The organism is Streptomyces sp. NPDC051963 (assembly GCF_044593495.1).
In the GTDB taxonomy this organism is placed as follows: domain Bacteria; phylum Actinomycetota; class Actinomycetes; order Streptomycetales; family Streptomycetaceae; genus Streptomyces.
In genome coordinates, this window is the sequence record NZ_JBIUCC010000001.1 from 1 (window position 1) to 461373 (window position 461373).

The window sequence follows — 461373 nt, forward strand, 5'->3', positions numbered from 1 at the left end:
TCACCCCGACCTACGCCTCCTGGGCGAACCCGATCGAGGCGCACTTCGGACCACTGCGGCAGTTCACCATCGCCAACTCCCACCACCCCAACCACCCCGTGCAGACCCGGGCCATGCACGCCTACCTGCGCTGGCGCAACGCCAACGCACGCCACCGCGACGTCCTGGCCGCCGAACGCAAGGAACGCGCCCGCATCCGCAGCGAGAAAGGCATCCGCTGGGGCGGCCGACCCCTCGCTGCCACCGCAGCCTGAAAGCCCGGCGAACCTATGCACCCACAGCACTAGCCAGCCGAACTGACCAAAGTCTCGAAGCCTGAGCTATCGCAGTAAGACACTGCACGGCCCTCAGCTCCGACGTCGCCGCCGACCGCGTTGACGGTGTCATCGAGGATGTGGGTGCCACCGTGTTCAAGGCCTTCCCGGTCAAGCCTTTTGGAGGCGTCGATGGCCGCCTGCCCTGCCGATTCGGCGTTGTCGAACTCGGACGACTGGACATTCTGTTCATCACTGGCATCCGCGTCTGCCGAGCTGGTCATCGTTGCGTGCTTGGCGTCCTGCCAGGACCCCAGCTCGGTGCAGTAATCCCGTTGCCACTCCTTGGCCTGCACTGGGTCGCCTGACGAACAACTGCTCATCAGGGCAGCGACAACGACAACGACCGCTGCTCGCCCGACTGCTCGTGTGCTCCCACCGCTGTGCTGCATGGACATGCCCTCCCCGAAGCTGCAGACACAGAGTATGGATCACGAAGGTGTCACCTTGCGTCGACCTACACGCACCGCAAGCGTCTGCTCGGCGAGGAGTAAGTGCACGCCCAACCCGGCGAACCTATGCGGTCACAGCACTAGCTAGGGTCTGTGTGACGTCGTGATCAATCTTGCCGATCCGGATCCGCCCGGAAGGCGGATCCGGTAGGAAGACACGCGTGACGCGCAGACAACTCGCCAATGAGCAAAGGAAGTTGATCGAGCCGTTCCTGCCGATAGGCGAGCACGGCCCGTACCCCGAACGGCTCCGGGATCAGTTCTAGGGCGTGATCTGGCCTCCCTGTTGGAGGGCCAGATCACCGAAGCCGCCCGCCAGGGCGAGACAGACCTAGGACTCCTAACGAAATGACCTTAGAGGTGGTTAGATCACTCGGGGAACGGTGATCTGGGGAACCGGACCACCATGGTGACCACGCCGACGGCCGACGTCGGCTCTCAGGCAGCGCTCGCCCTGCTGGCCCAGACCACGCTCTCCAACCGCATCAGACCACGGACCCAGCCTCGGATGACATGTCTATGGGTGATTGAGCAGGCGGCTATGTGTCAGTCCTGCCGTCGTACGCCCGCTGGCAATTCTGGATTTCCTCGCTGTGCTCGACCGTCCAGTTGTAAAGATGCCCGAAAGGCTCGCGCAGGGACTCACCCAGCGCCGTGAGCGAGTACTCGACGCCGACCGGTGAGGTCGGCAGTACCTTCCGCTGGATCATGCCGTTCCGCTCAAGACGGCGCAGTGTCTGAGTGAGGACACGCTGCGTCACACCTTCCAAGCGGCGTTTCAGCTCATTGAACCGCATCGGCCGCTCCAGAAGCGCCATGAGCATCATCGACCACTTGTCTGCTATCTGGTCGAGGATCGGCCGGCTGGGGCAGTCCGCCCGGAAAACGATGCGTGTTCCCGCGTCAAGGCCGTGCGGGGCGGTATCCCTCATGATCCTTGGTTCTCCCAGAGTGCGTTCTTGACGGTCCCGGAGGCGTCGCCGACGGTAGGTATGCATTGCAAACCTACACATCTATCGGTAACTGACGGAGAGCCTCTTGACCACCAATGTCCACTCGACTCTGCACGTGAGCATCGAAGACGGCGTCGCCCGGATCGTCCTCGACAACCCGCCGGTGAACGTGCTCGACGCGACGATGATGCGCGAGCTCCGTACGGCGCTGGACGCCTTGAGGGGCGATTCATCGGCCCGGGTGATCGTCTTCTCCAGCGCCAACCCGGAGTTCTTCCTCGCTCATGTGGACATGCGGATCGGGGAGAGGATGGACGTTCTGGAGCAGCTCGCCGCGTCGGCGCCGACGGACGTCAACGTGTTCCAGGCCGTAGGCGAACTCCTCCGCCATCAGCCCCAGGTGACCATCGTGAAGCTCGCCGGGAAGACCCGCGGAGGCGGGGCGGAATTCGTAGCCGCAGCGGACATGGCATTCGCCGCTGCCGAGACCGCCGGAATCGGCCAGATCGAAGCGCTCATGGGCATCGTCCCCGGCGGAGGCGGAACGCAGTACCTCCGTGACCGCGTGGGCCGCAACCGTGCACTGGAGGTGGTGCTCACCGCAGACCTGTTCGATGCCGAGACCGCAGCGTCTTACGGCTGGATCAACCGGGCTCTGCCAGCCGACCAACTCGATGAGTACGTCGACCGTATCGCCGGCAATATCGCTGCCCTGCCCGATGGTGTCATCGAAGCGGCCAAGCGCGCATTGCCTGCCGAACACATCACGGACGGACTCCTCCGCGAGAACGAGGCGTGGGCCACTCAGATTGCTTTGCCCGCTGTTCAGCAATTGATAGGCCGAGGACTGCGCAACGGGGCGCAGACACCCACAGGTGAACGCGCCCTCGAGGAACTGATGCGCAGTGCCATGCGCCGGTGAGCCAGAACCAGTATCTGGGTGAGGAAAGCTTCGTGGATGTCGTCGCGTATCTCCCAGCGGATCCGCAGGCGGCGGAACCAGTGCAGATGCGCGACGACATCCACGACGCCTTCCTCACCCTCCGATGCGCACTCATCTGCTGGCGGCGACTGCGCTCCGTGTTGAGCGGCGCCGTGGGCTACTCACCCGCCGCCAGGACCGGACCCCGCCCGGTACTGAGCGACGGACCGATCCAGCCGCACCCGTTTGGCTCTGCGCTCACCCACGCCAGGTCAGCGCAGCCGTTCAGCCACCTGCCCCAGGACCTGCCTGATCAGCTGCCCGTACTCGTCATCACTCAACGCTCCGATCGAGGGAAGCTACCCGCAATGCCTTCCGGCCCGGGTGTCCTGCAGCTTGTGGGTGAAGCGGTGCATGTGGGGGTCGAGCAGCTCGTCCGACTCATCGAGCACCTGCTCATAGGTCAGCCACCGGATCGCGTTGAACTCGCCCTGGTCGTAGGAGGTGATGGTGTCAGCGTCGGCGGTGAGGAGGTACCAGAGCGAGATGTCAGTGTGTGCGCCCTGCCCTCGCGTTTCGGTGACGGTGAGGAAGAGGCGGAGCACGCCGGTGATCGGCGATGCCGTGGCGTCGCGGGAACATCCGGCTTGTGCACCCGGTAGACCGGGGCTCCGCCGGCGATCCGCTGCGCGGCAGCCTTCAGGTGCGTGCGCTCCAGGCTGTACCAGGGTCCGATGACGCCAACCAGCTCCAAAAGGCGGGCACGCAGCTGATCGCCATTGTCCGCGAGCGGATGGCCAGTTGAAGTTATCCGCGCATCCTGCCAGGAGGCACTGACAGACGACGTCGATGCCGGATCATTTCCTCAGCTTGGGCGGATTGGGTTCGCCGGGTCGGGTTGGGGTGAGCCGCCCGATGTCAGAGCCTCCCGATAACGTGCCGACAACCAGATCTGACTCTTCTTCGGGAGAACCACCGTGGACATCCTGCTCATCGCCGGCTTGTGGCTCGACGGATCGGCATGGGGCGACGTCGTGCCCGAACTCACCGCGCTCGGCCACCATCCCGTGCCGCTCACCCTCCCGGGTCAGGGCGACGGCGCCGCCTCCGCGACGCTTGACGATCAGCTGGGAGCGGTGCTCGCCGCGGTTGACGCAGCGCCCGGAAAGCCATTGGTAGTAGGGCACTCAGCAGCATCGACCCTGGCCTGGCTGGCCGCCGACGCACGACCGGAGAAGGTGGCCAAGGTCGCCCTGCTCGGCGGCTTCCCCGCCGCCGATGGGCGGGCCTACGCCGATCACTTCGAGGCCGAGGGCGGCGCTGTGCCCTTCCCGGGCTGGGAACCCTTCGAGGGCGCGGACGCCGCCGACTTGGACCAGCAGACCCGGGACCGCTTCGCGTCCGCCGCGGTTCCTGTCCCCGAGGCGGTCACCAAGGGAGTCGTACGCCTGACCAACGAGCGCCGCTTCGACGTTCCCGTGGTGGTTGTCTGCCCCGAGTTCACCCCCGCCCAGGCCGAGGAGTGGATCGCCGCCGGTGAGAGTCCTGAGCTCGCCCGTGCTACCCACCTTCAGTACGTGGACCTCGACTCGGGCCACTGGCCGATGACCACCCGCCCTCGCGAACTCGCCCGCGTGTTGGCGGAGGCCGCCAACTCCTAGTGCTGTGACCGGAAACGTCCGCCGGGGTCAGCTCGATCAGTCCGGTCGTGCTGCTTCCCACCTCCACGAGATTTGGCGAGGGAGCCCATCGAGCTCTCCGCGGCCCGTGCACCAGAGGAGTACCTGGGTGGGGTCTCCGGGCGGGGCGGCGGGGAAGAGCCGGGTGAGTACTGCTGCGCTCAGCGGTGCTGGTGGCAGCCAGTCCACGGACAGTCCCTGCGTGATGTCGTAGGTGTGCAGCAGGGTTTCCGCGACGCCCATCGCGGCGAACCCTTCGGGGTCGCACGGGCCCCAGTGCCAAGCCCTCAGGGTCGGGTTGGCTGTGGCCAGGGCGCTGCTGAGCAGTCCACCGCAGGCGGTGACGGCCTGGAGCACTTCAGCAGGCGAGGCGGTGGGGCGAACGTCCAGGTCGATGGGAAGGTAGGCGTCGGTGGGCTGTGCTGCCAACTGCCCTGCGTAGGCCAGCAGGTCATGGCCGATGTGGGCTGCTGTTTGCCAGCAAGTCCATTCGAGTGACCCAGCCGGCACCGTCCAGTCCTCGGCGGTATGGGGGCCGAGCACCCGCAGCATCTCTGCCACAGCGGCGTCGACGTTCTGATGGTCCATGCAGAGCTCCTCGCGGTCCGTGTGGTGGGACTGGGCCGGCCTGGTTGTCGATCCTTCACGCCGCCGGGCATCTGACACGTCCGCCCCAGCGGATGCCCTTCTCGCTGCCGATACTTCCACCAGCAGGAGACAACTCCCCCAGCTCAAACCAGAGGTCCATCTCACGCGAGCATGGCGACTCGGATGCGACGTGTGGCCCGGTGGTCCCTGGAAGGACTCGCCGCCGGGAAAGGTCATTTTGCGGCAGCGCTGCAACACCGCGAGACCGACCCCACGCATGACCAGGTCATTCTCGAACTCCTTGGAGGCGAAGCCCTTGTCCGCGATGATCAGCAGTCCGGGCCGGTCGGCGACCAGGTCTTCATGGACGTCGAGCATGGCCTGGAGCACTTCGCGTTCGTCGGGTTTCGGGTTCGCCAGCGCCCACAGGATCGCTCCCGAGCCCACGGAAGCTGACGTCGAGGTCGTCGACGTCCTGTCTGACGACGTCGCCCCAGAGGAATGCCGCGCTCTGGCCGAGCGAGAGCAGCAGGACTGCACGGCTCCTGGGGCGTGCTGGACATCAAGCCCCGCGGCGGCCAGGTCGCATACGTGTCAGGGTTGCACCGGCAGTTGTCAGACATCGGCAACGGCTTCCCGCCCGTACTCCCGGCTCGGGGTTGGCACCACCTCTTCCCCCAGGGACTTCCACCCCCAAGCGATCACCCATCCTGGGCGGTCGGCAATTCCGGTCGCGCGGTGGCGTCGATGGGATATCATGTCCGGGATTTCACGCGGCAGGTTCTCTGCCGCCCCGCTCGGCGCCGACACGCACCGCGTGCCCTGCCCGGAAGGAGGCGAGAGACATGGACCGTGCTGAATGCGTTGCGGCCATAGTTGCCTCCGGCCGTGTGCCCTCCCTCCTCTGCGGCGCGCGGTAACTCTTCCCCCTTCTTTTTCTTGTACTCGGCATCTTCCTGAGATGCCGTGTCCCGAGATGTCCTGGCCTGCGCGGTTCGTCGCCGCGCGGGCCCCGGGGGCGCGCGCCCGAAGACGGGCCCTTCTTTTGCTGACCACCGTGATCTCGGCACTCTCCGCCTCACGACCAGCAAGCGCGCCGCCGTAATTGACACGCGGCTGGTGAGGCAGACCCCGGGTGCTGTCCGCGGTTCCCGCTGCCCCACCGCCATGCCGTGTCCCCGTGCTGCGTGCACCGGCCCGTCGTCACCACTGCGACCGTCCCTGCCCGGCTGTCCCGACAGCACTTCGACACGAAACGTGCGTGATCGCCATGAGCAAGAAACGTCCCGGAGGGGAATCCCTCCCGTCCGCCCCTTCCACGGCCGCCGACCGTTCCCCGGACCGCGAGGTTCCCGCCGCGACTCCGGCACCGGCACCGGATCCGAAGCGCTGGTGGGCGCTGGCCGTCATCTCCCTCGCCCAGCTGATGGTGATCCTTGACGGCACCATCGTGAACATCGCGCTGCCCTCCGCCCAGCACGCTCTCGGCATGTCGGACGCCGACCGGCAGTGGGTGATCACCGCCTACACGCTGGCCTTCGGCGGGCTGCTGCTGCTCGGCGGCCGGATCGCCGATCTGGTGGGCCGCAAGCGCACCTTCGTCATCGGCCTGGCCGGGTTCGCCGCGGCCTCCGCTCTGGGCGGCGCGGCGACCGGTCCCGGGATGCTGTTCGCGGCGCGAGCCCTGCAAGGTGCGTTCGCGGCGGTCCTGGCGCCCTCGGCCCTGTCGCTGCTGACGACGACCTTCACCGACCCCAAGGAGCGGGCCAGGGCGTTCGGGGTCTACGGTGCGCTGGCCGGCGGCGGCAGCGCGGTCGGGCTGATCGTGGGCGGTCTGCTGACCGAGTACCTGAACTGGCGCTGGTCCCTGTACGTCAACGTGCCCATCGCCCTGGCCGCCCTGCTCGGCGCACCGGCCTTCCTGCGCGACCGCTCCGGCAGCCGGGGCGGGCGCCTGGACGTGCCGGGCGCGCTGCTGGGCTGCGGCGGCCTCGTCGCCCTCGTGTACGGCTTCAGCGAGGCCGAACCCCGCGGCTGGACCAGCCCGTCCGTGCTCACGCCGCTCGTGGCCGGCGTGATCCTGCTCGCCGCCTTCGTGTGGTGGCAGAGCCGCGCGGCGAGCCCGCTGCTGCCGCTGCGCATCGTCCAGGACCGTGTCCGGGCCGGATCGCTCGCGACGATGGGCCTGGCCACCATCGGCATGTTCGGCGTCTTCCTGTTCCTGACGTACTACCTGCAGGTCGTCCTCGGCTACCCGCCGGTGCGGACGGGCCTGGCCTTCGTGCCGATTTCGGCCGGCATCGTCATCGGCGCGACCCAGATCGCGGCCCGCCTGCTGCCACGCACGGCGCCGCGCACCTTGATGTCGTCCGGCATGGTGCTGGCCGCCGCCGGCATGGTGCTGCTCAGCAGCCTGACCGTGCATGCGCAGTACGTCACACACGTGCTGCCCGCCCTGCTGCTGCTCGGTCTGGGCATGGGCCTGACCTTCATGCCGGTCTACGCGACGGCCACCGCAGGCGTGCCCGCACAGGACGCCGGTGTGGCCTCGGCTGTCCTCAACACCGTTCAGCAGATGGGCGCTTCGCTGGGCACCGTACTGCTCAACACGATCGCCACCGGCGCCACCAGCCGTTACGTCCACTCGCACTCGCACGATCCGGCCCACGGCGGCGCGACCCTCGACGAAGGCATGGTGCACGGCTTCTCCGTCGCCTACTGGTGCTCGGCGGGCGTCCTGCTGCTCGCCGCCCTGGTAGCGGGCCTCACCGTACGGCACAAGACGCCGAAGCACGCCGGAAACGACGCACCCGCCTAGCGAGCCGGGGTCGTGTCCCGCCACCGTCCACCTCACCCCTCGAAGGACCCTGCATGAAACCCCTGACCGAGCACGACATCCGTACCTCGTTCGTCAACTGCTCGAAGGGCGAGGCCAAACGCCTCCCCCTGCCCAAGAACCTGACGGACCTCGACCACTGGGACGACCTGGACTTCCTGGGCTGGTTCGATCTGTCCGCGCCCGATCGCAGGTATCTCGTCGTCGAACGCGCCGATGAACTCGTCGGCCTGTCCCTGCGCTCCGCTTCCGGCAACCGCGGCTTCCTGCGCCGCAGCCTGTGCTCGCTGTGCCTGACCGCCCATCCCGGCAGCGGCGTCTCCCTCATGACCGCCCCCAAGGCAGGCCCGGCCGGCCGCGCAGGCAACTCGGTGGGCCTCTACATCTGCGCCGACCTGGACTGCTCGTTGTACGTACGGGGCAGGAAGAAGGCGGCACCGGGCGGGCGCATGGAGGAGTCCCTCACTGTCGAGCAGCAGATCGAGCGCCTGCGCGGCAACCTCGACGCGTTCGTGGAGCGGGTCTTCCACTGAGACCGACAGGGGCTCGACGGCCATCGTCGCCGGGCCCCTGTCCACTCCTTGAACCGCCGTCTCCTCGCGGCTCCTCCGGTCTTACGCGCCGCACCTCAGAGGGCGTTTGAAGTAGGCAGCGTGAAGAACGAAGACCTGCCCCCCGGCTGACAGCACCGTACGTGAAGACCGACGACGAGCCTGCGTGTCCAGCACCGTCACCGGTCACGGCCGACCACTGCGGAGTCAATCGCAAACCTGATGGAGCGTCGCTCTCGTCCGTTAGAGCCACTGGGGCTGCTCACCGACCCCGCCGAAGACGAATTCCGAACACGGCACCCAGGTTTAGGTCGTGTGAGCAGGTACGGATTCCTCTGCGGCCGGAAGTGACCATCCTGGTCGGGGAGAACAACGCGGGCAAGTCCAGCGTGATCGACGCGATGCGTCTGCTCACGGATCCTCTGGACGGGCGCCGGGTTCGCTATTTCGAGGAAGCCGACGCCCTCAAGTCCGCATCCGAACTGGGCGGCCCCGGCCTGCAAATGGACGTGGCCGACATCGGCCTGAAGCAGAGCGGCGCGGCGCGTATCTGGACGCGCTGCTGCCTGGCGGAAGCACCGTCTGGGTGCAGGGCGCAGGCCTTCCGGTCACGGGCGATCCTGCCGCGCGGGGTGGTGTGCGGCATGTCTACCTGCCAGCACTGCGCAATGCGGAGCAGGAGCTGGCCTCGGCCGGCGGTGACCGGGTGCGAATGATCCTTCGCGGGCTGCTGGGCGATGACAAGCAGGTCGACGCCTTCGTGGAATGAATCGGCACCGAGCTGAAGAAGGTAGCCGCGGCCCCGGACGTGGTCAGGGTCCGCGAGAAGATCAACGAGCCACTCTGCGACCTGACCGTCGGTGCGCATCCCCAGATGAGTGAACTGGCCCTGGCCGAGCCCACGTTCGCATCGATCGCCGGTCGCTGCGAGTGCTTTTGGGTGACGTCTCCGCGCAGCCGTTTCCATTGTCGGCGTCGGGGCTGGGGCTGGGCTACGCCAACACCCTGTTCATCGCCACGGTGATGGCAGAACTGGACGCGGCAGCCGAGGCCGACCTGACCGTGCTGCTGGTCGAGGAACCCGAGGCGACCTGCATCCACAGCTGCAGACCTTGCTGCTGTGCTACCTGCAACGGCGGGCACGGGCCTCGCGGCGCCGGCCTGCCGGTGACCCGGCTCAGCCGGCCGGCATCTGCAGGTGGTGGTCACCACCCACTCCCCCATTCTGTCGGCCCCGGCCGGCGTTCAGAATCTGGTGGTCATGGCACGCCGCCCAAGCAGGTTGTCGGACGGCTGGCAGGCGCGGCCTCTGCCCATTCCCCGGCTGCGATTGAACCTGGACGGGTGCGGCATCTGGACCGCTGTCCAGATGCCACGGAGAGTGCCCTGCTGTTCGCCTCGCGGGCGATCCTGGTGGAGGGCATTTCCGAGCTTCTACTGCTGCCCGCTCTGGCCGCCTGGCCGCGGCGCCCCGGACCCTGGAGCCGGCCCCGTGGTCAGAGAACAACATCATCGCCCTGCGGGCGGCGTTCATCCGCTGCGCGCCGCGCTCGGAGGAGCGCTGGGAGCAGGTCGTCCAGGCGGACGATCCCGCGGTGGCATTCGGGGAGCTGTTCGTCCCGAAGGCCAGCCGGACCGTTACCGGAGCTGACGGAGAACTCGCGAAGAGAACGCTCATCTCCAAGGGGGAGTTCGCGCAGCAACTCACCGACGTGCTGGCCGACCGGACGGTGCCGTTCACCGTGCCCGCCTATCAGGCATTCTCTGGGGGGTCCAACCATTGCAAGAGCGCGTCGCTCACATTGATGCTGCTCAACGCTGATGTGGCTGACTCCATGGACTGCAACAGCTGTGGCGCTATGCCTCGTTCAGGTGATGGTGAGGTGTTCGTCGAGCTCAGCTCCGTGCCTGGGTCTGAAGCGCCGCACGGCAGCGGCCGCGCGCTGCATGAATGCGTGCGTACGCGGCTCACACGTAGTCCCGGTGAGGCCCGGGGATGTCAGCGAAGTCAGCGTGCGCCGCCTCGACGGCCTCGGGATACATCCGTCTGTGTACGTGCTCGGTGAGCGCGCTGGCATCGCCGGTGTTCAGGGGAAGCGCAGGGTGAGGGTGAGTCCACCTTCTTGGCCGGGCCGTGCTGTGAGGGTGGCGTGGTGGGCCTGGGCGATGGAGGCGGAGATGGAGAGCCCCAGGCCATGGCCTGTGGTGGCGGTGCGGTCTGCGTCGAGCCGCCGGAAGGGCTCGAAGAGGTCGGGGATGCGGTAGGCGGGGATGCGGGGGCCCGTGTTGGTCACCGTCATGGTGGCGGCGGCGAGTTGCACGAGGACCTGGCCGCCGGGGTGGTTGTACTGGACGGCGTTGCGGATCAGGTTTGCGAGCAGGTGCCGCAGCAGGACTGGGTCGCCGGGAACGACCAGCGGCGTAGCGGCATCGACTTCGATGTGCAGGCCGCCGTCCGCTGCGAGTGGGGCGAGCTCGGCGGTCACGAGCCGGGCGGTAGCCGTGAGGTCCACGGGCTCGGTCTTGTCCAGTCCGCGGTCGCTGCGGGCCAGCAGCAGGAGTGAGTTGATGAGTTGCTCCGCCTCCCGGTTGGCGGTGAGCAAATCTTCACGGACGTCGGTGAGGCCGCCCGGCAGGGGGTCGGCGAGGCCGACCTGGAGGGTGGTGCGCTGGACGGCCAAGGGGGTTTTGAGTTCGTGGGAGGCGTTGGCGACGAAGCGGCGTTGGCTCTCGAAGGATGTCTCGAGCCGGTCGAGCATGGTGTCGAAGGTGTCGGCGAGGCGGTGGAGTTCGTCGTCGGGACCGGTCAGTGCGAGGCGTTGATGGAGGTTGTGTTCGCTGATTCGGCGCGCGGCTTCGGTCATGGAGGCGACGGGGCGCAGTGCCCGTCTGGCGAGCCACCAGCCGAGGAGGCCGGCGATCAGTGCCATGACGATGAGGCCGACGGCGGACCAGAGCACCATCTGACGTAGAGCTGTGTCCTGGACGGCCTGCACGGTCTGGTCGATCTTCTGGAGCATGGCGACGTCGCTCGGCGGAACAGGGGTAAGGCCCGGGCTGGTCGGGTGCCCGGGTTCGAAAGAGGTGTCCTGTCCCTTCGGCAAGTTGCCGTAGGTGACGGAGATGCTCTGGACCTGCTTGGCGGTTCCGTAGCGGGCGAGCAGTACGACGAAGGCGAGAAGGAAGGTGCCGGTGAGCAGGAAGAGCCCGGAGAAGGCGATGGCCAGGCGGGTACGGAAGGGCAGCCGGCTCAGGAGTGCTCGGGGGGTCAGTCGCACAGCCGGTACCCTTCGCCCTTGTCGGTGAGGATCAGGCAGGATTCACCGAGCTTGCCGCGCAGGCGGCTGACGGTGGTGCGGACCACGCCGGTGCGAGGGTCGAGGTGTTCGTCCCAGACGGTGCGGACGATCTCGTCATGGGCCACCGGTGCCCCGCCGGCCCGTATCAGCAGGCGCAGCACTGCGGTTTCCTTCGGTGACAGCTCCAGCGGATTCCCGTCCACGGACACTTCGCACCGCGTCTCGTCCAGGGTGATGTTCCCGAAAATTAGCACCGTGGGCGGAGGCTTGGGAGCGCGCCGGCCCAGTGCCCGCACCCGGGCGACGAGTTCGGTGAAGTCGAAGGGTTTGGCCAGGTAGTCGTCGGCGCCGAGCGTGGTCAGGCCGTAGATCTTGTCAGTGAGTTCGCCGGCCGCCGTGAGCATCAGGATCCGGGGTGGATCGGTGAGCTCGCGCAGTCGTCTGCAGACCTCGTCGCCGCTCATGACCGGTAGGTCGCGGTCGAGGATCAGCACGTCGTAGGCGGTGAGCAGGCCCATCCGCTCGGCCTCTCCACCTGTGGCGGCGATGTCGACGGCCATCGCCTGGCGGCGCAGACCGGTGGCGATGGTGCGGGCGAGAACGCGGTGATCCTCGGCTACCAGGACTCTCATGACTCCAGGAAATCAAGATCCTGATTGCAGCCGGATAAAGACGCGGCGCCATGTGCCGCGAGTCGACCGGCACCTGGGGGCCAGCCGTGCGAGAAGGGACCCTTATGTCGCTGTAACACGCTTATCTTCCTGCAAACATCAGACTGCTTTCCTCTGGGGCATGAACTTCGTCAAGCGCGCAGGGATGAGCCTTGGTGCCAGAAGATCCAAGACCGCCGCCTTGCTCGCGATCTTCCTCGTCATCTGCACCCTGCTCCTGGGTGGCTTCCTGCTGCAGGCCGCCGCCGGCCGCCAGGAGGCCGCTGCGCAGCGCACCATCGGTGTCGACGTGACGGTCAGGAAGAAGGGGCTCACCCCGGCCCTGACCGACCGGCTCGGCGCACTGGACATGGTTCACCGCTACAACGCGGAACTCGCGGTCCAGGCAGCTACGAAGGACTTCGCGCCACTGACGTCGAAGGTTCCGGAGCCGGGCGGAGCAGCGGCAAGGAAGAAGGACAAGGGCGCACTGGCCGTGAACGGAGTGCGCGACTCGGGCATGCTGCTGCCCTTCTCGTACGGCTCGACGAAGATCACGGCAGGCCGCGGCATCACCCCGGATGACGAGGGACGCGACGTCGCGGTGATCGAGCAGCGTCTGGCGGCCAAGAACCGTCTGGAGGTGGGCGACACCGTCCAGGTGGAGTCGACGGACGGCAAGCACACTTCGGCTGTGAAGGTCGTCGGCATCTTCCAGGACCCCGCCCAGGATCCGACGATGTGGGTTGCGCCGCATGAACTGCCCGGGAACACGCTGTACGTCCCGGCGGGTATCGCGAAGAAGCTGACCACCGGTACCGCGACAGTCCGCGAGGCGGTGCTCAAGATCGGCTCGCCGGACCAGGCCCGGCAACTGCACGCCGATGTCGAGCATCTCCTGGGCAGGGGCGGCTTCGAGTTCCGCGTCAACGACAAGTCGTACCGGGACCAGGTCCGCCCGATCCAGCGGGTCGGCACGTTCGCGGGACTGATTGTCTGGGTGATCGCCCTGGCCGGCGCTCTGATCCTGGGCCTCATCGTGATGCTGCAGATCCGCGAGCGGCGAGCCGAACTCGGAGTGCTGCTCTCGATGGGTGAGAACAAGTGGAAACTCATCGGCCAGCATGCCGTGGAAGTGGCGGCTGTGACCCTGCCCGCCGTCGCGCTCGCCGCTCTGGCCGGCTCGCTGACCGGACAGTCCGCGGGTGACGCCTTCCTGGGCCGCCAGAACGACACGCCGGTCTCGGCTGCCCGCGCCCCGGACACCGGGATCGCCCCGCCCACGGTGCGGGTCGAGGCAGCCGATGTCGGCAAGGTCGCCGGTATCGCGCTGGGAATCTCCCTGGTCTCCACCGTCATCCCTGGCATCGGGATCCTGCGCCTGCACCCCCGCTCCATCCTCACCGACACCGAATGACCGACTTGCTTCACCAGACAGTGAATCGCCGCCACGCACCGAGAGAGCCGATCCCCTTGAACTTCGTCAAACGCACAGGGTTCAGCCTGTGGGCCCGCAGGGGCCGCACCCTGATCACGCTCGCCACCTTCCTCGTCATCTCCGTGATGGTGCTGGCAGGTGTCCTGATCAACGGCGCGACGGCCCGGGCTGAACAGGACGCCAAGCGCTCCGTGGGCGCCGAGGTCAACCTCGACGTGGACATGAACCAGATGGGCAACGGCGCCCAACTCCAGGCACCGAGCATCGACGCCAGGACCGTCGACAAGATCGGATCCCTGCCTCAGGTGCAGAAATACACCTACTCGATGTGGGACCGCGCCCTCCTCACCGGCAAGAACAAACTGGTCGACGGCGGGCCGAAAGACCCCATGGGCCCGGGCGGAACCATCGGAATGGGTGTCCTGGACTCCTCCCTGCTGCCCGACTTCCGCAGCGGCAAGTCCACCCTCGTGTCCGGTGAACACATCACAGCCGCCGACAAGGACAAGAAGCAGCTCCTGATCGAGGAGCGCCTGGCCCAGCAGAACGGCCTCAAGGTCGGCGACAATCTCACTCTCACCGGCAACGACGAGAAGACCACCGGCGAGTTCACCGTGGGCGGCATCTACCGCGACCCGCGCCCCACCACCGACGCCGACCCCGAATACGGCATCAGCCCGGCCAACATGATCTACGGATCAGTTGGCGGCCTCGCCGCCCTCGGCGCCGAGGGCAACGGGCCGAGGAAGGTCGGCAAGGCGACGTTCCTCCTGAACGACGCCGACGCACAGCACTCGTTCAAATCCGAGGCGAAGCAGATCGCCGGCAAGGCATTGACCGGCTTCAAGCTGGACGCAAACGACAAGGCCGTCCAGCAGATGACGGGCCCGCTCAAGAGCATCCGCTCCACAGCCACCCTCGCCATGTGGCTCATGGGCCTCGCGGGCGCCGCCGTACTCGCCCTCTTGGCCAACCTCGCCGTCAAGCAACGCCGCAGGGAGTACGGCGTCCTGCTGGCGATGGGCGAGAAGAAGAGCAAACTCATCGCCCAACAGGTTCTGGAGATCGTGGTAGTTGCCGTCATCGCCATCGGCCTGAGCTCGCTCTTCGCCCCGAAGCTGACACAGAGCGCCGGCCAGGCCCTCCTCGGCAAGGAAGCCTCCGCCGCCGAGCAGAAGCTCGACTCCTGGAAGCCTCCGCCCCCCAGCAGCACCGGACTCGACCAGGGCAACGACCCCAACGACAAGCCCGTCGAGAACGCCGACCCGATCAACCACATCACCGTGGCACTCGACCCGGCAGACCTCGCCACCGTCGGCGCCGCCGGGCTCGGGATCGGCCTCCTCGCCACCGCCGTCCCCGCCGCGTCCGTACTGCGCCTGAGTCCCCGCACCATCCTCACGAAGGGCAAGTGACCCAGCATGACGAGCACCACCACGGCCCCGTCCGTCCTGCGCCTCGCCGGTGTCAGCCACACCTACTCGGGCCAGCGCCGCCGGACCACGGTCCTCAAGGACGTCGACTACACCTTCGAACGAGGCACCTTCTACACGATCCTGGGCCCCTCCGGCAGCGGCAAAACCACCCTGCTCTCGCTCGCCAGCGGCCTCGACACCCCTACCAAGGGCACGATCACCTTCGACGGACAGGACCTCACCGAACTCGGGCTCGGCCGCTACCGCAACAAGCACGCCGCCACGGTCTTCCAGCAGTACAACCTCCTCACCTATATGACCGCCCTCCAGAACGTCACCTGCGCCATGGAGATCACCGGCACGAAACCCGCGACAGGAAGCCGCAGGGCGCGAGCCCTGCAGCTTCTGGAGAACATCGGCCTCAACAAGGCGATGGCCACCCGCAACGTCCTGCAGCTCTCCGGCGGCCAGCAACAGCGCGTCGCCATCGCCCGAGCCCTCGCCTGCGACGTCGACATCCTCTTCGCCGACGAACCCACTGGCAACCTCGACGAGGACACCGCCCAGGGCATCATCGACACCTTCCGTGACCTCGCCCACCAGCAGGACAAATGCGTGGTCGTCGTCACTCACTCCCAACAGCTGGCCGCCCAGTCCGACCGCATCCTCACCCTGCGCAAAGGCAAACTCACGGAACAGGTCAACGCCCGATGAACACCCGCGCCCACGCAGTACTGGCATCCGCTGCCGTGCCCCTGCTCGCCCTCGCTCTGGCCGCCTGCGGCAACCCCTCGGAACACTCCCCAGTCGCCACCGGACGGCCGGCACCGCCCCAACAGCAGCCGACCGGCCGCGTAGACGGAGGGGACGTCAGCGGGGACGAGGAGCCACTCACCAACTTGCCGGACGACTGGCTCGAATCCATGCAGCAGTACGCAGACTGCCTCAACCAGAACGGAGCCCAGAACATCAAGGTCGACAAAAGCCGCGGCGGACTGGACCTGAACTCCGAGCTGCCTCCGGAAGCCGTGCGCAAATGCATCCAGTACAACCCCGTAAGCAAGGAAGGCGGCGCCGAGGAGAAGCGACCTTGACTCCGGACAACACTCCGAAACCTCCGTAGCCGGCGCGGCTATACGTGGCCGTGCTCACGGATTCCTCGCTGCTCAGGACCCTTGGGCACACAGCAGTCGGTCAAACTGTGCGTCAGCTTCTATCGGGCGCACCCCGGTTCACAGCCCGGGTCAGGTCACGCTGGGCGGCTCGCGCGGCCTGGAGCGGCGGTCACCCCGCGGCCGGACGCTTCTCAGACGGCCTGGCCGAGCGTCTCGGAGAGACGCTCGGCCAACTGCCGTATGCGTGCGGTATGCCGCTGGTTGCGGCCGAGGGCGTTGGCGAGGTCAGTTTGCAGAGAGGCGCGGGCGACGGCAGCGACCGTGATGTCGTCGTGCTTCTTCAGCATGGTGCCCAGGGCTTTGAGGACGCGTTCGCGGCGGCGGGCTGAGTCCGCTCGTTTTCCCTTGATCATGGGGCTGGGTCATGCGAGGGCCTCTCGGGACGAAGATCAGGCAGTGGTGGAGTATGGCGGTGCATCCCAAGCGAGACCACTCGGCGATTGCGGCGGACTACCGCGATGGCCCGCTGGATCAGCCGGCGGACTGGGTTGATCTCCTCGCCCGACGGCATCGCTTCGCTCTTGGCCCAGGAGTCGGCGGCGAACGCCACCAGCCGTTTCCGCCCGCGTCGCAGATCGGCGATGTATGCCTGCAGGTCGGGGAGACAGGACACATCGGAACGGAAGTGGTCACAGCCGACGCAGCGAAACCGCACCGGGCAGTCTTGTCCGCCGGCCTCGATGTTGGTCGGCTCGGTGCAGACCCCATAGGGAACCTGGACTGAGCCGAGGCCCCTGCGGGTATCATCCGTCCTCCAGCAGGGGCCGGGTCTGGCGCCAGACGCGGTCGCCATTGCGGTCGAACTGCATCGCGGCCACGCGTTCGACGGCCTCCCTCCGCCGGCCCTCCCAGCACGGTAGTAACGCTGAGGCGAGCCGAGGGTCAGCTCCTCCTCGGCACGCCATACCCGGAGTGGCTTCAGCACGGCGAAGCAGGGAGACTTCGGTAGCTTCTTCCACATCTTGACCATGGCGGCGCGGGCTCCGTTCCGGTTTGCTGTGTCTCCCCCAGGCGCTCGCGTCCCGCGCCTCGCGCTTCCCCGCCGCTGCTGCTGGGCAGAGCATCCACTGATGGCGACCGCGGAGACTGCGGCCTCCGGGCTGCGGGGCCTCACGGATTTCCTTACGCCGACCGCCTACCGCCACGGCCCGGACGACGGCTACGTAGCGTCCCGGCCGTTTCCGAGATGCTCGTCCAAGAAGTGCTCCACTGCGTGATACACGGCGATCAAGTTCTCCGGGTTCTCGATGGAGTGCCCTTCGTCCGCCATGAGTATGTACTCGACGGGGACCCCACGTGCCCGGAGAGCCTGGACCATGTTGTCGGATTCTGCCTGTGCTACCCGGGCGTCGTTGGCGCCCTGGGCGATGAGTAGCGGTGTACGGACCTGGTCCACATGGCTGATCGGTGAGCGGGCCAGCATGTCGGCCTCCTGCTGCGGATCCGCGGGGTCGCCGACCCAGCGGAACCAGTTGGCGGCAAGGGCCGGCCGGACGAACTCCGGCTGGTTGCGCAGGAAGTTGGCGAGGTCAGAGACCCCGAAGATGTCCACCGCAGCGGCGAAGACATCGGGCGTGAAGGTGACTCCGACCAGTGCCGCATAGCCACCGTAGGAGCCGCCCAGGATCGCCACCCGGTCCGGGTCCGCGTATCCCTGCTGGATGGCCCAGTTCACACCGTCGATCAGGTCGTCGTGCATTTTGCCGGCCAACTCCCCGATGCCGGCCTTCATGAACGACTTGCCGTACCCCGTGGAGCTGCGGAAGTTCACCTGAAGCACCGCGTAGCCCCGGTTGGCCAGCAGTTGGACGAGAGGGTTGAACCCCCAGCTGTCCCGGTCCCAGGGACCGCCGTGCACGAGCAGGACCAGCGGCAGCCGGTGCGGCTCTGTCCCGATGGGCAGTGTCAGGTGGGAGGGGAGCGCGAGACCGTCCCGAGCGGTGATCGTCACCGGTGTCATCGGTGCCAGCTGCTCGGGATCCAGGTGGCCAAGGGGCCGGAACAGTAGGCGACTCTCGCCCGAGGAGTGGTCGTAGAAGTATGTGGCCCCGGGATCGCGGTCGTGGGTGAAGCTGACGACCCACCGCTGCTCGCTCTCGTCGGACGAGATGTGGGCCAGGTCGCCATCGGACAGGTTCCTCAGGTTCTCCAAGACCTCGGCGAAGTGCGGGTCCAGTGCGTTGATCACCAGTCGTTCCCCGAGGTAGCGAACTCCGATGAGCTCGCCGGTACGTCGGCTGAAGATGAGCGGCGAGGGCAGTGCGGGAAAGACACGGGCTCGTGTGTCCAGGTCGTACTGCGGGTGGGAGTCGACCTCCGTCTCCTCCCCGGTTGCTGTATCCAGCCGGGCCAGGCGGAGTCTGTCCGAGCCCCGGTTCGAACCGAAGAGAACGCCGGCGTCGGCGGTAACTTCCAGCGGATAGACGCCCAGCGGATAGTCCGCACCGTCGAACTGCGCGATGTGGCGCAACGTCTGCGTGGCCTCGTTCCAGCGCGAGAGGTTGAGGTCGCCCTGTTCGGTGACGTCGCTGGTGAAGGGGTCTCCGCTGCCGCCATGGAAAAGGGTGGTGGCAGCGCCTCTGGTGTTCTCCGCGAGGGTCCGCAGGTCACCGGTGGCGATGTCCAGCTCGAAGAGGTCGAACGCGGCGGGATTCCGGCTGTTCGAGGAGAACACCGCCTTCCCCGGCCGCCCGGCGGGCAGCTTCAGATCCATGATGCGTGCGCCGGGGTAAGGGGTCAGGTCAGTAGCCGCTGCGTCCGGGTCTTCGAGATCGACGCGGTACAGGTGCCGGTTCTCGTCGCCCCCCTGGTCCCGGGTATAGAGCAGCCACCTCGGATCGTCGGTCCAGTGATAGCTCAGCAGGTTGCGGTCCTCGGAGGTGACCCGCCGCGCGTCCCCGGGCGCGTCGACACTCTCGATCCACAGGTTCAGGTGGTCCCCCCAAGGAGCCAGGTACGCGATCTTGGTGCCGTCCGGCGAGAGGGAGGCTCTCGAACGGACGGGAGGGGCAAAGAGCTCCTCGACGCTGATCGGCTTCGGCAGTGCCATGTGGGTCCTTCCTGTGGCTGTCTCCGGACAGCGAGTGATGAGGCCCTGATGATGGTCGGCAAGGGCTCTGAGTGGGTCCGCAGCCTGGAGCCGGTCACCGTTCAGCGATCGAAGGCTGTCACTTAATGACAGTGTCACTAAGTGACAGCAATGGCAAGTGCGCCGCACGTCCAGCCGCTGCGGGCCGTCGATTGCCCCCTACCGTCTTCGTAGCCCCGCAACGGGGTTACCGGCTTTCGGAGTTGGCATGACTACCTCCCCTTGTCGAGTGCATGGCCCGGGGGGGTGGTGTCACCAACTCCGAAGGCACTGACAGACCGCTGATCAGGGGCATGCCCACCGGCTTCTTCGCAGGTCGGGAGGATCTACGTAATGCGGATGTGGCGATCAGTGCCGTGGCAGGCCGGGTGAACAGCACCGAAGGAACCACGACGTGATCGACACCAGCGACATCGACGTCTACCTCGGACTGGACGTCGGCAAGGGCGAACACCACGCCACCGCACTCACCTCGGCCGGAAAGAAGACCTTCGACACGGCTGCCCAACAGCGAACCCAAGCTCCGCGAGGTCTTCGCCAGGCTGCAGGCCAAACACGGCACCGTCCTCGTCATCGTCGACCAGGTGGCCTCGATCGGGCCCTGCCGCTGGCCGTCGCCCGGGATCTGGGCTGCCACGTCGCCTACCTGCCCGGATTGACGATGCGGCGGATCGCCGACCTCTATCCCGGCGAGGCCAAGACCGACGCGAAAGGCGCATTCATCATCGCTGACGCGGCCCGGGCGATGCCGCACACGCTTCGCTCGGTCGACCTCGACGACGAGACCATCGCCGAGCTCCAGATGATCGTCGGCTTCGACGACGACCTCACCGCCGAGGCGAATCGCCTCTCCAACCGGCTCCGTGGCCTGTTCACCCAGATCCACCCACACCTGGAACGAGTCATCGGCCCGCGCACGCAGCACCCGGCCGTCCTCAGAATGCTGGACAAGTTCGGCTCGCCGGCACAGATCCGCAAGGCCGCACGCCGACGGCTCATCGCTCCGATCCGCCCGAAGGCGCCCCGCATGGCCGAGCGTCTGATCAACGACGTCTTCACCGCACTGGACGAGCAGAGCGTCGTCGTTCCGGTCACGGATGCGGCCGCACTGATCGTCCCGAGCCTCGCCAACTCGCTTCAGGCAGCGCTCGACCAGCGCAAACTGCCGGCCCATCGGATCGAGGAACTACTGGAGGCCCACCCTCTTTCCAAGGTCCTGATGTCCATGCCCGGCATTGGCATCAGGACCGGCGCCCGCATCCTCATCGACGTCGGCGACGGCACCGCATTTCCGTCCGCCGCCCACCTCGCCGCCTACGCCGACCTCGCCCCAGCCACCCGAAGCTCCGGGTCGTCCATCCGCGGCGAACAGCCCTCCAGACGGGGAAACAAGCAGCTCAAGCGAGCCTTCTTCCTCTCCGCGTTCGCCGCGCTGGCCGACCCGGCCTCCCGCACCTACTACGACAACAAGATCCCCCAGGGAAAGCACCACGCCCAGGCCATCCTCTGCCTTGCCCGACGCCGAGCCGACGTGCTCTTCGCGATGCTCCGCGACGGCACCTTCTACCAACCACCAACCCCGACTGTCCCTTGACCAAAGTCACAGGGGCACCCCCCGAGTGACCGCTCGACTGGCAGTGAACTCGTGGCGCAGGTCACATACGCGAGGGGTGGGCAATACTGTCACCAAGTGTCAGTATTACAGTTAGTGACACGATGCCGAGGTTGCCCACGATGGACTTCGGGAGAGTTGACCGCCATGAAGATCACGAGCCTCCTGCTGTGGGGCGGGGACCGTGGTGCTGATTCATGGCGCCTTCAAACAACTGCAGTCCCGTCGAGTCAGGAAAAGCGCTACGCCGACAGGTCGACGGCCGAGGCCAGCGAACCCAATATGCCGTCAACGGCCCTTGTGGATCGCGCCATGCAGTAGGAACTGGTCCTGTTGCCACGTATTCAAGGAGTTCACATGGATCTCACACTTCCGCAGCAGATCTACCTGTGCACCTACGCCTTCACGAAGAACAAGTTTCCGGCCACTCTTCTACAGTTCCGCGGGCAGCGGGTGCGCGCTGCCGCCCTGACCGAGCTAATCCTTGCGGGACAGGCTGAGACCGACGGGCGCCGGGTTCGCGTAACTGGAGACCAATCACCGACGGATCCATTTCTTGCCTCTGTGTGGGAAGAGCTGCACGCGAGGCCGAAAAAGTGGATGGCACTGGTACACAACACCGCGCACAAGGCCGAGAAACCGGTCGAAAACCAGCTGACGGCTGCTGGGATTATCGAAAAGAAGACCGGCCGCATCTTCAGTCTGCTGGGAGGGAGCAAGGTTGCCTTGCGGCGGGAAGAGGAGGCCCGAACTGTGCAGCAAGCGTTGCGCACGCGGGTCACCACCACTGCCGACCCGTCCACTCTGCCCCTGGCGCAAGTGGCACTGCCGGTGATCGCCCTGGAGAGCGACGCGACCATGGGGGTCGTACTGAACCGTTCCGAGCGCCGCAAACACAAGGATACGCTTGAGGAACTCGCCAAGAAATTCGATCGAGAAATACCGGGCCTGCGCAAAGCCCTGTCAAACTCGGTGCTTTCCAGTCGGTCTGTCGGCGGCGGATGGAGCTGAGCAGGACAAACCCAAAATGCGCACGTCCGCAGATGCGAGCCTAACAACGGCTAACACAATGAGGTGGATCGCCTCTGGTTGCCGTGTCCGGGACGGGAGTTGAGCGTTCGGTCTGGTGTGCGGACGTCGCCGTGGATCGTGTCGGATGAGCTGTGGGATCGTCTGGAGCCGCTGCTGCCGCAGCGTGAACGGCGCTTCCGGTACCCGGGCCGCAAGGCGTTGCCGGACCGGGAAGTGCTGTGCGGGATCCTCTACGTGCTGCACACCGGGATCCAGTGGGAGTACCTCCCGAAGGAAATGGGCTTCGGCTCGGGCATGACGTGCTGGCGCCGCCTTCGGGACTGGAACGAGGCCGGCGTCTGGCAGGGGCTCCACGAGGTCCTGCTTGCCGAACTGAACGCGGCCTCGCGGCTGGACTGGTCCCGCTGCGTGGTGGACTCCTCCCACGTCAGAGCGCTAAAAGGGGGAGCCACACGGGTCCCTCGCCGGTCGATCGGGGCCGGGCAGGTTCGAAACACCACCTCGTCACCGACGGACACGGCACCCCGCTCGCCGTCCTGCTGACTGGCGGCAACCGCAACGACGTCACCCAGCTCCTGCCCCTGCTCGACGCGATCCCGCCGGTCCGAGGCCGGGGCGGACGACCGCGCCGCAAACCCGACTCGCTCTTCGCCGACCGCGGCTACGACCACGACATCTACCGCGACCAGGTCCGAGCCCGCGGCATCGTCCCCGCCATCGCCCGCCGCGGAACACGACACGGCACCGGCCTGGGCACCTACCGCTGGGTGGTAGAGCGGACCTTCGCCTGGCTGCACGGCTTCCGACGCCTGCGGATCCGCTGGGAACGACGAGCCGACATACACGAAGCGTTCCTCAAACTCGCCTGCTGCCTGATCACCCACCGACAACCCAGCTCATTGTGTTAGCCGCTGTAAGAGCTCGTAAGTGGCGGATCGGCTGTGTCTGCAGGGCATCTTGTACGTGCTCTACAACGACATAGCTTGGCAACTCCTGCCCCTGCAGCTGGGGTTCGGCTCCGGACAGACCTGCTGGCGGTGCTTGGACCGCTGGCAGCAGGCCGGAGTCTTCGGCCAGCTGCACTGCATTCTGAACGCGGCCGGCGAACTCGACTGGTCCAGAGCGTGCGTGGACGGCTCCCACATCCGCGCGAAATAGGGGGAGGCGCGACCGGTCCTCACCGGTCGACCGCCGGAAAACGGGCAGCAAACACCACCTGATCTGCGACGGACGCGGCACCCCGCTTAACGCCATCACCACCGCGGCCAACGTCAACGACATCACCCAAACCCTCGCCCTCGTCGCAGCCGTGCGACGAGCACCATGTCGCAGAAGGGTATGGCCAGGTAGCCGTCGGCCACCGTGTCCAGGGCCTCCGTCTGATCCCACTCTCCGTCCTTGGCGGTGAGGACCAGGATGGGGGTCGCGTTGCCCTCCCGGCGCAACTGGGCGCAGACCTTGTAGCCGTTGAGTCCGGGCAGCATCAAGTCCAGTACGACAAGAGCGTATTCGCCGGTCCGGGCCATCCACAGTCCCTGCCGGCCGTCATGGGCGAGGTCGACGCTGTAGCCCTCGGCGGTCAGACCGGTGCGCAGGGTGTGGGCAAGGTCCACCTCGTCTTCGACCACCAGGATGCGCGTGCGGTGCAGCCTGGCACAGCGCCGACCCGCCTTCCTGATCATCCGGTCAGGTTGGATCAGCATCCGGTCAACGAGGTCCCGGCATGCTGGCCGAGTCTCTTCGCCACTGCTGAAAGGCCCTGCCACCGATGTCCGTTGCTGAACGTGTCCCCGCCGCGGCCAGGACGGTGTCCCCTCCCGCACGCGCCCGTCGTCAGTCACCGCTCCGGCCTGTGACCGATGGCGGTCCCCAGCCTCGGGTGCGTCTGCGGTGACGCGGGGGTGCTGAGCCGAGTTGGTCAAGCTCAAGGGCACGACGGGCCATCATCACGCCACAAGCGAAGGGGAGGTCCGAGCGGGCGAGCTAAAGCGAACCCTTGCCCGTACGAGCCGACATGAGGAACACCGCGTCGATGGCGAAGCGGTCGGCGGCAGATGGACGCCTGACCAGCAGAGACCCAGTGATTTCACCCGGAAGACAACAAGTTCTCAGATAGCCTCCAGGGGGAGACTTGCGCAGACAAGTGAAAAGAGCGTGCGTGGCCACGATCGCCGCGGCGGCAGCCGTGGCCCTGGCGGCGGGCATGACCAGCCCGGTGTCGGCGGAGGCCGAGCGTACGGCTGGTGACCACGCCGTACAGACCACGCCCAAGCACCGCGTCACCCTGATCACCGGCGACCGTGTGGTCGTCGACGCCAAGGGCCGTGTCCTCGGCCTGGAGCGGGCCAAGGGTCGTGAGGGGATACCCGTCCAGATCCGCACGGCCGGCGGGCACACGCTCGTCGTACCGGCCGACGCGGCCCGGCTGATAGCCGGCGGCAAGCTCGACCAGCGGCTCTTCGACGTCACCGAGCTCAACAAGTCGGCCAGCCGCAAGGCCCAGAAGCAGGGCCTCAAGCTGATCGTCGGCTACCGCGGCGCGGCCGCCGCGGCGAAGGCAGATGTCCGTGACGCCGGTGACACCAAGGTCCGCCGGACCCTCAAGTCGCTGAACGCGGACGCGGTCCTGACGCCGAAGGCCGACGCGAGCGACCTCTGGGACGCGGTCACCGACACGCGGTCCGGTGGCGCGAAAACCGCGTCCGGCATAGCCCACGTATGGCTCGACGGGGTCCGCAAGGCCAGCCTCGACAAGTCCGTTCCGCAGATCGGCGCCGACAAGGCGTGGGCCGCCGGGTACGACGGCAAGGGCATCAAGGTCGCCGTCCTGGACACCGGTGTCGACGCCACCCACGACGACCTCAAGAACCAGGTCGTCGCCGAGAAGAACTTCTCCACCGCCGCCGACGCCACCGACAAGTACGGCCACGGCACGCACGTCGCGTCCATCGTGGCCGGTACGGGTGCCAAGTCGGCGGGCAAGTACAAGGGCGTCGCACCGGGCGCCAAGCTGCTCAACGGCAAGGTGCTCGGCGACGACGGCTCCGGCGACGACTCCGGCATCATCGCCGGTATGGAGTGGGCGGTCGAGCAGGGCGCCGACGTCGTGAACCTCAGCCTCGGCGGCGGGGACACCCTCGGCATCGACCCGCTCGAAGCCCAGGTCAACAAGTTGTCCAAGGAGAAGGGCGTCCTCTTCGCGATCGCCGCGGGCAACGACGGCGACCTCGGCGAGCAGACGATCGGCTCCCCGGGCAGCGCGGAGGCGGCGCTCACCGTGGGCGCCGTCGACGACACGGACAAGCTGGGCTCGTTCTCCAGCACGGGCCCCGGCCTCGACGGGCAGATCAAGCCCGATGTGACCGCGCCCGGCGTGGACATCACGGCGGCCTCGGCTCCGGGCAGTGTCATAGCCAACGAGGTCGGCGAGAAGCCGGCCGGCTATGTGAGCATCTCGGGTACCTCGATGGCGACCCCGCATGTCGCGGGCGCCGCGGCGATCCTGAAGCAGCTGCACCCCGACTGGACGTACACCGAGCTCAAGGGCGCGCTGACCGGCTCCGCCAAAGACGGCAAGTACACGCCGTTCCAGCAGGGTTCAGGACGCGTCCAGGTCGACAAGGCCATCAAGCAGACCGTGATCGCCGACCCGACATCGGTGAGCTTCGGCATCCAGCAGTGGCCGCACACCGACGACACCCCGGTCACCGACAAGGTCACGTACAAGAACCTCGGGACGACCGATGTCACGCTGACCCTCGCGGTGACGGGTACCGACCCGAAGGGGCAGGCCGCACCGGCCGGTTTCTTCACCCTCGGCACCAAGACGCTGAAGGTCCCGGCGGGCGGCTCGGCCTCCGCCGACCTCACGGTCAACACCAGGCTGGGCGGCACGCTCGACGGCGCCTACTCCGCGTATGTGACGGCGACCGGCGGCGGCCAGAGCGTACGCACGGCGGCGGCGGTGCAGCGCGAGGTGGAGTCGTACGACGTCACGCTCAAGTTCATCGGCCGTGACGGCAACCCGGCGAAGTACTACAACGCCGAACTGGACGGTGTCACCGGGCTCGCCCAGGGCAAGTGGTACTCGCCCTACGACGAGTCCGGCACCGTCAAGGTCCGCTTTCCCAAGGGCGGTTACATCTTCAACTCGGCCGTCCACGTCGACCCTGACGACCCCGCCAAGGGCTTCGACTGGGTGACGCAGCCGAAGCTGAGCATCACCAAGAAGGCCACGATCACGGTGGACGCGCGGACCGCGAAGCCGGTGGACATCACCGTGCCCGACGCGGCGGCGAAGTCGGAGGTCGCTACGCCGTTGTACACCGTCGGCGTGCCGGACGGCAGCAACTCGTACGGCTGGTGGCTGGACTCGTACGCCAACTTCCGTACCGCGCACGCCGGCCCGCAGATCACCGACGGCACCCTGTACCAGCAGTGGGGCGGTCACTGGATCAAGCCCGCCGCAGAGTACGACACCCTCGCCGGCGGCAAGCTCAAGCAGCTCGCCACCGGTTACACCAAGCACTACAAGGCGAGTGAACTGGCCACGGTGAAGACCGGTCTGGGCGCCTCGTCGAGCGGCAAGAAGGGCGTGATCTACGCCTGGGGCGAGCTGCCCGGCAGTACAAGCACCTTTGCGCCCGGGGCCCAGCAGAAGCTGCCCGGCACGCGCACGCTGCGCCTGTCCAGCGCGGGCGGGGTCAAGTGGAAACTCGACTTCGAGCAGCACGGCGGGTTCGACGAGAACGGCTTCCCGATCGTCGAGGCCGTCTACACGCTCGGCGCCCCGCAGACCTTCAAGGCCGCCACGAGCTACAAGAAGACCTTCAACACAGCGGTCTTCGGCCCGCGCATCGGCTCAAGTCTCGGCATCTACCGCGATGGCAACGGCATCTACGGCTCCCTGCCGCTGTTCGCCGACGGGCAGACCCACGTCGGCTCCTCTCTCTACTCGTCGGTCACCACGACCCTCTATCGCAACGGCGCCAAGGTCGGCTCGAACAGCGACCCACTGGAAGGGGCGGGCGTCTTCGAGGTCCCGGCCGGTGACGCCGCGTACAAGCTGACCACCTCGGTCAAGCGCAGCGTCAAGGTCGCCGCGGCCTCCACCCGCGTCGACGCCAGCTGGACCTTCCGCTCCAAGAAGGCCGACCTGGCCAGGCTGCCCGCGTCCTCGATCCGCTTCGACGCGGCCGTCGGCCTGGACAGCAGGGTTCCGGCGGACAAGAAGGTCTCCGTCCCGGTGACCGTCCAGGGCTCGGCAGCGGGCAGCAACCTGAAGTCCCTGGCGGTGTACGTGTCGTACGACTACGGGCAGACCTGGAAGAAGGTCACCGTCAAGAACGGCAAGATTGCGGTCACGAACCCGGCCAAGGGCAAGGGGATCTCGTTCCACGCCAAGATCGCCGACAAGAAGGGCAACAAGTCGACGATCTCGATCTACAACGCGTACTACGGGAAGTGACATGATCCGGTGGATCACCGACAGGTTCGCTGAACGCTGACACGTACGGATGGCCCGCCGGAAGCTCTGCTTCCGGCGGGTCATCCGGGTATGAGTGCGTTGCGGCAAAGGGAGTCCCTGTTCGATGAGCAGGGGCCTCTTCGTGTGCGGGGCGTGATCGCGACGGGGTAGGGGCAGGCAGCGGGCGGCTTGTTGTTGATCGAGGAGGTCACGATGCCGTTCGGTGCCGGCGGAGGAGAGCCCGGTCAAGGCACCGGTTTCGGTGCCGTCCGGTGGTGAGCCGGATGCCTGTGGGATCGAAAGGTCGTCGCTGCAGCTCAGGCGGCATATCGATACTCGGCGATTGCTCCAGCCCGCAGTATCAGATGGCCCGATACTGCGACGCGTATCCAATCGATCGGGCATTCAACCCGCAGGAGGCTGTCCTCGGCGGCGGCGGCAACGGCAGTCTCCAGAAGATCATCGGCAAGTTCTTCCTCGGCGAGCTGGACCGGTACGAGACGTACGGCGAGGACAGCAAGGTTGCCCTCCAGCTCATGATGAAGGATCCCACCGCGGCCCATAGAGCTCGTAACAGGATCATGAGTGGGCCTTCTTGAGGAGCCTCCAGCAGATCAGTCCGCAGGCCAATGAGAGGAGGCGTCGTGGAGTTCGAGACGTCGTTCCCATCGGACGGCGAGGCGTTTGAACTGGTGGAGCAGGGCGAAGGTCTACTCCACGACGTAGCGGAGCTTGCCCAGGCCCTTGATGTTCGGGGCGCCCTTGTGGGAGATCACCGGCATGATCCGGCGGTCGCGCAGTCCGTGGCGGACGGCTTTCGCACCCGGGCCGGTCGGGGCGCCCTGGGGGCCGTAAAGCGGCTTGGCAGTGCACGGCGGGAGCGGCGGCGGTGTGGCCCACTCGGCGTCGTCCAGCTCGGTCACGCTGAGGAATTCGGCGAACTTGCCCGGCGTACAGAGGGTGACGACTGCTTCGTGGCAGATGTGGTCTGGTGGTCGGCCGCGCTGTGGTCGGGCATGAGGTCGACCACAGCGGTACGCACGGCGCCACGGCTGATGCCGCGCTCGCGGGCCTCGGTAGCCGTGGCCGGCCTTCGAGGTACGCGGCGCACGTCGGCGATGGTCCTGCCCGGATAGCCGATCGCGACCACCGCCGATGCCCTTGACTTCGGCGACCCGCAGCCGAGCAGTCCTGCTCACGGTGTTCAGCCGAGCGAGCGACCGGCTGGGGTGGCCCAGCCCCATCCGTTCAGGTGACGGCAGATCACCTACCAACCCTTACCGCCTTCTTGTGGCCCGTGGACTCGCTCGAGTGCGGTCGAGGTCTGCTGCCACGGCCTCTGCGCATACACCCTGCTGTGACTCAGGTCACTCCATTGAGGGTGGCCACTGAAGTCACTAAATGTCAAACTGGCGCTTAGTGTCACTCCGTGAGCGGCGTGTCGATCAAGACACGCTGCAAGCCGCAGAGGGACCACGCACGGATCCCGGGTGATTTGCCTAGGGACGGTGCAGCCAACAGAAGGAGAGCTCATGAAGTCGTGGCGTTCCCGCATCACCGTCGGCCTCGCCGTCGGCGCCGCAGCGATAGCAGTCCCGCTGACCGCCACCAGCGCAGTCGCCGTCCCCCCACCCGGCAGCGGCTGGCACGTGGCTGGCGGTATGACGTATGACTCGAAGAGGCAGTGCGAGGCCGAGGAGCTGCCGAACGCCCAGCACAACGGGTATGACGAGGTGTGGTGCGACGGTCCGGGTGGTCGCGCCGAGTACACCGTCTGGGTGCGCTGACCGCTTCGCAAGGCGCAGAAGAGGCGGCCACCCTGACGCGCTGCGCAGGGTGGCCGCTCCCCGTTGTCTCACCAACAGCCCGGCCCGTCTGCTGCCGTTCGGGCCGCAGGCTCTGGGTGGGGCCCGTTCGCCCGCCGGCCAGCACGGTCGCAACCGCGTCGGGCGCGGGGTCCCCGACATCCTGCTTCCGGTAGAGCTGCCCAACGGCAAGAAGGCGCCGTGGACATGAACGGCAAGTCGTTCGACGCGTACAAACATCTTCGAACCTCCGGCAGTCGCCGGATGGCGACAGGCGCTGCCGGGCGAGGCCGACCAGGAGAAGCGGCACACGGAGTGCCAGGCGCTCAACTCGTGGAACTCGTCCATCGGCGACCCGAACGACCCGGAGGAGTTCCTCTATAACCACCAGGGTCTTGAACTCAGGGCGTCGAGACGCCCGTCCTTGGTTCGCTCGTTGACACGCCCGTGGTCCCACTGGCCGAGCCATCCACGGGCCGGGATGCTTCCGCGAGACATCCGGACGCAGGCGGTGGCGCCGCTGATCGCTCATGTCGCCCCGCCCCTTGAGAGTCTCGGCGGAGCCAGTCTTCCAAACGAGTCCCGCTGAAGTGCTCCCGTGGCCTGGCAGGGGTGGAGCCCGCGCCACGGGGCCGCGAAGTTGCAGGCCGGCCTGTCGGCAGCTGTGCTGATCCGGCCCACACGGGGCGCACGCGCCAGCCTGGCCAGCCGGTCACGAGGGGTGCCCGGGACGGTCCACCGCCCCGGGCACCTCGCTGTTCCGGCCTCGGTCGTCACGGACGCCGTCGCCCGGCGGCGGCTCCAGGACCGGGCGGGGCCGACCCCTGCCGGAGAGTTCCTCCACTGCCTCTGCTCGACGCCTCGGCGAGGTCGGCACGGGGTGTGTCGGCAGGGGGCGGGAAGGCGCGGCGGGCGGCGGCGATGGCGCTCTCCTCGGCGAGTCGCTCCGTGCTGGTGGTCGTCTTGAGCGGCTTCTCCTCGATGAACAGGACGGCGATCAGCGCCAGCAGGGCGAACGGGGTGGCCCAGAGGAAGAGTTCGGCGGTGGCGATGCCATAGGCGTTCTCCACGAGCGCACGCACGGGGGCGGGCAGGGTCGTCGCGTCGGGGACACCGTGCCCGGCCCCACCTCCCGGCGTGTCGCCTGCCGCCGCGCGGCCGGCGGCCAGTTCGGTGGCGACGCGGTGGGCGAGGACCGCCCCCAGGACGCTGGTGCCCACGGTCCCGCCCATGCTGCGCGAGAAGGACAGGACGGAGGTCGCGCTGCCCAGAGTGTCGGCGGGCACGTCGTTCTGCGCGGCGAGGACCAGGTTCTGCGTCAGCATGCCGACGCCGGTCCCCAGGACGGCCATGTAGAGGCTCAGCAGAACGAAGGGCGTGTGAGATCCGATGGTGGACAGCAGGGCAAGACCGGCGGTCATGAGAACGGTGCCTGCCACGAGGTACCGCTTCCACCTGCCCGTCGCGCTGATCCGTTGTCCGGCGAACGTGGAGGCGGCGAGCGATCCCAGGACCAGCGGCAGGCTCATCAGACCGGCAATCGTAGGGGACTTGCCCATGGCCACCTGGAAGAACTGCGAGAGGAAGACGGTGCCACCGAAGAGACCGACGCCGACCAGTAGGGAGGCCAGGCTGGTCAGTGCCACGGTGCGGTTACGGAAGATGCTCAGCGGGATGATCGGCTCGGCGGCCCGGGACTCGACCCGGACGGCCACCGCCAGCAGCAGCGTTCCGCCACCGACCAGGGCGGCCGTCTGCCAGGAGAACCAGTCGAAGGTGCTGCCCGCCATCGAGACCCAGATGAGCAGCGAGCTGACACCGGCGACGATCAGGAGGGCACCGAGCCAGTCGATCTTCACGTCGCGGCGGACGTGCGGAAGGTGCAGTGTGCGCTGCAGCAGCGCGATGGCAAGGAGTGCGAAGGGCACGCCGATGAAGAAGCACCACCGCCAGCCGAGCCAGGAGGTGTCCACCAGGAGGCCGCCGATCAGCGGGCCGGCCACGGTGGCGCCGGAGAAGACGGCGCCGAAGACGCCGGAGTACCTGCCCAGCTTCCGCGGGGGGATGACGGCCGCCATCACGACCTGCGTCAGTGCCGTGAGTCCGCCTGCCCCCATGCCCTGCACCACCCGGCTGAAGATCAACGTGCCGACACCCTGGGAGAATCCGGCCACGAGTGAGCCGACCACGAACAGGCCCAGCGACATCTGGAGGAGCAGCTTCTTGCTGTACAGGTCGGACAGCTTGCCCCACAACGGAACGGTGGCCGTCATGGCCAGCAGCTCCGCGATGATCACCCAGGTGTACGAGGATTGGCTCGCCCCCAGCTCGGCGGTGATCTGGGGCAGCGCGTTGGCCACCACTGTTCCGGCGAGGATGGCGACGAACAAGCCGGCCACCAGCCCGGAAACCGCCTGTAGCACCTGCCGGGGCGGCATCGTCACCGCCTCCGGCTTCGTCGCAGGGGAATGGTCGGTAGTCACTGAGTCTTCCAATCAAGGACAGCAGGTGGCCTACACACCGGGTACGGAGCGCCACCTGACGGGAGTGCTTCGAGGGATCGGACGGGCGGGCATCCGATCCGGCGCCGGTGGATCGACCTGCCACCCGGCCTGTGGCACACGGCGAACAGCGCGGCCGCGCGGCCCGCTCAGGCGCATGCCGAACGGGACACTCGATGCCGGTGCTTGAGCGACTTGACGGGGCCGTCGCGTACGGATCTCAGGTCGTAGCCGCGTCCCCCACGGCGCCTCCCGTGGCACTGCGGATCGCCTGGGCCAGGAGCTGGTGCGCATGTGCGAACCGGCGCACGTCGGCACCGCCGAGCAGGGCATCGCCGATCTCCTCGTTGACGACCCGTAGGGCGCCCGAGGCGGCCGCCGCGCGCACCTGCACCCTGATGTCGTCGGCCGGAAGGTCAAGTCGGTCGGCGATGCTCCCGGCCAGCTCGCGTTCTACCTGGTCACAAGCCATCAGCCAGGCCGTGCGGAGCGCGGGCTCCCTGCTGCTGAGCGCGATCATCTTCATCGCGAGCGCGTCATCGGCGCGCTCCGCCCTGTCGGCGTCGCGGCCATGCCTGCTCATCTCATCGGCGAGATGGTCATCGAGGGAGAGTTCGGGTTTCCAGCGGCGCAGGGCGGCCATCGCCCACGCGACGCCATGCAAGATGATCGGTTCGGCGCAGCTCTCCTTGCTCCGGAAGTGCCGCCAGATGGTACGCGTCGACAGGCCCACTGCTTCGCCGATCTGGTCGCCGCTGGTCGCGGCAACGCCCTGCTCCCAGAAGAGACGTGACGCCTCCCGAGAGATCTCCAACCGGATCCCGCAGCGCCGTTGCTCGCTCATCCCAGGTCCGACGCGATTGCTCACCTGCATGGGGTCACCTCGTCATTCAGCCGTGGGACAAAGGCGTCGTTCAGCTGCGGCTATGCAAAGAGACGACGCCCAGATCGGCCGTGGTCGCTCCGCGGTGCGGACGCGTGTGCCGGACGGGCCGTGGGGGCCCGCCCGGCACGGACGGGGAGCGGGAGGGCGTCGGTCAGCTGCGCTTGGCGGGCAGCAGCCCTACGGCCTTCAGTCGCTTGTCGGAAGCCCGGGCGGCCCAGGCGACGGCCAGGAAGCCGACGGCGAGGAGCGGGTAACCCATGGCGATCTTGGCGAAGCCCAGCGAGCCGACCTCGTCGGCCTGGTAGAGGTACTGCTGGACGGCGAACCTGGCGCCGAAGATGGTGGCCAGCACCAGGGTGGCGATGTCGTAGTAGATCCGCGAGCGCTTGTCCGCCCGCCAGACGGTGCCCTTGCCGGTCGTCGAGTTCCAGATCAGGCCGGCCAGGGGCCAGCGCAGCAGCACGGAGAGGATGAAGGCGACGGCGCCGGCCAGGCTCAGCCAGATGCCGATGAGGAAGAAGTCCTTGGCGGATCCCGTGTACCAGGAGATGCCGGCGGCGATGGCCACGCCGAACACGCCGCCCAGCGCGGGCTGGATCGACTCCTTGCGCATCATCCGCTGCACCGCGATGCCCAAGGCGACGAGTAGAGCGGCGAGGATGCCCACCTTGAGTCCACCGGCGTTGTTGGCGACGACGAACACCAGGGCGGGCAGCGCCGAGTAGATGACCCCCTTCGTGCCACCCGCCTGTTCGAGCGCCGACTTCTTCTGGTCTGCCGTCTGCATGTCGGTCGCCGCCTCCTGGGGACTTGTGGCCTGCATGGTGATCAGCTCTTCCGGGTTGGTCTTGGAGCGGTTCGTCACTAAGTGACATGATGACATCAAGTGACGAACAAAGCCATCTCGCGCGACGTGATCTGAGCCACATATCACGGTCCGTAGGGGGTTCGGCGATCGCTGTCGACCTGTCCCCCGCCAGCCGTCTCGCTCAGTTCGCCGCCGCTTTCCGTAGAGGTCACGGCCGTCGAGGAGGCGCGGGTACGGGTCGTCGGACGCCGACGTCCGAGGACCCGCGCGACTACGTCGCGGACGACGGTGAGGGTCAGGCGCCAGGTCGGGGACGAGCAAGCCAGACCGCGCGAAGTGGCGCGCGTCAGGCGCAGCCCACTGGCGACGTCAACTCGGCATCGCAAGAAGGCGGACGGGCCCACGCCGGCCCGGCAGCCGGACACCCCTTCTGCCTCCGGTCAGCCCGACCTTCACCGCGTGCCCGCGTCCGGTGCTGCGCCCAGAACTCGGCGTGGTGTGATCCCGCTGTCCATGAGCTTGAGTGTGCCGTCGCGGCACAGTGTTGACTCAGACCGCGGCTGATCAACATCGCTACGCAGTGTCTGACACGGTCGTGACCGGCCGGCCGAGACCTGCGCGAGGTCGTGACCGGCGCCGATGACCGAGGCGTGACGTCGGACATGCCGCGGACCGGCCCCCTTATCGCTCTGATGGGAGCACTCGTATGGGCATCACTTGGGATGAGTACCGGGAGCACGACGCCGTCGGGCTGGCCGAGCTGGTGAAGTCCGGGGCGGTGAGCCCGGTTGAACTGCTCGAGGCGGCGATCGCCCGTGCCGACGCCGTCGAACCGACGATCAACGCGATCCGCCACCGACTCGACGACCACGCCCATGCCCGCGCTCGCAGCCCGCTGTCCGGGCCGTTCGCCGGTGTCCCGTTCCTGGTCAAAGACTTGGGCCAGCATCTCGCCGGGGTTCCGACCGGCAGTGGGAATCGATCGCTGGCACGCGTCCCGCGAGCGGAGACGTCCACGGTGGTACAGCGTTGGCTCGACGCCGGTCTGGTCGTGTTCGGCCGGACCGCGACCCCCGAGTTCGGCGCTCGCGCGATAACCGAGCCGGTCGCCGGGGGCCCGACCCGCAACCCCTGGGACCCGTCGCGGACGCCCGGTGGCAGCTCCGGCGGGTCCGCGGCGGCCGTCGCGGCCGGAGTCGTCCCGGTCGCGGGCGGGAACGACGGCGGGGGCTCCATCCGGATTCCGGCTGCGGCCTGTGGGCTGTTCGGGCTCAAGCCAGGGCGTGGCGTCGTCCCGTCCGGGCCGGAGGTCGACGAGGTCTTCCACGGTGCCGCGGTGCAGGGCGTGCTGTCGCGCACGGTCCGTGACTCCGCCGCGATGCTCGACGTGCTGGCCGGCTCCGCACCGGAGGGCCCGTACCGGGTGGCTCCGGCGGAGCGTCCGTACGCCGACGCCGTCGTCGACGACCCACGCCCGCTGCGGATCGGGCTGAGCACGGTGTCCTCGCTTGGCGGACCGGTGGATCCGCAGGCCGCCGCTGCGATTCGGGACACGGGGGAGCTGCTCACCGGACTCGGACACGTCGTGGAGGAATCCGCCCCGGCCATCGACGGGCAGCGCCTGGCCACCGACTTCCTCACGACCTGGTTCGCGATGGTCGCCGCCGAGGTCACGGCCGCACGGGAACTCACCGGCTGTGCCGAGGGCGACTTCGAGATCGAGACCCGGATGATGGCTGCGATCGGCCGGAGCCTTTCGGCGCCGAGATATCTGGCCACGCAGTCCCGCTGGCACCAGCACACCCGGGCGCTGGCCACGTTCCACGAGCGCTACGACATGCTGCTCACCCCGACCATGGCCCGGCCGGCGTGGCCGATCGGCGAGTTCGATCTCGCCTTGCCGGTCCGGCTCGCCGCACGGGGGCTGCTGGCTGCCCGGCTCGGCGGTGTGCTGGGCCGGATGAACCTCGTCGAGAAACTGGCCGTCGCGAACCTTGAGCCCGCGCCCTTCACCCAGCTGGCGAACGTGACCGGGCGCCCGGCGTCGTCGGTGCCGCTGTACCGGACGTCGAGTGGGCTGCCGCTCGGCGTCCAGTTCGTCGGGCGCCCGGGTTCGGAGCCGGAACTGCTGGCACTGGCCGCGCAGTTGGAGCGGGCGCAGCCGTGGGCACATCTCTGGCCGTCGTTGTCCGAGATCTCCGCGGCCTGACGTCTCCCTTGGCACGGACAAAATGTCGGGCCAGCCGTGCAGGCAGCCTTCGAGGCCATCTTGAACGACCGGCAGTTTCCGATCCCCGAGCAATATATGGACGCTGCCCTGTGTGACAGGATTTCACATATGACTACTTTGTTCTCACGCATTATCGCTGGTGAGCTGCCCGGACGCTTCGTCTGGCAGGATCCGGAAATCGTCGCGTTTCTGTCCATCGCTCCGTTGCGGCCTGGTCACACTCTTGTTGTGCCACGGCGTGAGGTCGACCGGTGGACGGACGCTGACGGGACCCTCCTGGCGCGTTGTTTCGAGGTAGCCCAGGCCATTGGGCAAGGGGTGCAGCGGGCTTGGAACGCTCCGCGCGCCGGACTCGTCATCGCAGGCTTCGAGGTGCCGCATTTGCATATACATGTCGCTCCCGTCTGGGACATGTCCGACTTTGATTTCAGCAAGGCCAAGCAGGAGGAGGATCAGTCAGCCTTGGATGAAGCCGCAGCAAAGCTCCGTGCCGCCCTGCTGGAACTCGGTCATGAACAGGCACGGGAATTTGGCCCCGGACAGTGAACCGGAACCACCGCGACCCTCAGACCGCCGGCGACGATTTGCTCGGCGTGGTTGCTGAGCCCGTAGCCGCAGGTGAGGGCAACCGCCGTGAACAGCCCAGCCTGCCCCGTCTCGGCCGCAAGGGGCGGCCTAGACCGCACGGAGCCCGTCTCCGTCGTACGCCCTTCAGGCCGGACAGCTGCCTCCGCCGCCATCGCCCGCAGGCCCAGAACCCTTGGTCGGCCTCAGCGATCCTCACGCTCGAACACCAGAGAGGCACAGGCCTGGGAGAGGCCGACCGCGCACTGGCCCAGCGGTCGCGAGCCGGAAGCCGAACAGCACCAGCCCGGGCCCGATCGGGACGCCGTTCGTGAGCGGCAGGAACAGGACTTGACTGTGCCGTAGCGGCACAGTGTTGGCTGAGGACCATGAGCTGGAGTACTCGGGAGATCGCCGAGCTTGCCGGCACCAGCCTGCGGGCGGTGCGGCACTACCACGAGGTCGGGCTGCTGGCGGAGCCCGAGCGCCGCGCCAACGGCTACAAGCAGTACGGCGTGCCGCACCTGGTCCGCCTGCTGCGGATCAAGCGTCTGGTCGATCTCGGGTTCTCGCTGACCCAGATCGCGGAGACGGTGGACGAGGGCGAGCACCCCCGACAGGCACTGCGCACGCTCGACGCGGAGCTGGCCGCCACCATCGAGCGGCTGCAGCGGGCCCGGCTCGAACTCGCGGCACTGATCGAGCAGCGTGCCCCGGCCGACCTACCTGCGGAACTCACGCCCGGCGCAGCAACGGTCCTGTCCGAGACCGACCGCTCGCTCCTGCTGGTCATGACCCGGTTGATGAACGAGGAGCAGCTGCAGGCCTACGGAGCACTGGTGCGCAATCTGCCTGCTCACCCGACCAACCGGGAGTTCGACGAACTGTCCGCTGACGCCGACGAGCACATCCGCCAAGACCTCGTGGAGCGGATGGTGCCCTACCTGCGCCGGCTGCGGCAGGACCACCCGGACCTGCCCGACCTTTACGCGGACGCCCCGAAGGGGAAGAAATGCGTTCGAGAGACCATGGAGACGGTCCTGCGTGAGCTGTACAACCCGGCGCAGCTCGACGTTCTGCACCGGACCCACGTGATCGTGGACGAGTCCACCCAGCCCCGATCGGGGCGGAACGCTACCGAACTTCCTTGACCGCGCCGGTCCCCGGCTCCCTGCCGTCGCCGTCGACGGCCATACCCGTGAGCGACACGCAGGAGTGACCATGCAGTCTCGTGCCCATGCCCATGCCCATGCCCATGCCGATGCCCGCGACGCAGTCAGCACTGCCTTGCTGGCTGAGCTGCGGTCCAGAATCCCTGCGGGCCGTGTGCTCACCAACGGACCGGAGTACGCACAAGCAGTGGCGTTGTTCAACGCAGCGGTGGATGTCCGTCCTTCTGTCGTCGTTCGATGCACGACCACCGCTGACGTACAGGCCGGGGTACGCGCGTCTCGCCACCATGGGGTGCCGCTGTCGGTGCGTGGCGGGGGTCACGACTTCTGGGGGCGGGCGTTCCGTCCCGGTGGACTGGTTCTCGATCTGACCGGCATGCGGGGAGTTCAGGTCGACATCGACGGCCGTTTCGCGACGGTGGGTGGCGGGGCGCTCTCGTCCGATGTCGTATCCACCGCCGAGCGGGCGGGCCTGACTGCCGTCACTGGAACGGCGGGCGCAGTCGGCATGGTCGGCCTCACGCTCGGCGGCGGGTACGGCCCCCTGATCGGGCAGTTCGGGCTCGCAGCCGACAACCTGCTCGGCGCCGAAGTCGTCCTGGCCGACGGTTCACGAGTGAACACCGACGCCGAACATCATCCGGACCTCTTCTGGGCGTTGCGCGGCGGCGGCGGCAACTTCGGTGTCGTGACCTCGGCGCGAATACGTCTGCACCCCGTGCCCACAGTGGTGTCGGGAACCATCCTGTACCCGATCGTCCAGAGCTCCGACATTCTCGCCAACCTCGGTGGGATCCTTCAGGACAGCCCGGACGAGCTGACGGTAGACGTAGGGTTCCTTCCCGGCCCGGACGGGAAGCCGACGGTGTACGTCGCACCGACCTGGTCGGGGGATGTCGAGGTGGGGAACGCCGAGAACGGGCCGGTGCATGCCCTGGCCAGACTCGGTACACCCGTACTGGCCGAGGTTGGACCGGTCACCCGTTCCGCGACGCTGGCCGCGACGGACGCCATGTTCCCACCCGGGCGGATGGGCGCGATTCGCACACGCACCGTCCAGAGCATCTCCGGTTCCATCGCCACCGTCCTGGACCGGGCGGCCCGGGAGTTCACCTCACCGTTCTCCGCGATCGTGTGGCATCAGTTCCATGGTGCCGCCGCCCGTCCACCCCTCGACTCGACGGCTTTCGGCCGACGCGAACCGCACCTGATGGTCGAGCTGATCTCATTGTGGGAGGACGGCAAAAGCCAGGACAACGCAGGAGGCGGCGACGTTAGGTCCCCGCACCTGCGCTGGCTGGAACAGCTGCACGCGGCGCTTGAGCCATTCTCATTGCCGGGCGGCTACGTGAACTTCCTGGGGCCGGAGACTCCCGACCAGGTTGCGGAGTCCTACGGGCCGAACACCGAACGTTTGCTCGCCGTGAAGTCTGTGGTCGACCCGGACTCCGTCTTCGCCGCCACCCCGCTCCCCAGCGGGACTGCCGACGCCGGTTCCAGGCCCGTATGAGGCGTTGAACAGGAACAGCCGGGGGTGCCGGCGGCCCCGTCGGAGAACGGCATCAGGTAGTCAGGCAGTTTCCCGCGCAACGCGACGGGGCGGGCACTTCGTTCAACTACTCAGCGGTGCCCGCACCCTCGCTGGCAGCTGCGGGCCGATGAGGTCGATGCGGCCTTGACGACGGCCATTCGCGTGCGCTGGTCGTCACCGTGATGGTCGCCGCGAGACCGTTCCGGCGCGTTGACTTCGGGCTCCACCAAGGGGCCGTCCGAGGGGTGATCAAATAGCCGGGGAGCTCCTCTGAACTGGGACGGTGGGCTTGTCGAAGGTCCAGTTCGTCGCCAGGGCAGAGCCGCTCCCCCGCCCCGGCTGGCCGGTGATCTTCGCCGGAATGGAGCTCTGGGCCACAGAGTTCATATGGGCGCAGCGCGTACTGAGCTGCCCAGGGTGCCGGGTCACCGAAGCCACCCGGCGGGCCATGGACCCTCGTGTGCGGCATCTCAACATCGCTGTACTCACGGCGGGTGCCGCGCTCTGTGCTGCGGCGGTTACCGGCTATCTGTACTGCTACGGCGTTGTCGTGCCCTGGGATTGGCGGTTGAGCGGCGTACACAGCGCGTGCAGCAGCGGCCGGATCCCCTCCTGCGTCCGTAGCTGAGCCCATCGGAGTGTGCCGCTCAGGGGGCGCCTTAGGGCTCGCAGAGAATTAACTTGTGGGCTCGGAGCCTTGACGTCCCAGGTCAGCGCGCGCCCGCATGTTGTTCTTCTCCGAGCCCTCACTCCTGTCGATCAGCAGCGGCCTCGTCCGGCTCGGCGAGTGCCTTGTCGATGTGGACCGGGTCGCCTACGGCGCCTCCCGTGGCCGTGCGGACAGCGTCCGCAATGAAGGCGAAATTCTCGTCACCGAGCTTCTGCGGATCGGTGCCGTCCAGAAGGCCGGCTCCGACGTACTCGTTGATGACTCGCAGGGCGGCCGCAGCGGCCGCGGCGTGCAGACGTACCTCGAGGTCGTCGGGCTTGAGTCCGAGGCGAGTCGCGATGACCCCGGCCAGTTCGTGTTCCACCTGGTCGCAGGCCATCAGCCAGGCCGTTCGCAGGGCCGGTTCGGTCTCGGCCAATCGAATCATCTTGACGCCCAGCCCGGCGTCGGCCTGCTCCAGCGGGCTGATCTCGCTGACCAACCGCTTCGCCTCCGTGGCGAAGTGCTCCTCCAGAGAGCGGTGCGGCGGCCAACTGCGCAGAGTGGCCAGTTCCCACTCCACGCTCTGCGCGACGATCGGCTCCGCGCAGCTCTCCTTGCTGCGGAAATGACGCCAGATAGTGCGGGTCGACAGGCCAACGGCCTCTGCGATCTGGTCACCGCTCGTGCCGTCGACGCCCTGCGCCCAGAACAGGCGTGCCGCCTCTCGCGAGATCTCCAGACGTACGCGACGGCGCCGCTGCTCACTCATTCCGCCACGGCTGCGTTCGGTCGATGCCACGTCGTCCGCCATCTTTCGTCACCCTTTCACCATCAAATTCGCTCAGTGTCATATTGGCATTAAGTGACGCGACATGCTAGTGCCTGGGGCAACGTTCAGCGGCCCCACCAAGGCGACTCCAGCTGGCCCCGGTTCACAATTGATTCGTGAAGATCTGGGACCACCGGGCTGTTTCGATGGGGTGTCCGGCGGCAGGCGGTTGATCAGGACTTCGGCCCTCGGTAGTGGCGCTTGTCACGAGATCGGGAAGGCTCAGTCGCCTCGGATGCGGGCATGCAGATGCATGTCGTGTCGGCCGTCGTCATGCACGGCGGCGCTGCGCTTGGTGCCTTCCAGAAGGTAGCCGGACCTGATGGCGACCCTGCACGAAGCGTGGTTGCGGGTGGAGTGGTCCAGCTCCAGTCGGTGGAAGCCGATCTCGTCCAGGGCCCATGCGGTGAGCGCCACGAGACCCTGCGAAGCCACGCCGGCTATGCCGTCGTCGAAGTCCAGTCCACGTAGCGCGATCCGGCCGAGTACTTCGTCGCCGTCGCGAGTGATCGCCCAGTGGCCGCCTTTCTCGTGCTTCCAGTCCTGGCGGTATGCCTCGAACCATTCCCGGCCGTGGAGCTCGGTGGAGGGCCGACGGGTGTGCCAGCGGCGAATCTCATCATCCCGATAAGCCGACAGGAACACCGGTGCGTCGGATTCCTCCCAAGCACGTAGCAGCAAGCCCCCGGCGGCGGGGAGCACGGGTTGGGGGGAGCCACCGAGCAGGCCGGAGGCGATGACGGGCGGCGTCGACAGAGCGCGAGTCATGCACCATGATCGCCCGATGCCGGCCGCTCACGTCAACAGCGGGCCGTTCGGCAACGCGTCACGATCACCGCCAGGTCATGGCCGGATCAGGAACCCGCGTCCATCGGCAACCCGCAGGCCCCCGCAACCCCGACTACTTGATTCCGTTGGTCTTGTTCCCCTTGGTGCGAGCGAGCCGGTAGGACTCGGTGCCGGTCTCGATGAGGGTGGCGTTGAAGGTGAGCCGGTCGACGATCGCCGCGCAGAGCCGCGGATCGGTGAAGGTCTTGGACCAGCCGGTGAACGCTTCGTTGGAGGCGACGGCGATGCTGTTCTTCTCCTCCCGCTCGGTCAGAACCTGGAAGAGCATCTCGGCGCCACGACGGTCGCGTTCGAGGTAGCCGGCCATGGCGGACGCGGTGCCCAAGCCGATCAGCAGGTGCGATTTGCCGGTGCCGGAGTCCCCGGATCAGACACAGCGGGTAGCCCTTGGTGATCCACTCGCAGGTGGCGAGGTTGTGGATGGCGGCCGGGTCGATGTTGAGGTTGGCCCGGTAGTCGAAGTCGCGCAGGGACTTCTCGCGGGGGAAGTGGGCGGCGCGGATGCGGCGTTCGGCCCGTCGGCGGTCGCGGTCCTCGCACTCGGCCATCGGCAGCTCGGCGAGGTACCCGGCATAGGACAGGCCCTCGCTTTCGGCTCGTTCAGCCGCGCCGCCACGCAGCACACAGCGTCAACTCGCCACGCTCGTAGATCCATCCCCACTGAGGAGGGTGCGCAGCCGGCGAGCTACGTCGGTGGTGCTGTGCCCGTCCCACACGGGCGCCGTCTCTACCTCGGGCACGTCACCGAACAACGACCAGCTATTGGCTCGGTAGTGATTGCTGACCTGCCCCGTGGGGAGCTGGGCCATAACTATGAACCAGCCGCCTCCGAAGCATGGTTCACCGTCGTGGTGCTTCCATGAGCGGACGACGGGATACCTGGCGGCCAGCCACGCCCGGACTGCGTGTGCGTGGTAGAGCAGCCTGAATTCGTACAGCTCGTCGAAAGTGTGGAACCCGTCGGAGACGCTGCCGGTGTCGGTCATTACTGGCTCCAGATTGTGTAGAGCCCGCGGCGCGGGCTTCGCCGCTAACACGCGGCGGGTCTCGCCCACCTTGCCGGGCACCTCGACAGCCTGGCCGGGCTGAAATGGTCAGCCCGAAAACGTAACTCAGGCCGGACTTCACTGCAAGCGTTGTCTGCCGAGAGCCGCTCGAGTGAGGACCCGGGAAAGATCGGGTTCTTGTGTACTGCACTCACAGCAGGGACGCCGACATCGTTAGCCCCGGCGCCGACAAAATGTCCGCAGTGGTGACGGAGGGGCAGCCGCTCATCCGATGGGCCAACAGTCCTCTGGCCCGCCTCCGGAGCTTGTTGGTTCGCGCGCCGCAATCCATGCCGCTGAGCAAGGACAACTGTGCCTGGGCCGAGCATGTCGCGCTGCACAGTAGAATCGACCCTTTCCGGGTCGAGCAGGAACGCGTCGCCGCTCTCGGCGCGACGCAGGTCCCGATCCGCCGAGCCCGCGTGACGACGGCGAGGCTCCACGAAGCCGCCAACCGCAGCCCCGTCGATCGAGGTGGTGAACTGGCGCAAGACGTAAAGGATGTGTTGGTGATGAACAGCAACAAGCCTCGTCGGCCGGACGTCACGACGGTCGAGATCATCGGTGGTCCAGAAGCGCTCAAGGTCGGCCTTGGCAACTATGACGCCCGGTGGGCGGAGGTCTACCTGCATCACCGGCGTCGGATCCTTGACGCGTTGGCGGCAGTGGACGTCGATGTCGAGCACATTGGATCGACTTCGGTTCCAGGCCTTGCCGCCAAACCGATTGTTGACATCGTCGTCGCGGTGGCCGACATCACAGCAGAGGAGGACTACCTCGACGGGCTGTTGGCCGCAGGTTACGAACTGCGGGTTCGCGAGCCAGGACATCGGCTCGTACGTACGCCGACTCGCGACGTTCACGTGCACGTATATGAACGAGGGGACGCAGCGGTGCACGAGTACCTTCTCTTCCGTGATCACTTGCGCACCCATGCAGACGATCGCGCCCTGTACGAGAGTGTCAAACGAGCTCTGCTCAGCCAGCAGTGGAACGACATGAACGACTACGCCGACGCCAAGAACGACGTCATCCTCGCGATCAAGACTCGAGCCAGGGCAGCTCGCCAATGAACGCCAATGAGACGTAGGCGTCGTGGAGTTCGGTTCGGCGTTCCCAGCGGACGGCGAGGCGCTTGAACTGGTGGAACAGGGCGAAGGTCCGGTGATCGGACGCCGTTCGCCGCTCGCCTCGGGGAAAGATGCTCTGGCGGTGAGGGAAGAGTTCGAGCCCAGGACCGGCCGCATCGCCGTCGAGGTCACTTTCGCTTCCGGCCGGGTTCGTTGCGACAGTTGGGCTGGAGACCTCCGCCTTTCCACGTGAGCCCTCGCATGCAGTCTCACATGGCCACGAGGTGATGATCTTGATGTGGCTGGTGTGATCACGGCGTCCGAGCCGTCCTGGATGACCCTCTTCACCCAACTGAGCCCCCGCTGCGTCGGCAGGTTGGTGACCGCGCTGCGGCGCGAGGGGTGCAGAGACGGTACGGCCCGGCCGGCCGTGGGGCCTGACACTGGAGAACCGGGTGCTGCTCGTGACGGCATATTGGCGCACGAACTTGACGATGCGCCAACTCGCGCTGCTGTTCGGCGTCTCAAAGTCGACGGCCGACCGGATCATCAGCCATCTCGGCCCGCTTCTCGCGCTTCAGCCCAGACAGCGGTTCACGAGGAACACCGTCCTTGTCGTGGGACGGCACCCTGGTGCCCACCCGCGGCCACGCAGTCGCAGAGCAGTCCGAGAATTACCGGTACTCCACCAACCACCAGGTTGTCATCGACGCAGGCACCCGTCGCGTCGTCGTGGTCGCCCGGCCGCTGCCGGGCAACCGCAACGACTGCAGAGCCTGCGAGGAACTGCCCGACTAAAACGGCAACACAACCGTGCTCGCGTCGAGCACACCTTCGCCCGCATGAAGACCTGGAAGATCCTCCGCGACTGCCGTCTCAAAGGTGACCGCGTCCACCACGCCATGCTCGGCGTCGCTCCCCTGCACAACAGAAAGGAGGGCTGCAGAAACGACCCCATCAGCACCGTTCACTTCACCGTGGCAGAAGTCCTCCGACTCCAGCACGCTCTGCGACCTCGCCCCACACCCCGCCTCGGACCCGTTGCGAAGAAACAGCTCAGGCGACGATTTCTGACTGGCGTCCTGGGACATGGAGATGAGCGTGTGTGGAGGCACGCCGGCCGAGCTTGGTGGAGCCGGTGGCGCGTCGGCAAAGGCAAGATCGTCGGTGCTGCGCACAGTCGCGGTGCGGCCTGGAGCAACTGGACCTGGTCACGTGGTGTGCCCTGTCCGACCGAGGGGCGAAGTTGACGCTGCTCTAAGGTCATCATGCATGAACACTCCTGATGATCAAAGGCTCGGCATACAGATCGATGTCCGGGTGCGACAGGCCGATCTTGGTCGAAACGGTTCGGCAAGCACAATCGGCATGGCCCGCTGGCTGGAAGACGCCCGGATCCGGCTGCGGCTGCACCGCTTCGAGCGCCTCATCGGTAAGGGTGGTTTCGGGCCGTACCAGATCTTGCTCGTCGGCCAACGGGTCAACCGGCTTGCTCCGGTCGGCCCGACCGGTACCCACGTGCAAGTGCACACCGGCGTTTGCCGGATCGGGCGCTCCTCATTCACCTTCGAACAGGTGATCATGGTCGACGGCAAGCATGTGGGCAGGGGCGACGCCACCGTCGTGCTGGCCGACAACTCGGGACCGCTCCAGCTTCCGGACGAGCTGATCGCCGATCTCGACGAGATGCAGCTACCGGAGACAGCCACGCCGGCAGCTGCCCGTCCACGCCCTGAACGCCTGCAACGTGCCCACTACTCGCACTGGGCCACGCTGCGTTCCCGGATCGGTGACGTCGACTCCAACCAGCACGTCAACTTCATCGCATTGACCACTTGGTACGACGAGGCCGTCGCTACCTTCACCTCGCGCTCAATTGGGACAAGTGGTGCGGGCTCGGTGCCAGATCTGCCCCCTTCGTCATACCAGATCCAGTATCTCGGTGAGGTGACCTACCCGGGCGACTACGAGATCGGGCTCACGGTCCGCTCCGTCGACACCGACTCCGTGCACTACGAACTCGGTATCTTCCACGACGGCACCTGCCTGAGCGTGGCCGACGCCACCGGCCCACGCGGCGAACTGACCTCCGAAGCCCTGAAGGCGGCCCCGACGACGGACTGACCACAGTCCTCTCGGGTGGGGCAGGTCCAGGTTCATCCCGGCCTCGCGGCGCCACTGGGCCCGATCCGCGCCTGCGGAGAAATGGCCTGATTCTGGGTACTTCTCCATACGCCCTGGTCGCGGGGCCCTTTCGGAGTCTAGGTGGCTGACGCTGCATCAGGGGAGGCGGACTCGCAAGGCGCTGCAAGTCCCGCGAGGCCGCAAGGGATCCACTTGCAATATCTGTCACTTAGTGACACTGTCACTAAGCGACAGAGGGGTGGTCGGTTCTGTGCAAGGCCGGCCTGCGCAGCGAGTGACCCCCTTCCGAGTCCGCCCGCACCCGAACTCCGGAGTACCTCATGAGGAAACGACCAGCCGCCACCGTTGCAGCCCTGCTCACGGTCTGCACTTTGACCGGCGGCCTCATAGGGGCAGCCGGCGCCGCGCCGGACCAGGCAACCGACAGCGGCCGAACAGAGAAGACGACCGTCGCCACTGCTACCGATTCGGTCACGCACGAGCAGAACGAGCGGGTGCCGGAGGGGGCGCGCTGGACCCAGCACTACTTCCCCTCCTCGGACGACTCCAAGACCGAGCTGCACGCCGACGTTCTGCTTCCTGAGAAGCTCCCCGAGGGTGCGAAGGTGCCCGTCATCATGTCGGCCGGCGCGTACTTCGGTCACTCGGGGGAGCTGGAGGTCGAGGAGGAGCACGCCGGCCCCTCGGAGCGCTTTCAGGACCTCCTGGAGGGGACCGACCTGTTCGACAAGGGGTACGCCTTCGTCATGGTGGACACGCGCGGCTTCGGCGGCTCCACCGGATGTCTCGACCTCGGCGGGCCCGGAGACCAGGCCGACGTCAAGGCCGCGATCGACTGGAGCGCGAAACAGCCCTGGTCCACTGGCGCGGTGGGAATGTACGGAAAATCCTTCGACGCCTACACCGGTCTCCTCGGCAACAACGTCAAACACGACGCACTGAAAGCCGTCGTCGCCCAGGAGCCCATCTGGGATCTGTATCAGCAGCTCCACTCCAACGGCGTGCCCCGCCCGAACAGCGTCCAGTTGCCCACCAGCTACAACCGCATTGCCGGCCTGGCCCAGTTGCCGGACGAGGACAAGCGGTACCGGACCAACGCCGCGTACGAGAAGAAGCACCCCGAGTGCCTGGTGCTCAACTCCTTCGGCCCCTCCATCGGTGACCCGGACGACCCGTACTGGAAGGACCGCAGCCCGGCCAGGAACGCGAAGGGCACCGCCACTCCGCTGCTCTTCACCCAAGGCACCGCCGAGACCAACACCCTGCCCGTGGGGATGGAGGAGTTCCTCGACAATCACCGCGGCCCTCAGCGGGCCTGGATCGGCCCCTGGGACCACGTACGCGGCAATGAGCGCACACAGGACGGGAAGCTCGCGATGGGCCGCGCGAACTGGTTCAAGGAGACGCTGTCCTTCTTCGACGAACACCTCAAGGGCATCGACCCGAAGATCCAGTACCCGAACTACGCCGTCCAGGACAACCTCGGCAACTGGCGCGCGGAGAAGTCCTGGCCCACAGCGAACCGCTCCGCGAACCTCCGTCTCGGCAACGGCTCGTACGTGGACAGCGGAGCGGGTTCGCAGCCGATGTCCCCAGAAGAGGAATCCGGTCGTGACGCTGGGAGCTTCCTCGTCTGGTCCGGGTCTCTCGAGACGGCCACCCGGGTCACCGGCACGCCCCGAATCGCCATGACGGCAAACGGCGAGGGGAACGTCATGGTCAAGCTGTACGACGTGGACGAGGACGGTAACGCTGTCGCATTCGACGAGCGAGTCTCCCGGCTGGACCGGGACCGGCTGGACATCGGCCTGAAGTCGACCGACTGGACCCTGCGGGCCGGCCACCGCCTCGCCGTGGAGATCGGCTCGGTGCGGACCGGCGATTGGCTCGACACCCCCTCCAAGCAAAAGATCCGGATCAGTAACGCCCGTCTCCAGCTGCCCCTGGACAACCCGGCAGAAGACATCGCGACCGGTGGCGACCGGGCGCCGTGGCTCGACACCTTCACGCAGATCAACGCGGCGAAGCTGAAGCCCGGCCCAGCCGCGTTCACGGTGCCCCCGGCCCGTGCGCGGCGCTGAGGACGCCACACCGCTGGACAACCTCGTCGCGTTGGCTCACGGGGCGGAGCACCGCCACCGACACCCCACCGATCAGCGCGAACGACAGGTCGGAAACAGCTCAGTTCATCGAACCGAGGGGGTACCCGTGCCCATCAGCCTTCCGCCTGTCTTTCACGTCGGCATCATCGTGGAAAAGGTTGGCTTCTCTGCCCGTTACGGCTTCATCAGGACGGGATCTTCGGAGATCGAACTGATCCAGCCGCTCGATGGCCGCTCGCCGTACACGGAGTTCCTCGACCTCCACGGTGAAGGCGTCCAGCACCTCGCCTACGTGGTGGGAAGCATCGACCAGTACCTCGAAGCGCTGCGAGCGACGGGAGAGGCAGGTCGTGTCACCTTCGAGGCAACCATCGCAGGGCAGACACGCTTCGTGTACCTGGACGGTCTGGCCCATGGGCCGGCCATCGAGCTGATCGAAGCCACCGGCGAAGACGCCTGACCGCGACACGGTTCCGGACGGACGCGACACCGGAGCGGGCTCTCACACCTTGCGGTCGCGTTCGCCAATGTTCACAACCACTCGCCATCTTCCCCGCTCGGGTGCGCGTGCCAACGGTCCGTGCGCCGAGCGGCAACCGACGACCGGCGGGCATCCGATAAGCCCGCCGTACTCCGAAGCGCCTTCGCGCCCACGTCAAGGAGGACTGCACGGCGAGCGGCACGATGCAGCCTCCGGCCCAAGGTCCGAGTTCGGGCCCGGCCCGCGCGCCCAGAGCCCCGGTCGTCAGAGGGTGGGTGCGAGGCCGGCCCGGAGGATGTCGAGGTAGTTGTCGATCGCGTCCCCCTGCCGCTCCGCCGGGTGCTCGCTGACGGCGTGGATCAGGCCGCACAGGAGCTTGAGCAGGTTTTCGCCGGTGAGGGCAGGGGCAGGGCGGATGCGTGCGAGCAGGTGGGAGGTGACTTCAACCAGCTCTCCCTTGGCCCGGTGCAGAGAGTCCGTCTCGTCGGACCCGGTGATCAGAACGTCGGTGAGGCCCGGTTGCGCCAGGGCGGTCAGGAGCGCCGTGCGGAGGAAGTCAACGAGCGCCTTCGCGGGATCGGGGTGTCCGACGGCTGCGGCCGCCGCATCGATGAGCTCTCGGACCGCCTCTTCCAGGACGGACTCCAGCATGGCCCGCTGCGTGGGGAAGACCCGATAGACCGTCCCGACCCCCACGCCCGCCCTGCGCGCGAGCTCGTTGAGGGTGAGCGCGGTCTCCCCGCCGATGACGGCGCCGCGGGCCTCATCGAAGATCCTCTGCCTGTTGCGTGCGGCATCCGACCTCATGATCCCTCCTTCGCATACCCATGTGGATAACCTATCAGGTTGGTGCTACGGTGAAGTCGATAACTAATCCACTTCACTTCGTCGGGAGCGGTCGTGACCGTTGTGTTCATCCATGGAGTACCGGAGACGCCTTCCGTCTGGAACGACCTCCGGGGGCGGATCGACCGCCCCACCGCGGCCCTGCGGCTGCCCGGATTCGGCAGCCCTCGCCCGGCTCACCTGGACGGCAAGGAGGCGTACGCCGACTGGCTGGCGAACGAACTGCGCGCCTTCGGTGAGCCCGTCGATCTCGTGGGCCACGACTGGGGTGCACACCTGGTGATGCGGATCGTCTCCGCGTACGACGTTCCGGTACGCAGCTGGGTGTCCGACGTCGCACACGGGTGGCACCCCGACTATCAGTGGCACGAGGCGGCCACCCTCTTCCAGAAGACCCCGGAGGGCGAGGAGCTGCTCGCGTCGCTGCGCGCCCAGACCCCCGGCAGCCCCAGCTTCGGGGACTTCCTCCGCCCTCGGGGGATGAGCGCCGAACTGGCGACGGAAGTCGACACCGTCCACGACGAGGAGATGAGCACGGCCATCCTGACGCTCTACCGCTCAGCCTGGCCCAACTTCTACACCGACTGGGGCAAGGACTTCGACCGCCCCGCTCAGGTTCCGGGGCTCGTCCTGATCCCGACCGGCGATCCGATGGCGCAGCCCGCGATGGACCTGGATATGGCCACGCGAATCGGGGCCCAGGCAGTGGAACTGGACAGCCTCACCCACTACTGGATGCTCCAGGATCCTGATCGGGGCGCGGAGGTACTCAACCGATTCTGGGACTCCCGGCCCGCATGACATCCGGTACCGGTGGGCGACGTCCTCGCCGTGATGAGGTCGCGAGCACGTGAGCGCATGGCCATGATGGCGGTGACTCGCGAGATGTTCATTGTCCGGGAGGTGGCCGGTCGGGTCGCTGTCACGGACGTCGGCGGTGTCCGCTGTACACAGGACCGGCACCCGGTCCGGGAACCCCTGCAAGGAAGGCTCCCGGCGACGCCGCAAGACTGAGTCCAAACCGCTCACCTTCCGCCCCGAGGTCGCCCAGCCGAGCTTGTTGTTTAACGTCTGGTGCTTCTCATGGCCTGCCACGTGCACGGTGCAGTCGTGACAGATGGGCTGCACCCGCGACTGGCGGATGTGTTCCCAGCACTTGCCACCGAGATCGCTGAACTGCTGCGTGCTGATCGTGAACCGCTGGCCGAGGTGGTCGCCGACCTGCCCTACAGCCCGTGCACCTGTACCACAACCTGCTGACCGCGCCGCCCGGTTCGCCTGGTTCCTCCAGGCGACCGCGGCGGGGAGATCGGGCACATCCGAGTACGCGACCTCGATGTCGGCCGTCAGCTTCAACCAAGTTCATCGACTCGACGGGGGGCCTGTGGCAGCAGGGCGAAGCTCGCCAAGTAGTGAGCCGGTCAGGTCGCCTGGGCAGGCCGCTTGGGCGGGTCGCCTGAGCGGTGGCCCCAGTAGGTCAGCATCCGTCCTATAAGGCCTCTAGCCTGCGGTTTATGCAGACATACGAGGACGGCGTCGAGATCCTTGTCCCCGCGGGCCCGGCCGAGCTCGAGGCCTGGCTCGACGCGCATCACGGGGAACGGACCGCGCTCTGGGTGAAGATCGCCAAGAAGCACACCGGCATCCCATCGCTCACCTGGGAAGAGATGGTCGACACGGTGCTCTGCTTCGGCTGGATCGACGGTCTGCGGCGCGGCTTTGACGACACGTACTTCCTGCAGCGCACGACACCCCGCCGACCCCGCTCCGCCTGGTCGCAGGTGAACGTCGACAGGGCTGAGGCCCTGATCGCGGCAGGCCGGATGCGCCCCCGCGGCCTCGCCGAGATCGAGGCGGCGCGGGCGGACGGCCGCTGGGAGACGGCATACGCCTCACAGAAGAATGCCACCGCACCGCCGGATCTCCTCGAGGCGCTCGACGCGAACCCGGCCGCGCGGGCGTTTTACGAGACGCTCAGCAAGTCCGACCAGTTCGCCCTATACCTCCGCCTGGTCAGCGCCCGCACCGAGAAGACCCGCCTGGCCCGCCTGGAACGGATGGTGGCCACGATGGCAAGGTCCGAGCGGCCATCATGATCAACCGCTCGGCCAACGCACAGATCAAGCACATCAAAGCCTGCGGAGGCTTAAAGAGATGGAGCGTCAGATAGGTGGAATGCCGACAGAGCGCACCCCGTCACGATCACAGGGGGTCGTCACGGTCAGTCACCGAAGCAGGATCATCTTACGGAGCAGTTCGAATTCGGCTCGCCCGTAGAGTTGCCTTTTGATCCTTTTGTTGCGATTCACGCTCCGTCGGTGCCGCCCGAGCTCCAGTGCAGAGTGAGTCCGGCGGTGACGGCGTCGAGGTCGCCAGCTAAGGGGACGTCTCAACTGGTGATGGGAGTCATTGGCGCAGGTGGTCCAGGAGTCCGTCGGGCACGGGGTAGGGAGGTTCATGGGGAAGAAGTTGCTGGGCGGTGTCCAGATCGCAGCCCCGAACATGCCCGTGGATCTCGCGCGCGAGGCCAGTTACGTCGGTGATGGAAACCGTCCACTCGTCGGCGTAGCGGTGTGCGGCTTCACCGACGAGGCCGAGCTGCAATGCGCGGTAGGGAAGGGGCTGCAGATGCACATCGCGCTCGGGGTCCCATTGGACACGAGCCGGGGCCCGCTTCAACTGCCGCTTCCAGGTTGCTCGGTCGGCGTGCAGTCCGCGCTCGTAGTGGGACAGGCACGCGTGCTCCAGCGCCCATTCGAAGCCTTCGCGGGTGATCTCGACTGCGAGGACAGTCTCCTGCCCTTCCTTGGCTCCCCATCCGCAGCGATACATCATCCAGAGGAAGGACGGCTTGATCCACGTCATCCGGTCTCGCTGCCAGGCCGTCGGGAAACGACCCTCTCGGGCTGCGGGCAGGCCGAGCTCTGGCGCGTATGCCTGGTAGACGATGACTGTGGAGTCGGTGTAGCGGGCGCGGATCCGGTGCTTGAGTTCTGCCACGGTGACAGGGTGCGGACACTGCTCGATGCGCGCCATCGAATTACCTGGGCACCGGGTGGCTGAGCCTCCGGTAGCAGATCAGAGTGGCGGCGATGCCAGCGAAAGCAAGGACGTGTTCGGCCTTGCGCTCGTAGCCACGGTGCAGTCGTCGGCATCCCTAACGACTCCCGGATGTCACTCTGCGGGGTCCTGGGAGCCTGCCGGACGGAGCCCGTACTCGGCCAACCACCCGAGCAGCTCTTGGCGGGAGGCTCGAACAAGGCGCCCTCCTGTGAAGCGGGCGTCGTCGGTGACCTCTGCCACGCACTCGGCAGATGGCACGAATGACTGCGCCTCGTCGTCGGTGGTGAACTCAGCTTCCGCCAGCACCAGACCCTGAAGACGACCGTCAAAGACGTCAACGCCCAGGGGAGGCACACTGAAACGGGTCTTGGACAGCAGGACGGCCGGCAGCGAGGCGAGCACGTCGTATTCGGCTGGCGACAAGTATGTATTCGTGATCAGGCCCTGGACAGCACCGGGCTGAGGGACCGGGACCTTCTGGGTGAGCTTGAGCTCGCAGCGACCGTCTGCGAAGTCGGCTCTCCGCAGCCGCAAGCGAGTGCCCATCACGTATCGATCTGTGATCACACGAGTGACGGTCACCGTCGACGGCTCCGGGGGTCTGGCCAGCAGAAACCGTCTCTCCCGCTCGACATGCGAGTACTTGCCCGGGCGAATCGACCCGCCCTCAACCCCACCCGTCCTGCCCATCATGAGGACAGCTTCTCAGCCGACGCCCGCAGGTTCGGCCCGGGCGGCCTTGGTGTGGGCGAGGCGGTAGGACTCCGCCCCGGCCTGATGATGGCGCCGTTGAAGGTGAGCCGGTCGACGATGGGCCGCGCAGAGCCGCAGCTCCCGAAGTCATCGACACTTGGTAATTCGTAGCGTTCCACACCAGCGGTGGGGCGAGAGGCGCGTACCTCGGCCGGCGAGGGCACCGGTGGTCGAGGGTCGCGCGATCGAACGCGACCAGGGCGACGACGAGGGCCGTGAGCGATTGGATGTGGTTACCCTCCGCGACGACTCCCCAAGATCTGTGCCAGAAGCTGAAACTCACCCACATACTCAGCAGGGGTCAGTACGCCAGCAACCGATCGGGCTAGGTGGGCGCCGGGCGATCGGCTGGAGCTTCATGGGTTTTCTCGTTAGTCCATTGCGCGGCCGATGAGTTTGTGACTCCCGGCCGGTCCAAGCTCGTGACAGCCTAGGAAAGGACACCGTCATGTCGGAGCTTCTCGTCGACTTCATCACTTCCCTCGACGGCTACGCATCGGGAGAGGGATGGCCCGGGTTCTGGGGCCTCGAGGGCCCTGAGTACCTCGCATGGCTCGGGGAGCAGCCCGAGGTCACCTACCTGATGGGAGCGAACACCTACCGCCTGATGTCGGGCTTCGCCGCAGGCGAGGTCCCGGATGGCCAAGCCGACTTCAGGCCCGAGGAAGAGGCGTCCGTCGATGAGCTCACTCAAGCGTCCAAGGTGGTGTTCTCCTCCTCTCTCAAGGAGCCATTGACGTGGCCCAACTCCAAGCTCATCCGCGACGACGCCGTTGAGACGGTCCGCGCCATGAAGTCGAGTGGCTCGGGGCTCCTCAGCACGATCGGCAGCCTCAGCCTGTGCCGGTCCCTGCTACGAGCCGGGCTCGTCGACCGCTTCCGGGTCGTGATGTTCCCGGTGATCACCGGGGCCACGGGCGCAGAACGCATCTACGACGGCTATCCGGACGTTGCCCTCGAGATGACCGAGCACCGCACCTTCGACGGCCGCATCCAGCTGGTCGAGTACAAGCCCCGCGTGCTCGAGCACCCACCCCTCGGCGTCCCTGCGTGACGTCGCCCCGTCCGCCGGTCTGGACGACACCAGGCCGGCGCCGGCGGGTCCGGAGCAAGACCTCATAGAGGGCGAACGGCCAACGCCGCGGGGCCGAGGTCCAGCGCGCGGCGCACCAGATCCGGATCAAGCTCAACGCGTACCCCTCGGACCAGCTCAATTCAACGTCCTCATGCACGACGGACAGCGGCCCACCGGCCCTGGCCTCTCCACCACCACCGAGACCTTCCGGTGCACCTTCGGCCCCGGCGGTCGGGGTGCCGTTTCTGTCTAGCGGGGCCCGCGGCGTATGCGGCTCCGAGAGCGAGCACTGCGGCGAGCGCCATGAGTAGCAGGACGGCGGTGCCGGCGCACGCGTTCAGCCCCACCGAGCGCGGCCTGCACACGCTCAGCCCTCCTCCCGCAGACGCACCAGCGTGGTCGACACCGTCTACCTGCTCGGCGTCTCCACCTGCCGGGTCGAGAAGCTCGCCGAGAGCCTGGGCGTCACCCAGGTGTCAAAGTCCCAAGTCAGCGGGATGGCCAGGTATCCGGACGAGCAGGTCACCGCGTTCCGCAACCTCGACGTCCATAACCTGCCAATCCCCTGGCCGACTTCCGCCCCGACTTCGGAGCGCACCACTGATAGAACACCAGGAACGAACACGAGCCCCTGCCCCACCGACATCCACAGGCCCTGGGCGCCGGCTATCTGCTGACCCGGGAAAGGACAAGGACGCCGTGATGACCACGCCGAGCACGCGAGCCGCCCTGAGAACCAGCTACCAGGCCGACCTCGCCGACGGAACGGCCCGCTTTCTGGAGCCGCGCCGCCCTGACTGCCCCTGGTGCGGCTCAACGGCCCTTCAAGTCCACCTGACCAGCCCGGACTTCATTCAAGCCAAGCCCGGTTCGTTCACCCTGGAACAGTGCCGCGACTGCAGACACATATTTCAGAACCCCCGACTGAACACCTCCGGCCTTGAGTTCTACTACCGGGACCTCTACGACGGGCTCGGTGCCAAGAGCGTCGAGTTCGGTTTCAGCTTGATGCGCAAGCTCTACCAGCGGCGCGCCCGCATGCTCCAGCCCTACACCACGCCCCGCGCCTGGCTGGATGTCGGCACGGGCTACGGGCATTTCTGCCACACCGCCAAGCAGATCTGGCCACAGACCACCTTCGCGGGCCTGGACCGCGGCGACGGAGTGCGAGAAGCCCAACGCCGTGGCTGGATCGACGACGCCCACCAAGGCTCTTTCCCCGACCTCGCCGACACCCTCACCCACCGCTACGACGTGGTGAGCATGCACCACTACCTCGAGCACACCATCGACCCGATCGCCGAGATCCGCGCCGCCGCACACGTCCTGCCCCCCGGAGGACACCTCCTCATCGAAGTGCCCGACCCCGAATGCGCCGGGGCCCGCCTCCTCGGCAAGTACTGGTCACAGTGGGTACAACCCCAGCACCTGCACATGTTCCCCGTCGGCAACCTCAAACAGGCCCTCACCGCCAACGGCCTCTCGGTCCTGGCCGTCGAGCACAGGCAAGCCGACCTTGGACTGGACTTCCTGCTGGCCGCCAAAAGGCTTCTTTCCACCCTCGCCCAGGACCCACGCCGCCCCTGGGTACCCCGCCCACCCAACACAACCGACCACGCACGATGGGCCGCCGCGCTGCTCCTCGCCCTGCCTGCGCTGCCAGCCGGCTTCCTGCTCGACCTGACTGTCCGCCCGCTGCTGCCACGCCACAGCAATGCCTACCGCATCCTCGCCGCGAAGGCCCCTGCCCAGCCCACCGGCACCAGCACCAGCTGAAGCCCGCAGTCACCCGACTTGTGGGTGTGAGCGCAGTGGACAAGCGACTCCAAGTCCTTTGGACAGCCGAGGTCGTAGACGATGCCTGCCCAGATGAGGTGGGTACCGGTGGCGGGATCGAGGGACCCGTCTGCGATCTCGCCGGCGATCCAGTAGGCCATCGCCCACTTCGCCGCCCGGGGATCGGCTGGTGAGTGGCGCTTCCCCCGCCCGACCCGTTCCGCTTGTCACAGCCACTCGTTGCTGGCAGCGACCAGTACGGTCGCCTCGTAGCGGACGGCCAGCCTGCCGTGCCTCGTCGCCACCGCACGGTGCCCCTTGAGTCGGTTGATCCCGCACTCCGCCGCGTGCCGCTCGCGGTAGTCGACCGCGCAATCGCGCGATTCCCCCTCCATGGGCACCTGTGCCGGAACCGCGAAAGCGACCGCGAACTCCTCTCCCCTACGCAACCGGAGCGCCCAGGCGGTCTCAGGATGACGCCGGCGACATCGCTCGACACGCGCCTGTTTGCACGATGCACAGGCTCACGGGAGTTCTGGTAGTTGGAGTTCCATGAGTGGGGCGTACTGCTGGCCGGCGTAGCAGTCGCTGTCGTGCTGGTCGCCCTGTACGGAGGGGCGTGGCAGGGAGACTTTGACCGCGAGGGCGCGGGGGTGGTTGACCACCAGGATCTCGTTCTCGCTGGTGTTGAACAGCCCGGCGAACAGGGCCCGGTTGAGGATTCCGGTGTTGGTGAGTGCCTCGTAGGTGTGCTGGTCGTGGCACATGAAGTCGAAGGTGAGGGTGAAGGGTCCGGCGTTCTTGGAGCGGACGAGGGAGCAGTAGTCGAGCAGCGTGGCCATGGTCAGACCTCTTCGGTGGCGGTGCGGAACAGTTCGGTGGGGGTGACGCCGGTGGCGACGTGGTTGAGGGTGAAGCGGTAGAGCGGGCCGCGGTCCATTTCGGGTGGCGAGTAGGGGTAGGCGAGGGTGGAGACCAGGCCGTCGTACTCGGGGATGGGCAGGTGCGAGGAGGCGTGGGCGACGAACGTGGAGATCGCGTGGGCGGTGTCCGGGTCGGGTGCGGTGACGGTGATCAACACGCCGAGTTCCTGGGGCTGCAGGGGGGTGGGTTCGGTACCGGCCAGGACCGTCCCGGTGCCGTAGAGGCGGTAGTTGATGTCGATGGTGTCCGGGTCGACCCGGCCGTCGAATACGTCGAGGATCTTGGCGTCGAAGTACTTCTTGGCCATGGGCAGGAGCTCGGGGAGGCGCTCGATGACGACCTTGTCGCGGACGCCGCCGACGATGACGGTCTGGTAGCCGACGAGTTCGGCGCCTTCGAGCTTGTTGGTGTAGCCGTCGGCCTCGATGTAGCGGGAGCCGCGGACGCGCACTGTCCGTTCGTCAACGGCTTCGTAGGTGGCGTGGGTGGTGTCGAGGGTGCCGGAGGGCTCGATGATGTGGAACGGGTCGGCGTTCTCGTACAGCGTGTGGGCGGCGACCGAACGAGGGGTGAGGCGGCTGCCGTCGGCGAGCGTGGTGACGTCGAAGTGGTCGTCGCGCAAGGTCACCAGGAGTCCGTTGGCATCGGGCGGGATCGCGCAGGCGGCGCCGCATTCGATGGTCTTGGCCATGTGCCAGGTGAGACCGGGGTCGGCGCCGTTCAGGTGGGGCAGAGCGGCGAACAGCGCGGTGTCGCTGGCCCGTCCGGCCAGGATGACGTCGCACCCGTCGCGTAGGAGCTCCTGCATGGGCTCGACGCCCATCATGGCGACGGTGTGGCTTCGCTGGAACAACTCCCGTTCGATGACAGGGGCGTTGGCGAGCGGCCGGATGCGGCCCTCGTCGTACAGGCGCTGGAGGCGCTCTGCCGGTTGGTCGCTGTAGATGAGGCCGAGCTTGAAGTGCAGGTTCTCCTCGGCGGCGATGGCACGGGCCAGGCCGGCGACCAGGTCGACGCCGTCGTCGCGTCCGCTGGTGCCGCACGAACCGATGATCAGCGGCACTTGGAGGGTGTCGCGGGCCCGCAGGAGCAGGCGCAGGTCGCGCGTGACGGCCTGGGCGGAGAGTTTGGGGGTCCCGGAGCCGAGGGCTGCGGGGCCGGAGTCGGTGGAGCCGGCGTCGCAGGCGATCACGTGCGGGCCGGCGGCCACACCGCGGTCGAGGGCGGCTGTGTCGAAGCCGGCACCGAGGGCTCCGGTCGGGGCGAGGATACGCATGTCCACAAGGGCGACTTTCTGTTGTACGGGTGAGGGTCAGGAAGCGGTTGCGAGCGTCCGCTCGGCGCGGCGGCCCACGAGGGTGAAGACGGCGAAGGTGACCGCGCCGAACACGGCGGCGTTGAGGAACATGTAGCGCCAGCCGGTGAGGTCGACGGTGGCGCCGAGCAGGGCGGGGCCAAGAGCCATGCCCGAGGCGGAGGCCACCGTGTACAGGCCCGTGTAGGCGCCCAGGACACGGTTGTTGGGCGCGAGGCTCCACAGGGCGACCAGGCCGTTGACGGAGAAGACGGCGTAGCCGATCGAGGCGATGGCCACGGAGGCTGCGGTGAAGGCCGGGGTGGGTTCGGCGAAGCCGACGAGCAGGCCCGCGACGAACAGGGCGATGCCGTAGCGGATCATGCGGAACTCGCCGAGCCGGTGCGAGAGGTAGGCCAGCGGGACGACGCAGATGAGGAAGGCGATCGCACCGGGCAGCGCGATGCCGCCGGCCGCGCCCCGGGTCATGCCGAGGGCCTCGATGCCGTACGGGGTGGTCAGGGAGCGCAGCGCCGCCCACATGCCGGCGAAGCAGAAGATGCCGGCCATGAGCAGCAGCCGGACTCGGCTCGGTTCGCGTATCAGGTCCTTGAGGACCGCCCACGGAGAGGAGAACGGGTCAGCCTGGCCGGTGTTGGTGTCCTCGTGGCGCAGCGCTGTGGGGTGGCGGCGGCCCAGGAAGCGGTAGGACAGGACCACCATGACGATCATCAGGAACGGTGGGATGGCGAAGGCGGCCTTGAGGCTGTGGTCCACCACCAGCAGGCTGATGAGGGCCGAGACGATGATGGTGAGGCTGACGCCGGCCTTGATGAACCCCTGGGCCTTGCCTCTCTGCCCGGGTGCGACGTAGTCGGAGACCAGGGTTTCGGTGACGCCCTTGAAGGAGTTGGCGGTCAGGCCGAACGCGAAGATGCAGAGCATGAGCATCGGCAGGCTGGTGGCCCACGGGATCAGCGCGAAGGGCACGGCCGCCACGCACGCCCCGGCTACCACGATGGGCCAGCGTCCGGTGCGGCGCCGTGTCATCCGGTCGGAGATCAGGCCCATCCAGGGCTGGATGATGACGCCGAGCCCGGTGTCCAGGCCCATGATCAGGCCGATGACAGTGGCGGAGGACACGAAGTGACGCAGCTGGGCGGGGACTTGGGCGTCGTAGAAGTTCCACACCGACTCCTGGGCGAAGATCGCGAGGGCGACCCACAGGACGGCGCTTGCGCTCATGCGCTCCGGCCGTTCGGCCGCGGGGGCGGCATCGAGCACGGCCGGTGCAGACGCCGAGGCAGGGGGCTGGGGTGGTTCGGATCGTTCGTCATGCAACATGGCGGCTCCTATGCCATATGCTATAGCAACATAGCGGTACCTGTGCGCCGGCGACCTCCCGAGGGGCCGGCGGGCAGACAGTTCAAGGAAGGGGGTCAGGTGGAGGACAGCTGGACGAGTGCGGCGCGGTGGTGGGCGGCGGCCAGCTGTTCGGCGCGGTCCTCGTCGCGCTCCAGAAGGGCGTCCAGCAGTTCGCGGTGCTCGCGGTAGCGGGTGCGGAAGCCGTCGGCCCGGCCGGGGGCCAGCTTCATGGTCAGGTCGAGGCGTTCCTCGTCACTGAAGGCGCGGGCCTGGGCCAGCAGGCCCTCCAGCACCGGATTGGCCACGCATGCCTCGACCTGATGGTGGAATTCGCGCAGCAGCCGGAACACCGCGGTCACCTGGTCGGCCACCGGAGCGTCGATCCCCTGGTCGGCCAGTGTCTGTTCGATCCCGGCGACCAGGTGGTCGGCGTGGTCCAGCAGGCCGACGAGCTCGGTGAGCTGGGCGGCCGTGGCGTTGCGGGCCGCGAGCCTGGCCATCAGGGCGGACAGGCGGACCTCGGCCTCGACGATCTCGCTGCGGGCGGCGGCGGAGTGGTCGGCGATCTGCAGCGAGCGCGGGCCGACCCGCTCGACGACCTTCTCGTGGACCAGCTGGCGCAGCGCCTCCCGGATCGGGGTGGGGCTCACTCCGAGACGAGCCGCGAGGTCCCGCTCGGTGATCTTCTCACCCGGCCGCAGGGCGCCCCCGCGGATCGCGTCGCGCAGCCGCCGGTATGCCTGGTCGGCCAGCGAGGTCGTCTCCATGGGGCCGAGGGTGTCCTTGGTCATGCTGACCAGACTGACTCCTGCTATAGCAAACAGTCAATGGGTTCATTGCTGATTCCTTTCCGGGAGGTTGCCGCGACGCGCGCATCACCTTGCACACCGGCTCAGGGACCGCCGTCACCGTCACGCCACGGTGCCGTGATGGGCGTGGACGACCGCCTGGACGATGGCCAGGCCGAGTCCGGAGCCGCCGCGGGCCCGGCCGCGGCCGGCCTCGGCCCGCCAGAACCGGTCGAACACACGGGAGAGGTCTTGCTGTGCGATCCCGCGCCCCTGGTCCGCCACCCGGATGACGGCCTCGCCGCCGGACGAATCGAGGGAGACGTCGATCGGGGTGCCGGCCGGAGTGTGCTGGATGGCGTTGCCGACGAGGTTGTTGAGGACCTGCTGGAGCCGCGGAGCGTCTCCGCGTACGTGGACGGGCGCGTCGGCGTGCAGGTGGATGGTGCGGTCCGGGGCGACGACGCCGGCGTCCTCGACCACGTCGGTGGCCAGGCGGCGCAGGTCGACGGGCTGTGCTTCCAGGGGGCGTCCGGCGTCCAGGCGGGCGAGCAGGGAGAGTTCCTCGACGAGCAAGCGCATGCGGCCGACCTCGCCGTCGACCCGTTCCAGGGCCCGGTCGAGCTCGGCGGGCGTGGTGAGGCCGCCCTGGTGGTAGAGGTCGAGCCAGCCGGAGATGGTCGCAAGGGGCATGCGCAGTTCGTGGGAGGCGTCGGCGGCGAAGGCGCGGATGGTGTCCTCCGCCCGGGCCTGGGCGTCGAAGGCGGCATTGACGGCGGCGTTGATGACGGTGGCCAGACGGTCGGTCTCACTCTGGTCCCCGTAGGTGGGCAGGCGTTCCTCGCGAGCGCCGGAGGCGATGGCGTCGGCGGCATCGCCATACGCCCCAGCGGCCGCAGGGCCCCAACAGCCTCTTGCGCAGCATGCGGAAGAAGCGCTCCACCAGGCCCTTGTCCCGGCCCGTGACTCGCCACCTGGTTGGACGGAGTTTCCCGTACGGCCCCTGCCGCCGCTCTGCGATGTCCCGGTTGCGTTTCGTGCTCAGGCGGAACACGAGATGACGTTGTTCCAGCTCTGTCAGGACACGAAACGTCGTCGTCCCGCTCGGCTGAGGCACGGCTTCTGGACCGAGTCCAGCCCGGTCGCCTCTCCCCGTGCGCAGTTGCAGGCCATCGAGGTCAAGCACCGCCGCACCAGCCGCACGACGAACAAGACCACCATCAAGACGATCTACGCGGTCACCAGCGTCGCTCCGAGCAGGCCACCCCGCAACGGATCGCCGAACTGATCCGCGGACACGGGCAGGTCCAGGCCCTGCACCACGTGAGAGACGTGACCTTCGCCGAGGACGCTTCCCGAGTCCGCACCGGCACGACACCCCGCGCGATGGCAACCCTCCACAACCTCGCCAGCGGCCTCATCCGCCAGGCGGGCTGGACGAACATCGCCGCCACGACCGACCCCTGCCGGTCACGAACCGACCACGCACTCCAACTACTCAATCTTGAAGCCTGAGAACACATCAACCCTGCTGGTGCTCCCACTGTTCCTTGTTGATCTCGTACCGCACGCCCCCGTGCTCGGAGCCCTCGATCATCTCCATGTCGGCGGGAGTGGGAGTGGTGTTCGCGAGCGTCATTTGGAGCTTCTCCATGATGTTGCGCGAACCGTGGTTCACGGCCATCGTCTCAGCCCAGACCATGCGCACACCGAGCCCTGTGAACGCCTTGCCCAGCAAAGCCCGCGAGCCTTCGGTGGCGTAACCCTTTCCCCAGGCCGCCTGCCGCAGCCGGTAGCCGAGTTCGACCTCATCCAGTGGGCCCTGCGGCTCGGGACGCAGGCAGAACCAGCCGATGAACGCGCCGCCGTCCTTCTCGTGCGCGGCGAACACTCCAAGATCGCCGCCCCACCTCTCGTAGCCGGCGATGATGCGCGGCATGTGGCGCTCGCGGACGATCTCCGGGGCGGTCGGCTTGCCCCCGGTCAGATAGCGCATCACCGCGGCGTCGCTGTCCAACTCGATCAGCAAGTCCGCGTCGCCGACAGTGAACCGGCGCAGGATCAGGCGCTCGGTCTCCAGGTAGGTGTCCACAGAGTTGATCGTGCCCAAGCAGGGCGGGCCGTTCAACGGCTTTACTCGGACACTGGCGGCGAACGTTGAGATGCTGCCGCGGAATCCACGCGGGGGGTCGACACCGCACCACCGGCCGGTCCAGGCCCTGCACCACGTGCGAGACGGCACCTTCCACGAGGACGCCTCCCGCGTTCGCATCGGCACCGCGCTCCGCGCCATGGCCACCCTGCGCGATCTGACCGCCCGGCTCATCCGCCAGGCAGGCTGGACCAGCATCGCCGCCGCAACAGGCCATTACCGGTCACGCCCCGACCGTGCCACCGCACTTCTCGATCTCGCAGCCTGAGAACGCAACAGCCCTGGCTTGCGGAGTTCGATCACTCCTCGGCATCGCCGGGGAACCACCCGGCCACATTGGCCATGTCGGACCGCCTAGGAGTGCTGGCGTCCGGCGCCGTTGATGTCACTCGTGGATGTCAGAACGGAGCAACCGCGCGCTCGTTGGCAGGATGGTCCTGTGGTTGACCTGGAGCGCATCAAGGCAGAGACCGTGGCGTACTTCCGAGCACTCGATGAAAACGCCGGTGGGGCGCGGTGACGGCTTGCCGACATGCCGTGTGCGCAGCCCGACCATGCACCTTGTATCAACTGCCTGACACAAGGGGCGGCGCACGCCATCTTGTACCAGCCACTTGGTACAAGCAGCGGCAAGGCATGTCGTACGCACGCCAATTCTGGGGGAGTTCGTCATGCTCGCACTCGACACAGCGCCGACCGCATCGGCAGCCGACCGATACCTGCGCTGGGCCCGGTCTGCTCATCGGGGCCGTCGCCGCCCAGGCGGTCGGGCACGGCTTGGACGCCGGCGAGGACGTCGGCATCCTCTACGCCATCCCGGTCTTCGGGCTGTGCGCAGTTGCCGGGGTGCTGGCGGGGGACGCGCTCACAGCCCGCCCCCGAGGTGAAGTCCGCACGGCGGGGCTGACCCCGCGCCGGGTGCGCGACTACGTGCCTCCGCGCATGACGCTGCTGCTTCTCGGCCAGGCCGGCGTGCTCGTCGTCCTCCTGGCCATGGCGGCCGCGTTCGCCTCGCCCGACGACATGGGCCGCGCGGACCGTATTCTGACCGTCACCTGCCCGGACGGAAGGACCGCCGGCTCCGGCTCCTGGCCCGGCCTCTTCTACGGTCTGCCCGTCCTTGCCTCCCTCGCCGCCTCCACGGCCGGCTGTCTGTGGTCCCTGACCAGGATCGCCCGCCGACCGGGCGACGAGAAAACCCGTCGCGACCGCGCGCTGGGCATCCTCGCCGCGTGGGGCCTGCTGGTCTCGGCGCCTCTTCTTGGTGCCGCCTCCACGGCCTCCGGCGCCCTGATGGACATGACCTGTGACGGCACCGTTGGCCGGCTCGTAACCTGGGTGCTGTGGCCCACGGCCCTGGCTGCCCTCGTCACCGTGGCGTGGTGCATGTTCACTGTGATCTCGCCCAAGGCCCGGGTACGCCGGTGAACAGCCCCGTCATCCGCGTCGACACCTCCAGCCCCGTCCCGCCGTACGAACAGATCCGGGCCCAACTCTCCGCCCTGATCACCACGGGCCGCCTTCCGGAGCACGGACGCCTGCCGACGGTGCGCCAACTGGCGGCCGACCTAGGACTGGCGGCCGGAACTGTTGCACGGGCCTACCGTGAACTGGAGGCGGCGTCCCTCATCCATACACGTCGGGGCGCGGGGACCCGTGTGGCTCCGCTTCCTTCGCGCGCCCCGGATCCCGACCCCACGAGGCTGGCGGAGCTCGCTCGACGGTTCGTCACACAGGCACGAATGCTTGGCGCGGAGGGGGACGCCGTGACGACCGCGGTGCGGGAAGCACTGGAGGAACTGCCATAGCCCCGCCACCAGCGCCCTGTGTGGGGACGTGCAGGGCGGTACCAGACGTTCATCAGAACGCTCGGGTACACCGGCATCCGGTGGGGTTCGCTGCTGTTGGTGTCAGCCGCCGGTGTCAGACTCGCTAGCCGACGTGACGGCGGGCAATCTGAGACGCTCAAGACTTGCCAGGTCTGCCTTGAGCCTCGCCAGCGTCGGGACCTCGGTCCTGAGCCTCGCCCGCCCGCCGGCAACCCACCTGCGCCGTCCCTGGGAGAAGCCCGTCCCACCGGACAGGCCCACCCCGCCGTTGTCCGCCGGGACTTCAGGCACATCCGCCCCAGGACCGCTTGCCCGGCCCAAGCACCGAAACCTTCCCAATTCGGCCCCGGACGCCCCGCAGCCCGAAGGAACACCCGCCCCACGCTGCGGCGGCTGACTGCGCCGTCGTTCGACTCGGCGGTCAACGGCACCCGAGCCGGTCGTCGACGCGGGGCGGCCAAGACAAATCCGTCACGAGGGCACGAGACAAGGCGCAGGTGAGAGCGGCACTCCGCCTCGCACCCACCTGCGCCCCAACCGCCACTCTCGTCCGGCACCTTGACCCGCTCCATCCGCCCTCTTAATTTGTCCATCGACTCGACAAATTCACACGGCCGACGATCGGAAGCCTCGTCGACGGGACAACCGATGCCGCTGGCCTCGGACAACGGCCCCTCGGAAGGACCGCTGAGCACTGGTCGGGCCCGCAGAACGGCGCCACCCCCGCACGCAGCCGCGTACCCTCCACCCGCCGACTTGAGGTGCCCATGCCACGCCCATCCCTGCCCCACCGGCCTCTGCCCCACCCGCGCGTATTACGCCGTGTACGAAGATCCGCGGCCCGGATCGCCGCCGCCGTCGTCGCCCTGCTGCTCGTGACGGCCGGTGCGGCCGTCGCCCAGCCCGCGGCTCAACCGGCCGCCCGGTCCGCGGAGCAGCCCACCGCGAAGAAGACCGAGCCGTTCGACGCGCTCGTCTTCAGCAAGACGGCCGGCTACCGGCACGGTTCGATCCCGGCGGGCATCGCCGCGATCGAGAAGCTCGGCAAGAAGCACGGCTTCACCGTCACCGCCACCGAGGACGCCGCCGTCTTCAACGACGAGGACCTCGCCGCCTACGAGGTCGTGATCTTCCTCTCGACCACAGGTGACGTGCTCGACGCCGAGCAGCAGGGCGCGTTCGAACGCTACATCCGCGCGGGCGGCGGCTACGCGGGCGTCCACGCCGCGTCCGACACCGAGTACGACTGGGCCTGGTACGGCGATCTCGTCGGCGCCTACTTCAAGGGCCACCCCGCCCCGCAGACCGCCACCGTGAAGGTCGAGGACCCGGCCCACCCGTCCACGGCGAAGCTGCCGGTGCGCTGGGAGCGGTTCGACGAGTGGTACGACTTCCGCGCCGACCCACACGGTGACGTGCACGTTCTCGCCTCCCTCGACGAGGGTTCGTACACCGGCGGCACGATGGGCGCCGAGCACCCCATCGCCTGGTGCCAGGACTACGAGGGCGGCCGCTCCTGGTACACGGGTATGGGCCACGAGGACGCCTCCTACCAGGAGCCGCGGTTCCTGGAACACCTCCTCGGTGGTATCCGGACGGCCGCCGGTGCCGTCGCCGCCGACTGCAACGCGTCGCTGACCAGCGGCTTCCAGAAGGTGCCGCTCGACGAGAACACCAGCAACCCGATGGAGCTGGCGATCGCCGAGGACGGCCGCGTCTTCTACATCGACCGGGGCGGCGAGGTCCGCGTGGTCCGCGACGACGGCACGGTCGCCTCCGCGGGCACCCTGGACGTCTACACCGGCCAGGAGTTCGGCCTCCTCGGCATCGCGCTCGACCCGGACTTCACGGAGAACGGCTGGGTGTATCTCTACTACTCCCCCGCCGGCACCGAGGCCGTGGACCGGGTATCGCGCTTCACGGTCAAGGACGACGACACCCTCGACACCGCGAGCGAGAAGGTGCTGCTGAAGATCGACGTCCAGCGCCAGGAGTGCTGCCACGCCGGCGGCGCCATGGAGTTCGACGGCGGCGGCAACCTGTACATCACCACCGGCGACAACACCAACCCCTTCGCCTCCGACGGCTACGCCCCGCTCGACGAGCGCGAGGGCCGCAGGGCGTGGGACGCCCAGTCCACCGCCGCCAACAGCGCGGTGCTCAACGGCAAGGTGCTGCGCATCACGCCGTGGAAGAACGGCACCTATGCCGTCCCCAAGGGCAACCTCTTCCGGCCCGGCACACCCGGCACCCGGCCCGAGATCTACGCGATGGGCTTCCGCAACCCCTTCCGCATCGGCATCGACCCGGCTACCGACCACGTCTTCGTCGCGGACTACGGTCCCGACGCGGGCAGCGTCAGCTCCACCCGCGGTCCCGACGGCCGCGTCGAGTGGAACACCGTCGACAAACCCGGCTTCTACGGCTGGCCGTACTGCGTCGGCGCCAACACCCCCTACAACGACTACGACTTCGCGACCGGCACGGCCGGGGCCGCCTTCGACTGCTCGGCGCCGGTGAACGACTCCCCCAACAACACCGGCGTCACCAAGCTCCCGGCGGCCCAGCCGGCCGAGCTGTGGATGGGCAAGTCCACCACCGGCGTCCCCGAGATCGGGCCGAGCGGCGCGCCCATGACCAGCGGGGCGTACGACTACGACGCCCGCCTCGACAACGACCGCAAGTGGCCCGCGTACTACGACGGCAAGGCCGTCTACGGCGACTGGAACGACGGCCGGCTCTTCGCCGTGCAGCCGGACCGCGGGCGCACCGCCGTGTCCGACGTCAACGCCCTGCTGCCGGGCATGGAGTTCACCCGGCCGCACGCCCTGCAGTTCGGCCCCGACGGCGCGCTCTACGTCATCGACTGGGGCAGCGGCTTCGGCGGCAACAACGCGGACTCCGGGATCTACCGCGTCGACTACGTGCAGGGCAACCGCTCCCCGATCGCCCGGTTCGCGCCCGACAGGAGCTCGGGACCGCTGCCGCTGGAGGTCACCTTCGACGCCGGCGAGTCGTACGACCCGGACGGCACGCCGATCACGTACTCCTGGGACTTCGACGGCGACGGCACGCAGGACAGCACCGATCCGTCCCCGAGCCACACCTACACCGAGCCCGGGCGCTTCACGGCCCAACTGACCGTCACCGACCCTGACGGGCGCACCGCGGTGGCCGGAGTCGACATCACGGCCGGCAACACCGCTCCGACGATCGAGGTGAAGGCGCCGGTCGACGGCGGGCTCTTCGAGTTCGGCGACACCATCGCCTACGAGGTCTCCGTCACCGACCCCGAGGACGGCCCGATCGACTGCCAGGAGGTCGTCGTACAGCCGGGCCTCGGCCACGACGACCACTCGCACGGCTACGAGCAGTACCGCGGCTGCTCGGGCACCTTCCCGCTGCCCGGCGACGCGGGGCACACCGGCGCCAACATCTTCGGCACGGTCACCGTCACCTACACCGACCACGGAGCCGGTGCAGTGCCCGCGCTGACCACCCAGGAGGTGCTGGTGCTGCAGACCAAGCACCGCGAGGCCGAGCACTTCGACACGACGGGCCGCGTGCCGTCGGCGCCCGGCGGCGGCGACATCGGGGTCGGCACGCAGAACACCGGCGACACCGCGGGCGGCGGCCTGAACATCGGCTGGATCGAGAACGGCGACTACTGGTCGTGGGACCCGGTGAACCTCACCGACATCGAGCAGATCAACCTGCGGGCGGCCTCGCCGACCGTCGGCGCCACCGTGGAGGTCCGCACCGGCGACCCGGAGGGCCCCACCGTCGCGACGCTGCGGATCTCGCCGACCGGCGGCTGGCAGACGTACCAGGACTTCGCGGCGCCCGTCGGAGGCGAGACGGCCACGGCGAGCGGTCCGCTCTACTTCGTCAAGACGACCGGTGAACTCAACGTCAACTGGGTCGACTTCATCGGCCAGGGCATCACGGAAGGAACACCATGACCCCACCGGACGTCTCCCGACGCATCTTCATCGCCGGCGCCGCAGCCCTCGGCGCGACACCCCTGGCCACCGGCCGGGCCGACGCCGCTCCCGACGGCGTACACGCCACCACTCCCGGCCTGACCCTGTGGTACGACGAGCCCGCGAACGCCTGGGAGTCGCAGTCGCTGCCGCTGGGCAACGGCGCCATGGGCCTGTGCTTCTTCGGCGGACTGGCGCGCGAGCAGCTTCAGTTCAACGAGAAGACGCTGTGGACGGGTGGTCCGGGCGCCGAAGGCTACAACTTCGGCAACTGGACCTCGCCCCGGCCGAGCGCCCTCGCGGAGGTGCGGGAGAGCATCGCGAACGAGCTGCGTGCCGCGCCGGAGTGGGTCGCCGAGAAGCTGGGCCAGCCGAAGACGCACTTCGGCTCGTACCAGACCTTCGGTGACATCTGGATCCAGCAGGCCCGCGATCCCTCCGGCGCCTCCGGCTACCGGCGTCACCTGGACATCGCGGAGGCAGTCGGTGGGGTCACGTACACGTGGGAGGGGGCGGCGCACACGCGTGAGTACTTCGCGTCGGCAGCCGACCGCGTGGCGGTGGCGCGGTTCACGGCGAACCAGCCGGGGCGCGTCTCGTTCACCGTCTCGGTCACCACGCCCGCCAACCGCTCGGCGACCCTCACCGCGAGCGGCGGCCGGATCACCCTGTCCGGCAGGCTGACCAACAACGGGCTGCGCTACGAGTCCCAGCTCCGCGTCCTGAACCAGGGCGGCACCCGCACCGACAACGCCGACGGGTCGGTCACCGTCTCCGGCGCGGACGCGGTGACCCTCGTGCTGGCCGCCGCCACCGACTACGCGGTGACCTACCCGGCCTACCGCACCGGCGCCGACCCGCACGGCCAGGTCAGCCAGCGCGTCGACGCCGCGGCGTCGAAGGGCTGGACCGCGCTGCGCGCCGCCCATGTCGCCGACCACAAGGCACTGTTCGACCGGGTTCGGCTCGACGTCGGGCAGCAGGACCCGGGCATCCCGACCGACGCCGTGCTCGACGCGTACCGCGACGGCTCCCTCAACGAGGCCGGCCGCAAGTCGCTGGAGGTGCTGTTCTTCCAGTACGGCCGGTATCTGCTCATCGCCTCGTCGCGCGCGGGCTCGCTGCCGGCGAACCTGCAAGGCGTGTGGAACAACTCCACCAGCCCGCCCTGGGACGCCGACTACCACGTCAACATCAACCTCCAGATGAACTACTGGCCCGCGGAGACGACCAACCTCTCCGAGACGACGGGCCCGCTGTTCGAGTACGTGGCGTCGATGGTGCCGCCCGGCCAGGTCACGGCCCGGGAGATCTACGGCAGCCGGGGCTGGGTGGTGCACAACGAGACCAACCCCTACGGCTTCACCGGCCTGCACAACTGGGCCACGTCGTTCTTCTTCCCCGAAGCCGGGGCCTGGCTCGCCCAGCACGCCTACGAGCACTACCTGTTCACCGGCGACGCGGCCTTCCTGCGGGACCGCGCCTACCCGGTGATGAAGGGGCTGGCCCAGTTCTGGACGGACGAGCTGGTGGCCGATCCGCGCGACGGCAGGCTCGTGGTGACGCCCAGCTACTCGCCGGAGCAGGGCGACTTCTCCGCGGGCGCGTCGATGTCGCAGCAGATCGTGTGGGACCTGCTCACCAACACGGTGGCGGCGGCGCGGCAGGTCGGCGACGACAGCTTCGCCACCGAGCTGTCGGGCACCCTGGAACGGCTCGACACGGGCCTGCGGATCGGCTCCTGGGGGCAGTTGCAGGAGTGGAAGGAGGACTGGGACGACCGGAACAACACCCACCGGCATGTCTCCCACCTGTTCGCCGTCCACCCCGGCCGGCAGGTCACCCCGCGGGACCAGCCCCAGTACGCCGACGCCGCACGGGTGTCACTGACCGCCCGTGGGGACGGGGGCACCGGCTGGAGCAAGGCCTGGAAGATCAACTTCTGGGCGCGGCTGCTCGACGGGAACCACGCCCATCTGATGCTGTCCGAGCAGCTGAAGAGCAGCACCTTGGCCAACCTGTGGGACACGCACCCGCCGTTCCAGATCGACGGCAACTTCGGCGCCACGGCCGGTGTCGCCGAGATGCTGGTGCAGAGCCATCGCGGGGAGGTCGACCTGCTGCCCGCGCTGCCCACGTTCTGGAACACCGGCTCGGTCCGCGGACTGAGGGCCCGGGGCAATGTCACCGTCGACATCGACTGGCGGGACGGCGAGCCGGTGCGCACCGTGCTGCGCGCCGGACGTACGGGCGAACTGACCGTACGCAGCCCGCGGTTCAACACCACGTTCCAGATCCGGGACACGCACGGCGGCAGACGACCGGACGTGCTGCGGTCCGGTGACGCCCTCACCTTCCGGGCGCGCGCGGGGCGTTCGTACGAGATCACCGCCGGCGGCTGACCGGGGACTCGGTCGGACCGCACGAAGGCGCCGCGGCTGCTGCGATTCCGCAGCCGTGGCGCTCTCGTGTGCGGCGGGGGCTCCGGCGGTCGGGGCCCCGTGGCCGGTCCGTCAGCGTTCGAAGCGGGCGGTCACCGTCAGGTCCTCGTTCACCGTGAGGGTGAGGGCCGGCTCCTTTCCGGCGTCGGTGCCGTTCACGGTCCAGCCGGCGAAGGTGTACCCCTCGGCCGGCTTCGCGGTCACCGTGATGGTGCTGCCCTTCTCGTACCTGCCGGGCTCGCTCTCGTTGCCGCCGATGCTCACGCTTCCCGCGCCCGCCGGTTCGGCGGCGGTACGGACCGTCTGCTGGACCATGCTGATGGCCATGACGTTGACGAGCCGCGCCGGGCCCTTGAGGGTGGCCCCGTTGTAGCGCATCACGTTGACCGCGGTGACGTCGGCGCCGGTCCCGGCCTCGACGGTGTGGCCGTCGCCGCCGAGGTTGTCGGTGCCCAGGTTGAACGCCGTGACCTCGCCCGAGTCGACGACCAGTCCGTCGTGGAAGCCGTAGCCGAAGACGTCCAGGAGGGTGAGGTCGGTGGCGCCGTCGACCGTGACGATCCGCGCCTGCTTGCGCATCGGGTCGTCGATCACCTCCGGGAAGATGTTCTTCTCCTGCACCCAGTCCGGCATCGCGTAGCCCACCCGGGAGACGGCGTTGCCGTTGGAGAGCACGCCCTCGATCCGGCCGCCGTCGCTCTTCCCGACCGTGATGCCGTGGTGGAAGTAGGCTCCGGCGAGCTTGCGGACGGTGAAGCCGTCGTTGTCGTGGGTGGCCATGTCGATCGCGTTCCAGGCGTTCGGCAGGCCGATGTCCATGACGTACGTGCCGGTGCCGTTGCCGCGGATCGTGTACGGGTAGGGCTGGAGGCCCTCCGGCGCCGCGGGGTTGTTCTCGGGGTAGAACGCCCGCAGTCCGCGGACGCCCGCGTGGTCGCCGTCGAGCGTCACGAGTGCCGTGGCGGTGTCGGGGTGGGCGGTGCCGCGGCCCTCGTAGGCCATCAGGACGGTGCCGGCGCTGGCGCCCAGCAGATCCCGGTTGGGCACGGCTGACGCGCCGCGCAGTTCGACGTCTTCGGGAACGGTGAGGTGGCCGTCGACGCGGTACCAGCCCGCGGGCAGGTACACGATGCCGCCCCCGTCGCGGCCGGCGCGGTCCAAGGCGCGCTGGATGGCGGCGGTGGCGTCCCGCTGCGGCATGGCGCCGTCGGTGCGCGGTGCCCGGTACGGTGCCTCGGTCACGTCGTACAGCACCGCGCGTGCGGGCTTCGGCAGGGGTTCCTGCTCGTAGCTCGGCACCTCACCGGAGAGCCGGTGGACGGTGCCCGCGGTCTTCCCGACGAGCTCGGTGTCGGTGACCTTGACGTAGGCCTGCGAGCCGTTGTCCACGGCGAACTCGCTGCCCTCCAGGGTGCTGGACGCGAACGACATCCCCCAGCGGGAGTCGAACTCCTCCGTCTTCAGGGCGACGTCGGTGCGGCGGACGTCCGCCTCGACGAAGCTGCCGGTGAAGGAGGCGCGCTGGCCAGGGACGATGTGGATGCCGGTGCGGAAGTCGGACAGGCTGATCCGGTAGAACTGGTCCCACTCCAGGTCGCCCAGCACCAGTCCGGTCGCATGGGCGCGGGTGCGGGCGTCGAGGGCCGCACGGGCGGGCGGCCGGTAGGCGGCGGGTGCCTCGGCCCAGTAGGCGTTGGAGAGGGTGATGTTCTCCCATGTCCCGACGTCCGCGCCGTTGTAGGCGCGTACGCCCTCGTGGAGCACCGTGCCCTTGATGTTCCGCAGCGACGCCGACTCGTGGACCTGTCCCGAACTCGCGCTCTCCCCGCGGTCGTTGCGGTAGGTACTGATGCCGATGCCCCGGTAGGAGTTGAGCATGGTGATGTCGGAGACCGTGCTCATCATGTAGTTCTCGTTGCCGATCCAGGCCCGGCCGGGGATTTCGATGGTGTGGTTGTAGGCCACCGGGTCCTGCGCGTTCTGCCGCGGGTAGTACGTGGTGAGCCCGACGACGCCGGCACTGCCGCCGACGCGGATCAGCGCGGGTCCGTCGTCGCCGGACGGCAGGTCCGCGGAGAGGACGGTGCCGTAGCCGCCGCTGCCCCGGTCGGGGTCGCGGTGGTCGCCGCGCAGGGTGCAGAAGGAGTGGACCTCCAGGGTGTCGGTGACCCGGTAGGTGCCCGCGGGCAGCCATACGGTGCCGCCGCCGGCGTCCTGGCAGTCGTAGAGAGCCCGCTGGATGGCTCCGGTGGCGTCCTTCCTACCGCTCGGGTCGGCGCCGTACGCGCGGGCGTCGAAGTCGGCGACGACCGGCGACTCGACCGGGTAGCGGGTCTTGACCAGCCTCGCGTCGCCCTTGACGGCGCGCTCGCCGCGGATCTCGAACTCGCCCACGGCCAAGGTCTTGCCGCCCTCCGCGTATCCGGACAGGGACAGCCGCACATAGCGGGCGTTCACCGTGTCGAAGCGGGTGCGGAACTCCTTGTTGTCGCCGCCGCCGGCGTGCGCGACGGTCCTGAAGTCGCGGCCGTCGCGGGAGACCTGGATGTGGTAGCGGGACGCGTAGCGCGAGGCGAAGTGGACGCGGACGTCGTTGACCGCTTTCGCGGCACCGAGGTCGGCCTGGAGCCACTCCCCCTCGCCGCCGTCGCCGCTGGTCCAGGTGGTCGCGATGTCACCGTCGGCGGCCGACCCGGCGCTGTCGGACGCGCTGCTCGCGGTGAGGCGGGCGCGGTGGGCGAGGTTGGTGTCGACTGCGGAGCCGCGGAAGGCCTGGAGCGCGTCGTGCAGGGTGTGCAGCGCCTCGCGCAGCTCCTCCTCGGTGGCGTCCTCGCGTCCTGCGACCTCCTCGGCGGCGTCGATCGCCGCGGCCAGCTCCTCCTTCTTCCCGGCCGGGTACTGGCCGTCGCGGTCGCCCTCGCGGGCCGCGTGCAGGGTCAGTCCGGCCTCGTCGATGAGGTTCTCCAGGCCCTGCGCGGGCTTGAGTTCACCCGGCGCCACGGCGATCCGGACGGCCGCGACCTTCAGCTCGGCGCCGGAGCCGCCGTTGTGGATGCGGAAGTCGGAGCCGTTGGACCGGTTGGTCATGATCGCGTCGTCGAGCGCGAAGGTGTGGGTCTTCCAGGTCCCGGTGTCGCCGTAGGTGAAGACCTCGGTGGGCTTGAACTTGTCTACGAGTTCCTCGCCCGACGAGTCGTAGTGCAGGGCGATCTTCCCGTTGCCCGAGTCGAGGTAGTCGACACTGACGAAGACCAGCTCGCGGGTGTCGTACAGGTAGGTGTCGGCGACGTTCATGTAGAGGAAGTTGACGCCGGGTGCGGGTGCCGCGCTGTTCGTCTGCCAGTAGGCGCGGCCGTCGTGCTCGCCGGTGACGAGCCCGGTCGAGGAGTCGCCGGCGCGCGGGGTGACGCCCGCGGTCTCCGGTGCCGCGCCCAGGGTGACGGACGCGCCGGCCGAGCCAACGCGGACGGCGGCGACGGTGATGTCCCGTGCCGCGTCGCCGCTGCGGCCGGCCAGGCGCAGCACGTCCTTGCCGGACGTGAGATCCGCGTCGGCCAGCTCGAAGGCGCCGGTCTTCCATGTGCCGCCGCCGGTGAACGGGAGCGTGGCGTCCGCGCCGCCGACACCCTGACGCAGCGTCAGTTCGCCTTCGCCGGTGTCGTGGTAGGTGACGCTGACGACGAGGTCGTCGGCGGGGAGCCGGTCCACGTACTCGTCGTCGAGGTCGAAGGTGAGGTACGAGGTGCCCGCGGCGGTGTCGGTCTGCCAGTAGCCCCTGCCGTCCAGCTCACCGGTGCGCAGGCCCGCCGGGTCCTCCCCGGCGGCGGCATGCAGGCCCAGCGTCCGGGGCGTCGGACCGAGGTCGGCGCCGACGCCGCTCGGGTACATCTCGGGCTCCGCGGCGGCCCGCGCGAGAGGTGCGGGCGCCCACAGGGTCAGCGCGGTCAGCACGGCCGTCAGCAGGATGACGGCACGGCTCAGAGCTCTTCGCCGTACGGACGGATGGGACGACACGGGCATCCTCCTGGTCTCGGGACGGCGGGGAGCGACGCGGCGCCCCGCCCTTGGTCTCGCGGTGGTGCGGTGCCTTCTAGGGGTTGTCGGGATCTACATGCGGCGGCCTCGGAGTGGGGCGCAGCCCAGCAGCCTGGCGCAGGCCGTGCTGTCGAACAGCGAGGTGCGGCCGGGGAGTTCGGCGAGTACGGGCACGCCGGGGAAGTAGCGTTCGAGCAGGTCGGCCGTCTGCTGTGGCGCGGAGGTGTCGGGTGCGGCGACGTTGATGACGTGGCTGCCCGTGAGCTTCGCGGTCAGGGCGTGCCGGATCACGGTGGCCGCGTCGCGGGTGTCCAGCCAGCCCCACAGGCCGCTGCGGTGTTCGCCGGGATCGGCGGCGACGTCGGCGAAGTGGCCCTTCAGCCGGGTGCTGGTGCCGGTGAAGGGCATCCGGAGGCTGACGACGTCCGTGCCCCAGCGGCGGTGGGTGGCGTGGGCGATCTCCTCCAGCACGAGCTTCGACAGCCCGTAGGGGTCCTCGACGAGGACGGGGTGCTGCTCGTCGAGGGGCAGGTAGCGGGGTGACAGCGGGCGCGGGGCCCAGGCCAGGCCGACGGCGGCGAGGCTGGACGTGGCGACGACGCGGGGCACCCCGGCCCGCCCGGCCTCGTCCAGGACACGGTGCGCGGTGAGGCAGTTGGCGGCGAACAGGGCGCTGTCGTCGTCGGAGATCGGGTGCGGGATCGCGGCCAGGTGGACGACCGCGTGGACGTCGTCCATGGCGGCGCGGACGACATCCGGGTCCCGGAGGTCGCCGGTGTGCACCCGGTCGACCCGCGCGTCGTCGACCGGTACCTGGTCGACGGCGACGAGCCGGTGCCCCCGCGCCGCCAGTTCACCGAGGACGTACCGCCCCAGGTGGCCGGCGGCTCCGGTGACGAGGACACGCATCAGCCCTTCACCGCCCCGACCAGGCCGCTGACAAAGTAGCGCTGGAGGAAGAGGAAGAGCAGGATCACCGGCACGACGACGATGAGCGCGCCCGCCATCAGGGTGTTGTACTGCGGCACGTTCTCCGAGGCGAGGCTCTGCAGGCCGAGCGGCAGGGTGAACTTCGAGGAGTCGTTGAGCGAGACCCTCGTCAGCAGGTACTCGTTCCAGGTCGGGATCGCCGTCAGCAGGGCTACGGTGATCAGCGCGGGCTTCGCCAGCGGCAGGTAGATGCCGGCGAAGATGCGGAACTCCGAGGCACCGTCGACGCGCGCGGAGTCCCGCAGTTCGCCGGGGATGGTGCTGAACGCCGCGGTCATCAGCAGGATCGACAGCGGGGCGCCGCCGTTGACGAAGGGCAGCACCAGGCCCCAGTGGGAGCCCAGCAGGCCGAGATCGCTCTCCAGGACAACGAGCGGCAGCATCACCGTCACACCGGGCACGAAGAGCAGGGCCATGAACATCCTCGACAGCGCCGTGCGGCCCTTGAAGCGCAGTACGGCGAACGCGTAGCCGGCCGCCGCGTACACCGCCAGGGTCAGCACCACCGTGTAGGTGGTGACCAGCACGCTGTTGAGGAAGTAGTCGAAGAAGTTGAGCCTGTTCCAGGTCTCGGTGAGCGTGCCGAAGGTCGGGTTGTCGGGGATCAGATGGCCGCCTCTGACCACCTCGATGGAGTCCTTGAAGGCGGCCGAGACCATCCACAGGAACGGGTACAGGCTGACGGCCGCGTAGCCGATCAGCAGCAGCAGAACGGTCGCTCGGGCGGCGATTCGGCCGACCGGGCGCGACTGCCCGCGCCGGGGTGCGGCCAGGTCGACGGTGGTCATACACGGCTCCTCAGTGCACGCAGGTTGATCAGGGCGAGCACCGTCGCCGCCGCGAAGAGCAGCCAGCCCAGGGCGCTGGCCAGGCCCAGGGTGGGCTTGAGGTTCTCCAGGAAGGCCAGTCGGTAGGTCTCCAGGCCGAGCACGCTGGTGTGGTCGCCGGGTCCGCCGTCCGTCATCACCAGGAAGGTCTGGAATCCCTGTAGCGACTCACGCAGGTTGAGCAGCACGTTGATGGCGGTCAGCGGCATCAGCAGGGGCCACACGACGGAGATGTTGGTACGCCACCAGCCGGCCCCGTCGAGCTGCGCGGCTTCCAGGACACTGCGGTCGATGCCCTGCAACCCGGTCAGGTACAGCAGCATCGCGACCGGAACGTTTCCCCAGACGATCACCACGATGAGCGTGCCGAGCGCGGTGTCGGGGTTGCCCAGCCAGCCCTGCGGCTCCTGGAGCGAACCGAGGCCGAGGGATCCGAGCAGGGAGTTGACGGCGCCATCGGGCCGCAGGATGTACTGCCACGCGAAATAGACCGCGATGCCGCTGGTCACGTACGGCACGAAGTAGACCGAGCGGAGCACGCCCTGCAATCGCTTGACCTGGTTGAGCAGGACGGCCAGCGGGAACGACACCGCGACGGTGAGCAGCGGCACGAAGGTCATCACCCAGAGGGTGTTGATCGCGGCCGTCCGCACCAGGGGCGCGTAGATCGGGCTGCGCCACAGCAGGTCGGCGTAGTTGTCGAAGCCGACCCACTTCCAGTTCGGGGCGTAGCCGTTCCAGGTGGCGAAGCTGAGCGCGAAGCCGTAGCCGACGGTGTACAGACCCATGACGGCGAAGAGCACCACCGCGGGGGCGACAAACAGATAGCCGGAGACGGCCTCGGTGCGTACACGCCGGCGGCGGGTGGGCGTCTTGCCCGGGGCCCCGGCCGGGGGCCGGCGGCGTGCGCCGCGGCCCCCGGAAGGCTCCGACAGTGCGGGGCGGTGTGCGGTGGTCACTAGCCGGCCGCCCAGTAGTTGTCCGTTCGTTCGGTGATCTTCTTGCCGGTCTCCGCCGGTGACAGCTTCTTCAGCGGGCTCATGTCGACGAGGATCATGGCGGCCTTGTCCTGCTCGTAGCCGGGCGGGAAGAAGGCGCGGTAATTCGGGTCGTACGTCGTCTCCGGGGTGCCCTCGAACGCGTCGAGGAGCGAGGTGAGGGTCGGGCCTACGATCTCCGAGGCGCCGTCGCCCAGTTCGGTGGCCGGCAGATCGGTGGACGCCTTCGCGAACTTCGCGGCGACCTCTGGCTGGGAAAGGTACTCCATCCACTTCGCGGCGTCGTCGGACTTCTCGGAGGTGGCGGAGAGCGTGAGGCTGGTCAGCGCGAGCGGGCCGAGCGCGGGGTCGGGGACCTGGCCGTCGGCGACCCCAGGGAACCCGAAGGCGTAGACGTCGTCGGGGTTCATGCCGTTCTCCTTGAGGAACGACAGCGTGAAGGTACCGCCGACGAGCCAGGCCGACTTGCCCTGGGCGAAGGCCTGGTCGGCCTCGTCGATGTTGAGCGCCTGAGTGCCCGGCATCCAGTAGGGGGTGAGCTGGTCGTACGTCTCAAGGACCTCGACGCCGGTCGGGGAGGACCAGCTGGCCGACTTGTCCTGGCCGAACAGGGCCTCATAGCCCTGCTTGCCGAGCATGGAGTAGGCGAGCGGCTGCGCGACCCAGGTCAGGCCCGTGTCGGGGACCTTCAGCCCCAGCGCCAGGCCGCCCTTCGTGGCGTCCTCGCCGGTCGTGGCCTTCAGCGCCTCGGTGAACTCCTCCCAGGTCGCGGGCGGCTTCTCCATGCCCGCGTCGGCGAGCATCTTCTTGTTGGCGTAGACGATGCCGAACGTGCCGGTGGTGAACGGGACACTGAACCGCTGGTCCTTCTCCACGCCGTTGAACTTGGACGTCTCCGACTGCGACTCCTTGAACCGCGCGTCGGTGACGTAGCCGGACTCCCTGATGTTGGCCGGGTAGCGGTTCAGCCATCCGTCGTCGACCACGTCGGTGAGTTCGGCGACCACGCCGTTCGCGCCGAAGCCCAGGTCCTCGCCGTCGGAGTGGGTCTCCATGACGTCCGGCAGGTCGCCGGTCTTGGCGGAAGTCTGGATCTTGGTGGCGAAGGCGTCGTCCGGGGTGTACGCCTCGACCTCGACCTTGATGCCGGTTTCCTTCTCGAAGTCCTGCGCCGCCGCTTTGAGCCCGGCGACGTGGGACTGCTTGAAGGTCCACATCTCCAGGGTGTCCGAGTCCCCGGAGCCGGAGGAACCCCCGCACGCGGTCAGGATCAGGGCGGCTGCCGCGGCCACAGCCGCCAGCCGGGCGGTCCGGGAATGACGTAGGCGCATTGCCCTTACCTCGCTATGCTTCATTCAGGTAGCCGAATATCGTTGGGTGACCTGAACATAGAGACGCCGTGATATAGCGTCAAGCAGCGCGTCAAGAAACGTCCTGACCGGGCGTCAGAACGCCGGCACGGGAAGCGGAGGTTCCGGTGGAGTCAGTGGCAGCAGCGGCGGGTGATCGCAAGCCCGAGGAGGTCAAGTCCGCGGCGCGGGTGCTGGAGGTCCTCGAACTCCTGGGCGCGGACGGCGCCAAGCTCTCACTGGCCGAGCTGGCCGGCGCGATGCGGGTGCCGAAGAGCAGCCTGCACGCGGTCCTGCGCACGATGGAGGCGCGCGGCTGGGTCGACGTCGACGCCCGCGGCACGCGCTACGGCCTGGGCCTGAAGGCGCTGATGACCGGCACCGCCTACCTGGAGGGCGACGACGTGGTGAGCATCGCGGGGCCGGTGCTCGACGCGCTCGCAGAGGAGACCGGGGAGGCCGTGCATCTCACCCGGCTCTCCGGCGCCGACGTGGTCCACCTGGCCAAGCGCGAGTCCCGGCACGCCCTGCGCATGTACACGCCGGTGGGCCACCGGGTGCCGGCCCACGCCACCGCGCCGGGCAAGGCGATGCTCGCGCAGTTCGAGCCGGGCGAGGTCGACCGGCGACTCAGCTGGCCGCTGGCCCGGATCACCCCGGACACCGTCACCGACCCCGGCGAACTGGCGGCCCAGCTCGCGGAGGCGCGGTTGCGCGGCTGGGCGCAGGACGACGGCGAGAGCTCGCCCGGCGTGCGCGGTGTGGCGGTGGCGCTCGGCACCGACGAGCAGGGCGGCGACGCGATCAGCTGCTCGGCGCCCAGCAGCCGGATGGACGACCGGCGCACGGAGGAGGTGGCGCTGGCAGTGACGGAGGCCGCGCACTCGTTGCGCACTCTGCTCAAGCGGCTCGGTCAGCACTGAGGCGCAGGGCCGGCGGGGACGGTGTGCCGGGCAGGCTTTGACACAGCGGCCGGCATTGGCGGCTCGGGCGTCGGCGTTGACAGGACTCAACCAACTCCGTTCGGATAGCCGTACGCCTTACGCCTATCCGCACGCTGGAGTTCTCATGGCAGACCCTGCCGTCACCCCCGCGCTGCTCGCCCCGGCCCCGTGGGTCGAGGAGCGCGGCGCGAAGATCCGCATCACGGCCGTGCGCACCTTCCTCACCGCCCCGCACGGCTGCCCGCACCTGATCGTGCGGGTCGAGACCAACGATCCCGGACTCTACGGCCTCGGCTGCGCGAGCGACCCGCAGCGAACGCTCGCGGTACGCACCGTACTCGACGAGTACCTGGGCCCGCTGCTGCTCGGCCGCGACCCCGACGACATCGAGGACATCCACCGGCTGCTGCTCAACAGTTCCTACTGGCGCGGCGGTTCGATCGAGGGCAACGCGCTCGGCGGGGTCGACGTGGCACTGTGGGACCTCAAGGCCAAGCGTCTCGGTGCGCCGCTGCACTCCCTCTTCGGCGGCCGGGTGCGCCGGCGGGCCGATGCCTACACCCATGTGTCCGGCACGGACCCTGCCGAGATCGCCGACAAGGTGACGGCGGTACGGGAGCGCGGGTTTCGGCACGTCCGCGTACAGGTCGCCGTGCCCGGCTCCGACACCTACGGCACCGCGCGCGCCGGTGCCGTGGACGCCGCGGCGGCGCGCGGGCGGCGGGTGCCGTGGGACTCCGCCGCCTATCTGCGCACGGTGCCCAAAGCGCTGGCCCGGGTGCGTGAACTGGTCGGCGACGAGGTGGAGTTGCTGCACGACGTGCACGAGCGGCTCGACCCGCGTCAGGCGCGGGAGTTCCTCCGCCGGGTCGAGGAGGTGGGCCTCTACTTCGTCGAGGACCTGCTCGCGCCCGAGGACGCCCGGCACTTCGCCCGGCTGCACGCCGCCTCGCCCGTACCGCTCGCGGTCGGTGAACTCTTCCACGACAGCGGGCAGTTCGTGGCCCTGCTGGACAACCCGGACATCGACTTCGCCCGGCTGCGCATTCCCACGCTCGGCGGTCTCACGCCGGCGCGGAAGCTCGCGGCTCTCTGCGAACTGCGCGGCGTGCGGCTCGCCCCGCACGGCCCCGCGGACGTCAGCCCCGTCGCGCAGGCCGCGACACTCGCGCTCGACGTCAGCAGTCACGCCTTCGGGGTCCAGGAGGCGGCGACGTTCGCGCCCGCGGTGGCCGAGGTCTTCCCCGGGACGGTGGTGCCCGTCGACGGCGCCCTGGAACCGCACCCGGCGCCGGGCCACGGCGTGGACTTCGACGAGGCCGCCGCCCGCCGTCACCCCGTGCCCGCACCGCTGGAGCACGACCGCTGGGCGCTGCTGCGGGCGACGGACGGAAGCGTGCAACGCCCTTAGCCCCCGGCAGCGGCCGCCCGGTGGGCAATTGGGCCGCGGCCGGCCGCGCAGTGACGAATGTCAGGCAATTCTCTGCCAGAAATCGAAGACGCTGTAAATAAATAAGCCTGACCGCACACCAGCGCATTTCCTCAACTGCATTTCACCATGGGCGAGAAGGGCCTTGACTTAATAACACACGTGGTTTTACATGACCGGCACGAGCTGGACAGGAAGGTCCATCCATGCATGCTCACCAGCAGGCCGGCGAGGAGCGCACGCTCAAGCTCCTCAACGAGCGGCTGCGGCCCGCGCTGTACCGCCACCGTGTGCCCATGGACATCACAGCCTGGACCGCACCGGGCGAACCCGTTCCCGCACGGGTGGCCCGGCGCGCCGAATTCCAGCCGTTCACCGTCGGCGGTGAATGGGGAGCGCCCTGGTCCACCACCTGGTTCCGGTTCCTGGCGGAGATTCCGGAGCGCTGGGCGGGACGCCGCGTCGAGGCGTTCTTCGATCTCGGCTTCGACGTCACGCGCGGCCCCGGCGGCCAGGCCGAGGGATTCGTCCACGACGAGAACGGCAAGCCCCTGCAAGGCCTGCACCCCTACAACCAGACGCTGCTGCTGACCCGTTCGGCCACCGGACGCGAGCCCGTCCACCTGCTGGTCGAGGCCGCCGCCAACCCGTCGATCATCGGCAGCGCCGGAATCGGCACCCACTACGGCGACCCCGTGACCGCCGGTGACGCGGCCCTCTACCGGCTCCGGCGCGCCGACGTCGTGGTCCGCGAGGAGGACGTCTGGCACCTCATCCACGACATGGAGGTGCTGGAGGAGCTGATGCGGGCGCTGCCCGACTCGCTGCCCCGCCGGCACATGATCCGCCGCGCCCTGGAACAGGCCGCCGACGCCATCGACCCGTACGACGTGGCGGGTACCGCCGGTCTCGCGCGGGAGATCCTCGCCCCGACCCTCGCGCGCCGCGCCCACGACTCCGCGCACACCGCGGTCGCCGTCGGCCACGCCCACATCGACTCCGCGTGGCTCTGGCCGGTACGCGAGACTTTACGCAAGTGCGCGCGCACCTTCTCCAACGTCGCCACGCTCGCCGAGGAGTACCCCGAGCTGGTCTTCGCGTGCTCCTCGGCCCAGCAGTACGCCTGGATGAAGGAGCATCAGCCGGAGGTCTACGACCGGATCCACAAGGCCGTCGCCGCCGGCAACTGGGCACCGGTCGGCGGCATGTGGGTGGAGGCGGACGGCAACCTGCCCGGCGGCGAGGCACTCGCCCGGCAACTCGTGTACGGCCGCCGCTTCTTCCGTGACGAGTTCGGCGTCGAGACCGACGGCGTCTGGCTGCCGGACTCCTTCGGCTACACCGCCGCCTACCCCCAGCTCGCCGCGCTCGCGGGGGCGCGCTGGTTCCTCACCCAGAAGCTGTCGTGGAACGACACCAACCGGCTGCCCCACCACACCTTCTGGTGGGAGGGCATCGACGGCACCCGGATCTTCACCCATTTCCCGCCGGTCGACACCTACAACGCCGAGCTGACCGGCGCCGAACTCGCCCACGCCGTCGCCAACTACTCCGACAAGAGCGACGGGACCCGATCGCTGGTCCCCTTCGGCCACGGCGACGGAGGCGGCGGCCCGACCGCCGGGATGATGGAACGGGCTCGCCGCCTCGCCGACCTCGAGGGCTCGCCGAAGGTCGAGATCCAGCACCCGTCGGCCTTCTTCCAGCAGGCGCGCGCGGAGTACCCGGACGCTCCGGTGTGGCGGGGCGAGCTGTATCTGGAGACCCACCGCGGCACGTACACCAGCCAGGCCCGCACCAAGCGCGGCAACCGGCGCAGCGAATCGCTGCTGCGCGAGGCGGAGTTGTGGGCGGCGACCGCGGCGGTGCGGGAGGGCGCCGCGTACCCCTACGACGAGCTGACCGAGCTGTGGAAGCAGGTGTTGCTCAACCAGTTCCACGACATCCTGCCCGGCTCGTCCATCGCCTGGGTGCACAAGGAGGCCGAGCAGACCTACGCGCGGATCCACCGGCGCCTGGAACGCCTCGTCGAGCGGGCGACCGGCCCCTACGAGGAGGGCGGCGGACCGCCGGCCGTGCTCAACGCCGCGCCGTTCGCGCGCCGCGAGGTCGTCGTCGTGGACGCCGCGCCCGCCACGGCGGACGCGCAGCGGCTCGCCGACGGCCGCTGGGCGGTGCTCGCCGAGGCCCCGGCGCTCGGGCGCGGCCCCGCGGGACTGCCCGAACAGCACGTCACGCCGGTCACGGTGACCGACGAGGACGGCCTCGTCCTGGACAACGGCCTGCTGCGGATCCGGCTCGACGACCACGGCCTCGTACGCTCCGCCATCGACCTCGCCACCGGACGGGACGCCATCGCGCCCGGCGCGGCCGGCAACCTGCTCCAGCTGCACCCGGACGACCCGGTCCGCTGGAGCGCCTGGAACCTCGACCCGCACTACCGCTCCACCCACCGCGATCTCACCGACGCGGTCTCCGTCGAACTCCGCGACCACGGGCCCCTGTTGGCGACCGTCCGCGTCACCCGCTCCACCGGCCGGTCCACCGTCGTACAGGACCTGACACTCACCGCGGGAAGCCACACCCTCGTGGTTGACAACGATATCGACTGGCGTGAACGGGACATGATCCTCAAGGCGTCCTGGCCGCTGAACGTCCACGCCGAGCACGCGCGCGCCGAGATCCAGTTCGGGCACGTCGAGCGCCCCACCCACGAGAACACCAGCTGGGACGCGGCCCGCTTCGAGATATGGGCGCACCGCTGGATCCACGTCGGCGAGCACAACTGGGGGGTCGCCCTGGCCACCGACTCCACGTACGGCCACGACGTCGGCCGCCACACCCGCGAGGGCGGCGGCACCACGACGACCGTACGGCTGTCGCTGCTGCGCGCGCCGCACAGCCCCGACCCGTACGCCGACCGGGGCGCGCACCGGTTCCGATACGCGCTGCGCCCCGGCGCCGACGTCGGGGCGGCCGTCGCCGAGGGCTACGCGCTCAACCTGCCGCTGCGCCCTGCCGCGCACGCCGCCGGCCCGGCCGCACGACCGCTGGTGGCCGTCGACAACCCGGACGTGGTGGTGGAGGCGGTCAAGCTCGCCGACGACCGGTCAGGCGACGTGGTCGTCCGGCTCTACGAGTCCCGTGGCGGCCAGGCACGGGCCACCCTCACCGCAGACTTTCCCGTCGCGGGCGTCCAGGAGACGGACCTGCTGGAGGACCCGGTCACCGAACGGGCCCACGCGGACGGCGAAGTGTCCCTGACCCTGCGCCCGTTCCAGATCCTGACCCTCCGTCTGTCCCGGCCGCGGCGGGACGCCGATGGCTGAGCAACCACCGCCCGCCGCGACCCAGACGCTGCGCCAGTGGGCAGCCCAGAACGGGCCGCTCGCGCTGCGCGCCCGGATCGTGCTGCTCGCCGCCGAGGGCCTGCGGGACGCCGCCATCGCCCGGCGGCTCGGCGTCTCCCGCCAGACCGTCGGCACCTGGCGGCACCGCTGGGCGGACCGGGGCCTCGACGGGCTGCGCGGCCAGGCCCGCCCCGGGCGCCCGGCCACCGTCGACGACGCCGAGGTCATCACCCGTACGCTGCTCGGTGCCGGCAGCCGGGCCGCGTCCCGGGCCATCGCCCGCGAACTCGGCCTGTCCCACGCCACGGTCGCCGGCATCCGGCGCCGCTGGGCCGCCGGACCGCCCGCCGACCCGCCGCTTCCCGGCCCCGACGTCTGGGTCATCGGCCTGCACGCGGACGCCGAACGCACCGTCCTGCTCACCGGCACCCGCCCCGACCCGGCCGGCACACCCCCGGCGAGCACCGCCGTCGGCACCGACGTGCTGACGGAGCTGGACCGGGCGTGCGACGCACTGACCGTCGCACGCGACGGGCTGCCCCCGTCCGGCCGTGCCGGGGCACTGGCCACGTTCCTGACCAGGGCGAGCAGGCGACACCCGCACGTTGCCCTGCACGCCGTCACGCTGTGGAACGTCTCCGGATCCGGCGACACGCACCGGTCCGCGGCCGGCCCGGCCGACGTCACGTTCCACCGCATCCCCGCCACCACCACCTGGCGCAGCTATCTACGGGCCATGGTCGCCCTCGACAGCACCCGGCACCCCGAGTCGTCGCGCCGGGTGTACCTGGATCTCGCCGGAGCCATCGGCCGGTACGCCGAGGACCCGCCGGGCGAACCGCTGCAGTGGCTGCGCGAGAGCATCGCCAGCCACGCGCCCTCGGGCGAGGAGCCGGACGCGGCGCTGCGCCGCGAGACCGCGGGCGGCGCCAACCACATCGACCTGGGTTCCTTCAACGAATGCGTCGTCATCGAGTCCGTCCGGCTCGCCGGCACCATCACGCGCGGCGAGATCGCCCACCGCACGGGCCTGACCCAGCAGTCCGTCTCCCGTATCTCCCGTTCGCTGCTCGCCCGCGGGATCCTCGTCGAGGACGCCCAGCTGCGCGCGACCTCCGGCAAGCCGCGAACACCCGTACGGCTGCGCGGGGACGCGGCGCACGCGGTCGGTATCCATATCGACCCCGAGGTCTTCACGGCGGTCGTGATCGACCTGGACGGCGCGCTCGTCACCGTGCGCTCGCAGCCGGTGCGCCCCACGGCCGACCCGGAGGTACTGGTCAAGCAGGTGGTGCAGCTCGGCGGCGAAGTGCTGGCCGACGCGCGTGGCGCGGTGCGCGAGGACGGGTTCCTCGGCATCGGCGTCGCGGTGCCCGGTCCCGTCGACATCGCCTCGGGCACCGTGCTCGACCCGCCGCTGATGTCGGTGTGGACCGATCTGCCGCTGCTCTATCTCCTCAAGGACCACTTCCAGTGCCCTCTCATCATGGAGAAGGACGCGGCGGCGGCAGCGGCGGGCGAACGCTGGATCGGCCGTGACAGCCGCTCCCGCGACTTCGTCTATCTCTACCTGGGCACGGGCGTGGGCTCCGGCCTCTACCTCAACGGCGACCTCTACCGAGGCATCAGCGCCAACGCCGGTGAGTTCGGGCAGCTCTGCGCGGTCGCCCTCGGCCGCACCGGATCCGGTGGCCGGCCGGAGATCCTGCCCGAGTGCAACCCGCCGGTCGGGCTCTCCCAACTGGCCGAGCAACACGGCTGTTCCGCGGGCACGGAACGGCCGGGCAGCCCGGCGGCGTACCGGACCATCACGCGGGCAGCGGAGACCGGCGACCCGGCGGCGGGCGCCGCGCTGCGCGATCTGGCCCGGGCCATCGGACAGGGCACCGTCGGCCTCGTCGACCTGCTCGACATCGACCTCGTCGTCCTCGGCGGCCCGTTCTTCACCGACGAGGCCGCTCCTCTCTACCTCGCCCACATCGCCGAGATGGTCAACGACTTCCCGACCGCCCGGCGGCTGCGCCATGTCGACGTCGAGGCGTCGGTGCTGGGCCCGGAGGCCGCGGCGGTCGGCGCGGCATCGACCATCTTCCACGCCACGTTCACCCCACGGCTGCGGGGGAACGCCCTGCGCCGCTCCTCGCCGGGGGCGGGGCAGTTTCCGTGAGGGCGGAGTCGGGGGCTCGGCGGCGCCGTCAGTCGCCGTCCACCAGTCTGACGCCCAGCCGACGAACGCCCTGCGCATCGCAAACTTCGACTACTTCATGCGGCGCGACTTCGCCGCGGTCATCCACGACACACTCGACATCACCGCGCTGAAGGGCGTCAGCGCGCACATCGTTCCCGCCGCCGGCAGGCAGAGTCAGGCCGGCCGCCCCTCCATCACCCCTGGTGGTACCAGATCGAGCCGCCCTCCGGGGGCACATACCGACACCTGATCTGGACAAATCATCCGCGAATTGGGGCCAGTTGGAGTCGCCATGGCGGGTCCGCTGAACGGCTCTGTCAGCGATTTCCGGCCGCCCTTCGACTATCAGGTGTCGTCGGGACTGTCCGCGAGAGATCCGCCTATCCAGAAGGGCAGTGCCTTTTGGTCTTTGCTCAATGACCGTCGTATTGCGTTGACCAACTGCACCTGCGCTTGGGCGGGCGCTCTACTGGCCCGGGCGAACTCCTCCACGCTCAACGGATCACGCAACGGATCGCGTGCCGGGTCACGCGCCACCTGGTCCAGGAACGCGTTGACGGCTTTGCCGAAGTTGTCGATCTCCGCCGCGACGGGCGCGGGGGCGACCAGGCTGGCACGGGTCAGGGTTGCGCTCCACTCGCTCCAGTCGTAGTCCCATCCTTGTCGGCCGGCATGGGCGCGACTGATGGTCATCGTGAACTTGGCGTAGTGGCTGATCAGTTCCTGGTAGGCGATCAACTGCTTGTCCCGCAGCCACTGACGGTCCTGGGCCCGGTGCGTGACCATGCCCCCGACCAGGACCCCGATCGTGGCGGACAGCGCCCCGGCGGCCGTTGTCACCAGTGTGTCCAGCAGTGCCACCCGAGGCCCCGCATCCCCTGTAGCTCGAACGTCAGCGGCTCGAACCTACTGGCGACCAACCTCCGGCGACAATGCCCAACTGTGCCCGGGTGTTCTGCAGCTTGTGGGTGAAGCGGTGCATGTGGGGGTCGAGCAGCTCGTCCGACTCATCGAGCACCTGCTCATAGGTCAGCCACCGGATCGCGTTGAACTCCTCCTGGTCGTAGGAGGTGATGGTGTCAGCGTCGGTGATGAGGAGGTACCAGAGCGAGACGTCAGTGTGTGCGCCCTGCCCCCGCGTTTCGGTGACGGTGAGGAAAAGGGGGAGCTCGCCGGTGATCGGCGATGCCGTGGCCTGGATGCCCAGCTCCTCACGACATTCGCGGACCACCGCGGCCCACGGGTCCTCACCCGGCTCGACATGTCCGCCAGGCGGCAGCCACAGGCCCGCCTTACGGTGCGCGACGAGCAACAGCTGACCGCGCGCGTCGTCGAGGACGACGAAATAGCTCACCAAGTGCATCGCGGGAACATCCGGCTTGTGCACTCGGTAGACCGGGGCTCCGCTGGCGATCCACTGCGCGGCGGTCTTCAGGTGCGTGCGCTCCAGGCTGTCCCAGGGTTCGATGGCGCAAACCAGCCCCAGAAGGCGGGCACGCAGCTGATCGCCATTGTCCGTGAGCGGGTGGCCAGTTGAGGTCATCCGCACATTCTGTCTGGAGGCACTGACAGACGACGTCGATGCCGAATCAATTTGCCCAACTTAGGCAGTTTGGGCGTCACGCAATAAATCATTCAAACTTCTCAGGATTTGCCATGGATAGCGCGAAGGTCGGGATCGAGGCGCCTGGTCGTCACGGAGGCCGCGGACGGTGAACCGTTTGGTCATGCAGCAGCCGGTCCGCCGGATGGCCTCGGCGATGTCGCGACGGCCGGCCGGATGGAGGGCACCGATAGCGAGATTGGGCAGAGGCGCCATGCCCCAGGGCCCGGATCTGATCCTGATCCGGGATGGGTCTTCTTGGTAGAGAGTGGCGCGGATCCGCACCAAGCCCAGTCGTCGAACGGACGGCCCAGGTACTGCCCGTACCTCACGAACGGCCTTCCGATATCGGGCCACTCCACCGTTCCCGGTCCTCTCCCCTGCCCGGTCCCAAGACCAGGACCGGCCGCCACCGGTCGGCCGCGCCCCACCTCGGATTGACGGATTCAGCTCCACCCTCACCGGGCAGTGAGCCAGAGTATGTCATGAGCACGACTACCCTTCCCCCAAAAGGAGGTCGATCATGCACGTCCGTACTCTGACCGGCGGCCTGGCCGCTGCCCTGGTGGTGTCCTTGTCCCTGACGAGCGGCCAGGCCGCGGCCGCTCCTCCGGACACGGCGGATGCCCTTCTGGCCGCCCGTGTCCTCACCTACGACGCCAGTGGCTCCGCGGAGTTCAAGAGCGCGGTCGACCAGGGCGCGGCAATCTGGAACGAGAGTGTCGACGCCGTCGAGCTGCGACCGGCCGCCGCCGGGCAAAACGCGAACATACGGGTCCTCGCGGACAACGGCTGGCCGCGCGCCCTGCCCACCACTCTGGGCAACGGAACCGTCTACATCGGGCGTCAGGCCGTCGACCAGGGCCACAACACAATTCGTATCTCCGCCCACGAACTCGGGCACATTCTGGGCCTGCCCGATCGCAAGCCCGGACCGTGCTCGAGTCTGATGTCCGGTTCCAGCGCGGGCACCGCGTGCACGAACCCGTATCCGAATGCGGCGGAGAAGGCGGAGGTCGAGGGGAACTTCGACGGTGTGCTCGTCGGGCGGGCCCCGACGGCGCGCGCCGAGGTGATCGTGGACTGACGCCTGCCGCGCCCTCACACGTGAGGAAGGCCGCACGCCCGGTGCCCGGCTCACACCGGGCAGGCTCAAGACGAGCGCCCGCCCGCGTCCCGCAGGCGGGCGTTCGTCCGTCGGGCCTCCTGCTACAGGAGTGCTCTCTCAAGGCCGTTTCGCGACGCCGCGCAGTTGTGGCGCGGCGGTTACCGAAGTCCGCCGCAGCGTTGCCGGCGAACTTCCGCAAGGCAGTCCCAAGCGGGAGATCTGCCGGTGAGCCTGGTGGCTTCGGTGTATGCGGTGGCTGAGCCGACGACAGTTTCGCCAGAGAGCGTCCGAAAGGCCTGTCAGCGGGCAAGTTGCCCGGTAGCTGGGTGGTGGCGCACTCTCGGGGACTCAACGCTCCGGCGTACTAGACCTCTGAGCCCAGCGAAGTCGTCGGGACCTCGGCAGTGTGGGGGTAGGCACCTGACCTGTGCTGGAAGGAGAGGATCTTCGGGTTCTGGACGACGCCGTCGCGGATCTCGATGGCCTTTCTGAGCGTGATGTCGGTGTCCCATGCCGCGGGGCCGCTCATGACCTTGCGCAGGTACGGCAGGAGCGCCTCGCTGATTTCCCAGGTGGCGGAGTTCCACAGATGGGACGGGCTGTGATCCACCGCGTAGTAGTGACAGCCCGGCCCCACCGAGGACATGGGCTCGCCGAAGGTGCTCGGGTGGGCCCATGCGAAGCCCATGCCCTCGTCGCAGGCGACGTCGATGAAGTAGGTGCCCGGCCGGAAGAGGGCGAGTTCCTCGTCGTTGACGAACGTGAGCGGCGCGTCGGTGTCCTGGAGGACGCAGTTGACGATGATGTCGAACCCGGCCAGGTACTCCGCCAACGGCTCGGAACCGGCCGCGGTGATGGCCCGCAGGCGCGACGGATCGTCCTCCTGCTCCTCGAAGTGACCCATCACGACCGAGGGCATCGGTGACGCCACCGCTGCCGCCGCGCGTTGGGTGAGCACGGTGACGTCGGAGACCCCCATGGCGCCCAGGCCCGTAACCGCTCCGCGTGCCGTGGCGCCGAAGCTGATGACCACCGCGCGCAGGCGGCGCCCGTAGCTGCCGGTCAGCCCGCCGAGCTGCAGGGCGTGCAGCACCGAACAGTAGCCGGCGAGCTCGTTGTTCTTGTGGAACACATGGACGCTGAAGGCGCCCGTCGAGGTCCAGTGGTTCATGGCTTCCCAGGCGATCAGGGTCAGCCGTCGGTCGATGGCGAGCTGGGTCATCTTCTCGTCCTGCACGCAGTGCGGCCATCCCCATACCACCTGGCCCTCGCGCATCTCGGCGAGGTCGTCGTGCATCGGTTTGGGCAGCAGCAACACGTCACACTCGGCGAGGAGTTGCTCGCGGGAGCGCAAGCCCGCCACGAGAGGGCGCAGCGCGTCGTCGGCGACGCCGAAACGCCCGCCGTAGCCCTGTTCGAGGAAGATCCTCTCCCGTATGTCCGGGGCGATCCGCTCGAGGTGGCGGGGGTGCAGCGGCAGCCGGAACTCGTTCTCCTTGCGGGATGAAGCGAGTACTCCGAGACTCATCAGGCTCATGTGGGGCGGCTCATTTCCGACCGGACGCGATGCGCTCCGGCATTGCCGTTCCCCGAGGGCGACACCGACATGGACGACGGCGTGCGAAGTGCGCTCGGTAACGCCACCGTACTCCAGCACCCGCCCCTCAACACCCCCCGCCCCTTTGAACTCGAAGAATCCACACACCCAGGTCAGGAGAACGCCAGTCCGGAGGCAATGACGGGCGGCGGCGACGCAGCGCGAGTCATGAGTCATGATCACCCGACGCTGACCACACACGTCAACCTCGCAGGCGCAGCCCGCGTGATCGAACCGGAGACGGCCCAGTGCAGCACCACTTTCGGGATCAGGCCGGTCATGCGCCCCCAGACCGTGACCGCACCGTCCGCACGCGTCTTCAGTTTCGCCCGCATCCGCTCGACCGCCGTGTCTGCACCGGCACCAACCAGCCGTTCCGCCAACGCGTAACGACCGCCACTACCGCATCAGGAATAAGCACTCACCAGGAAACGGACATCAGCTCTTGGCGGCCCTGCGGCGCCGTCGACGGATTGTCAACGCTCCGCGTCGACGCCCTCCTCCGCCTTGCAGCCGCACGCGCCAAGCCCCACTCACCGGCAATCGGCAAAGCTCCGTGGAGCGAAGTCGGCATGATCCGAACGACAAGCCCGAGTGATACGTGCCATCGTGCCCAGTGAAGGGTTCTCTTCGTGAGGGGAGGACGCATTGGGTAACCAGGCAGAGAGGCAGGTCAGGGTCGCCTGGCCGGCCAGGCAGCGACAGCGTCCGGAGGTCGCCGACCTGGGACCGGGGAAGCCAATTGGCAGGCCACCGCGCCTTCTCCACAGCCGAGCGCCTTCCAGCGTGGGGTTTCAATGGGGCCCTGCCTCATGAAGTCGGAGGGGGCTATCCGGCGCCCCGCCCACAGATGGGCGAATTGGGATTCAATTTCACAAATGAGGATTATATAGACCTGTCTAATGTTCCGCGCTCGAACGGAGAACGCCCCACATGCGCATCCGCAACCTCCTGGCCGTAACCGCCGTGGCTGCCGCAGCAGTCCTCAGCAGCATTGGCTCAGCCACCGCCGAGGACGAAGACTTCAGAGGCAACATCGTTCAATCCGCTTCCGGGAATGACCAGCCAGACAATCCCGTCGGACATGCGATGCCGGACTCGTTGCCTGATCAAAACGCGAGGAGTTCCAACCCAGGCGTGAATCGAATCGGAGGCATCGTCCAAGGCGGGAATCCGGTCGGAGAGAGTGCTGGCCAAGGCGAGAAACCAGACGGAGAGAGCCCTGACCAGGGCGCAGTCGGAAGCCTGCTTGGCAGGCTGCTGAGCTGAGGCACCATCCGCTTTCCGAACGTGATCCGTTTGGCTGGGGGTGTGGGGTCTCGAAGTCGCCGGGCAGGTCGTCCTCAGCGCGACCAGGACGCCACCAGACGCTGAAGTGCGCGCCTCACCGAGCACGGCCTGTACCCGGTCGGCTTCCTCCCGCAGCCCCGCCACCACTTCCCGGACCCTCTTCACCCGGGCCTCCAGCGAACCAAACACCGACGCACGAGCAGCGTCGCGCTGGCTGCCGGAGCAGGGGTGCGGGCTGCATGGAAGGCGGCGATGTCCACCGCGGCCGCCCCCACGAGCTGTTCGGCCTGGCATTTCCCCACCACCCGCGCCCCGCAGCGGCGTTCGATCACCTCCAGAGCGTGGCCGTAGGAGCCGCAGGCGGCTTCCGGCACCACCAACCGGCGCAGCCCCAGGCCGTGCCACTCGTGCGCCAGCCCCAGCACATGTGGTCGGCCGGAAAGTAGTCGGACAGGCCCGCAGCGCGCACCAGGTGACGGTCACCGGCCCGACCACGGTGGCCAGTTGGCGCCGGTGACCCTTCGCCAGCCGGGTTCGACCCGCGGAGAGTACGGCCCGCCCGTCCGCGCGGAGAGCGGAGAAGCGGCCAGCGGGGCCGGGGAGGGACAGCGACGTGGTCGAGGGGTGCGGCGATGTCGTCGTAGGGGTGGATCGACAACACAGGGCCGAACACTTCCTCACGGGTGATCCGTGCTTTGGCTGGGACACGGCCCGCGTTGAGCACTGCCTCCCTCAGTAATCCCAGGCCCCCTCGTCACCTACAGCGCCATCAAACAATCCCCACATGGGACAAAAGGCTCTTGAGGTACGTGTCTCTGATCCCCTCTGCCCTCTGACGCCCTGGCGACAGGCGCGAGGCGGCGTGATCACTCCGGCTGGCGGCCGGTTCACAGGCGGAGGCAACCTCAGCGCCGGGAAGGCCCCCGGTGGTCCCAACAACACCCCCACACACACGGTCTGGCCGCACTGTCGTATCGCCCCGTGTCCGCCAGAGTCGTGGGGGTCGGCGGACACGGCCGACGGATTCACAAGCAGGAGGGGAAACAGCATGTCTGACGCAACAGTTGGGGCACATCGCGGCATGGCCCGACGAGGGTTCCTGGCCGGGGCCGCCGCCGTGACCGGTGCGGCACTGACGAGCACGGCGGTCGCCGGCACGGCACCCGCGGTCGGGACGAGGGCCGGAAACGGCGCCGACACCGGCCCGTTGGCGCTCACCCACGTCACCGTGATCGACGGATCGGGAGCACCCCCGGCCCCCGACATGACGGTCGTCGTCGAGGGCGGCCGCATCACCTCACTCGCCCCGAGCGCACGCACCCGGCTCCGCCCGGGCACCCGCACGGTCGACCTGACCGGCAAGTACCTGATGCCGGGACTGATCGAGGCGCACACCCACAGCGACGGCCCGGAGGCAGTGATCCCGGCGCTGTACGCCCTCTCCGGCGTCACCACGGTCCGGGAGATGCGGGGCCAGCCGGTCCACCACGAGTGGCGCGAGAAGATCCGCAGCGGTGCGCTGCTCGGACCCCGCTGGGTGATCGGCAGCCCCATCGTCGACGGCACGCCCTCACTGTGGGCGGCCGACGTGGGCCCGACCATCGAAGTGCGCGACGCGGCCGAGGCCCGGCGCGCCGTACGGCGGGTCAAGCGCGAGGGCGCGGACTTCGTCAAGGTGTACTCCCGCCTGTCCCGCGAGTCCTACTTCGCCATCGCGGACGAGGCACGGCGCCAGGGCATCCCCCACCTCGGGCACTGCCCCGACACCGTACGGATCGCAGAGGCGAGCGCCACCGGCCACCGCACCATCGAGCACCTGCACGCGCTGCTCCTGGCGACCTCACGGCACGAGAAGGAGATACGGCGCCGCCTGGACGCCGTACGGATCGACCCCCGCGACCCCAGCAGCCTGTCCCGCTACCACAGTTGGTTCCAGCAGGTGCATCCCCTCGAATGGCGGGCGGTGCAGGGCTACGACCGGGACCGGGCGGACGCCCTTTTCCGGAGCCTGGCGGCCGGCGGGACCGCGGTCGTCCCCACGCTCAGCGTGCACCGCACGCTGGAGCTGCCCGACGACGTTCCGTCCCGGGCCGAGGAGTGGAAGTACCTGCCCGCCTGGCAGGTGGAGAGCTGGCCGGACCAGCTGGCGGCCCTGACCGGTGGGCGCACCCCCGAGCAGGAGCGGCAGATCCGCGGGATCTTCGCGCACCGGCTCCGGCTGGTGAGCGAACTGCACGGCGCAGGTGTGCGGCTGGCGGCGGGCACCGACACCGGTACCGGATACCTCGTCCCGGGCTTCGCCCTCCACGACGAACTGGCGCTGCTCGTGGCGGCCGGTCTCACCCCGGCTGAGGCCCTGCGCGCGGCCACGCGGGACGCGGCCCGCACCGTCGGCCTGCCCGGCGTCGGGACCGTGGCCCGCGGTCAGGCCGCCGATCTGCTCGTCCTCGACGCCGACCCGCTGCGCGACATCCGCAACACCCGCCGCATCCACGGCGTGGTCGTCGACGGCCGGTGGATCCCGCCGGAGGAACGCCGACGGCTGCTCGCGGCGGTGGAAGAGGCCGCCGCACAGACCCCGCCGCCCGAGGAGGGGGCGACCATGACGGGCTGCGGCTGCGGCGGACACCCCTGACAGCCCTCCGGCGGCGGCCTCGCCGCCGAGTGGTGCCGGCCACAGCTCATAAGCGTGCTGCTACGGCGCCTGTCCATCGCGGTGCCTCAACTCAATACAAGCCGGCCGAGAGCCCGAAGGCGTCCGAGGCGCTGATGGCCCTGATGACCCTGATGACCCTGATGATGGTGCGTCTACGGCCGGTGCCATGTCGAGCCGTACCTCATTGAGTCAGATCTCCGTGCATACACGTCGCCCAGGCATCCGCAGGGCGTTCAGCGGAAGGGGCCGTCGTCCGCGAAGGCGTGGGCGGCGAAGCGTTTGCCCATCCGGCGGTATGCGGCGGGGGTGGGGTGAAGACCGTCAGCCAGATCGTCCGCCTCGTCCGGGCCAAACAGGTCACGGCCGTCGAGATAGTGCAGGTGGGGATCGCGTGTCTGCCGGACCGTCACGATCCGTTCCAGCTCGGCACGGACCACGGCCAGCGACAACGCCCCACGAGCCACATCTGCCGGGTCGCCCAGAGCGGTGATCTTCCCGTTCGGGCCCATCGCGGTCGGGCCGGGAGTCTCCTCGAGTGCCGGACAGCTCACCGGGGACGTCAGCACGAGCGGGGTGTCCGGGTGCCCGTCCCGGATCGTGTCCAGGAATCCGTGCACCGCCGGGCCGAACGTCCGCAGCCGAAAGCCGGCGAGGCTCACGATGTTGATGCCCACCTTGAGGCTGATCAGGTCTGCGGGCATGTCGCGGATCGTCCGGGCGACGTAGGGGTCCAGCATCGCGTTGCCCGCCTGGCTGAGGTTGATCACCTCCACTCCCCCGAGTGCGGCCGCCACCGCCGGCCAGGTGCCGGTCGGGCCGTCAGCCTCGATGCACTGGCTGATGGAACTGCCGTGATGCACCCAGCGGCGCCGGTCGTCCGGCAGCGGCGGCAGCACCTCACCGTCCGCGCGCAGCGCCACCAGTTCCGTGGGGGTCTCCTGCGGCAGCCACAGCTCGACATTCTTCATGCCGGCCGGAAGCCCGGTGAACCGCATGGTTCCCGGCTCCCCCGGAATCAGTCGCTGCACGGCCCCTGGGCCCGCCATTCGCAGCACGTTGCCCACCGGTGTTTGTCGACGCTCTACCAGGACGCCGTTCACCAGCAGATCCAGCATGCCCGTCGGGCGGGGTCGGGGGTCGGTGTCGAGCTGCCCCGTGGAGGTGAGCACCTCCAACTCCAGCTCACTCGCATCGGTGCGCAACACCAGCCGCACGCCCGAAGGCATCACGGTCACCCCGTGGACCGACGGGTCCTGGTACTGCTCCGTTGTCCACGCGGGCAACCGACGCGGCATCACCCCCGCTTTCGTGATCTCAAGGTCCAGCGCACCCCGTAACTCCACTGGACCGTTCACAAGCGGAACCGTCCGCATCGCCACCATCACCGCTCCTGCCTCAGACCGATCCACGGTCGGGATTCGGGTACGCGCCGACGCCCCGCTGCCCCCGGCACGCCAGCACTGCGTGCCACTCAGACTTCGTCGGCACGAACCCAGTGATCATCGACCTTCGATGACAATCAATCAACCTGCAAGGACTGCTGCCAAGCGCGCGTCACTTCCACCGGCACCGACCTGCTCAGTTGTTGCGGCCGAACTCCCCCAGCAGGGCCCTCCAGTGACGCTCCGTCGCCTGAGTGCTGTACGTCGCGGGTGCGCCCCCCCACGCGATGTACACGCCCTGTCTTCAGCTCAGTGACCGGTAGAAGTCCAGATGCCGCTCGGCGGCCTCCGCCCATGTGTGGCGGGCGGCCAGGTGCCGGCCCGCCGCCCGCTGGTCGGGATCGGCTGCGGCAAGCAACCGCTCGAGTGCGGCCGCCAGCCCCTGGGGATCGTCGGCGAACAGGGCGGCCGGCCCGAACACCTCACGCAGGACAGGCAGTTCACGGACGACGAGCGGCACTCCGGCGGCGAGCGCCTCCATCGCCGCCAGACCGAAGCCTTCCTTGACCGAGGGCAAGGCGAAGGCTGCGGCGGCGGAGACGAGCGGCGGGAGTTCCTCCTCCCCCACGGGCCCGAGGACGACGGGCTCCACGCCCAGTTCGGCGGCCCGCGCCTCCCACCTCGCCCTGTAGTCGCGGTAGTCGAAGAGCGTCTCGCCGCCCGCGATCACAAGGCGTACGTCCGGCTGTCGGATGCGCAGGAGTGCGTACGCTTCCAGCAGGTCGAGCGAGCCCTTGCGAGGTTCGATGCCGCCGACGGTGAGGACATACCGGCCGAGACGCTCACGCCAGGCGGCGCGCGCGACCGGGTCGGTGGTCGCAAAGCGCTCGTAGGCCACGCCGTTGGGGATGACGACCGGCTTGAGGCCCCATCCGGCCGTCAGTTCGTCCGCGACCGACCGCGAGACGCAGAGGTGCGCGTACGGCTCCACGATGGCCCGTTCGTGGCAGGCGGCCAGTTCGGGCGTGGTGAACTGGTCGATGTGGTGGACCGTGCGGATGCAACGGCCGTCCACGGCGTTGGCGCTGATGCAGTCCTGGGCGTGGACGACGTCGTACGGGGACGGGTCGAAGGCGGCGCGCAAGGTCGCGATGGAGCGCAGGATACGTTCCCCGACGGTCTCCTCATCGGGTCCGTCGGGGAAGGGCACGATCCGTACGCGTACGGACGGGTCCACGGGCCGGAAGAAGCCGGCGTCGCCGCCCCGGCCCAGCGACCAGACCGTGACGTCCTGTCCGGCGGCGGCAAGCGCCTCGGCGAGGGCGAGGGTGTGGACGACACCGCCGCGGGGCTTGGTCGAGTAGCTGAGCAGGGCGATCTTCACTGCGTGGTCTCCCTGTAGGCGGCTGGGCGGCGCTCGTCCAGGTGCCGCAGGACGCGGCGGGCACGGTCGATCTCGGCGGCGACGTCGACCTCGGCGACGGCCAGGCCCGCCTTGGCCCAGGTGCGGGCGAGGATGTCGCCGCCCGGCCCGACCACCTTGGACTGGCCGAGGAAGCGCATACCGCCCATGGCGCCGGTCTGGTTGGACGAGGCGAGGACAACCTGGTTCTCGGCGGCGCGCGCCTGGTCGTACAGGTCGAAGAGTTTGGCCTGGCGGTCCTGGGCCATGCGCGGGGCGCGGTTGGTGATGCTGGTGGGCCAGGCGGAGAGACAGGCGAGGATCTCGGCGCCGTCCAGGGCGAGAGAACGGGCGGACTCGGGGAACGTCTTGTCGTAGTCGATGAGCATGCCGATGCGGCCGACAGGGGTGTCGAAGGCGTCGAAGCGGTCGCCGGGCGCGTAGGCGGCGACCTCCCCGGCCGGCAGGTGGACCTTGCGGTGGCGGCCGAGGACGCCGTCGCCGCTGACGCAGACGGCCGCGTTGTAGTGCTCGTCGCCGCCGTCCTCGCAGTAGCCGACGCAGACCACCATCTCGGCGGCCAGGCGGGCGACTTGGTGGATCAGCGGGTCGTCCGGCTTGAGCGCCGGGGGCAGCGCCTCGGGGTCGGGGTGGCGCAGGTCGGCGAGGTAGCCGCCGAGCGCGGCGTCGGGGAGCACGAGCAGTCCGGCGCCCGCGCCCCGGGCGTCGTCGATGATCTTGGCGATGCGGGCTAGGTCGAACTCCAGGTCGCGGGCGAAGTGGGCGGCGGCGGCCGCGATCCGGATCGTGCTCATGCGCTGACTGCTCCTGCGTACGTGTAGGTCTCGGGGCGCCGGTCGCGAAGGTGCCCCATCGAGCGGCGGGCTGTCTCCAGGGCTGCTGCAACGTCGAGTTCGGCGATGGCCAGACCGGCTTCGACACCGGTGTCGGCGAGGATCTCACCGCCGGGGTCGACCACCTTGGCGCTGCCGACGAAGCGTAGCGACCCGAAGGTACCGGCCTGGTTGGCGGAGATCCACACGATCTGGTTCTCCAGGGCACGCGCCCGGTCGAAGAGGTCGAAGCGGCGCTTCCAGCGGTCGCCCGCGAGATCGGTCGCGGCATTCGTCCGTGAGCCCGGCCAGGCCGAGACGACCACTCCGATCTCGGCGCCGTCCAGGGCGAGTGCCCGGGCGGACTCGGGGAACGCCTTGTCGTAGCAGATCATCATGCCGATCCGGCCGACCGGAGTGTCGAAGGCGTGGAAGCGGTCACCGGAGGAATAGCTGGCATCCTCGCTCAGCGGCTGGTGCACCTTGCGGTGGTTGCCGAGAACACCGTCGCCGTTGACGCAGACCACGCTGTTGTAGCGGGTGTCGCCGTCGGCTTCGCAGTAGCCGGCGACAACGGTCATCTCGCCGGCGAGGGCGGCCAGTCGGCGGATTTCGGGGCCTTCCAAGGCGAGCGCGGGCGGGCCCTCGTCCAGCGCACTGTCGTCGTCCAGGCTGAGCAGATAGCCGCCCAGGCACGCCTCCGGCAGGGCGAGCAGCCGTACGCCCTGGTCGCGGGCCTCCTTGACGATCCGTTCGACGACGGCGAAGTCCTCTTCGAGGTCCCGGCCGAACTCGGCGGCGACCGCCGCCATACGCAGCGTGCTCATGCGGTCCCCATCCCGGTCACCGTGGAGGCGACCACTTCGGTGATCTCTCCGTCGGGCCAGCGCAACCCGACACCTTGTCCGTCTGCCAGCTCACCGCACACGGCGCCCGTCGCAGGCCCGGCGGGCAGCGGCGGCGCGTGCACAGCGTCGGTGGTGAGCATCGCGAAGCCGGGGAAACACGTGAACCAGTCCCCCGTTGTCGCATTGCCGGGCCGGGGTACGGCGGCCACGTCGAGGACGGCCCGGCAGCCGCTCGCCTCCGCGAGCATGCCGAGCGTTCCAGCGATACCTGCCATCGACACGTCCTTGGCCGCGGCGGGCCGGGCGGCGGCCACCGCGCCGATCATGGCGTGCAGTTCGTCCGTACGGCGGTGGGTGGACGAGTCCCATTGGCGGCCTCGGTAGCCCGGGCGCCAACTCCCGCCGAGGTCGGCGGTGAGCCGCACCGCGTGGCCGGGCCGTCCTCCGCCGCCCCGCACCGGACGGTCCGTGCGGCCGAGGGCGGTCACCGACAGCGCGGCGGGCACGCCGAGCTGGGTGTGTCCACCGAGGACCGGAATGTCGTACGCCTGTGCCGCGCGCCTCAGTCCCGCAAGGATCCGTCCGGCGTGTGCGGCGTCCTTCGCGCCCACCGCATCGAGCAGGCCGACCGGTGAAGCGCCCATCGCCGCGAGGTCGTTGACATTGACGAGGACGGAGCACCAGCCCGCCCACTCGGGGTCGCGCTCGACCATGGACGGCACGATCGCGTCGCAGGCAGCGATCACATCCGTACCGGGCACCGGCGCACCGTCGTCGCCTGCGAAGCCGGCACTGGCCGCCGCTGTGGGGAGGGCCGCGAGCAGCTCCCCGAGGGACGATTTGGTGACCGCTGCGAGATCCGCGATCCTGCCGATCGGCCACCGCATCAGCACATGCGGCGCGTCCACGACCGTCGTCGCTCGCACCGAGCGCCAGCCCAGCCGCTTGAAAAGGACTTCGTTGCGGGCCTGGACGGTCGCGTCGAAGCGCAGCACACCCTCGGTCTCAGCCCGGGCGCAGGCCGCTCGGACGAGTGCGGCGCCAACGCCGTGCGGGCCGCGTGCAGCGGGCGCGACGACGAGTCGGCCGCCGGCCCACCAGCCGATGTCGGGGCCGTCGGTCACTGGACCGAGCCGCACTCCGCCGACGACGGTGCCCTCGTGGTCCTTGGCGACCAGGACGACTGTACGGGGGTCGGCGTCCCGGTCGTCGAGGTCGTGGCCTGTGAAGAGGCCCTGTTCGTGGACGAAAACCTCCCGGCGCAGTCGGCGATAGGCGGCCAACTCGTCTTTGCCATTCGCCTGTTCGACGCGGAACGCAGGACGGCGAGCCAGTGTGCTGCGGTCGCCAAGGAGCTCCAGGATGTCAACCGGCGTGCCCGCACTGGGCGGTGGCGTCGATCCGTCGAGGGACACGGACATCACCCGCCCGCCGTCTTCAGTACGCTGCACGCCCCGCAGGCAGCGCAGCCGGCCTGCTGGGCGGCTCCGCTCATTCCGGCCGCGCGCAGCCTGGCCGCCACACCCTCGGTGACGTACCGCAGCAGTTCCGCACTGGGGGGCTCGATCCCCTCCCGGGCGGCGAGGGTGCCGCTCATCGGGCGGAAGGGCACGACGAAGGGATACACCCCTCTGTCGATCAACTCGCCTGCTCCCGAGATGAGTTCGTCGGGTTCCTCGCCGAGGCCGACGAGGAGGTACGTGGATACCCGGTTGGGACCGAAGACACGTACCGCCTCGTCCCACGCGGACTCGTACTCGGCCATCGGGACGGTGGACTTGCCGGGCATCCAGCGCCGGCGCACCTCGTCGTCGAGGGATTCGACGTGGATGCCGATGGCAGTGGCCCCGGCCTCGTGCAACTCCCGAATCCACGCCAGGTCTCCTGGCGGTTCGCACTGCACCTGGATCGGCAGTCCGGGCACGGCTTCGAGAACGGCGCGGACGGAGCGTACGAGATTGCGAGCCCCCCGGTCGGGGCCGGTCGTCGTGCCGGTGGTCATGACCATCTGCCGCACGCCGTCCAACCGGACGGCCGCTTCGGCGACTTCGGCAAGCTGGGCCGGGGTCTTGGCCGCCACCGTTGCGCCCGAGCGCAGGGACTCCTCGATGGTGCAGAAGCGGCAGCGGTCGGCCTCGGCGTAGCGGATACAGGTCTGGACGACGGTGGTGGCGAGGACGTCGGCGCCGTGCAGGCGGGCGATGTGCTCGTACGGGATGCCGTCGGCGGTCGTCAGGTCGTAGAACTTCGGGCGCTGTACGGCGGTCAGGCTCAGCCCGGTGTCGTGGAGTGTCCCGGCGTCGTCGCCGAGCCAGACGCGGCCGTCGCGTACGGAGTACGGGCTGTCGGGGTTGGTGGGCAGCGCGGCGTTGGCACCGTCGACGAGAACGTGTCCGTCGTCGCTCGGTCCCGCGCCGTCCGGGCGCCGCACGGGAGCCGGCGTGCGGACTCCGTGCAGGGCGAGTTCGGCGCGGGTCATGATCCGCACGTCCACCGCTGTGTTGGTGCCAACGCTCACGGCTTGCCCCTTACAGCTGGTAGGTCGAGTTGATGATGGCGCCCTTGCGCGCGTAATGGATCAGCGCGTCCTGGACGTCGAGGGGGTGGGTCGGGATGACGCCTTCGATCAGGTCCTCCTCGCGGGCGCCGTGCAGGGACAGGCCGAAGCGGCAGCAGAAGACCTTGCCGCCCTCGGCGATGAACGTCTTGAGCTGGTTGTTGATGTTGTGCTCGCCGGGGAAGGCCGAGTTGCCGACGGTCGGGAAGCCGCGGGTGGCAAGGCAGTTCAGCGAACCCGGGCCATAGAAGTAGATGGCGGTCTCGAAGCCCTTGCGCAGGGCGCGGGTGGCCTGGAGCACGGCGACGAAGGAGACCGAGGACTCGTGCGCGATACCGTGGACCAGAGTGAAGTACGTTTCGCCGTCCTCGGCCTTGTAGTCGGGGAAGACCTTGGTGGAGCCGTAGATGCTGGTGCCCTCGGGCAGGGACGGGTGGGGGATCTCGCTGAGGGACTTCTGCTCGATCTCGCTGAGTTCGACGGTTTCGGACATGGCTGTCTCCTTGGACGAGTTGCTACGAGGCGGTGGTTACGGCAGGGTCGGTCGTGTCAGTCGTAAAGCGCGGCGAACGTGTCCCTGAAGACGAGTTCGCCGAGTTCGCCGCCGCCGGTCGCTTCGGCGAGCCGGGCGTACTCCCCCGTGAAGTCGCCCCAGGGCTGGTCGCTGGCGAAGAGCACCCGGTCGTGGCCGATACCGCGGCGCTCGATCTCCTGGACCAGCCAACGCGGTGTGAAGCCGATGGCCCAGGAGAGGTCGGTGTAGACGCGCTTGCCGTCTGCGATCCAGTCGAAGAACCGCGAGCCGACAAGCTTGATGTGGCCGCTCATGCCGCCGCCGAAGTGCACGAGATGGACCGGCACTTGGTCTGCGAACCAGTCGACCAAGTGGCCGACCTCGTCGATATCGGAGGCCGCACCGGGCGACGTGTGGACGTGGACGACCAGCCCGTGGCGGGCTGCCGCGGCGAAGATACGGTCCAGTTGAGGGCGGCAGGCCGGGTCCGAGGGGCGCCCGCCGAGCAGGAAGCTGAGCTTCAGCGCCTTCACGCCCCGTTCGCCGGCCAGGGCGAGCGCGTGCGCGGTGCGGTGCTCGTCCTCAGGGCGCGGGGAGACCCACAGCCCGGCCCGGATCCGGTCGTCGCTGTGGGCGGCCTCGATCGCCAACTCGTTGAAGGAGAAGGCGAGATCGGGGTCCGGGACACCGTAGTTGGGGATGACCAGGGCGCGTTCGGTGCCCTCCGCGTCCAGGTCGGCGACGAGTTGCTTGACCGTGGCGCGGGCGGTGGTGTCGGGGTTGACCGGCGGGCCGCCGTAGAAGGGGTACGCGGGCAGGACGCCGATGTGGCGGTGTGCGTCGTAGACCATGATCCGATGCCCCCCTCAGCCGATCGGAAGCGCGGAGGCGAGTGCGCTGGGAGCGCCCGTGAGGGCGCCGCAGACATCGGCCATGCGGCGGGAGGCGTCGATGTGGTTCGCAAGGAACTCGGCGTCCCGGCCCACCGCTTCGAAGCGCCCGGAGCCCCACGAGTACTGCCAGGGCAGGCCCAGGAAGTACAGGCCTGGCGTGCTGGTGGCGCCCCGCCAGTGCATCGGGTAGCCCCGGCCGTCGAAGACGGGTATCTCGATCCACCGGTGGTCGCGGGTGAACCCGGTGGACCAGACGACCGAGGTGATACCGGAGGCTTCCAGGTCCAGTGACGCCGCCTGCTCGGAGGGCTCCCACACCGGAATGTACCGGGGCTCCGCAGGGGCCTCGATCCCCTGAGCGGTGATGTGTGCGTCGATGCTGTCCTTGATGCCCTCGGCCACGGCGTCGGCCCGGTCGAGGTTGACCTTCAGGTCGTCGGCGAACTCCAGCCGCTCACCGTCGATGCCGGTCAGTCGGCCGTACAGCCGCATTCCGTCGCGGGCGAAGGCACGCAGGTCGATGTCGCGGCCACCGTCCCGGCCGGTCACGTAGTGGTTGACCCGCATCCGAACGGCACCGGCGTCGTCGAACTCGTCGATGCTCCGGCCGTAGTAGCCCATGTCGTCGAGCCAGGCCACACAATCCCGGCCACGGTAGAAGCGGGCCACGCGGGGCGCGCTGCCGACGGCCAGATGGACCTGGCGTCCGGCAAGGTGCAGATCCTCGGCTATCTGGCAACCGGACTGCCCGGTGCCGACCACCAGGACGGCGCCCGTGGGGAGTTCGTCAGCATTGCGATAGCGGGAGGAGTGGATCTGCTCGACGCCGGCGGGCAGCCGCTCGGCCATCCGGGGAACGGAGGGGGTGTGGTAAGGGCCGGTGGCCACGACCACCTGGTCGGATGTGAACTTCCCTTCCTCTATGGCCAGTTCGAAAACTCCGCCGGCGCCCCGGCGCAGTCCGGTGACGGCGGCGCCTTCCACCAGCGGGGGTTGGAAGAAGGCGACGTACTCCTCCAAGTACCGGATGATCTCGTCGCGGACCATGAAGCCGTCGGGGCCGTCCCCCTGATAGGGGAAACCGGGCAGCTTGCATTGCCAGTTGGGGGTGACCAGGCAGAACGAGTCCCAGCGGCGCTCGCGCCACTCGTGGCCGACCCGGTTCCGCTCGACGACGACGTGCTCGACACCACGCTCGCGCAGACAGTAGCTGACCGACAGACCGGCCTGACCGCCCCCGACGACCGCCACCGGGTAGTGGGCGCCGGCCAGCCGCTGCGGGCTCACCGCGGGCTCCCATCAGCGTTGTGCAGGGCCTCGACGGTGACTTCGGCCCGGTCGAGGCACGCGTACGCGGCCGCCGTCTCCTCGATCTGCGCCAGCTGGTCGGACGCTCCGGTGCACGCGAACCCGTACTTCTCGCGCACCCGGTCGCCGGCGATACCGAGCGCCGTCCGGCTCCGTTCCACGAAGTCGCCGAGCTCGTACACGCCGCCGGGAGTGAGGTAGTTCTCGACTACCGTGGAGGGTGAGTAACAACGCTGGGTCGCACCGTCGGGCCAGCGCACCCGGAAATACAGCTCAGGCATGAAATCCTCCATGCGAGGCGTAGAGGTTTCGACACCTCGCCGCTGCTTGTGACGACCACTCCAGCCAGCGCGAATTACCCAACGAGGTCATCCGGAATAAAGCGGAGTTACGGAATCCTCACAGCGGGTGCGGCATCGAGTACACAGAGTTGCCTCTGCGACAAATTGCGTTCGCCGAATGCCGTGCTGCCGCGGATAGAGGAACTTGCCTCGTCACCTCAAAGGGCGAACGCCGGTCGGCCGCTGCGGGTTCGCCGGCGGTGCGTGGGGCCGGCGGCTTACCGGCCGCCGGACTTGACCGGGAACTTCCGGATCGTCGCGGAGACGGTGTCGGGCCTGCCCGGGGCGACGAGGTCGACCAGTTCGACCAGCTTCCGCGACTGGAACAGGCAGCCCGTCTTGGGCGCTTTCGCCGCGACCGCCCTGTTTGCGGTGGCCCTACCAGCTTCAACCCATGCCGACGACGGTGGTTCGAACGGCCCCATCGTCTCGGGTACGGGCGCTACCGACTTTGGCACTCGGAACGGCGACACCGCCATCGGGGGCGAAGCTATCGACGCCCACCTCCTCGGTGGACCCAAGGCGGCAGGCAGCGTCACCCCTGTCGACCAGTTCCAGGTCCCGCAGAAGCTCCTCCGACCACCTGGGCCCTGCGCTCGCATCCTCGGCCAGATCATGGTCCGGCTTCTGGTCGCCGTCGGCGGTCCAAGTGCCGAAGGGGCACCGATCGTCCTCGCGGGGCTGGTCTGTGACGGGTGGACGTCGCGGTGCGTGCGCAGTTCGGTCGCGTGCCGCGGCGCGCGATTGCCGGTCCATCGGGTCAGAGAGAGGCCAGCCAGGCCGCAGTGTCGTTGGGGTGGCTGAAGCGGAGGGTGTCGAGAGGGGCGAAGCGGGGGTCGCGGACACGGTGCTCGACTTCGCGGCGGCGGGCCCCGTGTTGGGACCAGGCCCACCAGGCCGGGTGATTCCGGCTGAGCCAGTCCGTCCAGGTCTCCCTGTTGCCGCCGAAGAGACTCTCGCGTGTGACGGTTCGCCGGAAGGACCGGCGCAGGACACGGGGCATGATGACGCGTTTGGGATAGTCCAGCCATATCACGGTGTCGGCCCGGTCCCACAGCAGGTCACGGACTTCCGGATAGCCGAGCGAGTCGATGATCCAGCAAGGCTCGGCGGTGAGCCTTGATACGTCTTCGGTCACCTTGTTGTTGACAGTCCAGTTGGGGCCGTTGAAATACAGCGCGTCCATCTCGTGGTACGGCAAGCCCAGCTGACTGCTCAAGACTTGGGCGAGCGTGGATTTGCCTGCACCGGTCACACCCACCACCAAGATCCGTTCCACGGGGTGCACTCCATCCCGGCGCTCACTGGGAGGAATTCTCCCGCGTTTCTGACCTGCCACTGTCGACTCTCCCATTGATACGACGCCTGGGGTGGACGGGGTGACGCTCACTGCCCGGAGGGATGGCCGGAGAGCCAGTCGGTGTGACGGGCGCGCAGCCGGTCGCGCTCCTCGGAGGTGGCGAGGATGACGTCCGCGCCGCCGTCGTAGGGGTGATGGATGCGGCGGACCCCGAGGTCGCTGACGAACACACCGGCGAGCACGTCGTCCGCGGCCTCCCGGAAGATGCCGTCGATGGCACCCCGTTGCCAGGGGCGGCGGTCGGCGTAGAGGTGCGTGTAGGAGTGGAACTCGGGATCCGACTCGTCGTCGTGGGCGAGGGTCAGCCAGCGGGTTCCTTCGCCGTGGACCTCCCGCCGCCGCTCCGGCACCTCGGGTCCGTCGGACTCCCAGGACCAGCCCACGGTCACGACGTACACGTCCTCACCTGCGAACAACTCGTCCAGGACCGTGTTGTACCGGTCGAGGACGACGGCGTACTCCTCCTCGGTCTCGGCGTAGCGTTTCGACCCGGGGAGGCTGTGGAACCGCACCCAGCGATCGGTGTAGGCCGTACGCAGCTCATGGGCGACGGGCGGGCCCTTGGGCCACCTTCGCCACCAGAGTGCGGACAGGTGTTCCGCGTCGACGCTCACGCTGCCGAGAGTAGGAACCCGGGTGAGCTACGGCCACCGTATTTCTCCGCACTGCGGACGGAGAGTCCGGACGGTGCTCGTCCTGCACGACCTGGGGCCGCAGTCCGCGCTGAATTCCCAGTAGGAGTAGGCCAGTTGGTCGCCCATCCCAAGCCCGTTTCCGGCAGATCACCCCATGGAGACCATGGCGCGTACCTGACACAATCAACTCTCTGTCAAGGCGCAGACGTCACACAGCTCTGCAGACTCCCCACGAGCAGACAGGGACGACAATGCTGGGATCACGACGAAGAAGACGGTTCACCCATGCCTCGGTCTGGTCCGGGGCACTGCTGTTGACGGCGGCCATGTCGACGGGGCTGACTACCGTCCCGGCCGCCGCAGCCGGTACCCCGACAGCGGGCGCCGCGTTACCCTCCGCGCCCGCTTACGAGACGGTCACGCTGATCACCGGCGACCACGTCCTGCTGGACCGGAACGGCAACGCCGTCGGCGCGACACCGGCCGAGGGACGCTCCGGCGTACCCCTCCAGATCAGCCGAACCGGCGACCACACCTACGTCGTGCCCGCCGACGCCGAGGTGCTGATCGCCGAGGGCGAGGTCGACCTGGCCCTGTTCGACGTGACCGAGCTGAGCCGGCCCGAGTACCGCGACGTGGCGGACGGCGGCGCACCCGTGCTGGTGCGGTACACGGCGAAGAACCCGGCGGCACGCAGCCGGCTCCACGCGGGCACCGACGCGCCGGTCCGGGAGCTCACCTCCGTGGACTCCGAGGCCGTGGTGGTGTCGCCCGAGGAGACGACGACGGCCTGGGCGGCGCTGACCGACACCGAGGACGGCACGAGCGAACTCGCCCCTGGCGTGGCGGACCTGAGCCTGGACCGGGTGGCGAGCGCCGCCCTCGACGTGAGCGTGCCGCAGATCGGCGCCCCCGGCCTGTGGCAGTCGGGACTCGACGGCTCCGGCGTGAAGATCGCCGTGTTGGACACCGGCATCGACTCCGCTCACCCGGACCTTGCCGGCCGGGTCGTCGCCGAGGAGAACTTCTCGGCGGACACGGACGTCCGGGACCACAACGGCCACGGCACGCACGTCGCCTCGACCGCCGCCGGCACCGGAGCAGGCTCCGACGGCAAGTACAAGGGTGTGGCACACGGCGCCCGGCTGCTCAACGGCAAGGTCCTCAACGCCGCCGGCTCGGGCCTGACTTCCGGCATCGTGGCCGGCATGGAATGGGCCGTCGCGCAGGGCGCCGACGTCGTCAACCTCTCCCTCGGAGGCGACGACACCCCGGGCACCGACCCGCTCGAAGAGGCCGTCGACGCCTTGTCCGACCAGGCGTTGTTCGTCGTCGCCGCGGGCAACAGCGGCTCGGGATCGGGAACCCTGCTGACCCCGGGCGTGGCCGAGGACGCGCTGACCGTGGGCGCCGTGGACAAGCTCGACCAGCTCGCCGGCTTCTCGTCGCGCGGCCCGCGCATGGACGGAGGCGTCAAGCCGGACGTGACCGCGCCCGGCGTCTCCATCACCGCGGCCTCCGCCGAGGGCACCCTGCCGAACGAGCCGCACCCCGCCCCCGGGTACGTCACCCTCAACGGCACTTCCATGGCCACACCCCATGTGACCGGTGCGGCCGCCCTGCTCATGCAGAAGCACCCGGACTGGAGCGGCAGCCGGATCAAGGCCCTGCTGACCGGATCGGCGAAGCCCGCCGACTACAGCGCCTACCAGCAGGGCACCGGGCGGATCGACCTGACCCGGGCCGCCGCGCAGACCGTCGTGGCCGAGCCCGGCTCGCTGAACTTCGGCGAGGCGGAGTGGCCGCACACCGACGACGAGCCGCAGACCCGCACGGTCTCCTACCGCAACAAAGGCGACCAGCCGGTCACCCTGAACCTCAGCGCCACCACCAGCGGCCCGGGCGGGGGCGGCGCCCCCGAGGGTCTCTTCACGCTCGGGGCCGACCAGGTCACCGTCCCCGCAGGCGGCACCGCCGGCGTCGACGTGATCGCGGACACCAGCGTCGGCGGCGACGCCACCGGCGCGTACAGCGTGACGCTGGTGGCCACCGGCGGCGGGCAGACCATCCGCAGCGTCGGCGGTCTCGAACGGGCCGGGCACACCTACGAAGTCACCGTCAAGGCCACCGGACGCGACGGCCTGCCGCCCGACTACTTGAGCTGGGCCGCCTGGTTCACCGGCATCGGCAACGACGTGTTCGAACTGGTCAGGGGCGACGACGGCACCGCCACGGTGGAGCTCCCGGCCGGTGACTACCTCGTCGCCGGCCGCTACTTCGCCGACGACGGCATCGACAGCCTCATCGCCCCGAAGGTGACGGTCGACCACGACATGACCCTCGCCTTCGACGCACGCGACACACGGCCCGTCGAGGTCACCCTGCCGGACCCGGAGGCCGTCGGATACTCCACGCTCATGTCGACCGTGGTGCGCTCCGGCGGCACCGAGAGTTCCCTCTCCATCGGGCTGAACGCCGGCCTGAGGGGCGCCCGCACCGGGATGTTCGGCGATCCGCCGCCGCCGGGTGAGGTCACCTCGTACTTCACCTCGAACTGGCACAACGGCACGACCGAGTACCACATCGCCCACACCCTCCCGGACGCCTTCTACACCGGACACGTCCAGCATGTGACCGAGAGCGACCTGGCCAAGCTGACGCTCCGTCAAGGGGCCTCGGTCACCGGCGCCATGGGAGTGAACTGGACCGTGCTGCCGGGGGCCGGCGGCTCGTCCGTCGGCTTCTACGGCGCCCTGCCGAGCACCCGGACGGTGTACATGCAGGGTGACTACTCCTGGGCGGCGCTCACTCAGCAGATCAATCCGTCCAACGGCGGCGTCCAGGCCCAGTACGAGATTCCGGCCCGCACCTACCCCGCCGGATCGAGCCACACCGAGACGGTCAACACCGGTGTGTTCGGGCCGACGCTCGGCACTGACGGTGGGCTCGTGAGGACCGGCGACACACTCACCGGGAAGATCACACCGTTCGCCGACGGCGCGGGGCACGCGGGGAGCAGTCTGTACGACGCCGCTTCGGCGTCGACCACGCTCTACCGCAACGGCAAGCCCCTCGCCACCGCGAACGGCCCGCTCGACGCCACGAGCTTCGAACTGCCGCCGGACAAGGCGCGCTACCGGCTGGTGACCACGATCGGCCGCGCCGCGGCCGGTATCGCCTCGGTCACCTCGAAGGTCACCTGGCAGGCGCAGTTCACCTCGGCCCACACGACGACGGCAGCCTCCGTCCCGGCGAGCGTGGTGCGCTACACGCCCGAACTCGCCCTGGACTCAACGGCGCCGGCCGGCGTACGGCAGAAGGTGCCAGTAACCGTCCAGGGTTCGGCCGCCGGCCGCAACCTCGCCTCACTGACGGTGTCCGTGTCCTACGACGGCGGTACGACATGGCACCCGGCGGCCCCACGTCACGGCGCGATCACCGTCGACAACCCGCCCGCGGGCGGGTCGGTCTCACTTCGCGCCAAGGTGAGAGACCGTCAGGGCAACGCTTTCACCCAGACGATCATCGACGGCTACCGCACCAGGTGACCCCGCGTCCGCATGGTGGGCCTGGGCCTGCCATGCGGATCGGCGTTGCCGATGAAATGGGCATCGGTGATCGGCAAGGCGTACCCCTAGTACGACCGGATACAGTGCGCTAGTCGGCAGTCTGGTTACCTGAGGAGCGGAAGCGTGAGCGCCACCAGCGAGGCCCGATCCGCGGACGGTGCGGCGCATGCGACCCAGCAGAGCCGGCTGCGCCGCCTGATGCGCTACCTCCCCCTGATCGCCCCCGTCCTGCTGTGGACCGTGCCCTGCTGGGTGCTGTTGCACGCCGGCCAGCAATGGCCGCTCCCCGTGGCGCTGGGCGGCACCGCCCTGTTCGCCCTCGGTCTCATCGCTATGCCGCTCACGATGGCGCGCGGCCACGGCCGGCGGCAGCAGGACTGGGCGGCGATCGTCGGAGACACCCTCCTCGGTGCCAGCTGGGTGCTGTTCACCTGGTCCGTCCTGCTCGGCGTCCTGCTGCGCCTCGCCTTGACCGTGGCCGGCGCGGGCGACGGTCAGAGCCGGGCCCGGATCGTCACTTGGGCGGTCCTCGGCGTAGCCGCGGTACTGCTCGCATGGGGGTACGCCGAGGCCCGCCGGGTGCCACGGGTGCGCCGGCTCGACGTGCAACTCCCGCGCCTGGGAGCGGGATTGGACGGCACCCGCGTCGTCCTCATCACCGACACTCACTACGGCCCGCTCGACCGCGCCCGCTGGTCTGCGCGGGTCTGCGCGAAGGTCAACACCCTGGAGGCCGACCTGGTCTGCCACACCGGCGACATCGCGGACGGCACAGCCGAACGCCGCCGCGCCCAGGCCGCCCCGCTCGGCACCGTGCAAGCCACCCGGGCCCGGGTCTACGTCACCGGAAACCACGAGTACTACAGCGAGGCCCAGGGTTGGGTCGACCAGATGGACGAGCTGGGCTGGGAGCCGCTGCGCAACCGCCATCTGCTGCTCGAACGCGGCGGCGACACCCTCGTGGTCGCCGGCGTGGACGACGTCACCGCCGAGTCCTCCGGCCTCGCCGGCCACCGCGCCCACCTCGCCGGAGCGCTGCACGGCGCCGACCCCGGCCACCCCGTCCTGCTCCTGGCCCACCAGCCCAAGTTCGTCGACCGGGCGGCAGCCGGTGGCGTCGACCTCCAACTCTCCGGCCACACCCACGGCGGCCAGATCTGGCCCTTCCACCACCTGGTCCGCATCGACCAGCCCGCCCTCGCCGGCCTCAGCCGCCACGGCACCCGCACGCTCCTCTACACCAGCCGCGGCACCGGTTTCTGGGGCCCGCCGTTCCGCGTCTTCGCCCCCAGCGAGATCACCCTGCTCACACTCCGCTCCCCGCAGCGGCCTCCCACGCGATGACACGGAGCGGGAGAATGCCGTGCGTCGCTAGGTGAGCGCGCCACGTTCAGTGCTGCTCGCTCTCCGGCGAGTCGCCACGGTCCTGCAGCACACGCAGCGCCTCATCGGCGACGGTGACCTCTTGGTAGTACTGCCGATGCACCTTGTACGTGCGGTCGAGCACGACGTTGTGGTACATCCCGGACGGCTCGCCAAAAAAGAAGTCCCGGGGAAGGCGCTGTACGCCGTCGCGGCCCACGATCAGGATTGCGCGATCAGTGGCCACGAACGTCCACACCCGCGCGGTGAAGATCCACGAACCGGTCTGCGCGATGAATCCCGTCTGGATTTGCTCCCCGGGCTCCAGGTGGGGCGCGGCCCGCTCGGCAATCAGTTTGACACGCCGTTCCTGATAGCCCATGACTTCCCTCCGGAGCGAGACATGCCCAAGTCGTAGAGCAGACTGCGCGCGGGGGTATCCGTCGGCAGCTTCAGTCCGCAACGGATTGTAGCTCTGCTGTCCCCCAGTGCGGTGAGGACTGGGCAGGCTGCGCGAGGCCATCCGCTACGAGCCCGACCACGTCGGCGACCGCGTTCCCATCCTCGATGGCGACCTCGACCTCCCGAGCATCCTCAAGGCATTTGCGGGCAGTTCACGCAGGCAGTTGGCCCGCGCGCGGCCATGAGGGCGTACGTCAGATCACGGTCACGGGATGCCGTACCACCGCGTCGAACAGATAGCCCTGGGTGTTGGGCACAGCAACGTCCGGCTGGCTGCGGCCGGCCGTGTCGGTGGCGCGGGCCAGGAGGTGGGCGTCCCCGCGTGTCTCGGGCTCCCAGGTGACGGACCAGCGGGTCCAGGTGTCGGCACGGGCCCGGTCGTGCAGTCGGGCCGGCCGCCAGTTCGTCCCACCGTCGGTGCTGACGTCGACCCGCGCGACGGCTCCCGCGCCCGACCAGGACCGGCCGTGCAGCACCTGGCCCTCCCCCACCGGGAAAGTGGCGCCGCTCGCCAGCTCGAAGGCGCTCTTGATCGTCTGCCGGGTCAGCGGCGCGCTGCCCTCCTCCGGGTGGGCGGGACCGAACAGCCGGTAGAAGGTGGTGTTCCACGGTGAGAACAGCGGCTGCGCGGACACCTCGATGTCGCCGACCCACTTGATCGACGAGATCCCCACCCATGAGGGCACCAGCACCCGCACCGGATACCCGTGGTCGTACGGCAGCGGCTCACCGTTCATCTCGTAGGCGAGCAGGACGTCGTGCAGTGCCTTGGCCAGCGGCAGCGGGCGGCGCACCCGGCCGAGGCTCTCGCCGCCGCTGACGTACTCGGCATCCAGTCCGCGCGGCTGGACGTCCACCGCGTGGGGAGACAGCCCGGCCCTGCGCAGTACGTCGGCCAAGCGCACCCCCCGCCAGCGCGCGACGCCGATCGCACCCAGCGTCCACGGGGTGCCGCTGACCGTCTCGCCTTGCTGCGTCGTGTAGAAGCTGCGGCCGTTTCCGGCGCACTCGACGAACGCGGTCCGGGTGACGGCGGGCAGGGCGCGCAGATCGTCGTACCCGAACTCCACCGGCTTGTCCTCGCCGGGCCTTCCCCGCAGCCCGCTGCCCCACAGCCGTAGCCGCCAGTCGCTTGCCTCCAGGACGGGCGTGGCGGTGTGGTTGCGCACGAAGAACAGCTCGTTGGGGGTGTGGTGGCCGGTTCCGCGCAGGGTCTCCCAGCGGGTCTCCGCGTTGGTGCCGCGCTGGATGAACCACTCGGGCGGCAGCGGTTTGATGATCGAGGTGACGGCGGCGCGGGCCGGGCGCGATGCGGGGAGTGCGGTCGCGGCGGCTGTGGCGGCGAGCAGTGTGAGCAGTCGGCGGCGGCTGACCCCGTCCGCCCTGGCGTCCCCGCCGAGCCACTGGCGCAGCCTGCGACGGTCGTAGGAGGTTTCGGGCGTAGGCACAGCAGATGCAGGCATGACAGTCCTCGTCATCGGTGTGGAGGCCGGACTTGGTAAGGGCGGAGACACAGTGATCAGCCGGGGAACCTCGGATCCGCCGTACGGTCGTTGTCGTGTGTGTCATCGGGCCGTCTCCGTCCGTCGGTCGTGGCGGTCGGCGGGGTGAGACAGGCCGAGGTGTTCGCGGAGGGTGACTCCGGTGTAGTCGGTGCGGAAGAGGCCACGCTTGCGCAGCGCCGGTACGAGGTCGTGCACTACGGCGGGCAGATCGGCGGAGGCCGAGGTCGGAAGGAGATGGAAGCCGTCGACGCCGGTGGCCGTGTGCCAGTCGGCGAGCAGCGCGGCGAGGTCCGTGGCGGCGCCGGTGAAGCGCAGTTCGCCGGGCGGGTGGGTCTGCGGCCCGGTGCCGCTCCCCAGGTCGACCGAGACGCGTACCAGGACCCGCAGCGCCTCCGGGTCACGTCCCGCCTCCGTCACCGCGCGGAGCAGCGCCCCGCGGGCGAGCCTGGCCGTGGACGGCTGATCAGCATCCAGGAGTACGACGTCGGCGTGGCTCGCGGCCAACTCCCACTGGCGGTCCGAGTCGTGCACGTCGAGGGTGACGGCGACCGGCGGCCGCCCCTGCGCTGGGCGGGCGACGACGGACGGGCCGTGCGGGCCCTCGGGATCGACGGAGTGTGGCCTCTCGCGGTCGATGAAGCTGCCGGTGACGGGGCCCCGTATCTCCGCGTCGTCCGCCCAGCTGTCCCACGGCCGGGCCTCGGCCTCGGTGCTGGAGACGTCGACCAGCCGGCCGGACCGGCCCCCGCTGACGAAGTCCAGGGTGGCCAGGGCGGTGGAGGTGTGAAAGGGCTCGATGCTGGTGGTGGGCACCGCCGGAACCAGGCCGATCCTGCTGGTCAGGGGTGCGGCTCGGGCGAGTACGGCCACCGCGTCGAGTCGGCCCGCACTGTCGTCGGGTGGTGGCGCGAAGGAGTCGCCGACGGTGACGAAGTCCAGCGCACCCTGCTCGGCGAGGCCGATCAGGTCCGTCCAGTGGGCGGCGGTGAGGGATGCGGCGGGGCGGTGGCCGGTCCCGTTGAGTTCGATGGAGAGGTGGAGTTCGGGGGGCATGACCTCGTGTCCTGGGTGAAAGGTCCGGTACGACGGCAGGGGTGCGCAGGCGTCGTCGTACGTCCTGCGCACCCCGGGTCGGCTACTGGTTCGTCTTGGGCAGGCCGGGTGGATTGATCTCGGACTTGGTCACGGCCTCGTCGGACAGGCCCCAGCGCTGAAGCACCTTCGCGTACGTCCCGTTCTCGATGACATGGTTGAGGGCGTCGGCGAGCGGCTTGACCAGGCCGCTGTCCTTCTTGGTGGTGGCCGCGATGAGGCCCTGGAGGGTGGCGCCGGCGCCGGAGTAGGTGCCGACGACCTCGGTCTTGCCGGTGGTGGCCGCGTGGTAGGCGGCGGTCGGGTTGGGACCGAGGTAGAGGTCGATCCGGCCGGACTGGAGGGCGAGGTAGGTGTCGCTGTCGTTCTGGTAGTACTTGATGTCCACCGGCTCCCGGCCGGCCTTCTCGTTCTCCTTGCTCCACTCGATCAGCAGCTTCTCCTGGTTGGTGCCACTGCCCACGGCGACCGTCTTGCCCGCCACGTCCTCGGGCCCGCTGACCTTCAGGCCGCTGCCCTGCTTCGCCTCGAAGCCCAGGTTGTCCTCGCGGTAGGTCGCGAAGTCGTACTTCTCCTTGCGCTCTTCGGTGACGGTGATGTTGCTGAGGCCGGCGTCGTACTTGGCGCTGTCGAGGCCGATGAAGATGTTCTCCCAGGACACCGTGTTGATGTCCGCCTTGAGCCCGAGAACGTCGGCGACCAGGTGGGCGAGGTCGGGCTCGACGCCGATGACTGTCTTGTTGTCGGTGGCGTAGAAGGTCAGCGGCGCGGCGGAGCCGGACGAGGCGACGAGTTCCAGGGTGCCTCTCTTGCGGATCTCCTCCGGAAGCTCGGCGGCTATGGAATCGACCTTGTCCGTGGTGATGCGGTCCTGGTCGGGACTGAGGTTGATCTTCGTCTTGGCGCCCGATCTGGCCGCGACCTCGGTCGTGCCGCCGTCGGTCGGGTTGCTGCAGGCGGCGAGGACGAGGGCGGTGGCGAGTCCGAGCGCGGCTGCGGCGGTGCGGCGGCGGGCGAGGGTGGTGGACACGGGCGTTCTCCTTGCGTGGGCGTGCACAACAGGGGTGAGGGTCGGTCAGAGGACCTTGGAGAGGAAGGCGCGGGTTCTCTCCTGGTGCGGGTTGTCCAGGACGGCCGCGGGCGGCCCCTGCTCCACGACGAGTCCGCCGTCCATGAACACCACGGTGTCGGCGACCTCGCGGGCGAAGCCGATCTCGTGGGTCACGACGATCATGGTGGTTCCGGTGCGGGCCAGGTCCTTGACGACGTCGAGGACCTCGCCGACCAGTTCCGGGTCGAGCGCCGAGGTGGGCTCGTCGAAGAGCAGCACCTTGGGCTCGAGGGCGAGCGCGCGGGCGATGGCGACACGCTGTTGCTGGCCGCCGGAGAGCTGCCGCGGGTAGGCGTCGGCCTTGTCGGCGACCCCGACCCGCTCCAGCAGTCGGCGGGCGGTCTCCGCCGCCTCCCTGCGCGGGCGGCGCAGCGCGGAGACGGGGGCCTCGACGAGGTTCTCCAGCACGGTCAGGTGCGGGAAGAGGTTGAAGTTCTGGAAGACGAACCCGATGTCGGTGCGCTGCTTCAGAACGTCCTTCTCCTTCAGCTCGTGCAGTTTGTCGCCGGCGCGGCGGTAGCCGATGAGCTCGCCGTCGATGCTGATCCAGCCGCGGTCGACCCTCTCCAGGTGGTTGATGGTGCGCAGCAGCGTGGACTTGCCCGAGCCGGACGGGCCGAGGATCACGGTGACTTCGCCGGCGCGCACCTTCAGGTCGACACCGCGCAGCACCTCCAGGGGGCCGAAGCTCTTGTGGACGCCGTGGACGTCGACCATGACGGCACTCATGTGCTCTCCTTCGACACGAAGCGCCGGGCTCGCTGGAACGGCGTGGGCGGCGGGGTGCGGTTGGCGCCCCGGGCGTAGCGGCGCTCCACGTAGTACTGGGCGACCGACAACAGGGAGGTGAGTACGACGTACCAGGCGGTGGCGACCAGCAGCAGCGGGATCACCCGGCCGTTGCGGCCGTAGATCACCTGCACCTGGTAGAAGAGTTCGCCGATGGACATCACGTAGACCACCGAGGTGCCCTTGAGCAGGCCGATGATCTCGTTGCCTGCCGTGGGCAGGATGGCGCGCATGGCCTGCGGCAGCACGATGCGGCGGATCTGCCGGAGTCGGGGAATGCCCAGCGCCGCTGCCGCCTCCAACTGCCCGTGGTCGACGGAGAGGACGCCGCCGCGCACGATTTCGGCGGCGTAGGCGGCCTGATGCAGGGTCAGCCCGATGATGGCGGCGCCGATGGTGCCGATGAGGGTGTTGCTGTCGACCGACCAGAACACCGGGCCGAACGGGATGCCGACGCCCAACTCCTCGTAGAGCGCACTGAGGTTGAACCAGAACACCAGCTGGACGATCATCGGGATCGACCGGAAGATCCAGATGTAGGTCCAGGCGACGGTGGAGAGCACCGGGCTGCGCGACAGTCGCATGAAGGCGATCACCGTACCGAGCAGGAAGCCCAATACCGTTGCGTACGCGGTGAGTTGCAGGGTCACCCAGACCGCCTGGACGATCGTCTCGGAGAAGACGTAGTCGCGGAAGACGTGCCATTCCCAGACGGGGTTGGTGACCAGGCCATGGATGAACTGGGCGACGAATACGATCACGGCGACGCCGGCGGCCCAGCGGGCATGGTGGCGGGCGGGTACGACCTTCAACTCGGTCGGGCCTTCGGCCAGTTGTGGGGTCGGTTCTGTGATGGTGTTGCTCATGGGTCACCTGTGCTCGGGCGGATTGATCCGCGACGTCTCGATCGCGGAGGCGGAGGTGCCCCACTTCTTGAGGATCCGGGCATAAGTGCCGTTCTCGATCAGCGAGTTGACGGCCGCCTGGAACGCCTTGGTGAGCGGGGAGCCCTTCTTGAAGGCGAAACCGACGTCGAGGCGGTGGAACTCGCCCAGGAAGGTGGTCTGCGCGGCGGGCTGTGCCGCCTGGTACCGCAGACCGTTGATGGTCGACATGATCACGTCGATCCGTCCCTGCTGGAGCGCGGTGAGCGTCGCCGCGTTCTCCGAGTAGACCTTCACGTCGTACGGCTTCTTGCCCGCATCCGCGCACACCCCCTTCTGCGCGGTGAGGGTGGCCTCGAAGGTGGTGCCTGCGCCGGTGCCGATGGTCAGCCCGCACAGCTGGGTGAGATCGGTGACCTTCGTGCCGAGTGCGGAGTTGCCCTGCTTCACCGCGAAGCCCTGGCCGTCGTTGATGTAGGTGACGAAGTCGATGGTCTTCAGGCGTTCGGTGGTGACGCCGAAGTTGCCGGTGCCGACGTCGTACTTGCCGCTGCCGAGTGCGGGCAGAATCGTCTCGAAGGAGGCGTCCTCGCGCTCCAGCTTCACGCCGAGGACCTTGGCCACCGCGTCGGCGATGTCGATGTCCTGGCCTGCGGACGCCTTGTCCGGGCCGTTCGGGTAGTACGCCCCGGGTGGGAATCCGATCGAGCTGCCGACGCGGAGCGTGCCCGTTTCGCGTGCGTCGGCGGGCAGCAGGGCGGCGACCGCGTCCACTTTGCGTACGGCGGCGACGGGGTCGTCGGTCGGTGCGGGAGAGGCCTGATCGCCCACCGCAGCCGTGACGTCGGCGTCACCGGAGCCACAGGCGGTCAGTGCCAGCAGGGGCAGCACCGCCAGGGCGGCGGCACTGCGCAGGCGGCTTCTGAATCCGGGGAGATTCACAGCGCGGTGGCCTTTCCGGTGTCCGGTGTGACGGGGAGGTGCTTCTCGAACGGCAGCGGGCCGATGGCTTCCGGGTCGGCGTTCGTGTCGAACAGCGGCGTGTAGCCGGTGGCCAGGTACAGGGCGCGTGCCTCGGGCTGGCGCGGCCCGGTGGTCAGGAAGATCCGTCGGTAGCCGCGGGCGCTCGCCTCACGCTCCAGCTCGGCGAGGGCACGGCGGGCCAGACCTCGCCTGCGGTGGGTGGAGTGCGTCCAGATCCGCTTCAGCTCGGCCGTGGTCGCGTCGTAGCGGCGGAAGGCACCACCCGCAACGGGCTCGCCGCGCTCCAGCAACAGCAGGAGCAGTCCGCCGTACGGTGCGCTGAACTCCTCGTCGGGGTAGCGGGCGATCTCGGCGTGGGCGTCCTTGCCGTAGCGCGTGGAGTACTCGTGGCCGAGTTCGCGCAGCAGGGGTCTGACCCGCGGGTCGGAGACCGGGACATGAATGACCGTCAAGTCCGCTGCCGATGACGGTGGTTGGGCGACGGACGTCATTCCGCCACCGCCGCGAGGGTGTGCGTCCCACGTCCCGCCCGCTCGGCGTCCCGCTTGGCGACCTCCTCGCGGACGATCGGGATCACGTATCGGCCGAAGTCGATGGCGTCGCCCAGCAGGTCGTAGCCGCGGGCGGAGAGGATGTCGACGCCGAGGTCGTAGTAGTCGAGGAGCGCCTGGGCCACCGTCTCCGGGGTGCCGACCAGGGCGTTGGAGTTGCCCGCGCCGCCGGTCGCGGCGGCGGTCGGGGTCCACAGGGCGCGGTCGTAGCGCTCCCCCGCCTCGGCGATGGCGATCAGCCGCTGCGAACCGGTGTTTTCGGGGGCACCGCTGCGGTGGTGCCGTACGAGACCCGCCTCACGGCGCTCTCGAATGGCGCCGACCGTGCGGTGGGCCTTCTCCCAGGCCAGTTCCTCGGTGGGGGCGATGATCGGGCGGAACGCCACCTGGATGCGCGGCACGTCGGTGCGGCCCGCCGCCGTAGCGGCGGCCTTCACCAGCTCGATCTGCTCGGCGGTCTTCGCAAGGGGTTCGCCCCACAGGCAGTAGATGTCGGCCTCGGCGCCTCCGGCGGCGTAGGCGGCGGGTGACGAGCCGCCGAACGAGACGTTCGGGCGGGGCTGTTGGACGGGGAAGACGTCGCTGACGAAGTCGTGGAATCGGTAGTGCTCGCCCTCGTGGTCGAAGGACTCGCGGGTGGTCCAGATCTTCTTGACGATCCGGATGTATTCGCGGGTGCGGGCGTAGCGCTCGTCCTTGGTGAGGGTGTCGCCCTCTCGGCCCTGTTCGTGGTCGTTGCCGCCGGTGATGAAGTGCACCGTCAGCCGGCCCTCGCTGATCTGGTCGAGGGTGGCGAACGTCTTGGCGGCGTAGGTGGGGTACGAGACGTTGGGCCGGTGGGCGAGCAGGATCTGGAGGCGGTCCAGCCTGCTCGCGATGTACGCGGCGGCCGGTGCGGGATCCGGCGATCCGGAGCCGTAGGCGAACAGCACCCGGTCCCAGTCGTGGTCCTCGTGCGCCCAGGCGAGCCGGAGCGTGTACTCCTTGTCGAAGGCGGCGCCGGAGCGCTGCGTGGTTTCGGAGCCGTCGTTGGTGGCGGCGATGCCGAGGAATTCCACGGGCATGGGAGTGGCCTTTCGGAAACGACCGCACGCAGGCATGGCGGAACGGCCGTGCGTGGAGGCATGGGTGACAGGCCGTCAAGAAGACGGGTCGGTGCAGGTGTGACGACGCCGGGCGTCGGGAGAAGCAGGGTTGCGGCAGCGCGCGGAAAGTGAGAGCTCGGCCCGCGACGGGGTCACCGAGGGAGGGAAGGGCCGGTCAGACGGCCCGCTGCCGAGTCAGGCGCAACACGCCGCGGACCACACCCGACCGAAGTCGATGTGGTCGCGCGAGACCAAGCGCTGCTGGGCGTTCATGCGGACAATTGAGCAGTACGTCGTGCTCCTCGTCAAGCAGCGCCCGGATACCGGACCACCTCGGGCCGGGCCCTTCCCACGCGTTGTTGACACATCCGTGCCGTGAGCACACGATCGACGACGGATCGGCTGCGGCCCTGCGCGCCAGCCTCTCCGGCCGCGTTGAGGGATGCGGCGAAGGTGACGACGTCGAGCCCCGGCCACACCGTGTCCGCGTGGCGCCTGTGCCGCTGCGCTCCCCTGCTCGTGCCGCCGGTGGTCGTTCACGCCTGCGATTTCCTCCCCCGGAGAGCCTCCCGATGGTCACGCCTTCCGATCTCACCTCAGTCCCTGTCCCGAAGTCCCCGGAACGGGCGGGCGTCCCCGGCCCCGACCTGCCGCGGATCGTGCCGCGCCGGCACATCGGCCGCTGGACGACCGCTGGCGCCGCGCTGCTCGTCTTCGCGATGGTGCTCAACTCCGTGGTCCGCAACGACGCCTTCCAATGGGGCGTGGTGGGCCGGTACTTCACCACCCCCGCCGTACTGGACGGACTGCTGCTGACCCTGTGGCTGACCGCTGCGGTGATGGTGCTCGGCTTTCTGTTCGGCACGATGCTGGCCGTGATGCGACTGTCCTCCAACCCGGTTCTCCGCACGCTGAGTTGGGGCTACGTATGGATCTTCCGGTCCACTCCGCTGCTGGTGCAGCTGCTGTTCTGGTTCAACATCGGCGCCCTGTATCCGACGCTCGGCCTCGGTATCCCGTTCGGACCGCAGTTCGTCACCGTCAAGACGGTGAACCTGCTCGGCCCCGCCCTCACCGCCGTCATCGGCCTGACCCTGCACGAGACCGCCTACGCCGCCGAGGTGGTGCGCGGCGGCATCCTCTCCGTCGACTCCGGCCAGACCGAGGCCGCCCAGGCACTCGGCCTCGGCAGACTCCGCACCCTGCGCCGGATCGTGATCCCGCAGGCGATGCGCTCCATCGTGCCGACCGCCGGGAACATGCTGATCGGCACGCTCAAGGGCACCAGCATCGTCAGTGTGCTGGCCGTGCACGACCTGCTCTACTCGGTGCAGCTGATCTACAACCAGACGTACCAGGTCATCCCGCTGCTGATGGTTGCCACGCTCTGGTACATCGCGGTCACCAGCGTGCTCAGCGCGGGTCAGTACTACGTCGAGCGGCACTACGCGCGCGGCAACTCCCGTACGTCGGCGCCCACTCCACTCCAGCGGCTGCACGGTCGCCTCGCTGCCCTGCGCACCCGGCTGAGCGCGACGACGGCCGCCGACGCCCCTCCCGCGATCGGCGGTGACCGGTGACCGGCTCCCCTTCAGAGCGCGAGCCCTTCCCCACCTTTCCTATCGAATTACTAGGAAAGCCTTGACGGTGCCCTGCCGAGATGCGCAGGATGATGCACATGTCCCCCACGCAGCAGCGACTCGTTCGTCGTCGGCATGTCGACTTTGGTCACGTCGTCAGCGCCGCCTGCTGTCGCGCGTAAGGCACGCGGCTCCCACCGTTCGCCGTGCCGCTCCGCCCCGCCTTTGCCGGGCGATCAAGCGAAGCCACCCACTGCGCCTGACGGCCCCACACGCTTCTGAGGGACAACCACCATGACCACAGCACTTCCGGCCCCGGCCGCTCCACACGATCCACCGCTCTCGGACATACGCCATCTCCGCCTGGTGGGCGAGACCACGCAGAGCGGCGCCGAGGGACACACGTCCGCGCCGCTCGTCGGCTATCTCCTGCTCGTCCCCGAGGGCACCGACCCCGCCGAACTCTTCATCGGGGGCAGCGCGCGGCCCGAGATCCGACCGGTCACCGCCACGGACTACTCGCCCCCTGTCCGGCGGACGCCAGACGACGTCATCCGCATCGATCCGGCGAGACACGTCGCCGAGCTGGACGGACGTGAACTCGACCTCACCTACTTGGAGTTCGAGCTGCTGGCGCATCTCGTTCTCCATCCCCACCAGGTGCATTCTCGCGATCGGCTGGTGACGGCCGTATGGGGCTACGACCACATCGGCGACGGCCGCACCGTGGATGTCCACATCGCCCGCCTGCGCCGCAAGCTGGGCAGGGCTCACCGGCACCGGATCGTCACCGTACGGCGTGTGGGCTACAAGTACGTGCCCGACGAGCAGAGCGGCCCCAACACCGCACCGTGCCACCGACCTTGAGGAGACCATCGCCATGGGCGTTGCCACTGCGCCGTCCGGCCCCGCCTCGGAATCCGACCGGACCGGGCCCGGCCGTGCGCACTGGCTGCACGTTGCCCGGGAGGCGGCGGACGACCTGGCCACGGATGCGGTGGCTCGGGAGCAGGCAGGCAAGATCCCGTTCGACGAGGTGTCCCGGCTGCGCGAGGCGGGTCTGCTGACGCTCCTGATACCGGCCGAGTCCGGGGGCGGCGGCACGGACTGGCCCACGGCCTACGCCGTTGTCCGCAACATCGCCGCGGCCGACGGAGCGATCGGTCAACTGCTCGGCTGTCACTACTTCCTGTCGTGGAGCGCCCGGTTCTTCGCCGAGCCCGCTCTCGCCGCGCGGATCGAGGAGCGGTCCGCAGCGGAGCAGTGGTGCTGGGGTGGCGGTTTCGCCCGTCAGGAGCCGCCTCTGATGCTGGCCAGGACCGCCGGTGGCCTGGCCCTCGACGGTAGGCAGAGCTACACCAGCGGCGTCCTGGTCGCCGACCGCGTCGCCGTGCGCGCCGTGCGGGAGGACACGGGTGAGCCACTCGCCGTCGTGGTGGACACGGCCCGCCGCGGTGTGGTGATCGACGGCGACGCGGACACCTTCGGCCAACGGCTCGCGGCCGGCGGCAGCGTGGAGTTCGACAACGTACGGATCAGTGCCGACGACGTCCTCGGGTCCCTGTCCGCGGACGAGGACACCCTGTCGCCCAAGACCGCACTGGCATCCCCGGTCGCGCGCCTCATCTCGGCCCAACTCTGTCTCGGCATGGCCGAGGGGGTGCTCGCCGAAGCCCGTGAGTACAGCAGGACGGGCCACGCCCCCTGGCACCCCACCTGGCCGGCCGGCACTCCCCACGACCCGCAGGTCCTCACCACCTACGGCGAACTCACCGTCCTCACCCACTCCGCGTCCGCACTCACCGGTCAAGCGCTGGAAGCCTTGCAGGGCGGGCTGGCACACGGTGAAGACCTCAGCTACGACGAGTACGCGAACATCTCCGCCCTTGTGGCCATGGCCGAAGCCGCCGCCTCCAGGGCAGCCCAGGAATCCACCACCCGCGCCCTCGACATCGTCGGCGCCCGCTCCACCTCCACCCGGCTGGGCTTCGACCGCTTCTGGCGCAACGCCCGGACCCACACCTTGTACGAACCCTCCGCCCACCGGCTCCGCGAAGTCGGGGACTACTTCCTCAACGGTGCCCACCCTCCGTTCGTCCTGCCCTCCTGACCCGGAGGCCCAGCGGTCACGCCCATCCATCTGCGGTTCACCATGGTGGCCGGGCCCGGGGGCGTCATCGGCACCGTGGCGACCAGAAGGCGGAGACGGTGGCCCCTGGACGAGTCCATCGCCGACGCCGACGTGATCCGCGTCGTGGACGGACCGCTGGTCTCCGTACGCCGGGTCCGACCGCCGGACCTGCCCTGCACCGGCCCCGCCCAGTCTGATCCCAGAAGGCGAGACAGTCGCGCCCACCATATGAACACCCCCTTGGGGCGGGCGCTTCGTTCTGCCACGATCCCTACCAACCAGGTGGGAATAATAGGAATCTGTGGGGTGGCCATGAGAACGCTCAATCACGCAAACCGGTCACTCCCGCTGCTGACCTCGCGTCGCCACATCGACCTCGGCCGCACCTCCAGCGCCATCTGTCGACCGCTCTGAGACCGTCGTCCGCAGAACATCCCTCGGTCGGCAGCGCCCTCTGGGCCTCCCAGCACCGCGTACCACCGCTCCCGAAGCCGCGACAGCGTTCCCGCCGCCGACGGCCGGTCAGTGGGGTGCCGGTGCATGCCCATGGGCTGTACGCCTCGCACCCTCCGCATCTCACCAACCCATTCCTTGAGAGGACACCTCCGTGTCTGCCGCAAGACCGCTCACCACCCTGCGCACTTTCGCCGTCATAGCGGCGCTCCCCCTGCTGCTGACCGCCTGCGGCTACGGTTCCGAGTCCACTGACGACGACAAGCAGACCGAGGTCGCAGCGGACTCGAAGAAGCTCTCCGTCGACGAAGTGAAGATCGGCTACTTCCCCAACCTCACCCACGCCACCGCGCTGGTGGGCGTCCAGGAGGGCCTGCTCCAGAAGGAACTCGGCGGCACCAAGATCAAGGCGTCGACCTTCAACGCCGGCCCCTCCGAGATCGAGGCACTGAACGCCGAGTCCATCGACATCGGCTGGATCGGCCCCTCCCCGGCGATCAACGGCTACACCAAGTCGAACGGCAAGAACCTGCGCATCATCAGCGGTTCGGCGTCCGGCGGTGTGAAGCTCGTCGTCAACCCGGACAAGATCAAGTCCCTGGACGACGTCAAGGGCAAGAAGATCGCCACGCCGCAGCTGGGCAACACACAGGACGTGGCGTTCCTCAACTGGATCGCGGAGCAGGGCTGGAAGGTCGACGCGGAGAGCGGCAAGGGCGATGTCTCCGTCGTCCGCACGGACAACAAGATCACCCCTGACGCCTACAAGGCCGGTTCCATCGACGGCGCCTGGGTGCCGGAGCCGACCGCGTCCAAGCTGGTCGCCGAGGGCGGCAAGGTTCTGCTCGACGAGGCCGACCTGTGGCCGGACAAGAAGTTCGTAATCACGAACATCATCGTGCGGCAGGACTTCCTCAAGGAGCACCCGGACGTCGTCGAGGCCGTGCTGCGCGGCTCGGTGAAGACCAACGAGTGGATCAACGCCAACTCGGATAAGGCGAAGGCGTCCGCCAACGCGGCGTTGGAGACGCTGTCGGGCAAGGCGTTGCCCGCCGAGGTCATCGACCCGGCCTGGAAGTCCATCACCTTCCTCGACGACCCGCTGGCCTCCACCCTCGACGCCCAGGCGGAACACGCCGTCAAGGCCGGTCTGCTGGAAGAACCCGATCTGAAGGGCATCTACGACCTCGCACCGCTGAACAAGGTCCTCAAAACCGAGGGCAAGGACGAGGTCGACGACGCCGCTCTCGGCGCCGAGTAACGACCAACCGGACCCGATGAGTTCCCGGGAGGTGACGACGATGGCCATCACGATCACCAAGGCCAGCGAAGTCCTTCCCCACGCCGGGCGTCTCCGGCGGACGACAGCTGGTGCCGTCCGCCGGCTCGATCGCCACGAGCGGCCGGCACGCCCTGCTGAGCCATCAGGAGGCGGAACGCCGGCTGGAACTCGTACGACTGGAGGGCGCGTGCGGCAAGCGAGCGCATGAACTGTCAGGCGGTATGCGCCAGCGCGTCGCACTGGCCCGTGCGCCGGCCCAGGACAGCCGGCTGCTGCTGACCCGCATCGTCCATCGCCAACGGCCTCGTCGCGGGCATCGACCAGATCCCGCCGCTGTTCCTGCGCGCCGGGCGGACACTGGGCGCGACCGGACTGCGCCAAGCCAGGCACGAACCCGAGGTGCCCTTCTCGTAGTCCGCCGGACCAGGTCTTCACTCGACGAACAGCGTCCGCGCCGCGGCCCGCGCGTCGAACTCCTCCAGATGGACCTGAGCCTGCGGCAGGGCGTCGCACATCGCCTCCAGGAGGACCTGCCCCAGCAGCATGGGGGCGCTCACCGTGTCGAACACCAGACCCGTGCCCACGGCCGCCGGCAGGAGCAGGTCGCTGTGAGCGGCCACCGGGGCGAACGTGCCGTCGGCGATCGTCACCACCGTCAGCCCGGCGTCCCGGGCATGCGCGAGCGCGTCGAGGACCTCGCGCGGATGGCGGGGCAGCGCGAAGCACAGCAGCGCGCTCGCGCCCGCGTGCCGGGCGGCGTCGATCCGATCGGCGAGCAGCGAGCCGCCTTCGTCGAGGAGACGTACGTCCGGGTGGACCTTCGCGCTGAAGTACGCGAAGCCCCGCGCCGAAGCGGCAGAGGCGCGCAGCCCGAGCACCGGCAGCGGCCGGGAGGCGGCGAGCGAGGTGTGGGCAACGCTCTCAGACACGAGGCGTCTGCCCGTCCGGAGACGGGCAGACGCTTACGGCACGGAGCCGAGTGTCAGGGCTTCACCCACTTGTGGGACCTCAGCTTGACGCTCGACCCGTCGCTCTGGGTGTTGCCGCACCAGCCCTTCCCGGCTGGCGCGTAGTAGTCCACGTAGTCCGCCTCGTGGTAAAACCTCACAGTCTCGAGATTGTTGGGGTCCTCGGTGCCGCGGTTGCAAATGGACTTCACCGTGCCGGTGAACTTCTTGTCTCCGGTGAGCCAGTTGGCGTCGTTGCCCATCCACTTCTGCATGGTCCCGGTGCCGTTGAGGCCCGAGTAGGCACAGATGTATGAGGACGGGCAGTCGTCGTAGGCACCTGCGGTGTCGACATCAGCTCCCGCTCCACTTGCGGCGCCCATGGTGAGGGCGACGGATGCGCCGAGCCCTGCAAGAACGAAACGTGTGCGCATTGGTCCTCTTCTCTGTTTTCCGCCTCATTCGAGGCAGGCGGGTCCGCAGCGCGGGTTCGGGCTGCGGAGTGTGTGAGTCGTGGGGACCCGGAGGCTTCCACTCCCCCTCGGCATTGGCCTCTCGTGTCCCTGACTCATGCGGGCCGATTGCCCGGTGCCCGCGTGTTGGAGCCGAGCCGGCCCCCCTGCGGGGCTGCGGCCTGCTCGACCGGCCGTGACCTCAGCTTTCGGGAGTGGGCGATTGTCTGGCAGGCCACCTTCACCGCTTCAGACAACTCCGTGGCGGAAACGGCAGGTTCACGTCATGTCGGTGTGCCGAGTCGCCCACCCCTGCTGGAATGCGTAGCGTGCGACGGGGATGTCGTCTGCGCCGACGGGGGTGTCATGGGGCGTCGGGAGCGACCGCTGGATCCGGCCGAAGGGCCCGTTGCGCGATTCGCCTACGAGTTGCGGAAGTTACGCCAGGAGACAGGGGGTATCACCTACCGGGCGATGGCGGCAAAAGCCCACTACTCCACCGCGACCCTCGCACAGGCCGCCGCCGGAGACCGGTTGCCATCACTGGCCGTCGCCTTGGCCTACGTTGCCGCCTGCGGCGGCGACCCTGACGAGTGGGAAAGGCGCTGGCACTCGGCACAGCGGGAAGCCTCCGAGGACGCCCGCGCCGCCGAAGACGACAGGGAGTCGCCCTACCTCGGCCTGGCGCGCTTCGACACCGATGACCATGAGCGGTTCTTCGGCAGGGACCGGCTCGTCGAGCAGCTCGTCGAACTGGTGGGCGGCAATCACCTGGTGGTGGTGACCGGGCCGTCCGGAACTGGCAAGTCCTCCCTGCTGCGGGCCGGCTTGATCGCCCGATTACGCCTGGCCGGCCCCCAGCAGAAACGGCCTGCCGCGATCCGCATCCTCACCCCCGGACCGCAGCCAGCGCGCACACATGGCGCACTTCTGCAGCCGGAAAGGACCCTCCCGGACACGGTCATCGTGGTGGACCAGTTCGAGGAGGTCTTCACCCTCTGCGCCGACCAGACCGAACGCACCCGCTTCCTCGACCTGCTGTGTGCCGCAGCCCGGCCCGATCACAGCCTGCGCATCGTCCTCGCGGTACGAGCCGACTTCTACGGCCACCTCGCCCAGCACCGCCCGCTTGCCGAGGCCGCCCAGCGCGCCACGCTGCTGGCTGTTCCGATGTCTGCGGAAGAACTGCGCGAGGCCATCGTCAGGCCCGCTGAGCTCGGCGGCCTCGTCGTGGAGCGCACACTGACTGCCAGGATCATCCGCGAGGTCGCCGATGAGCCCGGCGGCCTGCCGCTGATGTCCCATGCGCTGCTCGAAACTTGGCGTCGGCGCAAGGGCCGAGTCCTGACCGAGGCCGCATACGAGGACGCAGGCGGCATCCACGGCGCGATCGCCCGAACCGCAGAAGACCTTTACTTATGCCTGGCACCCGAGCAGGTTGAAACGGTGCGCCGGATCCTGCTGCGCCTAGTCACTCCCGGCGAGGGAAATCAAGACACCCGCCGCCCGGCCGACCGCGCCGAGGTGACCGGGTCGGGCCCCGGTCCAGTGGCCGACTCCGATCTCGTCCTTGAACGCCTCGTCGGCGCACGCCTGATCACCCTCGACGAGGACACCGTCGATCTCGCCCACGAGGCCGTCCTCGACGCCTGGCCCCGGCTGCGCGCCTGGATTGACGAGGACCGCGACCGGCTCCGCAACCAGCGCCACCTTACCGAGGCCGCCCGCACCTGGCAGGCACTTGGCCACGACCCCGGCTCCCTCTACCGCGGGCTGCGCCTGTCCCTGGCCGAGCGGCACAGCACCGCCCCCAACCAACGAGGCGATCTGACCCCGTTGGAAAGACAGTTCCTCACCGCCAGCCTCACCGCCCGGGATCGCGAGCACCGCCAGCGCCGCACCCGTACAACCGCGCTGTCCGTCCTCCTCGTCCTCGGCCTCGTCGCCGCCCTTCTCGCCTGGCAGCAGAACCGAGCCGCCGACCGCCGCAGCATCGAGGCCGAGGCCCGCCGCGTCGCCGGAGTCGCCGACAGCCTCCGTCTCTCCGACCCGCGCACGGCGATGCAGCTCAGCCTCGCCGCCTGGCGCATCGCCGACCTGCCGGAGACACGCTCCGCGCTGCTGAGCGCCATGGCCCAGCCTGAGCGGGACGCCTTCGCCGATCCCAACAACGGGGCCGGAACCATGCGGTACCTCAGCGCCGACGGGCGAACCCTGGTGAGTATCGGCGAGGACGAGGTAGCGCGGTGGGACGTCGACGCGCGCCGGAAGACCGCATCACTGCCAGGGCTGGGCACCCTGCTGGAGAGCGTGGGGGCCATGCGGGGCGAAGCAGCCTGGCTGCCCTTCATCAACTTCCCCAGCCGCACTCGCGTGACGGCCTCGATGCTGAACCTCGGTACGGGCAAGCAAGACGGTCCTTCGCTCGGGTCCGCGACCGACGGCGCCGAGATGGGCACGAGCGGGCATAGCCTCATCACCTATGACCACAGCGATTCGATGTACCGGATCCGACTGTGGGACACACGGACACGCCAGGCGAAGCTCGATCTCAAGGAGCCCCGCGAAGCCTCCGCCGAGGACGCCGGGGCAAGCGGATTCTCTCAGGACCAGATGAGGCTTCGCGGACAGGAAAACCGTGCCCTGGGAGACCCGTCGTTCCCCGAAGCCGTGGTCGGTGGAGACGACCGCCTGCTTGCTCTGTGCGTCCCCGGAGAGCCCCTGCGGCTGTGGGATGTCGCCGATGGCCGGAGACTGGCCACACCCTGGGCTCCCAGAACGACTCAACAGCAGTGCCTCAATGAGCGCGTCTCCTTTACCCCTGACGGCCAGTGGCTCGTCGTCACCACCGACAGCGCAATCAGCATGTGGGACGTCAGGTCCGGAACGGAGATTGCCTCCGTAAGCCATGACGGAGTGGAACATCTCGCCTTCAGCCAAGACAAGGCGTTTCTGGCAGCGTTCGACGGCGAAGAGATCCTGCTCTGGAGGCTCGCCGGACCGGACAACCCCATCGTCCGCCAGGGAGTCACGGCAGAGTCGGTCAGCGACCTCAGGATTGACACCGAACAGGGGCTCATCCGCTATCTCGGAGGCCCGGCAGACGAATGGGGTTCCGTTGTTCGCACCCTTGACTTCCGAGGAGTCTTCGGCGCCCCTTGGCAGGCACCATCAGAAAACTCCTTGTTCAGCCCAGACGGCAAGACCCTGGCCACAGCACACAAGAAGCACGGCCGCGCCCACTTTCGGCTCACCGACCGCCAATCCGGATCTCAGACGGTCGATCTGCCGAGCATGCCGTGCCCACCGCATAGCCCGAACGGGATGCCCAACTGCACGCCGCTCATGAGCTTCAGCTCCGACGGCGGAACCCTCGCCTACGGGGTCAGCGCGATTCACCCCTCGTTCACGTCGAAGAAGAAGGCCACGTCGAGCCTGAATGTGTCCCTCTGGGACGTCCAGCGACGGCGAAACACCGCCTCACGTCAGATGGCGGAACCCATCCAGAACGGGGTCATCTCCCTGGCCTTCGGTCCGGACGACACCTCGCTGCTCACCTCACAGGCCATCCCATACGGGGCAACACGCATCTGGAACCCGCACCGGCGAGCATCCTTCATCACTCTTGCCCGCACCAACGGGTACATTCTGGCCCTCCGCCCCGACGGCCGACTGCTCGTGACGTCCGAAGGCCAGGTCGTCGGACTTCCCGGCGGCAAGCCGCCTGTCGGTGCTCTCAGCCCCGGCAAGACCAGCGCACTGGCGTTCAGCCCGGACGGAGACCTCTTGGCCGCCGGGGATGCTTCGGGCCGGACCGTTCTGTGGGACGGCCGCCTCGAACAACGTCTCGGTGTGCTCACCGGCACAGCCTCCAGCAGGGGGCGTGGCGTGTCGGCTCTCGCATTCTCCCCTGACGGCACAATGCTGGCCGTTGGTTCCTATGATGGATCCCTCCAACTCTGGGACACCGACTCCCAGCAACCCATCGGCACCCCACTTCCCACACCGGGAGACGTCGTATTCGGTCTCGCCTTCGACCCGGGCGGTCGCACCCTCTACACCACAGGCCGACAGGTACCGCTGCGCACCTACGGAATCGACCCGGAGGCGGCTGCCGCAGCCGTGTGCCGACGCACAGGCGGCGGACTGCCAAGGGACGGTTGGAAAGACCACCTACCAGGTGTCCCCTATCAGACGACCTGTCCCAGCTCTCGATGACCTCCCCGTCGCCGTACGGATTCTCGATCGACGTATCCCGCACGAGCGTGACCGCCCGCCCATCAGTGACCTCGATCTTCGGCCAGGCAGCGGAACCCTCTGCGTTCATGTTTTCAGCAACAGCCGAGTTGGAGCCCGGCTTGAGGAACCTCACCGCTTGTCGTCAACGGCTGTCGACTGCCGTGCCCTTGGGCCCCCACGTTCCCCGGTGGATCGCCTCGATGCCGAGTACGGTCGCCAGGCCGTGCCAGCGCCACCCAATCCATGACGAGCAGGGCGGACCGACGTACTCCAACAGCTCGCGAACCTCACTGGTGAAGGAACGCGGCTGCGGGTCAAGGAGGACCTGGGCGGTCTCGTTCAGCTCCTCGGACTCCTCTACCATGGCCCAATAGGCATTCTGACCGCGATCCAGATGCACCCGGTAGAAGGTCATCTCCTCCGACAGCGACATCCTCCGTCGTACACGACGGGCGTCCTGCAGTGGCGCAGTCCCTGTCCTCCTCCGGGCTCTGCCCGTCGTCATGCGTACGCCGGCGGTCCCAGAGTTCGTCGTCGCAGGCCATGCGCAGGTGCAGTGGGATGTGACCGTTCCCTTCTCCTCGTCGGGGGTATCGACGACCCGAATGCCTCTGGGAAGTAGTCCAGTGCCCTTCTGAAGTCGTACTAGTTGAGCACCTCCTGGGCCGTCCTGGATTACCGCACAGCTCTCGCAGACCTCTCCGTCATCCTGGCCCAGCAGGGCCCGCCGCCAGCCCAGGCCCGGGAGTTGGCGTCCTACTCGTGAGTGACGACGGGATGCTGGCCGGGACCACCAAGAGTGCGGGTGACGGGGAGAAGTCACCGGCCAGTGGATGGGCGGTCAGCCAGCCGCACTGTGTTCGGTCTCCGGCACCGGGGGCAGCCAGTGCACGGCGTTGTCGCGGAAGGACGCGTGGATCGGCACGAGGTCTGCGCCGCTGGTGTCGTCAAGGGCGGTGACGTTGATGCCGATCTCTGGGATATCGCTGTCGATCGCCGCGAGACGGCTGCCGCAGGTCGGGCAGAAGCCGCGCTTCGCCTCGCCTTCGAAGGTCTCGTACCAGGTTGGCTCGCCGCCCTCACCGGTCCAGGTGACCGTCTCGAATCCCACCCACCACATCACTGGTGTGCCGCCGAGCTTTTGACAGTGGCGGCAGACACAGGTGTGGGGGAAGACGGCCGGCCCTCGGGTGGTGAAGCGGATGCGGCCGCACAGGCAGCCGCCGGTACGTTCCTCGGCCGCTTCGGCTCCCTGGGCGTCGGCGGGGGTGGCGTTCATCAGGTCATCTCCCAGGCGCGATGGGCAAGTTGAGCCCATCAGTGTGCCATCGCTTCCATGATCGCCAGGACGCTGTTGGCGGCCCTGGCGTGTCCCCGGCCGCGTGCGCCGATTGTGTAGGCGCCACGGGCCGGGCGACAAGACTGCGGCTCAGGGGCGTCCGAGGGCGCGGACGGTCCATCCGGCGTCGCGCCAGGTGACCGTGTTCAGGGTGCCGCGGCCGTCGATGACGCGCGGGGTGGCGGTGCGGGCGGCGAGCCGGTGCGGGTCGATGTGGGAGAACTGCGGCCACTCGGTCAGGTGCAGCAGCAGGTCGACGTCCTGAACGGCGGCGATCGGGTCGTCGATGTAGTCGAGCTCGGGGTGGGTCTTGCGGGCGTTGTCGAGGGCCTGGGGGTCGGTGACGGTGACGGTGGCGCCGAGTTCGTGGAGCTTCTGGGCGACGGCGAGGGCGGGTGAGTCGCGGATGTCGTCGGTGTTGGGCTTGAAGGCGGCGCCCCAGATGGTGATCCGCTTGCCGACGAGGTTGCCGTCGAGCTGCTGGCGGGCGAGGTCGACCATGCGTTCGCGGCGCCGGTTGTTGATCGCGTCGACCTCGCGGAGGATCGTCAGGGCCTGGTCGGCGCCGAGTTCGCCGGCACGGGCCATGAAGCCGCGGATGTCCTTGGGAAGGCAGCCGCCTCCGAAGCCGAGGCCGGGCCGCATGCCGTGGCGGCCGACGCGGACGTCGTGGCCGAGGATGTCGGCGAGCGTGGTGACGTCGGCTCCGGAGGCTTCGCAGACCTCGGCGATGGCGTTGATGAAGGAGATCTTCGTGGCGAGGAAGGCGTTCGCGGATGCCTTGGCGAGTTCGGCGGTGGCCCAGTCGGTGACGATCGTCGGCGTCCCCGATTCGATGATCTTCTCGAAGCACTGCCGCAGCATGGCCTCGGCCCAGGAGTGCTCGGACTCGAAGCCGAAGACGAGCCGGTCGGGGCGGAGGGTGTCCTCGATGGCGAACGACTCGCGCAGGAACTCCGGGTTCCAGGCGACCTCGACCGCGTCCCCGGCCGGCGCGAACTCGTGCAGCAGGTCGCGGATGCGAGGTGCGGTGCCGACCGGGACGGTCGACTTCACCGCGACGACGGCGGGGCCTTTCAGACGGGGTGCGAGCTGGCGGACTGCGGAAAACAGGTGGTTGAGGTCGTAGGCGTTTTCGCCGGGCTGCTGGGGGGTGCCGACCCCGATGAAGTGCAGGTCACCGAAGGCGGCGGCCTCCGCGTAGGAGGCGGTGAACCGCAGTCGGCCCGAGGCGGTGTGCTTGGTGAGGAGGTCGTCGAGGTCGCGTTCGTGGATGGGGGCCTTGCCGGAGTTGAGGACGGCGACCTTGTCCATGTCGGAGTCCATGCCGAGGACTTCGTGGCCGAGTTCGGCCATGCAGGCCGCGTGGGTGGCTCCGAGGTAGCCGCAGCCGATGACGGTGAGCTTCATGAGTGGGTTCCCTTGCGAGGTGGGGGCCGCCGACGGCCCCCACCTCTGCCCCGCCCTGGGGGGCGGGGTGTCAGGCGGGCCGGGTGGCCAGGTAGCGGTTGATGCCGTCCCTGATGAACGGCGGGATCGTGCGGAATGCGAGTCCTTCGGGGGCGAGGAACTGGAGCTTGACGCCCTCCGCCAGGGGCAGGGCGGTCTCGTCGCCGTCCCAGGAGGCCGCGAAGAAGGTGATCAGCTGCCCGGAGCCGTGCTCGTCGCGGATCTCGAACAGCTCGGTGAGGCCGTCGACAGCCAGGCCGGCTTCCTCGTCCAGCTCGCGGACGATCGTGGTGCGGGGGTCCTCGCCGGGGTCGCAGCCGCCGCCCAGAACGCTCCAGTGATCCGGCCAGGCGATCACGCCGGGCAGGTTGTCACGCAGGTGGAGAAGGAGTTCGCCGCGGCGGTTGGTGATGATCGCGACCGCTCCGCGGGCGGTGGCCGGGCTGTCGGCAGTGGTGTCCTGGTGCATCCGGACACCGTAGTGAGGTGAGGGATCGTCATGCGGCGGCCCTCACCGTCTGGTCGCAAAACCAGGCGGCCGCCATGAGGGCCTGCATCCGGGTGCGGTCGAACCGCCCGCCCGGCTTGAGCCCGCCCTCCAGCAACGGCCGCATCGCGGCCGGGGCCTCGGCAAGAGCCGTGTGGATCTGGGCGTCCGCCCAGGCGGCGAGCTGGCCGTTCAGCCAGGCCGGGACGGGGGAGGCAAAGCCGAGCTTGTCCCGGCTGCCCCAGACCTCCCGCGGCAGCCCGAGGGCCTTCGCGGCATCCCGCAGGATCCGCTTGCCCTCAGCAGGGTGGGCGATCTTGTGCTCGGCGGGCAGCCGGTAGGACAGCTCGACCAGGTCGCGGGCCAGGAAGGGCGACCGGCGTTCGAGAGCGTAGGCGGAGGCGAGCTTGTCGCTCGTCATCACCAGCGGCCTCCAGGCTGTCGCTAGGTCAGAGAGAGTGAAGCCGCGGGCCAGGTCCCCGCCGCTGGTGTCTATCGCGGTAGCGATCAGGTCGCGGATGCGGCCGTCGGGGTCGGGGCCGCGCAAGACGAGCCGGGTGACCGCGTCTGCGGGGTCGAGGTCCTCTCCGGCGGTATGCATGAGCTTCGCGGCCAGCGGCCGGTAGGCATCCATCCCGGCGGCCAGGACGGCATCTGGGCCGAACAGGACCAGGGAATGGCGGACGTAGCCCATGAGGAACTCGTCCGGGCCGAGGCCGCCGACGGCGACCTTCAGCCCGAGGCTGGCGATCTTCCGGTAGGCCATGTACTCGGAGAACGTGGACGCGTTGCCCATCGGGTAGTCCAGCGCGGACATCATGTGCGGCAGGACGTTGGTGAAGTCGACGTGGTCCGGTTCGACCACGATGAGTTCGGCGCCGATGTCGGCCGCGATCCGGGCGGCGGTCTTCGATTCGTCGAGCCGGTCCTGTCCGGGGTAGCGGACGGTGACGCAGACTGGCGGCCGCAGCAGGTAGGCCAGCACCGACGAGTCGAGCCCGCCGGAGAGTAAGAGCGCGAAGTCGCAAGCCGGGGCCCGCAGCGGGACCTGCTCGGCCAGGACGACGGAGAACTTCGCCAGGGCCTCGGCATAAGTGCCCTCGAACGGCTGCCGGTCCTGAAGGCGCCAGTAGACGTGCTGGTCCAGCGAGCCGCTGGCGACGTCGAAGGACAACAGGGTCGCGGGGGCCAGCAGCTGGATGCCCTGGAAGGGGGTGTCGACGCCGACCGGCGTCTCGATCGCCAGCACCTCGGGGCGCAGGACCAGCGGGGCGGTTCCGTAGCCGGTCAGGGTGGTGACCTCGGAGGCGAACGCGAGCCGGCCGCCGTCCAGGCGCCAGTAGAGCGGCTTCTCGCCGAGCCGGTCGCGGGCCAGGAACAGCTTCCCGACGCGCGGGTCATAGACGGCCAGGGCGAACATGCCGTCCAGCCCGTCGAGGCAGGACGGGCCGATCCTGGCCCAGGCCCGCAGCACGAAGTGCGCGTCTGTGTCCCTGGGGCCGAGCGGGATGCCCCAGGCGGTGGCCTGCTGGCGGTAGTTGTAGATCTCGCCGTTGAATGCCAGCAGCACCCCGGACTCGCGCTCCAGGTAGGGGCCGGGTATCGCCTGTGGGTCGACGATCAGCAGCGTGTTCATGGCCAGCACCGCCCGCCCGTCGCCTGCGGCGGCGTGCATGGTGCCGTCAGGGCCGCGGTGGGCCTGGGTGGCGCCCATAGCGCCGACCGTGTGCTCGTGCCGGGCGGCGTCGGCTCCGGCCAGTCCTGCGATTCCGCACATATACTGGTTCACCCCCGAGTGTGGTGGTGCCTTGGCGGCGGCCGCCGCCGGAAGGAGATCCATTCCGGTCCCGGCGGCGGCCTGGGCTCTCATCACAGCCCCCCGCGAAGATCACGGGGAGGGCTCGCAGGGGGGCTCACAACTCGCAAACGCGGTTCGCGGCCGGGCCAGGAGGAATATCGTCAGAGACCCAACACACGGACCATGTACGACTCTTCGTCCCCAGTCGAGTACGGATCTCTCGTGCTCCACCAAGTACAGACATACGTGCTCAACCGTCTGTTCGAGCCGTGCGTGGTCCGGTCACCGGCAAAGGGGACAGTCGTGGCATCGACCGCCCGCCGGACCCGTCCGCCCAACGCGGACCTGGCCCGGCTCATCGAAGCCAGCGGCGCGAGCCACAAGTCCCTGGCTCTGCGCGTCAACCAGCTCGCTCATGCCGCCGGGATAGAGACCGACTATTCGCATACTTCGGTGGCGAACTGGTGCAGACGTGGGATGACGCCGAAATGGCCGGTCCCCAAGCTGTTGTCGCAGGCCATCGGCGAGAGGCTCGGCCGCCCCGTCAACCTCGGCGAGATCGGAATGGGCGAGGCGGAGACAACCGACGCGGATGTGGGGTTGGATTTCCCGCGAGACCCCGCCGACGCCGTCCGCGCCGCCACTTCGTTCTGGAGCTCCGTGAACCGCCGCGACTTTCTGGCCGGATCCGGCTTCGCCGCCTCCGCCTTCACCACCCCCGTCACCCGATGGCTCGTCACGCCCGCCGACGAGACCGCCGACCACAAGGGCGGCCAGCAGGTCGGCCGGGCCGACCTCGACGAACTGCGCGACGCGGCCGACGACGCCCGCCGCTGGGACTCCAAGTACGGCGGGGGGAACTGGAAGGCCAACTCCGTCACCGACTGCCTCGACCATCGCGCGGGCCCGCTGCTGCAGGGCAGCTTCTCCGACGAGATCGGCCGTGAACTCTTCAGCGTGACCGCCGAATTGTCGAGATTGGCAGGCTGGACGGCCTTTGACGTCGGGCAGCACGACGCCGCCCAGCGGCACTTCATCCAGGCTCTCCGCCTCGCCCGCGCCGGCGGCGACGTCCAGCTGGGCTGCTATGTCCTGACCACCATGGCGATGCAGTCCCTGATGCGTGGATTCGCGTCCGAGGCCGTGGACATGGCCCAGGGCGCCTTCGAGCGGGCCAAGGGCCAGGCCGTCCCCCGCGTGCTGGCGTTCACCAAGCTCATCGAGGCCCGAGCCCATGCCCGCGAGAACGACGCCAAGGCCGCCTCGAAGGCCCTGAAGACCTCCGAGGACCTGCTGGATCAGGCCAAGGACGACAGCGGCGAGGAGCCCGCCTGGATCGACTTTTATGCGCACTCGCGTTTGTCCGCGGACGCCGCCGAGATCTTCCGCGATCTGAAGAATCCCAAGATGGCCCTCACCTGGAACCAGCAGGCCGCCGCCATGCCGACCGGGGTGTTCACCCGCTCTGTCGGCATGCGGCTCGCCATCGTCGGAACCGCTCACCTGCAGGCGCGCGACCTGGACCACGGCCTGGAGCTCGGCAACCGGTCCGTCGACATCCTCGCCCGCGTCCAGTCCTCCCGGGCCAAGGACTATGTCCGCGAGTTCAACACCGCCCTCGCCCCCTGGCGGCGCGAGCCGGCCGTGCGCGAGTTCATCCACCGGACCCGCAAGGAACTCGGCGTCGCCGCTTGACGGCCTGCTCTCCTTAATCGCCGGACGGGCGGAGTGGGATGACGTTGTCGGGGACAGGCTGGTCTTGGCCATCGGGTTGCCGGAGGATGAGAACGGCTGCCGCGAGGGCCATCTGCTCCGCTCGATGCCGGGACTGGGCCTCGGCGGCCCGGGAGTCCTTGAGAGCTCCCTTCAGGCGGACCACCTCCTTACGAAGCCGCCTTTCGACCTCCGGCGTCTGGTGCGTTTCCGTACGCACCCGCGCGTAGAACTCCTCCTTGAGGTCGGCGTGGCGCTTTTGCAGCGCCATGCGGTGGACACCGGCCTCGGCGGCGAGCGCGACCACCGTGAGGCTGCCGTTGGAGCAGGTGGGCTGGCCGGCCAGGAGGCGGTCCATGGCCGAGCGGATGCGGGAACGCTCGTCCTCGTCCTGCTGGTTCATGCGATGGCCTCCTCGGCGGACTGGGCGGCGGAGTCGTGGGCGTCTGCGAGAGCGCGGAACCGGGCGGCGGTCAGGCGAAGCCGGTCGCCCAGGGGCTGGGGCATCAGGGCTGCCCTCGCATCGAGACGACCAGCGTGCTCTCGCGCCGCCTGTGCGTGACTGTCGATGCGGACCGCGTTGCCGCAGCCGAGCTGGCAGGCGAACTGGTTGGGTGCCGTCGCCCCGGGATCCGGGTCGCACAGGGCGGTGTCGCGCTTGAAGACGCAGATGAGGAACGCGTCCGGGTTGTCGAAGAGTACGAGGCCGTCGCGCGCGAGGAACTTGGCGGCGGCCTTCGGGGTGGTCAGGGCACCTTGGAAGCTGGTGATCGAGGTTGCTCCAATGAGAGCCCGTCGAGCAGCGGGACCGGAGATCTTCTCGCCGGCCGCCGCGGCGTCGCGCGGCGGCGAGAGCGGTCTCGACGTAGAGCTCCCCGTGGAACCCCCGACGACCGCGGTTGCCGTAGCCGGTGGAGGTGCGGGCGTCCAGGGCGGTGCGCATGTGTCCGTACTGGATGGCGAGGGCAACCAGACCGCCGGGGCGGCGGGCGATATGCCAAGCCAAAGTTCTGCGCAGACGGCTCAAGCCAAGGTTGCCGTGCGGGTCCTCCGGCACCATCTGGGCGGGCAGGCCCTGGGCGGTGGCCTCCTGGTTGATCCACGACACGAGATTCTCGACTCGGCGGCCCAGGCCGGCGCGCTTCAGCGCACCGTGGTGCTTGCGCTGGGAGACGACATCGTGGTGGGTGGAGCTGAACAGGAGCTCGCCCTTGGGGACGATGCGTTCCAGGACACGGATGGCGTTGACGACCGGGGTGATCGCGACCCAGGGGACGGCCCGCTCCTCACCAGCGGAGACGTGGTGGCCGTCGGAGTCGCGGACGTTCTTGTAGTGGTGGGCTCGGATCAGATGCCGCGGCATGGAGCCATCCTCGTGGGGTTCCGGATCGGGGCAGCAGCCGGACCGCAGCGATTGAGCCTCCTGGGGGCGCATCCCGGTCAAATACAAGATCACGATGGCGGCGGCCGTGGCCAGGTGACGCACCAGGATCGGCGTCTCCTCATAGTCCATGAACTCGCGCCAGGGCCGCCCCTCGATCCGGCCCATCACTGGCACCTGCATCGGGCTGGGGCCGGGCCGCCGGGCGGCGAGCGCACGGAGCCCGCGCCGAGTAACGAATGCGTGGACCTGGTTCCAGCTGGCTCCCGTGACCGCCGCGACGTAGTGATGGGCCAGAGTGATGCCGTGCTTTCGACTCACGGTGGCGGGCAGGAGAGCCCCGGAATCGACCAGCGGCTGCAGATAGTTCTTGACGGCCGACAGACCCCCTCGGGTGGTCGGAGTGGCCTTCACGCGGGCGTGCATGCGGCGGCGCTCGGCCCAGGCGGCCAGGATGTCGTCGGAGAAGTCCTCGACCAGGCGGATCGACCACGTCAGCAAGGGACCGATCACCGTCGGGTCCAGTGGCTCCGTTTTGTTCTCCCCGCCCGCCTCCCCCTTCGCGGCCGGCAGGTAGACGTCGATGCCCTCGCTCTCCCAAGGCGGCTGCGTGATACCGCAGGGGCTGACGGACAGCTGGTCGAAGGCCCACAGGTCCGAGAGCCAGCGCAGAACCGTCAGGGCATGATCCCGCGTGCAGCCGCTGGTGCGCGCGGCGGCGTACGCCTTCCAGTGCTCCACGGTGCAGTCGCTGAGCTGGGGCACGCCTTGCCGGTCGAGCCAGCGCGCGAACTTCATCCACTGCAGGATGTTGTCGCGCATGCTGATCACGCCGTCGCGTCCCCGGTTCTGAAAGCCCCGTTCCTGTACGTAGGTGGGGCGTAGCTCGCCGTTGATCAGGACCCAGATGAGGCACCTGAACTCGCTTCTCAGGGAGGCGGGGCACCTCTTCATATTGATCTTGTGGATGCTGTCCCCGGGGTTGTCGGTCAGCGGTCCCATCGACCAGACGTCCTCGCTGTAGCGGGAGTTGGGGTGGGTGTTGCCGGCGCTGATCCACCGGTCCATCACCACCGGGCTCTCCGGCCCCGGCAGGGGCAGGACGTAGGGATCCGCCTCGAGGGTCAGAGCTGTCGTCACGGGGCGAGGTCTCCCTTGAGCAGGTGGTCGACGATCACGTGGTCGCGGTCGGTGATCCGAGCCAGAGCGGCGTCCCAGGTGCTCTCGTTGACCTTTGTCCGCAGGTCATCGAGTCGCTGGAGGTGTTCGTCCCATCGCTTGCGCCAGAGTTTCTCGGGCCAGCTGGAGCGGAGCGATATCAACTGGCGGCGCAGGAGCGCGAGGCGCGGGTGGTGGCCGGTGTGGACCCGGGAGTTCTCGCAGGACAGGCAGAGCAGGAAGTCAGCGCCGCAGCCCCCGCTCGGGTCCGGCCAGGGACTGGTCTCCTCGTCCGCGCAGTCCGCGGTCCCGGTCTCCTGGTGGGCCGCGTCGGCCGCGTCCGAGAGGCGCCCCTTGAAGGTGTAGTCGCGGGCCTGTTCGAGGGCTTCCTCGGCGCCGGCCGCAATCACGTCCACGGCCGCTTGCTGGACGTTCTCGTCGGGCAAGACGTAGACGCTCTCGTGGGTGCCGCGTTTGTGCTGCAGCGGCTTGCCCGTTGTGGTGACGGTGGTCCTGCGGGCGCGTTGGAAAGGCGAGCCGATCTTGTGAGAGCTCGCCCATACTCGTGCATCGGCCTTGGACACCCCGAAGCACAGCGGGCCGACGTTCCGGGGCCGGTCCAGATTGGAGTCCACACCAGTACGACTCCGGTTGTGGGCGACCATCAGCAGGTCGGGTCCCGGCGACAGCGCGGCGGCCAAGGTTCGCCCGGGCCCCGTGGCTTCCAGGGCCTGGGTGATGAGCCTGCCCGGCGAGTCCGCACCGGAGTCGGTGTAGCTCTCCGTGTCGAACCAGCGCCCCTCGCCCGAGCGGCGCTTCTCCACCAGGACCTCGTAGGTGACCGTGGCGGTCTCTCCCGCGGACGGGGTCGTCACGAGCACGTGCAGACGGTCGAAGACCGACAGATTCCAGCCGTAGCGGTCCGTCATCATCACGGCCAGGGCCGTCAGTTCCGCCCGGCTCAGGAACAGCCGACCCGTAGTCTTCCCGCGGTTCTTTCCGCGCAGCAGCCCTTCGGCTCGTGTGTAGACCTTCCCGTCCTTGTCCGGGTATCCGGGCAGTTCGCCCGTGGCGGCGATGTGCTCGAGGGCCACCCCGACCCTCCAGTCACGGCTGTCCGGGTCCAGTGCGCCCGCCCGGTAGCGGGCGAGCAGCGCGGTGTTCTCCCGGATCCGCAGCAGCGCGGTACGGAACTGCCGTTCGGCGGACAGCAGCACCTGGTCGCGCTCCGACGGCCGGTAGGACTGCTTGGACGGCTTGCCCTTCTTCGGAACGGGGCGGGCCAGTTCCTCGGCGGCCAGGCCCTGCGCCAGCCGCGGCTCGCGTTTCAGCAGCGTACGCATCTTGGCCAGGGCCTCGCGCCCGCCGGGGGTGTCCTTGTGGTTGTTGCGCCAGAGCCGGAGCGTGGCGGAGGTGAGGTCGCCCAGGTCCTCGGCCGGCTGGCCCTGGTCCTTGAGGAACCGGGCGAAGACCTCGATAGATCGCCAATATGACTCGCCGCTCGCGTGGCTGTTCCATCCCATGGACTGTTCGGCGAACGCTCGCGCAAGGGAGCAGCGCATCGACTGGGGCACGGCGATCGCGGCGAAGTCGAAGACACGCTCGAAGCCTTCCTTGTTCACCACGGTGGCCTGCAGTCCGTCGGCGGCTATCCGCTGGGTTGCCTGGAAGTCGGGCGGCGGCAGGACGGCTTTGCGCCCCCGCCCGCTCACGATGCCGCCGCGACGGGCAGGGCATCGACCAGCAGCTCGATGTCCTGGATCCCGGAGGTTTCCCGGGCCAGCTGGGCGAACAGGCCGTTCAGATCCTTCGTCCGGTCCGTCTCGCCGTGCTCGTCCTCGGTGTCGAAGGCGAGGATCGACTCCAGCTGCAGGTGCATGACCGGGTTGAGGTAGTGCTCCTTCGTCGTCTCGACGTCCCGGTGTCCCAACAAGGTCTTCACCAGCCACCACGGGTCGCCGTAGAGCTGAGCGAAGTCGCGTCGGTCCGCGACGGTCAGCCCGTACTTCTTGTCCATGAGCTCGTTCAGCACGATCAGCATGTAGAGCGCCATGGAATGGCGCGCGGCATGCGGGCTCGCGTACGGGGCCTTCCCCCGTACCGCAGCCGACCTCAGCGGGCGCGGGATCTCTCGTTCCTCCGGCGTCAGCAGAGCTTCCTCGCATCGCTGATTGGCCTGCCAGAACACCGTGTTCCATCGGTCCGGCAGCATCGGCATGCCCTGCTCGGTCAACCACAGCCATGCCGGCTCCGGGCCGTGCGACCCCTCGACGAACAGCCACTGCCGCTCGCGCCAGTCCAGCAGGCTCAACTCCCGCCGGCCTGCCACCCCGGCCCGGTCCACCCAGTGCACGACCGGAGCCCGGCCGTGCGTCACGTTCGTGACCAGCCGCATCAGCGGCAGCTTCTCGTAGCGGCCCTCCTGCTGGGCACGCTGGATAGCCCACGCCCGCTCGGACTCGCTGTAGGCACCGAGCTGGCGCACCGACTCGACCGAGGTGTAGTACGTGCGGTCACGCTTCGACCGCGACAGCGCGCTGGCCACCTGGCCATGGCAGTAACGTCCAGACCGAAGGCGCCGGGTCGGCACTTCGAACGTCAGCATCGCCCCGGCTTCCTGCCGCCGCAGGCCCGAGCTGAGCGCCAGACCCACGAACGAGGTGTTCCGCAGTTCGGTTCGTCCGTCCCAGCCGGGCAACGGTGCCCCGTCGCGGTCAAGTCCTCGTAGCCCCAGGTCTTGCCACAGACCCCAGGTCCGCGGCGTCAGCCACGACACCCGAGAGCTACGCGCGCTTGCCTCCCGGTCCGCGCGACGCCCCACGTCCAACGGGAGAGGACTCACCTTGGCCCATTTGTAGAGCTGGGTCAGCGCAGTTGCCCCCCGGTTCCACTTCGCACCGCCGACTCGCTGCGGATTCAACGGCGAATCGACGCGGAATTCCTTGTACGCCCGCAAGTCCGCGTCGGTCGCCGCCCGCCAGTGAACGCCCCTCCGCCAAAGCCACGACAGCAGCAGACGGATATCCGTCGCGTAATTCCGACGCGATTCTCTCTCCAGGTCGCGAAAATCGGGCCAGAGAGCGAACTGCAGCAATTCTGCGTCCACGACGAAATCAGGCCGTACAAAGACCGGATCGCCCGGCCGAAGCCCCACCGCGTCCAAGGCGGTTGGCAGGTCGCGGACCCCCAGCACCCCCTCCTCCGGCAGCGGCCCCCACCGCTCCGGATCCGGCACGAACACCAGCCATCACTCGTCCATCTGCCACCCCTGTGAGCCCCTTGAACTTACTCAATCATCAGGGAAACAGGTGTGAGGGAAGACAGCCGGCCCCCGGGCGGTGAAGCGGATGCGGCCGCATAGGCAGCCGCCGGTACGTCCCCCGGCTTCTTCGCCCTCCCTGGGCGTCGGCGGCGGGAGTGGCGTTCATCAGGCGATCTCCTGGGATCGGTTGGTAAATTGAATCCACCAATGCGCCATCCCTTCCAAGATCGTCAGGACGCCGTCGGCGGCCTGCGGAGGCGTCGCGGGCCGGGCGACAAGGCTCCGGCTCAGGGGCGGCCGAGGACGTGGACGGTCCATCCGCCGTCGCGCCAGGTGCCGGCGTTGAGGGTGCCGCGGCCGTCGATGACCCCCGGGCTCCCGGCGCAGGTGGCGACGGCGGTGCCGGCCGATGTGGAGAACCGCGGCAGCTCGGTCAGGTACAGCAGCATGTCGGCGTCCTGAACGGCGGCGATCGGGTCGTCGGCGTAGTCGAGTTCGGAGTGTGCCTTGCAGGCGCTGTCCGGGACCTGCGGATCGGTGACGGTGACTTCGGCGCCGAGTTCGTGGAGCTTCTGGGCGACGGCGAGGGCAGTCGAGTCGCGGATGTCGTCAGTGTTCGGCTTGCAGGCCGCGCCCCAGAGGGTGATCTGCTTGCCAGGTCGCGACTGTCCTGGCCGACGGCGTGTGCGCCGCCGACTCGGCGGGGTTTCTCGGGTGGTGACGCACCCTCGTTTGAACAGCACTTGGGATGCCGCACAGAATGGCTGGCATGGCGCGATGGGGGCAGGCTCCAGTGACGCTGCTGGGTTGTGGCTCGGAGATCGCGAAGATCAACCGTCTGATCACGAACGTCCGGAACGGCATCAGCGGCGCCCTGGTCATTCGCGGCGAGGTGGGTCGGCAAGTCCACGCTCCTCAACCGCGCCGCCCACCGGGCGGCGGACCTGCGATGCCTGCGCTGAGGCGGTGTGCAGTGCGAGGTGAAACTGCCCTTCGCCGGTCTGCATATGCTGCTGCACCTCTTCATTCCAACGCCACCATCCGCTCCCGCGCCTGCCTTGGTCATTGGTCAAGCCGGACGATCACGGCGGGCACGTGCTCCGCCGGGATCTCCAGGGATACCTGACCTGCACCTGGCGGCGTCGGCGCCCGCAACGGCACCAGGCGACCGCCCTCGCCGCTTCGGCCGTCATCCCTGCTGCGGATTGCCCATGCCTGCGCCCGCGCGGTAGGTACCGGGGGTGATGCCTACCGTCTGGGCGAAGGTTTGGACGAAGGCGCTGGTTGTCGCCCAACCGCAGGCGTGGGCGGTGTCGGTGACGCCGGCGCCCTCGGCGAGCATGACCATCGCGGTGAAGATCCGGACACGGGTGCGCCACTGAGGGAAGGTCATGCCGAACTCGTCGCGGTAGAGACGGGAGAGGGTGCGCTCGCTGGTGTGCACACGCCCGGCGAGCTGGGCGAGGGTGCAGGGCTGGTGCAGGTCTTCTTCGACGAGGCGGCAGGCATCGGCCAGTCGTTGGTCGCGGGCCGCGGGCAGGGCGACGGGCTGGGCTGCCACGCGGCGTAGTCGGTCGCGCAGCACTGCTTCGATGTGCCGGGTCTCGGTCTGCGTGAGGGTGGTGCTGGTGAGCGCGATGAGCAATTCGCGCACCAGCGTGTCGACGGCGATGACCGTGGGACATTCGGCGTCGAGCAGGGGCGTCCTGCCGTGGGCGGGGAAGCCGACGGTGTGGAAGCGACTCCGGCCGTAGAAGCGGTGTTCGTGCCAGGTATTCGCCGGAATCCACACGGCGCGGTCGTTGGAGGCAATCCAGGAGCCGTGTTCCGTGGTGATCGCGAGCACGCCCGAGCTGACGTAGATCAGCTGGTGGTCGTCGTGGCGGTGCCGGTCGATGGTCTCGCCGCCACCGAGGAACCGTGTGGTGGTCGGCGCGATGGGCTCGTGGCGGATCTGCGACATGAACAGGCAGAATACGGGAAGCGCGCCCGGGGTGTTCCTGTCCATCGTGAGTGTGTGACAACGATCCAGGAAACAAGTACTCCCCGTGACGCCGGTGGTCCGCCCGGGCACTGGCGTCGGATGCGGATCTGGGCCGGCGCCCATGCCGTCGACGACTTCTACCAGGGCCTGGTACCCGCCGCGGTCCCCTACTTCGTGCTCCATCGCGACTTCAGTTATGTGCAGGCTTCGGGGCTGGCACTTGCCGCGACGCTCGGCAGTGCGTTGCCGCAGGTGCCGATCGGACTGCTCGCCGACCGGTTCCGGCTGCGATGGATGTCGCCGCTGGGGGTCGGCCTGGCGGGTATCGGGGCGGGCCTGTCCGGACTGACGCCCTCGTACCCGCTGGTGTTCGCCCTCCTGCTGGTGGCGGGTGTCGGTATCGCGATGTTCCATCCGCCCGCGGGGCGCGATGCGCGCCGTGCGGCCGGGGGCAGTGCCACCGCGATGAGCTACTTCGCCGCGGGCGGCAGCGTGGGGTTCTTCGTCGCACCGGCGCTGGTCACACCGGCCCTGGACACCCTCGGGATGAGCGCGACCGCGCTTTTCATCCCGCCTGCCGTCCTCATGGGCTTCGTCCTGCTGCGCCACCACAACCGCACGTCCGATACGGCGGTCAGGAAAGTGCGGCGCCAGGGCAAGGACCGGCCAGGCCGGTTCGCGGCCCTGACCGCCGTCGAGGTCGTCCGGTCCACCATCTCGACCGGGCTGAACACCTTCATCTCGCTGTACTGGATCCGCCATCTGGAAGCGAGCAGCGGCCTCGGTGGTCTCGCCCTGACACTTGAACTCGGCGGCGGTGTGGCCGGCACGCTGCTCGGCGGGCGGCTGGCAGACCGCATCGGCATGGTGCGCACCGTACAGATCGGCAACGCGGCGATGCTGCCCGCCCTGTGGCTCATGTTGATCTGCGACGACAAATACGCCGCGCTGCCGCTTGCGCTGCTGGTCGGCCTGATCTCGAACATCCCGTTCGCCGTCCTCATCAAGCTCGGCCAGGACTACCTGCCCAGCCGACCCGGGACCGCTGCCGGCGTCACTCTCGGCCTCGCGGTGAGCGCCGGCGGACTGTTCATGCCGCTGCTGGGCATCATCGCAACCCACTACGGTCCCCGGGGCGCACTCGCGGTACTCGCCACCGTGCCGGTGCTCGCGATGCTGCTCTCCGCCTTCCTCCGCGAACCGGTCCAGGACGAACCGGTGCCCGCCAAGGACACATCCCTGACCGCCCCCTGACGTTCCGATCAGACACACGCTGTTGCGCCCGGCCCGGTGCACGAGCAGCCGTGAACCGGACGAGCTGCGCAGCGACGACTACGCCGCGATGAACGAGAAGCCGGCCCGCTTCCCGAAGATTCGATCGACCGCGCGCGCCGATCGCTTTTGGGTCGGCTCAGTTCCGATCCACTAATTCTCAGCGCCACACCATGAGCGCGAAGTAGCGGCCGTCAACGTCGGTGCAGTGCCAGTGATCGTCTGTCCACCATCCCCTGGCCACACCGTTCCTGCCCGCGTCGAGGCAGGCTACAGCGGCGGCGAGTTTGCTGACACTCCCCGAGCCGTAGGGAAAGGATGCGAACCGTTCCCATGCGAGCGGCTGCACGTCTTCAGCCCCGCTGAATGCCTGCGAGTGCGACACAGATCCCGCTGGTGCTGTCTGATCAGCTGTTGCAGGGCCGGCAACCGCGAGGCTGCTGCCGCCGAGCACGGTGACCAGCACAAGCGTCGTCCCTAATTTCCTGAAACGCATTCCGGTTCCTTTCCAGATGTGAATGGGTGGAGCGGTGCCGGCGGGCTGGGCGTCACCGGTCCTGTTGTGGACCGTCAGCATGCTGAGCTGGTCCGCGGGACGGCAGGCCAGATCCGCCCAGATCCACCACCTGGCGGGCCTGGGCGAGCAGCATCGAGCGCCTGGGGCCGAACCGCAGCCGGCTGTGCTCGGTGGGCTGCGCGAGGACACCATGCGGCAGCCGGCCCTCTCGCGGCCCGCGCGGCACTTGTTCTCCAACACGCCTGCGCCAGAAGAAGATGAGCGTCATCCGCCGATCGACCAGAACGGCGTGGACAAGTTCGTCACCTGCCCATTCGGAAGCGTGACGGGCCCTCCCCTCCGGTGCAGTTGGTGCCCAGCCAGAGCTTCTGGGTGAGGCCTGTTCGGTTGTAGGCCGAGAGATACCCGCGTATGCCGACCAAGGTAGGGATTCCAGCGAATGTGCAGTTGCCCGGCCGAGTCAGAACGAACGACTTCCAGCCGGGCAGCTCGCCGCCGTTGGTGCTGGCGTAGACGCAGATGAGACCCCGCGGGCAGTTGCTGAAGTCGGCGGGCCCGATGGGGCCATCGTCGGTTGTGGCCACCATGACCCGGCCTGTGCTGCCAGGCGTGACGGCTCCAGCAGCCGTGCCCGTCGGTGCGGCAGCCATCAGCAGGCCGGCGATATTGGCCGTAGTACCGAGCAGGCCAAGGACACGCCCCTTCATCGTCGCTCCGATCACTTCTGTTCTCCCTTCCCATTGAGGCCGCAACGGCAGCTGCAGACCGCCGCGCGGGCTGCTGTTTCACACGGTGCCGCGTGAATGTGGGCAGGAACCTTGCAGGAAACTTGCCTCACTGGTCATCGCGGGCCGACCGACACGGCGGGCGCAAATACGTCCATGAGGGAAGCGCCCGACGGAATTTCTGTGGAGCCGCTGATCGACCGGGTCTGGGAAGGGGTTCGAATCCCGCGGAGTGCGTGCTCTGGAGGGCTTTTCGGTTCCCTCTGCCATCGTGTGCCCCATGGGTGAACTTGTTGAGCGGGTTGACGACCGTGACGAGGTGCTGGCTGTCGTGGAGAGGGGGGAGGCGATCCGTCAGCGGTGGCTGCATCGCATATCGACGATCGTGTGCCGCAACGGCGCGGGGCGTTTCCTTGTCCACCGCCGTCCAGACGATGTCGCCCTTTTCCCGGGACAGATCAACTGGATGCTCGGAGGCGCGGTGGACGTGGCCGAGTCGTATGAGGAGGCTGCTGCGCGCGAGTTGGTGGAAGAGCTTGGTGTTCACGCCCGTCCTCGCTTTCTGTTCAAATTCTTGTGCGAGGGCGCGATCAGCCCGTATTGGCTCGGTCTGCATGAGGTCGTCGTCACGACACCGGTCCGGCCCAACCCTTCGGAGGTTGCTTGGCATGACTGGCTGACTGAGTCCGAACTGACGGACCTGGTCCGGCATCGGGAGTTCGTTCCGGATGCTCGGGAGGCGTTCGACCGATATCGCGCTCTGCCGGTGCAGCCAGGAGCGATGTGAGCTGTGGTGGGCGTTGCTGGAGTTCCTGCTCCGCGACTCGGCGTCCCGGGGCAGGCGGCACGGGTGTGGTTGCTCCCGTGCCGCGCGGCGCTCCCGTCATGTCAGGCGGCGCGCTTCACATGGCGGACCAGCCACATCAGCAGGGCGTCCAGGTCGGCGGCGGCCGAGAGGACCCGGTCGACCGCCTCGGGGGTGTGCAGCCACTCCTCGCAGCCGAGGGGACGGGCGGCGATCAGCGAACGGTGGCGCAGCAGATCCGTACGGGAGTGGTCGGTCGGATAGCCACGCGGGGGACGTTTCATCACGTCCCCGGAGATGTCGTAGCCCTTGTTCCGCAATTCCTCGACGATGGCGGACAGTTCACGGCCGCTCCCCTCGGAGGCCACGGCTTTGCGGAACGTGTCCACCTGGCCGGGATCGGGGTACCACCAGGCGCCCTGGATCCGCAGGCCGTCCAGGGAGAACCGTAGACCGATCTCGATCTTGCGGCCGAGCCGGATCGCCGCGCCCTGGTGCTGCCACCACCAGGAGTCGGTGCGGTAGTGCCAGACGGAGAAGTCCTCGTACCGGGGGTCGACGTCCGCGACCTCGTTGAGCAGGGCGATCATCGGCTGCCGGACCAGGTGTTCGCGGTCCGCGCGGTAGCGCTCGCGGGTCGCGTGGGTCGGTTCGCCCTGGAGCTGCCACAACACGTCCATGGCCTGCTCCGGCCAGCCGGTGAACTGTCCGCGCATGCGGCGGAGGATAACCCACCCATAGGCCGCGCGCGGAGAGTGAGGCGGGCAGGGAGGCGTAGCTCCAGACATCGTGAGAAGTGTTGCGGCCGGGCTCGCCGCCTAAGGTCCTTCCGTGAGGTCCCGCCCGGCCGGGGAGATCGGCAAGTCCGTTGAAAATCGAGTGCTGGGTGCTGCGTATGGTCAGGGCCTGACCGCGAACACCATGCCGATGTCACCGGCCTGTTGGACCGGGTCCTGCTCGGTGCTGACTGTGAAGCCGTGCGCGAGGAGGACCTCGCAGACTGTGTCGCGGTTCTGCTGCCAGCGCTCCACCTCGACGACGGCCTGGCGGATCAGCGGCCAATGCCGTTCCTCGATGCCTGCGAGTACCTCGAGTTCGGCGCCTTCCACGTCGACCTTCAGCAGATCGACCTGGTCGATGCCCTGCTCGTCGAGCGCCGATGACAGGGGCCTGACCTTCACCCGGTGCGTCTCGAGCCGCCGCATCACCCGCAGCTTTCGGCTGACGAGAAGAGTGAGGATGGGGGTGGGCACGCGGCGCAGGACCGGTCCCAGGCCGCCCTGGCGGATCATTTCGACGACGCTGGCGGTGACCCGGCGCTGCTCAGCCTCGATGTTCCCCTGATCCCGCGAGGAGGACGAGAAGATGGTGGCGGCCGGAACGTAGCTGAAATCGAGCTCGTCGTCACGCGACGCCAGGCCGTAGGAGAGCGCGGTCAGACGTCCGTTGAAGAAGTCGCGGGCATTGCGTTCGAGTGTCGCGTGGAGTGGCGGCATCGGCTCGAAGGCGTAGATCCGCACGTCCCCGTCCAGCCGCTCGTAGACGGCCGCCGAGAACACACCGATGTTGGCGCCCACGTCGAGTACCGTCGCGCCCGGCGTGCACTCGATGCCGTGGGTGAAGTAGCCGTCCACCTCCGCGCGCAGGAAGGACGCCTCCCAACGATTGATGCTGTGCAGTTCAATCGTTTTCATGGTCATGACAGAGTGATCTATCAGGGTTGGAGCCAACAATCCAGTCCGCATGTTTCACTTCGGCCGCGTCCCTGATCCACAGGGTGCGACATCGGCCGGCCGCGGCCATGCGGTGGCCAAGCAGCCGGGGACATTGCCCGTACCGGGTTGGGGACACAAGTCCGTACGCCGACAAGCTGAGACGCATAGAAGTTCGGGCGCTGGGTGGGACCAGTCCCACTACGCCGTTGGCGGCCGCGGGTCGCTCCCCCACCGCACAAGAAGCCGGTCTCACTCCGGACCGGCAACGAGGACCTCCACGCCGCTGGCCTGAAGTGTGTCGAGGTCTGACGCCGAGATGTCGGCGTCGACGATGACGAGGTCGAACGCGGTGACGGGTGCGAGCTGGTAGAGGCCGCGGCGTTGGAACTTGGTGTGGTCGACCAGCAGGATCTTGCGGTCGCAGGCTTCCATCAGGGCTCGTTTCACTCCCACCGTCTCCTGGGACTGGTGGTAGCAGTGGCCGCGGGTGATGGCGGTCGTCGAGGCGAACAGCGTGTCGGCACGCAGGCTGTTGACCGCGTCGATGGTCCGGATGCCAAGGAAGGCGTCGTAGGCGGGGTAGTACGCGCCGCCGAGCGAGATGAGCTCGATTCCCGGACTGCCGGCGAGCACCTGGATGACGGGTACGAAGTTGGTGATGACCGTCAGCGGTGCGCGCTGCGAGAGCAGTCCGGTGAGCGCGAGGGCGGTGGTGCTGTCGTCGACGATGAGGGACTGCCCGGGCTTGACGAGGCCGAGTGCGGCACGGGCGAGTGCGCTCTTCGCCGGCGCCATGGACTGGGTGCGGTGCCGGATGTCGCCGTGGAACGCCGTCGACGGTCGTGCGGTCGCCCCGCCGCGGACTTTCCTCAGCCACCCCTTGCCCTGTAGGTAGTCGAGGTCCCGGCGGATGGTCATCGGTGTCACGCCCAGCTCGTCGGCGAGCCGCTCGATGCGGACGAAGCCTTCGTCGACGACTCGGCTCTTGATCCGCTCCCGCCTCTCGCGCGGCCCTCGCCCGCCCTCTCCGGTGGCCGGATCTTTGTCGTCCTCCATGAAGTCCCTCTGTTCCCTTTTTGTTAACAGAACACCTACGCGTTCTGTCGGGCTTCCATCTCGTCCGCTGCACGCTCTCCACCTGCAACGAGCGTGTTACAGCAGGGTTTGTGGCGGGCTTCCCGAAGGAGCATGGCACACCGATGTTCACCCATGCCAGGAGAACGAACAGTCCGGCTGATCAAAGGATCAGGTATCGGTGTGCAGTTCTCAGGATGTGTTGACACCCGCAGGCGCCGCGCGTTTCTTGTGCGTTACGTCATAGCGACCGACCGGCGGCTGCACGGTCCTGGATCAAGGAGTCGAACATGAGAAAACTGGCCAGTGGTGCTCTCGCCGGCATCCTCGCCCTGGGTGCTCTCACCGCATGCGCTCAGGAACCGAACAGCGGGAACTCCGGGACCGCCAAGGCGGGCGGAGAGTCGGGCAAGGTCGCGTTCCTCATGCCCGACCTGGCCTCCACCCGCTACGAGCAGTACGACGCTCCGCTGTTCAAGAAGCGCATGGCCGAGCTGTGCCCGGACTGCGGAGTGATCTACCAGAACGCCAACAGCGACGCCTCGCTTCAGCAGCAGCAGGCGAATTCCGCGATGGCCCAGGGTGCCAAGGTGATCGTGATCGACCCGGTGGACTCGGCCGGGGCGGCCACGATCGTGCAGACGGCGCAGTCCCAGGGCGTCAAGGTGGTGGCATACGACCGTCCCATCCCGGACAAGCCCGCGGACTTCTACGTGTCGTTCGACAACGAGGCGATCGGCGAGGCCATTGCCCAGTCGCTTGTCGATCACCTGAAGGAGACCAAGGCCGAGGGCGGTGTGCTCCAGATCAACGGGTCGCCCACCGACGCCGCCGCCGGGCTGATCAAGAAGGGCATTCACAACGCCGTCGACGACAGCGGGTTCAAACTGCTGGCCGAATACGACACACCGGGCTGGTCGCCGGAGAAGGCCCAGCAGTGGGCGAGCGGGCAGATCGCCCAGTACCGCGGCAAGATCGCCGGCGTGGTGGCGGCCAATGACGGCACCGGCGGAGGTGCGATCGCGGCGTTCAAGGCGGCGGATGTGAAGGTCCCGCCGATCACCGGCAACGACGCGGAGCTGGCCGCGATCCAGCGCATCGTCGCGGGAGATCAGTTCAGCACCATCTCCAAGCCGATCAAGATCGTCGCCGAGGCGGCCGCGGACGTCGTCCACCAGCTGATGACGGGCGAGGAGCCCAAGGCCGACACCAAGCTGTTCAACACCCCGTCGCAGCTGTTCAAGCCGACGGTCGTGACGCAGAAGAACCTCAAGGAGGTCATCTTCGGCTCCGGTGGGGTGCTCAAGGCCAAGGACGTGTGCACCGCGCAGTACGCCGCCGACTGCGGACGCCTGGGCATCCAGTAGCGGTCTGAATTCTCCCGGAAAAGAGGGTCACGATGACAGGCACCGCGGTTACCGGTGCGGGCACGGACACTGTGTTGTCGCTGAGCGGAATCTGCAAGAACTTCGGCGCGGTCGCCGCGCTGACCGATATCGAGCTCGAGGTCGCGGCCGGTGAGGTGGTCGCCATCGTCGGGGACAACGGCGCCGGCAAGTCCACCCTGGTGAAGATCCTTTCCGGCGTGTACACACCCGACGCGGGAGAGATCTTCTTTCACGGCGAGAAGGTGTCCCTGGGCTCACCGGCCCTTGCCCATGCGATGGGCATAGCGACGGTCTTCCAGGACCTCGCCCTGTGCGAGAACCTCGACGTCAAGGCGAACCTGTTCCTGGGCCAGGAACTTCGGCCCTGGATGCTGGACGACGTCGCCATGGAGAAGCGCTCCTGGCAGTTGCTGCGACAGCTGTCGGCGAAGATCCCCACACTCGGCGTCCCGGTGGCCGCCCTCTCCGGCGGCCAGCGGCAGACGGTCGCGATCGCCCGATCCCTGCTGAGCAACCCGAAGATCGTCCTGCTCGACGAGCCGACCGCCGCCCTGGGCGTCGCGCAGACGGCCGAGGTCCTCAACCTGGTCGAGCGGCTCAAGGACAACGGACTCGGCGTGGTGATGATCAGCCACAACATGGAGGACGTCCGGGCCGTCGCCGACCGCGTCGCGGTGCTGAGGCTGGGCCGCAACAACGGTGTGTACAACGCCAAGGACGTCTCCTCCCAAGAGATCGTCGCCGCGATCACCGGCGCGACCGACAACGTGGTCTCCCGGCGAGCCGCGGGCCGGCCGACTTCCCCGCAGGAAAAGCAGGAAAAGCAGGGAGAGAAGGAAGAGCTGTGACCATCACCGAAGACTCGGTGGCAACGGCCACCGACCTACAGGATGAGCGTCTCGTGACGCCGCAAGGCATCACCGACAGCATCCGGGCCACGATCCGCCGCGTTCGGGGCGGAGACTTGGGCATGCTGCCCGTCGTCGGCGGCATCGTGGTGATCTGGACGATCTTCCAGGCACTTAACCCGACGTTCCTGTCCAGCACCAATCTGGTGAACCTGTCCTTCGACATGGTCCCGGTGGGCGTCCTCGCGCTGGGGATCGTGTGCGTCCTGCTGGCCGGCCAGATCGACCTGTCCGTGGGCTCGGTGAGCGGTGTGTCGGCCGCGGTCACCGCCGTCGTCATGGTCAAGGACGAGCAGCCGATATGGCTGGCGGTCCTCGCGGCCGTGGTCGGCGGCTGTCTGATCGGCTGGCTCTACGGCCAGGCACTCAACCGCTTCGGCATACCCAGCTTCGTGGTCACCCTGGGAGGGCTGCTGGCCTTCCTCGGCGTGCAACTGTGGCTGCTTCGCGGCCAGAACGCGATCAACCTGCCCTACGACTCCACCCTGGTGAAGTTCGCACAGCTGTGGTTCGTCCCCCACTGGATGTCCTACGCACTGGCCGTGGCGTCCGCGGTCGGGTTCCTGACCACCAGGTGGGTGCGGGCCCGAACCCGCCGCCGCGCCGGGCTGTCGTCCCCGTCGCCGCAGTGGCTTGTCATGCAGTCGCTCGTGCTCCTGGCCGGGCTGCTGCTCGTGGTCTTCTACCTGAACCGCACTCGCGGTGTCGCCTGGATGTTCGTGTTCTTCGTCGCCCTGGTGCTGGTGATGCACTACGTGCTCAGCCGCACCAAGTACGGACGATCCGTCTACGCGGTCGGCGGCAACGCCGAGGCGTCCCGCAGGGCCGGCATCAACGTGCGGCGTGTGTACACCTCGGTGTTCGTCCTGTGTTCCGGCCTGGCCGCGGTCGGCGGCATCCTGGCCGCCTCGCGACTGGCCGCGGCGAACCAGAGCACCGGTACCGGAGACGTCAACCTCAACGCCATCGCCGCGGCGGTGATCGGCGGGACCAGCCTGTTCGGCGGCCGGGGCTCGGCCATTGCCGCCCTGCTCGGGGTCCTGGTCATCCAGTCGATCTCCAGCGGTCTCACTCTGCTGAACCTCGACTCCTCCTACCGGTTCATGATCACCGGCGCGGTCCTGCTCATCGCGGTCGGCCTGGACTCCGTCGCCCGGCGCTCGCGCCAGGCACACGGTCGGGGGTGAAGCAGGTGACTGCGATCGCCATCGACGCGGGCACCACCACCATCAAGGTGGTCGGATACGCCGACGACGGGAGGGAACTGGCGGTGAGCCGTCGGCCGACCCAGGTGATGCGACCCCGTCCCGGGTGGGCCGAGCAGGACATGTCCGAGGTCTGGGCCGCGGTCGCCGACGCCGTCCGGGAAGTCGTCGCCGAACTCCCCGACACCCCCGACATGGTCGCGGTCACCGCACAGGGCGACGGCGCCTGGCTGGTCGACGGCCAGGGACGTCCCACCGGGCCTGCCGTGCTGTGGAACGACGGGCGGGCCACAACCCAGATCACCGCGTGGGAGCGCGACGGGGTGGCACGGGAGGCGTTCGGGATCAGCGGGTCTCGCGTGTCCACCGGGATGCCCAACGCCGTGCTGGCCTGGCTGCACGAGAACGACCCCGCCCGGGTGGCCGACTCGAGTCACCTGCTGACCTGCGGTGGCTGGCTTCACCTGAAGCTGACGGGTGAGCCCGCCGTCGACGAGTCGGACGCCTCTGCACCATTCCTGGACATCAGGCGGCGCGACTGGTCCGACCGGCTGTTCGAGCTCTACGGCCTGGAGTGGGCGCGTCGGCTCCTGCCCGAGCTTCGCGACGACGACCACCGAGTCACCACGCTCACCACCTCGGCAGCCGCGGAGACCGGCCTGCCCGCAGGTATCCCGGTGGTGCTGGCGCCGTACGACATCTGCGCCACCGCCATCGGCACCGGCGCGGTGAGGGCCGGTCAGGCATGCTGCATCCTCGGCACCACCCTGGCCACCGAGGTCATCACGGACACGGTGGTCACCGATGAACCGGTGGGCATCACCGTGACGCTCGGAGCCCCGGGGCGCTACCTCCGCGCCTTCCCCACCATGAGCGGCGGCGACGTCCTGGACTGGGGTGCGGGCATGCTCGGACTGGCCTCTGTCACAGATCTCATGGGTCTGGCGGCGCGCGGCAGCCGCAATACAGCCGGGGTGCGGTTCATCCCTTACCTCTCCCCTGCCGGAGAGCGGGCCCCGTTCTTCGACACCACCGCGCGCGGCTCCCTTTCCGGCCTGTCCCTCGAAGCCGGCCGCGAGGACGTGGCCCGGGCGCTGGTGGAGGGAGTCACCATGACCATCCGCGACTGCCTGGCCGCGGCCCCGGGTTCCCCGGACCGACTGGCGCTCTGCGGCGGCGGCACCAGAAGCGACTTCTGGATGCGGCTGATCTCCGATGTGACCGGCCTTCCTGTGACCGTTCCCGCCTCCGCGGAGGTCGGGGCCCGCGGCGCCTGGCTGACCGGCCTCGTCGCCACCGGCCGTGAGCCGGACTTCCCGACCGCCGCCGCCCGGCACGTGGAGGTCGCCGCCACATACGAGCCCGATCTGGAGGCGTACGACGACTTCAGCGACCGGTACACCGACTTCTTGCGGCTGCGGGAGCTGAACCAGCCGATGTGGGCACGCGACCACGGACAGACACGTTCGACCCCGACCGGTGGAGTCGGCGCATGACCGCCAGCGGAAGTGCTGCCTGGCTGGGCATCGACCTGGGGACTCAGGGCGTACGAGTGGTCGTCGCCGCGTCCGACGGCAGTGTGCTGGGCGAGGGCTCGTGCCCGCTGACCGGCCGCCGGGAGGGCGACCGCCATGAGCAGCACCCCGAGCAGTGGTGGCGCGCTGTCCTCACGGCGATCGACCTGGCACGCGCCGCGGGTGCCGACCTGCGCCGGGTCCAGGGGGTGGCAGTCGACGCGACCTCCGGCACGATCACCATGCTGGACCGCCGTGGCCTCTGTGTGACACCAGCGCTGATGTACGACGACGGCCGCGCCGCGGCGGAGGTGGAGCAGGTCAACGCCGCCGGGGCGCAGCAGTGGGCCAAGGCCGGCTACCAGCGGATGCAGCGGTCCTGGGCCCTGCCCAAGCTCCGATGGCTGCTCGACCACTATCCACACGCCGCCGAAAACGGCTGGCGACTGGCGCATCAGAACGACGTCATCAACAGCAGGCTCGTCGGGCACGAGGTACCCACCGACACCAGCAATGCGCTCAAGACCGGCGCCGACGCCGCACAGGTGACATGGCCCGAGCCCGTTCTCGCCGCGTTGGGGATTCCCCGCGCGATGCTGCCCGACCTGGTGCTGCCCGGCACGGTCATCGGTCAGGTCTGCGCCGCGGCCGCCGCGGAGACCGGGCTCAGCGAAGGCACCGCCGTCGTCGCCGGGATGACCGACGGCTGCGCGGCGCAACTGGGCTCCGGCGCCACCGAGGTCGGAAGCTGGAACTCCGTCATGGGCACCACCCTGGTACTCAAAGGCGTCACCAAGGACCTCGTTCATGATCCGCACGGGGTGGTGTACTCCCACCGATCACCCTCCGGCCACTGGCTGCCCGGCGGAGCCTCCAGTGTCGGAGCCGGCCTGGTCGCCCGGGAATTCGCGGACGTCGACCTGGACCGGCTCACCCGCGAGGCCGCGGCACTGCTGCCCACCGACCTCTTGCGCTATCCACTGGTCTCCCCGGGGGAGCGGTTCCCTTTCGTCGCCCCGGATGCCCGCGCGTTCGGCAGCCGCGAACCAGCCAACCGCGCCGAGTCCTTCGCCGCGCTGCTTCAGGGCGCCGCCTACGTCGAACGGCTCTGCTTCGACTACGTGGACCTGCTCGGCGCCCCGACCGACGGAGCGGTCGTCCTCACCGGCGGGGCCACCCGCAACCCCCTGTGGAATCAGCTGCGCGCCGACGTGCTGCAACGCCCCGTGACCCTTCCCCGCAACGCGCAACCCGCGCTCGGCATGGCGGTACTGGCCGCATCGAGCCGCGAACCTCTGGACAACGTCGCCGCCGCGATGGTGCGACTCGACCGGACCCTCGAACCACGCCGCTTGGAGAAGGACCCTCACGAAGAAGGCTACGTCCGGCTGCTCGATCTGCTTGTCCAACGCGGCTGGCTCCCCGGCGTCGTCGCGACCCACGCACGAGAAAGGACGGCGCCTTGAGCCTCCATGTCATCCTCGTCCGACACGGGGAGACCCTGTGGCACGCCGAGAACCGGTACGCCGGCAGCACCGACATCGCGCTGACCGAGCACGGCCACGCACAATCACGCCAGCTCGCGGACTGGGCGGAGCAAGCAGACCTGACCGCGATCTTCGCCTCCCCGCTCACCCGATCGCAAGAGACCGCACGCGACAGCGCGATGAGCACCGGGCTGCCGGTGAGCGTGGATGAACGGCTGCGCGAACTCGACTTCGGTATCGCCGAGGGCCTCACCCGCGCGGAGATGCAACAGCGGTTTCCCGACCGCCTTTCGGCCTTCAAGACCGACCCGGTGACCAACCACTTCCCCAAGGGAGAGAACCCTCTCGCCGCCGGCGACCGCTATCTGGAGTTCCTCACGGACCTCCAGGCCGATCATCGCGAAGGCCGCGTCCTCGTCGTGGGCCACTCCACCGCGATCCGGCTCGCGCTCTGCCGCATGCTCGGCCTGCCACTGCGCGAGTACCGCCGCATCTTCCCGTTCCTGGCCAACTGCGCCTTGAACGAACTCGTCCTGAGCAACGGCCTGCCGTCGTTGCTGACGCTGAACCGCCCCGTGACCTCAGGAGCAATCAAGTGACCACCATCCTCTGCGCCGGTGACCACTTCGTCCTCAACTCCCTGCTCGTCGACAGGCTCCGGCCGGCCGCACCCACCGCGACCTTCCGCGAACTCACCCTGCCCTGGCCGGTCGAGCCCTTCGGGGAGGTCGCCGAGGTACGGGAAGCATCCGGCACCGAGGAGCAGCTCATCGAGGCCCTCAGCGGAGTGGACATCTGCGTCACCCAGATGGCCCCGCTCACCGAGCGAATCCTGGAAGCCTGCCCCGATCTGCGCCTGTTCTGCGTCAGCCGCGGCGGCCCCGTCAACGCCAACCTGGAGGCAGCCACCCGGCACGGCGTCGCGGTCTCCTTCGCCCCCGGGCGCAACGCCACCGCCACCGCCGAGCACACGGTCGCCCTCATGATGGCCGCGGCCCGACGCGTCCCCGCCACCCACGCGGATCTCACCGCAGGCACCTGGCGAGGTGACTACTACATGTTCGACAAGGTCGGGCCGGAGCTCGAGGGCAGCACCGTCGGCATCGTGGGATACGGGGCCATCGGGTCCCGGGTCGCCCGGATCCTCCGCGGATTCGGCGCCCATGTGCTCGTCGCCGACCCCTTTGTCCGTCCGGACGACGTCTCACCGGCCGAGGTCACCGACCTGCCGGACCTCATGCGGCGCTCCACATTCGTCACCGTCCACGCCCGCGCCACTCCGCAGACCGAGGGCCTGATCTCCCGCCAGCTGATCGACCTGATGCCCGCGGGCGGCGTCCTGGTCAACTGTGCCCGCGGCTCCCTCGTCGACTACGACGCCGTATGCGACGCCCTGGACGCCGGAAACCTCTTCGGCGCGGCCTTCGACGTCTTCCCCCGAGAGCCGATCCCCGCGGACTCACGCCTGCTGACGACCCCGAACATCGTCATGACACCCCATCTGGCCGGCGCGAGCAAACAGACCGCGTTCAACGCCGCCTCCATCGTGGCCTCCGAAGTAGGACGGTTCCTGGAGGGCCGGCCACTCGCGCACTGCGCGAACCCACAGGTTCTGGCCCAACTTCACTGAACTCCCGACGCGGCACCCAGCTCCCATGTCAAAGCTCTGATCGTCCGCTCCCCGTAAGCCGGCATGCTCATCGGCGCAACCGCCCGATGACGACTCCCCAGTCAGCTGCGGTCGGCGTCCGCGCCGTCGCGGGTGCCACCCTGTCGTGAGGCCGGGGGCGGACGGGTCGGTACCCTGCCTGGGCGGGCGGGGAGTCCAACCCGCCCCAGTCCGCTGTCCGCTGTCCCGTCCGGTCCCGGGCGGGCTTTCGAAGGCCCGAAGCTTGATGAGTCCGCACGGTCCGCGGGGAGCCGTCTCGCCGGCGTCCGGCATGCTGCGGGGAGTGCGGGCGAGCATGCTGGCGGCGCTGTGCGTGCTGCTGCCGCTGGCTGGTCATGTGCTGGCGCGGTGCCATGCGCCCCGGTGGATCATCATGGCCGGTATGGCCGCGGTGGCGGTTCCGGGTGCGGCGGTGCTGACGCGGCGGCGGTTGACGGACACGCAGTTGCTGGTCGTGCTCGCGATCGCGCAACTGGCCTACCACGCCGCCTACTCGTTGCCCGGGGTCTGTGCGGCGGTGACGGAGCAGGACGCTTCCGTGGGGGGTCTGTCCCGGCTGGTCGAGCATGACGCGGTCACCGGGCCCCCGGCAGGTGCGCTGCTGGCCGGACATCTGGTCATGCTGCTGCTGGCGGCCCGTCTGCTGGGCCTGACCGAACGGCTGTTGTGGCAGAGCCGGTCGCTGCTGGCGGTCGTACAACGCTTGCTGCTGTTCCTGTGGCCACTGCTCGGCGGTGGGCACGTCACTGGGCCCTGCCCTGCCATGACCCGGAGCACGGCGCCCCCGAGGTCGGCACTGCTGGTGCGGCTCAACGAGGGCCGGGCGCCCCCGCGCACGGCTCGGATCCCCCTTGTCCTTCTCCGGCCGACGCTGATCGGCGGTCCCTGCCTGCCCTGACGGGCCTGGCACGAGGGTGACCGCTGGGCGGGCCGGTCTCCTTCGTCCCGGCGCAGCACATCGCCGGGGGACACAGAGAGTCCCGCATCATGAACGCCTTTCATCGGCGTGCCGCCCGAGTGGCGGCACGCGGCATCGCCGTACCCGCCGCCGCGCTGGCGGTACTGGCCATCGCCGCTCCGCTGGCCGCGGCCCACACCGAACTCGACGTCAGCAGCCCCGGCACCAAGGCGGCGCTCGCCGGGCTGCCTCCGCAGGTCACGCTGACCTTCAGCGACGAGATGACGCAGAAGTACGCCAAGATCGCCGTGACCGGCCCGGACGGGGAGTCTTCGGCCTCCGGCGAGCCGGAGGTCCAGGGCCGGACCGTCACCTTGCCGCTCGAGTCCGGCTCACCGGCCGGTCGTTACACCGTCGGCTACCGAGTGGTCTCCGCCGACGGCCACCCGATCACCGGCTCGTACACGTTCACCGTCAAGGCGGCCGGCAACCCGAGCCCGTCGCCGCGAGCGGAACAGTCCGCCGACGCACCGCCGACGCCTGCCGCCCGTACGGCCCAGGCGGACACAGCCGGTGAGGAGTCATCCGGCATGAACACCTCCGCCCTCGCGGGCGGCGGCGCGCTGGCCCTGCTGGTGGCGGCCGTGGGCGCATACGTGGCGCGGCGGAGGCGAGCCGGTCATGGCGACTGAATCCACCGCCAAACCTCAGCGGCTGCCGTTCGTCCTGGCCGCCTCGCTCGGCGTCGCGGTCACGGTGACGGCGGCGGCCGTGTGGGCCGGTGGCGGCGCGGCAGTCCAGGTCCCCGGGATCCCGGACGCCGGGGCACTCACCGCTTGGGGCCTGCCGGTGGCCCGTACGGTCACGGACGCGGCCGCCGTGGCGACCATCGGCGCGCTGCTGCTCGCGGCCGTGCTGCTGCCCGGCGGCAGGAAGCTCGGGCCGACGCAACTGCGCTACCTCACCTGGGCCGCGGCGGCAGCAGGACTGTGGGCCGTCGCATCATCCGCGACCCTCGTCCTCACGCTGTCGGACCTGTTCGCCCAGCCTGTCGGCGAGGTGGCGTCCGCCGCCGTGCTGGCCGACTTCGTCACCACCGATGCACAGGGCCGCTCGTACGCCCTGATGGCGGCGGCGGCAGGAGTGGTGGCGACCCTGTGCGTGGGGGTCGGCACGGCGTGGTGGGCGCGCCTGGCGTTGCTGCTCGCGCTCATGGGGATGCTGCCGCCGGCGTTCAGCGGGCACTCCGCGGCGGCGGGCAACCACGACGCGGCGGTCATCAGTCTCGCCCTGCACCTGGTGGGTGTGGCCGTGTGGGTCGGCGGGCTGGTCTTCGTCCTCGTAACTGCTGCGCGCCGAGAGTCGGATGCGGCGACCGCGGCCCGGCGTTTCAGCCCGCTCGCAGGCTGGGCGCTGATCCCGGTCGCGGCCAGCGGGATCGTCAACGCCGTGGTCCGGTTGCCGTCCGTGGCCGAGGTGTTCACGAGTCGGTACGGGCAGATGGTGCTCGCCAAGGCGGTGGCGCTGGCCCTGCTGGGCGGGATCGGCTGGTGGCACCGGAAGCGCACGCTTCCCGCATTGAGCGACGGCAGGCGACGTGCGTTCGTCCGGCTCGCGGCCGGTGAACTCCTGCTCATGGCCGCCGCGATGGGACTCGCCGTCGGCCTCTCCCGCACCCCGGCACCCGGCGTCGACGACACCCCGCTCTCCCCCACCGAGGAACTGCTGGGCTTCGCCATGCCGCCACCGCTCGGCGACTTCCCGTGGACGCCGCTGTTCACCGAGTGGCACTTCGATCCGGTGTTCGCCTTCGGTACGGCCACCGCGGCGCTGCTGTACCTGGCGGGCGTACGGAAGTTGCGCGCCCGGGGCGACAAGTGGCCGGTCGGGCGGACGATTTCGTGGCTCGCTGGCCTGGCGGTGACCGTCCTCGCCACCATGAGCGGGCTCAACGCGTACGGCAAGGTGCTGTTCAGCGTGCACATGGGCCAGCACATGATCCTCGCGATGACGGTGCCGATCCTGCTCGTGCTCGGCGCCCCCGCCACCCTCGCCCTGCGAGCCCTGCCCGCCGCGCCGAAGGACGAGCCGGACGGGCCGCGCGAGTTGCTGATGAGGCTGCTGCACAGCCGCTACGTCAAGGTCGTCTCCCACCCGGTGGTGGCGAGTGTGCTGTTCATCGGCAGCGCGTTCGTCGTCTACTACACCTCGCTGTTCGAGACGCTGATGCGCAGCCATCTCGGGCACATGGTCATGCTGGTGCACTTCCTGGCCGTGGGACTGCTGTTCTTCTGGGTCGTCATCGGCATCGACCCCGGCCCGCGCCGCCCGCCGCATCTGGGCCGGTTGTTCGTGCTGATCCTGACGATGCCGTTCCACTCCTGGTTCAGCATCTCGCTGATGAGCTCCACCGCGCTGATCGGCGAGGGCTGGTGGTCACTGCTGGACCGGCCGTGGGTCGAGCGGGCGATGGACGACCAGTACGACGCAGGTGCGATCGCCTGGGCCACAGGCGACATCCCCGTCCTGATCACCACGATCATCCTGGCCGTCCAGTGGGTCCGCTCCGACCAGCGCGAAGCCCGCCGTATCGACCGGCAGATCGACCGCGGCGACCACAACGACCCACTCGCCGCCTACAACGCCTACCTGGCCGGCCTCCACGCCCGCGACCGACGGCCCGCCAACACCCGTACCACCGAGGAATCATGACCAAGCTGAAGAAGAACCTGATCGTCGCCGCCGTGCTCGTGGCCGGATTCGCCGCCGCCCTCGGCTCCTATCTGTTGTTCTCCCCCGACGACCGGAACAGCGGCGGCCTGGACGCACAGCCGGCCGCCGAGGCCCTGCCGGTACGCGAGTCCAGCCATCGTCTGACCGAGCCGAAGAAGAGCGAGCTCACGATCGTCGAGTTCCTCGACTTCGAGTGCGAGGGCTGCGGGGCGATGTACCCGGTCGTCGAGAAGCTGCGCGAGGAGTACGGCGACCGGGTCACCTTCGTCGCCCGCTACTTCCCCATGCCCGGCCACCGCAACGGCGAACTCGCCGCGCGTACAGCCGAAGCCGCCGCCCGGCAGGGCAAGTTCGAGGAGATGTACAACAAGCTGTTCACCACCCAGAAGGAGTGGGGCGAGTCACAGGACTGGAAGGAGGACGCCTTCCGCGGCTACGCGAACCAACTCGGCCTGGACATGGACCGCTTCGACGCCGACCTGGCCGATCCGGAGGTAGCCGGGCGCGTGCAGTACGACCAGCGCGACGGCCTCGGCCTGGGCGTGCAGGGAACACCGACCTTCTTCGTCGACGGAGAGATGATCCGGATTCCTGACTCCTACGAGGCGTTCAAGGCACTCATCGACGACCGGCTCTCCGGATGAGGCAGCGGCCCGGTCATGCAGTACGTCGTACCCGCCCTGACGATCTCGATGCAGGACAACCGGGCCACGTCCGCCGTCGAGGGGGCGCCTTCCTGCCTCCGTGAACGGCCCCACCCCACCCCACGTATACGACAAGGTGAACGTCCGTGACCTCCACCAGCCGGCTTGTCCACGACGAACGCCTGGCCGGGATGTACGTCATTCCCACCCCGGTCCGCGTCGAGGTCCTCGACCCCGACGACCCCACGCCCTACCTCTACCTCGGCACACGATCGTGAGCACGCGGGTGCGGGCACATTCCGGGCGGCGTACGACGGTTTCGCGTACGGCGTCCGGCCGGTAGGGGATGATGGGCGACCGTGCCAGCTGATCATGTGACCGGACGTGAAGTGCGTCCCGGAGCAGGCCGGACCAGCCGTGCCGGAACGTGCGTGCGGGCCGGCCTGTTCGCCGTGCTCGGCACCGTCCTCGCCACCTTCGGGCACCACGCGGTCGCCGAAGGCACGGTGCCGTGGCGGCTGGTGGCGGCATTGATCCTGGCGCAGTTCGCGGCGGTCTGGCCGCTCGCCCGGCGCCGCTACTCGCCGGTCGCGACGGTCGTGGTCACGCTGGCGATGCAGGGGGTGCTGCATCTCGCCCTGTCCTGCACGGACAGTGAAAGCTCTACGGCAATGCCGCAGCATGCGATGCACACCGGGCCTGTGGTCGCCGCCTCGGGGGACGGGCATGCCTGGCATCACGCCGGAGCGGCGATGACGGTCGTGCACACGGCTGCCGCGCTGGTGGTGGCCTGGCTGCTGCATCGGGCGGACGCACGGATGACGGCGGCGCTCGGCACGTTGCGCACGCTGGCCGAGGCCGCTGCGGCCGCACTGGATCAGGTGCTGCCACGGGGGCGGGCAGTCGACCCGGACGGCGCCATGCCCAGGCTGCCCGCCGGGCGGAGCGGCATGTCCTTCGCGGTGGCCACGCGGACACGGGAGGAAGTACTGGAACACGCGGTGGTGCGCAGGGGGCCACCGCGGCGGGAGCACTGTCCGGTTCTTCACCGGCCCCGCCAACTGCGGGGCCGGATTTCCCCGCATCAGCAAGGAGTCCCCTGTGTCCATGTCCAACCACCCGCCGGCGCGTTCCGGCCGTCGTTTCGTCCTCGCCGGTGCCGTCGCGCTCACGGCCGTACTCGCCCTCGCCACACCGGCCGCCGCGCACGCGGAGGTCGAAGCCGACAAGCCCCAGGCCCTGGCAGAGAACGTCACTCTCAGCTTTGTCTCCGAGGCCGAGTCCGCCTCCGCCGGCTTCACCGCACTGCGCGTCGTCCTCCCCGAGGGCATCGCCCCCGCTGACATCACGCTCGACGAGGCCCCCAAAGGCTGGCAGCTGAAGGCCACCGACGACGGCTACACCGTCGGCGGTCCTGCCCTGAAGACCGGCGTCGACGCCGAGCACAAGATCAAGGTCCGGCAACTGCCTGACGAGAAGGAGATCGCGTTCAAGACCGTCGAGACCTACAGCGACGGGGAGGTCTCCCGCTGGCTCGAGCTGCCCACCGGCGGAGACGAGCCCGAACAGCCCGCTCCTGTCCTGAAGTTGGAGGCGGCGGCCCCGGGCGCCAAGCCGGTCGGCCCGAGTCCGACGACCACCGAGAGCGCGGCGCCCAGCACGGCGGCGCCCACCCCCTCCGCCGAAGTGACGGAACCTGACACCTCAGCGGCGGCCGAGGACACGGCCACCGACGCGGACGACGGCATGTCCTCCGGTGTCCTGGTGGCCGTGATCGTCGTCGCGCTGCTCGTCCTCGGCGGCGGGGCCTGGTGGCTGGTCAAGCGCCGGGGCGCCGCGTCCGAGAGCTGACGTTCACCGCCGTTGTCCGGGGCGGCTCTGCCCCGGACGACACAGCGGACAGGCGGCCGCGGAGACCGTGCCTGTGTCGCCCAGTTCTGAAGCGCGCTCATGCACGCGTGATCCAGGTGCCGCAGCCCGGCGAGGTTCAGCTCGACGGGCCGGTCTGCCGGTAGCTGCTCCAGGGTGTCGAGGATGTGCGGCAGGCGCAGGAAGGTCGCGTGCCCGTGAATGTGCACCCGGACCGCCGCCTCACGGGTGTCGTCGACGTCGATGTGGACGTGCGAGGTCTCCCACGCCGCCCTGGCCACCGAAATCAGCAGGCCGATGACGACGCCCTCGAACAGTTGGTGACCAGGATCGCTCCGGCAGCGATCACCAACACCACGGCCTCACCCCGGTGTTCACGCCACAGCGGCCCCAGCTCATCGACGGGCAGGAGCTTTGAAGCCGGCGTGTATGAGGACACCGGCCCGCTGAGGTGGCGGCGAGCAGGCGTGCCGCACCTGCCGCCGCGTCGTACATGGCCGGCCCTGCCCCGACGTCGGCGGCCGTCCAGATCGGGCGAGGCCAGATGAGCGAGGCCGAGACCGCGGCATGTCGCGGGTCCTGCGGAGCCGTTCGTCTGCCGCATCGGTATCTCCTCGCGCTCTTCGCGCTCTTCGTGCCGGACAACCCCTTGCGGCGGGTGACGGCCGTCGAGCGAGGCGACTCCACGGATGGATTCACCCGTTGCGGTGAGCGGTCGCGCCCCGTGGGACCGTCGCACCGAACCCGGTGGAGCCAGCAAGGCACGGGGTCGGCGGCCCATGGCGATGCCTGACACGAGGGCGCTCTTCACGCGCACCTTATGCACATGATCGATTACCGTCTGCGCTGATGAGGATCTGGTCGTTGCGCCGCAGCAGCCGCCCCGTGTCATGGACCGGGGCGACGCTCGTGGTGCTCGTGGCCGCGCTGGTGCACCTGTTGGCGTGCGCCCACGGCCCCGCCTCGGCGGGACCGGGCCGCGCGGACGCCATCCTCGTCGTCTCCCCCGCGTCCTGGGGGCAGCCCTCTCAGACGGCTGTCGGGACATCCGCCAAGGGACTGGACTCCACCGAGGGCGGGGGGGTGCACTGCTCGGGCCCGGACGAGACGGCAGCCGCGCCGCCACGCGACATCACTCCGACCGCCCGAGCGGCCCTCCATGTGCTGCCCTCCGAGGGCATCGACGCGCTGACCGGTGTCGTACCAGCACTGCCGTCGCGGTGCCCGGATCCCGCAGTGCACCCCGTCCAGCAAGAGCGGGCCCGGCTGGGCGTCTGGCGCACCTGATCGGCCCCTGAGCCGCAGCCCCGGACAGCACCCGCACGCTCCTGCGACGGCTTCGGCTCGGCTTCCGATCAGTCCAGCATCCTTCCCCCACACAGCGACCGGCAGCCATTGCCTGCGTCGGCCGCAGGAGAAGCACGCCATGAACCAGACCAGCCCGACTCCCGGACTCGCCGCGCCCGCCCAGCTGCTCGCCGACACCAAACGCCCGATGCACACCCCCGCCGGCCTCGTCGGCGACACCCCTGTCCTGTGGATCGGGGCCCCGTTCACCGCCGCGGGACGCGGCTTCTGGACCAAGCTCGAAGGCCACAACCCCGGTGGCATCAAGGACCGCACCGCACTGCACATGGTGCGCGCCGCACGCGAGCGCGGACGGCTCCTGTCCGGCGCCCGCATCGTCGAGTCCACCTCCGGCACCCTCGGCCTCGGCCTGGCCCTCGCAGGCGCAACTTACGGCCACCCGGTCACCGTCGTCACCGACCCCGGCATGGAACCCCTGATGACCGGCCTGCTCATGGCGTACGGCGCCGAGGTCGACCTCGTCGACACCCCGCACCCGACCGGTGGCTGGCAGGAGGCCCGCCGCCGGCGCGTCGAGGAACTCCTCGCAGTCCACCCCGACGCCTGGTGTCCCGACCAGTACAACAACCCCGACAACGTCGCCGCCTACGCCCCGCTCGCCCACGAACTCGTCGCCCAACTCGGCCGCATCGACACGCTCGTCGTCTCCGTCGGCACCGGCGGCCACTCCGCCGGAATCGCCTCCGTCCTGCGCGGCTACTTCCCCCACCTGCGGGTCGTGGGCGTGGACACGACCGGTTCCACCATCTTCGGCCAGCCCGCCGCCCCGCGCCTGATGCGCGGTCTCGGCAGCAGCATCTATCCGCGCAACGTCGCCTACGACCTCTTCGACGAGGTCCACTGGGTCGCCGCCCCCGAAGCGGTGTGGGCCGCCCGCCGCCTGGCCCGTGACCACTACGCCACCGGCGGCTGGAGCGTCGGCGCGGTCGCCCTCGTCGCCCGCTGGCTGGCCCGCAGCCTGCCCCCCGAGGGCCGGATCGTCGCCGTCTTCCCCGACGGGCCGCAACGCTACGTCGGCACCGTCTTCGACGACACCTACTGCCGCGAGCACAGTCTTCTGGGATACGTGCCCGCCGACGACCCGGACGAGATCGCCCACCCCGGCGACCGCATCATCACCCGCTGGACGCGCTGCACCCACATCACCGACCCCCTGTCCTCCGACGCTCTTTCCGCCGGCGGACAGCAGACGGTCGTGGGAGCCGCCCGATGAAGAGCCTGTGGCGGCAGACCCGCTCCTTCCCGCCCGCCGCGCGCCTGCTGATGGCCAACCAGTTCGCCATCAACCTCGCCTTCTACATGCTCATGCCGTACCTCGCCGCCCACCTCTCCGACGGACTCGGCCTGGCGGCCTGGGCGGTGGGGCTCGTGCTGGGCGTACGCAACTTCTCCCAGCAGGGCATGTTCCTGATCGGCGGCACCCTCGCCGACCGCTTCGGATACAAGGCCCCGATCATGGCGGGCTGCCTCCTGCGCACCGTCGGCTTCGGCCTGCTCGGCTGGGTCGACAACCTCCCCGCCCTGATCGCCGCGTCCGCCGCGAGCGGCTTCGCCGGCGCCCTGTTCAACCCCGCCGTCCGCGCGTACCTCGCCGCCGAGGCCGGTGAGCGACGCGTCGACGCCTTCGCCACCTTCAACGTCTACTACCAGGCCGGCATGCTGCTCGGCCCGCTCATCGGACTCGCCCTGCTGGCCGCCGACTTCCGGCTCGTCTGCACGGTCGCCGCCGCGATCTTCGCCGTCCTGACGGTGCTGCAGGCACGGTCGCTGCCGGTCCACCGGGCCAAGCCGGCCGACTCCGCGCCAGAGAACGTGATGGCTCAGTGGCGCACGGTCGTCACCAACCGGCCCTTCCTCCTCTTCGCCACCGCGATGATCGGCTCGTACGTCCTGACCTTCCAGGTCTATCTGTCCCTCCCGCTGGCCGCGACCAACGCCCTTGGATCCAGGGGAACCTGGGCCACGAGCGGGCTGTTCGTCGTCTCGGCCGTGGTCGCGGTCGTGGGGCAGCTGCGGCTGACGGACTGGGCGAAGAAGAGGTGGAGCCCTTCTCAGGCACTGGTGCGCGGACTGACCGCGATGGGGCTGGCCTTCCTGCCGCTCGCGCTCACCCCGACCGGTGCTCCGACTGCCGTACTCACTTCCCTGGTAGCGGCCGTCGCACTGCTCGCGGTCGGCAGCGCGGTGGTCTACCCGTTCGAGATGGACACAGTGGTCAAGCTCTCCGGCAACCGCTTCGTCGCCACCCACTACGGCCTCTACAACACTGTCGCCGGCCTGGGCATCACCCTCGGCAACCTTGCCACCGGCGCTCTGTGGGACCTTGCCACACGACACAACACCCTCTGGCTGACCTGGTGCATGCTGACCGCGACGGGGCTCGCCTGCGCGGCCTCCGTTGCCGCCCTCGCCCGTAGCGGACACCTGGCCGAGCAGCGGCAACCCCAACTCGCCCCCGCCTGACCGGGCCGGGGAGACCGACCAGGCGGTCGGGCCGGTGCGGTCCAGGCGGAAACCTCAGCGCGTACAGACGTACCGCTCGTCCTGGAACGACGTCGCATCGGAACTGCTGCCGCCGTTACGGATGCTCCATACCTTGTCGTCCTGGCTCGGATCGAAGAAGTCGACGTAGACGGAGAGATTGTTGCGGTACGACCCGACGCTGGCGATCTGGAAGTCGAGGAGGTTCCGGCAGTAGCCATGCCTCTGCGTCATGTAGGCCATGTCGGTGAAGTTGCGGCCCTTGTACAGACACAGCCATCCAGCACCGCACGGCTCTGCGGCCGATGCTGCCGGAGCGAGCACGACCCCGCTCGCCGTCATGGCGAGCAGCGTGAGCAACAGGGCCGGAAATCTGAGCTTCCGCACGGCCATCTCCTAGGCTTGACCTCGCACTTGACGAGGCGGACTGTCGAGGGACTGATCAATGGAACAGCACCTGCTCCTACCCTGCGAGAGACAGGACTAGTCGGGAATCCTGTTGGCCGAGGCCGCCCACTCAGACGGATCCGGTCCCACCAGGGAACATGCGCCGGGAGAAGCCGAACTGAGAATTGGGGAGTTGAGCGGCCCTTGTCGCACTCAAGCGATGCCCCGGCAGCAGGCCCAGGCCGCCCACGGCCCGCGTCGCCCGATCGTGAGCGGGCCTCCGAAAGGGGCCGCAAGTGGACCCGCCGCAGGTCGCAGGCCAGACACACCCCGTCCACGGGAACCCTGCGCGCCGCCCCGTTCGTTCCCCGCAACACCATGCGCAGCCCAACCAGGCCGTCCACCAAGGAGCCCGATACACCGTGACCCGCGTACTTGTCATCGGCGGCGGGATCGCCGGCACGACGACGGCCCTGGCCCTGCACAAGGCCGGCTTCGGTGTCTCCGTCCACGAGGCACACCCCGACTCGGCCGAGGACATCGGCGCCTTCCTCACCCTCGCGAGCAACGGCATGCGAGCCCTCGCGCAGATCGACGCGTCCACCGCAGTCACCGATGCCGGTTTCCCGCTCACCTCGATGCGTGTCCTGGACGGCACGGGCAGCGAGATCGCGAACAGGCCGCTCGGCGAATCCGGCAACCCCCTTCTGCGCTACCGGTGTCTGCGGCGCGGCGAGCTCAACACCGCCCTACAGGCCGAAGCCGTCCGCCGGGGCATCACCATCCGGCACGGCACCCCGCTCGCGTCCGTCCAGCACGGCCCAGAACACGTCACCGCCCATTTCGCCGACGGCAGCACCACCACCGGCGACCTGCTCATCGGCGCCGACGGCCTGAACTCCACCGTCCGCCGGACGATCGCCCCGGCCACCCAGCCGCGCTACGCGGGCGAGTACGTGTTCTACGGCTACACCACCCCCGCCTCTCCGGCCGAGGACACCGACCACGAGCGCATCACCATGGTGCGCGGCAGCACAGCCGCCTTCGGCTACACAGTGTCACCCAACGGGCAGACATACTGGTTCGCACGCGTAGCCGGAGATCCTCTGTCCGCCGATACCATCGCGCACGGCACCCCCGGTCAGTGGCGCGACCTGCTGCTCCCCCTGCTGCGCGACGACGCCACCCCAGCCGCCGGCATCGTCGAAGCGACCGACAACATCCTGGTCACCAACGCCACCGAAATTCCGACCGGAACACCCTGGCACTCGGGACGGACACTGGTCATCGGCGACGCCGCCCACGCGGCCTCCCCGGCGACGGGCCAAGGCGCCTCGATGGCCATGGAAGACGCCGTCATCCTCGCCAAAGCCCTACGCGACGCACCCGACACCGACACCGCCCTGTCCCTCTACGAAACGCTCCGCCGCCCACGCGTGGAGCACAACACCCACATCAGTGGAAACATCTCCCGCGGCGCACACACCCCCTCCCCCACCGGCCGGCCACCCGCCGCACAACCCGGGAACGACGAGCCAACCCGCCAGCTGGAATGGAACTCCCCCCTCACAACACCCCACCCGGATACGGCACATCCCGGCGGAGGCTCCTGGACAGACCGGTGACCTGACCGGACGCAGCACGCATGGCGAATTGGCCCTGCCTCGGCGCATGCAGTGAAACGGTTCCTGGGTCTACGACGTTCAGTCCAGGTCGGACATGTCGAGTACGAAGCGGTAGCGGACGTCGTTGCGCCGGAGACGGTCGAGGGCCTCGTTCACGCGCGCCGAGGGCAGCAGTTCGATGTCGGCGGTGATGCCGTGCTCGCCGCAGAAGTCCAGCATGGCGGCGGTCGCGGGCCTGCCGCCGCTGCCCGCGGAACTGAGCCGCTTGCGCCCCACGAGCAGGTCGGTGGTCTCCACGGTGACGGGGCCGAGGTGCCCGAGGTGGCTGAGTGTCCCGTCCATGGCGACCAGGCGCAGGTAGGGGCCCAGATCGTGCGGGGCTGAGACGGTGTCGATGACCACGTCGAACCGGTCACGGGCGTCAGCCATCTGTTCGGGGTCCGTGGAGACGATGAAACCGTGGGCGCCGAGACGACGAGCATCGTCCGCCTTGTCCGTTGAGCGGCTGACAACCGAAGCATCCGCGCCGAGCGCCACGGCGATCTTGACCGCGAGGTGGCCCAGACCGCCCAGTCCCGCCACCGCGACACGGCTCCCCGGCCCCACACCGAGGGCGCGCAGCGGTTCGAAGACAGTGATCCCGGCACAGAGCAGAGGAGCTGCCGCGGCCGGATCCAGACCCGCGGGAAGAAGGTAGGCGAACCGGTCGCGGACGACGTACTCCCGGGAGTAGCCCCCCAGCGTGACCGATCCGTCGTGCCGGTCGATGCCGTCGTAGGTCAGGGTCGGGAAGGCGTGGCAGAAGTTCTCCTGGCCGGCCCGGCACATGGCGCACTCGCCGCACGAATCGACGATGTTGCCCACCGCGACCGCATCGCCGACGGTGAAGCCCGTGACCGCGGCTCCGGTCTCGGTCACCACGCCCGTGAACTCGTGCCCCGGCACCAGGGACCGGCTCCCCTCGCCGTCGCGGGCGCTGACGGCGTGCAGATCGGTGTGGCAGACACCGCAGTAGTCCACCTGCACCGCGAGATCGTCGGGGCGCAGGTCGCGCCGTTGCAATGGCGTCCGCCGCAGCGTCGTCGACGGACCTTCGGCCTGCCAGCCAACGGTGTTTCTCACAGCGCCCCCACATAGACAGAATGGTTGGTCTGTTTGAGCGTAGGGCCATCCCGCCCCCGAGGCAAACCAACTGTTCTGTTTGGTAACGTGAGGGCATGGCTGATCAGCCCCTCACCCCGCGGGGAGCCGCGACGTACCAACGCATCCTCGACGCGGCGACCCAGGAATTCGCCGAGCACGGCATCGCCGGAGCACGCGTCGAGCGGATCGTGGCCGCCGCACACACCAACAAGGCGCAGCTCTACGCCTACTTCGGCAACAAGGAAGGGCTCTTCGACGCCATCTTCTTCGGCTCGCTGGAGCGGATCATGAACGTCGTCCCGATCGACGCCACAGACCTCGCGGACTGGGCCGTGCGCCTCTACGACGAGTACCTCCGCCGCCCCGACCTCATCCGACTGGCCACCTGGGCCCGTCTGGAGCGACGTCCCGCCGGCCACCTGGTCGACGACCCCGACCGTCTCGACGACCGCAAACTGCGCGCCATCGCCGAAGCCCAAGCCGCCGGGCTCGTACGCCAGGCAGACCCCTTCGACATCATGACCATGGTGATCGCCATGTCCATGGCCTGGTCACCCGTCAGCAACGTCTACGCCGCCACGGCACAGGAACCCGCCGCACTGCACCAACAACGCCGCAGCCTCCTCCACGAGAGCGTCCGCCGCGCCTGCAGTCCGGAAGAAACCCACGACAGCCTCGTCAGCCACGGCACCAGCCCGCAATGACGCCCGCCCGCACCCGGCCGGCATGCACCCAACCCGGCCGGCCCCGGGGCGTACGCACCGATCGTCCGAGCTTCAATTGCGAGGCGCGGAAGCATAAGTCAGCGCGTCACTACTCATCGTGGGATGCCTGCCGGGCAAGGAACTCGTCGTGCTCCTGGTCATGAATGTGCACAGCTGTTGGGGCAGTTCACGGTGACCGGGACGACGGATGTCGCCGTGCCCATCGTTCTCTTCTGCTACGAACTGCTGCTGTCGCGGATTCTTGAGGAACGCCACCGCACCGGAAGCACGACGGTCGCGGTCGCACGCGGCCTGCTGGTGCCGGCCGTGATGCGGCCGGCTGGGCGGGCCAACTGGTGGTGCCCGCGGATCCTGGCCAGAGACCAGGCACGTGACGAGCGATGAGCAGCAATCCGACCTGGCCGCCACACGCCCGGACGACAGTCACCTCCGGCCGAGCCGACAAGGCGGCCTCTCACCCCTCGGCACGGCGATCCACACGCGCGCGGCCCCTTGCTGGGCCAGAACGGTTCGCGCCGTACGTGGTGCCGGCGGTCACTCCCCGGCGGCAGCGGCTCCCGTCCGGGAGGACCTGCCGCCCAGGCCCGGGATCAGGACCGCCGCCACCGCCAGGTGCATCGCAGCGAGGGAGACCCGGGTGCCGCCGTCCATGCCGTCGCCGATGAACGGCAGGAAGGACACGGCCAGTACGGTGCCGGCCACCCCGGTCCAGAGGGCGCGGGCGCGCCGCGCCCCGAAGCGCTCCAGGGCAGCGAGCAGTCCCCAGCCGGAGAGCGATGCGAGCAGTGCGACGACCGCCACGGGCGCGGCGCCGATGTCGAGTGACTGCTCGCCGTCGGTGATCCGCAGCCGGTGCCCCAGCAGCGGGTCCACGACCAGCCAAACCACGACGGGCGCCAGGACAGCCAGGGCCGTAGCCCCCAGGCGCCTTCTCCACACGGTCACTTGGCACCCCCCGAGAACGCCCCGTGCAGGAAGACCTCCACCAGCTCCTGCGCGGTCAGGTCCGGCGCGTCCTCCGTACGCGGCTGGGTGAACAGCAGCCCGAAGAAGAGGGCCGCAATCTGCTCCGGCGGCCGGCGCAGAGCGGCCTTGTCGGGCTCCAGCAGTTCCGCGAGGGCCGCGCGGATACGGGTCGTCGACTCGGCGCGGCCCGCGCCGCGCACGGTGCCGGGGTGCTTGCCGCCGCGATGGCCCAGCGAGCCGAGGATCGCGCCCATCCTGTCCATGTGCGCCTGTAGCGCCTCGGCCGCCTCCGCGAGCCGGTCGGGCAGCGGCTGGGACACGTCGATCGCGTCGAGCTCGCGGACCGCGTGCTCGGGGGACAGCGCCTCGGCGATGCAGGCCTGCATCAGTTCGTCCTTGTCGGCGAAGACCCGGAAGATCGTGCCCTCGCCGATGCCCGCGGCGCGGGCGATCTTCGCGGTGGTCACCGCGGCGCCGTACTCGGCGATCAGCGGGATCGCGGTCCGGATGATCATTTCTCGGCGCTGCTCCGGCGACATGGCGGGGGCGCGGCGACGGGTGGTCTGGTTCTCCTTAGGTGCTGTCATGCCCGCAAGAGTACGGAGTGAGGACTCACTCCGTCAATGAGTGAGTCCTCACTCCGCTCACTTTTCCGCGGCTGTGGCTGTGGCTGTGGCTGCAGCTGTGGCAAACAGAAGGGAGATCCCGCGTAGTGAGTGAGGCAGACACCAAACGCAGCCACATCGTGCCTCGTTCGCCCGGATCGTCGTACAGGTAGTGCACGAAGCGCGCGTCCCAGAGAGCTTCGTCCGCTCCTAAGTTGCGGACCAACTCCCGCCGCCCCCTCGCCACATCAAAAGGCACCAGCTCGGCCCGCCCTCGAGCGATCACCTGCCGGACGCGAGGTCCCGAAGCTCAGAGGCCGCGGCGACGCACTCATCGCCTGCGACCGCTGAGCCACATCGGAACTACTCGTCTAGTTCTGCGGTGCCAGGGTGCGAAGGACGCAGAACTCGTTGCCCTCCGGATCTGCCATGACCACCCAGCTTCGGTCTGATCCTTGGCCCACATCCGTCTTGGTGGCACCGAGGCCGAGCACTCTGGTCACCTCGTACTCGGTGCTGCCGTCGATCGGGCTGACGTCGAGGTGAAGGCGGTTCTTCACGGACTTGCCCTCGGGCACCTGGACGAACAGGAGGGTGGGCGGCATCTGGCGGGCCCGGACATCCTCAACGGTCGGCACCCAGGAGCCGATCTCGACCTTGCCCTCGCTCCGTTCGATCACCTTGAAGTCGAGGACCGCGCACCAGAAGGCGGCGAGATTCTCCGGATCGTGACAGTCAACGGCCAACTCGGTGAACCTACTAGTCATGACTCTCCTGCTCCAGCTCGAACACGGCCGCACCACCTGAACGAAGATCGCGAACTGTCACGAGACGTTACCGGCAGGGGTTCATCGAAGGAGAGTCATTTTGATGCCCAGTTCGCATAGGGAGAGCTACCGAGGATCAGCGAACTGGCATGGGATGAGAATTGGCCCCGATACTGTCCCTCCGTGAAGTACGTGTCCCGCGTTCCGCAACCGCCGCTGGACCAGCTGGTCGACGACCTCTACTACCTCGACGGCTCCCCGCCGTACTCGCGATTGAAGCTGCCACCCATGCCGTCCGCGGTTCTGATCCTCAATCTCGGTGATCGTTTTCTCGTCGGCGATTCGGGGGCGCGGCTGAAGGAGTTTGCTGACGGGTGCCTGGTGACCACGGGCACCCGTCACATCGAGTTCGCGTACCCGGCGTTCACGCGATCAGTCGGCGTGCACTTCAAGCCGTGGGGTTGGGCACCGTTCTTCGGGATACCGGGCTCGGAGGTTTGCGATCTGCCGCTGACCGTGGAGCAGGTGTGGGGACGATACGGCGCCGAGCTGCGCGACCGACTCGATGCGGCATCCACCCCCGAGAGGATGCTCACCCTGCTGGAGGAGGAACTGCGGCAGCGGGTCGCGGATGTGCCGGGCCTGGGGCTGGTGCAGCACGCGAGCGGAAGGATCGCAGCCGCGTCGGGCGCGGTGTCGGTCGGCCGCTTGTGCGAGGACGCCGGGGTGAGCACCACGCATCTCGCCCACCGGTTCAAGCAGATCGTCGGCATCACACCGAAGCGGCTCGCGCGCACCTACCGGTTCGCGCAGGTCGCGCTCGGCGTCGACGCCGCGACGGCGGTCGACTGGGGCGATCTGGCGTTCCGCGCCGGCTACTTCGACCAGTCGCACTTCGTCAAGGACTTCCAGGCCTTCACCGGGTGCACCCCGACGGCGTACCTGGCGCTGCGGCGGCGTTTCCTGGCCGAGCATCCCGGTCACGCCCTGGATGTCGGGCCGCTGCCGGCCGTTTGAATTCTTACAAGCGCCCGCGTCGGCATCCACCCCAGAATCGGTGGATCACGACGTGAGGAGTATCGGTGAGCAAGGTGATCATGGGCTGCGCCTCGGTCTCGGCCGACGGCTTCATCGCCAACGAACGCGACGAGGTCGGCCCACTGTTCGACTGGGGGACCAACGGCGATGTCGAGTGGACCTGGAGCGGCGAACCGGAGGAGCACCCGATGCACAGCACGCGTGCCTCGCTGGAGTTCATCAGAGCCGCCTACCCGCGCATCGGCTGTGTGGTGATCGGCCGCCGGTTGTTCGACCTCACGGACGGGTGGGGCGGGGTACCGGCCGCAGGTGAGCACGTCTTCGTCGTGACGCACCAGGCGCCGACCAACTGGAAGCATGCCGCGACCGCCCCCTTCACGTTCGTCACCGACGGGGTCGCGTCGGCGATCGAGCAGGCGCGGGCGTTGGCGGGCGATGACCGGATCGTCGACCTCGCCGCCGGGCAGATCGGGGGGCAGGCGCTGCGGCTCGGGCTCGTCGACCAGGTCGTGATGAACGTCGTTCCCGTCGTGTTCGGATCCGGTCGCCCTTTCTTCGGCGCGATGGATGCCGGCGACGTCGTCGCCCTGGACAACCCCGCCCATGTCGTCCGGGGCGACCGTGTGACACACCTGCTCTACGACGTCCCCCCGCCCACCGCTCGGCAGGCTCACGGGTAAAGGCCGGCGCGGAAGGTGAACGAGACGAGTTGTGCTCGGTCGCGGGCGCCGACCTTCGTCATGGCCCGCACCGCATGCGTCTTCACGGTGAACGGCGACACGGACATCTGGGCCGCGATCTCGTCGTTGCCGAGACCGCTCGCGACGAGAACGACCACGTCGCGCTCCCTGGGTGTCAGGGCGTCGAAGCGTCGCAGCAGTTCCTGGTCGACCACCGGGGGCGGACTGTCGGTCATGTGACCGATGAGCGCGGCCGTCGCGGCGGCCGACAGCGCACCGCCACCGGCAACGACCTCGTTGATTCCGGCGACGAGTTCAGCGGGGCTCACGGTCTTGCTCAGGAAGCCGTTGGCGCCGGCGCGCAGGGCGGCGAGAACGATGTCGTCCTGGTCGAAGGTGGTGAGGACGATCACCCGCATCGTCTCGGGTGGGTGCTCCTTGCGGATTCGGCGGGTGGCTTCGACACCGTCGATGCCGGGCATCCGGATGTCCATGAGGACCAGGTCGACGGGGTGGTCCCGAAGGAAGGGGATGACCTGGAGTCCATCGGAGAGATCACCCGCGACAACGAGACTCGGGTCGGGCCGGAGCATCGCCCGGATCCCGGCCCTCATGTCGTCCTGGTCGTCGACGATCAGAATCTGCGTCATCGGACTACGGCTCCCATGGGGCTGAACTCCGCATGGACGCGGAAACGACCGTCGTGACTGTCGATCGTCAGCCGCCCGCTGGAGGACTCGACGCGTTCGCGCATCCCGACGAGGCCGAGTCCACTCCCCGAGTCGGAGCCGCGGGATGAGTGACCGACGCGGTTCTCCACGGTGACGCAGATCCTGTCGTCGCGCTCGTGCACATCCACCGCTGCCGTCCCCTCTCCATGCCGGTAGGCGTTCGTGAGTGCTTCTTGGACAACCCGGTAGACCGTCACGCCGACGCTGGGCTCCACGAAACCGGCGGGGATGTCGATGGAGGAGCGGATGTCCAGGCCGATGCTTTCGAAAGAGGCGACAAGCCCTTCCAGACCGCTGAGCGCCGGGGTCGGTCGGAGCGCCTCGTCGTCGGAGATGTCGTCGCCGAGGCGGAGGAGCGCGAGGATGCGCTGCGTTTCGACGACCACGGTGCGCGCGCTGGACCTGGCTGAGACGAGGGCCTGCCGGGAAGACTCGGCGTCTTCCGGCAGTCCGATTTCCGCGGCACCGAGATGCATGCTCAGCATCGCGACCTGGTGGCCGATGACGTCGTGGAGGTCCCGGGCGATGCGGAGTCGTTCTTCGGTCACCCGTCGGGTGGCTTCGATCTCGCGGGTGGCGATGGCGCTCTCGGCCCGTTCCTCCAGGGTCCACCAGTGCTCTCGGTGGATACGGAGCGCGGCCCCTGTCGCACCTCCTGCGATGGCTGAGAAGAGGGCAGCGGCGCCCACGACCGCGCCCCCACGGAATCCTCCCAGCGTCATGAACGCCCCCAGGAAGAACGCCGCCACGATGCCGGTTCCGACCAGCGGCTGGTTTCCCCTGAGAGTGACCGAGAAGAGCACGAGCACAGCCATCATCCACACCGACAGGGGGTCGTGGCCCACCGCTGTGACGGCGAAGGACGCACCGCTCGTCACGACCAGTCCTGCCCACGGCTGCCACCAGGAGAGGGCGACACCGCAGCCGGCGAGGAGCACGGAGAGGGCCGTCGGCCAGTCGGACCCCCTCAGGATCACTGCCAGGATCTGGCCGGTGAACACCAGCGCGGACACCGCATAGGCGACTCGGTGCAGCACCTCGGGGCGGCGGACCCACAGCGGTGCCGCGGGTCCGTCCTGACTGTTCTGTGCCTCGATGTTCTGTGCCTCGCCCATGAGCCGATTCTCGTTCACGTGCGCGGCGGCCGTGTACTTCAAACGATGTAGACGGCGAAGCCGCTTCGGTCGATGGAGACGGCAGAACTCATTGCCTCGAAGTGGATGGCAGAACTACTTCGTTCGAAGTACGCGGTCCTGCCCGAGGCCGCTGAGACTCCTCATCGAGGCGACCGCCTCACACCGTCACGATCACAACGGGACCCCCGATGACGCAGAGCACCGTAACGTCGACCGCTTCGACCACGACCACGACGACGCCCTCCGGGCTCCGATCCCTCTACCTGATCCGAGTCGTCTTCTCCCTGATCTGGGTAGCACTGGTCTTCGCGACCTCCGCCTCGCTCGTGTCGACGGACAGGCCCACAGTGATCGCGGCCGTGCTGCTCATCGTCTATCCCCTGTGGGATGTCATCGCCACGCTCCTCGAGCGTCGCCTGGCCGGCACCGGCTCCACGAACCGCGTCAGTACCGCCAACATGGCTCTCGGCCTCGCCACCACCGCCGCAATGATCATCGCCGTCTTCTCCACCATCGGGACGACCCTGCTCGTGTTCGGCATCTGGGCCCTCCTTTCCGGAGCGATCCAGCTCGTCGTGGCGATCCGGCGCCGACACACCGTCGGCGCCCAGTGGCCCATGGTCATCAGCGGCGGCCTCTCCGTCCTCGCCGGTGTCTCCTTCGCTGCCATGTCCGCCTCAGCGACGAGCGGCCTGTCCACCGTCGCCGGATACTCAGCCTTCGGTGCCTTCTGGTTCCTTGTCTCCTTCATCGCCCTGAGCATCCGCAGCCGACGCGAAACACGTTGACCAGCGCTCTCACCCCGTGACAAACGGCAGCGGCCGTCAGCGAGGTGGAGCGGACGGCAGGACGTCGGGGGTGACGCCCTCAGCCTTGGCGGCATCGGCGAGAGCCGCGGCAGCGGCTTCCTCGGCCTGAGCCGCGTCACTCGCGGCCTGGGCAGACATGTCGTCCGAGGGCTTCTCGCGGGTGGCCGAGGACTGCGGAAGCACCTCGCTGAAGGCACGGGACACGCCCTGGAGCGCGGCGGTGATCTCGCTGGGGATCACCCAGAAGTTGTTGCCGGAACCCTGCGCGAGCTGGGGCAGCGTCTGGAGGTACTGGTAGGCCAGCAGCTTGGGGTCGGGGTCGTTGCGATGCACGGCCTGAAAGACCTCGTCGATGGCCCGGGACTGGCCCTCGGCCTGGAGGATGGCGGCCGTACGGTTGCCCTCCGCACGCAGCACAGCGGCCTGCTTGTCGCCCTCGGCGGTAAGAATCTGCGATTGGCGTTGCCCCTCGGCCCCGAGAATCGCCGCCCGCTTGTCCCGCTCGGCCCGCATCTGCTTCTGCATCGCGTCCTTGATGGACTGCGGAGGATCGATGGCCTTGATCTCCACCCGGTTGACCCGCAGCCCCCACTTGCCGGTGGCCTCGTCCAGCACGCCACGCAACTGGCTGTTGATGGTGTCCCGAGAGGTGAGCGTCTTTTCCAGATCCATGGATCCCACGACATTGCGCAAGGTGGTGACGGTGAGCTGCTCGACCGCCTGAAGGAAATTCGCGATCTCGTAGAAAGCCGCTCGCGGGTCGGTGACCTGGAAGTACAGGACGGTGTCAATTTCGACGACCAGATTGTCCTCGGTGATGACCGGCTGCGGCTTGAAGGAGACGACCTGTTCCCGCAGATCGATCACCGGATGCACGCGGTCGACGTAAGGGATGACAAGGCTGAGGCCGGGAGTCAGGGTCCGATGGTAGCGGCCGAGTCGCTCGACATTACGAGCGCGCGCCTGAGGCACGATACGGACCGCCCGCACCACGGTGAAAACCGCGATCAACGCGACGATCACGCCGGCAATGAGGAGCGCCGAGATTTCCATGGTTTCAGTCCCGGGGGTAGACGATCGCGGTGGCTCCGCTGATCTCCATGACGTCGACGGTCTTTCCGGCAGGAATCACCAGCGTCTCGTCGTAGGCGCGGGCAGTCCACTCCTCCCCGCCGATACGGACCCGGCCGCCCAGGCCCGTCACCTCCGAGACGACATAGGCACCCTGGCCGACCAGCGCGTCCACACCGAAACGCTCCACTTGGGGCCGGAGCACATGACGCAGCGCAATCGGGCGTACGAACAGCACGGTGACGGTGGCAACGACGGTGAACACCACGAATTGGAGGGGCACAGGCAGGCCCACCGCGGCGGACCCCGCAGTGACCAAAGCGGCCACACTCAGCAATCCGAGCGCAGCAGTAAGCGTGAGAATCTCCGCCACAGCCAGAACGGCTGCGACGATCAACCAGATCAGCCATGGATCCATTGCATGCCTCTTCTGACCGGTACGGACGCGAAGAGCTTGACTCTCACCATTGGACCCCGACACGGGACGGTCGCGATACCCCTGGGAAAGGAAACCCGACCAGCGAGCGCGGCGTTCTCGTGCGTCATTGGAGCGCCTCGCTGCTCCGGCCGGCTGCGATCACGCCGCGCCAGGGGAACGCGACGAGCAGCGCGAATGCGACGAGGAGTCCACTTGCCCAGAGGGGTCCGAGATCCCCGACTGCGGTGCTGAGGGTGGTCGCGGCGACGAGTGGTCCGACGGCGGCGCCGACGTTGAGTGCGGCGGTCGCGTAGGAGCCGGCCATGCTGGGGGCTCCCGCTGCCTCGTAGAGAACCCGTGTGATCAGCGTGCTGCCCACCGCGAACGACAGCGCGCCCTGGACGAACACAAGGGTGAGCAGAGCCACCGGCTTGTCGGCCAGCGAGGCCAGGGCGAGCCAGCCGAGGAGCAGCAACGGACCGCCGACCGCGACAACCGTGCCGGGGTGCTGGTCGGACATCCGGCCGGCGACGGTGACCCCGGCAAAGGAGCCGACACCGAAGAGCACCAAGGCGACAGAGATCCACAGCTCGTCCAGCCCGGCGATGTCGGTCACCACGGGGGCGAGGAAGGTGAAGCTCGCGAAGGTTGCCGCGTTCACCAGCGCGCCGATCAGCATGACCAGGAGCAACCGCGGACGTTTCAGCTCTGCGAGCTCTGATCGCATGGCCGGTCCACTCGTTGCTTCCCTCGCAGGCTGCGCCGGGATTCCCTTGAGGATGGCGATGGCCGCGGGCAGGCAGAGCACGGCGACGGCCCAGAAGGTGGCCCGCCAGCCGAGCAGTGTGCCGAGTACCGATCCTCCTGGGACACCGGCGATCGTGGCCATCGTGGTGCCCGACAGCAGCACGGCGAGCGCGCGTCCCTTCTTGTCGGGAGGGACCAGCGTGCCCGCAGTCGTCAGAGCCACGGCGAGGAACCCCGCGTTCGCGAGCGCCGCGACCACCCGGGTCGCGAACAGGACCGGGAAGGTCGAGGTGGCAGCGCCCACGGCGTGGGCGACCGAGAACACGACGACGAATCCAAGCAGGCTGGACCGTCCGGGCCGGTTGCGGGCGAGCCCGGCCATGAGCGGGGCACCGACGATCATTCCGATCGCGAAGGCCGACGTGAGCATGCCGGCCGTCCCGACAGTGACGTCGAGGTCTGCGGCGATGTCCGGCAGGAGGCCGGCCAGCATGAATTCCGAGGTGCCCATGGCGAAGACCGCCATGGCAAGCAGGTACAGCGGAAGAGGCATCGAGTGGCTCCGAGGCGAAGAGAAGCACGAAGGAAGGGCATCTCGTCACCGCGGTCAGCACCCAAGGGCACACCCGTCCAGCCGCGGAACACGGCGGGAGGGCAGGGCTACGAACTCAGTGGCTCAGGGGGCTGACGGCGTGACCGAAAGCCCCCACCGTGTCCGACTCGGGGCTCGACATGGCCCGCACGGTACCCGACCGATGCCTTCCGAGGCACCTCGGTTTCACAGGCGCAGGCCTGTGCCACCAACGTCTTGACTCGCCACAACTGGGGGCTGTCCGGCGGTTCTTGGCTGATGGTCGCCAACAGGCGTGCGCGCAGGGGATTGTGGTCGTTCTCGCGCCAGGCGACGGCCACCCGTGTGCGGGCGGTGCCGGGTTCGATCCTGCGGAAGGCGACGCCTTTGAGGCGGATGCGTCGGATGCTCGCCGGGGCCAGGGGGACACCCGGTGTGAACCCCGCTGCGGTGCACAGGCCGATGATCTGGTCGTGCAGCAGCGGGCCAACCGTGCGGGGCAACAGCACGAAGGTCGAATCCGCCAACTGTGCAAGCTGTACGGTCCGTTGGGCGGCCAGAGGATGGGTGGACGGGAGCGCAGCCACAAAGGGCTCGCTGAGTACCGTCCTGAAGCCGAGCCCTGTCTCGTCGGCGGGGGGGGGTGCTATCTGCGGCGCGGTGGTCATCTCGTGGATGTCCAGGTGCACGCCGGGAAACCGGTGATGGAACGTGCGCAGCAGGCGAGGAAGGATCGTCAGGGCGAGGGAGGCCGCGAAGCCGATCCGTAGGCGGCCGGCCCGACCACTGCCGACGGCCCGGGCTCCGGCCAGGCCGTCCGCCAGGTCGGTGAGTGCCCACAGAGGTCAGGGTGACGCGTCCTGGGGCGCGGGTGAACAGCGCGTGGCCGACCTTGTCCTCCAGGCGGCGGATCTGCTGGCTCAGCGGCGGCTGGGCGATGCCCAGGCGGGCGGCCGCGTGGCCGAAGTCGCCGTATCAGACGTATAGGTGCTGCTCATTTAGCGTTCGGCCATGACAGAGCGACGCGCGATCCTCAGCGGCTCGGCCTTTGAGGAGCGGATCGGCTATGCCCGTGCCGTGGTCGACGGCGACTGGGTCCATGTGTCCGGGACGACCGGGTTCGACTACGCCACCATGACGATCTCCGACGATGTGGTGGAGCAGGCCGAGCAGTGCCTGCGCAACATCGAGGCCGCACTGGCCGAGGCGCATTGCACCCTCGCCGACGTGCTGCGCGTGCGCTACCTCCTGCCGGACCGCGAGGACTTCGAACCCTGCTGGCCGGTCCTGCGCCGCTGTTTCGGCGATGTTCGGCCGGTCGCCACGATGCTCAGTTGCGGACTCGCCGACCCGCGGATGAAGATCGAAATAGAGGTGGACGCGCGGCGGCGCATCCCGCCTCACGGTGGCGCCATGGGCCATCGTTCGGAAGCGCCCGTCGTGCCCCTCGGGGCCCATGCCCCCCCTACTACGCAGTTGTCTTCACGACTGTGCGAACCCAGGACCAGAGCGGCTTCAGCGAGACCAACGCACGCCTGGAAGACCTGGTGAAGGACGTTCCCGGGTACCTGGGTGGACCACGCGCAGACTCCGGGCGGGCTGGGCATCACCGTCAGGGAACAGAGCCACGGGTTCACGCGAGCGCAGAGTCCGACAGCCGGCTGAGGTATCGCACGCTCAATGGCGTTCTCCCCGGGTATTCCACGCGTTCCGAGAGGGACACCCGGTCGAAACACGGTGCCCCTACCTTGGTGTGAACCGATCGGTTCAACATCGAGGAGTCAGGGATGGACGTCAGCTCCGCAAGCTTCGTTCCACGCCGGGTGTCCAGTGCCGAAGAGGCCCGTGAGGTGCTCGCCGCCGAGGGCGCGGTCATCGTGACCGGCCTCGCCGACGAGCGGTCCGCCGTCGCGTACGGCCGTGAGGTCATGGGCGACAAGGCGGTCCGTATCGGTACGCAGTTCGAGGCCACCAAGGCGCACGGTGAACGCGAGGCGGCTCAAGTGGCCGCGCAGCCGGCCGACTCCCGTGGCCGCAAGCGCAGTTTCGCTCCGACCGAGGAGCGCATGGTCGCCCACAACGACGGTTTCGCGTTCGGCGACTACGCCCCCGACCACCTGTTCCTGTGGTGCGAGCGGCCGGCGGACCTGGGCGGCGACTCCTTCCTCGTGGACACCTCCCGGCTGCTCGACCTTCTCGCCGCCGACCCGGAGTGGGCCGCCGTGGCGGAGTTCTGCCGCACCACCGACATCGACCACTCGGAGCCCAACTACCCGCAGGACACGTACGCACCGATCGCCCGGACCGTGTCCTCCGGCCGCTTCCAGGGCCGCTACCACCCCTATCTCGCACCGGTCGAGGGCCCTTCGGAGGACGAGCACACGGTCTTCGTGCGCAGGTGGGAGGAGGCCGTGGTCGCGGCCCGGGACACCGGACCGATGTTCCGGGTCGAGGCCGGCGAGATGATCTGCCTCGACAACTACCGTGTCCTGCACGGCCGGGACGGGCACAGCGATCCCGGGCGCCGCGTCTGCTCGATCTGGGGCTGGTCCACGGACGCGGTCGCGATCCCGGACGGTCCGCTCGACATCGTGGTGCCGAAGATTCCCAAGTCGCCGAAGCAGCGCCTCAGCGCGTAACGCCCGGCGAACGAGGGTGGCCGACCGCCGTGCCGGTCGGCATCAGCCGAGCGAACGGCTGCTCGCGGCAGCCCCGGCTCTGGCGGCGAAGGCGGCGGCCGCCGCCGCGTTCACGCGCAGGGTCGCCATACGGTCCCCGGCGGTGAGCAGGTCCAGCTGGAGTCCGCGCCAGAGCGAGACCAGCTCGCGCGCCAGGTCGTCGGCCTGCTCGGCCGGTACACCCTCGGCACGCAGCGCGGTCGCGACGCGGCCTCGCCAGTTGGTGGCGACGGCGTCGAGGAAGGCGTCGAAGCGTTCGCGCTGATAGCCGGCGAGGCCCAGCACTTCGAAGAAGACGCGGTGGAAGGGGAGGTTCTCGTCCGCGGAGAGCAGCTCCCAGGCCGCCTCCAGACGGGTGCGCAGCGGCTGGTCGCGGTCGTCGAGCAGTTCGAAGATCCGTTCCAGGAGCGGGAAGCGGCCGCCCGCCTCGGTGAGAGCCGCCGCGATCAGCTCCTCCTTCGACCCGAAGTAGTACAGCAGCATGCGGTTGTTGCTGCCGACGGCCTTGCCGATGCCGCGCAGCGACAGACCGGCGACACCGTGCGCCAGGATGTGGTCGGCGCTCAAGCGCAGCAGCCGTGTGCGCTCGGTCTCCTCCGGGGGCTGGGACATGATGCGCACCCTATCCGGGCGCACCTGATCCGGGCGCAATCGAATGATCGGCAACCGGTCACCTGCCTCGGATCCCCGGGACAAAGGGGCTTAACGGCCCGGCTCAGCTCCCGCAATGCCGGTGAAACGGCGCGGCCCTACCGTCCATGAACCGAATGGTTCATGAGCGAGGAGGGCCTGCATGGCCACCACGGGAATCAGTGAGTCCCCTCCCGAAGCAGCGCCCCTGACCACCACTCCCTCGGCGCTCGAACTACGCGGAGTGACCAAGGAGTTCAGGCTCCGTCGATCACGAACCGTCACCGCGCTCGATGCCGTGGACCTCTCCGTCGGCAACGGCGAGTTCGTCGCGCTCCTGGGACCGTCGGGCTGCGGCAAGTCCACTGTGCTGCGTATGCTCGCGGGCCTCGACGCCCCGACACAGGGCGAGGTGCTCGTCAACGGCGGCGCCCCCGCCGACCTGGTGCGCGGCCACCGACTGGGCATCGCCTTCCAGGAGCACGCACTGCTGCCCTGGGCGAGTGCGTACGACAATGTCGCGCTGCCCTTCCGGGTGGCGGGCCGCCCGGTTGACGCCGACCGGGTCAACGCGCTGCTGAGTCTCGTCGGACTCGAAGGGTTCACCGACGCCCGGCCGCGGCAACTCTCCGGCGGTATGCGTCAGCGCGTCGCCATCGCGCGGGCCCTGGTGCTCCAGCCCGAAGTCCTGCTGCTCGACGAGCCGTTCGGGGCACTGGACGCGGTGACCCGGCGCCGTATGAACTTCGAACTCGCCCGCATCTGGGCCGACCAGCAGATCACCACGCTGCTGGTCACGCACGACGTCGACGAGGCCGTACTGCTCGCCGACCGGGTCGTCGTCCTCACCGGCCGGCCCGGCACCGTACGCCATATCGAGGACATCACGCTGCCGCGACCCCGCGACAAGGCGCTGACCCGGGAAGCGGAGTTCCACGACATCGTCGACCGGCTGACCGCCCTGCTGGACGAGGGGGCCGAGTGAACCGCGCCCGTGCCGCTGCGCTCACCGCCATCGGAACTCTGCTGCTGCTCGCGGCCATGGAGGCCGTCGGGCGGCTCGGCGTCCTCGGTGAGAGCTGGCCCCCACTGACGCAGGTCGTCGCGGCACTGGACGATCCGATCACCCGTGACCTGCTGGGCCGCGCACTCGCCGCCACCGCGACCGCCGCGGGCACCGGCTTCGTCGCGGGCACACTCATCGCCCTCGCCGTCGCGCTCGTCGGCGCCTTGCTGCCCCCGTTGCAGCCGGGGCTCGACCGGCTGGCCGCCGTCGTGCACGCCGTGCCGCTCATCGCACTCGGCCCGCTGCTCATCACCACGGTCGGCCGGGAAGGCACCCCCGCGGTCATCGCCGCGCTCGCCGCCGGTTTCGCGGTGTTCGTTGCCGCCACCTCCGGGCTCGGCGCGGCGGGTGCCGCCCACCGCGACGTGTTCCGCGCACTGGGCTCGCCACGGCGAGTGACGCTTCTGCGCCTTCAACTCCCGGCAGCAGTACCGCTGTTGATCGACGGACTCGCGCTCGCCGCACCGGCCGCGGTGCTCGGCGCGGTCGTCGGCGAATGGTTCGGCGCCCCGCGCGGTCTGGGCGTCCTGCTGGTCAGCTCGATGCAGAACTTCCAGACCGATCTGATGTGGGCCGCGGCCCTGTCCGCCGCCGTCATCTCCCTCACCGCGTACGCCACCCTGGCCGGCCTGCGCGTGGCGGCCGCCCGGAGGTTCACATGAGCAGCAGCACCGAAAGCGCGGTCGCCGAGGACGGAAGTGCGGGCCTGCACCCGGTAGTGAAAGGCGACGGTACGGCACCCCGCGCCAACGCCGAAGACGACGGCCGGCAGCCCTGGCGCGTCGTCCTTCGCACCCTGACCCGCCTGCTGTCCCGCTACTGGACCGTGCTCGCCCTCGTCGCCGCCTGGGCGGTATGGGTCCGCACCCAGCAGCTGAACCAGATCGTCGCGCCCACACCGGCAGCGGTCTTCGGCGACGTCCTCGGCCACCCTGGCGCCTACCTCCCCGACCTCGGCTGGACGCTGCTCAACGCGGCCGTGGGTCTCGCCCTCGGCCTGGTCCTCGGGGTGACGGGCGCGCTGCTGGTGTGGGCCTCTCCCCTGCTGTCGGGGCTGATGACGCCCATGGCTCTGATCATGCGCTCGGTCCCCGTCGTCGCGATGATCCCGGTGATCGCCAGGGTCGTCGGATTCGGCATCACCTCGGTGCTGACCGTCACCACCGTGGTCTCCTTCTTCCCCGTCTTCGTCATGGCCGGCTCGGGACTGCGCGCCGCGCCCGCCGCCACCCGCGACGTCTTCACCGTCCTCGCCGCGACCCGACTCACCCGGCTGCGGCTGCTCCTGCTGCCGCACGCCGTGCCGTCGGTCCTGGTCGGTCTCCGGCTCACCGCGTCCACCGCGGTCCTGTCCGCGATGCTCGCCGAGTACCTGCTCGGCACGCACGGCCTCGGCCTGCTCTTCGCCCAGTCCGTCACCTTCATGGACCCGGCCCGTGCCTGGGGCACCGCCCTGGTCGCCACCGTCGTCTCCGTCCTGTGCTTCGTCGGCGCCCGGGCCGCCGAACGCTTCGGCTCGGCCCTCTTCAGCTGATCAACCGTCATCACCCGGGCCGCCCGGACCCGCTCCCCCTGTGGAACTCGTAGAAGTTGCGGAACCTGTGGAACTCATAGAAGTTGCAGAGCCTTTGGAAGGAACCACCGTGGCACCACGCACCGATCCCGCCCGTCTGCCCCACCTCTCCCGCCGAAGTCTCCTGCGTGCCGCGGGAGCCTCAGGACTCGCTCTCGGTGCCGGCGGGCTGCTCAGCGCCTGCGGCGGCGATTCCGAAGCCGCCTCCTCGTCCGGATCGGGCGACGGCAAGTCCACCACCGTGAAGGTCGCCCTCGGCTGGATCAAGAACGTCGAGTTCGCGGGATTCTGGCTCGCCGACGAGAAGGGCTACTACGCCGACGAGAACCTCACCGTCGAGTTCCAGGCGGGCGGCCCCAACACCCCTGACCCCACACAGTCCGTCTCCGCGGGCTCCGCGGACCTCGGCGTGCACGCCAACATGCAGACGCTGCTCCAGGCGATCCCCAAGGGCAACGACTTCTCCCTCCTCGGCGCCGTCTTCCAGACCAGCCCCGGCGGACTGCTCTCCCTCACGTCCGACCCGGTGAAGGAGCCGAAGGACCTGCTGGGCGCCAAGGTCCTCGGCCAACAGGGCACCCAACCCCTGATCGACGCGATCCTCACCAGCGCCGGGCTCAAGAAGTCGTACGACTTCACTCCTGTCGGCTACGACGTGAGCCCGCTCGTACAGAAGCAGGGCAAGGCGTACACCTGCTTCCTCACCAACCAGCCGATCACCCTGGAAACCAAGTACGGGATGAAGAAGGGCAAGGACTACGAGGTCGTCACCTACAGCGACCTCGGGCTGCCCTCGTACTCCTCGATCGTGTTCTGCAAGCGCACCATGCTCACCGGGAAGGCGGACGTCCTGGAGCGGTTCATGCGCGCCACCATCCGCGGCTGGCAGGACAACGCCAAGGACCCGCAGGCGGCGGCGAAGCTCGCCGTCACCAAGTACGGCGTGGACCTCGGCCTCGAACTCAAGCAGCAGGTCCGGGAGAACGAACTCCAGATCCCCTTCACCCAGAGCTCGCTGACCAAGAGCAAGGGACTGCTGCGCATCGACGCCGGTCTGCTGGGCGGCGACATGTACGACGGGCTGAAGGCCGCCGGCGTCAAGGATCTGCCGGACGCGGCGAAGATCGTCGACCAGACCGTACTGGACGCGGTGTTCGGCAAGAAGGCCACGGTGTGACGGCCCAGGCCGTTCCCGGCGGCGCGGGGGCGACGGAGCCGTTGCCGGGAGACGTGGCACCGGCGTCGTTGGGGACGGTCCCCGCGCCGCATCCGCCTGCCGCCGACACGACCACCGCCCTCCCCCGCGATCTGCGCCGGTTGCCGAAGGCCCATCTCCACCTGCACCTGGAGGGCTCCATGCGGCCCGCCACGCTCGCCGATCTCGCGCGCCGGTACGGCGTGCCCGTGCCGGACATGGATGCGTACAGCGGCTTCGGGGAGTTCGGACTGCGCTACGACGAGGCGGTGTCGCTCGTCCGGTGCGAGGACGACCTGCGCCGGGTCGTACGCGAGGTCGTGGAGGACGCGGCCACGGACGGAGCGGTGTGGCTGGAACCGGCCGTCAACCCCGTGCGGTACGGGCGGGCCTTCGGCCGAAGCTCCGCGTACGTCCTCGACCTCATGATCGACGAGGCATGCGGCGCGGCAGCCCGGGCCGGCATCGGCTGCGGGCTCCTCGTCACCGCCCTGCGCCACCTCGACCCCCGCGAGGCCGTGGACCTGGCACGGCTCGCGACCACGCGGGCGGAGGCCGGAGTGGTCGGATTCGGGCTCGCCGCGGACGAGTCGCTGCACCCGCCGGAGCCGTTCGCCGACGCGTTCGCGCTCGCCCGCGCCGCGGGGCTGATCGCGGCGCCGCACGCCGGCGAGCTCGCGGGTCCCGCGAGTGTGCGGGGCGCCCTGGACGCGCTGGGCGCCCAGCGCGTCCAGCACGGCGTACGAGCGGTCGAGGACGCCGGTCTCGTGGCGCGCCTTGCCGACGAGGGCGTCGCCCTCGATGTCTGCCCGACGTCCAACTTCCGCCTGGGCATTGTCGATTCCGTCGCCGCCCACCCTCTGCCGCGGTTGCTCGACGCCGGTGTCCGCTGCACGCTCGCCGCCGACGACTCACTGCTCTTCGGCTCCGGTCTGCTCGACGAGTACGAATCGGCGCGTACGGTGCTCGGGCTCTCCGACAACTCCCTGGCCGAGGTGGCCCGCAGTTCCCTGGAGGCGTCGGGAGCTCCGGAGGAGACGGTGCGGGCGAGGGTCGCCGGGGTGGCCTCCTGGCTGGAGGGAGTGGGCAGGGCCGGCTCGTGAAGACCTGCGCGGCGCCGGTCTGTCGGAAGCAACTGGCGCCGCTGTCGCTGAAGTCGCCGCGTGCCGCGGCAGCAGTCCGCGATCACGAGCGGGTGGGTGTCGTACGTGACAGCTGACGTCTGACGCACGTCATGCCCGTCACGTCCGTCATGCCCGCCGAGTGCCGTGGAATCGATGCCGCGCCGACGGCGGTCACCGTTGCCCGGGTCGCCACTCCCCCGGCGAGCATCGGCTGACCCGGCCCGGGCGGCAGACGGTTCGGCTTCCTCTTCGACGGCAAGGGCGACCGGCGGCGAAAGGGTCCCTCACGGGCAAGGCGCAGATGACGGTGGGTAACCGTTCGAGATGCGCCGGTACAGGGCGGCTGATTCGCTGGTATGGCCCGCTCTCCCCGTCACGAAGGAGTGATCATGAGCGTTGCAGGCGAGTCCAGCGGTCGTGCCCAGCAGATGCGGCAGAAGGCCCAGGAGATCGAACAGGCCGCGGAGCGTGCCACCGACCCGGATGAGCGTCAGCGCCTGAAGGACAAGGCCCGCCGGCTCAAGGAGCAGAGCGAGCAGCAAGGCGGCACGGGCGGCGAGCGCCCCCGCCCCATGGCGTGACAGAACTTGCACATGGACCGGCCGGTGGCTGCCCCTACGACGCTTCCCACGCGCGGGGCCACCGGCCGGTCATCCATGTCTGCGCCGCACCCCGAACCACACGAGTGCGACGGCCTCAGGCAGCAGGACTCAATTTCCCCGCCGCATCCTGAGTTGGTACTGGCCGAGCTCGCCCACCTGAACAGCCCGTAGGCGTCGGGCCCAACGTCGACGGCCTGACCATCGTCCTGGACGGCGAGGTGCATCGGTCTGCATGATCTGTGCCAGAACCGAGTTTTGAAGTCGCGTGCCTGCGCGAGCAGTTCAGCCGGTCAGTCCCAGTCAGACGGTGGTTGATTGACGCGGCCGCCCTGGTGCGGTGCGGCGATGTAGTCCTGTGCACCGTCGGGCAGAGCGTCCACGCACTGTGTCGAGCAGGCATGGACCAGGAGGGGCAACACGTCAGTGGCCACGCGGATCGAGATCCATACCTGGTGAAGCCCCCGCTGCTCGATGGGCCGGTCGCAGACACTGCAACTGTGCACGGCGGTGGCTCCCCAGCGCCGGGGATCGAGGTGTGCCGGATCGAGTTCCGTGACGGAAGTCCGGAACGGCTGGAGCCTCGGGAACGGCGGCCGCAGCTTGTAGTTGCCGAACAGCGCACGCGTGCTGACCGTGCTGCGGGTCAGCTTGAGGCACCGGGTGATCTCGTAGGGGAACCAGTGGAGCCGGTAGGAGGTGTAGGGGGTGAACTCCTCCAGGCTGGTCATGGCCCCGATCTCGGGTGGGATCCGGACCAGGTTGCTGCCGTAGAGCACCAGGTGCTTGACCTCGGTGAGCTTGGCGAGACTCGGCGGAAGGGTGACGACCTGGCGCCGCTCTTCGGCGCTGAGCTCGGTCAGGGGGCGGAACTCTTCGCGGCCGTCGGCGGCGGCCTCGTCGACCAGCTCCAGCAGGTGCTGCCAGCCCGGGGCGGAGGTGTCCTGCTGTTCGGTGTGGAATCCGACCCTGGCTCGCGGGTGCGGCTCGGACTGGTCGAAGCATGAGCAGAGATCCCGGTAGGACCCGCGCCCTTCTCGGGCTGGGTCCGAGGTGTCGCCCCAGCGGTTCGTGTGGAGCGTCGACTCAGCCTCGTCCGTCATGGCGTCACGATACGGAGAATGCCGCGGGCCCTCCCAGCGATTAATGAGCCGGGACGGTGAGCCGACACTGGCCTGGGCGACCTGGGCCTTGGTCTGGGCGAGCCGATACGACTCGGCGCCGGTCTGGATTCTCACGTTCCGTCCGATCCTGGAACGGCAGTTCGGCGCCATGTCTGTCGAGCTCACCCGTCGGCCCGCCATGGTGCTAGTCGGCGGCTCCTTGTCGGGTGCGCTGGTAGTGGCGTCTGGCCTTCATGCGGTTGCCGCACAGAGCCATGGAGCACCAGCGCGCCTTGTTTGTCTTGCTGCGGTCCAGGAGAAACAGCCTGCACTCGTCGTTGGCGCAGGGGCGCAGCCTGCCGGGCATGGTCTCCTGCAGCGCGCCCCAGGCCAGTACCGCTTCCACCGCCATCCGACGGTCGGCGGGGGGCCTTGGCTCCCAGGTCACGCCCTCCGCGGAGACGTGCGGGCGGGACGTGACGTCCTTGAGGAGCGGGGCCAGAGATGTGGCGGGCATGTCCCCGCGGACCACGCGCTGGAGCGCGTCGCGCGCCTGGACGAGATGCCTACGCTCACCGGCGGTGCCGTTACCCCCGTGGGTCCGCTGCCAGGACCGGGCCGCCTCGGGAACGGCCAGCTGGTCCTGGACGACGCCGTGGACCACCGGTGTGCTGTTGAGGAGTTCCAGCAGAGCGTTCTGCTGCTCGCGCCCGCTCTCCATACCCTCTCCTAACCGTCATGTTGCCCATGAGAGGTTACACCAGCATGACTCAACCTAACCGCTTCACCTTGAGCGCCCGCACGCACTTACCGCCTGAGACCCCTCCACCCCTGCCCTTGCCCACGGCGCCGAACCAACCCTTCTCACCTAACCTTCAAAACACACCTTGACAGGTTAGACCCCACGTGCTCGACTGGATGCATAACCAGTGAAATGAATTAGAAGGGTTAGACAGATGGAGCTCGCAGTCCACTACCGCACAGCGATCGTCGACGGCCTGGAGGTCTTCTACCGGGAGGCGGGCGACCCGGCTGCACCCGTCGTCGTCCTCCTGCACGGTTTCCCGACCAGTTCGCACATGTTCCGCGAGCTGATCCCGGCACTCGCCGACCGCTACCACGTCATCGCCCCCGACCACATCGCGTTCGGCCAGTCCGCGATGCCGTCCCTCCGGGACTTCCCGTACACCTTCGACGCCCTCGCCGACGTCACCGCGGGCCTGCTCCAGGAACTGGGCGTCGACCGGTTCGCGATGTACGTGCAGGACTACGGCGCCCCCATCGGCTGGCGCCTCGCACTCCAGGACCCCGGCCGCGTCACCGCGATCGTGAGCCAGAACGGCAACGCCTACGAAGAAGGCTTCGCCGAGCCCTTCTGGGAGAGCGTCTTCGCGTACGGCAAGAACCCGGGCCCGGACACCGAAGCCCCCATGCGAGCCGCCCTCACCCTGGAGAGCACACGCCGGCAGTACGTCAACGGCGTCCCCGACCCGAGCCTGGTCAGCCCCGACAACTGGGTTCACGACCAAGCGCTGTTGGACCGGCCCGGCAACGACGAGATCCAGCTCAAGCTCTTCCGGGACTACCTCACCAACGTGGACCTCTACCCCCGAGTCCACCAGTACTTCCGTGACTCCCGGGTACCGCTGCTGGCGGTCTGGGGTGCGAACGACGAGATCTTCGTCCCCGCGGGCGCGGAAGCCTTTCGTCAGGATCTGCCCGACGCCGAGATCCACCTACTGGATTCCGGGCACTTCGCCTTGGAGAGTCATCTTCGGCCCATCGCCCAGCACATCCGTGACTTCCTCCACCGCGCCCTCGCCTGACGCGGAGGAGGCAGGCAGGGCCGGTGACCGCCAAAGCGCCTTGCCTGCAACGGCCCAGAGGATCCGTCATGAAACGCCTCGTCCAGCGCACTTTCAGTCCTCACCCGCAGACTGTTCGCACCGCCCGCGACTTCGCGATGCGGGCCCTGGACCGAGACGCCCGTATCCCGCTGCTCCTGCACGGCCTGAGCACACTCGCAGCCCCCCTGTGCAGTCACGGCACTGACCGCGATCAGCAGCCTCATCCCACAATCGAACGGACAGGAGCGCCTCATGAGCACAGCCGGCTTCCACGATGGGGAACGCGCCGTCCAGCACCTGGCCGGCGTCTCGGACGCAGCCGACCGCCTCCAGGGAATGCTGCAACCTCCGCACCTCGGCGGCGGATTGGGGGCGGCGCTCCGGGCCCGCTCGTTCGCCGTCCTCACCGCACGGGATCATGACCAAGCACTGTGGGTCTCGCCCATCTCCGCGGAGACCGACCTCCTCGTCGCCGACAGCACGACCCTGAAGGTCAACGCCATACCTGCGAACAGCGACCCACTGCACACCCTCCCCGTCCCGCAGCAGGTCGGACTGCTCGCCATCGACCTCGGTACCCGGCGCAGGATCCGAGTCAACGGACATCTGACCAGCAGCGCGGACGACCACCTGACCATCGCTGCCGATCAGGCCTTCGGAAACTGCCCCTCCTACATCCAGCAGCGCCATCTGAGGACACCGCCGAGATTCACGCACGACACCGATCCGGCACCCGAGCGGGCGCACAGCACCGACGGGCGAGCGCTCGGCGACGAGCACATCGACCTGATCACCAAGGCCGACACGTTCTTCCTCGGTACGACCCACCCCACACGAGGGGCTGACGCCTCCCACAAGGGTGGCGATCCGGGTTTCGTCAGGGTCGACACCGGAGAGATCTGGTGGCCCGACTACGCCGGGAACAACCTCTTCAACAGCCTGGGCAATATCACCGTCGACCCGACCACGGCACTGCTCTTCATCGACTTCACCACGGGCCGCACCCTGCACCTCACGGGTGAGGCGAAGATCGAATGGCTGGACCCTTCCACCGGTCTGGACGAGGGCAACACCGGTCGGCGCGTGCGCTTCATGCCCCACCTGGTGCGTCAGGGGCGTATCTCCGTGCGCGGTGACCTGCTCGGCCACTCGCCGCACAACCCGGGGGTGATCAGGACAGCGACGCGGGTTGCCGGCCCGCCCCGGTCAACCGGCCCAGTCACCGACCCGTAGAGCAACGCTGTCGCCCCTGGCTGCCGCACTGGTCGGCCCCGGCCGGTCACTTGCGGATGCGGCCCCAGCCCCCCGCGACGGTACGCGTCGAGTGAACGTCGAACGGAGGCCGGCAACGTCCCGATCTATCTGCTCGACGGCGGCCATTTCCTGGTCGAAAGCCACCTCGACACTGCCGCGGGCACCATCCGCCGATTCCTGGAAAGGGCACTGCCATGATCAGTCCGCTCCAAGACCAGACCGTACTCGTCGTCGGGCGTGGCGGCGGTATCGCCCGCGCCATCGCCATCGCCGCCCGGGACTCGGGAGCACGCGTGGTTGCCGCCGGCCGCGATCAGCAGACCCTGTCCGCCGCCTACGCCGGAGAACCGGATATCACCACCGATCTCGTCGACCTCAACGACGAGGCTTCCATCGACGCCATGGCCGACCGGCTCGGAGATCTCGATCATGTGGTGTCGACCGCCTCGGCACGCGCCCGGGGCCGCCTGACCGATCTGGACCGTGACGCGATCAGGCTGTCCATGGACACCAAGGTCATCGGCCCCCTGATGCTGGCCAAGCACGTGGGCCCGCGCATCAGGAAGTCCGGATCCTTCACTCTGTTCTCGGGCGTAGCCGCGACCAAGATCGCGGTCGGCACTCTGGCCGTGGCCATCACCAACGGCGCAGCCGATGTGCTGGCCCGCTCGCTCGCGCTGGAGATGGCCCCGATCCGGGTCAATGCCATCTCTCCCGGAGTGATCGACACCGGTGCCTGGGATGCACTCGGCGAAGAGGGAAAGGCGCACTACTTCGCGGACATCAGCGCCCGCAATCCCGCGCGCCGCATCGGAACTGTCGACGACATCGCCAACGCCGGGCTCTTCGTCATGACCAGCCCTTTCCTGACCGGCACGACCCTGCACATCGACGGGGGCGAGCCGCTCACCTGACGCCTGACCTCGGACAACACCACCGAGCTTCACCAGAGAGGAACGAAACAATGGGCCTTTCCTGGCAGCAGGGACCACTCGCACCGGGGGCCGTCGGCCGATTCCTGACCCCAGGTCCCCTCCCCGAACGCATGCTGTTCGCCGAACCCCTGCGACGCCGGATGCGGGTGCGGTTCGGCGACACATGGATCGCCGACAGTGAAGATGTCGTGCTGCTGCATGAACCGAGTCGCTATCCCGTGGCCTACTTCCCGCTCAGCGACATCGTCGCCGATGTGCTGGTCCCCTCCCCTCACACGACGGAGCACCACGACCTGGGACCGGCGTCCTGGTACACCGTCGTCTCCGGGGCACAGAGCAAGCAGCGCGCCGCGTGGCAGCACACCGGGTTGCCCGACCACGCCGACATCCTCAAGGAACGTGTCGCCTTCGCCTGGCGGGCGATGGACGCCTTCTACGAGGAGGACGAACGGATCGTCGGACACGCCGCCGACAGCTACCACCGCATCGATATCCGGCAGACCAGCCGCCACCTGAGCGTCCGGATCGGGGAGCGGGTCGTTGCCGACTCGACCCGCCCCCTGGTCCTGTACGAATCGGGATTCGCACCCCGCTGGTATGTCCCCCGCGCCGACGTCGATCCCTCCGCGTTGACGCCGGCCCAGGGTCAGACGTTCTGCCCCTACAAGGGCCTGGCCGGCTACTACGACATCGCCGAAGCCCACCGCGCCGCCTGGTCCTACGAGGACGCCTGGACTGAGGTGCGGCGGATCTCCGGGCACGTGTCATTCGAACCCGACAAGATCGAGGTGTACCTGGACGGGAAACGACTCCGCCTTGAACCGGGACAGAACGTGATCTCGCACGGCGTGGACCGCAATCTCACGCTCGACGAGACCCGTCTCCCCTCCACCCCGTGATCGATGACCGCCGTGAGGAGGAGTGTCCGAATGCCTTCAGTGCTGTCGGTGAACGTCGGGAAGCCTAAGAACGTGCCCTGGCAGGGCAGGACCGTCTACACGGGTGTGTGGAAGCAGCCCGTGCGCGGCCCTGTGATGGCCCGCCGCCTCAACATCGACGGGGACGGCCAAGGGGACACCAAGGGGCACGGCGGGGAGCAGCGCGCCGTGCTGGTCTACCAGATCGAGTCCTACCTGTACTGGCAGCGGCACTTCCAACGAGACGACTTCGCCTACGGCCAGTTCGGAGAGAACCTCACCGTCGACGGCCTGCCCGACGACGAAGTGTGCATCGGCGACCGGTACCGCATCGGCGAGGCGGAGTTCGAGGTCACCCAACCCCGGGTCACCTGCTACCGCGTCGGACTGCGCATGGGCGAGCCCGAGTTGCCCGCCCTGCTGGTCAGCCACCACCGCCCCGGCTTCTACATGCGTGTCATCCAGGAGGGAAACATCCAGGCCGGCGACCCGATCATCAAGACCAGGTCCGGGCCCGGCGCACTGAGCGTGGCCGACACCGACGCGCTGCTCTACCTTCCTGACCGTGAACCGGCCATGCTTCGGCGCGCACTGAACATCCCGGCTCTCAGCGCAGGTTGGCAGGGATCGTTCCGTGAACCCCTGACCGTCGCCGACGGTACGGACGCTGCCCGCGGCCCCGCCTGGGACGGTTTCCGCGAACTGCGGGTGGCGGACGTCGTGGCCGAGAGCGCCACCGTCTTCTCCATCCACCTGACCTCGACCGACGGGACCCGTCTGCCGAACGCCCGAGCGGGCCAGTACCTCACGCTCCGGATCCCCGAAGCCGGGCGGCCTGCCCCCATCCGCAGCTACTCGCTGTCCTCGGCGCCCGACTCCGGCAGCTACCGGATCAGCGTCAAACACGAACCGCATGGCACCGCCAGCAGTTACCTCACCACCAAGCTGCGCCCCGGCGCCAATCTCCAAGTCGCTGCACCCCGTGGCGAATTCATTCTCACCGAACCCACCGGGCCGGTACTGCTCGTCTCCGCCGGGATCGGTCTCACGCCGGTGCTGGCCATGCTGCACGAGCTCGCCGCCGGGCCCCGCGACCGCGAGGTCTGGTGGAAGGTCGGGACCCCAGGGGTGTATTCGCCCAGGTCAGGATAGTGACCAGCTTCGGTCCGGCCGCGCACGCGCGCGTGCTGACCGCGTCCGCCCGGTCAGCCGACGCCCGTCCAGCGCGAAGAGTCCGCGGCACTGCGCTCGACGGCATCGAGGACGTACTGGACCTGTAGGCCGTCCGCGAACGACGGGCGCGGCTCGCTCGCATCGTCGGCGACCGCGGCCAGGAAGTCGTGGACCTGGTGGACGAACGCGTGCTCGTAGCCCAGGCCGTGACCGGGCGGCCACCAGGCGCCCAGGTAAGGGTGCCCGGGTTCGGTGACCAGGATCCGACGGAATCCCGCCTCCGTCTCCGGGTCGGTGGCGTCGTAGAGCAGGAGCTCGTTCATCGACTCGAAGTCGAAGGCGAGTGACCCGCGTGAGCCGTTGGCCTCTAGCCGCATCGCGTTCTTGCGTCCCGTGGCGAAGCGCGTCGCCTCGACCACGACGAGTGCGCCCCCTTCCAGGCGACCGGTGAACGCGGTCGCGTCGTCGACGGTCACCTGTCCTCGCTGTTCCCCGGCGCGCGCCGAGAGCCCGCTGGATTCGGCCGGCAGGGGGCGCTCGGTGACGAAGGTGGCCTGCGTCGCCGACACGCCGGTGAGCCGTTCTCCGGTCAGGTGCTGGAGCAGGTCGATGACGTGCGACCCGAGGTCCCCGAGTGCGCCGGAGCCGGCCAGTTCCTTGCGCAGCCGCCACACCAGCGGGAACTCGGGGTCGACGATCCAGTCCTGGAGGTACTGGGCCCTGACGTGCCGCACCTCGCCGATCCGGCCCTCGGCGATCAGACGGGCGGCGTGTGCCAGCGCGGGCACGCGCCGGTTGTTGAAGCCGACCATCGACCGGACGCCGGACTCGGCGGCGACCTGTGCTGCGGCGGCCATCCGCTCGGCCTCCTCAACCGTGTTGGCGAGGGGCTTCTCGCACAGCACGTGTTTGCCGGCGGCCAGGGCGGCGATCGCGATGTCCGCGTGGGAGTCGCCTGGCGTGCAGATGTCCACGACGTCCACGTCGTCGCGTCGCACCACCTCCTGCCAGTCGGCCGCCCAGTCGCCCCACCCCAGCCGCTCGGCCGCCCGCGCCGCGCCCTTCGGGTCACGGCCGCAGAGGACGGTCATGTCGACGTCGAAGGGCAGGTCGAACACGCGGGGTGCGGTGCGCCAGGCCTGGGAGTGCACGGCTCCCATGAACGAGTGGCCGATCATCGCCACCCCGAGCCGGGGGCGGACGGACACGGGGTCGGGCGAAGGGCGGGGCACGGGGTCTCCGTATCGGTAGGGCGTCAGGCGGATGCGGCTGTGGGCGGTGTCCGGTGCGGGGCGAGGGCGCCTCGGACCGACGGCCAACCGGCAAGCGCGGCACGTACGTCGGGGCGGGTCTCCTCGCGGAGGGCCGCCGCGTACGCCTGGTCGAGGACGTCGTCGACGAGTACGCGCTGTCCGGTCCTTGCCGACTCCACCGCGGCCTCGACCATCGCCAGGCTCATGGTGTTCTCGTGCACCTCGCCCATGGGCGTGCTGCCGGTCCGCAGCGACTCGACGAAGACCCGAAGGGCTCCGGCGATGTCGGAGTACGGGGAGCGGGGGCGCTCGGCGGGTTGTACGTCGGCGGCGAGCACGGGTTCGTTCTCGCCGTCCCACAGCGCCGAGCCCTTCTCGCCGCTCGCCCGCCACGTGCCGTTCCACGAGGTCTCGGCGCCCGTACTGCACCAACTGCCGTTGTACGCGTAGCGTGCTCCGCCCTCCATCTCGAAGACGGCGCTCGCGGCGGCGTCGCCGTCGTACCAGCTCCACGGCGGGTTGTACGCATGGCAGTAGGCGGAGACGGGGTCCGCGCCGAGCAGGAAACGGGCCGAGTCGAAGGCGTGGATCGCCATGTCGATCAGCAGTGGGTACTCCATCTCCTCGCGGAAGCCGCCCATGTGCGGGGCCTTGAAGAACTCGGTCGTCAGCGTGCCGATCGCGCCGAGTTCCCCCAACATCCCGCGCAGGACGAAGAGTTGGGGGTTCCAGCGGCGTGACTGGCTCACCATGAACAGCTCACCGCTCACCTCGGAGGCGGCGGCGAGGGACAGGGCGCGGGCCAGGATGTCGGCGATCGGCTTCTCGCCGAGAACGGGCAGCCCGGCGAACAACGCGGCGGTGGTGACCGGGTGGTGGGCCACCGGAATCGTCACGTTGACGAGTGCCTGCGCGCCCGTGTCGGCCGCCAGCGCGACCGCGTCGGAGCCGACCGGGAGGTCCGGCCGACCCAGACCGGCGGCGGATCGTCGGGCGGCGTCCAGGTCGAGGTCGACGATGCCGACGAGTTCGGCCTCGGGTGCGGCGGTGACGGCGGTCAGCCACTGCTGTCCCATGGAGCCGGCACCGACCACGATCACGCGCAGGGGGTTGTCGGGCCCGCAAGGGATGATCCGGTGGCTTGCTCGATCGGTCATCGCTGCGGCCCCGAGTACGAAACGCCGTTGAAGAAGTCGTCGGTGTCGTAGCGCAGCAGCACCGGGTGGCTGCGCTCGGGCCGGTCCGTACGTGCCCACTGCACGGCGTTGGCGATCACCCGGCGGATGTCCTTGTTGTGGTAGACGGGGTAGTCCTGGTCGCCGGGGCTGAAGTAGAAGATCCTGCCGTGGCCGCGGCGGAACGTGCAGCCGCTGCGGAACACTTCGCCGCCCGTGAACGAGCTGACGAAGACCAGCTCGTCCGGGACGGGGATGTCGAAGAACTCCCCGTACATCTCGTCCTCTTCGACGACGAGCGGATGCGGGACCCCCTTGGCGATGGGGTGCGTGGGGTTCACCGTCCACACCAGCTCGCGGTCGTGCTCGTTGCGCCAGCGCAGGGTGCAGCTGGTCCCCATGAGCTTGATGAAGATCTTCGACCAGTGGCCGGAGTGCAGCACCACCAGACCCATGCCCGACAGCACGTGCCGGTGCACCCGCTCCACGACCTCGTCGGAGACCTCGGCGTGGGCTGCGTGTCCCCACCAGGTGAGGACGTCGGTCCCGGCGAGCACCTCCTCGGTCAGGCCGTGCTCGGGGTCGTCCAGCGTCGCGGTGCGGATGGTGCAGGCGTCGCCGAGGTTCTCCTTGATGCCTTCGGCGATCGTGGTGTGCATGCCCTGCGGGTAGATCTTGGCCACGTGCTCCTCGTTCTTCTCGTGGCGGTTCTCGCCCCACACGGTCACGTGGATCGGGGCCGGGGGCGGTGCGGAAGACGTGGTCACAGGGTGTTCTGCCTTTCTCCGAAGTCGCCCGGAGGGCGGGTCATTTGACGGCTCCGCCGGTCACGCCGGTGGCGATGTAGCGCTGTGCCACCAGGAGCAGCACGAGAGCCGGGACCGACGCGAGGGTCGCGGTGGCCATCACAGCGTTCCAGTCGCTGACGTGGGCGCCGAGGTACTGGTAGAGGCCGAGGGTGACGGGGCGGACGTCCTCGGTCGTCGTCAGGGTCAGCGCGAAGAGGAAGTCGCTCCAGGTGAACAGGAAGGTGAACAGCCCCGCCGTGATGAGGGCGTTCCTGCTCATCGGCAGGACGATCGAGACGAACGCCCGCAGTCGGCCCGCCCCGTCCACCCGGGCCGCCTCGATCACCGAGGACGGGATGTTGCCCATGAAGGCCCGCAGGATCAGGATCGCGAAGGGGATGCCCGCGGTGGAGTCGGCCAGGACCAGGCCGGGGACGGAGTTGAGCAGCCCGAGGTCGTTGTACGCGCTGTAGAGGGCGTTGGCCACGACGATGCCGGGGACCATCTGGCTGATCAGGATCCCGAACAGCACCGGACCGACCCAGCGGGCGTTGACGTGGGCGAGCGCGTACGCGGCCGGGCTCGCGACGATCAGGCTGACCACCACACTCCCCACGGCCACGATCAGGCTGGTCAAGAGGTTGGACCCCTGCTGGCTCAGCGCTGTGGCGTAGCCGTCGAAATTCAGCCGCGTGGGGAACCAGGGTGTGCTCACCGCGGTGTTGGCCGGCTGGAGGGAGACGTTGACCATCCAGTAGACCGGGAACAGCATCACGGCCAGGATCAGCGCGCCGATCGCGGTGTATCCCCACGGCCGCCGCGAGCGTCGGCGCTGGACACGTGTGGGCTGTACCGGTGGGACGGACGTGTGGGTGATGGTTGCCATGACGGCCTCACTGCTCGACGGCGCGGCGGTTCGCGCGCAGGTAGAGGACGGCGAAGACCAGCGAGATGACGATGAGGATGTTGCCGAGCGCGGCACCCTGTCCGAAGTCGAACTGCTGGAAGGAGAGTTGGTAGGACTGGCTGGCGATGGTCTGCGTCGCGTTCGCCGGGCCGCCGTTGGTGAGCCCGAGGATGACGTCGAGCACCTTGACCGTGTAGACGACACCGAGGACGAGCACCACGCTGACGACGGGGCGCAGCAGCGGCCAGGTCACGTGCCGGAACGCCCGCCAGCCCGTCGCACCGTCCAGGGCCGCCGCCTCGTACAGCTCCTCGGGGATGTCCTGGAGTCCGCCGTAGAGGATCGCGACGTTGAACGGGATCCCGATCCAGATGTTGACCACGATCACCGCGAACAGCGCCAGCGAGGTACTGGTCAGCCAGCCGGGGCGGTCCTGTACGAGGTGCAGGGCGCCGAGGAACCGGTTGAGCACGCCGTTGTCCTGGTCGAGGATCCAGCGCCACACCGCGCTGGAGACGATCAGCGGCACCAGCCACGGCAACAGGAGCAGGGAGCGCAGTACGCCGTTCAGCGGGAACCTGCGGCGGAAGAACAGGGCGATCGCCAGACCGATGAGGAACTGCCCCGCGATCGAACCCACCGTGAACAGCACCGTGTTGAGGAGTGCCTTGTCGAACACGGCGGACGACACGACGGCCCGGTAGTTGGCGAACCCGACCCAGGGCGCCTGGCCGGTGTAGAAGGTGGTCGTCGTGTAGTGCTGGAACCCCATGACGACGTTCTTCACGACCGGGTAGCCGAAGAAGGCCACCATGTAGGCCAGGGCGGGCAGCAGGAACAGCAGGTGGGACTGGCGCCGTCGGCTGCGCTTCCTCGGCCTCCTGTCCGACGGGGCGCTGTCCATGGCCCGCACCGACCGGCGTAGCACGTCAGCCATCCTGGGCCTGCTCAAGTGCCTGCGCCGGAGACGCGCCCTGGGTGAGCGCGGTCTGCATCGCGGTGTAGATCTTGGTGGCTGCCTTCGGCCAGTCCTTGCCCAACTCACCTGTGCGGGCACGGGCGTTGCGCACCTGTTCGGTGAACGCCTTCATCCTGGGCTGTTCCGCGGCGAACTTGTCCATCAGCGCGGTCTTCGTCGGCACGGTCTGGCGCTGCTCGGCCAGCAGCAACTGGTTCTTGTCGGAGTTGATGCACGCGACGACCTTGGCCGCCTTGGCCTGGCGCTGCGCGTTGCCGGTCTGCGGGATGGTCCAGGTCTCACCGCCCAGCGGGACGACCGGAGTTCCGCCGGCCTTGGGCACGGGGATCTGTACGACGTCGTAGTGCAGGCTCTTCTTCTCGTTCAGGACCGGGAACTGCCAGGGGCCGTTGATCATCATGGCCGCGTTGCCGGCCGCGAACTGGTCGTTGGCGTCGGCCTGGGCCCAGCTGACCACCGACTTCGAAGCCGACTTGTCCTTGACCAGGTCCACCAGCAGCTGAAGGGCCTGCGCGACCTGGGGAGTGGCGATGTCCTTCTCGTCGCCGCCGTTGGACCACATGAACGGCAGGAACTGCCAGGTCCCTTCATAGGTGGCCGGTGCGGCGAAGGCGACGCCGTACCTCTTGCCCGAAGTGAGCTTCTCGGCGGCCGACTTGAGCTCGGCCCAGGTGGTGGGCGGCTCGACACCGGCCTCGCTGAGCATGTCCTTGTTGTAGAAGAGCCCGAGGGTGTTGGTCACCGGTTGCAGGCCGTAGAGCTTGCCCTGGTAGGTCGAGGCGTCCACCACGCCCTCGGCGTATCCGTCCGCCTTCAGGCCGAAGTCACTGAGCGGGGCGAGGGCACCGCTGGCTGCGATCTGTTGCAGGTCGGGGTTGTCGAGCATCAGGACGTCGGGCAGGGTCCGCGACGAGGCCTGTTGCAGCACCTTGGGTATCAGGGAGGGGCCGGCCACGGCCTCCCGCTCGATCTTCACGCCGTTCTGCTGCCCGCACGCGTCCAGGAGCTTCCCGTAGAACCCCTTGTCGGGCTGATCGGCGTAGTAGTCCATCACCCGCAGTGTGTCGGCGCCGCCGGACGATCCGGTACTCGAGCCGCAGGCACTCAGGGACAGCGGTGCCAGGAGCGCGAGGGCCACCGTCAGTGTCGTTCTGCTGAGGAGTGCTCGTCGTTGAGCCATGTTCGGTCTCTTCTCGATCGGCGCTGTCTCGGGCGGACCATGCAAGGGTGTCGATGCGTATCGACAACGGTCAGGCGTCGCCACCCTCGACACGAACAGTGGGGATCAGCGGGCGGACAGGCTGGTCTGACGCAGGGTCAGATGTGGTGTCACCAGTTCAACGGTCGAAGGGGTGGGCACGGTCTCGCGGTTGAGCAGCCGGAACAGGATCCGCATCGCGCGGCGGGACACGTCCCTGGGTTCCAGCGAGACGTTGGTGACGGGGGGTGTGGAGGTCTCGGCCGTCCGGTCCGTGCACAGGCCGATGACGGACAGGTCGCGGCCCGGCACCAGTCCGCGGTCCAGCAGGCTTTGCAACGTCGGCTGGATCAACTGGGGATCGGGCACGACAAGGCCGAGCCGGCCTCCCCCGCCGGGCCCCTGCTCCGCGAGCGCCTCGTCCAGGGCGGCCTCGGCGCCGGCACGGCTGGTGTCCGGCGGGCTCACCTCGGTGTAGGCGATGCCGTGCGCGGCGGCCGAGTCCTCGGCTCCGCGCAGGAAGCGGCGGACGAAGTTGACGTCACGCGCCATCACGTCACGCGGGTACCCGAGCAGGACCACGCGGTCGTGCCCGGAGGTGGCCAGTTCGTCCACCGCCATGCGCCCGGCCAAGGTGTAGTCCAGGTCGACGCAGTACAGGCCCGCGGGGTCGTCGGGCACGCCGATCAGGATGACGGGCACGCTCAGACCGGCCGCCACGGGGATGCGCGGGTCCTTGGACCCGACCTCCATCAGCACGATCGCGTCGCACAGGGACTGGTCGCTGAGCCGGGTGAGGCCCTCGGCGCCCTCGTCCTCGGTGGCCAGGATGACGTTGTGGTCCTCTTCCCGGGCACACTTGGTGATCGTCTCGATGAAAGGCAGCACGCCCGTCATGTCCGCCCCCGGCGCGAACGGCACGACCAGGCCTATGACTTGGCTGCGCTGACTCGCCAGCGCCCGCGCACCCGCGTTGGGCTGGAACCCCAACGTCTCGATCGCCTCCTCCACCCGACGCCGGGTCTCGGGGGAGATCGAGCGGCGCCCGCTCATGACGTAGGAGACGGTGCTCTGGGAGACGCCCGCCAACCGGGCCACATCCCGGCTTGTCACCATGCGGAGCACCTCCCTCGGTGTCGATTCCCATCGCGTCGATGCGTATCGACTGATTGGGACGAGACTGTAGGGAGGGGCTGCAAACGGCGGCAAGGGTCGTGCAGGAAAAAGTTTCGGCCCGACTCTCCGTCGGCGAACTGGGGCGGTTCCCTCACGTCCCCGCGGGCGGGGCGATCTCCACGCGCACTCCGCGGGCCTCGAAGGCGCGGATCTGTGCGTCGGGGGCGGAGGTGTCCGTGACCAGGGTCCACTCCTCGCGGAGGGTCGCCCAGGCGTGGAACGGCGCACGGCCGAGTTTGGCGCCGTGGGCCAGTACGTAGACGCGGTCGGCGCGGCGGGCCATCAGTTCCTTGAGGCGGGTCTGGCGCAGGTCCGCCTCGCAGATGCCGCGGTCGACGGTGACGCCGTCGGCGCCGAGGAAGACCCGGTCGAAGGACATGTGCTCCAGCGCGGCCTCCGTGAGCGGGCCGACGAAGCCCTGGCTGAGCGGGCGGAGCGTCCCACCGAGGCACTCCACGTGTACGCCCTCCGCGTCGGCCAGGGCGTGCAGCGCGGTCAGGCCCGTCGTCGCGATCGTCAACTCCTTGGCCCCGCGCAGCTCGTGGGCGAGCGCACCGACCGTCGTACCGGCGTCGAGGAGCAGTGACTCGCCGGGCTCGACCTGCCGGGCCGCCCACTGCGCGATGGCCCGCTTCTCCTCGTAGGCCTCGCCGGTGCGCTGCCGCAGCGACGCCTCGGGGTGCGCGGACAGCGCCATGGCGCCGCCGTAGGTGCGGGCGAGGCGGCCCTCGGTGGTGAGGCGGGCGAGGTCGCGGCGGATCGTCGAGGGGGTGACGTCGAACAGCTGCGAGAGTTCCTCGACGCTGGCGAGGCCGGTGGTGTCGGCAAGGCGGACGATGCGGTCGCGTCGTGCCTGGGAGGTGGTCGGCGGCATCTGCGGGGTCCTCTACGGTGCGGTGGTAACGGCGGTGCAGGGGACGGTGGTTCAGGCCACCGGGGCGACCGGCGCCGTAGCCATCTCGGCTGCCTGGCGCAGCGCCTCGACCATGCTACCGGCCTCCGCCGTGCCCTTTCCGGCGATGTCGAAGGCGGTGCCGTGGTCGACGGAGGTACGGATGACGGGCAGTCCCACGGTGAGGTTGACACCCGCCTCGATGCCCAGGACCTTGACCGGGCCGTGGCCCTGGTCGTGGTACATCGCCACGATCAGGTCGTAGTCCCCGCGTGACGCGAGGAAGAAGGCGGTGTCGGCGGGGAGCGGGCCCCGGGCGTCTACGCCCTCGGCACGCAGCTTTTCCAGGGCCGGTACGATCTTCTCCTCTTCCTCTCCGTAGCCGAACAGGCCGTTCTCGCCCGCGTGCGGGTTGATGCCGCAGACGCCGATGACGGGGTGCGGGGTGCCCGCGCGGACCATCGCGTCGTGGCCGCGGCGTACGGTGCGCTCGACGAGGCCCGGTTCGATGCGGTTGACGGCGTCGATCAGGCCGATGTGCGTGGTGACGTGGATGACCTTCACCTTCTCGGTGGAGAGCATCATCGAGACCTCCTCGGTCCCGGTCAGGTGGGCGAGGAGTTCGGTGTGGCCGGGGTAGATGTGGCCCGCGGAGTGCAGGGCCTCCTTGTTGAGCGGCGCCGTGCAGATGGCTTGCACATCTCCTGCCACGGCGAGTTGGGCGGCACGCTCGATGTACGCGTACGCGGCGTGACCGGCGACCGGCGACAGCTTGCCCCAGGGCAGGTCGGCGGGGAGCAGGCCGAGGTCGATCACGTTGACGCGGCCGGGTGTGAACCGGGCGTCACGCGGGTGGTCCACGGCGACGATCTCGCAGTCCAGGCCGAGGATGCGGGCGGCCTCGCGCAGCCGCTGGGCGTCGCCGATGACGACGGGGCGGCAGCGGGCCAGGACGGCGTCGTCGATGAGGGCCGCGACGATGACCTCGGGGCCGATGCCGGCGCCGTCTCCCATGGTGACGGCGATGAGGGGGGCGGGGGTGCTCATGTGGGCAACTCCTAGTCGGGAAACGGACGTTGGCAGGTTCAGGTGGCGGCCGTGGCTGCGGTCAGGTGGGGTCGTAGCGCGACGGCGATGGTCAGGAGCGAGTCCTCGGCGCCGTAGCTGCCGGGGCGGGTGACCACGTGGCGGCCGTCGGGGGTACGAGAGTGGACTGCGCCGTGGTGGATCTCGGCAAGCGGCTCCAACTCCCGTATCCCCAGGGCGTCCAGCGTGGTGCGGGCGGTCTCGCCGCCGGTCAGGACGAGGTCGGGGCGGCCCGGGTACGCGGCGGCGAGCGCACCGAGGGCGGTGCTCAGGACCCGGCCCGCACCGGGGCACGGGCCCTTCGAGCCGTCGATGGACAGCACGGTCAGGGCGGGGGCGGTACTCGGCAGGCGGACCGTACCCGTCGCCAAGTCGGCCGGATTCAGCGGCACATGGTGCGCGCCGAGTGCGGTGAGGTGCGCGATCTGCGCAACCGCGCCGGGTTCGGCGGTGCCCACGACGACGAGCAGGGGCGTGGAGTCCTGAACGGGCGTGGGCGGGCACGGGGTGGCGGGACGTGCCAGCGCGCGCCCGAGCGCCCCCGCCAGGCCACCGCTGCCCAGGAGTCGGAATCCGGGACCGAGGCGCAGCACCGCCGCCGCCACCGCGTCCAGGTCCGCATCGGTCTCGGCATCCGGAACAGGATGCGCGCCGGACGCGGCGATCCGCCGGAACTCCTCGTCCAGAGCGGCGGGCTCGGATCGTACGACGTCGACAGGCACCGTACGGACCGGCAGGCCGGACAGCGCCTCGGGCAGCGAGCGGGGCGGGGACGTGTGTTCCGCGCGCCAGCCGTCCGTGCGGTGCAGGGGCACGCCGTTCACGTGCACCACACCGCCGGTCACGGTGCGCCTGGCCGCGGGCAGCGCGGGGGCGATGACGACGGCCTCGGCACCCTCGGCATAGGCGGCGGCCTCCACGGCGAGGTGACCGCGCAGCTGCGAGTCGACCTTCTTGTACAGCAGTCGAGGCGGACCGGACTGCGCCGCGCGCAGCGCCGTCCGCACGGCGACCGCCGCTTCGGCGGGCGGCAGGTGGCGGGTGTCCAGGTCCACGGCGAGGTCGTACTCGCCGAGGGTCTCGGCCACGGCGGCGGCGTCGAGCGACAGACGCACCGGGCCGCCGAGCGCGCGGGCGGTCTCAGCCGCGCCGGACAGGTCGTCCGCGAGCGCGACGACGTACGGCGAGACGCGTGGACGTGGGGGCAGGGAAGCCACGGGATCGAACCTCCTTGAGCATGCTCGGCGGTGGGCGGCCCGGGTCGGATCATGACACAAGTTGCGTGAAGTGCGCGAGACCTCTTGCGCGAATTACGCAGTCGTGCGAGCGTTCCCGTGGCGCCGGGGCCGTCACCAGCGGACCTCGTCGCCTCGTGGATGCGACGGGTACCCGCTCACACAGCCGCACGGCACGCCCGCGATGCGCACATCCCGCACGAGATCGCACCCAGGCACGAGACGAGGACCGGGACCGGGACACAGGGCCCGCGCCACTGGCACAACCCGCTGCCCTCGTACTACCCGCACCGCCCGCTGCACCCGCGCCACCCGCACCGCCCGCTTCACCCGCACCACCCGCCCCGGAAGGAACCCGCGTGACCGTCGGCCTTGAGCTCCCCAACGTCCCCGTCCCGTTGTCCCGTCTCGTTCTCGGCACGATGACGTTCGGCGACACCGCCGACCGCGCGACGGCCGCCGCGATGCTGGACGCGGCGCTCGACGCGGGCATCACCGGCGTGGACACCGCCAACGGATACGCGGGCGGCGAGAGCGAGCGGATCCTCGCCGAGCTGTTGCCCGATCGCCGTGACCGGGTGGTGCTGGCGACCAAGGCCGGCATCCCGCATTCCGACCAGGGCGAGCACACGCCGCTCTCCGCCGAGGGCCTGCGCGCCGCGCTCGACGGGAGCCTCAAGCGCCTGGGCACCGATCACGTGGACCTCTTCTATCTGCACCAGCCGGACCGCAGGACCCCGCTCGCCGAAACCCTCGCGACCGTCGCCGAGTTCGTCCGGGCGGGCAAGGTCCTCGCCCTCGGTGTCTCCAACTTCGCCGCCTGGCAGATCGCGGAACTGAACCGCGTGGCCGACGAGGTCAGCGCCCCCCGCCCCGTCGTCGCCCAGCAGCTCCACAATCTGCTCGCGCGCCGGATCGAGGAGGAGTACGTCGAGTACGCCGCCGTCACCGGCCTGCGCACCATGGTCTACAACCCACTCGGCGGCGGTCTGCTCACCGGCCGCCACAGCTTCGAACAGGCCCCGGACGGCGGGCGGTTCGGAGACTCCAAGCTGGCCGTGATGTACCGCGAGCGGTACTGGAACGAGGAGCTGTTCCGCGCCGTCACCGACCTCACCCGCATCGCCTCCGACGCGGGCCTGCCGCTGACCGAACTGGCCCTGCGCTGGCTGCTGTCGAGGCCCTCCACCGACGCCCTGCTGCTCGGCGGGTCCAAGGTCGAGCACCTGAAGGCCAACATCGCCGCCGCATCCGCCGGTCCGCTGTCCGCGGACGTCCTGGCCGCCTGCGACGAGGTCGGCGCCCGCCTGCGCGGCCCCATGCCCGCCTACAACCGCTGACCTTCCGCCACTCCCCCGCAACGGAGACACCCATGTCCACCGGCCGCACCCCTGCCGAGTTCACCACCGCACTGCGCAACCGCGAACAGCTCATCGGCTACTGGTCGTTGCTCGACTCCCCGATCGCCGCCGAACGCCTCGCCCGCGTCGGCTACGACTATCTCGCCTTCGACGCCCAGCACGGCCTCTTCGGCTACCAGGGCATGCTGAACAACCTCCTCGCCACCGACACCAAGGGCAGCACCGCCGTCGGCATGGTGCGCGTCGAGGCCAACGACCTGACCTACATCGGCAAGGCGCTCGACGCGGGCGCCACCGCCGTGATCGTCCCGCTCATCGACAACGCCCAGGACGCCGCCGACGCCGTGGCCGCCGTCCGCTACCCGCCGCTGGGCCGCCGCTCGTACGGCCCGATGCGCGCCCAGCTGCGCATCGGCCCGAACCCGGCCGACACGCACCAGCAGACCGCCGTCCTCGCGATGATCGAGACGGGCGACGGCCTGGCGAACGTCGAGGAGATCTGCGCGACTCCGGGTCTGGACGGCATCTACGTCGGCCCGTCCGACCTGCGTCTGGCCATCGGCGGCACGAGCTCCACCGACCCCGCCGTGCAGGACGAGTTCGAGCTGACCCTCACCCGCGTACGCAAGGCGGCCGAGGCGGCGGGCATAGCCGCCGGCATCCACAACGCCGACGGCGCGAGCGCGGCCCGTCGCCTCGCCGAGGGCTTCACGTTCGCGTCGGTCGCCGCCGACGTCGTACATCTGCAACAGATCGCGACGTCCCACCTGGAGGCGGCACGCGGCGGGGCGCGCTGATGCCGACCACACTCATCACCACGCCCACCTTCGCCCGGCACTCGGTGCGCCCCTGGCAGATCCTGGAGGAGGCCGGAGCAGGTCCCCTGCGTCCCTGCGAGGACGGGGCGCTACCCGCCGCCGAACTCCTCAAGTACGCGGCGGAAGCCGATGCGTTGATCGTCGGCATGGATCCGATCACCGCCGAGGTGATGGACGCCGCGCCCCGTCTCAAGGTGATCGCCAAGCACGGTGTGGGCGTCGACACCATCGACCTGGCCGCCGCACGGGCGCGCGCGATTCCGGTGGTGTGCGCGCCGGGCAGCAACTCGCGGGCGGTGGCGGAGTACACCTTCGGCCTGTTGCTGACCGCGGCCCGCTCCCTGGCCGCCTCGCACACCGCGGTGGCGGAGGGCGGCTGGCCGAAGCTGTTCGGCCCCGAACTGCACGGGAAGACGCTGGGCATCGTCGGCTTCGGACGCATCGGCCGGCTGCTGGCCGGTTACGCCCGCGCCTTCGGCATGGAACCGCTCGCCCACGACCCCTACGTCTCCGACGCCGACGTCCGCGCGCACGGCGCCGAACCGGCCGCGCTCGACGCCCTGTTGGCGCGCGCCGACGCCGTCAGTCTGCACACCCCGCCCGACCCGTCGGGCACCCCGCTGCTCGACCGCGCCCGTCTGGCGGCCATGAAGCCGGACGCGATCCTGGTCAACGCCGCGCGCGGTGGGCTCGTGGACGAAGACGCGCTCGCCGAACTGCTCGGCTCCGGGCACCTCGGGGCCGCCGCCCTCGACGCGTTCAGCACCGAGCCGTTGCCCGCCGACCACCCGCTGCGCGAGTCCCCGCGCACGCTCCTCACCTCCCACATGGCCGCGTGCACGCCCGAGGCCAACCAGGCCATGGGCGCGATGGTCGCCGAGGACGTCGTCCGCGTACTCGCGGGCAACGAGCCGCAGCACCAGGCGAGTTGAGACCCACAGGACGAAACACCGCACCACCCTGTCCCCGTTCCGGACACCGGCGACGACGCCGGAAGATCCCCTAAGGACCTGCTATGGCCACCACGACCGACGGCGCCACGGCGGCACCGCCACCCGCGCAGACCGACCCGTACGCTCTGCGCGCCGAAGACGCCCGCCCCGCCCCCGAGACCCTCCGCGGTCGGGTGCGCCAACTCGGCCCCGGGCTCGTGCTGTCCGCCGCGGTCGTCGGCTCGGGTGAACTGATCACCACCACCGCGCTCGGCGCGAAGGCCGGGTTCGCGCTGCTGTGGCTGGTGATCATCTCGACCGCCGTCAAGGTGTGGGTCCAGATGGAGCTGGCCCGCTGGACCATCCTCAACGGCAAGCCCGCGCTGGAGGGTTACAGCCAGATCGGGCCGAAGATCGGCCGGCTGAGCTGGATCAACTGGCTCTGGATCGGCATGGACTTCGCCAAGATGTTCCAGCGCGGCGGCATCATCGGCGGCACCGCGGCGGCCTGTTCGATCCTGCTGCCGATCCACGGGTCGGCGCTGAGCACCTCGTCCCTGACCATCTGGGCCCTCATCGTCACCGGCAGCGCCATCCTCATCCTCCAGACGGGCAAGTACCACATCGTCGAGCGCGTCGAGGTCGTCGGCATCTCGCTCAAGACGGTCATCACCTTCGGCCTGGCGCTCGCCCTGCCGTTCACCGCCTTCGGATACGGCGGCGAGCAGCTCGTCGACGGACTGAGCTTCCAGATACCCGCGGGCACGGTCGGCATCGCCCTCGCCGTGTTCGGCATCACCGGCGTCGGCGCCGACGAGATGACGACGTACACCTACTGGTGTCTGGAGAAGGGCTACGCCCGCTGGACCGGCCCCGACGACGGCACCGAGCAGCGGGCCCGGCGGGCCGAGGGCTGGCTCAAGGTCATGCGGCTCGACGTGGGCGTCTCGTGGGTCGTGTGCACCGTCTGCACGCTGTCCTTCTATGTGATCGGCGCCTCGGTGCTCCATCCGCAGGGCCTGGTGCCCGAGGGCAACGACATGATCACCACGCTGTCGCACAGCTACACGGACACGCTCGGCCCCTGGGCCAAGTACCTGTTCCTGGCCGGCGCGATCTCCGTCCTCTTCTCGGTGACCGTCGCCTCGTCGGCCAGCGTGCCGCGCCTGTGGACCAACACCCTCGGTCTGCTCGGTGTGGTCGACTGGCACGACATGCGCGTCCGCACACGCACCATCCGCATCCTCACCTGCTGTCTGCCCCCGCTGTGGATGTGCATCTTCCTGTGGGTCCAGTCCCCGGTCCTGATGGTGCAGATCGGCGGCATCGGCGGCGGCATCTTCCTGCTCGCGGTCGTGGTCGCGGTCTGGCGCCTGCGCTACACCGGCGTCCCGCCCCGCTTCCGCGCCAACCCCTGGCTGACCGCCGCACTCGTGCTGAGCAGCGCGGCGATCCTGTTCCTCGGGGTGTACGGGGTGCTCGACACCCTTGAGCTCACGCCCGGCAGCTGAAACGGCGCAAGCAGTCACGGGAGTTCAGCTGCCGCTGGACTGAATCGCTGCCGGCCGGTGGACCGGGGCGGGGCGCCGCGGGGTCAGCAGACCAGGGACCGGCTCAGTGGGCCCGAGCGCAGGTGCCGGCCCCGCGGCTCGGCGTCCGTCAGCCGTCCGGCCTCGACGACGGGACGGCCGCCCACCACCACGGTCTCCGGCCAGCCGGTGACCGCCATGCCCTCGTACGGCGTGTAGTCCGTGGCCATGTGCAGGCCGGTGCTGCGGACGGTGCGGGTGGCCGTGGGGTCCCAGATCGCCAGGTCCGCGTCCGAGCCGGGCGCGATGACTCCCTTCCGGGGGTAGAGGCCGTTGAGCCTGGCCGGGTTGGCGCACATCAACTCGACGAATCGGCCCACCGGAAGACCGCCGTTGACCACCAACTCGCTGAAGATCACCGGCATACGGGTCTCCACTCCCGGCAGGCCGTTGGGCATCGCCCGTACGTCGTGGCTCACCGACTCCTTCTGGGCCGTGTCGTAGCAGCAGTGATCGCTGCCGATCGTCGCCACCTGGCCCATGAGCAGCCGTGAGCGCAGTCCGGCGACCGTGCCGGCGTCCCGCAACGGCGGGCAGCACACAAAGCGTTCGGGGTGCGGGCCCGCGTACGCCGTGTCGTCCAGAACCAGATGGTGCGCCACCGTCTCCGTGAACGCCCGCACTCCCCGGCCGCGGGCGCGGGCCACCAGGTCGACCGCCTCGGGTGTCGACTGGTGGACGAAGTACACCGGGGCCGACACCGACTCGGCGATGGCGAGGATCTCGGCGACCGACGCGTTCTCGGCCAACTCCGGCCGCGTACCGGAGTGATGGGACGCGCTGATCGACCCGGCCGCCTCGCCGCGCTCCTGCGTGTCCGCGATGATGTGGTCGGCCTCGCAGTGGATGACCACCATGCCGCCCAGATCCCGCAGGGTCGTCATCACATTCAGGATGGTCTTCTCGTCGGCCATGGTCTCGCCGCGGTAGGTGGTGAACATCTTCACCGTGACGATGCCGTCGGAGGCCAGTGAGCGGAGTTGCTCCGGCACTGTGTCGTCCCACTCGACCACGCACGCGTGCAGTGCGCTGTCGCACACCCCCTGTGCCGCCTTGGCGCGTTGGGCGGCGGCGACGTCGGCCGGGTTCTCGCCGGGGCGCGGGATGGCGAAGTCCACGATCGTGGTCGTACCGCCGTGGACGGCCGCCGTGGTGGCCTGGCGGTAGTCGTCGAGGGAGGTGAAGTCCCCCGAGGTGAAGCCGACATGGCAGTGCGGGTCCACGCCGCCGGGCAGCACCAGGCGTCCGGAGGCGTCGATCTCGGTGGTACCGGGGGCTTGCGCGGTGCGGTACGCGCCCGGCTCCACCACCCCGAGTACCTTGCCGCCGCCCACCAGGACGTCCGCGGCGCCCTGCCAGTCGGCGTTGACCACGGTGCCGCCTCGGACGACGAGGTCGACGGGTGCGCTGGGTTCGATGGGTTCGTTCGATGAGGAGTGGGACATGGCGGACCTCCAGCGAGGACGAGGTGTCAGCGGGTGGCGAGGTAGGCGTGCCAGCCGCCGTGGGCGGTGATGTCGACGACACCGGGGGCGGTCAGCGCGGAGTCCCGCATGCGCATCGAGAAGGAGCCCGAACCGTCCGCCAGGGCGATCACGCCCAGTTCGAGTTCCTCGGGCTCCTCGGGGAGCAGTTGCTCGCGCAGCACCTCGTAACTGACCTCGTACACCTCGCCGTTGATCGAGGCGCCGCCCTCCGTCACCGGGTGCAGGCCGGGGAACTCGTCGCGAACGGAGAAGAAGCGGTACGTGGGTGCCGTGCGGGCGGGGCCGAGGAGGCGGGCGTCGCTCAGTGCGTGGTTGAGGGTGCCTCCGGACATCGCCTGGCCGTTGACGAACATCTTCAGGGTCATGAGGGGGTGCCTTTCAGGGCGATACGGGAGTGGTGGCGTCGTACAGCAGGCGGCCCGGACCCAGGTCGGCCACCGGGTCGGCCGGGGGTTCCCCGGCGATCTGACGGGCCAGCGTGTCGCCCCACACCGGGGCGAGGGTGAAGGCGTAGGTGCCGCCCGCGACGAAGAACCCCGGGTGGCCGGGGACTTCGCCGATCACCGGCATCTCGTCCGGGGTCGCGGCCAGCGGTCCGGCCCACATGCGCAGCAACCGCAGGTCCCCGAGGAACGGCAGGATGCGCCCGGCCTGGGCGAGATTGCCTGCCATGCTGGGCACGCTGACGGTGCTGCGGCCCGCCATGTCCAGCTCGGCGGCCGGCCAGCCGCCGCCGATCAGCAGGTTGCCCGCGCTGACCTGCTTGACCGACATGCCCTCGCCGATGTGCTGGACCAGGTGGTGCATGACCGGCGGGACCCGCACGGTCACGTGCATCTGGATCGCGACCGGGGACATCTGTATCCCCACCCCTGCGAGTGCGGAGATTTCGGTGATCCACGGCCCGGCCACGTTGACGACCACGGGCGCCGTCCAACTCCGCTCGCCCGAGAGCACCTTGTAGTCGTCGCCGACCCGCCGGATGCCGGTGACCGGGGTGAAGGCGTGCACTTCGGCGCCCAGGCGGCGGGCCGCGGCCAGATATGCGGGGGTGATCAGGAGCGGGTTGGCGTAGCCGTCGAGCGGGCACCAACTGGCGGCGCGTACACGGTCGGAGAGCAGCGGAAGCTGCTTGCGGGCCTCGTCGCCGGTGAGCACCTCGGTGGGGATGCCCGCCCGCCGCTCCCACTCGTGTTTCTCCCTCAACTCCTCTTCTTGTGCTGCGGTTTCGGCGACCATGAAGCCGCCGCCGCGCCGCAACTCCACGTCGGCGCCAAGCCGTTCCTCGATCTGCGACCAGTGGTCGGACGCCCGGCGTTGCAGCGGCAGCAGGCGTGCGCTGTCGACCGGGACCTCCTGGCCCGGGCGACGGGTGTGGATGGCCTGGATGTGGAGATTGCCCGCGGTGGTGCCGGAGCCTTCGCGGTTGGGTGAGCCGCGCTCCAACACCACGACCCGGTAGCCGCGTTCGGCGAGATGGAAGGCGGCACTGGCGCCCAGGATGCCTGCGCCGATGACGACGACGTCCGGCCGGGTCACAGGACCTCCTGCCCTTCGACCGTCGCGGCCATGGGCAACGGCCGTATCGGCATCCGGGCCGCGAAGCACTCCGCCTCGCCCCGCCCGGCCAACGCCGCGACGATGTGGCCGCATTCACGTCCCTGGCAGGGGCCCATACCGGCGCGCGTGGCCGCCTTGGTGCCGTGCAGGTCGTTCCAGCCGGTCGCGGCGGCCTGCCGGATCTCCCCCGCGCTGACGCCCTCGCAGCGGCAGACCTGGGCGGTGTCGGGGATGTCGGCCGTGGCCAGCATGGGGTAGAGGCGGTCGGCCAGTGCCGCGAAACGGTCCAGCGCGCGGGCCCGGCGGCGGAGGCCGGCCACCCGCACGGGCGGGCCTTCGGGTGCCAGGCGGCGCAGGATCGCGTGGGCGGCGAGCTGTCCTCGTACGCCCGCCGCGTGCACCCCCGCGATGCCGGCACAGTCGCCGGCGACGTACAGCCCGTCCACCGAGGTCGCACCGTCCGCGTCCACGACCGGGAGCTGCTCCGTGCCCGTCGGGTCCACCTGGGTACGGCAACCCAGCAGCCGGGGCAGTTCGGTGCTGGGGCGGAAGCCGAATCCGACGCACAGCGCGTCGGTCTCCACCCGCCGTACGTCACTGTCCAGGGCCTCTATGTCCACGGCGGTGACCTGGGTGTCGCCGTACGCGGCCAGCACGCGGGCTCCCTGTTCGACACGCACGCCGTATCGGGCGAGGGTGAGCAGATAGCGGGCCGCCTCCGCGAGCCGGGCGGGTTGCCGCAGCGCTCCGCCGATGACAGATGCTCGGGGGCGGTACGGGTGGTTCAGCTCGACCAGCGCCTCGATCCGGGCGCCCACCTCCAGCAGCGCGCAGGCGACCGGGAGCAGGAACGGGCCGGTCCCGGCCAACACCACCCGCCGGCCCACGGGAACCCGGTCCATGGTGGCCAGATGCAGGGCGAATCCGGGTGTGACCACCCCGGGTAGCGTCCAGCCGGGGAAGGGCAGGGAGCGTTCGTACGCGCCCGTCGCGACCAGTGTCGCCCTGGTGCGGATCCGGCCGAGAGCGCCGGTGCGGACATCGGAGGTGAAGAGGGTGCGGCCCGCGTCCTCGGCGCCCCAGACCAGGGTGCCGGTGCGGCAGACGACCCCGGCGGCCCGCACCTGGCGGATCAGTTCGGTGCCGCGCGGGCGGAAGTCGCCGAAGGCGGCCGCGAGTTGCTCGGGCCGGCGCTTGTAGTACTGGCCACCAAGGGTGTCGGACTCGTCCAGCAGTACGACGCTCAGCCCGCCCCGGGCCAGGACCAGCGCCGCGTGCAGTCCTGCGGGCCCGCCGCCGACCACCGCGACATCCGCCTCCGTCATGACGTCAGCCATGTGCGGCCGTCGGGAGGTGCTCGGTGTGAGTACGGATGTCCATGCCGTCGGAGACGTGCGCAGTGCAACTGCGTGTCCCGGGGCGGCCGTTGATGGTCACCTCGCACTCCAGGCAGACACCCATTCCGCAGAACGGGCCGCGCAGTTGGCCGTTGACCGGGTTGCGGCGCAGCTGCCAGATTCCGGCCGAGACCAGGGCGGCGGTCACGGACTGGCCCGCCCAGGCCTGGCTGAGGGCGCCGTCGATGGTCACGGTGACCGTCTGAGGCAGGGAGTTGGTGCTCATGGTTGTGCTCACAGGGCTCAAGGGGGGTGGGGGGTTCACAGGACGCGGTCCAGGAACTGGCGGGTGCGTTCGTGTTCCGGCGCGGAGAAGAAGAGGTCCGGGGACTTGTCCTCCACCACCAGGCCGTCGGCGATGAACGCCACCCGGTCGGCCGCCGCTCGGGCGAAGCCCATCTCATGGCTGACGACGATCATGGTCATGCCCTCCTCGCGGAGCCGGACCATGACGTCGAGGACCTCCCCGACCATCTCCGGGTCGAGCGCCGAGGTGGGTTCGTCGAAGAGCAGCAGTTCCGGGCGCATCGCCAGGGCACGGGCGATGGCCACCCGCTGCTGCTGGCCGCCGGAGAGCTGGGCGGGGTAGGAACGGGTCTTGTCGGCGAGGCCCACCATGGCCAGCAACTCGCCCGCCGCGACACGCGCTTCGGCCTTGGACACGCCGTTCACGTGCACCGGACCGGACGCCACGTTGTCCAGCGCGGTCATGTTCGGGAACAGGTTGAACTGCTGGAACACCATGCCGGTGCGCCGCCGCTGGACGGCGATCCGACGTTCCCGCAGGGCGCCCCGGTCGCCGTAGCCGATCCTTTCACCGCAGATGCTGACGGTGCCGGAGTCGGGGGTCTCCAGGTGGTTCAGGGTGCGCAGGAAGGTGCTCTTGCCGCCACCCGACGGGCCCAGCACAAGGACGACCTCGCCCCGCCGGACCGTCAGGTCGATGCCCTTGAGCACCTCGACGCCGCCGTACGACTTGCGGACCTGGCTCGCTTCAACGACCGTCTCGATGGTCATCGGGTCTCCATTTCGAGTGCCGGTACGGCGGCGCCCTTGATACGGCGGCCCCTGCTCGGCCCGGTCTGGTGGCCGCGGCCGACCCGGGCCTCCAGCCACCGCTGCACCAGGCCCCACAGGGTGGTCATCGCCAGGTAGTACAGGGCGGCCGCGGTGAGGCCCTCCAGGACGCGGAAGTTGGTCTGGACGGCGAACTGGGTGCGGCGCAGCAGTTCTTCGACGGAGATCACCGAGACGAGCGTGGTCGTCTTGAGCAGTCCGTTGAAGCTGTTGCCGAGCGGCGGGACCATCACCCGCAGTGCCTGCGGCATGACGACCACCCGGAACACCTTCCAGGGCGGCATGCCCAGCGCGCGGGCCGCCTCGGACTGGCCGCGCGGGACCGAAAGGACCCCGGCGCGGACGATCTCCGAGAGGTACGCCGCCTCGTTGAGGACCAGGCCGGTCAGGGCCGCGCTGATCACGCCCAGGCGCAGGCCCAGCTGAGGCAACCCGGTGTAGATGATGACCAGTTGGACCAGTAGGGGTGTGCCCCGCATCAGCCACACATAGAAGCCGGTGACCGCCCGGACCGGTGCGATGCGGGACGCTCTGCCGAGCGCCACGAGCACGCCGAGCGGAAGGGCGAGCGCCATGCTGACCGTGGTCAGCCAGATCGTCGTCCAGGCTCCCTGCACGAGCTGGGGACTGCTGAGGAAGGAGAAGAAGGCATCCCAGGACCACATGGCTCTCGCCCTTCGATGGTTGCTTCGCGCTGATCGGGTTACTTCGCGCTGATCGCGCCGGTGGTCACCTTGAGGTCGCCGGTGTAGGCCGTGACGCCGTACTTCTTGAACAACGTGGCCAAGTAGCCGTTGTCGCGAAGGGTGTTGAGCGCGTCGGCCACGGCGTCGGCGGGCTTCTGCTTGCCGAAGCCGAGGGCGAGCGGGGCGGGGTTCATGCCCTTGACCGCCGTCTCGAAGCGGCCGTCCTTCTGGTAGTGGCTGGTGACCGACTCGACGATGGCCACGCCCTCGACCTGACCCGCGGACAGCGCTTGGTAGGCGTCGGCGGTGGTGGTGAAGGTGCGGATGGTGATCTGCGACTTCCCGGCGGCCTTGAGTTCCTTGTTGAGCGCGGTGAGGGTGTCGAACTCGTAGCCCGGGGCCTCCACGGCGATGGTCTTGCCGGACAGGTCGTCCTCGGAGGTGATCTTCTTCGGGTTGCCCTTGGCGACGGAGACGGAGACGCCCTGGATCTCGTAGGGGACGAGCTTGACGGTCTTGGCGCGCTCCGGTGTGTAGAACATGCCGGTGTCGATCATGTCCCAGCGTCCGGACTGCACGCCGGGGATCTGCGCGTCGAAGGGGATGTTGACGAACTTCGGGGTGAGACAGAGGAGCTTGGCTATCTCGTCACCGAGGTCCACCCGCATGCCGACGATCTTGTTGGAGGCGTCCAGGTACTGCATGGGCGGCAGGGTCGCGTTGGTGGATATGGTCAACGTGCCGGCTGTGACCAGGTCCGCCTTGCCCACCTTGGGCGTGCAGCCGGTCGGGGCCGCGGCGGCGGACGACGAGTCCTCGCTGCCGCAGGCCGCCACGGTCAGAAGCAGGGCGGCCGCTGAGGAGGCCGCGATGAGAAGTCTGCGCACGGTCGGTTCACCTTTTTCCGGTGCTGGTGGAACAGGACTGCAGCCCGGCCTCGTCGAGCGCCTCGGTCAGGCCGAGCAGCGCGGACGGGTCCTCCAGGGGGAGCAGCGGGGGGCGTACGTGCCCTCCGGGCTGCCCGAGCAGCCGCATGGCGGCTTTGAGCTGCGAGGTGGGTGAGGCGAACCGTGAGCTGTAGTCGTCGTTGACGAGCAGGTTCACAAGCCGTTCGTAGCGTGCGGACCATTCCCGGGCCCGGTCGAGGTCACCGGCCCAGTAGGCCTCGTAGAAGGGGACGGCGAACGGGGCGCCGAGGCCGCCGCCGTCGATGTTTCCGGCTCCGCCGAACTCGGCCATGACGGCCATGCCGCGGCGGTGGATGAAGCGGCCGAAGACCTGGACCTTCCCGGCCAGGGCGGCGCAGGTGTCGGCGACCTTCAACTCGTCGCCGGAGCTGTCCTTGACGGCCACCACGGTGTCGAGTTCGGCCAGCTTGGTCAGGGTGTCGACGGTGATGTCGACGGCGGTGCCGCGCGGCCAGTTGTAGACCATGAGCGGCAGGTCGACCGCGCCTGCCAGGGTGGCGTAGAAGGCGTGGATCTCGTCCTGGCTCGGATGGACGTAGGGCGGCGGGGTGGTGAGGATGCCGTCCGCGCCGATCGAGCGGGCGTGTTCGCCGTACCGTGCGGACTCGGCCGCGGTGTACGCGCCGCAGCCGATCACCACCGGTATCTGCCCGGAGAGTTCGGCGACCGCTATCTCGGCGACGCGGCGGCGCTCCTCTGAGGCCTGGGAGAACCACTCGCCGGTCGTGCCATTCACCAGGAGCCCGTGGACACCGTGGTCGGCGTACAGCCCGAGCAGTGCGCGCCAGGCGTCCTCGTCGAGGGAGCCGTCGGCGGCGAAGGGGGTGGGTGCGGCCGGCCAGTAGCCGCGCCAGGGGGCGGCACTCGAAGTGGTCATGCTGCTCTCCGTGGGATCGATTCCACAGCACGGTGGCAGCGGAGCAGGGCGGAGGTCAATGTCGTTCTGGCTGGAAACTGCTCGTGAAACGCATTGTTTACGCCACCGACTTCACCGGATCTGCCATCATGGCGATCACGGCTCGACGCGTGAGCAGAGTTGAATGGGATCGATTCCATGATCGGGGGTGGCCGGTGGCCGTCACCTTGGACCAGGTGGCCGAGGCGGCAGGGGTCTCCAAGAGCACGGCCTCGCGGGTGCTGAGCGGCTCCAGCCGGGTCAGCGACCGGACGAAGCGGGCGGTGCAGTCCGCGGCGGAACGCCTCGGCTACCGCCCCAACCGGATCGCCAGCGGACTGCGCACCAGGCGCAGCAACCTCGTCGGGCTGGTGATAACCAACCTGGTGAACGCCTCGTTCCACCGCATCACCGAAGTGCTCCAGCAACGGCTGGACGAACGAGGCTACCAGGTCCTGCTGTGCGTCACCGACTCGAACCCGGAGCGTGAACGCCGTTACCTGGACATGCTGTTGGACCATCGCGTCGACGGCCTGATCATCGTGGGCACCGGCGACAACACCGCGACGGTCCGGCAGGTGAGCGAGGCCGGCATCCCCGTGGTCAACCTGATGCGCACACCCGACGGCGCCCCTGGCGACTCCGTGATGGCCGCCGACCGGGACGGCGCCGAGCTGGCCGTCCGCCATCTGCTGGACCTCGGGCACCGGAGCATCGCCTTCATCGGAGGCCCGCCCGGCGTCGACTCCGGACGCGACCGTTACGCGGGGTTCGCCGCGGCCATGGCCGCCGCCGGGCTCGACCCCGATCCCGCCCTGTGCGCGCGCGGCCCGTACACCGTGCCGTTCGGCGCGGAGGCCGCCATGCGGCTGATGGCCGCGGGCAACACACCCACCGCGCTGTACAGCGCCAACCACGAAGCGACGTTCGGGGTGCTCGGAGCCCTGGTACAGCTCGGGGTCCGGGTGCCGGAACAGCTCTCTCTCGTCTGCCACGAGGAAGCGCCCTGGTTCCCGTACTGGCACCCGCCGGTCACCGTCGTCGACAACGGAGCCCGCGACCTCGGCGAACTCGCCGCGGAGCAACTGCTGCGCCGCATGGACAGCCGCCCCGACAACGGCGACACCGGCCCGGAGGGCGTCGGCCGACTCATCCGCGTCGGCTCCCGGCTGGTGGTACGCGACTCGACCACGGCCCCCCGTCGGTCGGGTTGAAAGGCCAGTGCTTCACCTGAGGTCGGCGACTGTCTTCACGCGCCGCTCTCGGTGGCGGCGGAGACCGGAGGTGTGGGAAACCCGCCCACCGCCTGCTCGTAGGCGTGCGCGACACGCAGCACCGTCGCGTCGTCGAAGCGCCTGCCGGTGATCATCAGGCCGGCCGGGAGGCCGTCGACCAGGCGGGTCGGGACGCTGCACGACGGGTGGCCGGTCGCGTCGAAGGGGGCGGTGTTGCCGACCATCGACAGCGCGAGGTGCAGGTAGTCGGCCAGGGAGATGTCGGGCGGCGGGATCTCCCTGGCCGTGTAGGGGACGGTGGGCATGACCAGCACGTCGTACTGGGTCAGTGCCGCGTCGTAGGCCGCACGGGCCTGCGGGAGGAGGCGGCGGGCCATGCCGTAGTACTTCCCGCCCCCGACCTCGAAGGTGTAACGGCCGGACAGGCCGACGGTCTTGACGGTCCCGGAGAGCGTGGCGCCGCGGTCGATGCGCCCCTGGGCGTAGTGGGCGATCAGTTCCGGGTCGTAGAAGTCGTCGGCGTTCATTCCGTAGGCGTTGCCGTCGAGCATCTGATACGCGGCGCCCTCGGTCGCGATCACGTTCCACACGTGCAGGGCGTCCAGGTGCCAGGGGATCGACACCTTCTCCACGGTGAGTCCGGCCGCGCCCAGTACGTCGATCGCGGCGTGCACGGCCTCGTCGACGCCGGGATCCGACACCGGCGTACCGAAGCCTTCCGTGACGACTCCGACGCGCAGGCCGGATGCCGGTTCGGCGAGTGCGGCCAGATAGTCCACGGGTTCGATCACGTCGGGCTGGCGCGGGTCGAAGCCGTCGGGGCCGGCCAGCACGCCCAGCATCGCGGCCGCGTCGGCGACGGTGCGGGTGATCGGGCCCACGTGGTCGATGGTCCGCTCGATGGGGAAGGCGCCGGTGTAGGGCACCAGGCCGTGGGTTGGCTTGTGTCCGACGATGCCGCAGAAGGCGGCCGGCATGCGGATCGAGCCCCCTTGGTCGCCGCCGAGGGCGAGATCGACCTCTCCGGTCGCCACGAGCGCGGCACTGCCGCTGGACGAACCGCCCGTGTTCCGGCTCTCGTCCCACGGGTTGCGCACCGGCGCCGGGTGCGAGGTGAAACTGGCGCCCGAGAAACACAGGTCCTCGCACACCGACTTGCCCGCGATCGTCGCACCGGCGTCGAGCAACCTCCGTACAGCGGTGGCGTCCTGGCGCGGGACGAAGCCCTCGACGGTACGGGAACCGTTCATCATCGGTACGCCCGCGACCGCGACATTGTCCTTGACCGCGACCGTACGACCGGCCAGTGGTCCCTCGTTCGACTCGCTCACCGAGGTCTTCACATACCAGGCACCCAGCGGGTTCTCGTCCGGAGCGGGCGATGTCCAGGGACGGTCCGGGGCGGTGGGTGCCGTGCGCTCGTAGAGCCGCTCGACCGCCTCCGAAGCGGCGAGGGTGCCCGCTACGGCGGGTGCGAACTCTTCGAGTTCCTCGGCGGACAGGCCGAAGTGGAAGTGCTTGTCGATCGCCGCCAGTCGAGCGGCATCGGGTGCGGGGAGCGATGACAAGGGACGACTCCTTTCAACGGAACAGGCACGAACCTAGAGCATCGCGTCAATAGGTCAATACTTATTGACGTAACTTATCGGTTAACCGGAACCGGGCTGCCGATCGGCTCCGCGGGGTTACAGCGAGACCGGTCGCAGTCCGGTGCCGGTCGCCTCGGCGACGAAGAGGTCCTGAGCGACCCGGCCGCTGTCATCCAACGTGACGGTGCCGCGCGGCAGTTGGAACCTTCCGGGACGCATCGCCTCGGCGATCAGCCTCGGTTCGTCCGCGCCGACCCGGCGCGCGGCGGACGACCAGATGTGCGCCGCCTCGAAGACCGACTCACTCAGGGTCGACAGCGGCGGGGCCCAGCGGCCGTATGCCTTCCGGTAGCGGTGCAGCAGTACGGCGTTGTCGGGAGACGCCAGCTGCTCGAAGTAGCCGGAGACGGCGTACAGGCCGGGCGCCGCGTCGGCTCCCACGTGCTCCAGGGTGGATTCGTCCATGGCCGGCGCGAGCGTGACGCACTGCTCGCGCAGGCCCATCGCGTGGCACTGCCGCTCGAACGCGGCGGCGTCCGCGCCCACGAACGTGGACAGCACGATGTCCGCGCCCGAAGCCTGCACCGCTTCGATGAGCGGCGCGAAGTCGCGCGTGCCCAGAGCTGCGTACCGCTCCCCCACCACCTGCCCGCCCGACCTCGGCAGGATCCGCCGGGCGGCCGCGTGCGTGCTGCGCGGCCAGCAGTAGTCGTTGCCCGCCAGGAACCAGCGCTTTCCGCCGGCCGCCCGCATGAGCGGCCCCGCCGCCGCGGCCAGCTGGTCGTCCGCCCGCTCACCGAGCTGAACGCACAGCGGCCCTGCACCGCCGCCTTCGTTCATGAGCGGCTGCACCAGGAGTACCTCGCTCCCGGCGAGCGCCCGCGAGACCGCGAAGAAGGTGGCGGAGGTGGTGGCGACCAGGATCGTCCGGCAGCCGGCCCGGACCAGCCGCCGGGCCTCGGCGACGCCGACCGCAGGGTCCGAGGCGTCGTCCCCGACCAACAGCTCCACCGGTCGACCGCGCACCCCGCCCTCCGCGTTGATCTCCTCGACGGCGAGCATGGCCATGTGGTCCGTCGCGACCCCGAACATGCTCCCCAGGCCGGATTTGCTGTTCAGCAGGCCGAGCCGCGGATTCGGAGAGGTGCCGCGACCGGCCAGCAGACCGCGCCGGCGCATCAGCCACTCCAGCCCGGCCTCGTCGAGCTCCGCGAACAGCCGGACCCGCGTCCCACCGCGGTCCGCGTCGAAGCGCAGCTTCATACGGCCCCGCCAGGGCTGGTCGTGCACGATCTCGATACGACCGCCCTGTCCGCCGTGCCCACGCCCGGGCAACGGCGGCCGTACCTCGGTGATCCGGCCGATGATCTCCACCGTGTCGGCGACCGGGCCGCCCAGCGGCGCGCCCATCCGCACCACCGCGCCCACCGCGACCCGGTCGCACACGGCGTCGAACACCCACCCCGCACCCGTGCCCGCGCCGAACAGGCCGAACGTCGCGACCGGCGATGCGTCGGTCCATTCCTCGGCGGGCAGCAGGAGTGCGGCCATCACGTCACCTCGTCAGGCGGACCGGCTGTCCTGGCTGCCGGGGTCGGCCGCCGCGGCCTCCGCCTCGGCCGCGCGCCCGGCGTCGGCGAGCGCGCCCTGGAACAGCGCCTGAAGCGTGGCGATGACGTCGCGTGCGGGGCCTGCCGGGTCGATCGAGTAGTGCCGGAACCGGCCCGCCTTGCGCTCGGTCACCAGGCCGGCGGCTCGCAGGACACGCAGGTGGCTGGAGACTCCCGTACGGCCGATGCTGTTGATCTGCTCGGCCAGCTCACCGACGGTGCACTCCTCGCGTTCGGCCAGCACGCCCAGGATCTGGCGGCGTACGGGGTCGGCGAGTGCGTCGAATGCCAGGTCTGCGGGCACCTGTGATCGCTCCCTCCATAGGTCAGCGACGGTTGACATGTGCCAGCGTAGACCAGGGCCGCGACGCCTTGATCCGACGTGGGCGGGGACATGGACGTTCACTCGGGTGCGGGCACGACGCGCCCGCGCGTCAGCGCCCGGAACTCCAAGGGCGTACGTCCTTCGTGCTTGCGGAAGAACTTCGCGAACGTGCCCGGTTCACGGAAACCCACCCTGCGGGAGATCTCGGCCGCCGGGGCGTCGGTGTGCGCCAGGAGACGCTTGGCCTCCAACAGGACGCGTGCGTCGAGGAATTGCTTGGCGGTCGAGCCGGTGGCGGCGAGCGTGGCGCGAGTGAGGGTGCGCGGACTGTAGCCGAGTGCGGCGGCGAAGTCGGCGACATGGTGGCTGGTGCGGAAGTCCCGTTCGACGGCGGCGCTGTAACGGCGGAACGTGTCGTTCTCCGGTGCCGGAGACATGGGGTCCGGGCGGACGTGCGACAGCCGCAGCAGGAGGACGGACAGCAGCATCCGCAGCGACTCGATGTGCGCGTCGAGAGGCAGGGAACCCAAGTCGGCGTACTCGTCGGCGAGATGGCTCAAGGCCCGCCCGGCGGCGTGCTCGTGCGGGCCGGTCGGCAGCAGTGGTGCCTGGTTGAAGAGAGGCTCGGCGAGGACGAAGCCGGGCTGCCAGATGACGATGGTGCCGCGGATCGCGTCGAAGTCGTCGGGGACGTAGTGGTGCACCTGTCCGGGGCGCACCCACAGCCAGCTGCCCGCTTCGAGTGTGTGGTCGGTGAAGTCGACGCTGTGCCGCAGGGTTCCCTCTGCCAGATGGATCAGGTGGTGGAAGGCCGGCCGTTGCGGGGCCGAGAGGTCGATGCCGCGGCGGGCGCCCCGGGCGAGCAGCTCGGGGAAATCCAGGATGTCCATGCCGATGGGTGCATCCAGCGACGGCCGGTAGGAGATGTCCGTGATCGCGGTCTGACCGATTTTTCCCATGACAAGTCCGGAGCCTACCGTGGCCGACCGCCGAACCGCTCCTAGCGTCGAAGGCACACAGACCGGGCAGGGCGAGGAGCTGGGTGACGTGCGACTGATCGTGGGCATGACCGGGGCGACCGGAGCGGTTCTCGGTGTCCGGCTGCTGGAGCAGCTGGCCGAGCTGCCCGAGGTGGAGACCCATCTCGTCCTCAGCCGCTGGGCCCGTACGACCGTCGAGCTGGAGACGGGACGCACCGCCCGCGAGGTCGCCGAGCTGGCCGATGTCGTCCACAACGCCGAGGACCAGGGGGCCACCATCGCCTCCGGGTCGTTCCGCACCGACGGCATGGTGATCGTGCCCTGCTCCATGAAGACGCTGGCCGGCATCCGCACCGGCTACGCCGACGGGCTCATCGGACGGGCCGCGGACGTGATCCTCAAGGAGCGCCGACCGCTGATCCTCGTACCGCGCGAGACGCCGCTGAGCGAGATCCACCTGGAGAACATGCTCGACCTCGCGCGCAAGGGCGTACGGATCGTGCCGCCGATGCCCGCCTTCTACAACCACCCCGCCACGGTCGACGACATCGTCACCCACATCACCTCCCGCGTCCTCGACCAGCTGTACCTGCCCGCCCCCGCCGCCAAGCGCTGGGAAGGCATGCGGACCGCCCGCGGCGCGCGGATCCACCCCGCCGCCTGACCGACAGCGACCCACGGACACTCACGGAGCCCCCATGCCCTACGACGACCTGCGCAGCTTCCTGGACACCCTGGACAAGGAGAACCAGCTGCTGCGGATCACCGAACAGGTCCTCCCCGAACCGGACTTGGCCGCCGCCGCCAACGCGGCCGGACGCATCGGCGAGGGCGCCCCCGCCCTCTACTTCGACAATGTCAAGGGCTTCACCGACGCCCGCATCGCGATGAACGTCCACGGTTCCTGGCGCAACCACGCCCTCGCCCTCGGACTGCCCCCGGACACCTCCGTGCGCGAGCAGGTCGAGGAGTTCGCCCGCCGCTGGGACGCCTTCCCGGTCGCACCGGAGCGCCGCGAGGACGCGCCCTGGCGGGAGAACACCCTCGAAGGCGACGACATCGACCTGTTCAAGGTCCTCCCCCTGTTCCGCCTCAACGACGGCGACGGCGGCTTCTACCTCGACAAGGCCGCCGTGGTCTCCCGCGACCCGCGCGACCCGGACCACTTCGGCAAGCAGAACGTCGGGACGTACCGCATCGAGGTCATCGGCCGCGACCGCCTCGCCTTCCAGCCGGTCCCGATGCACGACGTGGCCCACCATCTGCGGGCTGCGGAGGAGCGGGGCGAGGATCTCCCCATCGCGATCACCCTCGGCAACGACCCGGTCATCACCATCGTGGCCGGCATGCCGATGGGCTACGACCAGTCCGAGTACGAGATGGCCGGCGCCCTGCGCGGAGCCCCCGCTCCCCTCGCCACCGCGCCGCTCACCGGCTTCGACGTCCCCTGGGGCTCCGAGGTCGTCATCGAGGGCGTAGTCGAGGGCCGCAAGAGGGAAATCGAAGGTCCCTTCGGCGAGTTCACCGGGCACTACTCGGGCGGACGCAGAATGCCGGTGATCCGTATCGACCGCGTTTCGTACCGCACCGACCCGGTCTTCGAGTCCCTCTACCTCGGCATGCCGTGGACCGAAGTGGACTACCTCGTCGGCCCCAACACCTGCGTCCCGCTGCTCAAGCAACTGCGCGCCGAGTTCCCCGAGGTGCAGGCCGTCAACGCCATGTACACCCACGGCCTGATGGTGATCGTCTCGACGAAGAAGCGCTACGGCGGTTTCGCCAAGGCCGTCGGGATGCGCGCGATGACGACACCGCACGGCCTCGGCTACGTCACCCAGGTCATCGTCGTCGACGAGGACGTCGACCCCTTCGACCTGCCCCAGGTGATGTGGGCGATGTCCTCGAAGGTCAACCCGCAGGACGACGTGGTCGTCATCCCGAACCTCTCCGTCATGGCGCTGGCGCCGGCCGCCTCGCCCGCCGGGATCACCAGCAAGATGATCATCGACGCCACGACTCCCGTCGCACCGGACGCGCGGGGCAACTTCGACACGCCCGTACGGGATCTGCCCGAGACCGCGGAGTGGACCACCCGTCTGCGCTCACTCATCGCCGCGGCCGCCGACCGCTGAACTACCCATCACGTCAATGGAGTTCATTCATGAAGGGAATTCGTTCATGATCTGCCCCCGTTGCGGTGACGATGCCATCGACACCGTCACCACATCCCCCGTCCCCGGTGCGTGGGACGTCCTGCAGTGCCTGAACTGCCTGTACATGTGGCGCACCACGGAGCCGGACCGCCGTAGCCGGCGCGAGGCATACCCTCCCGCCTTCCGTCTGACGCGGGCCGACATCGACAACGCCCCGGAGGTCCCCGTCGTACCGCCCCTGGCCATGGGCTGACCGGCCGCCGACCGGAGGCGCCGGCTCTCCCCAGGACAGCCGGCGCCCCCTTTCCCCTCAACTCAACGTCAGCGGCGGTACGCGCGGCAGTGCAGGGCCTGCTGCAGTGCGGCGGCCATCGACTGCTGGCCCACGGCGTTGGGGTGGGCGGGCGCGGCGGGGGCCGTCGCGACCAGGGGTTCGATCCAGCGCTCTCCGGCCGGCTTGCACATGTCGTGTCCCACCGACGGGGTGTAGGTGTCGACGTAGCGCGCGCCGTTCGCCCACGCCTGGCCGGCGAGCATCGCGTTGAGCTTCTTCTCGGTGTCCCGCAGATAGGCGAAGTCACCGGCCGCGAGCGGTACGGCGGAGCTGGTGCAGCCGACCCCGTCGTCCGGGAACAGGTCGGGGTAGCCGACCACCAGGACCTTGGCGTGCGGAGCCCGCTGCCGGACGGCGTCCAGCGCCGCGGCGATCTTGGGAGCGGTGTCGTTGACGCGCTGCTCGAGCTGGTCGGTGCCGCCGCTCGTGAAGAAGGTCCGGCACGGGTTGCCCGTCGGGTCCTGGGAGGTCAGCCGGGCGCAGGTGGACAGATTGTCGGAGAAGCCGATGTCGTTGCCGCCGATGGTCAGGGTGACCACGTCCGTGTCCGCGTCGAGTGCGTCCAGCTGCGGCGGTTTCGAGCCCTGGGGCCCGGCCAGAGCCGTCGTCCTGGCGCCCGAACAACTGACGTCGGTCAACTGCCAGTTCTTCGCTGCCGCGAGGAGCGACGCATAGTTCTGGTCGGACCGCGCGCACGCGGAGTCGACCTGGGTCGGGATACCGGGGCCGGAGGCGTACGAGTCGCCCAGCGCGACGTAGTCCACGGTGCGCGGGGTGGGTATCGCGGCGCTCGCCGCCGTCGCCCCCGCGGTGGACAGGGCCATCGCGCAACCCACCACCGTGACGCCTCGCAGCAGGCCTCGGCGGCCGGCGGATCTCTTGCTCAGCTTGTTCAAGTCCATCCATTCGTTCAGGCCCCCGGAGCACGTGGCGAGTCGCTCCGACAACTGCTGCCGGGTGCGGGTGCATTGTGCCGACGTATCAAGAAACGTCGTACGCACCAAGGAGGTTCACTCCTGGGTCAGGACACATCACACGGGCCACGGCAACTCCCCCAAGCTCACAGTGAGTTCGCTGCGCGAGCGGATGCCCAGTTCATCGACTCCCACGGGCAGCGGCCCACCAGCGGCTTGGCGCAGTGCGAGGTCGACGGCGTTGAGGCGAAGCGTGGCTGCGGGAGCCTCTTGAGGTATGGGCGGCGGCCTTCTCAGAATGCGGCGGGCAGACGTCCGCAAGGGAGGACGACTCCCACCGCAGCCACGGTGAGCTCTCATCTCCACAGCGCTCATCCCCCCTCCGCCGAATCCACGACAACGGGACGAGTGACCGCCCGGACAGGTCCGAGTCGACACTTCTGAGCACCCCGGTTGGCCAAGATTCCAACACGCGCGAGCATGCCCAAGAAGCAGCCCACTGCACCGCAACTCCCCGGCCCGGCACAACCCTTCGGCCCGCCCCCGGGTCAAACAGGAGACGGCGGGTGACGGGCCCCTCGCCGGCCCCCGCCACTCCGCGCCCGGCCATGCCGCGATCCCGGGAGCCACATCGTGCGCAGCAAGCGACCCACCAGCAGACGCAGGACGAGCCGGACGACCGCCACGGCAGCCGCGACCGTGCTGCTGACGATCGGTGCCACGATCACCGCGTCGACCTCTCCGGCCACCGCCGCTCCCACGCCCATCACCCACGACGACTTCAACAGCGACGGCTACCGCGACCTCGTCGTCTCCGCCCCCGGCGGCACCGTGAGCGGCAAGAAGGGCGCAGGCTACGTCGCCGTCCTGTACGGCTCGGCAACCGGCCTCTCCACCTCTCGGCGGGCGACCTTCAGCATGAGCACCCCGGGCGTTGAAGGCCTCGCCCAGACCGGCGACCGGTTCGGGCAGGCCACCGCCACGGCCGACGTGGACCGCGACGGCTACGACGACCTCGTCGTCGGCGCACCCGGCAAGGACATCGGCTCCGCCGTCGACGCGGGCTCGGCCACAGTCCTGTTCGGCTCCGCGACCGGGCTGCACGCCACCGACAGCCGATGGCTGCGGGAGATCACTCCGGTGGCGGGCAACCGCTTCGGGATGGCACTGGCCGCCGGCTGGTTCAAGGTCGACGACTCGGCGGTCGCCATCATCTCCAAGAGCACCCTGTGGGCCTTCAGCTTCGAGGTCATGTTCTACGGCCGGGTCATGACCTCGGACTACAGCGCACTGTCCTTGTACGTGCCCGAGGGCTTCCGTCCCGCCTCGCTCACCATGGGCGACTACAACAAGGACCGCGCGGACGACCTGGTCATCCTCGGGACCGGGAGCTACGGCGAGGCGGGCCTGTACGGCAGGGCCGTCTATGTGTCCGGTGGGCGCGGTGGTTGGGCGGACCACTATGAGATTTCCGGCGGCGGCGCGGTCGGTGCCTCGGGCGACGTCAACAAGGACGGCTACACCGACCTCGTCGTGGGCTCCCCCACCGAGCGCGACTCCGCAGGCAACCCGTCCGGCGCCGGTGTCATCCAAGTCCAGTTCGGCGGACCCGGCGGCCCGGGCAGCCCGACGGGCGGATCCAACAAGCAGTTCTGGACCCAGAACTCCCCCGGCGTCCCCGGCGTCAACCGGGTCGGCGACCGCTTCGGCGGTGCCGTCACCGTCGGTGACATCGACGGCGACGGCTACGGCGATGTCGCGATCGGCGCCCCTGGCAACGACATGGGTACCGCCCTCGACGCCGGCACCGTCTGGGTGATGCGCGGCTCCCCCACCGGTCTGACCACGAACGGCATCCGCACCCTCAGCCAGAGCCCCCGGGCCGTCCCCGGCACCCCCGAGAAGGCCGACCAGTTCGGCGGCGCGCTGCGGCTCATCGACGCCGACCGCAACCTCAGGGCCAGCCTGATCGCCTCGGCCCCCGGCGAGGACACCAACGACGGCCGCGTCTGGGTCTTCCCCGGCACCAGCGGCGGCCTCTCCACCAACCGCTCATGGTCCTTCAACGGCGGCACGCTCCACGCCCCCGCCGTCGACGCCCGCTTCGGGGAGACACTCGCCGCTCACGGCCGTTGAAGGACACCAAGACGGGCTTCAGGCTGCGTGACGTGCTACTGATCACGGGCGGTACCGATCACGACAGCCCCTCATCCATCTTGCCGACGACCCGTTCCGAGATCTCCTCCAGCGTTCGCAACTCCGCCGGCGTGACGTGGTCGAGGAACAGTTCGCGTACCGCTTCGACATGCCGCGGGGCGGCGGCCTCGATGGCCTGCCGTCCCGCCTCCGTGATCACGACGAATGCGCCACGACCGTCCTCGGGGCACTCTTCCCGCACCACCAGCCCGCGCCCGGCCATCCTCGCGATGTGGTGGGACATCCTGCTCTTCTCCCACTCCAGCGCACGGGCCAGGTCCTGATAGCGCTGCCGCCCGTCCGGCACATCCGTCAGCTCGACCAGGACGGCGAAGTCCGCGGCCGACACATTCGACTCCGATTGCAGTGAACGGCCCAATCGGGCCCAGAGCCTTTCATGCAGCCGGACGAAATTCCGCCATGCGTGCTGCTCTTCGGGCGTCAGCCACCGCACCGTCTCGTCCATGAAAGGAGTGTAAACGTAGTTGACAGTTCATCGAACTAGGTGAGTCCGAAGCGCCTTCGCGATCTCGTCAGCAGCGGCGAGTTGGTCTGGTGTGAGAGCACTCACGAACAGCTCGCGTACGGCACGCAGGTGGGGCAGGGACGCGTCCCGGAAGGCTTCAGCACCCTTGGGCGTGAGCACCACCTCGGCTCCTCGGCCGTCGGTCAGGCACTCGTCGCGCCGAATCAGTCCTCGCAGCTCCATGCGCCCGATCTGGTGCGAGAGACGGCTGCGCTGCCAGCCGATGTGCGACGCCAGGTCGGAGGAGCGCAGTCGCCGGCCCTCCGCCTCGCGCAGTGCAAGGAGCACCGCGTAGTCACCCGTGGACAAGGAGGAGTCGCCCTGTAGACGCGACGCCAGCTCGGCGCGGAGCGCGTCCGTCGTCTCCACGAAGTCCCGCCAGATCCGCAGCTCGTCGGCGGTGGGGTACAGCTTCCGTCGCTCAGCCATGTGCCCGCCATCCGTTTGGTTGACACGTCAATCATATTGAGCAATGATTGACGTGTCAACCAAACTGCATCCGCCGTACGGCACACGGCCGGGGAACGCGGCAGGAGGAGTCCATGACCGCCAACGCCTTCGAACTCGGGCTCAACTCGTTCGGGGAGGTCGCGACCCAGGACGGCCGCGCATTGAGCGACCCCGAGACCGTTCGACTGCTCATCGAGGAGGCGAAGCTGGCCGAAGCCGTGGGGCTCGACGTGTTCAGCGTCGGTGAGCACTACCGCCGGGGTCACAACGACAGCGCCACCCCGGTCCTGCTCGCCGCGATCGCCACCGCGACCGAGCACATCCGTCTCGGTACCTCGGTGACCGTGCTGAGTACGAATGATCCGGTGCGGCTCTACCACGAGTTCTCCACCCTGGACGCCGTCTCGAACGGCCGCGCCCAGCTCGTCCTCGGGCGGGCCTCGGCCACCGACTCGTTCCCGCTCTTCGGCTACGACCTCGCCGACTACGAAGGGTTGTTCGAAGAGAAACTCGACCTGTTCATGCGGCTCCAGCGCGAGGAGACGGTGACCTGGTCGGGGCGGTTCCGGCCGCCGCTCGTGGAGCAGCAGCTGCATCCCCGCATGCCGTCAGGGGGCATCCCCACCTGGATGGGTGTGGGCGGCAGCCCCAACTCCGTGGTCCGTGCGGCCCGCTACGACCTGCCCCTCATGCTGGCCATCATCGGCGGACGCCCCCAGCGCTTCGCCGGCCACGTCGAGCTGTACCACCGGACACTCGAGCAGTTCGGCCATCCGAGGCGACCCGTCGCCCAGCACTCGCTCGGCCTCATCGCGGACACCGACGAGCAGGCCATCGAGACCTGGTGGCGATACTGGCAGCCGGTCGTGGCCCAACTCGCCCAGGAACGCGGGTTCTACAAGCCGACCCGCGAGCGCTACCTGGCGGAGGTCGACACCGGCGCGCTCTTCGTCGGCTCACCCGAGACGGTCGCGCGCAAGATCGTCACGATGACGCGCTCGCTGCATCTGAGCCGCTTCGACCTCAAGTACGACGTCATGAACCTCCCCCGCGAAGCCCGGGCCCGCACGATCGAACTGCTCGGCCTCGAAGTCGCCCCGCGGGTGAGGCAATTGCTCACGAAGGAGACCGCCCATGTCTGATCTCGTCTTCGGTCTGGACACGTTCGGTGATGTGCCGCAGGACGACTCCGGCAACCCGGTGTCCGACGCGCGGGCCATCCGGCAGGTCGTCGACGAGGCCGTTCTCGCGGAGGAGACCGGTGTCGACGTCATCGCCCTCGGGGAGCACCACCGTCCGGAGTTCGCGATCTCGACTCCGGAGACCGTCCTCGCCGGCATCGCCACGCGTACGGAGCGCATCCGTCTGTCCTCGGGCGTGACCGTGCTGAGTTCCGACGATCCGGTCCGCGTCTTCCAGCGGTTCTCGACCCTGGACGCGCTCTCGAACGGCCGGGCCGAAATCATCCTCGGGCGCGGTTCGTTCACCGAGTCGTTCCCCCTCTTCGGATACGACCTCAGCGACTACGACGTGCTGTTCGAGGAGAAGATCGAGCTCTTCGCCAAGCTGGTGGAGGAGAAGCCCGTCACCTGGAGCGGTACCAAGCGGGCCTCACTGGACAACGCCGACGTCTTCCCCAAGACCGAGTCCGGGCACCTCACCACCTGGGTCGGCGTGGGCGGTTCACCCCAGTCGGTCGTGCGCACCGCGCGCTACGGCTTCCCGCTCATGATCGCCATCATCGGCGGCGCCCCGGACCGCTTCGCGCCGTACATCGACCTCTACCAGCGCGCCACCGACAAGTTCGGTACGACCGCTCACCCCGTCGGGATGCACTCGCCGGGCTTCGTCGCCGCCACGGACGAGGAAGCCCGCGAGGTGCACTGGCCGCACTACCGGGTCATCCGGGACCGCATCGGCGCGCTGCGGGGCTGGCCACCGATGCGCAAGGAGGAGTACGAGGCCGAGGTCGAGCGCGGCTCGCTCTACGTCGGCTCGCCCGAGACGGTCGCCCGCAAGATGGCCCGCGCCATCCGGACACTGGGCGTGGGCCGGTTCGACCTCATCTACACCGCCGGGGCACAGCCGATCAGCGCGCGGCTGAAGGCCGTCGAACTGTACGGCACGCAGGTCGTCCCGATGGTCCGCGACCTGCTCGCAGGCTGACACCGTGAAGGGACAGGACATGGAAACCGCCGGTGTACGCACGGTCGGCATCCTGGGGGCGGGGAAGGTCGGGACGGTGCTGGGACGACTCGCCGTGGCCGCCGGCTATCGCGTGCTCATCGCCGGATCGGGCGATCCCTCGAAGATCGCCCTCACCGTCGAGGTACTCACCCCCGGTGCCGAACCTGTCGCCGCGGCAGTGGCCGTGGCGGAGGCCGACGTCGTCGTCCTGGCGCTCCCGCTCGGCAAGTACCGCACCGTTCCCGCCGAAGCGCTGCGGGGCAAGCTCGTCATCGACGCGATGAACTACTGGTGGGAGGTGGACGGTATCCGCGCGGACCTCACCGACCCGCTCACCTCGTCCAGCGAGATCGTGCAGGAGTACCTCTCCGGCGCGCGTGTGATCAAAGCCTTCAATCACATGGGCTACCACGACCTCGAGGACGGGGCCCAGCCGGCGGGAACACCGGGGCGCAAGGCGATCGCGATCACCGGCGACGATCCGGACGACCTCGCCACCGTCGCGGGCCTCGTCGACGCTGTCGGATTCGACCCCGTGATGGCAGGCTCCCTCGCCGCGGGAGTACGCCTCGAACCGGGCACCGAGCCCTTCGGTGCCAACGTCGGGGCCGGAGAGCTGCGTGCGATGCTCGACCGCTTCCCGGAATCGGAGCGCGGACGAGCCGTGATCAGTGCACGGGCCGCTGCCGCGGAGTCCGCCGAGCCCGCAGCCTGACGTCCAAGAGCCGGTGAGGGGCCGACTGGTTGATGCATCATCTTTTGCCTGTAGCTCTCACAACTGCTCGACGACCGCCGGGCGGCTACGGCGGACAGGGACCGGTCAGTTCGAGATCGCCTGTACGCCGATCGGCAGCTGCGCTCGTTCCTGGACGTCGAGGAACGCCTTGACGCCTGCGGTGTCCGCGCGTCGCCGCGTCCAGAAGAGTGCGACCTCCCGGAAGGCGGTGGGAGAGTCGATGGTGCGGATGGCCAGGCCTTCGGTGCTGGTGGTCCGCAGTGCGAGACGGTTGATGACGCCGATGCCGAAGGCGGATCGGACGAGCGCGACCAGGGTGGTCGGCTGGTCGGTGACGTACGCGATGTCGGCCTGCCCGGACGCCTCGCCGAGGGTGTGGCGCAGGTCGTACCCGCCGCCGTCCTCCTCGCTGCCGGCCGGATTGCCGATGAGCGGCCGCTCCAGGATGTCCGCGACGCTGACCGAGCCCTGCTTCGCGAGAGGGTCGTGCTCGCGCATCACGGCGACGATGTCCTCGCGCCAGATCGTGCGATGGCAGAGTGTCGTCTCGTGCATCTTCGGCAGCAGCGGCCGGAAGGCGAGATCGACCGTTCCGCTGACGGCCATCTCCTCCAGCGTCGAGGCGTTCCCCTCGAACAGCTCGACCGTCATGCCGTGGTACTTGGACTTCAACTCCTGTAGCACGGAGGGGAGATAGGTCGAGCTGACGCTCGGGTAACTGCCGATGCTGACATGCCCGACGACGTTGTCGAGCGTGCTGCGTGCCGCGTCGACGCCACGCTGCAACTCCAGCAGAGCCGTCATCGCATGTCCGCGGAACAGTTCCCCCGCCCTGGTCGTACAGACGGGGCGGGCCTTGCGGTCGAAGAGCGTCACCCCCAGGGCGCGTTCCAGGGCGGCGATGTGGGCGCTGACCCGCGACTGCGACAGGTGAAGCACGAGCGTGGCAGCACCGAAGCCGCCTTTGTCGGCCACCGCGAGAAAGCTGCGCAACCAGGCCGTCTGAAGTGACATGGCGTCCCGGGGATCGCGCGGCACATCGACCGTGTCGAGGTCGTCGCCGTACGGCTCCGGTACGAGCAGCCCGTCCTCGGCGAAGAACGACGCCTCGCTCATCGGTCGACCTGTCCCATGCTTTCCGTCCCGGGCTCCTTCACGTAGGCCCCCTTCTCGGGTCTGCGGTGCCGGCCGATGACTGAGGCAGCCCCGGGTTCCCGACATCTTGCTATGGGCATCCGCTCGACGTGAAGGCCGTGTGCATCGCCACCACGGCCGTCCGGCGACTCTCACACCGCCGTCATCCCGCCGTCGAGCACGAGAGCGGCTCCGTTGACGAACCGGCCGTCCGGACCGGCGACGAAGGCGACCATGGCCGCGACCTCCTCCGGCGATCCCATCCTGCCGTCGAGTTGTCGGTTCGCCATCGCCTCGCGTGCGGCCACCGGGTCCGGCGCGTTCGCCAGGATCTTCGCAATCCACTCGGTTTCCACCGTGCCGGGGCAGATCGCAACGCAGCGGATTCCTTCGCCGGCGTGGTCCACGGCGACCGCGCGGGTGAGTCCGACCAGCCCGGCCTTGGACGCGCAGTACGCCGCGCGGCGGGCCAGGCCGACCTGGCCGCCCACTGAGGCGATGTTGACGATCACCCCGCTGCGGCGGTCGAGCATCAGGGGCAGTGTGGCCCGTGTGGTGAGGAAGGGCCCGGTGAGGTTCACCGCCATGACGCGGTTCCAGTCCTCGTCGCTCGTCTCCAGCACGGTCGCGGCCACGCCGATGCCGGCCACGTTGACGAGCACCTGTGGGGCGCCGACCGTCACCGCGATCTCCCGGGTCACCGCACCGACGTCCAGCGGGTCACACAGGTCCACGGTGAAGGGGTGCGCCCGTCGGCCGGCCTCCTGGATCTGCGCCTGCGTCCTGGCCAGCCCGGCCGCGTCCAGGTCCATCATCGCGACGTCGTAGCCTTCTTGCGCGAGACGTACGGCGGTGGCACGGCCGATGCCGGAGGCAGCGCCGGTCACCACGGCGACCCTCTCACTGAATCTCATTGCCCACCTCTCGTAACGGGTGAAAGACCGTCGACGGCAGCCCCGAGGGGCGACGGCGCGCTGCGGCACCGCGGCTGAGACTCGTCCGGCAGGGTGGAACCGGCCCGGGGCACGGACCGCCCGATGGAGCGGCCGGCCCGCTCGCTGCACGGCACCGATCTCACACCACGGCCCCCATCCGCCAGGGCACGATCTCCTCGGTTCCGAATCCGAGTGCCTCGGACTTGCTGGGTGCCCCGGACGCCATGTCCACCAGAGCCTCGAACAGCAGCGTGCCGTACTGGATCTGATCGTCGCGCGACATGGCCGGGCCTGCGTCGAAGTCGATATCGCCGCGCATCTGCTTGTACAGGCGGGTCGTTGTGCTGATCTTGAAGCACGGCGTGGGCCGTGAGCCGAACACCGAACCCCGTCCGGTCGTGAACGCCAGCAGATTCGCCCCGCCCGCGACCATGCCCGTCGCCGAGACCGGGTCGTATCCGGGAGTGTCCATGAAGCTCAGCCCAGGGGCCGTGACCGGCTCGGCGTACGCGACCACGTCGTTGAGCGGGCTGGTGCCGCCCTTGAGGACCGCGCCCAGCGACTTCTCCCAGATGGTGGTGATGCCTCCGGCGCGGTTGCCCCTCGACGGGTTGTTGTCCAACTCCGCGTCGTTGCGCGCGGTGTACGCCTGCCACCACGCGATCAGTTCGTCGATCCGGTCGCCGACCGGAGGCGTGGCGGCCCGTCTGCGCAGCAGATGTTCCGCGCCGTAGATCTCGGGGGTCTCACCGAGGACGACCCGGCCACCGGCGGCGACCAGAAGATCGGCCGCCACTCCGAGGGTCGGGTTGGCGGTCAGGCCCGAGTAGGCATCGCTGCCGCCGCACTGGAGCCCCAGCGTCAACTCCGAGACCGAAATGGGCTCCCGTACCAGCCCTGCGATCTGCGACGACATCGCCGCGATGCGGTCCAGGGCCGCATTGACGGTGGCGGCCGTGCCGCCCAGGTCCTGTATGGCGACCGTCTCGACCGCAAGCTCCTCGCCGAAGATGTTCTCGGGCTGGTTGACCTCGCAGCCCAGGCTGACCAGCAGGACCCCGGCGACGTTCGCGTGCCGGGCATAGCCGCGCAGGGTGCGGCGCAGGATGTCGTCTCCGGCGGTGCCTTCGGCCATGCCGCAGCCGAGTTCGTGGGTGAGGGCGATGACCCCGTCCAAACTCGGTGATTCGATACGGGCGTTGGCGGTCTGCGCGATCATGCGGGCGACCGTCGCAGAGCAGTTGACGGTCGGTAGCACCGCGATGTGGTTGCGGGTCGCGGCCCGGCCGTCGGCTCTGCGGTAACCGAGGAAGTGGTCACGCGTCGGGACGGCCGGGGGTGTCCACACCGGCGTCCCGGCGGCAAGAGGCGCGGTCCCGACGCTGTGCGGACCGACACCGAGATTGTGCAGGTGAACGTGTGAGCCGGGCGGAATGTCCCGCAGCGCCACACCGATCACCTCACCGTACTTGCGCACCGGCGCGTTCTTGGCGATGGCCCGCACGGCGATCTTGTGTCCCGCCGGGATGTCGTCGAGTGCGGCGACAGCCCCGCCGGAGAGCCGGATGAGCGTTCCGCGCCGGACATCGCTGCGGACAAGGCCGACGTCGTCCGCTCCGTCCTTCGGAACCAGCGGCACGACGACTTCGGCCGACTTCGGTTCGGTCATGCAGGATCCTGGAATTGCCCGGGTCCGGACGCAGAGACCTGAAGTGGTGTCGCCATACGGCCAACGTAGAACGGCGGGCGCCACACGACGAAGCGCGAGTAACAGGACGACCTCATCCGGAAATCGAATGGTCCCGGGCGGAGAAGGCGCGGAGGCGCCGGTATTGAAGAGTGGGTGCGAGTTGGCGTGCGGATGGCGGCTGGTCTGGCCCGCGGGTGCGTGCTGAAGCCCGCCTATTCGCCACACGGATCGGCACCTTCTGAAATACGCGAACGACGCGCTTTAAAAGCACCGCGTACGGCCATTCTCACGTGCCAAGCCGGAGTGGAAGCCAATGCCACGCCCCGACCCCATCGCACCTGCACCCGCCTCTGCACAGAGACGTCTCCACCGCCACGTGCCGGCCAACACCTCACGGGCCGCCGCCGGTCCCGGCCTCGACCCCGGTCAGTTCCATGGCGTGCACTGGTCGTGCCTCGGAGACAACTTCACCTTCGACAGACTCGTGCTTCAAGGGCCGTCCCCGAACGACGACCAAAACTCCGCCCGGAACAAGGCCGACGGGATGTTCGCCGCGTTCCAGAGCTCCCTGGGCGCCAACACCGTACTGCCGACGTGGTACCAGATGTGGGACACGGTCGTCGCCTCCTGCCCTCCGTGCAGTCCGCTCTCACCTCGGCCGGGCGACTGGCACAACTCGCGTTGACGTGCACCGCGTGGGGCCGCCGCGTCGTGCTCGTCGGAGCGAACGTCGAGGTCGCTCGCATCGGCGGTGTCAACGTCGCCTACACCAAGACCAGCGTGTACGCCGTGGCCGGGTGCGTCCTCGGCGATGGCAGGCATGGTCCTCACCTCCGGACTCGCGGGAGCGGGCGCGACCATGGGCAGTCCGTTGCTGCTCAACGTCGTCGGCGCCGGGGTCCTGGGCGGCACCAGTCTGTTCGGCGGACGCGGCAGCATGCTGCGTACCGGCATCGGTGTGCTCTTCCTGGGGTTCCTCTCCAATCCAACGGGATGAGCCTGCTCGGGCCGGCCTCCTACGACCAGCAGATCGTCACCGGCGTCCTCATCTTCGTGGCCGCCTCCGCCGACGGACTGCTGCGCCGGCTACGGCCGCGGCTCACCGGCGCTTGAGGCGGTGTCGGGCGGACTGCTTCGCCGGTCACGGCTTCCGGGCGAGTCCGCCGTGCTCGGCGACGACCTCCGCAGTGGGCGAACCGGGCTCCGGACGCCACTGCGTGACCGGGACGACGCCGGGCTCGATGAGTTTCAGGCCGTCGAAGAAACTGGTGATCTCGCCGACGGTGCGCAGGTTGTACGGGACGGCGCCACTGCTGTTGTAGGCGTCCTGGGCCTGCTCGAAGACCGGGTCGATGCCGAGTGACCCGTCGTTGATGGAGAGGTGACTGCCCGACGGCAGGGCCGCCATCAGCCGGGTGACGATGGAGCGGGCCTGATCTTGGTCGGCGACGTGTCCCAGGATGTTGCTGAGGATGAGCGCGGTGGGGCGGCTGAAGTCCAGTGTCTCGGCGGCGGCCGCGAGGATCCGGTCCGGGTCCGTGACGTTGGCGTCGATGTAGGCCGTCGCGCCCTCGTCGGAGGAGTGGAGCAGGGCGCGGGCGTGGGCCAGGACCATCGGGTCGTTGTCGACGTAGACGATCCGGGTCTCGGGGGCGATGCCCTGGGCGACCTCGTGGGTGTTCTGGGCGGTCGGAAGGCCGGTGCCGACGTCCAGGAACTGCCGGATGCCCACCTCGGAGACCAGATACTGAATGTTGCGGCGCAGGAAGGCGCGGCTGCTGCGGGCGATGGTCACGATGCCGGGGAAGACGGCGGTGTACGCGTCGCCGGCCTCCACATCGACGCGGTAGTTGTCCCTGCCGCCGAGCCAGTAGTTCCAGATGCGGGCGGAATGCGGAACCGACGTGTCGATTCGCTGACTTGCCGGAGGTTCGGGCGCCGTCGCAGGGTCGGTCATGAGTCGTGTCCGTCTTTCAGCCGAGGCGGGATCGTCCACTGCCCAATCTATGTCCCAACTCCAGCCACTCACGCTTAAGTTCGAGCACGCGCTCACCTCCGTCGACGTGCCGGCCTCCGTGACCGCGGCATGAGGTGGATCGACCCGCACTCTTGACTCGCCATCCAATAGTCACCATCCTCGTCCTACCTTGCGCTGGTCATGACAATCCACCCTCGGGCTGGAGCGTCTGGCTCCTCGACCACGCGATCCCCCCGACCGAGGGACGTGGGCAGTGACGATGACCGGACGACGACGCCCGCACCACAGACGCAAAGAAGTCACCTTCGTTTCGCTGCTCCTCCTCGTGCTGGCCATGGCCCTTGGCCCCACACCCAGTTCGGCGGCGGGCACCGACTGGTGGGTCCCCACCGCACGGCCCGCGCCGGACTCGCAGATCAACGTCACCGGTGAGCCCTTCACCGGTACCGACTCCGCAGGCGAGGTGCGGGGGTTCGTCGACGCGCACAACCACCTGATGTCCAACGAGGCCTTCGGCGGCCGGCTCATCTGCGGCGAGACGTTCTCCGAGGCCGGCGTCGCCGACGCGCTCAAGGACTGTCCCGAGCACTACCCCGACGGAACACTCGCGATCTTCGACTACATCACGCACGGCGGTGACGGGAGGCACGACCCCGCCGGCTGGCCGACGTTCAAGGACTGGCCGGCGTACGACTCGATGACCCATCAGGCCAACTACTACGCCTGGGTGGAGCGCGCCTGGCGCGGCGGACAGCGCGTCCTGGTCAACGACCTCGTCACCAACGGCATGATCTGCTCCATCTACCCCTTCAAGGACCGCAGTTGTGACGAGATGACCTCGATCCGGCTGCAGGCGAAGCTGACGTACGACCTCCAGGCGTACATCGACTCGATGTACGGCGGCACCGGCAAGGGCTGGTTCCGGATCGTCACCGACAGCGCGCAGGCCCGACAGGTCATCGAACAGGGCAAGCTGGCGGTCGTCCTGGGCGTCGAGACCTCCGAGCCGTTCGGCTGCAAGCAGATCCTGGACATCGCCCAGTGCAGCAAGGCCGATATCGACGCCGGGCTCGACGAGTTGTACGCACTGGGCGTGCGCAGCATGTTCCTGTGCCACAAGTTCGACAACGCGCTGTGCGGCGTCCGCTTCGACCAGGGCGGCCTCGGAACCGCCATCAACGTGGGCCAGTTCCTGTCGACCGGCACCTTCTGGCAGACCGAGAAGTGCACGGGTCCGCAGCACGACAACCCCATCGGCACGGCCGCGTCCGAGGCGGAGGAGGACCTGCCGGCGGGCACCGAGGTCCCCGCGTACGACGCGGACGCACAGTGCAACGTGCGCGGGCTCACCGACCTCGGCGAGTACGCCGTACGCGGCATGATGAAGCGCAAGATGATGCTCGAGATCGACCACATGAGCGTCAAGGCCACCGGCCGGGTACTCGACATCTTCGAGGCCGCCTCGTACCCGGGCGTGCTCTCCTCGCACAGCTGGATGGACCTGAACTGGACCGAACGCGTGTACTCCCTGGGTGGTTTCGTCGCCCAGTACATGCACGGCTCCGAGGGATTCAGCGATGAGGCCGAGCGCACCGACGCGCTGCGCGAGAAGTACGACGTGGGCTACGGCTACGGCACCGACTTCAACGGCATCGGCGACCATCCCGCCCCGCGCGGCGCGGACACCTCCAACCCGGTCACGTACCCCTTCAAGAGCGCCGACGGCGGCTCCCTCGTCGACCGGCAGACCACCGGCCAACGCACCTGGGACTACAACACCGACGGCGCCGCCCACGTCGGGATGATCCCGGACTGGATCGAGGACATCCGGCTGGTCGGCGGACAGGGCGTGGTGGACGACCTCTTGCGCGGCGCGGAGTCCTACCTCGGCACCTGGGGCGCCTCCGAGCAGCACCACGCCGGGGTGAACCTGGCCGAGGACGCCCCGGCCACGGCGAGTTCGGCGGAGTGGAACCCGTTCACGAGCTACGCACCCGGCCGCGCGGTGGACGGTGACGGCGGCACCCGCTGGGCCAGCGACTGGAACGACGACCAGTGGCTGCGGATCGACCTGGGCTCCACGAACCTGGTCTCACGGGTCACGCTCGACTGGGAACGCGCGTACGGCAAGTCGTACCGCATCGAGCTGTCGACGGACGGTGCGAACTGGCAGACCGCCTGGACCACCACCTCCGGCGACGGCGGCCTGGACACCGCCCGCTTCACCGGCACACCCGCCCGCTACGTCCGGGTCGTGGGCCTGGACCGCGGCACGGACTGGGGGTACTCGCTCAACGAGGTGGGCGTCCACAGCAGCTGACGCACGCAGCCGTTCCGGGAGCGGGTGCCAGGGCTCCCGGAACGGCCCGTCAGGCGCGTCAGCCGATGGGCGCCGGCATGGGCCGGACGTCGTAGGCGAGGCTGATGACGTCCCCGCCCGCCGGGTCGCCCAGTTCGACGCGCCAGCCGTCGGCGAACTGGTCGACGCCGGGCGCCATGGGGATGGTGCCGGAGATCAGGACGGTGCCGGGGATCAGGTCGCCGCGGGAGGACAGGACGTCGACCCAGTAGGACGGGGCGAGGAGCTCGGCGAGTGTCCCGGTCTGGATCTCGGTCTCGGTGCCGTCGTGGCTGACCCAGGCACGCAGAGTGAGCTCGTCGAGGCGGGACTCCACGTCGGCCAGGCGCCATGCCCGGCGGGCGAGGACGTCCGGCCCGGCGTTCTTGCTCCACGCCACCCCGTGCACCTCCAGGTCGCGGTCGGTGTGGTCGCAGGCCGCGGTCAGCAGCAGCTCCCCGCCGTCCGCGACGACCAGCGCCCACTCCGCCTCGCCGGAGGTGCGGCCGTGCTGGACCGCGACCCGCTCGGTCTGCTGGGCGAGGTACGGGGAGACGGGGTAGAGCGCCGGCGTCACGGACGGGCCCGGCACGCCCAGCTCGGCGAGCTCCGCGACGTGCGCGGCGACATCGTCCTGGCTGCGCCCGGCGTACCCGGCGTTGAGGACCTGGACGACATCGACCTCGCGCGTCGATCCGTCGGGCAGTTCGAAGGTCAGCACGGCCATGAGGGCACTCCCAGGGATCTTGGAACGGTTTGCGGATCCTGATTTCTCCGCGGTTAACTTCCGGCGCAGGGCTTGCGCATACGACCTGTATACAAGAAGTATGCCGGAAGGTCGATGTCCCCGAGCAAGGATGGGCACCATGCAAGACACCCCGAAGAGCGACGCCGGGGCCGCGGAGAAGCGCTCCGGCGTCCGCCGCGCCTTCGTCGCGAGCCTCACCGGCACAGCCCTGGAGTGGTACGACTTCGCCGTCTACTCCGCCGCCGCGGCCCTGGTCTTCGGCGATCTGTTCTTCCCGTCGGAGGACCCGCTCACCGGCACGCTCCTGGCGTTCTCCACCTATGCGGTCGGCTATGTCTCCCGCCCCCTCGGCGGATTCGTCTTCGGCCGCCTCGGTGACGTGATCGGCCGCAAGAAGGTGCTGATCGCCACGCTTGTGCTGATCGGCGTGGCGACCTTCCTGATCGGTCTGCTGCCCGCCTACGGAACGATCGGCGTGGCCGCGCCCATCGCGCTGGTCGTGCTGCGCTTCGCCCAGGGCGTCGGCGTCGGCGGCGAGTGGGGCGGCGCCGTGCTGCTGTCCAGCGAGTTCGGCGACCCGCGCCGCCGGGGCTTCTACGCCTCCGCCGCACAGGTGGGCCCGCCCGCGGGCAACCTCCTCGCCAACGGTGTCCTCGCCGCCCTCGGCGCCCTGCTCACCGAGGCGCAGTTCGAGTCCTGGGGCTGGCGTGTGGCGTTCCTGCTCTCCGGCGTACTGGTCGGCTTCGGGCTGTGGATCCGGGCCAAGCTCGAGGAGACCCCGGTCTTCAAGGCGATGGAGGCCGAGCAGTCCCGCCCCGAGGCCCCCATCCGCGAGGTCTTCACCACCCAGCCCCGCGCCCTGACCGCCGCGATCCTGTGCCGGGTCGGCCCCGACGTGCTGTACGCCATGTTCACCGTGTTCGTGCTGACCTACGCCACCCAGGAACTCGACATGTCGCGCGGCTCCGCCCTCGCGGCCGTCCTCATCGGCTCCTCGGTCCAGGTCTTCCTGATGCCGCTGGCCGGCGCGCTCTCCGACCGCGTCAACCGGCGCCTGCTGTACGGCGTCGCCGCGGTGGCCGCCGCGGTGTGGCCGTTCGTCTTCTTCCCGATGGCCAACGGCGGTTCCTGGCTGCCGCTCGCCGCCGGAGTCCTCGTCGCCCTGGTGATCCACTGCTGTCTCTACGGTCCGCAGGCCGCCTTCATCGCCGAGCAGTTCTCGCCCCGGCTGCGCTACACCGGCTCCTCCCTGGCCTACACCCTGGCCGGGATCATCGGCGGCGCCATCGCTCCCCTGCTGTTCACCACCCTGCTGAGCGCCTACGACAGCTGGGTACCGCTGGCCCTGTACATCGCCCTCGCCTGCGCGATCTCCGTGGTGGGCGTCCTGCTGGGCCGCAACCCCGAGGCCGCCGTCGACGAGGACGCGGAACTCGCCGGGCCGAAGCTCCAGACTGCGGCGGACCTCCCCCTGCCACGCTGACGTCGGCCACACATCCCGCCCCAGACAAGGAGGCACCGCACCGTGCGGATCGCCCTGAGCCAGCTCACCACCGGCCCCGACCCCGAGAAGAACCTGCGCCTCATCGAGGAGTGGACGCGTCGCGCTGCGGACGCCGGAGCCCGTGCCGTCGTCTTCCCGGAGGCGTCCATGGCCTGCTTCGGCACACCGCTGGCCCCGCTCGCCCAGCCCCTCGACGGGCCGTGGGCGGACGGCGTACGCGAGATCGCCCGGGCGACCGGCACGGTCGTCGTGGCCGGCATGTTCACCCCGGCCGACGGGGGGCGGGTGGCCAACACCCTGCTGGCCACCGGCCCCGGCGTCGAGGAGTCGTACGACAAGATCCACCTGTACGACGCCTTCGGCTTCCGCGAGTCCGAGACGGTCGCCCCGGGCTCCCGCCCCGCCGTGATCGACGTGGACGGCGTCCGCCTCGGCCTGGCCACCTGCTACGACGTCCGCTTCCCCGAGCTGTTCCGGGCGCACGCCGACGCCGGGGCCGTGGGCACCCTGCTGGCGGCCTCCTGGGGCGCCGGCCCCGGCAAGCTCGACCAGTGGCAGCTGCTGGTGCGGGCCCGCGCGCTGGACGCCACCGTCTGGGTCGCCGCCGTCGGCCAGGCCGACCCCGGCACCCCTCCGGGCCCCGCGCCGACCGGCATCGGGCACAGCCTGGTGGTCGGCCCCGACGGGAGCGTACGTGCCTCTCTGGGCGCCGAGCCGGAGTTGCTGGTGACGGACCTGGACGTGGAGGAGGTCGGGGCGGTCCGCGAGAAGACGTCCGTGCTGGCGAACCGGCGGCCCGAGGTGTGGCGATGAGCAGGTCGGAGGTGTCGCGATGAGTGGGCCCGAGTTGGAGTTCCACCGCCCCGACGGGCCCTGGCTCGCCCCGGCCGGTGCCGGACCCGGCGTCGAGGAGTGCGTCCTGGCCGAGGACCCCGAGAGCGGTCGGCGCACCGCACTCGTCCGCTGGGCACCGGGCACCGACACCTCGGCCGCGGGCGTGGCCCGGCACGACGTATGGGCGGAGGTCTATCTCGTCGAGGGAGCGCTGCACGACCTGACGCTGGACCGCACCTTCACCGCGGGCATGTACGCCTGCCGTCCTCCGGGCATGCCGCACGGACCGTGGACTTCGCCGGGCGGCGTGACGATGCTCGTGATCACATACCCCTGATCCCGGCGGGCACGGGAGCGTGCGTCCCTCGGCGGCGGGGTCTCAGCCGTCGAGGAGCACCTTGAGGGTCGACTCCAGGTGGTGGTCGATGGCCGCGCACGCGGCCGGAGCGTCACCGGCGGCGAGGGCGTCCACGATGGCCTCGTGCTCGTCGAGCACCGCCTTCTGCCGTCCCTGCTGGTTGAAGACGGCGACCACCCCGGCGCGTACCTGGCGGCTGCGCAGGCCGTCGTAGTGCCGGACCAGCAGGGCGTTGCCGACGGCCGACACCAGGGACGCGTGGAACCGGTGGTCCACGTCGATGAACTCCCGGGCCTCCTCGGCGCCGGTGAGCGCGCGCTGCCGTTCCAGCAGGGAACGCAGTTCCTCCAGGGGCACCCGCCCGGCCGCGACGAGCCGCTCGGCCGCGTACCGCTCGACGACGCCGCGCAGCTCCATCAGCTCGCGCACCTCCCGCCCCGTCAGCGGTGCCACCCGGGCACCTCGCTTGGGCACGAGCTCGACCAGGTCCTCCGCGGCGAGCAGCAGCAGCGCCTCCCGGATGGGGGTGCGGGAGACACCGATACGATCGGCGAGCTCCTGCTCCGACAGGAACGCCCCCTGCATCTCGGGGTCCGTCAGTACCGTGTCCTTGAGATACGCGTAGGCCTTCTCCCGACCGGACGCCACGGCAACCCCCAGACATCGCATACAGTTTGTATACCGACGCTACCACGGGCTTTCCCGCGGAGGGCCGGGTCGTGAGGCATGGCCTGCCGGATACTCGCGGACGCCCGGCCTCCATGCTCTCTCAGCCGGAGTGAAGGACCCGAAAGCGACCGGGTTCCGCCGGATCCCGGTCGACGACCTGGACCGGCGGCCAAGCCCACTGCCACACACTGATGTCCGGCATGCGGGAGAACCGGATCTGCCCTCGGGTTCCTTCGACGGCAACCCGCGGCCAGCATCCGGCCAGGCGCGCCCGGTCCGCGCCGTGAGTACGCAGCGCATCGGCGAGGACGGCGACCGTGTCGTAGCCCTCGAAGGCCACGAAAGAGGGCGCTTCGGCCAGCCGCTCGCGCAGGGCCGCCGCGACTCGTGCGCCGAGTGGGCTGAGGCGCTCGGGCAGGTAACGCAAGAACGGGACCGCGGTGCTGTCGTCGCCCAGCAACGTCGCCCATTCGGCGAACTCCGGTTGCCCGGCCGGAGCACCGATCATGATCTCGGCGAGGCGATGGTCGCGGCGGACGGACTGGACGATCGACACGTCCGGTTCCGGGTGGCCGACCAGGAGGAGGAGGGCTGTCGCGCCTTGGTCGACGAGTTCCTCGCACACGGCCGTGGGGGCGAGCGCGCGCATGTCGAGTTCGATGACGGTGCCGCCGCGTGGAGCGAGGTAGTCGCGCAGAATGCGGGTCCCGGATCTCCAGTAGACGCTCGGCTCGGTTGCCACGGCGATGCGTCGGTGGCCCGCGGCCAGGACGAAGTCCGCGTAGATCTGCCAGCCGTGGGACTGCGCCGGGGCGAGGCGCGCGACCCATGGCGTTGGCTGTTCGGTGAGTGTGTCGAGAACCGCTGACGAGCAGAGGAACGGCAGGCCGAGGGCGTCGGCCCTGGCCGCAGCCGCCTGAGCGACGACACTGTGGTACTCCCCCGCCAAGGCGACCACACCCCGACGAGCCAGTTCATCGACCGCTGCCTCGGCCCTCCGCGGATCGGCCGCCGTGTCCCGGACCTCCAACTCCAGTGGCCGTCCGACGATTCCGCCGGCGTCATTGACCTCGGACACAGCCAGTTCGAGACCGGCGAGCAGGTGCCGACCCGCCTCCACCCAGCCAGGCCGGCTCAGCGGGACAAGAGCCCCGATCCGGACGGAAGTCCCGTCAGCCTCCGCCCCGGATGACGATGACGGTGTCGGTGACGGCGCGTTGGTGACCACGCCGGACATTGCATCCACCACCAGCACCGACAGGCAACCGATTATCCGTCCTACGCGTGGCGGGCGAAGTCAGTACAGGAAGCGGTGCAGCGGAGCGGACTCGGTCAGCAGCATGGTGACCCGGTGGGCGAGACGCTGCCACGCCTCGTCCTGCGCGTAGGTCAGCCTCACGTCGTCGCCGTCGGCTTCCTCCAACACCGCGAACAGGGCAGCGGTGTCAGCGTCGGGAGTGAGGTCCACCATCGACAGCACGCGTGCCAGCGCGCCGACCAGGCCGACCGCGGTCTCCTCGGCAGAAAGGACGCTGCCGCGGAACACTGCGGCTGCGCCCGACGGGTCGGGATGATCCGGCGGTGCCACGAGGATCCCGGACAGCTCACGCAACAGCGCGTACAGCAAGTCCGTTTCCTCGGTGGGCACGTCGACGATGCGCAGACCCTCGTGTTCCCAACGGCCGTTCGGCGTCCACACCCGCGGTCCCCGCGCGACCGCATCCGCCAGCGTCTCCCGGATATGCCGGAAGGCCGCGAGCCCCTCCGCGAACCGCGCGTGATCACGCGCCGCATCGGCAGATTCGGCCAAGGGCGTCAGCAAGTGTTCCTCTACCCGCTCGCACTGAGCTTCGAGGTCCGGGTCCACGACGACGAGGCGGACTGACGTGCGCTGCTGCTGCTCCATGTCGGACACTCTGCCAGTTGGCTCGGACAACGGTCGGGCGCCTTGGCTCGGACCTCGATGCCGGCGTCGGCCCTCGCGGCCGGGGCACTCGCCGCGACACCCGGGCGACAGAAAGCCATGATAGACAACGCCGATGACGATCAGTGCTGTTCGGTGCCCGCTCACGGGCGACGGCACGACATAGGGAAGGGGCAACCGGTGTTTCTGAAGACCTTCCGCTGGTCGTTCGCCGCGACCGCGCTCGGCCTGGCCGCAGGCGTGCTGTACGGCGGGTGGACGGCGTTCGGCGTCATCGCCATCCTGACGGTCCTGGAGATCTCGCTGTCGTTCGACAACGCGGTGGTCAATGCCGGGATCCTGAAGAAGATGTCGCCCTTCTGGCAGACGATCTTCCTCACCGTCGGCGTCCTCATCGCCGTGTTCGGCATGCGGCTGGTCTTCCCGGTCCTGATCGTCGCGATCACCGCCAAGCTCAATCCGTACGACGCCGTCCACCTGGCGCTCACCGACAAGGACCGCTACCAGCAGCTGGTGACCGACGCCCACCCGGCGATCGCCGCCTTCGGCGGCATGTTCCTGCTGATGATCTTCCTCGACTTCATCTTCGAGGACCGCGACATCAAGTGGCTCGACTGGCTGGAGCGCCCGCTGGCCAAGCTCGGCAAGGTCGACATGCTGTCGGTCTGCATCGCCCTGATCGTCCTGCTGATCTCCGCGTTCACCTTCGCCACCCACGCCCACCAGCACGGCGGCACCCATGTCGACAAGGCACAGACGGTGCTGACCTCCGGCATCGCGGGCCTGATCACGTACATGGTCGTCGGGGGGCTGTCGGGCTTCTTCGAGGACCGCCTGGAGACAGACGAGGAACGCGAACAGGAGGAGCAGGAGGCGGCGGAACGCACCGGCCGGAAGCGCCCGCCGGTCGTGCTGGCCGGGCAGGCCGCGTTCTTCATGTTCCTCTACCTCGAAGTCCTGGACGCGTCGTTCTCCTTCGACGGCGTGATCGGCGCGTTCGCGATCACCAATGACATCGTCCTGATGGCGCTGGGCCTGGGCATCGGCGCGATGTACGTCCGGTCCCTCACCGTCTATCTGGTCCGTGAGGGCACCCTGGACGACTACGTCTACCTGGAGCACGGGGCGCACTACGCCATCGGGGCGCTGGCCGTGATCCTCATGATCACCATCCAGTACCAGATCAACGAGGTCATCACCGGACTCGTGGGCGTCGTCCTGATCGGCTCGTCCTTCTGGTCCTCCGTCCGCCGCAACCGCGCCCTGGCGGCTGCCGAGGAGGAGAAGGCGACGGCCGATTCGGCCAAGGTCTCCTAAGGGTCGGGTTGACGGATCGGCCTGTGCTGCACGTCACATGGAACTCGGGGGCGGGTGCGTGGCAGAGCCAGACATGGAGCCACCATTCCGGGCCCGCGTCCGAGCGGGCGACGAGGACTCTTTCCGGCTGCTCTTCCGCGAGCACGGACGGGCCGTGTACAACCACTGCTTCCGCCTGACCGGGGACTGGGCTCTCGCCGAGGACTGTGTGTCGCTGGTCTTCCTGGAAGCCTGGCGGATACGGGTGAAGGTCGAGCCGCAGGGCGGAAGCCTGCTGCCGTGGCTGTTGGGAATCGCCACGCACGTCGTGCACCACCGCTGGCGCACGGCCCGACGGCACCGGGCCCTGATGGAACGCATGCCCCCGCCCGACCTGCTGCCGGACTTCGCCGACGAGGTGGTCGGCCGGCTGGAGGACCAGGAACGGATAGCCGCGGTGCGCAGGGCGCTGGACCAACTGTCCCGGCAGGACCGCGAAGTGCTGGCGCTGTGCGTGTGGGCCGGCCTGAACTACCCCGCAGCCGCCGAGGCGCTGGGGGTGCCGGTGGGCACCGTCCGTTCCCGGCTGTCCCGGGCACGCCGCCGGCTGGAGAAGCAGGCGCAGAAAAATCTTGACCAGGACACGGAACCTGCGGCCGCACAGCGGCAGCCAACAGGTGACCGCCACGAGGCGGTCCGGCCGAGCGGGGAAAACGGAAGGGGACCGTGGTGAGCCCGGACCAGGACCAGTACCAGGACGGCAATGTGCAAGAACTGCGCCGGCTGCTGGCCGTGCCGACCGAGCGGGACTTCCCCGCCGGCCGTCGGATCCAGCGTGAGGAACACCTGATGCGCAGTTGGCGGACAATGGCAGATGAACTCACCGGCGGGCGCAGGCGCCGGGTACAGAAGCGGTTCGCGTTGGGGCTGGCGGCGGCAGCGGTCGCCGCAGGCGTGACGGTCGCGGTGCCCAACGGGACACAGACCCCGGCCTACGCCGTCGAAGCGAATCAGGACGGCACCCTGACCATCTCGATCCACGAGCTCGACTGGCTGGGAAAACCCCAGCAGTTCGATCAGTTGGCGCACAAGATCCGGTCAGCCGGCTTCACAGCGATCATCGACAAGGTTCCCGCGGGCCGATCGTGCCAACGCGATCGGGGAGAACTCCTGGAGCAGGAGAAGTCCGGCGACGGCAAGTGGGACTACTCGTACACCATGACGCACGCGGACGCTTTTCTGGTCGAGGAGTACTTGCCCGGCCCTCTGAAGGGTTCCGACCGGCAGTCTGCCCACTTCTACCGTCAGAAGTTCATCAAGGGCCCGGTCACACCGTGCAGTCCCGTGGGCCACGCTCAGCCCGACCAACCGCGATGAAGTAGCGGCGCCTCGGTCGACACCAGCCCTTGACATCCGAGTCCATCTACACAACTTTACTGTTCAGACCCCTCTTTCAGGGATCTTCGCTACTGGATGAGGAGGCTGCCGGGCCATGGAGTGGACGGGCGCGCGGTACGCGGACAAACCCACGGTCGAGGTGCCGATCTGGATCGCCGCCGCGCCGGAACGGATATGGGGGCTGGTGTCCGACATCGAGCTGATGCCGAGCCTGAGCGCGGAGTTGCAGTCGGTGGAATGGCTGGACGGGGCAACTCACCCCGCGCCGGGGGTCCGCTTCGTGGGCCGGAGCAGGCACCAGGCGCTGGGTGAGTGGGCCACCACCTCCCACGTCGTGGAGTACGAGCCACCCAGGGTCTTCGCCTGGGCGGTTGAGGACCCCGACCAGCCTTCGGCGATCTGGCGATTCACGCTCGAGCCCACGGACGGCGGGACGCTGCTGCGGCAGTGGATGCAGTTGGGACCGGGCCGCTCCGGTCTTTCGCTTGCCATCGACCGCATGCCGGAGAAGGAACAGAAGATCGTCTTCGTACGGATGCGGGAGTTCGAGACCAACATCGGCGTCACTCTCACGGCAATCAAAAAGCTTGCGGAAGAGCCCGGAGAGGCGGGTGCGTGATGCGTACTTCGACCACGATCGAGGCATCCGGGGGCAGTTGGCCGGAGACGGTGGACTTCGTCACCGAGGCGGAGAAGCTGGGCCTGAACATCTGCTGGGTGGCGGAGGCTTGGGGATCCGAGGCGCCGTCACCGCTGGGATACCTCGCCGCCCGGACGGAACGCATGCTGCTCGGCTCCGGGATCATCCAGCTCGCCACCCGCACGCCCATGGCCATCGCCCGAGCGGCGATCACCCTGTCGCAGATCTCCGAGGGGCGTTTCCTGCTGGGACTCGGCCCGTCCGGACCGCAGGTGATCGAAGGGCTGCACGGCGTCTCCTTCGACCGGCCGCTGTCACGGATGCGGGAAACCGTCGAGATCGTGCGCCAGGCCGTCGCGGGTGAGAAAGTCTCCTACTCCGGGCGGGAGTTCCAGATCCCGCTGCCCGGTGGGGATGCCAAACCCGGTGCCAAATCCAATGCCAAAGCCATGCGCCTGTCCATGCGCGCCGAGCATGACATCCCGATCTACCTGGCGACCCTCTCGCCGAAGATGCTGCGTCTGACCGGCGAGATCGCCGACGGCTGGCTCGGCACCAGCTTCGTGCCCGAGGGAGCCAAAGAGGCCTACTTCGACCACCTGGACGCGGGCCTCGCCGCTTCCGGCCGATCACGCGCGGACTTCGACATCTGCCAGGGCGCCGAGGTCGCCTTCGCCGAGGACGAGGACGCGCTGCGGACGATGGTGGCCGACCGGAAGAAGGAACTGGCCTTCAGCCTCGGCGGCATGGGCTCCGCGAGCACCAACTTCTACAACAACGCATACAGCCGCCAGGGCTGGGCCGACGTGGCCGCCGAGGTCCGGGAACGCTGGCAGGCCGGCGATCGGGACGGCGCGGCCGAACTGGTCACCGACGAGATGGTGTTGGCCACCACGCTCATCGGCACCGAGGACATGGTGCGGAACCGACTGCGGGTGTGGCGCGACGCCGGCATCGACACCGTTCGGCTCTATCCCGCCGGAGAGACGCTGGACGCCCGGCTCACCACCCTGGGCCGCGCCCTCGACCTGGTCCGTGACGTGGAGCGCGAACCAGGCAGGTTGATATTCCCAGCGACGTAGACGCTCATCCGAGATAGTGGGCCCCGTGAATGAGGTCAAAGTCGTCGTCGCCCATTCCGAGCGCGCGACCCTGCGCGTCGGCGACGTGTTCCTTAAGGTGGACGCCGATCAGACGCACATCGACGTCGAAGTCGAGGCGATGGCTCTGGCGCCGGTCCCGACCCCGGAAGTCCTGTGGCACAAGCCGCCCGTGCTCGCGATCGCCGCCGTCCCCGGGACGACGCTCGGCCTTCTCGGCGAGTCGTCGACCGCGTCGCCGGCTGCGTGGGCCACGGCGGGTGCCGCCATCCGGAAGTTGCACGAGGCCCCGTTGCCGCCCTGGCCCGGCCGGGCCGGAAGGGGCATCGACGAGCTGGTGGCGGATCTCGACGGCGAGTGCGAGTGGCTCGTGAAGAACGACGTCCTGCCCGCCGACCTGGTCACCCGAAACCGCCGGGTCGCCGAGGCCGCGTTCCGGCCGTGGACTCCGAAGTTCACGCACGGGGACCTCCAGATCGCTCACGTGTTCCTCGACGGCGACGAGGTCACCGGCATCATCGACTGGTCCGAGGCAGGCCAGGGCGATGCCCTGTTCGACCTCGCCACCTTCACCCTCGGACACGAGGAGCACCTCGACGACGTCGTCGCCGGCTATGGCACCGACGTCGACGTCGACGTGGTCCGCGCATGGTGGTCGTACCGAAGCCTGCTGGTCGTTCGCTGGCTGATCGAGCACGGCTTCGACCCGTTCGCGCCGGGCTGCGAGGTCGACGTGCTGAAATCCCGCATGTGAGGCTGCGCGGGCCCCACTTGCTGTCCGGGTGAGCCAGGGGATCGCTCAGCGCTTGAGCGTGAAGGTGAAGTCGCCCGAGCGCTTGCCGCTCAGCCGGACCGCCGAAACGAGATTCCCCTCCGCGATCAGTCTCTCGACCGCGGCCCGCGAAATACCGAAGCCTTCTGCGATCAGTCGCACCGGCCGGACAGGGATCGGCGCCGCAAAGCGGACCGAGACCTCGATCACCTCGCGATCCAGGTGATCCGATGCGCCGGTGTCGAGACGCCAGGCGTTGTCCCAGTCGAGGGCGATGCGATTACCGCGCCGCACGACCGGATTCTGGAGCAACTCCGCTGCCAGGCCAGGGTCGTTGTCATGCAGCCGGTCCAGCAGCTCCGGTCGTACGGAGCGCACGTTCGTCCGCTCCAGGACCGTGACCTTTGTGGTCTCCCCGCAGCCGGTACAGAGCGCCAGAAGCCAGGCATCGATGAGCTTGTGATGTGCGTTGACGCGGAATTTTCCGCTTGTCAGGAACCGCTCGGACGCACACGCGTGGCAACGACGGAGAACAAGCGGTAGGCAGGTGGGTATGACCACCCAGCTATTGAGCACAGAAATACACCGATTTCAGTGAGAAATCCGCAGCAAAAGGCAGCGCGGCGCACATGCGCGACGCGCGACAGATCAGCTCTCGGGAGGTCTCACTGGGTGTACAACGGCACGTCCTCTGCCTGGATGACTTGGCTCGGCAGCACGGTAATGGCGCACAGCGACGCTGCTCCAGCGGTTTTTCGAGCGCCGCACCGCCACGCAAATGGTTTGCCGTCGCCGAACCCGGTCGGATAGGAATCCTGCATGCTTAGAGGCAACAAGGTCGGGCTCCGGGCCCGGCACGAGGACGACATCCCGATCCTGCGGGCCGAGCTCTATGACGACGTGGTCAACGCCTCGCGGGCCGAAAGCGGTCCATGGCGGCCGATCACGCCCGGCTCGAAGGACCCGCGGCTCGTGGTGGACGACAAGGAGCAGGGACACGTCCCGTTCTCCGTGGTGGAACTGGACGGCGACACCCTGATCGGCGCCGCGACGCTGTGGGGCATCGACAACCACAACCGGTCCGCACACATCGGGCTGGGGCTGCTGCCGTCCGCCCGCGGCAAGGGCTACGGCACCGACGTGGTCGGGACGCTGTGCCAGTACGGCTTCGTCGTGCGCGGACTGCAACGGCTCCAGATCGAGACACTGTCGGACAACGCCGCGATGCTGCGCTCCGCCGAGCGCAACGGCTTCGTCCGCGAGGGCGTACTGCGCTCCGCGGCCTGGGTGATGGGCGAGTTCCTCGACGAGGTACTGCTCGGGCTCCTCGTCCAGGACTGGAAGCCGGGCTCGGAGGGCTAGGACCTGAGTGTCCGACTCCCTCGCCGAGGCGGTGCCGAAGGTCCGAAGTGCTAAGTCCTATGGTGAGACCGATAAGCTGAGGCCATGAGGCGGACCTCTTTCGCGAACTGGCCGTGTTCGGTCGCGCGCACGATGGACATGCTCGGGGACTGGTGGACGCCGCTGGTCCTGCGGGAGGCCTTCTACGGGATCAAGCGGTTCGACGCGTTCCAGCAGGAGCTCGGCATCGCCCGCAACACCTTGGCCGACCGGCTCCGCCGCCTGGTCGATGAGGGCCTCATGGAGAAGAAGGCCTACCAGCACGAACCGGTGCGCTACGACTACGTGCTCACGGACAAGGGGCGTGACTTCTTCGGCGTGCTGGCCGCCATGAACACCTGGGGCAATCGCTGGCTCAGCGATGCCCAGGGACCGCCCGTGGTCTTCCACCACGACCGCTGCGGCCACGAAAGCGAGGCCCAGGTCGTGTGCGCCTCGTGCAAGGAACCGATGACGGCCGACGACACCCACCCGCGCCTCGGCCCCGGCTATCCCCCGCACCTCGCCGAACGCCCGGACATCCAGAGCCGCTTCACGGCCTGAGAGGGGCTCAGGTCGCGATGGCCTGCTGGATGCTGTCGCCGCGGTTGTTGATCGCGACGTACGTGCCGATGCGCCGGAAATCGTTGATCACGCCGAACATGCCTTTGTCCGACGGCAGGAGGGCCGGGAGAGAAGTGTCGTCCGCCAACTGGGCTCGGAGCATCTCCTTGTAGGCGTTGTAGACCCTCGCCGTGTATCCGGGCTCCGTCGCCGCGTTCATACGGTGGTCGTTGGTGACCGCGATGGAGGCGAGATCCATGAGGTAGCAGTCGAACAGGTCCGTGACGTCCTTGGACTTCGCGTTCTCGTCCCCGTTCGCGACGTCCCTCGCGAATACCCGCGCCATCTCCATGACGATCTCGCGGTAGATCCTGTGCCTGGTGCTGCTGGGGAAGGCGGCCATGATGTGGTCGGCCTGCCCCGCGCCCTCCGTGCTCATGGTGCGCGGCGTCTTCAGGTCGGTCAGGCCCGGCACCGCCAGCGGGACAGCCTCGAACATCTGCTCCTCGTCGGGGATGCCCGCATTCTGAGAGGCCAGCGGATGCAGGCCGATCTCATGGGAGAGCATCCCCATCACGTAGCCGATGTCGTACTTCTCGAAGTAGTAGCTGGCGAGTTCGATGTCGACGCCCTGCTCGCCACGGTCCCGCACGTTGGCCGGGGTCTCCGTGGTCCGCACCAGCAGGGTGATACGGCACGGACGACCGTCGATGTAGCGCCGAATCGTCCCGTGCTTCTGGAGCAGCTCGATGATGCGGACGGCCTTGTCGCGGTACTCCTCGTTCGTGTGCTTCAAGTTGGTGAACTCGAAGTTCCCGGACTTGAACGGGGTGAGGGGCACGACTTCCTGCGGCATGTGGGCCGGGACCTCGGTGAGCTCCCCGCCCTCAGCCGGTTGCGGCAGAGAGACCGGGTCCACCCACACCGACTCGTGCGGGGCAGGGGTCGCAGCGGTACGGGCCGCGTCCCAGCTCTGCTCCGTGCCCCGTTGAGGAGCTGGGGCCACGTCCCCAATGAGCGCCCCCAGCAGCGCCAAGTGCCTGCCGCGCAGGCCGAAAGCGGCGAGGGAGGAGTCCTCAGGACTCGCGTTCAGGTCACCCAGCAGGCTGCCCAGGACGTGGGGGCGGTGCGGGGAATCGGCGTCACGGTACTCGTCACGCAGACCGAGTTGATGCATCAGCTCATGGACCAGCTGGACCGGGTCGGCATCCGCCCACCAGGTGTTCTGGTCCATCGCCCGGCCCCGGCCCGCCAAGTCCACCGTCAAGTGCGGGGCATCGGACGGGTCGACGTGCTCGACGGTCACGTGCAGCCGGTCGCCGTTGGGCAGACGGTACGCGGGGTCGTTGAGGAATTCACTTACGCCTGCCCCGAGTTGGTCGCGAACGTGCGCGGCTTGTCCGTCCGTTCCACGCATCGCGATACGGACGGTGAGGTCGGTGACCGGCTCACCCTGGTACGAGAACCTGCGGGTGTCGAAGCCCGACCGCACCACGAAACGGGGGCGTCTGTCGGGCCGCCCCTTCGGCTGTGATGCGGCCGGCGGGTTTCCGGGCGCGCTGTCCCGACCGTTCTGCGGCAGACGGGGCCGGGCCTCGGCTGTACCGGTGCTCTGTTCCGGCGGCGTGACGGTCTGGATGCTGTCGCCCTTGTTGGTGAACGTGAAGCTGGCGCCGAGGCCCAGGAAGTTCCCCGTGACCCTCCACCAGACCTTGTCCGGCGGCAGCAGCGGCCGTACAGGACTGTCCTCCGCCAACTCGGCGGTGAACAGCTCCTTGTACGCGTTGTAGACCTTCGCCGTGTTGCGGGGCTCCCAAGCCGCGTCCTTGCGCTTGTCGTTGGTGATCGCGATCGTGGCTAGGTCCATCAAGTAGCAGTCGATCAGGTCCGTGACGTCCTGGCCTTTGGCGCCGTCCTCTCCACCCTGCGCGTCCTCCGCCAGGACCTGGGCCATCTTCACGACGATGTCGCGGTAGGTGCGGTGCCTGGTGCTGCTGGGGAAGGCGGCCATGATGTGGTCGGCCTGCCCCGCGCCCTCCGTGCTCATGGTGCGCGGCGTCTTCAGATCGGTCAGGCCCGGCACCGCCAGCGGGACTCCCTCGAACATCGCCTCCTCGTCGGGGATGTTCGTGTCCCGGGAGGCGAGGGGGTGCAGGCCGATCTCGTGGGCCAGCATGCCCATGATGTAGCCGATGTCGTACTTCTCAAAGTAGTAGCTGGCCAGGTTGATGTCGACGCCGTTCTCATCGCGGTCCGTCACGTCGGCCGGGGTTTCCGTGGTCCGCAGATGCAGCGTGATGCGGCAGGGACGGTTGCCGATGTAGTCCCGAATGGTGTCGTGCTTCCGCAGCAGCTCGATGATGCGGATCGCCTTGTCGCGGTACTTCTCGTTCGTGTGCTTCAAGTTGGTGAACTCGAAGTTCCCGGACTTGAACGGGGTGAGGGGCACGACTTCCTGCGGCATGTGGGCCGGGACCTCGGTGAGCTCCCCGCCCTCAGCCGGTTGCGGCAGAGAGACCGGGTCCACCCACACCGACTCGTGCGGGGCAGGGGTCGCAGCGGTACGGGCCACGTCCCAGCTCTGCTCCGTATCGTGCTGAGGGGCTGGGGTCACATCCCCAATGAGCGCCCCCAGCAGCGCCAAGTGCCTGCCACGCAGGCCCAAAGCAGCGAGGGAGGAGTCCTCAGGACTCGCGTTCAGATCACCCAGCAGGCTGCCCAAGACGTGGGGGCGGTGCGGGGAATCGGCGTCACGGTACTCGTCACGCAGACCGAGTTGATGCGTCAGCTCATGGACCAGCTGGACCGGGTCGGCATCCGCCCACCAGGTGTTCTGGTCCATCGCGCGGTCCCGGCCCGCCAAGTCCACCGTCAGGTGAGGAGCATCGGAGGGGTCGACGTGCTCGACCGTGATGTGCAGCCGGTCGCCGTTGGGCAGACGGTACGCGGGGTCGTTGAGGAACTCACGTACGCCTGCCCCGAGTTGGTCGCGAACGTGCGCGGCTTGTCCGTCCGTTCCACGCATCGCGATACGGACGGTGAGGTCGGTGACCGGCTCACCCTGGTACGAGAACCTGCGGGTGTCGAAGCCCGACCGCACCACGAAACGGGGACGCGTGTCTCGCGGGCCGCGTGGGGCGGGGGCGGTGGCCGACGGCGGTTCGGCGGCGCGGCCCTGCGGCAGCCTCGGCCCCACCGCTTGGGTGCTCGGTGAGGTGGAGCCGGGCGTGGCGTCCGTGTCCATTTCCTCACCGCCGGATTCGTACTCCGAGGAGGACGCGTCGGGGTTCTGCGGATTCCCGGTCTCGCTCCTGTCGCCGTGGAGTACGCCGTTCTGATCGAGGTAGGCGCCGAGGATCTCCGCGTTGTCGCTGATGTGGTCCTTCAGCTCCGCGCGCTGCTGCATCCACTGCGGCATGCGCCAGCCGGGGAAGAACGTCCCGTGGGTCCCGGACGCCTGCACCCGATATCCGAGGGCGCTCCCGATGTGCTCGTTGACCGCCTGGTAGGCGAGGTCGCAGGAGGCGCAGGCCATCTTGAACCCGCCCAGGTGAAGCGTCTGGGGGTTGTTCGGGTCGCCGGGGTGGTTCTGCCAGTGCTCGACCCAGTGTCCGAGCAGGGTCAGCTCACCGTGCTCGGAGCCGTACGACCCGGCGGGCACGGTCCCGTCCCGGCCGCTGACGTTGAGGATCCTCGGGTTGGCCAAGGCCCTTTTGACGACGTCGAGTTCGGGTGATTCCGGGTGGTAGAGGCGGTACCAGCCGGTGGCCAGGGCCCGGAGCTTCGTACGGTCCCGCATCTCCCGTGCCATCGCGGTCCGCCGGCGCGACAGCCACCGTTCGTCGCGGCCCCACTGCTGCCGGTCCGCCGTCAGACGCTGACGCTCCTGGAGGACCTCCGCCTCGTCGTGCGGCAGGTTGTCCCACTGCTGCTGAAGTTCGTCGTTCCACACACCCGACTCGTACTGTTCGTCCAGCCGCGCCCCCAGCTCCGTCAACTCCTGTGCCCGGTAATCGAGTTCCTGCTGCCGCTGATCCAGCAGCGCCCTCCCCTGGCGGTGCTGCTCCTCGTCCCGGTTCCACTGCTCCAGCTTCCGCTGCCGCGGTGTCCCCGCTGCCTCCTGACCGGTGACGAACCAGCGCAGTTCCTGCTCCACCAGTGCGGCCTCTTCGCCGGTGAGCGCCTTCGCGCCCGTGTTGCCCGCGATGCCGAGGGAACCGTCCGGCAGCAGGGCGACGGCGACATGCGGGGTGACCTGGGCGTCCGCCTCGCGGTCCTCCTTGCGGAGGGCTTCCTTCACCAGGCGGGCCACCCGGTCCAGCATCCGCAGTGTCACCTCGCGGTCCCGTGCGGAGGTTCCGGTGGGGCGTGTCTGCGTGAACGGGCCGCCGGTACCGAGGCCCAGTGCCTCTCGCAGTTCCTCGTACTCCTCGGACCCGAGCCGGCCGTCCTGCTCCGCCTGGTCCAGGGCCTCGGGTACGCCGATCCCGGTGTGCTCGGTGAAGGCGCTGTCGAATGCCACGTCAGGGAACCCCCCCAGACGCGCGTGCCGACGCCGTACCACGTCCAGCAGCGCGTCGGCCCGCAGTTCGGGCTCGCCGAAGAGGTCGGCGAACTCGGCCGCGAACTCGTTCTCCGGGCCGGTTCGTACGGCCGCCTCCTCGGGCGCGGAGTCCGAACCGGAATCGATGTCCATGTCGATGTCCGCGTCCGCGCCCGTGTCCATGGGAGCACCGGTGCCGGACAGCGTGCTGAGTTCGTATGCCTCCTCCTCGCCGGAGAGTTCCGTGCCCGTCGTCTCCGACGTCTTCGGCTCCGGTGCCGGCGTGCGCAGGAGCAGCGGGACGAAGTCGCCGCCGCGGCGGCGGAGCCGGAGGTGCGGGCCTGATTCGCCGGACGGACCGAGGTAGGTGTGGGCGGTGCCGTTCTCCTCGATCAGGGTGACGGTGGTGCCGGTCGCCGCGGCGGCCCACTCGGCCACCGCTCGGTCGGCCCCGGGCCCCCAGGGGGCCTCGGCGAGGTGGCGGCGCAGGTGACCCTCGACGGCGTCCTGGCTCGGTGCCGGCGTGCCGGTGCGGTGACGCAGCGGCGGGGGCGTGAAGAGCGAGTCACGCTCTGCCGGTGTGCCGGGGAGGCCGTTCAGGCGCATCAACCGGGCGGGCGGCACCCCGGCGCGGGTGCGCAGTCGGGTCACCTCGTGGCGCTCCAGGCCCGGCTGTGCGGAGGCGTGGTGCAGGGCCGAGGAGAGCGCGGCGAAGAAGCCGTTGCCGCGGCCGGCGGGGGTGCCCTGGGTGTAGGTGGCACCGTCGGGTGCGGTGAGGACGCCGTCGCGGTCGAGGCGGTAGCGCGGGCCGGTGCTGTCGGCGGGCGGCAGCCAGGGCGCGGTGGTGTGGCTGCGATGCGCGGGCTCAGTCGCGTGCTGCTGCTCCGAAGTGGCCGACGTCGTCCCGGCCGTGGTCGTCGGGGCCGGCAACGGCGTGGCGACCGGGGGCGGAGTGCCCGGCGGCAACGCGGCGTGGAAGAAGCCGTCGGCGGCGAAGAGGACGGGATCGCGGGCCGTGTCGACGGCGGCCGGATCGGTGCCGTGCGGCAGGAAGAGCTGGTCGCGGCCCTCACCGGTCACCACGGTGAGCGGCGTGCCCAGTACCCGGGCGGCGAGGGCGGGCAGCAGGTCGGCGCCGCCGTGGTCGCCGGCCCGGCGCTCGGGCGGCGCCGGTTCGCCGTCCGGTTGCCCGGTGCCGTCCTGCCGCGGCCGGCTCGTGAACGGGCGGAGCATCGCCGCGGTTGCCAGCGCCACGCGTTGCGCGGGGGTCGGCCAGACGGTCTGCGGGAGACGGCCGAAGGCGTCGAACTCGGCCTGCTGCGCGGGGGTCAACCGCACGTCCGCGAAGTCGAGTTCGTCCTGGGTGAAGGTGTCCGCGGCGTCCAGGGCGAGGGCGTCGAGCAGGTCCTGATTGCCGTCCTCGCCGAGCGCCCAGGCGAGGCGGTTGCGGGCGGCCCGGACGGCCCTCGCGGTGACCGCCGGGTCGCCGGGGGCGGCGGTGAACCGGTCGGCGAGGTCGGTGCCGAGCAGGTGGCCCAGCCGGCCGCGGTCCTGGGCGACGGCGAGCAGTGCGTGGAAGAAGGAGGCACCGTCGTGCGGCATGTCGTGCACCTCGCGCACCGTGGTGCCGTCCGGCGAGGTGAGAGTGCCCGGGGTGGCACCGGCGGTGCCTTCGGTGATCGCGTACGGCTCGGGCGCCTCGGAGCGCCAGTCCGGCGCGGTGTACTCCTGCTTCCGGTCCGGCACCGGAACGGAGGCCGACCCCTGGTGGTGGGCGGTGAGGCGGGAGGCCGCGAGGTGCAGCCGGTGGTGGTCGGTGGCAGCGGCATCCGTGCGCTGTTCCCAGCGGCGGGCCTCCTCGCGGGCGGCCTGCCAGGCGGCGACGGCCGGGGACTGGGCCATGGCCTGCGGCAGGACGGTCGCCCGGTCGGGATGGTCGTCGCCGAGCGCGGCCTGTTCCTCCCGGCTCAGGTCGAGCCAGGTCTCGCGGGCCCGCGCCCGGGCGTCGTAGTAGCCCTTCTCGGCTGCGGCGAGGTCGGCCGCGGCGCCGGCCAGGTCGTCCCAGGCGGAGCTGACCTCGTCGGGGAACGTGGTGTCGTCCAGCAGGCCGTAGTCGCGGGCGATGTCCTCGCGCAGCCAGACCAGGGCCGTGGTCTCGGCCTCGGCGGCGCGGGGTCCGCGCTTGGCCTTGCCGAGCGCGTGCAGCGGGCGGCTGTCGGTGATCCGATGGTCCACCTCGGCCACCGACAGCCAGCTCACCGGCAGCGCGAAGAGCATGGAACGGTCGGTGACGACCTTGAGGTGGGTGCCGAGGGTGGTGTCCACGGTGCCCTTGAGAGCAGTGCCGTCGTTGGCGCCGCCGATCGGGATCGCGGCACCCGGGTTGGTGACGCCCGCGTTGCTGTTGCCCGCCAGTGGCGAAGTGCCCACCACGCCCTCGACGTTGTCGGTGATGCCGGCCTCCAGTGCGTCGGAGGTCTTCGTGCGCTGCATGGCCTCCATACGTGGCTTGTTCTCCACGGTGAGCAGTCGGGCACCGCGGCGGTGCATCTTCGCGTAGAGGCGGGAGTCGGCGGTGTGCGACTGGCCGAAGAGACGGGCGGAGGCCTGTGTGGGCAGCGCTGAGCCGTTCGCGCCGAGCGCCTCTCGGAAGCCCGCGGTCAGGCCGACCTGTGTGGTGGCCTCCTGCTGGGCCTGGGCGGGGGCGGTGCCGAGGCCGGTGAGCGGGGTGAGGCGGGCCATGCGGACGCGTTCGGTGAGGGTCCTGCCGGTGTGCCGTCTGCCGAGGTCGCCGTCGCCGAGGCCGTCGGCGCGGGCGGTGGCCAGGGTCAGAGCGTCCTGCACGTTGGCCGCGCCGCGGATGTCCACGGCGAGGATGCCGGAGCCGATCCGGTCGTCGAAGGGCAGAACATCGGAGTTGTCGGGGTCGTCGCCGCTGCGCCAGGCGGCGATGCCGTCCGGACGGGCCTGATCGGCCGTCAGCATCCGTACCGCGCGCTCCGTCTCGGGTATGTCCTGCTCGGTGAGCGCGCCGTCGGCGTCGTCGCCGTCCGGGGTGAGCAGGCCGGCCGGGACGATCTCGCTGAGGCTGCCGACCGGGGCGACGGCGCGGGGGGAAAGGGGGTCGCCGGTCGCGTCCGTCATGGTGACGGTCAGGGTGTAGCCGGTGACGATCTCGGCGTGCGCCTGGGTGGTGGCGATGTTCGGCATCGCGGTGCGGCCGGCGGATTCAGTGCGGGTGCTCGACCGCTGCTTGGCCGCGGTGCCCTGCACCGAGGGGTTGGCGAGGAGCACGCCGGTGTCCGCCGCGCGCTGCCCGACGCCGATCGTCACGTCGGCGCCGCGGTCCTGGGAGGAACTGTCGGACTCGTCGCGGGCGGTGGTGCGGTAGTCCTCCAACTCGATGCCGGTGCGCAGCCGCTCCACGGTGGTGGTGACCGGCGTCAGCTTGAACCTGACCTGCCCGGGGCTGCCCCCGACCGGCAGGTGGGTCGGTTGGGACCAGGCGCGGTAGCGGACCGGCAGGGTCATCCCGTCGGTCGTGAGCTCGTGCAGATGGGCGCGGAGGAAGTCCGGGGAGAGCCGCTGCAGCACCTGCTCCCGGTCGTGCGAGGGCACTCCGATCTTCTCCAGCCGTCCCATCAGCTGCCGGGCGGCCTGGCTCGCGTCAAGCTGGCCGCTGGGGTGGCTGGGGAAGCGACGGCCGCGCAGGAACGGGGGCACTCGGTAGCCGCCGCCGAGGTTGCGCGGGGTGGTGGTGCCCAGGCCGTCCGGGGCGAGCCCGGCCTCGATGACGTCCTGCATCGGCAGATGGAACATCACCGCGTCGCGGACGCGTTGGAGCGCGGCGGCGGCCCGGCGCGGGGCGAGGCCGCGCCCGAGGCGTTCGGAGAGCCGCCCGGCGGCGGAGCTGATCCGGTCCCCGGCCCGGGTGCCGATCGCGCCCATCGCGGCCGTCCAGCGGTCGCGTACGGCGACGGTCTCGGCGGTGTCGGCGACCACCAGGTACATGCGCCCGGCGAAGGTGAGGGTGGTGTTACGTCCCCGGGTCACGGCCTGCGAGACGCTGCGGCCCTTGCCCCACGCGTACTGGAGGGCCGTCGAGTAGGACCCGATCACCGCCGGTTGGCCGGGGGCCTGCTGCAACGGCATGTCGGCACCCTGGATACCGAGGGTGGTACGCGAGGTGGTGCCGGCGCTGCCGGCGATGCGGTGCTCGTTGCCGAGCGTGGCCTCGAGGCTGGCGGGCTTCGGGTCGCTCTTGACGCGCAGGTTGTGCAGCTCGCCTCTGACCGCGGCCTTCAGATGGTGGGTCTGGAGCGGTCCGGCGCCGTTGAGTCCGGTGATACGGGAGCCGAACGGGCCCAGGTACTGGCCGAGTTGCCCGGCCACGTGGAGGTTGGCCATCGCCCGGCGCAGCGCGGTGCGCACCGGGGCGCCGGGAGCGCCGACGTGCCAGGAGTTCCCCGAGGCGCGGTCGGCGGTGTCCTGCACGAGCTGTTGGCGTTGCGTACCGCCCTCGGTGCTGAGCACCACGTGCGGGGAGCGCAGCAGCCTTCGGGTGAGCTCTCGGTCCGCCGATTCCGCCCTCGGCAACGGGCGGGTGCCGTCGATGAGTTGGTCGGCCTCGATCGCGGAGAGCCGCTGCGGTGCGGGGGCCGACGGCGTTGGTGCCGGGCCGCCGGGCGGCGGGTCGGCGGGGGCGTGGCGGTCGGAACCGTGCGCCGCGGGCACGGCCAGCTCCACCCGGCCCACGGTCTCGCTGCCCCGGTTGAACAGCGGGCGCTCCTCGACCTTGCTGACGAACACACCCGCGCCGAGCAGGCCGACGGAGGCGAGCCGGGCCCAGCCACGCGGGCGGCGGTGGCCCTCGAAGGAGGCGCCCAGTTCCACCTGGTAGCTGTAGAGGTCGGCGCCGTTCTGGAACATCAGGTGGTCATGGGCGACCGAGACCGTGGCCCGGATGGCCTTCTGGTCGGTCCTGGCATAGCGGGCGCCGAGGGACACGTTGCCGGTCTGGCGCGGCAGCCCGGCCTCGGGCACCCTGTCGTGGTCACGCGGCGAGATGCCCAGTTCGACGCCGCCGGAGAGCGTGGTGGACGCCTGCTGCCCCTGCCCGGAGACCTCGGTGCCGATCACCGCGTTGCGCAGCGAGCGTTCGCTCAGGGTGGTCTCGAACTGCCGGTCGCTGAGCCGGGCCCGCAGGATCAAGGTGTGGTGGCCGCGGCGCACCTTGCCGTCCTCGGTGAGGGTGACCGGCACCCCGGTGGTGGTCAGATCGTCCAGACTCTGCGCCAGGCTGGGCCGGTTGAGCGCCTCGCGAACCTGCCGGTCGTTGTGCAGCGCGGTCCGCATCCGCCCGTCGCCGTACCAGAACTTCGCCAGCCGCGGATGCCGCAGCATCAGCGGCGGGACGAACAGCGACGGGTACGAGCGGTGCAGGGTGTCGAGGACGGTGTCCGCGAAGGCGCGCATGGGGTCCTGGGGGCCGGCGGGTTGCCCGTTCTGATTCTGCTGCTGAACCTGCTGCTGGTTCTGTTGCTGCCCCTGTTGCCGGTTCGGTACGGGGTTCTGCGGGCGGTCGGGGCGGAAGCCCTCGGCACGGACCTGGCCGCTGAGGTGTACCGGATCCTCCCGGGTGAGGTACCACGGCACCGGCGGCTCGGCATCCGGGTTGGGGCCCGTCCGACCGGGCGTACGGCTGTCCCAGCCCGCGAGCCGGCGGGCGTCCTGAGTGGAGATCCAGTCCAGGCTGACCACCCGCAGCGGGCGGGCGGCGGTCGGCGGCTCACCGGCCTTGCGCACCATCAGGGTGCGCTCCACCCGGTAGAGCGCGACCGGGTGGTTGCGGACGCGTCCGGTGGTCTTGCGGGCCGCGTCGGTGCCGAGGTAGTGGCCACGCCCGGTGCTGACGTCCGCACGGACCAGCGGACCGCCCTGGAGGCGTACGTCGGTTTCCGGGCCGACGAGGGTGTAGTTGGGCCCGGCGGTGACCTGGACGCCGAGGCGGGTGTCACGTACGTGGCCGCGCTCGTTCTGGTACGTGGTCTGGGTGAGGTCGCGCAGCTCGGCCTTGACCGACTCGGTGACCAGGGTGGCCCGGTGCGGAATCGACCGCTCGACGATCAGGTGTCCCAACGGGTGCTGACCGCTCCCCCGGGTCAACTCGGGTCCGCTGACCGGCCCGGAGAACCGCCCGAACAGCGCGAGGAGCCGCCCTGGACGGACGTACGAGATCAGTGTGCGGTGCGCCGAACTGCCGGGCCGGGCACCGGAGATGGCGAGTGCGATGTCCTCCGGCGGATCCACCAGGTGCAGTCCGGTGGTGTCTGCCATCCTCGGCTCCACCCCGTCCGGGAAGGTGAGCGTCTCCGGTGCCCGCCGGGGCCCGTTGTACGGCACGGTGAGGTCGTCCGGCAGCCGCCAGCTCAGCCCGTCCCGCATGGCGAACTCCGCGGTGTGCACGGGGCTGCGCTGCCAACTAGGGCCCGTCGCGGGCGAGGTGTCCGGACCCGTGGCTTTCGGCGCCTCGGTGACCCGTTCCACCCGCACCCGGTAGTGGACGTCGTCCAGGTGCAGGTGCGAGCCCTCGTGGGCGCGGTGCTCGGTCTGGTGGTACGCCTGGGTGCCCAGGGAGTAGTCCGTACGCCGGGTCCAGCCCAGCGAAACGCCGATCTTCAGCAGCCAGTTGAGCGGCGGACCCATGCTCAGCGCGGCGGCGATCCGGCGTCCGTAACCGACACTGCGGCCGCCGCCCGTACCGGCCTGGCCGCGCCGCATGGTGTCCAGCCGGGTGGTACCGCCGTTCACGTCGGAGAAGCGTTCCCAGCGGTGGTACGGGATGGCCTCGACGGTCATCTCGTGGCCGACCCCGGACTTCTCCCGGCCCACGAAGCGTGCGCCGCGCGGGGCGGTGAAGGCGCCGGGCTGATCGGTCAGCAGGCGCAGCAGTTCCGCCTCGTCGAACTGATCGCGCAGTTTCTTCGGCAGCTTTCCGAGAATCTCCTCGGCCACCTGCTCGGGCGAGCGCAGGGTGAGGATGCCAGGGCCGGCGAAGAGGCCGGTCGGCCGGCTTCGCGGGGTGCCGTCCGTGCGGGAATCGCGGCTGCCGTCGGCCGGATCCGGATCGGCGCCCGGGTCCATGAGCACGGCCGGCAGCCGGCTGCCGTCCTCGAAGGTGACGGTGCGCGGCGCCGGTCCCGGCGGCCGGGCATCCGGCCCGGTCAGCAGGCGGGCCGGGCGGTGCCGTTCGAGCTGGGTCTCCAGCGGCACCGGGTCGCCCCGGTCGGGGGTCTCGGCGCCGGGGCTGTCGAGGTCGGTGATCCCGCCCATGCCCCGCAGCCACTCGTCGAAGGGGTCGGAAGCCTCGGGCTCCTCGGTGGCCGGGTCCGCGGAGGACGTGACGGGGTCCGGTACGGGGGTGAGCGGGGCGGTGGCCGGGACCAGGGCGTCGTAGTGGTCGGTGCCGTTGTAGGCCAGGTGCAGCGTGCCGCCCTGGCCGCCGGGGTGGAGGGTGGTGACGAGGGTGTTCCCCGGCGAGTGCGGGTCGGCCTGGACGAGGCGCAGATCGAGATCGAGGGTGTGGGCCAGCGCCTGCGGGAGCACATCGGCGAACGGAGAGTTCCACAGCCCGGTTTGTTCGGCCGCCGCGGCGATGAGTCCCTCGGTGCCGAGCCGCCGTGCGTGGTCGGGGGTGGGCGCGATGTCGGCGAGTTGCGGGTAGCCGCTGTCGCTGAGGATGCGCCGCCACCGTCGGGGGTTGCCGTCCGTGACGACCGCCTGCGCGATGCCGTTCCAGCGCTGGGTGATCCTGCGCTGCGCGTCGGGGTCGCGCACCCCGGCGAGGGCGGTCATCCGCAGGTCGTCCACCACGGCGAGGACCGGGTCCGGAGTCGCCTCGGCCGCCGCTGCGGCCAGTTCGGACCCGGTGATCCGGTCGCGCAACAGACCGCGCAGCCCTGCGACGTTCCGCGCCGCCCACGCGGGCGGTACGTCCTGACTGCGCGCGCTGTCGAGCAGCGCCCGGAAGAGGCAGTTCCCGCCGCCAGGGGTGTCCAGCCGCCTGAACGTCGTGCCGTCCGCTCGCACGACGTCCGCCGGACCGGCGCCCTTGCTGAACAGGGTCAGGTCCTCGGCGAGGCTCTCCCGGCGGCTCGGGGTGGGCGCCAGGTCGGGCCTGCGGCGGGCGAGTTCGGCGCTGTCCTCGGGGCTGAGGGCGAGCTCGGAGAGGGGCAGCGGGGTATCGGAGAGCGACCAGGTGATCTGCGCGGAGGGCGCATAGCTGAGGCCTCGCACGTCCTCCGGCGAGACCAGGGTGGTCGGCGGGAGCGCGGGCGGCGGCGGGGGCAGCAGGGCTTCGAGGGTGGTGTCGGGGCCGGCGGTCGAGCGCAACTCGGCTGCCGCGCGCAGGAATTCGGTGTACTGCTCGGCGGTGGGGCCGGTCGCCGGATCGACGGTGGCGCTGCCCGTGGCGTCGGCCCGGTCGGTGACCATACGGCGCAGCAGGTCCGGGGTCATGCGGCCGTCGCCGTAGCGGGCCGCGGTCTGCGGGCTGAGCCAGCGCAGGCCGTCCACATGGGCGAGGCCCGCGAGCACCTCCCGGTTCTCCGGCCGCTGTTCGGCGTCCGGGCCGAGGGCGTCGCGCAGCGTGCGGATCTGCTGGAGGGTGCGTGCTCGGGCGAAGGCGTCGGCCGGTTCCGGGCCCGTGTGCAGACCGGCGTCACGCGCCAGGCCGTCCAGGTCGGCGCCGCTGGGCTCCGGCGTGAACAGCCGCCACCTCCCCGCCCCGTCCGGCCCCTCGGTGAGCACCGCGCGGACCTCGCCGTTCCCGTCCCGGGCCGTACCCACCTCGGTGGTCGGGGCGTACACCGGCCGCCCGGTCCGGTTCGCCACGTGCTGTGCCACCGGCAGTCCCGCCGCCTCCGGCTGCCGCCCGGTCTCGCAGGAGAACAGCACCAGCGGACGGTCCTGATCGCCGTCCTGCGCCCAGGACTTGAGCACCTCGCCGAGCTGTACACCGCTGACCTTCACGGCGGGGCGCGCCGCGTCGTCGGTGCCCAGCGTGACGGTACGGGGGGTGCCGTGCCCTGCGAAGTACTCGGCCCCCCGCTCGGTACCCGAACCGGGGAGGGCGGTCGGCGGGCCGGTGAACACGGTGCGCTGCGGGGGCGGGGCAGAGGTGGTCTCGGCGGCGGGCGGACCGGAGGTGGTGCGCACACCGCGGAAGGTGTCCGCGCCGAGCAGCGCCCGGCGCCCCGCGGCGTGCGACGTACCGTCCTCGGCCGGGCTCTGCGAGATGGTCAACGTCTGTACGGCACGCCCGGGTTGAGGCCTGGCAACCGAGTCCGGCACCCAGCGGCGCAGCTGCTCGACGGGCACCCTGTGGCCGTCCAGGGTGGTGATGACCGGCGCGCCCGTGGTGCCGGCGTTGGCTGCGGGCCGCACGACGAGCTGTCCCGACGGCGGGGGTGTGTCCGGCGTCGGGGGCGGGGTGCCGCCGTCGCCGGGCCCGCGTCCGCCGCCGAGGGCGGGTATGTGTCCGCCGGTTCCGTTGGTTCCGTTGTCTTGGCCCGACTCCAGGTGCAGGTCCGTGGCCGACTCGGTCCACGGGCGGGACACGGTGGCGAACTTGGCCGCGGGGGGTGCGGTGGTGACAGTGAAATCGGGGCCGACTCCGTTGCCGTGTAGGGGCGTTGTGGACTCCGTGAGCACCTTCGCGGGCGGTGCGACCGGGGTAGTGATCACCGGGTCGCTGTCGGTCGTCGCAGTGCTCAGGGTGGCGGGTCGGGGCGCCGGGCCGAGGGCATCGGCGAGCGGCATCAGTACGTCCGCGCCGGGGAAGGCGGTCTCCGTGGTGGCCGCGGTGTCGGTGGCGCCGTCCGGCGTCGCGATGGGCGGTGGGCCGCTCAGCGGGCGGACCCGGACCGGAGCGCCCGGCCCCTCGCGGGTCAACTCGACGGCCGCGCGCACCGGCCGCCCTGCCCCGTCCGACGTGACCGGCGGCCCGAGCACCACGGCCCGGTCCGTCCCGGCCCCGTCCAGCAGTTCGGCGGCCTCCGGCGCCCCCTCCCCCGGCGGCGGCACCTCCGAGACCACGATCGTCAGCGGCGGCGCCACGGTTGCTCCGCTGATGTCGCCCACGTTGCCGGTGCCGGCGTACGAGCCGGTGGTGCTCACCTTCGGCGGAGCAGCGCTGATGTCCGGGGCCGGGGTGGAGATGCTTTCGCCGCCCTCGGTGGAACGCGAAGTGACGGTGAGGTCGGGCGAATCGGTGCTCTGGGGAGAGTGAGCGATCTCGGGAGGAGCGGTGGACTCCGTAGAGGACGTGGTCTCCGTGGAAGGCGTGGAATCCGTAGAAGGCGTGGACTCCGGTGTCTGCGAGGGCTGCTCGGTGTCGTCCGTCGTCGTCTGCGAGCCGTCCACCGAGGCCGGGCCGTCCGGGGTACGGGTGGCCTGGGGCGGCGTGGCGGTGGGAGTCGGGGTGCCTCCTGTGGTGGGGACGCCTCCCGGCCGCGCGCCGGTACCCGTGCCGGGCGTGGTGGACGCGGTCGGGCCGTTGGAGGCGACGGGACCGCCTCCCTCCTGGCCGGCGCCCTCCACCGGGGACGTGAGCGGGGCGTCCACCGTGACCGGCGTGCCGAAGCCGTCGAGGGCGCGGCGGACCTGGTCGGCGTCGATCTGGGCGGCAGGGCTGTTCCCGGCGGGCACCACCCGGACCTCGGGCTGCTGCGACAGGTTGCCGTGCAGGCTGTCACGGACGCCGATCTCGGTGTTGCCGGGCGGCTGGGCGCCGCGCAGGTCGACGAGGTCGCGCAGGGCCTGGTCGCGGATGTCGGCGGGGCCGTTGTGGACCTGCTGCCACAGGGCGTTCTCGGTGGCGGTCACGGGCAGCGTGCCCGGGGAGTACGGCGGCGGGTCCTGGGGGGTGTAGGACGGCGGGTCCTGTGTCGTGTACGGCGGTGGGCTCTCCGCGAAGTCGGGCGGGGGCGAGGATGACGTGCGTGTGGAGCCCACGCCGCCGGTGAGGTCCGTGGTCGAGGGACCGTCGGTGCGGTCGGGCCCGTCGCCGTCCTGGGAGCGCGAGGTGTCGGAGGACTCCCGCGTGTCGGAGTCGCCCGTGTCGCCGGTGCCGCCGGAGACAGTGGGCGGCGGCTGGTTGCGCAGGTTCTCGATGACGTTGCGGAGTTCGGCGCCGGTGTTCAGGGCGGTGTCGCTGAGCGTGGCCTCGACCTGGCTGCTGATGCCCGCGCCGACGAAGGTGGACCAGTTGGTGGACCAGTCGCCGTCGAAGGCACCCTTGATCAGGATTTCCGCGAGCGCCTCGCCGGCACCGGCGGCGAGGAAGTCGGCCGTCCCCTTCAGGCCGTAGTGCCCGGCCAGCGCGCCCGGCCGGTCGGCGTTGTTGCGCAGGAGCTGGTTGTTGCGCAACAGGTCGGGGTTGTTCCGGAAGTTGTTCCCGAAGGAGAACGGGTTGTTGTTGGTGAGGTCGGGGCCGTTGACGTTCGGGGTCGGGTCGGGACGGTTGTTCGGTGTGGGGCCGGGGCCGAGATCCGGCTTGGGGTTGGGGCTGGGGTTGGGACTGTTGTTCTTGAAGTCGAGGTCCGGGGTGTTCCGCAGATTCGGGTTGGGGGTCGGCTTGAAGTCGAGGTCCGTGCCGTTCTTGAGGAAGTTGCTGTCGTAGCTCTTGACGATGTTCTTCGCGAAGTTGTCGAAGATGCCGGTGAGGAAGCCCGCGGCGGCGCCGAACGCGGCGGACTTGAGGATGTCGTTCCAGTCGAAGCCGTCGGGACGGCGGCCGTCCGGGGCGAAGTTCATCATCGCCAGCCGCACCGCGAAGGTGGTGAAGGCCTCGGCGAACGCCTCGGTCAGCGAGGGCGCCAGATGCAGCCGCTGGAGCAGGTGGGTGAGCGTGGTGAGGATGAGGAACCGGCTGCGCAGCTTGGCCATCATGATCTGGCTGGCCGAGGCGCCGCCGGTGAAGAAGGACATCGCCAGATAGATGGCGATCTCGATGAGCAGCCGGATGATTTCGGCGATGACCTGCCACTTGGACTCCATGATGTCCATGGAGGTCTTGCGCCGGCCCTCGGCGATCTTGTCGAGCTGCTCGGCGAAGTCCCGCAGGTAGTTCTTGCCACCGTCGTCGATGAGCATGCCCATCGCCTTGGCGTACGACTTGGACAGGTCGTCCGGCATGACTTCGGAGATGTCGTGGATCGACTTGTCGATCAGCGAGGAGAGCCTGTCGACCTTGCGGCCCAGTCCGGAGTAGGGACGGCGGCTCTCGTAGGCGAGGTCCTCGTCGGCGTCGATGAGCTTCTCCCCGGTGAGGATGAAGATCATCGCGTTGACCTCGGGCGATGCCTTGATGCTCATCGGGGGCCGTCCTGGGGGCCGTACAGGCAGGAAGGAGCGGCCGCTCCCGGTGCGGTGCGGGAGCGGCCGGCGGTGCGGAGGTCAGCGGCGGCCATGCCCGCCCGGGCCGTCACCGTTCAAGCCATCGGTCTCGATACGGTTGTTGACCCGCTCGACGTCCTCGATGTTGCGGTCGCGGGTGTCCTTCATCATGCGGACCTGGCTGACCGTGGCGTCGGTGATGCCCACGACCGCGTCGCGGATGGACATCATCGTCTCCTTGGTGGTCTGGCGCTCCTTCTGCTCCTGCGGCTTGGCCTTCTCGGCGAACTCGCCCTCCGTACCGGGCCAGGTGACCGTGGGCGCCAGGTCGTCGAGGAACTCCTCGGTGATGTTCGTGGCCAGGGTGCCGATCTCCTCCAGCTGCCTGGCCAGGGCCTCGATGCGGTTCGGGTCGACGTAGTACCGCTGTCCCATCGTCAGTCCTCTCCGTCCTCGCCGAGCGCGTCCCGCCAGGCGGGGGTGGCCTGGGCGTCGCGTGCCGGGTCCTCGTCGTCGTCGCGCAGCACCTCGGGGCCGAAGATCCGCTCCCAGTCCAGCTCGAAGCCCTTCAGCTCGGGCACGTTGCTGCTGGGCTCGGTGAAGGGTGCCATCGCCTTCATCACATGCCGGTTCATCTTCAGGCGCGCCGCGTTCGCGGCCTCCAGGACGCTGGCGGCCAGCTCCTGGGGGGACATGTCGCGGTACTTGTTCTCCAGGAACTCGATCCCGGCCAGCTCACCCTGCGGGCCCACGGTGGCGCGTACCGCGCGGTCGGAGGAGAGCACCGCGAACGACGCCTGCCGCAGCTCGCGTTCGGTGCGCGCGACCGCTTCCTGGGCCGCTTCGAGCTCGGCCATCGCCTTCTCGAGGCGCTTCTCCAGCGGTTCCGTCACGCCCGCTCCTGCCCTTCTCCGTCGGTCAACTGCCTTGCCGATCTTGCCTGGTGAGGCACCCGCTGCGGAAGCCGGAGCCGGGTGTGATTCGCCTCAGCGCGGTGGCCACGCGGCGCCCGCTCGGTGCTCACCGCCCGATGACGGCCGGGGTGCCGCCCTCTTCGGTGCCCCATACGTCCGCGTCCTCTTCCAGGTAGTCGGCGGAAGCGGTGGCCCTGCGGCCCGGCTCCGCCTCCTCCTCGGGGGAGTCGCCGCCGGTGGTCCCCACGCGGGAGGGCGGAGCCAGGAAGGTGTCGCTGTCCTCCTGGCGGTTCCATGGGCTGCGCCGGCGGCGGTTGCGGCGCTCGCTCTCCTCCGCCGCGTCGACCAGGACGGCACGCACCCGCTCGCCGTTGCCCTTGTCGCCGCCCGCGCCCATGCCTCCCGCGCCCATGCCGCCCATCGGCATGCCAGGGCTGCCGGGCGTGCCGGGGGCGCCAGGGGTGCCGGCCGTGGCGGCGGGAGCCAGCGGGGTGCCCGTACCTTCGGCGACGCCGTCGGAGAGAGGCTCGGCACCGACTCCGCCGGAGCCGTCTGCGGAGAAGGAGCCCGCTTCGGACAGGCCGCCGCCGGAGGCCCCGGTGCTCAAGCCGTCGCCGAGGCCCAGATCGGAGAGAGACACGTCCTGGGTGGTGCCGTCACCGCTGCCGCTGCCGTTGAGATCGCCGAGACTCTCCAGGTCGTCGAGAACGCCCGAATCGCTGTTGCCGCCGGACGAGTTGAGGTCGTGCAGGTTCACCGTCTCGGTGTTGCCCTGCGGGTCGGTGACGGTGGCGATACCGGTGTCGGGGTCGATGACCTGTGTGCTGCCGTCCGGGAAGGTGGTGGTCAGCTTGCCGTTGTCCAGGACCGTTGTGGAGCCGTCCGGGTTGGTCACCTGCGCGCCGTGGGTGAGGTCGGTGGTCGTGGTGGACCCGTTCGGGTCGGTGGTGGTGAGCGTGCCGGTGTCCGCGTCGAAGACGGATTTGCTGCCGTCCGCGAAGGTGGTGGCGAAGTCGTCGCCGACAAGCTCGGTGTTCCCGCCCGTAGGGGTGTCCAGGCCGCCACCACCGGTGTTGAGGTTCCCGAGGTCGCCCAGATCGCCGACCGACTCCGTGGTCAGGTCAGGGTTGATGTCGCCGAGGTCCCCGAGTCCGTCCTGGCTGTTGAGGTTGCCCAGGTTGCCGAGGTTCTCGGTGGTCGTGGTGCCGTCGGGATCGGTGGTGGTCGTCTGGCCGGTCGCGGGGTCGACGGTCTGGGTGGTGCCGTCAGGGAACGTGGTGGTCAGCTTGCCGTCGTCGCCGAGGGAGGTGACCGAGCCGTCCGGGTTGGTCACCCTGGTGCCGTCGCCCAGGTTCTGCGTGGTGACGCTGCCGTCCGGGTGCGTGGTGGTGAGAGTGCCGCTGTCCGGGTCGAAGCTGGTGCTGCTGCCGTCCGGGAAGTCGGTGGTGAGCTTGCCGTCGTCGAGCTGGGTGGTGCCGCCCGTCGGGGTCTTGAGGGAGCCGCCGCCGGTGTTCAGGCCGCCGAGGTTGCCGAGGTTCTCGGTGATCGCGTCGTTGGCGGCGTCGGCAGCGGAGTTGTTCGTCCCGCCCGGTCCGTTGTTCACCGGCCCGAGGTTGCCCAGGTTCGTGGTGACCGGGGGCGGGTTGGACGTGGAGAACTGCTGGTCGTCGCCGCCCGGGCTGTTCACGTTGCCGAGGTCGCCCAGGCTCTCGGTGACCACGTTGTCCGGGTTCAGCAGGCTGTCGAGGTTGCCGAGGTTCTGCTCGGTGACCCCGCCGGGATCATTGATGCCGCCGAGGCTCTCCTGCATGGCCTTGGTCTGTTCCTCGGCCTCGCGCTTGGCCTCCTCCTGCTCACGCCGCTGTTCCTCGCGCAGCTCGTCCTGGTACTTCTTGTCCTCTTCACGCTGCTGGTTCTGTTCGTTGCGCAGCTCGTCCTGGAGGCGCTTGTCCTCCTCCCGCTGCCGGTTCTGCTCCTCGCGGAGTTCCTCCTGGTACTTGCGGTCCTCCTCGCGCTGCTCCTCCTGCTCCTTGCGCAACTCGTCCTGGTACTTGCGGTTCTCCTCGTTCTGCCGGTTGATCTCCTCCTGTTCCTCCTGCGCCTTCTTCTCCTCGTACTCCTCCGAGGCCGTGCTGGTCGACTTCGGCTTGGGCACGTTGTCGGAGAAGTCTCCGCCCAGGTCGAGGAAGTGGTTGTTCAGGTCCGACTGCACCTGGGCGGCGGGCTTGCCCAGGTACTCGTCGACGCCCTGGCTCCAGATCCTGACGGCCTTGTCGCCGACCTTCGCCCAGTTCGCGATGTCGGTCAGGTCGCCGTACTCGGGGTGCACCTGGGAGAACCCGGCCTGCGGGCTGTGGGTGACGGAGGTGGTGTAGCGGGAGGTGTACGACTTGATGTCCGTCTTGGCGACGTTGTTCGCGTCCGCCCACTGGGCGAGGTCGTCCAGGACGTAGCGCAGCACCTGGTGCGGGTCGTAGTACGAGGACTTGGCCCAGGCCAGCCACGCCTCCAGCAGCTTGGTGGCGGAGTCCTCCAGGTACTTACGGCCGAGTGACAGGGCGCGGGAGTACACCGTGTTGCCGGTGCCGGTCTCGTCCCCGGACCCGGGGCTGGAGTTGAAGGTCTCGACGTAACTGTCGTAGTTCTCGCGGATCTTCGTCAGCAGGCTGCGGAAGACCTCCGCCGCCTCGCCCTTCCAGCTCGCGTCGTCCCGTCCGAAGCGGTCCTCCCAGTCCTTCAGCACCACCGCGTGGTCCTTGAAGAACTTGGCGGCGAAGTCGAAGGACTCCCCGGTGGTGTTGAACGAGTTCAGGTCCACCACGTCGGTCCCGGGCACGCCCAGGTTGCTGAACCGGGCGTCCTGGGTGTTGCCGCCCAGCAGGCCGAGGAGCGCCGCCCGCGGCCCGTTCATGTACCGGGCGAGCGGGATGGTGCTCATCTTGTCCTTGTTGTAGTCCGTGAACTCGTTGCCCTCACGGACCTGCGCGTCATTGACGTTGTCCGAGCCCGGCCCGGCGAAGATGATGTTGTCGCCGTCCTTCACGCGGCCCTCGAAGACGATGCGGGCCTGCATGATGGAGCTCTTCTTGCCGCTGTCGAAGAACCAGATGTCGTAGTCCTCGCCCTTGTTCGTCAGGAACCCGGAGTCCTTGACGAGCACGCTGAGGCTGCGCTCCTTGATGTCCATCCGGAAGAGCTTGCCGCCGTGCTCGGACCGCAGGGAGTCGAAGATGGTGTTGCGGTCCGGCACCGGATAGCCGGTGATGTGGGTGACCAGGGTGGCCCAGGTGTCGGTCGACGGGTCGCCGGCGTTGTCGAACTTGTCGAGATTGGCGACGGAGTTGGGATCGTACCGATCGGCCACCGGGCGCCCTTTCTGGTCGGTTGGTCAGGACTCGTCGTCCGGATCGCCGGTGCCGCCGGTGCCGCCGGCGGTGAGGGTGTCGACCTCGTCGAAGGTCTGGAGCAGTGTCTGCGCGTCGATCGCGTCGAGGTTCTTGTTCTTGGTCTTGTTGGCCTCTTCGATCGTCTCGGTGAGGGCCTCCTTCAATTCCTTGAAGAGGTCCATCTGGTCACCGAGCAGCTTGTCGATGGCCTCGGCCGCGGTGCGGATGTCCTCGATCAGCTTCGGTCCCGAGACCAGCGGTTCGGTGACCATCCTGCCGATGCGCAGGAGTTGCTTGTCCTGGGCGAGGTTCTCCGGTGTGGTGTGCCCGTCGATGAGCCGGCCGAGCGGGCGGATGTGGGATCCGTCGCCGTCCTCGCGGTGCTTCTTCGCAGCGAGGTACACCGGCTCCACCTCGTTGTCCCGGAAGTTCTCCATCTGCTTGAGATCGAAATGTTTGACATCGGCCTTCTCACCGGCCATGTGACGCTCTCCTGCCGCTTGCTGCCGGACGGGGGGATACGGAGGCCCGGCGGGCGCCCGTGCACTGGGGCGACGGCCGGGCCGGTGGGCCCACGTGCGGAGAGGCACACCGGGTCGGTCCGAGGACTCCCGACCGCTCGGTGGCGTCCGGCACGACGTTTTCCACGCCGCCCCTTCGAGCGGCGGCCCCTGCCGCGTCGCCGAACCGTCCGTGTGGGACCGGGATACGGGCGGTTCGGCGTCCTCCGGTCGCACACCGGACGCCGGTGCCCGCCCTCCGGACGGACGAAGGGAGACTCCGGCGAGGCCCTAACGGGCCCGCACGCTCCCCCAGTTGTCGGCGCTCTTGCGCTCGTCGCGGGAGTGGTTGTCGTGGATGGTCTGGATCAGCTCGCCGTTGTCACCGAGCAGCAGAGCCATGTTCTTGGTTGCCTGGTCCCACTCCGCCTGGACCTGGCGGTATGTCTCCTGGTCCGAGCCCTCCCAGGAGTTGACGAGCGGCTTCAGCTCGTCCTCCAGGTTGTTGAGGGTCGTGATGATCTGCTGGGTCTGGGCCATCAACTCCTCGATGGCGTTGCGGACCACGGGGTACTGCACGTCGATGATGCCGTCGGCCATGACGTCTCCTCTCGGACGGCCGGGCGCCGGGGCCCGGGAAGCTCAGGGGGTCCGGCCTCGCCGTACGGGGGCCGGTGCTGCGGGAACCGGGGTCAGCGCAGCGCTTCGAAGACGCCCTGGCTGGTCTTGCTGTTGAGGACCTCGGTGAGGTCCTGGTTCTCCTGCGCCAGACGGTTGGCGGAGGTCACGTTCTCCTGGAGCGCGTCGATCATCTTGCCGATCTGGACGACGACGGTCTGCGCCTCGGTGTTCCAGCTGCGGAAGAGCTTCAGCAGGGCCTGGCCCTCGTCACCGCCGACGCCCGAACGCGCCGCGATCTCGGCGACGTTGTTCTGGATCTTCTCTACCTGGCTGCGGGCCGACTCCAGGGAGGAGACGCCCCCCAAGCCCTTGGCATAGTCCGCTTTCCTCGCGGCACTGTCCGCCATGTCGCGCTCCCTTCGTTCAGGCATGCCTTGTCGAAACGTTGCCCGCTGAGGCTAAAGAGAACCGAGTGTTCCGCGCAACGCGATCCGGGAAGATTTGAGCATCGGTCAGTCCGGCCCAGAATTCTTTCGTGGCAAGGGAGTTGTGCGAAGGTTTCGGCGATATGAACACGCGCGCCCGAACGGCACGGCAGCCGGGCATGTACCGCTCGCAGGGCGACGCGACACGGGCGGAAAACGGGCACGCGCAGTAGGAGAACGGGCATTGGCACGCGACATTTCTGAGCCTTATTTGAGGTTCTCCGCGGCGCTCGATCCCGTCATCCCTCCGCGGACTTCACGGGATCGGCGCCGAGTTTGGCTGAATACCTCTCCTACCCCCGCCCTTTTCCTTTTCTTCGGCACGGTATGCACTCCTTGCCGTGATCAGCGCGCGGTGTCCGCCTTGTCCTTCTCGGCATTCGCACCGCACGCCGGTGCCGTGACCTTTGGCTCCGCGGCGCCCGAGGCGGCCGCCGCATCCAGGTCCGCGCCGGTCGGGAGAGCCGCGAGCAGCGGAGCGGGGACCGAGCCGATGTCCGCGGTCTCGTACCCGAGCGCTTCCAGCGAATTCTTGGCGGGGACCCGGTACTTCACGCCGTTCTCCGCCACCAGATAGGTGGTGCCCGCGTGCGCGGCGCCGCTGGCGTGCAGGGCCCGGACCAGGGCGCCACGCCCGGGCCGTACCACTGTGGCGTCGACCGGGACACAGGCCGGCTCCAGCGGCTCGGCGGTGCCCTGCGGCACCGCGACCGGGGCGAGCCGGGCGAGGGGTACCAGCACGGACCTGATCCGGGCGCCGCCGTCGTCGCCCTCCACCTGCGCGCAGAGCGCGGTTCCGCGCGGCGCGGACTGCGGGAGGGGTGGCGCGTCCGGCAGTTCGGCGGATCCGGCGGGGTCCGTGCCCTCGGCCCGGTGCTCGCGCAGCGCGTCCGCGCCTACCGTGCGCACCTCGGGTGACCGTCCCTGGTAGGCGTCCTTCTGGGTGGCCGGGTCGCCCAGTACCAGGGCGGCGCCGAGCCTGGTCAGCGGCGTCAGGCCGTCCCTGAGCAGCAGGTGGTAGGTGCTGCCGCCGCCGGGCACGCTGACCTTGAACAGCTGGCCGATCCTGCTGGCTTCGCCACCGAGCACGGGGCCCGCCTCACCGCGCCCCGGTACCGCGGGCGGCTTCAGGGCGGGGCCGGGGGCCAGCGCGTCGAGGAAGGCCGCCGAGACCGGCATCGGCCGTTCGGAGCCGTAGCCGAGGGCGTTGCGGGCGTCGGAGGGACGGTCAAGCGGCAGTCTGCTGCCCCGCCACACCAGGTACTCGGTGTCGTCCGGTCCGCTCACCAGCACCCCGCGGTCGCCGCCGATGCCGCGGGAGTCCAGCGGTGCCCCGGCCACGACGGTGGTGGCCCCCGGCTCGTCCACCCCGGTGCTCGCCACGACGCCGGAGGTGTCGGGCAGCGCCCCGTCGGGCCCGGTGACGCACATGTGCCAGGCGCCGTCGTCGAGTTGGCCGGGCTCGGGCACGGTGTCGGGAGCGCCGGGGACACCGGCCGGGGCGCCCACGGGGACATCTCGCAGCGAGGCGGTGCCGACGTCCACGGTCTCCAGGTCGGAGCCGCCGATCAGCCTGGCCGAGGCGTAGTTGCGTACCGGGTGCAGTACGCCGTCGGTGTCGGTCCACAGATAGCGGGCGCCGGTGTCGCGGTTGACGACCAGGTGCTCACCGTCGCGCCAGGCGTCGTTCCCGCCGGGGCGCAGCAGGCCGTAGACGGTGGCGCCCGCCCCGATCAGGACGGCGGCCAGTACGCCGTAGACCACCCCGCGGGTGGTGCGCCCCAGCGGGCTCTCCGGGGCGTCCGGGTCGGCCATCAGCAGGCCCGAGCTGAGCCGGCCCATCATGAAGCTGTGGGCGTGTACCTGGTCGCGTTTGGACTGCACGGCCTCTCCTCGACTTCGTTCTCTTGCCGGAGTGCAGGGGGTGCTCAGCCGAACAGGCCGCGCAGCCAGCCGAAGAGCCCCGTCACCCACAGGCTCAGCGGCAGCAGCGCGATCGCGAAGCCGGTGTGCGCCACTTCCGCCGCACGGCCCCAGTACGGCACCATCCGGCGGCCGGGCACCGTCCAGGCCGCGATCACCAGTGCGGCCGCGGCACCGAGCAGCACCGCGAAGACCACCAGGCGCCCGTCGCCGTCGCTGTCCACCGCCCAGGCGCGGGCGAGGAGAAGCAGCCCCCAGATTCCGGGTACCGCCAGGGTCAGCCGCTGCCCGATGGCCACCAGGCCGCGGGAATGCAGAAGAAGCAGCAGGCTCAGCACGAGCGAGGTCAACACCTCGGGCAGGTTCGGGTGTTCGGCCAGCACGACCAGCGCGGCCGCGGCGACGATGCCGGTGGCGGCGAACAGCGCGGTGACCCAGCGCCCGGCCAGCTCGGTGCGCTCGGCGACCTCGTCGCCCGCGTAGGGCTCGATGCCCTCCTGGAGCTGGCTGGCGGACGAGGGGAGGGAGGGCATCCGCATCCCGGCCAGCTTGAAGGCGAACGGTGCCACCGTCCCGGCCGCGAGCGCGACCACCGTGGCCACCAGCCCCACCGCGGCCGGCATGTCCAGGCCCGAGTACCCGATCAGGGCCCCGGCGATCGCGGTGGCCACCGAGACCACCGCGGTGGCGAACAGGGCCGGCGCGCCGACCGCGGTGGCGGCCAGCGCGAGGACGGCACCGCCCGCGCCCGCCGCGCCCGCGGCGAGCAGCCGCGCGCCCACGACCTGCGCCGCGTCCGGGCCCGTCAGATCGCCGCCGGGCAGCACCCAGCCGGCCAACGCCAGACAGGGTCCGACCAGCAGGGCGAGCCCGGTCGCGGAGAGGCGGTCGCCGACCGCGCGGCTGGCGGTGCCGGCGCCCGCGAGCAGCAGCAGCCCCGTCACGGCCGCGCAGACGGCCCTCAAGGAGCCGGAGTCGGTCACCCCCGGCCAGAACACCAGCACCAGGGCGGCCACCACGGTCGCCACCGTGGTGCCCACGAGCAGCCCGCGGGCCGCCTCGGGATGCCAGGTGTGCAGCCGTCGGCCGGCCGTGTCGGCTATCCCGTCCACCAGGTCGTCGAGCCTTGCCTCGGGCAACGCCTCGGTATGCGGGCGCAGATAGAGAACGTCCCCGTCTGCGAGCCCGGCGCCTACGAGGGTCGTCTCCTCGTCGAGGGGGGCGTCACCGAGCCGCTGAAGCACCCAGCCGGCGTGGTCGAGTCCGGCCTCCTCGTCCTCCTCGCCGACGTAACGCAGCAGCGTGGGCAGCAGATCGGCGACCGGCACGTCGGCGGGCACGGCCAGATCGACGGAGACGCTTGGCGCACGTACGGTCAGGCGGCACAGCTCGGCCACCGCGCTGTCGGTCATCAGCTGAACTCTCGTCTTCCGTGGGGGCTTTGACAGGAGGACTTCCTCGGGAGAGGGGCCGGGCGCAGAGCACAGAAGGCCCGCGCGGCCGGGAACCGGGCAGTCGGACAAGGGAATTGTGTCCGTGCGCCCGGAATCCACCTCCCACGTGGACAGGTCGCGTTACGTGAATGCAGACTACTGCCTACGTCCGCCGGATCGTGCTGCGGACCGGACTCTTTGTCCGGTATGCAGTTGAGTGCGGCGGGAGTTGAGCATCCCTCGCTTTCCGCTCACAACATTCATCCGGCGTTCACCGCGCCGCCCGGGACGCGCAGAATGGGCGCGGTGCGGTCTTTCCCGCTACCGGGTGTGCCGGTATTCGGCGCGGGCCGGAAAGCCAGTGAAACCGGAGGTTTCGTTCCTTGAGTGTGGTGCTGTTTCGCCGGCCGGCCCGCAGGCGCGGACCCGAGATGCCCGAAGGGCAATTGACCCTCCAGGAACCGCCGGTCCTTGCCGAGACGGTGCCGGACACCTCGGCGATATGGACCTATTTGCCGATGGCGCTGATGTCGGTGTCGATGATGCTGATGTTCCTGCGCCCGGGCGGTGGGAACGGCGTCTTCATGTATCTGGCGATGGGCGTCATGGCGCTCTCCGCCGGTGCGATGCTGCTGGGGCAGCTGATGCGCCGCTCCAGCGAGCGCAAGCAGCGTCTGAAGGGCGAACGCCGCGACTACCTCCGCTATCTGGCGCAGACCCGCAAGCGGGTCCGGGCCACCATCGCGGAACAGCAGCGGGCGCTCGCCTGGCGCCATCCGGAACCCTCCTCGCTGCGTTCGCTGGCCCGCACCTCGCGGCTGTGGGAACGCCGTCCGGCCGACGAGGACTTCGGCGAGGTCCGTCTCGCGGTCGGCGAACAGCAGCTCGCACTGACCCTCAACCCGGTCTCCACGCGCCCGGTCGAGGACCTCGAACCGCTCTGCGCGCACGCCCTGCGCCGCTTCATCCGCGCCTACTCCACCATCCCCGAACAACCCCTCGGGCTCTATCTGCGCTCCTCGGCCCGCGTTCTGCTGCGCCCCGAGGAGACGGCCGTCGAGGAGCCCGCCGGGCCCGGCGCCCCGCCGTCCGGGGTGAGCGGCGAGAACCGGGCTGAGGGCGCCGAGACGGTGCGTGCCCTGGTGCGCGCCATGCTGGGCCAGCTCGCGGTGTTCCACGCGCCCGAGGAGTTGTGGCTCGCCGTCTGTGCCAGTGACGAGCGGCGGCCCGACTGGGAGTGGGTCAAGTGGCTGCCGCACGCGCTGCATCCGCACGAGGAGGACGGCGCCGGCCAGGTCCGCCGGATCACCGCCGACCTCACCGAACTCGACGACCTGCTCGGCGCCGAGTTCGCCGAGCGCCCAGGCTTCGACCCGGACGCCCGCCCCGGCCGCGACGAGCCCTACACGGTCATCGTCCTCGACGGTGTCACCGTCCCCGAGGGCCACCGCTGGGAGGGCCACGGATACCGGAACGCCATGGTCCTCGACGTCTCCGGGGCGCTGCGCTGGCGGCCCGGCCGCAACACGCTGCGGCTGACCGTCGGAGCGGACCAGGTGAGCCTGGTGCGCACCGACCGCAGCCGCAAGGAGCGCTCCGTGCCACTCGGCAGGCCGGACCGGCTCGGCCCGCTCGGCGCCGAGTCCCTGGCCCGACTGCTCACCGCACGCCGGATGAGTCTGGGCACGGACATCGCGCAACCGCTGGACAACGACGTCGAACTGACCACCCTGCTCGGCATCCCCGACCTGCACCGGCACGACCCGAAGGTCCTCTTCGACCGGCACACCGGCTCCGCACGGCTGCGGGTACCGATCGCGGTCGGCGTGGACGGCCGCCCCGTGGACCTGGACATCAAGGAGTCCGCGCAGGGCGGCATGGGCCCGCACGGCATGCTCATCGGCGCCACCGGCTCCGGCAAGAGCGAACTGCTGCGCACCCTCGTCCTCGGCCTCGCCCTGACCAACTCCTCCGAGACCCTCAACTTCGTCCTGGTCGACTTCAAGGGCGGCGCGACCTTCCTCGGCCTCGACGGACTGCCGCACACCTCCGCCGTCATCACCAACCTCGCCGACGAAGTCGCCCTGGTGGAGCGGATGCAGGACGCCCTGCACGGCGAACTCATCCGCCGTCAGGAACTGCTGCGCTCCGCCGGCAACTACACCTCCGCCCTGGAGTACGAGCGGGCGCGGGCCGCCGGGGCGGACCTCACCCCGCTGCCCAGCCTCTTCGTGGTGGTCGACGAGTTCAGCGAACTGCTCTCCGCGCACCGGGAGTTCATGGACCTGTTCGTGATGATCGGCCGCCTCGGCCGCTCCCTCGGAGTGCACCTGCTGCTGGCCTCGCAGCGCCTGGACGAAGGCCGTATGCACCAGTTGGAGAGCCACCTGTCGTACCGCGTCGGCCTGCGCACCTTCTCCGCCATGGAGAGCCGCGGCGTGCTCGGCGTGCCGGACGCCTACGAACTCCCGGCCCAGCCCGGCAGCGGCTTCCTGAAGTCCGGCGTGGAGGCCCTGACCCGGTTCCGCGCCGCCTACTCCTCCGGTACGTACCGGCGCCGCACCGGCGCGGTGGTACAGGCCCGGGTGGCGAGCCAGGTGGTGCCGTGGACCAGCGGCTGGGTGGTGCCGCGGACGCTGGAGCCGTCGTCCGAGCCCGAGCCGGAGACCGAGGAGACCGGCGACGAGGAAACCCTCCTCGACGTGGCCCTCGACCGGTTGCGCGACTCGGGCCCCGCCGCCCACCAGGTGTGGCTGCCGCCACTGGACGAGCCGTCCCCGCTGGACGTCCTGCTGCCCGGCATCGCCCCCGATCCCGAGCGCGGCCTCACCGCCGCCGGCTGGTCCGGGACCGGCAAGCTGCGGGTCCCGGTGGGTCTGGTGGACAAGCCCTTCGAGCAGCGCCGCGATCCGCTGGTCGTGGACCTCTCCGGGGCCGGCGGCCATGTCGCCATCGCCGGCGGCTCCCAGAGCGGCAAGTCGACCCTCGCCCGCACGCTGATCGCCGCTCTCGCGCTCACCCACACCCCCGCCGAGATCCAGTTCTACTGCCTCGACTTCGGTGGCGGCGGCCTCTCGCAGCTCGCCGGGCTCCCCCACGTCGGCGGTGTCGCGGCGCGGCTCAACCCGGAGCGGGTGCACCGGGCGGTCGCCGAGGTGATGACGCTGCTCGCCCACCGCGAGCAGTTCTTCGTGGACCACACCCTCGACTCCATGCAGTCCTATCGCCGTCGCCGGGCCGCCGGGGAGTTCCCCGACGAACCCTTCGGCGACGTCTTCATGGTGGTCGACGGCTGGTCCACGGTCCGTCAGGACTACGACGACCTGGTCCCGAAGTTCAACGAACTCGCCGCCCGCGGACTGAACTACGGCATCCACCTGCTCATCACCACCACCCGCTGGGTGGAGCTGTCCGCACAGGTCCGTGACCAGGCCGCCACCCGCCTGGAGTTGCGCATGGGCGACCCGATGGACTCCGAGATCGACACCCGCAAGGCCCGGTCCGTGCCGCGCAGCGGTGGGCGCGGCATCACCGCCGAGAGCAAGATGCACTTCCTCGGCGGCCTGCCCCGCCTGGACGGCAGCGGCTCCCTCGACGACCTCGGCGAGGGCGTCGCCCACCTGGTCGGTGAGGTCGCACGGCACTGGTCCGGTCCGGTCGCACCGCCGGTCCGGATGCTGCCGCACCGGCTCCCGGTCGCCGAACTCCCCGCGCCTGAGCCCACCGAGGGCGGCGGCCTGCGTCTCCCGCTCGGCATCGACCAGGACGCCCTGGAGCCGGTGTGGCACGACTTCAGCCGTACCCCGCACCTGATCGTCGTCGGCGACACCGAGAGCGGCAAGACCAATCTGCTGCGCCGGATCACCGAGGGCATCACCTCCCGCTACGCCCCCAGCGAGGCGAAGATCATCGCGGTGGACTACCGCCGCACCCTGGTGGATGCCATCCCGGAGGAGTACCGCATCGGGCACGTGATCTCCCTGGACAACCTCAAGGAGACCGTCGACGGCGCGGCCCGCGCGCTGAAGACCCGCGTCCCCGGCGCGGACATCGCTCCCGCCCGGATGCGTCGGTGCGACTGGTGGACCGGCCCGCGTCTGTTCATCCTGGTCGACGACTACGACATGGTCTCCGGCAACTCCTTCCAGAGCCCCTTCGAGCCCCTCTTCGAGCACCTGACCCTCGGCTTCGAAATGGGCCTCCACCTGGTCGTCGCCCGCAGCGCCATGGGCGCCGGCCGCGGCCTCAGCGACGGCCTCATCCGCCGTATCGACGAGGCGAACAACCCCGCCGTCCTCCTCTCCTGCCCGCCCACCGAAGGCCGCCTCTTCGGCAACGCAAAGCCCCTCAACCTCCCACCCGGCCGCGCCCTCCACATCGCCCGCCGCCGGGCCCGGTTGATGCAGACGGCATTGGTGGAGGAGAGCCCGGGACAGGAGGGCTGACCGCACGAGAACGCGAGGTACGCAGCGGGGGCCGCCTGAGGTGGCCCCCGCCGTCGGTTCCGGGACGAACCGGATCCCCGGTCACCGGTGATGTCTCGCCGGCGGACAGGGCCGGGCGCGCGCACGGACGCTTGCCGGCCCGCCCGGCGAGGACGGTCCGCGCCGGATGCGCGGCGGCCGGCCTCCAGCACCATGCCCACACACCGAATCGCCCGCCGCCGTCCAGCAGGCCCAGCCACACCGAATGGGCAGGCGCCGACCTACAGCAGACCCGGCCACACCGAACAGGCAGCCGCCCAGCCTCTGACCGCACGCCCACACCGAATACGCCCGCCGACATCCAGCGCCCCCGACACACCGAATCGGCAGCCCCGCCGACCAACAACAGAACCGGCCACACCGAACAGGCAGCCGCCCAGCCTCTGACCGCACGCCCACACCGAATACGCCCGCCGACATCCAGCGCCCCCGACACACCGAATCGGCAGCCCCGCCGACCAACAACAGAACCGGCCACACCGAACAGGCAGCCGCCCGGCCTCTGACCGCACGCCCACACCGAACCCACCCGCGGACGTCCAGCAGACCCGCTCAAGCCGCGTACGCGGCCTGCCTCGGGCTCGGCTCAGTCCTCGCTCGTTCCTCCGCCGTCCGCCCTCGCCGGACGCCACCCCCGGGCGCGGGCTCGGGGAAGGGTGAAAGCGGCCCAGAGGACGGTGAGTACGGCGGCGGAGCCGAGGAGGACGAAGAGGGTGGCGCGGCTGATGGCGCGGTCGGCGGTGGAGGTGTCGCGGGTCGTGACGGGATCCGCGGCGCGCTCGGTGCCGGCCGGGGCACTCGCGTCGCCGAGGACCGTGGTCACGGCGGCGTAGGCGTCCAACTGGGGGATGTCGGCGGGGTAGGCGGTGGCGGTCAGGCGGTGGATGACGGCGTCGGGCGAGTCGGCGGGACGGGCGGCGCGGACCACTGCGGCGGCCCCGGCGGCGTAGGCGGTGGCCACGGATGCTCCGGCGCCGAGGTAGTGGCCCTCGCCGCGCGGGCCGCCGGAGACGACGCCGGCGCCGGGGGCGGCCAGGTCGATGCCCGTGGTGGGCAGGGCGCCGTCCGGCCGGACTCCGCCGGGGAGCATGTCGGCGACCGAGAGGACGCCGGGTTCGCCGGCCGGCCAGTAGACGCGGGACGGGATCTCGTCGGTGCCGCCCCGGGACGGAGGGTCCGGGGTGGCCGCGGCGACCACGACCGCGCCCGCGCGGCGGGCCGCGGCGACCGCGGCGGTCAACGCCGCGTCACGGCGCGGGAGGGCCACCGTGACGGCGATGACCTCGGCCCCGGCGTCGGTGGCCGCACGCATCGCCTCCGTGACCAGGCCGGGGCTCGCCGCACCGCGGGGGTCGGTGCCGCGCAGGGCCAGGATCTTCGCGTTCGGGGCGACCCCGGCCAGGCTCGGGCTGTCCCCGCCGGTTCCGGCGACCAGCCCGGCGAGGAAGGTGCCGTGTCCGACGCAGTCGTCAGCGGCGGCCCCGCCGGTGGTGACCCGGCCGTCGAGACCGGCGGCGTCGGGGGCGACACCGGTGTCGATGAGGGCGACGGTCACGCCCGCGCCGGTGCTGTGCCCGCGCAGCCGGTCCAGGTCCAGGCGCTGGCGCGACCAGTCCTGCTTCTTCGCCTTCGCGCGAGAGGCGGGGGTGCAGGCCACCTGCTCGGCCTCCGGATCGAGTGCGGAGGGCATGCCGGGGAGCGCCTGGCCCTTCTCCCCGTCGGCCGCCGGCACCCGCGAAAGGGGTGCCGTATGGGCCGGAACGGCCGTGGGCAGCAGCAGGGCGGCGGCGAGGCCGGCGCCGGACAGCAGACGGGCGGCCTCGCGGGCGCGTGGAGTCATCGGGGAGCCGCCTTCGGGGTCGCCGCCGGCACATCCCCGGGGAGCAGTATGCGCAGATCGTCCAGGGTGGGTGCGGCCAGCGAACCCAGCCGTCCCGCCTGGCGGGTGACCATCGCCTCGACCACCTGACGGGCCAGCCGGGCGTTGCCGAAGGAGCGGTCCCGGGGCATCGAGTCGAAGTACTCCTTGAGCAGCGGGCCGGTGCCGGGCCCGCACTCGTAGCCCATGCTCCCGGCCTGGGCGCGCACGATGGTGACCAGTTCCTCGGAGGAGTAGTCGGCGAAGGCGATCCGGCGCGGGAAGCGCGAGGACAGGCCCGGGTTGGAGGCGAGGAAGCGCTCCATCTCGTCGGTGTAGCCGGCGACGATGACGACCACTTCGTCGCGGTGGTCCTCCATCAGCTTCAGCAGGGTGTCCACCGCCTCCTGCCCGAAGTCGGCGCCGCCGCCGCGCGGGGTGAGGGTGTAGGCCTCGTCGACGAACAGCACGCCACCGCGGGCCCGTTCGAAGACCTCGCGGGTGAGCTGGGCGGTGTGGCCGATGTAGCGGCCGACCAGGTCGGCGCGGGCCGCCTCGATCAGCTGACCCCGCTTGAGGATGCCCAACTGGGTCAGGATCTCGCCGTAGAGCCGGGCGACGGTGGTCTTGCCGGTGCCGGGCGGACCCGTGAAGACCAGGTGGTGGCTGAGCGAGGGCACGGGCAGCCCGGCTGCGGCACGGTGTCGGGCGGTGGTGATGAGGTTCACCAGGTCGGCGACATCGCGCTTCACCTCGGCCAGGCCGATCATGTCGCCGAGACGGGTCAGCGGGTCGTCGTCCGGGGCGGCGGAATCGGTGGCCTTCGCGGCCGCGGTGGCGGAGACGTCCTCCGGCAGCAGCAGCCGTAGGTCGTGCTCGCCGACCTGCGGCTGGGAGGCGAGCCGGACCGCCTGACGGTCCACCATCTCCTCGAACACCCCGCGCGCGGCACGGCCGTTGCCGAAGCCGGCGTTCCGCTCCATCGTCTCGAAGTGCGCGGCCAGCGCCGCCGCGGTGCCCTCGCCCAGTTCGTACTGGTGCTGGGCGCACATGTTCTCCATGATCGCGACCAGTTCGGGCACCGAGTAGTTCTCGAACTCGACGGTCCGGGAGAACCGTGACGCCAGGCCCGGGTTGGAGCCGAGGAAGGACTCCATCTCACGGGAGTATCCGGCCGCGACCACCACCACGTCGTCGCGGTGGTCCTCCATCAGCTTCAGCAGGGTGTCCACCGCCTCGCGGCCGAAGTCGGCACCGCCGTTGCCGCTGTCCGCGGTCAGCGTGTACGCCTCGTCGATGAACAGGACGCCGCCGAGGGCTCGTTGGAAGGTCTCGGTGGTCTTGATCGCGGTGCCGCCGACGACCTGTGCGACCAGGTCGGCGCGGGAGACCTCGACGAGGTGTCCGCTGCGCAGCGAGCCCAGTTCGGCCAGGATCGAGCCGTAGAGGCGGGCCACGGTGGTCTTACCCGTGCCCGGCGGGCCGGCGAAGATCAGATGCCGGCTCATCGGCGGGGCGGACATGCCGAGTTGCTCGCGACGCTGGGCGAGCTGGGTCAGGTTGACCAGGGTGCGCACCTGCTGCTTGACGTTCTCCAGGCCGATCAGGGCGTTGAGGGCGCCGAGCGGGCCGTCCACGCGGTCCGGCGGGGGCGCGTCCGCGGCGCCTGAGCCGGCCGGGTCGGTGTTCTCGGCGCTGCCGGTGCCCCAGGCGTCCCGCTTGCCGTTGCCGGTGCTGCTCAGGCCCTCCACGGCGAGCCGTTCGCCGGCAACGGTCTGCACCAGACCGCCGCCCTCGTTCTCCCGGGCGAGGCAGTTCACGAGGGACACCGGCGCGGTGGACTCCACCCGGAAGCCGTCCTGGGCGCCGCCGGAGACCTCGCAGCCGCTGAGCGAGGCGAGCGCGCCCTCGTGGAGCAGGAAGCCATGGCCCTGAGCGGCGTGCACCGTGGTGCGGTTGGCGGTCAACTCGCCACCCGCGGCGACCACCACGCCCTCCTCGCCGGATATCTCGACACGGAAGTCGCGGACGGTGACGTTGCCGCCGTCCTCCACGATCAGGCCGCTGGTGGCGGTGTCGGAAACCCCGCCGCCGGCCAGATAGAGGGTGCTGCCGGAGCCCACGCGGACCCCCGCGCCCTTCGGCCGTACGATCTCGCAGTCCTCGGCGCGGCCCCGGGCGTCCTTGCCGGCCGCGATGCCGTCGCCCGCGGGTTCCACCAGCCGGGCCCGGCGCAGCAGCGGGTTGGCGCCGCCGCGCACCGTGATCGAGGGTGCGCCGCCGATCACCTCCAGGCGGTCCAGCTCCGGCGCCGAGTCCTCCTCCAGGAGCAGCCCCAGCTGTTCGCAGTCGCGGACCGTCAGGCCGGTCAGCGCCGGAGAAGCGGCCCCGGCGACCCGCAGCGCCGCGCCCTGCGCGCCGTCCACCCAGCAGTCCTCGAACGTGCCGCGCGCCCGGTCGGTGACCAGCACGCCCTGGCCGCGGGTACGCGAGACACGGCAACGGCGCAGCACGGGGTCGGTGCCCCCGGCGAGCGCGATCCCGTTGCCGGAGGCGCCCGTGACGCGGACGTCCTCCAGCGTCGTACGGCCCGCGCTGCTCAGATGTACGCCGGTGCTGGTGTCGTGCACGACGGTGCGGGTCACCGTGAGGGCGCAGTTCTGTTCCAGCGCGATGGAGGGTTTGTCGGTGGAGGAGATGTCGCAGTCCTCTACGGTGCCCCGGGCCTCGCCGTTGGCGAGCAGGCCGTTGCCGCGGGCGTTGCGCACCGTGCAGCCGCGGATGCGGGCCTCGCCCTGCTCGGTGAGGACCAGTCCGCTGGTGCCCAGGTGCTCCAGCGTGCAGGACTCCACGGTGGTGGGCGTGGTCGAGGTGACCACGATGCCCGCGCCCTGCGGGTTGCTCACCCGGCAGTCCCGCAGCGCGAGGGAACCGGTGCCCCCGGCCAGCATCGCGGTCCAGGCGGCGCCGACGATCTCACAGCCGTCGAACGCGGCCTGTCCGCGCCGTACGTCCACGGCGGGCAGCTCGGCGTCGCCGCCGCGCAGGGTCAGCTCGGACACCATCACGGCGTCGGCGCGCAGGGCGAGCACGCTGCCCGAACGCGGCCGGATCTCGACGGTGCCCCGCCCTTCGGCGGCGGTGAGCGTGACCCGGGTGTTGATCACCAGGTTCTCCACGTACGTCCCGGGCCGGACGCTGATGAGCGCGCCGGTGCGGGCAGCCGAGAGTGCCTCACCGATCGTCCGGTAGCGGTCCCGGTCCCCCGGACCGACCGTCAGTACCTGGCGCGACACGCACCAACCTCCTTGCTCCGGTGGCGTCTACAGCGGACGCCCCCTCACCGGGGGCGCATGTCGGCGAGCCGACCGTGCCATCATGCCCCGCCTTCGGGGTCTGCGGATGCCGAGAGCGGTGATCTCGGCCTGCGGGCGTCGTCCGGTCAGACGCTCCACTTCTGGTTGTCGGTGCCGGCGCAGCTCCACAGCTGCAACCAGGCCCCGTTGCCCGCGTTGTTGTCCTTGATGTCGACGCACTTGCCGACCACGGTGTTGACCAGGTCGTGGCTTTCGTTCAGGACGAACTTCTGGGCGGCATTGCCGCTGCACCTGGCGATCTGGATGGGCGAGCCGTCGTTGTAGTTCGCGTTGGCCACGTCCATGCACAGGCCCTTGATACGGATCGTGCCGTCGGAGGCGAACTGCCACTTCTGCGCCGCGCCGTTGTTGCAGTCCCACACGAACAGCTTCTTGCCGTCGCCGAATTCGGAGTTCGGTACGTCGACACAGCGGCCCGACAGATGGCTGCGCAGCGAGACGGGTGCGCTGAACGTCACGCCCGAACCGGCGTTGCCGGACTGCTCGTTGCCGCTGCCGGACGCCTGAGAGCCACTGGGCTTCTCAGCCTGGTCCTGCCCGCCCGCGTCGCCCTTCGGCTGGTCCTTCGCGCCGGCGTCCTCCTTCGGCGCGTCCTTGCCCGAGTCCTGCACCGGACCGCCCGCGGAGGCTTCCCGCACCGGCTTGTCGGGCGTGGCCGAGTTCTTCTTGCCGTCGTCCGTGGACTTGGTGTCGGGCTCGGTCTCCACGAAGTCGCCCGGTGCCTCGTCCGAAGCACCACCGAGCACGGTTCCTCCCGCCGGCGCCGACTTGGTGGGGTCCTTGTCGTCGCCCCCGGCAAGTACGAGGAACGGCACCGACACGAGCAGCGCCCCTACGACCGCCGCCCCCGCCAGCGCCGCCTTGCCCGGCCGCCCCACCTGGGCGGTCTGCTGCTGGGGCCGGTCGATGGCGGTGGCGGTCATGGTCCGCACGAGCGCGGGCAGCCGGCTCTTGTCCGCGGCGGCGGTATCGGGATCAGCCGCGGACTCGGACTCGGAAGCAGCCTCGGACTCGGACTCGGTCTCGGTCCGACCGCCGGAGACCGCCCCGCTCTTGCGGACGGTCCCGGCTGCGGGTTCGGTGGTCCTAGCCTTGGCGGTGGATTCCTCCGCCTCGGCGGCGTTGGCAGCGGCCTGCTCCCCGGTCCTCGCCTCGGTGAGCTCGGGGTCGGGAGCGGTGGCTGAGGCGGCCACGGCTGTCGCGGCCGTCTCCTCGCCGTCGGAGCCGGACTCCGACCTCGGAGAGGTGGGGGTGTGCTGGACCGGACGCGTCACGGGGTCCTCCCTGTGATGTGGGGCCAGGGTTCAGGAGATTTGTCGGCCGGAGCGACGGAGGTGGTCGCGGCCGGAGGAGCCGTACGGTCCGCCGTACGGGAAGGGGCGCCGAAGCTCTGATCCGCGGCGGCATCCGCTGCGGGCGCGCTCTCAGCACCCGGCTCGCGCAAGGGACCGAGGAGACTGTCCGCCGGGACCAGCAAGGGGGCCGCGGCCCCGGCGTTGACCATCAGCAGGGGGCCGGAACCGCTCAGTGAACGGGCCAACTCCCTGGCGGGAAGCGTGTCATGCCGAAGTGCCTCGGACATGAACTCGTGTGCCGATGAGGTGAACGCCAGCACCACGGGCGCCCCGTCCAGCCCGGCGGCCGTGAGCGGCCCGCCGTCCGGTGCGCGCACCACCGACACGTCCGCCTCCGCGAGCGCCGCGAGTGCCTCTTCCACCGAGCCGTAGCCGGTGGCGGCCCGCTGTGCCGCCGCGTCGACCGGATCGGTGGGCTCCGGCCAGCCGAGCACCCGGGCCGACGGGCGGTAGGCCGGGTTGGGGCGATAGTCCCCCACGGCACCGCTCTCGTCCGACTGCCACTCCCCCAGCACCGCCCACTCCGGCGGCGTCCGCTCCTCGGTCCACTCCGGGTCCACAACCCCGATCCAGTGCCCTGGCGCCCGACGGGCGGCGGCCCGCACGGCCTCAGGTATCTCGGGGGTGTCGGTGGCCCCGGCGGGATCGGCGCCGGGTGACTCCAGGGCGGTGCTCGGAGCGGAGTCGTGCGGCACCACGGACAGGGCGTCTTGGCCGCCCTCTTGCCGTTGTCCGGGCCGCATCTCCACCTGAACTCTTCGGTCAGTACGAATACTTGGGTGCCGATCGGCATGCACACACGCCGAACACTGATCATCTCGGGGCGCCAACAGAATGCCACACGAGCCTCGTCCGTGGCGGGCCGGGCGGGGTCCGTATCGGGCGCCCGCGTGCCCGTTTACTGCCCGGGTGGAGGACTTTCCGGGAGCAGGGAGGCGTGGGCGGACAAAGCGACGGGAGGGTTGGGGCGGGTGGGGCGACTGATCGCCCCCGGTACGGGCTAAGTTGGGTACGCCATCGGTCTGATCGACGTACCATGCCTCCCGGTTCGGACGTCCGGGCCGGGGCCGTACGGGAAGACCTTGCAGCTCGGAAGGGCGTCGGATCGGCCTGCGGCCGCCACCGCGGGTGGGTCATGCGGGACTCGGCGACCGGGACCGGGCCGAACTGGTTCATCTCGGCGCGGCACTCGCCCAACGCCCGCCGGGCTTCCCGGCGTTCGTCCGGCCGGCCACCGCGCGGGCTTGCCCACCATCGACAGCTCCGCCACCAAGGAGGAGTACCGCATGTCCCCCCAGCACCAGACGCCCGGCGCGAACGCGGAGGCGGCCGCCGCCCGCGCAGAGGAGGCCGGATTACCCTCCCAGCCCTCCGCACCGGACGAGGCGCCGCCGGACACGGCCGCAGCCCCCGAGGCGGAGCCCGGCACCACCCCGGCCGGGGAGACCACCGCCGCCGCACCGCCGACCGAGGAGACCGCAGCGGCCGCTACCGCCGAGGCTCCCGAGGAGGGCGTCGCAGTAGCGGCAGCCGTCGGGACGACGCCGCCGGCCGCCAAGACCCAGACGGGCTTCGGCAGCGGACGCCCCCGCAAGCCGGTCCTGGCGGGGGCGGCGATCGCCGGCGCCGTTCTGATCGCCGTACCGCTGCTGCTGGCCGGTAGCGGGAACGACGACGGGCCGCGCGACTCCGCCAAGGGTCTGACCGCGGGCTCCGACACCGTCCTCAATCCCAACTCCGCACCGGCGGGCCTGGACGACTACGTGGCCGAGAAGCCCAGTGCGTCCCCGAAGAAGGAGAAGCCGAAGAAGAGCGAGCCTCCGAAGGTCACCGCTCCCGTGCCCGCCGCGCCCGCGTCGGAGCCCAGCAGGAGCAGCTCGCCCAAGGCGAAGACCACGCCGAAGCCCAAGCCCAAGCCGAGCCCGAAGCCGAACTGGAGCACCGAGACCGTCCTTGCGCCCAGTGTCCTGGAGGTCAACCAGGCCTGGACCACCAACCGCATCCGGATGGTCATGCAGACCGACGGCAACCTTGTCGTCTACAACGAGCTAGGGAAGGCCATCTGGGCGTCCATGACCTTCGGCCAGAACCATCGGGCGATCTTCCAGCAGGACGGCAACCTCGTCATCCACAACGCCGACGACCGCCCCATCTGGGCCTCCCAGAGCCACGGCCACGACGGGGCCCAGCTGGTCCTACAGGGCGATGCCAAGGTGGTCATCGTGTACAACGGCAGCGTGATCTGGTCGACCTGACGCCCAAGGCGGACTTGGGTGATGTGTCGTGGCAGCGCAGTAGGTCCCGGCGCGTGTGCTCCGGGACCTACTTGGCATCCTGGATCAGGCGGGGGTGATGTTCTCCGCCTGCGGGCCCTTCTGGCCCTGCGTGATGTCAAAGGTGACCGACTGGCCTTCCTGAAGCTCACGGAAGCCGGAGGCATTGATGTTGGAGTAGTGCGCGAAGACGTCCGGTCCGCCGCCGTCCTGGGCGATGAAGCCGAAGCCCTTTTCCGCGTTGAACCACTTGACGGTTCCGCTGGCCATGCTGGTGCCTCTCAGTCAGTGTCAGGAACCGCACCACGCGGCCCTGGAGAAGATCGCCCCGGTCACCCACAGCACAACACCCGCACCACAGCACGAGCACTCCACTGCCAACCACGACATCTCACCGCGACGCTACACGCCAAAACCGGCTGCCACCAGGGAACAACAGCCAGACCCACACCCTCACTGAGGGAATCCACTCGGCCAGTTCAGGAACGCCGCCTTGGGGTCTCGCCTCCGGGGAAGAGTTCGGGCGGCACATTGGGGACGATGCTCTGGGACACGGGCCTGCCCGTCGTCGTTGTCACGCCAAATAATCCCTCGTCAAGCCGGAACCCGTCCCGCGATACTCCATGGTCATGACGCGTGACGATTCCCCTCGGGAAATCCCGGCCAACCCAGCATTACGACGCGTCCTGGACCGGCCCCATGGCCCGGCGCTTTTGGAGCTGATGACCGACGGTTTGTCCGGCGGTGATCTGACCACGCTGCTGCTCGAGGTGTTCCGGCGCCGTGCAGAACGGCTTTCGCCGGCGGACGTGATGCGGCGCTATCGCAGCGATCGGTTCGTCGCGCCTGCGCCGACGAGCTTGACCGCACTCCGCCGGGCCGAGGACGCCTTCGTAGCCGAGTTGTCCGACGACTTCGAGATGCTCGTGCTTTCCCCGGTGCTGCCTCTGGCGGCGCATTCAGGTGTCGCGAGTGTCGATCCGCGCAAGGTGATCGCGACGATTCGCGGCAGCGAGGTCGCCGCCGACCCGACGAACGGGCTGGCGCTGGAGGCGTCCGCGCGACGTTCACTGGCCCTGGCCGCAGATCCTCGTTCAAGTGCGCCCGTACGCCTCGCGGCAAGTCAACGAGTGACGCGTGCACAGCACTTCAACAGCCCCGGAATGCTCGCCCACTTCCAGATTTTCGGCCTGGTGACCGCCGGACGGGACACCGGCAACCGGTCCTTCGAGTACGAGCAGTTGGCCCAGCATCTCCGGTTCGCAGCACGGGCGCTGGCCGCCGCCGGATCGCGGCGCACAGAGATCCGGCTCACCTGTCTGGAGGACGCGAACCGCCCGATCATCGAACGGATACGGGGTGACCTCGCCGCGCTCCCGGGCACGTCCGTGGTCGAAGATCCCGGCCGGGCGACCGGACGCGGCTACTACACAGGAATCTGCTTCAAGATCATTGCCGGTATGGACGACGACCAACAGCTGGAAGTCGCCGACGGCGGCTTCGTCGACTGGAGCCAACTGCTCACCGGCAACCGCAAGGAACGCCTCTTGATCAGTGGCTTCGGCATCGACCGGATCGCCGAGAACCTGACGTCGTCGTCCGCCCATGACCAGGCCCCACCGCACTGAACGGGCAATCCCCTTCACACTTCCCGGTGTTCGATGCCGAGCAGGCTCGCGGCGGACCGGAAGTCCGCCGTGTGGTGGCCGACGGCCAGGGACCAGTGGTGGCCGACGCCCGTCGCGCTCCAAGCGTCGACCCACTCGCCGGGATCCCGGCCGAAGTCGACCCGGCTGGTGGTGTTGCCGATCTTCAGCAGCGGGCCCGGGACGACGGTGCCCTGGGAGGTGACGAAGGACAGGCTGCCGTCGGCGTCCTGGCCGAGGCCCAGGAGGGTGACGGGGCCGTGCTGGACGTCGAACTCCACGCTCACACCCCAGCCCCGTTTGCCGTGGTAGACGCCCAGCCCGCGCAGCAGGGGGTCCCGGGAGCTGACCGCGAGGTGCCCGGGTCCGTCATGGCCCATCTCCACCACGCCGTCCTCGAAGTTGAGGGCCTGGATCTCGGTGAACGAACCCCCGGCACCGACGGCCTGGGAGACGAGTTGGGCGAGGCTGGTGCGCAATTCGTATTCGCCGGCGGCCGGTACGCCCCGGGCGGTCAGCAGGGAGGCGCCCAAAATCATCCCGGCGCCGAGCCGCTCGTGCTGTTCGCCGTCGAGGCCGCGGTGGTAGTACGCGAGGGTGTCGAGCCCGAAGTCCGCCACGAGCCGGTCGAGGGCGACCGAGACGGTCGCGCCCCACGCGAAGTCCTCGTCCACCACGCTGTCGTCGAGGGTGAAGATCTGACGAGCGAGGGCCATGCGCTCCCGGGTCTCCGCGTCGGTCACCTTCTCCACCCGGTGCCGCAGGTCGTCGAACTCGAGCACCTCCACGTGCGAGCCGAACGTCGTGGGCAGCAGCGTCAGGTCGGTCGACACATCGAGCATCCCCGGATACACGTGCCCCATGAGACCGTGCCGTGCGTGCCGCAGCGCGGCCCGGACATGGGCGGCGCGGATCCACTGCTCGATGCGCTGCCAGGCGGACTCCTGGCGCAGCCAGCCGGACACCGACCTGAAGGGGATCCCGGCACGGCGGAAGACGTTGCCGACCTCGGGCACCGGGCACTGTCCGCAGTAGGCCAGCCAGGCTCCGGTGTCGAAGGACGCGTGGTCCATCTTCTCGGTCGGCTGGAGATCGATGACCAGGACCGGTGTGTGCGAGCGCCGGGCGATCGGCAGGACCATCGACGAGGTCAGATACGTCGTCAGGAACAGCACGATCAAGTCGCAGTCCGCCCGCCGGAGTTGCTCGGCGGCCGCCGCGCCCTCCTCGGCGTCGGAGACGAACCCGACGTCGGTCACTTCCGCGTCCATCCCCCTGAGGCGCTCGGTGACATAGCCGGCCGACTCCTTCAACTGCGGCAGAAGCCCGGGGAACTGCGGCCAGTACGCGCCGAGTCCGCCGGCCACGAGTCCGATCCGGGTGCGGCGGCGGGCGACCGGTGGCAGCAACTCGCGCAGGCGAGAGGCCCGTTCGGCGGCCCGCCCCTCAGTCGTTGCCGTCGTGGAGGCGGTCGTAGTCATGGCAAGTGCTCCTTCAGGGCGCTGGCGGGGTCGGCTTCGGCGCTCAGATGCTCGCGATCCGCAGGTCGGTCGAGGCGGGGGCCGCAGCGGGCGCACGCGGGACGAGGACGCGGATGATGAAGGCGCCCGCTCCGGCCGACAGCGCCATGCACACGGTGATGGACCAGAGCAGGACGGACGGACTGTAGTCGGCCAGGGCCGGGGTGAAGAACGCGACGACCGCGAAGACTCCGCGCGACAGGGCGTAGGTGAGTCCCTGGGTGGTGCCGCGCGTGTCCGCGGGCAGGGTGAGCTGCGACCAGACCTTGTAATTGGCCTCTCCGGCAAAGGGGTTGGAGAGCTGGTAGAGGACGAAGAAGACGAGCATGCCCACGAGCGCACCGGCGGTCAGGGACGCGACGACGAACGCGAGGATCTGCACGGCGGCGGCCACGTAGAACAGGCGGTCACGCAAAGGACTGTCGGCGACTCGGACGAAGGCGATCGTCAGCAGGACCCCGATCGGAATGAAGGCGAGATTGATGCCGGTGGCCAGGCTCTGGGAGGCGTCGCTGACGGTCACCAGCAGGTAGGTGCCGAACTGGCCGAAGGTGTTGGCGCCCAGTCCCCAGGTGACGTAGAAGGTGAACGTCGCCGCCATGGGCAACAGCGCGGCCCGTGTCCACACGTTCTTCAGCGCGACGCCACGCGGGACGGCCGCATCCTCCGACTCCTCGGCGGAGGCGTGCTGTTCGGGGGCCGGCTTCAGCCTGGATCGCAGATGCCAGGTGACGAGCGCGGCGAGGGCCAGTTGGCCGGTGATGATGCGCGCTCCGGTCATGCCCGTCGTCGACAGGACGAAGCCGAGGAATATGGCAACGGTGATGCCGAGCATCCACATGACCTGGGTGAACGCCACGAGCCGCCCGCGCGCCGGGGCGGGTGCGGCGTCGGAGACCACGGCAAGGGACGTCGGCAGGTCGGCGCCCGCCGCGAGGCCGGCGACGAGGACACCGATCAGCAGCGTGATGTCGTCCGGCGCCAGTGTGATGACGAGCGCACCCAGCGCGAAGCAGAAGATGTCCCAGTTGTAGACCCGACGGCGGCCGAACATGTCGGCGAGCCGTCCGCCGACGAGGGACCCGACGGCGATGCAGATGGTGACGATCGCACTGATCGCGCCGGCCATCCACACGCCCATGTCGTAGCTCTCGCGGTAGATGGCCAGGTTCACCGAGATGCTGACGATCAGTCCGGCATCGAGGTAGGAGGCCATGCCCGACAGGGCTGCGGCCTTCCAGAGCTGCTTCGGGATGGGCTGTTCGGCCATGATGCGACTCCGTCGTCTCGTGACATCGCGGTTCCCGGGCCGGATCGCAGAAAATATAGGGAACAAAAAACGTTCCAACAAGGTGTCGCGCAGACAACCACCCACCGGCACCAATCGCTTCCGGACCCGCCGCGATCGTGGCGCAAGCCGTCCAGCTCCCCTACGGTGAAGGCGGCCTAAAAACGTTTTAGGGGAAGGACCGCATCCGTGCTCTCCCCCGCGCTTCAGCGACTCTTCGAGGATCCGCCCCGGGACTTCGGCCCCACTCCCCTGTGGTGGTGGTCGGGCGCGAAGGTCACCCGTGAGCGTCTGGAATGGCAGATGCGGGCGTTCGCGGACGGCGGCATCCACAACCTCGTGGTCATCAACCTGGCGCCGAGCGGTCCGAGTTTCGGCGCCCCGGCCGACGAACCGGCGTGGTTCAGCGAGGAGTGGTGGGCCCGTTTCACCGAAGCCTGCGAGGTTGCGGCGGCACTCGGCACACGCCTGTGGTTCTACGACCAGATCGGCTTCTCCGGCGCCAACCTCCAAGGCACAGTCACCCGGAGCAGTCCCGGGGCTGCGGGCCTGGCCCTGAGCTGCCGTACGACGACCGTTGACCGGGGCACCGTGGCGCTGCGGGACGCCGAGACGCTGGTGGGCGTGTACGACGCCGACGGCCGACGCCTGCCCGATCCGACCCCGACCGCCGACGGCACCCACGTACAGCTCGTCACCGCCGTCCCCACCGCGTTCGACTACCTCGACCCGCACGCAGTGGACGCGCTGATGGACGCCGTCCACCACGAATTCGACCGCCGCGTCCCCGAATACCTGGGCAACGTCATCGCGGGCAGCTTCCAGGACGAACTCCCGGGCACGAACTCCTGGAGCCGACGCTTCGCGGAGGAATTCCGCACCCGGCGCGGCTACGACCTCCTCGACCACCTCCCGGACCTGTTCGGTACGCGCGCCACCGCAAGGGCGGCGAAGACCCGCGCCGACTACTACCGCGTCCGCACGGAACTCACCGAAGAGGCCCTGTTCCGACCGCTCGCCGCCTGGCACCGCGAGCGCGGCCTGCTCCTGGGCTGCGACCAGAGCAACCCGGCCCGCGCGGGCTACCCGGCCCAGTCCACGCAGATCTACACCGACTACTTCCGCACCCACCGCTGGTTCAGCGCGGCCGGCAGCGACCACCACGGCGACGCCAAGGTCCACTCGTCCATGGCCCACCTCTACGGCCACGAGCGCGTCTGGATGGAGGCGTTCCACTCGTCCGGCTGGGGCGGCACCCTTGAGGACACCTACGACTGGCTGCTGCCGTTCCTGCGCAGCGGCGCCAATCTGTACAACCCGCACGCCAGTTACTTCGGCACCGCGGGCGGCTGGTTCGAGTGGGCGCCGCCGTCCACCGACTGGCGCCAGCCCTACTGGAAGCAGTACCCGGCCTTCTCGCGGGCGGTCGCCCGGATCTGCTCGATCATGTCCTGGGGCAGCTACGACGCCGATGTGGCGGTCCTGCACCCCACCGCCACCATGCAGTCCCTCGTCCCGCTGGACGCGCCCGTCCACCACTTCGGAGACGGCCGGCTGGGCGAGGGCCATACCGAGGCCGACGAGACACAACAGCACTACCTGGACCTGTGCGGCACCAACAACTGGCTGCGTCCCCGGACCGGCGCCCTGGACCTGAACCGTGTCTCCTTCGACGTCATCGACGACGACTCGGTCCAGCGTGCCAAGCCCGTCGACGGCGCCCTGCATATCAGGGACCTCGCCTACGGCGTGGTGCTGCTGCCCTCGACAAGCGTCCTGGAGGAGGAGACGGCGCGTCGGCTGACCGAACTGCTCGACTCCGGTGGACGGGTCGTGGTGGTGGGCCGGCCCCCGACCACGGCTGCCGGTCTGGCCGGTGACGACTCCGTCGTAGCGGCGCTGGTGGCGCATCCGCGGCTGGAGCGGGTGGACGACGCCGAGGCCGGAGCGGCGGCAGTGGCCGACACGGCCGGGCACGCCGCGGGCGAAGTGCCGCTGCTCGTCAGGCGGTTGGGGAACGAGGCGGTCGCTCTGGTGACGGGGACCTTCCCCGACGCGGGCGTGCCCGAGCCGCGCACGAGTACTCCCCGGCCACGGAAGAACCACGTCGTCGATCCGGATCGCTACGCCCGTACTTCGTCCATCACCGTCCGCGCCCCCGTCGCCGAGGCCGAGGTCTGGAACCCGGCGACCGGCACCCGCACCCCGGCACGCGTCACCGTCTCCGACGACGGCACTTCGACCATCGAGGTACGGCTGGACGGCGCCCCCGCCGCCCTCGTCGTATGGCGCGAGGGCGCACCGTCAGGGCAGGCGACAGTGCCGCCGGAACCAGCAGAGGCCATCGACATCTCGACCGGCTGGCAGGGGCGTCTCATCCCCACCATGGACAACACGTGGGGCGACCTGGCGCTGCCCGCGGGGTCGTCCGTGGCCGAGCCTCAGATCTGGGACATGCGGTGGACCGAGAGCGAAGGGCCGGACGCGGTGTGGCAGCGGACGCGCGCCACGTACGGCAACCGGGTCCGCGTCATGCCGCCCTCGGCCCGGGCCGCGGAGCCGCTCGACGCCGGGGCCGTCGAGCGGGTGCTGGCCGGAGAGTTGCCCCTCGCCCCGGGCTGGGATGTGGCGGTGTACTCGTCGAGCCGGGGGATCCGGGATCAGGGCGGACTGCTCGGCACCAAGGGACTGGTCAACGAGGAGTTCGTACGCGTTCCGGTACCTGGCGACGGAGAAGCCGCCCGCGTCCGAGCCATCGTGGAGACCGATCACCGGGGCGCTGCCGACCTCCATGTCGGTGCGGAGGCGGTCAAGCGCGTGTGGTGGAACGGCCGGCAACTGGACACCGGCCCTGGTGGATACCTGGCCTCCGCGCGGGTGACAGTGGCCCGGTCCCTCAATGTGCTGGAGTACGAACTGTCCGGGGCCCAGGGCCGACCCTCCACGATCTCGGCCAAGGCCGGTACGCCGCTGGGCAGTTACTTCTGTCTGTCCGAGCCGGGCGGATTCCCGCCGCGGCCCCGTTTCATGCGCCTGCCCGAGGGGGTACGGCCGCAGGGTCCGGTGACGTATCGCGCGCGGCTTCGTCTCCCCCACGACGGTGCGGAGGCGGTGCTCGTCGTGGGTGCCGCGACTGCGGTCACCGTGCTGGTCGACGGTGCCGTCGTGGCGCGGCAGGAGAAGGTCGAGTACTACGAGGCGGACTGGGGTGCGGTGCCCATGTACTTCCGCCATGAACTGACGCTCGCGGCGGGCGATCACGTCCTCGACGTCGTGACCGACGGCATTCGGGACGCGGTCTTCGTCGACCTGGTGGCGCAGTCGACGGCAGTGGTGAGCGGCGCGGGCTGGGAGGCGGAGACGGGCGGTTGGCATGGGCGTACGGTCGAAGACACGGACAGACGGGGCGAGTTGCAGCACTGCCATGCCGTGGTACGGCCCCACCCGCTGCCGGAGGCCGAGTGGCTCAGCGGCCCGTCGGCGTTGGGCGGCGCCGTGCTGCCGGTGCGGTCCACCGACGACATGCGTGCAGCACGGCAGCGCTTCCGTTTCACCGTGCCCGCGGGCACGGTGTCGGTCAGTCTGCCGCTGGAGGTGCCCGCGCAGGTGCGGGTCGGTGACGGCGCGGAGCGTGCCCTCGACGGTGAAGTGGTCATGTTGGACAGGCCTTCGGGCGAACCCACGGAAGTGGAGGTCGTCACCGCGCCCGTGACGGTTCTGCGGGGCGGGGCCGCGTGGCGTGGTCCGGTGCGGGTGCGCACCGTACCGGCGCCGCTGGGTCTGGGCGCCTGGAGCTCGATGGGACTGGGCAGTTGGAGCGGGGGCGTGGCCTACTCGCGTTCGCTTCAGGTGCCACCGGGGCCGGACCCCGTACTGGATCTGGGGCGGGTGCGGGGCAGCGTCGAAGTGTCGTTGGACGGGGAGGTCGTCGGCGAAGCGTTCTGCGCTCCGTACCGCTTCGCTCTGCGCGGGGCCGCGGGACGCACCGTCCGGGTCGACGTGACCGTGTACAACACGCTGGCGCCTTATCTCGCCGAGGCCACACCCACCGCCTGGGCTTTCCCGGACCAGCTCCCGTCGGGCCTGCTGGGACCGGTGACCCTTCGGATTCCACGGGCCGACTAGGGATCGGTGGACGGCCGTGTCGAGTCCCGCAGGACGAGGTCCGGCTCGAAGACCCTGGTCTCGTGGGTGTGTTCGGCGCGGGCCTCGATCTCGTCGAGGACCATCTCGACGGCGGCCCGGCCGAGGTCCTCGACGGGCTGACGGACCGTGGTGAGGGTCGTGGCGCCGAAACTCGCGATGTCGAGGTCGCCGTAGCCCACGACCTGCACGTCTTCGGGGATGCGCACACCGCGATCGGTCAGTCCTCGGCACAGGCCCGCGGCGAGGAAGTCGTTGGTGCAGAAGACCCCGTCGGGCAGGTCCTCGAGCTGGTCCGCGATCTTCGCGCCGTACGCGACCGTCATCTCCTCGGCGACGACCTGGTCCAATCGCGCCTCCCGTTGGCTGCGTACGGCCTTCCGGGCGCCCTGGAACCGGTCGGCGCACTGCCGGATCCCGCGCTCCCCGTTGACCACGAGGATGTCGCGTGCCCCGCGGTCCATGAGGTGCTGGACGGCGATGCGGCCGCCGGCGATGTCGTCGACGGACGCGGAACAGCCGTCCCGGTCGGGCATCGCGCGGTCGGCCAGCACCAGCGGGATACCGCGCTCACGCAGCCGGGTCAGCCTGCTCGGATCGGCGCTGAGCGGAACGACGACGACTCCCACGGCCCGCTGTTCCACGAGCATGGTGAAGTAGCCCTGCTCCCGCTCCGGTTGGTCCCCGCTGTGGCAGAGGACGAGCGCATAGCCATGCGTGTACGCCGCCTCGGCGGCACCCCGTGCGATGCGCGCGTAGAACGAGTTGGCCACGTCCGGCAGGACCAGGCCGATCGAGGACGAGTGGCCCGTGCGCAGGCCGGAGGCTCCCGGGTGGGGAACGTAGTCGAGGGCCGCGACCGCCTTGCGTACCCGCTCAGCGGTCTGCGCGTTGACTCGCTCGGGGCGGTTGAGCACGTTCGACACCGTGGACACCGAGACGCCTGCGGCGGCGGCGACGTCCTGAATGCGGGCAGGGCGAGCCGAAATGGCGTCCACCCCCTCGCGATATCGGCAGTGCAACCAGCCACGACAGCGGCCTTATGGGCCAGGCCAGCATACCGCGAGCGTACATAAAACGATTTCCGCACCGGCGGTGCGGACGGCGCAACGCCCGGCGGCCAACGACGCGCTCGCGCCCTATCAGCCTTCCGCCGGGTGCGGTGACGCCGGCGAGTGCAGGAGCCGCAGGCCGACCTCGACCAGCAGCCAGCCGAGGCGTGCCCGGACCGACGTGCCGCTCCGGACCGAACGGCCGGCACCAGCGGTGCGGCGCAGCTCCCAGGCGCGGGCCTGTGCCTGCAACTCGGCAGCGCGGGCGGCGTGGAGGTGGCGGTGTATGTCCGGGTGGTGGTTCATGACGAGGCGTCCCCCCGGCGGTTGCGGAACGCGACGCGCAGTACGGTCACCGGCTCTGCCCCTTCCGGGCGCCGTGACGGGTCCTCGGCCCGCTCTCCGTAGGAATCCAGCAGCGCCGAGAACCGCTCCCTCAACTCGGCGAGTTCGGCGGCTGTCATATAGACGATGTCGTCGCCGAACTGCTCCGCCTCGCGCCACTCGCGCGGCAGTTGCCGTCGTGTCTCGACCGCGTGCGTCATCTGCTCGAATAACCGCTCTGCTACGGCCGTGCTGAGAGCATCGGCCGCATCGCCGTCGCCATCCCGCCACTCGGTGTACCGGGCCGTGGCCCGCCATGGCTTCTCCCGGCCCTGACCTCCCTCGGCCTCTTCCACCAGCCCGTACTTGGCGAGTATCCGCAGATGGTAGGAGCAGCTCGCCACGGACTCGCCGGTCAGTTCGGCGGCGCGGGTCGCCGTGAATGGACCCTCGACACGCAGCAGCCCGACCAGCTTCATACGGGTGGGGTGGGCATAGGCGCGCAGGGCGCGGGGGTCTGTGAGATGGATGGAGCGCCTCGGCGTGCCTGCCATGGGCGTTGGCTCTGACATGGATGTAAAGATATCTTTCTAAAGAAGTCTTTACAAGAGAGCGTGCCGTTCGAGCATCTGTCGGGCGGTGACGACCATGGCCTCGTCCACCATCGCCCCCTCGAAGGTCACCGCCCCCGAGCCGGCCGCCTTGGCCTCCTCGACGGCCGCGATCAGGCAGGCGTAGCGGTCGAGGTCGTCGGGGGTCGGTGAGAACTCCTCGTTGATCACGGGGACGTGGGTGGGGTGGATGGCCATCATGCCTTCGTAGCCGAGGTCGCGGTTCTGCCGGGCGAAGGCGCGCAGGCCGGCGAGGTCGGTGACGTGGGTCCACAGGCCGGTGACGGGATGGGGTGCGCCGGCGGCCCGTACGTCCAGCAGCACCCGGGAACGCAGCGCCAGGGTCTCGGTGCCATGAGCGGTCCAGCGGTAGCCGACCGCGCGCTCGACGTCGCCGCCCGGGGCGGTGACGGCTCCCGCGTAGGCGACACGGCGGGCGGCCGCGGCTATCGCGTGGGCGTCGCGCAGCGCCGAGGCGGTTTCCAGCAGAGGCACCAGGGCGATGGAGCCCTGGGGCAGGCCTTGTTCGCGCTCGCACCAACCGAGGAGGCGGTCTGCGAGTCGTATGTCCTCAGCGGTGGCGACCTTGGGCAGCACGACTCCGGCCAGGCCTTCGTGTGCGATGGCGCGCAGCTCTTCGGCGGCCGCCCAGTCGTCGAGCGGGTTGATCCTCACGAAGAGCGCCATGTCCCCGGTCCATGCGGCGATCGCCTCGGCGACTCGGGCCCGAGCGCGAGCCTTCTGGGGCGCAGGCACCGCGTCCTCCAGGTCGAGGATCGCCGCGTCGGCGCCTGCCGCTTCGGCCTTGGCCAGCCATTCGGTCTTGGTGCCCGGCACGAAGAGCAGGGAGCGCAACGGGTACCGCGGGTCAGATGACACCTTGCTTCTCCAGGTCGTCGAGCTCGGTCTCGTCGAGTCCGAGCCAGTCGCGGTAGACGAGGTGATTGTCCTGACCGAGTGCCGGGCCGGTTCGCCACACGCGCCCCGGACGTTCGTTGAAGCGCGGGATCACCGCCTGCATACGGACCGGTCCGAGGTCGGCGTCGTCGATGGTGATGATGTCGTCGCGCTCGGCGTAGACGGGGTCCGTGGCGATGTCCTGCGCGCTGAAGATCCGGGAGGCCACCACTTCGGCCCGGGTGAGTTCCTCCAGGCACTCGTCCGTGGTGCGGGCGGCCACCCATGTGCGCAGGTTGTCGTCCAGCCGTTCCCGCCCGGCGTGCTGCTGCTCCGAGGTGGCGAACTCCTCCTCTGGCAGGCCGAGAAGGCGGACCACGTTCCGCACCGAGCGCAGGGTCGCGGACGTCACCGTGATCCAGTCGCCGTCGCCGGAGCGGTAGGTGTTGATGACAGCGGCGGGGGCCACCGCGAGCTGGTTGCCGGCCCGCTCGGGCACGCTGCCCAGCTGATCGTGCGTGATGACCTGCCACTCCACCAGCCGGTACAGCGGCTCGAACAGGGCCAGGTCGATCCACTCGCCGTCGAATGCGGGATCGTGCGCGCGCCGGTGCAGCGCGGCGAGAACCGCGTAGGCACCCATCAGACCGGTCACCGCGTCCCCATGGGAGAAGCCGGTATGGACGGGCGGGCCGCCGGGGAACCCGGTCAGATGCACCACCCCGCTGCGGGCCTCGCCCATCTTGCCGAACCCGGGCTCGTCGGCGCGCGACGAAGTCGCTCCGAAGCCGGAGATCTGAAGCAGGACGGCCTTGGGGTTGAGCCGGTGCACCGAGTCCCAGTCGAGTTCCCAGCGCCGCAGACGCCCGGCGCGCAGGGTGACGATCACGACGTCGGCCCAGGCGACCAGCCGGTGCGCGACCAGCCTCCCGGCCTCGTGGTGCAGGTCCAGGGTGACCGACCGTTTGTTGCGTCCCGCGACCTTGAACCACAGGGGTACGCCGTCGCGGCTGGGTCCCATCGCGCGAGCGGCGTCACCGGCACCGGGGGGCTCGACGTGCACCACGTCCGCGCCCTGGTCGGCGAGCATGGAGCCGGCCATCGGCCCGGCCACCACATGGGCGAACTCGACCACTTTGAGACCGCGCAACTGCCCCTGGCCCTCGTGGTCCCGAGCTTCGTTCGCCACCGGCTTGCTCCTTCGCCTCGACATCGCACCACCACGTTCATCGTGCAGAGGCCGAGAAGTGCGAGTCCAGCACTAAAGCCCGATGATTCAATGCGCATCGCGCATGAATCAGCCGGTGCGCCTATGCGCGCTACCCGCCCGCGGGACGTCAAGCCGCCCAGGAGACGCCTGACGGAAGCCCTCGATCGTCGCTTCGGAGTCCGTCGAGCAGATCGAGGAACCTGACCGACGCCGACGGAAGCGTCCGTCTCGCCCTGACGACGATGTCCAGCCGGCGGTCCACGACAGGGCCGACCAGCTGCCGGTACACGACGCGATCCGTTCCCAGGAGCGGCAGCACCAGGGCGGGCATGGCCGAGACCCCGAGCCCGGCGGCGACCAGCCCGCCCACCGTCGCCACGCTGCCCGCCTCCGCCGCCAGCGCCGCCTCGGCTCCCGCCTGTGCGAACGCCGCGTCGGTCAGCCGGCGGACGCTGGAATCCCGGCCGACGGCCAGGAACGACTCGGCGGCCAACTCCTCCCAGGTCACCTCTTCTTGATCGGTGAGCCGATGCCCCTCGGGCAGCACCGCGCGGAAGCGGTCCCGGATGAGCGGGCGGTGTTCGAGCTGACTCGACCCGGAGCCGACCGTGGAGATCGCGAAGTCCGCGTCCCCTGAGAGCACCCTGTCGAGCACCACTTGTTCCAGGCCGTCCATGATGCGCATCGACACCCTCGGCCACTGGCGCCCGAAGTCCGAGATCACCCCCGGCAGCAGCACCGCCGCGACCGACGGCAGCGTGGCCACGGCCACCACCCCGGAGTCCCCCAGCAGGTAGCGCTGCAACTCCTTCATGCCGGAGCGGTGCGCGGAGACGATCTGCTCCGCCACGCGCAGCGTCTCCACGCCCGCCGCGGTGAGCTCCACGTTGCGGGTGTCACGCTCCAGCAGCGTCGCGCCGAGGATCCGCTCCAACTCGGCCACCGCACGGCTGAGCGAGGACTGCGACACATGCATCTCGGCCGCCGCCGCCGTGAAGCTCTTCGCCCTGGCCACCGCCGCATACGCCGCCAGGTGCCGCAAGTTCGCCTCCATGACCAGCGACTATAGGAGCAGGCGCTCGCCAAGGGAACTATTGCGCTTACCGCATAGATAAATCCTGCTTTCGTGCTGGACGCGGGACTTTCATGCCTCCGACACTCGTCCGAAACGCGCCATGGAGCGCGTTCAACCGCCCGAGGCACGAAGTAGGAGAAGGCGAGCTCACCCCATGCTGGCAGCGCTGGGCTTTGCGACGATCGGTCTGTTCCTGCTCCTCACCATGACCAAACGCGTCTCCGTCCTGATCGCGCTGATCGCGATTCCGGTGCTGGCCGCGCTGGCCGGAGGGTTCGCCGGAGATCTGGGCGACATGATGCTCGACGGCCTGGTGACGATCGCCCCGATCAGCATCATGATCGTCTTCGCGGTCCTCTACTTCAGCCTGATGGTCGACGCCGGTCTGTTCGACCCCCTGATCCGCGTCATCCTGCGCGTGGCCGGAGGAGACCCGGTGCGACTGGCTGTCGGCACCGCAGTCCTCACCCTGTGCGTGGCCCTCGACGGCGACGGCGCCTCGACCTTCCTCATCACGGTCTCGGCCCTCCTGCCCGTCTACCGCCGCCTCGGCATGAGCCCACTCGTGCTGTCCGGAATCGTGTGCCTGGGCGCGGGGGTGATGAACATGGTCCCCTGGGGCGGCCCCACCGCGAGCGCGATGACCTCGCTCAAGCTGGACAGCTCCCAAGTCTTCGCCCCAGTCCTGCCCGCGATGGCCGGGGGCATCGCCTGGGTCCTGCTGGCCTCCTACCTGATCGGCCGACGCGAGCGCCGCCGTCTCGGCACGCTCGCCACCGACCTCGTCGGCGCGCGCCCGCTTTCCGAGGAAGGGCAGTCCGGCACCGGTGACGGGCAGCCCGAGTCCGGCGCTGTGGGAGCGAAGCGGCGGGCCGGGGACGGACCGGGCACCCTCAAGGTGCCGGCCCGCCCGCAAGTCGTACTCACCACCTTCAACCTGGCTCTCACCCTCACCCTGATGGTCTGTCTGGTGCTGGAGGTGATGCCGCTGTCGGTGCTCTTCGTCCTCGGGTTCACGATCGCCCTGCTCGTCAATCACCCGCGCTGGGAGAGCCAGCAGGAGCTGCTGGAGCGGCACGGCAAGAGCGTCGTCCTCGTCGCGACGATGACGTTCGCGGGGGGCATCTTCACCGGCATCCTCACCGGCACCAAAATGATCAACGAGATGTCCCAGACGTTGATCGACGTCATTCCCGACTCCCTCGGCGGGCATCTGCCGATCCTGGTCGCCATCACGGCCATGCCACTCAGTCTGGTCTTCACCCCGAGCGCCTACTACTTCGGCATGCTGCCCGTCATCGCCACAACCGCCGCCGGATTCGGGATCCCCACCGAAGAGGTCGCCAGGGCCGCCGTCCTCGGCCAGATGACCACCGGTTTCCCGCTGAGCCCGATGACGGCCTCGACCTTCATCCTCATCGGCATGAGCGGCGTGCAACTCGGCGAGCACCAGCGCTTCATCTTCAAATGGGCGTTCGCCACCACCCTCGTCATGACCGCGATCGCCCTGCTGACCGGCGCTTTCCGCCTATGACCCCGAACAGCCGCCCTGCTCTCCTCGCTCACCGTCTCCCGGATGCCGGAACCTCCCCCGCGAAGGAACATCAAACCCATGAAAACCAAGGCCCCGATCCTCGAAGAGCGCGGACTGTACGTCCCCATGCGCGACGGGGTCCGTCTCCTGACCGACGTATGGCGTCCTGACACGGCCGAGGCTCTGCCCGTGCTCGTCACCCGCTCGCCCTACGGCGAGAAGGTGGTGGAGGCCAACATCGAACCGGCGCGGCTGGCCGCGGAAGGGTTCGTGGTGGTCGTTCAGAACTGCCGCGGCAGATTCGGCTCCGAAGGCGAGTGGTCCTACGTCCACTCGGACGTCAACGACGGCTACGACACCGTCGAATGGGCCGCCGAACAGCCGTGGTCGAACGGCCGGGTGGGCATGTTCGGACACTCCTACCTCGGCAACACGCAGTGGCTGGCCGCCCAGACTCACCCACCGCACCTGGAGGTCATCTCCCCCGAGGCCTGCGCGGGCGACTACTGGGAGGGCACCTTCGGGTCCGGCGGGGCGTTCCGGCTGGCGCTGCGCGTGGGCTGGACGGCCATGGTCGTCGCTCAGATGGCGCCGGAGTGGGGGATCGAGGACGCCGAGCTGGAGCATCTGCGCCAGGTGAACCAGAAGCTGTACGAGGCGGCCCACCGATCCGACCAGGAGGAGTTGCGCGCGGCGCGGCAGAACGTGCGCGGTGCGGTGGAGAAGATCCTGCGACGCCGCCCGCTGCGCGACAATCCGCTGTGGCACGGCAGGGCAACCTGGCTCGACGAGGCGTTCGAGCACGAGTCCCGCACCGACTCCCACTGGCTGAGAGTCAACCCCACCACCCACTACAGCGCGATCGACCTGCCCGCGCTGCATGTCGGCAGCTGGTACGACATCCACCTCCGGGCGACCCTGCGCCACTACACCGAGATGCGCCGCCAGGCGCCGACAGCGCGCGCCCGGCAGGCCCAACGCCTGGTCATCGGCCCGTGGGACCACTGGCACCCGAACGAATCCATCGTGGGCGAGGTCGACTTCGGCCCCGCCGCCGCCATCGACCTCACACGACAGCGGGCGGACTGGTTCCGGCGCTGGCTCCAGGACGAGCCGGCACCGGACTCCCCGCCGGTGCGGATCTTCGTCATGGGCCTGAACGCCTGGCGCGACGAGCAGGAATGGCCCCTGGCACGCACCCGCTACACCCCTTGGTACCTGCACGACGCCGGCCGCCTGTCACCTCGGCCGCCGACGGTTGAAGACGGATCCGACCAGTTCACCTACGATCCGCACGACCCGGTGCCGACAGCGGGCGGCCGCCTGCTGGGCACCGGCGGCGAACAACCGGGTCCCGTGGACCAGCGGTCCATCGGAGACCGCGAAGACGTGCTGACGTACACCTCCGACGAACTCACCGAGGCCATCGAGGTGACAGGGCCGGTGACCATGGACCTGTGGGCGGCGACCGACGCGCCCGACACCGACTTCACGGCGATCCTCGTCGACGTCCACCCGGACGGCAGGACCATCAACCTGTGCGAAGGGATCATCCGAGCACGCCACGCCGGCCCGGTCATGCCACTGGCGCCGAACGCGGTCTACCGCTACACGATCGACCTCGCGGCGACCAGCGCCGTGCTCTTCGCCGGCCACCGGCTGGGCATACGCGTCTCCTCCAGCAGCTTCCCCGAATGGGAACCCAACCCGAACACCGGTAACCCGCTGGGCGTGGACGGAGAGGCGGATCTGCAAGTCGCCCACCAGACGATCCTCCGCGACCGACGGCACCCCAGCCGGATCGTGCTGCCCATCGTCCCGTACGGCACGGAGTGATTCCGCGGCAGCGAGCCGGCCCCCCTCGACGAGGCGTCACCCCAGGCACCCCAGCTATCCCAGAACAGGAACCACCCCATGACATCTCCCATCCCGGCCGAGATGATCGAGGCCCTCAAGAACGTCGATCTCGGCTCCGTGTCCTACCGCCCCACGGCCACGATCGGGTCGACGGACCCGTCCTTCCGCTATGACCGGCCGGCGACCCATGGAATTCACCGCGAGACCGTTCGGGTTCCCATGCGCGACGGCAGCCACCTGGAGTGCGATCTGCTGCGCCCGGCAGGGCCGGACGGCGAGCCGGTCGAGGGCCGCTTTCCGGGGATCGTCTACGAACTCAACGCCTACAGTGCCCGCGACCTCTTCGTGCATGGGGCCGCGTACTTCGTCCAGCGCGGCTACGTGGCCGCCGTCGCCTCGGTCCGTGGGTCGGGGGGAACACCGGGTCATGTGGTCCCCTTCGGCCGGCAGGAACAGGAGGACGACCACGACCTGGTCGAATGGCTCGCCGGCCGGCCCTTCTGCACCGGCCGGATCGGGCAGATGGGGGTCAGTTACGGCGGCCACCTCACCTACTTGGCTGCCGCGAACCGACCGCCTCACCTGGTGGCCGCGATCCCGGTGCAGGCCTTCAGCGACTGGTACGAGAACACCGTCTTCCGCGGCGGCATCGCCAATGCCCGCATCCGTGACTGGCAGCGCGCCACCGCCCCCGACACCCTCGACATCTATCCCGAGCACCCGCTCTACGACGACTTCTGGCGCGAACGCAGCGTCAAGGCCCGGTGGGAGAACCTGACCATCCCGGTTCTGGACGTCGGCGGCTGGCTGGACACCTATCGCAGCGGCATGGTCGAGAACTTCACCGCCCGCCCGGAGAACACCTGGATGGTGGCGGGCCCCTGGGAGCACGGCATGCTTCCCGGCCAGATCGAGGACATCGGCGCCGCCTGCTACCTCGCCTGGTGGGACCACTGGCTCACCGAACTCCCCGCCCCCCTCCCGCAGGCCAAGGTGACCTCGTACGAGATGCCGCACCACGGCTGGCGCCAGTTCACCGCGTGGCCGCCCACCGAAGCCCGGGAGACCCGCTGGGTCCCGGCGCCCGGCGGTGCCCTGGGGACCGTGACTGGCCGGCAGCCGCCGTCGGAGGCGGAGTTCGAGACACACGGTCAAGGAGTGCGGTTCACCACGGAACCCCTGGAGCGCGACGTCACGATGGTCGGCAACGCCGTGCTGACGCTTCAGGCTGCGTTCAGCGCCGACGACGGACACATTGCCGTGGTGCTGGAGGACGTCGACGAGCACGGAGAGGCCGTTCGCGTCACCCAGGGCTGGCTCAAGGCCAGTCACCGCGACGGCCACGAACACCAAGTACCCGTGGTCCCGGGGACGTTCCACGACGTGCAGGTCACGTTGTGGCCCGCACACCACCGCATCGTCGCGGGGCACTCCCTGCGGATGACGGTCTCCAGCCAGGACTACCCGAACATCGACTCCGACGCGCCGCCCGGCACCGTGACCCTGTGGCTCGGAGACTCGGCCACCCACCTGACAAGTCCGGTCATGCCCGCCTGAACAAGCCGACGGAACGGAGGAGATGGGCGGGTTCTTGGTCTACACCAAGCGCCTCTGTCCCCGTATCCTCATCCGTGCCAGTAGCACACCATCCCCCCACCCAGGTTGCGTGCTGGCGCGGGCGACACCCCCCTGAACCTGCCCTAGCAGCCGGGTGACTTCCCCCCATTCACCGCCTCCAGGAGGATCACGGTGAGAGTTCGCACCAGAAGCTCGGCGATCATCGGCACCATCTGCCTGGTCGCTTCCCTCGCCTTGACCACGGCGTCCGCCGACGAGTCCGCCGCCCCACGGCAGGCAGCGAAGGTCGCGCTCAACAACGTGGCCACGGCCCAGAACCCGACCGCCGGCACCGCCGGTCCCGGTGGCACGGTCTGGATTGCCGAACGCGCAGGCACCGTAAGGGCCTTGAACGACTCTGGGCTCGGCGAACCCGTCCTCGACATCTCCAGCGAGACCACCACCGACGGCGAACGTGGCCTGCTGGGCATCACGTTCGACGACGAGTTCGCGCACTTCTACATCTCGTTCACGAACCTCGAAGGCACCAGCACCGTGGACGAGTTCGCCGTAAAGGACGGCAAGCTCCAGCCGGACACCCGGCGTACCGTCCTCACCCAGACACAGCCCTACTCGAACCACAACGGCGGCGACATCAGCTTCGGCCCCGACGGCTACCTCTACATCGCGTTCGGCGACGGGGGCGCGGGCGGCGACCCGCACGGCAACGGCCAGAACCTCGACACACTGCTCGGCAAGCTCCTGCGGATCGACCCGACCGGCGGCACACCGTACGCGATTCCGCCGGACAACCCGTTCGTGGGCGACCCGAACGCGAAGGACGAGATCTGGGCGTACGGGCTGCGCAACCCGTGGCGGTTCTCCTTCGACTCGGGCACAGGCGATCTGCTGATCGGTGACGTCGGCCAGAGCGACTGGGAGGAGATCGACTGGGCCCCGGCGAGCAGCAAGGGCGGCGAGAACTACGGCTGGTCCCAGATGGAGGGCAACCATCCCTTCCGCGGCGGCACCGAGCCCGCGAACCATGTGCCGCCGGTCCACGAGTACGACCGCACCGGCCTGGGCTGCTCGGTGACCGGCGGCTATGTCTACCGAGGCAACGCGATCCCGGACCTCAAGGGTCAGTACGTGTTCAGCGACTACTGCGACGGCACCGTCCGCTCTCTCCAGATGGAGAACGGCAAGGTGACCGGCGTGAACGACCTCGCAGTCAACGGCGGCGAGGTCGTGTCGTTCGCGCAGGGCGGCAACGGCGAGCTGTACGTGCTCGCCATCGGTGGCAGCGTCTTCCGCATCGACCCGGCGTAACGCTTGCCGCCGGGCCCGGCCAGGGCGCTCAGTCACAGGATCTGTGACTGAGCGCTCAACACCCCTGCCTCAGCTCCTCCAGCTGCTCCTCCAGCGGCCCCAGACCGACATCGCGGCGGCGTTCGTCGAGGCTTTCGGGCTGGCGTATCGGGTACGGGCGCAACGTACCGGGGTTGACGCGGGTGCCGTAGAACTGCGGCAGACCCCGCTCGACGGCGCAGTGGTCGGCGATGTACGCGAGATGGACGGCGGGACATCGGCCGTCCAGGGTGGCCTGGGCGATCAGGTCGCGGCAGGAGAACTGGAAGTCGAGGTCCGGGGCGTGCAGCAGGATCATCAGGGCCGCTGTCGAGGCCGAGGCGCCCACCTGGTCGGCGGTCGGCCAACCATGGCGGTGGACGACGTCCTTGAGTGCATCGCTGTTGGCGCGGCGGCACGCGACGATGTCATGCCGGCCCTGCGGGGTGGGGTCGGTCTGCGCCCGCCGCATGAGTGCCCGTTCGTGGTCGGCCCGGCGCTGTAGGTCCACGGCAAGGGCGGCCGCGCCCGGCCGCAACAGATGTGCCCCACTCTCCTGGCTCTCCTGCGGCGCACGGCCTGCCCCGGTACTTCCCGTGCCGTCGAATCGGCTCTCGTCGCCGGAGTCGCTCGCCCTTTCCTCGCCCGGCGTCAGGCGCCCCAGCGCGCCCTTCACGGCGCCAACCCCAGCTCCAGGGTGAACCAGACCCGCTTGCCCGGGGTGCCCGGGTCCGGGGGTGAGACACCCCAGTCGTCGGCCAGCGCGGCCACGATGGCCAGCCCACGACCCGACTCCTCGGCTCCGTCCGCCGTACGCAGTCGCGGCAGGAGCGGTGAGTGGTCGGCGACGGTCACCCGCAGCTCCTGTTCGGTGGCCTCGATGGTGAGGGTGACGGTGTCGCCGGGGCCGGTGCGTGCGTGCCGGACCGCGTTGGCGAACAGTTCGTCCGTGGCGAGGACGGCGTTGTCCAGGTACTCGGGCGGCAGCCGCAGCCGCCCGAGTTGCTCGGTGACCAGGTGCCGTACGTCTGCGGCACGCGCGGGCTGGGCCGGGATCGTGGCGTGGAGGTGGGGAGGTCTGTTCACCGGGATCACGGTCTGACGCGGCTGACCGCTGGGGGCACGGTCTGCCTGTGGGGCGTGTGCGGAGTGGGGCGACGGCCCGTGGCGCTGTGCCCTGGGTGCCGTCATGGGTCCTCCTTGTGGGGGCAGCGCGGTGGGGGAAGTGTTGGCTGCATATGCAGCCAACAGCCGGGACCGGTGGCCGGACCAGGGGGTGTGCGGGTTGTCCGGTTGCGGGCGCGTAGTGGTGCGGGAGGTATGTTCGAGTGTGTGAGGAACGTGCACGACGGCCGGGCGGGGGCGGCGCGCCAGGAGTCCGGTGGGGGGTCCGGCGTGCGCGGCAAGCGTGTGCTGGTCACGGGCGGCACACGGGGTCTGGGCGAGCAGATCGTGCGGCTCCTGGTGGCCGAGGGGGCGTGGGTGGCCACCTGTGCGCGTACCGAGCGCGACCTGGAGACGATGGCCGTGTCGCTGGCCGGCGAGGGCGGCAGGCCCTTGTTCACCCGGGCGCTCGACGTCACCGAGCCGGCGAGGCTGGAACAGTTCGCGATGGCAGCGGCGCAACGTTTCGGCGGCCTCGACGGAGTGGTGGCCTGTGCGGGTGGCTCTCGCGGAGGCGGCTTCGAGCAGACCGACGCCGCGGACTGGGCCGCGACGTGGGAGCTGAACGTCGGTCACGCGGTGCGCCTCGTACGTGCCGCGATCCCGCATCTGCGGGACGCCGGCGGCGGCTCGGTCGTGCTGATCTCGTCGATCTCCGGCTGGAAGCCCGGTCCGCCGATCCAGTACGGGGCCGCGAAGTCCGCCCAGATTCACCTGGCCGCGTCGCTCGCCCGTGAGCTCGGCCCGGACGGGATCCGGGTGAACGCCGTCTCCCCGGGGTCGATGCTCATCCCCGGCCGACGCTGGGATCGCATGCGCCGGGAGGATCCGGAACGCTTCGCCGGGTTCGCGGCGGCGGAGCTGCCGGGCGGAGAGCTGGTCGCGCCGCAGGAGGTGGCGCGGGTGGTGGCGTTCCTGTTGTCCGACTGGTCGAGTGGTGTCTCGGGGGCCCATCTGCCCGTGGACCGGGCGCAGAACGCCCCGTCCCCGGACGGGTACTGAGGCGGGTCGCCGGGTCACGCCGCCGCCCCCAGCACCACCCGGGACCGGCGCTCGAACTCCCGTACAAGGGGCTCGTGGCGGTGGGACTCCAGCCGCCTGCGGAAGTCGCGCAGGGCCTGGATGGAGCGTTCGCTGTGCACGGTGGCGAGGGTGTCGAGTGCCTCGGTGGCGGTGCCGACGGCCTCGTCCAGCCGGTTCTGCTGGAGGTGGGCCGTGGCCAGGACGGAGCGGCTGATGGCCTGGCGCCTGCGCCGGTTGGCGTTGGCGCTCACCGACTCGCTCGCCGTGCGTTCCGCCTGGCCGGCGAGTCCCAGGTCGCGGAAGCAGAGCGCTGATTCGGCCTGTAGGTAGTGGCCGTCGAGGAAGCGCACCCAGGGGGATTCCTGTTCGGTACCGCGGCTGGCATCGAGGTGCCGCTCGGCCTGGCGCAGCGCGTCGCCCACTTCCCGTGCGTGCCCTTGGGCCGCGTGTCCGCGGGCCGACATGGCGTACAGGCGCATCAGGCCCAGCGGGCTGCCCGCTCCCTTGGCGGTGACGATGCCCGCCCGGGCCAGGCAGACCCCTTCGTCGGGGCGGCCGAGACTGGTGGCCAGGTGGGACAGTCCGGCCAGGATCTGCCCGCCGAGAACCCGGTCGCCGCCCTCGGCGCACAGGCGCAGCGCCTGGATCATGTAACGCTGGGCCAGTCCGTACTCCCCCGCGTCGTACGAGCTCCAGCCGGCCATCGCGGCCAGCCTGGCCGCGGCGGTGTACAGGGGGCGCTGCACCTGCGGGGACGTGCCGCGGCGCTGGAGCATCGGGACGACCTCGGTGGAGAGGTAGTGCACGATGCTGGTGCGCACCCCGCCGCCGCCGTAGTGGTTGTCCATCTCGTCGAACATGGCGATCATCGCGTGCACCTGTTCGACCGGGCCGCCGTCGGCCACCGACGTCAACTGCCCGGCGTCCTGGTTCTCCAGCAGCCACAGCAGCCACTCGCGCTGAGGGTCGGTCAGGGCGCCGGCGACGAAGGGCACCGAGCCGAGCAGGCTGTGCCGGGAGATGTCGGTCGACCCCAGTTCGGCCAGCGCGTGCAGCGTGTCCGCCATGTCCTCGCCGTATGCGAGCGTCCTGGCCACGACCGGGCGTTGCTGGTCGGGTTGGAAGCCGAGGTCCGCGGGTGACACGGCGCGGCCGAGCCGCTCGGACAGTACAGCCGCGATCAACTCAGGTGTCCTGCCGCGAGGTTGCTGCCCCTGAAGCCAACGGGTCACCGACGCCTTGTCATAGCTCGAGTCGGCGCCCTGGCAGTGACCGAGTTCGTTGACCCGAAGGGCGAGGGAGGCGTAGGAGCAGCCGGACTCCTTCAGCGCGGCCGCCAGTGCCGCATTGCCTCCGGCGGGGCCCTTGCCCGGGCTCCTTGCGTGTCCGTCGGTCACGGTGGCCATCCAGGTCTCGCATCAGTTCGTGTGCCGCGCCATGCCTGCCGGGCCGTCAAGTCAGCGCCACCCGAGCAGAGTTGACCCTCCTCGCGCCGCTCCGCACGAGAGGTCCCACGAGAACTATCGTGGCGTAGATACTCGATACGCAACCTGCGTTCTGATAATTTCGTATCGATCCGCATCGCTCTGTCTGTGTCATCGACGGCGTGGCACACTGCACGCTGAGATGACCTCTGAGGGGGGTAGGACGTGAGCGAGAACCGCTCCAGCGGCAGTGCACCCACCGTCCTGCGGATGGTCCTCGGCAAGCGGCTGAAGCAGCTGCGAGAGCAGGCCGGCGTTTCCTTCGAGGAGGCCGCGCGGGCCATCGAGGTCACCGCGCTCACCGTCCGGCGGATCGAGAAGGCCGAGGTCGGACTGCGCATTCCGTACGTGAAGGAGTTGCTGCGCACCTACGGCGTCCCGACAGCGGAGATCGACGACTTCCTCGACCTGGCCCGCAAGGCGAACCAGCCCGGGTGGTGGTACCAGTACCGCGATGTGCTCCCGGAGTGGTTCAAGGCGTACGTGAGCCTGGAGAGCGAAGCATCGGTCATCCGTCTCTACGAACCCCACTACGTCCCCGGCCTGTTGCAGACGCACGAGTACGCCGCCGCGCTGATGCGCGTCGGCTTCCCCGACGAGCCGAAGGAGGAGACAGCCCGCCGCGTCGATCTGCGGCTCAAACGCCAGGATCTGCTCGCCAAGCCGGACGCACCGGCCCTCTGGGCCGTCCTGGACGAGACGGTGCTGCGCCGGTCGGTGGGCGGGACCGAGGTGATGCGGGCTCAGATCGACCGCCTGCACGAGGCCCTGGACATGCCGAAGGTCCGGATCCAGGTCATGCGTTTCACAGCGGGCGCCCACCCCGGCGCCTTCGGGCCGTTCCACCACTTTCGCTTCGGGTTCTCCGAACTGCCCGACATCGTCTACATGGAGAGCCTGGCCGGCGCGGTCTACGTGGACCGGCCGGAGGAAGTCGTCGCCTATCTCGAAGTACTGGACCGGATGTCCGTGCAGGCGGAGCCGGTCGATCGAACCCGGGCCATCCTGGGTGAACTGCGTAAGGAGTTGTGATCCATGGGATCCAAGGGCCCCATCTACAGCGGTATGTCGGCCTCCGAACTGGGAACCGAGGGCTGGCACAAGCCCTGGAGCGGCACCAACGGCGGCAGTTGCGTCGAGGCCAAGCGGCTGTCCGACGGCAGCGTCGCCTTCCGCCAGTCCACGGACCCCGAGGGTCCCGCGCTGGTCTACTCACGGGACGAGATGATCGTGTTCCTGGAAGGCGCCAAGGCCGGCCAGGCCGACTTCCTGGTCGCCTGAGCACCCACCCCGCGCGCTGCACCACTACGCCCGCACAACCGGACAACCCGCACGCCCACTCCCGCCGTGCGGGTCGTCCGTCCACACTGAACAGGTTCGTCGCCTCGAAGGAAGTGGTATGCGCGCCTCGCCCCGACTCCCCCGCCGGACCGTGCGTTCCACGGCGGCGGCATGAACCTCCCGCAGGCGCTCATCCGCCACCGAACGCTGGTCATCGAGGGCCCCGACGGCATCTCCCGCAGCGGTCTCATCGCCGGGCTGACCCACCACGGCTTCCTGATCCAGCACCTGGCGGACCGTCTGCACCATGTGGACCCGACCCGGCCCCACCGCGAACTCCTCGCCTCGCCGGGGCGCGTGGCCCTCGACGGCAGCATCATCCACGAACTCGTCTACGGGCCGCTGCGCCGCGGCCACTCCCGGGTGACCTGGATCCAGGCACTCGACTTCGCCGAATCCGTGGCCGAACGCGACGGCGCCCTCATTCACCTCACGGCACCCGGGCACGTCGCCCGCCCCGCCCCCACGGACTTCGCCGAGGCGGCCGACGCCTACGCCCGGGCGATGCGAACCCTCGCCCAACACGTTCCCGTCGTCACCCTCGACACGGGCGACCTCGGCCACCCGCCCCGCTCGAGCGCCCCCGCGCGCTGCGAACTCGGCCGGAACAAGCAGCAGTTGACGGTACGTTGGTAACAGACCTCGTGACGCACGGCAGGAGAACTCCCATGACAGACGGCCGGCCCGCCCCCGACCAAGAAGCACTGTCCAGGATCGACACCACGGTGCCGCACTCCGCCCGCATCTGGAACTACTGGATGGGAGGCAAGGACAACTACGAGGTCGACCGGCTCGCCGGCGACGCCTACCGCGAGACCGCACCGAACATCGAGACCATGGCCCGCGCCTCCCGCCAGTACCTGATCCGCACCGTGACCTTCGTGGCCGGCGAACTCGGCATCCGCCAGTTCCTCGACATCGGCACCGGCCTGCCCACGTACGACAACACCCACCAGGTCGCGCAGCGGATGGCACCCGAGTCACGCATCGTCTACGCCGACAACGACCCGCTCGTCCTGAGGCACGCCCAGGCCCTGCTCACCAGCACCCCCGAAGGCATCACCGAGTACGTCGACGCTGATCTGCACGAACCGGAGAAGATCCTCGAAGCGGCAGGCCGGATCCTGGACTTCGACCAGCCGGTCGCCCTCATGCTCATGGGCATCCTCGGCCACATCCAGGACTACGAGGAGGCCAAGTCCATCGTCAGCCGCCTCCAGGCGGCCCTGTGTCCCGGCAGCTACTTCGTGCACTACGACAGCACGGACACGGACGAGGAACTCAAGCGGGCACAGCAGGGCTACGACGACACCGGCGCCATCCCGTACGTCCTGCGCAGCCCCCAGCAGATCTCCGCGTACTACGAGGGCCTGGAACTGCTCGAACCCGGCATCGTCTCCTGCCCCCTGTGGCGCCCGGAACCCGGCACCACGCCCAAGCCCACCGACGTCTACGGCGGCGTGGCCCGCAAGCCCTGACTCCGTACGGGTCGGTGACGGACATGGAGTAAACCCGCCGCCTCCCGCGTTGTAACGGCTTCTACGGCCATGACAACGGGTGGACCTCGGTCCGCCGCCGGGAGGGACGGGAGCCGATGAGCCTTCGTCAGTACGAGTACGCGCTGGCCGTCGCCGAGGAGGGTTCGGTGACGGCGGCGGCGGAGCTGCTGCACGTCGCTCAACCGTCGGTGTCCCAGCAGATCCGCGGCCTGGAGCGGGAACTCGGCGTGGAGCTGTTCGCCCGCACCCCGACCGGACTGGTGCCCACCGTGGTCGGCCGGGCGTTCCTGCGGGAGGCGGAGGTCGCGGTGAGCGCGTCGCGGCGGGCGAGGGCGACCGCGCGGGCCGGTGCCGACGAGCTGGTGGGCGAGCTGGTGGTCTCGGTGCAGATGGGCTTCGGCACGCGGCAGCTGCCGGGCGCGCTGGGCGAGTTGCGTCGCCGCTACCCACGGCTGGAGATCACCGTCTTCGAGGAGCCGAGCTCCGCCGAGCTGGAGCGGCTGTGCCGCCGGGGAGTGTGTGACCTCGCCCTGATGGCGGCGTGCGAACGGACCCCCGCCGACGCCCACCACCTCGGCGACGAGGAGTTCGTCGTGGTGCTGGGCGCCGGGCACCGGCTGCTCGCCGCGGACCGGGTCGAGCTGCGGGAACTGGACGGGGAGCCGTGGGTGAGGTTCGACCGCGACAGCGCGCTCGACGGTGTGCTGCTGGAGGTACTGCGGGGCAACGATCTGACCCCGACCACGGCCGCCCGCGTCTCCCAGACGGCGACGGCCGTACGCTGGGCCGCTCACGGGCTGGGGGTGACGCTCGTCCCGGCCTCCGCGGTGCCCCACGGTCACGAGCACCTGGTTCGCCCGGTGTTCCCGGTGGTGTCCCAGCCCGTCATCGCCGTGCTCCGGCAGGGCGCGGGCCCGGCGGAGACGGCCCTGCTGGAACTCCTGCGCAAGGAGACCTGGTCCGATTCCGCTTCCTTCTCACCGGTGTCCTGACGGCCAGGAAGGAAGCGGGCGCCGCCGAATTAACTTTTATCGAAACCGGCGCATTATCGAAACTGGCGCTTTATCGAAACTCGCGTTCCGGAATTCCGTCGGCGTCAGCCCCGCGGGAATTCACCGCCGTCCACGACGAGATTGCTCCCGGTCAGCCAGCTCGCCCGGTCGGACACGAGGAACAGCACCGCGTGGGCGATGTCGTCGGGCTGACCGTCGCGCCCCAGCGGCGGGGTGTCGGCGGCGCTGGGCTGGCCCGGCACCCCGGCCAGGCGTGCCCACTGCTCCCGCGTCGCTTCGCCGCCGGGGGTGGCGGTTCGGCCGGGAGTCACGGTGTTGACCCGGATACCGAACGGGGCCAGCTCCAACGCCAGTCCGCGGCTGTAGTTCTCCAGCGCCGCCTTCGCCGCCGTGTAGTGCAGGAACGGTCCCATCGGGGTGAGGACCGCGGCCGAGGAGACGTGCACGATCATCCCCGAACGCCGTTCCCGCATCCCCGGTACCAGCAGCGAGTCCAGCCGCACCGACGCCAGGTAGTTCAATTCCAGCGCGCCCTGCCACTCCTCGTCGGGAATGGCCGAAGCGTCCTTGTACGGTTGCGCCCCACCCGCGTTGTGGACCACGACGTCCACCCCGCCGAGCACCTCATGGGCGGCCGCGGCGAGCGCCTCCGCGCCGGCCCGTGTCCGCACGTCGGCCTCCACGAAGGTGGCTCCCTCCGGCACCGTGCTCGTCGCCGACCTGGCGGTCGTGAGCACCTCGGCGCCCGCGTACAGGAGTTGGCGCACGACGGCCGCGCCGATCCCGCGAGAACCGCCCGTGACCAGGGCCCGCTTTCCCTTGAGTTCTCGCATTCCCGATCCGTTTCCGCTCGTGGTCATGCCACCGGCCCTCTCAATTACGTATTCGTCCACTCGACGGAACAGGGTCGAGCTGTTTCACGGTACGGCCGGAAATGAAGGGGAGGCAAAGACGAAATGCCAGCAGGCGATATAGGGAATTCCTATGGCGGGCGACCGACAGTCGCCGATGCAGTCATTCGACCGAAGAGAGACCCGTGGCGCAGGCGTAGCTTCGCGCTGAGTTGATGCTCTCGTACGGCCGAAGGGCGCCACCATGACCGAGAACTCCACCGTCCGCAGCGTCACATACGACCTGCTGCGCTCCCTGCGACTGACCACGGTGTTCGGCAACCCCGGATCGACCGAGCAGACCTTCCTTCAGGAATTTCCCGACGACTTCAACTACGTCCTGGCGCTCCAGGAGGCGTCGGCCATGGCGATGGCCGACGCCTTCGCCCAGGTCACGCGCCGCCCCGCACTGATCAACCTGCACTCCTCCGCCGGGGTGGGAAACTCCATGGGCAACCTGGTCGCCGCCTACCGGGGGAACACACCACTCATCATCACCTCGGGGCAGCAGCACCGGGAGCTACTGATCGGTGAGCCCTACCTGGGCAATCGCGAGTCCACCACGCTGCCCAAGCCCTGGGTGAAGTGGTCCTACGAACCGGCCCGCGCGCAGGACGTCCCCGAAGCCTTCCTGCGCGCCTACGCGGTGGCGCTGCAACCCCCGGCCGGGCCGGTCTACCTGTCGATCCCGATGGACGACTGGAACCAGCCACTGGACGGCTTCACCAGGACGCGCACCATCAGCGACAAGGTCTCCCCCGACATCGAGCGGCTACGGCTTTTCGCCGACCGCATCTCGGCCAGCCGCAGCCCCGCCCTGGTCTTCGGACCCGAGGTGGACCGCGCCGGCGGCTGGGACGCGGCGATCGCCCTGGCGGAGAAGCTCCGCGCGTCCGTCTACGGTGCCCCGCTGCTGGACCGCGCCTCCTTCCCCGAGGACCACCCGCTCTTCCGCGGTCCGCTCGGTCTGTCCGTGAAGACCATCAGCGACCACCTGACCGCACACGACCTGGTGATCGTCATCGGCGCCGAGGTCTTCCGCTACTACCCCTACGTCCCCGGCGACTACCTCCCGGCCGGCACCGAGCTGCTGCACATCACCTCCGACCCCGCCGTCGCCGCGTACGCACGCATGGGCGACAGCCTCCTCGGCGACACCCGGACGGCCATCGAGCTGCTGGTGGACCTGGTCGCGGACGGCACGGCCCGCGTCGCCCCCGAACCGATGCCGCGGCCCAGGCAGCTCCCGCAGACCCCGGGCAACCCGCTGAGCCCTCCCGAGGTCTACGCCACGCTGAGCAGGGTCAGGCCCGCCGACGCGGTCATCGTGAACGAGTCGACGTCCACGATGGCCCAGCAGATCGAGTGGCTGCCCACCGTGCGGTCCGGATCGTTCTTCGCCACGGCCAGCGGCGGAATCGGCTGGGGCACTCCGGCGGCCGTCGGCGTCGCTCTGGCCGACCGCGCGGACGGGTTCAGCCGCCCGGTGATCGGGCTGATCGGCGACGGCTCCTTCCAGTATTCCGTGCAGGGCATCTGGACGGCCGCCCAGCACCGGCTGCCGATCGTCTACGTGGTCATGCGCAACCACGAGTACTCCATCCTCAAGTCCTTCGCCGTGCTGGAGGAAACACCGGGCGTGCCAGGGCTCGACCTGCCCGGCATCGACATCGCCTCCGTGGCCCGCGGTTACGGCTGCCGCACCGCCGAGGTGGAGACCGCCGAAGACCTGGAAAAGGAGTTCACCGCCGCCCTGAACGCGGAAACCACCACGGTCATCGTGGTCTCCACGCAGCCCCAGAAGGCCATGCTGTAGCGCCACCGAGGAAGGGACAGCAGTCATGGACTTCGGCCTGAAGGACCGGGTGTACATCGTCACCGGTGGTACGCGCGGGCTGGGCAGAGCGGCCGCGCGTGAGCTGGTGGCGGACGGTGCGAGGGTCGTCGTCAGCGGCCGCCTGGAGCAGTCGGTGGCCTCCGCCGCGGCGGAGTTCGGCGGCCCGGGGCAGGCGGTCGGGGTCGTGGCCGACAACGCCGACACCGGGACGCCGGAACGGCTGATCTCCGCGGCCCGTTCTGCCTTCAACCGGCTGGACGGGGTGCTCATCAGCGTCGGCGGGCCGCCGACGGGCGCGTCGGACACCATCGACGACGACCAATGGCGCGCTGCCTTCGAGTCGGTCTTCCTCGGTGCGGTACGGCTGTCCCGCGCCGTCGCTGCGGAGCTCGGCGAGGGAGGCGTCATCGGCTTCGTCCTCTCCGGCTCCGTGTACGAGCCGATTCCCGGCCTCGCCATCTCCAACGCCCTGCGGCCGGCCCTGGCCGGATACGCGAAGACCCTCGCGAACGAACTGGGCCCGAGAGGGATCCGCGTCGTCGGCCTCCTGCCCGCCCACATCGAAACCGACCGGGTCCGCGAACTCGACGAGCTGACGGGCGACGCCGATGCCGCCCGCGAGCGTGCGACCGCCGACGTCCCTCTGCGCCGTTACGGAAGCCCGGACGAGTTCGGCCGCAGTGCGGCATTCCTGCTGTCGCCCGCCGCGTCGTACCTCACGGGCGTGATGCTGTCGATCGACGGCGGCGTACGCAAAGGCTTCTGACGGTCGGACATCTGAGGAGTCACCATGCCCGTCTACACCTGCACCACGGCCCTGGGATCGCTGACCGGCGAGTCGAGGGCCCTGCTGGCAGCCGAGATCACCCGGATTCACGCCGACATCAACCACGTGCCACCGGCCTACGTCAACGTGGTCTTCTCCGAGCTGCCTTCGGACAGTGTCTTCACGGGAGGGCAGTCGGCGTCACCGCTGATCCTCACCGGCTGGGTACGGCGGGGTCATCCGCAGAAGGAGGCGACGCGACTGGCCGTGGAGCTGTCCTCAGCGGTCGCCCGGGTCTCCGGCGTGGACGAGAGCCACATCATGGTGGTGCTCCAGGACAGTCCCGCCGGGTCCGCCGTCGAAGGCGGTCGTGTGCTGGCCGAACCGGGCGAGGAGAAGGAGTGGCTGCGCGGGACCGGTGCCTGAACGGTCAGGAATCGAGAAGCGCTGGTCACCGCGGCGCGCCTAGCGTGATGGCCATGGCATCCATCGAAACCATCACCCTCGAGGTGGCCGACCCCACGGCCGCCGACCGCTTCTACACCAACGCCTTCGGCCTGGACACGCAGATACGGCTGCGCGCCTCCGAGGCACCCACAACCGGCTTCCGGGGATTCACCCTGTCGCTCACGGTGTCCCAGCCCGCCACCGTCAACAGCCTCATCGACACCGCCCTCGAAGCCGGCGCCACACCGCTCAAGCCCGTCACGAAGTCGCTCTGGGGCTACGGCGGTGTCGTACAGGCCCCCGACGGGACGATCTGGAAGGTCGCGACCTCCGCGAAGAAGGACACCGGCCCCGCCACCCGCGAGATCGACCAGATGGTGCTCCTGCTGGGGGTCGCGGACGTGGCCGCCGGCAAACGGTTCTACGTCGGCCAAGGGCTCACCGTGGCGAAGAGCTTCGGCCGGATGTACGTCGAGTTCGATGCCGGGTCGAGTCCCGTGAAGCTGGGCCTGTACCGGCGCCGGGCCCTCGCCAAGGATGCGGGAGTGACGCCCGACGGCACCGGATCCCACCGCATCACGATCGGCGGCGACGCCGGGCCGTTCACCGACCCGGACGGGTTTGCCTGGCAGGCCGCAACGCCCGCTCGCACGCCCTGACATGTCATCGCGGCGCAGTAGGTCCCGGCGCGTGTGCTCCGGGACCTACTTGGCATCCTGGATCAGGCGGGGGTGATGTTCTCCGCCTGCGGGCCCTTCTGGCCCTGCGTGATGTCAAAGGTGACCGACTGGCCTTCCTGGAGCTCACGGAAGCCGGAGGCATTGATGTTGGAGTAGTGCGCGAAGACGTCCGGTCCGCCGCCGTCCTGGGCGATGAAGCCGAAGCCCTTTTCCGCGTTGAACCACTTGACGGTTCCGCTGGCCATGCTGGTGCCTCTCAGTCAGTGTCAGGAACCGCACCACGCGGCCCTGGAGAAGATCGCCCCGGTCACCCACAGCACAACACCCGCACCACAGCACGAGCACTCCACTGCCAACCACGACATCTCACCGCGACGCTACACGCCAAAACCGGCGGAGAACACGGTTGGGCGGGATGACGCTCGGGCCGGCAACTCGTGGGCGACCGTGGCATCGCCCGACGGGGTGAGACCCATGGGTGAACTCCGCGATCTCGGCGCGGCGTCACCGTCACGGCGAGAAGGGACGGCACCCGTCGAGGACTTCAAGCGCCTCTTCGGCCGCCGCGCGGGTTTCGGCCGTGGAGGTGTCCGAGGCGAGAGCGGTGAGCCTGGCCCGCAGTTGCTCCTCGTTCTGCGGCAGCCTCTTGGTCGCCACCAGCCAGTGGGCCAGGCCCTCCACGGCGTGGAAGCGGACCGTCTCGTCCGGGTCGTCCAGGGCATGGACGAAGCGCGGCAGGTCCTGGCCGGTGTTCTCGTCGGTGGCGTTGTCCGTGTCGAGGAGCGAGAGCGCAGCGGCCCTTACGTCGGGCGAAGGGGTCCGGTCCACGATCTGCCGGAGGCCGGGCAGCGCGTTCGCCAGGCCGATGAGCGCGTTGTGCGTCTGCCGGATCGTGTTCGGATCTGCGGCGAGGTGGGCCACCAACGCCCGGGCCACAGAACGGCGTTCCCAGGGGCGCAGTCCGTCGTCCACCAGTGCCTCCAGGCCTTCCACCGCGCCCGCGCGCACGTCGCCGTCGGGATCGTCCAGGAGTGGAAGCAGCAGCCAGACGGCGTCCCATCGCCCCGCCTGCCCGATGGCCTTCGCGGCGGCCGCACGCGTACGGCCGGGCAACGCGGGGTCGGTGACGGCCGTGCGCAGCGTCCCGGCGGCGGCGCGCGTCCCTGCGGCCCCCAACGCGTACGCGGCCGACGGGCCGGCCGCGGTATCGCCGAGCCATCGCGTGGCCGCCCCGGTCACCCGTTCCTCGGCCCGTCGGCCGAGCCCATGCATCAACAAGTCCGCGACCCTTGCCGACCGTTCGGCATCCAGAGCCTCCACCAAGGCGTCCTGCGTCTGCGCGTCCTTCACGTCGAGCAGCCGGCCCGCCACCGCACTCCGTACCTTGGCCGAATCGTCGCGGAGACCCTGGACCAGCGAATCGAGAAGGCGCTCGGTCCAATGTCCCGGGAGCAGTTGGAGAGCCTGCACACGAGCGTCTCCCGCGCCCTGCTCGGCCGTACGGACCACTTCGGCGCTGACGGCCGGGTCGTCCCGGAAGCGGTACACCAGGCTGCGGGCGCGTCCCCACACGGCGCCTTCCGGGTCGCCCAGCAGCGCCACGAGCGCGGGAACATCACCCGGCACGTCCAGGGCCCTCAAGCCGTCCAGACCGTTGATCCGCAGGTGATGGTCAGGATCGCGGAGCAGCGTCGAGAAGGACTCCACGATCTCCGGGTCGTCGAGCCCGAGTCGGATCGCGGCGCGTGAGGCCCGGCGTCGTACCCACGGATCCTCGTCGCCCATCAGGGCGGGCAGCACCGCACGTCCCGCCTCGGCGACCCCGAGCCGGCCGAGCCCCACGGCCACGGCCTCACGCACCTCGGGCGCGCGGTCGTCCGCCGATCCGACCAGCGCCCAGGCGTGTTCCTCCCGGCCGACCCTGCCCAGCCCTTTCACCGCGGCCGCACGCCGCCAGATGTCGCCGTCCGCCAGCTCCCGGAGGAAGAAGGCGATCTGCTGTTCCGCTCCCATGACACCCCGATGAGTCAGACCGGTGAGTCGGCCGGAGGTTGTACCGACGCACAGCCGAGTCCGGGGAGGGCAGGATGTCATGGCCGCGATGAGAAACGCGGCCGACAGCAGTCAGTCCTTTCAGGTAGGCGTCGAGTGGACGGAGAAGGACAGCATGCGGTTCGTGATCAAGATGCTGGCAGCGGCAGTGGCCGTCTGCCTCGTCGCGGTTCCCTCGGGCGGGGCGTACGCCGACGATCAGCCGGGCGGAAAGCGTTCGCACACGGGAGTCATCGACGGCGCCCCGTACAGGATCGAGATGCCGGAGCGGTGGAACGGCACCCTGGTGCTGTACAGCCACGGGTACTACCTCAAGGACTTCCTGCCGGAGAAGGTGGCGCTCACGGTCCACGACACGACCGAGAGCTGGCTGCTTCGGCACGGATACGCGCTTGCGGCGTCCGAGTACAAGAACAGAGGCATCGGCTACGCGGTCGAGGACGCCATGACCGACCAGATCGCGCTGCTGAACCACTTCCAGGCGAAGATCGGCAAGCCTCGCCGCACCATCAGCTACGGGATGTCACAGGGCGCGGTGATCGCGGCGCAGCTCGCCGAGCGTCATCCCCACAGGTTCGCGGGCACCGCGGGATTCTGCGGCGAGGTCGATACGCCCGGCTCGTGGAACACCGCGCTGGACATCCAGTTCGTCGTGAAGACGCTGCTGGCTCCGAACGCGGGCATCGACCTGGTACGGCCGACCGATCCGGCCACCGCCGCGGCGCACGCCGAGGCGCTGGCGGCGGCGGTACGCGACGCCCGCGGTTCGGCGGCGGGACGTGCACGATTGGCACTGGCCGGAGCCGTCGGCAACATCCCCACCTGGTTCTCGCCGTTCGAGCCCGAGCCGAAGAAGCCGGCCGAGCGGATCGTCGCGCAGTCCCTGTGGGTCGAGTACGCATACGGTTACGGCCTCGGCACCACCGGTCGCCTCGACCTGGAGGTCCGGGCCGGCGGCAACCCGTCGTGGAACACCGGCATCGACTACCGGCGCCAGCTCGCCAAGTCCAGCCGGCTCGACCTCGTCCGCGAGGCGTACGGCGCCGCGGGACTGGACCTCGACGCGGACCTGGACGGCCTTGCCGCCGCGGAGCGGATCAGCGCGGACCCGGCCGCTGTCGCGTACACCAAGCAGCACGGTCTGGTCGACGGCACGGCGCAGTCCCCGACGCTCACCCTGCACACCACGGGTGACGGCGGGGCCGTCAACGACCAGGTGCGGTGGTGGGCGGACCAGGTGGAGCAGCACGGCAACGCCGAGTTCCGACAGCTCTACCTCGCTCGCGGCGGGCACTGCTCCTACACCGCGGCGGAGGAGATCGTCTCGCTGCGCACCCTGCACCGCCAGATCGAGACCGGACGGTGGGGGAACCTCGACCCGTCGAAGCTGGACACCGTCGTCGGAAAGTTCGGTCCCGAGTACCAGAACGTGCTCGACTTCGGGACCGGCGAGACCAAGGCAGTGGCCCCTGCGTTCACCGAGTACACGCCGCCCGTCTTCCTCCGTCCGACCCGCTGACACCCACCTCCACTCCAGGCGCGGAGCGGCGACGCCTGCGGACGCCGAGCAGGCGTCTTGCCCGCGGTCATCCTTGAGTTGCACGAAGGCCCCCCAGCGCGGCGGATCATCCTCCACCGGGCGGGGGACGCCGGAGGACCGGACGGGCTGCGATCTTCGAAATGCATCACGCGAACGATGCCTGACGAATCGAAGGAGCAGTGATGTCCGACGTCCTCCCCCACACTCCCCCGGCGAACGGGAACCTGCGCCGCACTCGGATCGCCGCGCACGCAGTGCCCTTCATCATCCTGCCCTCGGGGCTGTGGCGCATGGGAGTGATGCTGGCCGTCCCCGGCTTCGGCACGGCTGAGGCCCGCGATCACGGCGGTGGGCTCGATCTGTATCTGATCCTGCTCTTCGTGGTCTCCGAGGCGCTCGGGCTGCTGACGCTGGGGCTGGTCCAGCCATGGGGCGAGTCGGTGCCGCGCTGGATACCGCTGCTGGGCGGACGCCGCATCCCCCCGCTCGCCGCGGTGGTCCCGGCCGCACTGGGCGCGCTCGCATCCCTGTGGGTCGTGTACTACTTCTTCCTGTCCATCCTGTTCGAAGGATTTCCCCCCGGACACACGACCACGGAAGAGGTCGTCCTGACGGTCTGTTACCTGCCGCTGCTCGCCTGGGGGCCGCTTCTGGGATCGGTGACGTACGCCTACTACCGCCGACGCACGAGCGAACAGTGACTCCGGGTCACTCGCTCAGGCCGTCACGGTGTCCGGCGTCGGCACGGACAGGTGCATGAGCGCCTGGGCTGCCAGGCGATAGCCGAAGGCTCCCAGGCCGACCACGACGCCGCTCGCCAGCGGGGCGATGACCGATTCGTGCCGGAACTGTTCGCGGGCCCATACGTTGCTGAGGTGCACCTCGATCCACGGCGGGGCGTAGCTGGCGAGCGCGTCGCGCAGACTCCAGCCGGCGATCATCAGGGCACCGGGATTGACTATCGCGCCGACGGTGGTGTCGCTGTGCGCGTGAACGGCGCCGACGAGCTGCCCTTCCGAGTCGTGCTGTACGGAGGTCACTTCCCATCCGCGGACGCTTATTTCCTCGGCGACCGCCGCCTCGATGTCGGCAAGTGTGTCGGTGCCGTATATCTCCGGCTCGCGTCGGCCCAGGATGCCCAGATTGGGACCGTTCAAGAGAAGCACGACACTCAAGGTGGCCACCTCGGTATTCATATTCACCCGGGAACTCTGGACGGCTTCCATGCTGTCGCCACCCAACGCCTCACGCCACCATCAATGCTGATAGTTCGAGTCGCTTTTGAGCCGACGCTCACGCGGCCCGGCTGCGCTCCTGGCCATGCCGCTCAAAGGTCGCTCGTACTCTGCTCGACTCCCCCCATACTCTGCGTCGTTCGGCATCGCCGCTGCAGCACCACCCGCCCTACCCTTACTCGGACGACACGGATCCCATGGCAGGAGATGTGATGCTCGATTCTCCGTTTCGCTTGCGGTTACCCCCCGTATTTTCCGTGATGCGCGTCTGTCAGAGCAGCCCATGCGAAACCGCCAACCTGTCCGAGTCCTCTTTTTCCGCGTGGTCGCGCGGAGATCTCGCAGAAGGCATTCGCCTGGCGGGCGCCGCCAGTCAAACAGAACCTGAATGCACCGGAAATTGCAAGGGTTTGGCAAAAATCTGGCTCGCCGCTTTGCTGGTCAGAATCCGCGATCTTTCATCCGGAGCGCGGGTCCTTTCCGACGCGGACGAACTGACGGCTGCGCGGCCCGAGGTGGGCGGCGGCCTGGTGACTGCTTCCCTGCTCTGCGCGGCGGAACTCGCGTTCGCCAAGGGGGATGTCGACACCGCTGTCGATCTCGCCCGCAAGGGCGTCGACCAGGCGCAGCGAACCGGCCCCCACCGCTTTCTGCCCGATGCGCACACGGTGATGGCGCTCAGCGCGCTGCGGCAGGGCAACATGAGCGTGAGCATGGAGTTCGCGAATCAACTGCGGGACTGCGCTCTTCTCGGCCAGACCGCCCACAGGCCGAGTCAGTGTGCCTGGGCCGCGGCCCAGCTCCTTGAGGTGCAGGGTGGTGCGGTGAGCGCTGCCCAGCTCATCGTGGGCATCATCATGGACGACCTGCTGCTGGTGGAGCTGTTGGCGTCACAGCCCGCCGCTGCCGCCTGGCTCGTTCGGGCCACCCGGAAGCTGGGCGACGAAGCGCTCGCCCGGCGGGTGGTCTCGGTGGCCGACGCGCTCGCGACGCGCAACCCCGGGCTCCGTTCCGTGTCGGCGGCGGCGATGCACGCCGGCGGACTCCTGGACAGGAATCCGGAGAGGGTCGTCGCCGCGGCCGCCTCGCATCTGGACCCGTGGGCCGGCGCGTCCGCCTGTGAAGACGCCGGAAAGCTCTTCGCCGCACGGCCTGCGGAGCGTGAACGGGCGGTCGAGGCCCTCGAATCGGCTGTGGACGGCTACTCGAATTCCGCGGCTCCGCGAGACGCCCGCAGGGTGGTGAGCCGGCTTCGCGCACTCGGAGTGCGGCGTGGCCGCTATCCGCAGTACTCCGGCCAGGGCAGCGTGAACACGAGCTCGCTCACCAACACCGAGGCCGCCGTGGCCGAGTTGGTGAGCCAGGGGTTCACCAACTCCCAAGTCGGAGATCGTCTGTTCATCTCCGGTCACACTGTGGCGTTCCATCTGAAGAAGATCTTCCGCAAGATGAACGTGGCTTCGCGTGTGGAGTTGACGAGGGCGTGGAGCCAGATTTCAGGCACGGCCACCGGGAGCGCGAACGCCGGGTGAGGGCCACCGGATCCGGTTCCGGTGGCCGAGATCGGGCCTGGCCCGTCAGGTGCGCGGGACCGTCACGGCGGTGATCGCCAGGCCCTTGCGTACCGCCCACCGTCCTTCGAAGTGCGTGAGCCGTCGGCCGCCCACGCGCGGCCCCGGGACCAGAAGCGCGGCCCGGAAACCGCCGTGCGGCGGCGTCCCCGGGGCGGTCTCGAACTCGATGTCCGCGTCCAGGAAGTCGAGGTGGTCCCCGGTCAGCGGGAACCACGCTTTGAAGACGGACTCCTTGGCGCTGAACAGCAGTTGGTCCCAGTGCACGGCGGGATGCCGTGCGGACAGATACCGCAGACGCCCCTGTTCGGAGGGCAGACGGACAGCGTCCAGGACCTCCTCGGGAAGCGGGGCGTGGGGTTCGGCGTCGATGCCGACTGAGACCAGGTCGGTGGCGTGGGCCACGGCGGCGGCGCGGTAGCCGTCGCAGTGGGTCATGCTGCCGACCAGGCCCGGCGGCCAGCACGGGGCGCCACGGGGAGAGCTGGGAATCGGCCGCGGCGCCCTGCCCAGCTCCGCCATGGCGCGGCGGGCGCAGGCCCGCACGGTGGCGAACTCCCGGCGACGCCGCTCGACCGCATCGGCAATGAGTGCCTGCTCCTCGGGATAAAGGGACGCGGCCTCGTCGTCGCCGTACATCACCGCGACGGCCACCGATGCGGGGAGCAGTTCTCCGATCACAGGATCCGGCGCAGCCTTCCCGGCGGCCCCTGGCGCTTGTTCCACTCGCGGGGATAGCCCACGGACACCTCTTCGAAGCGGACACCCTCGTGGTGGGTGGTCCGCGGGATGTGGAGATGGCCGTACACCATGGCCTGGACCCGGAATCTGCGGTGCCAGTCGGCGGTCAGCCGGGTGCCGCACCACATGGCGAACTCCGGGTACCACAGCACGTCCATGGGGTGCCGATCGAGCGGGTAGTGGTTGACGAGCACGGTGGGCAGGTCGCCGGGGAGTTCGGCGAGCCTGCGTTCGGTGGCGGCGACCCGGGCCCGGCACCAGGCCTCGCGGCTCGGGTAGGGGTCGGGGTGCAGCAGGTTCTCGTCGTTGCAGAGGACGCCGGTGCTGTGCGCGTAGGCCAGCCCCTCGTCCTTGGTGGTGCACCCGGCGGGCAGGAAGGAGTAGTCGTACAGCAGGAACAGCGGCGCCACCGCCACCGGGCCGTCGGGGCCGTCCCAGACGGGATACGGGTCCTCGGGCGTGGTGACGCCCAGTTCGCGGCACAGGTCGACCAGGTGCTCGTAGCGGGCGACACCGCGCAGGGTGAGGGTGTCGCTCGGGTGGGTCCACAGTTCGTGGTTGCCGGGGACCCAGATGACCTTGCGGAAGCGACCGGCGAGAGTCTTCAGGCACCAGTGGATGTCGGCGACGTTCTCCCCCACGTCGCCGGCCACCAGCAGCCAGTCGTCGTCCGTTTCCGGTGCCATCCGCTCGACCAGGGCACGGTTGTCGGCGTAACTGACGTGAAGGTCGCTGATGGCCAGCAGTTGTCCGCTGCCGTCGGCCGTCCTGCTCAACTCCCGCCCCTTTCGGCGCTCATGTCGGTCGGCGCCACGGTGGGCCCCGCTGTCCGAGCCGTCACACCGAGGCGGGCGGCAGGGACGTCAGGTCGCGTGTCTTCGTGTCGGCCAGGCCCATTTCCGCCTCGGCGTTCTCATCGATCCGGGCCATGGCGATACGGAGAATGGGCGGCGCCATGAGCGAGGTCACGATCGCGACGAGGACGATGATGGTGTACGTCTCGGAGCCGAGCACCCCGAGTTTGAGGCCCACCATGGCCACGATGACCTCGATCACGCCCCGGGAGTTCATGCCGGCTCCGAGTGCGAGAGCCTCCCAGCGGCCCAGTCCGCTCATCTTCGCCCCGATGTAGGCGCCCACGAACTTGCCGAGGATCGCCACCGCGAGCACGGCGCACGCCGTGGCCAGGACGGTGGGCCTGACGAGGGCGGACAGGTCCATCCGGATACCGGCCGTGGCGAAGAAGACCGGTGCGAGGAAGGCGAGGACCGTGGTCCGCAGCGGGGCCAGCTTCTCGTGGTCCAGCTCGCCGCTCGTGGCGATCAGTACGCCGCACACGAAGGCGCCGAAGACCGCCTCCAGTCGCAGTGCCTGCGTGGCCGCGGCACCGAACAGAACGATCACCGTCGCCACCGCGACGGTGGGCCCAGGAGACGCGGAGCGGCCCGCCGCGCGCAGCGCCCACTTCACCAGGGGGCGGCCCACGAGCCAGGCGGTCACCACGACGCCCACGGGGTAGAGCAGGGAGGTGGCGATCGTTCCGGTGGTCAGCCCGGCGGTCGCCATCGCCGACACGATGGAGAGCAGGAACCAGCCGACCACGTCGTCGATGACGCCGGCGGCAAGGGTCAGCTGCCCGACGTCGCGATGCATGAGGTTCATGTCCATGAGCGTCTTGGCGATCACCGGGATCGCGGTGACGCACATGGCCACGCCGAGGAACAGCGCGAAGACCGTCGGGCTCGTGTCGCCCTCCATGAGCGACGAGGGAAGCAGATAGCCGACGCCGACGCCGAGCCCGAGGGGCAGGAGCAGACCGGCGAGGCTCACCCGGAGCGCCGTGTGCCGGCGGCGTCTGACGAGGTCGAACTTCAGCTCCATCCCGGTGATGCCGACGAGCAGGATGACACCCACCTGCCCCACCGCGTCGAGCAGATGCTGCTGGCCGGGATCCTTCGGCAGCAGCCAGTCGGCGAGAGAAGGCCATACGTGGCTGAGGAGCGAGGGGCCGACGATGACGCCGGCGAGCAGCTCGCCGACGATCGCCGGCATCTTGAACCGCGCGGCCAACTGCCCCAGGGACAGGGCCAGAAGAAGCAGCACCGCCAACTGGAGCAAGAACACCAGCAGCGAGTGGTGGGGAAGGGTCGGCACGGGCGCGGAGCTCATCATCTCGGTCACCCTCAGATCCGGGCTTCGCGACGCGCGGCGGCATCCTGGCGGGCCAGTCGGTCGGCAAGGAGAGCCGTCACGGGAGCGCTCTGGTCTACGAGGTAGAAGTGGCCGCCCGGGAACACCTGGAGCTCTGTCGGGCCGGTGGTGTGCTCTTCCCAGGCCACCGCCTCCTCGATAGAGACCCGGGGGTCGCTGTCCCCGGTGAGCGCCGTCACCGGGCATTCCAGCTTTCGGCCGGGTTCGCAGCGGTGGGCTATGACGGCCTGGTAGTCACTGCGGATCGCGGGCATGATCATGTCCCGTATCTCCGGGTCGGCGATCAGGGCCGCGGGGGTGCCGCTCAGGCGGAGCAGCTCGGCCACGATCTCCTCGTCCGACCTGGGGTCGACCTTCTCGCCGCGCGTGCTGGACGGGGCCCGTCGGCCGGAGGCGAAGAGCCGCAGGGGCGCGGGCAGGCCGGCGTCCTGCATACGCAGCGCGATCTCGTAGGCGAGGACGGCGCCCATGCTGTGTCCGAACAGCGCCAGGGGGCGGTCGTCGAGGTGGCGTATCGCCGCAAAGATCTGGTCTGCCATGTCGGACAGCACGGTGATGTGCGGTTCGTGGCGCCGGTCCTGGCGTCCCGGGTACTGCACCGCCAGCACGTCCACGGTGGGTGCGAGCGCCTTGGACAGCGGAAAGTAGAAGCTCGCGGCCCCGCCGGCGTGCGGCAGGCATACGAGGCGGACACTGCTGTCCGGCGTCGGGTGGAATTGGCGCAGCCATTTTCCGAACTGTTCCGATGGTTGAGGCACGGCCAGAAATTCCTTCCAGGAATCGTCCATTGGCATGCTGTGATCCTGCCGCAGTGCGCTTCGCATACTGAACCTGTATGGAATTGAAGAGAACTTGAGCTTCTCTGGAGCGGTGGCATGAATTTCATTGACGCGGTGACATCGATTTCGCATGCCTCGGGCATCATGGCCGACGGCCTGCCGTTCACCCCGTAGGAGGCAATCACCGTGAAGATCGTCGCGGAGACCGACAAGTGCGTCGGCGCGGGTCAGTGCGCGCTCATCGCGCCCGAGGTGTTCGACCAGGGCGAGGACGACGGCATCGTCGTCGTGCTGAACACCGAACCCGGGAGCGCGCTCCGGCCGGCGGTCGGCGAGGCCGTCGACCTGTGCCCGGCCCGGGCGCTCTCCCTCACCGACTGACCCTGGGTCGGGCAGAGCGCCGGGCTCGGGGGCGGCGTCGGCTCAGACGGGCCGCCGGGCGACGATCCTGGCGTGGTGGGGGTCGGTCCTGCCCGCCTCGACCAGCGTGTCCAGTGCCTCGTCCAGGAACTCGTCGACGCGGTCGCCGAGGACCTCGGCCTGGGAGGCGAACCAGGTCCGCTTGAACCGCCTGCGCATCTCGGCCAGTTCCTCGGGGGTCGGGGCTGTCCCCTTCTTCCTGCTGAACGGGTGGGGAAGTTCCGGCTCGTAGTGGGTGAGCTCCAGCCCGGCCTCCGTGAGGACATCGGCCACCCAGTCGGCCGGATAGTCGCGCATCGCCGGTGGCACCGCTGCGAACAGGTCCTTCCACTTCGGGGTGTCCGCGATCTCCCGCAGGATGCCGAACAGCCCGGTGCCCTCGCTGCGCGGCTGGGCACCCGTCCACTGCAACACGAGGTAACCGCCCGGGCGGAGGGCGCGGGCCATGCGGCGCAGCGGCTCCTCGGCCTCGGACACCCAGTGCAGCACCCAGGAGGAGTGGACCACGTCGAACCGCCCCTGTGGGAGGTCCAGTTGCTCGACCGTACGGACCTCGGTGTGCACGGGGAGTCCGGCGCAGAGCTGCCGGGTGGCGTCCACCATGGACGGTGAGGCGTCGCAGGCCCGGACTTCGAAGCCCCGCTCCGCGACGGTGCGTGCGATCTCACCGGCGCCGCAGCCGACCTCGGCGAAGCTGCCTCCCCGTTCCAGGGCGTCGCCCGCGAGCGAGAGCGCGGCCAGCGCTGTCCTGACGTGGGGCGAGTTCACTTTCACGTATTCCTCGGCGACCCAGGCGTTGGTTTCGGTCATAGGTGAAGTCCTGTTCTGTGTCGGGGAAGTGTGGGTGCTCAGACGAGTCGCAGCGGGAGCCGCTCGCACCGGGTGACCCCGGGCCGCAGCACCCAGGGGATCTGGTCTCGCTCCACCGCGAGGGACACGTCCGGAAAACGCGTGAACAGCGCGTGCAGCGCGACCTCCGCCTCCTGGAGGGCAAGAGGCCTGCCCAGGCAGTAGTGCGCTCCGCGCCCGAACCCGAGGTGCCTCTCGCCGCCGCCGTGGTCCCGGCCGATGTCCAGCCGCTCGGGGTCGTCGAACTGACGCGGGTCGGTGTTCGCGGGCAGGATCAGCGGCAGGATCGTGGAGCCCGCCGGGATCGTCGTGCCGCCCAGCTCGACGTCCTCCGACGGGTACCGGGGCACCCCCCACTGCGTGGGGCCAAGGCGCATGAGTTCGTGCACCGCCTGGGGCCACCGGGACGGGTCGTCGCGCAGCAGCGCGAGCTGGTCCGGATTTTCCAGCAGGGCGAGTACGGCGGTGGCGAGCAGCTGCGTCGTCGTCTCGTGGCCGGTGATGACGAGGGTGAAGACCAGGGTGACCATCTCCCGTTCGGTCAGACGGTCGCCGTCGTCCTCCTGGGCCTCGACGAGTCCGGTGATCAGGTCGTCGCGCGGCTCGGCGCGCCGGCGGGCGATCACATCCAGCATGTGGTCGACGCACTCGCGCATGACGGTGGGGATGCGCTCCCGGTGCTCCGTGGGCGAGCCCAGACAGGCCCCCCACTCGTACCATGGCGCGCGGTCGGCCTCGTCGATCCCGACCAGCTCGCAGATCACGGTGAACGGCAGCGGGTAGCAGAACGACTCCATGAGGTCGACCGGCGTTCCGTCGCGTTCCTCCTCGGCCATCCGGTCGAGCAGCGTCGCGGTGATCTCCTCGACCCGCGGGCGCAGTCCGGCCACCCGGCGTGCGGTGAACGCCCGGGAGACCAGACCCCGCAGTCGGCGGTGGTGGGCGCCGTCGATCTGCATGAGCTTGTCGTCGAGGTAGTCGACCAGGTCGGACGGGATGTTGAGCTGCTTCATGATGGTGGTCCGGACGTTCGGTGCGTCCGGCACCGAGGCCGGGTCGTTGAGGAACCGTGGGTCGGTGAGGACCCGGCGCACATCGTCGTAGCGGCTGACCAGCCACATCGGTGACCCGCCCAGGATCGTGCCGGTCGGCGTCGGGGCCTGTTCGCGCAGCCGCGCGTATCCGGCGAACGGGTCTGCCACCAGCTCCGGCGAGAGGAGTTCGACCGGGGCGGCCGTGGTCTCGGCGGTGACGGTCATACATCTCCCTTTTCTGTGTGGGGGGGAATGTTTCCGTGGGGGGAAAGCTCTTCCGCGTGGGGAAACGGCCATCGGCGCATTGCCGCTCCAGCACGGCTCCACCGTCGATCGAGGAGAGGCTGGGTGCCGATCCCGTAAAATTGCGTGGCAGTACCACACGCTAGAACTCGAGATTCCGGTACGGCATCCCTCGACCTGATAGGCCACTTCGCATCAGGGCCCTTCGGGAACGCCGAAGTGCTAGTTTCGGTACGCTTTTCTTTGCGTGCTCTTTTCCAACGCTCGCGATTTTTCCGACCCTTTGCGAATGGGGATCACGATGTCCACCTTGGACACGGACGTGGCCATCGTCGGCAACGGACCGATCGGCGCCGCCCTTTCGGTGCTGCTCGCCCAGCGCGGCCGGCGCGTGACCGTCCTCGAACGCCGCCCCAGGCCGTATCTGCTGCCGCGGGCGACCAGCTTCGACGGCGAGACCGCCCGGCTTCTCGCGGCCACCGGAATCGGGGCCGGCTTCGACCGGATCACGGAGCCTGCCAACGGCTACCAGTGGCGAACCGCGGCGGGACAGACGCTGCTGGACATCTCCTTCTCCGCGCAGGGGCGTTACGGCTGGCCGGACGCCAACACCATGCACCAGCCCGCCCTTGAGGAGCTCCTCGCGGCCAGGGCGGCGTCGCTGCCCGGCATCACGGTGCTGCGCGGGCACCGGGTCGTGGACATCAGCGAGGAAGAGGAGCGGGTGACGCTGACCGTCGAGGGCGATGACGGGGCGCCGAGCACCGTCCGCGCCCGCTGGGTCGTGGGCTGCGACGGCGCCAACAGCTTTGTCCGCGAGCACCTCGGTGTTCCGGTGACCGATCTGGGTTTCTCCTACGAGTGGCTGCTGTGCGACGTGGAGTTGCACGAGTCGCGCGCGTTCACCCCGACCAACGTCCAGATCTGCGACCCGTCCAGGCCCACGACCCTGGTGGGCAGCGGGCCTGGGCATCGCCGCTGGGAGTTCATGCGGCTGCCGGGCGAGAGCAGCGCCGAGCTGAACAGGGAGGAGACGGCCTGGCGCCTCCTCAAGCCCTTCGGCGTCACCCCGGACACGGCCACTCTGCTGCGCAGCACCACCTATATATTCCGGGCCACTTGGGCCGACGAGTGGCGGGCGGGCCGTGTGCTGCTCGCCGGTGACGCGGCGCATCTGATGCCGCCCTTCGCCGGGCAGGGCATGTGTTCCGGTATCCGGGACGTGACCAATCTGGCGTGGAAGCTGGACCTGACGCTGAGCGGCCTGGCCGACGCCTCCGTGCTGGACACGTATGGAGAGGAACGCAGGCAGCACGTGAAGGAGTCGATCCTCTCGTCCGTGCAGTTGGGCAGGGTGATCTGCGTGACGGACCCGGCGGCCGCCGCCGAGCGGGATGCCACGGTCCTCGCGAGCCGGCGCGGCCGCACCGGGCCGGCGGAACCGGAGCCGGCGAAGCCGCTGTCGGAAGGGCTGCTGCGTCGCCCGGGCGCGGACCCGGCCGGTGCGGTGGTGCCGCAGGGGCGGGTGAGCGTGCAGGGCAGCACCGGCCTGTTCGACGATGTAGTCGGGCGCGGCTTCGTACTGCTCACCACCGATGACCCACGCCCCGCGCTCGGCGCGGACAGGTCGTCCTTCCTCCGTGCTCTCTCATGCCATGTGGTGCGCCTGTTGCCGCCCGGCGCGGCCGAGGACACCGGGCAGGATCTGACGGATGTCATCGACGTGGACGGCTTGTACCGGGCGTATCTGGCCGAGCACGACGCGACCGCCGTGCTCGTGCGGCCGGACTACCACGTCTTCGGCGCCGCGAAGGGTGCGGAGGACCTCGCCGCGCTGATCGACGAACTGCGGGGCCGACTGGGCGCGTCCGCGCCGACCGGTGCGGTGAGCCGGGCGGCCTGACGGTCAGGGCCGGATCAGACGGGCGAGCTCGACCGCTCCCCGCAACGAGGACAGCGCCCCCAACGAGGCAGGCTCGACCCGGAGTTGTGGCTGTCCGGGGCGGGCCAGCCGGTCGAGCTCCGCGGACACCAGGGTGTCCAGGCCCGGGATGCCGATCGCGAAGCCGCCACCGAGCAGCAGGAGTTGCGGATGGACCAGCTCCTGGACGCTCACCGCGGCGGCGGCCAGGGCCCGGCAGGTGCGCCGGAGCGCGGCGACCGCCCAGGGCTGTCCGTCGCACCAGGCCTGCCGCAGTGCGTCGAAGTCGACGTCACTCCCCCGCAGCCGGGCCGCGTGGCGCAGGGTGGCCGGGCCCGAGGCGATCGCCTGAAGGCATCCCCGGCGTCCGCAGACGCACTGCGGGCCGTCCAGTTCGACGACCGTGTGCCCGATCTCGAAGGAGCCGCGGCCGAGACCCGGGCACAGTTCGCCTCCCATGACGAGGCCGCCGCCGATGCCCGTGCCGACCCCCATGTACAGCAGGTCGTCGCAGCCGGCGAGCCGAGCCTCGGCGAGGGCGCCGAGGTCGCCGTCGTCCGCCCAGGCGACGGCCGCGTCGGGGAACAGGGGGCGCAGTGCGGCGCCCAGGTCCGTGCCGGTCCACTCGGGCCGGCTCGGCCAGGCGGTGATCCGCTCGTCCGCTCCGACGGTCGCGGGCATCGCGACGCCCACTGCCCGGAGGGACGTACCCAATCCTTCGCGCAACTCGCCTATGTGATGCGCGAGTTGGGCGATGTCACGGTCGGCGCTGTGCCGCGGGTGCCAGGTGAAGACGGTCTCGTGCACGCACCGCGTGTCGGCCGCCTCCACCCGCAGGGCGACCTTGGTGCCCCCGATGTCGACACCGAGATGATGTGCCGTCTCCATTGCGATCAGTCGATCGTCAGTCGCCGGGGCACGGACGGACACAGGGACAGGAGGTCGCCGGGGCGGCGCAGGACGACGGCCGGCTCGGCGGCGAGCAGTTCGGCGGGGTCGGACAGCGCCCACAGCGCGCCGACCGAGGTCACGCCGGCGCCGTGGGCACTGGCGATGTCGGTCGGTGCGTCGCCGACCATGACGGCCTGCTCGGGCGGAACGCCCATCAGGTCGAGGGCGTACTCCACGATGTCCGGGGCCGGCTTCGGGCGGGCGACCTCGTCGGAGCCGATCACATGGTCGAAGAAGGGCAGCAACCCCAACTGGTCGAGCAGGGAGCGCGCCCGTGACCCGCCCTTCCCGGTGGCCACGGCGAGCTTGAGCCGCCGCACCCGCAAGGTCACGAGCAGCTCCACGATGCCGTCGAAGACCGGCACCTGGGGCGCGAGCCGGTAGCTCTCGCGGACGAAGGGCTCCTCCATCTCCAGGGGCAGGTTCATGATCCGCATGATGTCCGGGAAGTACCGGCCCAGATGGTGCCGGTACTCGTCGAACGGCGCCGGACCGTCGCCGACGACCTCCTTGTACGCGATGGCGAACGCCTCTTGCATCACCGCGAAACTGTCGACGAGGACCCCGTCCAGATCGAAGATCACGGCACGTCTGACCGACCGGGGCGCGTGCAGTGCCGTCACCGGCCGTACTGTCCCCGGTGCTGCGGCACGTTCCCGGACGTCGGTCCGTTCTGTTGAAACTGGCGATTTCACCGGCTTCTTCACCTCCTACTGATGGGCGGGAACGGCAGATTGCTCGTGCGTGGAACGGGCCGACGCGTAGAAGTCCTCGATCACACCGACCGTCGTACGGGCCTCCCTGATCGCTCTGCCGCGATGGCCCGGGTCGGCCAGGATTCCGGCCAGGCCGTCCAGCTGCCGCCGGTACTCGTGGCCGATGGGCTCGTCCGGCACCGGCAGGGAGGTGGTGGTGCCCTCGCGGGTCAGCGTCAGCTCCGCCTGAGGGTGGCGGTTGGGGCTGAAGCCGAAGGTGCATCTCAGCTCGGCGGTTCCGGCGCTGCCCACCACCTGGATGCTGGTCACGTCCCGTGCCTCGTGCGACGCCCAGCTGGCGCGCAGGGAGACCGAGACTCCGTCGTCGCGGACGAAGAAGCCGCGCGCGCAGTCCTCGACGTCACCGGCGGCTGTGGCGGCGGGCTCGTCCTCCCGCCAGGCCGCGCTCCAATCGCCGGCGCCCACGAAGTCGTTCGAGGTCACACCGACGACCTCGGTGAAGCGTGCCGGGCCGAGCAAGGACGCGAGCGTGTCGAGCAGATGCCAGCCGAGGTCGAAGAGGACACCGCCGCCGGCCTTGCTGCGCTGTGTGAACCAGCCTCCCGCCCGCGGTATGCCGCGCGCCCGCACCCAGGCCAGGTCGACATGGCGGATACGGCCCAACTCCGGCACGAGACCCGCCAGGGCGCCCACGTCGCCCCGGTGCGGGGCGGCGCTGCCGGCGAGGAGCATGGCCCCGCCCGCGTGTTCGGCGGCGGCCAGGGTGTCGGCCTCGTCGGAGGTCAGGCACACCGGCTTCTCCAGGAAGACGGAGATGCCCTTGCGGAGCAGACCTGCGGCGACCTCGGCATGCAGATGGTTGGGGACGGCGACGACGGCGAGGTCGACCGTGCGGGTGTTCAGCGCGTCCACCGTCGGATGCACGGGTATGCCGGGCGCCGCGTCGAGTGCGGCCCGCGCCTCCGGCGCGGGGTCGACCACGCCCACCAGGTCGAAGTCGGCGTGTTCGGTCAGCAGGGGGAGCCAGAGCTCCCGCCCCGCCCAGCCGAGCCCGACGACAGCTGTCCTGACGCTCATACGGCGGCCACAGCGTCCGCGACGGTCTCGGCCGTACGGTGCATGTCCTGCTCGGTGGCGAGCAGCACGCGGTGGTGCAGCCAGACGCAGTCCTCACTGATGGCCTCCGTGTGGGGGCAGCGCTCGGCGATCTGGTCCGGGGTCTCGTCGGGGGCGCCCATCTCCCAGAAGGCGTCGGTGCGGTAGATCGCACGGAAGCCCGCGAACGCCGGCACACCGGCCGCCACGAGCCTGTCGACCAGGGCGTTGCGGCCCGCCTCCCCGATGCCGGGCACGCGGAACATCGCCATGTAGTGCGACGGGAAGTCGGTGCGCGCGTCACCGCGCTGCGGGACGACGCCGTCGATCGCCTCGAGCAGCGGGGACAGCGCGGCCCAGCTCTGCTGACGCGTCGTTATCTGCTGTTCCAGACGGCCGAGTTGGGCCCGCAGGACGGCCGCCGAGAACTCGTTGAGCCGCAGGTTGGAGCCGGCGATCTGGTGCATGTAGCGGCGGTCGGTGCGCGGTCGCCCGCAGCTGTGCCGCAGGAACGCCGTCTCGTACATCTCCGTGTCCGGGAAGAGGACGGCGCCGCCCTCGCCCGCGGTCATCAGCTTGCCGTTCTGGAAGCTGAACGCGGCCACCGAGCCGAGCTCGCCGACGCGCTTGCCCTGCCAGCGGGCGGCGTGGGCGTGGGCGGCGTCCTGGAGCAGGGGGACGCCCGTGTCGGCGGAGAGCTTGGCCAGCGCGTCCATGTCGGCCAGGAAGCCCGCCATGTGCACGGGCATGATGACCCGGGTGCGCGGCGTCACGGCTGCCGCGGCCGCCGCCACGTCGATGCTGTACGTCTGCGGGTCGACGTCCACGGGGACCGCCACCGCGCCGAGCCGCTGGGCCGCCTGCGACGAGGAGATGAAGGTGAAGGCCGGGACGATGACCTCGGACCCCGGGCCGACTCCCATGCACTGCAAGGCGAGTTCCAGCGCGTGGGTGCCGTTGGTGACGGCGAGCGCGTGGGGCGCACCATGGAATTCGGCGAACTCCCGCTCGAAGGTGTCGACTTCGTTTCCGCCCATCCGCCACCACTGGCCCTGCTCAAGGGCGCGGATGAGACCTTCCCGCTCGTTTGTGTCGTACTGCGGCCACTGGGGGAATTCCGGCGCCTGTCGCACGTTCATGATTCTCCAAGTAATGGGAAGTGACTCGATCCAGGGCACAGAACAGCTCAACAACAGGTCCAAACTAAGTTCCTGGCAACGCTGTCGCATCCCTAGATCCGGTAGTGGGCGGCGGAGTTCACCGCAAATCGAAGAAGGCCCTATAGGAATTCAGTTGTCCCTCGAGCATGTGAATGCCGTGATGGATGCGGAGCCCCCGTGCGGCGGCCTCCCGCAGAAGCCGGGTCTCTCGGGGTTTCATGATGATGTCGGCCACCAGGGCGCCCGGCGGCAGAGCGTCCAGCGGGAACGGCAGTGCGTCGTCCGGGCGCAGCCCGAGCGGTGTGGCGTTGACCGCGAGGTCGACGCCTTGCAGCTGCGGTCCGCTCAGCGTCTGCACCCGGCCCGGCCACTGCGCGTCGAGTCGGGCGGCCAGCGCGGTGAGCTTCGCGGTGTCCGTGTCGTACACGCAGAGCCGGTCGACTCCGGCCGCAAGGAGCGCGGCGGCGATGGCGCTGCCCGCACCGCCCACCCCGACGAGCGCCGCCCGGCTGCCTCCGGGCTCATGCCCGGCAGCGAGCAGACCGGCCACGAAGCCGAAGCCGTCGAAGTTCTCCGCGAGCCAGCTGCCGTCGGCCTCGCGGCGCAGGACGTTCGCGCTGCCGACGATGTCCACGGTCGTGGCGCACCGGTCGGCGAGGCGGCGGACGGCCACCTTGTGCGGAACGGTGACGAACATGCCGTCGAGGTTCGCCACGCGCTGAAGGCCGCGCACGATCTGCTCCAGGTGCTGGGGCGGGGCGTGCACGGGGACGACCACCGCGTCGATGCCCAGCCCGGCGAGGACCGGGTTCATCAACGCGGGCGCCTGGACCTGGGCGACGGGGTCCCCGAGGACGGCGTACAGCCGGGTGGTGCCCTGGATGGGCCCGACGGGTGGTGGTGCGGTCATCGCAGCCCCGCTTTCCGGGCCGTGACGCTGTCCGCCGCCGACTCGGCGACGGCAAGGGCGAGTTCCTGTGCCTGGTCCGCGTTGAGGCGGGGGTCGCAGGCCGTGCGGTAGCGGGCGGGCAGGTCGGACTCGGTGATTCCCGCGGCGCCTCCGACGCATTCCGTGACGTGGTCGCCGGTCACCTCGACGTGAATGCCGCCGGGGTGGGTGCCGAGCCGCCGGTGCACTTCGAAGAAGCCGGCGATCTCGTCGGCTATCGCGGTGAGTTGGCGGGTCTTGTAGCCGTTCGCCGACGTGTAGGTGTTGCCGTGCATCGGATCGCACTGCCAGATCACCTGGTGGCCGGAGGCGGAGACCTTCTCCACGATCGGCGGCAGCACGTCCCGGACGCGGGTGTGCCCCATACGGCTGATCAGGGTGAGCCGCCCGGGTTCGGCGTGCGGGTCGAGCCGGCGCACATACTCGACGGCCTGTTCCGGGGTCGTACCCGGGCCGATCTTGAGGCCGATGGGATTGGCCAGCAGTTCCGCGAACGCGATGTGCGCGCCGTCGAGTTGACGGGTGCGCTCGCCGATCCACAGGAAGTGCCCGAGCCCGCTGGACAGACGGGGCTCGGGCCCGCTGTCGTCCACCCACAGTGAGGACTGTTCGTAGTCGAGCACCAGCGCCTCATGGCTGACGTAGAGGTCGCCGGTGACCGCCGCCCGCGCCTCGGTCGGGCCGCTGCCCCCGAGCCGGCGGATCAGCGCCATCGCGTCCACGGCTCCGGCGTGGGCGCGCAGCATCCGGCCGGGATCGGGGGTGCGGGCCGCCGGCGTGGGCTCGGCGGAGTTGACCATGTCGCCGCGGTAGGCGGGCAGCCCGGATGCGTCAACGGCCTGGGAGCGGGGTTTGGCGTACTGCCCGGCCATCCGGGCGACCGTGACGACGGGCAGGCGGGTACGGCGGGTGAGCACGTCGGCCATCCGCGCCAGCGTCCGCAGATTTGCGAGCCGGTGGGCCTCGGTGTTCTCGGCGAAGGACTCGGCGCAGTCGCCGCCCTGGAGGAGGAAGGCCTCGCCGCGTGCGACCGCGGCGAGTTCCTCGCTCAGTTGTGCCGTCTCGGCCGGTCGGACGATCGGCTCGGCGCAGCGCAGCAGCGCGACCACGTCCTCGGCCCGTTCCGGGTCCGGCCAGATCGGCTGCTGCGCGGCCGGCCGGGCCAGTGCGTCCGCCAGCCTGCCCGCGAGGAGGCGGCCGACCGGTCGAGTGGCGTCGGCCGGTCCGCCGGGGTCGGCCGGCCACTGGAGTAACTCCCTCATGGCCGCGCCATGTCGGTCGTGTCGACGAGTTCGGCCAGGGGCGCTCGGGGCATGCCGTCCAGGACGCGCGCGACCACCTCGTGCGGCACGTCGTCGACCAGTTCCGCGCCTTTCGGCCCGTCGAGGACGAACGCGAGTCCGCTGATCGCCTTCTTGTCGTGCCGCATCAGCCGTATCAGGTCCGCGAGTGCGGTCTCTTCGGGCAGGGCGGCGGGCAGTCCGTAGTACTCGACGATGTCCTGGTGCTCCGCCACCCGCGCCTGGTCGATACGGCCGAGGGCACCGGCGAGCCGGCCCGCGAAGACCGTGCCGATGGCCACCGCCTCACCGTGGCGCAGGGCGAAATTGCTGGCCTTCTCCAGCGCATGGCCCAGTGTGTGGCCGTAGTTGAGGATGTGCCGTTTGCCGGTGTCCCGCTCGTCGGCTTCCACGATGCGGGCCTTGAGGGTCACGCTGGCGGCGATCTGGTCGGGCAGCGGGAGTCCGCGCAGGTCAGCCGCGCCGATGAAGTGGCAGCGGGCGATCTCGCCGTAGCCGTTGAGCAGCTCCCGCCGGGGCAGGGTGGACAGGTAGTCCGTGTCGCACAGGACCGCGCTCGGCTGCCAGTACGCGCCGACCAGGTTCTTGCCGGCCGGCAGGTTCACCGCCGTCTTCCCGCCGACGCTGGCGTCCACCTGGGCCAGCAGTGACGTGGGCAGATGCACCACGGCCACGCCCCGGTGGTAGAGGGCGGCGGCGAGACCGACCACGTCGGTGGTCGTCCCGCCGCCGCAGGAGACGACGACGTCGGACCTGGTGAGCCCGAAGCGTACGAACTCCCCGCACAGCGTCTCCACCGTGGTGAGGGTCTTGTCCTGCTCGCCGTCCCGGGCCGGCAGCAGCAGGGTCTCCACCCCGGTGTCGGGCACCCATTCCTCCGGGCGGGCCGACACCACGACGGCCCGTCTGGCGCCCAGCCGTAGGACGACCTCGGCGAGCGACGTACGCACCCCGGGGCCGATGAGGACGTCGTACGAATGATCTCCGATGCGGAGCGGAATGGATGCCATGACGTCGCTACCGGCCCGCCGTCACCTTGCGGACCCGCGACTCGGACCGCTCCTTGCGGTCGAGCTCGTCCAGATGCGGGTAGGACGGGCAGCCGTAGACCCGCTGGAACGGCTCGAACGTGTCCCACTCCTTGCGGCGCCGCATCTCCTGGGCCACCGAGTTGTGCTCGCTCCAGAAGTCGCCGCCGATCAGCCGGATGAGGTACCTCTCCAGGGTGTCCCGGTCGGTGGAGCGGGCTGCGTCGGCGGCCATGGCGACCAGTTCGCCGTCGTAGTAGGCGTGGATGAGCCGGATGTAGGTGTCGTATCCGGTCTTGAAGTAGTTGGAGTACCGCTCGATGAGGCGTTCCTCCGCCGACGGGTCGGCCAGTGCCTCCCCGAGCGTCTCGGCCGCCCGGACGGCGGTGGCCGTCGCCACCAGGACGCCGCCGGAGAACATGGGGTCACCGAAGCAGCCGGCGTCCCCGACCATCAGCCAGCCCGGCCCGGTGACCGTGTCCGCGTGGTAGCAGTAGTCGGTCTCGATCTTGAGGTCCATGGAGGGCTGGGTCCCGGTCAGGCGCGCGGTGATCCGCGGGATCCTGGACACGTGCTCCTCGAACACCTTCTCCGGTGTCGAGGCACGCAGTACGTCGCGCGGCATGACCGTGCCCACGCTGATGCTGTCCTTGGACAGCGGGATCGCCCAGACCCAGCCGTTGTCGTGGGCGCCGACCTGGATGTCGCCCTCGACACCGAGGTTGTGGCGCTCGTCGAGCCCGGTGTAGTGCCGGAACACCCCGACCATACGGAGCTTCTCGAGGGTCTTGCGCAGCCCGAACCTGTGGGCGATCTTCCCCGTCCTGCCGCTGGCGTCGACCACATAGGTGGACCGCACCTCGTGCGACTCGCCGTCGCGCTCGTAGCGGACGCCGACCATCCGGTCACCGTCCATGAGCAACTCGCTCACGCTCGCGCCGAAGAGGACCTTCGCCCCGGCGGCCTCGGCCTGCTCGGCGAGCATCCGGTCGAACTTGGCCCGCTCGACCTGGAACGCGTTGGTGTGCCGGCCCTCGCCCTGCTTGGTGAAGTCCGCGCGGAAGACGCCCTCGAAGAACTTCTTCTCGGTCGGGTCGATGAACTCGCCGCCGAACTTGCGCACATAGCCCTGTGCTTCGACCGCCTCGCGCAGGCCTATCCGCTCGAACAGGCCCATCATGTACGGCAGCAGGGACTCGCCGATGTGAAATCGGAGGTTCATCTCCTTTTCCAGGAGCACCACCGAATGCCCCTGCTTGGCGAGCACAAAGGCGCTGACCGCACCGGCCGGCCCTCCGCCGATCACGACCACATCGGCTGTTTCCTTCGCCATCGTTTTCCCTTTCTGGTGACGGGTTTGGGGGTGAGGATGCTCGGGGTGTTCAGGGCACGGTCAGGTGAATGTGCCGGACAGCATGTGGGAGACGAGCTGCTCGTGCTCGCCGTCGTCCGTGATGGTGCGTATCTCCTCGCGACCGTCACGGACCGTCAGATGCCGGCGTCCTTTCAGGACGACCTGACCGTTCTCGAATGTCCGGCCGCACAGGATCTTCTGGCCGTTCTGCGGCCCGGTGTCCGCCGCGATCTCCCGGACGAGGAAGCGCTCCAGGTGCTTCCAGTCGCTCCACTCCCGGGATTTCATCGTGAAGGTGTAGACGACACTCCACCGGGTGATCCTTCCGCGGCGCTGTAGAGCGATCCTGGAACCGCGGTCGACCAGGCGGTACTGGCATCCGTACTGGTTCTGCACCGTGTCGGAGATCAGCAGCGGCTCGATGTAGGAGGGGCCGGGGTAGCCGACGTCCACGAGCCACTCGTCGCCGTCCAGGGCGACGCGGTTGAGCATGTGCTCCACTTCGAGCCCGGAGGCCTCCCAGCCCTCTGCGGTGCTGGCCGCCATCAGCGTGACGTCGTAGCCCAGTTCCGTCAGCAGCCGGGAGAACAGCCGGTTCAGCTGGAAGCACGTGCCGCCCCGCCCTTGGACGACGCTCGTCTCGAACGTGGCGTCCTCGTCGAGGTCGACGAGTTGCACCCCGTCACTGAAATCCTGGGTGGCGCCGTTGTACGGAATTGCCATGAGGTGGTTCTTGTGCAGCCTCCGCAGCGTCGCGATGTCCACACCGGTTTCTCCGGCACAGCCGATCCGCTTGAGATATTCGTCCACGTCGAACACATTCATCACCTTCTTTCACACGGAGATCGCTACGGGCTGCGCTGCCTCTTCGCCGCACATCAACTCGTGCAAATGCCCGGCGAGCATTCCTGCCGTCGGATAGTCGAAGACGACACTGGGCGCGAGCTTCTTCTCGGTTGTGGTGCGAAGCCGATTGCGCAGTTCAAGGGCGGTGAGGGAATCGAAGCCGACCTCGAACAGGCCCTGGTCCGCGTCGATCTGATACGTGGCGCTGTGGCCCAGCACCGCGGCCACCTGAGCCCGCACCACGTCGAGCAGCACCTGCGCCTGCTCGACGGCGGCGAGCCCGGCCAGCCGCTCGGACAGCGTCGGCCCCTGGTCGGCAGCACTCGCCGCGTTCGCCAGCTGCCGGCCCGTGCGGACCAGACCCCGCAGCATGTGCGGCACTCCCCCGCCCGCCGCGGCCTGAGCGCGCAGCGACTGGAGATCCAGCCTGGCCGGCACCAGCTGCGCCTGTCCGGACCCCACCGCGGCGTCGAACAGTTCCATGCCCTCCGTCGGCGTGATCGCCTGGAGGCCGCCGCGCCGGTTCATCCGGGACCGGGTGAGATCGTCGGTGTTGGCCGCCATGCCACTGGTCTGCTCCCACAGACCCCAGGCCAGCGAGAGCCCGGGCAGACCCGCGGCGCGGCGATGAGCCATCAGCCCGTCCAGGAAGGCATTCGCCGCCGCGTAACTCCCGCTGCCCGCACCCATGAACACGGCCGACACCGAGGAGTAGACGACAAACGCATCCAGAGCCAGGCCGCGAGTGAGCTCGTCGAGATGACGTACGGCATCCACCTTCGGCGCGAACACCCGCGCCAGGCGCTCGGGGGTCAGCGCCCCGATGACACCGTCATCGGTCACGCCCGCCGTGTGCACCACAGCGCGCAAGTCGCCGGACACCGAAGCAAGCAGCCCCTCGACCTGCGCCCGGTCGGACACATCGCAGGCCACGACGGAGACCGCCGCGCCATGCTCCGTGAGTTCGGCGACCAGCTCCTGGACACCCTCGGCGTCCGGGCCGCGACGGCTGGCCAGCACAAGGTGGCGTACGCCGTGCCGGGTGACCAGATGCCGGGCGACCAAGCCGCCCAACGACCCGGCACCGGAGACCAGTACAGTCCCCTCCGGCCCGAACACCGCGGGTGCGTCAGGGACTTGAGCGGCGGAACGGGTCAGTCGGGGTACGCAGAGAGTCGCGCCGCGCGCCGCGACCTGCGGCTCGCCACCGGCCAGCACCGCGCCCAGCACGGGCACCACACCGTCACCGGCGGCCGGGTCCGTGTCGACCAGGACGATCCGGTCCGGGTTCTCGGCCTGCGCGGCGCGCACCAGACCCCACACGGCCGCGCCGGCCGGATCCGTCACCACACCGTCGACGGCCGGCACCGCACCGCGGGTCGCCACCACAAGCCGGGACTCCTCCAGGCCGGGCCCGTCGAGCCAGCACTGCACGACCTCGAGGACTCGGCTGGTCAGCGCCAGCACGGCGTCCTCACCCTCATCTCCGATGGCCTCCAGGACTGCCACAGCCGGGGTTTCGGCGCCCGATGCCACGTCGTCGGCCAGGGTCGCCACCTCTTCCGCGGTGGCCACCGGCACCCATGACGGCGAGCGCTCCGCCCCCTGAACCGGCGGCAGTTCGGTCCACTCGACGCGGAACAGCGAGTCGGCGCGCGCCGTGTCCGCCGCCGTCTCCAACTGCTCGGCGGAGACAACGCGGGACACCAGCGAGTCCATCGTCACGACCAGGGCACCGGCCTGGTCCGCCGCCGCCAGGGACAGCGCGTCCGGCCCGCTCGGTGCCATCCGCACCCGCAGCGCCGAGGCCCCCGCGGCATGCAGCACCAGCCCGTTCCACGCGAACGGCAACCGCAGCTCCGGCCCGCCCGGTCCGGCCGCGACGCCACCGCCGGAAGCGACAGCCCCCGCGATCTGCAACAGCGGCGAGTGCAGGGCCGCGTCGAGGAGCGCGGGGTGAATGCCGAACCCTGCGCCCTCCTTACGGTGTTCCTCGGGCAGGGCGACCTCGGCGAACATCTCCTCGCCGCGCCGCCACAGCGCACGCACGCCCTGGAACGCCGGGCCGTAGCCGTATCCCACCTGCGTGAGCAGGTCGTAGCCACCGCCGATGTCCACCGGCTGCGCGCCGGGCGGCGGCCAGGCGGCGAAGTCGAACGCGCCCGCGCCGCCGACCGGTTGCACCGTGGCGGCCAGCATGCCGGTAGCGTGCCGCGTCCAGGCGTCCGCACCGCTTTGACCAGCGGCGTCCTCGCGCCGCGAGTACACGTCCACGCTGCGCGAGCCGTCTCCGGTCGGTCCGCCCAGGGCGACCTGTACGCGCACGCCGCCCTGCTCGGGCACCACCAACGGCGCCTCGATCACCAGCTCTTCCAGTACGCCGCAACCGGCTTCGTCACCGGCCCGGACCGCCAGTTCGACCAGTCCGGTACCCGGGACGAGCACCACACCGCCGACCCTGTGATCGGCGAGCCAGGGGTGCGCCTTCAGCGACAGGCGCGAGGTGAACACCAGCCCGTCGGAGTGCGGCAACTCCACCACGGCACCGAGGAGCGGGTGATCGGCTCCCGCGAGTCCGAGGGAGGTCGCGTCCGTGGCGGTCCCGGTGGACTGGAGCCAGTAGTGCTCGTGATCGAAGGCGTACGTCGGCAGGGCCACGCCGGCCGACTCGGCACCGGCAGGCAGTACGCCGGTCCAGTCCACGGGTACCCCACGGACGAAGAGTTCGGCCATCGAGGTCAGCAGGCGACGCAGGCCGCCTTCCTGACGACGTAGCGAACCGGTCACTACGGCACCCGTGGCGTCGTCGACGATCTCGGTGATCGGCTGGACCAGTACCGGGTGCGAACTGACCTCCACGAACACGCCGTGACCCTGGCTGAGGAGGTCGGCCACCGCGGGGCCGAAGCCGACCTGGCCGCGGAGGTTGCGGTACCAGTAGTCGCCGTTCAGGACGCCGGCGTCGTGTATCCATTCGCCGGTGACGGTGGAGTAGAAGGGCACCACCGGCGCCTGGGCATTGATGCCGTCCAGCTTCTCGGCGAGAGTGCCGCGGATGTCCTCCACGTGCCGGGTGTGCGAGGCGTAGTCCACGGCGACGCGACGCACCCGAACACCGTCGTTCGAGAGTGCTTCGAGCGCCTCGTCCAGCGCCTCGGCGTCACCGGCGATCACCACCGAGGACGGCCCGTTGACCGCCGCGACCTCGACCCGATCCGCCCACCGCTCCAGCCTGGTGACTGCCTCGTCCTCGCTCAGCGCGACCGAGGCCATGCCACCACGCCCGGCCAACTGCGAAGCAATCGCCTGACTCCGCAACGCCACCACCCGCGCGGCGTCTTCGAGGGACAGCGCACCGGACACACACGCGGCCGCGATCTCACCCTGCGAGTGACCGAGCACCGCATCCGGCAGCACACCCACCGAAGACCACACCGCCGCCAAGCCGACCATCACCGCAAAGCTGGCAGGCTGAACGACATCCACCCGCTCCAGCTCGGCATCACCGCGCAACACATCGACCAGCGACCAGTCGATCCACGGCTCCAGAGCCGCCGCACACTGCGCAATCCGCTCCGCGAACACCGGCGACGAATCAAGCAACTCCCGGCCCATACCCGCCCATTGCGAGCCCTGGCCCGGGAACACCCACACCACCTTGCCCGGCGCACCCGAACTGTTCACCTTGCCGGTGACCAGACCAGCCGGGCTCTCACCGCGGGCGAGCGCGTTCAGCCCGGCGAGCGCCTCGTCCTCCGAGTCGGCCACCACCACCGCACGCTCACTCAACAGCGCCCGGCCGGACACCAACGCCCCGGCCACCGAGGCAAGGGGCGCCTTCCCGCCTTCAACGAATCCCGCAAGTCGACCGGCCTGCCCCGCCAGCGAACCGGCACTGCGAGCCGACACCACCAACGGCACCACACCACCGGGCACCGGCGACTGCGGCACCTCGTCCTCCGGCGCCTCCTCCAGAATCAGATGCGCATTCGTCCCACTGATCCCGAACGAGGAGACCCCGGCCCGGCGCGGATGCCCGTTGCGCGGCCACTCACGCGCCTCGGTCAGTAGCTCCACCGCGCCCATGGACCAGTCCACTTGAGACGTGGGGGCGTCCACGTGCAGCGTGGGCGGCATCGTGCTGTGACGCAGCGCCTGCACCATCTTGATCACACTTGCGACGCCTGCGGCGGCCTGCGTGTGCCCGATGTTCGACTTCAACGACCCCAGCCACAGGGGCTGTTCGCGGTCCCGGCCATACGTCGCCAGCAGCGCCTGGGCCTCGATCGGATCGCCCAGAGCCGTCCCCGTCCCGTGGCCCTCCACGACGTCCACGTCCGCCGGGGTGAGCCCCGCGCTGGCCAGTGACTTGCGGATCACGCGCTGCTGCGAGGGACCATTCGGGGCCGTAAGGCCGTTGGACGCGCCGTCCTGGTTCACCGCACTGCCCCGCAGCACCGCCAGCACCTGGTGCCCGCGCTCCCTCGCCACCGACAGGCGCTCCAGTACGACCAGACCCACACCCTCGGCCCAGCCCGTACCGTCGGCGCCGTCGGCGTATGCCTTGCAGCGGCCGTCGCCTGCCAGGCCCCGCTGCCGGGAGAACTCCACAAAGCTGACGGGGGTCGCCATCACCGTCACGCCGCCGGCGAGCGCCATCGAGCACTCGCCCTGCCGCAGCGCCTGCGCGGCCAGGTGCATCGCCACCAGCGACGACGAGCACGCCGTGTCCACGGTGACCGCCGGGCCCTCGAAGCCGAAGACGTACGACACCCGGCCCGAGGCAACACTCGACGCGGTGCCCGTGCTTGCGAACCCCTCCAGTTCCGGTGCGGCCACTCCGGCCCCGTACCCCTGGCTGGACACCCCGGAGAACACGCCGACGTCTGTGCCCTTCAACGACGTCGGGTCGACGCCGGCGCTCTCCATGGCCTCCCAGGAGGTCTCCAGGAGGAGGCGCTGCTGCGGGTCCATCGCCAGCGCCTCACGCGGCGAGATACCGAAGAACCCGGCGTCGAAGCGCCCTGCTCCCTGTACGAAGCCGCCCTGGGCGACGTAGGACGTTCCCGTGCTGTCCGGGTCCGGGTCGAACAGGCCCTCCAGGTCCCAGCCCCGGTCATCGGGGAAGTCGGACATGCCCTCGCGGCCCTCGCGCACCATCCGCCACAGGTCCTCGGGGCCCATCACCCCACCGGGCAGCCGGCACGACATCCCCACGATCGCGATCGGCTCGTCGGGATCCGCGACAGCGGCCGCGGTCGCGGCTGATGTGTCGGTCGCCGCCGTGTCCCCGAACTCCTCGCGCAGATAGCCGGCGAGGGCCTGCGGGGTGGGGTAGTCGAAGATCAGCGTGGCGGGGAGTTTCAGACCGGTCGCCTCACGCAGCCGGTTGCGCAGTTCCACCGAGGTGAGCGAGTCGAATCCGGCTTCGTTGAACGCGGTGTCCGGCCGGACGCTTTCGGGTCCGCTGTGGCCGAGTACGACCGCGGCCTGAGCCCGCACCAGATCGAGGAGCAGAGCCGCTTGTTCGGCCTCGGCGAGCCCGGTGAGCCGGCGGGGCAGGTCGGTGTCCTTGCCGGCTGCGGCCCGAGCCTGCTGCCGTCCGGCCGGTACGAGGCCGCGCAGCAGATGCGGGACCGCGGCACCGGTCGCCGCGCCGGCCCGCGCACCGCGCAGATCCATCTTGATCGGCACCAACAGCGACTGTCCGGACACGAGCGCGGTGTCGAACAGCTCCAGTCCCTCGGTCGCCGTGATCGCCAGGACACCGCCACGGTTCGCCCGCGCCTGGTCGACGTCGCCCAGGTGAGCGGTCATTCCGGCGTTCTGCTCCCACAGTCCCCAGGCCAGGGACAGCCCGGGCAGGCCCGCCGCACGTCGGTCGGCCATCAGACCGTCCAGGAAGGCGTTGGCCGCCGCGTAGTTGCCCTGGCCTGCCGACCCGAACACGCCCGAGGCGGACGAGAACACGACGAACGCGTCCAGGTCCAGGCCACGGGTCAGTTCGTCGAGGTGGCGTACCGCGTCGACCTTGGGCGCGAAGACCTTTGCCAGGCGCTCGGGGGTCAGCGCCCCGATCACTCCGTCGTCCAGGACGCCCGCCGTGTGCACCACACCCCGCAGGTCCGGCAGCGAGGCCAGCAGGGCCTGTACCTGGTCGCGCTCGGAGACATCGCAGGCCACGACCGAGACGGCCGCGCCCTGCTCGGTGAGTTCGGCGACCAACTCCTGCGCACCCTCGGCATCCGGCCCACGCCGACTGACCAGCACGAGATTTCGTACACCGTGTCCGGTGACCAGGTGCCGTGCCACCAGGGCACCGAGCGATCCGGTACCACCCGTGATGAGAACCGTCCCCTCCGGGCCGAACGCCGCGTCGGCGTCCCAGACCTGACCGGAGACACGAGCGAGCCTCGGCGCCGACAACGTCGCACCACGCACCGCGACCTGCGGCTCACCACCCGCCAGCACCGCACCCAACACCGGCACCACACCGTCACCGGCGGCCGGATCCATATCGATCAGGATGATCCGGTCCGCGTTCTCCGCCTGCGCCGCACGCACCAGACCCCACACCGCCGCCCCAGCCGGATCCGACACCACACCATCACCGGCGGGCACCGCACCCCGAGTCGCCACCACAAGCCGGGACTCCTCAAGACCGTCCGCAGCCAGCCACCCCTGCACCACTCCCAACACCCGAGACGTCAAGGCCAGTACGGTGCCCTCACCGCCAACCGCCTCCAAGACCCCCACCCCCGGAGCCTCCAGGGCCGCCACCTCATCCGCCGTGGCAACCGGCACCCACGAGGGCTCCACCCCCAGCACCGGAGGCAACCCGATCCAGTCCACCTGGAACAACGAATCGACGGCCGCCGTCTCCGCGCTCGTGCGAAGCTGCTCGGCGGACACCGGCCGGGACACCAGGGAATCCAGTGTCACGACGAGGCCGCCGGTCGCGTCGGCTGCCTCCAGCGACACGGCACCGGGTCCGCCGGGCGTCAGGCGGATCCGCAGTGCGGAGGCGCCCGCGGCGTGCAGCACGAGGCCGTTCCACGCGAACGGCAGTACCGGCTGCCCGGGATCCTCCCCCGCTGTGTCCGCCTCGGCGCCGAACATCCCGGCGTGCAGGGCGGCGTCGAGGAGCGCCGGGTGGATGCCGAAGCTGTCGGCACTCTCCCGCTGTTCCTCGGGCAGGGCGACCTCGGCGAAGACCTCCTCGCCGCGCCGCCACACCGCACGCAGGCCCTGGAACGCCGGGCCGTAGCCGTAGCCGCGCTCGACCAAGTCGCCGTAGAAGTCGCCGACCTCGATCTGCTGCGCGCCTGGCGGCGGCCAGGCGGCGAAGTCGAACTCCCCCGCGCGGGTCGCGGGCGACGCCGACAGGAGACCCGTGGCGTGGCGCGTCCAGGCCTCGTCCTCGCGCTGGGAGTAGATCTCCACGGTGCGCGAAGCCTGGTCAGTGGGCCCGCCCACGGCGACCTGAACTCGTACGCCACCCTGCTCGGGCACCACCAACGGCGCCTCGATCACCAGCTCTTCCAGCACCCCGCAACCGGCCTCGTCACCGGCACGCACCGCCAGCTCCACGAGCCCCGTTCCCGGGACGAGCACCACACCGCCCACGGCGTGATCTGCGAGCCAGGGGTGCGACTTCAGCGAGAGACGCGAGGTGAACAACAGCCCGTCGGAGTGCGGCAGTTGCACCACCGCACCGAGCAGCGGGTGATCGGCCGCAACCTGTCCCAGCGAGGTCGCGTCGGTGACGGCCTGTGCCGTACGGAGCCAGTACTGCTGGTGATCGAAGGCGTACGTCGGCAGATCCACGCCGGTACCGGCAGACGGCAGCACGCCGGTCCAGTCCACGGGGACACCGCGCACGAACAGCTCGGCCATCGAGGCCATCAGGGTCCGCTCTTCCGGGCGGCCGTCGCGCAGTGCCGCCACGCAGGTCACCTCGGCGCCCGCGGCGGTGGCTGTCTCCTCGACGAGTCCGGTGAGGGCCGCACCCGGGCCCAGTTCCACGAAGAGCGTGGCGCCGTACTCGACAGCGGCCGCGATCCCGTCGGCGAACCGCACCGGCCGCCGGACATGGCCGGCCCAGTACTCCGGGTCGGTGAGTTCGTCGGGTCCGGCGAGGCGCCCGGTCACGTTCGAGATCACCGGAATCGCCGGTGACTGCCATTCCACCTCGGTCAGTTCCGCGGCGAAGTCGGTCAGCATCGGTTCCATCCGCAGCGAGTGGAACGCGTGCGAGACCACGAGGCGCTTCGTCTTGTGTCCCCGCTCCCGCATCCGGTCGGCTGCCGCAAGGACCGCGTCCTCGTCGCCCGAGAGCACCACGGAGGACGGGCCGTTGACGGCCGCGACCTCCACGCCCTCGCCGAGCAGGTCTGCGACTTCCGACTCACCGGCGGCCACCGCGACCATCGCGCCGCCCTGCGGCAGGGCCTGCATCAGCCGGCCCCGGGCCGCGACAAGGCGCGCCGCGTCCCGCAGCGACAGCACACCGGCCGCGTGAGCTGCGGCGATCTCGCCGATCGAGTGTCCGATGACCGCGTCCGGCCGTACGCCCCAGGACTCCACGAGCCGGAACAGCGCGGTCTCCACGGCAAACAGGCCGGCCTGCGTGAACACCGTCTGGTTCAGCAGTTCGGGGCTGCTCGCCACGGTGCCGAGAATCACGTCCCGCACCGGGTGGTCCACCCATCCGGCGAGACAGGCGTCGAGCTGCTCGCACGCCTCGTCCAGGGCCCGGGCGAACACCGGGTGCTGGTCGTACAGTTCCCGGCCCATCTTCTCGCGCTGCGAGCCCTGACCCGGGAACACCCAGACGACCTTGCCGGGTCCGCCCGAGCCGACCGCCCTGCCGGTCACCACACCGGCCGTGCGCTCACCCCGTGCCAGCGCCCCGAGTCCGGCCAGGGCCTCCTGGTCCGAACCGGCCAGGACCACCGCGCGCTCGGGCAGCAGCGCCCGCTCCGTAAGCAGTGCGTCGGCCACGTGCGGCAGGGGCGCCCGGTCGGCTCCCTCGATGAACGTCGCAAGCCGGCCTGCCTGCCCCGCCAGCGAGCCCTCGCTCCGCGCCGACACCACCAACGGCACCACACCAGCGGACACTTGTGGCTGTTGTACCTCCGCGGCAGGCGTCTCCTCCGCTTCGGGCGCCTCCTCCAGGATCAGATGCACGTTCGTCCCGCTGATGCCGAACGAGGAGACTCCGGCGCGGCGCTGGTGACCGTTCCGCGGCCATTCCCTGGCCTCGTTCAGCAACTCGATCGCGCCCGCGGACCAGTCGACCTCGGTCGACGGCACCTCTGCGTGCAGCGTCGGGGGCATGATGTGGTTCCGCAGCGCCTGCACCATCTTGATGACGCTGGCCACGCCCGCGGCGGCCTGTGTGTGCCCGATGTTCGACTTCAACGAGCCCAGCCACAGCGGCTTTTCCGGGTCCCGGCCCTGTCCGTACGTCGCCAGGAGTGCCTGTGCCTCGATCGGGTCGCCCAGGGCCGTACCGGTCCCGTGTCCCTCCACGACGTCCACATCCGCAGCGACCAGTCCGGCGCCGGCCAGCGCTTTGCGGATCACTCGCTGCTGCGACGGACCGTTCGGGGCGGTGAGGCCGTTGGACGCGCCGTCCTGGTTCACCGCGCTGCCCCGGATGACCGCGAGGACCCGGTGCCCACGCTCCAGTGCCTCCGAGAGCCGCTCGAGGACCAGCACGCCCGCGCCCTCGGCCAGGCCCATGCCGTCCGCGCCGTCGCCGTACGCCTTGCAGCGGCCGTCGGAGGCCATGCCCTGCTGCCGGGAGAACACGACGAAGGTGCCGGGTGTCGCCATCACCATCGCGCCGCCTGCCAGCGCCAGCGAGCAGTCCCCCTGCCGCAGGGCCTGCGCCGCCAGGTGAATGGCGACGAGGGAGGAGGAGCAGGCCGTGTCCACGGACACCGCCGGGCCTTCGAAGCCGAAGACGTACGACACCCGGCCCGACGCCACACTCGATGCCACGCCCGTGCCGGTGAAGCTCTCCAGCTCCGGGGCGACACCGCCGGCGCCGGAGCCGTAGCCCTGGCTGGACACCCCGGAGAACACGCCGACGTCGGTGCCCTTCAGCGACACCGGGTCGATGCCCGCCTGCTCCAGGGCTTCCCAGGAGGTCTCCAGGAGGAGGCGCTGCTGCGGGTCCATCGCCAGCGCCTCACGCGGCGAGATGCCGAAGAACCCGGGGTCGAACAGGCCGGCCCCTTGCAGGAAGCCGCCCTGGTCGGTGTAGGAGGTGCCGGGGTTGTCGGGGTCCGGGTCGAACAGGCCGTCCAGCTCCCAGCCCCGGTCGTCGGGGAACCCCGACACGGCGTCCCGGCCCTCTCGGACCAATCGCCACAGATCCTCGGGGCCCGCCACACCGCCCGGCAGCCGGCACGCCATGCCCACGATCGCTATCGGCTCACCGGCGTGCGACGAGCCCTGCTTCCGAAGGTTGTGCAATTCCGTGGTGACGCGCTTGAGGTATTTGAGGAGTTTTTCGTCCGTGGCCATTCTTCAGTCCTCACAAGAATTCTGATGGAGCCGGATATCCGGAGCCGGTCTCACACGAGCCCGAGTTCTTCATCGATGAAGTCGAGGACTTCGTCGGCCGAAGCGGATTCCAGCTTCTCCGCCACCGTGGAAACGTCCGTCTGCTCGACAACTCCATTGCACCTGGCCACCAGACCCTGAAGGCGCAGCGCGATACTGGATTTCATGGATTCGTCGAGGCTCAGTGCACTGATGAGCGACTCGACGTCTTCGATCTTCGCGTTCACCCGGGACAGCACGTCGTCGCCGACACCGAGTTCGTCGCGCAGATGGCGGGTGAGCACGAGCGGGGTCGGCTGGTCGAAGACCAGCGTGGCGGGAAGCTTCAGACCGGTCGCCTCACGCAGCCGGTTGCGCAGCTCCACCGAGGTGAGCGAGTCGAAGCCGACCTCCTTGAACGCCGTCTCCGGCTGCACGCTGTCAGGTCCGGTGTGCCCGAGCACGACCGCGGCCTGGGTGCGCACCAGATCGAGGAGCAGAGCCTCCTGTTCGGCCTCGGCGAGTCCGGTCAGCCGGCTGAGCAGGTCGCTGCCCTGTCCGGCTGCCGCCCGTGCCTGCTGCCGTCCCGCCGGTACGAGGCCGCGCAGCAGATGCGGCACCGTACCGCCGGCCGCCGCACCGGCCCGCACTCCGCGCAGGTCCAGCCTGACCGGCACGAGCAGGGAGTGCTCGGACACGACGGCGGCGTCGAACAACTCCATGCCCTCGACGGGCTTGAGCGCCACGACGCCGTCACGCCCGGCACGTCGACTCATCCGCGCCTGGTCGTCGGTGCTGAGGTGAGTGGTCATGTTGGTGGCGTGGTGCCACGTGCCCCAGGCCAGGGAGAGACCGGGCAGGCCAGCGGCGCGACGATGGGCCATCAGCCCGTCCAGGAAGGCGTTCGCCGCCGCGTAGCCGCTGCTGCCGGCGCCCATGAACACGGACGAGGCGGAGGAGTAGACGACGAACGCGTCCAGATCCAGGCCGCGGGTGAGTTCGTCGAGGTGGCGTACGGCATCCACCTTCGGCGCGAAGACCTTCGCCAGGCGCTCGGGCGTCAGGGTCTCGACGAGTCCCGCCTCGAACACACCGGCCGTGTGCACCACACCGGTGAGGGGGTGCTCGTCCGGCACCGATGCCAGCAGCGCCTCGACCTGGTCACGGTCGGACATGTCACAGGCCACGACGGAGACCGTCGCGCCGTGTTCGGTGAGTTCGGTGACCAGGTCCTGGACGCCCTCGGCGACCGGGCCTCGGCGGCTGGCGAGGACCAGGTGGCGTACGCCGTGCCGGACGACCAGATGCCGGGTGATCAGTTCGCCGAGCGATCCGGCGCCCGAGACCAGAACGGTCCCCTCCGGCTCGAACACCGCGGCCGTGTCCGTCACGTCATCTGTAACGCGGGCGAGGCGGGGTACGGAGAGGGTTGCCCCGCGCACCGCGATCTGCGACTCGTCGCCGGCGAGGACCGCACCCAGCACGGCGGACGGTGAGCCGTCGGTGTCGGTGTCAGTGTCAGTGTCGGTGTCGGTGTCGGTGTCGGTGTCGAGCAGGACGATCCGGTCCGGGTTCTCGGCCTGGACGGCACGGACCAGACCCCACACCGCCGACCCGGCGGGGTCCGTCACCACGCCGTCACCGGCGGGCACCGCACCCCGGGTCGTCACGACAAGGCGGGAATCGTCGAGGCCGTCGGTGGTCAGCCATGCCTGCACGACGCTCAACACCCGGGAGGTCAGGGCGAGTACGGCGTCCTCACCGTCGGCGCCGAGGGCCTCCAGGACCGCCACCGCCGGAACTTCGGTGCTTCCGGCCAGGGTTGCCACGTCGTCCGCGGTGGCGACCGGCGCCCACGAGGGCTCCGCTCCCTGGGCCGGAGGCAGCTCGGTCCAGTCCACCCGGAACAGCGACTCGGCAGCCGCCGCGTCCGCCGCTGTCGCCAACTGCTCGGCGGACACCGCCCGGGACACCAGCGAGTCCATCGTGATCACGAGGCTGCCGGTTTCGTCGGCAGCCTCGACCGACAGCGCGTCCGGGCCGTTGGGGGCGACCCTCACTCGCAGCGCCGAGGCGCCCGCGGCGTGCAGCACCAGCCCGTTCCACGCGAACGCCAGCACCGGCTGCCCGGCTTCCTCCTCCCCCTGCGTACCCGCCGCGGCCCCGAAAGTTCCCGTCTGCAGAGCCGCGTCAAGGAGGGCCGGGTGAATACCGAACCCGCCGGCCTCCTTACGGTGTTCCTCGGGCAGGGCGACCTCGGCGAAGACCTCCTCGCCGCGCCGCCACACCGCGCGCACGCCCTGGAACGCCGGGCCGTAGCCGACTCCGCGCTCGCGCAGTTCGTCATAGAAGCCGCCGACCTCGACGGGCTCCGCGCCGGCCGGCGGCCAGGCGGTGAAGTCGAACTCCCCCGCACGGGTGGCGGGCGAGGCCGCCAGGAGTCCGGTGGCATGGCGCGTCCAGGCTTCGTCCTCGCGCTGGGAGTAGATCTCCACGGTGCGCGAACCGTTCTCGCCCGGCGCACTCACGGCTACTTGCAGCCGTACGCCACCCTGCTCGGGCACCACCAACGGCGCCTCGATCACCAGCTCTTCCAACACCCCGCAGCCGACCTCGTCACCGGCACGCACCGCCAGTTCGACCAGTCCGGTACCCGGGAGGAGAGCCAGGCCGCCGATGGCGTGATCGGCCAGCCAGGGATGCGACTTCAGCGAGAGACGTGAGGTGAACAACAGCCCGTCGGAGTGCGGCAGTTGGACCATGGCGCCGAGGAGCGGGTGATCGGCTCCGGCGAGGCCGAGGGAGGTCGCGTCGGAGGCCGTTCCAGTCGCCTGGAGCCAGTAGTGCTGGTGGTCGAAGGCGTACGTCGGCAGGGCCACGCCGGCCGACTCGGCACCGGCAGGCAGTACGCCGGTCCAGTCCACGGGCACCCCGCGCACGAACAGTTCGGCCATCGAGGTCAGCAGGCGACGCAGGCCGCCTTCCTGACGCCGTAGCGAACCGGTCACTACGGCACCCGTGGCATCGTCGACGATCTCGGTGATCGGCTGGACCAGTACCGGGTGCGAACTGACCTCCACGAACACGCCGTGACCCTGGCTGAGGAGGTCGGCCACCGCGGGGCCGAAACCGACCTGGCCGCGGAGGTTGCGATACCAGTAGCCACCGTCCAGGACCCCGGCCTTCTCCACCCAACTGCCGGTGACGGTGGAGTAGAAGGGCACCACCGGCGCCTGGGCATTGATGCCGTCCAGATTCTCGGCGAGAGTGCCGCGGATGTCCTCCACGTGCCGGGTGTGCGAGGCGTAGTCCACGGCAACCCGTCGCACCCGGACACCGTCGTTCGAGAGTGCTTCGAGCGCCTCGTCGAGGGCCTCGGCGTCACCGGCGATCACGACTGAGGACGGCCCGTTGACGGCAGCGACCTCGACCCGGTCCGCCCACCGCTCTATGCGCGCGACTGCCTCGCTCTCGCTCAGCGCCACCGAGGCCATGCCACCCCGCCCGGCCAGCTGCGAAGCAATCGCCTGACTGCGCAACGCCACCACCCGCGCCGCGTCTTCGAGAGACAGCGCACCCGACACACACGCGGCAGCAATCTCACCCTGCGAGTGACCCAGCACCGCATCCGGCAGCACACCCACCGAAGACCACACCGCCGCCAGCCCGACCATCACCGCAAAGCTGGCAGGCTGAACGACATCCACCCGCTCCAGCTCGGCATCACCCCGCAGCACATCAACGAGCGACCAGTCGATCCACGGCTCCAGAGCCGCAGCACACTCCGCGATCCGCTCCGCGAACACCGGCGACGAATCAAGCAACTCCCGGCCCATACCCGCCCATTGCGAGCCCTGGCCCGGGAACACCCACACCACCCCGCCCGGCGCATCCAATCCCGCGTTGCCGGACACCAAACTCGTACTGCTCTCACCGCGGGCGAGCGCGTTCAGCCCGGCGAGCGCCTCGTCCTCCGAGTCGGCCACCACCACCGCACGCTCGCTCAACAGCGCGCGACTCGACACCAACGCCCCGGCCACCGAGGCAAGGGGCGCCTTCCCGCCTTCGACGAACGCCGCAAGCCGACCTGCCTGCCCCGCCAGCGAACCCGCACTGCGCGCCGACACCACCAACGGCACCACACCACCGGACACCGGCGACTGCGGCACCTCGTCCTCCGGCGCCTCCTCCAGAATCAAGTGGGCGTTCGTCCCACTGACTCCGAACGAGGACACGCCCGCCCGGCGCGGACGGCCGCCGCGCGACCACTCGCGCGCCTCCGTCAGCAACTCCACGGCACCCTCGGACCAGTCCACTTCAGTCGTGGGGGCGTCCACGTGCAGTGTCGAGGGCATCAGGCCGTGCCGCAGCGCCTGCACCATCTTGATGACACTGCCGACGCCGGCGGCGGCCTGCGTATGCCCGATGTTCGACTTCAACGACCCCAGCCACAACGGCTGTTGAGGATCCCGGTCCCGGCCGTACGTCGCCAGCAGCGCCTGCGCCTCGATCGGATCGCCCAGAGCCGTCCCCGTCCCATGGGCCTCCACCACGTCCACATCGGCCGAGGAAAGCCCTGCGTTGGCCAGCGCCTTGCGGATCACCCGCTGCTGCGAGGGACCGTTGGGTGCCGTGAGTCCGTTGGACGCGCCGTCCTGGTTCACCGCACTGCCGCGCAGCACCGCGAGCACCCGGTGGCCGCGCTCCCGCGCCACCGACAGGCGCTCCAGGATCACAACCCCGACGCCCTCGGCCAGGCCCATTCCGTCGGCGCCGTCCGCGAACGCCTTGCAGCGGCCGTCGGAGGCCAGACCCCGCTGCCGCGAGAACGCCACGAAGTTGCCGGGCGTCGACATCACCATCGCCCCGCCCGCCAACGCCATCGAGCACTCGCCCTGCCGCAGTGCCTGCGCCGCCAGGTGAATGGCGACAAGGGACGAGGAGCACGCCGTATCGAGGGACACAGCGGGGCCTTCGAAGCCGAGGACGTACGACACCCTGCCCGAGGCCACGCTCGAAGACGCCCCCGTGCCCGCGAAGCCCTCGGTCTCCGGGGTCACCACACCGGCTCCGGCTCCGTAGCCCTGGCCGGACAGCCCGGAGAAGACCCCGACGTCGGCGCCCTTCAGCGAGACCGGGTCGATGCCCGCCCGCTCGACCGCCTCCCAGGAGGTCTCCAGGAGGAGACGCTGCTGCGGGTCCATCGCCAGCGCCTCACGCGGCGAGATACCGAAGAACCCGGGGTCGAACAGGCCGGCACCCTCCAGGAAGCCGCCCTGGGTGACGTACGACGTGCCAGCGTGGTCGGGGTCGGCGTCGAACAGGCCCTCCAGGTCCCAGCCCCGGTCCTCGGGGAAGCCTCCGACGGCGTCGACGCCGTCGGCGACCAGCTGCCACAGCTCCTCGGGCGAGGAGATACCGCCCGGGTATCGGCACGCCATGGAGACGATGGCGATCGGCTCGCGCGCCTGGTCCTGGACCTCGCGCAGCCGCTCGCGGGCATTGCGGGCGTCGGCGATGGCCCTCTTGAGGTAGTCGCGGAGTTGTGCCTCGTCAGCCACTTGATTCAACCCCTAGGGAATGGTGTGTGCGATTGCCGTGGTGGTTTCCGCACTGTCTGTGCGGGGCCGTACGGGTGTGGCTCAGTCGAGCTGGTCGAAGAGCGCGAACAGTTCCTCGTCGCTCGCGGTTTCGAGATCCTCGTTGTCCGCGGGTCCCGTGCCCCTGCCCAGATCGCCCGCCGACTCGGCTGCCTTCAGCAGCTCTCGCAGGCGTACGGTGATCCGGTCGCGGGCCTCCTCGTCGGGTGCCGCGGACTCGATGGCCGCCTCCAGACCGGCGAGACCGGCCAGCACCGTGTCGGCGGGGGACGCCTCCTCGACGGCGAGCTCGGCCAGCAGATAGCGGGCGAGCGCCAGCGGGGTCGGGTGGTCGAAGACCAGGGTGGCGGGGAGTTTCAGACCGGTCGCCTCACGCAGCCGGTTGCGCAGTTCCACCGAGGTGAGCGAGTCGAATCCGGCCTCGTTGAACGCGGTGTCCGGCCGGACGTGCTCCGGCCCGCTGTGGCCGAGCACGACCGCGGCCGTCGCGCGGACCGCGTCGAGGAGCAGGGCTTCCTGTTTCACCGCGGTGAGTCCGGTCAGCCGGTCGGCCAGCTGCCGCTGCCCGCCGGCGCGGCCGGACTTCTGCGCCTGCTGCCGGCCGGCTCGCACCAGGCCGCGCAGCAGGTACGGCACTCCACCGCCCGCGGCGGCGTCCTCCCGTACTCCCCTCAGGTCCAGGCTGACCGGCACCAGCAGCGCGTGCTCGGATCCCAGCGCGGCGTCGAACAGCTCCATGCCCTCGCTGGTGCCGAGTGCGAGGACTCCACCGCGGCCTTCGCGGCGACTCATCCGGGCCTTGGTGAGATCGTCGATGTTGCCCGCCATGCCGGTGAGCTGCTCCCACGGGCCCCAGGCCAGGGAGAGCCCGGGCAGGCCCGCGGCGCGGCGGTTCGCCATCAGGCCGTCCAGGAAGGCGTTCGCCGCCGCGTAGCCGCCGCTGCCCGCGCCCATGAACACGGACGAGGCGGAGGAGTAGACGACGAACGCGTCCAGGTCGCGGCCGCGGGTGAGCGCGTCGAGGTGGCGTACGGCATCCACCTTCGGCGCGAACACGCCCGCGAGCCGCTCCGGGGTGAGCGCTCCGATCACTCCGGGGTCGAACACGCCGGCCGTGTGCACGACACCGCGCAGGTCGGGCACGGAGGCCAGCAGCGTCTCGACCTGGTCGCGGTCGGACATGTCACAGGCCACGACCGACACCGTCGCGCCGTGTTCGGTGAGTTCGGCGACCAGTTCCTGCGCGCCCTCGGCGTCCGGCCCTCGACGACTGGCGAGCACGAGGTGGCGTACGCCGTGCCGGGAGACCAGATGCCGGGCCGCCAGGCCACCCAACGACCCGGCACCCGAGACCAGGACGGTGCCCTCCGGTCCGAACACCGCGCCCGTGTCCGTGACTTGACCGCCGGAGCGGGCGAGCCGGGGCACGGAAAGGGCCGCCGTGCCGCGCACCGCGATCTGCGGCTCCCCGCCGGCCACCACCGTGGCGAGGACCGAGTCCAGCACCGGCTCCAGTCCGCCTTCGGCAGCGGGATCGATGTCGAGGAGGACGATGCGGTCGGGGTTCTCGGACTGGGCGGCGCGTATCAGGCCCCAGACCGCCGAGGCGGCCGGATCCGTCACGGCGCCGTCGCTGCCGACGGACACCGCGCCCCGGGTCACCACCACGAGGCGGGACTCCTCAAGACCGGGCGCGTTCAGCCATACCTGCGCCACGCCCAACACCCTGGAGGTCAGGGCGAGTACGGCGTCCTCGTCGTCGCCGCCGACGGCCTCGAGGACCACGACCGGCGGTACCCCGCCGCCCACGGCCAGGGCTGCCATGTCGTCGGCCGTGGCCACCGGCACCCACGCGGGCGCGGGCTCGGTGCCCTGGGCCGGGGGCAGATCGGTCCACTCCACCGCATACAGCGCGTTGCCGCTCTCCGCGGCCGTGGCACCGAGCTGCTCGATGTTCACCGCCCGCATCACCAGCGAGTCCATCGTCACCACCGGGCTGCCCGTCTCGTCGGCGGCCTGGACCGACAGCGCGTCCGGGCCGTTCGGCGCGATCCGCACCCGTAGCGCCGAGGCACCCGCGGCATGCAGCTCCAGGCCGTTCCACGAGAACGGCATCACCGGCTGCCCCGGTTCCTCCTCCGCCGTGTCCGCGGCAGCGAACGTCCCGGCCTGGAGAGCGGCGTCGAGCAGCGCGGGATGGAGACCGAAGCTCGCGGCTTCTCCCCGCTCCTCCGCGGGCAGGGCGACCTCGGCGAAGAGCTCCTCGCCGCGCCGCCACACCGCACGCAGGCCCTGGAACACGGGGCCGTACGCGTAGCCCCGCTCGAGCATGCCCTCGTACAGATCGCCGGTGTCCAGGTCCACCTGCTGGGCACCGGACGGCGGCCAGGCGGCGAAGTCGAAGTCCGTGCCGCGGGCCGAAGCCGAGGCGGACAGCGTGCCGGTGGCGTGCCGGGTCCACGTTTCCCCGTCGTCGGGGGCGTCCTCGCGCTGGGAGTAGATCTCCACGGTGCGTGAACCGTTCTCGTCCGGTGCGCCCACGGCGACCTGGACCCGCACGCCGCCCTGCTCGGGCACGATCAGCGGCGCCTCGGTCACCAGCTCTTCCAGGACGCTGCAACCGGCTTCGTCACCGGCCCGTACGGCCAACTCCAGCAGCCCGGTGGCGGGAACGAGCATCAGGCCGCCGACCACGTGATCGCCGAGCCAGGGGTGCGCCTTCAGCGAGAGGCGCGAGGTGAACACCAGCCCGTCGGTCTGTGGCAGCCGCACCACCGCGCCGAGCAGCGGGTGATCGGTCCCGGCCAGTCCGAGAGAGGCCGCGTCGGTGGCGGTCTGTGCGGTGTGGAGCCAGTAGTACCGGCGGTCGAAGGCGTACGTCGGCAGCTCCACGCCGGTCCCGGCAGACGGCAGTACGCCGGTCCAGTCCACGGGCACGCCGTGCACGAACAGCTCGGCCATGGAGGCCAACAGCCGCCGCAGACCGCCCTCTTCACGGCGCAGCGAACCGGACAGCACGGCAGCGGCGTCGCTCTCGTCCACGATCTCGTTGATCGGCTGGACCAGTACCGGGTGCGCGCTGATCTCGACGAAGACGCCGTGTCCCTGTCCGATCAACTCGGCCACCGCAGGGCCGAAGCCCACCTGTCCGCGCAGATTGCGGTACCAGTAGCCGCCGTCCAGGACACCGGCGTCCCCCACCCAGCCGCTCGTGACGGTCGAGTAGAAGGGCACCAGCGGCGCCTGGGCATCGATGCCGGACAGAGCCTCGGCGAGGGTGTCGCGGATGGCCTCCACATGCCGGGTGTGCGAGGCGTAGTCCACCGCCACCCGCCGCACCCGAACACCGTCGCTTGAGAGTGCTTCGAGCGCCTCGTCCAGGGCCTCGGCGTCACCGGCGATCACGACTGAGGACGGGCCGTTGACCGCGGCCACCTCGACCCGGTCCGCCCACCGCTCCAAACGGGCCGTGGCGTCGCTTTCGCTCAGCGCCACGGACGCCATGCCGCCCCGCCCGGCCAACTGCCCCGCGATTGCCTGGCTGCGCAACGCCACGACGCGCGCCGCGTCGTCGAGGGACAGCACACCGGACACACACGCCGCCGCGATCTCACCCTGCGAGTGACCCAGCACCGCATCCGGCAGCACACCCACCGACGACCACACCGCCGCCAGGCCGACCATCACGGCAAAGCTGGCGCACTGGACCACATCGACCCGCTCCAGCAACTCCGGCTCGGCCTCGCCACGCAGTACGTCGACGAGGGACCAGTCGATCCACGGCTCAAGGGCAGCCGCACACTCCGCGATCCGCTCCACGAAGACCGGCGAATCGTCGAGCAACTCCCGGCCCATACCGGCCCATTGGGAACCCTGGCCCGGGAACACCCACACGACCTTGCCCGGCGTCCCCGAACCGGAGACGACACCCGGCGCGCTCTCGCCCCGCGCCAGCGCCCGGAGCCCGGACAGCGCCTCCTCGTCCGAGCCGGCCACGATCACCGCACGCTCGCTCATCAGCGTACGGTCGGCGACCAGTGTCCCGGCCACGGAGGCCAGCGGCACCCCGTCGGCCTCGTCGATGAAGGCCGCGAGCCGTCCGGCCTGACCCGCCAGCGAACCCTCGCTGCGCGCCGACAGCACCAGCGGCACCACATCGGCGGACACCAGCGGGTGCTGTGTCTCCGCGGCAGGCGTCTCGTCGTCTCCGGGCGCTTCCTCGAAGATCAGGTGCGCATTGGTCCCGCTGACGCCGAACGAGGACACGCCGGCCCGGCGCGGAGCACCGTTGCGCGGCCACTCCCTGGCCTCGGTCAGCAGCTCCACCGCGCCCTCGGACCAGTCCACTTGAGACGAGGGCTGCTGCACGTGCAGCGTCGGGGGCAGCACGCCGTGACGCAGCGCCTGCACGATCTTGATGACGCCGGCCACACCGGCGGCCGCCTGCGCATGGCCGATGTTCGACTTCAACGAGCCCAGCCACAGCGGCTTTTCCGGGTCACGGCCCCGGCCATAGGTCGCGAGGAGCGCCTGCGCCTCGATCGGGTCACCCAGAGACGTGCCCGTTCCGTGTCCCTCGACGACATCCACGTCGGCCGGGGAGAGCCCGGCATTGGCCAGCGCTTTGCGGATCACCCGCTGCTGCGAGGGACCGTTGGGAGCCGTGAGTCCGTTGGACGCGCCGTCCTGGTTCACCGCACTGCCGCGCAGCACCGCGAGCACCTTGTGTCCGCGCTCCTGTGCCACCGACAGGCGCTCCAGGGCCACGACGCCCACGCCCTCGGACAGGCCCATTCCGTCGGCGCCGTCCGCGAACGCCTTGCAGCGGCCGTCGCCCGCCAGTCCGCGCTGCCGCGAGAACGCCATGAAGGTGGCGGGTGTCGCCATCACCATCGCGCCGCCCGCCAGCGCCATCGAGCACTCGCCCTGCCGCAGCGACTGTGCGGCCAGATGCATCGCGACCAGGGAGGAGGAGCAGGCGGTGTCGATCGACACCGCCGGGCCCTCGAAGCCGAGGACGTACGACACCCGGCCCGAGGCCACGCTCGACGCCAGCCCCGTGCCGGCGAAGCTCTCCATCTCCGGAGTGACCTCGCTGCCGCCGTAGCCCTGGCCGGAGACACCGGTGAACACGCCGACGTCGGTGCCCTTCAGGGTCGTCGGGTCCAGGCCCGCGCCCTCCAGGGCTTCCCAGGAGGTCTCCAGGAGGAGTCGCTGCTGCGGGTCCATCGCCAGCGCCTCACGCGGCGAGATACCGAAGAACCCTGCGTCGAAGAGGCCCGCTCCCTGGAGGAAGCCGCCCTGGCTGGTGTAGGAGGTGCCGGGGTTGTCGGGGTCCGGGTCGAACAGGCCCTCCAGGTCCCAGCCCCGGTCGTCGGGAAAGTCGGAGACGGCGTCGACGCCGTCGACGACCAGCTGCCACAGCTCCTCGGGCGAGGTCACACCGCCCGGGTACCGGCACGCGATCCCGACGACGGCGAGCGGCTCGTCGAAGTCGGCGGCGACGGCCACCGCACCGGCCGTCGGCGCCTGCGGCTCCGGTGCCGCCACCTCACCGAACTCCTCGCGCAGATGGCGGGCGAGGACGAGCGGGCTGGGGTAGTCGAAGACGAGCGTGGGGGGAAGCTTCAGGCCGGTGGCCTCGCGCAGCCGGTTGCGCAGTTCCACCGAGGTGAGCGAGTCGAACCCGGCCTCGTTGAACGCGGTGTCCGGCCGGACGCTCTCCGGCCCGCTGTGCCCGAGTACGACCGCGGCCTGCGCCCGCACCAGGTCGAGAAGCAGGGCCTCCTGCTCGGCGGCCGTGAGTCCGGCCAGCCGGTCGGCCAGCTGTCGGCCCTCGCCGGCGGTGCTCGCCGCCCGGGCCTGCTGTCGGCCCGCCCGTACGAGACCGCGCAGCAGGAGCGGGACCACCGCACCCGCCGCCACGTCGGCGCGCACTCCCTTCAGGTCCAGCTTGATCGGCACCAACAGCGCCTGCCCGGACACGAGAGCGGCGTCGAACAGCTCCATGCCCTCGGCCGCCGATATCTCCAGCACACCATGGCGGCCGGCCCGCGCCTGGTCGACGGCGCTGAGGTGGCCTGCCATACCGAGGGACTGCTCCCACAGGCCCCAGGCGAGGGACAGGCCCGGCAGGCCCGCGGCCCGGCGGCTGCTCATCAGGCCGTCCAGGAAGGCGTTCGCCGCCGAGTAGTTGCCCTGCGCGGCGCCTCCCGAGAGGCCTGCCACGGACGAGAACACGACGAACGCGTCCAGCTCCAGGCCACGGGTCAGCGCGTCGAGGTGGCGTACGGCATCCACCTTCGGCGCGAAAACGCCCGCGAGCCGCTCCGGGGTCAGCGCCCCGATCAGCCCGTCGTCGAACACGCCGGCCGTGTGCACCACACCGCGCAGGTCGGACACCGAGGCAAGCAGCGCCTCGACCTGCTCGCGGTCCGACACGTCGCAAGCCACGACCGACACTGTCGCGCCCTGCTCGGTGAGCTCGGCCACCAGCTCCTGCGCACCCTCGGCGTCCAGCCCGCGACGACTGGCCAGCACAAGCTGCCGTACGCCATACCGGGAGACCAGATGCCGGGCCACCACGCCGCCCAACGACCCGGCACCCGAGACCAGCACAGTCCCCTCCGGCCCGAACACCGCGGCCGCGTCAGCGACCTGACCGCCGGCGCGGGCGAACCGGGGAACCGACATGACCGTGCCGCGGAGGGCGACCTGAGGCTCCTCACTGGCCGCCACCGGCCCCAGTACGGAGTCCAGGACCGAGTCCACACCGCCTTCGGCGGCGGGGTCGGTGTCGAGGAGGACGACACGGCCGGGGTTCTCGGACTGGGCGGCACGCACCAGGCCCCAGACGGCCGCTCCGGCCGGATCCGTCACGACGCCGTCCCCGGCGGCCACGGCGCCCTGGGTCGCCACCACCAGTTGCGACTCGTCGAGGCCGTCCGCGGCGAACCACGCCTGCAACACACCCAACACCCGGGAGGACAACGCCAGTACGGCGTCGTCGGCGTCGTCACCCACGGCTTCCAGGACCACCACCGCCGGAGCGGCGCCGCTCCCGGCCACGGCCAGCACGTCGTCGGGTGTGGTCACCGGCACCCACGACGGCGGGAGCTCCGACCCCGGCACCGGGGGTAGTTCGCTCCACTCCAGCCGGAACAGCGCGTTGGCGACGGCGGCGTCGACCGGCCGCTCCAGCTGCTCGGCGGACACCGTCCGGGACACCAGCGAGTCCAGCGTCACCACGGGGCTGCCGGCATCGTCGGCGGCCTCGACCGTCAGCGCGTCGGGGCCGTTGGGGGCGATCCGCACCCGCAGCACCGAGGCGCCCGCCGCGTGCAGCCGCAGGCCGTTCCAGGCGAACGCCAACACCGGCGCCTCGGAACCGTCCTGGCCCGCCGCGTTCCCGATCGTGGCGGCCTGTAGGGCCGCGTCGAGGAGCGCCGGGTGGATACCGAACCCGCCGGCCTCCTTGCGCTGCTCCTCGGGCAGCGCGACCTCGGCGAAGACGTCCTCGCCGCGCCGCCACACCGCGCGCACGCCCTGGAACGCCGGGCCGTAGCCGTAGCCGCGCTCGATCAGATCGGTGTAGAAGTCGCCCACCTCGACGGACTGCGCCTCCGCCGGCGGCCACGCGGCGAAGTCGAAACCGGTCTCCTGGGCCGACGACTCGGGCGTCAGCGTGCCGGTGGCGTGCCGCGTCCACGTCTCCCCGTCTCCGGGGGCATCCTCGCGCTGGGAGTAGACCTCCACCGTGCGCGAGCCGCTCTCGCCCGGTGTGCCGACGGCGACCTGAATGCGTACGCCGCCCTGTTCCGGCACCACCAGCGGTGTCTCGATCACCAGCTCTTCCAGCACTTCGCAGCCTGCCTCGTCACCGGCCCGCACGGCCAGTTCGACCAGCCCCGAACCGGGCAGGATGACGACACCGCCGACCGCGTGATCGGCCAGCCAGGAATGCGACTTGAGCGACAGACGCGAGGTGAACGCCATGCTGTCGGACTGCGGCAGGTGCACCACGGCACCGAGGAGGGGGTGATCGGCCGCCGCCTGACCCAGCGACGCCGCATCCGTCGCCGCCTCGGTCTCCGTCAGCCAGTAGTGCTGGTGGTCGAAGGCGTACGTCGGCAGGTCGACGCCGGCCGACATGGCTGCGGCGGGCAGGACGCCGGTCCAGTCCACGGGCACGCCACGTACGAAGAGTTCGGCCATCGAGGCCAACAGCCGCCGCAGACCGCCGTCTTCACGGCGCAGCGAACCGGTGACGACGGCATCCGGGGCGTCGTCGACGATCTCGGTGATCGGCTGGACCAGCACCGGGTGCGAACTGACCTCGACGAAGACCCCGTGGCCCTGCCGGATCAACTCGGCCACGGCCGGACCGAAGCCGACCTGGCCGCGGAGGTTGCGGTACCAGTAGTCGCCGTTCAGCATGCCGGCGTCCTGGATCCATTCGCCGGTGACGGTGGAGTAGAAGGGGAGCGTCGGCGCCTGGGCGGTCACGTCCGCCAGCTTTTCGGCGAGGGTGTCGCGGATGTCTTCCACGTGCCGGGTGTGCGAGGCGTAGTCCACGGCAACCCGACGCACCCGAACACCGTCGCCAGAGAGTGCTTCGAGCGCCTCGTCCAGGGCCTCGGCATCACCGGCGATCACCACCGAGGACGGCCCGTTGACCGCGGCCACCTCAACCCGGTCCGCCCAACGCTCAATCCGCGCGACGGCCTCGTCCTCGCTCAGCGCGACCGAGGCCATGCCACCACGCCCGGCCAACTGCGAAGCAATCGCCTGACTCCGCAACGCCACCACCCGCGCCGCATCCTCAAGCGACAGCGCACCCGACACACACGCGGCAGCAATCTCACCCTGCGAGTGACCCAGCACCGCATCGGGCCGAACTCCGACCGACGACCAGACAGCGGCAAGACCCACCATCACCGCGAAGCTCGCGGGCTGTACGACGTCCACCCGCTCCCAGAGCTCCGGAGCGGCGTCACCCCGCAGTACGTCGATGAGCGACCAGTCGATCCACAGCTCAAGGGCAGCCGCACACTCCGCGATCCGCTCCGCGAACACCGGCGACGAATCAAGCAACTCCCGGCCCATACCGACCCATTGGGAGCCTTGCCCCGGGAACACCCACACCACCTTGCCCGGTCCACCCGAACCGGCCACGCCACCGAGCACCACACCGGGCGCGCTCTCACCCCGCGCCAGCGCTTCCAGCCCGGCCAGGGCCTCCGCATCCGAGTCGGCCACGATCACCGCACGCTCACTCAGCAGCGCCCGACTCGACACCAACGCCCCGGCCACCGAGGCAAGAGGCACGCTCCCGACTTCGACGAACGCCGCAAGCCGCCCGGCCTGCCCCGCCAGCGACCCCTCACTCCGCGCCGACACCACCAACGGCACCGCACCACCGGACACCGGCGGCTGCGGCGCCTCGTCCTCCGGCGCCTCCTCCAGAATCAAGTGGGCGTTCGTCCCACTGACGCCGAACGCGGACACACCCGCCCGGCGCGGATGCCCGTTGCGCGGCCACTCACGCGCCTCCGTCAGCAGCTCCACCGCACCCGCGGACCAGTCCACTTGAGACGTGGGAGCGTCCACGTGCAGCGTGGGCGGCATCATGCCGTGCCGCAGCGCCTGCACCACCTTGATCACGCCGGCCACACCCGCGGCGGCCTGAGTGTGTCCGATGTTCGACTTCAACGAGCCCAGCCACAGCGGCTGTTCGCGGTCCCGGCCATACGTCGCCAGCAGCGCCTGCGCCTCGATCGGATCGCCGAGGACCGTACCCGTGCCATGGCCCTCCACCACATCCACGTCCGCAGGGGAAAGCCCCGCGCTGGCCAAGGCCCGCCGGATCACCCGCTGTTGCGAGGGACCGTTCGGGGCCGTCAGGCCATTGGACGCGCCGTCCTGGTTCACCGCGCTGCCCCGCAGGACCGCGAGGATCTGGTGCCCGCGCTCCCTCGCCACCGACAGGCGCTCCAGTACGACGACACCCACGCCCTCGGCCCAGCCCGTGCCGTCGGCGCCGTCCGCGTACGCCTTGCAGCGGCCGTCGGTGGCCAGACCGCGCTGGCGCGAGAACTCCACGAAGGCACCGGGGTTGGCCATCACCGTCGCGCCGCCGGCGAGCGCCATCGAGCACTCGCCCTGCCGCAGCGCCTGCGCGGCCAGATGCATCGCCACCAGCGACGACGAACACGCCGAGTCGATCGTGACCGCAGGGCCCTCGAAGCCGAAGACGTACGACACCCGGCCCGAGGCCACACTCGTCGATCCGCCCGTGCCCGCGAAGCCCTCCAACTCCGGTGTGACCACGCTGGCGCCGGGCGCGACATAACCCTGGCCGAACACCCCGGAGAACACTCCGACATCGGCGCCCTTCAGCGAGACCGGGTCGATGCCGGCGCTCTCCATGGCCTCCCAGGAGGTCTCCAGGAGCAGCCGCTGCTGCGGGTCCATCGCCAGCGCCTCACGCGGGGAGATCCCGAAGAACCCGGCGTCGAAGAGGCCCGCCTCATGGAGGAAACCGCCCTGGGTGGCGTACGTGGTGCCGGCACGCTCCGGGTCCGAGTCGAACAGGCCCTCCAGGTCCCAGCCGCGGTCCTCGGGAAAACCGGTCACGGCGTCGCGGCCGTCACGCACCAATCGCCACAGGTCCTCCGGCCCGGCCACCCCGCCGGGCAGCCGGCACGCCATGCCCACCACAGCCACCGGCTCGCGCGAGGCGTCGACGAGTTGGCGGTTTCGCTTCTTCAGCGAATTGACCTCTTCGAGCGATTTCCGTAGCGCCTCGACGACCTTTTCATACGACGCACTCACTTGATTTCCCCAATCATTCAGCGATTTCGAAGGATCAGTTGTCGCCGAGCGCCATGTGTACGAGGTCGTCGACGTTCAGCTCGGCGATCGTCATCTCTTCATCGGCGTCGTCCAGTGCGCCGGTCGCCGGTTCGCTGTCTTCGAGGGCGACCAGCTTGACCAGGGCATCCATCAATCCGGCGGCCCGGAACCGGGCCAGCGGGAGCGACACGAGTGCGTGCCGCAGTCGTTCCTCGTCCACGTCCGGAACGGCCGCGCCGCCGTCCGGGATCAATTCGCTGTGCAGATAGCGGCCAACCGTCTGCGGGTTCGGATAGTCGAAGACCAAGGTGGCGGGGAGTTTCAGACCCGTCGCTTCACGCAGCCGGTTGCGCAGTTCCACGGATGTCAGCGAGTCGAATCCGGTGTCCTTGAACGCCGTGTCCGCCCGTACCCCGTGCGGTCCGGCATGGCCGAGCACGATCGAGGCCTGGGCGCGCACCAGGTCGACGAGGGCCTTCTCCTGCTCCGCGGCGGGGAGTCCGGCAAGGCGCCGGATCAGCTCGCCGTCCCGGGCGGAACCCGTCTGCGCAAGCTGCCGGCCTGCGCGGACCAGGCCGCGCAGCATGTGCGGCACTTCCCCGCCTGCCGCGGCGTCGGCCCGCACTCCTCGCAGATCCAGCTTTGCGGGCACAAGCAGCGACTGGTCGGACCCCACCGCGGCGTGGAACAGCTCCATGCCCTCCGCAAGTGGCATCGCCTGGAGGCCGCCGCGCCGGTTCATCCGGGACCGGGTGAGATCGTCGGTGTTGGCCGCCATGCCGCTGGTCTGCTCCCACAGACCCCAGGCCAGCGAGAGCCCGGGCAGACCCGCCGCCCGCCGGGCCGCCATCAGACCGTCCAGGAAGGCGTTGGCCGCCGCGTAACTCCCGCTGCCCGCACCCATGAACACGGCCGACACGGAGGAGTAGACGACGAACGCATCCAGATCCAGGCCGCGAGTGAGCTCGTCGAGATGACGTACGGCATCCACCTTCGGCGCGAACACCCGCGCCAGGCGGTCCGGAGTGAGTGTTCCGATCACTCCGGCGTCCAGGACGCCCGCGGTGTGCACCACACCCCGCAGGTCCGGCAGCGAGGCCAGCAGGGCCTGTGCCTGGTCGCGCTCGGAGACATCGCAGGCCACGACCGAGACGGCCGCGCCCTGCTCGGTGAGTTCGGCGACCAGTTCCTGCGCACCCTCGGCATCCGGCCCACGCCGACTGGCGAGGACAAGGTGGCGTACGCCGTATCGGCTGACCAGGTGCCGTGCCAGCAGGGCTCCGAGCGATCCGGTACCGCCCGTGATGAGAACCGTCCCGTCCGGGCCGAACACCGCGTCGGCGTCCGGGACCTGACCGGAGACACGAGCGAGCCTCGGCGCCGACAACGTCGCACCACGCACCGCGACCTGCGGCTCACCACCCGCCAGCACCGCACCCAACACCGGCACCACACCGTCACCGGCGGCCGGATCCATATCGATCAGGATGATCCGGTCCGGGTTCTCCGCCTGCGCCGCACGCACCAGACCCCACACCGCCGCCCCAGCCGGATCCGACACCACACCATCACCGGCGGGCACCGCACCCCGAGTCGCCACCACAAGCCGGGACTCCTCAAGACCGTCCGCAGCCAGCCACCCCTGCACCACTCCCAACACCCGAGACGTCAGGGCCAGTACGGTGTCCTCACCACCGACCGCCTCCAAGACCGCCACCGCCGGAGCATCCAGGGCCGCCACCTCAACCGCCGTGGCAACCGGCACCCACGAGGGCTCCACCCCCAGCACCGGAGGCAACCCGATCCAGTCCACCTGGAACAACGAATCGACGGCCGCCGTCTGAAGCTGCTGGGTGGACAGCTCCCGCAGCACCAGCGAGTCCGCCGACACCACCAGGCCACCGGTCTCGTCCGCCGCCTCCAGCGACAGGGCACCGGACCCGCTGGGCAGCAGCCGTACTCGCAGCGCCGAGGCTCCTGCGGCATGCAGCTCCAGGCCGTTCCAGTCGAGCGGCTGGCGCACCGTGTCGCCGTCTTCCGTCGCCTCGGTGAACGTGTGGGCGTGCAGGGCGGCGTCGAGCAGTGCGGGGTGGATGCCGAACTTCAGGGCGTCCTTGCGCTGTTCCTCGGGCAGGGCGACCTCGGCGAAGACCTCCTCGCCGCGCCGCCACACCGCACGCAGGCCCTGGAACGCCGGGCCGTACTCATAGCCGCGCTCGACCAGACCGGGGTAGATGTCGCCGACTTCGACGGGCCGCGCGCCGGGCGGCGGCCAGGCGGCGAAGTCGAACTCCCCCGCACGGGCCGCGGGCGACGCCGACAGGAGACCCGCGGCGTGGCGCGTCCAGGCCTCGTCCTCACGCTGGGAGTAGATCTCCACGCTGCGCGAGCCGCTCTCGTCCGGTGCGCCGACGGCGACCTGAACTCGTACGCCACCCTGCTCGGGCATCACCAACGGCGCCTCGATCACCAGCTCTGCGAGGACGCCACAGCCAGCCTCGTCACCGGCACGGACAGCCAGCTCGACCAGTCCGGTACCCGGGACGAGCACCGAACCACCGACCGCGTGATCGGCGAGCCAGGGGTGCGACTTCAGCGAGAGGCGTGAAGTGAACAACAGCCCGTCGGAGTGCGGCAGTTGCACCACCGCACCGAGCAGCGGGTGATCGGCCGCAACCTGTCCCAGGGACGCCGCGTCGGTGCTCGCCGGCGCCGTCTCCAACCAGTAGTGCTGGTGGTCGAAGGCGTACGTCGGCAGCTCCACGCCGATCCCGGCAGACGGCAGCACGCCGGTCCAGTCCACGGGGACACCGCGCACGAACAGCTCGGCCATCGACGTAAACAGCCGCCGCAGGCCGCCCTCTTCACGGCGTAGCGAACCGCTCACCACCGCATCCGCGGTGTCGTCGACGATCTCGGTGATCGGCTGGACCAGCACCGGGTGCGAACTGACCTCCACGAACACGCCGTGGCCCTGGCTGAGGAGGTCGGTCACCGCGGGGCCGAAGCCCACCTGGCCCCGCAGATTGCGGTACCAGTAGTCGCCGTCCAGGACCCCCGCGTCCTCCACCCAGCCGCTCGTGACGGTCGAGTAGAAGGGCACCAGCGGCGCCTGGGCATCGATGCCGGACAGGGCCTCGGCGAGGGTGTCGCGGATGGCCTCCACATGCCGGGTGTGCGAGGCGTAGTCCACCGCTACCCGCCGCACCCGAACACCCTGACCGGACAAGGCATCCAGCGCCTCGTCCAGCGCCTCGGCGTCACCGGCGATCACCACCGAGGACGGCCCGTTGACCGCCGCCAGCTCGACCCGATCCGCCCACCGCTCTATGCGCGCGACTGCCTCGCTCTCGCTCAGCGCGACCGAGGCCATGCCACCCCGCCCGGCCAGCTGCGAAGCAATCGCCTGACTGCGCAACGCCACCACCCGCGCCGCGTCTTCGAGAGACAGCGCACCCGACACACACGCGGCAGCAATCTCACCCTGCGAGTGACCCAGCACCGCATCCGGCAGCACACCCACCGAAGACCACACCGCCGCCAGCCCGACCATCACCGCAAAGCTCGCGGGCTGAACGACATCCACCCGCTCCCAGAGCTCCGGAGCGGCGTCACCCCGCAGTACGTCGATGAGCGACCAGTCGATCCACGGCTCAAGGGCAGCCGCACACTCCGCGATCCGCTCCGCGAACACCGGCGACGAATCGAGCAACTCCCGCCCCATGCCGACCCATTGGGAACCCTGCCCCGGGAACACCCACACCACCTTGCCGGGCGGCACCGAGCCGACACTGCCGACCGCGACCCCGGGCGCGCTCTCACCCCGCGCGAGCGCGTTCAGCCCGGCGAGCGCCTCCTCCTCCGAGTCAGCCACGATCACCGCACGCTCACTCAGCAGCGCCCGACTCGACACCAACGCCCCGGCCACCGAGGAAAGCGACACCTCGCCGCCTTCGACGAACGCCGCAAGCCGCCCGGCCTGCCCCGCCAGCGACCCCTCACTCCGCGCCGACACCACCAACGGCACCACACCACCGGACACCACCGGCTGCTCTGCCGCCTCGGCGGGCGCCTCCTCCAGAATCAGATGCGCATTCGTCCCACTGATCCCGAACGAGGAGACCCCCGCCCGACGCGGACGGCCGCCGCGCGACCACTCCCGCGCCTCCGTCAGCAGCTCGATGGCACCGTCCGACCAGTCCACCTGAGTGGTGGGCTGCTCCGCGTGCAGTGTCGGAGGCAGCACGCCATGCCGCAGCGCCTCCACCATCTTGATCACACCGGCCACACCCGCGGCGGCCTGAGTGTGTCCGATGTTCGACTTCAACGAGCCCAGCCACAGCGGCTGTTCGCGGTCCCGGCCATACGCGGCCAGCAGCGCCTGCGCCTCGATCGGATCGCCGAGGACCGTACCCGTGCCATGGCCCTCCACCACATCCACGTCCGCAGGGGAAAGCCCCGCGCTGGCCAAGGCCCGCCGGATCACCCGCTGTTGCGAGGGACCGTTCGGGGCCGTCAGACCATTGGAGGCACCGTCCTGGTTCACCGCGCTGCCCCGCAGCACCGCCAGCACCTGGTGCCCGCGCTCCCGTGCCACCGACAGACGCTCCAGTACGACCAGGCCCACGCCCTCGGAGAGCACCGTGCCGTCGGCGCCGTCCGCGTACGCCTTGCAGCGGCCGTCGCCTGCCAGGCCCCGCTGACGCGACATGCCGAGCACGCCGATCGGCGATCCCATCACCGCGACGCCGCCGGCGAGCGCCATCGAGCACTCGCCCTGCCGCAGCGCCTGCGCGGCGAGATGCATCGCCACCAGCGACGAGGAGCACGCCGTGTCCACGGTGACGGCAGGGCCCTCGAAGCCGAAGACGTACGAGACACGGCCAGACGCCACGCTGCCGGCGGTGGCGGTCGTGGCGAAGCCTTCGAGTTCCGGGGGCAGGTGGGTCAGGGACTCGACGTAGTCGTGGATGGAGACGCCGGAGAACACGCCGATGTTGTCGCCCCGGGCCGCGGTCGGGTCGACGCCCACCCGCTCCAGGGCCTCCCAGGTGGCTTCGAGGAGGAGGCGCTGCTGCGGGTCCATCGCCAGTGCCTCGCGCGGCGAGATACCGAAGAAGCCCGCGTCGAAGAGGCCGGCTCCTTCCAGGAAGCCGCCCTTGGCGGTGTACGACGTGCCGGACTTGTCGGGGTCGGTGTCGAAGAGGCTGTCCAGGTTCCAGCCGCGGTCGTCGGGGAAGTCGGACATGCCCTCGCGGCCCTCGCGCACCATCCGCCACAGGTCCTCGGGGCCCGTCACCCCACCGGGCAGCCGGCACGACATCCCCACGATCGCGATCGGCTCGTCGGGATCCACGACGGCGGCCGGGGCCGCGCCGGGCACGCCTGCCACGGCCGTGTCGCCGAGTTCCTCGCGCAGATGGCGGGCCAGGGCCGCCGGGGTCGGGTAGTCGAAGATCAGCGTGGCGGGGAGTTTCACGCCGGTCGCCGCACTCAGCCGGTTGCGCAGTTCGACGGCGGTCAGGGAGTCGAAGCCGATGTCGTTGAATCCCCGGGTGCCCTGCGCCAGTTCGGGGCCGCTGAAGCCGAGTACGGCGCCCGCTTCGGCCTGGACGACGGACAGCAGGAGGCTCTCCTGCTCGTCCTGGGGCAGGCCGGCGAGCCGGCGGACCAGGGCGCTGCTGTCTCCGGCGGCCGCCCGCGCCGTGCGCCGGCCGGCGCGTACCAGGCCGCGCAGTAGGTGCGGGACTCCCCCGCCGGTCTCGGCCTGGGTGCGCAGCGTCCGCAGGTCCAGCTTGATCGGCACGAGGAGTGCCTGGCCCATGTGCAGGCCGAGGTCGAAGATGTGCAGGCCTTCGGCCGGTGTCAGCGCGAGGACGCCGCCGCGGCTCATCCGGGCCTGGTCGACGGCGCTGAGGTGGGCGGTCAGTCCGGTGCTCTGCTCCCACAGGCCCCAGGCCAGGGACAGTCCGGGCAGGCCCGCCGCGCGACGCCCGGCCATCAGTCCGTCGAGGAACGCGTTGGCGGCCGCGTAGTTGCCCTGACCGGCAGATCCCATGAGGGCGGCGGCTGACGAGAACACGACGAAGGCGTCGAGGTTCAGGTCCCGGGTCAGTTCGTCGAGGTGGCGTACCGCGTCCACCTTGGGCGCGAACACCGCGGCGAGGCGCTCCGGGGTGAGTGTCGCGATCACTCCGTCGTCCAGCACACCGGCCAGGTGCACCACGCCGGTCAGCGGGTGTGCGTCCGATATGGATGCCAGCAGCGTCTCGACCTCGCTCCGCCGGGAGACGTCACAGGCCACCACCGAGACGGCCGCGCCCTGCTCGGTGAGTTCGGCGACCAGCTCCTGCACGCCCTCGGTGTCCGGGCCACGACGTCCGGCCAGGACGAGGTGTCGTACGCCGTAGCGCGTGACGAGATGCCGGGCCACGAGGCCGCCCAGGGACCCGGTGCCGCCGGTGACCAGCACCGTTCCCTCCGGCACGAACACCCCGGGATCATCGGGGACTTGGCCGGTGACGCGGGCGAGCCGGGGCGCGGAGAGGGTGGTCCCGCGCACAGCGATCTGCGGCTCGTCGCAGGCGAGGACCGCGCCGAGTACGGCTGCCGGTCCGTCACCGGAATCCGGAGCGGCCGGGTCGGTGTCGAGGAGGACGATCCGGTCCGGGCTCTCGGCCTGCGCAGCGCGCACCAGGCCCCATACGGCCGCACCGGCCGGGTCCGTCACCACGCCGTCGCCGGCGGGCACCGCACCCCGGGTGGCCACGACGAGGCGCGACTGCTCCGGGCCGTCCGTGGCCAGCCACGCCTGCACGACACCCAGCACCCGGGACGTCAGGGCGAGTACGTCGTCCTCGCCGCCGACCGCCTCCAGGACCGCCACCGCCGGGGCTTCCAGTGCCGCTACCTCGTCCGCGGTGGCCACCGGTATCCACGAGGGCTCCGCCCCCTGTGCCGAGGGCAGCTCGGTCCACTCCACGCCGAACAGCGCGTCGCGGCTCCCGTCCGCAGCCGCGGCGTCCAGCTGGTCGGCGGAGACCGGCAGGGACACCAGCGAGTCCATCGTCACCACCAGGCCACCGGTCTCGTCCGCGGCGTGGAACGACAGCGCGTCCGGGCCGCAGGGCGCGACCCGCACCCGTAGCGCCGAGGCGCCCGCGGCATGCAGCACCAGCCCGTTCCAGGCGAACGGCAGCACCTTGCGGTCGTCGTCCGGGTTGGCGAAGGCGTTCGTGTGGAGGGCGGCGTCGAGGAGCGCCGGGTGGATGCCGAACCTGCCTGCTTCCTCGCGCTGTTCCTCGGGCAGGGCGACCTCGGCGAAGACCTCGTCGCCACGCCGCCACACGGCCCGCATGCCCTGGAACGCGGGACCGTAGGCGTAGCCGCGCTCGACCAGGTCGCCGTAGAAGTTCTCGACGTCGACGGACTGGGCACCCGGCGGCGGCCACGCGGTGAAGTCGACGTCGGCCGGCCGGCCGGGCGCCGGTGCCGACAGCAGTCCGGTGGCGTGGCGTGTCCATCCGTCCGTGCCGCCCTCGCCGGCGGCGTCCTCGCGCAGGGAGTACACGTCCACGGTGCGCGAGCCGGTCGCGCCCGGTCCGCTCACCGCGACCTGGACACGCACTCCGCCGCGCTCGGGCAGCACCAACGGCGCCTCGATCACGAGCTCTTCGAGGACGCCGTAGCCGAACTCGTCGCCGGCCCGGACGGCGAGGTCGACGTACACCGTGCCGGGGACGATGACGACGCCGCCGATCGCGTGCCCCGCGAGCCAGGGGTGCGATTGCAGTGACAGGCGTGAGGTGAACACCAGCCCGTCGGACTGGGGCAGTTGCACCACCGCGCCGAGGAGGGGGTGATCAGCGCCGGCCAGGCCGAGCGACGCCGAGTCCATGGCCGAGCCGCCCATCCGAATCCAGTAGTGCTGCTGGTCGAAGGCGTACGTCGGCAGGTCCACATGCGCCGACGTGGCTCCGGCGGGCAGCACCCCGGTCCAGTCCACGGGCACACCGCGCACGAACAGCTCGGCCATCGAGGCCGTCAGGCGGCGCAGTCCGCCTTCCTGGCGGCGCAGCGAGCCGGTCACGACCGCGCCGGCGGTGTCGTCGACGATCTCGGTGATGGGCTGGACCAGCACCGGATGGGCGCTGATCTCCACGAAGGCGCCGTGTCCCTGGCCGATCAACTCGGCCACGGCCGGGCCGAATCCGACCTGGCTGCGCAGGTTCCGGTACCAGTAGCCACCGTCGAGGATGCCGTCTTCCTCGACCCAGCCGTTCGTGACGGTCGAGTAGAAGGGGATCGTCGGCGCCTGGGCGCTGATCCCGGCCAGTGCGTCGGCGAGGGTGTCGCGGATCTGCTCCACGTGCCGGGTGTGCGAGGCGTAGTCCACCGCCACCCGCCGCACCCGTACGCCCTGGTCCTCCAGGGTGTCCAGGGCCTCGTCCAGCGCCTGGGCGTCCCCGGCGATCACCACTGAGGACGGGCCGTTCACCGCCGCGATCTCGACCCGGTCCGCCCAGCGCTCCAGCCGCGCGACGGCCTCGTCCTCGCTCAACGCGACCGAGGCCATGCCGCCGCGCCCTGCCAGCTGCCCGGCGATCGCCTGGCTGCGCAATGCCACGACGCGCGCCGCGTCGTCGAGCGACAGCGCACCGGACACGCACGCTGCCGCGATCTCGCCCTGCGAGTGGCCGACCACCGCGTCGGGCTCGACTCCCAGGGACGCCCAGACGGCGGCCAGGCCGACCATCACGGCGAAGCTCGCCGGCTGCACGACGTCGACCCGCTCCAGCAGCTCCGGCTCGGCGTCGCCGCGCAGCACGTCGATGAGCGACCAGTCCACCCAGCGTTCGAGGGCGGTCGCGCACTCCGATATCCGCTCCGCGAAGACCGGCGACTCGTCGAGCAACTCCCGTCCCATACCGGCCCATTGGGAACCCTGGCCCGGGAACACCCACACGACCTTGCCCGGCGTCCCCGAACCGGAGACGACACCGGCCGCGCTCTCACCTCGTGCGAGTGCGTGCAGTCCGGCCAGCGCCTCCTCGTCCGAGCCGGCCACCACCACCGCACGCTCACCCAGCACCGCTCGGCCCGTCACCAGCGCGCCGGCGACGTCCGTCAGCGACGCTCCGCCGGCACCGGACTCCACGAACGACGCGAGGCGTTCGGCCTGGGCGGCCAGGGAGGCGGGGGTTTCCGCCGAGACCACCAACGGCACCACTCCACCGGCCTCCGGCGGCTGCTGTGGCTCCCGGGCGGGCGCTTCCTCCAGGATCAGGTGCGCGTTCGTCCCGCTGGCTCCGAACGAGGACACTCCGGCCCGGCGCGGACGGCCGTTGCTCGGCCACTCCCGTGTCTCCGTCAGCAGCTGCACCGCGCCCGCCGACCAGTCCACCTGGGGGGTCGGCGCGTCCACGTGCAGGGTCGCCGGGAGTATCCCGTGCCGCAGTGCCTGCACGGTCTTGATGACACCGGCCACGCCGGACGCGGCCTGGGTGTGCCCGATGACGGACTTGACCGAGCCGAGCCAGAGCGGATTCTCCGGGTCCCGTCCCTGTCCGTACGTGGCGAGCAGTGCCTGCGCCTCGATCGGGTCGCCGAGGACCGTGCCCGTGCCGTGGCCCTCCACCGTGTCCACGTCGGACGGGGAGAGCCCGGCGCCGGCCAGGGCCTTGCGGATCACCCGCTGTTGCGCGGGGCCGTTCGGTGCGGTCAGACCGTTGGACGCGCCGTCCTGGTTCACGGCGCTGCCGCGGATCAGCGCGAGGACCTGGTGGCCGCGCTCCTGCGCCACCGACAGCCGCTCCAGGAGGAGCACACCCACGCCCTCGGCCCAGCTGGAGCCGTCGGCCCCGGCGGCGTAGGACTTGCAACGCCCGTCGAAGGCGAGGGCCCGCTGCCGTGCGAAGCCGACGAAACCACCCGGCGTCGCCATCACCGTGGAGCCGCCCACGAGCGCCATCGAGCACTCTCCGCGGCGCAGCGCCTGCGCGGCGAGATGCAGCGCCACCAGCGAGGAGGAGCACATGGTGTCGACGGTGACGGCGGGGCCTTCGAGGCCGAGGGTGTAGGCGACGCGTCCGGAGGCGACGCCGCCCGCGGTGCCGAGGGCGCGCTCCAGGCTGAGGAAGTCCTCGTAGCCGCTGAGGTCGGGGGCGTAGTCCTGGTGCACCATGCCGGCGAACACCCCGACATCGCTGCCGCGCACCGAGTGGGGGTCGATGCCGGCCCGTTCGAGGGCCTCCCAGGACACTTCGAGCAGCTGCCGCTGCTGGGGGTCCATGGCCAGTGCCTCGCGGGGCGAGATACCGAAGAACGCGGCGTCGAACTGGCCCGCCTCATGCAGGAAGGCGCCCTCGCGCACATACGTCGTACCGGGGTTGTCGGGGTCCGGGTGGTACAGGCCCTCGAGGTCCCAGCCCCGGTCCTCGGGGAAGGACGTGTAGACGTCGGCGCCCTCGGACACCACCCGCCACAGGTCCTCGGGGCTGCGGATGCCGCCGGCGTACCGGCAGGCCAGGGAGACGATCGCGATGGGCTCCGTGGCTGCGGCCGCGAGTTCGCTGTTCTCCTGCTGAAGCCGGGCGTTCTCCTTCAGCGAGGCCCGCAGTGCCTCGACGACCTGCTTGTCCGGCGCGGACATAACCATCCTCCACGATTCGTTCACCATCGGTGGTCAGCTCGTCTTGCCCAAAGCCCGTTGCACCAGATCGGCAACGTCCATTGCGTCGATCAGTTCCTCGGTGTCGGCGGCATCCGGCTCATCAGCGTCCGGGGCAACGCCGTCGTCGCCGTCGTCGCCGTTGTCGTCGGCGAGACCGAGGAGGGTCTCCAGGACTCCGGCCTCCTTGAACCGGGCGAACGGAACGGATGCCAGGACCTGCCTGAGGTCGTCCTCACGCACGTCCGAGCCGTCGTCGGCCTCCGTCAGCAGCTCGGCGCGCAGATAGCCGACGAGCGCCTCGGGGGTGGGGTAGTCGAAGATCAGCGTCGCGGGCAGCCGCAGTCCGGTGGCCGCGCCGAGGCTGTTGCGCAGGTTCACGGCGGCCAGCGAGTCGAAGCCGACCTCCTGGAACGCCTGGCGTGGACCGATGCCCTCCGCACCGCCGTGGCCGAGAACCGTAGAGGCATGGCTGCGCACCAGGCGGAGCAGAATGCGGTTCTGTTCGGTGTCCGAGACCGCCCGCAGGGAGTCCGCGAGGGATGCGGCGGCGCTGCTGTTGTCGCTGTCGCGCTGGGCGGCCTGAAGCACCGCCTTCGCCTCGGGCAGATCGGCGAACAGGGGGCTGGTGCGGACCGAGGTGAACGCGGGGATGAAGGCACCCCAGTCCATGTCGGCCACCGTCACGGACTTCTCGTTGCCCTGCACCGCCTGTTCCATCGCCGTCACCGCCAGCTGGGGTGCCATGGGCAGGACGCCGCGGCGGCGGAGTTGGGCGAGGGCCGCCTCGTCGGTGCCCACGCCGATCTGGTCGAGCGCACCCCAGGCGATCGACGTCGCCTTCAGCCCCCGGGCGCGGCGCCACTCGACCAGGGCGTCCAGGACGGCGTTGGCCGCCGCGGACGGTCCCTGACCGCCGCCGCCCCACACACCGGCGATCGAGGAGAACACCACGAACGCGTCGAGCGGCGTGTCCTCGAACTGCTCGTCCAGCCATACGGCGGTGTCCACCTTGGCCGCGAACACCTCGGCGAGATCGGCCACGCCGGTGTCGTCGATGGAGCTGGTCTGTGTGATGTCGGCGGCGTGCACCACGGCGGTCAGCGGCTGCTCCGCCGCGGCCACCAGGCGTGTGATCGCGTCCCGGTCCGCGTCCGCGCACGACTCGACCGTCGTACCGACGCCGAGCCCGGCCAACTCGGCACGCAGATCCGGCACGGCCTCATCGGGTGCGTGCGCGGTGGTGGTGACGACTAGTCGGTCGGCGCCCGCGAGTGCGAGCCGGACCGCGGCGTGCCTGCCGAGCCCCTCGGCGCCACCGGTCACCAGGACGGTGCCCCGAGTCTGCTTGCGGCCGTCGCCGGCCGTCGTCTCCGGCACGGGCTTGCGGACCAGACGCCGGCAGTACACGCCCGACCGCCGGACCGCGAGCTGGTCCTCACCGGCCGCGCCGTTCAGCACTCCGAGCAGGTACTGGGCCGTGCGCGCGTCCGTCTTGGCCGGCAGGTCGACCAAGCCGCCCCATCGGTCGAGGCGTTCGAGCGCGGCGGCCCGGCCGAGCCCCCACAGCGCCGCCTGGGCCGGAGAGGTGAGCGTGTCGTGGATGCCGATGTTCACCGCGCCTCTGGTCAGGCACCACAGAGGCCGGGTGACGTTGCCGTCCGCCAGGGCCTGGATCAGCGCGAGCGTCGACGCCGTGATGGAGAGGGGGTCCTGCGGGCCGCCCGCCGTCTGCTGGTCCAGGGCGAGCAGGGACAGCACGCCGGTCACATCGTGTTCGGCCGTCACCCCGGTCAGCCGCTCGGCGAGCCGGTCCCGGGTCCGGTCGGACTCACCGGCCTCTAGCAGGACCAGGTCGAGCCCCTGGCCGGTCAACTCCTCCAGGAGAGCGTCGATCGCGGTGTCGTCCGGACGCTCGGACGGTACGACGACCAGCCAGCGCCCGCTCGGCACACCGGCGGCTTCGCGCTCCATGGGCTGCCAGGTGACGTGATAGCGCAGCTTCTCCGCGGTCGACTGCTCACGCCGCTTGCCGCGCCACTGCGCGAGGACGGGCACGACCGTACTCAGCGCACTCCGCTCGTCGGCCGACGCCGTCTCCAGGAGCCCGGTGAGGGAGTCCAGATCGGAGTGCTCGACCGCCTCCCAGAAGTCGGAGTCCGCGCCTTCGGCGACCTGGTCGGTATCGCCGGCCGCTTCCGCCTCCTGAAGCCAGTAGCGCTGGTGATCGAAGGCGTACGTCGGCAGATCGACGCCTGCCGAGTCGATTCCGGCGGGCAGCATCCGGGCCCAGTCCACGGGTATGCCGCGCACGAACAGTTCGGCCATCGAGGCCAACAGCCGCCGCGGACCACCGTCTTCACGACGCAGCGAACCGGTGACCACCGCGTCCGGGGTGTCATAGACGATCTCGGTGATCGGCTGGACCAGCACCGGATGCGCACTGACCTCGACGAACACGCCGTGGCCCTGGCGGATCAGCTCGGCCACGGCCGGACCGAAGCCGACCTGACTGCGGAGGTTGCGGTACCAGTAGCCACCGTCCAGGACCCCGGCGTCGTGTATCCATTCGCCGGTGACGGTGGAGTAGAAGGGGAGCGTCGGCGCCTGAGCGCTCACGTCCGCCAGCGTTTCGGCGAGGCTGTCGCGGAGGTCCTCGACGTGCCGGGTGTGCGAGGCGTAGTCCACGGCCACCCGACGCACCCGAACACCGTCGCCAGAGAGTGCTTCGAGCGCTTCGTCCAGGGCCTCGGCATCACCGGCGATCACCACCGAGGACGGCCCGTTGACCGCCGCGACCTCGACCCGATCCGCCCAACGCCCAAGGCGTCCGATGGCTGCGTCCTCGCTCAAGGCGACGGAGGCCATACCGCCCCGACCGGCCAACTGCCCCGCGATGGCCTGGCTGCGCAACGCCACGACCCGTGCCGCGTCTTCGAGGGACAGCGCACCGGACACGCACGCGGCCGCGATCTCACCCTGCGAGTGCCCGAGCACCGCATGGGGCCGTACGCCGACCGAGGACCAGACAGCGGCAAGACCCACCATCACCGCGAAGCTCGCGGGCTGGAGGACATCAACCCGCTCCAAGAGATCGGTCTCGCCCCGCAGTACGTCGATGAGTGACCAGTCGATCCACGGCTCCAGAGCCGCAGCACACTCCGCGATCCGCTCCGCGAACACCGGCGACGAATCAAGCAACTCCCGGCCCATACCCACCCATTGCGAGCCCTGCCCCGGGAACACCCACACCACCTTGCCCGGCACCTCGGACCCACCCACCACCACGCCCGGCGCACTCTCACCCCGCGCCAACGCCTGCAACCCGGCAACCGCTTCCTCACCGGACTCGGCCACGATCACGGCACGCTCACTCAGCAGCGCCCGACCAGAGACAAGCGCCCCGGCCACCGAAGCAAGAGGCACGCTCCCGCCTTCGACGAACGCCGCCAGCCGCCCGCCCTGCCCCGCCAGCGAACCCGTACCGCGCGCCGACACCACCAACGGCACCACACCACCGGACACCGGCAGTTGAGGAGCCACCTCCTCGGGTGCCTCCTCCAGAATCAGGTGGGCATTGGTCCCACTGGCCCCGAACGAAGACACACCGGCCCGGCGCGGACGCTCACCACGCGGCCACTCCCGCGGCTGCGTCAGCAACTCCACCGCACCCGCAGACCAGTCCACCTGCGTCGTCGGCTCATCCACATGCAACGTCGCCGGAAGCACCTCATGCCGCAGCGCCTGCACCATCTTGATCACACCAGCGACACCCGCGGCAGCCTGCGTATGCCCGATGTTCGACTTCAACGAGCCCAGCCACAAAGGCTGTTCACGGTCCCGGCCGTACGTCGCCAAGAGCGCCTGCGCCTCGATCGGATCGCCCAGGGCCGTCCCCGTCCCGTGGGCTTCCACCGCATCCACATCCGCGGGGGAAAGCCCCGCGCTGGCCAAGGCCCGCCGGATCACCCGCTGTTGCGAGGGACCGTTCGGGGCCGTCAGGCCATTGGACGCGCCGTCCTGATTCACCGCACTGCCCCGCAGCACGGCCAGCACTTTGTGCCCGCGCTCCCGCGCCACCGACAGACGCTCCAGAACCACGACACCCACACCCTCGGACCAGCCCGTCCCGTCGGCCGTCGAGGAGAACGCCTTGCACCGGCCGTCGGCGGACAGGCCGCGCTGGCGCGAGAACTCCAGGAAGGCGTCCGGACTGGCCATGACCGTCGCGCCACCGGCGAGCGCCATCGAGCACTCGCCCTGCCGCAGCGACTGCGCGGCGAGATGCATGGCCACCAGGGACGACGAGCAGGCCGTGTCGACGGTGACGGCCGGCCCCTCGAAGCCGAAGACATACGACACCCGGCCCGACGCCACGCTCGCCGCCGTACCGGTCATGAGGTAGCCCTGGGCGTCTTCGGGCACCTGGTGGAGTCGGGTCACATAGTCGTGGTGGACGATCCCGGTGAAGACGCCGATGTCGCTGCCCCGGGTGGACTGGGGGTCGATGCCGGCCCGTTCCAGTGCCTCCCAGGACGTCTCCAGGAGGAGGCGCTGCTGCGGGTCCATCGCCAGCGCCTCACGCGGGGAGATCCCGAACAGCGCGGCGTCGAACTGCGCGGCCTCGTGCAGGAATCCGCCCGAGCGGGTGTAGCTGGTGCCGGGGTGGTCCGGGTCCGGGTGGTAGAGGCCGTCGAGGTCCCAGTCACGGTCGAGCGGGAAGCCGGACACCGCGTCCCGCCGCTCCATCACGAGGTTCCACAGTTCCTCGGGGCTGTCGGCTCCGCCCGGCAGCCGCGTGCTCATGGCGACGATCGCGATCGGCTCGTCGGAGGCCGTGGCGGTTGCCGGGGCGGACACCGCCGGCTGCTCGCCGAGCAGTTCGGCCAAGAGGTGGCCGACCAGCGTGCGAGGCGTGGGGTAGTCGAAGACGAGCGTGGCGGGCAGGTCGGCGCCGGTGAAGTCGTGCAGCCGGTTGCGGAGTTTGACCGCGCCGAGTGAGTCGAAGCCGAGGCTCTTGAAGGACTGTTGCGGGTCGAAGTCGAGCGCGTCCGGGTCCCGGTGGCCGAGCACGACCGCGGTGCTTTCCTTGACCAGGTCCATCACCACGCGCTGCTGTTCCTCGGCCAGGAGCCCGGCCAGCCGTTCGGCGAAGGCTCCGTCCGCCCCCGCGTTCCGCGCCGCCACGCGCCGGGCGGGCACGGGCACCGACGCCGGTGCGTGGGGCTGCGCGGGCTCGGCATCGTGCTGTCCGTGCACGGTGTCCAGGCGCAACGGGCCCAGTGCGGCAACGGGTTCGCCGGTCCGGTCGGCGAGCTCGACGAGGTGACGTCCACCCTCGGTGGGGGTGACCCGCACGCGCAGCGCCGTGGCGCCCTGTGCGTACACCGCCAGGGCCCCGCACTCGGACAGGTCGCGCGGCTCGGCTCCGTCTCCCAGGACGCGCAGCGCGGTGTCGAGGAGTACGGGGTGCAGTGTGAACTCGGCTGCTTCGTCGGCCAGTTCGTCCGGCAGCTCGATCTCGGCGAAGGTCTGTCCGGCCTGTTGCCAGACGGGGTACGTGCCGGGCGGGGATGCCGCAGTGTCCGCGGGCAGGGGCCAGGTCCGCAGGTCGAAGGCGGGCTGTGGCATTCCGGGGACGAGGACGGCGCGGGCGTGGCACGTCCAAGGGCCTTGCTCCGGGCCGAGGATGCGGCCGTGGACGGTGGCGTGGCGGCGGCCGTCCGGGTCCGGGCCGTCGACCGAGACCCGTATCTGGGCGTGGCCGTGCTCCGGGACCGTCAACGGCGTATCGACGACGATCTGTTCGAGGCCTGCGCACTCCACCTCGTCGCCGGCCCTGACGATCATCTCCAGGAGGGCGGCGGCCGGGACCCGGGTGGTTCCGAGCAGGCCGCGGCTGCGCGGCGAGAGGCGTCCGGTGAGGAGGACGCCGGTGGTGGCACTGTCGCCGGGTATGTCGATGACGGTGCCGAGCAGCGGGTGCTCGGCGCTGACGGCGCCGAGGGCTTCCGCGCCGCCGGCCGGCGTGGCATCGGTCTCGACCCAGTACCGCTGGTGCTGGAACGCATAGGTGGGCAGCTCGGTGCCCGTCATGGTGGCCGGCCGTTCGAGGACGGCCGTCCAGTCCACGGCCACTCCGCGTACGTGCAGTTCCGCGAGCGCCGTCAGGACTCCGGCGGGCTCGGTGCCGTCCTTGCGGAGCGTGGCGATGCAGCCGTCCTCCCGGGCGCCGGACGCGCCGAGTGCCATGGCGGCGAGGGCGCCGCCGGGGCCCAGTTCGAGGAAGGTGGTGGCGCCCTGTTCGCCCAGCGTGGTGAGGGCATCGCCGAACCGCACCGCGTTCCGTGCCTGGTCGACCCAGTAGGCGGGGGTGGCCAGCTGTCCGTCCCGGGCGTGTTCTCCGTTCAGGGTGGAGACGATCGGTATGACGGGTGTGGCGTACTCGACGGACTCCAGGACCTGCCGGAACTCGTCGAGCATGGGCTCCATCAGGGGTGAGTGGAAGGCGTGGCTGACGGTCAGCCGCTTGGTCTTCCGCCCGGCCAGTTCGGAAAGGACCGCCTCGACGGATTCGTCGTCGCCGGAGATGACGACGGAGGTGGGTCCGTTGACGGCCGCGATGACGGCCTGTCCGCGCAGGAGCGGGCCGACCTCGTCTTCGGTTGCTTCTACGGCGGCCATGGCGCCGCCGGCCGGGAGGGCCTGCATGAGGCGTCCGCGGGCGGCGACGACCCGGGCGGCGGCGTCCAGGTCCCATACTCCGGCCACGTGCGCTGCGGTGATCTCACCGATCGAGTGCCCGGCGAGGAGGTCCGGTCGTATCCCCCAGGACTCCAAGAGCCGGAACAGCGCGGTCTCCAGGGCGAACAGGGCGCCCTGGGTGTACATGGTGCGGTCGAGCAGTTCGCTGTCGGGCGATCCGGGTGCCGCGAGGACGACATCGCGCAGCGGACGTGCCGCGTGTCCGCGCAGGTGTCCGTCCACGGCGGCGCACGCGGCGGCGAAGGCGTCCCGGAAGACCGGGAACGTATCGGCGAGTTCGCGGCCCATGCCGGCCCACTGGCTGCCCTGGCCGGTGAAGAGGACGGCCAGTTTGCCCGCGGTCGGGGTGCCGGTGACGACCGCGGGGCTCGCTGTCCCCTCTCCGAAGGCGGTGAGGTCGGCGCGGAGCTGTTGCCGGTCGGATGCCAGGACGACGGCGCGGTGGTCGAGTTGGGCACGCTCGGTGGCGAGCGCGTGCGCGATCGCGGGGAGAGGTATGTCGGGCCGCTCGTCGAGGAAGCGGGCGAGCCGGTCGGCCTGGCCGCGCAGTCCGGCCGGTGTCCGCGCGGACACCGGGACGGGCATCAGCACGGGTGTGGGGGTGTCCGACGGGGTGGGCACCGGCTGGTCGGGGGCTTCTTCGATGATGACGTGCGCGTTGGTGCCGCCGATGCCGAAGGAGGACACTCCGGCCCGGCGCGGCCGGCCGCCCCGCGCCCAGTCGCGGGCCTCGGTCAGCAGCTCCACCGCGCCCGCCGACCAGTCGACGTTGGCCGACGGCCGGTCCACGTGCAGTGTCCGGGGCAGCACACCGTGCCGCATCGCCATGACCATCTTGATCACACCGGCGACACCCGCCGCGGCCTGGGTGTGCCCGATGTTCGACTTCACCGAGCCCAGCCACAGCGGCCGGTCGGCCGACCGGTCCTGGCCGTACGTCGCCAGCAGCGCCTCCGCCTCGATCGGGTCGCCGAGCGTCGTGCCCGTGCCGTGTGCCTCCACGGCGTCCACGTCCGAGCTCCGCAGACCGGCGTGGGCCAGGGCCTTGCGGATCACGCGCTGCTGCGAGGGGCCGTTCGGCGCGGTCAGGCCGTTCGACGCCCCGTCCTGGTTCACGGCCGACCCGCGGACCACGGCGAGGACGCGATGGCCTCGGCGGCGGGCGTCCGAGAGCCGCTCCACCAGGAGCAGCCCCGCACCCTCGGACCAGCCGGTGCCGTCCGCGCCGTCCGCGAACGCCTTGCACCGACCGTCGGGCGCAAGGCCGCGCTGCCGGGAGAACTCGACGAACGTCTCCACCGTGCCCATCACCATCACACCGCCGGCCAGGGCCATGGTGCACTCGCCGCGGTTGAGCGCCTGCGCGGCCAGATGCAGGGCCACCAGGGAGGAGGAGCAGGCCGTGTCGACCGTGACGGCGGGGCCCTCGAAACCCAGTTGGTAGGCGATACGGCCGGAGGTGACGCTGCCCGAACCGCCGGTGAGACGGAATCCCTCGACGCCGGACGCCTGGTGCATGCGCACGCTGTAGTCGTGGCTGTTGACGCCGACGAACACGCCGATGTCCTGTCCGGCCAGTGTCGTCGGGTCGATCGCGGCCCGTTCGAGGGCCTCCCAGGACGTCTCGAGCAGCAGGCGCTGCTGCGGGTCCATCGCCAGCGCCTCGTTCGGTGAGATGCCGAAGAATGCGGCGTCGAATCCGGCTGCGTCATCGAGGAAGGCGCCGTGACGCACGTAGGTGGTGCCGGCGTGGTCGGGGTCCGGGTCGAAGAGCCGGTCCGTGTCCCAGCCGCGGTCGTCGGGGAACTCGGTGACGGCGTCGACGCCGTCGGCGACGACGCGCCAGAGGTCCTCCGGGCTGTGCACCCCGGCGGGGAAGCGGCACGCCATCGCCACGATCGCGATCGGCTCGTCAGTCGTCCCGGAGGCGGCGGGGGCGACAGGAGCGGCCGTACGCTGCGCCGTGGCGCCGAAGAGCTTGGTGCGCAGATACCCGGCGAGCAGTGTCGGCTTCGGATAGTCGAAGATCATCGCCGGGGAGAGGGTGAGCCCTGTCGCGGCGACAAGCCGGTTGCGCAGTTCCACCGCGGTCAGCGAGTCGAAGCCGGCGTCCTTGAACGTCCGGTCGGCGCGGACGGCGTCCACGGAGCCGTGTCCCAGTACCTCGGCGGCGTGGCGCAGCACCAGGGCGACCAGCGCCTCGGTCTGCTCGGTGTCGCCGAGACCGGCGAGACGCTCCGCCAGGGAACCGGGGCCGGACGGGGCGGCGGTCCGGGCCACCGGCCGTGTCGCCGGTGCGAGACCCCGCAGCAGCGCCGGCAGGGGGCCGTCGGCCGCCGCCGCGCGCAGGGCCGGCACATCGAACTTCGCCGCCACCAGCGTGCCGTCCGTGCCCGTTTCGGTGGCCAGGGCGGCGTCCAGGAGGGCCATTCCCTCGGCGGCGGTGAGGCCGCCCATGCCGATGCGCTGGTTGCGTCGTAGATCCGCGGCGCCCAGGTGCTCGGTCATGGCGCTGACCGTCGACCAGTAGCCCCAGGCGAGGGACACGGCCGGCAGACCGAGCCGGTGCCGCTGTCGTGCGAGGGCGTCCAGACAGGCGTTGGCTGCGGCGTAGTTGGCCTGTCCGGGGTTGCCGAGGACGCCCGCCGCCGAGGAGAACAGCACGAACGCGGCGAGGTCCAGGTCCCGGGTGAGCTCGTGCAGATGCAGCGCCGCGTCCGCCTTGGGCCGCAGTACGGTGTCGACACGATCCGGGGTCAGCTCGGTGAGCACCCCGTCGTCCAGGACTCCCGCGGTGTGCACGACAGCCGTCAGCGGATGCTCGGCCGGTATCTCCCGCAGCAGGGCCTCCAGCCGGTCCCGGTCCGAGATGTCGCAGGCGACGATGGTGACGGAAGCGCCCAGCGCGGTGAGCTCGTCGTGCAGTTCCGGGGCGTCGCCGCGCCTGCTGGCCAGGACCAGATGGCGGACACCGTGCTCGGTGACCAGGTGCCGCGCCGTCAGCGCACCCAGCGTTCCGGTGCCGCCCGTGACGAGCACGGTGCCTTCGGTGTCGAGCGGGCGCGAATGCGACCCGGCCTCGGGAAGCGCGACGGGCACCCTGACCAGGCGAGGCACCTGGGCGACATGGCCGCGCACCCTCAACTGAGGTTCGCCGCTCAGGACCACGAGCGGCAACGCGGACCGTGCGTCGTCGTCGAGGTCCACGAGGACGATCCGGCCCGGGTGCTCCGACTGCGCCGAGCGCACCAGACCCCACACCGCGGCCGCGTCGAGCCCGTCGCAATCCCCGGTGACCACGGCCAGCCGGGTTTCCTCCAACGCGGGTTCCGCCAGCCACGACTGGAGCACGGCAAGGACCGCACCGACACCCGCGCGGGGGCCGCCTTCCGTGGGCACGGCCTGGGCGTCGTACAGCAGGACCTCGGGTGCACGCCCGTCCGCCCCGGCCACGGCCGCGACGTCCTCGCCACTCACGACGGACACCATGTCGAGGGAGCGGTCCACGGCAGGAAGCGGCAGTTCCGTCCAGTCGACCCGGAACAGGGAGTCGTGCGGCAGAGCGCCGGTGATCCCCGCCTGTTCGGGAGAGAACGGTGTGAACGGTGTCCCTCGAACGCTCTCCACTGTCATGACGGGCTGCCCCGTCGGATCGGTCAACAGCAGACATGTGCCCTCGGTCGATGCCCCGCCCTGGCGTACATGCAGCGCGGCGGCCCCCGACGCGAGGAGGGACACACCGGTCCACACGGACGGGAGCATGTCGCTCGGCACGGCCGTGCGGACGGCGGCGTCGAGGAGTGCCGGGTGCACCCCGTAGCGGCCCGCGTCACGGAGAGCGGCACCGTCCAGGGTGACTTCGGTGATGTCGGTGTCCAGCCCGGCGGCCACGGGCGTCTCACGGCCGGCGGGCGTCAGCGTGCCGTGCGCGTGGCGTGTCCATTCCGCGTCCAACGGAGCGTCCGCGGCTCGGGAGTAGATATCCACGGTTCGCCGCCGCGTCTCGTCGTCGGGCTCGCCGACGACGACCTGGATGCTGCGGCTGCCTTGTTGCGGCAGCACCACGGGTGTGTCGACGGTCAGTTCGTCGAGGACGGGGGCGGAGGCCAGGTCGCCGAGCCGGATGGACAGCTCGACCAGAGCGGCGCTCGGCACGACGACGACGTCGGACCGGAGGTGGTCCGCGAGCCAGGGGTGCGTCCTGAGCGACCACTTCGACGTGGCCATGAGGCCGCCCGAGTTCGGCATGCTGACGACCGCACCGAGGAGTGGGTGGTCAGCTCCGACGAGTCCGAGGGAGGTCGCGTCGATGGCGGTCCCGGTCGCCTTCAGCCAGTAGTGCTGGTGGTCGAAGGCGTACGTCGGCAGATCGACGCCTGCCGAGCCGATTCCGGCGGGCAGCATCCGGGCCCAGTCCACGGGTATGCCGCGCACGAACAGTTCGGCCATCGAGGCCAACAGCCGCCGCAGACCACCGTCTTCACGACGCAGCGAACCGGTGACCACCGCGTCCGGGGTGTCGTAGACGATCTCGGTGATCGGCTGGACCAGCACCGGATGCGCACTGACCTCGACGAACACGCCGTGGCCCTGGCGGATCAACTCGGCCACGGCCGGACCGAAGCCGACCTGACTGCGGAGGTTGCGGTACCAGTAGCCACCGTCCAGGACCCCGGCGTCGTGTATCCATTCACCGGTGACGGTCGAGTAGAAGGGGAGCGCCGGCGCCTGGGCAATGATGCCGTCCAGCTTTTCGGCGAGGGTGTCGCGGATGTCTTCCACGTGCCGGGTGTGCGAGGCGTAGTCCACGGCCACCCGACGCACCCGAACACCGTCGCCAGAGAGTGCTTCGAGCGCCTCGTCCAAGGCCTCGGCATCACCGGCGATCACCACCGAGGACGGCCCGTTGACCGCCGCAATCTCGACCCGATCCGCCCAGCGCTCCAGCTTGGTGACTGCCTCGTCCTCGTTCAGCGCCACGGACGCCATACCGCCACGCCCGGCCAACTGCGAAGCAATCGCCTGACTGCGCAAGGCCACGACCCGTGCCGCGTCTTCGAGAGACAGCGCACCCGACACGCACGCGGCAGCGATCTCACCCTGCGAGTGCCCGAGCACCGCATGGGGCCGTACCCCGACCGACGACCAGACAGCGGCAAGCCCCACCATGACCGCAAAGCTCGCGGGCTGGAGGACATCAACCCGCTCCAAGAGGTCGGTCTCGCCCCGCAGTACGTCGATGAGCGACCAGTCGATCCACGGCTCCAGAGCCGCCGCACACTCCGCGATCCGCTCCGCGAACACCGGCGACGAATCAAGCAACTCCCGGCCCATACCCGCCCATTGCGAGCCCTGGCCCGGGAACACCCACACCACCTTGCCCGGCACCTCGGACCCACCCACCACCACGCCCGGCGCACTCTCACCCCGCGCCAACGCCTGCAACCCGGCAACCGCTTCCTCACCGGACTCGGCCACGATCACGGCACGCTCACTCAGCAGCGCCCGACCAGAGACAAGCGCACCGGCCGCCGAAGCAAGAGGCACGCTCCCGCCTTCGACGAACGCCGCCAGCCGCGCGCCCTGCCCGGCCAGCGAGGCCTCGCTCCGCGCCGACACCACCAACGGCACCACACCACCGGACACCGGCCACTGGCTTGCCTCGTCCTCCGGCGCCTCCTCCAGAATCAGATGGGCGTTCGTCCCACTGGCCCCGAACGAAGACACACCAGCCCGGCGCGGACGCTCACCACGCGGCCACTCCCGCGCCTCCGTCAACAACTCCACCGCACCCGCAGACCAGTCCACCTGCGTCGTCGGCTCATCCACATGCAACGTCGCCGGAAGCACCTCATGCCGCAGCGCCTGCACCATCTTGATCACACCAGCGACACCCGCGGCAGCCTGCGTATGCCCGATGTTCGACTTCAACGAGCCCAGCCACAAAGGCTGTTCACGGTCCCGGCCGTACGTCGCCAAGAGCGCCTGCGCCTCGATCGGATCGCCCAGGGCCGTCCCCGTCCCGTGGGCTTCCACCACATCCACGTCCGCAGGGGAAAGCCCCGCGCTGGCCAAGGCCCGCCGGATCACCCGCTGTTGCGAGGGACCGTTCGGGGCCGTCAGGCCATTGGAGGCGCCGTCCTGATTCACCGCACTGCCGCGCAACACGGCCAGCACTTTGTGCCCGCGCTCCCGCGCCACCGACAGACGCTCCAGAACCACGACACCCACACCCTCGGACCAGCCCGTCCCGTCGGCCGTCGAGGAGAACGCCTTGCACCGGCCGTCGGCAGACAGGGCCCGTTGGCGGGAGAACTCCACGAAGTTGTCGGGGGTCCCCATCACCGCCACGCCGCCGGCGAGCGCCATCGAGCACTCGCCCTGCCGCAACGCCTGCGCGGCCAGATGCATCGCCACCAGCGACGACGAACACGCCGTGTCCACCGACACCGCAGGGCCCTCGAAGCCGAAGACGTACGACACCCGGCCCGACGCCACACTCGCCGCCAGCCCCGTGCTCGCAAAGCCCTCCAGCTCCGGCGTGACCGCACCGGTCCCGTACCCCTGGCCGAACAGCCCGGAGAAGACGCCGACGTCGGCGCCCTTCAGCGAGACCGGGTCGATGCCCGCCCGCTCGACCGCCTCCCAGGAGGTCTCCAGGAGGAGACGCTGCTGCGGGTCCATCGCCAGCGCCTCACGCGGCGAGATACCGAACAAGCCCGCGTCGAAGAGGCCGGCCCCTTGCAAGAAGCCGCCCTGATCGGTGTACGAGGTCCCCGCACGCTCCGGGTCGGGGTCGAACAGGCTCTCCAGGTCCCAGCCGCGGTCATCGGGAAAGTCGGAGACGGCGTCGACGCCGTCGACGACGAGCTGCCACAGCTCCTCGGGTGTGGAGACACCGCCCGGCAGCCGGCACGCCATGGAGACGATGGCGATCGGCTCGTCGGGGTCGGCGGCCATGACCGGCTCGGTGGCCGGTGCCGGCCTCGGGTCTCCGAGGAGCTCGGACCGCAGGAAGGCCGCGAGGGCCACCGGGGTGGGGTGGTCGAAGGCGATCGTGGTGGGCAGCCGCAGTCCGGTCCGCTCCGTGAGCCGGCCCCGCAGGGCGACGATGGCCACCGAGGTGAAGCCCAGGTCGCGGAACGCACGGTCGGCCGGGATCAGTTCGGGCCCGGCCTGGTTCAGCACCTCGGCGGCCTGCGCGCGGACCAGGTCCTCGAGGAGTGAGTGCTGTGCGGGTTCTTCCAGTGCGGACAGCCGGTCGCGCAGGCCGGCCGCGACGGCCTCGTCGGGCTCGCTCTGCGGGGCAGGTGTCCCGACGACCGTCGCCTCGTACCGCAGACGGCTCGGCTGCTCGGCCAGCAGGCGTCGCTGGGTCTTGCCCGACGCGGTCCGGGGGAGGCTCGTGACCTCGTGGATCCGTTCCGGCACCTTGTAGGCGGAGAGCCGCTCACGGCACCGGTCGATCAGCGTCGCGGGGTCGAACCCGTCGGGGCCGGGGATCACATAGGCGACCGGTACTTCGCCGAGCGTGTCGTGCGGTGCGCCGGCGACCGCCACGTCCGCGACGCCCTCGACGGTGCGCAGGACCGCCTCGACTTCCTCGGGGTGGATGTTCTCGCCGCCGCGGATGACGAGTTCCTTGATCCGGCCGCAGATGGCGAAGTAGCCGCCGCCGTCGCGCCGGGCCAGATCTCCGGTCCTGAACCAGCCGTCCCGTAGCGCCTCGGAGGTCGCCTCGGGGCTGTTGTGGTAGCCGGCCATGACGTTCGGCCCGCTGACCCAGACCTCCCCCTCGTCTCCCGTGGGGACGTCGGTTCCGGTGGTGGGGTCGACGATGCGGACCTCGACTCCCGGTACGGGCAGGCCGCAGGAACCGTCGGGCCCGGCGCCGTCCGGTGGGTTGATGGTGATGGCGCCGCAGGTCTCGGTGCTGCCGTAGGCGTCGACCAGCGGGACCCCGAAGGACTCCTCGAAGTCGCGGCGGAGGCCGGACCCGGTGACCGCGCCGCCGACCAGGCCGATACGCAGGCTCGGTGCGGAGAAGCCGCTGTGCCGGGCGGCCGCCACCAGGTGGTGGTAAGTGGTGGGGACGCCGGCCAGGAAGGTCGAGTCGGATTCGCGGAGGACCCGCATGACGTCCTCGGCGGAGCTTCCGTCCACGAGCCGGGCGGTGGCGCCTGCGACGGTGACGGACAGGACACACGCGATGTGCGAGAGGCTGTGGAAGAGCGGCAGCGGCCACAGCACACGGTCCTGGTCGGTCAGGCCCGGAATCGGTATGTAGCAGGAGGCAACGGACCAGAGGCAGTTGCGCTGCGTCGACAGGACACCCTTGGGCCGGCCGGTGGTCCCCGATGTGTAGAACATCCAGGCCAGGTCGTCCAGGCCGAGATCGTCCCTGGCGGGCAGGGGCGGTTCGGTGTCGGCGAGTCGGTCGTACGAGTGTGCTTCCGCCCCCGCCGGAACATCGCCGGTCACGAGCAGCACGGTCTCGGGCGCCACACCCGGCGTGCCCCTGAGGCGCTCCGCCCTGGCGGGGTCGGTGATGACCAGCGCGGTGCCGCTGTCGGCGAGGAGGTACTCCAGCTCGGCCGGCGCCGAGGCGGGGTTGAGTGGCACGCCGATGCCGCCGGCGCGCACGATCGCCAGGTAACTCTCCACGGTGGACACCGTGTTGCCGAGGCAGATGGCCACGCGGTCGCCGTGCTCGACGCCGAGGTGTGCCAGATGTCCGGCCAGTCTGCGGGTACGTGCCTCGAGGTCGCCGTAGGTGACCGCTCGCCGGTCGTCCTCGAACGCGACTTTGTCGGGGAAACGGGTCGCGTTCTCCAGGAGTACGACAGGAAGGGGCTTCATGAGGTCGGTGCGCACGGTCCCGCAAGTCCTTTCGGAGAAAAAGAGTTCACCAGGAGACGGGCAGGCTCTTCACCGCGAAGACGGATCCCTTGAGCCGCAGCGGCACTTCCTCGAAATCAACGGCGAGGCTGAGGTCGGGAAACGCACGGAGGAGGGCGTGGAATCCGGCGCGCAGTTCTACGCGTGCCAGGTTCTGGCCCAGGCACTGGTGAATTCCGAAGCCGAACGCCATATGACCGGATGTCTCGCGGTCGATGTTCAGCTCGGCGGGACACTTGAATTTCTCCGGGTCACGGTTGGCCGCGGGCAGTGAAACCGTGACGCTGTCGCCCTTCTTGACCGTCTCACCGTTGATTTCGATGTCTTCGAGGGCGGTGCGGTACGTGTCGTACTGGTTGACCGTGAGATAGCGAAGGAGTTCCTCGACCGCGGCGTCGAGTTTCGACGGGTCCGCGCGGAGCGCCGCCAGCTGATCGGTGTGGTGCAGAAGCGCGAACACCCCGACGGCGAGGGCGCTTTCGGTGGTCTCGTAGCCCGCGAAGAGGAGCAGTGTGACGATGTTGCACAGCTCTTCCGTGGTCAGCTGCCCGTCGGCGATGAGGCGGCTGATGAGGTCGTCCTCGGGCTCCTTGCGCCGGCGCTCGATGACCTCGCCGAAGAAGGCGACCGCCTGCCCCATGGCGGCTGCGACCTCCTGCGGGTCCCCGTCCGAGTCGTGCAGGAGCGTCGGTGCGTGGCCGTAGCGGTCGACTTCTTCGTAGGGCAGGCCGACGAGTTCGGACAGGACGCGCAGGGACAGCGGCTTGGCGAAGTTCGCCACCAGGTCCGCGGGCGAGCCGTGTTCACGCATGACGCCGATCTGCTCGGCGGCCACGGTCTCCGCCCGGGCCGTGAGCCGGTTCGCCCGGCGGGCGGTGAACTCGCCCGTGAGCAGACGCCGGTAGCGGGTGTGGTCGGGCGGGTCCATGTGAATGAACATCCCGGGGATCTTCGGATGGTTGGGCATCACCTGTCCGCGATGCGTCACCGGGAAGTGGCCGATCTCCGTGCTGTGGCTGAACCTCGGGTCGCTGAGGACCTTGCGCACCAATTCGTAACTGGAGACGATCCAGCCGATGTGTCCGTCCGGGTACACCATTCGAGCGAGCGGCCGCTCCGCACGCAGCGATTCAAATATCGCGGGAGGGTCGAACTGGTGCGTACGCGCCCACGGCTCCTCGAAGGAGATTGCGTCGCTCATGGAATCCTTCCCAACCGGTTCTTCATGCCCACCAGATATGCGGCCTGCGTTGGATTTCCGGACGTCGTGACAATGCTGTCCCGTCGGTGTCTATGGGCTCAGATTAGGCGAGCGTCCCCTGCCCTACATCCCTCGACCTGGTAGGGGGGCAAGTGGCTCTAGCGATCCTGAAAAGCAATTCGAGTGCGGCGTCCCGCGAGACCTGCCTCGTCCGGAATTCCTCGTACGCACATCAAACGACAGGCAGGCCGCGCGCTCGTGACGAGCGCGCGGCCTGCCTGTCGTGCGATGTGTTCTCAGACCTGGCGCAGCGGTGCCAGCGCCTTGGTCAAGGTGACCACTTCGGTGAGCAGTTGCTGAAGCATCGCCTCGTGGCCCTGAGCGGGCGCGAAGGTGGTGAACTTCTCGAAGTCGGTCCTGAGCGACAGGTTGACCTGGGTGTGCACGGCCGTCAGCTGGACCCCGGCGACGATGTGCCGCAGGTGGTCGAGGGCGCGGGAGCCGCTGACATTGCTGCCGTATCCGACGAGGCCGACGGCCTTGTTGTTCCACTCGTTGTAGACGAAGTCGATGGCGTTCTTCAACGAGGCCGGGATCGACCGGTTGTACTCGGGCGTGACGAAGACGAATCCGTCGAGCTCGGCGATCTTTGCGCCCCAGGCGCGGGTGTGGTCGTGCTCGTAGGCGCCCATCCGCGGAGAGCGCGGCTCGTCGAACAACGGAAGGTTGTAGTCGGCGATGTCGACGAGTTCGAAATCGGCGTCCTCCCGTGCACGGGCCGTCTTCTCGATCCATTCCGCGATCTGCGGTCCGACGCGGCCGGGACGGGTGCTGCCGAGAACGATGCCAATGGTGGTCATGTACGTCTCCCAAGTGCGAAGCAAGTCAGAGCAACGATCAACAGAGTGCCTCAGCGTGGCGGAACCTACGGTGTGATCCGGCCAGGCAGAAGCCTGCTACGGCAGTACGGTCTGCGGCACGGCCAACTCGACGGTCCGACCGGTGCGTACCGATGCACGGGCCGCCTGGATGATCCGCAGCGTGCGCACTCCTGCCGAGCCGTCGGGGCCGGATCCGTTCCCCTGGCGGACCGCGGCGATGAACTCACCGAGCATGACCGCGTACGGATCGTGCTCACGTGTCTCCCACCGTTCGCGGGAGGTGCCGCGGTCGAATCCGCCGAGCAGTCGTGGGGATGCGGTGAACTCCACGCTCGCACGGTCTCCGATGAAGTTCATGGTCGGTCCGCCCGCGGCCGGCGAGCTTTCCGCCGGGCCCCAACTGCAGTCGATCGACACGACGGTTCCGTCCGTGTACCGCACGGTGACGAGCGCCGCACTGTCGACGCCCGGCTCCGCGCTGAGGACGCTGTTCGCCTGCGCGTACACCTGCTCCGCCGGCTGCCCGTCGAGCACCGCGTCCACCATGTCGAGCAAGTAGGGCGCGGCTGCGGCCAGCGCTCCGCTCTCCGCCGTGTGCGGCCGGGCGGGACGCGGCTTGTTGTACGCCCCGTGGATGGTGGTGAGGCGGCCTAGGACCTCACCGCCCGCGATCTCCCGACGTAGGGCGGCGAACGCCTGGCCGAAGCAGGTCGGGGAGGCGAGGCTCAGCTGCACGCCCGCTTCCTGACAGGCAGTCACCATGGCTTCGGCGTCCGCTTCGTCGGCTGCCGGCGGATGCTCGCACAGCACATGCGCCCCGACCTCGGCCGCCCGCTCGACCAGCTCCCGGCGGCGCTCGACCTCGCTGGTGACGACCACGGCGTCGGGGCGCAGTGCGAAGACCTCGTCCCAGCTGCCCGTGTACGCCGAGCCGAGCCGTCGGGCGGTGTCCCTCCCCCGCGCCGGATCGTCCGGTGAGCCGTCGGGGTCCGCGATGACCAGGTCCACGTCCGGCCTGTCGTACAGCAGTTGGGCGTATGTCGCGGCGCGCTCGTGGGCGAACGACAACACGGCGACCTTCATGCGATGGCCCCCTTCACGGGCAGTTCGACGGCGCGTGAAGTCCATGCGGACCGTGCCGCGGCTTGGGTGATGCGGACGGCGGCCAGTGCGTCGCGGGACACCAGACGCGGCTCGGGTCCACCCCTCAACGCTTCGGCGAATTCACGGATTTCGGCGAAGAACGGGGATTCCCCGTAGTAGCCGAGGGTCCCGGCGGGGCCGCCGGACACCTTGATCTCCTGGGGCCACTCGGAGTCGTGGGTGATCGTCCCGTCCGTGCCCGAGACGTGGAAGGCGACGCGAATGGGCGGCTGCGGGGTCGGTGTCCACCGGCTCACCACCTGGCTGAGCGCGCCACTGGCGTGGGTGAGCACGACTGTTCCGACCGCGGCGGTTCCCTCCGGGGCCGGTGCGGCGATCTCACCCTGGTAGTGGGCGTGCACCCGTACGACGTCGCCGAAGAGCCAGTAGGCGATGTCCACGCCGTGCAGCATCTGATCGGTCAGGATCCCGCCGGACTCCGCCGAGGCGTGGCCGGTCCAGGGCCGTGGGTGGTAGCCGGCCACGGTGAACCGGGCGACCGTGCCCGCGCCCAGGCGGCCCTCGGCCACCAGCTCGTGGAGCCGGGCGAAGGCGGGGGCGAAGCGGATGTCGTGCGCGGGATAGACCGGTACGCCGGCCTGCTCCGCCGCGCCGACGATCTCCTCGGCCTCCGCGACGTCGGCCGCCAGCGGCTTCTCGCACACCACCGCCACGCCCTCGGCGATGGCGGCCAGGGCGATGTCGCGGTGAGTGCCCGTGGGCGAGCAGATGTCCACGGCGTCCGCGCCGTCCAGCGCGTCGGCCAGGGAGTCGACGGCCTTGGCCCCGAACTCCTCGGCCAGGGCCGCGGCGCGGCCGTCCTGGGAGTGGATGCGCACGGACGCCCCGGCGTCGATCCACGCCTCCAGGTGCATCCGCGCGATCAGCCCTGCGCCGATCAGTGCGATCTCAAGCTGCCGCATGCCGCCCCCCAGCTCCTCTTCCCTGTCGGTCGTCCGCACGGACGAGCCCGGCTGCGGGAGCCGGGCAGTCAGGTGCCACGGAGCAGAGCCGGCTCGGAGCCGGGTCGTCGAACACCCGGCACGGCTGCCGATGCCCACACGTCCGAAGCCTGATCAGTCTCGCCCGCACCGCGCGCCGGGACCATCACCAACGTGAGTAGTCTCAGCCGGAGTCGGGGTTTCCAGGACCGCGACCGCGTACGAACCCCGACGGCGGGTCAGTGCCCGGGAACCACGTCCGAGGAAACCGCGGAGATCCAGCTGCTGCGGGCCGGGGGCGTCGGCTCGGGAATGAGCGCTTCGGGAACCTCCGTTTCGGCCAGGGCCGGTTTGCGGATCAGGAGCAGCGCCGCGTCGTCGTGCAGTCGGCCGCCGACATGCGCCAGCAGTTCGTCCTGGAGCGCGCTGAGGGTGTGTGCCGGTTCGTCGGACACATGGCGCTCCAGTCCTTCGGCGAGCGGATAGAACGCACGGCCGCGGTCGCGGGCCTCGGTGACCCCGTCGGTGTAGAGCAGCAACTGGTCCCCGTCTGCGAAGGGCAGCACCTGGAGGCCGGGGGTGTCACCCGTGAGAGCGCGCAGTCCGAGGGGCGGGGCCGGATGCGTGGGATCGACCGCCGCGACGCTCCCGGAGGCGTTCACCAGCAGCGGAGGCGTGTGTCCGCAGTTCACCACCTCCAGCTGCCCTGCCTGCGGGAATCCGGCGACCACTGCCGTGACGAAGTCGTCAGGACCGAGGTTGCGTGCCAGGCTCCGCTCGATCCGGTCCACCACGGCGAGGAGATCGGGCTCGTCGTAGGCGGCCTCGCGGAAGACACCGAGCACCAGCGCGACCGTCCCCACGGCCGGGAGCCCCTTGCCGCGCACATCGCCGACGATCAGCCGCACTCCGTACGGGGTGGGTATCAGTGCGTAGAGATCCCCGCCGATACGGGCCTCGGCCGCCGCGGCGCTGTAGCGGACGGCCACCTGAAACGGGCCGACCGTCGCCGGCACGGGCGCCAGCAGCGCATGCTGGGCGGTCTCGGCGACCGAGCGGACGGCCGCGAGTACCCGCTCACGGCGTCCGCGCAACGCGCTGGCCAGGCCGCTCGCCAGGGTGACAGCCACCAGGGCGGACAGTACGGCGGCCAGCTCACGTGGCGGAACGCTGTCCCTGGTTCCCAGCGTCGCGCCGAGCGCCAGCGCGAAGAAGCCGACGCAGAGCACGCCGCGCGGCCCGTTGGTGGTGGCGGCCAGGGCCGGACCCGCAGCGAGCAAGGGCAGCCAGATCATCCCCGCTCCGGCGGCGAGATCGGCGAGCACGACGACGGTGACGATCAGCACGGGCAGGACGGGCGTACCTGCGGCCAGCTGTGCGACGGCGCGCCTACAGGCCGAAGCCCGGGGACCGGCCACGCGGTTTCGGAACGGCCGGATCGGCCAGTGGTCGCCACGATGGTCTCGGGCCTGACTCATGTTCGTCTGCAGTCCTCACCTGTGCACGGGGCACATTTCTGAAATGCCTGTTTCATCCAGATAAAGGGGTCGGTGGGGGCACCCACAAGGAGAGGCTTTTCAGATAGTGAGCGAAAGGCTCCTGGTGACACGGCTCGCGGTCGGGAGCAGACGGGCCCGAATCTCGGGCAGGCGGGAGAGCCGGTCCGCCGGCAGTGAGACCCCGAGTGAGCCGAGGGTGTCGCCGCTGTAGACAGGGACGGCGACACAGACCGTGCCGAGGGCGTACTCCTCCAGGTCCGTGACGGCCGGGGCCACGGGTGAGGCGTCCAGTCGCCGGAGCAGTTCCAGCCTGCTGGTGATCGTTCGTGGCGTGAGGTCGGGGAGGTGGTGACGGGAGAGGTAGTCCATGCGGGCGGCCTCGTCCAGTTCCCGCAGCACGGATTTGCCCAGCGCGGTGGCATGTCCCGCGTCCTCGAACCCCACCCAGAGGTCGACGCGGGGCGTCCGGGGCCCGTCGACGATCTCCGCGACCCGGATTTCGCCCTCCTCGTAGAACGTGAGGTAGGCAGCGGTCGCGAGTTCGTCCCGCAGCGCGGCGAGCGTGGGACGGACCCGACTCAGCAGCGCCTGCGCACGGCCCGTCGTCTGCAACGTCTGCAGCTTGTCGCCGAGGATGAACCCGCCGTCGGCCAGCTTCCGCACGTATCCGTCGTGAACCAGTGTCCGCAACAGGTGGTACGCGGTCGCCAGGGGCAGACCCGTCTCCCGTGCCAGCTGCTTCGCGGGCGCGCCGTTCTCGTGCGCGCTCACCGCCTCGAGCAGGCGCAGGGCCCGCTGGACGGAAGCGATGAGCGTTGGGCCATCGTCCGCACCCATACGACCAGCTTGCGGCAGGTGTACGGCACGAGCAAGGTGAGCAGGGCCTCGACCTGGGAAAACACCAGATCAGGGGCCTGATCCGGGAAAGCGGATCAGACCCCTGACTGGTTTCCGAGGTGCCTCACATGATCAACCCGGCGGCATTGGCGGACAGCCCGGCCGGCACGGCTCGCCAGTCACCGGTGCGCTGCCATCAGCGGAACAACCTACAGACCGTCTGTCACGGCCCGTACTCCACCGGTTGATCTCGCCGTGGGTCACCGGTCCGCACCCGCCGACGGACTGCCGCCGCCTGTCCGGGAGCATCACGCCCCGTACCGAGATCATCTCGGCATGGGACGAGGTGAGGCACCTCAGCCTGCGACGCGACCTAGAAGGCGCTGTTGTGGCAGCCCATGGACGAGCCGAGGTGGGTGTCCTGCCCACCGGCGTTGCCCTCGCCGTTGAGCGCGTTGCCCAGGACGCCGTTGAGGATGCCGACCTGGCCGAGGACGTCGACGTTCAGGTCGTGCGACTTGCAGTGGGAGCTCTGCATGACGCCCTTGCCGCCGTGACCGTCGCCGCCGTCGGCGCTGGCGGTGCCGGCACTCAGGAGGCCGACGCTGCCGAGGGCGACGGTGAGGACGGCAGCCTTGCGAAGCTTGTGCATGTCATCTCCGATGGAGTGAGGTGGGTGCGAGCCGTGAGTGATCGACTCCGTTCAGTCACCGGACATTAATATGAAAAGCTCCATAATCGACGCACGACACGCTGAGATTCGTGATCGCGTGGCGCATCACCCGCAGCGGGCGCTCACACGGCAAGGAAGCGGCGTCACCACTCCAGGGTCAGCGAACCTCCGACCGGCAGCGTGTGCCAGCGGTCGGCGTACTCCTCGAACCGGGACACGATCCGGTCGACCTCCGGAGGGATCGCCCGGGCCGTGACATACGCCGGCAGCTCCGCCGCGTGGCCGTGCCGCACCTCCCACACCGGTACGGCGATACCCGCGAGCTCCTCCGACCTGGCCATGTCGGCACTCGCCGCAGGGGACGACTTCGCCGGCTTCGACTTGCGGCGCCGGGCGGCCCTGGCGCGTTCCGCGGGGTCGGCGGGCCAGAACAGGCCGTTGTCACCGGCGGCCAGCCGTCCGTAGACCCCGAGCTTGATACCCACCTCCGCCTCGACGAGGAAGTGCACCAGGTCGTGCGGGAGATACGGATGCCCACCGGGACCGTTGCGCGGTGCCAGCGCGGCACCGTTCTCGCGGTGCACCGCGATGTCGTAGCTCGTACCGGGACCCTTGGTGAACACAACGCGCATGCCCGGCACGGTAGGTGACGGTCGTGACCGCACGCATCCGGTTTTCCGACGCGTGCTGCTGGTTGTGGGAGTCGCAACGCCTCACGTACCGGCGGGCCTCATTCCTTGGCGTCGGCAGCCGGTGATGCCGGTGCCGAGTCGCCGACGACTTCCGTGGGTTCGGCCGACAGCAGCAGGTTCAGCCCCGGCAGGTAGTACAGCGCATACCGACCGGGGGTCAGGAGGCAACTTCCCACCATGGGACTCACCGGCAGCCGCAGCGAGCCCGCGGAGATCTCCCCCTGCTCGTCGTGCAGCCGCACGGTCACCTCGCCCTCCACCCGTTCGACCGGGGCCGGAGAGCGCAGAGCGCGGAGCGCGGCAGGCAGACCGCTGGCGCCCGTCAGCTCCCACGCACCGATGAGGAACGGTGGGGCGAAGGCGAAGCCGTGCACAGCGAGCGCGAACAGGGCGCCGAGCGCCGCCTTCCACTGCGTGCGCGCCAGGGACAGCACGCACCAGAAGGCGAAGAAGCCAAGGGCGGCGAACACCAAGGCGAAGATCAGCACGCCGGGGACCAGCAACCGCAGGCGCACCCGGCGGATCAGCGCCCGGCGCTGGCGGCGGGTCAGGCGTCCAGCCCGGTTGGCGGTCAGCTGCTGTGGGGTGACGCCCAGCTCCTCGGCCAACACCCGCCGGGTCCATGCCAGTTGCGCGCCGGTGGGGTACATGTTGCCGGCGGCTTCCTGCGCGTCGACCGGCTCCGCCGACAACAGCAGCGGCGTGCCTCCGCGTTGGGTCGGCTCCAGCCAGTACAGCCGGTACGCCCCCGGCGGCGGCAGTTGCGGGGCGCCCTCCGGCAGGCGGATGGATGACTCGCCCACCCGTGCCACGGTGCTGATCTCGCCCAGGGCGTCGGCGATCTTGCAGGCTCTCAGGGCGGCGATCCGGCCCCGGCGCCGGCGGCGAGCGCGCCAGCGGGACCATCCGGCCATCAACGCCAACGGCACCGGGTACCAGACCGTGACCAGGAACGTCATCCCCATCGCCGCGAGCGTCGCCGGTACCTGACCTTCCGGCAGATCGCCGGACCGGTCGGGAGCGGTGCCCGCGGCCACGCCGACGCCGATCACCAGGGCTCCCCAGAAGAGCAGAATGGCCCACGCCAGAATCGGCGGCCGCACTTTCCGCCCAGCGATCGACACCCACTGCATCGAGGTCACTTCACCGGCGGCGTTGGCGGCCCACGCCTCCGGACTCGTCCATGAGCCGACCGCCGGCGGCTCCCCCGAGCCCCTGGACTTCCTGCGCCGCATGTCCACTCCCCTGTGTCCACCTGACCGCCGAGCGCAACACGCTCAGCCACGCAATTCCACGGTGCAGCTCCGGCCATACGCGAACCGGGTGTCGAACTCCAGCCGGGTTCCGCCCCGGACCGGGTTCACGCGGACCCCGTCGTCGGACGTGACCTCCCGCAGGGGTCTGCCGTGGAGGAGGACGACCACCGTGTCCCGGTCCATGGTCGGGTCGGACACGGCGACGGTGGTCAGGTCGTGTCGCCCGCGCCGCACGATCACCGAGGCGGGCCCTTCGATGCGTATCCCGGCGGTTTCGTGGTGGCCGGCCGTGAAGCTGTTGGCGGCTGTCAGGCCGAGGCGGGTGTGGGTGACGGCCTGTAGGCGGGCGGTGTTGGCCAGGACCTTCAGTGGTCCGTGTCGGTACGTACGGAGTCGGGCTTCCCCGGCATTCGGCACCAACGCGTAGGCCAGACAGGCGGGTTGGGCTCCTGGTTCCTGAGCGAGCGTCACGCCGAACACGCTGCGGGTCACGGCGGTGTCCGGGTTCGAGGTGCGGACGACGCGGCGGCTGCGGGTGACCTTGTCCAGGGCGACCACCACCGGCGGGGTGTCGAGGAAGACATAGCCGACGGCGGTCCCTTGCGTGGCATTGGCGTAGCGCAGCCAGTGCAGGTCACCGGTGCCCGCGCCGGTCCAGGGGCGGCCGTCACGGAGCATCCCGGTGAGGGCGATTTGATCGTCCGGTGCGGCGATCCGAGCGTCGATGGTCGTGGTCACGGGCCGCCCGGCACTGTCCCCGACCCCCGCTGCGAGCACCACGATCTCCTCGTCGAGGAGGAACCACGACTTCGTCGCGGTCGCGTTGCGGTAGACGACGAAGTCCTCGGGCAGCACACCTGCCGCCTTGTCGCGGTAGGCGACATCGGAGGACTGCACCATCCCGGCCGCCCCGTACGTCCCGAGGACGGCGCCGCCGGAGTGCCGGTTGGTGCCGCGCGGGAAGTAGACGTACGTGTTCTGCGACTCGGAGGACGAGGTGAAATTCAGCGGATGACCGGGGTTGTCGTAGTACGGCTTGCCGTACAGCTCGGGGATCGTGCGCCGCGGCTCGACCGATGCGGTGACTCCGGCGAGGCCGTACGGCGAGACCGTGGTGAAGTAGTCGATGCCGTACGCCTGGGTCTGATCCTGTCCGGAGAGATAGAGGTAGTGGGCCCCGTCGCCCTGGAACCAGGGCATGAGGTTCTCGCCGTTCATGTACTCGTACTTGCTGATCCGGTCGGAGCTGCGTGCGAGCGCGAAGGCGTATCCGGGTCTGCGGTGCACGGTCCTGTCCATCGCGTTGAAGGCAAGGCTGCGCGAGGCGGGGTTGAGGTCGGCGGGCGGGACGGTGGCGTCGCCGATGATGTCGGCGTAGCGCACGATGCTGACCGGGGAGACGAAACGGGAGGCGTCGAGAGTTGCGCGCGACGTCGACCGGATGTGCTTGACGTAGCTCCTCAGGGCGCTGGCGTCGGCGCCGTTCGCGAGCGTCGACAGGTCGACGACCGCCTCGACGACCACCGCGACGTCGGTGTAGCCGGTGTCCGTCCGCGAGACCGCCCTCCCCTTGACGATCTCCATCATCCAGCCCTCGAAGATGAGCGGGGCGAATCCGTTCCTCACCCAGCCCTCAATGGTCGGCACCAGGTTCTCGCCGTGCGCGAATCCCGATCCGTCGAGGATCTTCAGGGCCTGCACGACACGCGTCAGCAGGGCTTTGCCGTACGAGCCGGTGTAGGCGACGGAGGCGTGCTGGATGAAGGATCCGTCCGCGTAATGGCCGTCGGTGACACCGTGGTTGAGGTGGTACGGGTCGACGGTGGCGAAGACCGTCAACTGGTCGGTGAGGGCCTTGCGGATACGGGCCTCGTCGCCGAGGAGTGCACCCTGCAAGATCCGGTTCGTGGTGATGTCGGCGAGGTTCGCGCCGGTGTGGAAGCGCGAGTCGAGGTTCACGTCCCCGTCGATGCCGTTGCGGAGATAGGCGTCCATCGTGGCGACGTAGGTGGGCAGGAGGTCCGGGCGATAGGCGTGCACCTGGTCGGCGAGGAGCACGAGCGTCCTGCTGATGTGCTGAGAAAGACCGATCTCCCAGTGGAACCAATTGCCGTAGTAACCCGCGGACTGGTCGCCGTAGTAACGCTCGTGGAGCCACACGAGACCATCGATCACCCGACGCTGCACGGCGACATCGTCGTACAGGTCCGAGGGAGCACCGCCGGGTGTGCGAGTGGCGAGCGCGATCTCGTACAGCCGCCGGAACGCGGTGTCGAGCTGCGCCGGGTCGGTGCCGAGCACCAGGCCTGCGAACAGTTCGTCGGCGTCCGCGTCGTCCATCGACTCCAGGTTCGCCCGCGCGGCCTTGTGGACAGCCGCCACCTTCGCGGCCGTCTCGGGCCGGGCATTGGACTCGGCGGTCCCGGCGAAGACGGCCACGGTGTTGGCCAGCACCCGTGCGCTGCCTTCGGCGACCTCGGCGGCGCTCGCCGGCCGGGAGGGAATCACCGCCAGAAGACCGGCGGCCGACACAGCGGACAACAGGCGTCTGCGGGTCATGTCCATGGCGTCGTCCTCCGTCGGCGAACGGGCGTTCTGGGGGGCGGAGTCAAGCAGACGCCCCGACCAGCGACAAGGCTCCGCGTCCCCAGACGCGACTCCCTCCCAACTTCCCTCGTAATGACCGCCGTTGGAAGAGGAGGCGAACGGGTTGGCCGGTGGGCCCGGCGTCGTCGCCAATGGGGCGGGCCGCGATCTCCCACGGATCACCGGATCACGCGACCGCGTACCCGCGCCTGCCCCCCCAACCGACCAGTGACGTCCGTCGTGGCCGGTCAGCCGCGCAGCGGCTGCGTCAGCCGCGCAGCGGCTGCGTCAGCCGGCCCAGCAGTCCGGCGACCAGTGCCGTCTGCGCGGGCACCGCGTCGGGGTAGATGAACTCGCCCTGGGCGTGGGCACCGTCGCCGACCGCGCCGAGGCCGCACAGCACCGGCAAGCCGAGCGCGGCAACGAAGTTGGCGTCACTGGCACCGCCGACGGAGGCGTCGGGCAACTCGTCCCGGCCCTGCTCGCGGGCGACCTCTCGGGCGAGGTCGAGGAGAGGGGCGGAGGCGGCGCTGAGGGTCATCGGCGGCCGGTTCCAGTCGTGTTCGATCTCGATGCGGACGCGGGGGTCGCTGACCTTGATGGCGTCCAGTTCGGCGTCGACACGGTCCTGTTCGGCCTCGCTGCTGACCCTGATGTCGACGCCGGCGGTGGCCTGCCCGGCGACGACGTTGATGGCGGAACCACCCTTGATGAGCCCGGTGTTGATCGTGGTGCCCTTTTCGGGTGCGGCGACGGCCGCGGCGGCGACCACGAACTCGGACAGCGCGGTGATCGCGCTCGCCCCGTCCTGCGGCGCGAGCCCGGCATGCGACTCGACGCCGGTGACCGTGACCTGGAAGATCCCGGTGCCCTTGCGGGCGGTCTTGACCGCGCCGTGGGCGCTCGGCTCCAGCACCAGCGTCACGTCGACCTTCTGCGCCACTTCCTCGATCACCGGACGCGAGGACAGGGATCCGATCTCCTCGTCGCCGTTGAAGAGGAAGGTGACGGTGGGCACGGATGCGCCGCTCTCCCGGGCCAGTTTCAGCGCCCAGATGCCTTGGGCCAGGCCGGTCTTCATGTCGAAGATGCCCGGTCCGCCGAGCTTCTCCCGACCGTCGTCGGACGCCTCCGGCTGCTCCCATCCGGCAAGCGTGCCGGTCGGCCACACGGTGTCGTAGTGGCCGACGAGCGCGACGTGCCCGGCGCCGGTGCCGGTGTAGGTCAGGGTGAGCGTGTCGCCGTACTCGCCGCCGGGGTGGCGCTGTTCGTGGTCCGGCCGCCCGAGCCGCCGGACGGCCAGCTCACGCAGGAGGTCCAGGCCCGAGGCGAGGCCGGGGAGGTCGTAGCTGCTGGTCTCCTGGCGGACGAGGGTCAGGATGTCGGCGACGATCTCCGACGAGACGTCCTGGGCGCGGGCGGTGAGGGCGGCTGCGGGCGATGCGGTCATGATCTGCTTTCTCGTACGAGGGCGGGGCGGGTGTCGCTGTGGCGGAAAGGCGGGGTCAACCGACGCCCAGCGGGATGCCGAGCAGGTACCAGGCCACGAAGAACCCGACCCAGGCCACCCAGACGACTGCGGCGATCGGGATCGTGAACGAGGCCAGGGTGCCGATGCCCGCGGACTTCTTGTGCTGCTGGATGAAGCCCAGCGCCATCGCGAAGTACGGACTCATCGGGGTGACGCAGTTGGTGACCGAGTCGGCGACGCGGTAGACGGCCTGGGTGGTCTCGGGCTCGATGCCGATGAGCATCAGCATGGGCACGAGGATGGGCGCGGCCAGGGCCCACAGGGCGGAGCCGCTGGTGATGACGAGGTTCATGAAGGTGATCAGCACGGCGATGCCGACCAGCACGGTCCAGCCGCCCAGGTGCATGTCCTTCAGGGTCTGCGCGCCCTCGATGGCGATGACGTTGCCGATGTTCGTCCACTTGAAGTACGCGAGGAACTGGGAGATCGCGAAGAAGAGAACGAGGATCGGGGCGTATGTGCGCGTGCCCTCGGCCAGCGCGTCGACGATGTCGCCTGCGGCACGGAAGCTGCCGGTCATCCGGCCGTAGACCCAGCCGAGGAGGGTGAAGAACAGGAAGAGGACCAGCGACATGCCCGTGATCAGCGGGGATTCGACGATGGAGCCGTTCTCGCCGCGCAGCGGTGAGGACACCGGGGCGAGGGCCACCGCCAGGAGCGCGACGAAGCCGACCGCGACCAGCCCGGTCACCCGCAGCGCGCGCCGCTGCTGCTCGGTCACCTCGATCGACTTCAGCTCGTCGGCGGTCAGGGCGGTGACCGGCTCGTCGGGTTCCAGGTCGGAGCGCTTGGCGATGACCTTGTCGACGACGAGCGTGATCACCAGGGCCACGAGGACCGACGAGGCGAGCGCGAAGAAGTAGTTCGCCACCGGGGTGACGACGTAGTCCGCGTCGATGGTGTGGGCCGCGGCCGTGGAGATCGACGACAGCAGCACGTCGGTCGTGGTGATCGCCGGGGAGGCGTCGTAGCCGGCGGAGATGGAGACGTAGGCGACGACGCAGCCGAGCACCGGACTGCGGCCGGCGGCGCGGTAGATCAGCGCGCCGAGCGGGATGAGGGTGACGTACGCGGCGTCGCCTGCGACGTGGGCGACCATCGCCGTCATCGACAGTGCGAAGGTGAGGTACTTGCCCGGCACGCGGGCGACCATGCGGCGCAGCATGGTCGTGAACAGCCCGCTGGCCTCGGCGACGGCGATGCCGAAGCCCACGATGAGGATCGTGGCCAGCGGCGGGAAGGTCGCGAAGTTGTCGACGGCCCCCTCGACCATCGTCGTGAGCCCGGCCTTGCTGAGCAGGCTCTGCACCTCGATGGTCTCGTGCGTCCCGGGGTGCACGGTGCTGACACCGGCCGCCGCGAGTGCCGCGCTGAGGACGATCACGACCCCCGCGAGGATCCAGAACAGCCAGAAGGGGTTGGGGAGTTTGTTGCCGACCTTCTCGATCGCCGCGAAGCCCCGGAACGCGATGCGCAGGGCTCTCGACTGTGGCTCGGTCGGCTGAGGCTGAGCGGAGGTGACACTCATCGGTACCTCTTCGTGCATTGGGGGGATGTTCCTGCGAACAATGGCACTCAAGTGAGAGATTCTCTACACCCTGGATGTAACGGCGGGATTAAACGGCGCCTAGAGTGGAGCACTATGACCCGTCCTCTCCTCGACGAGCTCGACCGGCGCCTCATCGGCGCGCTGCATCTGGCACCCCGGGCCACCTGGGACGACATCGGCGAGATCCTCGCCGCCGACGCCAGCACGCTCAAACGCCGCTACGACCGCTTGCACGAGGCACGGATGATCCGGGTGATCGGACAGTCCGACTGGGGCATCCACTCCACGGCGATGCCCGTCCACGTCTTCCTGGACGTCACCGGCGAGACCCCGCTCGCCGTCCTCCAACGACTCCGCGACCTCCCCCACCTCCAACTGCTGGCACAGATCTCGGGCGGCTACCCGCTCTACGCCGTCGTGCACGCCCCGTCCGAGGCCGCCACCAGCGAGGCGATCGACCGGATGTTCTCCGTCGCCGGCGTCCGCCGGGTCAACGCCCTGCCCGCGCTCAGCACCCTGCGCCGGGGCAGAACCTGGGACCCGCAGTTCCTCACGGAGTCCGAGCGCGCCGAGCTGATCAAGCTCACCGGTGCCCGCCCCGAGGGCACCGCGACCGCGACGCCTCCCGCGAAACCCCTCAGTGAGGCCGAACGCACCGTCGTCGCCCGGCTGCTCCAGGACAGCCGCGCGTCCGCGGCGAGCATCGCCCGGAACGCCGGCCTGGCCACCTCCACCGCGCACCGCGTCGTCCGCCGGGTCCTCGACGAGGGATGGGTCAAGCCGCGGCTAGAGGTCGTGTCGGAGTGGCTCGGCTTCCAGACGTCCTTCATCCTCCGTCTGCGGGTGGCACCGGGTGAGACCCCCGACGTCATGCGCCGTATCGACCAGCTCCCCCAGACCCGGCTCGTCGCCCACGTCGCCAGCGACATGTCGGTCCTCGCCACCGGCCTGGTCACCGACCGCTCCGCCCTGGCGCTCTTCATCGACGACGAACTCGCCGAGATCCCCGGCATCGTCACCGTCAGCGTCGACGTCATGCTCACCGAACCGCGCCGCTACTGGCTGGACCGCGACCTGACCTCGGGACTCGGCACGTTCCACGCGCCGACGTTGCTGTGAGGCACTGTCGAGCTCCGTGCCCGCGCCCCCCGCTTCGTCCAGGAGACCTCTCCCATGTCAGAGCCAGCGATCGATGCCCTCGTGTTCGACGTACTGGGGACGCTGGTCGACGAACCCGCCGGCATCCGCGCGGGTATTCGGGAACTCGACCCGTCGCTCGACCATGACCGGATCGAGCAGCTTGTGCAGCTGTGGCAGCAGCATGTCGACCGCGAGCAGCGTCGAATCGTCGACGGCAGCACACCGTTCCGCACCAGCGACACCCTGGACCGTGAGGCTGCCCGGCTCGTTGCCGACGCCGCCGGAGTCGACGATTCGTCCGCGGTGGCGACGCTGGCCCTGTCAGGTCGCCGGCTCCCGCCGTGGCCAGACACCGTGGCAGGGCTCGCCCGCCTCGCCGAACGGTTCCCGCTGATCGGCCTCTCCAACGCGAGCAGGACGGCACTGCTGGGACTCAACGCCCACGCCGGACTGCGCTGGCACCAGGCCCTGTCCGCAGAAGACGCCCAGACCTACAAGCCGGACCCAGCGGTCTACCGGCTGGCCGTCACCGTCTCCGGACGACCGCCGCAGCGGCTGCTGATGGTCGCCGCCCACGCCTGGGACCTGCGCGCAGCACAGGGCCAGGGCCTGCGGACGGCCTACGTCGCCCGTCCCGTCGGCGATCCGCCCACCTCGTCGGACCAGTTCGACCTGTACGCCGCCGATCTGGCCGACCTGGCCGACCAACTCGGCAAGGTCTAGGCCCTGGTCGGGGGCGGGGCATCGCGTGGGCACTGGCATAGTGCCCACATGCTCCGACGAATACGGTTCACCAGACGTCCGGCCGCCCTGGCAGCCGGCCTCGCCGCCGTGCTCGGCCTGTTCGCCACGCCTGCCTCGCCCGCCGCGGCCGACGGGTCCGGCGAGGTCACGTTGCGGCCCAAGGCACCCGCAACTTTCGTGATGTACCACGCCGATGAGGGCGCCGAGGCCGAGAACAGCGACTTCGTCGTGCCCGTCGCCGTCGTGCGCAGCTCCGGCGGCTCCGCCCGCAACGTCAAGGTGGTGGTGGACGCTTCGGGCCTCAGGGGCGTCGCCACGGTAAGCAAGGGCGGTCAGGGCAATTGCACCGGCAAGGGCCTCGTGTTCAGTTGTGAGTACGGCGACGTGCAGAACGGCGACGGGGAGGCCAATGCGCCCTTCACCCTGCATGGCGTGGACGGTGTCGAGCCGGGCGACAGCGGGACGGTGACGTACACCGTCACAGCCGACAACGCCGCCCCCGTCGAAGGCACCACCCGAATGACGGTGGGCGGCCCGAAGCTGCACACGCCCGAGAAGGCGCAGACGGTGGAGGGAGTGGATCCCGGAGCCTCCGAGCCGCTGACCCCGAGTTTCGCCAACACCAGCCGGTTCACCGCCGAGCGGGGCGTCGCCCTGCATGTCACCGCCTGGGACGGTCTACGGCTGACCTCCCGCCCCGAGAACTGCTGGTTCAACTCGGACGCCACCGCGGCGTGGTGCAGGTTCAGCGCGACGGCCGCACCACACACCGCCCACGCCATCAGCTCCCCGATCACGTACACGGCCGCCCCCGGTCAGCTTGCGGGCTCGCTCTCCTACACCTGGTCGTCCGAGCCCGAGCGCCCCGACGACCTGAGCGCGCGGGGCACGCACGCCCCGCTGACCCTGAGAGAGCTGACCGGGCCGGCCGCCCGCGGCCTCACGGGCGACACCGGCAACGTGAGCGTCGAGACCACCGTGCAGGCGGACTACGAGCCGGTGACGGCGACCGTCCGCGGCCGGGTCGGTGACACGGTGAAGGTACGGCTCGGACTGCGCGACCTCGGACCCGGGCAGCCGGAGTCCGCCGAGTCGATGGGCGGCTTCGAGGTGATCCCGCCGGAGGGGACCACGGTCACCTCCGTTCCGTACGTCTTCGAGGGCGACGGCAGCAAGTGGGCGTGCGGGCGCCCGAAGAAGCCCGCGGGGAAGCTCGTCTGCGACATCGGCTACGACTCCTTCTACGAGGTGCGGCACGAGGGGGGTACGACCGCCATCGCGTTCCATGTCCGCATCGACCGGCAGGTCCCCGGCGCGCGGGGCACCATCCGCACCTACAACCCGTACGACCGCACCCCCGGCAACGACACCGCAGCCATCCCGCTGGACGCGTCGCCCGCACCCCTGTACCGGCGTTACCTGACCCCCCTCATCGTGGGGGCGGCGGCCGTGGTGGCCGTGGCTCTGGCGCTGGTCCTGCTCCGCCGGCGACGTCAGGAGTGGCGGCATGAATGAGACCGATCTGGAGCTGAGCGATGGTCGCAGGCTTCATGTCTACGACTCCGGCACGGATGACTCCGAAGGTCGTCTCGTCGTCTTCTGGCACCACGGCACGCCGAACATCGGCGCGCCTCCCGCGCCCCTGTTCCCGGCCGCCGGGCCGCTCGGCATCCGCTGGGTGTCGTACGACCGTCCCGGGTACGGCGGATCAACTCCTCTCCCCGACCGCAACGTGGCCTCGGTGGCCGCCGACGTCCGCAGCGTCGCCGATGCGCTGGGCATCGACCGGTTCGCGGTCATGGGTCATTCCGGGGGCGGCCCGCACGCCTTGGCCTGCGGCGCCCTGCTCCCTGAACGGGTCCTTTGCGTGGTCAGCGTGGCGGCGCTGGCCCCGTTCGGCGCCGAGGGGCTCGACTGGTTCGGGGGCATGGCCGCCTCCGGCGTGGCGTCCCTGCGTGCCGCCGCCGAGGGTCGGATGGCGAAGGAGAACCACGAGGCGGGCGCCGAGTACGACCCGGCGATGTTCACCTCGGCCGATCACGACGCACTCGCCGGTGAGTGGTCATGGTTCGCCGACGTCGTCGGTCCAGCCCTGGAGGGCGGCCCGGGCGGGCTGATCGACGACGACCTGGCCTATGTCGCCCCGTGGGGATTCGACCCGGGGAAGATCGTCGCGCCGGTCCTCTTGCTGCACGGTCGCGAGGACCGCGTCGCGCCCAGCTCACACAGCGAGTGGCTCGTGAGCCGCTGCCCCTCGGCAGAACTACGGCTGACGCCTGCTGACGGACACATTTCCGTCCTCAACTCCGGGGCAGCAGCCCTGAACTGGCTCGCCCAGCACTCCGACCACCGGTGATCTCTGCCCGCGACGGTCCCTGGCGCGTGCGCAGCGCCGGCACGGCACTAGAGTGAACCGGTGACTTCTCTGCCGGAGGACCCGACGCGACCCATCAGGGAAGACGACCGCGACACGGCCGTGCGGCGCCTACAGGAGGCGTACGCCGAAGGGCACATCTCGCACGAGGAGTTGGACGAGCGCCTCCAGCAGTCGCTCACCGCAAAGACGAACGGCGAACTCCTTTCGGCTCTGTCCTCGCTCCCGGAGGAGGACCCGGGCACCACGTCCACGATTGCCGCCGCCGGTGGACGGATCCGGCGGCGCGGCCCATGGCGGGTACCTCGGTTCCTCAAGGTCCACTCCGCGTTCGGAAGGGTGCACTTGGACTTGTCCCGGGCCGTCCTCGAACATCCGGTGGTCGACATCGAGTTGCAACTGGGCACCGGCAAAGCCAAGATCACGGTGCCTCGCGACGCGACGGTGGACGTCGAGGATCTGCACACCGGGTGGAAGGACCTGCTCTACAAGCCCCCGCGGCACGCCCGCCCCGGCGGCCCCAGGATCCGGATCTCCGGGGCGATGGGGTTCGGACGGTTGAAGATCCGCCACGCGCGGCGTTGAGCCCCGGGACGGTGTCGGTAGGTCCACCCCCTCCTTCGGTGTCCAGGCCCAGCGACGAGGAAGTCCGTGAGCGGCAGGATTCTCGTCATCGGCAGGAACGGCCGACGAGGAAACCCACCACACGGACTCCGGGGGACACCCATGAACGAAACCATCGCCAGGCGCCTGACGGGCCTCGCCGGCATCGCCGCCGCGGCCGCCCTCATCGCCGAAGTACCGCTGTACTTCATCTACTCCGGGCCGCCGCCGGACGCGAACGTCCTGGCCAGGCTGCTCATCGGCATCGTCGCGCTGGCGTTCCTGATCGTGTTCGTGACGGCCTTCCGTGAGCTGGTCAAGCGGGTGAACCCCGCCTACGAGTGGGTCGGCACGATGGCCTTCGCCACCGGACTGGTCTACGCGACGATCACCCTGGTCTCCAGCGGGCTGGAAGCCGGCGCGGTCATCGCCGCCGATCATGCGATAGACCCGACCATCACGGTCAGCGGCACCTACATCCTCTACGGGTCGATCGGCCGCATGATGCTCGCGCTCTTCCTGGCCGCGCTGGGCTACGGCATCTCCCGAACGACTCTGCTGCCGCGCTGGACCGCCCGCTCCGCGTACGTCCTGGCGGGCGTCAACCTGGCCTTCGTGCCGTCCTTGTTCTTCGGCAACGACCCCGCCCACTTCTACGCGGCGAACGGCTGGGGCACCACCGCCCTGATGGGCGCGATCCTCAGCTACTGGATGCTCGCCCTGGGCATCTCCACCTACCGCAGCGCGACACGACGTGCGCCCGCCGGTTGTCGTATTCCCCGGACATGACGTCAGACTGAATCCGGACGACGACCCACCGGAGGTGCGGAAGAGTGGAGCCGGCAGCGAAGGGACACCCGGTAGGTCTGTTCGTCGGCCTGTCCACCCTGGACGTCATCCAGCTCGTGGAGCATGTGCCGGGTTCCAACGAGAAACTGACGGCTCGTGAGCAGACAGTCGCCGCGGGCGGTCCCGCGGCGAACGCGGCCGCGACGTTCTCGCATCTGGGCGGCGCGGCCGGGCTGCTCACCGCGATCGGCTCCCATCCGCTGGGACATGCGGTCACGGCGGACCTGAACCGGCTGGGTGTGACCGTGACGGACCTGGCAGCCGAGTCGCCCGACCCGCCCGCCGTGTCCTCCATCCTCGTGACCGCATCCACCGGCGAACGCGCTGTCGCCTCGACCAACGCGACCGGAGTCCGGCTCGTCCCGCCCGACGGTCTCGACGCGTTGGTGGCGGCCTGCGACATCGTCGAACTCGACGGCCACCACATGGAGTTGGCCCTCGCCACAGCCCACGCCGCACGGACCGTCGGTCGGCCGACCGTCCTCGACGGCGGCAGCTGGAAGGCCGGAATGCAGAGCCTGCTGCCGTCGATCGACGTGGCCGTCTGCTCGGACGACTTCCACCCGCCCGGCACGTATACGCCGGCCGACACCCTGAAGTTCCTGCAAAAGCACGGAGTTGCCTGGACGGCGGTCAGCCGGGGAGGTCGGTCGATCGTCTGGGCGGGCCCCGACGGCGGCGGCACAGTGGACGTGCCTCCCGTCCGAGTGGCGGACACGCTGGGAGCCGGTGACGTCCTGCACGGAGCCCTCACCCATCACCTCGCGGTCCAGGGCCACTTGACCCCGCAGGGGTTCGTCGAGGCCCTGCGGGGTGCGGCCGAGGTGGCCTCATATGCGTGTGCCTCGTTCGGCACCCGAGCCTGGATGCGGAGAGAAGAAGCCGAAGGCGCGCAGTTCGACCGGCCATCTCACTGAGCCTGTGCATTCCGGGCTGTTGGACGCTCACACACCGATGCGTTCGACCAGTCGGACATTGTTCGAAACCTCTTGACGCTGCCCCACAACCCGGCTGACACTCTCGCAACACGACGTCACACAGCCGAAACGAACAAGGCGCCCTGGCCGCAGCGCCCGTTCCCGGCCGGCTCCCCTTGCCTTTCCCTTCCTCCGTCAGCCATGCCTCAGCAGGGAAACACACATGACGTACATCGCAGGTCAGCGCACCCGTGCGAGACGCAGGGCGGGCCGTCTCGCCGGCCTGATGGCCGCGTCACTGTTCCTGTGCCTCGCCGCGCCCGCACTCCCCGCGCGGGCCGCGGTCACCGCGGACGTGAGCGCAGGGCCGGCCCTCTGGTACAAGCTGGACGCCGCCTCCGGCAACACCGTGACCGACGCCTCCGGCAACGGCCTCGACGGCACGGTGAGCGGGACCGCCGACTGGTCGGGCAACGGGCAGGGGCTCGCCTTCAACGGCTCCGACACCTACGTCAAGGTGCCGGACGACGTGATGAAGGGCATGGACGCGATCACCGTCTCCACCGATGTACTGATCGACTCCGCGCAGTCCACGCCGTACTTCATCTACGGCTTCGGCAACTCCAGCGGGAGCAGCGGGAACGGCTATCTGTTCACCACCGGCAACTCCCTGCGCACCTCGATCGCGACCGGCAACTGGTCGACGGAGCAGACCACCAGGCCGGCCGACTCCCACAACCTGACCCGCGCGGTGTGGAAGCACCTCACCTACACGCAGACCGGTTCGACCGGTGTGCTGTACGAGGACGGCGTCGAGGTCGGCCGCAACACCTCCGTCACCATCACCCCGGGCGCCATCGGCTCCGGCACGACGACCGCCAACTTCATCGGCAAGTCGGTCTACTCCGGCGACAGGCTCTTCAAGGGCAGGATCCGCGACTTCCGGATCTACGACCGTGCACTGGACGCCTCCGAGGTCGAGGATCTTGCCCTGCCCGTGGCCACACAGGGCGTCGCCGACGACAAGGCGGCCCTCAGTCTCGGTGACACCTCTGCCGTCACGGCCGACCTGGACCTGCCGAAGACCGGGACGGCCGGCGGCTCCACGATCAGCTGGGCCGGCGACAACACCTCCGTCGTGTCCGACACCGGCAAGGTCACCCGTCCCGCGGCCGGTGAACCCGCCGCCCACGCCACGCTCACCGCGATCCTGAAGAAGGGCCCCGTCACGGACACCAAGACGTTCGACGTCACGGTCCTCCCCGACTTCGACGACCGGACCGCCACCGAGCAGGCCGCCGAAGCCCTCGCCGTCCACAACCTCGACGACGCCCGCGGCAACCTGACCCTTCCCGCGCAAGGTGACTACGGCACCGACGTCGCCTGGTCCTCCGCGAACCCGGACGTGGTCTCCGCCGACGGCGTGGTCCACCGGCCCGCGCGCGGCGACGGCTCCACCACCGTCGAGCTGACCGCCACCGTCACCAAGGGCGAGGCACGGACAACCCGCACCTTCACCGCCGAGATCCCCGAACTCCCCGCGCACGAAGCCCTCAAGGGCTACATGTTCAGTTACTTCACCGGCGAGGGCACCTCGGACGGCGAGCAGCTCCACTCCGCCCTCAGCAAGGGCGACGACCCGCTGAAATGGCGGGAGTTGAACGACGGCAAGCCGGTCCTGACGTCCACGCTCGGTGAGAAGGGCCTGCGCGACCCGTTCATCATCCGCTCCCCCGAGGGCGACAAGTTCTACCAGATCGCCACCGACCTGCGGATCTACGGCAACGGCGACTGGGACGCCGCCCAGCGCACCGGCAGCAAGTCCATCATGGTCTGGGAGTCCACCGACCTGGTGCACTGGACGAACCAGCGGCTGGTCAAGGTCTCCCCCGACAGCGCGGGCAACACCTGGGCGCCGGAGGCGTTCTACGACGCGCGGCTCGGCGAATACGTCGTCTTCTGGGCGTCGAAACTGTACGACGACGAGGCGCACACCGGCGACACGTACAACCGCATGATGTACGCGACCACCCGCGACTTCTACACGTTCAGCGAACCCGAGGTCTGGATCGACCGCGGCTACTCGGTCATCGACTCCACGATGATCCAGCACGACGGCATGTACTACCGCCTGTCGAAGGACGAGCGGAACAACAGCTCTTCGACTCCCAACAGCAAGTTCATCTTCGAGGAGAAGAGCGACTCGATCCTCGACCCGTCCTGGGACGCGGTGGCCGAGGGCATCGGCAAGGGTGCGATGAGCGCCGCCGAGGGGCCGTTGGTCTTCAAGTCGAACACCGAGGACAAGTGGTACGCGTTCCTCGACGAGTTCGGGGGCCGCGGCTACATACCGTTCGAGACGACCGACCTCGATTCCGGGAACTGGACCCCGTCCACGGACTACGACCTGCCCGCCAGGCCGCGCCACGGCACCGTACTCCCGGTCACCCAGGCCGAGTACGACCGGCTGCTGCGTGCCTACCAGCCGGACCAGTTCGTCGAGAGCGTCGAGGACGTGTCCGTGCGGACGCGGATCGGTGACGCCCCTGTACTGCCCGCCACCGTGATCGCCACATACGCCGACGGAGTCGAGCGCCCCACCGCGGTGACCTGGGAGGACGTACCGGAGTCGCAGTACGCCCAGGCCGGTACCTTCACGGTGACGGGCAGCCTGCCGGACGGCGCCGCGATCCCGGTCCGCGCCGAGGTCACCGTCTCGGAGGAAGGCCCGGACGTCCCGGCCGACCTGCTCCTCGACTACGACTTCGACGAGACGGGCGGCACCATCGCCCGGGACTCCAGCGGCCACGGCTACCACGGCACCTACGTCCGTACACCCGACTTCGGGACCGGCGTGCACGGCGGCTCGTTCAGAATGTCCGGCGACTCCGCCACGTCCCCCTACGTCAAGATCCCGAACGGCGTGCTGAAGAACGCCGACAGCGTGACCGTGTCGACGTACGCCAAGTGGCAGGGCGGCAACAGCTTCCAGTGGCTCTTCGGGTTCGGGCCCGACAGCGACAGGTACCTCTTCGCCACCCCCTCGAACGGCGGCTCCAGCCTCTACTCGGCGATCACGAAGGCCAGTTGGTCGGCGGAGTCGAAACTGACCGCAGGTTCGCAGCTCACGCCCGGTGAGTGGCGGCACGTCACGGTGACCCTCGACGGCTCGACCGGCACGATGGTCCTCTACGTCGACGGTGTCGAGGCGGCCCGTACGACGACGACCATCAGGCCGTCCGAGCTGTACGACGCGAACAAGGACTACAGCGGCTACATCGGCCGCTCCCTGTACTCGGCCGACCCCTACTTCGCCGGCGAGGTCGACGACTTCCGCATCTACGACCGGGCCCTGTCGGCCGCGGAGGTCATGGAGCTCAGCGGGAACACCGCCGGAATCGCCAAGGCGACGCACCCCGCGCTGAAGGTCGACGCGCTCATCGACAACGCGAACGGCAGGATCACGTTGCCGATGGCGGAGGGCACCGATCTCACCGCCCTCGCACCGGAGTTCACCCTCGCCCGCGGCGCGGCGATCAGCCCCGCGTCCGGCAGCGTCCATGACTTCACCGAGCCGGTGACGTACGAGGTGACGGGGTCCGACGGCACGAAGCGGACCTGGACGGTCTCGGCGCTGATCATGAAGAGCCCGGTGCTGCCCGGGCTCAACGCCGACCCGAACATCGTCCGCTTCGGTGACACCTTCTACCTGTATCCGACGACCGACGGCTTCGAGGGCTGGAGCGGCACGCAGTTCAAGGCGTACTCCTCCACCGACCTGGTCCACTGGAAGGACCACGGCGTCATCCTCGACCTCGGCCCGGACGTCTCCTGGGCGGACAGCAGGGCCTGGGCGCCGACGATCGCCGAGAAGGACGGCAAGTACTACTTCTACTTCTGCGCCGACGCGAACATCGGTGTCGCGGTGTCCGACTCGCCGACCGGTCCGTTCAAGGACGCGCTCGGTCAACCGCTGCTCAGAGCAGGCCAGTTGAGCGGGCAGATGATCGACCCGGCGGTGTTCACCGACGACGACGGGCAGTCGTACCTCTACTGGGGCAACGGTCACGCCTATGTGGCTCCGCTGAACGACGACATGACCTCCATCGACACCGCGAAGGTCGAGGACATGACGCCCAGCGGCTACAACGAGGGCACCTTCGTCATCAAGCGCCAGGGCACCTACTACTTCATGTGGTCGGAGAACGACACCCGCGACGAGAACTACCGCGTCGCCTACGCCACCGGCCCCTCCCCCACCGGCCCGTGGACCAAGCGCGGCGTGATCCTGGAGAAGGACCTCTCCCTCGGCATCAAGGGTCCCGGCCACCACTCCGTCGTCCAGGTGCCGAACAGCGACGACTGGTACATCGCCTACCACCGGTTCGCCCTCCCCGGCGGTGACGGCACACACCGCGAAACGACCGTCGACAGGCTTGAGTTCGACGCTGACGGCCTGATCGAGAAGGTCGTGCCCACCCTGACGAGCATCGACCCGGTGACGATCGTGCACGCCGGTCCGGACGCCACCGGGAAGGAAGGCGACGCCATCCGGCTGGGCGGCACGCTCTCCGGTGCGGGCAGCGCGAAGTGGACGGCCCAGGCGGGGGCGCCCTGCACCCTCGCCGACCCCGGGGCGGTCACGACGACGGTCACCTGCACCGACGACGGCACCTACGAGCTCACCCTGACCGGCGGCCGCAGCAGCGACACGGCCACCGTCGAGGTGGCCAACGCGGCACCGTCCGTCACCTCCGCCGAGGGCCCGCGCTCCCCGGTCCCGGTCGGCAAGCGGGCCATCGTCACGGCCCGGTTCACCGACCCGGGCACGAGCGACACCCACACCTGCACGGTCGACTGGAAGGACGGCAGCGAGCCACAGTCCGGCACGGTCACCGCCACCACCTGCCGGGCCGAACACACCTACGGCAAGGCGGGCATCCGCCGCCCGGTGATCACCCTCATCGACGACGAGGGGGCCTCGGACAGCAGGACCCTCCCCGAACTGATCGTCTACGACCGCTCCGCCGGACCGGCCCTCGGCACCGGCGTCTTCACCTCCCCGGCCGGCGCCTCCCCCACCGACCCGGACCTGACCGGGAAGGCCGCCTTCTCCTTCGCCGCGCTCTATGCGAAGGGAGCCACCGTTCCCACCGCAAGGGCCTCCTTCGACTTCGGTCCGGCCCGGCTGAAGTTCCGCTCGACCGCCTCCGACTGGCTCGTGGTGACCGGCTCGCAGGCCGTCCTCCAGGGCTCCGGCACGGTCGACGGCACCCGGGGCTACACCTTCCGTGTCACCGCCACCGATGCTCCGGACTCCTTCCGCATCAGGATCTGGAAGACGTCCGGCGGCGAAGTCCTCTACGACAACGCCACCAGCCCGAAGCTCAAGGGCATCATCACCCTCACCCCCAGGAGGAAGCCCCCACATGAGTCCACGACAGGCCCAGGAAAGCACTGACCGAGCGGCGATATCCCGGCGCGGCAAACTGGTCGTCGCCGCGCTGGCGGCAGCCCTCTTAGTAGGCCCCGGCGTCGCTCAGGCCGCCCCGCAGACGGCACCCGTTCCCCAGGAACAGGTGGCGGCGGCCACCATCACCTGGACGCTCGAGCGGGCGGCCAACCCCACGCAGGACCAGTTGACGGCGTACAACCTCATCACGACGGCCATGAACGCAGCGGTGGCCCGGTACAACAACCTCAGCGACCTGGGCAAGACCATCACCGTCCGCTACGACCCGAGCGTGCCCACCGCCGACGGCAACATCAACGGAACCATCCGGTTCGGCAACCGCGGTTACATGACCGAGCGGACCGCGCTGCACGAGATCGCCCACACGATCGGCGTAGGCACCAGTTCGGGCTGGAACTCCCTGGGCTCCAGCGGAACTTGGCGTGGTGCGCAGGCCACGGCGCTCGTCAGGCAGTTCGACGGTTCGAGCGCCGCGCTGTCCACCGGCGGCGGGCACTTCTGGCCCTACGGCCTGAACTACGAGAACGAGTTCTCGAGCACGGCGGCCGACCGCCATGTCCAGATCGTCGCCGCCATGGTGCGTGACGGTCTGTGACTCCAGGAAGGTGGCTCAGCGAGCGCATCCGGGGTCCGGGGCTCCGGGTGCGCTCTCGTGCGTTGCGGAATCCGCTGGTTGGCCGGAGCCGAGACACCGTTCACCCCACCTTCACCACCAGGACGCACACCTCTCCCCGCTCCCAGCCACTCTGGTGCCGCCACCCCTCATGTGCTCCTCGGCGAAAGGCCATTGCTGACATGCGCCCTGAACGGTCGCGCACCACAAGACGCTTCGGCACGAGAACCGTGACCGCACTGGTGGCCACCGCCCTAGCGGTGGCCGCCCCCTCTCCCGCCACGGCGGCCGAGAACCCCTCTTCCCTCGTGGACCCCCTCATCGGCTCCGCGAACGGCGGCAACACCTTTCCCGGCGCCACCCTCCCGTACGGGATGATCGCCTGGTCCCCGACCAGCACCACGGGCGACCAGACCAGCACGGGAGCGGCCAACGGCTACCAGTACGACACGACGCGCATCCGGGGTCTGAGCCTGACCCATGTGAACGGAGCCGGCTGCAATCCCGGTGCCGCGGGCGACGTACCGATCATGCCGTTCGTCGGTGACGTCACGTCCTCGCCCTCCGCGGACACCAAGGACGCCGTGTACGCCGCCGACTTCTCGCACGCCGACGAGAAGGCCGTGCCCGGCCGCTACACCCTCGGCCTCAAGTCCGGCGCCACGGCCGACCTTTCGGTCAGCAAGCGCGCGGGCGTCGCGGACTTCACGTTCCCGAGCGACCGCCCGGCCAACCTGCTCTTCCGCGTCTCCAACTCCCTCAACGGCAGCGAGGACGCGCACGTCGACATCGACGCCGCCCACCGCAAGGTGACCGGCTGGGTGCTCACCGGCGCCTTCTGCGGCCGCCGCGCCAACGGCGGGGTCAACAACCGCAAGAGCTACTACAAGCTGCACTTCAGCGCCTCCTTCGACCGTGCCTTCAGCTGGGTCGGCACCTGGAAGGACGGCACGCTCTCCCCCGGCTCGACGACGGCCTCCGGAGGCGAGGGATACGCGACCGGCGCGGACCGTGCGGGTCGCGGCTCCGGCGGCTGGGTCGGCTTCGACACCGGCTCCGACAACGATGTCCACATGCGGCTCGGTATCTCGTACGTGAGCCTCGCCGGCGCCGAGGCCAACCTGCGGGCGGAAGTCGCGCCGGACGCGAGCGTGGCCGACGTGGCCGAGGCCGGGACGCGGGCCTGGGACCGGGAACTGAACACCGTACGGATCAAGGGCGGCAGCGCGGCCCGCCGAGAGACCTTCTACACCGCGCTCTACCACTCCCTCATGCAGCCGAACCTGATCAGCGACACCGACGGCCGCTACTGGGGCATGGACCAGGCCGTGCACCGGCTGGCGCGTGGCCAGGGGGCGCAGTACAGCAACTTCTCCGGCTGGGACCAGTACCGCGCACAGATCCAGCTGCTCGCCTTGCTGAAGCCCACCGTGGCGGGCGACTTCGCGCAGTCGCTGTACAACTTCGCGCGGCAGAACGGCGGGGTGTGGGATCGCTGGGTGCACGTCAGCGGCGCCACCCATGTCATGACCGGCGACCCGACGGCGGCGACGCTGGCGACCTTCTATGCCATGGGCGTGCGCAACTTCGACTACAAGGGGGCCTTCGACTCGCTCGTCCGCCAGGCCACAGTGCCCCACCCGGACGGGCTCTCGGACGCCGGCTGCCCCGGCCAGTGCGTCGGTCAACGCCCCAACCTGGCCCAGTACTTGAACTCGCAATACGCCGCCCAGGACGTGTGCCACTGCTGGGGCGGTGCCGCCGAGACCCTGGAGGACGCCGTCGCGGACTCCGCACTCGCCAAGTGGGCGAAGCTGCTCGGCCGGGAGACGGAGGCCGAGGTCTTCACCGAGCGCGCCGCCTACTGGCGCAACGTCTTCAACCCCGAAGCCACGACCGACGCCGGCTACATCCAGGCCCGCAGGCTGGACGGCTCCTGGGTCACCCCCTTCAACCCCGCCAGTGACCTCGGCTTCGCCCAGGGCACCAGCGCCACCTACACCTGGATGGTGCCGCAGGACGTCCAGGGCCTGGCCGCCGCGATGGGCGGCCGGGAAGTCGCCGCGGCCCGGCTGGACGGCTTCTTCCACAAGGCGGACGGCTCCTGGTCGGTCCGCGGCGGCGACCCACTGCGCTACGACCCGACCAACGAGCCCGGCATTCACGCCCCTTGGCTCTACAACGCGCTCGGACAGCCCTGGAAGACCCAGGCGACGGTGCGCCAGATCCTCGACACCGTCTACGGCACCGGACCCGCGGGTCTGCCCGGCAATGACGACCTGGGCACCATGTCCGCCTGGTACGTCTTCTCCGCCCTGGGCCTGTATCCGCAGACCCCGGGCAGCGCCTCCCTGCTGCTGGGAGCCCCGGTCTTCCCCACCGCGGTGGTGGACCGGCCCGGCCCCAGGGACATCACCATCAGTGCGCCCGACGCCGACGACACCCACACCTACGTGGACGCCGTGCGCCTCGACGGGCGGGCGCATCGGAAGTCCTGGACGGACGCCGGTCTGACACGCTCGGGCGGCTCTCTCACCTTCCGGCTCACCGAGCAGCCGAACACCCGGTGGGCGACCGACCCGGACGACCTGCCGAAGTGACACCCCTGTGGGCCCGGCATGCCCGGGCCCACACCGGCCTTCCCAGGACGCCTACGCCGATTCACGCAGCCGCAGTTGCGCCCCGACCACCAGTTCGTCACGGCCGAGCGGGCCGCTTCCGGTCAGCAGCCGGGCGGCCTGTTCGACGGCGAGCGCACCGAGCCCCCGCGTGTCCAGGGCCACCGTGGACAGCGGCGGTTCGACGAGCTCGCCCAGTTGGAGGCCGTCGAAGCCGATCACGGCAAGGTCCCGGGGTACCTGCCGGCCGAGTCGACGCGCGGCACGCAGGGCTCCTATGGCGACGATGTCGTTGAACGTGAACACGGCGGTCACGTCGGGGTGCCGGACGAGGAGGTCCTGGAGTGCGCTGTCCCCGCCCCCGACGCTCTGGTCGGCGCGGCTCACGGATCCGGCGTCCAGTCCGCACGCCGACATCGCGGCGTCGAACCACTCGTGGCGGATACTCGGCTGGGACCGTTCCGCGTGATCGAGCATGCCGATGCGCCGGTGCCCGGACTCGACCAGATGCCTGATCGCGGCGTGGACGCCCTCCTTGCCGTCGATGCGGATCGAGCTGAACCGCTCGGTGCGGTCCTCCCGGTCGATCAGCACCACAGGGAGCCCTCGGGTCAGCTTGTCGATCTCGTCCTCGGACTGGCTCAGGTACCCCACGACGGCGTCCACCTGCGAGGCGATCACCTCGAGCGTGCCCCGCTCCTCCTCGATGCGGTCACCGGTGTCGTAGACGACCACATGCCAGCCGCGCCCCCGCGCCGCGTCCAGCGCGGCGGCCGCGACCTCGGTGAAGAAGGGGTTGAGCAGATCGGGGATCACCAGTCCGACGCTGATCGTGTCCTGGCGGACGAGTCCCCGGGCGAACCGGCTCGGCCGGTATCCCAGCGCAAGGGCGGCGTCCAGGACGCGCTGCTTGGTGGTGACACCGATCTCGCCCTTGTCGTTGAGGGCCCGCGACACTGTCTGCCGGGACACCCCGGCGGCCTGGGCCACATCGTCGATCGTCACCCTGCGGGGTCCGGTCCCCGACGACGCCATCACTCACCTCCGCGAAATTGCCGACGCGCGTGCGCCGCAGGGACACCGAGTATGCCGGGGGGCGACGGAGCCTTGACACTCCGGCGTATGGAAGCCCACACTCCCAATCAATTCCCGTTACCGCTCCCGTGAGCGCTCACGTTACCGCTCACGGCCACTCATTCCAACCAGAAGGCATCCGCCTCCAGGTGTCAACGTCGACCCGCCTAGCACTGCCGCTAGTCGTTATCTGGAACGGAAGATATGAGCAGCACAGTCACACGTACTCGCCTCGTCATCGCAGCCGCGGCCGCCGGCGTGGTCGTCCTCGCCGGATGCTCGTCGTCCGACTCGTCGTCCGACAGCGCGTCCGGCCCTTCCTGCGAGCCCTCCAAGGGCAAGGTCACCCTCCAGTACTGGAACACCGTCAACGGCATGGACAAGGTCGTCGACCTGTGGAACAAGGAACATCCCGACATCCAGGTCGAGACGAAGAACATCTCCAACGACCAGTACGGAGCGATCGGCAACGCCCTGAAGGCCGGTAAGGCACCGGACCTCGCCCAGGTCGGCTACGACCAGCTGCCCACCCTGCGCTCCCAGGACGCCTTCGTGGACGCCTCGGCCTGCAAGACGGCCGCCGACGCCAAGTCGAAGTTCGTCCCGTGGACCTGGTCGCAGTCCAGCTTCAACGACAGCGGGGTGTTCGCCCTGCCGCAGGACACGGGCCCGATGGCCCTGTACGTCCGCACCGACATCTTCAAGAAGTACGACGTCCCGATCCCGACGACGTGGGACGAGTACGCGAGCGCCGCGGCGAAGCTGCACAAGGCGGACCCGAAGCTCACCATCACGTTCTTCGACCCGAACAACGCCGAGTGGTTCAACGGGCTCCTCTGGCAGAACAACGCGGCGATGTACAGCTACTCCGGCGACAAGTGGCACGTCACCGTGGAGTCGGACAAGAGCAAGCAGGTCGCCGACTACTGGCAGAAGCTGATCGACGACAAGCTCGTGCGCACCGACCTCGCCAACGGCTCGACGCAGATGTTCGCCGCCTACCAGAACAACCAGATGGCCACCCAGGTCGGGGCCGCCTGGGGCTACAGCGGCATCCGGGACAACCTGCCCGACCAGGCCGGCAAGTGGTCGATCGTCCCCATGCCGACGTGGGGTGCGAGCGGTAACTCCGGCGACTGGGGCGGCTCGACCGTCGCGTTCATGAAGGGCGGCAAGCACCTCTACGAGGCGGCCGAGTTCAACACGTGGCTGAACACCGACCCCGAGGCGCTCGCGATGTCGAACGAGCTGGGCGGCCTGTACCCGGCGTCCAACGACGGGCTGAAGCTTCCGGCGCTGGCCAAGGGCGTGCCGTACTACAACAACGAGAAGATCTTCGACGTCTTCGCCGAGTCGTCCAAGAAGATCGACACCGACTTCGCCTGGGGGCCCACCCAGAAGACGGTGAACCTGGCGCTCCAGGACGCGATGGCCAAGGCGGCGGCCGGTGACGGCAAGCTCACCGACGCGCTCGCGGCCGCCCAGTCCGCCGCGCTGAAGTCGATGCAGGACCAGGCGATCCCGGCCACCGCGGGCAAGTGATCACAGCATGACCGACATCGCCACCCGTCCGACCGACGCGGTGTCACCACCGCCCCGGGGTCGCCGCCGTCCACGACTGGACGGCGGCGGCCCCCGGGCCGGCACCATCGTCGCGTTCCTGACGCCCTTCTTCCTGCCGTTCGTGCTGTTCTACCTGGTGCCCATCGGCTACGCGCTGTGGCAGAGCTTCCGCGTGGTGCGCCGCTCCGGCGGACAGTACGGCACCTCGTACACCACCTTCGGTGGTTTCGAGCAGTACGTGGAGGTGTTCCAGAACGACGAGTTCTGGTCCAGCATCGGCCGTATCGGCCTGTTCGGCATCGTGCAGGTGCCCGTGATGCTCTTCACCGCGCTGATCATGGCGCTGCTCCTCGACACCCACCTGCTGAAGCTCAAGGGGTTCTTCCGCACCACCGCGTTCATGCCGTACGCGGTGCCCGGCGTCATCGCCGCGATCATGTGGTCGTATCTCTACTCGCCGCAACTCAGCCCCGTCGTCGACCTGTTGAACCACATCGGTCTGGACCCCGACTTCCTGGGCCCGGGTGCCGTGCTGTGGTCGACGGCGAACGTCTCGACCTGGCTGTGGACCGGCTACAACATGCTGATCATGTTCTCGGCGCTCCAGTCCATCCCGCAGGAGCTCTACGAGGCCGCGCGGATCGACGGGGCCGGCAACTGGACCATCGCCTGGCGCATCAAGGTCCCGATCATCGCCCCGTCCATCGTCATGACCACGGTGTTCTCGATCATCGGCACACTTCAGCTGTACTCCGAGCCGGCCGTGCTGCGGCAGATCTCGTCGAACATCTCCAGCACGTTCACCCCGAACATGCTGGCGTACACCGTGGCCGTCGGGAACAACTACCAGCAGGCCGCGGCCATTTCGGTGGTCATCGCCGTCATCACCTTCGTCTTGAGCTTCGGATTCATGCGACTGACCTCCAAGAGGGCGGGACTGTGAGCAATCGACCCCCTGTCCAGGAAAGCCGCGTGAGCCGTACGGCCGTCATGGCGCTGATGCTGGTGCTGGCGATCTACTTCCTGCTGCCGCTGTACTTCCTGATCGTCGCGGCGACGAAACCGCAGGGCGACCTCGCCTCCACCAACGGCCTGACGTTCTCGAACTTCCAGCTGTTCGACAACCTGCACACCCTGTTCACCTTCAACAACGGCATCTTCGCCCGATGGATCCTCAACACGGTCGTCTACGCGGTGCTGGGCGCGGCCGTGGGCACCCTGATCTCGGCGTTGTGCGGCTACGCGCTCGCCAAGTTCCGCTTCCGCGGCCGGGAGTTCCTGTTCTCGGTCATCCTCGGCGGTGTGCTGGTCCCCAGCACCGCGCTGGCGCTGCCGCTGTTCCTGCTGTTCTCCGAGGTCGGGCTGGTCAACACCTACCTCGCGGTCTTCCTTCCCAGCATCGTCAGCCCGTTCGGCGTCTACCTCGCGAGGATCTTCGCGAACGCCGCCGTGCCCCAGGAGCTCATCGAGTCCGCGCGCCTCGACGGTGCCGGTGAGTTCCGCACGTTCTTCTCGGTGTCGGTCAGGCTGATGTCGCCGGCGCTGGTGACCATCTTCCTGTTCCAGTTCGTCGGCATCTGGAACAACTTCTTCCTTCCGATGGTGATGCTCCAGAAGGAGTCCCTCTTCCCGATCACGCTCGGCCTCTTCACCTGGAACGGGCAGACCGCCCGCTCCCCGCTCCTCCAGGAGTCCGTGATCACCGGCTCGCTGGTGTCGATCGTGCCCGTGATCATCGTGTTCATCCTGCTCCAGCGGTTCTGGCGCACCGGCCTCGCCGCCGGCTCGCTGAAGTGACGTCCTCCCCCCACACAGAAGGTCTCTGGCACCATGTCCAACCCTGCTGTCTTCGTGCCCCACTTCCACTGGGACCGGGAGTGGTACGAGCCGTTCCAGGTGTTCCGGCACCGGCTCGTCACCGCGCTCGACACCGTGCTGGAGACGGCCGAGGCCGACCCGGACTTCCGGTTCACCGTCGACGGGCAGATGGCCGCGGTCGAGGACTACCTGGAGATGCGCCCGGAGAACCGTGACCGGGTCGCGGCGCTGGTCGCCGAGGGCCGGCTCGCCGTCGGGCCGTGGCTGATCCTGCTCGACGAGTTCCTCTGCTCCGGCGAGACCATCGTCCGCAACCTCCAGATGGGGTGGGCGGCCGCCGAACGTCTCGGCGGCGCGATGCCCATCGGCTATCTGCCGGACATGTTCGGGCACGTCGCGCAGATGCCGCAGATCCTGGCGCGGGCCGGCATCGAGCATGCGGCGCTGTGGCGCGGGGTGCCCGGAGCGGTCGACGGCCACGCCTTCCGCTGGCGGGCCCCCGACGGTTCCGAGGTCCGCACCGAGTTCCTCTTCGACGGGTACGACAACGGCCTGGACGTCCTGCTGGTGCCGGACCGGATCCGCAGCGCGCTCGCCGAGTACGCCGAGATGACGGCACAGCGGTGGGGCGGTGACCCGGTGCTCGCCATGTCCGGCACCGACCACAACGCGCCCGACCCGCAACTGGCGGCCTGGCTGCGGAAGGCATCCGGCGAGGAGCGCCCCATCACCGTCGCCACGCTCGACGAGTACATCCGGGGGCATGTACGGGACGAGGTGACCGCCGTCGTCACGGGTGAGCTGCGCAGCCATGCGCGGGGCAACATCCTCCCCGGCGTGCTGTCCGTGCGGCTCGGGCTCAAGCAGCGGATGGCCGCCGCCGAGCGCACCATCGACCACGCCGAGCGCATGAACGCCCTGTGGTCGCGGCGCGACGACTCGTCGTTCCTCGAACTCGCCTGGCACAAGATCATCGAGTCGACGGCCCATGACTCGGTGGTCGGCTCCGGCACCGACGAGACCTGCGACCAGGTCGCGGCGCGGCTCGCCGAAGCCGCGCAGACGGCCCGCGCCGTCCGGGACACGGCGCTCGCCGAGCCCGCAGCCCGGGTACCCAGCGACGCCTACCTGGTCGCCAACCCGCTGCCGTCGGCGCGTACGGCACTGGTCGAAGTGGATGTCGTGGCCCCGCCGAAGGGCACCACGCTGATCGCGACCTCCGCCGACGGATCGACGCATCCCGTGCAGCTGGTCTCCGAGGCCCCGACCGTCCTCAGCGACGAGCGCATGGACGCCTCGCAGCTCGAACGCGTGCTGCGCCGCATCCACCGCCGCGAGCTGTTCGGCCTGCTGATCGACCACTACGAACTCACCCCGAACTCGCTCGTGTTCCACCTCGCCGAGGTCCCGACCGGTGGACCGTTCGACCTGCTGATCCTGCGCGGCGAGGTCGCCGCCGCGGCCGCCGACTATCCGGGCGAGTGGCAGGTAAGGACGCTGGCGGAGGCCCGGGCCACCGCGCTGGTGCCCGTGCACGTCCCCGCCTCGGGGCTGGCCGGTTTCCGGGTCGCGGCGAGCGACGAACCGGCCGCCCAGGCGACGCGCGCACCCGCGCGGGCAGCGGTCACACCGGCTGCCGACGCCCTATCGAACGGGCTGATCGAGGTCGTCGTAGCCGATGACGGCACCCTGGACGTGACCGGGGCCGACGGCACCGTCCTGCATGGAGTGGGCCGCCTCGTGGACGGCGGTGACCGCGGCGACAGCTACAACTACGCGCCTCCGGGCCGGGATGTGCTGGTGTCGCAGCCGGCGCAGGTCACCGTCGAACTCGTCGAGAACGGCCCGCTGCGCGCCAGGTTGCGCGTCACACGCGTCTACGAATGGCCCGCCACGCTCTCCTGCGACCGGGACCGGCGCAGCGACGACACCATTGCGACGCCGGTGGAGATGCTCGTGGAGGTCCGCGCGGGCGAGCCGTTCGTCCGTGTCTCCACCGCGTTCCTCAACCGGTCCGCCGACCACCGGCTGCGGTTCCATGTGCCGCTGCCCAAGCCCGTGGACACGTCCGCGTCGGCCGGGCAGTTCGCCGTCACCGAGCGTGGACTGACCGCCGAGGGCGGCTGGGGCGAGTACCCGCTCCCCACCTTCCCCGCGAGTTCCTTCGTGTCGGCCGGCCCGGCCACCGTGCTGCTCGACCACTCCGGCGAGTACGAACTCGTCGACGACGGCTCCGCGCTCGCCATCACCCTGCTGCGCGCCATCGGCTCCATCAGCGTCAACATCCACCCGCTCCGTGACGAGCCCGCGGCGAGCGAGATCCCCGCACCCGGCGCGCAGGATCTCGGCATGCGCATCGAGAACCGGTTCGCCGTGCTCCCCTCGGCCGCCGGCTGGCAGGGGGCGAACGCGGTCGCTCTCGCCGAGGAGTTCCGCAACGACGTGCTCGTCGCCCGCGGGACCGCGCCCGCCGAGGGCCAACTGCCCCCCGATTCGAGTGGTGTGCGGGTCGACGGCAAGGACGTCCTCGTGTCGAGCATCCGCCGTGTCCACGACGACGATCGCGGTGAGGGGACCGAGGTCCGGCTGGCCGCGATGAGCGACACGCCCTCGACCGTCCGCGTGACCGGCCGCTTCACCGAGGCAACCACGGTCGACCTGCTCGGCCGGCACCTCTCCGGGACACCGGTGGACGACGGGCTCGAACTCGCCCTCGGCCCCTGGGAGATCCGCACCGTCGTGGTCCGCTGACCGGCCGCGACCGACGCTCGGATGCCCCACCCGCTACCAAGAAAGAGTTGTGACCTCTTGCCCTCCAAGCTTTCCGCGTACGTCGAGGACACCGCACCCGGACACGGCGCTCTGCGCCCGGCACGCTCGTGGCTGCACTCCGACGCCCCCTCCCTCTCGCTCAACGGCCCCTGGCGCTTTCGTCTGTCCCCCACGGCATCGGTGGCAGCGGGCTTCGCCGCCGAAGGCTTCGACGACCAGGGTTGGGACAGCATCCCGGTGCCCTCGCACTGGGTGCTCGAAGGCGATGGAGCCCACGGCGGGCCGATCTACACGAACATCCAGTTCCCGTTCCCGATCGACCCGCCCCATGTCCCGGACGAGAACCCGACCGGCGACTACCGCCGTCACTTCGACCTCCCCGCCGCCTGGTCGGACGCCGACCGTGTGGTGCTGCGGTTCGACGGCGTCGAGTCGCTCTTCAAGGTGTGGGTGAACGGCGTCGAGATCGGCAGCGCGAGTGGCAGCCGGCTGGCCCACGAGTTCGACGTGACGTCCGCGGTGCGCCCGGGCGACAACGTCGTCGCCGTGCGGGTGCACCAGTGGTCGGCGGCCAGTTACGTCGAGGACCAGGACCAGTGGTGGCTGCCCGGCATCTTCCGCGATGTCACCCTGCTCGCCCGCCCGGCCGGGGGCATCGAGGACGTCTGGCTGCGGACCGGGTTCGACAACGGACACGGGCGCATCGACGCGGAGGTCGTCGCCGACCCGGCGGCCTTCCCCGTCACGCTCCGCATCCCCGAACTCGGCATCGCGCACGTATGGGCCACGGCGGCCGACGTGGGCCCCCTCGACGTCGCAGGCGTGGAGCCCTGGTCGGCCGAGCAGCCCCGCCTGTACGACGCCACCGTGTCCTCGGCCGCGGAGAGCATCGCGCTGCGGGTGGGTTTCCGTACGGTCGAGATCCGTGGTGACCGGTTCCTGGTCAACGGTCGCCGGGTCGTGTTCCACGGGGTGAACCGCCATGAGGCCCATCCCGAGCGCGGCCGGGTCTTCGACGAGGAGCACGCCCGCGAGGACTTGGCCCGCATGAAGCGGTTCAACATCAACGCCATCCGCACCAGCCACTACCCGCCGCATCCGCGGCTGCTGGACCTCGCCGACGAACTCGGCTTCTGGGTGGTCCTCGAGTGCGACCTGGAGACGCACGGCTTCGACAAGGTGGGCTGGGTCGGCAATCCGAGCGACGATCCCGCCTGGCGCGAGGCCTGTCTGGACCGCATCGAGCGCACCGTCGAGCGCGACAAGAACCATCCCAGCATCGTGATCTGGTCGCTCGGCAACGAGGCGGGCACCGGCGGCAACCTCGCCGCCATGTCGGCGTGGGTCCACGCGCGCGACGCCGAGCGCCCCGTGCACTACGAAGGTGACTACACCGGCGAGTACACCGACATCTACTCACGCATGTACGCGTCGGTGTCGGAGACCGAGCGGATCGGTGCCGACGGCATCCGCTCCGCCCTGCTGAACTGCACTCCCGCCCAGAGCGCCCGGCAGCGGACCAAGCCGTTCCTGCTCTGCGAGTACGCCCACGCGATGGGCAACGGTCCCGGAGCATTCGACCAGTACGAGGCACTGGTACACGAGTACCCGCGGCTGCACGGCGGCTTCGTCTGGGAGTGGCGCGACCACGGCATCCTCGCCACGGCCCCGGACGGGACGCCGTACTACGCCTATGGCGGCGACTTCGCAGAGGTCGTGCACGACGGCAACTTCGTGATGGACGGCATGCTGTTGAGCGACGACGTCCCGACGCCCAGTCTCCACGAATACAAGGCAGTGGTGCAGCCGGTCCGCTTCACGTTCGACGGCGACAAGGTCGAGTTCACGAACCTGCGGCACTCGGCCGACACCTCGGACCTGCGCTTTTGCTGGCGCGTCGAGCACGACGGGACGGCCGTGGACTCCGGGGATCTGGAGGTGCCCGTCGTCACGGCGGGCGAGTCGGGGCGGGTGACGCTGCCCGGGATCACGGTGTCCCCGGACGCCGAGACATGGCTCACCGTCGAGGCCGTACTGGCGACGGGAACCGCTTGGGCACCTGAGGGGCATGTGATCGCGACGGCCCAGCTGGACTGCTCCACACGTCGCCCTGTCCCTGCTGTCCGGTCACGGAGGGACTGGCGGCCGGACGACGGGACGCTGACGCTCGGAATCGCCGACTTCATCGACGGATCCCTCGCCCGTCTCGACGGCCGCGCGGTGACCGGTCCGCGGCTGGAGCTGTTCCGCGCGCCGACCGACAACGACGAAAGCCCGTCCGACAGACTCCAGGACAGCGACGCCAGCATCGCCGGAGTCTCCAGCGCCGACCTGTGGCGTCGCGACGGCCTCCACCGGCTCACCACGCGGCGCATCTCCGTGGAGCGCGCCTCGGACGCCCTGCGCACCGTCGACAAGGTCTCCGCCGCGGACTCCGCCCTGTCGGTGACAGTGGAGTCCATCTGGTCCCTCGAAGACGGCGAACTGGAAGTGCGGGTGGAGATCGAGCCTTCACTCGGCTGGCGGACGGTGTGGCCGCGGATCGGGGTGCGCTTCGATCTGCCCGACGGCGAGGCCCCCGTCGACGGCGCCGAGTGGTTCGGACTGGGCCCGCACGAGTCCTACCCCGACAGCATGCGCGCGGCACACACCGGGCGTTTCTCCTCCACCGTCCGCGACCTCTCGGTCGCCTACGCGCGCCCCCAGGAAACCGGGCACCGCTCCCGACTACGCCGGCTGACGCTCGCGAGCGGCGACAGCGAGGTGCTCCGCATCGCGGCCATCCCCGACACACACGGGCGGCGCCCCGGCTTCACCCTCAGCCGCCACACCCCGCAGCAGATCGCGCAGGCCGAACACCCCTTCGAGCTTCCCGATTCGACGACGAGTCACCTGATCATCGACGCGGCTCAGCACGGGCTCGGCTCACGGGCCTGCGGACCGGATGTGTGGCCCGAGTACGCGCTGCGCCCTGAAGCGCGCACGATCAGGCTGCGCATCGCGGCAGGGTAGGTCCGATGCCGGGCTCTCCAAGTCGCCCCTCGTACAAGGCACATGACATGTCCGAGTACGATCATCGCGTACTCGGTCTGTACCGTTCATCTGTACCGTTCACGGGCGCGATGGAGCTGCCATGACGACCAACCCACAGCCGTCTCTGCCGATCGACACCAGCAAGGCGCACCCTGCGCGGGTGTACGACTGGCTGCTCGGCGGCAAGGACAACTACCCGGTCGACGAGGCAGTCGGGGAGAAACTGCCGGCCGAAGCCAGGGATGCCGCTCGGCAGAACCGTCAGTTCATGCACCGGGCGGCGGCCTGGCTCGCCGGGCGGGGCATCGATCAGTTCCTGGACATCGGCACGGGAATTCCCACCGCGCCCAATCTCCACCAGATCGTCCAGAACATCGCGCCGTCGGCGAGCGTCGTCTACACCGACAACGACCCGATCGTCCTGCGCCACGCCGAGGCGCTGCTGATCAGCCACCCCGACGGGGCCACGGACTACATCCAGGCCGATGTACGCCGGCCCGAGGACATCGTCCGGCACGCCCGGCACGTCCTGGACTTCGACCGCCCGATCGCGCTGTCGCTCATCGCGCTGATGCACTTCATCACCGATGAGCAGGACGCCCACGGCATAGTGCGTGCTCTGGTCGACACGCTTCCGTCGGGCAGCTATCTGGTGCTGTCGCACGCCTCGTCCGACCTGTTTCCGGAACTCGCCGCACAGGTCACCGCCGAGTACGCCAAGGGCGGCATCCAGCTCGGCTTCCGTACCCGACCGGAAGTGGAACGCTTCTTCGACGGCCTCGACCTCGTTCCGCCCGGCCTGGTGACGGCAACGGAGTGGGTCCAGCCGACCCTGACGTCGGAACCGGAACCCAGCGGCATCTACTCGGGAGTGGCCCGCATCTCCTGAGCGGCGTCGCCGCCGGGGCGGAAGTGAGGAAGGCTCGGACGCATGGTTTCGGTAGTGCAGAACGTGGCGATCGACTGTGACGAATTCTGCGTTCTGCGCAGCGAGTCCGGCCGAGCCGCGACGACCGGCTGACGCACAAGGGGCACATCCCCCACAACCCCCTTACATATCACGGTAGTTACTCAGGGGCTCCTCAGGGTTCAGCACCCTCCTCAACGACGATCCGGGCATCGGCGTACGGCCGCAGGATGATCAGGAACCGTCCAGCGACCCCGGGGAGCAGCCCATGCCACGACGTACGTCCGTCCTCGCCGCCACCGCCACCGCGATGGCCCTCGCCCTTGCCACGGGCCCCCTTGCCGCCCCGGCACTCGCCTCGCCCGGTCGGACGCCCGTGCCGTGCGTGGCCGCGCAGGAGGGGCCGGACATCGCGACCCTCGGTGCCGAGTTGGCCGAACTGCCCGACGCGAGTGCGACCGCCGCCACCGTCCGTGTGGGCGGCACTTGCACCTGGAGCGCGGCGGGCGGGGTTCGGGACGTGCGGACTCAGGCCCCGGCGATGGAGGAGGCGCGGTTCCGGGCCGGTTCGGTGACGAAGGTGGTGACCGCGTCGATCGTGCTTCAGCTCGCCGCCGAAGGGCGCATCAGCCTCGACGGCACGGTCCAGCAGTATCTGCCTGGCCTGCTCGACGACGCCTTCGAGCCCATCACCGTACGGCAGTTGCTGAACTACACCAGTGGTCTGAAGCCGGGCTCCGCCCAGCCCGGCGCCACCGTCGACGAGAGCTACCCGCACCGGTTCGAGACCGTGACCCCACGCGAGGTCGTCGCCGCATCGGTCGCCGCGGGCCCCGGTTCCGCGCCCGGCAAGCGGCAGTCCTACAGCAACATCCACTACACCGTGCTGGGCCTGCTGATCGAGAAGATCACCGACGACACCTACGCACACCAGGCGAAGGTCCGTGTCTTCCGCCCGCTCGGCATGCGCCACAGCTCCTTCCCCGTCGGCACCGACCCACGTATTCACGGACCGCACAACCGTGGATACGACTGGATCGACGGCGAGTTGACCGATGTCACCGAGTGGAACATGGCGGACCGCTGGGCGGCCGGCGACCTGATCTCGACCACCGCCGATCTGGAGCAGCTGGTGAAGGGGCTGTTCAGCGGCCGGGTCGTCCCCGAGCCGCAGTTGCAGGAGATGTTCACCGTCCCGGACATCGACGGTGCCAGTTTCGGGGCCGGGCTCCAGCGCTTCGAACTGTACGGCCAGGAGTTGTGGGGCAAGACGGGCTCCAGGCCGGGGTACGCGACGGGCATCGCCGCGACCCGCGACCTCTCAAGGACCGTCGTCTACTCGGTCAACTCGACCGAGGCCAAGGAGGACGGCCAGGCTGTGGCCGAGCGCTTCGGCTTCCCCGCGTTCAGACCGTGACGACCGCTGCCGCGACCGTCCGGTGTGCGGGCCGGGCAATTGGCTCCGGCTCGCGCTGCGGATATTCGGGGATACTGCCGGTACTGCCCCGCCGATCGGCGGGGGTGCAACCGCTGGTCGGCGGATGGAGGATTCAGTGTCGGGTCGGCTTTTCTGGGTGGTGCGCGCAACGAATGCGCATGCTAGCCATGCTATTGAAGGGTCGACGCGAATATGGAACGCAACCGCCGTCCGGTCAGCCGCCGTGGCGTCCTCATCGGTACTGCTGCCGCTGCCTTCTCGACCGGCGCTCTCTCCGCGTGCTCGACGGGAAAGGCTCGGGCAGCCGACGACCATGAGTTCGACGTTGTCGTGATCGGTGCGGGTGCGTCCGGTCTGGGCGCCGCCCGGGACCTGGTGGACGCCGGGAAGAAAGTCATGGTCGTCGAGGCCAGGAATCGCGTCTGCGGCCGTATGTTCACCGATCGGACCTCGATGCCCGTCCCGATCGAACTCGGATGTGAGTTCATCCACGGAACGACCGCCTCCACCTGGGACCTGGTCAAGAAGTTCCAACTCAAGACGCATTTTCAAGCCCGCATGATCTCGCGTACGGAACCGGGCGGCTCCTGGAAGGTGACCGACCAATCCGGACTGCCGGGGGAAGCCAAGAACTTCCAGGTCGTCGGTGGCTACAACAAGATCCTCGTCCCGCTCGCCAAGAACCTGCCGATCCAGCTCAACACCGTGGTGGGGCGCATCGAACACTCGGCTTCCGGTGTCGTCGTCCACGCCGAACAGCACGGACGCACCGTCAGTTACCGGGCCCGCTACGCGATCGTGACCGTGCCCGTGGCCGTACTGGCCGCCAGCGCCATCGAATTCTCCCCGGCCCTGCCATCGGAGAAGGTCGAAGCCTTCAAGGCCGTACCCCAGTCCCCCACCACGAAAGTACTCTGGCAGTTCGACCACCCCGTGCTTCCAGAGGATGCCGACTGGATTCGTGAAGCCGGTATGTCGGAATTCACGTACATGTGGAAGTCCTCCCCGGAGTTGCCCGACTTCAAGGGGCAGGTGGTCGGTACTGCGGCGGACCAAGAAGAGGCCACTCGTATGCTGGCGCTGCCCCGGAAACGCCGGCATGCGGAATTCCTCGAACTGGTACGGGGAGTTGTCGGCGATCGCAAGCTCAAAGCCGTCAATGTCGTCGAGCACGAATGGGCCAAAGACCCGTTCGCCCGCGCGGCGTTGACGGACTCGGGGCTCGTCACTGAACAGATGTCCGAAGCCGTCTTCCGCCCGGTCAACGGCAGCCTGTACTGGGCCGGAGTCATCACCGACCAGGTCGACTACTCACGCGATTCCGGCAAGAAGGCCGCTGCCGAACTGCTCGCCCGGCTCTCTGAGTAGGGCTGTTCCGGTCGGCGCCTGTCAGCCCCTGTCCAGGATCCGCCTCGCCGCCGCGTGCGCCGCCACCGTCACCACGCCCGCCGTGAGCAGGCCGGTGGCCAGGTCGCGGGCGCGGGTCGGGCGCAGTACGCCCGCGCGGCGCAGGCGGCCCCGGGCCCAGAGGGTGAACGGGACGACAAGGAGCGGCGAGGTCACCGAGCCCGGGGTGTAGCCGCGGACTGCTGCGGCCTGGGCGAGGTGGACCAGGCCGTGCAGCCCGAAGCCGTCGAGTACGGCCTGGTAGACGGGCGAGCGGCCGGCCGTGCGATGTCCGGCCGCGGACGCGGCGGCCACGGCCGTGCCGACCAGCGCCACGGCCAACGCGAACTCCCGGGCGTCCACGGCCTCGGCCTGCCGCCACACCCGCTCAGGCACTCCGGGGAACCGCTTGCGGAGTTCGGGGAGGTGCCGGCGCAGCCAGGCCGGGCCCGTGAGCAGTTCCTCCGCGTCGTGCAGCGCCCAGGCCGCCAACAGCCCGAACGTGACCGTACGGTCCACCGGCTGCGCCACGTCATTCATCGCCGTTCCCCCCTGTGACCCCATGCCGGGGACATTCTCACGACCGTCGACCGGAACCCCGGCCGGGTGCTCCCCCTTGATCCTCCCGGACACGGCTCAGCTGCCTCGGTGCTCCGGGGCCGCGTGATGGCGGCGGTAGTGCCGGGCCACGCGCACACGGTTGCCGCACACCGGCGAGCACCATTCGCGGCGCGCGTGAGTCTTGACGAAGAAGAGCGGGCAGTTCGGTGCCAGGCAGGGGTGCAGGCGCTCCGGGTCGGGTCCGGCGAAGAGGCCGACGGCCTGGTGCGCGATGAACCGTACCGCGAGGTCAGGGGCCGCTCCGGAGCCCCGGTAGACACGCGACGGTGCCCCGTCGGCGGGCCAGACCAGCTCCGGCCATGTCTGCGCGAGGGCGTTCAGCGTGCTGATGGCCTCCGGGAGAGCGGGCTCCGCGGCGGTGGCCGGCGGGCGCGGATCCCGGGTCGCCTCCGCTGCCAGTCTGCGCAGCGCGTCGCGCAAGGCGCGCAGTGTCCCGGCGACCGGGCGCACCGCGTCCTCGTCCACTGCGCCGGCGTCGATCCCGGCCTCGGTGCGGATTCGGCCGGCGACCGCGCACAGCCAGGCGGTGACACCGGCATCGGTGTCGAGGGCGTCGTAGGTGCGCCCGCGGTCCATGGTGACGGTGTTCATCAGCTCGACCGGCAGCGGCTCTCCCAACAGCGTCGCGCCTGTGGTCGCACCCTCGGTCGCCATGACTCCGACGTTACCCCGAGCTAATGGATAAGGAACGTCACACCCATTTGACCACCCTGACACCGGTCGCCAGGAAGGACCGCCACGGCGAGGTAATGGCCGGTATGTACAAGGGAAAATCCGGTTCATCACTCTGTAAATCGATCACTGGATCGGTGTAATCGGCACGCTTGCCGAGCCGCGGAGCGATCTAGCGTCGAAATGCACGGGGCCGCACGGACCAGAAAGGCATCGAGGCACACACATGCCCATCCCGAATACCGACGTCATGCCCGACACCGAGTTCGACTCCCTGACCGCTCCCCCCGGCTTCGGCCACCCGCCCGCCGACGAGCTGCTGCTCCCCGCCGACGAACTGCCCGAGTCCGAATCGTCGCCCGACCTGATCCTCCGCCGTATTCGCGACGAGCTGATGCTCGACGGCAACGCCCGGCTCAACCTCGCCACGTTCGTGACGACGTGGATGGAACCGCAGGCGCGCCAGCTGATGGCGGACACCGCGGAGAAGAACCTCGCGGACCGCGCGGAGTACCCCCAGATCACGGCCATGGAGGAGCGCTGCGTGCGCATGCTCGCCCGGCTCTGGCACGCGCCCCACCCGGAACAGGTACGCGGCTGCTCCACCACCGGTTCCAGCGAGGCCGCCATGCTCGGCGGGCTCGCGCTCAAGCGCCGCTGGCAGGACCGCCGACGCGCGCAGGGCAAGGACACCGCACGCCCGAATCTCGTCATGGGCTCGAACGTCCAGGTGTGCTGGAAGAAGTTCGCCAACTACTTCGAAGTGGAGCCGCGTTACGTCCCGATGGAACCGGGCCGCTACCACCTCACGCCCGACACGCTGACCGCCTACTGCGACGACAACACGATCGGCGTCGTGACCGTCCTCGGGTCCACCTTCGACGGCTCCTACGAGCCCGTCGCCGACATCTGCATGGCCCTGGACGGATACCAGGCCGCCACCGGAACCGACATCCCCGTGCATGTCGACGGCGCCTCCGGCGCTCTGGTGGCGCCGTTCCTCGACCCGGGTCTCATGTGGGACTTCCAGCTCGAACGCGTCGCCTCCATCAACACCTCGGGCCACAAGTACGGGCATGTCTTCCCCGGCCTCGGCTGGGCCCTGTGGCGCAACGCCGAAGCCCTCCCCGACGACCTGGTGTTCGAGGTCGACTACCTCGGCGGCCGGTCCCCCAGCTTCACCCTCAACTTCTCCCGCCCGGGAGCACACGTCGTCGCGCAGTACTACAGCTTCCTGCGGTACGGCTTCGAGGGCATGCGGAACCTGGCGGCCCAGAACCGTACGACGGCCCGTGCGCTCGCCGAGCGGATCCGCAGCATTCCGCCCTACGAGCTGGTCACGGACGGCTCGGAACTCCCGGCATTCGCCTTCCGCCTGGCATCCGGCACTCAGGGCCTCACGGTCTTCGACGTCTCGCAGGCGATGCGCGCACGGGGCTGGCACCTGCCCGCCTACACCTTCCCCGCGCCATGCCAGGACGTCTCCGTCCTGCGTCTGGTGGTGCGCACCGGACTCACCGCCCAGCTCGCGGGGATGTTCATCACCGACCTCACCGAGGTCACCCGGCGACTCCACACCGACCGGCGCACACCGCCACCACTCCTCGAGCCCCTCGCCGCCACCTGACCTCGACCGACCGCTTGTTACCGAACCTCGTCGGACCTGCCCAGGAAGCGGAAGGCCTCCCCCTGTTCCTGGAACAGGAAGAACGACGCCTCCTTCCTCGCATCCAGGGTTCTCTCGCCCTTGGAGAAGCTCAGGGTCTTTGCGATGCCCGGGTAGGTGACGTCGAACAGGCGCTCGGCAACAACACCGGGTTCGATGTCGGCCGCCCCGCCCAGCTTCTCCAAGGCACGGGCGACCAGTCCCACGGCGTCGTACGCCTCCGGAGCCCAACGGCCGGGCGCCGTGCCGAATCTTGCGCGGTAGGTGGTCGTGAAGGTGCGGGAGGCGCCGGCGGGGTCGGTGAAGGGGGTACCGAACACCCAGTTCCGGCCCGCCGAACCGGCCTCTTGGAGGAAGTCCGGCTGCATGATGTGCCAGGTGCCCAGGCGCGGTCCGGTGAAGCCCTCGTCGGCGAGCAGGCGGGCGCAGCGTGCGGCGCGCTCGGGCGATGTGCCGCTGAAGACGACGGCCTGCGCCTTGGCGGCGAGGGCGGCGCGGACGGCGGGCGCGAAGTCGTCACTGCCGGCCGCGACGGGGTGAACGCTGGTGGTGCCGCCGTTCGGTGGGACGGTCCTGAGCTGGTTGGTGAGGGCCGTACCGGTCTGCTCCGCATCCTGGTCGTCGATGACGGCGGTACGTTCAACCGGTCGCACCGCCGTCAGATACCGCACCAGCGGCAGGGCCAAAAGGGACTCGGGGCCCCGGGTGACGCACAGCGTGGTGATGTTCTGGCCGGACAGCTCTGCGCCGTCCGAGGAGATCAGCACCATGGCTGTGCGGGCCTCCTGGTAGTGCCGGGCGGCAGCGAGCGCCACAGCGGAGGTGTTGAGTCCTAGGACCGCCCGTACCTTGGCCTCCGTGAAACGCCGCGCGGCCTCCTCGGCGCGGGCCGTGTCGCCTCGGTCGTCGACGGTGTCCAGGGCGAGCCGGAACGTGATGCCCGTGCGCGCGTTGTGCTGCTCCACCGCGAGCCGGGCCCCGCGCTCCTGCGCCACCCCGTCCGCCGTCTTCCCGCCGCTCAGGTCGGCCTGGAAACCGATGGTGTGCACCGGAAGAGCGCCGCCCGTGTCCCCACGTCCAGCCGTCAGATAGGCAGCGACGCCACCGCCGGCCGCGACCACGGTCGCTGCCGCCGCGCCCCCCATCAGCAGAACCCGCCGCCGGCTCGGAGGACGGGCGTCCTGAGGGTCGGAAAGCGCCGGGTCGTCGTCCGGTCGGTGTGGGGCCCGCTGCGGGGTGGGCACGTCCAGCGCCCGGGCGGAGCGTTCGGCCACCACGCGCAGGATCGCGGGCGGAAGCCAGCCGTCCGCCCGGTCGTCCGTGGCCTCCCGTGCGAGCGACACCCGCGGGTCACGGAGCCCGCCCGCGACCTCCCCGGCCGTCGGCCGCCCGGCCGGGTCCTTGACCAGACAGGCCACGATCAACGACCGCAGCTCGCCCGGCACTTCGCCCAGATCCGGCGCCTCGTGCACCGTCCGGAAGAGGACGCCGGCGGCATGCCCGCTGCCGAACGGGCGCCGCCCCGACGCCGCATAGGCCAGGACGCACCCCAGCGAGAAGACGTCGCTCGCCGGGCCGACCTCCCCGCCGCGGGCCTGCGCGTGCTCCGGCGCGAGGAAGCCGGGCGTGCCGACGACGGCGTCCGGTGCGGTGAGCGCGGTCGCGCCCGCGGCGTAGGCGATGCCGAAGTCGATGAGGCGTGGGCCGTCGAGGGCCAGCAGGACGTTGCCCGGTTTCACGTCGCGGTGCACAAGTCCGGCGTCGTGTACGGCGGTCAGCGCGTCGGCGAGGAAGGACCCCAAGGTCCGTACGGCGGGGATCGGCAGCGCGCCGAATCCGTCGACCGCCTCGACCAGGGACGGGCCGGGTACGAACTCCGTGGCCAGCCAAGGCTCCCGGGCCTCCGTGTCGGCGGCCACGACCGGTACCAGCCAGCGTCCGGTCAGTCCGCGGACCGCCGCCACCTCGCGCCGGAACCGGGTACGGAAGGCGGGGTCCGCCGCATGCTCGGCGCGGATCCTCTTGAGCGCGACGAGCGCCCCGCCCGCCGTACGGGCGAGGTAGACCACACCCATGCCGCCCGAGCCGAGCCGGGTCAGCAACCGGTACCCACCGATCTCGTCGGGGTCGTCGGCGGTCAAGTGCCGCATCAGAAACTGACCTTGCCCGCGTAGGAGTACCGGCCGCCCTTCACCTCGTAGCGGAAGATCTCATTGCTCGTGAGCCACCGGTTTTCCTTGTCGAACGCATACGTCCGGACGAGTCCCTTGTACGTGCCCTTCGCCAGCAGGTCGTACAGCTTGGTCCGGGAGGGCCGGCCGCCGGTCCCGGTGAGACGGGCGATGATCATGCGGGCCACGTCGTAGGCCTCGGCCGCCCAGTACGGGGGTGGGCTGCCATAGCGCTTGCGGTAGGCGGTGGCGAAGGCGCGGACGGGTGCGGCCGACGGGTCGATGTACGGTGCGAAGATCTGCCAGCCCTCGGCGGCGGCGCCGGCGTCGCTCAGGAACTCCGGCCGGGCCGCCGGGTAGCCGAGCGAGCGCAGGCCGTCGAAGTCCGTCTGCGCGAGGGCGCGTGCCACGGCGGCGGCGCGGGCGGGGGTACCCGTGTACACGAAGCCGTCGGGTCGTTGCGCGACCATCTCCGCGACCACGGGTGCGAGGTTGTCGGCCAGTCGCGGTGCCACGCGCGGCTCGCCGGCGATCTTGAGGACACCGAGGTTCTGGAACATCGTGTGGCCGAGTTGCCAGGCCGGGATGCCGCCGTCACGGTCGACCAGCACGCCCACTCGGCGGGCGCCCTGGGTGTACAGGGAGTAGGCGGCCGTGCTCGGCAGGCCCGTGTAGCCGGGGACTGCCTGGAGGAAGTGGCGGGGCTCCGAGACGCCGTACACGCTCTGCGCGGAGGACGCCGTGAGCTGGGGGACGAGCTCGGCGTCGTAGCTGTCGAGGCTGGCGCCGGTTGTCTCGTCGCCGGTCGAGCCGATGACGGCGAGCAGATCGCGGTCTGCGGCGAGAGCGCGGGCCACCTTGACCGCGCGGGTCGCGTCGCCTTGGTCGTCGGCCGTCTTGAGGGTGAGCGTGAAGGGTTTGCCCGTGCGGGAGTTGAACTGCTCGACGGCCAGTCGTATCCCGCGTTCCTGGGCCTGTCCGACGGTTTTCTGCGGTCCCGTCAGATCGGCCTGGACGCCGAGGATCCAGCGCCGGGCCCGGGACGAGGCGGTCGGTGCGGTGCCGTCGTCCCGCTGTGCGGCCCAGAGTGCGGTACCGCCGCCGGCGGCGAGCAGGGCCGCGCCGCCGAGCAGGAGGAAGCGGCGACGGTCCGACGGACGCGGTGCCTGTGCGGGAACCTCCGTGGGCTCCCCGTCCGTTGTCGCGTCGAGGGCCGTCTCCTCGATGTCCGGGAGGGCGAGCAGCGCGGCGGAGCGGTCCGCGATGAGTCGTACGACGGTGTCGGGCAGCCAGTCCGCGGTGTCGGCGGGCGTCTCCTCGGCCAGTGCCTCGTCCATCTCGCGGGCGGTGGGCCGGGCGGCCGGGTCCTTGGCGAGGCAGCGCTCCAACAGGGCACGTGTGTCGTCCGGGACGCCGTCGAGATCGGGCTCGTCGTGCACGGTGCGGTAGAGGAGGGCGTCCACGGCGCCGGTGCCGAAGGGCAGGCGTCCGGTGGCGGCATAGGAGAGCAGACAGCCGAGGGCGAAGACATCACTGGCGGGCGAGGCGGGCTGCGCCTGTGCCTGCTCGGGAGCGAGGAAGCCGGGGGTGCCGACGACCATGTCGGCCGAGGTCAGCGCCGTCTCCTCGGGGGCGCGGGCGATCCCGAAGTCGATGAGGCGTGGGCCGTCGACGGCCAGCAGCACATTGCCGGGCTTGACATCGCGGTGCACAAGTCCCGCGTCGTGTACGGCGGTCAGGGCGCGGGCCAGCATCCGCCCGAGGACGCGCATCGCACGCGGCGGCAAGGGGCCGCACATGGCGACGGCCTCGGCGAGCGAGGGGCCGGGGACGAAGGCGGTGGCGAGCCAGGGTGCGGACGCGTCCGGGTCGGCGCCGGTGACGGGCACGGCCCAGGGGCTGTCCACGCGCCGTGCGGCGGCGACCTCACGGCGGAAGCGGGCGCGGAACTCGGGCTGGTCGGCGTATTCGGGCAGGATCACCTTGACGGCGGCCAGCTCTCCCGATCCGGCGCGGCCGAGGTAGACGACACCCATGCCGCCGGCACCGAGCCGGGCGAGCAGTCGGTGACCGCCGATGCGGGCCGGGTCGGCGCCGGTGAGTTTCTCGGTCATCGGCGCTCGCCCTCCGTGTTGCCGCTCGGCTCCTGCGTGTCCCGCTCGACGGCGGCTCTGAGGCGGGTGCGCATGCCTGCGTGCGGATCCCGCAGCCGGTCGAACAGGCCTGTCCGGGTCCAGCCCTTGGAGCCCTTGGCGGAGACGGCGAGGGTGAACTGGCCGATGCGGGTCTGCTCCCAGATGTACTCGTGGGGGCCGCCGACTTCGGCGCTCGTGTACGTGCCCACTTCGGTGAGGGCGTCGTCGGCGTACTCGTTCCCGGTGTCGCCGAAGGAGTTGGGGACGTCGTTCAGGTCCGTGACCACCTCGTCGGAGCGGAGTTGCTGCGCGGGGCAGCGCATCATCTCCTCCAGGACCTCGGCGTTCTCCCAGTCGGCCTGCTCGGCGGTGCGATGCACGGTGACGACGGCACTCAGCCGCAGCGGACCCTCTTTGCCCTTCGCCGGTATCTCGTAGGAGCGGGTCAAGGTGGCGAGGACGTCCTTCGGGAGCGGCTGCTGATGCCAGACACACTCGTCGCCGAGGACCGGCCAGCGCTGCGGGTCGCTCTCGTACGGGGTCCCGCGCACGGCGTCGGGGCCGAAGGCGGCGGGGTCCGGGATCAGATCACGGATGAGGGCGGCGGCCTGCGCCTTGGTGCCGGGGAGTCTGGCGGGGTCGATGTCGACGACCTCGGTGGGCGACGGGGAGGCTCTTGCCGACGCTCGCCCCTTCTTGGCCGACGCCGATGCCGGCGGTTCGTCCGGGTCGGACGTACAACCGCTCAACAGAAGGACACACACCGCACCGGCACAGCCGAGGCGCGCCACTTTGCCCCTCACGACCACAAGTTCCCCCTGCCACCATCGGCACACCATCCGTGTCCACGATGCTAAGCAGCAACTTGCCCGATATCAGGACCGGTTGACGATCATGTGGCACAGCTGTTCCCCATCTGTCACACAGAAACGGCAGGTCGCCGGTCCAGCGCGACAGGACTGCGGCCGCCACCCGACCGGACGACTCGGGTGGCGGCGGCCTTGTGCAACCGGCTCAGTCGGCGACCACGGAGGTGTTCAGCCCCTTGTCGTAGTGGTTGCGCGCGATCCGGATGTCCGAACTGCCGTGGAAGACGAACAGCGGTGAGGTGTACGGCGGGTGGTCCGCTCCGTCCAGCCGCCGGACGGTGTTGCCGGTGAAGGCGAACCCGCCGACGCCCTTGGCGTTGACGACGGTGACGTCACCGATGTCGAACGAGTTGTGCTCGACCGAGATGTTGCGGTGCACCG

The 461373-nt window shown here is 69.8% G+C and carries 344 protein-coding genes and 15 pseudogenes (1 of these 359 only partly in view); 168 read left to right on the forward strand and 191 right to left on the reverse strand.

Going from position 1 to position 461373, the window contains the following annotated elements; all coding sequences use genetic code 11:
- Nucleotides 1-254: pseudogene (locus tag ACIHFB_RS00005) on the forward strand (IS630 family transposase); the annotation flags it as partial.
- 29 nt (nt 255-283) lie between these two features.
- Here ACIHFB_RS00005 and ACIHFB_RS00010 read toward each other — a convergent pair.
- Together ACIHFB_RS00010 and ACIHFB_RS00015 are read right to left on the reverse strand one after the other, a co-directional pair.
- Nucleotides 284-610 carry a hypothetical protein gene (locus ACIHFB_RS00010; protein WP_400124556.1) on the reverse strand — a complete coding sequence of 109 codons (327 nt, stop codon included), beginning with the start codon at nt 608-610 and terminating at the stop codon, nt 284-286.
- Between the two features lie 695 nt (nt 611-1305).
- On the reverse strand, nt 1306-1698 hold the full coding sequence (locus ACIHFB_RS00015) for a winged helix-turn-helix transcriptional regulator (protein ID WP_400124559.1): 393 nt from the start codon (nt 1696-1698) through the stop codon (nt 1306-1308).
- Nucleotides 1699-1834: 136 nt separating this feature from the next.
- Between ACIHFB_RS00015 and ACIHFB_RS00020 the strand changes: the two genes are divergently transcribed.
- Entirely contained in the window at nt 1835-2641 is an 807-nt protein-coding gene (locus ACIHFB_RS00020) for an enoyl-CoA hydratase/isomerase family protein (RefSeq protein WP_400124562.1), read from the forward strand.
- On the opposite strand, the pseudogene ACIHFB_RS00025 reads toward ACIHFB_RS00020, so the two are convergent.
- Nucleotides 2620-2736 (reverse strand): annotated as a pseudogene (locus tag ACIHFB_RS00025) (IS5/IS1182 family transposase); the annotation flags it as partial. The gene ACIHFB_RS00020 and the pseudogene ACIHFB_RS00025 sit on opposite strands and share 22 nt — an antisense overlap.
- A 264-nt stretch (nt 2737-3000) precedes the next feature.
- Nucleotides 3001-3246, reverse strand: coding sequence for a hypothetical protein (locus ACIHFB_RS00030; protein ID WP_365288579.1), 246 nt, complete (start codon nt 3244-3246; stop codon nt 3001-3003).
- A gap of 372 nt (nt 3247-3618) precedes the next feature.
- On the opposite strand from ACIHFB_RS00030, the gene ACIHFB_RS00035 reads away from it, so the two are divergent.
- The gene (locus ACIHFB_RS00035) at nt 3619-4302 is read left to right on the forward strand and encodes an alpha/beta hydrolase (RefSeq protein WP_365288578.1); all 684 of its coding nucleotides are present in this window, start codon (nt 3619-3621) and stop codon (nt 4300-4302) included.
- Nucleotides 4303-4338: 36 nt separating this feature from the next.
- On the opposite strand, the gene ACIHFB_RS00040 is transcribed toward ACIHFB_RS00035, so the two are convergent.
- Nucleotides 4339-4908, reverse strand: a complete 570-nt coding sequence (locus ACIHFB_RS00040) for a maleylpyruvate isomerase N-terminal domain-containing protein (protein WP_400124567.1) — start codon at nt 4906-4908, stop codon at nt 4339-4341.
- Nucleotides 4909-5091: 183 nt separating this feature from the next.
- On the opposite strand from ACIHFB_RS00040, the gene ACIHFB_RS00045 reads away from it, so the two are divergent.
- From ACIHFB_RS00045 to ACIHFB_RS00060, 4 genes are all read left to right on the forward strand, one after another.
- Complete coding sequence (locus ACIHFB_RS00045) at nt 5092-5364, forward strand: hypothetical protein (protein WP_365288574.1); 273 nt, start codon at nt 5092-5094, stop codon at nt 5362-5364.
- A gap of 814 nt (nt 5365-6178) precedes the next feature.
- The gene (locus tag ACIHFB_RS00050; protein WP_400124570.1) at nt 6179-7726 is read left to right on the forward strand and encodes an MFS transporter; all 1548 of its coding nucleotides are present in this window, start codon (nt 6179-6181) and stop codon (nt 7724-7726) included.
- 53 nt (nt 7727-7779) lie between these two features.
- On the forward strand, nt 7780-8277 hold the full coding sequence (locus ACIHFB_RS00055; RefSeq protein ID WP_365288570.1) for an FBP domain-containing protein: 498 nt from the start codon (nt 7780-7782) through the stop codon (nt 8275-8277).
- 161 nt (nt 8278-8438) lie between these two features.
- Entirely contained in the window at nt 8439-9011 is a 573-nt protein-coding gene (locus ACIHFB_RS00060) for an AAA family ATPase (protein WP_400124574.1), read from the forward strand.
- 1371 nt (nt 9012-10382) lie between these two features.
- On the opposite strand, the gene ACIHFB_RS00065 is transcribed toward ACIHFB_RS00060, so the two are convergent.
- Entirely contained in the window at nt 10383-11573 is a 1191-nt protein-coding gene (locus ACIHFB_RS00065) for a sensor histidine kinase (RefSeq protein ID WP_400124577.1), read from the reverse strand.
- A complete protein-coding gene (locus tag ACIHFB_RS00070; protein WP_400124580.1) occupies nt 11564-12226 on the reverse strand; it encodes a response regulator transcription factor in 663 nt (220 codons plus the stop codon). The genes ACIHFB_RS00065 and ACIHFB_RS00070 overlap by 10 nt, the downstream gene beginning before the upstream one ends.
- 160 nt (nt 12227-12386) lie before the next feature.
- On the opposite strand from ACIHFB_RS00070, the gene ACIHFB_RS00075 reads away from it, so the two are divergent.
- The 4 genes from ACIHFB_RS00075 to ACIHFB_RS00090 are packed head-to-tail and all read left to right on the forward strand — an operon-like array spanning nt 12387 to nt 16191.
- Nucleotides 12387-13661 (forward strand): ABC transporter permease, encoded by a 1275-nt coding sequence (locus tag ACIHFB_RS00075; RefSeq protein WP_400124582.1) that lies wholly within the window; start codon nt 12387-12389, stop codon nt 13659-13661.
- A gap of 56 nt (nt 13662-13717) precedes the next feature.
- Complete coding sequence (locus ACIHFB_RS00080) at nt 13718-15097, forward strand: FtsX-like permease family protein (protein ID WP_400124585.1); 1380 nt, start codon at nt 13718-13720, stop codon at nt 15095-15097.
- A gap of 6 nt (nt 15098-15103) precedes the next feature.
- Complete coding sequence (locus ACIHFB_RS00085) at nt 15104-15811, forward strand: ABC transporter ATP-binding protein (protein WP_365288558.1); 708 nt, start codon at nt 15104-15106, stop codon at nt 15809-15811.
- The gene (locus tag ACIHFB_RS00090; RefSeq protein WP_365288557.1) at nt 15808-16191 is read left to right on the forward strand and encodes a hypothetical protein; all 384 of its coding nucleotides are present in this window, start codon (nt 15808-15810) and stop codon (nt 16189-16191) included. The genes ACIHFB_RS00085 and ACIHFB_RS00090 overlap by 4 nt, the downstream gene beginning before the upstream one ends.
- Before the next feature lie 212 nt (nt 16192-16403).
- On the opposite strand, the gene ACIHFB_RS00095 is transcribed toward ACIHFB_RS00090, so the two are convergent.
- Both ACIHFB_RS00095 and ACIHFB_RS00100 read right to left on the reverse strand, forming a co-directional pair.
- Complete coding sequence (locus ACIHFB_RS00095) at nt 16404-16625, reverse strand: hypothetical protein (protein WP_365288555.1); 222 nt, start codon at nt 16623-16625, stop codon at nt 16404-16406.
- Between the two features lie 806 nt (nt 16626-17431).
- Nucleotides 17432-19321 (reverse strand): S9 family peptidase, encoded by a 1890-nt coding sequence (locus tag ACIHFB_RS00100; RefSeq protein WP_365288553.1) that lies wholly within the window; start codon nt 19319-19321, stop codon nt 17432-17434.
- 433 nt (nt 19322-19754) lie between these two features.
- Between ACIHFB_RS00100 and ACIHFB_RS00105 the strand changes: the two genes are divergently transcribed.
- The 4 genes from ACIHFB_RS00105 (at nt 19755) to ACIHFB_RS00120 (ending at nt 23162) form a co-directional block, all read left to right on the forward strand.
- On the forward strand, nt 19755-20954 hold the full coding sequence (locus tag ACIHFB_RS00105; RefSeq protein WP_400124591.1) for an IS110 family transposase: 1200 nt from the start codon (nt 19755-19757) through the stop codon (nt 20952-20954).
- Between the two features lie 375 nt (nt 20955-21329).
- Nucleotides 21330-21983: a GPP34 family phosphoprotein gene (locus tag ACIHFB_RS00110; protein WP_400124595.1), complete on the forward strand. Its 654-nt coding sequence runs from the start codon at nt 21330-21332 to the stop codon at nt 21981-21983.
- A 78-nt stretch (nt 21984-22061) separates the two neighbouring features.
- Nucleotides 22062-22912, forward strand: a protein-coding gene (locus ACIHFB_RS00115; RefSeq protein WP_400125560.1) for an IS5 family transposase whose coding sequence is annotated in 2 segments (ribosomal slippage) — nt 22062-22424 and nt 22427-22912 — 849 coding nt in all. Because the reading frame shifts where the segments join, the coding sequence is not laid out codon by codon here.
- Between the two features lie 19 nt (nt 22913-22931).
- A complete protein-coding gene (locus ACIHFB_RS00120; RefSeq protein WP_365282077.1) occupies nt 22932-23162 on the forward strand; it encodes a transposase in 231 nt (76 codons plus the stop codon).
- A gap of 143 nt (nt 23163-23305) precedes the next feature.
- On the opposite strand, the pseudogene ACIHFB_RS00125 reads toward ACIHFB_RS00120, so the two are convergent.
- Nucleotides 23306-23686: pseudogene (locus tag ACIHFB_RS00125) on the reverse strand (response regulator); the annotation flags it as partial.
- Nucleotides 23687-24147: 461 nt separating this feature from the next.
- Between ACIHFB_RS00125 and ACIHFB_RS00130 the strand changes: the two are divergent.
- Nucleotides 24148-27471 (forward strand): S8 family peptidase, encoded by a 3324-nt coding sequence (locus ACIHFB_RS00130; protein ID WP_400124599.1) that lies wholly within the window; start codon nt 24148-24150, stop codon nt 27469-27471.
- A 365-nt stretch (nt 27472-27836) separates the two neighbouring features.
- Nucleotides 27837-28070 (forward strand): hypothetical protein, encoded by a 234-nt coding sequence (locus ACIHFB_RS00135; protein ID WP_400124602.1) that lies wholly within the window; start codon nt 27837-27839, stop codon nt 28068-28070.
- 111 nt (nt 28071-28181) lie between these two features.
- Here ACIHFB_RS00135 and ACIHFB_RS00140 read toward each other — a convergent pair whose 3' ends face one another.
- A complete protein-coding gene (locus ACIHFB_RS00140; protein WP_400124605.1) occupies nt 28182-28394 on the reverse strand; it encodes a hypothetical protein in 213 nt (70 codons plus the stop codon).
- Nucleotides 28395-29003: 609 nt separating this feature from the next.
- Between ACIHFB_RS00140 and ACIHFB_RS00145 the strand changes: the two genes are divergently transcribed.
- A complete protein-coding gene (locus ACIHFB_RS00145) occupies nt 29004-29258 on the forward strand; it encodes a hypothetical protein (protein ID WP_143638266.1) in 255 nt (84 codons plus the stop codon).
- Between the two features lie 791 nt (nt 29259-30049).
- On the opposite strand, the gene ACIHFB_RS00150 is transcribed toward ACIHFB_RS00145, so the two are convergent.
- From ACIHFB_RS00150 to ACIHFB_RS00160, 3 genes are all read right to left on the reverse strand, one after another.
- Nucleotides 30050-31714: an MDR family MFS transporter gene (locus ACIHFB_RS00150; RefSeq protein WP_400125562.1), complete on the reverse strand. Its 1665-nt coding sequence runs from the start codon at nt 31712-31714 to the stop codon at nt 30050-30052.
- A 283-nt stretch (nt 31715-31997) separates the two neighbouring features.
- Nucleotides 31998-32651: a TetR family transcriptional regulator gene (locus tag ACIHFB_RS00155; protein ID WP_365282081.1), complete on the reverse strand. Its 654-nt coding sequence runs from the start codon at nt 32649-32651 to the stop codon at nt 31998-32000.
- A 163-nt stretch (nt 32652-32814) separates the two neighbouring features.
- Nucleotides 32815-33486 carry a DUF3159 domain-containing protein gene (locus ACIHFB_RS00160; protein WP_365282345.1) on the reverse strand — a complete coding sequence of 224 codons (672 nt, stop codon included), beginning with the start codon at nt 33484-33486 and terminating at the stop codon, nt 32815-32817.
- Between the two features lie 691 nt (nt 33487-34177).
- On the opposite strand from ACIHFB_RS00160, the gene ACIHFB_RS00165 reads away from it, so the two are divergent.
- From ACIHFB_RS00165 to ACIHFB_RS00185, 5 genes are all read left to right on the forward strand, one after another.
- Complete coding sequence (locus ACIHFB_RS00165; RefSeq protein ID WP_365282082.1) at nt 34178-35680, forward strand: amidase; 1503 nt, start codon at nt 34178-34180, stop codon at nt 35678-35680.
- A 129-nt stretch (nt 35681-35809) separates the two neighbouring features.
- Entirely contained in the window at nt 35810-36247 is a 438-nt protein-coding gene (locus tag ACIHFB_RS00170) for an HIT family protein (protein ID WP_365282346.1), read from the forward strand.
- A gap of 407 nt (nt 36248-36654) precedes the next feature.
- Entirely contained in the window at nt 36655-37416 is a 762-nt protein-coding gene (locus ACIHFB_RS00175) for a MerR family transcriptional regulator (protein ID WP_400124609.1), read from the forward strand.
- Between the two features lie 70 nt (nt 37417-37486).
- Nucleotides 37487-38947 carry an FAD-binding oxidoreductase gene (locus ACIHFB_RS00180; RefSeq protein WP_400124611.1) on the forward strand — a complete coding sequence of 487 codons (1461 nt, stop codon included), beginning with the start codon at nt 37487-37489 and terminating at the stop codon, nt 38945-38947.
- A gap of 304 nt (nt 38948-39251) precedes the next feature.
- A complete protein-coding gene (locus ACIHFB_RS00185) occupies nt 39252-39596 on the forward strand; it encodes a PGPGW domain-containing protein (protein ID WP_400124613.1) in 345 nt (114 codons plus the stop codon).
- Between the two features lie 118 nt (nt 39597-39714).
- Here ACIHFB_RS00185 and ACIHFB_RS00190 read toward each other — a convergent pair whose 3' ends face one another.
- The 3 genes and pseudogenes from ACIHFB_RS00190 to ACIHFB_RS00200 form a co-directional block, all read right to left on the reverse strand.
- Nucleotides 39715-40431, reverse strand: coding sequence for a TetR/AcrR family transcriptional regulator (locus ACIHFB_RS00190; RefSeq protein ID WP_400124614.1), 717 nt, complete (start codon nt 40429-40431; stop codon nt 39715-39717).
- 240 nt (nt 40432-40671) lie between these two features.
- Nucleotides 40672-41217, reverse strand: a complete 546-nt coding sequence (locus ACIHFB_RS00195; protein WP_400124616.1) for a GNAT family N-acetyltransferase — start codon at nt 41215-41217, stop codon at nt 40672-40674.
- 133 nt (nt 41218-41350) lie between these two features.
- Nucleotides 41351-41903 (reverse strand): annotated as a pseudogene (locus tag ACIHFB_RS00200) (ATP-binding protein); the annotation flags it as partial.
- Nucleotides 41904-42856: 953 nt separating this feature from the next.
- On the opposite strand from ACIHFB_RS00200, the gene ACIHFB_RS00205 reads away from it, so the two are divergent.
- The 6 genes and pseudogenes from ACIHFB_RS00205 (at nt 42857) to ACIHFB_RS00230 (ending at nt 48121) form a co-directional block, all read left to right on the forward strand.
- Nucleotides 42857-43417 carry a GrpB family protein gene (locus ACIHFB_RS00205; protein WP_400125564.1) on the forward strand — a complete coding sequence of 187 codons (561 nt, stop codon included), beginning with the start codon at nt 42857-42859 and terminating at the stop codon, nt 43415-43417.
- 22 nt (nt 43418-43439) lie between these two features.
- Nucleotides 43440-43667 carry a hypothetical protein gene (locus ACIHFB_RS00210; protein WP_400124618.1) on the forward strand — a complete coding sequence of 76 codons (228 nt, stop codon included), beginning with the start codon at nt 43440-43442 and terminating at the stop codon, nt 43665-43667.
- A gap of 45 nt (nt 43668-43712) precedes the next feature.
- Nucleotides 43713-44343: pseudogene (locus ACIHFB_RS00215) on the forward strand (transposase family protein); the annotation flags it as partial.
- Between the two features lie 343 nt (nt 44344-44686).
- Complete coding sequence (locus tag ACIHFB_RS00220) at nt 44687-45538, forward strand: thioesterase family protein (protein ID WP_365282089.1); 852 nt, start codon at nt 44687-44689, stop codon at nt 45536-45538.
- Nucleotides 45539-45879: 341 nt separating this feature from the next.
- Entirely contained in the window at nt 45880-47640 is a 1761-nt protein-coding gene (locus ACIHFB_RS00225; RefSeq protein WP_400124620.1) for a CocE/NonD family hydrolase, read from the forward strand.
- 127 nt (nt 47641-47767) lie between these two features.
- Nucleotides 47768-48121: a VOC family protein gene (locus ACIHFB_RS00230; protein WP_400124622.1), complete on the forward strand. Its 354-nt coding sequence runs from the start codon at nt 47768-47770 to the stop codon at nt 48119-48121.
- A 285-nt stretch (nt 48122-48406) separates the two neighbouring features.
- Here the strand turns inward: ACIHFB_RS00230 and ACIHFB_RS00235 are convergent, their stop codons facing one another.
- On the reverse strand, nt 48407-48949 hold the full coding sequence (locus tag ACIHFB_RS00235) for a TetR/AcrR family transcriptional regulator (protein WP_365282092.1): 543 nt from the start codon (nt 48947-48949) through the stop codon (nt 48407-48409).
- A gap of 93 nt (nt 48950-49042) precedes the next feature.
- Here ACIHFB_RS00235 and ACIHFB_RS00240 point away from each other — a divergent pair, with 93 nt between their 5' ends.
- From ACIHFB_RS00240 to ACIHFB_RS00250, 3 genes are all read left to right on the forward strand, one after another.
- Nucleotides 49043-49789: an alpha/beta hydrolase gene (locus ACIHFB_RS00240; protein ID WP_365282093.1), complete on the forward strand. Its 747-nt coding sequence runs from the start codon at nt 49043-49045 to the stop codon at nt 49787-49789.
- A gap of 309 nt (nt 49790-50098) precedes the next feature.
- Nucleotides 50099-50248 (forward strand): hypothetical protein, encoded by a 150-nt coding sequence (locus ACIHFB_RS00245; protein ID WP_400124625.1) that lies wholly within the window; start codon nt 50099-50101, stop codon nt 50246-50248.
- A 254-nt stretch (nt 50249-50502) separates the two neighbouring features.
- On the forward strand, nt 50503-51084 hold the full coding sequence (locus tag ACIHFB_RS00250) for a YdeI/OmpD-associated family protein (RefSeq protein ID WP_365282094.1): 582 nt from the start codon (nt 50503-50505) through the stop codon (nt 51082-51084).
- Nucleotides 51085-51394: 310 nt separating this feature from the next.
- Here ACIHFB_RS00250 and ACIHFB_RS00255 read toward each other — a convergent pair whose 3' ends face one another.
- On the reverse strand, nt 51395-52024 hold the full coding sequence (locus ACIHFB_RS00255) for a DUF4291 domain-containing protein (protein ID WP_400124627.1): 630 nt from the start codon (nt 52022-52024) through the stop codon (nt 51395-51397).
- A gap of 138 nt (nt 52025-52162) precedes the next feature.
- Nucleotides 52163-52744: a hypothetical protein gene (locus ACIHFB_RS00260; protein WP_400124628.1), complete on the reverse strand. Its 582-nt coding sequence runs from the start codon at nt 52742-52744 to the stop codon at nt 52163-52165.
- A gap of 508 nt (nt 52745-53252) precedes the next feature.
- Here ACIHFB_RS00260 and ACIHFB_RS00265 point away from each other — a divergent pair.
- From ACIHFB_RS00265 to ACIHFB_RS00275, 3 genes and pseudogenes are all read left to right on the forward strand, one after another.
- The gene (locus ACIHFB_RS00265) at nt 53253-53858 is read left to right on the forward strand and encodes a dihydrofolate reductase family protein (protein WP_365282097.1); all 606 of its coding nucleotides are present in this window, start codon (nt 53253-53255) and stop codon (nt 53856-53858) included.
- Nucleotides 53859-54253: 395 nt separating this feature from the next.
- Nucleotides 54254-54415, forward strand: a pseudogene (locus tag ACIHFB_RS00270) (transposase); the annotation flags it as partial.
- Nucleotides 54416-54581: 166 nt separating this feature from the next.
- Complete coding sequence (locus ACIHFB_RS00275) at nt 54582-55655, forward strand: class I SAM-dependent methyltransferase (protein ID WP_365282098.1); 1074 nt, start codon at nt 54582-54584, stop codon at nt 55653-55655.
- A gap of 227 nt (nt 55656-55882) precedes the next feature.
- On the opposite strand, the gene ACIHFB_RS00280 is transcribed toward ACIHFB_RS00275, so the two are convergent.
- The 6 genes from ACIHFB_RS00280 to ACIHFB_RS00305 form a co-directional block, all read right to left on the reverse strand.
- On the reverse strand, nt 55883-56050 hold the full coding sequence (locus tag ACIHFB_RS00280; RefSeq protein ID WP_365282099.1) for a hypothetical protein: 168 nt from the start codon (nt 56048-56050) through the stop codon (nt 55883-55885).
- Between the two features lie 129 nt (nt 56051-56179).
- Nucleotides 56180-56497, reverse strand: coding sequence for a DUF4387 domain-containing protein (locus ACIHFB_RS00285; protein WP_365282100.1), 318 nt, complete (start codon nt 56495-56497; stop codon nt 56180-56182).
- Nucleotides 56498-56499: 2 nt separating this feature from the next.
- On the reverse strand, nt 56500-57855 hold the full coding sequence (locus ACIHFB_RS00290; RefSeq protein WP_400125566.1) for an acyclic terpene utilization AtuA family protein: 1356 nt from the start codon (nt 57853-57855) through the stop codon (nt 56500-56502).
- Nucleotides 57856-57891: 36 nt separating this feature from the next.
- On the reverse strand, nt 57892-59118 hold the full coding sequence (locus ACIHFB_RS00295; RefSeq protein WP_365282101.1) for an MFS transporter: 1227 nt from the start codon (nt 59116-59118) through the stop codon (nt 57892-57894).
- Between the two features lie 194 nt (nt 59119-59312).
- A complete protein-coding gene (locus tag ACIHFB_RS00300; protein ID WP_400124632.1) occupies nt 59313-60029 on the reverse strand; it encodes a GntR family transcriptional regulator in 717 nt (238 codons plus the stop codon).
- 120 nt (nt 60030-60149) lie between these two features.
- Entirely contained in the window at nt 60150-60887 is a 738-nt protein-coding gene (locus ACIHFB_RS00305; RefSeq protein WP_365282349.1) for a HAMP domain-containing sensor histidine kinase, read from the reverse strand.
- A 196-nt stretch (nt 60888-61083) separates the two neighbouring features.
- Here ACIHFB_RS00305 and ACIHFB_RS00310 point away from each other — a divergent pair, with 196 nt between their 5' ends.
- Nucleotides 61084-61314 carry a hypothetical protein gene (locus ACIHFB_RS00310; RefSeq protein ID WP_365282361.1) on the forward strand — a complete coding sequence of 77 codons (231 nt, stop codon included), beginning with the start codon at nt 61084-61086 and terminating at the stop codon, nt 61312-61314.
- 35 nt (nt 61315-61349) lie between these two features.
- Nucleotides 61350-61541 carry a hypothetical protein gene (locus ACIHFB_RS00315; RefSeq protein ID WP_365282103.1) on the forward strand — a complete coding sequence of 64 codons (192 nt, stop codon included), beginning with the start codon at nt 61350-61352 and terminating at the stop codon, nt 61539-61541.
- A 7-nt stretch (nt 61542-61548) separates the two neighbouring features.
- On the opposite strand, the gene ACIHFB_RS00320 is transcribed toward ACIHFB_RS00315, so the two are convergent.
- Entirely contained in the window at nt 61549-62118 is a 570-nt protein-coding gene (locus ACIHFB_RS00320; RefSeq protein ID WP_365282104.1) for a GNAT family N-acetyltransferase, read from the reverse strand.
- A 10-nt stretch (nt 62119-62128) separates the two neighbouring features.
- Between ACIHFB_RS00320 and ACIHFB_RS00325 the strand changes: the two genes are divergently transcribed.
- From ACIHFB_RS00325 to ACIHFB_RS00350, 6 genes and pseudogenes are all read left to right on the forward strand, one after another.
- The gene (locus tag ACIHFB_RS00325; protein ID WP_400124635.1) at nt 62129-62446 is read left to right on the forward strand and encodes a hypothetical protein; all 318 of its coding nucleotides are present in this window, start codon (nt 62129-62131) and stop codon (nt 62444-62446) included.
- 368 nt (nt 62447-62814) lie between these two features.
- Nucleotides 62815-63606: a hypothetical protein gene (locus ACIHFB_RS00330; RefSeq protein WP_400124637.1), complete on the forward strand. Its 792-nt coding sequence runs from the start codon at nt 62815-62817 to the stop codon at nt 63604-63606.
- Nucleotides 63603-63986 (forward strand): GntR family transcriptional regulator, encoded by a 384-nt coding sequence (locus ACIHFB_RS00335; protein ID WP_365282107.1) that lies wholly within the window; start codon nt 63603-63605, stop codon nt 63984-63986. Before ACIHFB_RS00330 ends, ACIHFB_RS00335 begins: the two co-directional genes overlap by 4 nt.
- Before the next feature lie 208 nt (nt 63987-64194).
- Nucleotides 64195-64391, forward strand: a pseudogene (locus tag ACIHFB_RS00340) (transposase); the annotation flags it as partial.
- A gap of 383 nt (nt 64392-64774) precedes the next feature.
- Complete coding sequence (locus ACIHFB_RS00345; protein WP_400124640.1) at nt 64775-67969, forward strand: ThuA domain-containing protein; 3195 nt, start codon at nt 64775-64777, stop codon at nt 67967-67969.
- On the forward strand, nt 67966-70392 hold the full coding sequence (locus tag ACIHFB_RS00350) for a glycosyl hydrolase family 95 catalytic domain-containing protein (protein ID WP_400124642.1): 2427 nt from the start codon (nt 67966-67968) through the stop codon (nt 70390-70392). Before ACIHFB_RS00345 ends, ACIHFB_RS00350 begins: the two co-directional genes overlap by 4 nt.
- A 111-nt stretch (nt 70393-70503) precedes the next feature.
- On the opposite strand, the gene ACIHFB_RS00355 is transcribed toward ACIHFB_RS00350, so the two are convergent.
- The 5 genes from ACIHFB_RS00355 to ACIHFB_RS00375 form a co-directional block, all read right to left on the reverse strand.
- Nucleotides 70504-74445: a glycosyl hydrolase family 28-related protein gene (locus tag ACIHFB_RS00355; protein ID WP_400124644.1), complete on the reverse strand. Its 3942-nt coding sequence runs from the start codon at nt 74443-74445 to the stop codon at nt 70504-70506.
- 93 nt (nt 74446-74538) lie between these two features.
- Nucleotides 74539-75375 carry an NAD-dependent epimerase/dehydratase family protein gene (locus tag ACIHFB_RS00360; protein WP_400124646.1) on the reverse strand — a complete coding sequence of 279 codons (837 nt, stop codon included), beginning with the start codon at nt 75373-75375 and terminating at the stop codon, nt 74539-74541.
- The gene (locus tag ACIHFB_RS00365) at nt 75375-76244 is read right to left on the reverse strand and encodes a carbohydrate ABC transporter permease (protein WP_400124648.1); all 870 of its coding nucleotides are present in this window, start codon (nt 76242-76244) and stop codon (nt 75375-75377) included. The genes ACIHFB_RS00360 and ACIHFB_RS00365 overlap by 1 nt, the downstream gene beginning before the upstream one ends.
- On the reverse strand, nt 76241-77242 hold the full coding sequence (locus tag ACIHFB_RS00370; protein WP_400124649.1) for a carbohydrate ABC transporter permease: 1002 nt from the start codon (nt 77240-77242) through the stop codon (nt 76241-76243). The genes ACIHFB_RS00365 and ACIHFB_RS00370 overlap by 4 nt, the downstream gene beginning before the upstream one ends.
- A complete protein-coding gene (locus tag ACIHFB_RS00375; RefSeq protein ID WP_400124652.1) occupies nt 77242-78612 on the reverse strand; it encodes an ABC transporter substrate-binding protein in 1371 nt (456 codons plus the stop codon). Before ACIHFB_RS00375 ends, ACIHFB_RS00370 begins: the two co-directional genes overlap by 1 nt.
- Before the next feature lie 146 nt (nt 78613-78758).
- Between ACIHFB_RS00375 and ACIHFB_RS00380 the strand changes: the two genes are divergently transcribed.
- From ACIHFB_RS00380 to ACIHFB_RS00395, 4 genes are all read left to right on the forward strand, one after another.
- The gene (locus tag ACIHFB_RS00380) at nt 78759-79553 is read left to right on the forward strand and encodes an IclR family transcriptional regulator (RefSeq protein WP_400124654.1); all 795 of its coding nucleotides are present in this window, start codon (nt 78759-78761) and stop codon (nt 79551-79553) included.
- Nucleotides 79554-79698: 145 nt separating this feature from the next.
- Nucleotides 79699-80985 carry an enolase C-terminal domain-like protein gene (locus ACIHFB_RS00385; RefSeq protein ID WP_365282116.1) on the forward strand — a complete coding sequence of 429 codons (1287 nt, stop codon included), beginning with the start codon at nt 79699-79701 and terminating at the stop codon, nt 80983-80985.
- Between the two features lie 224 nt (nt 80986-81209).
- Nucleotides 81210-84332 (forward strand): alpha-mannosidase, encoded by a 3123-nt coding sequence (locus ACIHFB_RS00390; protein WP_400124656.1) that lies wholly within the window; start codon nt 81210-81212, stop codon nt 84330-84332.
- Nucleotides 84325-86520: an ROK family protein gene (locus tag ACIHFB_RS00395; protein WP_400124658.1), complete on the forward strand. Its 2196-nt coding sequence runs from the start codon at nt 84325-84327 to the stop codon at nt 86518-86520. Before ACIHFB_RS00390 ends, ACIHFB_RS00395 begins: the two co-directional genes overlap by 8 nt.
- A 366-nt stretch (nt 86521-86886) precedes the next feature.
- Here ACIHFB_RS00395 and ACIHFB_RS00400 read toward each other — a convergent pair whose 3' ends face one another.
- Both ACIHFB_RS00400 and ACIHFB_RS00405 read right to left on the reverse strand, forming a co-directional pair.
- Nucleotides 86887-87402, reverse strand: a complete 516-nt coding sequence (locus ACIHFB_RS00400; RefSeq protein ID WP_400124660.1) for a hypothetical protein — start codon at nt 87400-87402, stop codon at nt 86887-86889.
- A gap of 31 nt (nt 87403-87433) precedes the next feature.
- Nucleotides 87434-88084, reverse strand: coding sequence for an NUDIX domain-containing protein (locus tag ACIHFB_RS00405; protein WP_365282121.1), 651 nt, complete (start codon nt 88082-88084; stop codon nt 87434-87436).
- A gap of 583 nt (nt 88085-88667) precedes the next feature.
- Here ACIHFB_RS00405 and ACIHFB_RS00410 point away from each other — a divergent pair.
- Entirely contained in the window at nt 88668-89231 is a 564-nt protein-coding gene (locus ACIHFB_RS00410; RefSeq protein ID WP_365282122.1) for a snapalysin family zinc-dependent metalloprotease, read from the forward strand.
- A gap of 385 nt (nt 89232-89616) precedes the next feature.
- On the opposite strand, the gene ACIHFB_RS00415 is transcribed toward ACIHFB_RS00410, so the two are convergent.
- The gene (locus ACIHFB_RS00415) at nt 89617-90789 is read right to left on the reverse strand and encodes a N(5)-(carboxyethyl)ornithine synthase (RefSeq protein WP_365282123.1); all 1173 of its coding nucleotides are present in this window, start codon (nt 90787-90789) and stop codon (nt 89617-89619) included.
- Between the two features lie 69 nt (nt 90790-90858).
- Here ACIHFB_RS00415 and ACIHFB_RS00420 point away from each other — a divergent pair, with 69 nt between their 5' ends.
- The 3 genes from ACIHFB_RS00420 to ACIHFB_RS00430 all read left to right on the forward strand — a co-directional run bounded on the left by ACIHFB_RS00420 (nt 90859) and on the right by ACIHFB_RS00430 (nt 94774).
- On the forward strand, nt 90859-91239 hold the full coding sequence (locus ACIHFB_RS00420) for a hypothetical protein (protein WP_365282124.1): 381 nt from the start codon (nt 90859-90861) through the stop codon (nt 91237-91239).
- A 543-nt stretch (nt 91240-91782) separates the two neighbouring features.
- Complete coding sequence (locus ACIHFB_RS00425; RefSeq protein ID WP_365282125.1) at nt 91783-92118, forward strand: hypothetical protein; 336 nt, start codon at nt 91783-91785, stop codon at nt 92116-92118.
- A 1069-nt stretch (nt 92119-93187) separates the two neighbouring features.
- Nucleotides 93188-94774, forward strand: a complete 1587-nt coding sequence (locus ACIHFB_RS00430) for an amidohydrolase family protein (protein ID WP_365282126.1) — start codon at nt 93188-93190, stop codon at nt 94772-94774.
- Nucleotides 94775-95028: 254 nt separating this feature from the next.
- On the opposite strand, the gene ACIHFB_RS00435 is transcribed toward ACIHFB_RS00430, so the two are convergent.
- The 12 genes from ACIHFB_RS00435 to ACIHFB_RS00490 form a co-directional block, all read right to left on the reverse strand.
- On the reverse strand, nt 95029-96168 hold the full coding sequence (locus ACIHFB_RS00435; protein ID WP_365282350.1) for a GDSL-type esterase/lipase family protein: 1140 nt from the start codon (nt 96166-96168) through the stop codon (nt 95029-95031).
- Between the two features lie 313 nt (nt 96169-96481).
- Nucleotides 96482-97561 (reverse strand): MSMEG_0565 family glycosyltransferase, encoded by a 1080-nt coding sequence (locus ACIHFB_RS00440; RefSeq protein WP_400124665.1) that lies wholly within the window; start codon nt 97559-97561, stop codon nt 96482-96484.
- Complete coding sequence (locus ACIHFB_RS00445) at nt 97558-98394, reverse strand: carbon-nitrogen hydrolase family protein (RefSeq protein WP_400124667.1); 837 nt, start codon at nt 98392-98394, stop codon at nt 97558-97560. The genes ACIHFB_RS00440 and ACIHFB_RS00445 overlap by 4 nt, the downstream gene beginning before the upstream one ends.
- Nucleotides 98391-99239 carry a carbon-nitrogen hydrolase family protein gene (locus tag ACIHFB_RS00450; protein ID WP_365282129.1) on the reverse strand — a complete coding sequence of 283 codons (849 nt, stop codon included), beginning with the start codon at nt 99237-99239 and terminating at the stop codon, nt 98391-98393. Before ACIHFB_RS00450 ends, ACIHFB_RS00445 begins: the two co-directional genes overlap by 4 nt.
- Complete coding sequence (locus ACIHFB_RS00455) at nt 99236-100711, reverse strand: MSMEG_0567/sll0787 family protein (RefSeq protein WP_400124669.1); 1476 nt, start codon at nt 100709-100711, stop codon at nt 99236-99238. The genes ACIHFB_RS00450 and ACIHFB_RS00455 overlap by 4 nt, the downstream gene beginning before the upstream one ends.
- Nucleotides 100681-101778 (reverse strand): MSMEG_0568 family radical SAM protein, encoded by a 1098-nt coding sequence (locus tag ACIHFB_RS00460; protein WP_365282131.1) that lies wholly within the window; start codon nt 101776-101778, stop codon nt 100681-100683. The genes ACIHFB_RS00455 and ACIHFB_RS00460 overlap by 31 nt, the downstream gene beginning before the upstream one ends.
- Before the next feature lie 10 nt (nt 101779-101788).
- On the reverse strand, nt 101789-102310 hold the full coding sequence (locus ACIHFB_RS00465; RefSeq protein ID WP_210590169.1) for an MSMEG_0572/Sll0783 family nitrogen starvation response protein: 522 nt from the start codon (nt 102308-102310) through the stop codon (nt 101789-101791).
- A 56-nt stretch (nt 102311-102366) separates the two neighbouring features.
- On the reverse strand, nt 102367-103182 hold the full coding sequence (locus ACIHFB_RS00470) for an amidohydrolase family protein (protein WP_365282132.1): 816 nt from the start codon (nt 103180-103182) through the stop codon (nt 102367-102369).
- Nucleotides 103183-103197: 15 nt separating this feature from the next.
- A complete protein-coding gene (locus tag ACIHFB_RS00475) occupies nt 103198-104511 on the reverse strand; it encodes an MSMEG_0569 family flavin-dependent oxidoreductase (RefSeq protein WP_365282133.1) in 1314 nt (437 codons plus the stop codon).
- Complete coding sequence (locus tag ACIHFB_RS00480) at nt 104508-104813, reverse strand: MSMEG_0570 family nitrogen starvation response protein (RefSeq protein WP_365282134.1); 306 nt, start codon at nt 104811-104813, stop codon at nt 104508-104510. Before ACIHFB_RS00480 ends, ACIHFB_RS00475 begins: the two co-directional genes overlap by 4 nt.
- Before the next feature lie 820 nt (nt 104814-105633).
- Complete coding sequence (locus ACIHFB_RS00485; protein WP_365282138.1) at nt 105634-106152, reverse strand: adenylate kinase; 519 nt, start codon at nt 106150-106152, stop codon at nt 105634-105636.
- Between the two features lie 107 nt (nt 106153-106259).
- Complete coding sequence (locus tag ACIHFB_RS00490; RefSeq protein WP_365282139.1) at nt 106260-106847, reverse strand: hypothetical protein; 588 nt, start codon at nt 106845-106847, stop codon at nt 106260-106262.
- Between the two features lie 272 nt (nt 106848-107119).
- Here ACIHFB_RS00490 and ACIHFB_RS00495 point away from each other — a divergent pair, with 272 nt between their 5' ends.
- Both ACIHFB_RS00495 and ACIHFB_RS00500 read left to right on the forward strand, forming a co-directional pair.
- The gene (locus tag ACIHFB_RS00495) at nt 107120-110416 is read left to right on the forward strand and encodes a S8 family peptidase (RefSeq protein WP_365282140.1); all 3297 of its coding nucleotides are present in this window, start codon (nt 107120-107122) and stop codon (nt 110414-110416) included.
- Between the two features lie 144 nt (nt 110417-110560).
- On the forward strand, nt 110561-111781 hold the full coding sequence (locus ACIHFB_RS00500; protein WP_365282141.1) for a metallophosphoesterase: 1221 nt from the start codon (nt 110561-110563) through the stop codon (nt 111779-111781).
- Nucleotides 111782-111827: 46 nt separating this feature from the next.
- Here the strand turns inward: ACIHFB_RS00500 and ACIHFB_RS00505 are convergent, their stop codons facing one another.
- The 9 genes from ACIHFB_RS00505 to ACIHFB_RS00545 all read right to left on the reverse strand — a co-directional run bounded on the left by ACIHFB_RS00505 (nt 111828) and on the right by ACIHFB_RS00545 (nt 120241).
- Complete coding sequence (locus ACIHFB_RS00505) at nt 111828-112181, reverse strand: hypothetical protein (RefSeq protein ID WP_365282142.1); 354 nt, start codon at nt 112179-112181, stop codon at nt 111828-111830.
- A 274-nt stretch (nt 112182-112455) separates the two neighbouring features.
- Nucleotides 112456-113724, reverse strand: coding sequence for a sulfite oxidase (locus tag ACIHFB_RS00510; RefSeq protein ID WP_365282143.1), 1269 nt, complete (start codon nt 113722-113724; stop codon nt 112456-112458).
- Nucleotides 113725-113826: 102 nt separating this feature from the next.
- Complete coding sequence (locus ACIHFB_RS00515; protein ID WP_365282144.1) at nt 113827-114819, reverse strand: LLM class flavin-dependent oxidoreductase; 993 nt, start codon at nt 114817-114819, stop codon at nt 113827-113829.
- 82 nt (nt 114820-114901) lie between these two features.
- Nucleotides 114902-115888, reverse strand: a complete 987-nt coding sequence (locus ACIHFB_RS00520) for an ABC transporter substrate-binding protein (RefSeq protein ID WP_365282145.1) — start codon at nt 115886-115888, stop codon at nt 114902-114904.
- Nucleotides 115889-115933: 45 nt separating this feature from the next.
- Nucleotides 115934-116698: an amino acid ABC transporter ATP-binding protein gene (locus ACIHFB_RS00525; RefSeq protein ID WP_400124675.1), complete on the reverse strand. Its 765-nt coding sequence runs from the start codon at nt 116696-116698 to the stop codon at nt 115934-115936.
- The gene (locus ACIHFB_RS00530; RefSeq protein ID WP_365282147.1) at nt 116695-117624 is read right to left on the reverse strand and encodes an amino acid ABC transporter permease; all 930 of its coding nucleotides are present in this window, start codon (nt 117622-117624) and stop codon (nt 116695-116697) included. The genes ACIHFB_RS00525 and ACIHFB_RS00530 overlap by 4 nt, the downstream gene beginning before the upstream one ends.
- 3 nt (nt 117625-117627) lie before the next feature.
- The gene (locus ACIHFB_RS00535; protein ID WP_400124677.1) at nt 117628-118584 is read right to left on the reverse strand and encodes an ABC transporter substrate-binding protein; all 957 of its coding nucleotides are present in this window, start codon (nt 118582-118584) and stop codon (nt 117628-117630) included.
- The gene (locus ACIHFB_RS00540; RefSeq protein ID WP_365282149.1) at nt 118581-119117 is read right to left on the reverse strand and encodes a GNAT family N-acetyltransferase; all 537 of its coding nucleotides are present in this window, start codon (nt 119115-119117) and stop codon (nt 118581-118583) included. The genes ACIHFB_RS00535 and ACIHFB_RS00540 overlap by 4 nt, the downstream gene beginning before the upstream one ends.
- Nucleotides 119114-120241, reverse strand: coding sequence for an LLM class flavin-dependent oxidoreductase (locus ACIHFB_RS00545; RefSeq protein ID WP_400124680.1), 1128 nt, complete (start codon nt 120239-120241; stop codon nt 119114-119116). Before ACIHFB_RS00545 ends, ACIHFB_RS00540 begins: the two co-directional genes overlap by 4 nt.
- Nucleotides 120242-120834: 593 nt before the next feature.
- Here ACIHFB_RS00545 and ACIHFB_RS00550 point away from each other — a divergent pair.
- The 8 genes and pseudogenes from ACIHFB_RS00550 to ACIHFB_RS00585 form a co-directional block, all read left to right on the forward strand.
- The gene (locus ACIHFB_RS00550) at nt 120835-121842 is read left to right on the forward strand and encodes an amino acid ABC transporter permease (RefSeq protein ID WP_400124682.1); all 1008 of its coding nucleotides are present in this window, start codon (nt 120835-120837) and stop codon (nt 121840-121842) included.
- Nucleotides 121843-122136: 294 nt separating this feature from the next.
- On the forward strand, nt 122137-122709 hold the full coding sequence (locus ACIHFB_RS00555) for a winged helix-turn-helix domain-containing protein (RefSeq protein ID WP_365282152.1): 573 nt from the start codon (nt 122137-122139) through the stop codon (nt 122707-122709).
- Between the two features lie 13 nt (nt 122710-122722).
- Nucleotides 122723-123952 (forward strand): acyl-CoA dehydrogenase family protein, encoded by a 1230-nt coding sequence (locus ACIHFB_RS00560; RefSeq protein WP_365282153.1) that lies wholly within the window; start codon nt 122723-122725, stop codon nt 123950-123952.
- Between the two features lie 111 nt (nt 123953-124063).
- Nucleotides 124064-124168: pseudogene (locus tag ACIHFB_RS00565) on the forward strand (transcriptional regulator); the annotation flags it as partial.
- A 117-nt stretch (nt 124169-124285) separates the two neighbouring features.
- A complete protein-coding gene (locus ACIHFB_RS00570) occupies nt 124286-124387 on the forward strand; it encodes a putative leader peptide (protein ID WP_365282351.1) in 102 nt (33 codons plus the stop codon).
- Nucleotides 124388-124580: 193 nt separating this feature from the next.
- Nucleotides 124581-125687, forward strand: a complete 1107-nt coding sequence (locus ACIHFB_RS00575; RefSeq protein WP_365282154.1) for an ABC transporter substrate-binding protein — start codon at nt 124581-124583, stop codon at nt 125685-125687.
- Nucleotides 125688-125734: 47 nt separating this feature from the next.
- Nucleotides 125735-125986 (forward strand): annotated as a pseudogene (locus tag ACIHFB_RS00580) (ATP-binding cassette domain-containing protein); the annotation flags it as partial.
- A 10-nt stretch (nt 125987-125996) separates the two neighbouring features.
- A pseudogene (locus ACIHFB_RS00585) lies at nt 125997-126098 on the forward strand (ABC transporter permease); the annotation flags it as partial.
- 41 nt (nt 126099-126139) lie between these two features.
- Here ACIHFB_RS00585 and ACIHFB_RS00590 read toward each other — a convergent pair.
- A pseudogene (locus tag ACIHFB_RS00590) lies at nt 126140-126610 on the reverse strand (MurR/RpiR family transcriptional regulator); the annotation flags it as partial.
- Nucleotides 126611-126690: 80 nt separating this feature from the next.
- Entirely contained in the window at nt 126691-127089 is a 399-nt protein-coding gene (locus ACIHFB_RS00595) for a peptidase inhibitor family I36 protein (protein WP_365282155.1), read from the reverse strand.
- 492 nt (nt 127090-127581) lie between these two features.
- Here ACIHFB_RS00595 and ACIHFB_RS00600 point away from each other — a divergent pair, with 492 nt between their 5' ends.
- Nucleotides 127582-131325, forward strand: coding sequence for a hypothetical protein (locus tag ACIHFB_RS00600; RefSeq protein WP_400124686.1), 3744 nt, complete (start codon nt 127582-127584; stop codon nt 131323-131325).
- Nucleotides 131326-131488: 163 nt separating this feature from the next.
- Here the strand turns inward: ACIHFB_RS00600 and ACIHFB_RS00605 are convergent, their stop codons facing one another.
- The 5 genes from ACIHFB_RS00605 to ACIHFB_RS00625 form a co-directional block, all read right to left on the reverse strand.
- The gene (locus ACIHFB_RS00605; RefSeq protein WP_365282157.1) at nt 131489-131779 is read right to left on the reverse strand and encodes a hypothetical protein; all 291 of its coding nucleotides are present in this window, start codon (nt 131777-131779) and stop codon (nt 131489-131491) included.
- 408 nt (nt 131780-132187) lie between these two features.
- The gene (locus ACIHFB_RS00610; RefSeq protein WP_365282158.1) at nt 132188-132625 is read right to left on the reverse strand and encodes a GFA family protein; all 438 of its coding nucleotides are present in this window, start codon (nt 132623-132625) and stop codon (nt 132188-132190) included.
- 150 nt (nt 132626-132775) lie between these two features.
- Nucleotides 132776-134095, reverse strand: coding sequence for a UDP-glucose/GDP-mannose dehydrogenase family protein (locus ACIHFB_RS00615; RefSeq protein ID WP_365282159.1), 1320 nt, complete (start codon nt 134093-134095; stop codon nt 132776-132778).
- A gap of 70 nt (nt 134096-134165) precedes the next feature.
- Nucleotides 134166-134603, reverse strand: a complete 438-nt coding sequence (locus tag ACIHFB_RS00620; protein WP_365282160.1) for an NUDIX domain-containing protein — start codon at nt 134601-134603, stop codon at nt 134166-134168.
- Nucleotides 134604-134631: 28 nt separating this feature from the next.
- Nucleotides 134632-136491, reverse strand: a complete 1860-nt coding sequence (locus ACIHFB_RS00625; protein ID WP_400124690.1) for an asparagine synthetase B family protein — start codon at nt 136489-136491, stop codon at nt 134632-134634.
- A 231-nt stretch (nt 136492-136722) separates the two neighbouring features.
- Here ACIHFB_RS00625 and ACIHFB_RS00630 point away from each other — a divergent pair, with 231 nt between their 5' ends.
- The gene (locus ACIHFB_RS00630) at nt 136723-138114 is read left to right on the forward strand and encodes a sporulation protein (protein WP_365282162.1); all 1392 of its coding nucleotides are present in this window, start codon (nt 136723-136725) and stop codon (nt 138112-138114) included.
- A 13-nt stretch (nt 138115-138127) separates the two neighbouring features.
- Here the strand turns inward: ACIHFB_RS00630 and ACIHFB_RS00635 are convergent, their stop codons facing one another.
- The 5 genes from ACIHFB_RS00635 to ACIHFB_RS00655 all read right to left on the reverse strand — a co-directional run bounded on the left by ACIHFB_RS00635 (nt 138128) and on the right by ACIHFB_RS00655 (nt 145896).
- The gene (locus ACIHFB_RS00635) at nt 138128-138535 is read right to left on the reverse strand and encodes a hypothetical protein (RefSeq protein WP_332437413.1); all 408 of its coding nucleotides are present in this window, start codon (nt 138533-138535) and stop codon (nt 138128-138130) included.
- Between the two features lie 2114 nt (nt 138536-140649).
- Nucleotides 140650-142383, reverse strand: a complete 1734-nt coding sequence (locus ACIHFB_RS00640; protein WP_365282163.1) for a hypothetical protein — start codon at nt 142381-142383, stop codon at nt 140650-140652.
- Nucleotides 142380-143915 carry an integrase gene (locus tag ACIHFB_RS00645; RefSeq protein ID WP_400125569.1) on the reverse strand — a complete coding sequence of 512 codons (1536 nt, stop codon included), beginning with the start codon at nt 143913-143915 and terminating at the stop codon, nt 142380-142382. The genes ACIHFB_RS00640 and ACIHFB_RS00645 overlap by 4 nt, the downstream gene beginning before the upstream one ends.
- 305 nt (nt 143916-144220) lie before the next feature.
- Nucleotides 144221-144676, reverse strand: a complete 456-nt coding sequence (locus ACIHFB_RS00650) for a UDP binding domain-containing protein (RefSeq protein WP_365282165.1) — start codon at nt 144674-144676, stop codon at nt 144221-144223.
- A 446-nt stretch (nt 144677-145122) separates the two neighbouring features.
- A complete protein-coding gene (locus ACIHFB_RS00655) occupies nt 145123-145896 on the reverse strand; it encodes an AraC family transcriptional regulator (RefSeq protein WP_400125571.1) in 774 nt (257 codons plus the stop codon).
- Nucleotides 145897-146016: 120 nt separating this feature from the next.
- On the opposite strand from ACIHFB_RS00655, the gene ACIHFB_RS00660 reads away from it, so the two are divergent.
- Entirely contained in the window at nt 146017-147171 is a 1155-nt protein-coding gene (locus ACIHFB_RS00660) for an MFS transporter (protein WP_400125573.1), read from the forward strand.
- Between the two features lie 178 nt (nt 147172-147349).
- On the opposite strand, the gene ACIHFB_RS00665 is transcribed toward ACIHFB_RS00660, so the two are convergent.
- Together ACIHFB_RS00665 and ACIHFB_RS00670 are read right to left on the reverse strand one after the other, a co-directional pair.
- Nucleotides 147350-147766: a hypothetical protein gene (locus tag ACIHFB_RS00665; RefSeq protein ID WP_365282167.1), complete on the reverse strand. Its 417-nt coding sequence runs from the start codon at nt 147764-147766 to the stop codon at nt 147350-147352.
- Between the two features lie 242 nt (nt 147767-148008).
- The gene (locus tag ACIHFB_RS00670; RefSeq protein WP_400124693.1) at nt 148009-148428 is read right to left on the reverse strand and encodes a hypothetical protein; all 420 of its coding nucleotides are present in this window, start codon (nt 148426-148428) and stop codon (nt 148009-148011) included.
- Nucleotides 148429-148711: 283 nt separating this feature from the next.
- On the opposite strand from ACIHFB_RS00670, the gene ACIHFB_RS00675 reads away from it, so the two are divergent.
- Nucleotides 148712-149218 carry an NUDIX hydrolase gene (locus ACIHFB_RS00675; RefSeq protein WP_400124695.1) on the forward strand — a complete coding sequence of 169 codons (507 nt, stop codon included), beginning with the start codon at nt 148712-148714 and terminating at the stop codon, nt 149216-149218.
- Nucleotides 149219-149319: 101 nt separating this feature from the next.
- On the opposite strand, the gene ACIHFB_RS00680 is transcribed toward ACIHFB_RS00675, so the two are convergent.
- The 3 genes from ACIHFB_RS00680 to ACIHFB_RS00690 all read right to left on the reverse strand — a co-directional run bounded on the left by ACIHFB_RS00680 (nt 149320) and on the right by ACIHFB_RS00690 (nt 152007).
- Nucleotides 149320-149952 carry a DUF2461 family protein gene (locus ACIHFB_RS00680; RefSeq protein WP_365282169.1) on the reverse strand — a complete coding sequence of 211 codons (633 nt, stop codon included), beginning with the start codon at nt 149950-149952 and terminating at the stop codon, nt 149320-149322.
- 183 nt (nt 149953-150135) lie between these two features.
- Entirely contained in the window at nt 150136-150936 is an 801-nt protein-coding gene (locus ACIHFB_RS00685) for an FkbM family methyltransferase (RefSeq protein ID WP_400124698.1), read from the reverse strand.
- Nucleotides 150937-151200: 264 nt separating this feature from the next.
- A complete protein-coding gene (locus ACIHFB_RS00690; RefSeq protein WP_365282171.1) occupies nt 151201-152007 on the reverse strand; it encodes a DeoR/GlpR family DNA-binding transcription regulator in 807 nt (268 codons plus the stop codon).
- A gap of 308 nt (nt 152008-152315) precedes the next feature.
- Here ACIHFB_RS00690 and ACIHFB_RS00695 point away from each other — a divergent pair, with 308 nt between their 5' ends.
- From ACIHFB_RS00695 to ACIHFB_RS00755, 13 genes are all read left to right on the forward strand, one after another.
- Entirely contained in the window at nt 152316-153392 is a 1077-nt protein-coding gene (locus tag ACIHFB_RS00695; RefSeq protein ID WP_365282172.1) for a sugar ABC transporter substrate-binding protein, read from the forward strand.
- Between the two features lie 32 nt (nt 153393-153424).
- Nucleotides 153425-154261, forward strand: coding sequence for an ATP-binding cassette domain-containing protein (locus ACIHFB_RS00700; RefSeq protein WP_400124701.1), 837 nt, complete (start codon nt 153425-153427; stop codon nt 154259-154261).
- 2 nt (nt 154262-154263) lie between these two features.
- Nucleotides 154264-155508, forward strand: coding sequence for a sugar ABC transporter permease (locus ACIHFB_RS00705; RefSeq protein ID WP_400125574.1), 1245 nt, complete (start codon nt 154264-154266; stop codon nt 155506-155508).
- A gap of 5 nt (nt 155509-155513) precedes the next feature.
- Nucleotides 155514-157022 carry an FGGY family carbohydrate kinase gene (locus ACIHFB_RS00710; RefSeq protein ID WP_400124703.1) on the forward strand — a complete coding sequence of 503 codons (1509 nt, stop codon included), beginning with the start codon at nt 155514-155516 and terminating at the stop codon, nt 157020-157022.
- Nucleotides 157019-158506 (forward strand): FGGY-family carbohydrate kinase, encoded by a 1488-nt coding sequence (locus ACIHFB_RS00715; protein WP_400124705.1) that lies wholly within the window; start codon nt 157019-157021, stop codon nt 158504-158506. The genes ACIHFB_RS00710 and ACIHFB_RS00715 overlap by 4 nt, the downstream gene beginning before the upstream one ends.
- On the forward strand, nt 158503-159126 hold the full coding sequence (locus ACIHFB_RS00720) for a histidine phosphatase family protein (protein WP_400124707.1): 624 nt from the start codon (nt 158503-158505) through the stop codon (nt 159124-159126). Before ACIHFB_RS00715 ends, ACIHFB_RS00720 begins: the two co-directional genes overlap by 4 nt.
- Nucleotides 159123-160157: a 2-hydroxyacid dehydrogenase gene (locus tag ACIHFB_RS00725; RefSeq protein ID WP_365282177.1), complete on the forward strand. Its 1035-nt coding sequence runs from the start codon at nt 159123-159125 to the stop codon at nt 160155-160157. Before ACIHFB_RS00720 ends, ACIHFB_RS00725 begins: the two co-directional genes overlap by 4 nt.
- Before the next feature lie 265 nt (nt 160158-160422).
- Nucleotides 160423-161094 (forward strand): hypothetical protein, encoded by a 672-nt coding sequence (locus ACIHFB_RS00730; protein ID WP_400124709.1) that lies wholly within the window; start codon nt 160423-160425, stop codon nt 161092-161094.
- Nucleotides 161095-161183: 89 nt separating this feature from the next.
- Nucleotides 161184-161786 carry a copper resistance protein CopC gene (locus ACIHFB_RS00735; RefSeq protein ID WP_400124711.1) on the forward strand — a complete coding sequence of 201 codons (603 nt, stop codon included), beginning with the start codon at nt 161184-161186 and terminating at the stop codon, nt 161784-161786.
- Nucleotides 161776-163806 (forward strand): cytochrome c oxidase assembly protein, encoded by a 2031-nt coding sequence (locus ACIHFB_RS00740; protein ID WP_400124713.1) that lies wholly within the window; start codon nt 161776-161778, stop codon nt 163804-163806. Before ACIHFB_RS00735 ends, ACIHFB_RS00740 begins: the two co-directional genes overlap by 11 nt.
- Nucleotides 163803-164471 (forward strand): DsbA family protein, encoded by a 669-nt coding sequence (locus ACIHFB_RS00745; RefSeq protein WP_400124715.1) that lies wholly within the window; start codon nt 163803-163805, stop codon nt 164469-164471. Before ACIHFB_RS00740 ends, ACIHFB_RS00745 begins: the two co-directional genes overlap by 4 nt.
- Nucleotides 164472-164617: 146 nt before the next feature.
- On the forward strand, nt 164618-164749 hold the full coding sequence (locus tag ACIHFB_RS00750) for a DUF3093 family protein (protein WP_400124717.1): 132 nt from the start codon (nt 164618-164620) through the stop codon (nt 164747-164749).
- A gap of 829 nt (nt 164750-165578) precedes the next feature.
- Entirely contained in the window at nt 165579-166322 is a 744-nt protein-coding gene (locus ACIHFB_RS00755; protein WP_400124719.1) for a DUF1775 domain-containing protein, read from the forward strand.
- Nucleotides 166323-166393: 71 nt separating this feature from the next.
- Here ACIHFB_RS00755 and ACIHFB_RS00760 read toward each other — a convergent pair.
- Nucleotides 166394-166783: pseudogene (locus ACIHFB_RS00760) on the reverse strand (SulP family inorganic anion transporter); the annotation flags it as partial.
- 406 nt (nt 166784-167189) lie between these two features.
- Here ACIHFB_RS00760 and ACIHFB_RS00765 point away from each other — a divergent pair.
- The 3 genes from ACIHFB_RS00765 (at nt 167190) to ACIHFB_RS00775 (ending at nt 170171) form a co-directional block, all read left to right on the forward strand.
- On the forward strand, nt 167190-167627 hold the full coding sequence (locus ACIHFB_RS00765; protein ID WP_400124721.1) for a hypothetical protein: 438 nt from the start codon (nt 167190-167192) through the stop codon (nt 167625-167627).
- 139 nt (nt 167628-167766) lie between these two features.
- Nucleotides 167767-168921: a PLP-dependent cysteine synthase family protein gene (locus ACIHFB_RS00770; protein WP_400124722.1), complete on the forward strand. Its 1155-nt coding sequence runs from the start codon at nt 167767-167769 to the stop codon at nt 168919-168921.
- Nucleotides 168918-170171 (forward strand): MFS transporter, encoded by a 1254-nt coding sequence (locus ACIHFB_RS00775; protein ID WP_400124724.1) that lies wholly within the window; start codon nt 168918-168920, stop codon nt 170169-170171. Before ACIHFB_RS00770 ends, ACIHFB_RS00775 begins: the two co-directional genes overlap by 4 nt.
- A 54-nt stretch (nt 170172-170225) precedes the next feature.
- Here ACIHFB_RS00775 and ACIHFB_RS00780 read toward each other — a convergent pair whose 3' ends face one another.
- Entirely contained in the window at nt 170226-170576 is a 351-nt protein-coding gene (locus ACIHFB_RS00780; protein WP_365282188.1) for a peptidase inhibitor family I36 protein, read from the reverse strand.
- A gap of 422 nt (nt 170577-170998) precedes the next feature.
- Here ACIHFB_RS00780 and ACIHFB_RS00785 point away from each other — a divergent pair, with 422 nt between their 5' ends.
- Nucleotides 170999-172201, forward strand: coding sequence for an FAD-dependent oxidoreductase (locus ACIHFB_RS00785; protein ID WP_400124726.1), 1203 nt, complete (start codon nt 170999-171001; stop codon nt 172199-172201).
- A gap of 78 nt (nt 172202-172279) precedes the next feature.
- Here ACIHFB_RS00785 and ACIHFB_RS00790 read toward each other — a convergent pair whose 3' ends face one another.
- A complete protein-coding gene (locus ACIHFB_RS00790; protein ID WP_400124728.1) occupies nt 172280-173323 on the reverse strand; it encodes an NAD(P)-dependent alcohol dehydrogenase in 1044 nt (347 codons plus the stop codon).
- A gap of 95 nt (nt 173324-173418) precedes the next feature.
- Between ACIHFB_RS00790 and ACIHFB_RS00795 the strand changes: the two genes are divergently transcribed.
- Nucleotides 173419-174048 (forward strand): TetR family transcriptional regulator, encoded by a 630-nt coding sequence (locus ACIHFB_RS00795; RefSeq protein WP_400124730.1) that lies wholly within the window; start codon nt 173419-173421, stop codon nt 174046-174048.
- Between the two features lie 216 nt (nt 174049-174264).
- Nucleotides 174265-174453 carry a hypothetical protein gene (locus ACIHFB_RS00800; protein ID WP_365282192.1) on the forward strand — a complete coding sequence of 63 codons (189 nt, stop codon included), beginning with the start codon at nt 174265-174267 and terminating at the stop codon, nt 174451-174453.
- A gap of 150 nt (nt 174454-174603) precedes the next feature.
- Here ACIHFB_RS00800 and ACIHFB_RS00805 read toward each other — a convergent pair whose 3' ends face one another.
- The 3 genes from ACIHFB_RS00805 to ACIHFB_RS00815 form a co-directional block, all read right to left on the reverse strand.
- Nucleotides 174604-175014 (reverse strand): DUF6069 family protein, encoded by a 411-nt coding sequence (locus tag ACIHFB_RS00805; protein WP_365282193.1) that lies wholly within the window; start codon nt 175012-175014, stop codon nt 174604-174606.
- Entirely contained in the window at nt 175011-175622 is a 612-nt protein-coding gene (locus ACIHFB_RS00810; RefSeq protein WP_400124733.1) for a TetR/AcrR family transcriptional regulator, read from the reverse strand. The genes ACIHFB_RS00805 and ACIHFB_RS00810 overlap by 4 nt, the downstream gene beginning before the upstream one ends.
- Before the next feature lie 389 nt (nt 175623-176011).
- Nucleotides 176012-176407 (reverse strand): VOC family protein, encoded by a 396-nt coding sequence (locus tag ACIHFB_RS00815; RefSeq protein WP_365282195.1) that lies wholly within the window; start codon nt 176405-176407, stop codon nt 176012-176014.
- A 183-nt stretch (nt 176408-176590) separates the two neighbouring features.
- Here ACIHFB_RS00815 and ACIHFB_RS00820 point away from each other — a divergent pair, with 183 nt between their 5' ends.
- Nucleotides 176591-177424, forward strand: coding sequence for a helix-turn-helix domain-containing protein (locus ACIHFB_RS00820; protein WP_365282196.1), 834 nt, complete (start codon nt 176591-176593; stop codon nt 177422-177424).
- 65 nt (nt 177425-177489) lie between these two features.
- A complete protein-coding gene (locus ACIHFB_RS00825) occupies nt 177490-178125 on the forward strand; it encodes a dihydrofolate reductase family protein (protein WP_400124736.1) in 636 nt (211 codons plus the stop codon).
- Here the strand turns inward: ACIHFB_RS00825 and ACIHFB_RS00830 are convergent.
- Together ACIHFB_RS00830 and ACIHFB_RS00835 are read right to left on the reverse strand one after the other, a co-directional pair.
- Nucleotides 178116-178775, reverse strand: coding sequence for a response regulator transcription factor (locus ACIHFB_RS00830; RefSeq protein WP_365282198.1), 660 nt, complete (start codon nt 178773-178775; stop codon nt 178116-178118). The two genes, ACIHFB_RS00825 and ACIHFB_RS00830, sit on opposite strands and share 10 nt — an antisense overlap.
- Nucleotides 178772-179971 carry a sensor histidine kinase gene (locus ACIHFB_RS00835; RefSeq protein ID WP_400124737.1) on the reverse strand — a complete coding sequence of 400 codons (1200 nt, stop codon included), beginning with the start codon at nt 179969-179971 and terminating at the stop codon, nt 178772-178774. The genes ACIHFB_RS00830 and ACIHFB_RS00835 overlap by 4 nt, the downstream gene beginning before the upstream one ends.
- Nucleotides 179972-180180: 209 nt before the next feature.
- On the opposite strand from ACIHFB_RS00835, the gene ACIHFB_RS00840 reads away from it, so the two are divergent.
- Nucleotides 180181-180780: a DUF308 domain-containing protein gene (locus ACIHFB_RS00840; protein WP_400124739.1), complete on the forward strand. Its 600-nt coding sequence runs from the start codon at nt 180181-180183 to the stop codon at nt 180778-180780.
- Nucleotides 180781-180816: 36 nt separating this feature from the next.
- Here ACIHFB_RS00840 and ACIHFB_RS00845 read toward each other — a convergent pair whose 3' ends face one another.
- From ACIHFB_RS00845 to ACIHFB_RS00860, 4 genes and pseudogenes are all read right to left on the reverse strand, one after another.
- Nucleotides 180817-181854, reverse strand: a complete 1038-nt coding sequence (locus tag ACIHFB_RS00845) for an SPFH domain-containing protein (protein WP_400124742.1) — start codon at nt 181852-181854, stop codon at nt 180817-180819.
- 4 nt (nt 181855-181858) lie between these two features.
- Nucleotides 181859-182290: an NfeD family protein gene (locus ACIHFB_RS00850; RefSeq protein ID WP_365282202.1), complete on the reverse strand. Its 432-nt coding sequence runs from the start codon at nt 182288-182290 to the stop codon at nt 181859-181861.
- 124 nt (nt 182291-182414) lie between these two features.
- Complete coding sequence (locus tag ACIHFB_RS00855; RefSeq protein ID WP_365282203.1) at nt 182415-183590, reverse strand: Cmx/CmrA family chloramphenicol efflux MFS transporter; 1176 nt, start codon at nt 183588-183590, stop codon at nt 182415-182417.
- Nucleotides 183591-183865: 275 nt separating this feature from the next.
- A pseudogene (locus tag ACIHFB_RS00860) lies at nt 183866-184574 on the reverse strand (LysR family transcriptional regulator); the annotation flags it as partial.
- 45 nt (nt 184575-184619) lie between these two features.
- Between ACIHFB_RS00860 and ACIHFB_RS00865 the strand changes: the two are divergent.
- Nucleotides 184620-184997: pseudogene (locus ACIHFB_RS00865) on the forward strand (RidA family protein); the annotation flags it as partial.
- Nucleotides 184998-185395: 398 nt separating this feature from the next.
- Nucleotides 185396-186247: a TauD/TfdA family dioxygenase gene (locus ACIHFB_RS00870; protein ID WP_365282204.1), complete on the forward strand. Its 852-nt coding sequence runs from the start codon at nt 185396-185398 to the stop codon at nt 186245-186247.
- A gap of 42 nt (nt 186248-186289) precedes the next feature.
- Here the strand turns inward: ACIHFB_RS00870 and ACIHFB_RS00875 are convergent, their stop codons facing one another.
- Nucleotides 186290-186898 carry a TetR family transcriptional regulator gene (locus tag ACIHFB_RS00875; RefSeq protein WP_400124746.1) on the reverse strand — a complete coding sequence of 203 codons (609 nt, stop codon included), beginning with the start codon at nt 186896-186898 and terminating at the stop codon, nt 186290-186292.
- A gap of 181 nt (nt 186899-187079) precedes the next feature.
- Here ACIHFB_RS00875 and ACIHFB_RS00880 point away from each other — a divergent pair, with 181 nt between their 5' ends.
- The 6 genes from ACIHFB_RS00880 to ACIHFB_RS00905 all read left to right on the forward strand — a co-directional run bounded on the left by ACIHFB_RS00880 (nt 187080) and on the right by ACIHFB_RS00905 (nt 192455).
- Nucleotides 187080-187901, forward strand: coding sequence for an ABC transporter ATP-binding protein (locus ACIHFB_RS00880; protein WP_400124748.1), 822 nt, complete (start codon nt 187080-187082; stop codon nt 187899-187901).
- On the forward strand, nt 187898-188644 hold the full coding sequence (locus ACIHFB_RS00885; RefSeq protein WP_365282207.1) for an ABC transporter permease subunit: 747 nt from the start codon (nt 187898-187900) through the stop codon (nt 188642-188644). Before ACIHFB_RS00880 ends, ACIHFB_RS00885 begins: the two co-directional genes overlap by 4 nt.
- Nucleotides 188641-189516 (forward strand): ABC transporter permease subunit, encoded by an 876-nt coding sequence (locus ACIHFB_RS00890; RefSeq protein ID WP_365282208.1) that lies wholly within the window; start codon nt 188641-188643, stop codon nt 189514-189516. The genes ACIHFB_RS00885 and ACIHFB_RS00890 overlap by 4 nt, the downstream gene beginning before the upstream one ends.
- 109 nt (nt 189517-189625) lie before the next feature.
- Nucleotides 189626-190732, forward strand: coding sequence for an ABC transporter substrate-binding protein (locus ACIHFB_RS00895; protein ID WP_400124751.1), 1107 nt, complete (start codon nt 189626-189628; stop codon nt 190730-190732).
- Nucleotides 190729-191853 (forward strand): adenosine deaminase, encoded by a 1125-nt coding sequence (gene add, locus ACIHFB_RS00900; protein ID WP_400124754.1) that lies wholly within the window; start codon nt 190729-190731, stop codon nt 191851-191853. Before ACIHFB_RS00895 ends, add begins: the two co-directional genes overlap by 4 nt.
- A 410-nt stretch (nt 191854-192263) precedes the next feature.
- Nucleotides 192264-192455: a DUF6381 family protein gene (locus ACIHFB_RS00905; RefSeq protein ID WP_365282211.1), complete on the forward strand. Its 192-nt coding sequence runs from the start codon at nt 192264-192266 to the stop codon at nt 192453-192455.
- A gap of 311 nt (nt 192456-192766) precedes the next feature.
- Here the strand turns inward: ACIHFB_RS00905 and ACIHFB_RS00910 are convergent, their stop codons facing one another.
- Nucleotides 192767-193576, reverse strand: a complete 810-nt coding sequence (locus ACIHFB_RS00910; protein ID WP_400124757.1) for a leucine-rich repeat domain-containing protein — start codon at nt 193574-193576, stop codon at nt 192767-192769.
- 205 nt (nt 193577-193781) lie between these two features.
- Complete coding sequence (locus ACIHFB_RS00915; RefSeq protein ID WP_365282213.1) at nt 193782-194297, reverse strand: CGNR zinc finger domain-containing protein; 516 nt, start codon at nt 194295-194297, stop codon at nt 193782-193784.
- A gap of 235 nt (nt 194298-194532) precedes the next feature.
- Between ACIHFB_RS00915 and ACIHFB_RS00920 the strand changes: the two genes are divergently transcribed.
- From ACIHFB_RS00920 to ACIHFB_RS00940, 5 genes are all read left to right on the forward strand, one after another.
- On the forward strand, nt 194533-195402 hold the full coding sequence (locus ACIHFB_RS00920) for an alpha/beta fold hydrolase (RefSeq protein WP_400124759.1): 870 nt from the start codon (nt 194533-194535) through the stop codon (nt 195400-195402).
- A 273-nt stretch (nt 195403-195675) separates the two neighbouring features.
- Nucleotides 195676-196656, forward strand: a complete 981-nt coding sequence (locus ACIHFB_RS00925; RefSeq protein WP_400124761.1) for a pyridoxamine 5'-phosphate oxidase family protein — start codon at nt 195676-195678, stop codon at nt 196654-196656.
- Nucleotides 196657-196871: 215 nt separating this feature from the next.
- On the forward strand, nt 196872-197591 hold the full coding sequence (locus ACIHFB_RS00930) for an SDR family oxidoreductase (RefSeq protein ID WP_400124763.1): 720 nt from the start codon (nt 196872-196874) through the stop codon (nt 197589-197591).
- Nucleotides 197592-197641: 50 nt separating this feature from the next.
- On the forward strand, nt 197642-198511 hold the full coding sequence (locus ACIHFB_RS00935; RefSeq protein ID WP_400124765.1) for a DUF427 domain-containing protein: 870 nt from the start codon (nt 197642-197644) through the stop codon (nt 198509-198511).
- Nucleotides 198512-198541: 30 nt separating this feature from the next.
- Nucleotides 198542-199681 carry an MOSC domain-containing protein gene (locus ACIHFB_RS00940; protein ID WP_365282218.1) on the forward strand — a complete coding sequence of 380 codons (1140 nt, stop codon included), beginning with the start codon at nt 198542-198544 and terminating at the stop codon, nt 199679-199681.
- A gap of 53 nt (nt 199682-199734) precedes the next feature.
- On the opposite strand, the gene ACIHFB_RS00945 is transcribed toward ACIHFB_RS00940, so the two are convergent.
- The 10 genes from ACIHFB_RS00945 to ACIHFB_RS00990 all read right to left on the reverse strand — a co-directional run bounded on the left by ACIHFB_RS00945 (nt 199735) and on the right by ACIHFB_RS00990 (nt 210373).
- Nucleotides 199735-200880 carry a Gfo/Idh/MocA family oxidoreductase gene (locus ACIHFB_RS00945; protein WP_365282355.1) on the reverse strand — a complete coding sequence of 382 codons (1146 nt, stop codon included), beginning with the start codon at nt 200878-200880 and terminating at the stop codon, nt 199735-199737.
- Nucleotides 200881-200957: 77 nt separating this feature from the next.
- Complete coding sequence (locus tag ACIHFB_RS00950) at nt 200958-202112, reverse strand: Gfo/Idh/MocA family oxidoreductase (protein ID WP_365282219.1); 1155 nt, start codon at nt 202110-202112, stop codon at nt 200958-200960.
- Nucleotides 202109-202897 carry a ThuA domain-containing protein gene (locus ACIHFB_RS00955; protein WP_365282220.1) on the reverse strand — a complete coding sequence of 263 codons (789 nt, stop codon included), beginning with the start codon at nt 202895-202897 and terminating at the stop codon, nt 202109-202111. The genes ACIHFB_RS00950 and ACIHFB_RS00955 overlap by 4 nt, the downstream gene beginning before the upstream one ends.
- A gap of 40 nt (nt 202898-202937) precedes the next feature.
- Complete coding sequence (locus tag ACIHFB_RS00960) at nt 202938-203804, reverse strand: carbohydrate ABC transporter permease (protein WP_365282221.1); 867 nt, start codon at nt 203802-203804, stop codon at nt 202938-202940.
- Between the two features lie 7 nt (nt 203805-203811).
- Nucleotides 203812-204762, reverse strand: a complete 951-nt coding sequence (locus ACIHFB_RS00965) for a carbohydrate ABC transporter permease (protein ID WP_400124769.1) — start codon at nt 204760-204762, stop codon at nt 203812-203814.
- Nucleotides 204755-205984, reverse strand: coding sequence for an extracellular solute-binding protein (locus ACIHFB_RS00970; RefSeq protein ID WP_400124771.1), 1230 nt, complete (start codon nt 205982-205984; stop codon nt 204755-204757). The genes ACIHFB_RS00965 and ACIHFB_RS00970 overlap by 8 nt, the downstream gene beginning before the upstream one ends.
- A 105-nt stretch (nt 205985-206089) precedes the next feature.
- A complete protein-coding gene (locus tag ACIHFB_RS00975) occupies nt 206090-207127 on the reverse strand; it encodes a LacI family DNA-binding transcriptional regulator (RefSeq protein WP_365282223.1) in 1038 nt (345 codons plus the stop codon).
- Nucleotides 207128-207269: 142 nt separating this feature from the next.
- The gene (locus ACIHFB_RS00980; RefSeq protein ID WP_365282224.1) at nt 207270-208052 is read right to left on the reverse strand and encodes a DeoR/GlpR family DNA-binding transcription regulator; all 783 of its coding nucleotides are present in this window, start codon (nt 208050-208052) and stop codon (nt 207270-207272) included.
- Between the two features lie 51 nt (nt 208053-208103).
- Nucleotides 208104-209117, reverse strand: coding sequence for a 4-hydroxythreonine-4-phosphate dehydrogenase PdxA (pdxA, locus tag ACIHFB_RS00985; protein ID WP_400124774.1), 1014 nt, complete (start codon nt 209115-209117; stop codon nt 208104-208106).
- A 38-nt stretch (nt 209118-209155) separates the two neighbouring features.
- Nucleotides 209156-210373: a four-carbon acid sugar kinase family protein gene (locus ACIHFB_RS00990; RefSeq protein WP_400124776.1), complete on the reverse strand. Its 1218-nt coding sequence runs from the start codon at nt 210371-210373 to the stop codon at nt 209156-209158.
- Between the two features lie 377 nt (nt 210374-210750).
- On the opposite strand from ACIHFB_RS00990, the gene ACIHFB_RS00995 reads away from it, so the two are divergent.
- The 4 genes from ACIHFB_RS00995 to ACIHFB_RS01010 all read left to right on the forward strand — a co-directional run bounded on the left by ACIHFB_RS00995 (nt 210751) and on the right by ACIHFB_RS01010 (nt 215013).
- Nucleotides 210751-211731, forward strand: coding sequence for an aldo/keto reductase (locus ACIHFB_RS00995; RefSeq protein WP_365282227.1), 981 nt, complete (start codon nt 210751-210753; stop codon nt 211729-211731).
- A 32-nt stretch (nt 211732-211763) separates the two neighbouring features.
- On the forward strand, nt 211764-212549 hold the full coding sequence (locus ACIHFB_RS01000) for an HpcH/HpaI aldolase/citrate lyase family protein (RefSeq protein ID WP_400124778.1): 786 nt from the start codon (nt 211764-211766) through the stop codon (nt 212547-212549).
- Entirely contained in the window at nt 212549-213502 is a 954-nt protein-coding gene (locus tag ACIHFB_RS01005; RefSeq protein ID WP_400124780.1) for a phosphoglycerate dehydrogenase, read from the forward strand. The genes ACIHFB_RS01000 and ACIHFB_RS01005 overlap by 1 nt, the downstream gene beginning before the upstream one ends.
- A gap of 83 nt (nt 213503-213585) precedes the next feature.
- Entirely contained in the window at nt 213586-215013 is a 1428-nt protein-coding gene (locus tag ACIHFB_RS01010) for an Nramp family divalent metal transporter (RefSeq protein ID WP_400124782.1), read from the forward strand.
- A gap of 83 nt (nt 215014-215096) precedes the next feature.
- Here the strand turns inward: ACIHFB_RS01010 and hydA are convergent, their stop codons facing one another.
- From hydA to ACIHFB_RS01055, 9 genes are read right to left on the reverse strand one after another with little or no spacing between them, the layout of a single operon-like run.
- A complete protein-coding gene (hydA, locus tag ACIHFB_RS01015; protein WP_400124784.1) occupies nt 215097-216536 on the reverse strand; it encodes a dihydropyrimidinase in 1440 nt (479 codons plus the stop codon).
- 26 nt (nt 216537-216562) lie between these two features.
- The gene (locus ACIHFB_RS01020; RefSeq protein WP_400124786.1) at nt 216563-216943 is read right to left on the reverse strand and encodes a gamma-glutamylcyclotransferase; all 381 of its coding nucleotides are present in this window, start codon (nt 216941-216943) and stop codon (nt 216563-216565) included.
- 13 nt (nt 216944-216956) lie between these two features.
- Nucleotides 216957-218117, reverse strand: coding sequence for an NAD(P)/FAD-dependent oxidoreductase (locus ACIHFB_RS01025; RefSeq protein WP_400124788.1), 1161 nt, complete (start codon nt 218115-218117; stop codon nt 216957-216959).
- Nucleotides 218114-219463: an FAD-dependent oxidoreductase gene (locus ACIHFB_RS01030; protein WP_400124790.1), complete on the reverse strand. Its 1350-nt coding sequence runs from the start codon at nt 219461-219463 to the stop codon at nt 218114-218116. The genes ACIHFB_RS01025 and ACIHFB_RS01030 overlap by 4 nt, the downstream gene beginning before the upstream one ends.
- Before the next feature lie 4 nt (nt 219464-219467).
- On the reverse strand, nt 219468-219761 hold the full coding sequence (locus ACIHFB_RS01035) for a (2Fe-2S)-binding protein (RefSeq protein WP_400124792.1): 294 nt from the start codon (nt 219759-219761) through the stop codon (nt 219468-219470).
- A 35-nt stretch (nt 219762-219796) separates the two neighbouring features.
- Nucleotides 219797-220552 (reverse strand): amino acid ABC transporter ATP-binding protein, encoded by a 756-nt coding sequence (locus tag ACIHFB_RS01040; protein ID WP_365282236.1) that lies wholly within the window; start codon nt 220550-220552, stop codon nt 219797-219799.
- On the reverse strand, nt 220549-221277 hold the full coding sequence (locus ACIHFB_RS01045) for an amino acid ABC transporter permease (protein ID WP_365282237.1): 729 nt from the start codon (nt 221275-221277) through the stop codon (nt 220549-220551). Before ACIHFB_RS01045 ends, ACIHFB_RS01040 begins: the two co-directional genes overlap by 4 nt.
- 38 nt (nt 221278-221315) lie before the next feature.
- Nucleotides 221316-222185: an ABC transporter substrate-binding protein gene (locus ACIHFB_RS01050; RefSeq protein WP_365282238.1), complete on the reverse strand. Its 870-nt coding sequence runs from the start codon at nt 222183-222185 to the stop codon at nt 221316-221318.
- Nucleotides 222186-222192: 7 nt separating this feature from the next.
- On the reverse strand, nt 222193-223143 hold the full coding sequence (locus tag ACIHFB_RS01055; protein ID WP_365282239.1) for a dihydrodipicolinate synthase family protein: 951 nt from the start codon (nt 223141-223143) through the stop codon (nt 222193-222195).
- A 194-nt stretch (nt 223144-223337) separates the two neighbouring features.
- Between ACIHFB_RS01055 and ACIHFB_RS01060 the strand changes: the two genes are divergently transcribed.
- Entirely contained in the window at nt 223338-224375 is a 1038-nt protein-coding gene (locus ACIHFB_RS01060) for a LacI family DNA-binding transcriptional regulator (protein ID WP_365282240.1), read from the forward strand.
- A 35-nt stretch (nt 224376-224410) separates the two neighbouring features.
- Here the strand turns inward: ACIHFB_RS01060 and ACIHFB_RS01065 are convergent, their stop codons facing one another.
- From ACIHFB_RS01065 to ACIHFB_RS01080, 4 genes are all read right to left on the reverse strand, one after another.
- Nucleotides 224411-225964, reverse strand: a complete 1554-nt coding sequence (locus ACIHFB_RS01065) for an amidase (protein ID WP_400124797.1) — start codon at nt 225962-225964, stop codon at nt 224411-224413.
- 117 nt (nt 225965-226081) lie between these two features.
- On the reverse strand, nt 226082-227536 hold the full coding sequence (locus ACIHFB_RS01070) for a substrate-binding protein (protein ID WP_400124799.1): 1455 nt from the start codon (nt 227534-227536) through the stop codon (nt 226082-226084).
- A 12-nt stretch (nt 227537-227548) separates the two neighbouring features.
- Complete coding sequence (locus ACIHFB_RS01075; RefSeq protein WP_365282243.1) at nt 227549-227899, reverse strand: metalloregulator ArsR/SmtB family transcription factor; 351 nt, start codon at nt 227897-227899, stop codon at nt 227549-227551.
- Between the two features lie 98 nt (nt 227900-227997).
- Nucleotides 227998-228879: an AraC family transcriptional regulator gene (locus ACIHFB_RS01080; protein WP_365282244.1), complete on the reverse strand. Its 882-nt coding sequence runs from the start codon at nt 228877-228879 to the stop codon at nt 227998-228000.
- An 88-nt stretch (nt 228880-228967) separates the two neighbouring features.
- Between ACIHFB_RS01080 and ACIHFB_RS01085 the strand changes: the two genes are divergently transcribed.
- From ACIHFB_RS01085 to ACIHFB_RS01095, 3 genes are read left to right on the forward strand one after another with little or no spacing between them, the layout of a single operon-like run.
- Nucleotides 228968-229564 (forward strand): non-oxidative hydroxyarylic acid decarboxylases subunit B, encoded by a 597-nt coding sequence (locus ACIHFB_RS01085; protein ID WP_365282245.1) that lies wholly within the window; start codon nt 228968-228970, stop codon nt 229562-229564.
- A gap of 34 nt (nt 229565-229598) precedes the next feature.
- Complete coding sequence (locus ACIHFB_RS01090) at nt 229599-231032, forward strand: non-oxidative hydroxyarylic acid decarboxylases subunit C (RefSeq protein ID WP_365282246.1); 1434 nt, start codon at nt 229599-229601, stop codon at nt 231030-231032.
- 46 nt (nt 231033-231078) lie between these two features.
- Nucleotides 231079-231306 carry a non-oxidative hydroxyarylic acid decarboxylases subunit D gene (locus ACIHFB_RS01095; RefSeq protein WP_400124803.1) on the forward strand — a complete coding sequence of 76 codons (228 nt, stop codon included), beginning with the start codon at nt 231079-231081 and terminating at the stop codon, nt 231304-231306.
- Nucleotides 231307-231374: 68 nt separating this feature from the next.
- On the opposite strand, the gene ACIHFB_RS01100 is transcribed toward ACIHFB_RS01095, so the two are convergent.
- Nucleotides 231375-232289 carry an SGNH/GDSL hydrolase family protein gene (locus tag ACIHFB_RS01100; RefSeq protein WP_400124805.1) on the reverse strand — a complete coding sequence of 305 codons (915 nt, stop codon included), beginning with the start codon at nt 232287-232289 and terminating at the stop codon, nt 231375-231377.
- Nucleotides 232290-232934: 645 nt separating this feature from the next.
- On the opposite strand from ACIHFB_RS01100, the gene ACIHFB_RS01105 reads away from it, so the two are divergent.
- Nucleotides 232935-234437, forward strand: a complete 1503-nt coding sequence (locus ACIHFB_RS01105) for a hypothetical protein (RefSeq protein ID WP_400124807.1) — start codon at nt 232935-232937, stop codon at nt 234435-234437.
- Between the two features lie 58 nt (nt 234438-234495).
- Here ACIHFB_RS01105 and ACIHFB_RS01110 read toward each other — a convergent pair whose 3' ends face one another.
- Entirely contained in the window at nt 234496-234963 is a 468-nt protein-coding gene (locus tag ACIHFB_RS01110; RefSeq protein WP_365282249.1) for a MarR family winged helix-turn-helix transcriptional regulator, read from the reverse strand.
- 27 nt (nt 234964-234990) lie between these two features.
- Nucleotides 234991-235452 carry a MarR family transcriptional regulator gene (locus ACIHFB_RS01115; RefSeq protein WP_365282250.1) on the reverse strand — a complete coding sequence of 154 codons (462 nt, stop codon included), beginning with the start codon at nt 235450-235452 and terminating at the stop codon, nt 234991-234993.
- Nucleotides 235453-235565: 113 nt separating this feature from the next.
- Here ACIHFB_RS01115 and ACIHFB_RS01120 point away from each other — a divergent pair, with 113 nt between their 5' ends.
- Genes ACIHFB_RS01120 through ACIHFB_RS01130 form a run of 3 tightly spaced genes read left to right on the forward strand, consistent with a single transcriptional unit; the run spans nt 235566 to nt 238375 of the window.
- Nucleotides 235566-236615, forward strand: coding sequence for an LLM class flavin-dependent oxidoreductase (locus ACIHFB_RS01120; RefSeq protein WP_400124810.1), 1050 nt, complete (start codon nt 235566-235568; stop codon nt 236613-236615).
- Nucleotides 236608-237639 (forward strand): LLM class flavin-dependent oxidoreductase, encoded by a 1032-nt coding sequence (locus tag ACIHFB_RS01125; RefSeq protein WP_400124812.1) that lies wholly within the window; start codon nt 236608-236610, stop codon nt 237637-237639. The genes ACIHFB_RS01120 and ACIHFB_RS01125 overlap by 8 nt, the downstream gene beginning before the upstream one ends.
- A gap of 19 nt (nt 237640-237658) precedes the next feature.
- Entirely contained in the window at nt 237659-238375 is a 717-nt protein-coding gene (locus ACIHFB_RS01130) for an NADPH-dependent F420 reductase (protein WP_400124814.1), read from the forward strand.
- 105 nt (nt 238376-238480) lie between these two features.
- Here the strand turns inward: ACIHFB_RS01130 and ACIHFB_RS01135 are convergent, their stop codons facing one another.
- The 3 genes from ACIHFB_RS01135 to ACIHFB_RS01145 form a co-directional block, all read right to left on the reverse strand.
- On the reverse strand, nt 238481-239512 hold the full coding sequence (locus ACIHFB_RS01135) for a LysR family transcriptional regulator (protein ID WP_400124816.1): 1032 nt from the start codon (nt 239510-239512) through the stop codon (nt 238481-238483).
- Nucleotides 239513-239682: 170 nt separating this feature from the next.
- Complete coding sequence (locus ACIHFB_RS01140) at nt 239683-240444, reverse strand: SDR family oxidoreductase (protein ID WP_365282255.1); 762 nt, start codon at nt 240442-240444, stop codon at nt 239683-239685.
- A 160-nt stretch (nt 240445-240604) separates the two neighbouring features.
- Nucleotides 240605-242134 carry a UxaA family hydrolase gene (locus tag ACIHFB_RS01145; protein ID WP_400124818.1) on the reverse strand — a complete coding sequence of 510 codons (1530 nt, stop codon included), beginning with the start codon at nt 242132-242134 and terminating at the stop codon, nt 240605-240607.
- A gap of 397 nt (nt 242135-242531) precedes the next feature.
- Between ACIHFB_RS01145 and ACIHFB_RS01150 the strand changes: the two genes are divergently transcribed.
- Nucleotides 242532-242840 (forward strand): hypothetical protein, encoded by a 309-nt coding sequence (locus tag ACIHFB_RS01150; RefSeq protein ID WP_400124820.1) that lies wholly within the window; start codon nt 242532-242534, stop codon nt 242838-242840.
- 126 nt (nt 242841-242966) lie between these two features.
- Nucleotides 242967-243152 (forward strand): hypothetical protein, encoded by a 186-nt coding sequence (locus tag ACIHFB_RS01155; protein ID WP_365282258.1) that lies wholly within the window; start codon nt 242967-242969, stop codon nt 243150-243152.
- Nucleotides 243153-243296: 144 nt separating this feature from the next.
- On the opposite strand, the gene ACIHFB_RS01160 is transcribed toward ACIHFB_RS01155, so the two are convergent.
- Nucleotides 243297-244112, reverse strand: coding sequence for an SAM-dependent methyltransferase (locus tag ACIHFB_RS01160; RefSeq protein WP_400124823.1), 816 nt, complete (start codon nt 244110-244112; stop codon nt 243297-243299).
- Nucleotides 244113-244392: 280 nt separating this feature from the next.
- On the opposite strand from ACIHFB_RS01160, the gene ACIHFB_RS01165 reads away from it, so the two are divergent.
- Complete coding sequence (locus tag ACIHFB_RS01165) at nt 244393-246453, forward strand: discoidin domain-containing protein (RefSeq protein WP_400124825.1); 2061 nt, start codon at nt 244393-244395, stop codon at nt 246451-246453.
- A 58-nt stretch (nt 246454-246511) separates the two neighbouring features.
- On the opposite strand, the gene ACIHFB_RS01170 is transcribed toward ACIHFB_RS01165, so the two are convergent.
- A complete protein-coding gene (locus ACIHFB_RS01170) occupies nt 246512-247198 on the reverse strand; it encodes a DUF2848 domain-containing protein (RefSeq protein WP_365282261.1) in 687 nt (228 codons plus the stop codon).
- 139 nt (nt 247199-247337) lie between these two features.
- Here ACIHFB_RS01170 and ACIHFB_RS01175 point away from each other — a divergent pair, with 139 nt between their 5' ends.
- From ACIHFB_RS01175 to ACIHFB_RS01185, 3 genes are read left to right on the forward strand one after another with little or no spacing between them, the layout of a single operon-like run.
- Nucleotides 247338-248702, forward strand: a complete 1365-nt coding sequence (locus tag ACIHFB_RS01175) for an MFS transporter (protein WP_400124828.1) — start codon at nt 247338-247340, stop codon at nt 248700-248702.
- Nucleotides 248703-248744: 42 nt separating this feature from the next.
- Entirely contained in the window at nt 248745-249536 is a 792-nt protein-coding gene (locus tag ACIHFB_RS01180) for a carbon-nitrogen hydrolase family protein (protein ID WP_400124830.1), read from the forward strand.
- Between the two features lie 19 nt (nt 249537-249555).
- Nucleotides 249556-249894, forward strand: a complete 339-nt coding sequence (locus ACIHFB_RS01185) for a cupin domain-containing protein (RefSeq protein WP_400124832.1) — start codon at nt 249556-249558, stop codon at nt 249892-249894.
- A 42-nt stretch (nt 249895-249936) separates the two neighbouring features.
- Here the strand turns inward: ACIHFB_RS01185 and ACIHFB_RS01190 are convergent, their stop codons facing one another.
- The 3 genes from ACIHFB_RS01190 to ACIHFB_RS01200 all read right to left on the reverse strand — a co-directional run bounded on the left by ACIHFB_RS01190 (nt 249937) and on the right by ACIHFB_RS01200 (nt 252490).
- Complete coding sequence (locus ACIHFB_RS01190; RefSeq protein ID WP_365282358.1) at nt 249937-250563, reverse strand: GntR family transcriptional regulator; 627 nt, start codon at nt 250561-250563, stop codon at nt 249937-249939.
- Nucleotides 250564-250684: 121 nt separating this feature from the next.
- A complete protein-coding gene (locus ACIHFB_RS01195) occupies nt 250685-251821 on the reverse strand; it encodes an ABC transporter substrate-binding protein (RefSeq protein ID WP_400124834.1) in 1137 nt (378 codons plus the stop codon).
- A 60-nt stretch (nt 251822-251881) separates the two neighbouring features.
- A complete protein-coding gene (locus ACIHFB_RS01200; protein ID WP_365282266.1) occupies nt 251882-252490 on the reverse strand; it encodes a hypothetical protein in 609 nt (202 codons plus the stop codon).
- 198 nt (nt 252491-252688) lie between these two features.
- Between ACIHFB_RS01200 and ACIHFB_RS01205 the strand changes: the two genes are divergently transcribed.
- From ACIHFB_RS01205 to ACIHFB_RS01230, 6 genes are all read left to right on the forward strand, one after another.
- A complete protein-coding gene (locus tag ACIHFB_RS01205) occupies nt 252689-253825 on the forward strand; it encodes a DUF475 domain-containing protein (protein WP_400124836.1) in 1137 nt (378 codons plus the stop codon).
- A 73-nt stretch (nt 253826-253898) separates the two neighbouring features.
- The gene (locus ACIHFB_RS01210) at nt 253899-254537 is read left to right on the forward strand and encodes an RNA polymerase sigma factor (RefSeq protein ID WP_400124838.1); all 639 of its coding nucleotides are present in this window, start codon (nt 253899-253901) and stop codon (nt 254535-254537) included.
- Nucleotides 254534-255181, forward strand: a complete 648-nt coding sequence (locus ACIHFB_RS01215) for a hypothetical protein (RefSeq protein ID WP_400124839.1) — start codon at nt 254534-254536, stop codon at nt 255179-255181. Before ACIHFB_RS01210 ends, ACIHFB_RS01215 begins: the two co-directional genes overlap by 4 nt.
- A gap of 115 nt (nt 255182-255296) precedes the next feature.
- Entirely contained in the window at nt 255297-255821 is a 525-nt protein-coding gene (locus ACIHFB_RS01220; RefSeq protein ID WP_365282270.1) for an SRPBCC family protein, read from the forward strand.
- Nucleotides 255821-256924, forward strand: a complete 1104-nt coding sequence (locus ACIHFB_RS01225; protein WP_400124842.1) for an LLM class flavin-dependent oxidoreductase — start codon at nt 255821-255823, stop codon at nt 256922-256924. The genes ACIHFB_RS01220 and ACIHFB_RS01225 overlap by 1 nt, the downstream gene beginning before the upstream one ends.
- Before the next feature lie 25 nt (nt 256925-256949).
- Nucleotides 256950-257696, forward strand: a complete 747-nt coding sequence (locus ACIHFB_RS01230) for a phosphotransferase family protein (RefSeq protein ID WP_400124844.1) — start codon at nt 256950-256952, stop codon at nt 257694-257696.
- 45 nt (nt 257697-257741) lie between these two features.
- Here the strand turns inward: ACIHFB_RS01230 and ACIHFB_RS01235 are convergent, their stop codons facing one another.
- Nucleotides 257742-258290, reverse strand: coding sequence for a DUF1062 domain-containing protein (locus ACIHFB_RS01235; RefSeq protein WP_400124846.1), 549 nt, complete (start codon nt 258288-258290; stop codon nt 257742-257744).
- A gap of 243 nt (nt 258291-258533) precedes the next feature.
- Here ACIHFB_RS01235 and ACIHFB_RS01240 point away from each other — a divergent pair, with 243 nt between their 5' ends.
- Both ACIHFB_RS01240 and ACIHFB_RS01245 read left to right on the forward strand, forming a co-directional pair.
- Nucleotides 258534-259076 (forward strand): GNAT family protein, encoded by a 543-nt coding sequence (locus tag ACIHFB_RS01240; protein WP_365282274.1) that lies wholly within the window; start codon nt 258534-258536, stop codon nt 259074-259076.
- An 84-nt stretch (nt 259077-259160) separates the two neighbouring features.
- Nucleotides 259161-259658 (forward strand): helix-turn-helix domain-containing protein, encoded by a 498-nt coding sequence (locus ACIHFB_RS01245; protein ID WP_365282275.1) that lies wholly within the window; start codon nt 259161-259163, stop codon nt 259656-259658.
- A gap of 7 nt (nt 259659-259665) precedes the next feature.
- Here ACIHFB_RS01245 and ACIHFB_RS01250 read toward each other — a convergent pair whose 3' ends face one another.
- The 9 genes from ACIHFB_RS01250 to eccD form a co-directional block, all read right to left on the reverse strand.
- Nucleotides 259666-276576 carry a hypothetical protein gene (locus ACIHFB_RS01250; protein ID WP_400124848.1) on the reverse strand — a complete coding sequence of 5637 codons (16911 nt, stop codon included), beginning with the start codon at nt 276574-276576 and terminating at the stop codon, nt 259666-259668.
- An 81-nt stretch (nt 276577-276657) separates the two neighbouring features.
- Nucleotides 276658-277032: a hypothetical protein gene (locus ACIHFB_RS01255; protein ID WP_365282277.1), complete on the reverse strand. Its 375-nt coding sequence runs from the start codon at nt 277030-277032 to the stop codon at nt 276658-276660.
- A 2-nt stretch (nt 277033-277034) separates the two neighbouring features.
- The gene (locus ACIHFB_RS01260) at nt 277035-277490 is read right to left on the reverse strand and encodes a YbaB/EbfC family nucleoid-associated protein (RefSeq protein WP_365282278.1); all 456 of its coding nucleotides are present in this window, start codon (nt 277488-277490) and stop codon (nt 277035-277037) included.
- A 127-nt stretch (nt 277491-277617) separates the two neighbouring features.
- Nucleotides 277618-280875 carry an AAWKG family protein gene (locus tag ACIHFB_RS01265; protein WP_400124850.1) on the reverse strand — a complete coding sequence of 1086 codons (3258 nt, stop codon included), beginning with the start codon at nt 280873-280875 and terminating at the stop codon, nt 277618-277620.
- A 24-nt stretch (nt 280876-280899) separates the two neighbouring features.
- Nucleotides 280900-281379: a type VII secretion system-associated protein gene (locus ACIHFB_RS01270; protein WP_400124852.1), complete on the reverse strand. Its 480-nt coding sequence runs from the start codon at nt 281377-281379 to the stop codon at nt 280900-280902.
- 309 nt (nt 281380-281688) lie between these two features.
- Nucleotides 281689-281997, reverse strand: a complete 309-nt coding sequence (locus ACIHFB_RS01275) for a WXG100 family type VII secretion target (RefSeq protein WP_365282281.1) — start codon at nt 281995-281997, stop codon at nt 281689-281691.
- A 92-nt stretch (nt 281998-282089) separates the two neighbouring features.
- A complete protein-coding gene (locus ACIHFB_RS01280; RefSeq protein ID WP_400124855.1) occupies nt 282090-282425 on the reverse strand; it encodes a hypothetical protein in 336 nt (111 codons plus the stop codon).
- A gap of 423 nt (nt 282426-282848) precedes the next feature.
- Nucleotides 282849-284387: a type VII secretion protein EccB gene (gene eccB / locus ACIHFB_RS01285; protein ID WP_365282283.1), complete on the reverse strand. Its 1539-nt coding sequence runs from the start codon at nt 284385-284387 to the stop codon at nt 282849-282851.
- Between the two features lie 44 nt (nt 284388-284431).
- The gene (gene eccD / locus ACIHFB_RS01290) at nt 284432-285838 is read right to left on the reverse strand and encodes a type VII secretion integral membrane protein EccD (protein WP_400124856.1); all 1407 of its coding nucleotides are present in this window, start codon (nt 285836-285838) and stop codon (nt 284432-284434) included.
- Nucleotides 285839-286290: 452 nt separating this feature from the next.
- Between eccD and eccCa the strand changes: the two genes are divergently transcribed.
- Nucleotides 286291-290304: a type VII secretion protein EccCa gene (eccCa, locus tag ACIHFB_RS01295; protein ID WP_400124857.1), complete on the forward strand. Its 4014-nt coding sequence runs from the start codon at nt 286291-286293 to the stop codon at nt 290302-290304.
- Nucleotides 290305-290929: 625 nt separating this feature from the next.
- Here the strand turns inward: eccCa and ACIHFB_RS01300 are convergent.
- The 4 genes from ACIHFB_RS01300 to ACIHFB_RS01315 form a co-directional block, all read right to left on the reverse strand.
- Nucleotides 290930-292183: a S8 family serine peptidase gene (locus ACIHFB_RS01300; protein WP_365282286.1), complete on the reverse strand. Its 1254-nt coding sequence runs from the start codon at nt 292181-292183 to the stop codon at nt 290930-290932.
- Nucleotides 292180-295497, reverse strand: a complete 3318-nt coding sequence (locus ACIHFB_RS01305; RefSeq protein WP_365282287.1) for a right-handed parallel beta-helix repeat-containing protein — start codon at nt 295495-295497, stop codon at nt 292180-292182. The genes ACIHFB_RS01300 and ACIHFB_RS01305 overlap by 4 nt, the downstream gene beginning before the upstream one ends.
- Nucleotides 295498-295643: 146 nt before the next feature.
- Entirely contained in the window at nt 295644-296852 is a 1209-nt protein-coding gene (locus ACIHFB_RS01310; protein ID WP_365282288.1) for a ricin-type beta-trefoil lectin domain protein, read from the reverse strand.
- The gene (locus ACIHFB_RS01315; RefSeq protein ID WP_365282289.1) at nt 296849-297676 is read right to left on the reverse strand and encodes a type VII secretion system-associated protein; all 828 of its coding nucleotides are present in this window, start codon (nt 297674-297676) and stop codon (nt 296849-296851) included. Before ACIHFB_RS01315 ends, ACIHFB_RS01310 begins: the two co-directional genes overlap by 4 nt.
- A gap of 543 nt (nt 297677-298219) precedes the next feature.
- Between ACIHFB_RS01315 and ACIHFB_RS01320 the strand changes: the two genes are divergently transcribed.
- Nucleotides 298220-299188: a mannose-binding protein gene (locus ACIHFB_RS01320; protein ID WP_365282359.1), complete on the forward strand. Its 969-nt coding sequence runs from the start codon at nt 298220-298222 to the stop codon at nt 299186-299188.
- Between the two features lie 84 nt (nt 299189-299272).
- Here the strand turns inward: ACIHFB_RS01320 and ACIHFB_RS01325 are convergent, their stop codons facing one another.
- Nucleotides 299273-299476, reverse strand: a complete 204-nt coding sequence (locus ACIHFB_RS01325) for a cold-shock protein (protein ID WP_210583575.1) — start codon at nt 299474-299476, stop codon at nt 299273-299275.
- Between the two features lie 359 nt (nt 299477-299835).
- Here ACIHFB_RS01325 and ACIHFB_RS01330 point away from each other — a divergent pair, with 359 nt between their 5' ends.
- Entirely contained in the window at nt 299836-300834 is a 999-nt protein-coding gene (locus ACIHFB_RS01330) for a hypothetical protein (RefSeq protein WP_400124858.1), read from the forward strand.
- 14 nt (nt 300835-300848) lie between these two features.
- Here ACIHFB_RS01330 and ACIHFB_RS01335 read toward each other — a convergent pair whose 3' ends face one another.
- Entirely contained in the window at nt 300849-302333 is a 1485-nt protein-coding gene (locus ACIHFB_RS01335; protein WP_365282291.1) for an L-fucose/L-arabinose isomerase family protein, read from the reverse strand.
- A gap of 43 nt (nt 302334-302376) precedes the next feature.
- The gene (locus tag ACIHFB_RS01340; RefSeq protein ID WP_400124859.1) at nt 302377-303642 is read right to left on the reverse strand and encodes an MFS transporter; all 1266 of its coding nucleotides are present in this window, start codon (nt 303640-303642) and stop codon (nt 302377-302379) included.
- Between the two features lie 207 nt (nt 303643-303849).
- Between ACIHFB_RS01340 and ACIHFB_RS01345 the strand changes: the two genes are divergently transcribed.
- The gene (locus ACIHFB_RS01345) at nt 303850-307785 is read left to right on the forward strand and encodes a glycosyl hydrolase (RefSeq protein WP_400124860.1); all 3936 of its coding nucleotides are present in this window, start codon (nt 303850-303852) and stop codon (nt 307783-307785) included.
- Here ACIHFB_RS01345 and ACIHFB_RS01350 read toward each other — a convergent pair.
- From ACIHFB_RS01350 to ACIHFB_RS01375, 6 genes are all read right to left on the reverse strand, one after another.
- On the reverse strand, nt 307782-308801 hold the full coding sequence (locus tag ACIHFB_RS01350) for a LacI family DNA-binding transcriptional regulator (protein WP_365282294.1): 1020 nt from the start codon (nt 308799-308801) through the stop codon (nt 307782-307784). The genes ACIHFB_RS01345 and ACIHFB_RS01350 overlap by 4 nt on opposite strands.
- A gap of 144 nt (nt 308802-308945) precedes the next feature.
- Nucleotides 308946-309161: a hypothetical protein gene (locus tag ACIHFB_RS01355; RefSeq protein WP_365282295.1), complete on the reverse strand. Its 216-nt coding sequence runs from the start codon at nt 309159-309161 to the stop codon at nt 308946-308948.
- The gene (locus tag ACIHFB_RS01360; RefSeq protein ID WP_365282296.1) at nt 309158-309751 is read right to left on the reverse strand and encodes a helix-turn-helix domain-containing protein; all 594 of its coding nucleotides are present in this window, start codon (nt 309749-309751) and stop codon (nt 309158-309160) included. The genes ACIHFB_RS01355 and ACIHFB_RS01360 overlap by 4 nt, the downstream gene beginning before the upstream one ends.
- A gap of 30 nt (nt 309752-309781) precedes the next feature.
- The gene (locus tag ACIHFB_RS01365) at nt 309782-310669 is read right to left on the reverse strand and encodes an HpcH/HpaI aldolase/citrate lyase family protein (protein WP_400124861.1); all 888 of its coding nucleotides are present in this window, start codon (nt 310667-310669) and stop codon (nt 309782-309784) included.
- A complete protein-coding gene (locus ACIHFB_RS01370; RefSeq protein ID WP_400124862.1) occupies nt 310659-311876 on the reverse strand; it encodes a CaiB/BaiF CoA transferase family protein in 1218 nt (405 codons plus the stop codon). The genes ACIHFB_RS01365 and ACIHFB_RS01370 overlap by 11 nt, the downstream gene beginning before the upstream one ends.
- 148 nt (nt 311877-312024) lie before the next feature.
- Nucleotides 312025-312951 carry a LysR substrate-binding domain-containing protein gene (locus tag ACIHFB_RS01375; RefSeq protein WP_400124863.1) on the reverse strand — a complete coding sequence of 309 codons (927 nt, stop codon included), beginning with the start codon at nt 312949-312951 and terminating at the stop codon, nt 312025-312027.
- Between the two features lie 175 nt (nt 312952-313126).
- Between ACIHFB_RS01375 and ACIHFB_RS01380 the strand changes: the two genes are divergently transcribed.
- The 4 genes from ACIHFB_RS01380 to ACIHFB_RS01395 all read left to right on the forward strand — a co-directional run bounded on the left by ACIHFB_RS01380 (nt 313127) and on the right by ACIHFB_RS01395 (nt 319249).
- The gene (locus ACIHFB_RS01380; protein ID WP_365282300.1) at nt 313127-314506 is read left to right on the forward strand and encodes a citrate:proton symporter; all 1380 of its coding nucleotides are present in this window, start codon (nt 313127-313129) and stop codon (nt 314504-314506) included.
- A gap of 78 nt (nt 314507-314584) precedes the next feature.
- Entirely contained in the window at nt 314585-316342 is a 1758-nt protein-coding gene (locus tag ACIHFB_RS01385) for a CocE/NonD family hydrolase (RefSeq protein WP_365282301.1), read from the forward strand.
- Between the two features lie 78 nt (nt 316343-316420).
- Nucleotides 316421-317920, forward strand: a complete 1500-nt coding sequence (locus tag ACIHFB_RS01390; protein ID WP_400124864.1) for a CocE/NonD family hydrolase — start codon at nt 316421-316423, stop codon at nt 317918-317920.
- 192 nt (nt 317921-318112) lie between these two features.
- The gene (locus ACIHFB_RS01395; protein WP_365282303.1) at nt 318113-319249 is read left to right on the forward strand and encodes a PQQ-dependent sugar dehydrogenase; all 1137 of its coding nucleotides are present in this window, start codon (nt 318113-318115) and stop codon (nt 319247-319249) included.
- A 55-nt stretch (nt 319250-319304) separates the two neighbouring features.
- On the opposite strand, the gene ACIHFB_RS01400 is transcribed toward ACIHFB_RS01395, so the two are convergent.
- Both ACIHFB_RS01400 and ACIHFB_RS01405 read right to left on the reverse strand, forming a co-directional pair.
- Complete coding sequence (locus ACIHFB_RS01400) at nt 319305-319943, reverse strand: DUF6624 domain-containing protein (protein WP_365282304.1); 639 nt, start codon at nt 319941-319943, stop codon at nt 319305-319307.
- On the reverse strand, nt 319940-320353 hold the full coding sequence (locus ACIHFB_RS01405; protein ID WP_365282305.1) for an ATP-binding protein: 414 nt from the start codon (nt 320351-320353) through the stop codon (nt 319940-319942). The genes ACIHFB_RS01400 and ACIHFB_RS01405 overlap by 4 nt, the downstream gene beginning before the upstream one ends.
- Before the next feature lie 255 nt (nt 320354-320608).
- Here ACIHFB_RS01405 and ACIHFB_RS01410 point away from each other — a divergent pair, with 255 nt between their 5' ends.
- The gene (locus ACIHFB_RS01410) at nt 320609-321433 is read left to right on the forward strand and encodes an SDR family NAD(P)-dependent oxidoreductase (protein ID WP_400125577.1); all 825 of its coding nucleotides are present in this window, start codon (nt 320609-320611) and stop codon (nt 321431-321433) included.
- 14 nt (nt 321434-321447) lie between these two features.
- On the opposite strand, the gene ACIHFB_RS01415 is transcribed toward ACIHFB_RS01410, so the two are convergent.
- Nucleotides 321448-322860, reverse strand: a complete 1413-nt coding sequence (locus tag ACIHFB_RS01415) for a hypothetical protein (protein ID WP_400124865.1) — start codon at nt 322858-322860, stop codon at nt 321448-321450.
- Nucleotides 322861-323103: 243 nt separating this feature from the next.
- Here ACIHFB_RS01415 and ACIHFB_RS01420 point away from each other — a divergent pair, with 243 nt between their 5' ends.
- From ACIHFB_RS01420 to ACIHFB_RS01440, 5 genes are all read left to right on the forward strand, one after another.
- Nucleotides 323104-323970 (forward strand): helix-turn-helix domain-containing protein, encoded by an 867-nt coding sequence (locus tag ACIHFB_RS01420; protein ID WP_400124866.1) that lies wholly within the window; start codon nt 323104-323106, stop codon nt 323968-323970.
- A 3-nt stretch (nt 323971-323973) separates the two neighbouring features.
- A complete protein-coding gene (locus ACIHFB_RS01425; RefSeq protein WP_365282309.1) occupies nt 323974-324219 on the forward strand; it encodes a DUF397 domain-containing protein in 246 nt (81 codons plus the stop codon).
- A 171-nt stretch (nt 324220-324390) separates the two neighbouring features.
- Entirely contained in the window at nt 324391-324915 is a 525-nt protein-coding gene (locus ACIHFB_RS01430; RefSeq protein ID WP_400124867.1) for a hypothetical protein, read from the forward strand.
- 32 nt (nt 324916-324947) lie between these two features.
- Nucleotides 324948-325757: an SAM-dependent methyltransferase gene (locus tag ACIHFB_RS01435; RefSeq protein ID WP_365282311.1), complete on the forward strand. Its 810-nt coding sequence runs from the start codon at nt 324948-324950 to the stop codon at nt 325755-325757.
- 116 nt (nt 325758-325873) lie between these two features.
- The gene (locus ACIHFB_RS01440) at nt 325874-326770 is read left to right on the forward strand and encodes a LysR family transcriptional regulator (protein WP_365282312.1); all 897 of its coding nucleotides are present in this window, start codon (nt 325874-325876) and stop codon (nt 326768-326770) included.
- A 104-nt stretch (nt 326771-326874) separates the two neighbouring features.
- On the opposite strand, the gene ACIHFB_RS01445 is transcribed toward ACIHFB_RS01440, so the two are convergent.
- Nucleotides 326875-327651: an SDR family oxidoreductase gene (locus ACIHFB_RS01445; protein WP_400124868.1), complete on the reverse strand. Its 777-nt coding sequence runs from the start codon at nt 327649-327651 to the stop codon at nt 326875-326877.
- A gap of 235 nt (nt 327652-327886) precedes the next feature.
- Here ACIHFB_RS01445 and mdlC point away from each other — a divergent pair, with 235 nt between their 5' ends.
- The 4 genes from mdlC to ACIHFB_RS01465 are packed head-to-tail and all read left to right on the forward strand — an operon-like array spanning nt 327887 to nt 331390.
- Nucleotides 327887-329497, forward strand: a complete 1611-nt coding sequence (gene mdlC / locus ACIHFB_RS01450) for a benzoylformate decarboxylase (RefSeq protein WP_400124869.1) — start codon at nt 327887-327889, stop codon at nt 329495-329497.
- A 25-nt stretch (nt 329498-329522) separates the two neighbouring features.
- Nucleotides 329523-330284 carry an SDR family oxidoreductase gene (locus ACIHFB_RS01455; RefSeq protein ID WP_400124870.1) on the forward strand — a complete coding sequence of 254 codons (762 nt, stop codon included), beginning with the start codon at nt 329523-329525 and terminating at the stop codon, nt 330282-330284.
- A gap of 24 nt (nt 330285-330308) precedes the next feature.
- Nucleotides 330309-330710: a tautomerase family protein gene (locus ACIHFB_RS01460; protein ID WP_400124871.1), complete on the forward strand. Its 402-nt coding sequence runs from the start codon at nt 330309-330311 to the stop codon at nt 330708-330710.
- A gap of 53 nt (nt 330711-330763) precedes the next feature.
- Nucleotides 330764-331390, forward strand: coding sequence for a glyoxalase (locus ACIHFB_RS01465; protein WP_400124872.1), 627 nt, complete (start codon nt 330764-330766; stop codon nt 331388-331390).
- A 62-nt stretch (nt 331391-331452) separates the two neighbouring features.
- Here the strand turns inward: ACIHFB_RS01465 and ACIHFB_RS01470 are convergent, their stop codons facing one another.
- Complete coding sequence (locus tag ACIHFB_RS01470) at nt 331453-331656, reverse strand: cold-shock protein (RefSeq protein WP_210583575.1); 204 nt, start codon at nt 331654-331656, stop codon at nt 331453-331455.
- Nucleotides 331657-331921: 265 nt separating this feature from the next.
- Nucleotides 331922-333424 carry a HEAT repeat domain-containing protein gene (locus ACIHFB_RS01475; RefSeq protein WP_400124873.1) on the reverse strand — a complete coding sequence of 501 codons (1503 nt, stop codon included), beginning with the start codon at nt 333422-333424 and terminating at the stop codon, nt 331922-331924.
- A gap of 79 nt (nt 333425-333503) precedes the next feature.
- On the opposite strand from ACIHFB_RS01475, the gene ACIHFB_RS01480 reads away from it, so the two are divergent.
- Both ACIHFB_RS01480 and ACIHFB_RS01485 read left to right on the forward strand, forming a co-directional pair.
- Complete coding sequence (locus tag ACIHFB_RS01480) at nt 333504-334982, forward strand: hypothetical protein (protein WP_400124874.1); 1479 nt, start codon at nt 333504-333506, stop codon at nt 334980-334982.
- A 203-nt stretch (nt 334983-335185) separates the two neighbouring features.
- A complete protein-coding gene (locus ACIHFB_RS01485) occupies nt 335186-335704 on the forward strand; it encodes a hypothetical protein (RefSeq protein ID WP_365282320.1) in 519 nt (172 codons plus the stop codon).
- Nucleotides 335705-335719: 15 nt separating this feature from the next.
- Here ACIHFB_RS01485 and ACIHFB_RS01490 read toward each other — a convergent pair whose 3' ends face one another.
- Nucleotides 335720-336178: a type II 3-dehydroquinate dehydratase gene (locus tag ACIHFB_RS01490; RefSeq protein WP_365282360.1), complete on the reverse strand. Its 459-nt coding sequence runs from the start codon at nt 336176-336178 to the stop codon at nt 335720-335722.
- Nucleotides 336179-336450: 272 nt separating this feature from the next.
- On the opposite strand from ACIHFB_RS01490, the gene ACIHFB_RS01495 reads away from it, so the two are divergent.
- Nucleotides 336451-337770: a LuxR C-terminal-related transcriptional regulator gene (locus tag ACIHFB_RS01495; protein ID WP_400124875.1), complete on the forward strand. Its 1320-nt coding sequence runs from the start codon at nt 336451-336453 to the stop codon at nt 337768-337770.
- A gap of 45 nt (nt 337771-337815) precedes the next feature.
- Here the strand turns inward: ACIHFB_RS01495 and ACIHFB_RS01500 are convergent, their stop codons facing one another.
- From ACIHFB_RS01500 to ACIHFB_RS01515, 4 genes are all read right to left on the reverse strand, one after another.
- The gene (locus ACIHFB_RS01500; protein ID WP_365282322.1) at nt 337816-338490 is read right to left on the reverse strand and encodes a 4'-phosphopantetheinyl transferase superfamily protein; all 675 of its coding nucleotides are present in this window, start codon (nt 338488-338490) and stop codon (nt 337816-337818) included.
- Complete coding sequence (locus ACIHFB_RS01505; protein ID WP_365282323.1) at nt 338487-339326, reverse strand: metallophosphoesterase; 840 nt, start codon at nt 339324-339326, stop codon at nt 338487-338489. The genes ACIHFB_RS01500 and ACIHFB_RS01505 overlap by 4 nt, the downstream gene beginning before the upstream one ends.
- Before the next feature lie 61 nt (nt 339327-339387).
- Nucleotides 339388-340722: a cation:proton antiporter gene (locus ACIHFB_RS01510; protein ID WP_400124876.1), complete on the reverse strand. Its 1335-nt coding sequence runs from the start codon at nt 340720-340722 to the stop codon at nt 339388-339390.
- Between the two features lie 11 nt (nt 340723-340733).
- Complete coding sequence (locus ACIHFB_RS01515; protein ID WP_365282325.1) at nt 340734-341519, reverse strand: alpha/beta fold hydrolase; 786 nt, start codon at nt 341517-341519, stop codon at nt 340734-340736.
- 207 nt (nt 341520-341726) lie between these two features.
- Here ACIHFB_RS01515 and ACIHFB_RS01520 point away from each other — a divergent pair, with 207 nt between their 5' ends.
- On the forward strand, nt 341727-341921 hold the full coding sequence (locus ACIHFB_RS01520; protein ID WP_365282326.1) for a ferredoxin: 195 nt from the start codon (nt 341727-341729) through the stop codon (nt 341919-341921).
- A gap of 42 nt (nt 341922-341963) precedes the next feature.
- On the opposite strand, the gene ACIHFB_RS01525 is transcribed toward ACIHFB_RS01520, so the two are convergent.
- Together ACIHFB_RS01525 and ACIHFB_RS01530 are read right to left on the reverse strand one after the other, a co-directional pair.
- On the reverse strand, nt 341964-342770 hold the full coding sequence (locus tag ACIHFB_RS01525) for a methyltransferase domain-containing protein (protein WP_365282327.1): 807 nt from the start codon (nt 342768-342770) through the stop codon (nt 341964-341966).
- 38 nt (nt 342771-342808) lie between these two features.
- On the reverse strand, nt 342809-344068 hold the full coding sequence (locus ACIHFB_RS01530) for a cytochrome P450 (protein WP_400124877.1): 1260 nt from the start codon (nt 344066-344068) through the stop codon (nt 342809-342811).
- Between the two features lie 319 nt (nt 344069-344387).
- Here ACIHFB_RS01530 and ACIHFB_RS01535 point away from each other — a divergent pair, with 319 nt between their 5' ends.
- Nucleotides 344388-345989, forward strand: a complete 1602-nt coding sequence (locus tag ACIHFB_RS01535; protein WP_400124878.1) for a bifunctional 3-(3-hydroxy-phenyl)propionate/3-hydroxycinnamic acid hydroxylase — start codon at nt 344388-344390, stop codon at nt 345987-345989.
- Nucleotides 345990-345992: 3 nt separating this feature from the next.
- On the opposite strand, the gene ACIHFB_RS01540 is transcribed toward ACIHFB_RS01535, so the two are convergent.
- From ACIHFB_RS01540 to ACIHFB_RS01665, 26 genes and pseudogenes are all read right to left on the reverse strand, one after another.
- Entirely contained in the window at nt 345993-346895 is a 903-nt protein-coding gene (locus tag ACIHFB_RS01540) for an ROK family protein (RefSeq protein ID WP_400124879.1), read from the reverse strand.
- Nucleotides 346896-346900: 5 nt separating this feature from the next.
- On the reverse strand, nt 346901-347581 hold the full coding sequence (locus ACIHFB_RS01545; protein ID WP_365282331.1) for an HAD-IA family hydrolase: 681 nt from the start codon (nt 347579-347581) through the stop codon (nt 346901-346903).
- 87 nt (nt 347582-347668) lie between these two features.
- Nucleotides 347669-348751, reverse strand: coding sequence for a Gfo/Idh/MocA family oxidoreductase (locus tag ACIHFB_RS01550; RefSeq protein WP_365282332.1), 1083 nt, complete (start codon nt 348749-348751; stop codon nt 347669-347671).
- A complete protein-coding gene (locus tag ACIHFB_RS01555) occupies nt 348748-349908 on the reverse strand; it encodes a DegT/DnrJ/EryC1/StrS family aminotransferase (protein ID WP_400124880.1) in 1161 nt (386 codons plus the stop codon). Before ACIHFB_RS01555 ends, ACIHFB_RS01550 begins: the two co-directional genes overlap by 4 nt.
- A gap of 118 nt (nt 349909-350026) precedes the next feature.
- The gene (locus ACIHFB_RS01560; RefSeq protein WP_400124881.1) at nt 350027-350839 is read right to left on the reverse strand and encodes a shikimate dehydrogenase family protein; all 813 of its coding nucleotides are present in this window, start codon (nt 350837-350839) and stop codon (nt 350027-350029) included.
- The gene (locus tag ACIHFB_RS01565) at nt 350836-352140 is read right to left on the reverse strand and encodes a 3-deoxy-7-phosphoheptulonate synthase (protein ID WP_400124882.1); all 1305 of its coding nucleotides are present in this window, start codon (nt 352138-352140) and stop codon (nt 350836-350838) included. Before ACIHFB_RS01565 ends, ACIHFB_RS01560 begins: the two co-directional genes overlap by 4 nt.
- Nucleotides 352137-353189: a 3-dehydroquinate synthase family protein gene (locus tag ACIHFB_RS01570; protein WP_400124883.1), complete on the reverse strand. Its 1053-nt coding sequence runs from the start codon at nt 353187-353189 to the stop codon at nt 352137-352139. Before ACIHFB_RS01570 ends, ACIHFB_RS01565 begins: the two co-directional genes overlap by 4 nt.
- A 7-nt stretch (nt 353190-353196) precedes the next feature.
- Complete coding sequence (locus ACIHFB_RS01575) at nt 353197-354540, reverse strand: NAD(P)/FAD-dependent oxidoreductase (protein WP_365282337.1); 1344 nt, start codon at nt 354538-354540, stop codon at nt 353197-353199.
- 60 nt (nt 354541-354600) lie between these two features.
- Nucleotides 354601-355380 carry an arylamine N-acetyltransferase gene (locus ACIHFB_RS01580; RefSeq protein WP_365282338.1) on the reverse strand — a complete coding sequence of 260 codons (780 nt, stop codon included), beginning with the start codon at nt 355378-355380 and terminating at the stop codon, nt 354601-354603.
- A 15-nt stretch (nt 355381-355395) separates the two neighbouring features.
- Nucleotides 355396-365943 (reverse strand): type I polyketide synthase, encoded by a 10548-nt coding sequence (locus tag ACIHFB_RS01585; RefSeq protein WP_400124884.1) that lies wholly within the window; start codon nt 365941-365943, stop codon nt 355396-355398.
- 50 nt (nt 365944-365993) lie between these two features.
- Nucleotides 365994-371522: pseudogene (locus tag ACIHFB_RS01590) on the reverse strand (type I polyketide synthase); the annotation flags it as partial.
- An 81-nt stretch (nt 371523-371603) separates the two neighbouring features.
- Complete coding sequence (locus ACIHFB_RS01595) at nt 371604-382394, reverse strand: SDR family NAD(P)-dependent oxidoreductase (protein ID WP_400124885.1); 10791 nt, start codon at nt 382392-382394, stop codon at nt 371604-371606.
- A gap of 34 nt (nt 382395-382428) precedes the next feature.
- Nucleotides 382429-393066 carry an SDR family NAD(P)-dependent oxidoreductase gene (locus tag ACIHFB_RS01600; protein WP_400124886.1) on the reverse strand — a complete coding sequence of 3546 codons (10638 nt, stop codon included), beginning with the start codon at nt 393064-393066 and terminating at the stop codon, nt 382429-382431.
- A 33-nt stretch (nt 393067-393099) separates the two neighbouring features.
- Nucleotides 393100-408723 carry a type I polyketide synthase gene (locus ACIHFB_RS01605; RefSeq protein ID WP_400124887.1) on the reverse strand — a complete coding sequence of 5208 codons (15624 nt, stop codon included), beginning with the start codon at nt 408721-408723 and terminating at the stop codon, nt 393100-393102.
- Between the two features lie 31 nt (nt 408724-408754).
- Nucleotides 408755-409948, reverse strand: coding sequence for a cytochrome P450 (locus tag ACIHFB_RS01610; protein ID WP_365268391.1), 1194 nt, complete (start codon nt 409946-409948; stop codon nt 408755-408757).
- Nucleotides 409949-410244: 296 nt separating this feature from the next.
- The gene (locus ACIHFB_RS01615) at nt 410245-410808 is read right to left on the reverse strand and encodes an NAD(P)H-dependent oxidoreductase (protein ID WP_365268394.1); all 564 of its coding nucleotides are present in this window, start codon (nt 410806-410808) and stop codon (nt 410245-410247) included.
- Nucleotides 410809-410904: 96 nt separating this feature from the next.
- Nucleotides 410905-411912 carry a Gfo/Idh/MocA family protein gene (locus tag ACIHFB_RS01620; protein ID WP_400124888.1) on the reverse strand — a complete coding sequence of 336 codons (1008 nt, stop codon included), beginning with the start codon at nt 411910-411912 and terminating at the stop codon, nt 410905-410907.
- Nucleotides 411909-412895, reverse strand: coding sequence for a Gfo/Idh/MocA family protein (locus ACIHFB_RS01625; protein ID WP_400124889.1), 987 nt, complete (start codon nt 412893-412895; stop codon nt 411909-411911). Before ACIHFB_RS01625 ends, ACIHFB_RS01620 begins: the two co-directional genes overlap by 4 nt.
- Before the next feature lie 257 nt (nt 412896-413152).
- A complete protein-coding gene (locus ACIHFB_RS01630) occupies nt 413153-414391 on the reverse strand; it encodes a PP2C family protein-serine/threonine phosphatase (RefSeq protein WP_400124890.1) in 1239 nt (412 codons plus the stop codon).
- A gap of 99 nt (nt 414392-414490) precedes the next feature.
- A complete protein-coding gene (locus ACIHFB_RS01635) occupies nt 414491-415249 on the reverse strand; it encodes an IclR family transcriptional regulator (protein ID WP_365268406.1) in 759 nt (252 codons plus the stop codon).
- Between the two features lie 373 nt (nt 415250-415622).
- Nucleotides 415623-415901 carry a hypothetical protein gene (locus ACIHFB_RS01640; protein ID WP_365268408.1) on the reverse strand — a complete coding sequence of 93 codons (279 nt, stop codon included), beginning with the start codon at nt 415899-415901 and terminating at the stop codon, nt 415623-415625.
- Nucleotides 415902-416065: 164 nt separating this feature from the next.
- Nucleotides 416066-416554, reverse strand: coding sequence for a hypothetical protein (locus ACIHFB_RS01645; RefSeq protein ID WP_365268411.1), 489 nt, complete (start codon nt 416552-416554; stop codon nt 416066-416068).
- Nucleotides 416555-416652: 98 nt separating this feature from the next.
- Nucleotides 416653-417849: a hypothetical protein gene (locus ACIHFB_RS01650; protein ID WP_365268413.1), complete on the reverse strand. Its 1197-nt coding sequence runs from the start codon at nt 417847-417849 to the stop codon at nt 416653-416655.
- 42 nt (nt 417850-417891) lie between these two features.
- Complete coding sequence (locus ACIHFB_RS01655; protein ID WP_400124891.1) at nt 417892-420435, reverse strand: polysaccharide lyase family 8 super-sandwich domain-containing protein; 2544 nt, start codon at nt 420433-420435, stop codon at nt 417892-417894.
- 289 nt (nt 420436-420724) lie between these two features.
- Nucleotides 420725-421906: a M20 family metallopeptidase gene (locus ACIHFB_RS01660; RefSeq protein WP_365268419.1), complete on the reverse strand. Its 1182-nt coding sequence runs from the start codon at nt 421904-421906 to the stop codon at nt 420725-420727.
- Nucleotides 421907-421961: 55 nt separating this feature from the next.
- Nucleotides 421962-423515, reverse strand: a complete 1554-nt coding sequence (locus ACIHFB_RS01665; protein WP_365268422.1) for an AbgT family transporter — start codon at nt 423513-423515, stop codon at nt 421962-421964.
- Between the two features lie 114 nt (nt 423516-423629).
- Between ACIHFB_RS01665 and ACIHFB_RS01670 the strand changes: the two genes are divergently transcribed.
- The 10 genes from ACIHFB_RS01670 (at nt 423630) to ACIHFB_RS01715 (ending at nt 438849) form a co-directional block, all read left to right on the forward strand.
- A complete protein-coding gene (locus tag ACIHFB_RS01670) occupies nt 423630-424655 on the forward strand; it encodes an Lrp/AsnC family transcriptional regulator (protein WP_365268425.1) in 1026 nt (341 codons plus the stop codon).
- Between the two features lie 54 nt (nt 424656-424709).
- On the forward strand, nt 424710-425399 hold the full coding sequence (locus tag ACIHFB_RS01675; RefSeq protein WP_400124892.1) for a haloacid dehalogenase type II: 690 nt from the start codon (nt 424710-424712) through the stop codon (nt 425397-425399).
- A 48-nt stretch (nt 425400-425447) separates the two neighbouring features.
- A complete protein-coding gene (locus ACIHFB_RS01680) occupies nt 425448-426935 on the forward strand; it encodes a hypothetical protein (RefSeq protein ID WP_365268431.1) in 1488 nt (495 codons plus the stop codon).
- Nucleotides 426928-427776 carry an alpha/beta fold hydrolase gene (locus ACIHFB_RS01685; protein WP_400124893.1) on the forward strand — a complete coding sequence of 283 codons (849 nt, stop codon included), beginning with the start codon at nt 426928-426930 and terminating at the stop codon, nt 427774-427776. The genes ACIHFB_RS01680 and ACIHFB_RS01685 overlap by 8 nt, the downstream gene beginning before the upstream one ends.
- Nucleotides 427777-427836: 60 nt before the next feature.
- Entirely contained in the window at nt 427837-428379 is a 543-nt protein-coding gene (locus ACIHFB_RS01690; protein ID WP_365268437.1) for a DUF1707 domain-containing protein, read from the forward strand.
- Nucleotides 428380-428520: 141 nt separating this feature from the next.
- The gene (locus ACIHFB_RS01695) at nt 428521-429186 is read left to right on the forward strand and encodes a hypothetical protein (RefSeq protein ID WP_400124894.1); all 666 of its coding nucleotides are present in this window, start codon (nt 428521-428523) and stop codon (nt 429184-429186) included.
- A 44-nt stretch (nt 429187-429230) separates the two neighbouring features.
- Nucleotides 429231-430163, forward strand: coding sequence for a PfkB family carbohydrate kinase (locus ACIHFB_RS01700; protein ID WP_400124895.1), 933 nt, complete (start codon nt 429231-429233; stop codon nt 430161-430163).
- A gap of 223 nt (nt 430164-430386) precedes the next feature.
- Complete coding sequence (locus tag ACIHFB_RS01705) at nt 430387-435624, forward strand: family 43 glycosylhydrolase (protein ID WP_400124896.1); 5238 nt, start codon at nt 430387-430389, stop codon at nt 435622-435624.
- Entirely contained in the window at nt 435593-436231 is a 639-nt protein-coding gene (locus ACIHFB_RS01710; protein WP_365268449.1) for a hypothetical protein, read from the forward strand. Before ACIHFB_RS01705 ends, ACIHFB_RS01710 begins: the two co-directional genes overlap by 32 nt.
- Before the next feature lie 200 nt (nt 436232-436431).
- Nucleotides 436432-438849 carry a GH92 family glycosyl hydrolase gene (locus tag ACIHFB_RS01715; RefSeq protein ID WP_400124897.1) on the forward strand — a complete coding sequence of 806 codons (2418 nt, stop codon included), beginning with the start codon at nt 436432-436434 and terminating at the stop codon, nt 438847-438849.
- 51 nt (nt 438850-438900) lie between these two features.
- Here ACIHFB_RS01715 and ACIHFB_RS01720 read toward each other — a convergent pair whose 3' ends face one another.
- Nucleotides 438901-439902, reverse strand: coding sequence for a LacI family DNA-binding transcriptional regulator (locus ACIHFB_RS01720; protein WP_365268454.1), 1002 nt, complete (start codon nt 439900-439902; stop codon nt 438901-438903).
- 243 nt (nt 439903-440145) lie between these two features.
- Between ACIHFB_RS01720 and ACIHFB_RS01725 the strand changes: the two genes are divergently transcribed.
- The 8 genes from ACIHFB_RS01725 to ACIHFB_RS01760 all read left to right on the forward strand — a co-directional run bounded on the left by ACIHFB_RS01725 (nt 440146) and on the right by ACIHFB_RS01760 (nt 452840).
- On the forward strand, nt 440146-441483 hold the full coding sequence (locus tag ACIHFB_RS01725; RefSeq protein WP_365268457.1) for an extracellular solute-binding protein: 1338 nt from the start codon (nt 440146-440148) through the stop codon (nt 441481-441483).
- Between the two features lie 7 nt (nt 441484-441490).
- Nucleotides 441491-442447, forward strand: a complete 957-nt coding sequence (locus ACIHFB_RS01730) for a sugar ABC transporter permease (protein ID WP_365268460.1) — start codon at nt 441491-441493, stop codon at nt 442445-442447.
- A gap of 47 nt (nt 442448-442494) precedes the next feature.
- Nucleotides 442495-443301, forward strand: a complete 807-nt coding sequence (locus ACIHFB_RS01735; RefSeq protein WP_365270975.1) for a carbohydrate ABC transporter permease — start codon at nt 442495-442497, stop codon at nt 443299-443301.
- Between the two features lie 33 nt (nt 443302-443334).
- Nucleotides 443335-446073, forward strand: coding sequence for an alpha-mannosidase (locus tag ACIHFB_RS01740; RefSeq protein WP_400124898.1), 2739 nt, complete (start codon nt 443335-443337; stop codon nt 446071-446073).
- Nucleotides 446074-446094: 21 nt separating this feature from the next.
- Entirely contained in the window at nt 446095-449106 is a 3012-nt protein-coding gene (locus tag ACIHFB_RS01745; RefSeq protein ID WP_400124899.1) for a glycoside hydrolase family 2 TIM barrel-domain containing protein, read from the forward strand.
- 121 nt (nt 449107-449227) lie between these two features.
- Nucleotides 449228-450016 (forward strand): SAM-dependent methyltransferase, encoded by a 789-nt coding sequence (locus ACIHFB_RS01750; RefSeq protein ID WP_365268469.1) that lies wholly within the window; start codon nt 449228-449230, stop codon nt 450014-450016.
- 286 nt (nt 450017-450302) lie between these two features.
- Nucleotides 450303-451451 carry a serine hydrolase domain-containing protein gene (locus tag ACIHFB_RS01755; RefSeq protein ID WP_400124900.1) on the forward strand — a complete coding sequence of 383 codons (1149 nt, stop codon included), beginning with the start codon at nt 450303-450305 and terminating at the stop codon, nt 451449-451451.
- 213 nt (nt 451452-451664) lie between these two features.
- A complete protein-coding gene (locus ACIHFB_RS01760) occupies nt 451665-452840 on the forward strand; it encodes a flavin monoamine oxidase family protein (RefSeq protein ID WP_400124901.1) in 1176 nt (391 codons plus the stop codon).
- 21 nt (nt 452841-452861) lie between these two features.
- Here ACIHFB_RS01760 and ACIHFB_RS01765 read toward each other — a convergent pair whose 3' ends face one another.
- On the reverse strand, nt 452862-453398 hold the full coding sequence (locus tag ACIHFB_RS01765) for an HXXEE domain-containing protein (RefSeq protein ID WP_365268477.1): 537 nt from the start codon (nt 453396-453398) through the stop codon (nt 452862-452864).
- Nucleotides 453399-453494: 96 nt separating this feature from the next.
- Complete coding sequence (locus ACIHFB_RS01770) at nt 453495-454133, reverse strand: CGNR zinc finger domain-containing protein (RefSeq protein ID WP_400124902.1); 639 nt, start codon at nt 454131-454133, stop codon at nt 453495-453497.
- Between the two features lie 244 nt (nt 454134-454377).
- Between ACIHFB_RS01770 and ACIHFB_RS01775 the strand changes: the two genes are divergently transcribed.
- Nucleotides 454378-455778 carry a glutamate decarboxylase gene (locus tag ACIHFB_RS01775; protein WP_400124903.1) on the forward strand — a complete coding sequence of 467 codons (1401 nt, stop codon included), beginning with the start codon at nt 454378-454380 and terminating at the stop codon, nt 455776-455778.
- Nucleotides 455779-455795: 17 nt separating this feature from the next.
- On the opposite strand, the gene ACIHFB_RS01780 is transcribed toward ACIHFB_RS01775, so the two are convergent.
- The 4 genes from ACIHFB_RS01780 to ACIHFB_RS01795 all read right to left on the reverse strand — a co-directional run.
- Nucleotides 455796-457967, reverse strand: a complete 2172-nt coding sequence (locus tag ACIHFB_RS01780; RefSeq protein ID WP_400124904.1) for a bifunctional serine/threonine-protein kinase/ABC transporter substrate-binding protein — start codon at nt 457965-457967, stop codon at nt 455796-455798.
- Nucleotides 457967-460102, reverse strand: a complete 2136-nt coding sequence (locus tag ACIHFB_RS01785) for a bifunctional serine/threonine-protein kinase/ABC transporter substrate-binding protein (RefSeq protein ID WP_400124905.1) — start codon at nt 460100-460102, stop codon at nt 457967-457969. Before ACIHFB_RS01785 ends, ACIHFB_RS01780 begins: the two co-directional genes overlap by 1 nt.
- Entirely contained in the window at nt 460099-460926 is an 828-nt protein-coding gene (locus ACIHFB_RS01790; RefSeq protein ID WP_400124906.1) for a hypothetical protein, read from the reverse strand. Before ACIHFB_RS01790 ends, ACIHFB_RS01785 begins: the two co-directional genes overlap by 4 nt.
- 211 nt (nt 460927-461137) lie before the next feature.
- Nucleotides 461138-461373 carry the 3' end of a glycosyl hydrolase family 28-related protein gene (locus ACIHFB_RS01795; RefSeq protein ID WP_400124907.1) on the reverse strand. 1525 nt of this gene lie beyond the right edge of the window, so only the last 236 of its 1761 coding nucleotides appear in the window; its start codon lies beyond the right edge, outside the window; the stop codon is at nt 461138-461140.

Excerpts from the sequence above, each read along its gene's own strand:
- ACIHFB_RS00015 (WP_400124559.1), bottom strand. The coding sequence starts at position 1,698 with ATGAGGGATACCGCCCCGCACGGCCTTGACGCGGGAACACGCATCGTT.
- ACIHFB_RS00040 (WP_400124567.1), bottom strand. The coding sequence starts at position 4,908 with ATGGACCATCAGAACGTCGACGCCGCTGTGGCAGAGATGCTGCGGGTG.
- ACIHFB_RS00045 (WP_365288574.1), top strand. The coding sequence starts at position 5,092 with ATGCGACGTGTGGCCCGGTGGTCCCTGGAAGGACTCGCCGCCGGGAAA.
- ACIHFB_RS00050 (WP_400124570.1), top strand. The coding sequence starts at position 6,179 with ATGAGCAAGAAACGTCCCGGAGGGGAATCCCTCCCGTCCGCCCCTTCC.
- ACIHFB_RS00055 (WP_365288570.1), top strand. The coding sequence starts at position 7,780 with ATGAAACCCCTGACCGAGCACGACATCCGTACCTCGTTCGTCAACTGC.
- ACIHFB_RS00070 (WP_400124580.1), bottom strand. The coding sequence starts at position 12,226 with ATGAGAGTCCTGGTAGCCGAGGATCACCGCGTTCTCGCCCGCACCATC.
- ACIHFB_RS00075 (WP_400124582.1), top strand. The coding sequence starts at position 12,387 with ATGAACTTCGTCAAGCGCGCAGGGATGAGCCTTGGTGCCAGAAGATCC.
- ACIHFB_RS00085 (WP_365288558.1), top strand. The coding sequence starts at position 15,104 with ATGACGAGCACCACCACGGCCCCGTCCGTCCTGCGCCTCGCCGGTGTC.
- ACIHFB_RS00090 (WP_365288557.1), top strand. The coding sequence starts at position 15,808 with ATGAACACCCGCGCCCACGCAGTACTGGCATCCGCTGCCGTGCCCCTG.
- ACIHFB_RS00095 (WP_365288555.1), bottom strand. The coding sequence starts at position 16,625 with ATGATCAAGGGAAAACGAGCGGACTCAGCCCGCCGCCGCGAACGCGTC.
- ACIHFB_RS00100 (WP_365288553.1), bottom strand. The coding sequence starts at position 19,321 with ATGGCACTGCCGAAGCCGATCAGCGTCGAGGAGCTCTTTGCCCCTCCC.
- ACIHFB_RS00110 (WP_400124595.1), top strand. The coding sequence starts at position 21,330 with ATGGATCTCACACTTCCGCAGCAGATCTACCTGTGCACCTACGCCTTC.
- ACIHFB_RS00135 (WP_400124602.1), top strand. The coding sequence starts at position 27,837 with ATGGCCCGATACTGCGACGCGTATCCAATCGATCGGGCATTCAACCCG.
- ACIHFB_RS00145 (WP_143638266.1), top strand. The coding sequence starts at position 29,004 with ATGAAGTCGTGGCGTTCCCGCATCACCGTCGGCCTCGCCGTCGGCGCC.
- ACIHFB_RS00150 (WP_400125562.1), bottom strand. The coding sequence starts at position 31,714 with ATGCCGCCCCGGCAGGTGCTACAGGCGGTTTCCGGGCTGGTGGCCGGC.
- ACIHFB_RS00155 (WP_365282081.1), bottom strand. The coding sequence starts at position 32,651 with ATGCAGGTGAGCAATCGCGTCGGACCTGGGATGAGCGAGCAACGGCGC.
- ACIHFB_RS00160 (WP_365282345.1), bottom strand. The coding sequence starts at position 33,486 with ATGCAGGCCACAAGTCCCCAGGAGGCGGCGACCGACATGCAGACGGCA.
- ACIHFB_RS00165 (WP_365282082.1), top strand. The coding sequence starts at position 34,178 with ATGGGCATCACTTGGGATGAGTACCGGGAGCACGACGCCGTCGGGCTG.
- ACIHFB_RS00170 (WP_365282346.1), top strand. The coding sequence starts at position 35,810 with ATGACTACTTTGTTCTCACGCATTATCGCTGGTGAGCTGCCCGGACGC.
- ACIHFB_RS00175 (WP_400124609.1), top strand. The coding sequence starts at position 36,655 with ATGAGCTGGAGTACTCGGGAGATCGCCGAGCTTGCCGGCACCAGCCTG.
- ACIHFB_RS00180 (WP_400124611.1), top strand. The coding sequence starts at position 37,487 with ATGCAGTCTCGTGCCCATGCCCATGCCCATGCCCATGCCGATGCCCGC.
- ACIHFB_RS00190 (WP_400124614.1), bottom strand. The coding sequence starts at position 40,431 with ATGGCGGACGACGTGGCATCGACCGAACGCAGCCGTGGCGGAATGAGT.
- ACIHFB_RS00195 (WP_400124616.1), bottom strand. The coding sequence starts at position 41,217 with ATGACTCGCGCTCTGTCGACGCCGCCCGTCATCGCCTCCGGCCTGCTC.
- ACIHFB_RS00205 (WP_400125564.1), top strand. The coding sequence starts at position 42,857 with ATGAACAGCAACAAGCCTCGTCGGCCGGACGTCACGACGGTCGAGATC.
- ACIHFB_RS00220 (WP_365282089.1), top strand. The coding sequence starts at position 44,687 with ATGAACACTCCTGATGATCAAAGGCTCGGCATACAGATCGATGTCCGG.
- ACIHFB_RS00225 (WP_400124620.1), top strand. The coding sequence starts at position 45,880 with ATGAGGAAACGACCAGCCGCCACCGTTGCAGCCCTGCTCACGGTCTGC.
- ACIHFB_RS00235 (WP_365282092.1), bottom strand. The coding sequence starts at position 48,949 with ATGAGGTCGGATGCCGCACGCAACAGGCAGAGGATCTTCGATGAGGCC.
- ACIHFB_RS00250 (WP_365282094.1), top strand. The coding sequence starts at position 50,503 with ATGCAGACATACGAGGACGGCGTCGAGATCCTTGTCCCCGCGGGCCCG.
- ACIHFB_RS00255 (WP_400124627.1), bottom strand. The coding sequence starts at position 52,024 with ATGGCGCGCATCGAGCAGTGTCCGCACCCTGTCACCGTGGCAGAACTC.
- ACIHFB_RS00260 (WP_400124628.1), bottom strand. The coding sequence starts at position 52,744 with ATGATGGGCAGGACGGGTGGGGTTGAGGGCGGGTCGATTCGCCCGGGC.
- ACIHFB_RS00265 (WP_365282097.1), top strand. The coding sequence starts at position 53,253 with ATGTCGGAGCTTCTCGTCGACTTCATCACTTCCCTCGACGGCTACGCA.
- ACIHFB_RS00275 (WP_365282098.1), top strand. The coding sequence starts at position 54,582 with ATGACCACGCCGAGCACGCGAGCCGCCCTGAGAACCAGCTACCAGGCC.
- ACIHFB_RS00280 (WP_365282099.1), bottom strand. The coding sequence starts at position 56,050 with ATGGAGGGGGAATCGCGCGATTGCGCGGTCGACTACCGCGAGCGGCAC.
- ACIHFB_RS00285 (WP_365282100.1), bottom strand. The coding sequence starts at position 56,497 with ATGGCCACGCTGCTCGACTACTGCTCCCTCGTCCGCTCCAAGAACGCC.
- ACIHFB_RS00290 (WP_400125566.1), bottom strand. The coding sequence starts at position 57,855 with ATGCGTATCCTCGCCCCGACCGGAGCCCTCGGTGCCGGCTTCGACACA.
- ACIHFB_RS00295 (WP_365282101.1), bottom strand. The coding sequence starts at position 59,118 with ATGAGCGCAAGCGCCGTCCTGTGGGTCGCCCTCGCGATCTTCGCCCAG.
- ACIHFB_RS00300 (WP_400124632.1), bottom strand. The coding sequence starts at position 60,029 with ATGACCAAGGACACCCTCGGCCCCATGGAGACGACCTCGCTGGCCGAC.
- ACIHFB_RS00310 (WP_365282361.1), top strand. The coding sequence starts at position 61,084 with ATGACGTTGTTCCAGCTCTGTCAGGACACGAAACGTCGTCGTCCCGCT.
- ACIHFB_RS00330 (WP_400124637.1), top strand. The coding sequence starts at position 62,815 with ATGTCGTACGCACGCCAATTCTGGGGGAGTTCGTCATGCTCGCACTCG.
- ACIHFB_RS00345 (WP_400124640.1), top strand. The coding sequence starts at position 64,775 with ATGCCACGCCCATCCCTGCCCCACCGGCCTCTGCCCCACCCGCGCGTA.
- ACIHFB_RS00350 (WP_400124642.1), top strand. The coding sequence starts at position 67,966 with ATGACCCCACCGGACGTCTCCCGACGCATCTTCATCGCCGGCGCCGCA.
- ACIHFB_RS00360 (WP_400124646.1), bottom strand. The coding sequence starts at position 75,375 with ATGCGTGTCCTCGTCACCGGAGCCGCCGGCCACCTGGGGCGGTACGTC.
- ACIHFB_RS00365 (WP_400124648.1), bottom strand. The coding sequence starts at position 76,244 with ATGACCACCGTCGACCTGGCCGCACCCCGGCGCGGGCAGTCGCGCCCG.
- ACIHFB_RS00375 (WP_400124652.1), bottom strand. The coding sequence starts at position 78,612 with ATGCGCCTACGTCATTCCCGGACCGCCCGGCTGGCGGCTGTGGCCGCG.
- ACIHFB_RS00385 (WP_365282116.1), top strand. The coding sequence starts at position 79,699 with ATGGCAGACCCTGCCGTCACCCCCGCGCTGCTCGCCCCGGCCCCGTGG.
- ACIHFB_RS00390 (WP_400124656.1), top strand. The coding sequence starts at position 81,210 with ATGCATGCTCACCAGCAGGCCGGCGAGGAGCGCACGCTCAAGCTCCTC.
- ACIHFB_RS00395 (WP_400124658.1), top strand. The coding sequence starts at position 84,325 with ATGGCTGAGCAACCACCGCCCGCCGCGACCCAGACGCTGCGCCAGTGG.
- ACIHFB_RS00405 (WP_365282121.1), bottom strand. The coding sequence starts at position 88,084 with ATGACCTCAACTGGCCACCCGCTCACGGACAATGGCGATCAGCTGCGT.
- ACIHFB_RS00410 (WP_365282122.1), top strand. The coding sequence starts at position 88,668 with ATGCACGTCCGTACTCTGACCGGCGGCCTGGCCGCTGCCCTGGTGGTG.
- ACIHFB_RS00415 (WP_365282123.1), bottom strand. The coding sequence starts at position 90,789 with ATGAGCCTGATGAGTCTCGGAGTACTCGCTTCATCCCGCAAGGAGAAC.
- ACIHFB_RS00420 (WP_365282124.1), top strand. The coding sequence starts at position 90,859 with ATGGACGACGGCGTGCGAAGTGCGCTCGGTAACGCCACCGTACTCCAG.
- ACIHFB_RS00425 (WP_365282125.1), top strand. The coding sequence starts at position 91,783 with ATGCGCATCCGCAACCTCCTGGCCGTAACCGCCGTGGCTGCCGCAGCA.
- ACIHFB_RS00430 (WP_365282126.1), top strand. The coding sequence starts at position 93,188 with ATGTCTGACGCAACAGTTGGGGCACATCGCGGCATGGCCCGACGAGGG.
- ACIHFB_RS00435 (WP_365282350.1), bottom strand. The coding sequence starts at position 96,168 with ATGCGGACGGTTCCGCTTGTGAACGGTCCAGTGGAGTTACGGGGTGCG.
- ACIHFB_RS00445 (WP_400124667.1), bottom strand. The coding sequence starts at position 98,394 with ATGAGCACGATCCGGATCGCGGCCGCCGCCGCCCACTTCGCCCGCGAC.
- ACIHFB_RS00450 (WP_365282129.1), bottom strand. The coding sequence starts at position 99,239 with ATGAGCACGCTGCGTATGGCGGCGGTCGCCGCCGAGTTCGGCCGGGAC.
- ACIHFB_RS00465 (WP_210590169.1), bottom strand. The coding sequence starts at position 102,310 with ATGTCCGAAACCGTCGAACTCAGCGAGATCGAGCAGAAGTCCCTCAGC.
- ACIHFB_RS00470 (WP_365282132.1), bottom strand. The coding sequence starts at position 103,182 with ATGGTCTACGACGCACACCGCCACATCGGCGTCCTGCCCGCGTACCCC.
- ACIHFB_RS00480 (WP_365282134.1), bottom strand. The coding sequence starts at position 104,813 with ATGCCTGAGCTGTATTTCCGGGTGCGCTGGCCCGACGGTGCGACCCAG.
- ACIHFB_RS00495 (WP_365282140.1), top strand. The coding sequence starts at position 107,120 with ATGCTGGGATCACGACGAAGAAGACGGTTCACCCATGCCTCGGTCTGG.
- ACIHFB_RS00505 (WP_365282142.1), bottom strand. The coding sequence starts at position 112,181 with ATGGGCTATCAGGAACGGCGTGTCAAACTGATTGCCGAGCGGGCCGCG.
- ACIHFB_RS00510 (WP_365282143.1), bottom strand. The coding sequence starts at position 113,724 with ATGCCTGCATCTGCTGTGCCTACGCCCGAAACCTCCTACGACCGTCGC.
- ACIHFB_RS00515 (WP_365282144.1), bottom strand. The coding sequence starts at position 114,819 with ATGCCCCCCGAACTCCACCTCTCCATCGAACTCAACGGGACCGGCCAC.
- ACIHFB_RS00525 (WP_400124675.1), bottom strand. The coding sequence starts at position 116,698 with ATGAGTGCCGTCATGGTCGACGTCCACGGCGTCCACAAGAGCTTCGGC.
- ACIHFB_RS00530 (WP_365282147.1), bottom strand. The coding sequence starts at position 117,624 with ATGAGCAACACCATCACAGAACCGACCCCACAACTGGCCGAAGGCCCG.
- ACIHFB_RS00540 (WP_365282149.1), bottom strand. The coding sequence starts at position 119,117 with ATGACGTCCGTCGCCCAACCACCGTCATCGGCAGCGGACTTGACGGTC.
- ACIHFB_RS00545 (WP_400124680.1), bottom strand. The coding sequence starts at position 120,241 with ATGCCCGTGGAATTCCTCGGCATCGCCGCCACCAACGACGGCTCCGAA.
- ACIHFB_RS00550 (WP_400124682.1), top strand. The coding sequence starts at position 120,835 with ATGGTCACGCCTTCCGATCTCACCTCAGTCCCTGTCCCGAAGTCCCCG.
- ACIHFB_RS00555 (WP_365282152.1), top strand. The coding sequence starts at position 122,137 with ATGACCACAGCACTTCCGGCCCCGGCCGCTCCACACGATCCACCGCTC.
- ACIHFB_RS00560 (WP_365282153.1), top strand. The coding sequence starts at position 122,723 with ATGGGCGTTGCCACTGCGCCGTCCGGCCCCGCCTCGGAATCCGACCGG.
- ACIHFB_RS00570 (WP_365282351.1), top strand. The coding sequence starts at position 124,286 with ATGAGAACGCTCAATCACGCAAACCGGTCACTCCCGCTGCTGACCTCG.
- ACIHFB_RS00595 (WP_365282155.1), bottom strand. The coding sequence starts at position 127,089 with ATGCGCACACGTTTCGTTCTTGCAGGGCTCGGCGCATCCGTCGCCCTC.
- ACIHFB_RS00600 (WP_400124686.1), top strand. The coding sequence starts at position 127,582 with ATGGCGGCAAAAGCCCACTACTCCACCGCGACCCTCGCACAGGCCGCC.
- ACIHFB_RS00605 (WP_365282157.1), bottom strand. The coding sequence starts at position 131,779 with ATGTCGCTGTCGGAGGAGATGACCTTCTACCGGGTGCATCTGGATCGC.
- ACIHFB_RS00610 (WP_365282158.1), bottom strand. The coding sequence starts at position 132,625 with ATGAACGCCACCCCCGCCGACGCCCAGGGAGCCGAAGCGGCCGAGGAA.
- ACIHFB_RS00615 (WP_365282159.1), bottom strand. The coding sequence starts at position 134,095 with ATGAAGCTCACCGTCATCGGCTGCGGCTACCTCGGAGCCACCCACGCG.
- ACIHFB_RS00620 (WP_365282160.1), bottom strand. The coding sequence starts at position 134,603 with ATGCACCAGGACACCACTGCCGACAGCCCGGCCACCGCCCGCGGAGCG.
- ACIHFB_RS00625 (WP_400124690.1), bottom strand. The coding sequence starts at position 136,491 with ATGAGAGCCCAGGCCGCCGCCGGGACCGGAATGGATCTCCTTCCGGCG.
- ACIHFB_RS00635 (WP_332437413.1), bottom strand. The coding sequence starts at position 138,535 with ATGAACCAGCAGGACGAGGACGAGCGTTCCCGCATCCGCTCGGCCATG.
- ACIHFB_RS00655 (WP_400125571.1), bottom strand. The coding sequence starts at position 145,896 with ATGTCGCAGATCCGCCACGAGCCCATCGCGCCGACCACCACACGGTTC.
- ACIHFB_RS00660 (WP_400125573.1), top strand. The coding sequence starts at position 146,017 with ATGCGGATCTGGGCCGGCGCCCATGCCGTCGACGACTTCTACCAGGGC.
- ACIHFB_RS00665 (WP_365282167.1), bottom strand. The coding sequence starts at position 147,766 with ATGCTGACGGTCCACAACAGGACCGGTGACGCCCAGCCCGCCGGCACC.
- ACIHFB_RS00675 (WP_400124695.1), top strand. The coding sequence starts at position 148,712 with ATGGGTGAACTTGTTGAGCGGGTTGACGACCGTGACGAGGTGCTGGCT.
- ACIHFB_RS00680 (WP_365282169.1), bottom strand. The coding sequence starts at position 149,952 with ATGCGCGGACAGTTCACCGGCTGGCCGGAGCAGGCCATGGACGTGTTG.
- ACIHFB_RS00685 (WP_400124698.1), bottom strand. The coding sequence starts at position 150,936 with ATGACCATGAAAACGATTGAACTGCACAGCATCAATCGTTGGGAGGCG.
- ACIHFB_RS00690 (WP_365282171.1), bottom strand. The coding sequence starts at position 152,007 with ATGGAGGACGACAAAGATCCGGCCACCGGAGAGGGCGGGCGAGGGCCG.
- ACIHFB_RS00695 (WP_365282172.1), top strand. The coding sequence starts at position 152,316 with ATGAGAAAACTGGCCAGTGGTGCTCTCGCCGGCATCCTCGCCCTGGGT.
- ACIHFB_RS00700 (WP_400124701.1), top strand. The coding sequence starts at position 153,425 with ATGACAGGCACCGCGGTTACCGGTGCGGGCACGGACACTGTGTTGTCG.
- ACIHFB_RS00715 (WP_400124705.1), top strand. The coding sequence starts at position 157,019 with ATGACCGCCAGCGGAAGTGCTGCCTGGCTGGGCATCGACCTGGGGACT.
- ACIHFB_RS00730 (WP_400124709.1), top strand. The coding sequence starts at position 160,423 with ATGAGTCCGCACGGTCCGCGGGGAGCCGTCTCGCCGGCGTCCGGCATG.
- ACIHFB_RS00735 (WP_400124711.1), top strand. The coding sequence starts at position 161,184 with ATGAACGCCTTTCATCGGCGTGCCGCCCGAGTGGCGGCACGCGGCATC.
- ACIHFB_RS00740 (WP_400124713.1), top strand. The coding sequence starts at position 161,776 with ATGGCGACTGAATCCACCGCCAAACCTCAGCGGCTGCCGTTCGTCCTG.
- ACIHFB_RS00745 (WP_400124715.1), top strand. The coding sequence starts at position 163,803 with ATGACCAAGCTGAAGAAGAACCTGATCGTCGCCGCCGTGCTCGTGGCC.
- ACIHFB_RS00755 (WP_400124719.1), top strand. The coding sequence starts at position 165,579 with ATGTCCAACCACCCGCCGGCGCGTTCCGGCCGTCGTTTCGTCCTCGCC.
- ACIHFB_RS00765 (WP_400124721.1), top strand. The coding sequence starts at position 167,190 with ATGAGGATCTGGTCGTTGCGCCGCAGCAGCCGCCCCGTGTCATGGACC.
- ACIHFB_RS00770 (WP_400124722.1), top strand. The coding sequence starts at position 167,767 with ATGAACCAGACCAGCCCGACTCCCGGACTCGCCGCGCCCGCCCAGCTG.
- ACIHFB_RS00775 (WP_400124724.1), top strand. The coding sequence starts at position 168,918 with ATGAAGAGCCTGTGGCGGCAGACCCGCTCCTTCCCGCCCGCCGCGCGC.
- ACIHFB_RS00795 (WP_400124730.1), top strand. The coding sequence starts at position 173,419 with ATGGCTGATCAGCCCCTCACCCCGCGGGGAGCCGCGACGTACCAACGC.
- ACIHFB_RS00810 (WP_400124733.1), bottom strand. The coding sequence starts at position 175,622 with ATGACAGCACCTAAGGAGAACCAGACCACCCGTCGCCGCGCCCCCGCC.
- ACIHFB_RS00815 (WP_365282195.1), bottom strand. The coding sequence starts at position 176,407 with ATGACTAGTAGGTTCACCGAGTTGGCCGTTGACTGTCACGATCCGGAG.
- ACIHFB_RS00830 (WP_365282198.1), bottom strand. The coding sequence starts at position 178,775 with ATGACGCAGATTCTGATCGTCGACGACCAGGACGACATGAGGGCCGGG.
- ACIHFB_RS00835 (WP_400124737.1), bottom strand. The coding sequence starts at position 179,971 with ATGGGCGAGGCACAGAACATCGAGGCACAGAACAGTCAGGACGGACCC.
- ACIHFB_RS00840 (WP_400124739.1), top strand. The coding sequence starts at position 180,181 with ATGACGCAGAGCACCGTAACGTCGACCGCTTCGACCACGACCACGACG.
- ACIHFB_RS00845 (WP_400124742.1), bottom strand. The coding sequence starts at position 181,854 with ATGGAAATCTCGGCGCTCCTCATTGCCGGCGTGATCGTCGCGTTGATC.
- ACIHFB_RS00850 (WP_365282202.1), bottom strand. The coding sequence starts at position 182,290 with ATGGATCCATGGCTGATCTGGTTGATCGTCGCAGCCGTTCTGGCTGTG.
- ACIHFB_RS00855 (WP_365282203.1), bottom strand. The coding sequence starts at position 183,590 with ATGCCTCTTCCGCTGTACCTGCTTGCCATGGCGGTCTTCGCCATGGGC.
- ACIHFB_RS00870 (WP_365282204.1), top strand. The coding sequence starts at position 185,396 with ATGGACGTCAGCTCCGCAAGCTTCGTTCCACGCCGGGTGTCCAGTGCC.
- ACIHFB_RS00875 (WP_400124746.1), bottom strand. The coding sequence starts at position 186,898 with ATGTCCCAGCCCCCGGAGGAGACCGAGCGCACACGGCTGCTGCGCTTG.
- ACIHFB_RS00880 (WP_400124748.1), top strand. The coding sequence starts at position 187,080 with ATGGCCACCACGGGAATCAGTGAGTCCCCTCCCGAAGCAGCGCCCCTG.
- ACIHFB_RS00890 (WP_365282208.1), top strand. The coding sequence starts at position 188,641 with ATGAGCAGCAGCACCGAAAGCGCGGTCGCCGAGGACGGAAGTGCGGGC.
- ACIHFB_RS00905 (WP_365282211.1), top strand. The coding sequence starts at position 192,264 with ATGAGCGTTGCAGGCGAGTCCAGCGGTCGTGCCCAGCAGATGCGGCAG.
- ACIHFB_RS00910 (WP_400124757.1), bottom strand. The coding sequence starts at position 193,576 with ATGACGGACGAGGCTGAGTCGACGCTCCACACGAACCGCTGGGGCGAC.
- ACIHFB_RS00915 (WP_365282213.1), bottom strand. The coding sequence starts at position 194,297 with ATGGAGAGCGGGCGCGAGCAGCAGAACGCTCTGCTGGAACTCCTCAAC.
- ACIHFB_RS00920 (WP_400124759.1), top strand. The coding sequence starts at position 194,533 with ATGGAGCTCGCAGTCCACTACCGCACAGCGATCGTCGACGGCCTGGAG.
- ACIHFB_RS00925 (WP_400124761.1), top strand. The coding sequence starts at position 195,676 with ATGAGCACAGCCGGCTTCCACGATGGGGAACGCGCCGTCCAGCACCTG.
- ACIHFB_RS00930 (WP_400124763.1), top strand. The coding sequence starts at position 196,872 with ATGATCAGTCCGCTCCAAGACCAGACCGTACTCGTCGTCGGGCGTGGC.
- ACIHFB_RS00935 (WP_400124765.1), top strand. The coding sequence starts at position 197,642 with ATGGGCCTTTCCTGGCAGCAGGGACCACTCGCACCGGGGGCCGTCGGC.
- ACIHFB_RS00940 (WP_365282218.1), top strand. The coding sequence starts at position 198,542 with ATGCCTTCAGTGCTGTCGGTGAACGTCGGGAAGCCTAAGAACGTGCCC.
- ACIHFB_RS00945 (WP_365282355.1), bottom strand. The coding sequence starts at position 200,880 with ATGATCGGCCACTCGTTCATGGGAGCCGTGCACTCCCAGGCCTGGCGC.
- ACIHFB_RS00950 (WP_365282219.1), bottom strand. The coding sequence starts at position 202,112 with ATGACCGATCGAGCAAGCCACCGGATCATCCCTTGCGGGCCCGACAAC.
- ACIHFB_RS00960 (WP_365282221.1), bottom strand. The coding sequence starts at position 203,804 with ATGGCAACCATCACCCACACGTCCGTCCCACCGGTACAGCCCACACGT.
- ACIHFB_RS00965 (WP_400124769.1), bottom strand. The coding sequence starts at position 204,762 with ATGGCTGACGTGCTACGCCGGTCGGTGCGGGCCATGGACAGCGCCCCG.
- ACIHFB_RS00970 (WP_400124771.1), bottom strand. The coding sequence starts at position 205,984 with ATGGCTCAACGACGAGCACTCCTCAGCAGAACGACACTGACGGTGGCC.
- ACIHFB_RS00980 (WP_365282224.1), bottom strand. The coding sequence starts at position 208,052 with ATGCCGCCGACCACCTCCCAGGCACGACGCGACCGCATCGTCCGCCTT.
- pdxA (WP_400124774.1), bottom strand. The coding sequence starts at position 209,117 with ATGAGCACCCCCGCCCCCCTCATCGCCGTCACCATGGGAGACGGCGCC.
- ACIHFB_RS01000 (WP_400124778.1), top strand. The coding sequence starts at position 211,764 with ATGTCCACCGGCCGCACCCCTGCCGAGTTCACCACCGCACTGCGCAAC.
- ACIHFB_RS01005 (WP_400124780.1), top strand. The coding sequence starts at position 212,549 with ATGCCGACCACACTCATCACCACGCCCACCTTCGCCCGGCACTCGGTG.
- ACIHFB_RS01010 (WP_400124782.1), top strand. The coding sequence starts at position 213,586 with ATGGCCACCACGACCGACGGCGCCACGGCGGCACCGCCACCCGCGCAG.
- hydA (WP_400124784.1), bottom strand. The coding sequence starts at position 216,536 with ATGTCCCACTCCTCATCGAACGAACCCATCGAACCCAGCGCACCCGTC.
- ACIHFB_RS01020 (WP_400124786.1), bottom strand. The coding sequence starts at position 216,943 with ATGACCCTGAAGATGTTCGTCAACGGCCAGGCGATGTCCGGAGGCACC.
- ACIHFB_RS01030 (WP_400124790.1), bottom strand. The coding sequence starts at position 219,463 with ATGACGGAGGCGGATGTCGCGGTGGTCGGCGGCGGGCCCGCAGGACTG.
- ACIHFB_RS01035 (WP_400124792.1), bottom strand. The coding sequence starts at position 219,761 with ATGAGCACCAACTCCCTGCCTCAGACGGTCACCGTGACCATCGACGGC.
- ACIHFB_RS01040 (WP_365282236.1), bottom strand. The coding sequence starts at position 220,552 with ATGACCATCGAGACGGTCGTTGAAGCGAGCCAGGTCCGCAAGTCGTAC.
- ACIHFB_RS01045 (WP_365282237.1), bottom strand. The coding sequence starts at position 221,277 with ATGTGGTCCTGGGATGCCTTCTTCTCCTTCCTCAGCAGTCCCCAGCTC.
- ACIHFB_RS01055 (WP_365282239.1), bottom strand. The coding sequence starts at position 223,143 with ATGACCACTTCGAGTGCCGCCCCCTGGCGCGGCTACTGGCCGGCCGCA.
- ACIHFB_RS01070 (WP_400124799.1), bottom strand. The coding sequence starts at position 227,536 with ATGGCCGCACTCCTGCTGCCCGCCGAGGAATGGACCGACGCATCGCCG.
- ACIHFB_RS01080 (WP_365282244.1), bottom strand. The coding sequence starts at position 228,879 with ATGGGAAAAATCGGTCAGACCGCGATCACGGACATCTCCTACCGGCCG.
- ACIHFB_RS01090 (WP_365282246.1), top strand. The coding sequence starts at position 229,599 with ATGCCCTACGACGACCTGCGCAGCTTCCTGGACACCCTGGACAAGGAG.
- ACIHFB_RS01095 (WP_400124803.1), top strand. The coding sequence starts at position 231,079 with ATGATCTGCCCCCGTTGCGGTGACGATGCCATCGACACCGTCACCACA.
- ACIHFB_RS01100 (WP_400124805.1), bottom strand. The coding sequence starts at position 232,289 with ATGGACTTGAACAAGCTGAGCAAGAGATCCGCCGGCCGCCGAGGCCTG.
- ACIHFB_RS01110 (WP_365282249.1), bottom strand. The coding sequence starts at position 234,963 with ATGGACGAGACGGTGCGGTGGCTGACGCCCGAAGAGCAGCACGCATGG.
- ACIHFB_RS01115 (WP_365282250.1), bottom strand. The coding sequence starts at position 235,452 with ATGGCTGAGCGACGGAAGCTGTACCCCACCGCCGACGAGCTGCGGATC.
- ACIHFB_RS01120 (WP_400124810.1), top strand. The coding sequence starts at position 235,566 with ATGACCGCCAACGCCTTCGAACTCGGGCTCAACTCGTTCGGGGAGGTC.
- ACIHFB_RS01125 (WP_400124812.1), top strand. The coding sequence starts at position 236,608 with ATGTCTGATCTCGTCTTCGGTCTGGACACGTTCGGTGATGTGCCGCAG.
- ACIHFB_RS01130 (WP_400124814.1), top strand. The coding sequence starts at position 237,659 with ATGGAAACCGCCGGTGTACGCACGGTCGGCATCCTGGGGGCGGGGAAG.
- ACIHFB_RS01135 (WP_400124816.1), bottom strand. The coding sequence starts at position 239,512 with ATGAGCGAGGCGTCGTTCTTCGCCGAGGACGGGCTGCTCGTACCGGAG.
- ACIHFB_RS01140 (WP_365282255.1), bottom strand. The coding sequence starts at position 240,444 with ATGAGATTCAGTGAGAGGGTCGCCGTGGTGACCGGCGCTGCCTCCGGC.
- ACIHFB_RS01145 (WP_400124818.1), bottom strand. The coding sequence starts at position 242,134 with ATGACCGAACCGAAGTCGGCCGAAGTCGTCGTGCCGCTGGTTCCGAAG.
- ACIHFB_RS01155 (WP_365282258.1), top strand. The coding sequence starts at position 242,967 with ATGGCAGGCATGGTCCTCACCTCCGGACTCGCGGGAGCGGGCGCGACC.
- ACIHFB_RS01160 (WP_400124823.1), bottom strand. The coding sequence starts at position 244,112 with ATGACCGACCCTGCGACGGCGCCCGAACCTCCGGCAAGTCAGCGAATC.
- ACIHFB_RS01165 (WP_400124825.1), top strand. The coding sequence starts at position 244,393 with ATGACCGGACGACGACGCCCGCACCACAGACGCAAAGAAGTCACCTTC.
- ACIHFB_RS01170 (WP_365282261.1), bottom strand. The coding sequence starts at position 247,198 with ATGGCCGTGCTGACCTTCGAACTGCCCGACGGATCGACGCGCGAGGTC.
- ACIHFB_RS01175 (WP_400124828.1), top strand. The coding sequence starts at position 247,338 with ATGCAAGACACCCCGAAGAGCGACGCCGGGGCCGCGGAGAAGCGCTCC.
- ACIHFB_RS01185 (WP_400124832.1), top strand. The coding sequence starts at position 249,556 with ATGAGTGGGCCCGAGTTGGAGTTCCACCGCCCCGACGGGCCCTGGCTC.
- ACIHFB_RS01195 (WP_400124834.1), bottom strand. The coding sequence starts at position 251,821 with ATGTCCGGCGTGGTCACCAACGCGCCGTCACCGACACCGTCATCGTCA.
- ACIHFB_RS01200 (WP_365282266.1), bottom strand. The coding sequence starts at position 252,490 with ATGGAGCAGCAGCAGCGCACGTCAGTCCGCCTCGTCGTCGTGGACCCG.
- ACIHFB_RS01210 (WP_400124838.1), top strand. The coding sequence starts at position 253,899 with ATGGAGCCACCATTCCGGGCCCGCGTCCGAGCGGGCGACGAGGACTCT.
- ACIHFB_RS01220 (WP_365282270.1), top strand. The coding sequence starts at position 255,297 with ATGGAGTGGACGGGCGCGCGGTACGCGGACAAACCCACGGTCGAGGTG.
- ACIHFB_RS01225 (WP_400124842.1), top strand. The coding sequence starts at position 255,821 with ATGCGTACTTCGACCACGATCGAGGCATCCGGGGGCAGTTGGCCGGAG.
- ACIHFB_RS01240 (WP_365282274.1), top strand. The coding sequence starts at position 258,534 with ATGCTTAGAGGCAACAAGGTCGGGCTCCGGGCCCGGCACGAGGACGAC.
- ACIHFB_RS01245 (WP_365282275.1), top strand. The coding sequence starts at position 259,161 with ATGAGGCGGACCTCTTTCGCGAACTGGCCGTGTTCGGTCGCGCGCACG.
- ACIHFB_RS01250 (WP_400124848.1), bottom strand. The coding sequence starts at position 276,576 with ATGAGCATCAAGGCATCGCCCGAGGTCAACGCGATGATCTTCATCCTC.
- ACIHFB_RS01255 (WP_365282277.1), bottom strand. The coding sequence starts at position 277,032 with ATGGGACAGCGGTACTACGTCGACCCGAACCGCATCGAGGCCCTGGCC.
- ACIHFB_RS01270 (WP_400124852.1), bottom strand. The coding sequence starts at position 281,379 with ATGGCCGGTGAGAAGGCCGATGTCAAACATTTCGATCTCAAGCAGATG.
- ACIHFB_RS01275 (WP_365282281.1), bottom strand. The coding sequence starts at position 281,997 with ATGGCCGACGGCATCATCGACGTGCAGTACCCCGTGGTCCGCAACGCC.
- ACIHFB_RS01280 (WP_400124855.1), bottom strand. The coding sequence starts at position 282,425 with ATGGCGGACAGTGCCGCGAGGAAAGCGGACTATGCCAAGGGCTTGGGG.
- eccD (WP_400124856.1), bottom strand. The coding sequence starts at position 285,838 with ATGACCGACAGCGCGGTGGCCGAGCTGTGCCGCCTGACCGTACGTGCG.
- eccCa (WP_400124857.1), top strand. The coding sequence starts at position 286,291 with ATGCCCGAAGGGCAATTGACCCTCCAGGAACCGCCGGTCCTTGCCGAG.
- ACIHFB_RS01300 (WP_365282286.1), bottom strand. The coding sequence starts at position 292,183 with ATGACTCCACGCGCCCGCGAGGCCGCCCGTCTGCTGTCCGGCGCCGGC.
- ACIHFB_RS01315 (WP_365282289.1), bottom strand. The coding sequence starts at position 297,676 with ATGCGGCCCGGACAACGGCAAGAGGGCGGCCAAGACGCCCTGTCCGTG.
- ACIHFB_RS01320 (WP_365282359.1), top strand. The coding sequence starts at position 298,220 with ATGTCCCCCCAGCACCAGACGCCCGGCGCGAACGCGGAGGCGGCCGCC.
- ACIHFB_RS01325 (WP_210583575.1), bottom strand. The coding sequence starts at position 299,476 with ATGGCCAGCGGAACCGTCAAGTGGTTCAACGCGGAAAAGGGCTTCGGC.
- ACIHFB_RS01330 (WP_400124858.1), top strand. The coding sequence starts at position 299,836 with ATGACGCGTGACGATTCCCCTCGGGAAATCCCGGCCAACCCAGCATTA.
- ACIHFB_RS01335 (WP_365282291.1), bottom strand. The coding sequence starts at position 302,333 with ATGACTACGACCGCCTCCACGACGGCAACGACTGAGGGGCGGGCCGCC.
- ACIHFB_RS01340 (WP_400124859.1), bottom strand. The coding sequence starts at position 303,642 with ATGGCCGAACAGCCCATCCCGAAGCAGCTCTGGAAGGCCGCAGCCCTG.
- ACIHFB_RS01355 (WP_365282295.1), bottom strand. The coding sequence starts at position 309,161 with ATGAACCACCACCCGGACATACACCGCCACCTCCACGCCGCCCGCGCT.
- ACIHFB_RS01360 (WP_365282296.1), bottom strand. The coding sequence starts at position 309,751 with ATGTCAGAGCCAACGCCCATGGCAGGCACGCCGAGGCGCTCCATCCAT.
- ACIHFB_RS01375 (WP_400124863.1), bottom strand. The coding sequence starts at position 312,951 with ATGGAGGCGAACTTGCGGCACCTGGCGGCGTATGCGGCGGTGGCCAGG.
- ACIHFB_RS01380 (WP_365282300.1), top strand. The coding sequence starts at position 313,127 with ATGCTGGCAGCGCTGGGCTTTGCGACGATCGGTCTGTTCCTGCTCCTC.
- ACIHFB_RS01385 (WP_365282301.1), top strand. The coding sequence starts at position 314,585 with ATGAAAACCAAGGCCCCGATCCTCGAAGAGCGCGGACTGTACGTCCCC.
- ACIHFB_RS01390 (WP_400124864.1), top strand. The coding sequence starts at position 316,421 with ATGACATCTCCCATCCCGGCCGAGATGATCGAGGCCCTCAAGAACGTC.
- ACIHFB_RS01415 (WP_400124865.1), bottom strand. The coding sequence starts at position 322,860 with ATGGCCACCGTGACCGACGGACACGCAAGGAGCCCGGGCAAGGGCCCC.
- ACIHFB_RS01425 (WP_365282309.1), top strand. The coding sequence starts at position 323,974 with ATGGGATCCAAGGGCCCCATCTACAGCGGTATGTCGGCCTCCGAACTG.
- ACIHFB_RS01430 (WP_400124867.1), top strand. The coding sequence starts at position 324,391 with ATGAACCTCCCGCAGGCGCTCATCCGCCACCGAACGCTGGTCATCGAG.
- ACIHFB_RS01435 (WP_365282311.1), top strand. The coding sequence starts at position 324,948 with ATGACAGACGGCCGGCCCGCCCCCGACCAAGAAGCACTGTCCAGGATC.
- ACIHFB_RS01440 (WP_365282312.1), top strand. The coding sequence starts at position 325,874 with ATGAGCCTTCGTCAGTACGAGTACGCGCTGGCCGTCGCCGAGGAGGGT.
- ACIHFB_RS01445 (WP_400124868.1), bottom strand. The coding sequence starts at position 327,651 with ATGACCACGAGCGGAAACGGATCGGGAATGCGAGAACTCAAGGGAAAG.
- mdlC (WP_400124869.1), top strand. The coding sequence starts at position 327,887 with ATGACCGAGAACTCCACCGTCCGCAGCGTCACATACGACCTGCTGCGC.
- ACIHFB_RS01455 (WP_400124870.1), top strand. The coding sequence starts at position 329,523 with ATGGACTTCGGCCTGAAGGACCGGGTGTACATCGTCACCGGTGGTACG.
- ACIHFB_RS01460 (WP_400124871.1), top strand. The coding sequence starts at position 330,309 with ATGCCCGTCTACACCTGCACCACGGCCCTGGGATCGCTGACCGGCGAG.
- ACIHFB_RS01465 (WP_400124872.1), top strand. The coding sequence starts at position 330,764 with ATGGCATCCATCGAAACCATCACCCTCGAGGTGGCCGACCCCACGGCC.
- ACIHFB_RS01470 (WP_210583575.1), bottom strand. The coding sequence starts at position 331,656 with ATGGCCAGCGGAACCGTCAAGTGGTTCAACGCGGAAAAGGGCTTCGGC.
- ACIHFB_RS01475 (WP_400124873.1), bottom strand. The coding sequence starts at position 333,424 with ATGGGAGCGGAACAGCAGATCGCCTTCTTCCTCCGGGAGCTGGCGGAC.
- ACIHFB_RS01480 (WP_400124874.1), top strand. The coding sequence starts at position 333,504 with ATGGCCGCGATGAGAAACGCGGCCGACAGCAGTCAGTCCTTTCAGGTA.
- ACIHFB_RS01485 (WP_365282320.1), top strand. The coding sequence starts at position 335,186 with ATGTCCGACGTCCTCCCCCACACTCCCCCGGCGAACGGGAACCTGCGC.
- ACIHFB_RS01495 (WP_400124875.1), top strand. The coding sequence starts at position 336,451 with ATGCTCGATTCTCCGTTTCGCTTGCGGTTACCCCCCGTATTTTCCGTG.
- ACIHFB_RS01510 (WP_400124876.1), bottom strand. The coding sequence starts at position 340,722 with ATGATGAGCTCCGCGCCCGTGCCGACCCTTCCCCACCACTCGCTGCTG.
- ACIHFB_RS01525 (WP_365282327.1), bottom strand. The coding sequence starts at position 342,770 with ATGACCGAAACCAACGCCTGGGTCGCCGAGGAATACGTGAAAGTGAAC.
- ACIHFB_RS01530 (WP_400124877.1), bottom strand. The coding sequence starts at position 344,068 with ATGACCGTCACCGCCGAGACCACGGCCGCCCCGGTCGAACTCCTCTCG.
- ACIHFB_RS01535 (WP_400124878.1), top strand. The coding sequence starts at position 344,388 with ATGTCCACCTTGGACACGGACGTGGCCATCGTCGGCAACGGACCGATC.
- ACIHFB_RS01540 (WP_400124879.1), bottom strand. The coding sequence starts at position 346,895 with ATGGAGACGGCACATCATCTCGGTGTCGACATCGGGGGCACCAAGGTC.
- ACIHFB_RS01550 (WP_365282332.1), bottom strand. The coding sequence starts at position 348,751 with ATGAGCGTCAGGACAGCTGTCGTCGGGCTCGGCTGGGCGGGGCGGGAG.
- ACIHFB_RS01555 (WP_400124880.1), bottom strand. The coding sequence starts at position 349,908 with ATGAACGTGCGACAGGCGCCGGAATTCCCCCAGTGGCCGCAGTACGAC.
- ACIHFB_RS01560 (WP_400124881.1), bottom strand. The coding sequence starts at position 350,839 with ATGACCGCACCACCACCCGTCGGGCCCATCCAGGGCACCACCCGGCTG.
- ACIHFB_RS01565 (WP_400124882.1), bottom strand. The coding sequence starts at position 352,140 with ATGAGGGAGTTACTCCAGTGGCCGGCCGACCCCGGCGGACCGGCCGAC.
- ACIHFB_RS01570 (WP_400124883.1), bottom strand. The coding sequence starts at position 353,189 with ATGGCATCCATTCCGCTCCGCATCGGAGATCATTCGTACGACGTCCTC.
- ACIHFB_RS01575 (WP_365282337.1), bottom strand. The coding sequence starts at position 354,540 with ATGGCGAAGGAAACAGCCGATGTGGTCGTGATCGGCGGAGGGCCGGCC.
- ACIHFB_RS01585 (WP_400124884.1), bottom strand. The coding sequence starts at position 365,943 with ATGGCCACGGACGAAAAACTCCTCAAATACCTCAAGCGCGTCACCACG.
- ACIHFB_RS01600 (WP_400124886.1), bottom strand. The coding sequence starts at position 393,066 with ATGTCCGCGCCGGACAAGCAGGTCGTCGAGGCACTGCGGGCCTCGCTG.
- ACIHFB_RS01610 (WP_365268391.1), bottom strand. The coding sequence starts at position 409,948 with ATGAGCGACGCAATCTCCTTCGAGGAGCCGTGGGCGCGTACGCACCAG.
- ACIHFB_RS01615 (WP_365268394.1), bottom strand. The coding sequence starts at position 410,808 with ATGACCACCATTGGCATCGTTCTCGGCAGCACCCGTCCCGGCCGCGTC.
- ACIHFB_RS01620 (WP_400124888.1), bottom strand. The coding sequence starts at position 411,912 with ATGAAGGTCGCCGTGTTGTCGTTCGCCCACGAGCGCGCCGCGACATAC.
- ACIHFB_RS01625 (WP_400124889.1), bottom strand. The coding sequence starts at position 412,895 with ATGCGGCAGCTTGAGATCGCACTGATCGGCGCAGGGCTGATCGCGCGG.
- ACIHFB_RS01630 (WP_400124890.1), bottom strand. The coding sequence starts at position 414,391 with ATGAGTCAGGCCCGAGACCATCGTGGCGACCACTGGCCGATCCGGCCG.
- ACIHFB_RS01635 (WP_365268406.1), bottom strand. The coding sequence starts at position 415,249 with ATGGGTGCGGACGATGGCCCAACGCTCATCGCTTCCGTCCAGCGGGCC.
- ACIHFB_RS01640 (WP_365268408.1), bottom strand. The coding sequence starts at position 415,901 with ATGCACAAGCTTCGCAAGGCTGCCGTCCTCACCGTCGCCCTCGGCAGC.
- ACIHFB_RS01645 (WP_365268411.1), bottom strand. The coding sequence starts at position 416,554 with ATGCGCGTTGTGTTCACCAAGGGTCCCGGTACGAGCTACGACATCGCG.
- ACIHFB_RS01650 (WP_365268413.1), bottom strand. The coding sequence starts at position 417,849 with ATGCGGCGCAGGAAGTCCAGGGGCTCGGGGGAGCCGCCGGCGGTCGGC.
- ACIHFB_RS01655 (WP_400124891.1), bottom strand. The coding sequence starts at position 420,435 with ATGGACATGACCCGCAGACGCCTGTTGTCCGCTGTGTCGGCCGCCGGT.
- ACIHFB_RS01660 (WP_365268419.1), bottom strand. The coding sequence starts at position 421,906 with ATGACCGCATCGCCCGCAGCCGCCCTCACCGCCCGCGCCCAGGACGTC.
- ACIHFB_RS01665 (WP_365268422.1), bottom strand. The coding sequence starts at position 423,515 with ATGAGTGTCACCTCCGCTCAGCCTCAGCCGACCGAGCCACAGTCGAGA.
- ACIHFB_RS01670 (WP_365268425.1), top strand. The coding sequence starts at position 423,630 with ATGACCCGTCCTCTCCTCGACGAGCTCGACCGGCGCCTCATCGGCGCG.
- ACIHFB_RS01675 (WP_400124892.1), top strand. The coding sequence starts at position 424,710 with ATGTCAGAGCCAGCGATCGATGCCCTCGTGTTCGACGTACTGGGGACG.
- ACIHFB_RS01680 (WP_365268431.1), top strand. The coding sequence starts at position 425,448 with ATGCTCCGACGAATACGGTTCACCAGACGTCCGGCCGCCCTGGCAGCC.
- ACIHFB_RS01685 (WP_400124893.1), top strand. The coding sequence starts at position 426,928 with ATGAATGAGACCGATCTGGAGCTGAGCGATGGTCGCAGGCTTCATGTC.
- ACIHFB_RS01695 (WP_400124894.1), top strand. The coding sequence starts at position 428,521 with ATGAACGAAACCATCGCCAGGCGCCTGACGGGCCTCGCCGGCATCGCC.
- ACIHFB_RS01705 (WP_400124896.1), top strand. The coding sequence starts at position 430,387 with ATGACGTACATCGCAGGTCAGCGCACCCGTGCGAGACGCAGGGCGGGC.
- ACIHFB_RS01710 (WP_365268449.1), top strand. The coding sequence starts at position 435,593 with ATGAGTCCACGACAGGCCCAGGAAAGCACTGACCGAGCGGCGATATCC.
- ACIHFB_RS01715 (WP_400124897.1), top strand. The coding sequence starts at position 436,432 with ATGCGCCCTGAACGGTCGCGCACCACAAGACGCTTCGGCACGAGAACC.
- ACIHFB_RS01720 (WP_365268454.1), bottom strand. The coding sequence starts at position 439,902 with ATGGCGTCGTCGGGGACCGGACCCCGCAGGGTGACGATCGACGATGTG.
- ACIHFB_RS01725 (WP_365268457.1), top strand. The coding sequence starts at position 440,146 with ATGAGCAGCACAGTCACACGTACTCGCCTCGTCATCGCAGCCGCGGCC.
- ACIHFB_RS01730 (WP_365268460.1), top strand. The coding sequence starts at position 441,491 with ATGACCGACATCGCCACCCGTCCGACCGACGCGGTGTCACCACCGCCC.
- ACIHFB_RS01735 (WP_365270975.1), top strand. The coding sequence starts at position 442,495 with ATGGCGCTGATGCTGGTGCTGGCGATCTACTTCCTGCTGCCGCTGTAC.
- ACIHFB_RS01740 (WP_400124898.1), top strand. The coding sequence starts at position 443,335 with ATGTCCAACCCTGCTGTCTTCGTGCCCCACTTCCACTGGGACCGGGAG.
- ACIHFB_RS01745 (WP_400124899.1), top strand. The coding sequence starts at position 446,095 with ATGCCCCACCCGCTACCAAGAAAGAGTTGTGACCTCTTGCCCTCCAAG.
- ACIHFB_RS01750 (WP_365268469.1), top strand. The coding sequence starts at position 449,228 with ATGACGACCAACCCACAGCCGTCTCTGCCGATCGACACCAGCAAGGCG.
- ACIHFB_RS01755 (WP_400124900.1), top strand. The coding sequence starts at position 450,303 with ATGCCACGACGTACGTCCGTCCTCGCCGCCACCGCCACCGCGATGGCC.
- ACIHFB_RS01760 (WP_400124901.1), top strand. The coding sequence starts at position 451,665 with ATGGAACGCAACCGCCGTCCGGTCAGCCGCCGTGGCGTCCTCATCGGT.
- ACIHFB_RS01765 (WP_365268477.1), bottom strand. The coding sequence starts at position 453,398 with ATGAATGACGTGGCGCAGCCGGTGGACCGTACGGTCACGTTCGGGCTG.
- ACIHFB_RS01770 (WP_400124902.1), bottom strand. The coding sequence starts at position 454,133 with ATGGCGACCGAGGGTGCGACCACAGGCGCGACGCTGTTGGGAGAGCCG.
- ACIHFB_RS01775 (WP_400124903.1), top strand. The coding sequence starts at position 454,378 with ATGCCCATCCCGAATACCGACGTCATGCCCGACACCGAGTTCGACTCC.
- ACIHFB_RS01780 (WP_400124904.1), bottom strand. The coding sequence starts at position 457,967 with ATGCGGCACTTGACCGCCGACGACCCCGACGAGATCGGTGGGTACCGG.
- ACIHFB_RS01785 (WP_400124905.1), bottom strand. The coding sequence starts at position 460,102 with ATGACCGAGAAACTCACCGGCGCCGACCCGGCCCGCATCGGCGGTCAC.